421 protein-coding genes, 3 pseudogenes and 1 riboswitch (1 of these 425 running past the window's edge) are annotated in these 456133 nt (G+C 72.8%); of the genes and pseudogenes, 270 read left to right on the top strand and 154 right to left on the bottom strand.

Annotation, left to right across the window (positions count from 1 at the left end):
• Positions 1-830, bottom strand: the beginning of a protein-coding gene (locus AB5J87_RS14615) for a PIG-L family deacetylase (RefSeq protein ID WP_369377030.1). Its footprint begins 1318 nt before the window's first position; only the first 830 of its 2148 coding nucleotides appear in the window; its start codon is at positions 828-830; its stop codon lies beyond the left edge, outside the window.
• A 907-nt stretch (positions 831-1737) separates the two neighbouring features.
• On the opposite strand from AB5J87_RS14615, the gene rpsJ reads away from it, so the two are divergent.
• The 31 genes from rpsJ to truA all read left to right on the top strand — a co-directional run bounded on the left by rpsJ (position 1738) and on the right by truA (position 18973).
• The gene (gene rpsJ, locus AB5J87_RS14610) at positions 1738-2046 is read left to right on the top strand and encodes a 30S ribosomal protein S10 (RefSeq protein WP_003948644.1); all 309 of its coding nucleotides are present in this window, start codon (positions 1738-1740) and stop codon (positions 2044-2046) included.
• Between the two features lie 14 nt (positions 2047-2060).
• Positions 2061-2705, top strand: coding sequence for a 50S ribosomal protein L3 (gene rplC, locus AB5J87_RS14605; protein WP_067163147.1), 645 nt, complete (start codon positions 2061-2063; stop codon positions 2703-2705).
• A gap of 7 nt (positions 2706-2712) precedes the next feature.
• A complete protein-coding gene (rplD, locus tag AB5J87_RS14600) occupies positions 2713-3363 on the top strand; it encodes a 50S ribosomal protein L4 (RefSeq protein WP_369377029.1) in 651 nt (216 codons plus the stop codon).
• A complete protein-coding gene (gene rplW / locus AB5J87_RS14595; protein WP_344074964.1) occupies positions 3363-3683 on the top strand; it encodes a 50S ribosomal protein L23 in 321 nt (106 codons plus the stop codon). Before rplD ends, rplW begins: the two co-directional genes overlap by 1 nt.
• Positions 3684-3722: 39 nt before the next feature.
• Positions 3723-4559, top strand: a complete 837-nt coding sequence (rplB, locus tag AB5J87_RS14590; RefSeq protein WP_369377028.1) for a 50S ribosomal protein L2 — start codon at positions 3723-3725, stop codon at positions 4557-4559.
• A 12-nt stretch (positions 4560-4571) separates the two neighbouring features.
• A complete protein-coding gene (rpsS, locus tag AB5J87_RS14585; RefSeq protein ID WP_030154697.1) occupies positions 4572-4853 on the top strand; it encodes a 30S ribosomal protein S19 in 282 nt (93 codons plus the stop codon).
• A 41-nt stretch (positions 4854-4894) separates the two neighbouring features.
• Positions 4895-5242, top strand: a complete 348-nt coding sequence (gene rplV, locus AB5J87_RS14580) for a 50S ribosomal protein L22 (protein ID WP_030359020.1) — start codon at positions 4895-4897, stop codon at positions 5240-5242.
• Complete coding sequence (gene rpsC / locus AB5J87_RS14575; protein WP_101389601.1) at positions 5242-6072, top strand: 30S ribosomal protein S3; 831 nt, start codon at positions 5242-5244, stop codon at positions 6070-6072. The genes rplV and rpsC overlap by 1 nt, the downstream gene beginning before the upstream one ends.
• Positions 6073-6077: 5 nt before the next feature.
• Entirely contained in the window at positions 6078-6497 is a 420-nt protein-coding gene (rplP, locus tag AB5J87_RS14570; protein WP_101389602.1) for a 50S ribosomal protein L16, read from the top strand.
• Entirely contained in the window at positions 6497-6721 is a 225-nt protein-coding gene (rpmC, locus tag AB5J87_RS14565) for a 50S ribosomal protein L29 (protein WP_369377027.1), read from the top strand. The genes rplP and rpmC overlap by 1 nt, the downstream gene beginning before the upstream one ends.
• Positions 6721-7005: a 30S ribosomal protein S17 gene (rpsQ, locus tag AB5J87_RS14560; RefSeq protein WP_283142059.1), complete on the top strand. Its 285-nt coding sequence runs from the start codon at positions 6721-6723 to the stop codon at positions 7003-7005. The genes rpmC and rpsQ overlap by 1 nt, the downstream gene beginning before the upstream one ends.
• A gap of 98 nt (positions 7006-7103) precedes the next feature.
• The gene (gene rplN, locus AB5J87_RS14555; RefSeq protein WP_053727611.1) at positions 7104-7472 is read left to right on the top strand and encodes a 50S ribosomal protein L14; all 369 of its coding nucleotides are present in this window, start codon (positions 7104-7106) and stop codon (positions 7470-7472) included.
• Positions 7473-7474: 2 nt separating this feature from the next.
• Entirely contained in the window at positions 7475-7798 is a 324-nt protein-coding gene (gene rplX, locus AB5J87_RS14550; protein ID WP_019888758.1) for a 50S ribosomal protein L24, read from the top strand.
• Complete coding sequence (gene rplE / locus AB5J87_RS14545) at positions 7798-8355, top strand: 50S ribosomal protein L5 (RefSeq protein WP_101389604.1); 558 nt, start codon at positions 7798-7800, stop codon at positions 8353-8355. The genes rplX and rplE overlap by 1 nt, the downstream gene beginning before the upstream one ends.
• A 5-nt stretch (positions 8356-8360) precedes the next feature.
• Positions 8361-8546, top strand: coding sequence for a type Z 30S ribosomal protein S14 (locus tag AB5J87_RS14540; RefSeq protein ID WP_004571834.1), 186 nt, complete (start codon positions 8361-8363; stop codon positions 8544-8546).
• Between the two features lie 212 nt (positions 8547-8758).
• The gene (rpsH, locus tag AB5J87_RS14535) at positions 8759-9157 is read left to right on the top strand and encodes a 30S ribosomal protein S8 (protein WP_067163170.1); all 399 of its coding nucleotides are present in this window, start codon (positions 8759-8761) and stop codon (positions 9155-9157) included.
• Between the two features lie 21 nt (positions 9158-9178).
• Entirely contained in the window at positions 9179-9718 is a 540-nt protein-coding gene (rplF, locus tag AB5J87_RS14530; protein ID WP_369377025.1) for a 50S ribosomal protein L6, read from the top strand.
• 3 nt (positions 9719-9721) lie between these two features.
• A complete protein-coding gene (gene rplR, locus AB5J87_RS14525) occupies positions 9722-10105 on the top strand; it encodes a 50S ribosomal protein L18 (RefSeq protein WP_067163175.1) in 384 nt (127 codons plus the stop codon).
• A gap of 46 nt (positions 10106-10151) precedes the next feature.
• Positions 10152-10754 carry a 30S ribosomal protein S5 gene (gene rpsE / locus AB5J87_RS14520; protein ID WP_017239585.1) on the top strand — a complete coding sequence of 201 codons (603 nt, stop codon included), beginning with the start codon at positions 10152-10154 and terminating at the stop codon, positions 10752-10754.
• Complete coding sequence (rpmD, locus tag AB5J87_RS14515; protein WP_005313525.1) at positions 10754-10936, top strand: 50S ribosomal protein L30; 183 nt, start codon at positions 10754-10756, stop codon at positions 10934-10936. The genes rpsE and rpmD overlap by 1 nt, the downstream gene beginning before the upstream one ends.
• A 1-nt stretch (position 10937) precedes the next feature.
• The gene (gene rplO, locus AB5J87_RS14510; protein ID WP_067163177.1) at positions 10938-11393 is read left to right on the top strand and encodes a 50S ribosomal protein L15; all 456 of its coding nucleotides are present in this window, start codon (positions 10938-10940) and stop codon (positions 11391-11393) included.
• A 215-nt stretch (positions 11394-11608) separates the two neighbouring features.
• On the top strand, positions 11609-12922 hold the full coding sequence (gene secY, locus AB5J87_RS14505) for a preprotein translocase subunit SecY (protein WP_369377023.1): 1314 nt from the start codon (positions 11609-11611) through the stop codon (positions 12920-12922).
• A complete protein-coding gene (locus tag AB5J87_RS14500; protein ID WP_369377022.1) occupies positions 12922-13581 on the top strand; it encodes an adenylate kinase in 660 nt (219 codons plus the stop codon). Before secY ends, AB5J87_RS14500 begins: the two co-directional genes overlap by 1 nt.
• A gap of 130 nt (positions 13582-13711) precedes the next feature.
• A complete protein-coding gene (map, locus tag AB5J87_RS14495) occupies positions 13712-14557 on the top strand; it encodes a type I methionyl aminopeptidase (protein WP_101389610.1) in 846 nt (281 codons plus the stop codon).
• A 220-nt stretch (positions 14558-14777) separates the two neighbouring features.
• Entirely contained in the window at positions 14778-14999 is a 222-nt protein-coding gene (gene infA / locus AB5J87_RS14490; protein ID WP_003956442.1) for a translation initiation factor IF-1, read from the top strand.
• Positions 15000-15060: 61 nt separating this feature from the next.
• Positions 15061-15174, top strand: coding sequence for a 50S ribosomal protein L36 (gene rpmJ / locus AB5J87_RS14485; protein ID WP_003956441.1), 114 nt, complete (start codon positions 15061-15063; stop codon positions 15172-15174).
• 187 nt (positions 15175-15361) lie between these two features.
• A complete protein-coding gene (gene rpsM, locus AB5J87_RS14480; protein WP_007265919.1) occupies positions 15362-15742 on the top strand; it encodes a 30S ribosomal protein S13 in 381 nt (126 codons plus the stop codon).
• A 66-nt stretch (positions 15743-15808) separates the two neighbouring features.
• Positions 15809-16213, top strand: coding sequence for a 30S ribosomal protein S11 (gene rpsK / locus AB5J87_RS14475; protein WP_003956432.1), 405 nt, complete (start codon positions 15809-15811; stop codon positions 16211-16213).
• A 125-nt stretch (positions 16214-16338) separates the two neighbouring features.
• A complete protein-coding gene (locus AB5J87_RS14470) occupies positions 16339-17361 on the top strand; it encodes a DNA-directed RNA polymerase subunit alpha (RefSeq protein WP_010473911.1) in 1023 nt (340 codons plus the stop codon).
• Between the two features lie 172 nt (positions 17362-17533).
• Positions 17534-18016, top strand: coding sequence for a 50S ribosomal protein L17 (rplQ, locus tag AB5J87_RS14465; protein WP_369377019.1), 483 nt, complete (start codon positions 17534-17536; stop codon positions 18014-18016).
• Positions 18017-18100: 84 nt separating this feature from the next.
• Positions 18101-18973, top strand: coding sequence for a tRNA pseudouridine(38-40) synthase TruA (gene truA, locus AB5J87_RS14460; protein WP_369377017.1), 873 nt, complete (start codon positions 18101-18103; stop codon positions 18971-18973).
• A gap of 139 nt (positions 18974-19112) precedes the next feature.
• Here the strand turns inward: truA and AB5J87_RS14455 are convergent, their stop codons facing one another.
• Positions 19113-19955 carry a hypothetical protein gene (locus AB5J87_RS14455; protein WP_369377015.1) on the bottom strand — a complete coding sequence of 281 codons (843 nt, stop codon included), beginning with the start codon at positions 19953-19955 and terminating at the stop codon, positions 19113-19115.
• Between the two features lie 56 nt (positions 19956-20011).
• Here AB5J87_RS14455 and AB5J87_RS14450 point away from each other — a divergent pair, with 56 nt between their 5' ends.
• The 4 genes from AB5J87_RS14450 to glmM all read left to right on the top strand — a co-directional run bounded on the left by AB5J87_RS14450 (position 20012) and on the right by glmM (position 24460).
• On the top strand, positions 20012-21634 hold the full coding sequence (locus AB5J87_RS14450; protein ID WP_369377013.1) for an ABC-F family ATP-binding cassette domain-containing protein: 1623 nt from the start codon (positions 20012-20014) through the stop codon (positions 21632-21634).
• Positions 21635-21963: 329 nt separating this feature from the next.
• On the top strand, positions 21964-22407 hold the full coding sequence (gene rplM / locus AB5J87_RS14445) for a 50S ribosomal protein L13 (RefSeq protein WP_067164642.1): 444 nt from the start codon (positions 21964-21966) through the stop codon (positions 22405-22407).
• A 44-nt stretch (positions 22408-22451) separates the two neighbouring features.
• On the top strand, positions 22452-22970 hold the full coding sequence (gene rpsI, locus AB5J87_RS14440) for a 30S ribosomal protein S9 (RefSeq protein ID WP_369377010.1): 519 nt from the start codon (positions 22452-22454) through the stop codon (positions 22968-22970).
• Between the two features lie 131 nt (positions 22971-23101).
• The gene (gene glmM, locus AB5J87_RS14435) at positions 23102-24460 is read left to right on the top strand and encodes a phosphoglucosamine mutase (protein WP_369377009.1); all 1359 of its coding nucleotides are present in this window, start codon (positions 23102-23104) and stop codon (positions 24458-24460) included.
• Positions 24461-24571: 111 nt separating this feature from the next.
• On the opposite strand, the gene coaA is transcribed toward glmM, so the two are convergent.
• A complete protein-coding gene (coaA, locus tag AB5J87_RS14430; protein ID WP_369377008.1) occupies positions 24572-25561 on the bottom strand; it encodes a type I pantothenate kinase in 990 nt (329 codons plus the stop codon).
• Between the two features lie 143 nt (positions 25562-25704).
• Between coaA and glmS the strand changes: the two genes are divergently transcribed.
• From glmS to AB5J87_RS14390, 8 genes are all read left to right on the top strand, one after another.
• A complete protein-coding gene (gene glmS, locus AB5J87_RS14425; RefSeq protein ID WP_369377007.1) occupies positions 25705-27552 on the top strand; it encodes a glutamine--fructose-6-phosphate transaminase (isomerizing) in 1848 nt (615 codons plus the stop codon).
• Positions 27549-27917, top strand: coding sequence for a holo-ACP synthase (locus tag AB5J87_RS14420; RefSeq protein WP_369377006.1), 369 nt, complete (start codon positions 27549-27551; stop codon positions 27915-27917). The genes glmS and AB5J87_RS14420 overlap by 4 nt, the downstream gene beginning before the upstream one ends.
• Positions 27918-27969: 52 nt before the next feature.
• Positions 27970-29406 (top strand): NAD(P)H-hydrate dehydratase, encoded by a 1437-nt coding sequence (locus tag AB5J87_RS14415; RefSeq protein ID WP_369377005.1) that lies wholly within the window; start codon positions 27970-27972, stop codon positions 29404-29406.
• Positions 29407-29727: 321 nt separating this feature from the next.
• A complete protein-coding gene (locus AB5J87_RS14410) occupies positions 29728-30735 on the top strand; it encodes a L,D-transpeptidase family protein (protein ID WP_369377003.1) in 1008 nt (335 codons plus the stop codon).
• Positions 30736-30776: 41 nt separating this feature from the next.
• Positions 30777-31919: an alanine racemase gene (gene alr / locus AB5J87_RS14405; protein WP_369383527.1), complete on the top strand. Its 1143-nt coding sequence runs from the start codon at positions 30777-30779 to the stop codon at positions 31917-31919.
• Between the two features lie 70 nt (positions 31920-31989).
• Positions 31990-33201 carry an alpha/beta fold hydrolase gene (locus AB5J87_RS14400; RefSeq protein ID WP_369377002.1) on the top strand — a complete coding sequence of 404 codons (1212 nt, stop codon included), beginning with the start codon at positions 31990-31992 and terminating at the stop codon, positions 33199-33201.
• On the top strand, positions 33173-33679 hold the full coding sequence (tsaE, locus tag AB5J87_RS14395; protein ID WP_369377001.1) for a tRNA (adenosine(37)-N6)-threonylcarbamoyltransferase complex ATPase subunit type 1 TsaE: 507 nt from the start codon (positions 33173-33175) through the stop codon (positions 33677-33679). The genes AB5J87_RS14400 and tsaE overlap by 29 nt, the downstream gene beginning before the upstream one ends.
• 152 nt (positions 33680-33831) lie before the next feature.
• Complete coding sequence (locus AB5J87_RS14390) at positions 33832-34011, top strand: hypothetical protein (RefSeq protein ID WP_369376999.1); 180 nt, start codon at positions 33832-33834, stop codon at positions 34009-34011.
• A 57-nt stretch (positions 34012-34068) separates the two neighbouring features.
• Here the strand turns inward: AB5J87_RS14390 and AB5J87_RS14385 are convergent, their stop codons facing one another.
• The gene (locus tag AB5J87_RS14385; protein ID WP_369376998.1) at positions 34069-34632 is read right to left on the bottom strand and encodes a hypothetical protein; all 564 of its coding nucleotides are present in this window, start codon (positions 34630-34632) and stop codon (positions 34069-34071) included.
• Positions 34633-34791: 159 nt separating this feature from the next.
• Here AB5J87_RS14385 and tsaB point away from each other — a divergent pair, with 159 nt between their 5' ends.
• The 8 genes from tsaB to AB5J87_RS14345 all read left to right on the top strand — a co-directional run bounded on the left by tsaB (position 34792) and on the right by AB5J87_RS14345 (position 40666).
• Positions 34792-35445, top strand: coding sequence for a tRNA (adenosine(37)-N6)-threonylcarbamoyltransferase complex dimerization subunit type 1 TsaB (tsaB, locus tag AB5J87_RS14380; RefSeq protein ID WP_369376997.1), 654 nt, complete (start codon positions 34792-34794; stop codon positions 35443-35445).
• Between the two features lie 20 nt (positions 35446-35465).
• Complete coding sequence (locus tag AB5J87_RS14375) at positions 35466-35963, top strand: GNAT family N-acetyltransferase (protein WP_369383526.1); 498 nt, start codon at positions 35466-35468, stop codon at positions 35961-35963.
• Entirely contained in the window at positions 35963-37072 is a 1110-nt protein-coding gene (tsaD, locus tag AB5J87_RS14370; protein WP_369376995.1) for a tRNA (adenosine(37)-N6)-threonylcarbamoyltransferase complex transferase subunit TsaD, read from the top strand. The genes AB5J87_RS14375 and tsaD overlap by 1 nt, the downstream gene beginning before the upstream one ends.
• Positions 37069-37359, top strand: coding sequence for a hypothetical protein (locus AB5J87_RS14365; protein WP_369376994.1), 291 nt, complete (start codon positions 37069-37071; stop codon positions 37357-37359). The genes tsaD and AB5J87_RS14365 overlap by 4 nt, the downstream gene beginning before the upstream one ends.
• Positions 37360-37419: 60 nt before the next feature.
• Entirely contained in the window at positions 37420-38286 is an 867-nt protein-coding gene (locus AB5J87_RS14360) for a polysaccharide deacetylase family protein (RefSeq protein WP_369376993.1), read from the top strand.
• Between the two features lie 109 nt (positions 38287-38395).
• Complete coding sequence (locus AB5J87_RS14355; protein WP_369376991.1) at positions 38396-38752, top strand: YciI family protein; 357 nt, start codon at positions 38396-38398, stop codon at positions 38750-38752.
• Positions 38753-38829: 77 nt separating this feature from the next.
• On the top strand, positions 38830-40080 hold the full coding sequence (locus AB5J87_RS14350) for an RNA polymerase sigma factor (protein ID WP_369376989.1): 1251 nt from the start codon (positions 38830-38832) through the stop codon (positions 40078-40080).
• A gap of 79 nt (positions 40081-40159) precedes the next feature.
• Positions 40160-40666, top strand: a complete 507-nt coding sequence (locus AB5J87_RS14345; RefSeq protein WP_369376988.1) for a VOC family protein — start codon at positions 40160-40162, stop codon at positions 40664-40666.
• A 99-nt stretch (positions 40667-40765) separates the two neighbouring features.
• On the opposite strand, the gene AB5J87_RS14340 is transcribed toward AB5J87_RS14345, so the two are convergent.
• Positions 40766-41629 (bottom strand): NAD(P)-dependent oxidoreductase, encoded by an 864-nt coding sequence (locus AB5J87_RS14340; RefSeq protein WP_369376987.1) that lies wholly within the window; start codon positions 41627-41629, stop codon positions 40766-40768.
• Positions 41630-41808: 179 nt separating this feature from the next.
• Here AB5J87_RS14340 and AB5J87_RS14335 point away from each other — a divergent pair, with 179 nt between their 5' ends.
• The gene (locus tag AB5J87_RS14335; protein ID WP_369376985.1) at positions 41809-42438 is read left to right on the top strand and encodes a hypothetical protein; all 630 of its coding nucleotides are present in this window, start codon (positions 41809-41811) and stop codon (positions 42436-42438) included.
• A 64-nt stretch (positions 42439-42502) separates the two neighbouring features.
• Positions 42503-42868 carry a hypothetical protein gene (locus AB5J87_RS14330; protein WP_369376984.1) on the top strand — a complete coding sequence of 122 codons (366 nt, stop codon included), beginning with the start codon at positions 42503-42505 and terminating at the stop codon, positions 42866-42868.
• Here the strand turns inward: AB5J87_RS14330 and AB5J87_RS14325 are convergent.
• The 7 genes from AB5J87_RS14325 to AB5J87_RS14295 all read right to left on the bottom strand — a co-directional run bounded on the left by AB5J87_RS14325 (position 42852) and on the right by AB5J87_RS14295 (position 48347).
• The gene (locus AB5J87_RS14325) at positions 42852-43514 is read right to left on the bottom strand and encodes a contact-dependent growth inhibition system immunity protein (RefSeq protein WP_369376982.1); all 663 of its coding nucleotides are present in this window, start codon (positions 43512-43514) and stop codon (positions 42852-42854) included. The two genes, AB5J87_RS14330 and AB5J87_RS14325, sit on opposite strands and share 17 nt — an antisense overlap.
• 11 nt (positions 43515-43525) lie before the next feature.
• On the bottom strand, positions 43526-43852 hold the full coding sequence (locus AB5J87_RS14320) for an RNase A-like domain-containing protein (protein ID WP_369376981.1): 327 nt from the start codon (positions 43850-43852) through the stop codon (positions 43526-43528).
• Positions 43849-44514 carry a hypothetical protein gene (locus tag AB5J87_RS14315; RefSeq protein WP_369376979.1) on the bottom strand — a complete coding sequence of 222 codons (666 nt, stop codon included), beginning with the start codon at positions 44512-44514 and terminating at the stop codon, positions 43849-43851. The genes AB5J87_RS14320 and AB5J87_RS14315 overlap by 4 nt, the downstream gene beginning before the upstream one ends.
• A 33-nt stretch (positions 44515-44547) precedes the next feature.
• The gene (locus AB5J87_RS14310; protein ID WP_369376978.1) at positions 44548-46263 is read right to left on the bottom strand and encodes an RNase A-like domain-containing protein; all 1716 of its coding nucleotides are present in this window, start codon (positions 46261-46263) and stop codon (positions 44548-44550) included.
• Positions 46263-46565, bottom strand: coding sequence for a WXG100 family type VII secretion target (locus tag AB5J87_RS14305; RefSeq protein WP_369376977.1), 303 nt, complete (start codon positions 46563-46565; stop codon positions 46263-46265). Before AB5J87_RS14305 ends, AB5J87_RS14310 begins: the two co-directional genes overlap by 1 nt.
• 43 nt (positions 46566-46608) lie before the next feature.
• Positions 46609-47010: a WXG100 family type VII secretion target gene (locus tag AB5J87_RS14300; protein ID WP_369376976.1), complete on the bottom strand. Its 402-nt coding sequence runs from the start codon at positions 47008-47010 to the stop codon at positions 46609-46611.
• An 86-nt stretch (positions 47011-47096) separates the two neighbouring features.
• Positions 47097-48347, bottom strand: coding sequence for a methyltransferase domain-containing protein (locus AB5J87_RS14295; protein WP_369376975.1), 1251 nt, complete (start codon positions 48345-48347; stop codon positions 47097-47099).
• Between the two features lie 92 nt (positions 48348-48439).
• Between AB5J87_RS14295 and AB5J87_RS14290 the strand changes: the two genes are divergently transcribed.
• The gene (locus tag AB5J87_RS14290) at positions 48440-49360 is read left to right on the top strand and encodes a polysaccharide deacetylase family protein (protein WP_369376974.1); all 921 of its coding nucleotides are present in this window, start codon (positions 48440-48442) and stop codon (positions 49358-49360) included.
• On the top strand, positions 49357-50073 hold the full coding sequence (locus AB5J87_RS14285; protein ID WP_369376972.1) for a hypothetical protein: 717 nt from the start codon (positions 49357-49359) through the stop codon (positions 50071-50073). Before AB5J87_RS14290 ends, AB5J87_RS14285 begins: the two co-directional genes overlap by 4 nt.
• 64 nt (positions 50074-50137) lie before the next feature.
• Here the strand turns inward: AB5J87_RS14285 and AB5J87_RS14280 are convergent, their stop codons facing one another.
• Entirely contained in the window at positions 50138-51562 is a 1425-nt protein-coding gene (locus AB5J87_RS14280; RefSeq protein WP_369376970.1) for an FtsW/RodA/SpoVE family cell cycle protein, read from the bottom strand.
• Between the two features lie 356 nt (positions 51563-51918).
• Here AB5J87_RS14280 and groES point away from each other — a divergent pair, with 356 nt between their 5' ends.
• Positions 51919-52227 carry a co-chaperone GroES gene (gene groES / locus AB5J87_RS14275; protein WP_369376969.1) on the top strand — a complete coding sequence of 103 codons (309 nt, stop codon included), beginning with the start codon at positions 51919-51921 and terminating at the stop codon, positions 52225-52227.
• 115 nt (positions 52228-52342) lie between these two features.
• Positions 52343-53971 carry a chaperonin GroEL gene (gene groL / locus AB5J87_RS14270; RefSeq protein WP_369376968.1) on the top strand — a complete coding sequence of 543 codons (1629 nt, stop codon included), beginning with the start codon at positions 52343-52345 and terminating at the stop codon, positions 53969-53971.
• 222 nt (positions 53972-54193) lie between these two features.
• Here the strand turns inward: groL and AB5J87_RS14265 are convergent, their stop codons facing one another.
• From AB5J87_RS14265 to AB5J87_RS14245, 5 genes are all read right to left on the bottom strand, one after another.
• Positions 54194-55222, bottom strand: a complete 1029-nt coding sequence (locus tag AB5J87_RS14265; RefSeq protein WP_369376967.1) for a hydroxyacid dehydrogenase — start codon at positions 55220-55222, stop codon at positions 54194-54196.
• Between the two features lie 62 nt (positions 55223-55284).
• Positions 55285-56229 (bottom strand): carbohydrate ABC transporter permease, encoded by a 945-nt coding sequence (locus AB5J87_RS14260; protein ID WP_369376966.1) that lies wholly within the window; start codon positions 56227-56229, stop codon positions 55285-55287.
• Positions 56226-57245 (bottom strand): carbohydrate ABC transporter permease, encoded by a 1020-nt coding sequence (locus AB5J87_RS14255; protein ID WP_369376965.1) that lies wholly within the window; start codon positions 57243-57245, stop codon positions 56226-56228. The genes AB5J87_RS14260 and AB5J87_RS14255 overlap by 4 nt, the downstream gene beginning before the upstream one ends.
• A gap of 4 nt (positions 57246-57249) precedes the next feature.
• A complete protein-coding gene (locus tag AB5J87_RS14250; protein ID WP_369376964.1) occupies positions 57250-58578 on the bottom strand; it encodes an ABC transporter substrate-binding protein in 1329 nt (442 codons plus the stop codon).
• 128 nt (positions 58579-58706) lie between these two features.
• Positions 58707-59888, bottom strand: coding sequence for a substrate-binding domain-containing protein (locus tag AB5J87_RS14245; RefSeq protein WP_369376962.1), 1182 nt, complete (start codon positions 59886-59888; stop codon positions 58707-58709).
• Positions 59889-60079: 191 nt separating this feature from the next.
• Here AB5J87_RS14245 and AB5J87_RS14240 point away from each other — a divergent pair, with 191 nt between their 5' ends.
• Complete coding sequence (locus tag AB5J87_RS14240; protein ID WP_369376960.1) at positions 60080-62032, top strand: DUF2264 domain-containing protein; 1953 nt, start codon at positions 60080-60082, stop codon at positions 62030-62032.
• On the opposite strand, the gene AB5J87_RS14235 is transcribed toward AB5J87_RS14240, so the two are convergent.
• Positions 61995-62768, bottom strand: coding sequence for an SDR family NAD(P)-dependent oxidoreductase (locus AB5J87_RS14235; RefSeq protein ID WP_369376958.1), 774 nt, complete (start codon positions 62766-62768; stop codon positions 61995-61997). The two genes, AB5J87_RS14240 and AB5J87_RS14235, sit on opposite strands and share 38 nt — an antisense overlap.
• A gap of 49 nt (positions 62769-62817) precedes the next feature.
• Positions 62818-63498 (bottom strand): MOSC domain-containing protein, encoded by a 681-nt coding sequence (locus AB5J87_RS14230; RefSeq protein WP_369376956.1) that lies wholly within the window; start codon positions 63496-63498, stop codon positions 62818-62820.
• A gap of 81 nt (positions 63499-63579) precedes the next feature.
• Between AB5J87_RS14230 and AB5J87_RS14225 the strand changes: the two genes are divergently transcribed.
• Positions 63580-64476, top strand: a complete 897-nt coding sequence (locus AB5J87_RS14225; RefSeq protein ID WP_369376954.1) for a LysR family transcriptional regulator — start codon at positions 63580-63582, stop codon at positions 64474-64476.
• A gap of 179 nt (positions 64477-64655) precedes the next feature.
• Here AB5J87_RS14225 and AB5J87_RS14220 read toward each other — a convergent pair whose 3' ends face one another.
• Positions 64656-64979, bottom strand: a complete 324-nt coding sequence (locus tag AB5J87_RS14220) for a WhiB family transcriptional regulator (RefSeq protein WP_369376953.1) — start codon at positions 64977-64979, stop codon at positions 64656-64658.
• 407 nt (positions 64980-65386) lie between these two features.
• Here AB5J87_RS14220 and AB5J87_RS14215 point away from each other — a divergent pair, with 407 nt between their 5' ends.
• The 4 genes from AB5J87_RS14215 (at position 65387) to AB5J87_RS14200 (ending at position 69815) form a co-directional block, all read left to right on the top strand.
• Positions 65387-65998 (top strand): response regulator transcription factor, encoded by a 612-nt coding sequence (locus AB5J87_RS14215; protein WP_003948568.1) that lies wholly within the window; start codon positions 65387-65389, stop codon positions 65996-65998.
• Between the two features lie 255 nt (positions 65999-66253).
• The gene (locus tag AB5J87_RS14210; RefSeq protein WP_067163238.1) at positions 66254-66829 is read left to right on the top strand and encodes a sigma-70 family RNA polymerase sigma factor; all 576 of its coding nucleotides are present in this window, start codon (positions 66254-66256) and stop codon (positions 66827-66829) included.
• Positions 66830-67033: 204 nt separating this feature from the next.
• A complete protein-coding gene (guaB, locus tag AB5J87_RS14205; protein WP_369376952.1) occupies positions 67034-68539 on the top strand; it encodes an IMP dehydrogenase in 1506 nt (501 codons plus the stop codon).
• A 151-nt stretch (positions 68540-68690) separates the two neighbouring features.
• Positions 68691-69815, top strand: coding sequence for a GuaB3 family IMP dehydrogenase-related protein (locus tag AB5J87_RS14200; RefSeq protein WP_361426641.1), 1125 nt, complete (start codon positions 68691-68693; stop codon positions 69813-69815).
• A 97-nt stretch (positions 69816-69912) separates the two neighbouring features.
• Here AB5J87_RS14200 and AB5J87_RS14195 read toward each other — a convergent pair whose 3' ends face one another.
• Together AB5J87_RS14195 and AB5J87_RS14190 are read right to left on the bottom strand one after the other, a co-directional pair.
• Positions 69913-70395, bottom strand: a complete 483-nt coding sequence (locus tag AB5J87_RS14195; RefSeq protein WP_369376951.1) for a hypothetical protein — start codon at positions 70393-70395, stop codon at positions 69913-69915.
• Between the two features lie 157 nt (positions 70396-70552).
• A complete protein-coding gene (locus tag AB5J87_RS14190) occupies positions 70553-71797 on the bottom strand; it encodes a nucleotide sugar dehydrogenase (protein WP_369376950.1) in 1245 nt (414 codons plus the stop codon).
• 219 nt (positions 71798-72016) lie between these two features.
• Here AB5J87_RS14190 and AB5J87_RS14185 point away from each other — a divergent pair, with 219 nt between their 5' ends.
• The 7 genes from AB5J87_RS14185 to AB5J87_RS14155 all read left to right on the top strand — a co-directional run bounded on the left by AB5J87_RS14185 (position 72017) and on the right by AB5J87_RS14155 (position 87423).
• The gene (locus tag AB5J87_RS14185) at positions 72017-73723 is read left to right on the top strand and encodes a glycerol-3-phosphate dehydrogenase/oxidase (protein ID WP_369376949.1); all 1707 of its coding nucleotides are present in this window, start codon (positions 72017-72019) and stop codon (positions 73721-73723) included.
• Between the two features lie 1276 nt (positions 73724-74999).
• Positions 75000-77003 (top strand): protein kinase, encoded by a 2004-nt coding sequence (locus AB5J87_RS14180; RefSeq protein WP_369376948.1) that lies wholly within the window; start codon positions 75000-75002, stop codon positions 77001-77003.
• 114 nt (positions 77004-77117) lie between these two features.
• Positions 77118-80189, top strand: coding sequence for a serine/threonine protein kinase (locus AB5J87_RS14175; RefSeq protein ID WP_369376946.1), 3072 nt, complete (start codon positions 77118-77120; stop codon positions 80187-80189).
• 179 nt (positions 80190-80368) lie between these two features.
• Positions 80369-81961 carry a serine/threonine-protein kinase gene (locus tag AB5J87_RS14170; protein WP_369383525.1) on the top strand — a complete coding sequence of 531 codons (1593 nt, stop codon included), beginning with the start codon at positions 80369-80371 and terminating at the stop codon, positions 81959-81961.
• A 135-nt stretch (positions 81962-82096) separates the two neighbouring features.
• Entirely contained in the window at positions 82097-83659 is a 1563-nt protein-coding gene (locus AB5J87_RS14165) for a serine/threonine-protein kinase (protein ID WP_369376945.1), read from the top strand.
• Between the two features lie 256 nt (positions 83660-83915).
• A complete protein-coding gene (locus AB5J87_RS14160) occupies positions 83916-85532 on the top strand; it encodes a succinic semialdehyde dehydrogenase (protein ID WP_369376944.1) in 1617 nt (538 codons plus the stop codon).
• Positions 85533-85581: 49 nt separating this feature from the next.
• Complete coding sequence (locus AB5J87_RS14155; RefSeq protein WP_369376943.1) at positions 85582-87423, top strand: GMC oxidoreductase; 1842 nt, start codon at positions 85582-85584, stop codon at positions 87421-87423.
• Between the two features lie 849 nt (positions 87424-88272).
• On the opposite strand, the gene AB5J87_RS14150 is transcribed toward AB5J87_RS14155, so the two are convergent.
• Positions 88273-88560: a chorismate mutase gene (locus tag AB5J87_RS14150; RefSeq protein ID WP_369376941.1), complete on the bottom strand. Its 288-nt coding sequence runs from the start codon at positions 88558-88560 to the stop codon at positions 88273-88275.
• A gap of 312 nt (positions 88561-88872) precedes the next feature.
• Between AB5J87_RS14150 and guaA the strand changes: the two genes are divergently transcribed.
• The 4 genes from guaA (at position 88873) to AB5J87_RS14130 (ending at position 93421) form a co-directional block, all read left to right on the top strand.
• Complete coding sequence (gene guaA, locus AB5J87_RS14145; RefSeq protein WP_369376940.1) at positions 88873-90450, top strand: glutamine-hydrolyzing GMP synthase; 1578 nt, start codon at positions 88873-88875, stop codon at positions 90448-90450.
• 113 nt (positions 90451-90563) lie between these two features.
• Positions 90564-91361, top strand: coding sequence for a class II aldolase/adducin family protein (locus AB5J87_RS14140; RefSeq protein WP_369376939.1), 798 nt, complete (start codon positions 90564-90566; stop codon positions 91359-91361).
• A gap of 120 nt (positions 91362-91481) precedes the next feature.
• Positions 91482-92729, top strand: a complete 1248-nt coding sequence (locus tag AB5J87_RS14135; RefSeq protein ID WP_369376938.1) for a hypothetical protein — start codon at positions 91482-91484, stop codon at positions 92727-92729.
• 170 nt (positions 92730-92899) lie between these two features.
• Positions 92900-93421, top strand: a complete 522-nt coding sequence (locus AB5J87_RS14130; protein ID WP_369376937.1) for a DoxX family protein — start codon at positions 92900-92902, stop codon at positions 93419-93421.
• Here AB5J87_RS14130 and AB5J87_RS14125 read toward each other — a convergent pair.
• Both AB5J87_RS14125 and AB5J87_RS14120 read right to left on the bottom strand, forming a co-directional pair.
• The gene (locus tag AB5J87_RS14125; protein WP_369376936.1) at positions 93325-93591 is read right to left on the bottom strand and encodes a hypothetical protein; all 267 of its coding nucleotides are present in this window, start codon (positions 93589-93591) and stop codon (positions 93325-93327) included. The genes AB5J87_RS14130 and AB5J87_RS14125 overlap by 97 nt on opposite strands.
• Entirely contained in the window at positions 93578-94921 is a 1344-nt protein-coding gene (locus AB5J87_RS14120) for a PspC domain-containing protein (RefSeq protein ID WP_369376935.1), read from the bottom strand. The genes AB5J87_RS14125 and AB5J87_RS14120 overlap by 14 nt, the downstream gene beginning before the upstream one ends.
• Positions 94922-95247: 326 nt before the next feature.
• Between AB5J87_RS14120 and AB5J87_RS14115 the strand changes: the two genes are divergently transcribed.
• From AB5J87_RS14115 to AB5J87_RS14085, 7 genes are all read left to right on the top strand, one after another.
• Positions 95248-96525: a PspC domain-containing protein gene (locus AB5J87_RS14115; RefSeq protein WP_369376934.1), complete on the top strand. Its 1278-nt coding sequence runs from the start codon at positions 95248-95250 to the stop codon at positions 96523-96525.
• Complete coding sequence (locus AB5J87_RS14110) at positions 96522-97223, top strand: LuxR C-terminal-related transcriptional regulator (RefSeq protein WP_369376933.1); 702 nt, start codon at positions 96522-96524, stop codon at positions 97221-97223. Before AB5J87_RS14115 ends, AB5J87_RS14110 begins: the two co-directional genes overlap by 4 nt.
• Positions 97224-97423: 200 nt before the next feature.
• A complete protein-coding gene (locus tag AB5J87_RS14105) occupies positions 97424-97879 on the top strand; it encodes a hypothetical protein (RefSeq protein WP_369376931.1) in 456 nt (151 codons plus the stop codon).
• 10 nt (positions 97880-97889) lie between these two features.
• Positions 97890-100166 carry a hypothetical protein gene (locus tag AB5J87_RS14100; protein WP_369376930.1) on the top strand — a complete coding sequence of 759 codons (2277 nt, stop codon included), beginning with the start codon at positions 97890-97892 and terminating at the stop codon, positions 100164-100166.
• Between the two features lie 3 nt (positions 100167-100169).
• Positions 100170-101156 (top strand): hypothetical protein, encoded by a 987-nt coding sequence (locus tag AB5J87_RS14095; RefSeq protein WP_369376928.1) that lies wholly within the window; start codon positions 100170-100172, stop codon positions 101154-101156.
• 51 nt (positions 101157-101207) lie between these two features.
• On the top strand, positions 101208-102407 hold the full coding sequence (locus AB5J87_RS14090) for an alpha/beta hydrolase (RefSeq protein WP_369376926.1): 1200 nt from the start codon (positions 101208-101210) through the stop codon (positions 102405-102407).
• Positions 102407-103543: an alpha/beta hydrolase gene (locus AB5J87_RS14085; RefSeq protein ID WP_369376925.1), complete on the top strand. Its 1137-nt coding sequence runs from the start codon at positions 102407-102409 to the stop codon at positions 103541-103543. Before AB5J87_RS14090 ends, AB5J87_RS14085 begins: the two co-directional genes overlap by 1 nt.
• A 76-nt stretch (positions 103544-103619) precedes the next feature.
• Here the strand turns inward: AB5J87_RS14085 and AB5J87_RS14080 are convergent, their stop codons facing one another.
• Complete coding sequence (locus AB5J87_RS14080; RefSeq protein ID WP_369376923.1) at positions 103620-104696, bottom strand: NlpC/P60 family protein; 1077 nt, start codon at positions 104694-104696, stop codon at positions 103620-103622.
• Between the two features lie 382 nt (positions 104697-105078).
• On the opposite strand from AB5J87_RS14080, the gene AB5J87_RS14075 reads away from it, so the two are divergent.
• Positions 105079-105432: a hypothetical protein gene (locus AB5J87_RS14075; protein ID WP_369376922.1), complete on the top strand. Its 354-nt coding sequence runs from the start codon at positions 105079-105081 to the stop codon at positions 105430-105432.
• Between the two features lie 19 nt (positions 105433-105451).
• On the opposite strand, the gene AB5J87_RS14070 is transcribed toward AB5J87_RS14075, so the two are convergent.
• A complete protein-coding gene (locus AB5J87_RS14070; RefSeq protein WP_369376920.1) occupies positions 105452-106642 on the bottom strand; it encodes an NlpC/P60 family protein in 1191 nt (396 codons plus the stop codon).
• Between the two features lie 219 nt (positions 106643-106861).
• Between AB5J87_RS14070 and pcrA the strand changes: the two genes are divergently transcribed.
• Complete coding sequence (gene pcrA / locus AB5J87_RS14065) at positions 106862-109327, top strand: DNA helicase PcrA (RefSeq protein WP_369376918.1); 2466 nt, start codon at positions 106862-106864, stop codon at positions 109325-109327.
• A gap of 100 nt (positions 109328-109427) precedes the next feature.
• On the opposite strand, the gene AB5J87_RS14060 is transcribed toward pcrA, so the two are convergent.
• Positions 109428-110969 carry a M23 family metallopeptidase gene (locus tag AB5J87_RS14060; protein ID WP_369376917.1) on the bottom strand — a complete coding sequence of 514 codons (1542 nt, stop codon included), beginning with the start codon at positions 110967-110969 and terminating at the stop codon, positions 109428-109430.
• A gap of 342 nt (positions 110970-111311) precedes the next feature.
• Positions 111312-112163: an esterase/lipase family protein gene (locus AB5J87_RS14055; protein WP_369376915.1), complete on the bottom strand. Its 852-nt coding sequence runs from the start codon at positions 112161-112163 to the stop codon at positions 111312-111314.
• Between the two features lie 339 nt (positions 112164-112502).
• On the opposite strand from AB5J87_RS14055, the gene AB5J87_RS14050 reads away from it, so the two are divergent.
• On the top strand, positions 112503-112916 hold the full coding sequence (locus tag AB5J87_RS14050) for a cobalamin B12-binding domain-containing protein (RefSeq protein WP_369376913.1): 414 nt from the start codon (positions 112503-112505) through the stop codon (positions 112914-112916).
• Between the two features lie 427 nt (positions 112917-113343).
• Here the strand turns inward: AB5J87_RS14050 and AB5J87_RS14045 are convergent, their stop codons facing one another.
• Together AB5J87_RS14045 and AB5J87_RS14040 are read right to left on the bottom strand one after the other, a co-directional pair.
• Positions 113344-114879, bottom strand: a complete 1536-nt coding sequence (locus tag AB5J87_RS14045) for a DUF5691 domain-containing protein (protein ID WP_369383523.1) — start codon at positions 114877-114879, stop codon at positions 113344-113346.
• 380 nt (positions 114880-115259) lie between these two features.
• The gene (locus AB5J87_RS14040) at positions 115260-116639 is read right to left on the bottom strand and encodes an SWIM zinc finger family protein (protein WP_369376912.1); all 1380 of its coding nucleotides are present in this window, start codon (positions 116637-116639) and stop codon (positions 115260-115262) included.
• A gap of 133 nt (positions 116640-116772) precedes the next feature.
• On the opposite strand from AB5J87_RS14040, the gene AB5J87_RS14035 reads away from it, so the two are divergent.
• From AB5J87_RS14035 to sucD, 5 genes are all read left to right on the top strand, one after another.
• Complete coding sequence (locus tag AB5J87_RS14035) at positions 116773-117915, top strand: AAA family ATPase (RefSeq protein ID WP_369383522.1); 1143 nt, start codon at positions 116773-116775, stop codon at positions 117913-117915.
• Entirely contained in the window at positions 117912-120620 is a 2709-nt protein-coding gene (locus tag AB5J87_RS14030; protein WP_369376910.1) for a DUF5682 family protein, read from the top strand. The genes AB5J87_RS14035 and AB5J87_RS14030 overlap by 4 nt, the downstream gene beginning before the upstream one ends.
• 221 nt (positions 120621-120841) lie before the next feature.
• Positions 120842-121960, top strand: a complete 1119-nt coding sequence (locus AB5J87_RS14025; RefSeq protein ID WP_369376909.1) for a VWA domain-containing protein — start codon at positions 120842-120844, stop codon at positions 121958-121960.
• Positions 121961-122165: 205 nt separating this feature from the next.
• Positions 122166-123344, top strand: coding sequence for an ADP-forming succinate--CoA ligase subunit beta (gene sucC / locus AB5J87_RS14020; protein WP_369376907.1), 1179 nt, complete (start codon positions 122166-122168; stop codon positions 123342-123344).
• A 21-nt stretch (positions 123345-123365) separates the two neighbouring features.
• A complete protein-coding gene (gene sucD / locus AB5J87_RS14015) occupies positions 123366-124250 on the top strand; it encodes a succinate--CoA ligase subunit alpha (RefSeq protein WP_369376906.1) in 885 nt (294 codons plus the stop codon).
• Positions 124251-124383: 133 nt separating this feature from the next.
• On the opposite strand, the gene AB5J87_RS14010 is transcribed toward sucD, so the two are convergent.
• The gene (locus tag AB5J87_RS14010; protein ID WP_369376905.1) at positions 124384-125433 is read right to left on the bottom strand and encodes a sigma factor-like helix-turn-helix DNA-binding protein; all 1050 of its coding nucleotides are present in this window, start codon (positions 125431-125433) and stop codon (positions 124384-124386) included.
• Between the two features lie 152 nt (positions 125434-125585).
• Between AB5J87_RS14010 and AB5J87_RS14005 the strand changes: the two genes are divergently transcribed.
• Positions 125586-127583, top strand: a complete 1998-nt coding sequence (locus AB5J87_RS14005) for a DUF6350 family protein (RefSeq protein ID WP_369376903.1) — start codon at positions 125586-125588, stop codon at positions 127581-127583.
• Between the two features lie 157 nt (positions 127584-127740).
• On the opposite strand, the gene AB5J87_RS14000 is transcribed toward AB5J87_RS14005, so the two are convergent.
• Complete coding sequence (locus AB5J87_RS14000) at positions 127741-128661, bottom strand: hypothetical protein (protein ID WP_369376902.1); 921 nt, start codon at positions 128659-128661, stop codon at positions 127741-127743.
• 360 nt (positions 128662-129021) lie between these two features.
• On the opposite strand from AB5J87_RS14000, the gene purN reads away from it, so the two are divergent.
• Together purN and purH are read left to right on the top strand one after the other, a co-directional pair.
• The gene (gene purN / locus AB5J87_RS13995; RefSeq protein ID WP_369376901.1) at positions 129022-129657 is read left to right on the top strand and encodes a phosphoribosylglycinamide formyltransferase; all 636 of its coding nucleotides are present in this window, start codon (positions 129022-129024) and stop codon (positions 129655-129657) included.
• The gene (purH, locus tag AB5J87_RS13990) at positions 129654-131210 is read left to right on the top strand and encodes a bifunctional phosphoribosylaminoimidazolecarboxamide formyltransferase/IMP cyclohydrolase (RefSeq protein WP_369376899.1); all 1557 of its coding nucleotides are present in this window, start codon (positions 129654-129656) and stop codon (positions 131208-131210) included. The genes purN and purH overlap by 4 nt, the downstream gene beginning before the upstream one ends.
• 128 nt (positions 131211-131338) lie before the next feature.
• On the opposite strand, the gene AB5J87_RS13985 is transcribed toward purH, so the two are convergent.
• Complete coding sequence (locus AB5J87_RS13985; protein WP_369376898.1) at positions 131339-131965, bottom strand: hypothetical protein; 627 nt, start codon at positions 131963-131965, stop codon at positions 131339-131341.
• 205 nt (positions 131966-132170) lie between these two features.
• Here AB5J87_RS13985 and AB5J87_RS13980 point away from each other — a divergent pair, with 205 nt between their 5' ends.
• From AB5J87_RS13980 to AB5J87_RS13950, 7 genes are all read left to right on the top strand, one after another.
• Positions 132171-133031, top strand: a complete 861-nt coding sequence (locus AB5J87_RS13980; protein WP_369376897.1) for a bifunctional methylenetetrahydrofolate dehydrogenase/methenyltetrahydrofolate cyclohydrolase — start codon at positions 132171-132173, stop codon at positions 133029-133031.
• 18 nt (positions 133032-133049) lie between these two features.
• On the top strand, positions 133050-133586 hold the full coding sequence (locus AB5J87_RS13975; protein ID WP_369376896.1) for a DUF3017 domain-containing protein: 537 nt from the start codon (positions 133050-133052) through the stop codon (positions 133584-133586).
• 416 nt (positions 133587-134002) lie between these two features.
• Complete coding sequence (locus AB5J87_RS13970) at positions 134003-135073, top strand: DUF2690 domain-containing protein (protein WP_369376894.1); 1071 nt, start codon at positions 134003-134005, stop codon at positions 135071-135073.
• Between the two features lie 215 nt (positions 135074-135288).
• Complete coding sequence (locus AB5J87_RS13965) at positions 135289-136278, top strand: malate dehydrogenase (protein WP_369376893.1); 990 nt, start codon at positions 135289-135291, stop codon at positions 136276-136278.
• A 164-nt stretch (positions 136279-136442) separates the two neighbouring features.
• Entirely contained in the window at positions 136443-138098 is a 1656-nt protein-coding gene (locus AB5J87_RS13960) for a hypothetical protein (RefSeq protein WP_369376892.1), read from the top strand.
• Complete coding sequence (locus AB5J87_RS13955) at positions 138085-138459, top strand: hypothetical protein (protein WP_369376891.1); 375 nt, start codon at positions 138085-138087, stop codon at positions 138457-138459. The genes AB5J87_RS13960 and AB5J87_RS13955 overlap by 14 nt, the downstream gene beginning before the upstream one ends.
• 4 nt (positions 138460-138463) lie before the next feature.
• Positions 138464-139495: a hypothetical protein gene (locus tag AB5J87_RS13950; protein ID WP_369376890.1), complete on the top strand. Its 1032-nt coding sequence runs from the start codon at positions 138464-138466 to the stop codon at positions 139493-139495.
• Positions 139496-139558: 63 nt separating this feature from the next.
• Here AB5J87_RS13950 and AB5J87_RS13945 read toward each other — a convergent pair whose 3' ends face one another.
• The 3 genes from AB5J87_RS13945 to AB5J87_RS13935 are packed head-to-tail and all read right to left on the bottom strand — an operon-like array spanning position 139559 to position 141248.
• Positions 139559-140278 (bottom strand): isocitrate lyase/phosphoenolpyruvate mutase family protein, encoded by a 720-nt coding sequence (locus AB5J87_RS13945; protein ID WP_369383521.1) that lies wholly within the window; start codon positions 140276-140278, stop codon positions 139559-139561.
• Positions 140275-140724: a carboxymuconolactone decarboxylase family protein gene (locus AB5J87_RS13940; protein ID WP_369376888.1), complete on the bottom strand. Its 450-nt coding sequence runs from the start codon at positions 140722-140724 to the stop codon at positions 140275-140277. Before AB5J87_RS13940 ends, AB5J87_RS13945 begins: the two co-directional genes overlap by 4 nt.
• Positions 140721-141248, bottom strand: a complete 528-nt coding sequence (locus AB5J87_RS13935; protein WP_369376887.1) for a carboxymuconolactone decarboxylase family protein — start codon at positions 141246-141248, stop codon at positions 140721-140723. Before AB5J87_RS13935 ends, AB5J87_RS13940 begins: the two co-directional genes overlap by 4 nt.
• A 47-nt stretch (positions 141249-141295) precedes the next feature.
• Here AB5J87_RS13935 and AB5J87_RS13930 point away from each other — a divergent pair, with 47 nt between their 5' ends.
• Positions 141296-142717, top strand: a complete 1422-nt coding sequence (locus AB5J87_RS13930; protein WP_369376885.1) for a PLP-dependent aminotransferase family protein — start codon at positions 141296-141298, stop codon at positions 142715-142717.
• A gap of 66 nt (positions 142718-142783) precedes the next feature.
• Here the strand turns inward: AB5J87_RS13930 and AB5J87_RS13925 are convergent, their stop codons facing one another.
• Positions 142784-143623: a hypothetical protein gene (locus tag AB5J87_RS13925; RefSeq protein WP_369383520.1), complete on the bottom strand. Its 840-nt coding sequence runs from the start codon at positions 143621-143623 to the stop codon at positions 142784-142786.
• Positions 143624-143795: 172 nt separating this feature from the next.
• On the opposite strand from AB5J87_RS13925, the gene AB5J87_RS13920 reads away from it, so the two are divergent.
• Both AB5J87_RS13920 and AB5J87_RS13915 read left to right on the top strand, forming a co-directional pair.
• Positions 143796-144125 (top strand): hypothetical protein, encoded by a 330-nt coding sequence (locus tag AB5J87_RS13920; RefSeq protein ID WP_369376884.1) that lies wholly within the window; start codon positions 143796-143798, stop codon positions 144123-144125.
• A 3-nt stretch (positions 144126-144128) separates the two neighbouring features.
• On the top strand, positions 144129-145310 hold the full coding sequence (locus AB5J87_RS13915) for a glutathionylspermidine synthase family protein (protein WP_369376883.1): 1182 nt from the start codon (positions 144129-144131) through the stop codon (positions 145308-145310).
• A gap of 119 nt (positions 145311-145429) precedes the next feature.
• Here the strand turns inward: AB5J87_RS13915 and AB5J87_RS13910 are convergent, their stop codons facing one another.
• Complete coding sequence (locus AB5J87_RS13910) at positions 145430-146122, bottom strand: polysaccharide deacetylase family protein (protein WP_369376881.1); 693 nt, start codon at positions 146120-146122, stop codon at positions 145430-145432.
• Positions 146123-146284: 162 nt separating this feature from the next.
• Positions 146285-147493: an ornithine--oxo-acid transaminase gene (gene rocD, locus AB5J87_RS13905; RefSeq protein WP_369376880.1), complete on the bottom strand. Its 1209-nt coding sequence runs from the start codon at positions 147491-147493 to the stop codon at positions 146285-146287.
• Between the two features lie 111 nt (positions 147494-147604).
• A riboswitch (ZMP/ZTP riboswitch) is annotated at positions 147605-147695 on the top strand.
• A 25-nt stretch (positions 147696-147720) separates the two neighbouring features.
• On the opposite strand from rocD, the gene glyA reads away from it, so the two are divergent.
• Positions 147721-148992 carry a serine hydroxymethyltransferase gene (gene glyA, locus AB5J87_RS13900; RefSeq protein ID WP_369376879.1) on the top strand — a complete coding sequence of 424 codons (1272 nt, stop codon included), beginning with the start codon at positions 147721-147723 and terminating at the stop codon, positions 148990-148992.
• A gap of 137 nt (positions 148993-149129) precedes the next feature.
• Here glyA and AB5J87_RS13895 read toward each other — a convergent pair whose 3' ends face one another.
• The 3 genes from AB5J87_RS13895 to AB5J87_RS13885 all read right to left on the bottom strand — a co-directional run bounded on the left by AB5J87_RS13895 (position 149130) and on the right by AB5J87_RS13885 (position 152014).
• Positions 149130-149930 (bottom strand): hypothetical protein, encoded by an 801-nt coding sequence (locus AB5J87_RS13895; protein WP_369376878.1) that lies wholly within the window; start codon positions 149928-149930, stop codon positions 149130-149132.
• Between the two features lie 391 nt (positions 149931-150321).
• Complete coding sequence (locus AB5J87_RS13890; RefSeq protein ID WP_369376876.1) at positions 150322-151413, bottom strand: hypothetical protein; 1092 nt, start codon at positions 151411-151413, stop codon at positions 150322-150324.
• Positions 151406-152014, bottom strand: a complete 609-nt coding sequence (locus AB5J87_RS13885; RefSeq protein ID WP_369376875.1) for an RNA polymerase sigma factor — start codon at positions 152012-152014, stop codon at positions 151406-151408. The genes AB5J87_RS13890 and AB5J87_RS13885 overlap by 8 nt, the downstream gene beginning before the upstream one ends.
• 242 nt (positions 152015-152256) lie before the next feature.
• Between AB5J87_RS13885 and trpS the strand changes: the two genes are divergently transcribed.
• Positions 152257-153249 (top strand): tryptophan--tRNA ligase, encoded by a 993-nt coding sequence (trpS, locus tag AB5J87_RS13880; RefSeq protein WP_369383519.1) that lies wholly within the window; start codon positions 152257-152259, stop codon positions 153247-153249.
• Positions 153250-153430: 181 nt separating this feature from the next.
• Positions 153431-154006 carry a 2'-5' RNA ligase family protein gene (locus tag AB5J87_RS13875; protein WP_369376874.1) on the top strand — a complete coding sequence of 192 codons (576 nt, stop codon included), beginning with the start codon at positions 153431-153433 and terminating at the stop codon, positions 154004-154006.
• Positions 154007-154689: 683 nt separating this feature from the next.
• Here the strand turns inward: AB5J87_RS13875 and AB5J87_RS13870 are convergent.
• Both AB5J87_RS13870 and AB5J87_RS13865 read right to left on the bottom strand, forming a co-directional pair.
• Complete coding sequence (locus AB5J87_RS13870; RefSeq protein WP_369376873.1) at positions 154690-155445, bottom strand: decaprenylphospho-beta-D-erythro-pentofuranosid-2-ulose 2-reductase; 756 nt, start codon at positions 155443-155445, stop codon at positions 154690-154692.
• Positions 155446-155481: 36 nt separating this feature from the next.
• Entirely contained in the window at positions 155482-156834 is a 1353-nt protein-coding gene (locus AB5J87_RS13865; protein ID WP_369376872.1) for an FAD-binding protein, read from the bottom strand.
• Between the two features lie 187 nt (positions 156835-157021).
• On the opposite strand from AB5J87_RS13865, the gene AB5J87_RS13860 reads away from it, so the two are divergent.
• From AB5J87_RS13860 to AB5J87_RS13845, 4 genes are read left to right on the top strand one after another with little or no spacing between them, the layout of a single operon-like run.
• Entirely contained in the window at positions 157022-157582 is a 561-nt protein-coding gene (locus AB5J87_RS13860) for a phosphatase PAP2 family protein (protein ID WP_369376871.1), read from the top strand.
• Between the two features lie 35 nt (positions 157583-157617).
• Positions 157618-158520 (top strand): decaprenyl-phosphate phosphoribosyltransferase, encoded by a 903-nt coding sequence (locus AB5J87_RS13855; protein ID WP_369383518.1) that lies wholly within the window; start codon positions 157618-157620, stop codon positions 158518-158520.
• A complete protein-coding gene (locus tag AB5J87_RS13850) occupies positions 158517-159029 on the top strand; it encodes a GtrA family protein (RefSeq protein WP_369376869.1) in 513 nt (170 codons plus the stop codon). The genes AB5J87_RS13855 and AB5J87_RS13850 overlap by 4 nt, the downstream gene beginning before the upstream one ends.
• Positions 159017-159928: a YihY/virulence factor BrkB family protein gene (locus AB5J87_RS13845; protein WP_369376868.1), complete on the top strand. Its 912-nt coding sequence runs from the start codon at positions 159017-159019 to the stop codon at positions 159926-159928. Before AB5J87_RS13850 ends, AB5J87_RS13845 begins: the two co-directional genes overlap by 13 nt.
• Here the strand turns inward: AB5J87_RS13845 and AB5J87_RS13840 are convergent.
• Positions 159882-161060, bottom strand: coding sequence for a D-alanyl-D-alanine carboxypeptidase family protein (locus AB5J87_RS13840; protein WP_369383517.1), 1179 nt, complete (start codon positions 161058-161060; stop codon positions 159882-159884). The genes AB5J87_RS13845 and AB5J87_RS13840 overlap by 47 nt on opposite strands.
• Before the next feature lie 333 nt (positions 161061-161393).
• On the opposite strand from AB5J87_RS13840, the gene AB5J87_RS13835 reads away from it, so the two are divergent.
• The gene (locus tag AB5J87_RS13835; protein ID WP_369376866.1) at positions 161394-161636 is read left to right on the top strand and encodes an SCO4848 family membrane protein; all 243 of its coding nucleotides are present in this window, start codon (positions 161394-161396) and stop codon (positions 161634-161636) included.
• Between the two features lie 193 nt (positions 161637-161829).
• Positions 161830-163386, top strand: coding sequence for an ABC transporter substrate-binding protein (locus AB5J87_RS13830; protein WP_369376864.1), 1557 nt, complete (start codon positions 161830-161832; stop codon positions 163384-163386).
• A 79-nt stretch (positions 163387-163465) separates the two neighbouring features.
• On the opposite strand, the gene AB5J87_RS13825 is transcribed toward AB5J87_RS13830, so the two are convergent.
• The gene (locus AB5J87_RS13825; protein ID WP_369383516.1) at positions 163466-164245 is read right to left on the bottom strand and encodes a TetR/AcrR family transcriptional regulator; all 780 of its coding nucleotides are present in this window, start codon (positions 164243-164245) and stop codon (positions 163466-163468) included.
• 149 nt (positions 164246-164394) lie between these two features.
• Complete coding sequence (locus tag AB5J87_RS13820) at positions 164395-165639, bottom strand: MFS transporter (protein WP_369376863.1); 1245 nt, start codon at positions 165637-165639, stop codon at positions 164395-164397.
• Positions 165640-165725: 86 nt separating this feature from the next.
• On the opposite strand from AB5J87_RS13820, the gene AB5J87_RS13815 reads away from it, so the two are divergent.
• Entirely contained in the window at positions 165726-166241 is a 516-nt protein-coding gene (locus AB5J87_RS13815) for a MarR family winged helix-turn-helix transcriptional regulator (RefSeq protein ID WP_369376862.1), read from the top strand.
• A gap of 182 nt (positions 166242-166423) precedes the next feature.
• Here AB5J87_RS13815 and AB5J87_RS13810 read toward each other — a convergent pair whose 3' ends face one another.
• The 5 genes from AB5J87_RS13810 to AB5J87_RS13790 form a co-directional block, all read right to left on the bottom strand.
• A complete protein-coding gene (locus AB5J87_RS13810; protein WP_369376861.1) occupies positions 166424-167182 on the bottom strand; it encodes a succinate dehydrogenase iron-sulfur subunit in 759 nt (252 codons plus the stop codon).
• The gene (gene sdhA / locus AB5J87_RS13805; protein ID WP_369376860.1) at positions 167182-168936 is read right to left on the bottom strand and encodes a succinate dehydrogenase flavoprotein subunit; all 1755 of its coding nucleotides are present in this window, start codon (positions 168934-168936) and stop codon (positions 167182-167184) included. The genes AB5J87_RS13810 and sdhA overlap by 1 nt, the downstream gene beginning before the upstream one ends.
• 31 nt (positions 168937-168967) lie before the next feature.
• Complete coding sequence (locus AB5J87_RS13800) at positions 168968-169444, bottom strand: succinate dehydrogenase hydrophobic membrane anchor subunit (protein WP_101389719.1); 477 nt, start codon at positions 169442-169444, stop codon at positions 168968-168970.
• Positions 169445-169452: 8 nt separating this feature from the next.
• Complete coding sequence (sdhC, locus tag AB5J87_RS13795; protein WP_369376859.1) at positions 169453-169833, bottom strand: succinate dehydrogenase, cytochrome b556 subunit; 381 nt, start codon at positions 169831-169833, stop codon at positions 169453-169455.
• 260 nt (positions 169834-170093) lie between these two features.
• Positions 170094-170609, bottom strand: a complete 516-nt coding sequence (locus AB5J87_RS13790) for a 2-oxo-4-hydroxy-4-carboxy-5-ureidoimidazoline decarboxylase (protein ID WP_369383515.1) — start codon at positions 170607-170609, stop codon at positions 170094-170096.
• A 386-nt stretch (positions 170610-170995) separates the two neighbouring features.
• Between AB5J87_RS13790 and AB5J87_RS13785 the strand changes: the two genes are divergently transcribed.
• The 4 genes from AB5J87_RS13785 to AB5J87_RS13770 all read left to right on the top strand — a co-directional run bounded on the left by AB5J87_RS13785 (position 170996) and on the right by AB5J87_RS13770 (position 175382).
• Complete coding sequence (locus AB5J87_RS13785) at positions 170996-172642, top strand: glycoside hydrolase family 20 protein (protein WP_369376858.1); 1647 nt, start codon at positions 170996-170998, stop codon at positions 172640-172642.
• 72 nt (positions 172643-172714) lie between these two features.
• On the top strand, positions 172715-173302 hold the full coding sequence (locus AB5J87_RS13780) for an RNA polymerase sigma factor (protein ID WP_369383514.1): 588 nt from the start codon (positions 172715-172717) through the stop codon (positions 173300-173302).
• A 305-nt stretch (positions 173303-173607) separates the two neighbouring features.
• Positions 173608-174249 (top strand): RNA polymerase sigma factor, encoded by a 642-nt coding sequence (locus AB5J87_RS13775; protein ID WP_369376856.1) that lies wholly within the window; start codon positions 173608-173610, stop codon positions 174247-174249.
• Positions 174249-175382, top strand: a complete 1134-nt coding sequence (locus AB5J87_RS13770) for a hypothetical protein (protein ID WP_369376855.1) — start codon at positions 174249-174251, stop codon at positions 175380-175382. Before AB5J87_RS13775 ends, AB5J87_RS13770 begins: the two co-directional genes overlap by 1 nt.
• A gap of 209 nt (positions 175383-175591) precedes the next feature.
• On the opposite strand, the gene AB5J87_RS13765 is transcribed toward AB5J87_RS13770, so the two are convergent.
• Positions 175592-176476: a L,D-transpeptidase family protein gene (locus AB5J87_RS13765; protein ID WP_369376854.1), complete on the bottom strand. Its 885-nt coding sequence runs from the start codon at positions 176474-176476 to the stop codon at positions 175592-175594.
• Between the two features lie 127 nt (positions 176477-176603).
• Here AB5J87_RS13765 and AB5J87_RS13760 point away from each other — a divergent pair, with 127 nt between their 5' ends.
• The gene (locus AB5J87_RS13760) at positions 176604-178202 is read left to right on the top strand and encodes a methylmalonyl-CoA mutase (protein ID WP_369376853.1); all 1599 of its coding nucleotides are present in this window, start codon (positions 176604-176606) and stop codon (positions 178200-178202) included.
• A gap of 7 nt (positions 178203-178209) precedes the next feature.
• Here the strand turns inward: AB5J87_RS13760 and AB5J87_RS13755 are convergent, their stop codons facing one another.
• Positions 178210-179676, bottom strand: coding sequence for an FAD-dependent monooxygenase (locus AB5J87_RS13755; protein WP_369376851.1), 1467 nt, complete (start codon positions 179674-179676; stop codon positions 178210-178212).
• A 38-nt stretch (positions 179677-179714) separates the two neighbouring features.
• Here AB5J87_RS13755 and AB5J87_RS13750 point away from each other — a divergent pair, with 38 nt between their 5' ends.
• Complete coding sequence (locus AB5J87_RS13750; RefSeq protein WP_369376850.1) at positions 179715-180371, top strand: TetR/AcrR family transcriptional regulator C-terminal domain-containing protein; 657 nt, start codon at positions 179715-179717, stop codon at positions 180369-180371.
• Here the strand turns inward: AB5J87_RS13750 and AB5J87_RS13745 are convergent.
• Positions 180368-181687: a polysialyltransferase family glycosyltransferase gene (locus tag AB5J87_RS13745; RefSeq protein WP_369376848.1), complete on the bottom strand. Its 1320-nt coding sequence runs from the start codon at positions 181685-181687 to the stop codon at positions 180368-180370. The two genes, AB5J87_RS13750 and AB5J87_RS13745, sit on opposite strands and share 4 nt — an antisense overlap.
• Complete coding sequence (locus tag AB5J87_RS13740) at positions 181687-182673, bottom strand: glycosyltransferase family 2 protein (RefSeq protein WP_369376847.1); 987 nt, start codon at positions 182671-182673, stop codon at positions 181687-181689. Before AB5J87_RS13740 ends, AB5J87_RS13745 begins: the two co-directional genes overlap by 1 nt.
• Positions 182674-182860: 187 nt before the next feature.
• On the opposite strand from AB5J87_RS13740, the gene AB5J87_RS13735 reads away from it, so the two are divergent.
• From AB5J87_RS13735 to AB5J87_RS13680, 12 genes are all read left to right on the top strand, one after another.
• On the top strand, positions 182861-184183 hold the full coding sequence (locus AB5J87_RS13735; RefSeq protein WP_369376846.1) for a DUF6716 putative glycosyltransferase: 1323 nt from the start codon (positions 182861-182863) through the stop codon (positions 184181-184183).
• Positions 184180-185400, top strand: a complete 1221-nt coding sequence (locus tag AB5J87_RS13730) for an NTP transferase domain-containing protein (RefSeq protein WP_369376845.1) — start codon at positions 184180-184182, stop codon at positions 185398-185400. Before AB5J87_RS13735 ends, AB5J87_RS13730 begins: the two co-directional genes overlap by 4 nt.
• Before the next feature lie 12 nt (positions 185401-185412).
• Positions 185413-186345 carry an N-acetylneuraminate synthase family protein gene (locus tag AB5J87_RS13725; protein WP_369376844.1) on the top strand — a complete coding sequence of 311 codons (933 nt, stop codon included), beginning with the start codon at positions 185413-185415 and terminating at the stop codon, positions 186343-186345.
• A gap of 13 nt (positions 186346-186358) precedes the next feature.
• A complete protein-coding gene (locus AB5J87_RS13720) occupies positions 186359-187459 on the top strand; it encodes a hypothetical protein (protein ID WP_369376843.1) in 1101 nt (366 codons plus the stop codon).
• A 259-nt stretch (positions 187460-187718) separates the two neighbouring features.
• Positions 187719-188951 carry an amidohydrolase gene (locus AB5J87_RS13715; RefSeq protein ID WP_369383513.1) on the top strand — a complete coding sequence of 411 codons (1233 nt, stop codon included), beginning with the start codon at positions 187719-187721 and terminating at the stop codon, positions 188949-188951.
• Positions 188952-189092: 141 nt separating this feature from the next.
• On the top strand, positions 189093-190154 hold the full coding sequence (locus tag AB5J87_RS13710) for a BMP family protein (RefSeq protein WP_369376842.1): 1062 nt from the start codon (positions 189093-189095) through the stop codon (positions 190152-190154).
• 231 nt (positions 190155-190385) lie between these two features.
• Positions 190386-191936 (top strand): ABC transporter ATP-binding protein, encoded by a 1551-nt coding sequence (locus AB5J87_RS13705; RefSeq protein ID WP_369383512.1) that lies wholly within the window; start codon positions 190386-190388, stop codon positions 191934-191936.
• On the top strand, positions 191933-193060 hold the full coding sequence (locus AB5J87_RS13700; protein ID WP_369376840.1) for an ABC transporter permease: 1128 nt from the start codon (positions 191933-191935) through the stop codon (positions 193058-193060). Before AB5J87_RS13705 ends, AB5J87_RS13700 begins: the two co-directional genes overlap by 4 nt.
• A gap of 56 nt (positions 193061-193116) precedes the next feature.
• Positions 193117-194343 (top strand): ABC transporter permease, encoded by a 1227-nt coding sequence (locus AB5J87_RS13695; RefSeq protein ID WP_369383511.1) that lies wholly within the window; start codon positions 193117-193119, stop codon positions 194341-194343.
• Complete coding sequence (locus tag AB5J87_RS13690) at positions 194340-194741, top strand: cytidine deaminase (protein ID WP_369376839.1); 402 nt, start codon at positions 194340-194342, stop codon at positions 194739-194741. Before AB5J87_RS13695 ends, AB5J87_RS13690 begins: the two co-directional genes overlap by 4 nt.
• 129 nt (positions 194742-194870) lie before the next feature.
• The gene (locus tag AB5J87_RS13685; protein WP_369376838.1) at positions 194871-196148 is read left to right on the top strand and encodes a thymidine phosphorylase; all 1278 of its coding nucleotides are present in this window, start codon (positions 194871-194873) and stop codon (positions 196146-196148) included.
• Between the two features lie 48 nt (positions 196149-196196).
• Positions 196197-196502: an STAS domain-containing protein gene (locus tag AB5J87_RS13680; RefSeq protein ID WP_369376837.1), complete on the top strand. Its 306-nt coding sequence runs from the start codon at positions 196197-196199 to the stop codon at positions 196500-196502.
• Positions 196503-196780: 278 nt separating this feature from the next.
• On the opposite strand, the gene AB5J87_RS13675 is transcribed toward AB5J87_RS13680, so the two are convergent.
• Both AB5J87_RS13675 and AB5J87_RS13670 read right to left on the bottom strand, forming a co-directional pair.
• Positions 196781-197770, bottom strand: coding sequence for a sigma-70 family RNA polymerase sigma factor (locus AB5J87_RS13675; RefSeq protein WP_369376836.1), 990 nt, complete (start codon positions 197768-197770; stop codon positions 196781-196783).
• 92 nt (positions 197771-197862) lie between these two features.
• Positions 197863-199143 (bottom strand): MFS transporter, encoded by a 1281-nt coding sequence (locus AB5J87_RS13670; protein ID WP_369376835.1) that lies wholly within the window; start codon positions 199141-199143, stop codon positions 197863-197865.
• 35 nt (positions 199144-199178) lie between these two features.
• On the opposite strand from AB5J87_RS13670, the gene AB5J87_RS13665 reads away from it, so the two are divergent.
• A complete protein-coding gene (locus tag AB5J87_RS13665; protein WP_369376833.1) occupies positions 199179-200159 on the top strand; it encodes a LysR family transcriptional regulator in 981 nt (326 codons plus the stop codon).
• A gap of 60 nt (positions 200160-200219) precedes the next feature.
• Here AB5J87_RS13665 and AB5J87_RS13660 read toward each other — a convergent pair whose 3' ends face one another.
• On the bottom strand, positions 200220-200984 hold the full coding sequence (locus AB5J87_RS13660) for a dienelactone hydrolase family protein (protein WP_369376832.1): 765 nt from the start codon (positions 200982-200984) through the stop codon (positions 200220-200222).
• Positions 200985-201098: 114 nt separating this feature from the next.
• Between AB5J87_RS13660 and AB5J87_RS13655 the strand changes: the two genes are divergently transcribed.
• From AB5J87_RS13655 to AB5J87_RS13645, 3 genes are all read left to right on the top strand, one after another.
• The gene (locus tag AB5J87_RS13655; RefSeq protein WP_369376830.1) at positions 201099-202253 is read left to right on the top strand and encodes an adenosine deaminase; all 1155 of its coding nucleotides are present in this window, start codon (positions 201099-201101) and stop codon (positions 202251-202253) included.
• 134 nt (positions 202254-202387) lie between these two features.
• A complete protein-coding gene (locus tag AB5J87_RS13650) occupies positions 202388-202684 on the top strand; it encodes an ATP-binding protein (protein WP_369376829.1) in 297 nt (98 codons plus the stop codon).
• 139 nt (positions 202685-202823) lie between these two features.
• Positions 202824-203540 (top strand): hypothetical protein, encoded by a 717-nt coding sequence (locus tag AB5J87_RS13645; protein WP_369376828.1) that lies wholly within the window; start codon positions 202824-202826, stop codon positions 203538-203540.
• Positions 203541-203571: 31 nt separating this feature from the next.
• Here the strand turns inward: AB5J87_RS13645 and AB5J87_RS13640 are convergent, their stop codons facing one another.
• From AB5J87_RS13640 to afsQ1, 5 genes are all read right to left on the bottom strand, one after another.
• Complete coding sequence (locus tag AB5J87_RS13640; RefSeq protein WP_369376827.1) at positions 203572-203772, bottom strand: PspC domain-containing protein; 201 nt, start codon at positions 203770-203772, stop codon at positions 203572-203574.
• A gap of 89 nt (positions 203773-203861) precedes the next feature.
• Positions 203862-204419: a VanZ family protein gene (locus AB5J87_RS13635; RefSeq protein WP_369376826.1), complete on the bottom strand. Its 558-nt coding sequence runs from the start codon at positions 204417-204419 to the stop codon at positions 203862-203864.
• 88 nt (positions 204420-204507) lie between these two features.
• A complete protein-coding gene (locus tag AB5J87_RS13630) occupies positions 204508-205116 on the bottom strand; it encodes a hypothetical protein (protein ID WP_369376825.1) in 609 nt (202 codons plus the stop codon).
• Between the two features lie 8 nt (positions 205117-205124).
• A complete protein-coding gene (locus AB5J87_RS13625; protein ID WP_369376823.1) occupies positions 205125-206615 on the bottom strand; it encodes a sensor histidine kinase in 1491 nt (496 codons plus the stop codon).
• 40 nt (positions 206616-206655) lie between these two features.
• Positions 206656-207333, bottom strand: coding sequence for a two-component system response regulator AfsQ1 (gene afsQ1, locus AB5J87_RS13620; protein WP_369376822.1), 678 nt, complete (start codon positions 207331-207333; stop codon positions 206656-206658).
• A 180-nt stretch (positions 207334-207513) separates the two neighbouring features.
• Here afsQ1 and AB5J87_RS13615 point away from each other — a divergent pair, with 180 nt between their 5' ends.
• A complete protein-coding gene (locus tag AB5J87_RS13615; RefSeq protein WP_369376820.1) occupies positions 207514-208263 on the top strand; it encodes a SigE family RNA polymerase sigma factor in 750 nt (249 codons plus the stop codon).
• A gap of 190 nt (positions 208264-208453) precedes the next feature.
• On the opposite strand, the gene AB5J87_RS13610 is transcribed toward AB5J87_RS13615, so the two are convergent.
• On the bottom strand, positions 208454-209155 hold the full coding sequence (locus AB5J87_RS13610; RefSeq protein WP_369376819.1) for a uridine kinase: 702 nt from the start codon (positions 209153-209155) through the stop codon (positions 208454-208456).
• 53 nt (positions 209156-209208) lie between these two features.
• Here AB5J87_RS13610 and AB5J87_RS13605 point away from each other — a divergent pair, with 53 nt between their 5' ends.
• Entirely contained in the window at positions 209209-209628 is a 420-nt protein-coding gene (locus AB5J87_RS13605) for a hypothetical protein (protein WP_369376818.1), read from the top strand.
• A gap of 92 nt (positions 209629-209720) precedes the next feature.
• Here AB5J87_RS13605 and AB5J87_RS13600 read toward each other — a convergent pair whose 3' ends face one another.
• The 3 genes from AB5J87_RS13600 to deoC are packed head-to-tail and all read right to left on the bottom strand — an operon-like array spanning position 209721 to position 213023.
• On the bottom strand, positions 209721-210632 hold the full coding sequence (locus AB5J87_RS13600) for an aldehyde dehydrogenase family protein (RefSeq protein ID WP_369376817.1): 912 nt from the start codon (positions 210630-210632) through the stop codon (positions 209721-209723).
• Positions 210625-212061 carry an aldehyde dehydrogenase family protein gene (locus tag AB5J87_RS13595; protein ID WP_369376816.1) on the bottom strand — a complete coding sequence of 479 codons (1437 nt, stop codon included), beginning with the start codon at positions 212059-212061 and terminating at the stop codon, positions 210625-210627. Before AB5J87_RS13595 ends, AB5J87_RS13600 begins: the two co-directional genes overlap by 8 nt.
• Before the next feature lie 5 nt (positions 212062-212066).
• The gene (gene deoC / locus AB5J87_RS13590) at positions 212067-213023 is read right to left on the bottom strand and encodes a deoxyribose-phosphate aldolase (protein WP_369376815.1); all 957 of its coding nucleotides are present in this window, start codon (positions 213021-213023) and stop codon (positions 212067-212069) included.
• Between the two features lie 244 nt (positions 213024-213267).
• Between deoC and AB5J87_RS13585 the strand changes: the two genes are divergently transcribed.
• The gene (locus AB5J87_RS13585; protein WP_369376814.1) at positions 213268-214530 is read left to right on the top strand and encodes a hypothetical protein; all 1263 of its coding nucleotides are present in this window, start codon (positions 213268-213270) and stop codon (positions 214528-214530) included.
• A gap of 122 nt (positions 214531-214652) precedes the next feature.
• On the top strand, positions 214653-215285 hold the full coding sequence (locus tag AB5J87_RS13580; RefSeq protein WP_369376812.1) for a PH domain-containing protein: 633 nt from the start codon (positions 214653-214655) through the stop codon (positions 215283-215285).
• Positions 215286-215298: 13 nt separating this feature from the next.
• On the opposite strand, the gene AB5J87_RS13575 is transcribed toward AB5J87_RS13580, so the two are convergent.
• From AB5J87_RS13575 to AB5J87_RS13560, 4 genes are all read right to left on the bottom strand, one after another.
• Positions 215299-216528, bottom strand: coding sequence for a hypothetical protein (locus tag AB5J87_RS13575; RefSeq protein ID WP_369376811.1), 1230 nt, complete (start codon positions 216526-216528; stop codon positions 215299-215301).
• A 141-nt stretch (positions 216529-216669) separates the two neighbouring features.
• A complete protein-coding gene (locus tag AB5J87_RS13570; protein WP_369376810.1) occupies positions 216670-218310 on the bottom strand; it encodes a phospho-sugar mutase in 1641 nt (546 codons plus the stop codon).
• Between the two features lie 51 nt (positions 218311-218361).
• The gene (locus AB5J87_RS13565; RefSeq protein WP_369376809.1) at positions 218362-219186 is read right to left on the bottom strand and encodes a purine-nucleoside phosphorylase; all 825 of its coding nucleotides are present in this window, start codon (positions 219184-219186) and stop codon (positions 218362-218364) included.
• Between the two features lie 577 nt (positions 219187-219763).
• A complete protein-coding gene (locus AB5J87_RS13560) occupies positions 219764-220201 on the bottom strand; it encodes a gamma-glutamylcyclotransferase (RefSeq protein ID WP_361429759.1) in 438 nt (145 codons plus the stop codon).
• A 152-nt stretch (positions 220202-220353) separates the two neighbouring features.
• On the opposite strand from AB5J87_RS13560, the gene AB5J87_RS13555 reads away from it, so the two are divergent.
• Entirely contained in the window at positions 220354-221793 is a 1440-nt protein-coding gene (locus AB5J87_RS13555; RefSeq protein ID WP_369376807.1) for an NAD(P)H-quinone dehydrogenase, read from the top strand.
• A gap of 145 nt (positions 221794-221938) precedes the next feature.
• The gene (locus tag AB5J87_RS13550) at positions 221939-222895 is read left to right on the top strand and encodes a DeoR/GlpR family DNA-binding transcription regulator (RefSeq protein ID WP_369376806.1); all 957 of its coding nucleotides are present in this window, start codon (positions 221939-221941) and stop codon (positions 222893-222895) included.
• A gap of 213 nt (positions 222896-223108) precedes the next feature.
• Here AB5J87_RS13550 and AB5J87_RS13545 read toward each other — a convergent pair whose 3' ends face one another.
• The 4 genes and pseudogenes from AB5J87_RS13545 to AB5J87_RS13530 all read right to left on the bottom strand — a co-directional run bounded on the left by AB5J87_RS13545 (position 223109) and on the right by AB5J87_RS13530 (position 228017).
• Entirely contained in the window at positions 223109-223669 is a 561-nt protein-coding gene (locus AB5J87_RS13545) for a TetR/AcrR family transcriptional regulator (RefSeq protein ID WP_369376805.1), read from the bottom strand.
• Between the two features lie 26 nt (positions 223670-223695).
• A complete protein-coding gene (locus tag AB5J87_RS13540) occupies positions 223696-224715 on the bottom strand; it encodes a hypothetical protein (protein ID WP_369376804.1) in 1020 nt (339 codons plus the stop codon).
• A complete protein-coding gene (locus tag AB5J87_RS13535; protein WP_369376803.1) occupies positions 224708-226156 on the bottom strand; it encodes a hypothetical protein in 1449 nt (482 codons plus the stop codon). The genes AB5J87_RS13540 and AB5J87_RS13535 overlap by 8 nt, the downstream gene beginning before the upstream one ends.
• Positions 226157-226243: 87 nt before the next feature.
• Positions 226244-228017: pseudogene (locus AB5J87_RS13530) on the bottom strand (biotin carboxylase N-terminal domain-containing protein).
• Between the two features lie 384 nt (positions 228018-228401).
• On the opposite strand from AB5J87_RS13530, the gene AB5J87_RS13525 reads away from it, so the two are divergent.
• On the top strand, positions 228402-228881 hold the full coding sequence (locus tag AB5J87_RS13525) for a hypothetical protein (RefSeq protein WP_369376802.1): 480 nt from the start codon (positions 228402-228404) through the stop codon (positions 228879-228881).
• A gap of 31 nt (positions 228882-228912) precedes the next feature.
• Here the strand turns inward: AB5J87_RS13525 and AB5J87_RS13520 are convergent, their stop codons facing one another.
• The 4 genes from AB5J87_RS13520 to AB5J87_RS13505 form a co-directional block, all read right to left on the bottom strand.
• Complete coding sequence (locus AB5J87_RS13520; RefSeq protein WP_369376800.1) at positions 228913-229539, bottom strand: nucleoside triphosphate pyrophosphatase; 627 nt, start codon at positions 229537-229539, stop codon at positions 228913-228915.
• Positions 229540-229574: 35 nt separating this feature from the next.
• Positions 229575-229703: a morphogenic membrane protein MmpB gene (gene mmpB / locus AB5J87_RS13515; protein WP_369376799.1), complete on the bottom strand. Its 129-nt coding sequence runs from the start codon at positions 229701-229703 to the stop codon at positions 229575-229577.
• A 68-nt stretch (positions 229704-229771) separates the two neighbouring features.
• Positions 229772-229978, bottom strand: a complete 207-nt coding sequence (locus AB5J87_RS13510) for an acyl-CoA carboxylase epsilon subunit (protein ID WP_369376798.1) — start codon at positions 229976-229978, stop codon at positions 229772-229774.
• Between the two features lie 17 nt (positions 229979-229995).
• A complete protein-coding gene (locus AB5J87_RS13505; RefSeq protein WP_369376797.1) occupies positions 229996-231597 on the bottom strand; it encodes an acyl-CoA carboxylase subunit beta in 1602 nt (533 codons plus the stop codon).
• Between the two features lie 133 nt (positions 231598-231730).
• On the opposite strand from AB5J87_RS13505, the gene AB5J87_RS13500 reads away from it, so the two are divergent.
• The 5 genes from AB5J87_RS13500 to hutH all read left to right on the top strand — a co-directional run bounded on the left by AB5J87_RS13500 (position 231731) and on the right by hutH (position 238312).
• The gene (locus AB5J87_RS13500; protein ID WP_369376795.1) at positions 231731-232591 is read left to right on the top strand and encodes a biotin--[acetyl-CoA-carboxylase] ligase; all 861 of its coding nucleotides are present in this window, start codon (positions 231731-231733) and stop codon (positions 232589-232591) included.
• A gap of 94 nt (positions 232592-232685) precedes the next feature.
• On the top strand, positions 232686-233840 hold the full coding sequence (locus AB5J87_RS13495; RefSeq protein ID WP_369376794.1) for an adenylate/guanylate cyclase domain-containing protein: 1155 nt from the start codon (positions 232686-232688) through the stop codon (positions 233838-233840).
• 124 nt (positions 233841-233964) lie between these two features.
• The gene (locus AB5J87_RS13490) at positions 233965-234768 is read left to right on the top strand and encodes an enoyl-CoA hydratase/isomerase family protein (RefSeq protein ID WP_369383510.1); all 804 of its coding nucleotides are present in this window, start codon (positions 233965-233967) and stop codon (positions 234766-234768) included.
• 132 nt (positions 234769-234900) lie between these two features.
• Positions 234901-236058: a diguanylate cyclase gene (locus AB5J87_RS13485; RefSeq protein ID WP_369376793.1), complete on the top strand. Its 1158-nt coding sequence runs from the start codon at positions 234901-234903 to the stop codon at positions 236056-236058.
• Positions 236059-236770: 712 nt separating this feature from the next.
• Entirely contained in the window at positions 236771-238312 is a 1542-nt protein-coding gene (gene hutH, locus AB5J87_RS13480) for a histidine ammonia-lyase (protein ID WP_369383509.1), read from the top strand.
• 76 nt (positions 238313-238388) lie between these two features.
• Here the strand turns inward: hutH and AB5J87_RS13475 are convergent, their stop codons facing one another.
• A complete protein-coding gene (locus AB5J87_RS13475) occupies positions 238389-238661 on the bottom strand; it encodes a hypothetical protein (RefSeq protein WP_369376791.1) in 273 nt (90 codons plus the stop codon).
• A 109-nt stretch (positions 238662-238770) separates the two neighbouring features.
• On the opposite strand from AB5J87_RS13475, the gene AB5J87_RS13470 reads away from it, so the two are divergent.
• The 4 genes from AB5J87_RS13470 to AB5J87_RS13455 all read left to right on the top strand — a co-directional run bounded on the left by AB5J87_RS13470 (position 238771) and on the right by AB5J87_RS13455 (position 242796).
• Positions 238771-239121, top strand: coding sequence for a hypothetical protein (locus AB5J87_RS13470; RefSeq protein ID WP_369376790.1), 351 nt, complete (start codon positions 238771-238773; stop codon positions 239119-239121).
• A 123-nt stretch (positions 239122-239244) separates the two neighbouring features.
• Complete coding sequence (locus tag AB5J87_RS13465) at positions 239245-240513, top strand: Ig-like domain-containing protein (RefSeq protein ID WP_369376788.1); 1269 nt, start codon at positions 239245-239247, stop codon at positions 240511-240513.
• 176 nt (positions 240514-240689) lie between these two features.
• A complete protein-coding gene (locus AB5J87_RS13460) occupies positions 240690-242057 on the top strand; it encodes an ABC transporter permease (protein ID WP_369376787.1) in 1368 nt (455 codons plus the stop codon).
• A 52-nt stretch (positions 242058-242109) separates the two neighbouring features.
• Positions 242110-242796, top strand: coding sequence for an ABC transporter ATP-binding protein (locus tag AB5J87_RS13455; RefSeq protein ID WP_369376786.1), 687 nt, complete (start codon positions 242110-242112; stop codon positions 242794-242796).
• Here the strand turns inward: AB5J87_RS13455 and AB5J87_RS13450 are convergent.
• Positions 242771-243682 carry a helix-turn-helix domain-containing protein gene (locus AB5J87_RS13450; protein ID WP_369376785.1) on the bottom strand — a complete coding sequence of 304 codons (912 nt, stop codon included), beginning with the start codon at positions 243680-243682 and terminating at the stop codon, positions 242771-242773. The genes AB5J87_RS13455 and AB5J87_RS13450 overlap by 26 nt on opposite strands.
• Positions 243683-243856: 174 nt before the next feature.
• Here AB5J87_RS13450 and AB5J87_RS13445 point away from each other — a divergent pair, with 174 nt between their 5' ends.
• A complete protein-coding gene (locus AB5J87_RS13445) occupies positions 243857-244894 on the top strand; it encodes an NAD(P)-dependent alcohol dehydrogenase (RefSeq protein ID WP_369376783.1) in 1038 nt (345 codons plus the stop codon).
• A gap of 194 nt (positions 244895-245088) precedes the next feature.
• Positions 245089-245436, top strand: coding sequence for a DUF1330 domain-containing protein (locus AB5J87_RS13440; protein ID WP_369376782.1), 348 nt, complete (start codon positions 245089-245091; stop codon positions 245434-245436).
• Positions 245437-246063: 627 nt separating this feature from the next.
• Here the strand turns inward: AB5J87_RS13440 and AB5J87_RS13435 are convergent.
• Complete coding sequence (locus AB5J87_RS13435; RefSeq protein ID WP_369376781.1) at positions 246064-248034, bottom strand: hypothetical protein; 1971 nt, start codon at positions 248032-248034, stop codon at positions 246064-246066.
• Positions 248035-248193: 159 nt separating this feature from the next.
• Here AB5J87_RS13435 and AB5J87_RS13430 point away from each other — a divergent pair, with 159 nt between their 5' ends.
• Positions 248194-249363: an AAA family ATPase gene (locus AB5J87_RS13430; protein WP_369376780.1), complete on the top strand. Its 1170-nt coding sequence runs from the start codon at positions 248194-248196 to the stop codon at positions 249361-249363.
• A 45-nt stretch (positions 249364-249408) separates the two neighbouring features.
• Here AB5J87_RS13430 and msrA read toward each other — a convergent pair whose 3' ends face one another.
• Together msrA and AB5J87_RS13420 are read right to left on the bottom strand one after the other, a co-directional pair.
• Positions 249409-250074, bottom strand: coding sequence for a peptide-methionine (S)-S-oxide reductase MsrA (msrA, locus tag AB5J87_RS13425; protein WP_369376779.1), 666 nt, complete (start codon positions 250072-250074; stop codon positions 249409-249411).
• Between the two features lie 130 nt (positions 250075-250204).
• Complete coding sequence (locus tag AB5J87_RS13420) at positions 250205-251311, bottom strand: hypothetical protein (protein ID WP_369376778.1); 1107 nt, start codon at positions 251309-251311, stop codon at positions 250205-250207.
• A gap of 246 nt (positions 251312-251557) precedes the next feature.
• Between AB5J87_RS13420 and AB5J87_RS13415 the strand changes: the two genes are divergently transcribed.
• Positions 251558-252712, top strand: a complete 1155-nt coding sequence (locus AB5J87_RS13415; protein WP_369376777.1) for a cystathionine gamma-synthase — start codon at positions 251558-251560, stop codon at positions 252710-252712.
• 53 nt (positions 252713-252765) lie between these two features.
• On the opposite strand, the gene AB5J87_RS13410 is transcribed toward AB5J87_RS13415, so the two are convergent.
• From AB5J87_RS13410 to AB5J87_RS13400, 3 genes are read right to left on the bottom strand one after another with little or no spacing between them, the layout of a single operon-like run.
• The gene (locus tag AB5J87_RS13410; RefSeq protein WP_369376776.1) at positions 252766-253017 is read right to left on the bottom strand and encodes a hypothetical protein; all 252 of its coding nucleotides are present in this window, start codon (positions 253015-253017) and stop codon (positions 252766-252768) included.
• Between the two features lie 13 nt (positions 253018-253030).
• Positions 253031-253531: a sigma factor-like helix-turn-helix DNA-binding protein gene (locus AB5J87_RS13405; RefSeq protein ID WP_369376775.1), complete on the bottom strand. Its 501-nt coding sequence runs from the start codon at positions 253529-253531 to the stop codon at positions 253031-253033.
• Positions 253532-253562: 31 nt separating this feature from the next.
• Positions 253563-254066, bottom strand: a complete 504-nt coding sequence (locus AB5J87_RS13400) for a MarR family winged helix-turn-helix transcriptional regulator (RefSeq protein ID WP_369376774.1) — start codon at positions 254064-254066, stop codon at positions 253563-253565.
• Between the two features lie 154 nt (positions 254067-254220).
• Here AB5J87_RS13400 and ilvA point away from each other — a divergent pair, with 154 nt between their 5' ends.
• The 3 genes from ilvA (at position 254221) to AB5J87_RS13385 (ending at position 257447) form a co-directional block, all read left to right on the top strand.
• Positions 254221-255450 carry a threonine ammonia-lyase gene (gene ilvA / locus AB5J87_RS13395; protein ID WP_369376773.1) on the top strand — a complete coding sequence of 410 codons (1230 nt, stop codon included), beginning with the start codon at positions 254221-254223 and terminating at the stop codon, positions 255448-255450.
• Positions 255451-255618: 168 nt separating this feature from the next.
• The gene (locus AB5J87_RS13390; RefSeq protein WP_369376772.1) at positions 255619-256599 is read left to right on the top strand and encodes an ATP-binding cassette domain-containing protein; all 981 of its coding nucleotides are present in this window, start codon (positions 255619-255621) and stop codon (positions 256597-256599) included.
• Entirely contained in the window at positions 256596-257447 is an 852-nt protein-coding gene (locus AB5J87_RS13385) for an ABC transporter permease (RefSeq protein WP_369376770.1), read from the top strand. The genes AB5J87_RS13390 and AB5J87_RS13385 overlap by 4 nt, the downstream gene beginning before the upstream one ends.
• 92 nt (positions 257448-257539) lie before the next feature.
• On the opposite strand, the gene greA is transcribed toward AB5J87_RS13385, so the two are convergent.
• Positions 257540-258037 (bottom strand): transcription elongation factor GreA, encoded by a 498-nt coding sequence (gene greA, locus AB5J87_RS13380; RefSeq protein ID WP_101389794.1) that lies wholly within the window; start codon positions 258035-258037, stop codon positions 257540-257542.
• Positions 258038-258332: 295 nt separating this feature from the next.
• Entirely contained in the window at positions 258333-258734 is a 402-nt protein-coding gene (locus AB5J87_RS13375; RefSeq protein WP_369376768.1) for a DUF4307 domain-containing protein, read from the bottom strand.
• A gap of 126 nt (positions 258735-258860) precedes the next feature.
• Here AB5J87_RS13375 and mca point away from each other — a divergent pair, with 126 nt between their 5' ends.
• Together mca and AB5J87_RS13365 are read left to right on the top strand one after the other, a co-directional pair.
• The gene (gene mca, locus AB5J87_RS13370) at positions 258861-259742 is read left to right on the top strand and encodes a mycothiol conjugate amidase Mca (RefSeq protein ID WP_369376767.1); all 882 of its coding nucleotides are present in this window, start codon (positions 258861-258863) and stop codon (positions 259740-259742) included.
• Complete coding sequence (locus tag AB5J87_RS13365) at positions 259735-260001, top strand: hypothetical protein (RefSeq protein ID WP_369376766.1); 267 nt, start codon at positions 259735-259737, stop codon at positions 259999-260001. The genes mca and AB5J87_RS13365 overlap by 8 nt, the downstream gene beginning before the upstream one ends.
• 211 nt (positions 260002-260212) lie before the next feature.
• On the opposite strand, the gene AB5J87_RS13360 is transcribed toward AB5J87_RS13365, so the two are convergent.
• Positions 260213-263470, bottom strand: coding sequence for a tetratricopeptide repeat protein (locus AB5J87_RS13360; protein ID WP_369376765.1), 3258 nt, complete (start codon positions 263468-263470; stop codon positions 260213-260215).
• Positions 263471-263604: 134 nt separating this feature from the next.
• Between AB5J87_RS13360 and AB5J87_RS13355 the strand changes: the two genes are divergently transcribed.
• The gene (locus AB5J87_RS13355) at positions 263605-265608 is read left to right on the top strand and encodes a thioredoxin domain-containing protein (RefSeq protein WP_369376764.1); all 2004 of its coding nucleotides are present in this window, start codon (positions 263605-263607) and stop codon (positions 265606-265608) included.
• A gap of 135 nt (positions 265609-265743) precedes the next feature.
• Here AB5J87_RS13355 and AB5J87_RS13350 read toward each other — a convergent pair whose 3' ends face one another.
• Positions 265744-266133: a hypothetical protein gene (locus tag AB5J87_RS13350; protein ID WP_369376763.1), complete on the bottom strand. Its 390-nt coding sequence runs from the start codon at positions 266131-266133 to the stop codon at positions 265744-265746.
• 310 nt (positions 266134-266443) lie between these two features.
• Between AB5J87_RS13350 and AB5J87_RS13345 the strand changes: the two genes are divergently transcribed.
• Both AB5J87_RS13345 and AB5J87_RS13340 read left to right on the top strand, forming a co-directional pair.
• Positions 266444-268810, top strand: coding sequence for a glycoside hydrolase domain-containing protein (locus AB5J87_RS13345; RefSeq protein ID WP_369376762.1), 2367 nt, complete (start codon positions 266444-266446; stop codon positions 268808-268810).
• Between the two features lie 44 nt (positions 268811-268854).
• Positions 268855-269586, top strand: coding sequence for a hypothetical protein (locus AB5J87_RS13340; protein WP_369376760.1), 732 nt, complete (start codon positions 268855-268857; stop codon positions 269584-269586).
• A 291-nt stretch (positions 269587-269877) separates the two neighbouring features.
• Here the strand turns inward: AB5J87_RS13340 and AB5J87_RS13335 are convergent, their stop codons facing one another.
• From AB5J87_RS13335 to AB5J87_RS13325, 3 genes are read right to left on the bottom strand one after another with little or no spacing between them, the layout of a single operon-like run.
• Positions 269878-270513: a TetR/AcrR family transcriptional regulator gene (locus AB5J87_RS13335; protein ID WP_369376759.1), complete on the bottom strand. Its 636-nt coding sequence runs from the start codon at positions 270511-270513 to the stop codon at positions 269878-269880.
• A gap of 10 nt (positions 270514-270523) precedes the next feature.
• Positions 270524-272059 (bottom strand): MFS transporter, encoded by a 1536-nt coding sequence (locus AB5J87_RS13330; protein WP_369376758.1) that lies wholly within the window; start codon positions 272057-272059, stop codon positions 270524-270526.
• Positions 272060-272117: 58 nt separating this feature from the next.
• Positions 272118-272798, bottom strand: a complete 681-nt coding sequence (locus AB5J87_RS13325) for a hemolysin III family protein (RefSeq protein WP_369376757.1) — start codon at positions 272796-272798, stop codon at positions 272118-272120.
• Positions 272799-273073: 275 nt separating this feature from the next.
• Between AB5J87_RS13325 and AB5J87_RS13320 the strand changes: the two genes are divergently transcribed.
• The 7 genes and pseudogenes from AB5J87_RS13320 (at position 273074) to AB5J87_RS13290 (ending at position 280479) form a co-directional block, all read left to right on the top strand.
• Positions 273074-274897 (top strand): phosphoenolpyruvate carboxykinase (GTP), encoded by a 1824-nt coding sequence (locus AB5J87_RS13320; protein WP_369376755.1) that lies wholly within the window; start codon positions 273074-273076, stop codon positions 274895-274897.
• A gap of 262 nt (positions 274898-275159) precedes the next feature.
• Positions 275160-275900: pseudogene (locus AB5J87_RS13315) on the top strand (serine/threonine-protein kinase); the annotation flags it as partial.
• A 214-nt stretch (positions 275901-276114) separates the two neighbouring features.
• Positions 276115-276585 (top strand): hypothetical protein, encoded by a 471-nt coding sequence (locus tag AB5J87_RS13310; RefSeq protein WP_369376754.1) that lies wholly within the window; start codon positions 276115-276117, stop codon positions 276583-276585.
• A gap of 95 nt (positions 276586-276680) precedes the next feature.
• Positions 276681-277712, top strand: coding sequence for a hypothetical protein (locus AB5J87_RS13305; RefSeq protein ID WP_369376753.1), 1032 nt, complete (start codon positions 276681-276683; stop codon positions 277710-277712).
• 35 nt (positions 277713-277747) lie between these two features.
• Positions 277748-278512, top strand: coding sequence for a VWA domain-containing protein (locus tag AB5J87_RS13300; RefSeq protein ID WP_369376752.1), 765 nt, complete (start codon positions 277748-277750; stop codon positions 278510-278512).
• A gap of 6 nt (positions 278513-278518) precedes the next feature.
• Complete coding sequence (locus AB5J87_RS13295) at positions 278519-279331, top strand: PP2C family serine/threonine-protein phosphatase (protein ID WP_369376750.1); 813 nt, start codon at positions 278519-278521, stop codon at positions 279329-279331.
• Positions 279328-280479 (top strand): hypothetical protein, encoded by a 1152-nt coding sequence (locus tag AB5J87_RS13290; protein WP_369376749.1) that lies wholly within the window; start codon positions 279328-279330, stop codon positions 280477-280479. Before AB5J87_RS13295 ends, AB5J87_RS13290 begins: the two co-directional genes overlap by 4 nt.
• Before the next feature lie 255 nt (positions 280480-280734).
• On the opposite strand, the gene AB5J87_RS13285 is transcribed toward AB5J87_RS13290, so the two are convergent.
• Together AB5J87_RS13285 and AB5J87_RS13280 are read right to left on the bottom strand one after the other, a co-directional pair.
• Complete coding sequence (locus tag AB5J87_RS13285; RefSeq protein ID WP_369376748.1) at positions 280735-281118, bottom strand: hypothetical protein; 384 nt, start codon at positions 281116-281118, stop codon at positions 280735-280737.
• 77 nt (positions 281119-281195) lie between these two features.
• The gene (locus AB5J87_RS13280) at positions 281196-282407 is read right to left on the bottom strand and encodes a pyridoxal phosphate-dependent aminotransferase (protein WP_369376747.1); all 1212 of its coding nucleotides are present in this window, start codon (positions 282405-282407) and stop codon (positions 281196-281198) included.
• A 732-nt stretch (positions 282408-283139) separates the two neighbouring features.
• On the opposite strand from AB5J87_RS13280, the gene AB5J87_RS13275 reads away from it, so the two are divergent.
• Positions 283140-285035: an alkyl sulfatase dimerization domain-containing protein gene (locus AB5J87_RS13275; protein ID WP_369376745.1), complete on the top strand. Its 1896-nt coding sequence runs from the start codon at positions 283140-283142 to the stop codon at positions 285033-285035.
• Here the strand turns inward: AB5J87_RS13275 and AB5J87_RS13270 are convergent.
• A complete protein-coding gene (locus tag AB5J87_RS13270) occupies positions 285002-285250 on the bottom strand; it encodes a DUF397 domain-containing protein (RefSeq protein ID WP_369376744.1) in 249 nt (82 codons plus the stop codon). The genes AB5J87_RS13275 and AB5J87_RS13270 overlap by 34 nt on opposite strands.
• Positions 285247-286062, bottom strand: coding sequence for a helix-turn-helix domain-containing protein (locus AB5J87_RS13265; protein ID WP_369376743.1), 816 nt, complete (start codon positions 286060-286062; stop codon positions 285247-285249). The genes AB5J87_RS13270 and AB5J87_RS13265 overlap by 4 nt, the downstream gene beginning before the upstream one ends.
• A gap of 151 nt (positions 286063-286213) precedes the next feature.
• Here AB5J87_RS13265 and AB5J87_RS13260 point away from each other — a divergent pair, with 151 nt between their 5' ends.
• From AB5J87_RS13260 to AB5J87_RS13250, 3 genes are all read left to right on the top strand, one after another.
• Entirely contained in the window at positions 286214-286603 is a 390-nt protein-coding gene (locus AB5J87_RS13260; RefSeq protein ID WP_369376742.1) for an ATP-binding protein, read from the top strand.
• Positions 286604-286730: 127 nt separating this feature from the next.
• Complete coding sequence (locus tag AB5J87_RS13255) at positions 286731-287972, top strand: FG-GAP-like repeat-containing protein (protein WP_369376740.1); 1242 nt, start codon at positions 286731-286733, stop codon at positions 287970-287972.
• Positions 287973-288000: 28 nt separating this feature from the next.
• Positions 288001-289239: an FG-GAP-like repeat-containing protein gene (locus AB5J87_RS13250; protein ID WP_369376738.1), complete on the top strand. Its 1239-nt coding sequence runs from the start codon at positions 288001-288003 to the stop codon at positions 289237-289239.
• A gap of 18 nt (positions 289240-289257) precedes the next feature.
• On the opposite strand, the gene AB5J87_RS13245 is transcribed toward AB5J87_RS13250, so the two are convergent.
• Positions 289258-290871, bottom strand: coding sequence for an amidohydrolase family protein (locus AB5J87_RS13245; protein ID WP_369383507.1), 1614 nt, complete (start codon positions 290869-290871; stop codon positions 289258-289260).
• A gap of 8 nt (positions 290872-290879) precedes the next feature.
• The gene (locus AB5J87_RS13240; protein ID WP_369376737.1) at positions 290880-292166 is read right to left on the bottom strand and encodes an amino acid deaminase; all 1287 of its coding nucleotides are present in this window, start codon (positions 292164-292166) and stop codon (positions 290880-290882) included.
• Between the two features lie 104 nt (positions 292167-292270).
• On the opposite strand from AB5J87_RS13240, the gene AB5J87_RS13235 reads away from it, so the two are divergent.
• The 4 genes from AB5J87_RS13235 (at position 292271) to AB5J87_RS13220 (ending at position 296187) form a co-directional block, all read left to right on the top strand.
• Positions 292271-293407 (top strand): sugar kinase, encoded by a 1137-nt coding sequence (locus AB5J87_RS13235; protein WP_369383506.1) that lies wholly within the window; start codon positions 292271-292273, stop codon positions 293405-293407.
• Positions 293404-294165 carry an IclR family transcriptional regulator gene (locus AB5J87_RS13230; RefSeq protein WP_369376736.1) on the top strand — a complete coding sequence of 254 codons (762 nt, stop codon included), beginning with the start codon at positions 293404-293406 and terminating at the stop codon, positions 294163-294165. The genes AB5J87_RS13235 and AB5J87_RS13230 overlap by 4 nt, the downstream gene beginning before the upstream one ends.
• On the top strand, positions 294162-294575 hold the full coding sequence (locus AB5J87_RS13225) for a RidA family protein (RefSeq protein ID WP_369376734.1): 414 nt from the start codon (positions 294162-294164) through the stop codon (positions 294573-294575). Before AB5J87_RS13230 ends, AB5J87_RS13225 begins: the two co-directional genes overlap by 4 nt.
• Positions 294576-294708: 133 nt before the next feature.
• Positions 294709-296187 (top strand): GntP family permease, encoded by a 1479-nt coding sequence (locus AB5J87_RS13220; protein ID WP_369376733.1) that lies wholly within the window; start codon positions 294709-294711, stop codon positions 296185-296187.
• Between the two features lie 151 nt (positions 296188-296338).
• Here the strand turns inward: AB5J87_RS13220 and AB5J87_RS13215 are convergent, their stop codons facing one another.
• On the bottom strand, positions 296339-297169 hold the full coding sequence (locus AB5J87_RS13215; RefSeq protein WP_369376732.1) for a protein kinase: 831 nt from the start codon (positions 297167-297169) through the stop codon (positions 296339-296341).
• Between the two features lie 589 nt (positions 297170-297758).
• On the opposite strand from AB5J87_RS13215, the gene AB5J87_RS13210 reads away from it, so the two are divergent.
• The 3 genes from AB5J87_RS13210 to AB5J87_RS13200 are packed head-to-tail and all read left to right on the top strand — an operon-like array spanning position 297759 to position 299363.
• Complete coding sequence (locus AB5J87_RS13210) at positions 297759-298022, top strand: hypothetical protein (protein WP_369376731.1); 264 nt, start codon at positions 297759-297761, stop codon at positions 298020-298022.
• Complete coding sequence (locus AB5J87_RS13205) at positions 298003-298521, top strand: DUF6879 family protein (RefSeq protein ID WP_369376729.1); 519 nt, start codon at positions 298003-298005, stop codon at positions 298519-298521. Before AB5J87_RS13210 ends, AB5J87_RS13205 begins: the two co-directional genes overlap by 20 nt.
• Positions 298521-299363 carry a helix-turn-helix domain-containing protein gene (locus AB5J87_RS13200; RefSeq protein ID WP_369376728.1) on the top strand — a complete coding sequence of 281 codons (843 nt, stop codon included), beginning with the start codon at positions 298521-298523 and terminating at the stop codon, positions 299361-299363. Before AB5J87_RS13205 ends, AB5J87_RS13200 begins: the two co-directional genes overlap by 1 nt.
• A 307-nt stretch (positions 299364-299670) precedes the next feature.
• On the opposite strand, the gene AB5J87_RS13195 is transcribed toward AB5J87_RS13200, so the two are convergent.
• On the bottom strand, positions 299671-301041 hold the full coding sequence (locus AB5J87_RS13195) for a M14 family metallopeptidase (protein ID WP_369376726.1): 1371 nt from the start codon (positions 301039-301041) through the stop codon (positions 299671-299673).
• A 287-nt stretch (positions 301042-301328) separates the two neighbouring features.
• On the opposite strand from AB5J87_RS13195, the gene AB5J87_RS13190 reads away from it, so the two are divergent.
• From AB5J87_RS13190 to AB5J87_RS13175, 4 genes are read left to right on the top strand one after another with little or no spacing between them, the layout of a single operon-like run.
• Positions 301329-302432, top strand: a complete 1104-nt coding sequence (locus tag AB5J87_RS13190) for a hypothetical protein (protein WP_369376725.1) — start codon at positions 301329-301331, stop codon at positions 302430-302432.
• A complete protein-coding gene (locus tag AB5J87_RS13185; RefSeq protein ID WP_369376724.1) occupies positions 302429-303076 on the top strand; it encodes a hypothetical protein in 648 nt (215 codons plus the stop codon). Before AB5J87_RS13190 ends, AB5J87_RS13185 begins: the two co-directional genes overlap by 4 nt.
• Positions 303077-303080: 4 nt before the next feature.
• A complete protein-coding gene (locus AB5J87_RS13180; RefSeq protein WP_369376723.1) occupies positions 303081-303734 on the top strand; it encodes an RES family NAD+ phosphorylase in 654 nt (217 codons plus the stop codon).
• 17 nt (positions 303735-303751) lie between these two features.
• Positions 303752-307819, top strand: coding sequence for a CHAT domain-containing protein (locus AB5J87_RS13175; RefSeq protein WP_369376722.1), 4068 nt, complete (start codon positions 303752-303754; stop codon positions 307817-307819).
• On the opposite strand, the gene AB5J87_RS13170 is transcribed toward AB5J87_RS13175, so the two are convergent.
• On the bottom strand, positions 307800-309773 hold the full coding sequence (locus AB5J87_RS13170; RefSeq protein WP_369376721.1) for a caspase domain-containing protein: 1974 nt from the start codon (positions 309771-309773) through the stop codon (positions 307800-307802). The genes AB5J87_RS13175 and AB5J87_RS13170 overlap by 20 nt on opposite strands.
• A 181-nt stretch (positions 309774-309954) precedes the next feature.
• Here AB5J87_RS13170 and AB5J87_RS13165 point away from each other — a divergent pair, with 181 nt between their 5' ends.
• The 6 genes from AB5J87_RS13165 (at position 309955) to AB5J87_RS13140 (ending at position 315795) form a co-directional block, all read left to right on the top strand.
• The gene (locus AB5J87_RS13165) at positions 309955-310494 is read left to right on the top strand and encodes a hypothetical protein (protein WP_369376719.1); all 540 of its coding nucleotides are present in this window, start codon (positions 309955-309957) and stop codon (positions 310492-310494) included.
• 64 nt (positions 310495-310558) lie between these two features.
• Positions 310559-312331 (top strand): hypothetical protein, encoded by a 1773-nt coding sequence (locus tag AB5J87_RS13160; protein WP_369376717.1) that lies wholly within the window; start codon positions 310559-310561, stop codon positions 312329-312331.
• Complete coding sequence (locus AB5J87_RS13155; protein ID WP_369376716.1) at positions 312328-312540, top strand: hypothetical protein; 213 nt, start codon at positions 312328-312330, stop codon at positions 312538-312540. Before AB5J87_RS13160 ends, AB5J87_RS13155 begins: the two co-directional genes overlap by 4 nt.
• A gap of 5 nt (positions 312541-312545) precedes the next feature.
• The gene (locus tag AB5J87_RS13150) at positions 312546-313118 is read left to right on the top strand and encodes a hypothetical protein (protein WP_369383505.1); all 573 of its coding nucleotides are present in this window, start codon (positions 312546-312548) and stop codon (positions 313116-313118) included.
• 75 nt (positions 313119-313193) lie between these two features.
• A complete protein-coding gene (locus AB5J87_RS13145) occupies positions 313194-314759 on the top strand; it encodes an AAA family ATPase (protein ID WP_369376715.1) in 1566 nt (521 codons plus the stop codon).
• A 187-nt stretch (positions 314760-314946) separates the two neighbouring features.
• Positions 314947-315795 (top strand): serine protease, encoded by an 849-nt coding sequence (locus AB5J87_RS13140; RefSeq protein ID WP_369376714.1) that lies wholly within the window; start codon positions 314947-314949, stop codon positions 315793-315795.
• A gap of 114 nt (positions 315796-315909) precedes the next feature.
• On the opposite strand, the gene AB5J87_RS13135 is transcribed toward AB5J87_RS13140, so the two are convergent.
• A complete protein-coding gene (locus tag AB5J87_RS13135; protein ID WP_369376713.1) occupies positions 315910-317601 on the bottom strand; it encodes a chitinase in 1692 nt (563 codons plus the stop codon).
• Positions 317602-317838: 237 nt separating this feature from the next.
• Here AB5J87_RS13135 and AB5J87_RS13130 point away from each other — a divergent pair, with 237 nt between their 5' ends.
• The 14 genes from AB5J87_RS13130 (at position 317839) to AB5J87_RS13065 (ending at position 329072) form a co-directional block, all read left to right on the top strand.
• Positions 317839-318723 carry a hypothetical protein gene (locus AB5J87_RS13130; RefSeq protein ID WP_369376711.1) on the top strand — a complete coding sequence of 295 codons (885 nt, stop codon included), beginning with the start codon at positions 317839-317841 and terminating at the stop codon, positions 318721-318723.
• A gap of 68 nt (positions 318724-318791) precedes the next feature.
• The gene (gene cpaB / locus AB5J87_RS13125; RefSeq protein WP_369376710.1) at positions 318792-319496 is read left to right on the top strand and encodes a Flp pilus assembly protein CpaB; all 705 of its coding nucleotides are present in this window, start codon (positions 318792-318794) and stop codon (positions 319494-319496) included.
• Positions 319497-319503: 7 nt separating this feature from the next.
• Positions 319504-320739, top strand: a complete 1236-nt coding sequence (locus AB5J87_RS13120) for a CpaE family protein (RefSeq protein WP_369376709.1) — start codon at positions 319504-319506, stop codon at positions 320737-320739.
• On the top strand, positions 320736-321134 hold the full coding sequence (locus tag AB5J87_RS13115) for a TadE/TadG family type IV pilus assembly protein (RefSeq protein ID WP_369376708.1): 399 nt from the start codon (positions 320736-320738) through the stop codon (positions 321132-321134). The genes AB5J87_RS13120 and AB5J87_RS13115 overlap by 4 nt, the downstream gene beginning before the upstream one ends.
• Positions 321131-321508: a TadE/TadG family type IV pilus assembly protein gene (locus AB5J87_RS13110; protein WP_369376707.1), complete on the top strand. Its 378-nt coding sequence runs from the start codon at positions 321131-321133 to the stop codon at positions 321506-321508. Before AB5J87_RS13115 ends, AB5J87_RS13110 begins: the two co-directional genes overlap by 4 nt.
• Before the next feature lie 16 nt (positions 321509-321524).
• Positions 321525-322862: a CpaF family protein gene (locus tag AB5J87_RS13105; RefSeq protein WP_369376706.1), complete on the top strand. Its 1338-nt coding sequence runs from the start codon at positions 321525-321527 to the stop codon at positions 322860-322862.
• Positions 322863-322869: 7 nt separating this feature from the next.
• Positions 322870-323808 carry a type II secretion system F family protein gene (locus AB5J87_RS13100; protein WP_369376705.1) on the top strand — a complete coding sequence of 313 codons (939 nt, stop codon included), beginning with the start codon at positions 322870-322872 and terminating at the stop codon, positions 323806-323808.
• Between the two features lie 10 nt (positions 323809-323818).
• On the top strand, positions 323819-324706 hold the full coding sequence (locus tag AB5J87_RS13095; protein WP_369376704.1) for a DUF5936 domain-containing protein: 888 nt from the start codon (positions 323819-323821) through the stop codon (positions 324704-324706).
• Positions 324707-324716: 10 nt separating this feature from the next.
• Positions 324717-326006 (top strand): sensor histidine kinase, encoded by a 1290-nt coding sequence (locus AB5J87_RS13090; protein ID WP_369376703.1) that lies wholly within the window; start codon positions 324717-324719, stop codon positions 326004-326006.
• Entirely contained in the window at positions 326003-326728 is a 726-nt protein-coding gene (locus tag AB5J87_RS13085) for a response regulator (protein ID WP_369376702.1), read from the top strand. Before AB5J87_RS13090 ends, AB5J87_RS13085 begins: the two co-directional genes overlap by 4 nt.
• A gap of 132 nt (positions 326729-326860) precedes the next feature.
• Complete coding sequence (locus tag AB5J87_RS13080; protein WP_369383504.1) at positions 326861-327091, top strand: hypothetical protein; 231 nt, start codon at positions 326861-326863, stop codon at positions 327089-327091.
• On the top strand, positions 327088-327795 hold the full coding sequence (locus tag AB5J87_RS13075) for a pilus assembly protein TadG-related protein (protein ID WP_369383503.1): 708 nt from the start codon (positions 327088-327090) through the stop codon (positions 327793-327795). Before AB5J87_RS13080 ends, AB5J87_RS13075 begins: the two co-directional genes overlap by 4 nt.
• A gap of 28 nt (positions 327796-327823) precedes the next feature.
• Positions 327824-328414, top strand: a complete 591-nt coding sequence (locus tag AB5J87_RS13070; protein WP_369376701.1) for a hypothetical protein — start codon at positions 327824-327826, stop codon at positions 328412-328414.
• A 13-nt stretch (positions 328415-328427) separates the two neighbouring features.
• Positions 328428-329072: an OmpA family protein gene (locus AB5J87_RS13065; protein WP_369376700.1), complete on the top strand. Its 645-nt coding sequence runs from the start codon at positions 328428-328430 to the stop codon at positions 329070-329072.
• 304 nt (positions 329073-329376) lie between these two features.
• Here the strand turns inward: AB5J87_RS13065 and AB5J87_RS13060 are convergent, their stop codons facing one another.
• Both AB5J87_RS13060 and AB5J87_RS13055 read right to left on the bottom strand, forming a co-directional pair.
• Positions 329377-329763, bottom strand: coding sequence for a VOC family protein (locus AB5J87_RS13060; protein ID WP_369376699.1), 387 nt, complete (start codon positions 329761-329763; stop codon positions 329377-329379).
• 112 nt (positions 329764-329875) lie between these two features.
• Positions 329876-330235 carry a DUF192 domain-containing protein gene (locus AB5J87_RS13055; RefSeq protein ID WP_369376697.1) on the bottom strand — a complete coding sequence of 120 codons (360 nt, stop codon included), beginning with the start codon at positions 330233-330235 and terminating at the stop codon, positions 329876-329878.
• 55 nt (positions 330236-330290) lie between these two features.
• Between AB5J87_RS13055 and AB5J87_RS13050 the strand changes: the two genes are divergently transcribed.
• Genes AB5J87_RS13050 through AB5J87_RS13035 form a run of 4 tightly spaced genes read left to right on the top strand, consistent with a single transcriptional unit; the run spans position 330291 to position 333731 of the window.
• On the top strand, positions 330291-330998 hold the full coding sequence (locus AB5J87_RS13050; protein ID WP_369376696.1) for a prepilin peptidase: 708 nt from the start codon (positions 330291-330293) through the stop codon (positions 330996-330998).
• A gap of 11 nt (positions 330999-331009) precedes the next feature.
• Positions 331010-331804 (top strand): class I SAM-dependent methyltransferase, encoded by a 795-nt coding sequence (locus AB5J87_RS13045; RefSeq protein WP_369376695.1) that lies wholly within the window; start codon positions 331010-331012, stop codon positions 331802-331804.
• A 29-nt stretch (positions 331805-331833) separates the two neighbouring features.
• Positions 331834-333330 carry a DUF2079 domain-containing protein gene (locus tag AB5J87_RS13040; protein ID WP_369376693.1) on the top strand — a complete coding sequence of 499 codons (1497 nt, stop codon included), beginning with the start codon at positions 331834-331836 and terminating at the stop codon, positions 333328-333330.
• A 35-nt stretch (positions 333331-333365) separates the two neighbouring features.
• Positions 333366-333731 carry a winged helix-turn-helix transcriptional regulator gene (locus AB5J87_RS13035; protein WP_369376691.1) on the top strand — a complete coding sequence of 122 codons (366 nt, stop codon included), beginning with the start codon at positions 333366-333368 and terminating at the stop codon, positions 333729-333731.
• Between the two features lie 230 nt (positions 333732-333961).
• On the opposite strand, the gene mgrA is transcribed toward AB5J87_RS13035, so the two are convergent.
• Positions 333962-335005 carry an L-glyceraldehyde 3-phosphate reductase gene (gene mgrA, locus AB5J87_RS13030; RefSeq protein WP_369376689.1) on the bottom strand — a complete coding sequence of 348 codons (1044 nt, stop codon included), beginning with the start codon at positions 335003-335005 and terminating at the stop codon, positions 333962-333964.
• Between the two features lie 135 nt (positions 335006-335140).
• Here mgrA and AB5J87_RS13025 point away from each other — a divergent pair, with 135 nt between their 5' ends.
• The 4 genes from AB5J87_RS13025 to AB5J87_RS13010 all read left to right on the top strand — a co-directional run bounded on the left by AB5J87_RS13025 (position 335141) and on the right by AB5J87_RS13010 (position 340144).
• Positions 335141-335902: an isoprenyl transferase gene (locus AB5J87_RS13025; protein WP_369376688.1), complete on the top strand. Its 762-nt coding sequence runs from the start codon at positions 335141-335143 to the stop codon at positions 335900-335902.
• A gap of 276 nt (positions 335903-336178) precedes the next feature.
• Positions 336179-337501, top strand: a complete 1323-nt coding sequence (locus AB5J87_RS13020) for a PhoH family protein (RefSeq protein ID WP_369376687.1) — start codon at positions 336179-336181, stop codon at positions 337499-337501.
• Positions 337502-337869: 368 nt separating this feature from the next.
• Positions 337870-338562, top strand: a complete 693-nt coding sequence (locus AB5J87_RS13015; protein ID WP_369376685.1) for a transglycosylase SLT domain-containing protein — start codon at positions 337870-337872, stop codon at positions 338560-338562.
• Between the two features lie 151 nt (positions 338563-338713).
• Entirely contained in the window at positions 338714-340144 is a 1431-nt protein-coding gene (locus AB5J87_RS13010; protein WP_369376683.1) for an AI-2E family transporter, read from the top strand.
• A gap of 148 nt (positions 340145-340292) precedes the next feature.
• On the opposite strand, the gene AB5J87_RS13005 is transcribed toward AB5J87_RS13010, so the two are convergent.
• Together AB5J87_RS13005 and AB5J87_RS13000 are read right to left on the bottom strand one after the other, a co-directional pair.
• Positions 340293-340826: an alkyl hydroperoxide reductase gene (locus AB5J87_RS13005; protein WP_369376682.1), complete on the bottom strand. Its 534-nt coding sequence runs from the start codon at positions 340824-340826 to the stop codon at positions 340293-340295.
• Positions 340827-340843: 17 nt separating this feature from the next.
• Positions 340844-341398: a peroxiredoxin gene (locus AB5J87_RS13000; RefSeq protein WP_369376681.1), complete on the bottom strand. Its 555-nt coding sequence runs from the start codon at positions 341396-341398 to the stop codon at positions 340844-340846.
• A gap of 228 nt (positions 341399-341626) precedes the next feature.
• On the opposite strand from AB5J87_RS13000, the gene AB5J87_RS12995 reads away from it, so the two are divergent.
• Positions 341627-342538 (top strand): hydrogen peroxide-inducible genes activator, encoded by a 912-nt coding sequence (locus tag AB5J87_RS12995; protein WP_369383502.1) that lies wholly within the window; start codon positions 341627-341629, stop codon positions 342536-342538.
• A gap of 200 nt (positions 342539-342738) precedes the next feature.
• On the opposite strand, the gene AB5J87_RS12990 is transcribed toward AB5J87_RS12995, so the two are convergent.
• The 4 genes from AB5J87_RS12990 to AB5J87_RS12975 form a co-directional block, all read right to left on the bottom strand.
• Positions 342739-345087 carry an ABC transporter permease gene (locus tag AB5J87_RS12990; protein WP_369376679.1) on the bottom strand — a complete coding sequence of 783 codons (2349 nt, stop codon included), beginning with the start codon at positions 345085-345087 and terminating at the stop codon, positions 342739-342741.
• Entirely contained in the window at positions 345084-345776 is a 693-nt protein-coding gene (locus AB5J87_RS12985; protein WP_369376678.1) for an ABC transporter ATP-binding protein, read from the bottom strand. The genes AB5J87_RS12990 and AB5J87_RS12985 overlap by 4 nt, the downstream gene beginning before the upstream one ends.
• Entirely contained in the window at positions 345773-346297 is a 525-nt protein-coding gene (locus tag AB5J87_RS12980; protein WP_369376677.1) for a PadR family transcriptional regulator, read from the bottom strand. The genes AB5J87_RS12985 and AB5J87_RS12980 overlap by 4 nt, the downstream gene beginning before the upstream one ends.
• 62 nt (positions 346298-346359) lie before the next feature.
• A complete protein-coding gene (locus AB5J87_RS12975; protein ID WP_369376676.1) occupies positions 346360-347106 on the bottom strand; it encodes an ABC transporter ATP-binding protein in 747 nt (248 codons plus the stop codon).
• Positions 347107-347373: 267 nt separating this feature from the next.
• On the opposite strand from AB5J87_RS12975, the gene AB5J87_RS12970 reads away from it, so the two are divergent.
• Positions 347374-349785: a transglycosylase domain-containing protein gene (locus AB5J87_RS12970; protein WP_369376675.1), complete on the top strand. Its 2412-nt coding sequence runs from the start codon at positions 347374-347376 to the stop codon at positions 349783-349785.
• A gap of 68 nt (positions 349786-349853) precedes the next feature.
• On the opposite strand, the gene AB5J87_RS12965 is transcribed toward AB5J87_RS12970, so the two are convergent.
• The 3 genes from AB5J87_RS12965 to AB5J87_RS12955 form a co-directional block, all read right to left on the bottom strand.
• On the bottom strand, positions 349854-351782 hold the full coding sequence (locus AB5J87_RS12965; RefSeq protein WP_369383501.1) for a SpoIIE family protein phosphatase: 1929 nt from the start codon (positions 351780-351782) through the stop codon (positions 349854-349856).
• Between the two features lie 450 nt (positions 351783-352232).
• On the bottom strand, positions 352233-352907 hold the full coding sequence (locus tag AB5J87_RS12960; protein WP_369376674.1) for a DUF402 domain-containing protein: 675 nt from the start codon (positions 352905-352907) through the stop codon (positions 352233-352235).
• 70 nt (positions 352908-352977) lie between these two features.
• Complete coding sequence (locus AB5J87_RS12955) at positions 352978-354369, bottom strand: class II fumarate hydratase (RefSeq protein WP_369376672.1); 1392 nt, start codon at positions 354367-354369, stop codon at positions 352978-352980.
• 107 nt (positions 354370-354476) lie between these two features.
• Between AB5J87_RS12955 and AB5J87_RS12950 the strand changes: the two genes are divergently transcribed.
• Together AB5J87_RS12950 and AB5J87_RS12945 are read left to right on the top strand one after the other, a co-directional pair.
• The gene (locus tag AB5J87_RS12950) at positions 354477-355991 is read left to right on the top strand and encodes a ricin-type beta-trefoil lectin domain protein (RefSeq protein WP_369376670.1); all 1515 of its coding nucleotides are present in this window, start codon (positions 354477-354479) and stop codon (positions 355989-355991) included.
• A 65-nt stretch (positions 355992-356056) separates the two neighbouring features.
• Positions 356057-358639 carry a GNAT family N-acetyltransferase gene (locus AB5J87_RS12945; RefSeq protein ID WP_369376669.1) on the top strand — a complete coding sequence of 861 codons (2583 nt, stop codon included), beginning with the start codon at positions 356057-356059 and terminating at the stop codon, positions 358637-358639.
• A gap of 251 nt (positions 358640-358890) precedes the next feature.
• Here the strand turns inward: AB5J87_RS12945 and AB5J87_RS12940 are convergent, their stop codons facing one another.
• Entirely contained in the window at positions 358891-360567 is a 1677-nt protein-coding gene (locus AB5J87_RS12940) for a fumarate hydratase (RefSeq protein WP_369376668.1), read from the bottom strand.
• 167 nt (positions 360568-360734) lie between these two features.
• Here AB5J87_RS12940 and AB5J87_RS12935 point away from each other — a divergent pair, with 167 nt between their 5' ends.
• Positions 360735-361463 (top strand): DUF1707 domain-containing protein, encoded by a 729-nt coding sequence (locus AB5J87_RS12935; RefSeq protein ID WP_369376667.1) that lies wholly within the window; start codon positions 360735-360737, stop codon positions 361461-361463.
• A 149-nt stretch (positions 361464-361612) separates the two neighbouring features.
• On the top strand, positions 361613-361969 hold the full coding sequence (locus AB5J87_RS12930) for a WhiB family transcriptional regulator (protein ID WP_067163559.1): 357 nt from the start codon (positions 361613-361615) through the stop codon (positions 361967-361969).
• Between the two features lie 82 nt (positions 361970-362051).
• Here the strand turns inward: AB5J87_RS12930 and glpX are convergent, their stop codons facing one another.
• On the bottom strand, positions 362052-363083 hold the full coding sequence (glpX, locus tag AB5J87_RS12925; RefSeq protein ID WP_369376665.1) for a class II fructose-bisphosphatase: 1032 nt from the start codon (positions 363081-363083) through the stop codon (positions 362052-362054).
• Positions 363084-363211: 128 nt separating this feature from the next.
• On the opposite strand from glpX, the gene AB5J87_RS12920 reads away from it, so the two are divergent.
• The gene (locus AB5J87_RS12920; RefSeq protein WP_369376664.1) at positions 363212-363745 is read left to right on the top strand and encodes a DUF4245 domain-containing protein; all 534 of its coding nucleotides are present in this window, start codon (positions 363212-363214) and stop codon (positions 363743-363745) included.
• A gap of 74 nt (positions 363746-363819) precedes the next feature.
• Here the strand turns inward: AB5J87_RS12920 and AB5J87_RS12915 are convergent, their stop codons facing one another.
• From AB5J87_RS12915 to AB5J87_RS12900, 4 genes are all read right to left on the bottom strand, one after another.
• Positions 363820-364410 (bottom strand): malonic semialdehyde reductase, encoded by a 591-nt coding sequence (locus tag AB5J87_RS12915; RefSeq protein ID WP_369376663.1) that lies wholly within the window; start codon positions 364408-364410, stop codon positions 363820-363822.
• 412 nt (positions 364411-364822) lie between these two features.
• Positions 364823-365125: an exodeoxyribonuclease VII small subunit gene (locus AB5J87_RS12910; protein ID WP_369376661.1), complete on the bottom strand. Its 303-nt coding sequence runs from the start codon at positions 365123-365125 to the stop codon at positions 364823-364825.
• Positions 365126-365136: 11 nt separating this feature from the next.
• Positions 365137-366351: an exodeoxyribonuclease VII large subunit gene (gene xseA, locus AB5J87_RS12905; protein WP_369376659.1), complete on the bottom strand. Its 1215-nt coding sequence runs from the start codon at positions 366349-366351 to the stop codon at positions 365137-365139.
• Between the two features lie 221 nt (positions 366352-366572).
• Positions 366573-367961: an APC family permease gene (locus AB5J87_RS12900; protein WP_369376657.1), complete on the bottom strand. Its 1389-nt coding sequence runs from the start codon at positions 367959-367961 to the stop codon at positions 366573-366575.
• Between the two features lie 206 nt (positions 367962-368167).
• Here AB5J87_RS12900 and AB5J87_RS12895 point away from each other — a divergent pair, with 206 nt between their 5' ends.
• Together AB5J87_RS12895 and ppgK are read left to right on the top strand one after the other, a co-directional pair.
• A complete protein-coding gene (locus AB5J87_RS12895) occupies positions 368168-369166 on the top strand; it encodes a 4-hydroxy-3-methylbut-2-enyl diphosphate reductase (RefSeq protein WP_369376656.1) in 999 nt (332 codons plus the stop codon).
• Between the two features lie 106 nt (positions 369167-369272).
• Entirely contained in the window at positions 369273-370013 is a 741-nt protein-coding gene (gene ppgK, locus AB5J87_RS12890) for a polyphosphate--glucose phosphotransferase (RefSeq protein ID WP_369376654.1), read from the top strand.
• Positions 370014-370479: 466 nt separating this feature from the next.
• On the opposite strand, the gene AB5J87_RS12885 is transcribed toward ppgK, so the two are convergent.
• Complete coding sequence (locus tag AB5J87_RS12885) at positions 370480-371070, bottom strand: DUF6542 domain-containing protein (protein ID WP_369376653.1); 591 nt, start codon at positions 371068-371070, stop codon at positions 370480-370482.
• A gap of 249 nt (positions 371071-371319) precedes the next feature.
• Here AB5J87_RS12885 and ychF point away from each other — a divergent pair, with 249 nt between their 5' ends.
• Complete coding sequence (ychF, locus tag AB5J87_RS12880; protein ID WP_369376651.1) at positions 371320-372408, top strand: redox-regulated ATPase YchF; 1089 nt, start codon at positions 371320-371322, stop codon at positions 372406-372408.
• A gap of 136 nt (positions 372409-372544) precedes the next feature.
• Here ychF and AB5J87_RS12875 read toward each other — a convergent pair.
• Positions 372545-372805 (bottom strand): annotated as a pseudogene (locus tag AB5J87_RS12875) (type II toxin-antitoxin system RelE/ParE family toxin); the annotation flags it as partial.
• Positions 372798-373067, bottom strand: coding sequence for a type II toxin-antitoxin system Phd/YefM family antitoxin (locus AB5J87_RS12870; RefSeq protein ID WP_019434848.1), 270 nt, complete (start codon positions 373065-373067; stop codon positions 372798-372800). The pseudogene AB5J87_RS12875 and the gene AB5J87_RS12870, both read right to left, overlap by 8 nt.
• A gap of 310 nt (positions 373068-373377) precedes the next feature.
• On the opposite strand from AB5J87_RS12870, the gene AB5J87_RS12865 reads away from it, so the two are divergent.
• On the top strand, positions 373378-374328 hold the full coding sequence (locus AB5J87_RS12865) for a carbon-nitrogen hydrolase family protein (protein WP_369376649.1): 951 nt from the start codon (positions 373378-373380) through the stop codon (positions 374326-374328).
• Positions 374329-374591: 263 nt separating this feature from the next.
• On the opposite strand, the gene AB5J87_RS12860 is transcribed toward AB5J87_RS12865, so the two are convergent.
• A complete protein-coding gene (locus tag AB5J87_RS12860) occupies positions 374592-375809 on the bottom strand; it encodes a threonine synthase (protein WP_369376647.1) in 1218 nt (405 codons plus the stop codon).
• A 201-nt stretch (positions 375810-376010) separates the two neighbouring features.
• On the opposite strand from AB5J87_RS12860, the gene AB5J87_RS12855 reads away from it, so the two are divergent.
• The 6 genes from AB5J87_RS12855 to AB5J87_RS12830 all read left to right on the top strand — a co-directional run bounded on the left by AB5J87_RS12855 (position 376011) and on the right by AB5J87_RS12830 (position 382890).
• Positions 376011-377231, top strand: coding sequence for a DUF4190 domain-containing protein (locus tag AB5J87_RS12855; protein ID WP_369376645.1), 1221 nt, complete (start codon positions 376011-376013; stop codon positions 377229-377231).
• Positions 377232-377634: 403 nt separating this feature from the next.
• Positions 377635-378387 carry a GntR family transcriptional regulator gene (locus tag AB5J87_RS12850; protein ID WP_369376643.1) on the top strand — a complete coding sequence of 251 codons (753 nt, stop codon included), beginning with the start codon at positions 377635-377637 and terminating at the stop codon, positions 378385-378387.
• A gap of 253 nt (positions 378388-378640) precedes the next feature.
• Positions 378641-378817 carry an SPOR domain-containing protein gene (locus AB5J87_RS12845; protein WP_369376641.1) on the top strand — a complete coding sequence of 59 codons (177 nt, stop codon included), beginning with the start codon at positions 378641-378643 and terminating at the stop codon, positions 378815-378817.
• Between the two features lie 126 nt (positions 378818-378943).
• Positions 378944-379372: a (deoxy)nucleoside triphosphate pyrophosphohydrolase gene (locus AB5J87_RS12840; protein ID WP_369376639.1), complete on the top strand. Its 429-nt coding sequence runs from the start codon at positions 378944-378946 to the stop codon at positions 379370-379372.
• Between the two features lie 380 nt (positions 379373-379752).
• The gene (locus AB5J87_RS12835) at positions 379753-380157 is read left to right on the top strand and encodes an ATP-binding protein (RefSeq protein WP_369376637.1); all 405 of its coding nucleotides are present in this window, start codon (positions 379753-379755) and stop codon (positions 380155-380157) included.
• Positions 380158-380358: 201 nt separating this feature from the next.
• On the top strand, positions 380359-382890 hold the full coding sequence (locus AB5J87_RS12830; protein ID WP_369383500.1) for a SpoIIE family protein phosphatase: 2532 nt from the start codon (positions 380359-380361) through the stop codon (positions 382888-382890).
• Positions 382891-383156: 266 nt separating this feature from the next.
• Here AB5J87_RS12830 and AB5J87_RS12825 read toward each other — a convergent pair whose 3' ends face one another.
• The gene (locus AB5J87_RS12825; protein WP_369376636.1) at positions 383157-383873 is read right to left on the bottom strand and encodes a PspA/IM30 family protein; all 717 of its coding nucleotides are present in this window, start codon (positions 383871-383873) and stop codon (positions 383157-383159) included.
• Positions 383874-383945: 72 nt separating this feature from the next.
• Positions 383946-386000, bottom strand: a complete 2055-nt coding sequence (locus AB5J87_RS12820; protein WP_369376634.1) for a TPM domain-containing protein — start codon at positions 385998-386000, stop codon at positions 383946-383948.
• Between the two features lie 323 nt (positions 386001-386323).
• On the opposite strand from AB5J87_RS12820, the gene AB5J87_RS12815 reads away from it, so the two are divergent.
• On the top strand, positions 386324-387277 hold the full coding sequence (locus tag AB5J87_RS12815) for a glycosyl hydrolase family 18 protein (RefSeq protein ID WP_369383499.1): 954 nt from the start codon (positions 386324-386326) through the stop codon (positions 387275-387277).
• Between the two features lie 97 nt (positions 387278-387374).
• Here AB5J87_RS12815 and AB5J87_RS12810 read toward each other — a convergent pair whose 3' ends face one another.
• From AB5J87_RS12810 to AB5J87_RS12795, 4 genes are read right to left on the bottom strand one after another with little or no spacing between them, the layout of a single operon-like run.
• On the bottom strand, positions 387375-388148 hold the full coding sequence (locus AB5J87_RS12810) for a succinate dehydrogenase/fumarate reductase iron-sulfur subunit (RefSeq protein WP_369376633.1): 774 nt from the start codon (positions 388146-388148) through the stop codon (positions 387375-387377).
• Positions 388145-390109 carry a fumarate reductase/succinate dehydrogenase flavoprotein subunit gene (locus AB5J87_RS12805; RefSeq protein ID WP_369376631.1) on the bottom strand — a complete coding sequence of 655 codons (1965 nt, stop codon included), beginning with the start codon at positions 390107-390109 and terminating at the stop codon, positions 388145-388147. Before AB5J87_RS12805 ends, AB5J87_RS12810 begins: the two co-directional genes overlap by 4 nt.
• Positions 390109-390927 carry a hypothetical protein gene (locus AB5J87_RS12800; protein ID WP_369376629.1) on the bottom strand — a complete coding sequence of 273 codons (819 nt, stop codon included), beginning with the start codon at positions 390925-390927 and terminating at the stop codon, positions 390109-390111. Before AB5J87_RS12800 ends, AB5J87_RS12805 begins: the two co-directional genes overlap by 1 nt.
• 22 nt (positions 390928-390949) lie before the next feature.
• A complete protein-coding gene (locus tag AB5J87_RS12795; RefSeq protein WP_369376628.1) occupies positions 390950-391237 on the bottom strand; it encodes a hypothetical protein in 288 nt (95 codons plus the stop codon).
• Between the two features lie 312 nt (positions 391238-391549).
• Here AB5J87_RS12795 and AB5J87_RS12790 point away from each other — a divergent pair, with 312 nt between their 5' ends.
• From AB5J87_RS12790 to AB5J87_RS12735, 12 genes are all read left to right on the top strand, one after another.
• Positions 391550-394015 (top strand): ABC transporter family substrate-binding protein, encoded by a 2466-nt coding sequence (locus tag AB5J87_RS12790; protein WP_369376626.1) that lies wholly within the window; start codon positions 391550-391552, stop codon positions 394013-394015.
• Positions 394016-394328: 313 nt separating this feature from the next.
• Complete coding sequence (typA, locus tag AB5J87_RS12785) at positions 394329-396230, top strand: translational GTPase TypA (protein WP_369376625.1); 1902 nt, start codon at positions 394329-394331, stop codon at positions 396228-396230.
• Between the two features lie 456 nt (positions 396231-396686).
• The gene (locus tag AB5J87_RS12780; RefSeq protein ID WP_369376623.1) at positions 396687-398321 is read left to right on the top strand and encodes an ABC transporter substrate-binding protein; all 1635 of its coding nucleotides are present in this window, start codon (positions 396687-396689) and stop codon (positions 398319-398321) included.
• A 140-nt stretch (positions 398322-398461) separates the two neighbouring features.
• Entirely contained in the window at positions 398462-399391 is a 930-nt protein-coding gene (locus tag AB5J87_RS12775) for an ABC transporter permease (RefSeq protein WP_369376621.1), read from the top strand.
• Positions 399384-400322, top strand: coding sequence for an ABC transporter permease (locus tag AB5J87_RS12770; protein ID WP_369376619.1), 939 nt, complete (start codon positions 399384-399386; stop codon positions 400320-400322). Before AB5J87_RS12775 ends, AB5J87_RS12770 begins: the two co-directional genes overlap by 8 nt.
• A 14-nt stretch (positions 400323-400336) precedes the next feature.
• Positions 400337-401395, top strand: a complete 1059-nt coding sequence (locus tag AB5J87_RS12765) for an ABC transporter ATP-binding protein (RefSeq protein ID WP_369376617.1) — start codon at positions 400337-400339, stop codon at positions 401393-401395.
• Positions 401388-402539, top strand: a complete 1152-nt coding sequence (locus tag AB5J87_RS12760; protein WP_369376616.1) for an ABC transporter ATP-binding protein — start codon at positions 401388-401390, stop codon at positions 402537-402539. The genes AB5J87_RS12765 and AB5J87_RS12760 overlap by 8 nt, the downstream gene beginning before the upstream one ends.
• Before the next feature lie 219 nt (positions 402540-402758).
• On the top strand, positions 402759-404387 hold the full coding sequence (locus AB5J87_RS12755) for an ABC transporter substrate-binding protein (RefSeq protein WP_369376614.1): 1629 nt from the start codon (positions 402759-402761) through the stop codon (positions 404385-404387).
• A 72-nt stretch (positions 404388-404459) separates the two neighbouring features.
• Positions 404460-405383, top strand: coding sequence for an ABC transporter permease (locus AB5J87_RS12750; protein ID WP_369376612.1), 924 nt, complete (start codon positions 404460-404462; stop codon positions 405381-405383).
• Positions 405376-406395 carry an ABC transporter permease gene (locus AB5J87_RS12745; RefSeq protein ID WP_369376611.1) on the top strand — a complete coding sequence of 340 codons (1020 nt, stop codon included), beginning with the start codon at positions 405376-405378 and terminating at the stop codon, positions 406393-406395. Before AB5J87_RS12750 ends, AB5J87_RS12745 begins: the two co-directional genes overlap by 8 nt.
• Before the next feature lie 13 nt (positions 406396-406408).
• Positions 406409-407383 (top strand): ABC transporter ATP-binding protein, encoded by a 975-nt coding sequence (locus AB5J87_RS12740; RefSeq protein WP_369376609.1) that lies wholly within the window; start codon positions 406409-406411, stop codon positions 407381-407383.
• Positions 407376-408404: an ABC transporter ATP-binding protein gene (locus AB5J87_RS12735; protein WP_369376607.1), complete on the top strand. Its 1029-nt coding sequence runs from the start codon at positions 407376-407378 to the stop codon at positions 408402-408404. The genes AB5J87_RS12740 and AB5J87_RS12735 overlap by 8 nt, the downstream gene beginning before the upstream one ends.
• A gap of 361 nt (positions 408405-408765) precedes the next feature.
• Here the strand turns inward: AB5J87_RS12735 and AB5J87_RS12730 are convergent, their stop codons facing one another.
• The 5 genes from AB5J87_RS12730 to AB5J87_RS12710 all read right to left on the bottom strand — a co-directional run bounded on the left by AB5J87_RS12730 (position 408766) and on the right by AB5J87_RS12710 (position 414961).
• The gene (locus AB5J87_RS12730; protein ID WP_369376605.1) at positions 408766-409908 is read right to left on the bottom strand and encodes an ABC transporter ATP-binding protein; all 1143 of its coding nucleotides are present in this window, start codon (positions 409906-409908) and stop codon (positions 408766-408768) included.
• Between the two features lie 39 nt (positions 409909-409947).
• Entirely contained in the window at positions 409948-411015 is a 1068-nt protein-coding gene (locus tag AB5J87_RS12725; protein ID WP_369376603.1) for an ABC transporter ATP-binding protein, read from the bottom strand.
• A gap of 64 nt (positions 411016-411079) precedes the next feature.
• Positions 411080-412057: an ABC transporter permease gene (locus AB5J87_RS12720; protein WP_369376601.1), complete on the bottom strand. Its 978-nt coding sequence runs from the start codon at positions 412055-412057 to the stop codon at positions 411080-411082.
• Between the two features lie 64 nt (positions 412058-412121).
• Positions 412122-413903 carry an ABC transporter substrate-binding protein gene (locus AB5J87_RS12715; RefSeq protein ID WP_369376599.1) on the bottom strand — a complete coding sequence of 594 codons (1782 nt, stop codon included), beginning with the start codon at positions 413901-413903 and terminating at the stop codon, positions 412122-412124.
• Positions 413904-413932: 29 nt separating this feature from the next.
• Entirely contained in the window at positions 413933-414961 is a 1029-nt protein-coding gene (locus AB5J87_RS12710; protein WP_369383498.1) for an ABC transporter permease, read from the bottom strand.
• 455 nt (positions 414962-415416) lie between these two features.
• On the opposite strand from AB5J87_RS12710, the gene AB5J87_RS12705 reads away from it, so the two are divergent.
• Positions 415417-416466 (top strand): hypothetical protein, encoded by a 1050-nt coding sequence (locus tag AB5J87_RS12705; protein ID WP_369376597.1) that lies wholly within the window; start codon positions 415417-415419, stop codon positions 416464-416466.
• A 57-nt stretch (positions 416467-416523) separates the two neighbouring features.
• Here the strand turns inward: AB5J87_RS12705 and AB5J87_RS12700 are convergent, their stop codons facing one another.
• Positions 416524-418656, bottom strand: coding sequence for a prolyl oligopeptidase family serine peptidase (locus AB5J87_RS12700; protein WP_369376595.1), 2133 nt, complete (start codon positions 418654-418656; stop codon positions 416524-416526).
• Between the two features lie 202 nt (positions 418657-418858).
• Between AB5J87_RS12700 and AB5J87_RS12695 the strand changes: the two genes are divergently transcribed.
• From AB5J87_RS12695 to AB5J87_RS12660, 8 genes are all read left to right on the top strand, one after another.
• On the top strand, positions 418859-419053 hold the full coding sequence (locus AB5J87_RS12695) for a hypothetical protein (protein ID WP_369376594.1): 195 nt from the start codon (positions 418859-418861) through the stop codon (positions 419051-419053).
• A gap of 65 nt (positions 419054-419118) precedes the next feature.
• Positions 419119-420006 (top strand): N-acetyl-1-D-myo-inositol-2-amino-2-deoxy-alpha-D-glucopyranoside deacetylase, encoded by an 888-nt coding sequence (gene mshB, locus AB5J87_RS12690; protein ID WP_369376592.1) that lies wholly within the window; start codon positions 419119-419121, stop codon positions 420004-420006.
• Positions 420006-420440, top strand: coding sequence for a DUF6113 family protein (locus AB5J87_RS12685; RefSeq protein ID WP_369376590.1), 435 nt, complete (start codon positions 420006-420008; stop codon positions 420438-420440). The genes mshB and AB5J87_RS12685 overlap by 1 nt, the downstream gene beginning before the upstream one ends.
• Positions 420441-420605: 165 nt before the next feature.
• On the top strand, positions 420606-422711 hold the full coding sequence (locus AB5J87_RS12680) for a hypothetical protein (RefSeq protein WP_369376588.1): 2106 nt from the start codon (positions 420606-420608) through the stop codon (positions 422709-422711).
• Between the two features lie 159 nt (positions 422712-422870).
• Complete coding sequence (locus AB5J87_RS12675; protein WP_369376586.1) at positions 422871-423788, top strand: ABC transporter ATP-binding protein; 918 nt, start codon at positions 422871-422873, stop codon at positions 423786-423788.
• Positions 423785-424525: an ABC transporter permease gene (locus AB5J87_RS12670; protein ID WP_369376584.1), complete on the top strand. Its 741-nt coding sequence runs from the start codon at positions 423785-423787 to the stop codon at positions 424523-424525. Before AB5J87_RS12675 ends, AB5J87_RS12670 begins: the two co-directional genes overlap by 4 nt.
• A 29-nt stretch (positions 424526-424554) precedes the next feature.
• A complete protein-coding gene (locus AB5J87_RS12665; RefSeq protein WP_369383497.1) occupies positions 424555-425727 on the top strand; it encodes a histidine kinase in 1173 nt (390 codons plus the stop codon).
• 67 nt (positions 425728-425794) lie between these two features.
• The gene (locus tag AB5J87_RS12660) at positions 425795-426400 is read left to right on the top strand and encodes a response regulator (RefSeq protein ID WP_369376583.1); all 606 of its coding nucleotides are present in this window, start codon (positions 425795-425797) and stop codon (positions 426398-426400) included.
• Between the two features lie 88 nt (positions 426401-426488).
• On the opposite strand, the gene AB5J87_RS12655 is transcribed toward AB5J87_RS12660, so the two are convergent.
• Together AB5J87_RS12655 and AB5J87_RS12650 are read right to left on the bottom strand one after the other, a co-directional pair.
• Positions 426489-427334 (bottom strand): tetratricopeptide repeat protein, encoded by an 846-nt coding sequence (locus AB5J87_RS12655; RefSeq protein ID WP_369376581.1) that lies wholly within the window; start codon positions 427332-427334, stop codon positions 426489-426491.
• A 44-nt stretch (positions 427335-427378) separates the two neighbouring features.
• Positions 427379-428374, bottom strand: coding sequence for a GNAT family N-acetyltransferase (locus AB5J87_RS12650; RefSeq protein WP_369376580.1), 996 nt, complete (start codon positions 428372-428374; stop codon positions 427379-427381).
• Between the two features lie 141 nt (positions 428375-428515).
• On the opposite strand from AB5J87_RS12650, the gene fdxA reads away from it, so the two are divergent.
• Together fdxA and AB5J87_RS12640 are read left to right on the top strand one after the other, a co-directional pair.
• Positions 428516-428851 (top strand): ferredoxin, encoded by a 336-nt coding sequence (fdxA, locus tag AB5J87_RS12645; protein ID WP_190089991.1) that lies wholly within the window; start codon positions 428516-428518, stop codon positions 428849-428851.
• 104 nt (positions 428852-428955) lie between these two features.
• Positions 428956-430050, top strand: coding sequence for a bifunctional succinyldiaminopimelate transaminase/glutamate-prephenate aminotransferase (locus AB5J87_RS12640; protein WP_369376579.1), 1095 nt, complete (start codon positions 428956-428958; stop codon positions 430048-430050).
• 127 nt (positions 430051-430177) lie between these two features.
• Here the strand turns inward: AB5J87_RS12640 and AB5J87_RS12635 are convergent, their stop codons facing one another.
• Positions 430178-430612, bottom strand: coding sequence for an ATP-binding protein (locus AB5J87_RS12635; protein WP_369376578.1), 435 nt, complete (start codon positions 430610-430612; stop codon positions 430178-430180).
• A 300-nt stretch (positions 430613-430912) separates the two neighbouring features.
• Positions 430913-431902 (bottom strand): hypothetical protein, encoded by a 990-nt coding sequence (locus AB5J87_RS12630; protein WP_369376577.1) that lies wholly within the window; start codon positions 431900-431902, stop codon positions 430913-430915.
• Between the two features lie 95 nt (positions 431903-431997).
• Between AB5J87_RS12630 and dapE the strand changes: the two genes are divergently transcribed.
• Entirely contained in the window at positions 431998-433077 is a 1080-nt protein-coding gene (dapE, locus tag AB5J87_RS12625; protein WP_369376576.1) for a succinyl-diaminopimelate desuccinylase, read from the top strand.
• A gap of 77 nt (positions 433078-433154) precedes the next feature.
• Positions 433155-433913: a TIGR00730 family Rossman fold protein gene (locus AB5J87_RS12620; protein ID WP_369376575.1), complete on the top strand. Its 759-nt coding sequence runs from the start codon at positions 433155-433157 to the stop codon at positions 433911-433913.
• Between the two features lie 56 nt (positions 433914-433969).
• Here the strand turns inward: AB5J87_RS12620 and folP are convergent, their stop codons facing one another.
• A complete protein-coding gene (folP, locus tag AB5J87_RS12615; protein WP_369376574.1) occupies positions 433970-434830 on the bottom strand; it encodes a dihydropteroate synthase in 861 nt (286 codons plus the stop codon).
• A gap of 113 nt (positions 434831-434943) precedes the next feature.
• Between folP and AB5J87_RS12610 the strand changes: the two genes are divergently transcribed.
• Complete coding sequence (locus AB5J87_RS12610; RefSeq protein WP_369376572.1) at positions 434944-435267, top strand: DivIVA domain-containing protein; 324 nt, start codon at positions 434944-434946, stop codon at positions 435265-435267.
• A complete protein-coding gene (locus AB5J87_RS12605; protein WP_369376571.1) occupies positions 435264-435842 on the top strand; it encodes a DNA-3-methyladenine glycosylase I in 579 nt (192 codons plus the stop codon). The genes AB5J87_RS12610 and AB5J87_RS12605 overlap by 4 nt, the downstream gene beginning before the upstream one ends.
• 62 nt (positions 435843-435904) lie before the next feature.
• On the opposite strand, the gene AB5J87_RS12600 is transcribed toward AB5J87_RS12605, so the two are convergent.
• The gene (locus tag AB5J87_RS12600; RefSeq protein ID WP_369376570.1) at positions 435905-436705 is read right to left on the bottom strand and encodes an enoyl-CoA hydratase/isomerase family protein; all 801 of its coding nucleotides are present in this window, start codon (positions 436703-436705) and stop codon (positions 435905-435907) included.
• A 308-nt stretch (positions 436706-437013) separates the two neighbouring features.
• Here AB5J87_RS12600 and AB5J87_RS12595 point away from each other — a divergent pair, with 308 nt between their 5' ends.
• A complete protein-coding gene (locus tag AB5J87_RS12595; protein WP_009997451.1) occupies positions 437014-437181 on the top strand; it encodes a DUF3117 domain-containing protein in 168 nt (55 codons plus the stop codon).
• A 180-nt stretch (positions 437182-437361) separates the two neighbouring features.
• Here the strand turns inward: AB5J87_RS12595 and AB5J87_RS12590 are convergent, their stop codons facing one another.
• Entirely contained in the window at positions 437362-438066 is a 705-nt protein-coding gene (locus tag AB5J87_RS12590) for an O-methyltransferase (RefSeq protein WP_369383496.1), read from the bottom strand.
• 152 nt (positions 438067-438218) lie between these two features.
• On the opposite strand from AB5J87_RS12590, the gene sigE reads away from it, so the two are divergent.
• The 5 genes from sigE to AB5J87_RS12565 all read left to right on the top strand — a co-directional run bounded on the left by sigE (position 438219) and on the right by AB5J87_RS12565 (position 443700).
• Positions 438219-438995 carry an RNA polymerase sigma factor SigE gene (gene sigE, locus AB5J87_RS12585; protein ID WP_369376569.1) on the top strand — a complete coding sequence of 259 codons (777 nt, stop codon included), beginning with the start codon at positions 438219-438221 and terminating at the stop codon, positions 438993-438995.
• The gene (locus tag AB5J87_RS12580) at positions 438992-439951 is read left to right on the top strand and encodes a zf-HC2 domain-containing protein (RefSeq protein ID WP_369376568.1); all 960 of its coding nucleotides are present in this window, start codon (positions 438992-438994) and stop codon (positions 439949-439951) included. The genes sigE and AB5J87_RS12580 overlap by 4 nt, the downstream gene beginning before the upstream one ends.
• Positions 439952-440436: 485 nt before the next feature.
• Complete coding sequence (locus AB5J87_RS12575) at positions 440437-442230, top strand: S1C family serine protease (protein WP_369383495.1); 1794 nt, start codon at positions 440437-440439, stop codon at positions 442228-442230.
• A 168-nt stretch (positions 442231-442398) separates the two neighbouring features.
• Positions 442399-442842, top strand: coding sequence for a sec-independent translocase (locus AB5J87_RS12570; RefSeq protein ID WP_369376567.1), 444 nt, complete (start codon positions 442399-442401; stop codon positions 442840-442842).
• Between the two features lie 162 nt (positions 442843-443004).
• Positions 443005-443700 (top strand): hypothetical protein, encoded by a 696-nt coding sequence (locus tag AB5J87_RS12565; RefSeq protein WP_369376566.1) that lies wholly within the window; start codon positions 443005-443007, stop codon positions 443698-443700.
• Positions 443701-443874: 174 nt separating this feature from the next.
• Here the strand turns inward: AB5J87_RS12565 and AB5J87_RS12560 are convergent, their stop codons facing one another.
• Genes AB5J87_RS12560 through AB5J87_RS12550 form a run of 3 tightly spaced genes read right to left on the bottom strand, consistent with a single transcriptional unit; the run spans position 443875 to position 446894 of the window.
• The gene (locus tag AB5J87_RS12560; RefSeq protein WP_369376565.1) at positions 443875-445008 is read right to left on the bottom strand and encodes an Mrp/NBP35 family ATP-binding protein; all 1134 of its coding nucleotides are present in this window, start codon (positions 445006-445008) and stop codon (positions 443875-443877) included.
• 40 nt (positions 445009-445048) lie between these two features.
• Positions 445049-445630: a DUF1003 domain-containing protein gene (locus AB5J87_RS12555; RefSeq protein ID WP_369376564.1), complete on the bottom strand. Its 582-nt coding sequence runs from the start codon at positions 445628-445630 to the stop codon at positions 445049-445051.
• The gene (locus AB5J87_RS12550) at positions 445623-446894 is read right to left on the bottom strand and encodes a CBS domain-containing protein (protein WP_369376563.1); all 1272 of its coding nucleotides are present in this window, start codon (positions 446892-446894) and stop codon (positions 445623-445625) included. Before AB5J87_RS12550 ends, AB5J87_RS12555 begins: the two co-directional genes overlap by 8 nt.
• 212 nt (positions 446895-447106) lie before the next feature.
• Here AB5J87_RS12550 and AB5J87_RS12545 point away from each other — a divergent pair, with 212 nt between their 5' ends.
• Entirely contained in the window at positions 447107-447856 is a 750-nt protein-coding gene (locus AB5J87_RS12545; protein ID WP_369376562.1) for a hypothetical protein, read from the top strand.
• Between the two features lie 149 nt (positions 447857-448005).
• Here AB5J87_RS12545 and AB5J87_RS12540 read toward each other — a convergent pair whose 3' ends face one another.
• A complete protein-coding gene (locus AB5J87_RS12540) occupies positions 448006-448518 on the bottom strand; it encodes a hypothetical protein (protein ID WP_369383494.1) in 513 nt (170 codons plus the stop codon).
• Positions 448519-448732: 214 nt separating this feature from the next.
• Here AB5J87_RS12540 and AB5J87_RS12535 point away from each other — a divergent pair, with 214 nt between their 5' ends.
• Positions 448733-449575: a DMT family transporter gene (locus AB5J87_RS12535; RefSeq protein ID WP_369383493.1), complete on the top strand. Its 843-nt coding sequence runs from the start codon at positions 448733-448735 to the stop codon at positions 449573-449575.
• On the opposite strand, the gene AB5J87_RS12530 is transcribed toward AB5J87_RS12535, so the two are convergent.
• A complete protein-coding gene (locus tag AB5J87_RS12530) occupies positions 449553-450680 on the bottom strand; it encodes a magnesium and cobalt transport protein CorA (RefSeq protein ID WP_369376561.1) in 1128 nt (375 codons plus the stop codon). The genes AB5J87_RS12535 and AB5J87_RS12530 overlap by 23 nt on opposite strands.
• Before the next feature lie 427 nt (positions 450681-451107).
• Between AB5J87_RS12530 and AB5J87_RS12525 the strand changes: the two genes are divergently transcribed.
• The 4 genes from AB5J87_RS12525 (at position 451108) to AB5J87_RS12510 (ending at position 454179) form a co-directional block, all read left to right on the top strand.
• Positions 451108-451692 (top strand): suppressor of fused domain protein, encoded by a 585-nt coding sequence (locus AB5J87_RS12525; RefSeq protein WP_369376560.1) that lies wholly within the window; start codon positions 451108-451110, stop codon positions 451690-451692.
• 162 nt (positions 451693-451854) lie between these two features.
• Positions 451855-452493, top strand: coding sequence for a DUF6758 family protein (locus tag AB5J87_RS12520; RefSeq protein ID WP_369376558.1), 639 nt, complete (start codon positions 451855-451857; stop codon positions 452491-452493).
• Between the two features lie 111 nt (positions 452494-452604).
• Positions 452605-453468: a PHP domain-containing protein gene (locus AB5J87_RS12515; protein ID WP_369376557.1), complete on the top strand. Its 864-nt coding sequence runs from the start codon at positions 452605-452607 to the stop codon at positions 453466-453468.
• 105 nt (positions 453469-453573) lie between these two features.
• Positions 453574-454179 carry a MarC family protein gene (locus tag AB5J87_RS12510; RefSeq protein ID WP_369376556.1) on the top strand — a complete coding sequence of 202 codons (606 nt, stop codon included), beginning with the start codon at positions 453574-453576 and terminating at the stop codon, positions 454177-454179.
• A 105-nt stretch (positions 454180-454284) separates the two neighbouring features.
• Here AB5J87_RS12510 and AB5J87_RS12505 read toward each other — a convergent pair whose 3' ends face one another.
• Positions 454285-454437 (bottom strand): hypothetical protein, encoded by a 153-nt coding sequence (locus tag AB5J87_RS12505; protein WP_369376555.1) that lies wholly within the window; start codon positions 454435-454437, stop codon positions 454285-454287.
• Positions 454438-454697: 260 nt separating this feature from the next.
• On the opposite strand from AB5J87_RS12505, the gene AB5J87_RS12500 reads away from it, so the two are divergent.
• Positions 454698-455708, top strand: coding sequence for an NYN domain-containing protein (locus AB5J87_RS12500; protein WP_369376554.1), 1011 nt, complete (start codon positions 454698-454700; stop codon positions 455706-455708).
• The last annotated feature ends 425 nt before the right edge of the window (positions 455709-456133 follow it).

The following is a 456133-nucleotide window of genomic DNA, read 5'->3' as shown; positions in this document are numbered from 1 at the left end:
ATCCCCGCCCAGGCGAAGGAGGCGGCGGCGGTGTGGTCGGCGTGGTCGGCGTACCCCGGCTGCTCGCTGTCGTGCTGGCGGGCCTTCTCGGTGCTGTGCTGGATGTCGGGGTCGGGGTCGAGGGTCTGCACGAGGGTGGGCGCGTAGGCGTCCAGCAGCCCCGCGATCGCCGCCACGAGCTCGTCGTACGTGTACGGGGCGGCGGCCCGCAGTGGGGAGCCCTCGGCGATGACGACGGGCAGGCTCAGCGCCCGGTCCTCCCAGAGGCTGGGCAGCCCCATCCGGCCGCCGCGCAGGGTGTGCATGGCCGTGTTGACGAAGACCAGGTCGACGCGGCGCCCGTTGTGCACCAGGGTGTTGGATTCCGCGCGGTGCCCGCCCCTGAGCCCCAGTACGCCCTTCTCCCAGGGCGTGAAGACCGGCAGCCCCAGGAGCGTGGCATAAGCCTGCCGCAGCCCCTGGTGGCGGGCGGAGGAATAGGCGGCCTTGTCGTACACCCGGTCCGACGGGTCGTTCACGACCCGGTTGTCGCCGTTCGCCTCGCCGCCGGTGAGGTACACGCTGACGATCCGCGTCCCGGCGTCGAGGGCGTGCTGGGTGTCCGGGTTCATGAAGTACAGGTCGTCGTCGGGGTGCGCCACGATCTGCATCAGCACGGCCCGCCGCCCGGCGGAGACGGGCTGGCCCGGCGCGGCCGTCGCCCCCTCCTGCGGATGGCGGCGGTTCGCGGGTACGGAGCAGGCCCCTACGGCGGCGGCGAGCCCGGCGGTGGCGGCGCCCGCGAGAACGGCACGTCTGCTGGGACGCCGTTGCCTGAATGCTCCGAACACGTACGTTCCCCGTCCCGTCCGCAGTTCCCGATAGTTCCCGATCGCTTTTCCCGGTCGCCGGACTAGACGGAGGCGCACGGGTGCCGGTTGCCCGGCGGAATTCGATTACCGGCTTTCAGCGGCGGATTTACAGAACGGCCGGAATTGTTTTGCGCGGAGTTTCCCCTGTCGTCACTCCGCATTTGTCGACGGCCCCGGAAGCGGGGGTGGGAGCGGCGAAGTGGGCGTGCGCGGAGGGGAGTTGGGGGATGCCGCTGGTTCACGTCACGGAGCGCGGGGGGCCTTGCGTGCCGTAAAGGGGTGACGCAATGGGCGCGGGTGTTCGGGTGCGCGGGGGACTGGCCGGCGCCGGGGGCGGCCGGGAATGCGGCGGCGACCGCGCCGCGCCGAGCCGGTTCGGGGTCCGTACGCGAATCCGGGGGCCCCGCCCGGGGTGACGTTTCCGTGACCCGGGAGGGGCGTGCCGCGGGATCGGGGGCCGGATCCGTGTGCCCCGTGCATGTGTGCCTGTGACGTGGGGTACGATCCTCGGCTCGATTGGCCAGGCCAGGGCCTCGTATGGCAGACTATCGGGGTTGCTCGGTTGAGTGCCGATGCTGCGCGCCTCCCGCCGGGAGGACCGGAAGCGAGTCCCACAGTACTCGTCGCCCCATCTACCGCCTGCGGTAGCGCTGGGGCGGACGTACGGGAATCTTCCGGGAAGTGTCAGCGGGGTACCGGCCAGGCGCCCGGTGGGTGTTCTGCCCCCGTCCGCGAGGTCCTCGGCCCGCATCCCCTTGGTTGGGAAATCCCTCTGGGATTTCTGCGTAGAGGGAGTGCGACACGCCCGACCGCGTGGGTCGGAGGCGGAGGCCAACAGAACCCCCGGGTTCCAGAGCGTTACGAGACAAAGGACTACTAGGTAGCCATGGCGGGACAGAAGATCCGCATCCGGCTCAAGGCCTACGACCACGAGGTCATCGACTCCTCGGCGAAGAAGATCGTCGAGACGGTGACCCGCACTGGTGCGTCGGTCGCGGGCCCGGTGCCGCTGCCCACTGAGAAGAACGTGTACTGCGTCATCAAGTCGCCGCACAAGTACAAGGACTCTCGCGAGCACTTCGAGATGCGCACGCACAAGCGCCTCATCGACATCCTCGACCCCACGCCGAAGACGGTTGACTCGCTGATGCGTCTCGACCTGCCGGCCGGTGTCGACATCGAGATCAAGCTCTGAAGGGACGGGCCGAGATGAGCAAGAACATCAAGGGCGTCCTGGGCGAGAAGCTCGGCATGACGCAGGTGTGGGACGAGAACAACCGCGTTGTTCCGGTCACCGTCGTCAAGGCCGGGCCGTGCGTCGTGACGCAGGTTCGCACCAACGACGTCGACGGCTACGAGTCGGTCCAGATCGCCTTCGGCGAGATCGACCCGCGCAAGGTGAACAAGCCCCTCAAGGGCCACTTCGCCAAGGCCGACGTGACCCCGCGCCGCCACCTGGTGGAGCTCCGCACCCCTGACGCCAGCGAGTACACGCTGGGCCAGGAGATCACTGCCGAGGTGTTCGAGTCCGGCGTCAAGGTCGACGTCACGGGCAAGAGCAAGGGCAAGGGCTTCGCCGGTGTCATGAAGCGTCACAACTTCAAGGGCCTGGGCGCCGGTCACGGTACCCAGCGCAAGCACCGCTCGCCCGGTTCCATCGGTGGCTGCGCCACCCCTGGCCGCGTGTTCAAGGGCCTCCGCATGGCGGGTCGCATGGGCAACGAGCGTGTGACCACCCAGAACCTGACCGTCCACGCCGTTGACGCCGAGAAGGGTCTGCTGCTCATCAAGGGCGCCGTCCCCGGCCCCAACGGTGGCCTCGTCCTGGTCCGCACCGCGGCCAAGGGGGTTTGAGGAACCGATGAGCACCATTGACATCCTTTCGCCGGCTGGCGAGAAGGCCGGGACCGTCGAGCTCCCCGCGGAGATCTTCGACGCGAAGACCAGCGTTCCGCTGATCCACCAGGTCGTCGTCGCTCAGCTCGCGGCTGCCCGCCAGGGCACGCACAAGACCAAGACCCGTGGCGAAGTCCGTGGTGGTGGCAAGAAGCCGTACCGCCAGAAGGGCACCGGCCGCGCCCGTCAGGGCTCGACCCGCGCGCCGCAGTTCGCCGGTGGTGGCGTCGTGCACGGTCCCGTGCCGCGCGACTACTCGCAGCGCACCCCCAAGAAGATGAAGGCCGCCGCCCTGCGCGGTGCCCTCTCCGACCGGGCGCGCCACAGCCGTATCCACGTCGTCACCGGCGTGGTCGACGGTGCGGTTTCCACCAAGGCCGCCAAGACGCTGTTCGGCAAGATCTCGGAGCGCAAGAACCTGCTCCTGGTCGTCGAGCGTGCCGACGAGGCCGCGTGGCTCTCCGCCCGCAACCTGCCCCAGGTGCACATCCTGGAGCCGGGCCAGCTGAACACGTACGACGTGATCGTCTCCGACGACGTGGTCTTCACCCAGGCCGCGCTCGAGTCCTTCGTGTCTGGCCCCAAGGCCGATGAGACCGAAGGGAGCGACGCCTGATGTCTGAGGCGACCGTTACCAGCAAGACCTTCACGGACCCGCGCGACCTGCTGATCAAGCCGGTCGTCTCCGAGAAGAGCTACGCGCTGCTGGACGAGAACAAGTACACGTTCATCGTCGCGCCCGGCGCCAACAAGACCCAGATCAAGCAGGCCGTCGAGGCGGTCTTCTCGGTCAAGGTCACCGGGGTCAACACGATCAACCGTCAGGGTAAGCGCAAGCGCACCAAGACCGGTTTCGGCAAGCGCGCCAACACCAAGCGCGCCATCGTGACCCTCGCCGAGGGCGACCGTATCGACATCTTCGGCCAGGCCTCCTAACGGAGCGCCCTGGTCCGAATATCGGACGAGGACTGAGAAATGGGTATCCGCAAGTACAAGCCGACGACTCCGGGCCGTCGTGGCTCCAGCGTCGCCGACTTTGTCGAGATCACGCGGTCCACGCCGGAGAAGTCGCTGGTCCGCCCCCTGCACAGCAAGGGCGGCCGTAACAACACCGGTCGTGTGACCGTCCGCCACCAGGGCGGTGGCCACAAGCGCGCCTACCGAGTGATCGACTTCCGTCGTCACGACAAGGACGGCGTGCCGGCGAAGGTCGCTCACATCGAGTACGACCCCAACCGCACCGCGCGCATCGCGCTGCTGCACTACGCGGACGGCGAGAAGCGCTACATCATCGCCCCGCGCGGTCTGCAGCAGGGCGACCGGATTGAGAACGGCCCCACGGCCGACATCAAGCCCGGCAACAACCTGGCGCTGCGCAACATCCCGGTCGGTACGACCATCCACGCCATCGAGCTGCGGCCCGGCGGCGGCGCGAAGTTCGCCCGTTCCGCGGGTGCCTCCGTGCAGCTGCTGGCGAAGGAGGGCACCATGGCCCACCTTCGTATGCCGTCGGGTGAGATCCGCCTGGTCGACGCCCGCTGCCGCGCCACGATCGGCGAGGTCGGCAACGCCGAGCAGTCGAACATCAACTGGGGCAAGGCCGGCCGCATGCGCTGGAAGGGCGTCCGCCCGACCGTCCGCGGTGTCGCGATGAACCCGGTTGACCACCCGCACGGTGGTGGTGAGGGCAAGACCAGTGGTGGTCGCCACCCGGTCTCCCCGTGGGGTCAGAAGGAGGGTCGTACTCGCTCGCCCAAGAAGGCATCGAGCAAGTACATCGTCCGCCGCCGCAAGACGAACAAGAAGCGCTAGGAGCGGGTTTAGATGCCGCGCAGTCTCAAGAAGGGACCCTTCGTTGACGGCCACCTCGTAAAGAAGGTGGACGCTCAGAACGAAGCTGGTACCAAGAACGTCATCAAGACCTGGTCCCGTCGCTCGATGATCATCCCGGCCATGCTCGGCCACACGATCGCGGTGCACAACGGCAAGACCCACGTCCCGGTGTTCGTCACCGAGTCGATGGTCGGCCACAAGCTCGGCGAGTTCTCGCCGACTCGCACCTTCCGCGGCCACGTCAAGGACGACCGGAAGTCGAAGCGCCGCTAACGCGGGGTGGAACGACTATGACTTACACCGAAGGGACAACCATGGAAGCCAGGGCCCAGGCGCGGTACATCCGCGTCACGCCCATGAAGGCCCGCCGCGTGGTGGACCTCATCCGTGGCATGGATGCCACGGAGGCTCAGGCGGTCCTGCGTTTCGCCCCGCAGGCCGCGAGCGTGCCGGTTGGCAAGGTGCTGGACAGCGCCATTGCCAACGCCGCGCACAACTACGACCACACGGACGCCTCTTCGCTGTTCATCAGCGAGGCGTTTGTGGACGAGGGTCCGACCCTGAAGCGGTTCCGTCCGCGTGCTCAGGGCCGTGCCTACCGGATCCGTAAGCGGACCAGCCACATCACCGTGGTCGTCAGCAGCAAGGAAGGAACCCGGTAATGGGCCAGAAGGTTAACCCGCATGGGTTCCGGCTCGGCATCACCACGGACTTCAAGTCCCGTTGGTACGCCGACAAGCTGTACAAGGACTACGTCAAGGAAGACGTCGCCATCCGTCGGATGATGACGTCCGGCATGGAGCGCGCCGGCATCTCGAAGGTGGAGATCGAGCGCACCCGTGACCGCGTGCGTGTGGACATCCACACCGCTCGTCCGGGCATCGTCATCGGCCGCCGTGGCGCCGAGGCCGACCGCATCCGCGGCGACCTCGAGAAGCTCACGGGCAAGCAGGTCCAGCTGAACATCCTCGAGGTCAAGAACCCCGAGATGGACGCTCAGCTGGTCGCCCAGGCCGTTGCCGAGCAGCTCTCCTCCCGCGTCTCCTTCCGCCGTGCCATGCGCAAGAGCATGCAGGGCACCATGAAGGCCGGCGCCAAGGGCATCAAGATCCAGTGCGGTGGCCGTCTCGGCGGCGCCGAGATGTCCCGCTCGGAGTTCTACCGCGAGGGCCGTGTGCCCCTGCACACGCTCCGCGCGAACGTGGACTACGGCTTCTTCGAGGCCAAGACGACCTTCGGCCGCATCGGCGTGAAGGTCTGGATCTACAAGGGCGACGTCAAGAACATCGCCGAGGTCCGCGCCGAGAACGCCGCGGCCCGTGCGGGTAACCGCCCGGCCCGTGGTGGCAACGAGCGTCCGGCCGGCCGTGGTGGCCGTGGCGGCGAGCGTGGCGGTCGCGGCCGCAAGCCGCAGCAGGCTGTTGCCGCCGAGGCCCCCAAGGCCGAGGCTGCCGCCGCCGCTCCGGCTGAGAGCACCGGAACGGAGGCCTGACCGACATGCTGATCCCCCGTAGGGTCAAGCACCGCAAGCAGCACCACCCCAAGCGCCGCGGTATGGCCAAGGGTGGTACGACGGTCGCGTTCGGCGAGTACGGCATCCAGGCCCTCACGCCGGCGTACGTGACCAACCGCCAGATCGAGGCGGCTCGTATCGCGATGACCCGCCACATCAAGCGTGGCGGCAAGGTCTGGATCAACATCTACCCGGACCGCCCGCTCACGAAGAAGCCTGCCGAGACCCGCATGGGTTCCGGTAAGGGTTCGCCGGAGTGGTGGATCGCGAACGTTCACCCGGGTCGGGTGATGTTCGAGCTGTCCTACCCGAACGAGAAGATTGCTCGTGAGGCGCTCACCCGCGCTGCTCACAAGCTTCCGATGAAGTGCCGCATCGTTCGGCGCGAGGCAGGTGAGGCGTGATGTCGGCCGGAACCAAGGCGTCCGAGCTGCGCGAGCTGGGCAACGAGGAGCTTGTTGCCAAGCTCAGCGAGGCCAAGGAAGAGCTGTTCAACCTCCGCTTCCAGGCGGCGACCGGTCAGCTCGAGAACCACGGCCGGCTCAAGTCCGTCCGTAAGGACATCGCCCGGATCTACACCCTGATGCGCGAGCGCGAGCTGGGCATCGAGACGGTGGAGAGCGTCTGATGAGCGAGAAGAATGTGACTGAGACGACTGAGCAGCGCGGTTTCCGCAAGACCCGCGAGGGTCTCGTCGTCAGCGACAAGATGGACAAGACCGTCGTCGTCGCTGTCGAGGACCGCGTGAAGCACGCGCTGTACGGCAAGGTCATCCGCCGTACGAACAAGCTCAAGGCGCACGACGAGCAGAACGCTGCCGGCGTCGGCGACCGCGTCCTCATCATGGAGACGCGTCCGCTGTCGGCGACGAAGCGCTGGCGCATCGTCGAGATCCTCGAGAAGGCCAAGTAATTTCCTGAGCTTTTGCTCAGGATCAGTTCCGCCAGGCTCGGTCGGGGCTTGAGAGATCAAGCCCCGGCCGGGAACCGGCAGACGATCAGGAGATAGACGTGATCCAGCAGGAGTCGCGACTGCGTGTCGCCGACAACACTGGTGCCAAGGAGATCCTTTGCATCCGTGTTCTCGGTGGCTCCGGTCGCCGCTACGCGGGCATCGGTGACGTCATCGTCGCCACCGTCAAGGACGCGATCCCCGGTGGCAACGTGAAGAAGGGCGACGTCGTCAAGGCTGTCGTCGTGCGCACCGTCAAGGAGCGTCGTCGTCAGGACGGCTCGTACATCCGCTTCGACGAGAACGCGGCCGTCATCCTCAAGAACGATGGCGACCCCCGCGGCACCCGCATCTTCGGCCCGGTGGGCCGGGAGCTGCGCGAGAAGAAGTTCATGAAGATCATCTCGCTCGCGCCGGAGGTGCTGTAAGCATGAAGATCAAGAAGGGCGACCTGGTCCAGGTCATCACCGGTAAGGACAAGGGCAAGCAGGGCAAGGTCATCGCGGCCTTCCCCCGCGAGGACCGCGTCCTGGTCGAGGGTGTCAACCGGGTCAAGAAGCACACGAAGGCCGGCCAGACCGCTCGCGGTTCGCAGACCGGTGGCATCGTCACGACCGAGGCGCCCATCCACGTCTCCAACGTCCAGCTGGTCGTTGAGAAGGATGGCAACAAGGTCGTCACGCGTGTCGGTTACCGCTTCGACGACGAGGGCAACAAGATCCGCGTTGCCAAGCGGACGGGTGAGGACATCTGATGGCTACCACCACCACTCCGCGTCTCAAGACGAAGTACCGCGAGGAGATCGCGGGCAAGCTGCGTGAGGAGTTCTCGTACGAGAACGTCATGCAGATCCCCGGCCTCGTCAAGGTCGTCGTCAACATGGGTGTGGGCGACGCCGCCCGCGACTCCAAGCTGATCGACGGCGCCATCCGCGACCTGACCACGATCACCGGCCAGAAGCCGGCCGTGACGAAGGCCCGGAAGTCCATCGCGCAGTTCAAGCTGCGTGAGGGTCAGCCGATCGGCTGCCACGTCACCCTCCGTGGTGACCGCATGTGGGAGTTCCTGGACCGTACGCTGTCGCTCGCGCTGCCGCGTATCCGTGACTTCCGTGGTCTGTCGCCGAAGCAGTTCGACGGCCGTGGCAACTACACCTTCGGTCTCACGGAGCAGGTCATGTTCCACGAGATCGACCAGGACAAGATCGACCGTACCCGGGGTATGGACATCACCGTGGTCACCACGGCGACCAACGACGAAGAGGGCCGCGCGCTCCTCCGTCACCTCGGCTTCCCGTTCAAGGAGGCGTAAGCGAGATGGCGAAGAAGGCTCTCATCGCGAAGGCTGCCCGTAAGCCCAAGTTCGCTGTGCGCGCGTACACCCGCTGCCAGCGCTGTGGCCGGCCGCACTCCGTGTACCGCAAGTTCGGCCTGTGCCGCGTCTGCCTTCGTGAGATGGCTCACCGTGGCGAGCTGCCGGGCGTGACCAAGAGCTCCTGGTAAACCCCGTAATTTCGGGTTTTTCCGGAGTCTCTCGGTAAGCAAAGGGTGGGCGGAGGCCCTACCCTCCATGGCTTAGGCTAGGAGGGTTGGGCGTCCGCCGCCCAGACGACTTACTACGCCGTAGGTCCCCGCGCCGCACCCGTCCCGCCCATGAGCGGGGAGAGGGATGGCGCATACAGGAAACCCCGGCGAGAGAGGCCGAAGGCCAATTCATGACCATGACTGACCCCATCGCAGACATGCTCACTCGTCTGCGTAACGCTAACTCGGCGTACCACGACACCGTCGTGATGCCGCACAGCAAGATCAAGTCGCACATCGCGGAGATCCTCCAGCAGGAGGGCTTCATCACCGGCTGGAAGGTCGAGGACGCCGAGGTCGGCAAGAACCTCGTCCTCGAGCTGAAGTTCGGCCCGAACCGCGAGCGCTCGATCGCCGGCATCAAGCGGATCTCGAAGCCGGGTCTGCGTGTGTACGCGAAGTCCACCAACCTGCCGAAGGTCCTCGGTGGCCTGGGCGTGGCGATCATCTCCACGTCCCACGGTCTCCTGACCGGTCAGCAGGCAGGCAAGAAGGGCGTGGGTGGGGAAGTCCTCGCCTACGTCTGGTAGTCGGGAACGGAGGAAAAGCTAATGTCGCGAATCGGCAAGCTCCCCATCCAGGTTCCCGCTGGTGTGGACGTCACCATCGACGGCCGTACGGTCAGCGTGAAGGGTCCCAAGGGCACCCTCTCGCACACCGTTGCCGCGCCGATCGAGATTGTTAAGGGCGAGGACGGCGTTCTCAACGTCACCCGTCCCAACGACGAGCGTCAGAACAAGGCCCTGCACGGCCTGTCCCGCACGCTGGTGGCGAACATGATCACCGGCGTGACCCAGGGATACGTCAAGGCGCTCGAGATCAGCGGTGTCGGTTACCGCGTCCAGGCGAAGGGCTCCAACCTGGAGTTCGCCCTGGGCTACAGCCACCCGATCACCATCGAGGCCCCCGAAGGCATCACCTTCAAGGTCGAGACGCCCACGAAGTTCTCGGTCGAGGGCATCGACAAGCAGAAGGTCGGCGAGGTCGCGGCGAACATCCGCAAGCTGCGGAAGCCCGACCCGTACAAGGCCAAGGGCGTCAAGTACGCCGGCGAGGTCATCCGCCGCAAGGTCGGAAAGGCTGGTAAGTAAGCCATGGCATACGGTGTGAAGATCGCCAAGGGCGACGCTTACAAGCGTGCGGCCAAGGCGCGCCGCCACGTCCGCATCCGCAAGCACGTGTCGGGTACGGCGGAGCGTCCGCGCCTCGTCGTGACGCGTTCCAACCGCGGCATCACCGCCCAGGTCATCGACGACATCAAGGGTCACACCCTGGCGTCGGCGTCGAACCTGGACGCGTCGATCCGCGGTGGCGAGGGCGACAAGTCCGCGCAGGCCAAGTCGGTCGGCGCCCTGGTCGCCGAGCGCGCCAAGGCCGCCGGTGTCGAGGCCGTCGTGTTCGACCGTGGTGGCAACAGGTACGCCGGGCGCATTGCCGCTCTGGCTGACGCCGCCCGCGAAGCCGGGCTGAAGTTCTAAGCCCCGGTTCCGGGACTAACGGACGTAACAGAGAGAGGTAAATCCAATGGCTGGACCCCAGCGCCGCGGAAGCGGTGCCGGTGGCGGCGAGCGGCGGGACCGGAAGGGTCGCGACGGTGGCGCTGCCGCCGAGAAGACCGCCTACGTTGAGCGCGTTGTCGCGATCAACCGCGTTGCCAAGGTTGTCAAGGGTGGTCGCCGCTTCAGCTTCACCGCGCTGGTCGTGGTGGGCGACGGTGACGGCACCGTAGGTGTCGGTTACGGCAAGGCCAAGGAAGTTCCCGCGGCCATCGCCAAGGGTGTCGAGGAAGCCAAGAAGAACTTCTTCAAGGTTCCCCGCATCCAGGGCACCATCCCGCACCCGATCCAGGGCGAGAAGGCCGCGGGCGTCGTCCTGCTGAAGCCTGCTTCCCCCGGTACCGGTGTTATCGCCGGTGGCCCGGTGCGCGCCGTTCTGGAGTGCGCCGGCGTTCACGACATCCTGTCGAAGTCGCTCGGCTCCGACAACGCGATCAACATCGTGCACGCGACCGTGGCGGCCCTCAAGGGCCTGCAGCGTCCCGAGGAGATCGCGGCCCGCCGCGGTCTGCCCCTCGAGGACGTCGCCCCCGCGGCTCTGCTTCGTGCGCGTGCCGGGGCGGGTGCGTAATGGCCCGTCTCAAGATCACGCAGACGAAGTCGTACATCGGCAGCAAGCAGAACCACCGCGACACCCTGCGTTCGCTCGGGCTCAAGCGCCTGAACGACGTGGTTGTCAAGGAGGACCGTCCCGAGTTCCGCGGCATGGTGCACACCGTCCGCCACCTCGTGACGGTTGAGGAGGTCGACTGACATGGCGGAGAACAAGCCGCTCAAGGCCCACGACCTCCGTCCCGCCCCGGGCGCCAAGACCGCCAAGACCCGTGTGGGTCGTGGTGAGGCGTCGAAGGGTAAGACGGCCGGCCGTGGTACCAAGGGTACGAAGGCCCGTTACCAGGTTCCGGAGCGCTTCGAGGGTGGCCAGATGCCCCTCCACATGCGTCTTCCGAAGCTGAAGGGCTTCAAGAACCCGTTCCGCACCGAGTTCCAGGTCGTGAACCTGGACAAGCTCGGCGCCCTCTACCCCGAGGGTGGCGAAGTCACCGTTGCCGACCTGGTCGCCAAGGGTGCCGTGCGCAAGAACAGCCTCGTCAAGGTCCTGGGCCAGGGCGAGATCTCCGTGGCGCTGCAGGTGACGGTCGACGCCGTCTCCGGCTCCGCCAAGGAGAAGATTGCCGCCGCCGGCGGCACCGTCACCGAGCTCGTCTGAGACAGCTCGTTGGCCTGAACATCCGACCGGGGATGCCCTCTCAAATGGGGCATCCCCGGTTGGTCGTTCCTAGGGGGGCAGGGTCGCCGGTAAGGTGGCGTGCACTGTCTAAGTTTCCGTGCGGTATGCCGCCCGGGTCCTCTGACTCATTCGTATTCGTCGATCCTCAAGACCGTCACCTCTGGCGCACCTGCGCGGGGGTCGCAGGAGGCACCGTGCTCACCGCGTTCGCCCAGGCGTTCAAGACGCCTGACCTGCGCAAGAAGCTGCTCTTCACGCTCGGCATCATCGTGCTCTACCGGATGGGGACGCACGTCCCGATCCCCGGTGTGAGCTACAAGAACGTTCAGATCTGCGTGGACCAGGCCAAGGAGGGCAACAGCCTCTTCGGTCTGGTGAACATGTTCAGCGGCGGCGCGCTGCTGCAGATCACGATCTTCGCGCTGGGCATCATGCCGTACATCACGGCGAGCATCATTCTGCAGCTGCTGACCGTGGTGATCCCGCGCCTGGAAGCCCTCAAGAAGGAGGGCCAGGCCGGCACGGCCAAGATCACGCAGTACACGCGTTACCTGACGGTCGCCCTGGCGATCCTCCAGGGCACCGGCCTCGTGGCCACCGCCCGCAACGGTGCGCTGTTCAGCGGCTGCCAGGTCGCGACCGAGATCGTGCCGAACCGGTCGATCTTCACCACCATCACGATGGTCATCACGATGACCGCCGGTACCGCCGCCGTCATGTGGCTCGGTGAGCTCATCACCGACCGCGGCATCGGCAACGGCATGTCGATCCTGATGTTCATCTCGATCGCGTCGAGCTTCCCCACCTCGCTGTGGGCGATCAAGACGCAGGGGCACCTCGCGCAGGGCTGGATCGAGTTCGGCACCGTCATCCTGGTCGGCCTGGTCATGGTCGCCCTGGTGGTCTTCGTCGAACAGGCCCAGCGCCGCATCCCCGTGCAGTACGCGAAGCGCATGATCGGCCGCCGGTCCTACGGCGGTACGTCCACGTACATCCCGCTGAAGGTCAACCAGGCGGGTGTGATCCCGGTCATCTTCGCGTCGTCGCTGCTCTACATCCCGGCCCTGGTCGTGCAGTTCTCCAACTCCACCGCGGGCTGGGCGATCTGGATCAAGGACAACTTCGTCAAGGGCGACCACCCGTACTACATCATCAGCTACTTCCTGTTGATCGTGTTCTTCGCCTTCTTCTACGTGGCGATCTCGTTCAACCCCGAGGAAGTCGCCGACAACATGAAGAAGTATGGTGGCTTCATCCCGGGTATCCGGGCTGGTCGACCTACTGCTGAGTACCTGAGCTACGTGCTCAACCGGATCACCTGGCCGGGGTCGCTGTATCTGGGACTGATCGCGCTCGTGCCGACGATGGCGTTGGTGATCTTCGGGGCCAACCAGAGCTTCCCGCTGGGCGGGACGAGCATCCTCATCATCGTGGGTGTGGGTCTGGAGACCGTGAAGCAGATCGAGAGCCAGCTCCAGCAGCGCAATTACGAAGGGTTCCTCCGCTGATGCGAATCGTCCTCGTCGGACCGCCCGGTGCCGGCAAGGGAACGCAGGCCGCGTTCCTCGCCAAGAACCTGGCGATCCCGCACATCTCCACGGGCGACCTCTTCCGTGCCAACATCAGCCAGGGCACGGAGCTGGGCAAGCAGGCCAAGGCGTACATGGACGCCGGCAACCTGGTGCCGGACGAGGTCACCATCGGGATGGCCAAGGACCGGATGGCGCAGCCGGACGCCGAGAACGGCTTCCTCCTCGACGGCTTCCCGCGCAACGTGGTGCAGGCCGAGGCGCTCGACGAGGCGCTCAAGGCCGACGGCGTGAAGCTCGACGCCGTCCTGGACCTCGAAGTCCCCGAGGACGAGGTCGTGAAGCGGATCGCCGGCCGGCGCATCTGCCGCACCGACTCCTCGCACGTCTTCCACGTCGTCTACAACGCGCCGCGGGCCGAGGGTGTCTGCGACACCTGCGGCGGCGAGCTGTACCAGCGCGGCGACGACACCGAGGACACCGTCCGCAAGCGCCTCGAGGTCTACCACAGCGAGACCGAGCCGATCATCGACTACTACCGGGCCCAGGGCCTGGTCGTGACGATCTCCGCGCTCGGCAAGGTCGACGAGGTCACGGAGCGTGCGATGCACGCCCTGAAGGCCGAGAAGACGGCCTGACGGCTCCACGTTCGCGGTCAGTGGCCGCGGCGCCCCCTCCCGGGGCGCCGCGGCCACTGCCGTGTCCGGGCCCGGCGGGCCGTATCGTTGACGTACTCCCGTATCCGTACTCAGAAAGGCGTCAGCCGCCATGGTGGAGATCAAGACCCCCGAGCAGATCGCGAAGATGCGCGAGGCGGGGCTGGTCGTCGCCGCCATCCACGCGGCGACCCGTGAGGCCGCGGTGCCGGGCGCGACCACGAAGGACCTGGACGAGGTCGCCCGCAAGGTGATCGCCGAGCACGGCGCCAAGTCGAACTTCCTGGGCTACGGCGGCTTCCCCGCCACCATCTGCACCTCGGTCAACGAGGTCGTCGTCCACGGCATCCCGGACGAGAAGACCGTCCTCAAGGACGGCGACGTCATCTCCATCGACGCGGGCGCGATCATCGACGGCTGGCACGGCGACGCCGCCTTCACCGCGTTCGTGGGCTCCGGCCACGCCCCGGAGCTGATCGAGCTCTCCCGGGTGACCGAGGAGTCGATGTGGGCCGGGATCGCGGCGGTGAAGAAGGGGAACCGCCTGGTGGACGTCTCCCGGGCGATCGAGAGCTACATCCGCCGCCAGCCGCGCCCCCCGAAGGGCAAGTACGGGATCATCGAGGAGTACGGCGGCCACGGCATCGGCTCCGAGATGCACATGGACCCGCACCTGCTGAACTACGTGGACAAGCGCCGCCTCCTCGGCCGCCACAACCCCAAGCTGGTCCCCGGCTTCTGCCTGGCCATCGAGCCGATGGTGTCGCTCGGCACCCCGCGCACGGAGGTCCTGGAGGACGACTGGACCGTGATCACCACGGACGGCACCTGGTCCTCGCACTGGGAGCACTCGGTCGCGCTGACCGAGGCGGGCCCGATCGTCCTGACCTCCCCGGACTGCGGCAAGGCCAAGCTGGCGGAGTACGGCGTGACGACGGCCCCGGACCCGCTGGGCTGACCGACGGTCCGGCGCGGGGCGCGGCGACGAAGACCCGCCGGGCGCATCCGCGCCCAGCCTGTCCCGGACTGTCCGCTTAACGATCTACGCTTGAGGGCAAACTTCCCTGATTCGTCTTTTCGGGTGCCCTGACGTAGACTGATGCGTCGGCTCTCGTGTACCCGTGTGTCCGCACACGATCGCGGGAGTCGATCAAGGTAGCCGATTCGAAAGGCGAAGCGTGGCCAAGAAGCAAGGTGCCATCGAAATCGAGGGCACCGTGATCGAGTCCCTCCCGAACGCCATGTTCAAGGTGGAGCTCCAGAACGGTCACAAGGTCCTCGCGCACATCAGCGGCAAGATGCGGATGCACTACATCCGTATCCTCCCGGATGACCGGGTCGTCGTGGAGCTCTCCCCGTACGACCTGACGCGTGGCCGGATCGTCTACCGGTACAAGTAGATCTTGCCCGCGCCCTGTGTTCCACAGGGTGGTGGCACTGACCCGGAGAACCTGACATCCCATGAAGGTCAAGCCGAGCGTCAAGAAGATCTGCGACAAGTGCAAGGTGATCCGCCGTCACGGCCGGGTCATGGTCATCTGCGACAACCTGCGCCACAAGCAGCGCCAGGGCTGACGCACGCCGACCGACCTGCATTTACGCAGTTCTTCGCGCGACGCACGTAATACGTACATACGCAGAGCCCGCCCAGCCCACACAGGGTCGGCGACACCTCCGGCGGGGGCCGGGGACCCGATCCGTACCTAGTACGGCGGTCGGGAGCGGTTCTGCGGAAGACCCCCGAACACACAGGAGCCATTGAATGGCACGCGTTTCCGGTGTTGACATCCCGCGCGAAAAGCGTGTGGAGATCGCACTCACCTACGTCTTCGGTATCGGGCGCACCCGGTCCAAGGAGATCCTCGCCTCCACCGGCGTGAACCCGAACACCCGCGTTCGTGACCTGGCCGAAGAGGACCTGGTCAAGATCCGCGAGTACGTGGACGCCAACCTCCGCACCGAGGGCGACCTCCGCCGCGAGATCCAGGGCGACATCCGCCGCAAGATCGAGATCCAGTGCTACCAGGGCATCCGCCACCGTCGCGGCCTGCCCGTGCACGGTCAGCGGACCAGCACGAACGCCCGTACCCGCAAGGGCCCGCGTCGCGCGATCGCCGGCAAGAAGAAGCCGGGCAAGAAGTAGTCCTCAGCGGACGCTTGACCACACGGTCTTCGCTGTAGGACCGACCACCTCCCGTAGGAGTTATAGATGCCCCCCAAGGGTCGTCAGGGCGCTGCCAAGAAGGTGCGCCGCAAGGAAAAGAAGAACGTCGCTCACGGCCACGCGCACATCAAGAGCACGTTCAACAACACGATCGTCTCGATCACGGACCCCTCGGGCAACGTGATCTCCTGGGCGTCCGCCGGCCACGTCGGCTTCAAGGGCTCCCGCAAGTCGACTCCGTTCGCCGCGCAGATGGCCGCCGAGTCGGCCGCCCGCCGCGCGCAGGAGCACGGCATGCGCAAGGTCGACGTCTTCGTCAAGGGTCCCGGCTCCGGCCGTGAGACCGCGATCCGCTCCCTCCAGGCCACCGGCCTCGAGGTCGGCTCGATCCAGGACGTCACCCCCACGCCGCACAACGGCTGCCGTCCCCCCAAGCGCCGCCGCGTCTGACGCACGGCTGCTGGACTGAGGTTTTCGGGCGGTACAGCTCTTCGGGGCCGTACCGCCCGTACCCTTGTACTAAGCAGTACCCCGAGGGCGTCAAATAGTGGGCGCCCACGACTGAAGGAACACACATGCTTATCGCTCAGCGTCCGTCGCTGACCGAAGAGGTCGTAGACGAGTACCGCTCGCGGTTCGTGATCGAGCCGCTGGAGCCGGGCTTCGGCTACACCCTCGGCAACTCCCTGCGCCGCACCCTCCTGTCGTCGATCCCCGGCGCTGCTGTCACCAGCATCCGCATCGACGGCGTCCTGCACGAGTTCACCACCGTGCCGGGCGTCAAGGAGGACGTGACCGACCTCATCCTCAACATCAAGCAGCTGGTCGTCTCCTCGGAGCACGACGAGCCGGTCGTGATGTACCTGCGCAAGCAGGGCCCGGGTCTGGTCACCGCCGCCGACATCGCGCCCCCGGCCGGTGTCGAGGTGCACAACCCGGACCTGGTCCTCGCCACGCTCAACGGCAAGGGCAAGCTGGAGATGGAGCTGACCGTCGAGCGCGGTCGCGGCTACGTCTCCGCCGTCCAGAACAAGCAGCTGGGCCAGGAGATCGGCCGCATCCCGGTCGACTCCATCTACTCCCCGGTGCTCAAGGTCACGTACAAGGTCGAGGCGACCCGTGTCGAGCAGCGCACCGACTTCGACAAGCTGATCGTCGACGTCGAGACCAAGCAGGCCATGCGCCCGCGCGACGCCATGGCGTCCGCCGGCAAGACCCTGGTCGAGCTGTTCGGTCTGGCGCGCGAGCTCAACATCGACGCCGAGGGCATCGACATGGGCCCGTCCCCGACGGACGCCGCCCTGGCCGCCGACCTGGCGCTGCCGATCGAGGAGCTGGAGCTCACCGTTCGGTCCTACAACTGCCTCAAGCGCGAGGGCATCCACTCCGTGGGTGAGCTCGTCGCCCGCTCCGAGGCGGACCTGCTCGACATCCGCAACTTCGGTGCGAAGTCGATCGACGAGGTCAAGGCGAAGCTGGCCGGTATGGGCCTCGCGCTGAAGGACTCGCCTCCCGGCTTCGACCCGACCGCCGCCGCCGACGCCTTCGGCGCCGACGACGACGCGGACGCGGGCTTCGTCGAGACCGAGCAGTACTGATCGCTCCGCGGGGAGGCCGTACTGCGACTGCGGACCGGCTTCGGCTGGTCGCGCAGTTCCCCGCGCCCCTTCCAGGCCCCTTCGGGAGCCTGGATCTCCGACAGGCGCCCGCCTGCTCGGATACTGACCCCGGTACCTGACACGGCCGGGGCAGACACCAAGGAGAAACACCATGCCGCGTCCCACCAAGGGTGCCCGTCTGGGCGGCAGCGCCGCGCACGAGAAGCTGCTCCTCGCCAACCTGGCGAAGTCGCTCTTCGAGCACGGCCGCATCACCACGACCGAGGCCAAGGCCCGCCGCCTGCGTCCGGTCGCCGAGCGCCTGATCACCAAGGCGAAGAAGGGCGACATCCACAACCGTCGCCTGGTGCTGCAGACGATCACCGACAAGGGCATCGTCCACACCCTCTTCACCGAGATCGCCCCGCGGTACTCGGAGCGTCCGGGTGGTTACACCCGTATCACCAAGATCGGCAACCGCCGTGGTGACAACGCGCCGATGGCCGTGATCGAGCTGGTCGAGGGCGAGATCGCCAAGAAGGCGACCGTCGCCGAGGCCGAGGCCGCCACGAAGCGCGCCGTCAAGGAGGCCGACGAGGCCGCCAAGACGGAGGCCGTCGAGGCCGACGCCGCTGAGGAGTCGAAGGACGCGTAAGCGTTCCCAGACCGACGGACGGGTCCGTTCCCCTTGGGGGACGGGCCCGTTCCGTTTCTCTGCCGCTCTGAGAGGATCTGATACGTGAGTGATGAGGTGGAGCCCGGCCTGGTCCGGGTGCGGCTGGACCTGAGCTATGACGGCAAGGACTTCTCCGGCTGGGCCAAGCAGGCCGGCGGGCGGCGGACGGTCCAGGGCGAGATCGAGGACGCGCTGCGCACGGTGACGCGGTCGGCCGTGACGTACGACCTGACGGTGGCCGGGCGCACCGACGCCGGGGTGCACGCGCGCGGCCAGGTGGCCCATGTCGACCTGCCCGAGGAGGTCTGGGCCGAGCACCGCGAGAAACTGCTGCGGCGGCTGGCCGGACGGCTCGCCCACGACGTCCGGATCTGGCGGGTCGCCGAGGCCCCGGGCGGGTTCAACGCGCGCTTCTCCGCGATCTGGCGGCGGTACGCCTACCGGGTGACCGACAACCCGGGCGGGGTGGATCCCCTGCTGCGCGGTCATGTGCTGTGGCACGACTGGGAGTTGGACGTCGAGGCGATGAACGCGGCCTCGGCCGCCCTGCTCGGCGAACACGACTTCGCCGCGTACTGCAAGCGGCGCGAGGGCGCCACCACCATCCGTACGCTCCAGGAGCTGTCCTGGGTGCGCGGCGAGGACGGCATCGTCACCGCGACCGTGCGCGCCGACGCCTTCTGCCACAACATGGTCCGCTCGCTGGTGGGCGCGCTGCTGTACGTGGGCGACGGGCACCGGGGCGTGGAGTGGCCGGGCAAGGTGCTGGCGGCGGCGGTGCGCGACTCCTCGGTGCACGTGGTGAAGCCGCACGGGCTCACCCTGGAGGAAGTCGGCTACCCCGCCGACGAGTTGCTGGCCGCGCGCAGCCGCGAGGCGCGCAACATGCGGACGCTGCCGGGGGCGGGGCCGGCCGGCGACGCGGGCTGCTGCTGACGGACGGCGCCCCGGGGCGCCCGGTCCGGCGCGCGAAGCCCCGGCGGCGCCCCGGCCGCCCGGCCCTCGCGGGCGGTGCGCCGCCACTCCTGGCCGCGGGCGTCCCCGTCCTGACCGCTCGTCGGGTGGGCCGCCGGGGTCAGCCCGCGGTGGCGGCGCGGGCCTGGGACTCGCCGCGGGCGATGATCTGACGGAAGGTGAACTCGGCCAGGTCGTCGCCCGCGGCGAACGCGTCCTTGTCGGCCTTGGTGACGTTCTTGCCGTCGGTGAAGCCGCTGACGCTGAAGTAGGCGTACCGGCCGTAGGAGTTGATGAGGTTGCGGCAGACCACATGGCCGCCGTCGCAGAACCCCGGCACCCCGGAGCCCGGCAGCGGGACGACGGAGCCGCTCGCCTGCTGCTTGACGCGGGTGGCCTTCGCCTCGTTCTCGAAGGTGGCCACGCCGATGGTGACGGCGACGCCGTCCTTGACGTAGGTGGCGCGGATCACCTGCTCGCAGCCGCCCGCGGTCAGGGCCTGGGCGAGCGCGCCCCGGGTGGCGGCCGAGCAGTCGGTGGTCCGGGCGGTGGCGCCCTTGGTGTAGGTGCGGTCGCCCATCCGCAGCGACTTCCCCGGGAAGAGCGTGTCGGCGCTGAGCGGCGCCCTGTCCTTCTTGGCGCTGGATATGAAGTCGTGCGGGTTCGCCGGGGGCGGCGGAGCCACCGAGGAGAACGAGGGCTGCGGCTGGGCGGACTCGCTGGGCAGGGTCTGCGCCGAGGGCAGCTCACTGGCGGACTTGCCGTCCGGGCCGCCGTCCGATCCGCTGCTCACGATGGCGGTGGCGACGATCGCCACGATCGCCGCCGTGGCCAGCGCCCCGCCGCCGATCAGCGCCCACCGCTTCTTGCGGCCGCGCGCGGCGGCCTGGTCGGCGAGCGCCGCCCAGTCGGGTGTCTGGTTGTCCCCCGGGCCCCAAGCGGGTCCCCCTTGCCCAAAGCTCATGGCGCGCATCTTAATTCGGTTGTGGCCGGACGTACCGGGTGGGCGACAATCCGCCTATGGGACATGTAGAGGCCGCACACCTGGAGTACTACCTGCCGGACGGACGGGTCCTGCTCGCGGACGCGTCGTTCCGGGTGGGGGAGGGTGCGGTGGTGGCCCTGGTCGGGGCCAACGGCGCGGGCAAGACGACCCTGCTGCGGATGATCTCCGGTGAGCTCCAGCCGCACGGCGGGACCGTCGCCGTGGGCGGCGGGCTCGGGGTGATGCCGCAGTTCGTGGGCTCGGTGCGGGACGAGACGACCGTGCGTGACCTGCTGGTGTCGGTCGCCCAGCCCCGGATCCGGGCGGCGGCGAAGGCCGTGGACGAGGCCGAGCACCTGATCATGACCGTGGACGACGAGGCCGCGCAGATGAAGTACGCGCAGGCCCTCTCCGACTGGGCGGACGTGCAGGGGTACGAGGCGGAGACGCTCTGGGACGTCTGCACCACGGCCGCGCTGGGCATGCCGTACGACCGGGCCCAGTTCCGCGAGGTGCGCACGCTCTCCGGCGGTGAGCAGAAGCGGCTCGTGCTGGAGGCGCTGCTGCGCGGCCCCGAGGAGGTGCTGCTGCTCGACGAGCCGGACAACTATCTGGACGTGCCGGGCAAGCGGTGGCTGGAGGACCAGCTGCGGGCCACGCGCAAGACGGTGCTGTTCATCTCGCACGACCGGGAGCTGCTCTCCCGGGCCGCCCAGAAGATCATCGCGGTGGAGCCCGGGGTCGACGGCTCCGACGTGTGGGTGCACGGCGGCGGCTTCGACACCTTCCACGAGGCGCGCAAGGAGCGGTTCGCCCGCTTCGAGGAGCTCAAGCGGCGCTGGGAGGAGAAGCACGCCCAGCTGAAGAAGCTGGTGATCTCGCTGCGGCAGGCGGCCTCGATCAGCCACGAGCTGGCCTCGCGGTACTCGGCGGCCCAGACGCGGCTGCGCAAGTTCGAGGAGGCCGGACCGCCGCCGGAGCCGCCGCGCGAGCAGGAGATCACCATGCGGCTGCGCGGCGGACGCACCGGCGTGCGCGCGGTGACCTGCGAGAACCTTGAGCTGACCGGGCTGATGAAGCCGTTCTCGCTGGAGGTCTTCTACGGCGAGCGGGTGGCGGTCCTGGGGTCGAACGGCTCGGGCAAGTCGCACTTCCTGCGGCTGCTGGCGGGCGACCCGTCCGTGGCCCACTCGGGCCTGTGGAAGCTGGGGGCGCGGGTCGTGCCGGGCCACTTCGCGCAGACCCACGCCCACCCCGAGCTGCTCGGGCGCACCCTCGTCGACATCCTGTGGACGGAGCACGCCAAGGACCGGGGCGGCGCGATGTCGGTGCTGCGGCGGTACGAGCTGGAGCGCCAGGGCGACCAGGCGTTCGACAAGCTCTCCGGCGGGCAGCAGGCGCGCTTCCAGATCCTCCTGCTGGAGCTGGCGGGCACGACCGCGCTGCTGCTGGACGAGCCCACGGACAACCTCGACCTGGAGTCGGCGGAGGCCCTCCAGGACGGGCTGGAGTCGTACGAGGGCACGGTGCTGGCGGTCACCCACGACCGCTGGTTCTCCCGCTCCTTCGACCGCTATCTGGTCTTCGGCTCGGACGGAGTGGTCCGCGAGACGTCGGAGCCGGTCTGGGACGAGCGCAGGGTCGCGCGCGCGAGGTAGGCCCCGGGCGGGCCCGTGGGCCCCCGGGCGGGTCCGTGGGCCCCTGGGCGGGTCCTCCGGGCCCGCCTTCCGTCCCCGGTCGGCCCCCGTTCCGCCACCGGCCGGGCACCCGTTTTGACCCGTGCGGGGGAGCCCGGGTATTCTTCTGGTTCGTTATGCGTATTGGCTTGGTCGTTCTCACGCGAGGGGCCATTACGTAGGTTCTCTGGAGCAGTTACCAGTGGCTCGCATACGGGCAGTGTCCCCGGCAGTGTGAGCCCCAGCTGCATGATCGCTTCAGGGTGCAAAGTTTCTGGACCCCATCCACTGAAGAAGCGAAGGCTACGACCGTGCGTACGTACAGCCCCAAGCCCGGCGACATCACTCGCCAGTGGCACGTGATCGACGCCCAGGACGTCGTCCTGGGTCGTCTGGCGACGACCGCTGCGAACCTCCTCCGGGGCAAGCACAAGCCCGTCTATGCGCCCCACATGGACATGGGTGACTTCGTCATCATCATCAACGCCGACAAGGTTCACCTGTCCGGCAACAAGCGCGAGCAGAAGCTGGCCTACCGCCACTCCGGCTACCCGGGCGGTCTCCGCTCGGTGCGCTACGACGACCTCCTGGCGAACAACCCGGAGAAGGCCGTCGAGAAGGCCATCCGCGGCATGATCCCCAAGAACTCCCTGGGCCGTCAGATGATCTCGAAGCTGAAGGTCTACTCGGGCGACCAGCACCCCCACGCTGCCCAGCAGCCGGTGCCGTTCGAGATCACCCAGGTCGCGCAGTAGTTCCGGCCACACCCCCTAAGACAGAAAAGAATCTGAGGAGCATCGTGGCCGAGACCACTGTCGAGACCCCCGTCGAGGGCGAAGAGACCTACGCGGAGGTCACCACCTTCGAGTCCGAGGTCCCCGTCGAGGGCGAGTACACCACCGAGTCGATGGCGTCCCGCTTCGGCGACCCGCAGCCGGCCGCCGGCCTGGGCCGTCGCAAGAACGCCATCGCCCGCGTCCGGATCGTTCCGGGCACCGGCAAGTGGAAGATCAACGGGCGTACGCTCGAGGACTACTTCCCGAACAAGGTCCACCAGCAGGAAGTCAACGAGCCCTTCAAGGTGCTCGAGCTCGACAACCGCTACGACGTCATCGCCCGCATCTCGGGTGGCGGCGTCTCCGGCCAGGCCGGCGCCCTGCGCCTCGGCGTGGCCCGCGCGCTGAACGAGGCGGACGTCGAGAACAACCGCCCGACCCTGAAGAAGGCCGGCTTCCTCTCCCGCGACGACCGTGCGGTCGAGCGCAAGAAGGCCGGTCTCAAGAAGGCCCGCAAGGCCCCGCAGTACAGCAAGCGCTAAATCGCGCCTGCCGCCTGTACGGCTTTCGTCCGCCCCGGCAGCACTCTTCGTGCTGCCGGGGCGGCGTTGTTTTTGGCACCAGTGGTGGGCGCCCGGGTGCGGCGCCCGGCGGATCTCAATGGAGGACAGCAGTGGGACGACTCTTCGGCACGGACGGTGTACGCGGTGTGGCCAACGCCGATCTGACGGCCGAGCTCGCGCTCGGGCTCTCGGTCGCGGCGGCCCATGTGCTCGCCGAGGCGGGTACCTTCGCGGGCCATCGGCCCACCGCGGTGGTCGGGCGCGACCCCCGCGCGTCCGGGGAGTTCCTGGAGGCCGCGGTCGTCGCGGGCCTCGCCAGCGCCGGTGTCGACGTGCTGCGCGTCGGCGTGCTGCCGACCCCCGCCGTGGCGTACCTCACGGGCGCGCTCGGCGCCGACCTCGGTGTGATGCTCTCCGCCAGCCACAACGCCATGCCCGACAACGGCATCAAGTTCTTCGCGCGCGGCGGCCACAAGCTCGCCGACGAGCTGGAGGACCGCATCGAGCGCGTCTACGAGCAGCACCGCACGGGCGAGCCGTGGGAGCGCCCGACGGGCGCCGGCGTGGGCCGCGTACGGGCGTACGAGGAGGGCTTCGACAAGTACGTCGCCCACCTCATCGGCGTGCTGCCGAACCGGCTGGACGGGCTGAAGGTCGTCCTGGACGAGGCGCACGGCGCGGCGGCGCGGGTCTCGCCCGAGGCGTTCACCCGGGCCGGGGCCGAGATCGTCACCATCGGTGCCGAGCCGGACGGGCTCAACATCAACGACGGCTGCGGCTCGACCCACCTGGACCTGCTGAAGGCCGCCGTCGTCGAGCACGGCGCCGACCTCGGCATCGCGCACGACGGCGACGCGGACCGCTGCCTGGCCGTGGACGCGCAGGGCAACGAGGTCGACGGCGACCAGATCCTCGCGGTGCTCTCGCTGGCCATGCGCGAGGCGGGCACCCTGCGGGGCAACACCGTCGTCGGCACGGTCATGTCCAACCTCGGCTTCAAGATCGCCATGGAGCGCGAGGGCGTCCAGGTCGTCCAGACGGGCGTCGGCGACCGGTACGTGCTGGAGTCGATGAAGGAGCACGGCTACGCGCTGGGCGGCGAGCAGTCCGGCCACGTGATCATCCTGGACCACGCCACCACCGGTGACGGCACGCTCACCGGGCTGATGCTGGCCGCCCGGCTCACCGCGACCGGCCGCACGCTGGCCGACCTCGCGGGCGTCATGGAGCGGCTGCCGCAGGTCCTGGTCAACGTCCCGGACGTCGACAAGTCCCGGGTCGCCACCTCCGCCGAGCTGACCTCCGCGGTCGCCGAGGCCGAGCGCGAGCTGGGCTCCACCGGCCGGGTGCTGCTGCGCCCCTCGGGCACCGAGCCGCTGGTGCGGGTCATGGTCGAGGCGGCCGACATCGACCAGGCGCGGTCGGTGGCCGCCCGCCTGGCGGACGTCGTGAAGTCGGCGCTGGGCTAGTCCGCGCTGGGCTGTTCCGCGCGGGCCCGCGGGCCTTCGCGTACGGCCGTACGCCCAACGAGCGGGCCCGCCGGGGAGTTCCCCGGCGGGCCCGCTCGTGTGTGTGCCGGGTCAGAGTTTGCGCAGCGACAGCTTCTGGACCTTGTGGTCGGGGCCCTTGCGCACGACCAGGGTGGCGCGGCCCCGGGTGGGCGCCACGTTCTCCACCAGGTTGGGCCGGTTGATGGTCCGCCAGGTGGTGCGGGCGTAGTCGAGCGCCTCCTCCTCGGACACCTGGGTGTACTTGCGGAAGTACGAGAACGGGTTCTGGAAGGCCGTCTCGCGCAGCTTGCGGAAACGGTTCAGGTACCAGGACTCGATGTCCTCGGTCCGGGCGTCCACGTACACGCTGAAGTCGAAGTAGTCGGCGAGGCCGACCCTGGTGCGGCCGTCCTGGCCGGGCAGGGCCGGCTGGAGGACGTTGAGGCCCTCCACGATGAGGATGTCCGGGCGGCGCACGGTCAGCAGTTCGCCCGGCACGATGTCGTAGATCAGGTGCGAGTAGACGGGCGCGGTGACCTCGTCCTTGCCCGCCTTGATGTCGGCGACGAACCGGGTCAGCGCGCGGCGGTCGTACGACTCCGGGAAACCTTTGCGCGACATCAGGCCGCGCCGCTGGAGCTCGGCCATCGGATAGAGGAACCCGTCCGTGGTGACGCGCTCCACGCGCGGGTGCTCGGGCCAGCGCGCCAGCATCGCCTGGAGGAGGCGGGCCACCGTGGACTTGCCGACGGCCACCGAGCCGGCCACCCCTATGACGAACGGGGTGCCGCGCTGGGCGCCGTGGCCGTTGCCCGCGTCGCCCAGGAAGGTGTTGAGGGAGCCGCGCAGCTGGGAGGTGGCCTGCACGTACAGGCTGAGCAGCTGCGACAGCGGCAGGTAGATGTCCCGGACCTCGTCCAGGTCGATGACGTCCCCGAGGCCGCGCAGCCGCTCCACCTCCTCGGCGGTCAGCGGCAGCGGCGACTTGTCACGCAGCGCGCTCCACTCGCTGCGGGTCAGGTCGACGTACGGCGTCGAGTCCGCCCGGCGGTGGGCGCTTCGTGGCGGCGAAGTGATCACAGCCCCATTGTCCTGGGTGGCGGCCGGATGCGGGGGGTGGGGTGGGTCACGCGTGCGGGGGCGCTCCGCGGGGCAGCGCCGGGTGCGGGCCGACCGGGGGAGAGTCGGGCCGGAAGGCGCCCGCGCGGTCGTAGGCTGCGGCCATGTGCGGAATCGTCGGGTACGTGGGAGCGCAGTCAGCGCTCGATGTTGTCGTCGCCGGTCTGAAGCGGCTCGAATACCGGGGTTACGACTCCGCGGGGGTCGCGGTGCTCGCGGACGGCGGGCTGGCCGCCGCGAAGAAGGCGGGCAAGCTCGTCAATCTGGAGAAGGCGCTGGTGGACCGGCCGCTGCCGAGCGGCTCCACCGGCATCGGGCACACCCGGTGGGCCACCCACGGCGGCCCCACCGACGCCAACGCCCACCCGCACCTGGACAACGCGGGCCGGGTCGCGGTCGTCCACAACGGGATCATCGAGAACTTCGCGGCGCTGCGGGACGAGCTGACCGGGCGCGGGCACGCCCTGGCGTCGGAGACCGACACCGAGGTCGTCTCGCACCTGCTGGCCGAGGCGTACTCCTCGACCGAGGACCTGGCCGAGGCGATGCGCCAGGTGTGCCGGCGCCTCGACGGGGCGTTCACGCTGGTCGCGGTGCACGCCGACGAGCCGGACGTGGTGGTCGGGGCGCGCCGGAACTCCCCGCTGGTGGTGGGCGTTGGAGAGGGTGAGTCCTTCCTCGCCTCGGACGTGGCCGCGTTCATCGCCCACACGCGGTCCGCGATCGAGCTGGGCCAGGACCAGGTCGTGGAGCTGCGTCGGGACGGTGTGACGGTCACCGACTTCGACGGGGCTCCCGCACAGGTGCGGTCGTACCACGTGGACTGGGACGCGTCGGCCGCGGAGAAGGGGGGCTATGACTACTTCATGCTCAAGGAGATCGCCGAGCAGCCCAAGGCCGTGGCCGATACGCTGCTCGGCCGGATCGACGGCGCGGGTTCGCTGACGCTCGACGAGGTGCGCATCCCGGCCTCGGTGCTGCGCGAGATCGACAAGGTCGTGATCGTGGCCTGCGGTACGGCGTACCACGCGGGCATGATCGCCAAGCTGGCGATCGAGCACTGGACGCGGATCCCCTGCGAGACCGAGCTGGCCAGCGAGTTCCGCTACCGGGACCCCATCCTCGACCAGCGCACGCTGGTGATCGCGATCTCGCAGTCCGGCGAGACCATGGACACCCTGATGGCGCTGCGGCACGCGCGCGAGCAGGGCGCCAAGGTGCTGGCCGTCTGCAACACCAACGGCTCGACGATCCCGCGCGAGTCGGACGCGGTGCTGTACACGCACGCCGGGCCCGAGGTCGCGGTCGCCTCCACCAAGGCGTTCCTCACCCAGCTGGTCGCCTGCTATCTGGTCGCGCTCTATCTGGGCCAGGTGCGCGGTACGAAGTGGGGCGACGAGATCCGGGCGGTGATCCGGGACCTGGCGTCGATCGCGCGCGACGTCGACGAGGTGCTGGAGACCATGGAGCCGGTGCGGGAGCTGGCGCGCTCGCTGGCGGACAAGGACACGGTGCTGTTCCTGGGCCGTCACGTGGGCTATCCGGTGGCGCTGGAGGGCGCGCTCAAGCTCAAGGAGCTCGCGTACATGCACGCGGAGGGCTTCGCGGCCGGGGAGCTGAAACACGGCCCGATCGCGCTGATCGAGAACGATCTGCCGGTCGTCGTGGTCGTGCCGTCGCCGCGCGGGCGCTCGGTCCTGCACGACAAGATCGTCTCCAACATCCAGGAGATCCGGGCGCGCGGGGCGCGGACCATCGTGATCGCGGAGACCGGCGACGAGGCGGTCGTGCCGTACGCGGACCATCTGATCCGCATCCCGGCCACCCCGACGCTGCTCCAGCCGCTCGTCGCGACCGTCCCGCTCCAGGTCTTCGCCTGCGAGCTGGCCACGGCCCGGGGCAACGAGGTGGACCAGCCGCGCAACCTGGCGAAGTCGGTCACCGTCGAATGATCATCGGGGTCGGGATCGACGTGGCCGAGATCGAGCGGTTCGGGCAGTCGCTGGAGCGGACGCCGGGGCTGCTGCAACGGCTGTTCGTGGACGAGGAGTTGTTCCTGGCGAGCGGCGAGCGGCGCGGTACCGCCTCGCTCGCCGCCCGCTTCGCCGCCAAGGAGGCGCTGGCCAAGGCCCTGGGCGCACCGGCCGGGCTGCACTGGACGGACGCGGAGGTGTACGTGGAGCCCACCGGCCGGCCGCGCCTGCGGGTGCGCGGGACGGTGGCGGCGCGGGCCGCGGAGCTCGGGGTGCGGAGCTGGCACGTCTCGCTCAGCCATGACGCCGGGGTGGCGTCGGCGGTGGTGATCGCGGAGGGGTGACGGCCCGGCCCCGGGGTGGCACCCGGGGCCCGGATTGGGAAGGGTGGGGCCCATGCGTATCGCTTACCGCGTGGAGACCGTTCGGGCTGCCGAGCGGGAGCTGATGGACCGGCTGCCCGAGGGCGCGCTGATGCAGCGCGCCGCGGGCGGGCTCGCCGCCGCCTGCGCCACCCTGCTCGGCCGGGTGTACGGGGCCCGGGTCGTGGTGCTGGCGGGCAGCGGGGCCAACGGGGGCGACGCGCTGTACGCGGCGGCCCGGCTGGCCCGGCGCGGGGCGGGGGTGAGCGCCGTCCTGCTGGCGCCCGACCGGGCGCACCCCGGCGGACTCGCCGCGCTGCTGCGCGCGGGCGGCACGGTCGCCGAGGACCCGTACGACGTACTGGCCGCGCCCGATCTCGTACTCGACGGGATCACCGGCATCGGCGGGCGCGGCGGGCTGCGCCCGGACGCCGTGCCGGTGGCCCGCGCGGCCCGCGGCTCGGGCGCCCTCGTCGTCGCCGTCGACCTGCCCAGCGGCGTCGAGGCCGACACCGGGGAGGTGGCGGGGGAGGTGCTGCGGGCGGACGCGACCGTCACGTTCGGGGCGTACAAGCCGGGGCTGCTGATCGACCCGGCGCACGGGTGCACCGGCGCGGTCCGGCTCGTCGACATCGGGCTCGAACCCCATCTGCCGTCCGTGCCGGACTGCGAGGCGCTCCAGCACGCCGACGTGGCGCGGCTGCTGCCGGTGCCGACGGGGGAGAGCGACAAGTACCGGCGCGGGGTCGTCGGGATCGTCGCGGGGTCCGCGCGGTACCCCGGCGCGGCGGTCCTCGCGGTGGCGGGCGCGCTGCGCGGTGGCGCCGGAGCCGTGCGGTACGTGGGGCACGCCGCCGACGCCGTCCTCGCCCGGCACCCCGAGACGCTGGTCTCCGACGGCCCCCCGGCCCGGGCGGGCCGCGTCCAGGCGTGGGTCGTCGGCCCCGGCCTCGGGGACGCGCCGGGCACGGCGGAGGTGCTGGCCTCCGACGTGCCGGTCCTGGTGGACGCGGACGGCCTGCGCGGCCTGGACCCCGCGGCGGTCCGGGCGAGGTCGGCCCCGACCCTGCTCACGCCGCACGCGGGCGAGGCGGCGGCGCTGCTCGGGGTGGGCCGGGAGCGGGTCGAGGCGGCCCGGCTGGCCTCGGTGCGCGAGCTCGCCGACCGGTTCGGCGCGACGGTCCTGCTCAAGGGCTCGACCACGCTCGTCGCCGACCCGGACGCCCGCACCCCGGTCCGGGTCAACCCGACCGGCACCCCCTGGCTTGCCACGGCGGGCAGCGGCGACGTCCTGTCCGGCCTGGCGGGCTCCCTGCTGGCAGCGGGCCTGCCCCCGCGCGACGCGGCCTCGACGGCCGCCTACCTCCACGGCCTGGCAGCCCGCCGGGCGACCCCGGGCACCCCCCTGACGGCCTCGGCGCTGGCGGAGGCGCTGGGGGAGGCGTGGCGGGGGGTGAACGAGGAGGTCTGAACGGCTGGGGGCACACCCCGCACCCTCCGGCGCCGGGGCCGCCACCCTCCGCCGCGCACCTCCACGGCCCGGCGGCTCGCCACGCGGCCCCCGGGGCCCGTGCGCCGGGCAGTCGGCGCCGGGGTCGTGCCCGCTGCCCTCCGGCGCCGGGCTCCCGCGCCCACAGCCCTTCGGCCGCCCCTCCGTTTCCTCCACGGCCCGGCCGCCCGCCGTACGGCCCCGGCACCCCCTGCCCTCCCCATGACCCCGCCCGGATGACGCCCCCCGGCCCGACCCGCGCGGCGTCCGCGACACGCCCGGGGGGAGCGGTTCGCTGGGGGCATGTGTGAACGACTCCTCGCTCCTCCCGGCCGGAGGAAACCCGGTCGGCTCCTGGGCGGGCTCGCCCTTGCCGTCGCCCTCGGGCTGGGCGCCGCCGCCCCCGCCGCCTCGCATCCGGCGCCGTACCCCGTGCCCCCGCGCCCCGGCCCCCCGGCGAGCGCCCCGGCCCCCGCGCCCGGCGGGCAGCCCGCCCCCGGGCCGCTCCCCGCCCCCGTACCGGAGGCGGTCGGGACCGACGGGCTCGTGCCGGGGGTGGCGCGGGCCGCCGGGCAGCCCGTGTTTCCCATGGACACGCCCGACCAGGTGCTTCCCCCGCTCGTCTACCGGCCCACCCGGGCCGAGGAGGCCGTCGAGCCGGTCGCGCCCGGGGCGGGGGCCGCGCGGGTCGTGGAGTTCGTGCCGCGGACCGAGGTCGGGGCCGCGGCCTGCACCCGGCGGGCCGGGCCGTACCAGCGGCAGGTCGAGCGGTGGCTGAAGCTGCGGGTGGACGGCAGGCAGTCCGCCGCCGACTGCGCCGCGATCCGGCGGTTCCAGCAGGTCCGGGGCATCCGGCCCGCCAGCGGCTTCGCCGGGCCCGCCACCTGGGGCACGATGCGGCTGCTCGCCGCGCGGGCGAACCCCAACGCCGCCGGGCACTGCCCGGTCCGCGGCAGCCGGATCGCCTGCGTCGACCTCGACCGGCAGCTGATGTGGGTGCAGACCGGGCGGAAGGTCACGTTCGGCCCGGTCGCCGTGCGCAGCGGACGGCCCGGATACGCCACCCGCACCGGCACGTTCCCCGTGTACTGGCGGCACAAGAACCACTGGTCGACGATCTACCACGCCCCCATGCCGTACGCCCAGTTCTTCAGCGGCGGGCAGGCGTTCCACGCGATCTACGACAACATCTACTCGACCGTCGGATCGCGCGGCTGCGTGAACCTGACCTACGCGGACGCCAAGCGCCTGTGGGGCGCGCTGCGCAAGGGCGACCCGGTCCGCGTCTGGGGGCACAGGCCCGGTTCCTGAGCCGGGGCCGCAGCTCTGAGAGACTTGGCGCGATGACCGCGATGACTCAGACAGTGCACACGCGAGCCCGCGCCGAGATCGATCTGGCCGCCCTGCGCGCCAACGTCCGTGCGCTGCGCGCCCGTACCCCCGGCGCGCGGCTCATGGCCGTGGTGAAGGCGGACGCCTACGGACACGGCGCGCTGCCGTGTGCCCGCGCCGCGCTCCAGGCGGGCGCGGAGTGGATCGGCACGGCCACCCCGCAGGAGGCGCTGGCGCTGCGCGCGGCCGGGATCGGCGGCCGGATGCTGTGCTGGCTGTGGACGCCGGGCGGCCCCTGGCGCGAGGCCGTCGAGGCCGACATCGACGTGTCGGTGAGCGGGCTGTGGGCGCTGCGGGAGGTCACCGAGGCCGCCCGCGCGGCCGGCCGGACCGCCCGCGTCCAGCTGAAGGCCGACACCGGCCTCGGCCGCAACGGCTGCCAGCCCGCCGACTGGCCGGAGCTGGTGGCGGCGGCCCTGGCCGCCCCCGAGGTCCGGGTCACCGGCCTGTGGTCGCACTTCGCCTGCGCCGACGAGCCGGGCCACCCCTCCATCGCCGCCCAGCTCACCGTCTTCCGCGAGCTGCTGGCGTACGCGGAGAAGGCGGGCGTGCGGCCCGAGGTGCGGCACATCGCCAACTCCCCGGCCACCCTCACCGTCCCCGAGTCGCACTTCGACCTGGTGCGCACGGGCATCGCGATGTACGGGGTCTCGCCCGTGCCCGAGCTCGGCACCCCGGCGGACTTCGGGCTGCGGCCGGTGATGACGCTGGCCGCCTCGGTGGCGCTGGCCAAGCAGGTTCCGGCCGGACACGGCGTCAGTTACGGACATCATTACGTGACCGGGCGCGAGACCACGCTCGGACTCGTTCCCCTGGGGTATGCCGACGGCATCCCGCGCCATGCGTCCGGGCGCGGGCCGGTGCTGGTCGGCGGCCGGGTGCGGACGGTGGCGGGCCGGGTCGCCATGGACCAGTTCGTGGTCGACCTGGACGGGGACGAGGTGGCGCCGGGCGCCGACGCGGTGCTGTTCGGGCCGGGCGACCGGGGCGAGCCGACGGTGGAGGACTGGGCGCGGGCCGCGGACACCATCGCGTACGAGATCGTCACCCGGATCTCCTCGCGGGTGCCGCGCGTCTATGTGAACGAGGACCCCGAGGTCTGATCCGGCGGGCCGCCGGGTCGTACCCCGGCCAGGACCAGCACGAGCACCAGGACCACCAAGGAGCGGCACGGTGAGCGAGACCAGCACGGGGGAGATGGCGCGGGCGGTCGCGGGCGGCTGGCGCCGGGCGGGTCTGGCCGGGGCCGCGATAGGCGTGGTGGCGGCGGGCGCGGCGGCCGGGGTCGCGGTGGAGCGGCTGACCGTGGGGCGCGGCATGCGCAAGAGGGCCCGGCTGGCGCTGGACGCCACGGGCCCGTACGGGGCGCTGCGCGGCACGCCGGGCCGGGCGTACGCGGACGACGGCACCGAGCTGTACTACGAGACCGACGAGGTCGAGCCGCTGGACCGGGCCAACGGGCCGCGCAAGCGGCGGCTGTTCGGCCGCAAGGCGCCCGCCCCGGTCACCGTGGTCTTCTCGCACGGGTTCTGCCTCAGCCAGGACGCCTGGCACTTCCAGCGGGCCGCGCTGCGCGGGGTGGTGCGCACCGTGCACTGGGACCAGCGCAGCCACGGCCGTTCGGCGCGCGGCGAGGCGCAGGCGCAGGGCCGCCCGGTCACCATCGACCAGCTGGGCCGCGACCTCAAGGCGGTCCTGGACGCCGCCGCCCCCGAGGGGCCGCTGGTGCTGGTGGGGCACTCGATGGGCGGGATGACGGTGATGGCGCTCGCCGACCAGTACCCGGAGCTGATCCGGGACCGGGTCGTCGGCGTGGCCTTCGTGGGGACGTCCTCGGGCCGCCTCGGCGAGGTCAGCTACGGCCTGCCGGTGGCCGGGGTGAACGCGGTGCGCCGCGTCCTGCCCGCGGTCCTCAAGGCGCTCGGCTCCCAGGCGGAGCTGGTGGAGCGGGGCAGGCGGGCCACGGCCGACCTGTTCGCGGGCATGATCAAGAAGTACTCGTTCTCGTCCCGGGACGTGGACCCGGCGGTGGCCCGGTTCGCCGAGCGGATGATCGAGGGGACGCCGATCGACGTGGTCGCGGAGTTCTATCCGGCCTTCGACGACCACGACAAGGAAGCGGCGCTGCAGGTCTTCGCCGAGGTGCCCGCACTGGTGCTCGCGGGGGACCGCGACCTGGTGACGCCCAGCTCGCACAGCGAGTCGATCGCGGACCTGCTGCCCGACGCCGAGCTGGTCATCGTGCCGGACGGCGGGCACCTGGTGATGCTGGAGCACCCCGAGACGGTCACCGACCGGCTGGCGGACCTGCTGACGCGGGTCGGCGCGGTGCCGGAGGCGACTAACGTTGGCACGTATGGAAGCACCGCACAGCCAGGCCACTGACGCCACCACCCGGTTCACCCTCGACTCCCCGGCCGAGACGCAGGAGCTGGGCCGCAGGATCGCGAAACTGCTCCGCCCCGGTGACCTCGTCCTGCTCACCGGTGAGCTGGGCGCGGGCAAGACGACGCTGACGCGCGGCCTCGGCGAGGGGCTCGGGGTGCGGGGCGCGGTGACGTCCCCGACCTTCGTGATCGCCCGGGTCCACCCCTCCCTGACCGGCGGTCCCGCGCTGGTGCACGTGGACGCCTACCGGCTGGGCGGCGGTCTCGACGAGATGGAGGACCTCGACCTCGACGTCTCGCTGCCCGACTCCGTGGTGGTCGTGGAGTGGGGCGACGGCAAGGTGGAGGAGCTCTCCGAGGACCGGCTGCACGTGGTGATCGACCGGGTGGTCGGCGAGACCGACGACGACCGGCGCACGGTCGACGTGCGCGGGGTCGGCGGGCGCTGGCGGGGGGCCGGGATCGAGGGCCTCTGAGCGGCGGGCGCGGGGCGGGGCGCGCGGGACACGTACGTTCCGACAAGCCGTCGGCAAAATGTTGCGCGGGTCCCGCCGCGCGTGGTCACATGGTGGGAGAGACCTGGTTAGGTCTACCTAACCACGCCTTCTCCAGGAGCCGGGAGGCCGCCATGACCGTGCCGGAGCGCGAAGCGCAGCCGCGACGTACGCAGGGTGTGTCGATGAGCGATCTGCTGGCGTCCTGCGCTGCCGCGAGTGCGGTGTCCACCCCGCCGAAGCCGGCCGCGCCCGAGGACGCCGAGCCGCCGACGGGCACCGAGGAGAAGGGCCCGCGGCGCCGCGCCGCCTGACCCGGCTCACCCTTTCGGGTGTATCTGACAGTAGGGATGCGGGCGGTACGGGCCCGGCTACTGCACCACGATGATCTTCGAGCCCATCGTGGCGAACGTCCACAGCGCGTCGCCGTCCGCGCGCTTCATGCGGATGCCGCCGGTGCGCTTGTTCGGGTCCGGGCTCGCCACCGTGCCGTCGACGGCCGCGCTGAAGCCGACCGTCACGGAGTCCACCGAGGTGAACCGCACGATGTGCTCGACCTGCACGCCGTCCGAGCCGGTCATGGTGGGACCCCAGCGCGAGGTGACCGCGTAGTTGCCGGGCTTGGGGCTGACGGTGCCCGGCATGACCTCGAACGTCTTGGGCGCCAGGCCCTTGAGGGTCTTGGTGCCGACCAGCCAGACGCGCTTGGCGCTCAGCGAGTAGACGACGCGCGGGCCGACCCCGGACTTCTCCGGCAGGGCGGTCGAGGGCTTCGCCGGGACCTTGCCCTTGGGAGCCGACGACGCCGGGGGCTCGGCGGCGGGCGAGCTGGTGGTGCCGGGCGCCGCGAGATCGGCGGCGGACGGCGAGTTCGCGGACGCCTGGAAGGCGAGGAAGCCGACCGCCGCGAGTGCCGCCGCGGTGAGCCCGGCCACAAATCCCGAGCTGCTCCTTGCCACCTCGGCTGCCCCTTTCGTTCGTACACATCTGCGGATGTCTACAAGCCTGCGGTCATATCTGCGGCTGACGGTAGCAGCCGGGGGCGGCCGGGGCGGGACGCCGTGCCCCGGGCGCCGTGGCCGTAGGCTGTTCGCGTGCTCTTGCTCGCTGTTGATACCGCCACCCCCGCAGTCACCGTCGCCCTGCACGACGGCACCGAGGTCGTCGCCGCGACCAGTCAGGTGGACGCCCGCCGGCACGGGGAGCTGCTGCTGCCCGCCGTCCACCAGGTGCTGGGAGAGGCCGGGCTGAAGCTCGACGCCGTGACCGGTGTGGTCGTCGGGGTCGGCCCCGGCCCGTACACCGGACTCCGCGTCGGCCTGGTGACGGCCGCGACCTTCGGCTCGGTGCTCGGGGTGCCGGTGCACGGTCTGTGCACGCTCGACGGCCTCGCCTACGCCTCCGGCATCGAGGAGCCGTTCGTGGTCGCCACCGACGCCCGGCGCAAAGAGGTCTACTGGGCCCGCTACGACGACTTCCGCACCCGGGTGGGCGAGCCGTCCGTGGACCGGCCCGACGACATCGCCGAGCGGGTCGCCGGGGTCCCGGCGGTCGGCGCGGGCGCGGTGCTGTACCCGGCGGTGTTCCCGGACGGGCGCGCCCCCGAGCACCAGTCGGCGGCGGCCCTCGCGTCGCTGGCCGCCGAGCGGCTCGCGGCGGGCGCCGAGTTCCTGCCGCCGACCCCGCTGTACCTGCGCCGCCCGGACGCGCAGGTGCCCAAGAACTACAAGGTGGTCACCCCCCAGTGACCGCCGTCGCGCTCCGCGAGATGCGCTGGTGGGACATAGAGCCGGTGCTGGCGCTCGAACACGAGCTGTTCCCCGAGGACGCCTGGTCGGCGGGGATGTTCTGGTCGGAGCTGGCCCACGCCCGGGGCCCCGGCGCCACCCGGCGTTACGTGGTCGCCGAGACCGTCCCCGAGGACGGCTCCGCCACCGGGCCGGGCCGGCTGGTCGGCTACGCGGGCCTGGCGGCGGCGGGCGGCCTCGGCGACGTGCAGACCATCGCCGCCGCCCGCGACCAGTGGGGGACGGGCCTGGGCGCCCGGCTCCTGACCGACCTGCTCAAGCACGCGACCGCCTTCGAATGCGAGGAGGTGCTGCTCGAAGTGCGGGTGGACAACACACGGGCCCAGAAGCTCTACGAGCGCTTCGGCTTCGAGCCCATCGGCTTCCGGCGCGGCTACTACCAGCCGGGCAACGTCGACGCGCTCGTGATGCGACTGATCGTCCAGGAACACGACCGAGAAACAGAAGAGACTGACTGATGGCTGCTGACGAACCGCTCGTACTCGGTATCGAGACCTCCTGCGACGAGACCGGCGTCGGCATCGTGCGCGGGACGACGCTGCTCGCCGACGCCATCGCCTCCAGCGTCGACACCCACGCCCGGTTCGGCGGCGTGGTGCCGGAGATCGCCTCGCGCGCGCACCTGGAGGCGATGGTCCCCACGATCGAGCGGGCCCTGAAGACGGCCGGGATCTCGGCGAAGGACCTCGACGGCATCGCGGTGACGGCGGGCCCGGGGCTGGCGGGCGCGCTGCTGGTCGGCGTCTCGGCGGCCAAGGCGTACGCGTACGCGCTGGGCAAGCCGCTCTACGGGGTGAACCACCTCGCCTCCCACATCTGCGTCGACCAGCTGGAGCACGGGCCGCTGCCCGAGCCGACGATGGCGCTGCTGGTCAGCGGCGGCCACTCGTCGCTGCTGCTCGCCCCCGACATCACCGCGGACGTGCGCCCCATGGGCGCGACGATCGACGACGCGGCGGGCGAGGCGTTCGACAAGATCGCGCGCGTCCTCGACCTCGGCTTCCCCGGCGGCCCGGTCATCGACCGGCTCGCCAAGGAGGGCGACCCGAACGCGATCGCGTTCCCGCGCGGCCTGAGCGGCTCGCGCGACCCGGCGTACGACTTCTCCTTCTCGGGGCTGAAGACGGCCGTGGCCCGCTGGATCGAGGCCAAGCGCAACGCGGGCGAGGAGGTGCCCGTCCGTGACGTGGCCGCCTCCTTCCAGGAGGCCGTGGTCGACGTGCTGACCCGCAAGGCCGTCCGGGCCTGCAAGGACGAGGGCGTCGACCATCTGATGATCGGCGGCGGGGTGGCGGCCAACTCCCGGCTGCGCGCGCTCGCCCAGGAGCGGTGCGAGCGGGCCGGCATCCGGCTGCGGGTGCCCCGGCCCGGACTCTGCACCGACAACGGCGCGATGGTCGCCGCGCTCGGCGCCGAGATGGTGGCCCGCAACCGGCCCGCCTCGGACCTGGAGCTGTCGGCGGACTCCTCGCTGCCGGTGACCGACCCGCACGTGCCGGGCGCGCACGGGCACGGCCACGACCACGACCATGTGCACGAGGTCAGCAAGGAGAACCTGTACTCGTGACGGTCGCCCTGATGTGGGAGGCGCGGGCCGCCGAGGGCCGGGGCGCGGAGCTGCTGGCCTGGGCCCGCGCCCAGCGGCTCGCGCCCGCGCCGGTGCGCCGGGAGGTCTTCGCCGCCCCGCAGGACCGGGTCCTCGTGATCACCTGGTGGGAGGCGGAGCCGGACGCCGAGCTCCCCGGGCTGCCGCAGCCGCCGGGCGCTCTGGCGGCCCGGCCGGTGCACCGCTGGCGCTTCGAATCGCTGGGCGTGGAACAGCCGAGCGAGCCCGGAGTGGAACCCTCCGCCTGAATTACGCATCGACCTGTACGCAGGGGGCGTATCGGTTCGGCAGCACGGGCGGTTGGTTTAGTGGGCAAGCAGAAGAGCGTGACGGCGGCGGCACTCCTCCTGGCGGGCGCGGTGCTGGCCACCGGCTGTTCCTCCGGCGGGTCCCCGGGCGGCTCCGGGGACGGGCCCGCCAAGAGCGGCGGCGGCACCGCCGCGGGCAAGCCCCCGGCCTCCGACCCGGCGCAGGGCGACGACAACGGGTCCGCGAGCGCCGCCGCGTACCGCAAGTGGGGGCTGAAGCCGCTGGCCCCGGCCCCGGCGCCGCCCGCCGAGAAGCCGGTGAAGCGCAAGGCCGGCGAGGTCCCGGTGATCAGTGACGTACCGACCAAGCAGAAGATCGTCTTCCTGACGTTCGACGACGGCGCCGAGAAGGACCCCAAGTTCGTCGAGATGATGCGGGACCTGAAGATCCCCTTCACGATGTTCCTGACGGACGCGGTGATCAGCAGCGACAAGGGCTACTTCAAGCCGCTCCAGCAGCTCGGCAACACCATCCAGAACCACACCCTGACGCACCCCAACATGCGCACCGAGAGCCCCTCGCAGCAGCACCGCCAGATATGCGGCCAGCAGGAGAAGCTGACCAAGGAGTACGGCACGGCCCCCCGGCTCTTCCGTCCCCCGTACGGCAACTGGAACGAGGCCACCCGCACGGCCGCCAAGGCGTGCGGCCTCCAGACCATCGTGCTGTGGCGCGAGTCGATGCAGATCCAGAACATGCAGTACCAGCGCGGCGACAAGAAGCTCCACCCCGGCGACATCATCCTGGCCCACTTCCGGGGCAAGAGCGAGCTCAAGGGCCACACCATGACGGAGATGACGGCCAACATGCTCCGCCACATCCAGGAGCAGGGGTTCGCGGTGGCCCGCCTGGACGACTACGTCTAAAAAAATCTCCGAAGAACTTCCCGGACCGTGTCGAATGCGCCCGGTGCCGTTCGACGCAAGGGTGAGAGGCGGGGAACGGCCCCGCATCCGCACAGCCGAGGAGCACACCGTGCCGCGCTACCTGACGATGATCCGCGTCGACGAGAACAACGCCCCCGCCGAGGGCCCCAGCCCCGAGCTGATGCAGCGGATGGGCAGCCTGATCGAGGAGATGACCAAGGCGGGGGTCCTGCTGGACACCGCCGGTCTCACCCCCACCGCCCAGGGCACCCGGGTCACCTGGTCCGGCGGGAAGCTGTCCACCACCGACGGCCCCTTCACCGAGTCCAAGGAGGTCGTCGGCGGCTACGCCATGCTCCAGTGCAAGGACCGGGACGAGGTGCTGGAGTGGACCAAGCGGTTCCTGACGATCCACGAGGAGCACTGGACGGTCACCTCGGAGATCCGCGAGATCGTCGAGGGCTGAGCCCCCTCCGCCCCGGACCGCCGCCCGCGGCACGCCCGGCCGCCGATTGCCGCCGTGCCGCGCGGGTGCTCTGATGAATGCCCGTGAGCACCGAACAGAACGCGGTCGAGGCCGTCTTCCGGATCGAGTCCGCGCGGATCATCGCCGCCGTCGCCCGGGTGGTGCGGGACGTCGGCATCGCCGAGGAGCTGGCGCAGGACGCGCTCGTCGCCGCGCTGGAGCGGTGGCCGGTCACCGGCGTCCCGGACAACCCGGGCGCCTGGCTGATGGCCACCGCCCGGCACCGGGCCGTCGACCTGGTGCGGCGGCGCGAGACGTACGCGCGCAAGCTCGCCGAGCTCGGCCGCGACCACGACGAGGCGGCCCACGAGCCGGAGTTCGCGTCCGCCGAGGACCCGGACGCCATCGACGACGACCTGGTCCGGCTGATCTTCACCGCCTGCCACCCCGTGCTCTCCACCGAGGCGCGGATCGCCCTGACGCTGCGGCTGCTGGGCGGGTTGACCACGGACGAGATCGCCCGGGCGTTCCTGGCCCGGGAGCCGACCGTCGCCCAGCGCATCTCGCGGGCCAAGCGCACCCTGGCGCAGGCGGGCGTGGAGTTCGAGGTGCCGTACGGGCCGGAGCGGGCGGCCCGGCTCGCCTCCGTGCTCGAAGTCGTCTACCTGATCTTCAACGAGGGCTACTCGGCGACCGCCGGCGACGACCTGGTGCGCCCGGCGCTGTGCGAGGACGCGCTGAGGCTCGCCCGGCTGCTGGCCGGGCTGATGCCCAAGGAGCCCGAGGCGCACGCGCTGGCCGCGCTCCTGGAGCTCCAGGCGTCCCGGACCGCGGCGCGCACGGACGCGGCCGGGGCGCCGGTGCTCCTCGCCGACCAGCGGCGCTCCCGCTGGAACCGGCTGCTGATCGCGCGCGGGTTCGCGGCGCTGACCCGGGCGGGCGAGCTCGGCGGCGCCCCCGGCCCGTACGCGCTCCAGGCCGCCATCGCCGCCTGCCACGCGCGGGCCGCCACCTACGAGGACACCGACTGGGCGGCCATCGCCGTGCTCTACGCGCGGCTCGCCGCGATCGCCCCCTCGCCGGTGGTGGAGCTCAACCGGGCGGTCGCGGTGTCCATGGCCGAGGGGCCCGAGCGGGCGCTGGCGATCGTGGACGCGCTGGCCGCCGACGACGCCCTGAGCGGCTACCACCTGCTGCCCAGCGTCCGGGGCGACCTGCTGGAACGGCTGGGCCGCCGGGACGAGGCGCGCGCCGAGTTCGCCCGGGCGGCGGGGCTGACCCGCAACGAGCGGGAGCGGGCGCTGCTGCGGGCGCGCGCCGGGCGATGAGTTCGCCGCGCCGCGCGGGTCTACCCTTCAGTGCCCCCGGCAACGGCGCCGGAGGGCGGCCGAGAGTGAGGCAGCAGCCATGTCCGCACAGCCCGCGAAGCCCGCACAGAAGATCACGCCCTTCCTGTGGTTCGACGACCAGGCCGAGGAAGCGGCCCGCCACTACGTCTCCGTCTTCGGCGGCGACGCGCGGATCGTCGAGACCACGCACTGCACGGAGTCGGCGCCGGGCCGCACCGGCTCGGTCCTGACCGTCGTCTTCGAGCTGTACGGACAGCAGTACACCGCGCTCAACGGCGGCCCGCAGGGCTGGTCCTTCAACGAGTCGGTCTCGCTCGCCGTCGACTGCGACTCGCAGGAGGAGATCGACGCCCTGTGGTCGGCGCTCACCGCCGACGGCGGCGAGCCGGGCCCGTGCGGCTGGCTCAAGGACAAGTACGGCCTGTCCTGGCAGATCGTCCCGCGCGAGCTGCGCGAGCTGCTCACCTCGGGCGGTCCGGCGGCGGCCGACCGGGTCATGGCCGCCCTGCTGGGGATGAAGAAGCTGGACGTGGCGGTGCTGCGGGCCGCCTACGACGCCAACTGAGCCGGCGGGCGCCGGGGCCCGGCCCCGCCGGGCTCCCGCCGGTCGCCGAGAGGGCGAAGACCGCGCACCCCGCCGGCCTCACGGCGCCGGAGCGCCCGCTCACCCGCGGTGCAGCAGCTCCACCACGCTCGCCAGGTCGTCCGCGCCGTGCCCGTCCGCCACCCGGCGGCGCATCAGGTCGAAGAGCGGGGCGAGCAGTTCGGTGCCCACGCCCTGGGCCGCGCCGACGTCGGTGAGCGAGTGGTGGGCGACGACCTGCATGGCGAGGCTGGACCCGGTCGAGGTGTACTCGCCCTGCGCCATCTGGGCCGCCATCGCGGGCAGCCCGTCCGTCATGGCGCGCAGCCACGGCACGAGCAGGGTGGCGGTGAACGCGTCGACGTCCTCGCCCGCCGACCGCACCAGCGCCGCGGCCTGGAGGAACCCGGCGAACATCCCGTACATCCCGCTGAGCAGCGACAGGTCGTAGAGCGGGGCGAGCCCCGGGTCCTCGCCGAGGTGGACCGCGCGGCCCAGCGCCTCCAGCGCCGTGCGGTGCGCCTCGAAGGCGTCGGTGGCGCCGCTGTAGAGCACGAACGCGTGGGGGCCGCCGATCATCGCCGGGACGGCCATGATGCCGCCGTCGACGTAGTCGGCGCCCAGCGCCCTTACCCGGTCGCCGAGTTCGCGGGCCTCCTGCGGCGACCCGTTGGTCAGGTTGACCACCACGCGCCCGCGCAGCGCCGGGCCCGCCGTGTCCAGCAGGGCGTGCACGTCCGCGTACCCGAGCAGGCAGAAGACCACCAATTCGGCGGCACCGGCGGCCTCCTCGGCCGTGGCCGCGCGCCGGGCGCCCAGTGCGACCAGCGGGTCCGCCTTGGCGGGGGTGCGGTTCCAGACGGTGGTGGGGTGACCGGCGGCCAGCAGCGTCCGGGCCAGCGCGCCGCCCATGGCTCCCAGACCGACGACCGCGACGGAACTCATCGTGAACTCTCCTCAAGGGGTGGGGTGTCGATGTCTCCGAGTCTCGGCGGCGCCGCCAGGGCGCCACAAGTACCCACTTTTAGGTGCGTACTTACGAAAAGGTGCGGTTCAGGGCCTGTTTCGGTCGGTCGCCGGACGGGGTGCCGGGGGGCCCGGCGGGCGCCGGTAACCTCGTGCTCATGTCACCGCGCACGCCCCTTCCGCCGCCCCCGCCCCCGGTCGGCATCCGGACCTGGCCGGACCGGGACGCCCTGCTCGCGGACCGCGCGGCCGTCCTGGACGACCTGCTGGTACGGCAGTTGGGGCGGGGCCGGATCGCGGCGCACTGGGGGTGGGCGGTGCTGCTGGGCACCGGCTGGTCGTTCGTGGGGACGGCGGTGATCGCCTTCCTGGAGTCGCTGGACGCGCTGTCGGTGCTCTTCGGCATGGTCTGCCTGGTGATCGGCGTGGCCACGCTCGTCCCGACCGCCGTCGCCATCGTGGCGGGCCTGCGCAAGGACGCCCGGATGCGCCAACTGCTCGCGCAGTGGGCCGCGTTGGACCGCCACCCGGCCACGGACGCGCGCCGGCGCGCCCCCGGCCTGTTCCTGGCGTGGCTGCTGCCGGGCGCCCTGATGTGCGCGATCGGCCTGTACGCGTGCGTGACCGTCCCGGCGGGCGCGCGGCCCGGCGCCGACACCTACGGCACGGTGGTCCTGGGCATGGGCCTCGGCCTGGTCTGCTGGCTCACCGGCCTGATCGCCGTCGGCAAGGCCCTGGCCCACCGCCGCTGGGCGCTACGGCTGACGGCCCCCGCGCGCCTATCCTGAACGTACGTACGCGGCGCCCGGCGGCACAGTGCCCGGGCGGGCGGCCAGGGGGAAGAGGCGCGGCATGGAATGGTACTGGTGGGTCCTCATCGTCTTCTGGATGGGCGGCTTCGGCTGGGCGGCCGACACCTTCCGCACCGCCCTGCGCACCCGCCACGAACGCGGTCTGGAACGGCTGGAGGCGTCCCGCCAGGAGCGGCTGGCCCTGGAGGCCGCCCAGCGCCCGCCGGAGCCCGTCTGCGGCTGCACCCACCATCTGGCCAAGCACGACAAGCAGGGCAAGTGCCATGAGCGGGTCGAGGTCCCGGTGGCCTGGGACGAGTCCAAGAAGCCGGTCCGCTTCGAGGCGGGCCAGTGCAACTGCCAGCAGTACGTGGGCCCCCAGCCGCTCTCCCAGGTCTACGCGGAGGAGCTCACCGACCTGGCGTAGCCAGCCGGTCCGCGACGGACGCGAGCCAGGCGGCGGGCCCGAGGGGAGCGGGCGGATCGACCTCCATGCCGAGCTCGGCCAGGGCTTCGGCGTACGCGCCCTCGTCGAGGCGCAGGGTGAGCAGTTCGGCCGCCTCGCCGGCGGCCCGGGCCACGAGCGTGCGGTCGGTGGTGGCCCGGTAGTCGTCCAGGGCCGCCTCGTGGCCGGCGAACTCGTCGGGCATGTCCTGGCCGAACCAGCCGCCTAGGAGCTGGCCCAGCTCCGGGAAGCGCGCGTGCCACTCCCAGTGGGTGGCGGGCGCCGAGGGCGCGGGCACGTCGCCGAACTCCACGCTCGCCCGGATGTGGTCGGCCAGCGTCACCAGCCACTCCTGGATCCCGGCGTCGGGCAGGCCGACGTCCGGCACCGGATAGAACTCGCCCAGCCGCTGCCGCAGCCTGCCCGGCGGGTTCTTCGCGTACTCGCGCAGCTGCGACTCGGCGACGGCGAGCGCCCAGGGGCGGGTGTGCCAGGTGTGGCGCAGATAGGCGTCCAGCGCCTCGCTCCGCCGCTCGGGGGTGTCGTCGGCGGACCGCCCCAGATAGGCGCGGACGACCTGGTCCAGCTCGCCGTACTTGCGGTCGTGGTCGAGCGGCTTGAGGGACATCGGGCGCGCCTTCAGAGGTAGACGGGGAAGGTGGCGTGGACGGTGAAGCCGTGCGGGGCGGTGTCGCTGCGCCTCAGGACCACCCGGGCGGCGCGGACGTCCACCGGGTCGCGGCCGGCCAGCAGCATGGCCTGGACCAGTACGCGCCCGACCGGCTCGGCGCGCGAGGGCCAGGCCGCCTCGATCGTCAGCCGCTGCCGGGTGGACCGGGCCAGCCAGCGGTGGACGGTCTGCTCGTTGGCGGTCACCACGTGCTGGGTCGCCCACTGGGCGGTCTGCCGGTCGGGGTAGGTGGCGACGCGGTTGCGGACCGGCGCGCTCTTCTCCTCGGGGCTCACGCGTGCTCTCCCAGCAGGTGCTCGTCCACGGTCCGCAGCAGTTCGCGCAGCGCGTCCGGCGAGACCCAGGGGATCGTGGGCAGCAGGTTCTCCCGCTGGGAGGAGCCGTCGGGGAAGAGGACGAGCGCGCGCTGCGCCTCGGCGGCCAGCGGCGCCACCGACTGCCCGCAGAACGGATGCTCGGCGGCGAGGTGGGAACGCACCGCGTCGGCGAATGTCGCGGATTCCAGATCGTCGGTCAGATGGACCGTGAATCCACAGAGATGGGGAAAGACCTCACCGGCCTCCCAGCCGTTCATCGGGAGTTCGTCGTACTCGGCGGGCGGACCGCCGTCCAGAACGCGCACGATTCCCGCGAGCGTATGCAGGTATTCGGCCTCGCCGGTGCCTTCCGCCGCCCGTGCGAGTTTCTGCCGGAATTCCCCGGGGACGGTGACGGGGGCGCCGTCCGCGAGGAGGTCGCCGACGAGGTCGAGCAGGGCCGCCCCGGCGCGGGCCGGGCACTCGGCGCCGCCCGCGCCCGGGGTGCCGGTCACCCGGACGTACCGCCGGACCTCGTCGTCGAGGGAGAGCGCGCCGCCCGACGACTGCACCCGCAGGGCCAGGTCGAGGAGGTGTGCCAGCGGGCCGCTGGTGAACAGGGCCGCCGTGTTCGACTGCACGTGACTGCTGCCTTCGCTGTGAGGGGGTCGGCGCTAGGGGATCGGCATGGAGGTGACGACGACGAACGGAGGGTCCATCCCCTCCTTGTACTTCAGCGCCACCTGCACCGATTTCGTATTGGCGGCCGAGGCGCCCATGCCGTGTGCATCATAGTCGGCACGGGTAATCGTGCGGCCGGTGTCCTCGGTGAACGTGAACTTGATGGCGGGCTGGATCGACGAGTTGTTGGGGTCCCAATTGGGGTTGTTGCGCTTGCGCCGCTCCACCCCTTGCAGCCATTCGTCGATGCGGATCGCATTGGCGTGGTCGTTGAGCGCGGCCTGGGTGAACTTCTGGGCCGACGCCAGGTCCTTGAACGAGGACGCGGCGGGCGCGTTGCCCTGGTCGCGCAGCCGCTGGGCGAGCTGCTCGTCCGTCATGCCGACGTGCCGGTCGATCGGATGGCTGCCGTGGATGCCCTCCTGGCTCGCCAGGTCGATCGGATAGTAGATGTTCTTGGGGTCCTCGCCGGGGACGGCGAAGTGGTGCTCGTCCTTGAAGTCCTGGAGCGCGCGGGCGCCGAACCCCTCCGCCCTGGCCTCCTCGGCGTGGAACGTGGGCGCGCTCAGATGCGCCTCGTCGAGCGCCGCCATCAGCTCCCTGAGCTTCGGGGTGAGCGCGTCGACCTTGCCGTTGTAGGTGGTGACGATGGAGTTGAGCTTGTTCGTGTCCATCTCCAGGACGATGCCCTCGCCGAGCTGGACCGCGCCCTTGGCGACGCCCTTCACGACGCCCTTGAACAGGCCCACGACCTCCTTGGCGCTGACCCCGTCCCGGAAGTCGACGTCGATCTTGGGGAGCGCGTCGCGCACCGCCTGCATGTAGACCTCGTGCACCTCGTGGTTGATGTACACGGCGGCCTCGGCGAACTGGTACAGCAGGTCGCTGACCTTCTGCGCGGTGTCGAACAGCACCGTCATCACGGGGTGCGAGGCGGTCTGCGCCGCCGCCGAGTCGTGCTTCCACTCGTAACCGGCCGTCGACTGGCCCCACGCCTTGGTGCCCCACAGCGAACTGCAGAACTGCCGCATGGCGTCGTGCCACTCGCTGTTGGTCTGCTGGGTGATGGAGCCGACCAGGCCGGTGAGCGCGCTCTCCGTCATGGACAGGCTCATCGTCATCGCCATCCACGCCTTGGACAGCGAGTTCAGATAGTGCTGCTGCGGGAACGGATAGACGTCGGCGACCTTGCCCATCCGGAAGGCGTGCTTGACCACCGGCCGCAGGACGTCCCGGACCGGCCCCGGGACCGCCTCCAGGATCGAACGCAGGAAGTCGTCGCCACCGTCGTCGTCGCCCCACTTCAGATTGGGGACGTGGCCGTAGGAGGGCGCCTTGTCGATGACGTGCGGCAGCGGCTGGGTCACCGGCGGCGGGCCGCCCGGGTGCGCCGCCGCGTCCGCCTTCGCGTAGTTGTTGGCGGTCGTGGTGAAGCCGACGGCGGCGCCGCCCACGCTCTCCACGGCCTTGGCCCACACCTCCAGGAAGCGGTTGCCCACGTCGACGTAGGCCGCCGCGAACGCCTGGGGCGCGGTGCCGTAGCCGCCCGCGTCCGGGTACTTGTGGAGCTTGGGCAGCAGGTCCTTGGCGGCCTTGTCGAACATGACCTGCTGGCTCGCCACACCGCCGGAGACCCGGTGCAGGTCCGTCGGCTTGACGTCGATCGTGCCGTTCGCGCCGCCCGGCGGGGCCGGGGCGGGACCCGCCATCAGACCGCCCCCCAGCCGCGCAGCACCGCCCGGTGGGCCGCCGCGTAGTTGGCGTGGCCGGTGGTGACCACCTCGTGGAGCCAGGCTTGGCGGGCCTGGAGGTCCCGCATGTCGCGGTCCCAGCGGTCGAGCTCGTCCACGAACGCCTCCCGGGCGGCGCCGTCCCAGGTCAGGACGACCTTCTCGGTACGGTCGTAGAGCGCGCCCAGCTTCTCGTTGAGCTGCTTGAGGATCTCCTCCAGCTCGGCGGCGAGCTCACGCAGGGCGGTGAGGCTCACGGCTATGCGGTCGTCGTCGGGCATCCGTATGTCCATTCCCCCGAACCGCCGGCGGACCGGCGGGCTGTCACAGATCGCTGATGCTGCTGCGCGGTCCCGGCTCCGGCGCCTGGAGCGCGTCGGCCTGGGCCGCCACGTCGATGTGGTCCTGGATCTCCCGCATCCGCGCCAGCACCTCCATGTCCTGCTCGCTGAACCCGTCCCGGCTGAGCCGGACGGCCTCCTCGATGACCTGGATCACCTCGCGGATGCGCACCGCGTCCCTGGCCGCGCCCCGGTGCAGGTCCCGGTAGGCCGAGGCGGCCGGGCCGCGCCAGCCCGCCTCGATCCGGTCGACGATCCCGTCCATCCGCCGCACCTGGCCGTCGAGATGGCGCCGCATCTCGTCCAGGTCCTCGGCGAGCTTCGTCAGCCCGTCGTCCTCGGGCACCCCGAGGTCGGGTCTGCTGCCGCCCGGCTCCGTCCCCATCTCCCGCCCCCCGCTCGGTTTTCCCGAAGCCTAACAACGCCCTCGGACATGGCCGCAGTTGCAAAGTGGAGGGAATGTGACGATGGTTACGGTGCCGGGACGGGCCGTCCGACCAGCATCGTGGGGGCGCCCGCCACCCGGGTCAGGAACACGGTGGCCGCGTTGCGGCCCTGAAGTTTCATCTTGCGCCGCAGCTCCTCCGGTTCGACCGCGGAGCCGCGCTTCTTCACGGTGAGCACCCCGACCTCGCGCTCGCGCAGCAGCGCCTTCAGCTTCTTCATGTTGAAGGGGAGCTCGTCGGTGATCTCGTACGCGGTGGCGAAGGGCGACGCGTACGGCTCGTCGCCGGTCACGTACGCGATGGTCTCGTCGATCAGCCGGCCGCCGCTCGCCGCCGCGATCTCGGCGACCAGGTGCGCGCGGATCACCGCGCCGTCCGGCTCGTACAGGTACCGGCCGACCGGGCCGACCGGCGGCGCGGGCAGGGGCGCGGCCGTCCACAGGGAGGCGTGCGCGGGCAGCAGGGTGGCCCGCACCGCCCCGGGGGCGAGGGCGGCACGGCGGGTGCCGTACTCGGCGGACGCCCGCCCCGCGCCCGCCTCGTCGCCGCCCGCCCGCCCCCCGAACCACAGCACGGCCTCCTTCACGTCGCCCCCGTCCGAGATCCACTCCGCCTCGGCCTGCGGCGGCAGCGACTCGTGGGGGATGCCGGGGGCGATCTTGAGGGCCGCGAAGGGGGCCTTCAGGGCCGCGCCGACCGCCCACGACAGCGGCGGCGAGTACGCCTCCGGGTCGAAGATCCGGCCGCGCCCGCCCCGCCGCGCCGGGTCCACGAACACCGCGTCCCACCCCGAGGTGTCCACGTCCGTCACGTCCGCGCACCGCACCTCGATCAGCTCGGCCAGGCCCAGCGCCGCCGCGTTCGCGCGGGCGACCTCGGCCGTGAGCTCGTCGCGGTCCACCGCGAGGACGGCGATGCCCGCCCGGGCCAGCGCCAGCGCGTCGCCGCCGATGCCGCAGCACAGGTCGGCGACCCCGCGCACCCCGTGCGAGGCGAACACCCGCGCGCGGTACGCGGCCACCGAGGCGCGGGTGGACTGCTCGACCCCGTTGGGCGTGAAGAACATCCGGTACGCGTCCTCGGCGCCGAACTTCGCCACCGCCCGCTGCCGCAGCCGCGCCTGGGCGAGCGCCGCCGAGACCAGCCCGGGCGCGTGGGCGCGCCGCAGCCGGGTCGCGACGGCCAGCTCCTGGCCGGGGTCGTAGTCGCGCAGCGAGTCCAGCAGGGCCCGGCCTTCGGGGGCGAGCAGGGCGCGGAAGGTGTCGAGGTCGTTCACCTGCCCCATTGTGGGCCAGGTGGGGGACGGCGCGCGTTCCGCGGCGGGTGTCGCCCCGGTGATCGGCCCGCTCGCTGACAGGATGCGGCGGCATGCAGCTTGTACGACAAAAGGGAAATTTCCGGCCCCTGCTCGCCGGGCTCACCGGACTCGTCGCCGTCGCGCTCGCCTCCGGGTGCGCCGCCGAGGACCCGGCCCCCGGCCACCACGGCGGCAGGGCCGCCGCCGGGCCGCAGGCATACCGCGACGGCGCCGCCCGCGCCCTGGCCGGCTACTCCGCGCAGCTCAAGCGGGCGCAGGCCGCCCGGGTCGCCGCCGCCAAGAAGTGGAAGCTGGCCAAGGTGCCGCTGGCCCCGCCCGCGCCACCCGCCGTGAAGCCGAGGATCACCAACCGGCCCGGCTTCGAGACGGACGGCGGCGACGCGCTGCCGCCGGTCTTCACCACCGTGCCGACCAAGGACCGGATCGTCTTCCTCACCATCGACGACGGCGCCGAGAAGGACCCGGAGCTGCTCACGATGATGAAGGAGCTGCGCATCCCCTACAGCGCGTTCCTCAGCGACTACCTGGTGCGCACCGACTACCCGTACTTCAAGCGGATGCAGGGCCTGGGCGTCACCCTCAACAACCACACCCTCAACCACCGCTATCTGCCCGCCCTTTCGTACGCGGAGCAGAAGCACGAGATCTGCGACCAGCAGGACAAGATCGCGAAGTGGGCGGGTCAGCGGCCCCGGCTCTTCCGGCCGCCGTACGGCAACTACAACGAGGACTCCCTGCGCGCCGCCCGGTCGTGCGGCATCAAGGCCGTGCCCTTGTGGGCCGCCGAGGCGTTTCCCGATCACATGGAGTGGCGCGAGTGGGACCGCGACCTGCACCCCGGTGACATCGTCCTCACCCACTTCCGGGGCCGCGAGGACTGGAAGGGCACCATGCCCGACATGATCCGGCAGGTCATGAAGGTCATCACCGACAAGGGGTACGCGGTGGCCAGGCTGGAGGACTACGTATGAGACACGCGCACCGGCGGCTGGCCGGTCTGCTGGCGGCCGGTGCGCTCGTGGCGGGGCTGCTCGGCACGGCGGGCTGCGCGCAGTCCGTCGAACCGTTCGAGCGGCTCGGCCGCAAGGCCGCGTCCAAGGTCGTCCCCCGCGGCGGCGGCCGGGAGGCCACCGCCCGCCGCTGGGGCCTGGCCGGACCGCTGGCCCCGGCCCCCCGGCCGCCCGCGCGCCGCCCCGCGCTGCCGTTCGTGGTGGACCGGGTGCCGCTCCCGGAGCGGGACCGGGTCGTCTTCCTGACGTACGACAACGCCGTCGAGGACCCCTCGCTGCGCCGGATGGTCAGCGAACTGGAGCTGCCGGTCTCCACCTTCGCCCGCCCGGGCCGCACCGCCGACCTGCGGGAGCTGTCGTACGACGGGCAGCGCGCGGAGATCTGCGGGCGCGGGGCGCGGCCCCGGCTCTTCCGCCCGCCGGCCGGTGCCTACAACGCCGACACGGTACGGGCGGCGCGTTCCTGCGGGGTGCGGTCGATGGTGCTGTGGCGGGCCGCCGCCTCGCCGCGCGGCGACGTGCTGCGCTACCGCGAGGGCGGCCGGCTGCGCTCCGGGGACATCGTCCTCGCCCACTGCGCGGGCCCGGGCACCCCGGCCGTGCGCACCGCCCGCCTGCTGCGCCGCATCCAGGAACAAGGCTTCACGGTGGCGCGGCTGGAGGACTACGTCTAGGGCGCGCCTCGCGGACCTTGCCGGCGGCTTCGGCCCGGCGGCGCCCGGCACGCGGGCGCGGTGGCTACGGGGACGGTGGTGACGGCTGGGCCGCCCGGCGGCCCGCGCTGTCGCTGACGCGGATCAGCAGCGCGACCATCACCCAGTTCGCCACCAGCGACGAGCCGCCCTTGGCCAGGAACGGCAGCGCCTTGCCGGTGAGCGGGATCAGCCCGGTGACCCCGCCGACCACCACGAACACCTGGAGCGCGAGCGCCGCCGCCAGCCCGGTGGCCAGCAGCTTGCCGAAGGCGTCGTGGGCCGCCAGGGCCGTGCGCAGCCCCCGCTCCACCAGCAGCCCGTACAGCAGCAGCACGGCCATCACCCCGGCCAGCCCCAGCTCCTCCCCGACGGTGGTCAGGATGAAGTCGCTGCGGCCCGCGAAGCCGACCAGCTCGGGGTGGCCGTTGCCGAGGCCGGTGCCGGTCAGGCCGCCGCTGCCGAAGCTGAACAGGCCCTGCGCCAGCTGGTCGGAGACCAGGCCCGGCGGGCGCTTCTCCGGCGGCAGGAACACGTCGAAGGGGTGCAGCCAGGCCACGATCCGGCCTTTGACGTGCGGCTCGGTCGAGCCGACGACGTACGCCCCGACCGCCGCCATCAGTACGCCGCAGACGATCCAGCTGGTGCGCTCGGTCGCCACGTACAGCATGACCACGAAGAGCCCGAAGAAGATCAGCGAGGTGCCCAGGTCGCGTTCGAAGACCAGCACCAGCAGGCTCAGCACCCAGATCGCCACCAGCGGGGCCATCTGGCGGCCCGGCGGCAGCCGTACGCCCAGGACCTTGCGGCCGGTCAGGGCCAGTGAGTCGCGGTGGACGACCAGATAGCCCGCGAAGAACACCGTGATCATGATCTTCACGAACTCGCCGGGCTGGAGCGAGAACGGGCCGAGGTAGATCCACCGCTTGGCGCCGTAGGTGTCCGCCCCGAAGAAGGACGGCGCCATCAGCAGGACCAGCGCCACGGCCATCGACACGTAGATGTAGCGGGTCAGCCGCCGGTGGTCGCGCAGCAGCGCCACCGTCGCCAGACAGCCCGCCAGCCCGATCACCGTCCACACCAGCTGCCCCGACGCGGTCGGCGCCGAGTGGTACGCCCTCGCGTACGCCGGGTCGAGCCGGTAGAGCAGCACCAGGCCGAGCCCCGACAGGAGCATCGCCACGGGCAGGATCAGCGGGTCCGCGTACGGGGCGAAGCGGCGCACGGTCAGATGGGCGGCCAGCGCCATCAGCGTCATGCTGACCGCGAACTCGGCGGTGGCGCGCGGCACGCCGCCGGTCAGCGCCACCGACACGCACGCGTGCCCGCCGACCGCGACCAGCACGACCAGCGCGAGCAGCAGCGCCTCGGTGCGCCGCCGGACGGAGGCGAGGGCGCGGCCGGGGCCGGGCGGCGCCGACGGCGGGGTGCCGCCGACCTCCGGCGCCGGGTCCGCGGGCGTCGTCCTCATCGGATGGTCCTCATCGGTCCGAGGATATGAACCTTTTCGCCCGGGTGGCGAGGGTTCTGCCACGGCCGCCCCTGTCGCGAACTCCACAGGGGCGCGGACGAACCGGATGGGTGAATCCGGCGTCCGCGCGTTCCTCGCGCTTGGCGCGCGTACCTGCGAAATCCGGCCGCCACGGCCTTCGGCTTGGCACTCCGCTTGACCGAGTGCTAATCGCCGTCCTAGTCTCGGCTCTGGCACTCCCCACCGGAGAGTGCCAACACAGCGACGGGCAGGTCCGGCACCCGCGACGACGGATCCACCTGGTCGCCACCTCAGACAGTTAACCCCGTGAGATCTCCGAAGGGGGAGGTCGGATCGTGACGACCGCCAGCTCCAAGGTTGCCATCAAGCCGCTTGAGGACCGCATTGTGGTCCAGCCGCTCGACGCCGAGCAGACCACGGCCTCCGGCCTGGTCATTCCGGACACCGCCAAGGAGAAGCCCCAGGAGGGCGTCGTCCTGGCCGTGGGCCCGGGCCGCATCGAGGACGGAAAGCGCGTCGAGCTCGACGTCACCGTCGGCGATGTCGTGCTGTACAGCAAGTACGGCGGCACCGAGGTGAAGTACAACGGCGAGGAGTACCTCGTCCTCTCGGCCCGCGACGTGCTCGCGATCATCGAGAAGTAATTCACCTCGAAGCGAATGCTTCGTGAGCTGCGCCCCTGGCCACCCTGCTGACTGCCGGGCGGCCCGGGGCGCAGTTTCGTATCACCCGAATTTTCGAGAGGGCTGAACCGCTCCCATGGCGAAGATCCTGAAGTTCGACGAGGACGCCCGTCGCGCCCTTGAGCGCGGCGTCAACAAGCTTGCCGACACCGTGAAGGTGACGATCGGCCCCAAGGGCCGCAATGTCGTCATCGACAAGAAGTTCGGCGCCCCCACCATCACCAACGACGGTGTGACGATCGCCCGCGAGGTCGAGCTCGACGACCCGTACGAGAACCTGGGCGCCCAGCTGGTGAAGGAGGTGGCGACCAAGACCAACGACATCGCGGGTGACGGCACCACCACCGCCACCGTGCTGGCCCAGGCGCTGGTCCGCGAGGGTCTGCGCAACGTCGCCGCCGGCGCCTCCCCGGCCGCCCTGAAGAAGGGCATCGACGCCGCCGTCAAGGCCGTGTCGGAGGAGCTCCTCGCCACCGCCCGTCCGATCGACGACAAGTCGGACATCGCCGCCGTGGCCGCGCTCTCCGCGCAGGACGCCCAGGTCGGCGAGCTCATCGCCGAGGCGATGGACAAGGTCGGCAAGGACGGTGTCATCACCGTCGAGGAGTCCAACACCTTCGGCCTGGAGCTGGAGTTCACCGAGGGCATGGCCTTCGACAAGGGCTACCTCTCGCCGTACATGGTCTCCGACCAGGAGCGTATGGAGGCCGTCCTCGACGACCCGTACATCCTGATCAACCAGGGCAAGATCTCCTCGATCCAGGACCTGCTGCCGCTGCTGGAGAAGGTCATCCAGGCCGGCGCTTCCAAGCCGCTCCTGATCATCGCCGAGGACGTCGAGGGCGAGGCCCTCTCCACCCTCGTCGTCAACAAGATCCGCGGCACGTTCAACGCCGTGGCCGTCAAGGCCCCGGGCTTCGGCGACCGCCGCAAGGCGATGCTGCAGGACATGGCCACCCTCACCGGTGCCACCGTCATCGCCGAGGAGGTCGGCCTCAAGCTCGACCAGGCCGGTCTGGACGTGCTGGGCTCCGCCCGCCGCGTCACCGTCACCAAGGACGACACCACGATCGTCGACGGCGGCGGCAACAGCGAGGACGTGGTCGGCCGCGTCGCGCAGATCAAGGCCGAGATCGAGTCCACGGACTCCGACTGGGACCGCGAGAAGCTCCAGGAGCGCCTCGCGAAGCTCGCCGGCGGCGTGTGCGTGATCAAGGTCGGCGCCGCCACCGAGGTGGAGCTGAAGGAGAAGAAGCACCGTCTGGAGGACGCCATCTCCGCGACCCGCGCCGCGGTCGAGGAGGGCATCGTCTCCGGTGGTGGCTCCGCGCTCGTCCACGCCGTCAAGGTCCTGGAGGGCAACCTCGACAAGACCGGCGACGAGGCCACGGGTGTCGCGGTCGTCAAGCGCGCCGCCGTCGAGCCGCTGCGCTGGATCGCCGAGAACGCCGGCCTCGAGGGCTACGTCATCACCTCGAAGGTGGCGGAGCTGGAGAAGGGCAACGGCTTCAACGCCGCCACCGGCGAGTACGGCGACCTGGTCAAGGCCGGCGTCATCGACCCGGTCAAGGTCACCCGCTCCGCCCTGGAGAACGCCGCCTCCATCGCCTCCCTGCTGCTCACGACCGAGACCCTGGTCGTCGAGAAGCCGGCCGAGGAGGAGGCCGAGGCCGGTCACGGCCACGGTCACGGTCACAGCCACTGACGTGGTGACGCGCCGGCGTCCGTGAGGACGCCGCCGTAAGGACGACGAGGAGGGGCCCCTGTTCACCGGAGACGGTGGACAGGGGCCCTTTCCGTTTCCCGTACGGGGCTTTCCGGCGCGGGGCCCTTCCGTACGGGGAGTTCCGCGTCCGGCCGTTCCGCATACGGCCGTTTCGCGTCCGGCCGTTTCGCGTCCGGCCGTTCCTCGTCCGGGGCGGGCGGCTCAGGCCGAGTGGCCCAGGGCCGCCGGGTGGACCGGGTCCGCGAACGGGCGCCCGGCCGCGAACCGCTCCACCTCGTCCAGCGCCAGATCCGCCATCCGGTGCAGCTCGTTGCCGAGGGACCCGGCGATGTGCGGGGTCAGGAGCACGTTCGGCAGGTCGTACAACGGGCTCTCGCGGGGCGGCAGTTCCGGTTCGGTGACGTCCAGTACGGCGTACAGCCGCCCGGACAGCAGCTCCCCGAGCAGGGCCTCCTCGTCCACCAGGGAGCCGCGCGCGGTGTTGATCAGGGTCGCCCCGTCGGGCATCGCGGCGAGCTGGCGCGCGCCGATCATCCGCTCCGTGGCCGGGAGCTGCGGCGCGTGGACGGAGACGACGCTGCTGCGGGCGCACAGCTCGTCCAGCGCGACCGCCTCCACGCCCAGCCGGCCCGCCTCGGCCGGGTCCACGTACGGGTCGTGCAGCAGCACCCGGAAGTCGAGGGGCCGCAGCAGCTCGATCACCCGGCGGCCGATCCGCGAGGCGCCGACCAGGCCGACCGTGCGGCGGTAGTTCCCGGTGCCCTCCGTCTCGGCCAGCCAGTCGTGCGGGGCGCGCAGCTCCGCGTACCGCCGGGCGGCGGTCAGCACCCGCTTCCCGGCGAAGAGGATCGCGGCCAGCGTGTACTCGGCGACCGGCAGGGCGTTGGCCGAGGCCGCCGAGGACACCGCGATGCCCCGCTCCCAGCACGCCTCGGTGATGTGGTGCTTGACTGACCCGGCGGCGTGCACCACGGCCCGCAGCCGGGGCGCCGCGGCCAGCACCTCGGCGGTCAGCGGGGGCGCTCCCCAGCAGGTCAGCAGCACTTCGGCCCGCGCCAGCGCGTCCGCCACCGGGGGCGCGGGGGCGCGGAGCTCATGGGCCACGAGCCGCGGATCGGTACGGGTGAGGGCGGTGAGGCGGGCGCGGTGCCGCTCGGCGAGGAGGCGTCCGGCGATCCCGGGGCCCATGGCGAGCAGGGCCGAGGGGCGGTTGTCAGTGGTGTGGTGCATGGTGGAACTCGGGCTCCTCACGGGGGCGTTGTCCAGGGATAACCGGGTGTCCGGCCGGCCGGTCACTTGACGCTGCCCGCCGTGAGACCGGCCTTCCAGTGCCGCTGGAGGGCGACGAAGGCGACGACGAGGGGGACGACGGCGAGGAGGGAGCCGGTGACGACGAGGGGGTAGAAGGCGGGCTCGGCGTGCGTGTTGGAGTTCCACGCGTACAGGCCCAGGCTCAACGGGAAGATCTTCTGGTCCGAGAGCATCACGAGGGGGAGGAAGAAGTTGTTCCAGATCGCGGTGAACTGGAAGAGGAACACGGTCACGAACCCGGGCATGACCATCCGCAGCCCGATCGACCAGAAGGCGCGCAGCTCCCCGGCCCCGTCGATCCGGGCCGCCTCCAGCGCCTCGTCGGGGATGTGACTCGCGCAGAACACCCGCGAGAGGTACACGCCGAACGGGTTCACCAGGACGGGGATCAGCACCGACCAGTAGGTGTTGACCAGCCCGGTCCTGCTGGCCAGCAGGTACATCGGCAGCGCCAGCGCGGTCGACGGCACGAGGACGCCGAGCAGCACCACCGCGAACAGCCTCTCCTTGCCCCGGAAGTCGTACTTGTCGAAGGCGTATCCCGCGGCGACGCTGATCAGCGCGCAGAGCGCGGCGCCCACGCCCGCGTACAGCAGGGAGTTGAGGTACCAGCGGAAGTAGACGCCGTCGTTGTAGGACGCCAGCCGCGACAGGTTGGGGCCGAGGTCGAAGCCGTCGCGCAGGGACGCGGGGGAGAAGGCGTCACCGGCGAGCAGCCCGCCGGTGTCCTTGGTGGCGGCGGTGACCAGCCAGACGAGGGGGAAGAGCGTGTAGCCGACGGAGAGCAGCAGCGCGCCGTTGACCGCGGCCTTCGACAGCCAGCGCCCGGGGCGCGGGGCCGCTGACGCCGCTTCGGTGCCCGGGGTACGGGGCCGGGCCGGGCCGGCGGGGCCGGTGCCCGCGATCGTGGTGGCCGGGGACGTCATGCCCGCGCCCCCTTCCGGGTGGTGAGGCGGGTGACGGCGAACGAGAGCAGCGCCGCCGTCAGGGCGAGGAGTACGGCCGAGGCCGCGGCGAGCCCGTAGTCGTTGCGGGCGAAGGCGGCCGTGTAGGCGTACATGTTGGGGGTCCAGGTGGAGGTGACCGCCGAGCCGGAGCCCTGGTTGAGGATCAGCGGCTCGGTGAACAGCTGGAGCGAGCCGATGACGGTGAAGAGCGTGACCATCCCCAACGAGGCCCGGATCAGCGGCACCTTGATGGCGAACGCGGTGCGCCAGGCGCCCGCGCCGTCCACCGTGGCCGCCTCCAGGACGGACCGGTCGATGGCCTGGAGCGCCGCGTAGAAGATCACCACGTTGTAGCCGAGCCACTCCCACAGCGCGATGTTGACCACGGAGGGGAGGGCGCCGTCGGCGGAGAAGAAGCTGAAGCCGATGCCGCCGGAGCGCATCGCCGACACGACCGGGCTGAGCCCGGGTGTGTAGAGATACACCCAGATCAGCGCGGCGATGATGCCCGGCACGGCATGCGGCAGGAAGAGCGCGAGCTGGAAGAAGCGGCGGGCCCGCGCCAGCCCCGAGTCGAGCAGCAGGGCGAGGGCGAGCGCACCGGCGACCATCAGCGGGACGTAGCAGACGCAGTAGCCGAGCAGGACCCAGAAGCCCTCGCGGAAGGCCCGGTCGCCCAGTGCCGCCGTGTAGTTGTCGAGCCCGCTGAACACGGTCTCGGCCCCGCCGAACCCCAGCCCGGACTGCTTCTCGGTGAACAGGCTGAGCCACACCGCGTACCCGATGGGCACCACGGTCACGGCGGTGAACAGCACGAAGAAGGGAGCCAGCAGCACACCGGCGGCGCCGCCGGCCCGCCGCCGGGTGGGGTGTGGGGCGCGGGTGGGGCGAGTGAGGCGTGCGGTGCGGGCCGGTCGGGGTGTGTGCGCGGCGCGAGTGAGGCGTGCGGCGCGGGCCGGGTGTGGGGCGCGGGCGGGGCGGGCGTCGGCCGCCATGCCCTCAGCCCTCGACCTTCAGGCCGCGCCTCTTCAGCTCGGCCACCGTGGCGTCGTGGGCGGCCCGCACCGCGTCGGCGATCGTCACCGAGCCGCCGGAGACCTTGCCGAACCGGTCCTTGAGCGTGGTGTTGGTGGTCCCGGTGGTCGGGCCCCAGCTCCAGGCCGGGTTGATGGACGCCCCGGCCGCGTCGAAGAGCCGGTAGATGTCCTGGCCGCCGTAGAACCCGGCGTCGAACGCCTGCGCGGCGGCCGGGCGCAGGGCGGGATCGGCGGGGAAGGCGCTCGAAGTGCCGGGCGCGATCCGGGCCTTGATCCCCTCCCGGGTGGTCGACATCCAGGTGGCGAACTCGACCGCCGCCGCGCCCTTCCGGCTGTCCTTGGTCACCGCCCAGGTGGAGCCGCCGAGCATGCCGCTCGCGGGCTTTCCGTCCCACGTCGGGACGGGGGCGACGCCCCACTTGCCGCTCTGGTCGGGCAGCGTCGACTTCAGGACGCCCGCGCCCCAGGACGCGCCGAGGTAGCCGACGGTCGAGCCGTCCTTGAGGGCGGCGGTCCACTCCGGGCTGAAGGAGGCGGCCGTCTGCACCAGCTTGTCGTCGAGCAGGCCCTGCCAGTAGTCGGCGACCCTGGTGGTGGCGGCGTCCGTGGTGCCGATCTTCCAGGTGTCGCCCTCGGCCTTGAACCACTGGGCCCCGGCCTGCCAGGCCATCGCTTCGAAGGTGGTCGGGTCGTCCGGCATGAACGTGGCGATCCGCGCCTTCGGATCCGCCCGCTTGGCCCGCTCGGCGGCGGTGCGGAACTCGGCCCAGGTCTTGGGCACCTCGATGTGGTTCCGGGCGAAGAAGTCCTTGCGGTAGAAGTACGTCTGGGGCGCGGCGTCGAAGGGGACGGCCCAGCTCCGGCCGCCCAGGGTGGTCAGGTCGACCGCCTGCGGCAGGAACTTCTTCCTCACGTCGTCCGTCAGGTACTTCCCGATGTCCTGGAGCGCGCCCTGGCTGACGAACTCGGGGAGCATCGGGTACTCGACGGCGACCAGGTCCGGGGCGTTGCCCGCCTTGACCGCGTTGGAGATCTTGGCGTAGCCGCCCGCGTTGCCGGACGGTATCTCCTCGAACTTCACGCGGATGCCCGGGTGCGAGGCGTTGAAGGCGTCGACGACGTCCTTCGACCCCTTCTGCCAGGCCCAGAAGGTCAGGCTCACGGGCTTCGCGGCGGTGCCCTTGCCGTCCCCGCCCGCCGAGTCGTCACCGCCCCCGCACCCCGCGAGCAGGGCGAGAGCGGTGGCGACGGAGACGGCGGCGGCTGTCGATCTGGTCCAACTGCGGCTCACGGGAAGGCTCCTGAACGTCAGGGGACGAGGCGATGGCCGCGATCCTTGAGCCGGCCCCGACCGAAGTCAAGAGCGAAAGTTCGAATGATCGAAAAATGATCGATCTGAGGGCGGGATGGCCTTGGGGTTCAGACCACCTCCGCGGTGCCCCGGTCCGGGACCGGCGCCGTCGCCGCCGAGGCGCGCGCCCGGACCCCGGCCGAGGGGCCCGGCGCCCCGCACGAGGACCGCACCCGCAGCCTCGGCAGCAGGTCCACATGGCGGCGCGGCTCCTCGCCCGGCCCGCCCGGGCCCGCCGCCCGCAGCCGCTCGACCAGCAGCCGCGCCGCGTACCGCCCCACCTCGTGCTTGGGCGGGGCCACCGCCGTCAGCGGGGTGTCGGCCAGCGCCGCCACCTCGTCGTCGTACGCCACCAGCGCCAGGTCCCGGGGCACCCGCACGCCCAGCTCGCCGAGCCGCTGCGCGATGCGGATCGCGTCCACGTCGTTGTGGACCAGCGCCGCCGTCACCGCCCCGCTCCCGACCGCTGCCGCCAGCGCCCGCACCACCGCCTCGAACCCCGCCGGGTCGGCCTCCGCCGAGACCGAACCGAGCACCGGGTGCGGCGCCGTGAGGCCGAGCGCCTCCAGCGCCTGTCCGTACCCCGCCCGCACCGCGAGCGCCGTGGGGCTGTCGGCCCGCGCCACCAGGAGCGGCGCCCGGTGCCCGAGCCCGGTCAGGTGCCGTACGGCGAGGAGCACCCCGTGCCCGTGGTCCGAGCAGACCCGGTCCAGGTCGTCCAGCGGCCCGCCGGGCACCCCGCGCCGCTCCAGCAGCACGGTGGGCACCGGGAGTTCGTGGATCCACCGTCCGTGCTCGGCCGGGTCGTGCGGCTCCTTCCAGCCCGGCGCGACCAGCAGCCCCTCGGCCCCCGCGGCCAGCAGCCCGGCCGCGCGCGCCGCGTCCTCGCCCGGGCGGTAGTCCGAGATCCGCAGGACCAGCCGCGCCCCGGCGGCAGCCGCCGCCTCGTGCGCACCCCGGATGACCTCGGCGAAGTAGTAGGTGGCGGTGGGGGCGATCATGCCGAGCACCAGCTCCCGCCCGGCGCCCCCGCCTTGTGCGGGCACCCCGGCGCCGCCCTCGGCGTGCGGCCAGGAGACCTTGCCGTGCACCCGGTCCAGCAGGCCCCGCCCGGCCAGCGCCTCCACGTCGCGGCGCACGGTGACGGGGGAGACCCCCAGCTGTCCGGCGAGGTCGGAGACCCGGGCCGAGCCGCGCCGGCGCACCAGGTCCAGCAGTCGGTCGTGACGTTCAGCAGCACTCTCTCGCACGGCGGCGGTCCCCCTCGCGGTGTGGTGGCCGGTGTTCCGGGGCCCCGACCCTAATGCACCCTGATCGAACGACGGCAGTTTCGATCATTCAGTCAGCATCCATTGACGTTCGATCAGCCGCGGCCCTAGATTCCGGCCCACGCCCAGGACCGCGCCGCCTCGGCCCGGTCCGCATGCCGCCGGGGAGCATCATGCCGACACCGCCCGCGCACCCCGGGCTCAGCCCGTACACCGGCTGGACCCGTGACCACTGGGAGTGGTCGGCCGATCAACTGCTCCTCTCCGTACGCCCCTACGCCTCCCGGCGCCACGGTCTGATCCATCTCCCCGGGGCGCGGCCCAGCTGGTCCGGGCCCCGCTCCGACGGCCTCGAAGGGTATGCCCGCACCTGGCTGCTGGCCGCGCTCCGGATCGCCGGCGCGCACGGCGACGACCCGCACGGCCACCTCGGCCGGTACGCCGAAGGACTCGCCTCCGGAACCGAACACCCGCTGCCCACCGGCGAGTTGGACGGCGACCGCGACTCCTGGCCGCGGATGGCGGAGGTGCGCCAGGCCGTCGTCGAGTCCGCCTCCGTCGCCTTGGGGCTGCGGCTGACCCGGCCCTGGCTCTGGGACGGGCTGGACGACGGCGTGCGCCAGCGCGTCGTCGACTGGCTGCTGCCCGCCCTCGGACCCTCGCCGGTCGACAACAACTGGTGGTTCTTCGGTCTCACCGTCGCCGGATTCCTCCAGGACGCCGGAATCGAGACCGACCGCGCCTCGGCCACGATCGAACGCGCGCTGGAACACGTCGACCAGTGGTACCTCGGCGACGGCTGGTACAGCGACGGCCCCCACCGCTCCTTCGACCACTACAACGGCTGGGCCCTCCACTTCTATCCCGTCCTGCACGCTCATTTGGGTGACGATCGGGAACTCCTCGACCGCTACGGACCCCGGCTGCACCGCCATCTCGAAGCGCTCTCCCGGATGTTCGGCGCCGACGGCGCCCCGCTGCCGTACGGACGCTCCCTCACCTACCGCTTCGCCGCCGCCGCGGCCCCCTGGCTCGGCGCGCTCACCGGCCACACCCCGCTCACCCCCGGCGCCACCCGCCGCCTCGCCTCCGGCGCGCTGCGGTACTTCATGGACCGGGCCCCCGGCCGGGGCGCCACCGACGGGCGCGGGCTGCTCACCCCCGGCTGGCACGGCCCGTATCCGCCGCTGGTCCAGGGCTACTCGGGCCCGGCCTCCCCGTACTGGGCGGCGAAGGGGTTCCTCGGTCTGCTGCTGCCCGCCGGGCATCCGGTGTGGACGGCGGTGGAGGAGCCGCTGCCGGTGGAGACGCGGGACGCGGCCGTGGCGCTCGGCCCGCCGAACTGCCTGCTCCAGTCCACCGCTTCGGACGGCCTGGTCCGTCTCCACAACCACGGCACCGACGGCGACCCGGGCCCGGCGGAGGACCCCCACTACACCCGGTTCGCGTACTCGACGCGCACCGGCCCGCTCCCGGCCGGGGTGCGTGACAACCACTTCGGTCTGGTCCGCGCCGACGGCACGGTCACCGCGCGCGGCCCGGCCGATCCGCTGGGCACGGGTCCGGACTGGGCCGCCTCGGCCGCACGGCCGGTGCCGGCCGACGGGGGCGCGGTCGCCGACGAGGGCTGGAAGGGGGTGCGGATCGTCTCGGCGACCCTGGCGCACGGCCGCGCCGAGGTCCGCGCCCATCTGGTCACGGGCGCCCCCGCGGGCACCCGCGTACGCCAGTCGGGGTGGGCCGTCACCCGCCCGGACGAGCGGGCCGGGCCGGACCGCGCGCTGACGGCCCAGCTCCACCCCGTGCACGGATACGAGGGCCACGCGCGCGCAGTGGCCGCCGGGTCCACCCTGTTCGGCCCCCGCAGCCGGGTCGCGGTCCTCGACGGGCGGACCGGCAGCGGCCCGGCCCTCTTCGTCGCCCTCGCCTCACTGACCGGCGAACGGCACCCGGCGCCGCTGTGCGACCTGGTCGGCGAGGTGCGGATCGAGGGCCACACCGTCCGGGTGACCTGGGCGGACGGCGCCACGGCCGCGCTGACGCTGGACGAGGGGGCCGTCGGGGTACCGGCCCCCGACGGCCCGTCGCTCACTTCGGGCCGTACTTGCGGCCCGTCCGCGAGGTGATGCCGCCCAGCAGCCCGCGCGGCGCCAGCTTCACCACGCCCATCAGCGTCTTGTAGCGCGGGTCGGGGATCGACAGCGACTTGCCGCGCGAGAGGTCGGCGAGCGCCGCGGAGACCAGCTTGTCGGCGTCCAGCCACATCCAGCCGGGGATGTTGTCGGTGCCCATTCCGGCCCGCTGGTGGAACTCCGTACGGACGAACCCCGGGCACAGCGCCATCAGCCGCACCCCCGAGCCCGCCAGGTCGCGTGCCGCGCCCTGGGTGAACTGCACGACCCACGACTTGGACGCGCCATAGGTGCCGCGCGGGACGAACGCGGCGACCGAGGCGACGTTGACGACCCCGCCGCGCCCGCGCTCGCGCATCCCCTCGGTGGCGGCGGACGTCAGCCGCAGCACCGCCTCGATGTGCACCTTCAGCATCTTGAGCTCGTCGGCCATGGGCACGTCCAGATAGCGGCCCTTGTTGCCGAACCCGGCGTTGTTGACCAGCAGGTCGACCGGCTGGCGGCGCTCGGCCAGCCTGGCCTCGACGCCCGCGATGCCGTCCTCCGTGGCCAGGTCCGCGACCAGCACCTCGACCTCCACGCCGTGCCGGTCGTGCAGCTCGGTGGCCTGCTCCCGCAGCCGCTTGCCGTCGCGGGCCACCAGCACCAGGTCGTGCCCGTCCGTGGCCAGCCGCCGTGCGAACGCGGCACCGATGCCCGCCGTCGCTCCCGTAATCAGTGCAGTCGTCATACGCGCACGGTAGTGCCCGGGGATGACAGCGGTGTGACGGGCAGTCCGGTCAGGAAGCCCGCCGGGCGGCCTGCCGCTCCAGGTACGCGCGCACGCTCTCGTGGCGCTCCGGCGGCATCGCCTCGCCCGCCGCCAGCGTGCGCGGCAGCAGCTCCCGTTCCACCGTGAACGCGCGGAACCAGAACTCCACCGACACCTCGTGGTCGGGCCGGTGGACCACCTCGATGGCGTCGCCCGCGCGGACCTCGCCCTCCTCGACCACCCGCAGATAGGCACCGGGGACCGCGGCCTGGGTGAACCGCTTCACCCACCCCCGCTGGTCCAGGGCGCCCGCGAACGTACGGCAGGGGATGCGCGCGCTGGAGACCTCCACGACCACGTCCGGGCCGATCCGCCAGCGCTCGCCTATCCGGGCGCCGGTGATGTCCAGCCCGTACGTGGTGAGGTTCTCGCCGAAGATCCCGCCGGGCAGCTCGCGGCCCAGCTCCCTCTCCCAGACGTCGAGGTCCTCGCGCGCGTAGGCGTAGACGGCCTGGTACTCGCCGCCGTGGTGGCGCTTGTCGCAGACGTCGTCGCCCGCGACCCCGCTGGCCCCCACCCCCTTGAGGCCGGGCCGGAAGAGGCGCACCGGCCCCGCCACCGGCCGCTTGCCGATGCCGGTGACACCGCCCTCGGCATCGGTGTAGTCGACGGCCGTGGCGCGCCCCACGTTCACAGACAGAAGCTCCATGGCGAGAACGCTAACCTCTGCTGTCTCAAAGCAGCCACTGCATAACTCCCAAGATCCCCAAGCGACGCTTATGCTCGGGGGGTGATCGAAGCCCGCCACCTCCGCGTCCTGCGCGCCGTCGCCGCCACCGGCTCCTTCTCGGCCGCCGCGCGCGAGCTCGGCTGCACCCAGCCCGCGGTCAGCCAGCAGATGAAGGCCCTGGAGTCCTCGGCGGGCACCCCGCTGCTGATCCGCACCGGCCGCGAGACCCGGCTCACCCAGGCGGGCGAGGTCCTGGTGCGGCACGCCTCCGGCATCCTGGCCGGGCTCACCGCCGCCGAGGAGGAGGTCGCGGCCATCGCGGGCCTGCGCGCGGGCCGGGTCCGGCTGGTCTCCTTCCCCAGCGGCTCCTCCACCCTGGTCCCCAGCGCGCTGGCCGCGCTGCGCGCCGCCCACCCGGGCACCCGGGTCTCCCTGGTCGAGGCCGAGCCGCCGCGCTCGGTGGAGATGCTGCGCGAGGGCGACTGCGACATCGCGCTCGCCTTCCGGTACGGGGCGGCGACCGCGGAGGAGTGGGACGACCTAGTGGTCCGGCCGGTGCTGATGGACCGCCTGGTCGGGCTGGTCCCCGAGGGCCACCGGCTGGCCGGGGGCGGCACCGTCGACATCCGCGACCTCGCCGAGGAGCCGTGGATCGCGGGCTGCCCGCGCTGCCGCCGCCAACTGGTCGAGGTGTGCGAGCGGTCCGGCTTCACCCCGCGCATCGACTTCGCCACCGACGACTACCCGGCGGTGATCGGCCTGGTCGGGGCGGGGCTCGGGGTCGCGGTCCTGCCCGAGCTGGCCATCTCCTCGGTCCGGCCCAAGGGCGCCCGCACCGTCGCGGTGGAGCCCGCCGTGGAGCGCGAGATCGTCGCGCTCACCCTGCCCGACCTGGCCCGGGTCCCGGCCGTCGCGGCCACCCTCGACCAGCTGGCCGGGGCCGCGGCCCGCACCTGAGCGGCGGGCCCGCGGCCGGTGAGCCGGGGCCGCGCCGCTGTCGCCGTCGACCCGCGCCCGGCTCGTGGCACGCGCGCGTGGCCGTGGCGCCGCGCACCCGCGTGCGGCGCGGCCCGGCCCGCGCTCCTGTGCGCCAAACGGCGCAGGAACGTTTCTGCGAAAGGTGTGCCCTCCGGCCGCTAGCCGTGGCCCCCGTCGGCCGAGGCCGCGGCGGTGACCAGCCGGTTGCGCGCCCGGCCCATCAGCTCCTCGCGCTCGTCCTCCGTGAGTCCGCCCCACACGCCGTAGGGCTCGCGGACCGCCAGCGCGTGGGCCGCGCACTGGGCGCGCACCGGGCAGCGCATGCACACCTCTTTCGCCGAGTTCTCGCGCGCACTCCTGGCCGCGCCGCGTTCGCCCTCCGGGTGGAAGAAGAGGGAGCTGTCGACTCCGCGGCACGCGGCGAGGAGCTGCCAGTCCCACAGATCGGCGTTCGGTCCGGGAAGGCGGGAGAAATCTGCCATTGCTCATGTCCCCTTGAAGCCGTGCCTGAAGGCGGGTGGGCCGGGTACCCCGGATCACTGGGGTGTACCGACGAACGTACATCTACGGTGTAAGTAGATGTAAATATGACTCATTGCGAATCTAGCCACAGACACCAGGAAAAGGGAAGAAAAGCCGCTAAATGGGGCATACCTCCAAGCGAACGACGGGTGACCCGCGATGCGCGCCCGGCGCACACGGTTCCTCACGTAGAGTGCCGAAGGCGCCCGTCCGACCCGTAACTCTTTCGAGTGACCGTCGTTGAGAGTGCGGAGCGGTTGAAAGAACAAGCGCTCGGGCAGGTGTCCGAGAGCGTCAATCGCACAGGTGACGATACGTAACCAGCCTGGAGGCTCAAGGTGACGCGCATCAGCTGCGGAGGGCGGCCATGACATCCGTCCTCGTCTGCGACGACTCCCCGCTTGCCCGAGAGGCGCTCCGCCGCGCGGTCGCGACCGTGCCCGGCGTCGAGCGTGTGACGACTGCGGCCAACGGCGAGGAAGTCCTCCGCCGCTGGGGCGCCGACCGCTCGGACCTGATTCTGATGGACGTACGCATGCCCGGACTGGGCGGCGTGGAGACCGTGCGGCGGCTGCTGTCCGCCGACCCCGGCGCCCGCATCATCATGCTGACGGTCGCCGAGGACCTCGACGGAGTGGCGCTCGCGGTGGCCGCCGGGGCGCGCGGCTATCTGCACAAGGACGCCTCGCGCGCGGAGCTGCGCGCCACGGTGACCCAGGCGCTGGCCGACCCGACCTGGCGCCTCGCCCCGCGCAGACTGCGTTCGGCGGAGATGGGCGCGGCGCCCACGCTCACCGCGCGCGAGATCCAGGTGCTCGAAGGCATGAGCCACGGCCGGTCCAACGCGGAGATCGGGCGCGAGCTCTTCCTCTCGGAGGACACCGTGAAGACCCACGCCAGGCGGCTCTTCAAGAAGCTCGGCGCCTCGGACCGGGCGCACGCGGTGGCGCTCGGTTTCCGTTGGGGCCTGGTGCGCTGACCGGGCGGCGGCGCGGCCGGCCGGATCCCCGTCCGTCGTCGACGGACGGGTCCGTCCCCCCGCTCGGTGGAGCGGCGTGTGACGCTTCGCGCGCGATGCCGCATCCTTGAAGGTGTGGAGTTCCTCGGGGACGAGTCGGTCGAGCGGGAGGGGAGGGCGCAGGAGATGACGTCCGGCGCACCTGCTCATAACGCTTCGGTGCACAACTATGGACGCGGTGCCACGGATTCTGCGACGCCGGGGCACCATGGACCGATGCGCGATGACGAGCCAACGGTGATCGGTGCGCTCGTTCACCGTGCCGTCGACGGCGACGAACAGGCCACGCATGACCTGCTGGCCCATGTCCATCCGCTCGCGCTGCGCTACTGCCGCACCCGGCTGAACCGTCTGCCGGGTGACGCGCGCCACTTCGTGGAGGACCTCGCGCAGGAGGTCTGTGTCGCCGTCCTGATGGCGCTGCCGCGCTACCGGGACACCGGCAGACCCTTCGAGGCGTTCGTCTTCGCCATCGCCTCGCACAAGGTCGCCGACCTCCAGCGGGCCGCCATGCGCCATCCCGGCTCCACGGCGGTGCCCTCCGACGAGATGCCCGAGCGGCCGGACGACTCGCTGGGCCCCGAGGAGCGCGCGCTGCTCAGCAGCGACGCCGAGTGGGCCAAGAAGCTCCTCGCCAACCTCCCGGAGAACCAGCGCGAGCTGCTGGTGCTGCGGGTGGCGGTCGGCCTCACGGCGGAGGAGACCGGGCAGATGCTCGGCATGTCCCCGGGTGCCGTCCGGGTCGCCCAGCACCGCGCCCTGAGCCGTCTGCGGGCCCTGGCCGAACAGTGATGTCGCGCACCCCGCGACCCGTGGGGTGCGCCTCGCCGCACCGGTCCGCCCGGCGGGCGTACGGCGACCGCGCGCGCGTGGGCGCCCGCGTCACGTCCGTGTGAACGTACAAAGAATTCGGTTGATCTTGTTCATGGAATGAGACACCGTGCCAGCCCGTTAGCATGGACATCCGCACCGATCAAGGCCATTGGGGAAGGTGTCATGACTGCAAACGTCGACGGAGTGCCCGACAAGTTCGCGATGCTCGGGCTGACATACGACGACGTGCTGCTGCTGCCGGGCGCGTCCGACATGGCGCCCGACCAGATCGACACCTCCTCGTACCTCTCGAAGAACGTGAAGGTGAACGTCCCGCTGCTCTCCGCGGCCATGGACAAGGTCACCGAGGCGCGCATGGCGATCGCCATGGCCCGTCAGGGCGGCGCCGGCGTGCTGCACCGCAACCTCTCCATCGAGGACCAGGCCAACCACGTCGACCTGGTCAAGCGCTCCGAGTCCGGCATGGTGAGCGACCCGATCACGGTGCACCCGGACGCGACGCTGCGCGAGGCCGACGAGCTGTGCGCCAAGTTCCGCATCAGCGGCGTCCCGGTCACCGACCCGGCGGGCAAGCTGCTCGGCATCGTCACCAACCGCGACATGGCCTTCGAGTCGGACCGCTCGCGCCAGGTGCGCGAGGTCATGACCCCGATGCCGCTGGTCACCGGCAAGGTCGGCATCTCCGGTGTGGACGCCATGGAGCTGCTGCGCCGCCACAAGATCGAGAAGCTGCCGCTCGTCGACGACGCCGGCATCCTCAAGGGCCTCATCACGGTCAAGGACTTCGTCAAGGCCGAGCAGTACCCGAACGCGGCCAAGGACAAGGACGGCCGGCTCATCGTCGGCGCGGCCGTCGGTGTCGCGGGCGACGCCTTCGAGCGCGCCCAGGCGCTGATCCAGGCGGGCGTCGACTTCATCGTCGTCGACACCGCCCACGGCCACTCCCGGCTGGTCGGCGACATGGTCGCCAAGATCAAGTCGAACTCGTCGGGCGTCGACGTCATCGGCGGCAACATCGCCACCCGGGACGGCGCCCAGGCCCTGATCGACTCGGGTGTCGACGGCATCAAGGTCGGCGTCGGCCCCGGCTCCATCTGTACGACCCGTGTCGTCGCCGGCATCGGCGTCCCGCAGGTCACCGCCATCTACGAGGCGTCGCTCGCCGCCAAGGCCGCGGGCGTCCCGGTCATCGGCGACGGCGGCCTGCAGTACTCGGGCGACATCGCCAAGGCCCTGGTCGCGGGCGCCGACACGGTGATGCTCGGCTCGCTGCTCGCGGGCTGCGAGGAGTCCCCGGGCGAGCTGCTCTTCATCAACGGCAAGCAGTTCAAGTCGTACCGCGGCATGGGCTCGCTGGGCGCGATGCAGTCCCGCGGCGAGCAGAAGTCCTTCTCCAAGGACCGCTACTTCCAGGAGGGCGTCGCCTCCGACGAGAAGCTGGTCCCCGAGGGCATCGAGGGCCAGGTGCCCTACCGGGGCCCGCTCTCCGCGGTCGTCCACCAGCTGGTCGGCGGTCTGCGCCAGTCGATGTTCTACGTCGGCGGCCGTACCGTTCCGGAGCTTCAGACGAACGGCCGGTTCGTCCGGATCACCTCGGCGGGCCTCAAGGAGAGCCACCCGCACGACATCCAGATGACGGTCGAGGCGCCGAACTACACCCGGCGCTGACGCACGGGGCGCGGGCGGCGGGCCCGTCCACGCGCGCGTAGCCGAAGCCGAGGGGCGGTCCCGTACAGGGGGCCGCCCCTCGCCCGTATGTCGGGCACACGTATGTCGGGGATACTGGGACGGCAGACGTAGAGGGAAAGGCCCACACAACGTGACTGAGATCGAGATCGGGCGCGGCAAGCGCGGCCGCAGGGCGTACGCGTTCGACGACATCGCCATCGTCCCGAGCCGGCGCACCCGGGACCCGAAGGAGGTCTCGATCGCCTGGCAGATCGACGCCTACCGGTTCGAGCTGCCGTTCCTGGCCGCCCCGATGGACTCCGTCGTGTCGCCGCAGACCGCGATCCGCATCGGTGAGCTCGGCGGCCTGGGCGTGCTGAACCTCGAGGGCCTGTGGACCCGCTACGAGGACCCGCAGCCGCTGCTCGACGAGATCGACGAGCTGGACGAGGCCACCGCGACCCGCCGCCTCCAGGAGATCTACGCGGCCCCGATCAAGGAAGAGCTGATCGGACAGCGCATCAAGGAGGTGCGCGACTCCGGTGTGGTCACCGCCGCCGCCCTCTCGCCGCAGCGCACCGCCCAGTTCTCCAAGGCCGTCGTGGACGCGGGCGTCGACATCTTCGTCATCCGCGGCACCACCGTCTCGGCGGAGCACGTCTCGGGTGCGGCCGAGCCGCTCAACCTCAAGCAGTTCATCTACGAGCTGGACGTCCCGGTGATCGTCGGCGGCTGCGCCACCTACACCGCGGCCCTGCACCTGATGCGCACCGGCGCGGCCGGCGTCCTGGTGGGCTTCGGCGGCGGCGCCGCGCACACCACCCGCAACGTGCTGGGCATCCAGGTCCCGATGGCCACCGCCGTCGCCGACGTGGCCGCGGCCCGCCGCGACTACATGGACGAGTCCGGCGGCCGGTACGTCCACGTCATCGCGGACGGCGGCGTGGGCTGGTCCGGCGACCTGCCCAAGGCGATCGCCTGCGGCGCGGACGCGGTCATGATGGGCTCCCCGCTGGCCCGTGCCACGGACGCGCCCGGCAAGGGCCACCACTGGGGCATGGAGGCCGTCCACGAGGACGTGCCGCGCGGCAAGCTGGTCGACCTGGGCATCGTGGGCACCACCGAGGAGATCCTCACCGGCCCGTCGCACATCCCGGACGGGTCGATGAACTTCTTCGGCGCCCTGCGCCGCTCGATGGCCACCACCGGCTACAGCGAGCTCAAGGAGTTCCAGCGCGTCGAGGTGACCGTCGCGGACGCGCAGCACAAGCGCTGACGACAGTCACGTACGTACGTAGTACGTACGTGAAGGGGCCCGGACCGTTCGAACGGTCCGGGCCCCTTCCGTGTCCCCGCGCGCGTGGGGACAGCTGTCAGGCGGCGGCGCCCTTCTTGCTGCCGGAGAACGCCGCGACGGCGGCGATCGCGAAGAAGAAGAACGTCATGAAGTCCGAGTCGGCCTTCCAGATCTCGTTGACCACGTCGAAGTGGTCGATCAGGAGGTCCGTGGCGCTGAGCGGGAGCTCCTTGGCGGCCAGGATCGCCTCGCCGACCAGCTGGCCCGCGTAGACGGAGCCGAGGGCGAGGACGGCGCTCAGCACGGGCAGGGCGGGGTTGCGCCCGCCGACCTTGCCGGAGACCCAGCCGATGCCGAATCCGACCGCCACGGCCGCGTAGCCGATCTCGTGCCGGGTGGCGCCGACGATCGCGCCGTACACGCCCGCGCAGACCACCGCCGCGAGGAGCGCGGCGATCAGCCCGCCCGTGAAGTTGTCACGGGCCGGAGCCGGCGGCGGGGCCGGGACGAAGCCCGGGAAGCCGGGCTGCTGCTGCGGCGGTGGAAAGGACTGGCTCATCTACGGATCCCCCCGAGGTGATGGAAAAGCGCACGGCTGTGCGATCGAGCGACCCGAAGAGTAACAGTGCGTGGGCGGTGCGCCACGGGGATTTCGGCGGGCCCCGGCCGTGCGGCTGCGGGCGGCACGGGGGTCGCGGCGGCGGCCCGCCGGGCGGCTACAGGCGGTGCGCGGCGCCCGCCGGTGTGACGCCCCGGGTGTCGAGCAGCAGCTGCGCCTTCACCGACAGGCCCTGGAGGTCGTACGTGCGGTGCTGCTGGAGCAGTACGGTCAGGTCGGCGTGGGCGGCGGCCTCGTAGAGCGAGTCCGCGCGCGGGACGGGCTGCTGGCGCACCCGCCAGTCCGGGACGTACGGGTCGTGGTAGCTCACCGACGCGCCCAGGTCCAGCAGTCGCCCGGCGATCTCGGCTGCCGGGGAGCCCTCCAGATCGGCCAGGTCGGGCTTGTAGGTGACGCCGAGGAGCAGCACGCGCGCGCCGCGCGCCGACTTGCCGTGCTCGTTCAGGAGCGTGGTGGAGCGCTGGATGACGTAGCCGGGCATGTGCGCGTTGATCTCGCGGGCCAGCCCGACCATCCGCAGGCCCGTGTACGGCAGCGGGGTCGGGTCGAGCGGGATGCCGTGGCCGCCCACGCCCGGGCCCGGCCGGAACGGCTGGAAGCCGAACGGCTTGGTCTCCGCGCACCGGATCACGTCCCACAGGTCCACGCCCATGTCGTGGCAGAGCACCGCCATCTCGTTGACGAGCGCGATGTTGACCTGGCGGTAGTTGGTCTCCAGGAGCTTGGTCATCTCCGCCTCGCGAGTGCCGCGCGCGCGGACCACCTTGTCGGTGAGACGGCCGTAGAACGCGGCGGCGGACTCGGTGCAGGCGGGGGTGAGTCCGCCGATCACCCGGGTGGTGGTGGCGTAGCCGTACGAGCGGTTGCCGGGGTCGAGGCGGCCGGGGCAGTGGGCGAGGTGGAAGTCACGCCCGGCCCGCAGCCCCGAGCCCGCTTCGAGCAGCGGGCGCAGGAAGTCCTCGGTGGTGCCGGGGTAGGCGGCCGACTCCAGGATGACGGTGGTGTGCGGGCGCAGCCGGGCCGCCAGGACGCGGGCGGCGTCGGCGACCGCGGTGAGGTCGGGGGTGCGGTCGGCGTTCGGCGGGGTGGGGGCGCAGATCACGGCGGTGCGGACCCGGCCGAGTTCGGCCGGGTCGGTGACGGCGCGGAAGCCGCCCGCGAGCATCCGGCGCAGCTCGGCCGCGGTCAGGGAGCCGTCGACCGGAGGGCGCCCGGCGCGGAGCTCGGCCAGTACGTGGGGGTCGGTGTCGTGGCCGACCGTCTCGATGCCCGCGGCGACCGCGGCCTGGGCGAGGGGCAGGCCGAGGTGGCCGAGTCCGATGACGGCGAGGTCTGCGGGCATGCGGGTGACCGTCCTTCCCATAACCGGAGGGGGCATGGTGCGCAAGCCCTGTGGACAGAACGGGCGGACGCAATGTCAGACTAGGAGTAAATATGACCGTTATGCCGTATTGCGGGCCCGGGGTTGTCCGAGTGTTGTCCACAGGCGGTGGCCGATGTCGGTGGTCGCGTCCAGAATCGAGGTTGTGAGCCAGACCACCCCGATCCACGGGAGGCAGCCGTGAGGACAGCGACACTGGGACCGGTGCAGCGTGCCGAGGCGCTCGCCGCGATGGCCGAGCGCGAGCTCGACGTGCTGGTCGTCGGCGGCGGGGTGGTCGGCGCGGGCACCGCGCTGGACGCGGTCACCCGCGGCCTCTCGACCGGTCTCGTGGAGGCGCGGGACTGGGCGTCGGGCACCTCCAGCAGATCCAGCAAGCTGATCCACGGCGGGCTGCGCTATCTGGAGATGCTGGACTTCGCGCTGGTGCGCGAGGCGCTGAAGGAGCGCGGCCTGCTCCTGGAGCGGCTCGCCCCCCACCTGGTCAAACCGGTCCCGTTCCTCTACCCGCTCCAGCACAAGGGCTGGGAGCGGTGGTACGCGGGCTCGGGCGTCGCGTTGTACGACACGATGTCGGTCTCCTCCGGCCACGGCAGAGGGCTTCCGGTGCACCGCCACCTCACCCGCCGCAGCGCCCTGCGGGTCGCGCCCTGCCTGAAGAAGGACGCGCTGGTCGGAGCCCTGCAGTATTACGACGCGCAGATGGACGACGCCCGCTTCGTGGCCACCTTGGTGCGGACGGCCGCGAGTTACGGGGCACAGGTCGCCAACCGGGCCCGGGTCACCGGGTTCCTGCGCGAGGGCGAGCGCGTCGTCGGGGCGCGGGTGCGCGACGTGGAGGGCGGCGGGGAGTACGAGATCCGCGCCCGCCAGATCGTGAACGCGACGGGCGTGTGGACCGACGACACCCAGGCGATGGTCGGCGAGCGCGGCCAGTTCCACGTCCGGGCCTCCAAGGGCATCCACCTGGTGGTGCCCAAGGACCGGATCCACTCCACGTCCGGGCTGATCCTGCGCACCGAGAAGTCGGTGCTCTTCGTGATCCCCTGGGGGCGCCACTGGATCGTCGGGACCACCGACACCGACTGGGACCTCGACAAGGCCCACCCGGCCGCCTCCAGCGCGGACATCGACTATCTCCTTGAGCATGTGAATTCGGTGCTCGCGGTGCCCCTGACCAGGGACGACGTCCAGGGTGTCTACGCGGGCCTGCGGCCCCTGCTGGCCGGGGAGTCGGACGCCACCAGCAAGCTCTCCCGCGAGCACACCGTGGCGCACCCGGTGCCGGGGCTGGTCGTCATCGCGGGCGGCAAGTACACGACGTACCGGGTGATGGCGAAGGACGCGGTGGACGAGGCGGTGCACGGCCTGGACCAGCGGGTGGCGGCCTGTGTCACCGAGGACGTGCCGCTGCTGGGGGCCGAGGGCTACCGGGCGCTGTGGAACGCGAGAGCGAGGATCGCCGCCCGCACCGGCCTCCATGTGGTGCGCGTGGAGCACCTGTTGAACCGCTTCGGCTCGCTCGCCGAGGACCTGCTGGAGCTGATCGTCGCCGACCCCTCGCTCGGGGAGCCGCTCGCGGCGGCGGAGGACTATCTGCGTGCCGAGGTCGTCTACGCGGCGTCGCACGAGGGCGCCCGCCACCTCGACGACGTGCTGACCCGGCGCACCCGCATCTCGATCGAGACCTTCGACCGGGGTACGAGGTCGGCCCGGGAGTGCGCCGAGCTGATGGCCCCGGTCCTCGGCTGGGACAAGGAGCAGATCGAGAAGGAGGTGGAGCACTACGAGAAGAGGGTGGAGGCGGAGCGCGAGTCGCAGCGTCAGCCGGATGACCTGACGGCGGACGCGGCGCGGCTGGGCGCGCCGGACATCGCGCCGCTGTGACGCGCTGCTGTGACGCGGGGGAGGGACGCGGGGGAGGGATGCGCGGCGAGTGGCAGGGGGTGAGTGACGGGGGGCGGGCTCGGTGGTCGGGCGGGAAGTGTGCCGTGGGGCAAGGAGGTTCGAGGGGAGCGGTGGAGTCGGGAGAGGGTCCGGGGAGGGAGCCGAGGGAGAAACTCGGCGGAGCACCGTGGGGAAGGGGCGGTCGGGGAGGGCTCGGGGGAGGACCTGGAGGGAAGGGGAGTCGGTGTGCCCGTGCTGATCTGTCCGCGTTGGCGCGGAATATGACGGTGCGGCGACCACTGATCGTGGCCGACACGGTGCGGACGGCTTCGTTCCGGCGGTAGGGAACCGGGAGGGTGGTGTCTGCCGTGTAGGTGGGCAGACCGCTGGTGTGGGAGAGCGAGGAGTGCAGGGTGAGGAGGCGGCCGTCGTCGTCATGGCCGCGTACCGAGTCCGGCAGCTGCCGCTCCGCCGTGCGGTGGGGATTTGGGGCGCCGTCGGCGGTGGGCTTGGGTGCAGCCGGGCGCGCCCACTGCGCCGGGCTCGGGCCGGCGTCGGTGGCGGGCCCTTGCGTGACTGGGCTCGGGTCGCCATCGGGCGCGGGCCTGGGTGCCGCTGGGCTCGGCCACTTCGCCCGGCCCGGGTCGCCGTCGGTGGCGGGTTGCGGCACCACTGGACTCGGGCCGCCGTGGGCTGTGGGCCCGGGTGCCGACGTCGTCGCGAGCGGACCTGCCGGGACGGCCGCCCGGAATCGGTCGTTCCGTTCGGGGGCGGGCCCGGGTGCGTGGCAGTGGGAGGCGGGGGCCGCAGGGGCTTTCGTGGCGGGCGGTGCCGTCGTGGTGTCGTCGGTGTGCGGGCCCGTGGGCGTGGCCGCGTCCGGTGCGTTCGGCCGGGCCGGGGCTCTGGCCTGCGGGTCCTCGGTGGCTGTGCGGCACGTGCGGGGCGACCCGTCCGGCGGTGACGGGGCGGCGGGCGCGCGGAGCGGTGCGGGCCGGGAGTGCGGCGGGCGGCGCCCGGAACATCGGCGTCACGGCGGTCCGTCGTGCCGAGCCGTCTTGGCGGACGGCGGACCCGGGACAATCATTGGTCCCGGCGTGAGAGACAATGGACACTCTGCCAGGGCGGGTGCCGCTCCCCCGGGGGCCAACCCCCGGACCCCCGGCAGGAGAAGCAGGTCGGAGCGGTGAACCGAGCCGCCTCACGAGGCAAGTTGCGGGGAGCCGTCGGCCGGGACGCGGTCGGTGCGGGCGCGGATCAGGGATCGCAGAGGGGACGCATGTCGGAGGCGGAGCAGTCGCGGGAGCCCCAGCGGGACGAGCGGAAGGAGCAGCCCGGCGGTAAGGCCGAGGGCAGGCTCCTCGCCGAGCGGTACCGGCTCGGGGATGTGCTCGGCCGTGGTGGCATGGGCACGGTCTGGCGTGCCGTCGACGAGACGCTGGGCCGCACCGTCGCCGTCAAGGAGCTGCGCTTCCCCAGCAGCATCGACGAGGAGGAGAAGCGCCGCCTCATCACGCGCACCCTCCGCGAGGCCAAGGCGATCGCCCGGATCCGCAACACCAGCGCGGTGACGGTCTACGACGTCGTGGACGAGGACGACCGGCCCTGGATCGTCATGGAGCTGGTCGAGGGCAAGTCGCTGGCCGAAGCGGTGCGCGAGGACGGGGTGCTGACGCCCCGCCGGGCCGCCGAGGTCGGTCTGGCCATCCTCGACGTGCTGCGCTCGGCGCACCGCGAGGGCATCCTGCACCGCGACGTGAAGCCGTCCAACGTGCTGATCGCCGAGGACGGCCGGGTCGTGCTGACCGACTTCGGCATCGCCCAGGTCGAGGGCGACCCGTCCATCACCTCGACGGGCATGCTCGTCGGCGCCCCCTCGTACATCTCGCCCGAGCGTGCCCGCGGTCACAAGCCGGGCCCCGCCGCCGACCTGTGGTCGCTCGGCGGACTGCTGTACGCGAGCGTGGAGGGCGTCCCCCCGTACGACAAGGGTTCGGCGATCGCCACGCTGACCGCGGTGATGACCGAGCCGGTGGACCCGCCGCAGAACGCGGGCCCGCTGCTGGAGAAGGTCATCTACGGCCTGCTCGCCAAGGACCCCGAGCAGCGGCTCGACAACGCGGCGGCGAGGGCGCTGCTCACCGAGGTCATCCACGCGCCGGAGCAGCCCGTCCGGGCGCCGGAGCCGGTGTCGTCCGAGGTGACCCGGGTCGTCGCGCTGCCCCCCGCGCCCGGCGAGCCCAAGGGGGACCCGGGCGCGAAGGCCAAGGAGGTGGCCGACGCGGCTGCCGACCGGATGCGGGGCGCGTTCAAGTCCGTGCGGAACGCGGCGGTGGCCGCGCAGGCCACGGCCAAGGAGAAGACGAAGGACAAGGCCAGGGAGAGGGCCCGGGAGCGCGGTGCGGGCGGTGCGGGCTTCAAGTCCGCGGCGCAGGCGCCCCGGTCGGGGCCGCTCGCGTCCCCGTCGCCGTCCGGCCGGCCCGCGCCGGTGCGGGCGCCGCTCACCGATGTCGTCCCGAGACGGACCCTGGTGATCATCGCGGTGGTGGCCGCGCTCGCCGTCATAGGGACCGTGCTGGCGATCGCCCTCAGCGGCGGTGGCGACGAGGACAACAAGGGCAAGAACAAGGGCGACAAGGCCGCGTCGAGCGGGACCACCCCGGGCAGCGGCGGCAAGGGCGGGACGGCCGACGACAAGCCGCAGGGCCAGACCCAGACCCAGGGCCAGACCCAGGGGCAGACGCAGGGTCAGGGGCAGAGCGGCGGCAGCGCCTCGGGCGCGGCCAAGACGCCCGGGGCCGGCGACGGCGCGGCCGGCGCCGGGCTGCCCGCCGGGTACGGCACGGTCACCGACGCCGAGTTCCACTTCTCCATGGCCATGCCCGCCGGTTTCCACCGCACCGGCACGGCCGGGGACCACTCGGGTGCGATATACAGCGCGAACGGCGGGTTCCCGCGCGTCCAGGTCGACTTCAACGCCAAGCCGGGCGACGACGCCCGCCGGGCCTGGCAGGAGCTGTCCGGGGCGGTCGCCGGGAGCAGCAGCAACTACCACCTGCTGGGCATCCAGAAGGTCGACTACAAGGGCTACCCCACGGTCGCGGACTGGCAGTTCGAGCGGGACCAGGGCGGGGAGCGCGTGCGGATACTCAACCGCGGCTTCAAGGCCGACGGCTCGCACGGCTACGCGATCATGATCACCTGCAAGACGGCCGACTGGGACGCGGACGCGTGCCGGACGCTGCGGAAGACCGCGTTCGACACGTTCAGCCCCAAGGACTGAACAGGCCACGTATCGTGAGGTCCCACGGACCGTACGCAGCCATAATGGGCCGGTAAACGACCGGAATTGACGGGGTCGAGGGGTTCGAGGGACCAGCGCGGGTGGGGAGGCGTCGTGGACGACTATGCGGGTCGGGTGCTCGCCGACCGCTATCGGCTGCCCCTGTCGTCCTCCGACGAGTACGAACCGGTCGTCACCCGGGCATTCGACACCTACAGCGGCCAGGAAGTGCTGGTGCGGCAGGTGCCGTTACCGGAGGTCGTGGACGCGGAGGTGCAGGGCGCGGACGGCCGCTACGGCCACGGCACCGGCGCGGCGCGGCGCCCCGCCGATCCCGCGCTGCGGCGGGCCATCGAGGCCGCCCAGGCAGCCGCGCGGATCCCCGACCACCCCCGTCTCGACCAAGTCTTCGACGTGTTCGCCGAGGCCGGTTCGCTGTGGATCGTCAGCGAGCTGGTGATGGCCCGGCCGCTGGCGGCGCTGCTCGCCGAGCGGCCGTTGCCGCCGTACCGGGCGGCGGAGGTCGCGTCCGACGTGCTGACCGCGCTGCGCGTGCTGCACGCGCACGGCTGGACGCACCGCAACATCACCGAGCGCACGGTGTTGATATGCGATGACGGCCGCGTGATGCTGACGGGCCTGGCCGTCGGCGCGGCGGAGGAGGCCCTCTGCGGATACGCGGTGGTGCCCTCGGCGTTCGGCGGCCCGGACGACGACTTCGCCCCGCGCGCGGCGGACGCCGCGGACGAGGACGACGCCGAGTTGTACGGCGGCGGCAGCGGCATCGGTGGCGCGCACCCGGGCCCGGACACCGCCCTCGACACGGACCAGTACGGCGACACGGACCAGTACGGCGACACGGACCCGTACGGGGACACCGACTCGTACGGGGAGGCCGCCCCGTACGGCACGGTGGAACCCTCCCGCACCACCCAACCTCCCCGCAGCGACGACCCGTACGGCGATGCCGACTCCTACGGCGCGCCGGACCAGTACGGCACCACCGGCCCCCACGGCGACGCCGACCCGTACGGCGCGACGAACCCCTACGGAGACGGTGACCCGGCTCGTTCCGAGGGGGCCGCCGGGTTCGGGGCCTCGGGGGCCGTGGCTTCGGGGGACCTTGACCCGTACGCGGGGCCGCCCGTTCCGCTGGCCTCCGCCCGGACGCCCGCGTTGCCCGCCGGGTGGGCCCCGGCCGGGCCCGTCGAGGAGGAGGCGGGCGGGCTGCCCGCGCCCAGGACCGGCTCGACGTCCGCCGGCCAGTCCGCGCTCGCCGCTTACCGGGCGGGCGCGCGGGCCGACGCGCGCGTGACCGACGCGAGGGCGCTGCCCGCACCGCGCCCGGCGCCCGGACAGGCCGAGTTGGAGGACGCCCGCCATCCGGCCGTCGACCGGAGCGTGTACGACCCGGTGAGCGGTACCCGGGTGGAGCGCGCGCCCGCCCAGGGCGCACCGGCACCCGCACAGTCACCCGCGTCCGCCCAGGCACCCGCGTCCGGCGCCGCCCCCGCCTCCGCGAGTCCGTACGCGGTGGAGGAGGGCCCGGACTCGGGCCGCACCCGGCGGGCGTACGACCCGGTGACGGGCCGCTGGCTGCCGCGTCCCGCCCTCCCGGCGCCCGCGTCCGCGCCCGACCCGGCGCAGCCCGGCCACAACGGGTCCGCCGCGCGTCCGGCGCCCGCCACCACCGGCCCCCGCCCCTCCGCCGACCCGCGCCCCGCGCCGCCGCACACCGTCGGTGCCGGGGCCGAGGCGCTGCGGGCGGACGCCCAGCGGCAGACCCACGTCAGCGTGCCCGAGCGGGCCCGGCCGGGCGGCCCGGGGCGGCGGGCCGAGGCGCCGCGGCGGCCGGGCGGCGGCTACCGGGGACCGGCCACCCGGCTCGCGGCCGAGCGCGCCCGGCAGACGCGGATCGCCGTCGTCGGTGCCGTCACCGAGCGCTGGGCCCCGGAGCAGGCCGGGCCGGTGCACGAGAACTGGCGGCTCGCCCCGCCGATCGGCCCCGCCACCGACCTGTGGGCGCTGGGCGCGCTGCTGTTCCGGGCCGTGCAGGGGCACGCGCCGTATCCGGAGGACAGCGCCGTCGAGCTGGTGCAGATGGTGTGCGGGGAGCCGCCCGCGTTCGCCGAGGAGTGCGGGCCGCTGCGGCCGGTCGTGGAGTCGCTGCTGCGTCAGGACCCGACCGAGCGGCCGGACTTCGAGGAGCTGCGCGGCTGGCTGCGCTCGATCGTCCGCTCGGCGCCCGAGCCGGACGCGGGCACCCAGGTCGTCCCGGTGCCCTCGCCGGACGCGACCCGGCTGCCGATCGTGCGGCGCCGGGGCGAGCTGGTGCGCCGCCGCCGCGCGGCCTCCGCCGAGCACGGCCGCCACCGGCAGAGCCGCCGTGCCGCCGCGCCCCGCCGCCCCGAGCGGTACGCGGAGCCGGGTCCGGCGGAGGAGCCGGGGCGCGCCAAGCCCCGCCAGGCGAAGGCGAAGGCGGACGCGCGCGCGCCGCGCTCGCTCGGGCGCACCCTCGTCCTGCTGGTGCTGCTCCTGCTGGTGGCGGCGCTGGGGTACGCGGTGTTCCTCATGCCCAAGTCGGGTTCGGCGGACAAGACGGACAACGGGGGTGCCCCGTCCGCCCCGCGGACCGGCGCGCCCCCGTCCGCGCCGCCCTCGGACACCGCGCCGCGCACCGGTTCGCCGTCCGCGCCGCGCACCCAGACCACCGCTCCCGGCGACCGTCCGCCCGCCAAGGGGTATGTGCTGCGCACCGACCCGGAGGGCTTCCGCACGGCGATCGACCCGGCGTTCCAGCGGCGGCCCATCAACGACGCCGGACAAGTCCGCTATGTGGACGGCGCCTTCACCCTGGTCGTGGTGCCCGGCCGGGACGGCGTGAAGGAGGCGGGCGACGACCCGCTGGCGTACCAGCGGGACAAGGAGCGCGAACTCCAGCCGTTCCGGGACTCGGCGTGGGCGACCGCGGCCGGGCTGCGCAGGGTGGACATCGGCCAGAAGGTCACCGCCGAGGGGCAGTTCACCTGGCGCGACAGTACGGGGCAGACCGTTTACGTACGCAATCAAGTCATGATCATCAATGGCCGTTACCACATCGTCCTGGTGATCGGGCCGGAGCCGCAGCGGGACAAGGTGACCGAGATCTACACCCAGGCAACGGCGGCCTACAGCGCCACTCGTTGACGGTTCACCAGTTGCTTCGGATACATACCCCGCGGTAGGTGCCGCGCTAGGTGCCCCCGAGGTTTCCTGGCCGGAATCCGCTCCGTAACCTTGCCCCTTAAGAAACCGGCCGGGCGGGGGACGTGGACCAGAACCAGGACAAGAGCGGCAAGGGCGCGGAAGTGACGGCGACGGGGCTGCTGCTGGCCGGGCGTTACCGGCTCGGCGACACCATCGGCCGCGGCGGGATGGGCAAGGTCTGGCGCGCCCACGACGAGGTGCTGCACCGCACGGTGGCCGTCAAGGAGCTCACCGCCGCGCTGTACGTGGCGGAGGCCGACCGCGTGGTGCTGCACGCCCGTACGCAGAAGGAGGCGCGGGCCGCCGCCCGCATCACCCACCCCGGTGTGGTCACCGTCCACGACGTGCTCGACCACGACAACCGGCCCTGGATCGTGATGCAGTACGTCGACGGGCCCTCGCTCGCCGACGCCGTCAAGGAGTCGGAGAGCGGGCGGATCGGGGCCCGCGAGGCCGCCCGGATCGGGCTGCACGTGCTGGGCGCCCTGCGCGCCGCCCACGCCGCCGGGGTGCTGCACCGCGACGTCAAGCCGGGCAACGTGCTGCTCGCCCGGGACCAGCGCGTGCTGCTCACGGACTTCGGCATCGCCGCCATCGAGGGCGACTCCACCATCACGCGCACCGGTGAACTCGTCGGCTCCATCGACTACCTGGCGCCCGAGCGGGTGCGGGGCGGCCAGCCCGGACCCGCCTCCGACCTGTGGTCGCTGGGCGCCACGCTCTACACGGCGGTCGAGGGCGAGTCGCCCTTCCGCCGCTCCTCGCCGATATCCACCATGCAGGCCGTGGTCAACGAGGAGCCCCGGCCCGCCGCGAACGCGGGCGCGCTCGCCCCCGTCATCACCGCGCTGCTCCGCAAGGACCCCGACGAGCGCCCCTCGGCCGAGGAGGCCGAGCGGATGTTCCTGGAGGCGATGGAGGGCCGCGAACCCAAGTCGGCGCACGAGTACGTGCCGACGCGCCAGGTCTCCGAGGGCGAGCTGCACGCCGCCAACGCCGCGGCGGGGACCTCCGGCACCGTCCGCACCCCGGCGCCCGAGGCCGTGGCGCCCGCGCCCCTGCCCGCCCCCGCGCCCCGGCGCAGACGGCGCGGGCGGACCGTGGCCCTGGTGGTCGCGCTGGCGGCCCTGATCGGCGCCGCCGCGGGCTTCGCCGCGCTGAAGTTCAACGACGGCGGCGGCGACGAGACCCCCGCCGTCTCCAAGTCCCCCGACACCCGGCCCTCCAAGACGCCCAAGGCGGGCGACGCGTCCGTCCCGGCGGGCTGGCGGCGGGTGAAGGACCCGCTCGGGTTCACCCTCTTCGTGCCCGAGGGCTGGCGGCGCCAGATGGACGGCAAGGAAGTCGACTACACGCCGGACAACGGCCGCCACTACGTCCGGGTCAGCGTCAGCAAGCCCGACTTCGAGAACCCGTACATGCACCAGCTGAACCTGGAGAAGGCGCTGGAGAAGCGGCTGCCCAAGTACCAGCGGCTGACCCTGCACTCCAACACCTTCCGGGACCAGGTGAACTCCTCGCTCTGGGAGTTCAGCTATGTGGAGAAGAAGGGCTTCCCGGGCAAGCGGCACGCGATCGACCAGATGTACTTCTCGGACGACGGCACGACCGAGTACGCGGTGTACATGTCGGGGCCCGAGAGCGACTGGGCGGAGATGCGCGAGCAGTTCGACACCGTGCTGCGCGGCTGGCAGCCGCCGCCGTCGCACTGAGGGCGCGTCCCCGCCGCCGTCCGCGCCCCCCACGCGCGCGCCCGCCGGGTCGATCCCGTCCTGTGACCTCACGCCCCCCTCGGGCGCGGTCCGGTGCGGCATGATGACGACAGGACGAGAACGGGGGAAGCCGCGGTGCCCGCACCTGCCAGTGATCCGCGTGACGGCGCGGCCGACGCCCGTGTGATCGCCGGGCGTTACCGGCCGACGGCCCGGCTCGGTCGGGGCGGCATGGGCACCGTGTGGCGCGCCACCGACCAGCTGCTCGGCCGCCAGGTGGCCGTCAAGGAGCTGCACCCCGACGGCGGCGCCCCCGCCACCGCGGCGCTGCGCGAAGCACGGGCGGTGGCCCAGTTCAAGCATCCGCACGTCATCGTCGTCCACGACGTGGTGGAGCAGGACGGCCGCTCGTACATCGTGATGGAACTGGTCGAGGGCGGCTCGCTGGCGGACCGGCTGCGCGCCAAGGGCCCGCTGGACGTCCTGGAGGCGGCCCGGATGGGCATCGCGCTGCTGGGCGCGCTCGGCGCCGCCCACCGCCAGGGCGTGCTCCACCGCGACCTCAAGCCCGCCAACGTCCTCCTGGAGGAGGGCACCGGCCGGGTGGTGCTCACCGACTTCGGCATCGCGCAGCTGCCCGGGTCCACCACGATCAGCGAGGACGGGGCGTTCGTCGGCTCGCCCGAGTACACCTCGCCGGAGCGCATGCAGGGCGCGGCGGCCGGGCCCGAGTCCGACCTGTGGTCCCTGGGCGCGCTGCTGTGCGCCGCGCTGAGCGGGGAATCGCCGTTCCACCGCGACTCGTTGGGCGGGGTGCTGCACGCGGTCGTCACCGACGAGATCCGCCCGCCGCGCGCCGCCGATCCGCTGCTGCCGGTCGTGCGCGGGCTGCTCGACCGGGACCCCGCGCGCCGGCTGGCGGCGGCCGAGGCCGAGGAGATGCTGCGGGCGTACGCGGCGACCGGGTCCGTTCCGGTCGCGCCGCGCCACTACACCCCGACCGAGCGCGTCCCGGTGGCGGGCGGTTCCGGGGCCCGTCCGGCGCGCTCCGGAAGAGCGCTGGTGGCGGCCTGTCTGGTGGCCGCGCTCGCCGGGGGCGGGGCCGCCGCCGCGGTGCTGCTCGGCGACGACGGGGGCCCGGCGCCGGCCGCCGCGCGCGGCCCGGCCGCCTCGTCCGCCGCCGGTGGCCGCCCCCAGGGGCCCGGCCCCACCGTGACGGTGACCCGGCCCGACGAGCCCGGCGCGGGCGGCACCGCGCCCGCCGGCTACCGCTCGGTGCGCGACCCGGACGGCTTCGGCCTCACCGTCCCGGCGGGCTTCGTGCGCAGCACCGACGACCGGCGGGTCTTCTACGTGTCCCCGGACGGCGCCTTCCGGCTGGGCATCCGGCTCCAGCAGTCGGTCACCGGCGGCCCGCTCGCCGTGATGCGCCTGGCGCACGCCAACGGGCCGGACACGAATGCCGGTTACCGGGGCGGCAAGGTCGTCGCCACCACCCACCAGGGCCATGACGCGGCCCTGTGGGAGTTCAGCTGGAACGGCTTCAGCAAGGCCGAGGGCCCCCGGCACACCTACGACGAAGCCTGGGACCAGAACGGCACGATGTACGACGTGTGGGTCTCGGCGCCGGTGGCGCGGCTGGACGAGGCCAAACGGCACTTCGACACCGCGCTCGACTCCTTCACCCCGGCGGCCTGACCCGTTCCCGGCCCGCGCCGTCCGCTGCTTCCCGGCCGCGCTGTCCACCGCTTCCCGGCCGGCCCGTGCGCCGCTTCCCGGCCGTGCCGTCCGTCGCTTACGAGCCGGTCCGACCGGGCGGTCCACTGCGGTGTCCACCGGGCACAACGCGCTGATCAGGGGTTATGGCGCCAGTGGTCGCTGGCGCGGTGGTGAGGGTTCCGAAAAGTGTTACCGGCGGGTACCCAAACCGCCCGCCCCGGCATACGCTCGCCCCATGACGGACTCGCAGGCCACGCCCACCAGCACCCGTACGAACCCGGTCGCCGCCGCTCCGGCGGGCGCCCGCACCGCCGCCGATGTGGTCACCCCGGAGGTGGTCGCCCGGCTCACCCGGGGCGTGACCGGCTCCGGCCGCACCGCGAACCACACGCCGTTCACCGGCGAGAAGCTGGCGGACCTGCCCGAGTCCACGCCCGAGGACGTCGCCGAGGCGTTCGCCCGCGCCCGCGCCGCCCAGCCCGCCTGGGCCGCGACCCCGGCCCGGGAGCGCGCCGCCGTCCTGCTGCGCTTCCACGACCTGGTGCTGGCCCGTCAGGCCGAGGTCCTCGACCTCATCCAGCTGGAGACCGGCAAGGCCCGCCTGCACGCCCACGAGGAGGTCCAGGCCGTCGCCGTGGCCGCGCGCCACTACGGCCGCAAGGCGCCCGCGTATCTGCGCCCCCGGCGCCACACGGGTGTGGTGCCGACCCTGACCAAGGTCACCGAACTGCGCCAGCCGCGCGGGGTGGTGGGGCAGATCGCGCCCTGGAACTACCCGTTCGAGCTGTCGGTCGGCGACGCGCTGCCCGCCTTCGTCTCCGGCAACGCCGTGGTGATGAAGCCCGACACCGAGACCGCCCTCACCGCGCTGTGGGCCCGCGACCTGCTGATCGAGGCGGGGCTTCCGGCCGAGGTGTTCCAGGTGGTCCTCGGCGAGGGCCCGGTCGTCGGCCCCGAGGTCGTCAAGCACGCCGACTACGTCTCCTTCACCGGATCCACCCGCACCGGCCGCGAGGTCGCCCAGGGCGCCGCCGCCCGGCTCGTGGGCGTCTCCCTGGAGCTGGGCGGCAAGAACGCGATGCTGGTGCTGCGCGACGCCGACGTGGAGAAGGCGGCGGCGGGCGCCGTCCGCGCCTGCTTCTCCTCGGCGGGCCAGCTCTGCATCTCCATCGAGCGGCTGTACGTCCACGAGTCGGTGGCCGACGCCTTCGTCGAGCGGTTCGCCGCCCGGACTAGGGCGATGCGGCTCGGCAACTCCCTCGCCTACGGCGCCGACATGGGCTCGCTGGTGGGCGAGCGCCAGCTGGAGACGGTGACCCGGCACGTCGAGGAGGCCGTCGCCAAGGGCGCGCGGCTGGTCGCGGGCGGCGTCGCCCGCCCCGACATCGGCCCGCTCTTCTACGAGCCCACGATCCTGGACGGCGTCGAGGCGCCGATGGCCGTCTGCACCGAGGAGACCTTCGGACCGGTCGTCTCGGTCTACCGGTTCACCGACGAGGACGAGGTCGTCGCGACCGCCAACGCCACCCCGTACGGCCTCAACTCCTCGGTCTGGACGAAGGACTCGAAGCGCGGCCACCAGGTCGCCGCCCGGCTGCGCACCGGCACGGTCAACATCAACGAGGGGTACGCCCCGGCGTACGGCAGCGTCCAGTCGCCGATGGGCGGCATGAAGGACTCCGGTCTCGGCCGCCGCCACGGCTCCGAGGGCATCCTCAAGTACACCGAGGCCCAGACCGTCGCCCAGCAGCGGATCCTGCCGCTCGCGCCGTCCTTCGGGATGGACGACGAGAAGTACGCCGCGTTCATGAGCCGCAGCCTGAAGGCGATGAAGGCCCTGCGCCTGCGCTGAAGCCCGCCCGTCCCCTCCGCCCCGCCCCTTTTCCGTACGAGGAGAGCCGATGCCCCAGGACACGCGCGCCCAGAGCCCGGACGGCCCCGCCGGTCCGGACGACGACTCGGCGTACGACTACGACGTCCTCGTCGTCGGCTCCGGCTTCGGCGGCTCGGTCACGGCCCTGCGGCTGACCGAGAAGGGGTACCGGGTCGGCGTCCTGGAGGCGGGCCGCCGCTTCACCCGCGCCACGCTCCCCAAGAACTCCTGGGACGTGAAGAACTACCTCTGGGCGCCCCGGCTCGGGATGTACGGCATCCAGCGCATCCATCTGCTCGGCAACGTGATGGTGCTGGCGGGCGCGGGCGTCGGCGGCGGGTCGCTGAACTACGCCAACACCCTCTACGTACCGCCCCAGCAGTTCTTCGACGACCCGCAGTGGAAGGACATCACCGACTGGCGGGAGGAGCTGGCCCCCTACTACGAGCAGGCCAAGCGCATGCTCGGGGTCCGGCTCAACCCGACCATGACCCCCTCCGACGTCCACCTCAAGGCCGCCGCCCAGCGGATGGGCGTCGGCGACACCTTCCACCTGGCGCCCGTCGGCGTCTTCTTCGGGGACGGCCAGGACGCGGACGGCAGCGCGAAGGCGAAGCCCGGCGCGGCCGTCGACGACCCGTACTTCGGCGGGGCGGGCCCCTCCCGCAAGGCGTGCACCGAGTGCGGCGAGTGCATGACGGGCTGCCGCCACGGCGCCAAGAACACCCTCAACGAGAACTACCTCCACCTCGCCGAGAAGGCGGGCGCGACGGTCCACCCGATGACCACGGTCGTCTCGGTCACCGACGACTCCCAGGGCGGGTACGCGGTCGCCACGCTGCCCACCGACAACCGCAGGAAGGGCGCGGGGCGGCTGTTCAAGGCCCGGCGCGTGGTCATCGCGGCGGGCACCTACGGCACCCAGACCCTGCTGCACCGGATGCGCGCGAGCGGCCGGCTCCCGTACCTGTCCAAGCGGCTGGGGGAGCTGACCCGCACCAACTCCGAGGCGCTGGTCGGCGCGCAGACCGACAACCGCCGCTACCGCAAGGCGCACGGCACCGCCAAGGTCGACTTCACCCGGGGCGTCGCCATCACCTCCTCGGTGCACCCGGACGAGAACACCCACATCGAGCCCGTCCGCTACGGCCGGGGCTCCAACGCGATGGGCGGCATGTCCATCCTCCAGGTGCCCTACGCCGAGGGCTCCTCGCTGGCGCTGGGCTGGCTGGCGAACGCGGTGAAGCACCCGACGCTGCTGGCCCGTTCGCTCAGCAACCGCCGCTGGTCGGAGCGGACCATCATCGGGCTGGTGATGCAGTCGGTGGACAACTCCCTCACGACGTATCTGAAGCCGGACGGCGTCGGCAAGGGCCTGCTCACCGCCCGCCAGGGCCACGGCGCGCCCAACCCGCGCCAGATCAGGGCGGCCTCGCAGGCGGCCACCGCGATCGCCGCCGAGATCAACGGCTTCGCCGGCTCGAACGTCGGCGAGCTGATGGGCACCCCGCTGACCGCGCACTTCCTGGGCGGCTGCCCGATCGGCGACTCGGCCGAGACCGGTGTGATCGACCCGTACCACCGGCTCTACGGACACCCCGGGATCTCGGTGGTGGACGGCGCCGCCGTCTCGGCGAACCTCGGGGTGAACCCGTCGCTGACGATCACCGCGCAGGCCGAGCGGGCGATGTCGCTGTGGCCGAACAAGGGCGAGGCCGACCCGCGCCCGGTCCAGGGCGGGGCGTACGTGCGGGTCGCGGCCGTGGCGCCCAAGGCGCCGGCGGTCCCGGCGGACGCGTTCGGCGCGCTGCGGCTGCCGTTCCTGGGGATCCCGGCGGTGCCGCCGAAGGAGGCGGAGGACGCCGGGTAGCGCCCGGAGCGCCAGGGGCTGTCTTCGGCCACACCGGAGACCGGAAGAGGAAACGGGGATCGCTGCACCCCCCTCCGAGTGCAGCGGTCCCCGTTCATCCATGGGCCGCGCGCCGAAAGGCGGGGCCGTTGGTTCCGCATGGGATGACCAGCCAATCCTGTCAATGGTTGTCCCAGGACTCACAGAATTCTTATGTGCTCCCTGTCACATCGGTGGTGCGGGAGCGCGCGCGGGGCGTTCGGTTCACGCCAAAAGCCGGGGCGGAGGCAACCCGGCGGGAGGCCGCCCGGCGGCGGGGTCCGGGCGGCGGGTCCGGGCAGAGCAAGGGCCCCGCTCGGCCATCCGTCTCGGGGATGGTCCGCGGGGCCCTCGGCCGTCAGCACCGGCGTCAGGGCGGCGCCGGTGCCGCGGGGGCGGCGCCGGGGGGTGACGCCGCTGGTGAGTGAGCCGGAGTGGCCGACCCGGCGCGCGGGGGGCGCGCGGGCGGTGTCGACCTTGGCGGTCGCTCTGCGCGGGTACGGGACGTGTCTGTGCATCGTGCGGGACGGTCTGCGGCGCCCGCAACCGTCCGGACCGGATGCGGGCGGCCCCGGGCGTCCCCGGAGCCGACCGCTCTGAAGGGTGACCGGGCTGCTGTCCCCTGCCGTCCGGTCACGCGCGCTGGGGCGAGGTCCCACGACGTACCAGTGGCACGTCACACGCCCCAGCGGAGCCACGCGTGGTTTTTTCGGGCCCGCCCCTGGCTGGCACGGACACCCGGACCAACGAAGCGGGGCGGGCGCCGGTCACGGCGCCGGACGGGTGAGGATGCCCCGAACGCAGATCCGGCCCGCACCCCGTGCGCGCGCCTCAGATGCGGCCCCGGCACAGCTCCAGCATCGTCATCGCCAGCGCGGTGCCGGGCTTGCCCAGCGCGTCGCGGTAGTGCGCCAGGACCTCCATCTCGCGGTTCAGGTTGACCCGGCGCCCGCCGGAGGCGATCCGGGACTCCTGGATGACGGCCGAGACGGCCATGCGCTCCTGGATCAGGCCGATGATGCGGTCGTCCAGCGCGTCGATGCGCTCACGGGCGCCGGTGATCACGGTGGCGGCCTGCTCGGTGCGGGCGCCGGTCTTCTCGGTCTCGGTGACGGACATCGGGGGGCTCCTCGGGTGTCGGGGAGGCGGCCCCGGGGCGGCACGGCCCGGAAACGACAGAACGCCCCGGGCCTTGTCGGCCCGGGGCGCCTGGGAAGTCGCTTGTCAGTTGCTCAAGCAGCACGACCATGGCAGCCGGACGGGCCGGTGCCATAGGTAAAGACGAAGGTCTGGTGCTTGCGCATGGCGACAGTATGGACCGGTCCGGGCCGGTGGAGCCAATCCCGGTTCGGATGGTGAGACGAAAGGTCCCACCCCGCGCCCCGGTAGAATCGACAAAACCGACCCCCTCCCACCGCCGGAAGGCCGCCAGTGTCATCAGCGCCCACCGCTGCCGCGCCCGACGTCGTACTCGTCGTCGACTTCGGCGCCCAGTACGCCCAGCTCATCGCCCGCCGCGTCCGTGAGGCCCGGGTCTACAGCGAGATCGTGCCGAGCACGATGCCCGTGGCCGAGATGCTGGCCAAGAACCCGAAGGCGATCATCCTCTCGGGCGGCCCGTCCTCCGTGTACGCGGACGGCGCCCCCGTCCTGGAGCGCGAGATCTTCGAGGCCGGGGTCCCGGTCTTCGGCATGTGCTACGGCTTCCAGCTGATGGCGACGACGCTCGGCGGCACGGTCGACGACAACGGCGCGCGCGAGTACGGCCGTACGCCGCTGCACGTCACCAAGGCCGGCTCGACGCTCTTCGAGGGCACGCCCACCGAGCAGTCGGTGTGGATGTCGCACGGCGACGCCTGCTCGGCCGCCCCCGAGGGCTTCACCGTCACCGCGTCCACGGACGTCGTGCCGGTCGCCGCCTTCGAGAACGACGAGAAGAAGCTGTACGGCGTCCAGTACCACCCCGAGGTGCTGCACTCCACGCACGGCCAGCAGATCCTGGAGCACTTCCTCTACCGGGGCGCGGGCATCGAGCCGACCTGGACGACGCACAACGTCGTCGAGGAGCAGATCGCCCTCATCCGCGAGCAGGTCGGCGACAAGCGCGCCATCTGCGGCCTCTCCGGCGGCGTGGACTCGGCGGTGGCGGCGGCCCTGGTCCAGAAGGCCATCGGCTCCCAGCTGACCTGCGTCTACGTCGACCACGGCCTGATGCGCAAGGGCGAGACCGAGCAGGTCGAGAAGGACTTCGTGGCCGCCACCGGCGTCCAGCTGAAGGTCGTCGACGCGCAGGAGCGGTTCCTGACCGCCCTCGCCGGCGTCTCGGACCCGGAGACCAAGCGGAAGATCATCGGCCGCGAGTTCATCCGCGTCTTCGAGCAGGCGCAGCTGGAGATCCTCCAGGAGGACGGCCCCGCGGTCGCCTTCCTGGTGCAGGGCACGCTCTACCCGGACGTGGTCGAGTCCGGCGGCGGCACCGGCACCGCCAACATCAAGTCCCACCACAACGTGGGCGGCCTGCCCGACGACATCGAGTTCGAGCTCGTCGAGCCGCTGCGCAAGCTGTTCAAGGACGAGGTCCGCATGGTCGGCCAGGAGCTCGGCCTGCCCGAGGAGATCGTCCAGCGCCAGCCGTTCCCCGGTCCCGGCCTGGGCATCCGGATCGTCGGCGAGGTCACCAAGGACCGCCTCGACCTGCTGCGCGAGGCCGACGCCATCGCCCGCGAGGAGCTGACGGCGGCCGGTCTGGACCGCGAGATCTGGCAGTGCCCGGTCGTGCTGCTCGCCGACGTCCGCTCGGTCGGCGTCCAGGGCGACGGCCGCACCTACGGCCACCCGATCGTGCTGCGCCCGGTCTCCTCCGAGGACGCCATGACGGCGGACTGGACGCGCATGCCGTACGACGTGCTCGCCAAGATCTCGACGCGCATCACCAACGAGGTCGCCGATGTGAACCGCGTGGTCCTCGACGTGACGAGCAAGCCGCCGGGCACCATCGAGTGGGAGTGATCCCCTCAGCGCAGGACACGGCGCCGCCGTCCCGGATCCCGGGGCGGCGGCGCCGCTTTCCGCGCCCGCGCCCGCCCCTGTCAACTTGCGCGACCACGCGGTAACTTCCGGCCATGACCGAGATCCCGGCGGCGCCCGCCCCGATACCCGTGGACCAGCTCCAGTTCTCGCTGCCGCCCGTGCACGAGGACCCCGCCGACGAGCGGCGCCACCGCAAGGAGCGGCTGGCGGGCGCGCTCCGGCTGTTCGGCCGGTTCGGTTACGAGGACGGGGTCTCCGGGCACATCACCGCGCGCGACCCCGAGTTCGAGGACTGCTACTGGGTGAACCCGTTCGGCATCCCGTTCGCCCAGGTCACCGCGGGCGAACTGGTGCTGGTGAACGGGGCGGGCCAGGTCGTCCGGGGCCGCCACCACGTCAACCAGGCGGCCTTCGCGGTCCACGCCGAGGTGCACCGGGCCCGGCCCGACGTCGTCGCGGTGGCGCACACGCACTCGCTGCACGGCCGGGCGCTGGCCGCGCTGGGCGAGCTGGTCGAGCCGTACACCCAGGAGGCGTGCGCCTTCTTCGAGGACCACGCGCTGTTCGACGCGTACACGGGGGTCGTCGTCGATGCCGAGGAGGGCCGCCGGATCGCCGCGGCGCTCGGCGCGTACAAGGCGGTCGTGCTGCGCAACCACGGGCTGCTGACGGTGGGCGACTCGGTGGACGCGGCGGCCTGGTGGTTCATCTCGATGGAGCGGTGCAGCCAGGTGCAGCTCGCCGCGCGGGCCGCCGGGAAGCCGGTGCTGATCGACCGGCGGGACGCGGTGCTCACCCGCGACCAGCTCGGCAGCGACCTGGTCGCCTGGATCAACTACCAGCCGCTGTGGCGGCAGATCAGCACCGCGGAGCCCGAACTCCTGTCGTAGTACGTCAATTTGATGGTGCGTCAATCACTCCCGCCGCGTCCCCCTGCCCGCCGGGCGGAGCCCCGCGTACGGCACAATGCGCAGTCAGCTGACATGACTTGAGCGAAGGGCGAGAATTCCGTGGCGGTGCAGGAGGCTCGGCAATGCGGTGGTGACTGCGGCCCCGGGGCGCGGGACGGCCACCGGCGCGCGGTGGCGGCGTTCCTGGCCAAACGGGACGGCTTCGCCGCCGGGGAAGGGCTGCCCGCCGCCGTCGCGCACTCCGCCGGAGCCTCCCGGCAGTGGGTGTCGGACGAGCTCACCCAGTCCGCCCGGGCCCTCGCCGAACACGGCCGGGAGGCCGGTCAGGCATGGCCCGCAGCGGTCTGGCGGGCCACCCTCGTCCTGGTGTGGGGGAGCGTCGGCACGCTCGCCCTGGCCGAGGCGTCCACCGCCATCGGCACCGGCTGGACCTCCGCCAGGACCGCCGGACTGCTGGCCGCGCTCCTCGTGGCGGGAGCGCTCACCGGCGCGGGATGGCTGCACCGGGCGCGCGGCGGGCTGCTCGCGCCCGTGGTCGGCGAGGACAACCGGCTCTCCACCTCGCGCGCGGTGGCCGCCGCCTGGCTGCTGCTCGTCGTCTTCGCGGTCCTCGTCCTCTCGCTGCGGCTGGCCGGGGCGTCCGGCGCCGAAGAGCGCGAGGCGCTGATCTCCGGGCTGCGGCTGGCGCGCGGCGACGGGCTCCTGTCGGTGGTCGCGCTCGTCGGCGCGGTCGCCGTGGTGGTGCGCCGGGTGGTGGTCGTCCGGGTGGCGGGGCAGCGGCTGCAGAAGGTGCGCGCGGAGCGCCCGCGCGCCGCCGACCTGCTCACCGACGACGCCGGGCGCGGCAGCTTCGCCGATGTGCAGTACGTCCTGGTCTCCGGCGTCGCCGTGCTGTTCGCCGCCGTACGGCTGGCCCGGCGGCCCGAGCAGCTGCCCGACCTGCCGTGGGCGCTGGCCCTGCTCGTGGCGGTCTCGTCCGTCACCTATCTCGCCGGGAAGTACGCCGAGGGCGGGCGGCCCGTGGTCCTCTCGGTGGTCCGGGCGCGCGAGGCGGGCGACCTGGACGCGCCGATCCGCACCGGCGACGACATCGAGATCCGGGGCGCCGGGTTCGTCCCGCCCGGCGCGGGCACCCCGGACCGGCTCGCCCGGATGGTCGTACGGATCGGGGCGGTCCACGTCCACGTCCCGCTGATCCCGGTCACCGGCGGCTTCGCCAACCCCAGCGACACCGTGCTCACCGTGCCGGTGCCGGTGGACGTCGAGCCCGGCCGGGTCGAGGTGCGGGTGGTCACGGCGGCGGGCGTCGAGACCAACCGGGTCGCCATCGACGTCGTCACGGACTGACCCGCCCCGCGCCCGGACGCCCGCGCGCCCGCCGACCGCAGGGCCGGAACCTCGCCCCCCCCGCGCCCGCCGCCCGCCGCGACGGGAAGTTGACACGTGAACCGGTTGAGCCGCCTGTACCTCCCGTACGTATGGTCTGGTGACAGGGGACACGGAAGGCGGGATCGGCGATGGCACACGGAAATCTCACCCGGACGCGAGGCGGGACGGCCACCACGGCGGGGCTGCGGGCCACCGCGGGCAAGTACGCGCTGCTGCCGCTGCGCGTCTTCCTCGGCGTCACCTTCGTCTACGCCGGGTTCGACAAGCTCACCGGCGGCACCACCACCCTCAAGGCGAGCGGCAGCGGCTCGATCGGGGAGCTGATGCACTCGGTGCGCGACAGCGCCGCGATCCCCGCCCTCGTCGACCTCGCCCTCAAGGCCCCGGTCGGCTTCGGGTACGCCATCGCCCTCGGCGAGATCGCCGTCGGACTCGGGATCCTCGTCGGCCTCTTCGGGCGGCTCGCCGCGGCCGGTGGCGCCCTGATCTCGCTCAGCCTCTGGCTGACCGTCAGCTGGGCCACCACCCCGTACTACTACGGGAACGACCTCGCCTACTTGATGGCCTGGCTGCCGCTGGTGCTGGCCGGGACGCCGCTGCTCTCCGCCGACGCCTGGCTCGCGGCGCGCCGCCGTCTGCGCACCCCGTAGGCGATCCAGCTGGCGAGGCCCGCCAGGGCGAGACCGGCGCACATCGTCGGGATCACCACGTACCAGGGCGTGTGCCAGGCGTCCGCCGCGTCGCCCGCGAAGAGGGCGGCGGTGACGAGCGCCGCGGTGCCCGCGACCAGCCGTCCGGGCCGGAACTCATGACGCGGCACGGGCCACCTCCACCTGACCGAGCGAGACGTGCAGTTCGAGATCGAGGGTGCCGGACGGGGTGACTCCGGCGGGCGGGAAGAGGGTCACGGTCCGCTTCTGGTCGGGGTGGATGTCGATGTCCTCGGGGGCTTCGCTGGGCAGCTGCACATCACCGAGGCCCACGCTGATGCGCGCCTTCACCGTGACGTCCTCGGGCACGACGACCCTGAGCCGCCCCGCCGCCACCTCCGCGCGCGTGCTCACGCTCTGCCCGGCGGGCACCGCGACCCGGGTCAGATCGAGCGTGCCCTCACCGGTGCCCAGCGCGTACGACGGCTGTACGGCGGTGACGGCGGTGGGCGTCCAGTCCGTCCTGGTCCAGTGCGTGTCGATGGTCTTGGGCAGCGCCGAGGCCCCGGCGAGCAGGGCCGCCGTCGCCACCGCCGCGAACAGCGTCCCGAACCCGGTGCGGCCCACGAACGCGCTGATCACCAGGCCCAGGCCGAACACGGCCAGCGCGGCGGTCAGCCCGATCTGGAGCGTGGTGCCCAGCGGCCGGTGGTCCCAGCCCACCGAGGTGGCGATGCCGCCCGCGAGCAGCGCCAGCAGGAAGACGAGCCCGCCGATCGGCCGCGGCCCCCGGGTGGCCCGGTCGGCCGCCTTCCCGGCGCGGGCCGCCGCCTTGGGGTCCCGCTCGCGGGCTCCGGCGGGCGGCACCGGGTCGGCGTCCTCGGCGCCCCACAGATAGCCGGTGCCGACCGGGCCCGTGGTGCCGTCCTTGACGATCGGGTCGCGCCACCAGGAGGGCGAGGCCGGGGTGGGCGGCGCCTTGGTCTCGGGCGGCGCGTCCCCGAGGACCAGGGTCTGGGGGGCGGCGCCGGGGGCGGTCCCGTCGGCCGCCGGGTCCGGTACGGCGTCGGCGGGCGCGACCGAGCGGCGCTGGGACCAGACGGCCACGCCCGCCACCGCCAGGGCCAGCTGGCCCGCGAAGGCCATCACCGAGCCGTTGTTCAGCGTGGACAGGAAGATGCCGCAGCCCGCGAGCGCCATCAGCACCGCCGCCAGCGCGGGGCCCTCCACCCGCCCGGTGAGCAGCCGCCGCCCCTCGTTCTCCTCCTCGCCGTCCAGCGGCAGCAGCAGCCACGCGAAGCCGTAGAAGACCAGCCCGAGCCCGCTGATGACGGTCAGCACGCCCAGCGCGATCCGGAAGATCACCGGGTCGATGTCGCAGTACCGCCCGAGCCCGCCGCACACGCCGCCGATCACCTTGTTGCGGCCACTGCGGCGCAGCTGGGGCGCGGTGGCCGCCTGGTCCGGCGGCGCGACGGGGGTCTCGGTCGGCTGAGTCATGAGTCCATGGTGACGGCCGCCGCGGGCCTCCGGCACCCGCCCCGACCCTGGCCTCTCCCTGAGATTGCCCTGATGCGGGGGCCGGGGCCTCCCCCTGACGGGGGGAACCGGGCCGACCGGCGGGGGAGCGGGTCTCCCCGGGAACGGGGAGGGGGTCTCCCTCGCGCGGGGGAGCGGCCCGGTGCGGCCGACCGAGCCGGACGATCCGGCGGGGCGTCTCCCTCGCGCGGGGGAGCGGGCCTCCCCCGCGCGGGGATCACGGATCGGGGACGTCCTCGGGGCTTACCCTGATGCCCGCACCCGTTCGGACGTGTGACGATCGGTGCATGCCAGTCGCCGCTTCCCGAACCGCGCCTCCCGAGGCCGACGAACCCCCCGTGCGCAAGCTCTACCGCTCGGCCGAGGGGCGGATGCTCGGTGGCGTGGCGCGCGGCCTCGCCGGACACCTCGGGCTGCCCGTGGTGTGGGTGCGGATCGTCTTCCTCGTCCTGTTCGGGGTCGACGGCCTGGGGGCCCTGCTCTACGCGGTGTTCTGGTTCGTGGTCCCGCTGGGCCTGGGCGGCACGGCGGAGCCGCGCTCGGCGTTCGAGGTCAGCGCGGACGGCCGGCGCAGGCTGCGCAAGCCGGACAAAGGCCAGATCGTCGCCCTGATCGCGCTGTGCATAGGCGCGGCCGTCTTCGCCACCAAGGTGGACGTGGGCGGCTGGGCCAGTCCCTACATCTGGCCGACGCTGCTGGTCGGCGCCGGTGTGATCCTGGTGTGGCGGCAGGCGGACAACGCCCGGCGGGCCCGCTGGACCGAGGGCGCCCGGCGGAGCAGGCTGCTGCCGCTGGCCCGGGGACTGGCCGGGGTGGCGCTGGTCGGCGCGGGCTTCACGGGGTTCGTGGTGGTGCGCGGCTCGGCCGCCCAGCTCGGCAATGTGCTCACGGCCGCGCTCGCCGTCATCGCGGGCATAGCCCTGCTGGCGGGCCCCTATCTGGTGCGGATGACCCAGGACCTCTCCGAGGAGCGGCTGATGCGCATCCGGGCCCAGGAGCGCGCCGAAGTGGCCGCCCACGTCCACGACTCGGTGCTCCACACCCTCACGCTGATCCAGCGCAACGCGGAGAACGTGGGGGAGGTGCGCCGGCTCGCGCGGGCCCAGGAGCGGGAGCTGCGCGCCTGGCTCTACAAGCCGGAGGGCCGCGGCAAGGACGAGGAGGAGGAACCGCAGACCCTGGCGGAGGCGGTGAAGAAGGCCGCCGCCGAGGTCGAGGACAAGCACGGGGTGCCGCTGGAGGTCGTGGTGGTGGGCGACTGCCCGCTCGACGACCGGCTGTCGGCACAGATGCAGGCCGCGCGCGAGGCGATGGTCAACGCTGCCAAGTACGGTGGCGAGGGCGGCGCCGTCCAGGTCTACGCGGAGGTCGAGGGCCGCACGGTCTTCGTGTCGGTGCGGGACCGGGGCCCCGGCTTCGACCTGGACGCGGTACCGGACGACCGCATGGGCGTACGAGAATCGATCATCGGCCGGATGCAGCGCAACGGTGGAACGGCGCGGCTGCGTCCGGTGCCCGGCGGGGGCACCGAGGTCGAGCTGGAGATGGAGAGGGCGGACGGATGACGACGGAGCAGACCCAGGGAGCCGGGGGCGGCGCCGAGCGGCGGGTACGGGTCGTCCTGGTCGACGACCACCGGATGTTCCGCACCGGGGTCCAGGCCGAGATCGGCCGCACCGAGGAGACCGGTGTCGAGGTGGTGGGCGAGGCCGCCGACGTCGACCAGGCGATCACCGTGATCACGGCGACCCGGCCGGAGGTCGTGCTGCTCGACGTGCACCTCCCGGGCGGCGGCGGGGTGGAAGTCCTGCGGCGCTCGGCCCCGTTGATGGCCGACGCCGAGCGGCCGGTGCGCTTCCTCGCGCTGTCCGTGTCGGACGCGGCGGAGGACGTGATCGGGGTGATCCGGGGCGGTGCGCGCGGCTATGTGACCAAGACGATCACCGGCACCGATCTGGTCGACTCGATCTTCCGGGTGCAGGACGGCGACGCGGTGTTCTCGCCGCGGCTCGCGGGCTTCGTCCTGGACGCCTTCGCGTCCACGGACGCGCCCCCGGTCGACGAGGACCTGGACCGGCTCACCCAGCGCGAGCGGGAGGTGCTGCGGCTGATCGCGCGCGGCTACGCGTACAAGGAGATCGCCAAGCAGCTCTTCATCTCGGTGAAGACGGTGGAGTCGCACGTCTCGGCGGTCCTGCGCAAGCTCCAGCTCTCCAACCGGCACGAGCTGACGCGGTGGGCGACGGCGCGACGGCTGGTCTGAGGGGGATCGGGCGGGCCGGGTGAGACACCGGGGCGACACGGGGGTGCGGTCGCGGTCGGGCCCGGCTCCGGTCGCGGTCGGGCCGGGGGCCGGGCGGCTCGGGAACCAGGTTTGTCAGGACGGCGTCAAAACCCGACGTGCGCTCCTTGCACGGTGGTTACGATGCGAAAAGATCGTCGGACACGGGGGAGGGACCGTCCATGGGCTTTGACGAGGAGTGGGCGTCGAGCAAGGCGGCTGCCGCACGGCAGCCGGGGAGCATGCGGCTGGACGGGGCCTACGACGGGCCGTTCCCGCCGTCGCCGGGCGGCGACAAGGACCTGAACTCCAGCCCCGCGCGCAAGACGGCCGCCGCCAATGACATCGAGACCGACTTCGAGCCCAACACGAAGAAGGCCGGGGCCTGGACGGACGAGACGAACGCGACGGCGGCCAAGGCGCTCGCGGGCTGGGCCGCGGCGGCGGGGCTGACGAAGGCACAGGAGAACTGGGGCAAGTCGGTCACCGCGTTACTGGGCCGGCTGGCCGGGGAGAAGGCCGCGCTGCGCGGCACGTCGAACCTGTTCCGGAACAACGACATCGGCGTGGGCAACGACTTCAGTGTGCTCAGACCGTCCTCGCTCAACCAGATCTCGCCGCCGCCGGTCCAGCCGTAGGAGCCCCGCCATGCTGACCTACGAACTGATCATGAAGACCGACTTCTCGCAGCTCTCCACGGCCGCGGGCAAGTGGGACGAGATGGCGGGCGAGCTCAAGAAGCTGGCGGAGCGGTACGGGGCCCAGGTCCAGAGCGTCAGTCTGAACGGCACCTGGACCGGTGAGGCGTCGCTCTACTCGCGGCCCAACTTCGCGACCACGCACGCGCAGTACGTCGCGGCCCAGACCGAGGCCAAGGCCGTCGCGTCCCTGCTGCGCGACGCCCACGACCAGTTCGTGGACCTGAAGAAGCGCGTGGAGTCGGCGCGGGACGACGCCGTCAAGGCGGGGATGAAGGTCTCCGAGACGGGCGGCGCGACCTTCGACTTCAGCAAGGTCAGCGCGGAGGCGGCCAACTCGATCCGGCACGACCCGGACTTCCGCCAGGTGGAGAGCTCCTGGTCGCAGCACATCGCCCAGGCGGTGTCCGCCATGAACGACGCGGACCAGGGAGTGAAGATCGCCCTGGAGGCGGTCGGCGCCGACACGGACCCGCTGGACGGCGCGCCCAACAGCTTCAACGCCAAGGCCAGCGGCGACGTGGAGTTCTACGAGGCCAAGGCGATGATCCAGCTGGCCGACAAGGTCAACGACGGCCACAAGCTGACCCCGGAGGAGCTGGCCGAGGCCGAGTCGCTGTTCCGGGACAACGAGCACGACAAGGTCTTCACCCAGACCGTGCTGCAGAGCCTGGGCCCGGACGGGGCGATCCAGTTCACCCGGCACGTGAACGACTGGGCGCTCTCGGACAAGGACCACGGCAAGGACTACGCGGCCCTGGAACGCGGCTTCGCCAACTCCCTGGCCACGGCGACGACGGTCCCGGGCAAGGTCGCGGAGGCGCCGCCGGGGTCGGAGAAGTACAAGCAGTGGCTGAACAGTCCGGACGGGAAGTTCTACAAGGACTGGATGGAGGGGATGGAGAAGGCGGGGGTCCACAACTACGGGGACGATCTGAGGCCGCTGCACGGCTACCAGGTGCTGGCCAGCCTCATGGGCCATGCGGACGCCCCCTACGACGACCAGTTCCTGTACGCGCTGGCCGACCAGATGATCGCCGCCGAGAAGAAGGACCAGAACGTCTTCAAGGTGTGGGGCGCGGACTACAAGGGCATCGAGCCGGACCCGGTCGACACGCTGCTCGGCGTGATGAGCAAGAACCCGGACGCGGCCACCGCGTTCTTCGACCCGGCCGGCAACGGCACGGGCGCCGACCACGTGAACAACGACCACCTCAAATACCTGGTGGGCAGCGGCGACGGCGCCCGCCACTGGCCGAACCACTCGTACACCACGGGTGTCGCGGCGCCGGTGGACTACGACAACCCGACCAGCCGCGCGGGCCTCGGCCAGGCGCTGGAAGCGGCCACCACCGGCCATCCGCCCCTGCAGGACGGTGAGCGCGGCGACCGGCCCGGCCCGCACTCCGCGCCCCAGGCGCGGGTCATGCAGGACATGCTGAAGACGCTCGACGCGGGCCTCGGCGGCGAGAAGATCGACGCCGACATGCAGAAGAGTCTCGGCCATGCCTTGGCCGACTACGTGCAGGACACGCATCACATCCTGGCCGAGAGCGGCTCGAAGTACGGCAGCCCGGGCGGTCTCGACGGCATCTGGACCCAGGGCGACGACGCGGGGATCACGGTCAGCAAGGGCACCCTGATGCGGGTGATGCGCGGCGCCTCGTCGGACTCCCAGACGTTCTCGCTGCTCTACGACACCCAGCAGCAGTACGCGATGGACCAGTTGGCCAACGCCCCGCACACGGGAGGTGAGGGCTACGAGCGCTGGAAGAACCCGGCGAGCGAGATGGGCTCGGTGATGGGCGCGATGAACTCCATCGGATCCGACGTCATCTTCGACGAGCGCAGCGGCAAGATCCAGGCGGCCAATGACATGGCCAAGTACGCCTACCACTTCGCGGGCGCCCCGGTGACCGGTCTTCCCTACCTCGGCGACACGACGCAGCGCCTCATCGACGCGGCCACCTACGAGTGGTCGAAGGACGTCATCGCGACCGCCCAGGCCAAGGCGCAGGAGATGAACACCCACCAGTACTCGTCGGGCATCACCGGGACCTACTCGTACATCGACTGCTGGGCCAGGGACCACCACGTGGACGTCAACGACGAGACGAACACCAAGGGCGACCCGAACTGGGACGCGTGGCAGGCGATGCGTCGCGAGGCCAAGCAGTCCTACACCTCGTCGAGGGCGGACGCCGCCGCCTACCTGGGTTGGGAGTAGCCGATGGCCATCCGGATGGTCCCAGGTACGACCGGGATGAAATGGGTGTGGGGCGTGGCGCTGGTCGCGCTGGTGCTGGGCGGACTCCACATCGGCTTCAACACCAATGTGTTCGGGGCGGACCGGCTGTGCGGAGGCTGGCTGAAGTCCTCCGACGTCGAGGACGTGCTCGACGGCTCCGGCCGGCTGTCGGCCTCCGGTACGGACACGGTGTGCACGGTGAAGAGGTCGGGCCTGCTCGTCGGCGGTGAGTCGACGGTCACGGTCCGGGTGGCCGCCGAGCCCGCCAAGTACCCCTTCGCCATGGGGGAGTGGGCGGCGTCGTCCACTCTGCGCCTGTTCACCGGCCCGGTGGCCGGGGGTGCCGACGGGCGGGGAGGCTGGGCCGTGCTGCCCTCCGGCTGCCGCGTTCCACAGGGTGTGCCGAGCGACGGGACGGACGCCAAGGTCGCGGTGGTGGCCTCCGTGTCGGGTGGCGCGGCCGACGAAGGGGCACTCGCGAGGCTGCTCACCGCCGCCGCCGAGTCCACGGCCGCCGACGCGGGCTGCCAGACCAAGGGAAGCCGGGCCGAACTCGCCCGTCCCCGGACCTCATCGGCCGGGTTCGCGCAGGTCTGTGACCTGCCGGGCTTCACCATCCCTGCGGTGACCGGCCAAGGCGGCCGTGCCACTCGCGCCGGGTTCACCGGCGAGCTCGGCAAGGCATGGATATGCGACCTCGCGTTCGCCGACGACCAGCACGGGCCGTACGCCCGCTTCGCGGCGGTGCGGGATCCTCTGCTGTCCCAAGGGCTGCCCGCCGCCGGGGCGACCAGGCTCGACTGCCCGGGCGGGCCGGTCTTCGTCACCGTGGACGACAACGCCTACCCGTGGGACCCGGCCGAGCGGAAGGCGGCGGGCCTGCTGCCGGCGAAGGAGCTCCTCACCAGGTTCACCGCTGTGGTGACGGGCGCCCTCCACTGCTCCCCGCCCGCGAGCCCGCGCACGTAAAAACCCGGCAAACCAGTCAACCAGGACACCCCCCTCACCCTCTCCTCCCACGTGACCAGCCTGACCGGAACCCCTGTCCTCCTCTTCGTGTGGGGCGCGGTCGTGCTCGCCGTGGTCGTTCCGCTCGTGTGGTGGGGGCGGGTGCGGGGGCATCGGGTCGTGCGGGGTGGGGTGCGGCTCGGGATGGTTGTCGTGGCGCAGGTCAGCGCCGTCCTCGCGGTGTTCGTGGCCGTCAACGACCAGTACGGGCTGTACGACAGCTGGGGCGATCTGCTCGGCACCGAGAGTCATGTCACCGCCGCCCCGGACCTGGGCGCCGACGGGACGGGCGGGCGGAACATGGGGGACTCGCCGCCCGTGCCGCAGTCGTTCGCCGACGTCACCGGCGACCCCGACCTCGGACCGGGGCTGCGGCTCGCCCACCTCAAGGGGCGGGTGTCGGGCGCCGAGGGCGAGGTGTACGTGTGGCTGCCGCCGCAGTACGGCGCCCCCGCCTACCGCGACAAGCGCTTCCCGGTCGTCGAGCTGCTCGCCGGGTACCCGGGCTCGGCCCGGGACTGGTGGAACAGCCTCGACGCGCAGACGCAGCTCAAGCCGATGATGGAGCGGGGCGAGGTCACCCCGTTCATCCTGGTCTCGCCGCGCACCACGCTGCTGCCCGGCAAGGACACGGGCTGCGCCAACGTACCGGGCGTGGTCGACGCCGACAGCTGGCTGAGCGTGGACGTGCGCAAGGCGGTGACCGACAGCTTCCGGGCCCGCAAGGACGCGGCGGGCTGGGCCGTCGCCGGGTTCTCGGCCGGCGGCCACTGCGCCGCCCGGCTCGCCGTCGCGCACCCGGACCGCTACCGCGCGGGCGTCGGCCTCTCCGGCTACAACGACCCGGCCGCCGAGCCCGACTCGATCACCGCCCACGACCCGGCGCTGCGGCGCGCCACCGACCCGCTGTGGATGCTCCGCCACGCCAGGCGCCCGCCGCTCACCTCGCTCTATCTCACCGGCGAGCCCAAGGACGGCTACGACGACGGGCTCGCGCTGCGGGCCGCCGCGCACGCGCCGACCGCCGTCACCGTCGTCCGGACCTCCGGCGGCCACCGCCTCACCACCTGGCGGCCCCTGGTGCCGCAGGTGTTCCGCTGGCTGAGCGGGGTGGTCGGCGGGCCCGTGGAGTGCGGGGCAAGTACCCGAAGGGTAAAGCCCTCGCAAAGCGGGGCAACTCCGGTTCACTCAACCGGCTCTTCCCGTGCGTGATGAGCCTGACCGGTACCCCCTTCCTGCTGACCGCCGTCGTCGTGGCGGCGGCGGCCCTGCTGCTGCCCCTGTTCCTGTGGAGCAAGGTCCGCGGCCCGGCCGTGGTGCGCGGGGCCGCACGGCTGTCCATGCTGGTGTTCGCGCAGTTCACCGCCGTCCTGGTGGTCTTCGTGATGGTCAACAACGCCAACGGGCTCTACGACAACTGGGACGACCTGCTCGGCACCGGCAACCACGTCACCGCCGCCCCCGACCTCGGCCCCGACGGCACCGGCGGCAAGAAGGCGGCCTCCGCGCCCAAGGTCAAGCAGCACTTCAAGGAGTACAAGGGCAAGGTCGGCGACGGCGTCATGAAGACCACGCTCCGGGGCGCGATCTCCGGGGTGGAGGGCGATGTCGCGGTCTGGCTCCCGCCGCAGTACAACGACCCCGCGTACAAGGACAAGACCTTCCCCGTGGTCGAGCTGCTGCCCGGCTACCCGGGGTCGATCGGCGCCTGGTTCGGCTCGCTGCACACCCAGCGGCAGCTGAAGCCGATGATGGAGCGGGGCGAGGTCGCGCCGTTCATCCTGGTCTCGCCGCGCACCACGCTGCTGGACGGCCGTGACACCGGCTGCGCCAACGTGCCGGGCATCGTCAACGCCGACACCTGGATCAGCGTCGACGTGCGCAAGATGGTCACCGACAACTTCCGGGCCGCCACCGGGCCGGAGGGCTGGGCCGTCGCCGGGTACTCGGCGGGCGGCCACTGCGCCGCCCGGCTCGCCGTCTCGCACCCCGACCGCTACCGCGCCGGAGTCGACCTCTCCGGCTACAACGACCCGGCCGCCGAGGGCGCCTCGATCACCGCGCACGACCCGACCCTGCGCCGTGAGTCGAACCCGCTGTGGATCCTCAAGAACGCCAAGACCCCGCCGCTGACCTCGCTGTTCGTCTCCGGCGAGGCGGGCGACGGCTACAACGACGGGGTGGCGCTGCGCAAGGCCGCCAAGGCCCCGACCACCGTCCACGTGGTCCGGCTCAGCGGCGGCGGCCACCGCAGCAGCGTCTGGGAGCGCCAGGTGCCCGACGTGTTCCGCTGGCTCACCAAGGAGCTGGGCCAGGGCGGCAAGGTCACCCCGGCCAACGGCGTCTGACTGGCGGCCCACGGCGTTCGGTCCACGGCGTACGGCCGAGGGCCCACGGCGTACGGCGGCTGCTCCGCGCCGCACCTCACGCGGGCCGGGTCGCCCCCGCGAAGGGCATCTGGTCGATCGGCGCGATCCGCACCGGCGCTCCCGGGTGCGGCGCGTGGATCATCTGGCCGCCGCCGATGTAGAGCCCGACGTGGCTGATCCCCGAGTAGAAGAACACCAGGTCACCGGGGGCCAGCTGGGAGCGGGAGACCCGGGTGCCGGAGTTGATCTGGGTGTAGGTGGTCCGGGGCAGCGAGACGCCCGCCGCGTTCCAGGCGGCCTGGGTGAGGCCGGAGCAGTCGTACGAGGACGGCCCGGTCGCGCCCCACACGTACGGCTTGCCGAGCGCCGCGTACGCGTACGCCACGGCAGCGGCGGCACGGCCGCTCGGGGCCGGGAGCAGCCCGTCGGAGGAGGGCGCGGGGGCCGGGGAGCGGTCGCCCCGGCTGGCGGCGGAGGAGTCGGCCCGGCCGCCGCCGTCCTGGTCCTCGTACGCGGCCCGCTGGTCGGCGGTGAGCCGGGTGAGCAGCGCCCGTGCCGAGTCGATCTTCGACTGGATGGTCTCCTTCTGCCGCTTGAGCTCGGCCTGCTGCCCGCGCAGCTCGGCGAGGCGGCCGTCGGCGGCGGTGTGCAGCCGCTTGAGCTCGGCGAGCTGTGTGCGCACCCCGGCCACCGCGTTCGCCGTACGGTCTCCCGCGCGCTCCTGGAAGGCAGCGTCGTCCAGGAACCGCTGCGGGTCGGAGGAGAGCATCAGCTGGAGCGTGGGGGCGACCCCGCCGGTGCGGTACTGCGCGGTGGCGATGGAGCCCAGCGCGTTGCGGGCGAGGTTGAGCCGGTCGGTCTTGCGGGCCGTCTCGTCCTGCAGCGCGGCCACCGACTTCTGGGTGGCGTCGGCCTTCTCCTTCGTGCCGTCGTACGCCTCGGTGGCCACCTCGGCGTCGCGGTACAGGCTGTCCACCTTGGCCTTGACCTGGGCCGGGGTCAGCCGGGGCTCGGCGTGGCCGGTCCCCTCGAAGGCGGTGGCGGTGGCGGCTCCGGCCAGCGCCAGCGTCGCCGCCGTGCGGGCGGCGGGGCCGGTGAGCGGATGCTGCCTGGGCTTTCGATGTGCAGCCACGGGGGCCTTCACGTCCTTCCGTTCGCATCCGGCGACGGACCGCACAGGGGGGACGGCCCGCCGCCGGATCTCTCGGCGTGGTGACCGATGACCGCCCCGTGGGGGGCGGCGGTGGGGAGTCGGTCACCTGGGGGAGGACGCTAAACCTGAGTGACACGGTCGAGCGATGAACTGATGAGAAGTGCTCACATCCGGCGACTGTGCGACCGGAGGTGACCGGTACGCCGATGAACCCGCACGCTTTCGCCGTGCGGCTGTGACCGAGGAGACGGAGGAGACCCGGCGGCCCTCCCGAGCGTGCTAGGGGCCGTCCGGGGCCCGTCGGGCGGACGGGACGACCTGCCTGCCGGCCCGTCCGGCGCGGTGGCTAGGCTCCGACACCATGGACGTACTCATCAATGTCTTCGTCGCCCTGCACATCATCGGCATCGCCTCGCTGCTCGGCGGCTTCCTGACGCAGATGAAGGCGATGGGTGCGGGGACCGCCCGGTTCGTGCCCGCGATGCTGCACGGCGCGCTGACCATGCTGGTCACCGGCGTCGCCCTGGTCGGCCTGAACCAGGCCGACGACAACTCCGTGAACACCGCCAAGATCGGCCTCAAGCTGGCCGTCCTGGTGGTCGTGCTCGGCCTGGTCTACGTCAAGCGCGACGACGAGAAGGTCGAGAAGGCCCTGTTCGGCGCGGTCGGCGGGCTGACGGTCGCGAACATCTTCATCGCCACCCTGTGGACCTGAGCCGCGCCCGGCCGGGGAGTCAGCCCGGCCGCACGCTCCCGTGGATCGGCATGGAGTAGATCGACTCCTCGCGCACGTACGCGCCCGGCTTCGGCGCGTGGATCATCATGCCGTCGCCGACGTACACCCCGACATGGCTGATGTCGTCGTAGAAGAACACCAGGTCACCGGGGCGCAGATCGGCCGTGGCGACCGGGGTGCCGGTCTTGGCCTGGTCCCAGGTGGTCCGCGGCAGATCCACCCCGGCGGCCCTCCAGGCGGCCTGGGTGAGGCCGGAGCAGTCGTACGAGGACGGCCCGGTCGCGCCCCACACGTACGGCTTGCCGAGCTGGGCCCGCGCGAACGCCAGGGCCTTCGACGCCTCGGCCGTGCCGGTGGGGGCGGGGGCGGGCGGGGTGGTCGACGAGCCCGTACCGGATCCACCCGTACCGGATCCACCCGTACCGGATCCACCCGTACCGGATCCGGTCCGCGCCGCCGCGTCGGCCGCCGCCCGCGCCGCGGCCTTCTTCGCCGCCGCCTGCCGCGCCGCCAGCTCCTCGGCCCTGCGCCGGGCCTCGGCCTCCTTCTTCCGCTCCAGCTCCGCCAGCCGCGCCTTCTCCCGCGCGGTCAGCCGGTCGAGCAGCGACCGCGCGGCGGCCAGCTTCGCCTGGACGTCCCGCTTGCCGGTGCGCAGCGCCTCCTGCGAGGCGGTCAGCCGGGCGAGGCTCCGGGTCGCCTCGGCGCGCCTGGCGGCGTTGGCCGCGCGCTCGGTCTCGAAGTCCCGCAGCGCCCGCTCCTCGCGGCCGGTCAGCCGCTTCATCAGGTGGTCGCGGTCGAAGAACGTCTGCGGGTCGTCCGCCGTCAGCAGCGTCACGGTGGAGGCCATGCCGCCGGTGCGGTACTGCTCGGCCGCGTAGTTCCCGAGCGTCCGGCGGGTGTCGTTGAGCCGGGCCGTCCCCCGGGCGACCTCGTCCAGCAGGCCGTCGGCCCGGGTGCGCTCGCGCTCGGTGGACTCCTTGGCCCGGTTGTACCGCTCGGTGGCGCCGCCCGCCTGCCGGTACAGGTCGTCGACCTTGCGCTGGACGTCCTCGACGGTCGGGCCGGGCCGTCCGGGCGCGGCGTCCGCGCTCTGGGCCAGCAGGCCCATCGAGGCGAGCGCGGCCGTGGTGATGCCCACGGCGGGCGCGGTCGTACGGATGCGGGTGCGCGGCTTGCGGTGGGAGGGCAAGGCCGACACCTCCTTCCGGATCGTTCCGGACGGGGGCGGTCCCCGGACGGTGGCGTTCCCCGGTTGAGGCGGCACGCTAGCCAACTCCCGGGACGGCTGGGAAGGTTGATGTCGGACAGGCCCGATACATTCCCGTGACCTTCACGCTGCGTAATCGCCGGGCCCTCTCTCCGGAGGCGGCAGCGCGGTGTCGGACCGGGGTCCTAGACTCGGGAGACGATGAGCAGCCTCTTTGACGACAGCTTCCTGGCGGACCTCCAGCCCTCGGAGGAGGAGCACCCGCCGCCGCCCGAGGACGGCCCGGTCCGCGAGGAGGTGCCGGACGACCTCTTCCAGGGCCGTTTCGACGCGCCCCCGAGCCACGACGCGTACTACCGGGACGGCGCCCCGCGCCCGGTGGTCGACCCGGCGACCCTCCTGGAGGGGCTGAACGAGAACCAGCGGGCGGCCGTGGTCCACGCGGGCTCCCCGCTGCTCATCGTGGCCGGCGCGGGCTCCGGCAAGACCCGGGTGCTCACCCACCGCATCGCCCATCTGCTGGCCACCCGCGGCGTCCACCCCGGCCAGATCCTCGCGATCACCTTCACCAACAAGGCCGCGGGCGAGATGAAGGAGCGCGTCGAGCAGCTGGTCGGCCCGCGCGCGCACGCGATGTGGGTGATGACCTTCCACAGCGCCTGTGTCCGGATCCTGCGCCGCGAGTCCAAGAAGCTCGGCTTCACCTCGTCGTTCTCGATCTACGACGCGGCCGACTCCAAGCGGCTGATGGCCCTGGTCTGCCGCGACCTCGACTTCGACCCCAAGCGCTATCCGCCGAAGTCCTTCAGCGCCAAGATCTCCAACCTGAAGAACGAGCTGATAGACGAGGAGACCTTCGCCGGCCAGGCCGCCGACGGCTTCGAGAAGACCCTGGCCCAGGCGTACGCGATGTACCAGGCGCGGCTGCGCGAGGCCAACGCGCTGGACTTCGACGACATCATCATGACGACGGTCCACCTGCTCCAGGCGTTCCCGGACGTCGCCGAGCACTACCGCCGCCGCTTCCGCCATGTGATGGTCGACGAGTACCAGGACACCAACCACGCGCAGTACACGCTGGTGCGCGAGCTGGTGGGCCCGGCCGGGCAGGACGAGGCGCCGGGCGAGCTGTGCGTGGTCGGTGACGCCGACCAGTCGATCTACGCCTTCCGGGGCGCGACCATCCGCAACATCCTCCAGTTCGAGGAGGACTATCCGGACGCGAAGACGATCATGCTGGAGCAGAACTACCGCTCCACGCAGACGATCCTCTCCGCCGCCAACGCGGTGATCGAGCGCAACGAGAGCCGCCGCCCCAAGAACCTGTGGACGGACGCGGGCGAGGGCGCGCGCATCACCGGCTACGTCGCGGACACCGAGCACGACGAGGCGCAGTTCGTCGCCGACGAGATCGACCGGCTCACGGACGCGGGCGACGCCAAGGCCGGCGACGTGGCGATCTTCTACCGCACCAACGCCCAGTCCCGTGTCTTCGAGGAGATCTTCATCCGGGTCGGCCTGCCGTACAAGGTCGTCGGCGGGGTGCGCTTCTACGAGCGCAAGGAGGTCCGGGACGTCCTGGCCTATCTGCGCGTCCTGGCCAACCCGGAGGACGCGGTGCCGCTGCGCCGCATCCTCAACGTGCCCAAGCGAGGCATCGGCGACCGCGCCGAGGCGATGATCGACGCGCTCTCGCTGCGCGAGAAGATCACCTTCCCGCAGGCGCTGCGCCGCGTCGACGAGGCGTACGGCATGGCGGCCCGCTCGGCCAACGCGGTCAAGCGCTTCAACCAGCTCATGGACGACCTGCGCACCGTCGTCGACTCGGGCGCGGGCCCCGCCGTGGTCCTGGAGGCGATCCTCGAACAGACCGGCTACCTGGCCGAGTTGCAGGCGTCCACCGACCCCCAGGACGAGACCCGCATCGAGAACCTCCAGGAACTCGCCGCCGTGGCCCTGGAGTTCGAGCAGGCCCGGGGCGAGGCCGAGGACGGCGACGGGGCAGCCGCTCCCACGCCGACGCTCGCCGAGTTCCTGGAGCAGGTGGCCCTCGTCGCCGACTCGGACCAGATCCCCGACGAGGACGAGGAGGGCGCCGGCGTCATCACGCTGATGACCCTGCACACCGCCAAGGGCCTGGAGTTCCCGGTGGTGTTCCTGACCGGTCTGGAGGACGGCGTCTTCCCGCACATGCGCGCGCTCGGCCAGGTCAAGGAGCTGGAGGAGGAGCGCCGCCTGGCGTACGTGGGCATCACCCGCGCCCGCGAGCGGCTGTATCTGACGCGCTCCTCCATGCGCAGCGCCTGGGGCCAGCCCTCCTACAACCCGCCGTCCCGCTTCCTGGAGGAGATCCCGGTCCAGCACCTGGAGTGGAAGCGGACGGGCCCGATGGCGGCTCCGGCCGGTCCGGTCTCGGGCAAGGGCCTGGGCGGCGGGCTGTCCTCCTCGCGGGCGCGCTCGGGCCCCTCGGGCTTCGCCACCCGGCGCACCGGCGACAAGCCGGTGATCGCGCTGTCGGTGGGCGACCGCGTCACCCACGACCAGTTCGGCCTGGGCACGGTGATGTCGGTGACCGGCTCGGGTTCGGACGCCCAGGCGACGATCGACTTCGGCGACGAACGCCCCAAGAAGCTCCTCCTGCGGTACGCGCCGGTGGAGAAGCTCTAGGGGAGAGGCCCCGGGAACGAGCGCGCTCCCGCCGGACCCCCCAGAGGGGTCCGGCGGGAGCGTACGCACATCGTTTCTTCTGTGCCGGGCGGTCCGTGCCCTAGGTCGGGTCGAGCCCGTGGCTGCGCAGCCACGGCAGCGGGTCTATCGGCGACCCGCCGCCCGGCCGCACCTCGAAGTGCAGGTGCGGGCCGGTGGAGTTGCCCGAGTCGCCGGAGTACGCGATGACCTCACCGGCCTTGACCGGGCCCGAGCGCAGCTTGGTGGTCGAGAGGTGGCAGTACCAGGTCTCGGTGCCGTCGGCGCCGGTCACTATCGCCATGTTGCCGTACGCGTCGTTCCACTGCGTACGGATGGTGCCGTCGATCGCGGACATCACCGGGGTGCCCCGGTCGACCGGGAAGTCGATGCCGGTGTGCACCGACATCCAGTGGGCGCCGCCCTGGCCGAAGTAGGCGCTGAGCCCCTTCTGCGTCACCGGCAGCACGAACTTGGGGCGCGCGGCCTCCTTGCGCGCCGCCGCGTCCGCCTTGCGCTGCTTCTCGGCGTCCTGGCGGGCCTTGAGGTCGATACGTTCCTGCGTACGGCTGGCGCGGTCGGCGAAGTTGCCCGCTTCCGCGCTCAGGTTGGCGAGCTGGGTGTCCAGCTTGCTGTTGGCGGCGACCGGCTTGACCGACGACGGGTCGGACGCGGTCACGGCCGTGGCGTCGTCCTTGCTCTCGCCGCCGAGCCCGCTCACGGACGCCGCCGCGACTCCGGCGACCCCCATCACGCACACCGACGGCACCGCGACGGTCAGCAGCGCGGACCGCTTGGCGGGGCTGCGCCGACGGCTGCGGCCGCTCGCGGCGGAGCGACGGGAGAGCGGGGCGGGCGCGGCCCCGGCGCCCACGGCCTCCAACCCGCCCTCGGGGCGCGGGTCGTCACCCCGGTCCGCCGGCTCGAACGCCTCGGCCGCACCGAGGTCCGCCGAGGCGAAGTCCCCGAACTCCTCGGAGTCGAGGTCGAGCGCGGGGAACTGGGCGGTGCTCTCCACCGGCTTCTCCGGATGCTCCGGAGTCTGCTCGTGCGGGGCGAGGCCGTGCGCGGCGGATTCGTGCGCGGAGAGGCCGTGTGCGGAGTGCTCGTGTCCGCCGAGGTCGTGCCCGGCGAGGTCGTGCGACGGGTGCTCGGCCACGGCGGTCGCCATGGTGGCCGCCGCCCCGGTGTTCCAGGCGGCCGTGCTGTACGTACCGGTCTCGTCGTACGTCGAGGCGTCGCCGTACGTCCCGCTCGCGTACCCGGCGCCGGGCACGGACCACTGCCCGGTCGTGTCGTACGCGGCGTCGTAGGCGAACGCGGTGGTCTCGAACTGCCCCGTCTGCTGGGCCTGGTTCCAGGCGCCGGCGTCCCACTGCCCGGTCACGTCGGGGGCGCCCGACTGCGTCGGGATCGTCCACTGACCGGTGGTGTCGTAGGAGTGCTGGTACTGCTGCGCGCCGTAGGCGTTCCACTGGCCCGTGTCGTACGTGCCGGTGTGGGCCGCGTCGTAGCCGCCGGAGAGATCACCGAGGAGCGGACCGGTGTGGAGGGCACCGGTGGCGTCCGCCGTGGAATGGCCGTCGTATCCGGCGTACCCGGCGTGGGCGTGCTGGTCAGTCACCAACTTCTCTCTCGCCTCGGCAACAGGACCTGGGTCTGGGCGCCCTGGGGGAGGGGCCCCCAGAGGGGGAAGCAGTGGCGTGACTGTACCCGGCGGTACGCGACAGCGACAATCTTCGGCAGGTTTTATTGGATGAGGAAACGGGCAATCAGCGTCTTTCGGCGGACCGGGGACGAGGCTTGGCCTGGCGTTCGATGGATGTTCGACGAAACGGTGCATCCGGATGGGTGGGGCCGTCGCCGGACGGCGCGGGCCCTCGCCGGGCGGCGCCGGGACGGAGTCCCCGGGCGGGATGTGGCCGGGGCTGCCGGGTGGGTCGTGCCCAGGTCACCCCGAGCCTGCTCACGCCACCGAGAACGCCGTCGGGCCCTCGGCCGTCTCCTCCCGGGCCGCCAACGCCTCCCGTATGCCCGCCGCCACGGCCGGATGCACCGGCAGCGCCAGATGCCCGATGCCCGACACCCGGACGTTCTGTACATGCAGATCGGGGTGGTCGATCCGGGCCGTCTCCACCGGGACCATCAGCGTGTCGAGGTCGCTCCAGAAACTCACGAAACGCGTCCGGCACCCGGGCGCGGGGCTCCGCAACTCCTCCACCACCGCCGAACCGGGGCACATCTGGCGGACGATCGGATGCGCGCTGACGAGGTGCGCCGAGCGCGTACCCGCATGCGGGGTGCCCAGCGTGACCAGCGTGTGCACCCGCGCGTCGCCGCCGAGGCGCTGTACGTAGTAACGGGCGATCAGGCCGCCCAGGCTGTGCCCGACGATGTCCACCCGCGGCTGGCCGGTACGGGCACTGATCTTCTCGACATGGCGCCCGAGAAGTTCGGCGGCGGCCCGGATGTCGCAGGTGAGCGGCGAGTAGTTGAGCGATTCGAGGTGGCGCCAGCCGTGCCGGGAGAGCGAGCGGCGCAGCAGGACGAAGACCGAGCGGTTGTCGATGAAGCCGTGCAGCAGCACCACGGGCCGCCGGGCCGGGGCGCCCGTCGGCAGCTGCGGCGTGTCGCCGGAGGAGACGTCCGGGCCCTCGGGCGTCGGATGTTCGGGTGCCGGGTGTTCGGGGGCCACGCCGGACGGATAGAGGACGAGATGGCCGGCGAGGACGGCGAGCTCCAGCGCGGTGGCGCGCAGCAGCGCGGCGGAGACCCAGGCGCGGCGCAGGCACGGCGGAAGGAGCTGAAGGAACGGCACGGACGAGACCTCCCGAACGGCACGCCGGAAGACGACCCCGTCCCCCGTGTGCCCTCATCTGGGGTGCCCCTCGGGCCGGACCCGCGCGCGGTGCGGCCGGGACCGCTGTGCGGCTCGCGGCACGGTGAACCGGCGCCTTCGGAGCGACTCCCCTGGCAGCCGAGCCGGCCGGTCCGGCCGACTGGCGGCGGACAATCCGGAACGGCGGCGCAAAACGAACATGTCCCACCGTGTGATTTCCCCCTCGCTGTCCACCGCGAAACGGCGGCTTGCGCGATGCTGTAGATAACGTTCGTTCACTTCAGTTTGTTCACCTCGTGTGGTCGTGTGGAGGCAGTGATGGGTGTGACCGGTCCGATCCGCGTGGTGGTGGCCAAGCCGGGGCTCGACGGGCACGACCGGGGCGCCAAGGTCATCGCGCGGGCGCTGCGCGACGCCGGTATGGAGGTCATCTACACCGGGCTGCACCAGACGCCCGAGCAGATCGTCGACACCGCCATCCAGGAGGACGCCGACGCGATCGGCCTCTCGATCCTCTCGGGCGCCCACAACACGCTGTTCGCCAAGGTCCTGGAGCTCCTGAAGGAACGTGACGCGGAGGACATCAAGGTCTTCGGCGGCGGCATCATCCCGGAGGCCGACATCCCGCCGCTGAAGGCGCTCGGCGTGGCGGAGATCTTCACCCCGGGTGCGACGACGACGTCGATCGTGGAGTGGGTCAACGAGAACGTCCGCGAGGCAACGGGAGCCTGACAAGGCTCCCACCGGGGGCCATGGGCCCCCGGACCCCGGCGGTCAGAGGCGCGCCGGCCTGGCCCCGGGGCCTCGGGGCCAGCACCCTGCCCCGCAAGGTCCCGGCATCACCGCCTGCCCCGCCGCCCCGGGCTCCAACTCCCGGGGCCACCGCCCCTGGAGCCCAGCGAATGGGGGCGTCGGCCTGCCCCCGGTTCCGGGGGCGCTGATCAACTCGCTGGTCCGGGGTCCCAACTCCCGGGGCCGCCACCTCTGGAGTCCAGCTTTCCGGCCCCAGCTTCCGGGAGCCGCCGTCCACTCCCGGGAGTGCCGTCCTCGGGGCCGCGCTCCCGAGGCCCCCGGCCCGCCCCCGGACCGGGGGTAACGGCTACTCCCCCTCGACCCGGGGCCGCCGCCCCGGCACCTTCCCCCGGGGGCGAGGCGGCGCCTAACCCCCCAGCTCCGCCCGCATCGCCGCCCTCAGCCGGAGCGTTCCGACCAGGCGTTGGAACGCCTCCGCCCAGTAGCTGCCCGACCCCGGTGACGCTCCCTCGTCCTCCGGGGGTATCGCCGTCAGGGCCTCCAGGCGGGGCGCCTCGTCCGGGTTCAGGCAGCGCTCCGCCAGGCCCATCACCCCGCTGAAGCTCCAGGGGTAGCTTCCCGCGTCCCGGGCGATCTCCAGTGCGTCCACCACCGCCCGGCCGAGCCCCGCCGACCACGGCACCAGGCAGACCCCGAGCAACTGGAACGCCTCCGACAGCCCGTGTGCCTGGATGAACGCCGCGACCCACTCAGCCCGTTCCTCCTCGCGCAGCGTCGACAGCAGCTTGGCCCGCTCGGCCAGCGATATGGTCCCGGCGTTGCCGCCCGGCGGCGCCGACGGCGTGCCGAGCAGCGCGCGCGACCACTCCGCGTCCCGCTGCCGCACCGCCGCCCGGCACCACGCCGCGTGCAGCTCGTCGCCCCACTCGTCGGCGACCGGCATGGCCACGATCTCCCGCGCCGAACGTCCCCCCAGCCGCGCCGTCCAGCTCCCGAGCGGTGCCGCCTCCACTAACTGGCCGAGCCACCACGACCGTTCGCCCCGGCCGGTCGGAGGCTTGGGGGCCACCCCGTCCCGCTGCATCCCCGCATCGCACTCGTGCGGCGCCTCGACCGCTATCCGCGCCTCCGCGTCCCCCGACCGGTCGAGCGCGACACAGGACGCCGCCCGGACCGCCATCCGCCCGGCCAGCGCGGACGCGGGCAGCGCGGACAGCAGCTCGGCGGCGGTGGCCCGTACGTTGCGGCTGCGGTCCGCCAGCGCCCGCTCCAGGAACGGCTCGTCGTCGTCCGACAGGCCGTCCCGCAGTGAGTCGAGGAACAGCAGCCGGTCCTCGGCCCGCTCGGCCGTCCAGGTCGAGGCGAGCAACTCCCGCGCCGCGCCCGGCCCGTGCGCGCGCACCGCCGCGAGCAGCGCCACCCGCTCGGCGAACAACCCCTCGTCCCACAGCCTCCGCACCGCCTCCTCGTCCGAGGCATCGGGGAGGACGGCGCTGCCCGGGCCGCCGCGCAGCGCGAAGCGCCACTCCGGGTTGAGCCGGGCCAGCCACAGCCCGCGCGGCCCGGCGAACGCCAGCGCCTGGGGCCGCAGATCCGTACGCGCACGGGCCGCGTCCAGCAGCGCGGGCAACAGCTCGGACGGCGCCCGGAACCCGTGCTCGGTCGCCGTGCTCAGCCACTGCGGCAGCAACTCCGCCAGATCCGGCGCCGCCCCGCGCCGCCCCCCGGAGTGCGCGGGCGCCGACCGGTCCGCCAGCAACTGGGCCAGGCGTCGCCGCGCGGCGGACGGCAGCGACGGCCGCCGGTCCTCCGGCGCCCGCCCGGGCTGTACGGGCGCGGGCGCGGGCACCAGTCCGGCCCGGCGCCGCACGGTCCACCGCGCGGCCTCGTCGAGCAGCCCCCCGGGCCCACCCGCCCCCGGCCGCCGCTCCGTCCCCAGCAGGGCGGCACTGACGAGCCCCTCCCACGAACCCCAACCCCCGGAAGCACCCTCGGCGCCCGAGGCGCCCCCGGTGTCCGAAACACCCCCAGCGCCCGAGGCACCCTTGGCGCCCGAGTCGTCCACGGCACCGCGCTCGCCACCGACCGTCCCCCCGGACCCGGACCCGGCCCTGGCTACGGTTCCGGTTACAGCTCCGGCCCCGACCACGGATCCGGCCTCGGCCCCGACTCCAGTTCCGGCCCGGGCCACGGTTCCGGACCCGGCCCCACTCCCAGTTCCGACCCCGCACCCCTCCGCGTCCCGCGTCACGCCCTCCGCCAACATCCCCGTATCCCCGTCCCCTCTGTCTGCGGGCGCGCCCGTCCATGGGCGCACCCCTTTCACAGCAGCCGCACCGTCCGCGCCCCGCCCCCCTCCTTCTCGCCGTCCTCGTCCTCGTCCGTCGGCCAGGCGGCGAGTGGGGTGAAACCCCGGTGGCCGCATTCGCCGAAGACTGTGGTCGGGCCGCCTCCGGAGAGGGCGACCAGCTTCCACAGGCCCGCCCGGGTCACCGGGCCGGAAGCGACGGGCAGCGCGAAGTCCCCGTCTGTGTCGGCCAGTTGCCAGGTGTCCTCCTCGTTCCGCGGCGGTATCGGGACGACGCCCGCCAGGGTGGCCGGACAGGAGTCCAGCCACGGGTCGTCCCGCAGGGCCCGTCCGTACCGCTCCAACGCGGCCGTCGTCGAACCGCCCGGTGGCGGGGCCCCGGCCGCGACCGGCGGCCCGAACCGCTCGCCCAGGGCCGCGCGCGCCTGGCCGCCCCCCGGGTACGGCGTGAGCTCGGCGTCGACGGCCATGCCCACCGGGAGGCCGAGCTCGGGCGCCCGGCCCGCCGCGCCGAAGTCGAGCAGCAGCGCCGAGCGGCCCGACTCCTGCCCGTACAGCCATATCCGGCGCGTCGTCAGTTTGGCGTCGCCCGTGTCGTACTGGGCGAGGACCCGCCACAGGTCACGCACCGGCGGGCCCTGCGGCGAGGCGGGCAGCCCGACGCGCGCGCGGACGGTGGCTGCCAGCGGCTCCGGCAGCCCGTCCCGGCCCAGCCAGGCGCGGTCCAGCAGATGCAGCAGCGCGCACTCCTCCAGGAGCCGCACCGGCCAGCCGGGCCCCGTGCCCGGTATCGCCCCAAACTCCCGTACCCGACCCGCGAGTCCGGGCGCCTGCGCGTCGACCATGCGCGCGGCCGTCTCCTCCCACAGTCCGTACCCCGGCCGCTCGGCCGCCGCCAGGCCGCCGCGCAGCAGGTCCGCCAGGCGCTGCTCCAGCTCGGTCGCCCCGGCCGTGACCCGCTCGGCCCGCCGTTCGGCCCGGCGCCGGGCCGCCTCCGGGTCGGCGGTCCGCGTCTGCGCCGGGGCGTCCCCCTCCTCCTTCCGTCCGGCCCGCGCCCGCCGCTCCTCCAGCCACGGCGCGGCCCACTCGGGCGCCTCCCCCTGCGGCACCGCCCGCTCGTCCGTGGCCCAGAGCAGCAGCAGCCCCAGCGCGTGCTTGCACGGGAACTTGCGGCTCGGGCAACTGCACCGGAAGCCGAGCCCGCCCGTGTCGACCACCGTCCGGTAGGGACTTCCCCCGCCGCCCTCGCACAGCCCCCACACGCTTGAGTTGTCACAGCCGCCCTGCGACCACGGCCCGGCCGCCGCGAGCCGTCCCCCCGCTTTGCGTGACGCATCGTCAGGAGCCAGTGCCAGCACCTGTTCCGCAGTCCAGCGCACCCCCTGCTGATTCATGCTCCCGAAGGTAGCCGCCCCCACTGACAATCGCTCCGACCTGCGGTTTCACCCTCGTCGAGGTTGATTGTCAGTGGCGTGGTGCACCGTGGAAGCACATCGGGTCGACTGATCTGGAGGGGGATCCATGAGCATGTCCGAAACCGGTTTCGCGGGGCTCGGGGCAGCGACCGGGGCGGGCGTCGAGGCGGGCGCCGCCCAGGCCCTGCGCCCGCACGCCGAGCAGGCGTTCGCGCACGAACTGACGGCGCTGGCCGCCGCCGACGACCGGCCCCGGCCCGCCCGCTGGCAGCTCTCGCCATGGGCGGTCGCCACGTACCTCCTCGGCGGCTCCCTGCCCGACGGCACGGTGATCACCCCGAAGTACGTGGGCCCGCGCCGCATCGTCGAGGTGGCCGTCACCACGCTCGCCACCGACCGGGCCCTGCTCCTGCTCGGCGTCCCCGGCACGGCCAAGACATGGGTCTCCGAGCATCTGGCCGCCGCCGTCAGCGGCGACTCCACGCTGCTCGTGCAGGGCACGGCGGGCACCCCGGAAGAGGCGATCCGGTACGGGTGGAACTACGCGCAACTGCTCGCGCACGGCCCCAGCCGGGCCGCCCTGGTGCCCAGCCCGGTCATGCGGGCCATGGCCGAGGGGATGACGGCCCGGGTCGAGGAGCTCACCCGGATCCCCGCCGACGTCCAGGACACGCTGATCACGATCCTGTCCGAGAAGACCCTGCCGATCCCGGAGCTGGGACAGGAGACGCAGGCGGTGCGCGGCTTCAACCTGATCGCCACGGCCAACGACCGGGACCGGGGGGTCAACGAACTCTCCAGCGCCCTGCGCCGCCGCTTCAACACGGTGGTGCTGCCGCTGCCGGCCACCGCCGAGGAGGAGGTCGACATCGTCGCGCGCCGCGTCGACCAGCTCGGCCGCTCGCTCGACCTGCCCGCCGTGCCCGACGGCATGGCGGAGATCCGCCGCGTGGTGACGGTCTTCCGCGAACTGCGCGACGGAGTGACGGACGACGGCCGGACCAAGCTCAAATCCCCCTCCGGGACGCTCTCCACGGCCGAGGCGATCTCCGTGGTGACGGGCGGCCTGGCGCTCGCGGCGCACTTCGGGGACGGCGTGCTGCGCGCGGGCGACATGGCGGCGGGCATCCTGGGCGCGGTCGTCCGGGACCCGGCGGCGGACCGGCTGGTCTGGCAGGAGTACCTGGAGACGGTCGTGCGTGAGCGGGACGGCTGGAAGGACTTCTACCGGGCCTGCCGCGAGGTGTCGGCATGACGGGCCCGGCCCCGGTGGGCCCGGTCTCGGCGGACCCGGCCGCGCCGCCGCCCGGCCCCTGGCTGCTCGGGGTGCGCCACCACGGCCCGGGCTCGGCGCGGGCCGTGCGGGCGGTGCTGGAGGCGGCGCGGCCCCGGGCGGTGCTGATCGAGGGGCCGCCCGAGGCCGACGCGCTGCTCGCGCTGGCCGCCGACCCCGCGATGCGCCCGCCGGTCGCCCTGCTCGCGCATGTGGTGGACGACCCGCGCCGGGCGTCGTTCTGGCCGATGGCGGAGTTCTCGCCGGAGTGGGTGGCGCTGCGGTGGGCCCTGGAGGCGGGCGCGGAGGTCCGCTTCATCGACCTCCCGGCGGCCCACTCCCTCGCGGCGCCGGAGGAGCGCACGCGGGACGAGCGGGAGCGGACCCATGAGGAGCAGGGGCAAGGACGGGAGTCGGGGCGCGAGTTGAACCCCGACTTGAACCCCGACCATCAGTGCGGGCAGGGCCCGGAGTCCGGGCAGGGGGCGGGGCTTGGAACCGAGCCTGGGCCGGGGGCTGGATCCGGGTCCGGGCCGAGGGCCGGAGCCGAACCTGGGCCGGGGACTGGGCTCGGGGCCGAGTCCGGGCCGGAGGCTGGCCCCGAATCCGGACCGGGGACGGGATCCGAGCCCGATCCGGGGACCGGATCCGCATCCCGGCCGGGGCCCGGGCGCGGCTTCGGCCCGGAGGCGACGGCGGTCGAGGCCGGCTCCCTCCGCCTCGACCCCCTCGGCGCGCTCGCCGGGGCCGCCGGGTACGACGACCCTGAGTCCTGGTGGGAGGACGTGGTGGAGCACCGCGTCGGCGCCGCGCGCACGGACCCGTACGGCCCGTTCGAGGTCCTGGGCGAGGCCATGGCCGCGTTGCGCGAGGTGTACGGGGACGGCGGCCACGCGCGCGACCTGGTCCGCGAGGCGTACATGCGCAAGCAACTGCGGTCAGCGCGGCGGGCGTTCGGGGACGAGGTCGCGGTGGTGTGCGGTGCCTGGCACGTGCCCGCGCTCGCCGCCCGGACCACGGCCGCCGCCGACCAGGCACTCCTCAAGGGCCTCCCCAAGGTCAAGGCCGAGCTGACCTGGGTGCCCTGGACCCACCGCCGCCTCGCCCGCCGCAGCGGCTACGGCGCGGGCGTCGACTCGCCCGGGTGGTACGGCCACCTCTTCGCCGCCCCGGACCGGCCGGTGGAACGGTGGATGACCAAGGTCGCCGGGCTGCTGCGCGCCGAGGACCGGCCGGTGTCGTCCGCCCATGTGATCGAGGCGGTACGGCTCGCGGGGACGCTGGCCGCCCTGCGCGGGCGCCCGCTGCCGGGCCTGACCGAGACCACGGACGCGGTGCGGGCGGTGATGTGCGAGGGCTCGGACGTACCGCTCGCCCTCGTTCACGACCGGCTCGTGGTCGGGGACGTGCTCGGCGAGGTCCCGGACGGCGCCCCGGCCGTACCCCTGCAGCGCGACCTCACCCGCACCCAGCGCACCCTGCGGCTCAAACCGGAGGCGGCGGAGCGGGAGTTGGACCTCGACCTGCGCAAGGAGACCGACGCCGCGCGCAGCCGGCTGCTCCACCGGCTGTGCCTCCTGGGCGTCGGCTGGGGCGAGCAGGCGGCGGGCCGGGGCAGCACCGGAACCTTCCGGGAGAGCTGGCGGCTGAGCTGGGAGCCGGAGCTCTCGGTGCGGGTCGCCGAGGCCGGGGTGTGGGGCACGACCGTGCTGGCCGCCGCCACCGCGCGCGCCGAGGCGGCGGCCGGGGCGGCGACCGTCCTGGGGGAGATCACCTCGCTCGCCGAGCGGTGCCTGCTGGCCGGACTCGGTGACGCGCTCCCGGTGGTGATGCGCGCGCTCGCCGACCGCGCCGCGCTCGACACCGACGTGGCCCATCTCGCCCAGGCCCTGCCCGCCCTGGCCCGCACCCTGCGCTACGGGGACGTGCGGGGCACCGGGACCGAGGCCCTGGGAGAGGTCGCGGCCGGGCTCGCCGAGCGGGTCTGCGTCGGCCTGCCGCCCGCCTGTACGGGCCTGGACGCGGACGGCGCCACCGAGATGCGCCGCCGGATCGACGACGTGCACGCGGCCATGGCCCTGCTCGCGGACGCGCCCGCCGGAGGGCCGGGCCTGCGCGACCGCTGGACGGCCGTGCTCGCCCGAGTCGCCGGGCGGGACTCGGTCCCGGGCGAGATCCGGGGGCGGGCGGTGCGGCTGCTGCTGGACGAGGGGCGGCTCGCCGGCGGCGAGGCCGAGCGGCACATGGGCCTCGCGCTGTCGGCCGGGACGCCGCCGGGCGACGCGGCGGCCTGGATAGAGGGGTTCGTCGGGGGCGCGTCGGGCGGCGGGATGCTGCTGGTCCACGACGAGCGGCTGCTCGCCCTGGTCGACACCTGGCTGACCGGTGTCCCGGCTGACGCGTTCACCGATGTGCTGCCCCTGCTGCGGCGCACGTTCTCGGCGTACGAGCCGGGGGTCCGCCGCACGCTGGGCGAGCTGGTCCGGCGCGGCCCGGGCGGCACCGGTCCCTCCCCGGCGGCCACCGCTGTCCCCGGCTTCGGCCCGGGGTTCGACGAGGAGCGCGCCGACGCGGTGGAGCCGCTGCTGCGTCTGCTGCTGGGCGCGGACGGTGCCAACACCGGGGGCCGGAGGGCAGCCGCCGGCCGGGACATCAGGAACACGGACCTCATGGGGGCGGGCCAGTGACCACACGATCCACACCGACAGCAACACCGACACCGACACCGACACCGGCCGCAGCCTCGGCCCTCCCGGCCGCCGCCCCGGCCGCCCCGGCCCCAACGTCCGCGTCGGCCGCGACACCGGCCCCCGCCCCCGCGTCCGCACCGACCCCGACACCATCCGCCACTGCCACTGCCACTGCCACTGCCACCGCCACCCCCGACGAGCGGCTGCGGCGGTGGCGGATGGTGCTGGGCGGGGAGTCCGGCGCGGACGGTACGGGACGGGTGCTCGCCGGGCGGGACGCGGCGATGGACGGCGCCCTGTCCGCGCTGTACGGGGGCGGGGCGGGCGGCCGGGGCGCGGCCGGGGACCGGGGCGCCGGGCTCGGCGCGTCCGCGCCGGGGGTGGCCCGGTGGCTCGGCGACATCCGTACGTACTTCCCCGGCCCGGTGGTCCAGGTGATGCAGCGCGACGCGATCGACCGGCTGGGGCTGGCCGCGCTGCTCCTGGAGCCGGAGATGCTGGCGGCCGTCGAGCCGGACGTCCATCTGGTCGGCACCCTGCTCTCGCTCGCCAAGGCGATGCCGGAGACCACCAGGGAGACGGCCCGTACGGTCGTCCGCAAGGTCACCGAGGACCTGGAGAAGCGGCTGGCGGCCCGGACGAGGGCGACGCTGACGGGCGCGCTCGACCGGTCGGCCCGGACCGGACGGCCGCGCCACCGGGACATCGACTGGGACCGCACCATCCGCGCCAACCTCAAGAACTACCTGCCGGAGCACGGCACGGTCGTCCCGGACCGGCTGGTGGGGTACGCACGGGCCGACCGGGCCGTGAAGAAGGACGTGATCCTCTGCGTCGACCAGTCCGGCTCGATGGCGGCCTCGGTGGTCCACGCCGCGGTCTTCGGCGCCGTCCTCGCCTCCATGCGGTCGATCTCCACCCGGCTGGTGGTCTTCGACACGGCGGTCGTCGACCTCACCGACCAGCTCGACGACCCGGTGGACGTGCTGTTCGGGACCCAGCTCGGCGGCGGCACCGACATCAACCGGGCGCTGGCCTACTGCCAGTCCCGCATCACCCGTCCTGCCGAAACCGTCGTCGTGCTGATCAGTGATCTTTACGAGGGAGGCATCCGTGACGAGATGCTGAAGCGGGTCGCGGCGATGAAGGCGTCGGGAGTGCGGTTCGTGGCGCTGCTCGCCCTCTCGGACGAAGGCGCCCCGGCCTATGACCACGACCACGCGGCGGCCCTGTCCGCCCTGGGTGCGCCCGCTTTCGCGTGCACGCCCGACCTCTTCCCGGCGATCATGGCGGCGGCGATCGAGAAGCGGGCTCTGCCGATACCTGACACGCTGTGAGCAGGTGATCTGTGACAGGTATCACCGCTCCGGTGTGATCTGCGATTTAGGGAGCTCGGTCCTGCGGGGATAACCTGCGAGACGGACATGCCGCGTGCCCGGACACCGTGTACGCCTCCCTCAGTGACAGCGCCGTCACGTTGCCCTTCGCGGCACGCCCACGCAGACAACGAACCGCGAGACCACTGAAAAGGGACGGACGCGCGTGGACCTGTTCGAGTACCAGGCGAGGGACCTCTTCGCCAAGCACGGTGTACCGGTGCTGGCCGGTGAAGTGATCGACACGCCTGAGGCAGCCCGCGAGGCGACCGAGCGGCTGGGCGGCAAGTCCGTCGTCAAGGCGCAGGTGAAGGTCGGCGGCCGCGGCAAGGCCGGCGGCGTGAAGCTGGCGGCGAACGCGGACGAGGCCGTCGCCCGCGCGACGGACATCCTCGGCATGGACATCAAGGGCCACACGGTCCACAAGGTGATGATCGCCGAGCTGTCGCCGGAGATCGAGGCGGAGTACTACGTCTCGTACCTCCTGGACCGCACCAACCGCACCTTCCTCGCCATGGCGTCGGTGCAGGGCGGCATGGACATCGAGGAGGTCGCGGAGAAGACCCCCGAGGCCCTCGCGAAGGTCCCGGTCAACGCCGTCGACGGCGTCGACATCGAGAAGGCCCGCGAGATCGTGGCCCTGGCGAAGTTCCCGGCCGACGTGGCCGAGGGCGTCGCCGAGGCCCTGGTCACCCTGTGGAAGACCTTCGTCGCCGAGGACGCGCTCCTCGTCGAGGTCAACCCGCTGGTGAAGACCAAGGACGGCCGCATCCTGGCCCTCGACGGCAAGGTGTCCCTGGACGAGAACGCCGAGTTCCGTCAGCCGGAGCACGAGGCCCTGGAGGACAAGGCCGCGGCCAACCCCCTTGAGGCTGCCGCCAAGGCCAAGAACCTCAACTACGTGAAGCTCGACGGCGAGGTCGGCATCATCGGCAACGGCGCGGGTCTCGTCATGAGCACCCTGGACGTCGTCGCGTACGCCGGTGAGAACCACGGCGGCGTGAAGCCGGCCAACTTCCTCGACATCGGCGGCGGCGCCTCCGCCGAGGTCATGGCGAACGGCCTGGAGATCATCCTGGGCGACTCGGACGTCAAGTCCGTCTTCGTCAACGTCTTCGGTGGCATCACCGCCTGCGACGAGGTCGCCAACGGCATCGTCCAGGCCCTGGAGCTGCTGGCCTCCAAGGGTGAGAAGGTCGAGAAGCCGCTGGTCGTGCGCCTCGACGGCAACAACGCGGAGCTGGGTCGCAAGATCCTGTCGGACGCCAACCACCCGCTGGTCCAGCGCGTGGACACCATGGACGGCGCGGCCGACAAGGCCGCCGAGCTCGCGGCTGCGAAGTAAGGGACGAGGGAAAGAAAAGCCATGGCTATCTTCCTCAACAAGGACAGCAAGGTCATCGTCCAGGGCATGACCGGTGCCACGGGCATGAAGCACACCAAGCTCATGCTGGCCGACGGCACCAACATCGTCGGTGGCGTGAACCCGCGCAAGGCCGGCACGACCGTCGACTTCGACGGCACCGAGGTCCCGGTCTTCGGCTCCGTCGCCGAGGCGATGGAGAAGACGGGCGCCAACGTCTCCGTCCTCTTCGTGCCGCCGGCCTTCGCCAAGGCCGCCGTGGTCGAGGCCATCGACGCCGAGATCCCGCTCGCCGTGGTGATCACCGAGGGCATCGCCGTCCACGACTCCGCCGCCTTCTGGGCGTACGCGGGCTCGAAGGGCAACAAGACCCGCATCATCGGCCCGAACTGCCCCGGTCTGATCACGCCGGGCCAGTCCAACGCCGGCATCATCCCGGGCGACATCACCAAGCCGGGCCGTATCGGCTTGGTCTCGAAGTCCGGCACGCTGACGTACCAGATGATGTACGAGCTCCGTGACATCGGCTTCTCGTCGGCCGTCGGCATCGGTGGCGACCCGGTCATCGGCACCACGCACATCGACGCGCTCGCCGCGTTCGAGGCCGACCCCGAGACCGACCTGATCGTCATGATCGGTGAGATCGGCGGCGACGCCGAGGAGCGCGCGGCCGACTTCATCAAGGCCAACGTGACCAAGCCGGTCGTCGGCTACGTCGCGGGCTTCACCGCGCCCGAGGGCAAGACCATGGGCCACGCCGGCGCCATCGTCTCCGGCTCCTCCGGCACGGCGCAGGCCAAGAAGGAGGCCCTGGAGGCCGCGGGCGTCAAGGTCGGCAAGACGCCGACCGAGACGGCCAAGCTGGCGCGCGAGATCCTCGCGGGCTGACCTTCCGGTCGGCGGTTCGGGCGGTTTCGCCCAGCGCGCGGGCCCGCACCCCTGGACGGGGGTGCGGGCCCACGCGCGTTCCCGCGGCCGTGCGCCGGGGCGGCTCGCTGGCGGACCGCCGGGGGCGGGCTCGCTAGCGGAACTCCGGAACCAGCCGTTCCGGGCCGTGGACGGGTTCGTTGAGCAGCTTGCGGTGCAGTTCCATGTGCTCTTCGGTCACCCGCTGCGGGCCGCTGTTGAGCGGCACGCCCTCCACCCGCTGACCAGGTGTGACGGGCGGGATGTAGTGGGTGGGCGCGGTGGAGACCGTGAACGCCGTGGCGCCCGCCACGGCGGCCGTCAGCGCGACGGCGGCGCGCGTCCAGACCTGGATGCGGCGCTCGCCCCGGTACCGCACGCCCCCCGCCCCCGGCAGCCGGGCGGCCTTGCCCGGCTCGGCCGCGGCGAGCGCGCCGATCCGGGCGCGCAGCAGCTCGGAGAGGGCCTCGGGGGTGGCCGCGGCGGCCAGTTCCGGCACCCGGGCGACGACCGCCTCGCGCGCGTGGACGAGACGGCTGGCGGCGGCCGGGGTGCTCGCCTGGGTCTCGGCGGCGGTCTCGGGCAGATCGAGGCCGAGCCCGTCGTAGAGCAGCAGCGTGCGGCGGTACGAGGGCGGCAGGTCGAGCAGGGCCAGCAGCAGCGCCCGCAGCCCCGGGTCGGCCGGGGGGTGGTCGGGGTGCCGGTGCACCCGGCGGAAGCGGTGCCAGGGGGAGAGCGCGTAGTCGTGCGCGGCGGCCCGTACCCAGCCGCCGGGGTCCGCGTCGGTGGCCACCTCGGGCCAGTGCTGCCAGGCGAGGTGGAAGGCGCGCTCGACCGCCTCGCGCGAGAGCCGTCGGCGCCCGGTCAGCAGGTACGCCTGCTGGACGAGCGGGGTGGCGCAGGCCGCGTAGAGCGCTTCGAACGCCTCGATGGGGGTGGCGTAACCGGGCGCGGGCTCGGACTCGCTCGCGTCCTCCGACTCGCTCGCGCCCTCGGGATCGCTCCCGCCCTCGAACTCCGCCTTGGAGCCGGACTCCGGCTCGGGCGCGTCGGCCGCCGCAACCGCGGCACCCTCCGCGCCCTCCGCTTCCGGTGGGGGTGGCGGGTGCGGTGGCGCCGGTGGTGACATGGCGGCACCGGCGTCGGACGTGCTGCGCTCTGTCATGAAGGGCTCCCAGGACTCCCCGCGAAGGCCGTGACGGCCGTATCGCCCGCAGCCATACCCCGGGCGGAAAAGTACATAAACTTATATTGGGCGACACGGCGGGCATTTTCCTGTTACGCAGAGAAAGCGCGTGTCGTTGGCAGCATGGCGGCGTGACACAAGTGACCGATCGCGGCCTGACGTTGCCGACGGCCCGGGGCCGTTCGTCCCTGCTCGCCACCTGTTTCCTGCGCGGGGCGATGGCGGCCGGGCTGGGGCTCGGCACGCTCGCCGTGCTGGTGACGGTGGTGTGGATCAGCTCGCCGTACCCCGACAGCGGCCCCGGGGGCGCACTGCGCTCGGCGGCCGGTCTGTGGCTGCTCGCCCACGGTGCGCGCCTGGTCAGACCCGACACGCTCAGCGGGGTGCCCGCGCCGGTGGGGGTGGTGCCGCTGCTGCTCATGGGCCTGCCGGTGCTGCTGGCGCACCGGGCGGCGCGGGACGCGCTCGCGTACGACGAGGAGTTCGCGTACGAGGAGGACGGGACCCCGGGCGAGGAACCCGGCGTCCCGGTGCACGAAGGGCCCGTGTGGGGTCCGCTCGCGGCCGTGACCGGGGGATATCTGCTGGTGGGAGGGGCCGCTGCGGTCTACGCCTCGACCGGTCCGCTGCCCGCCGCGCCCCTCAGCGCCGTCTGCCATCTGACGGTGCTGACGGTGGCGGCGGTGGCCACCGGCTTCTGGACGGCGTACGGGCGTCCGCACGGCCCGCTGCCGGGATGGGTGCCCGGGGCGGTGCGCGCGGCGCTCGCCCACCCCCGCACGCACACGGCCGTACGGGCCGCCGCCGCCGGGGTCGCGGTGCTGGTCGCGGGCGGGGCGCTGCTCGCCGGGGCGGCGCTGGTGTGGCACATCGGCGCGGCCCAGGACACGTTCCTGCGGCTGGCGGGGGACTGGTCGGGACGGCTGGCGGTGATGCTGCTGGCGCTGGCCCTGGTGCCGAACGCGGCGGTGTGGGGCGCGGCGTACGGGCTGGGGCCCGGGTTCGCGCTCGGCACCGGCGCGGTGGCGACGCCGCTCGGGGTCGCGGGGACCCCGGCCGTGCCCTACTTCCCGCTGCTCGGCGCGGTCCCGCAGGACGCGCGGGGCGGCTGGCCGAACTGGTCCGCGGTGGTGCTGCCGGTGCTGGCCGGGGCGGTGGTGGCGTGGTGGACGGTGTGGCGGGCACCGGCGCACGGGTCCGGCGGGCGCCGGGAGACGGCGCTGACGGTGGTGTGCGCGGCGGGGTTGTGCGGCACGGCGACGGCCGTCCTCGCCGCCCTCTCCGGCGGCCCCCTCGGCACCGGACGCCTCGCGGCCCTGGGCCCGGTCTGGTGGCGTACGGGCGGGGCGGCACTGGTGTGGGTCGTACTGGTCGGGGTGCCGGGCGCGCTGGTGCTGCGCTGGTGGGCGTGGCGCGGGACGGCTCCCCGCGGCCGGTGGGCGTTCTGGCGCCGTACGGGCGCGGCGGCCCCGGAGACGGCCGGGACGGCTGAGACGGCCGAGCCGGAGGCGGCACCGGCGGGGCGCTGGTGGACGAGGCGGTCGTGGCGGCGGAAGCCCGCGGCGACGGGTGCGGGGGAGGACGCGGTGTACGAGCCGTACGAGTTCCTGCCGGAGGGGGCGTGGCACGACACGGGGGCGCGGGAGGTCCGCTGGGCGGCCCTGCGCCAGGCGTCGGGCGGCCTGATGCCGGACCTCCCGGGAACCCTCCCCGCACCCCTGCCCACGGCTCCGCCGGAAACGGCGAAGGAGGAACGGCCGGGCCCGCCGCCCGTCGAGCCGGAACGGCTCGCTCCGGACGTCCATCGGGACGGGCCCGCTCCGGGCGCGGCGCCCGTCCGGCCGGACTGGTCCGCCCCGGACGCGGCGCCCGCCCATCGGGACCGGCCCGCCCCCGACACGGCGGCCGGGCCACAGGGCCCGGCGGGGCCGTCCGGGCCGCCCCCGCCCCCCTGGCCGCCCGCACCCGCCGCGCCCGGCCCCGTATCCGCCCCGGCTTCGTCCGGGCCGTCCGGGCCGGTCGCACCGCCGGAGCACCTCACCCGGCCCGACCCGGGAGCCCGACCTGACCCGGAAGCGCGGCCCGGCGCCGAGTCCGGGCCCACCCCGGGGTCCCGGCCCGACACGTAAGCCCGGCCCGACACGTAAGCCCGGCCCGACACGTAAGCCCGGCCCGACACGTAAGCCCGGCCCGACACGTAAGCCCGGCCCGGCCCGGAAGCCGGGCCGGGCATGCCGCGGCGGCCCGGTCCTGGGACCGGGCCGCCGGGCGGGAGCGGGGTGCTCCCTACTCCTTCACCCCGAAGACCGATACCAGCGGCTTCGGCAGCAGGTCGTTGCAGGCCAGGGAGCCCGTCTTGGTGAGGGCGTCGTCCACGCAGGTGTAGTAGTCGCGGTACACGATCTGCATCGTGTACGTCGCCGCCACGATCGACAGCGACAGGATCGCCGTCACCAGTCCGGTCACCGCCGCCGTCATCTGGGTCTTGGCGGGCGGCGCGGCCTGCTGCGCCGCGGGGTGCGCCGGGGCGTCCTCCGGCGTCTTCGGCTTGGCGCGCAGGGCGCTGACGGCCCAGTACAGGGCCAGCGCGCCGAGCAGCAGCGCGATCTCCGTCCAGTCGAACAGGGCGAAGAAGAACGCCCACATGCCGGAGAGCAGGGAGTAGCGCGCGCGGCGCTGGGCCGGGTCCGTCGGGTCCCAGCGCAGGGCGGGCCCGGGCGGCGGGGTCTGGCCGCTACCGCGCTCGGGGTCCTCGGGACGGTTGCCGAAGCCGCCCTGGCCGGGGCCGGGCTGACGGCTGCTCCACTGGCTGCCCCACGGCGAGGAGCCCTCGGCCGGGCGGCGCGGGCGCCACGGCTGGTCCGGGCGCCCCTCCGGCGGCGGCGCGAACGGGTTGTCGTCGGCGGGCGCCCGGTCGGAGTCCCCGCTCGCGGAACCCGGGCCCGAGGCCGGGCCCGCGTCCGGACCGGCGGTCGGCCCCGAACCCGGACCCGGGCTCGTTGTCGACCCGGAACCCGGACCGGAACCCGGCCCCGCGGTCGGCTCGGAAGTCGGCCGGGCCGTGTCCTGCCCGTTCGCGGGCGGGCGCTCCGCACCGGCTCCGCCGGGGGCGTCCGCACCCCTCGCCTGGGTCCCGTCCGACGGATTCGGGTCCGTCGTCGCGGGGGACTGTCGCTCTGCGAACGGCTGGTCGCGTCGGTCCGGCATGTGGTGAACGTCTTCCCCTCGGACCCCGGCCCACGGGGGTCTCATTCGTTGAGCATCCAAAGCGAACATCAATCAGCGGATATCAAATAGGCAACATTGAAATCCCCATCCGCGCCGCCCTGGGACCGGGTCCTGGGACCGCGCCTCCCCAGACGCTACCTGCCGGGCCTGCCCCCGTCCCGTGGGGGCGGTTCGGAGTGCCGGTATCGTTGCTGACGGCCGACGCATTCGTAGGGTTCCCCGTATCGAGGGGAGCGACTCGTTCGTACGACCGCACAAAGGTGTGCCGCGGGCGGTGTCCGAGCCGATGCCAAGCCCCGCACCACCCGCTCACCCCGCACCGCGAGAAAGGGCCCAGCCGTGGCCTCCCCGCCCTCCTCCGCCGCTCCGGCGCGCCTCGTCGTGCTGGTGTCCGGCTCCGGTACGAACCTCCAAGCCCTGCTGGACGCGATCGCGGCCGACCCGGCCGGATACGGCGCGGAGATCGTCGCCGTCGGCGCCGACCGGGACGGCATCGTGGGACTTGAGCGGGCCGAAAAGGCTGGTTTGCCCACCTTTGTCTGCCGGGTCAAGGACTTCGACACCCGCGACGAGTGGGACCGGGCGCTGGCCGGGGCGACCGCCGCGTACGAGCCGGACCTGGTCGTGTCGGCGGGTTTCATGAAGATCGTGGGGAAGCGGTTCCTCGCCAGGTTCGGCGGGCGGACCGTCAATACGCACCCCGCCCTGCTGCCCAGTTTTCCCGGCGCCCACGGCGTCCGTGACGCCCTCGCGTACGGCGCCAAGGTCACCGGTTGCACCGTCCACTTCGTCGACGACGGCGTCGACACCGGCCCGATCATCGCCCAGGGCGTGGTCGAGGTCCGGGCGGACGACTCGGAGGACGCGCTCCACGAGCGCATCAAGGAAGTCGAGCGAAGGCTGCTCGTCGACGTCGTGGGGCGGCTGGCCCGCGACGGCTATCGCATTGAGGGACGAAAGGTTCTGTTGCCGTGAGTAGCAAGCGGGAGATCCGTCGCGCGCTGGTCAGCGTCTACGACAAGAGCGGGCTGGAGGAGCTGGCGCGCGGGCTGCACGAGGCCGGCGTCGAGCTCGTCTCCACCGGGTCGACGGCCGGGCGCATCGCGGCCGCCGGAGTGCCCGTCACCAAGGTCGAGGAGCTGACCGGCTTCCCCGAGTGCCTGGACGGCCGGGTCAAGACGCTGCACCCGCGGGTGCACGCCGGGATCCTCGCCGACCTGCGCCTGGACTCGCACCGCGAGCAGCTGGCGGAGCTGGGCGTGGAGCCGTTCGACCTGGTCGTGGTGAACCTGTACCCGTTCAAGGAGACCGTCGCCTCGGGCGCCTCCGCCGACGAGTGCGTGGAGCAGATCGACATCGGCGGGCCCTCGATGGTCCGCGCCGCCGCCAAGAACCACCCGTCGGTGGCGGTCGTCACCAGCCCCGAGCGGTACGCGGACGTGCTCGCCGCCGTCCGGGACGGCGGCTTCGAGCTGGCGGCCCGCAAGCGCCTGGCCGCCGAGGCGTTCCAGCACACCGCCGCGTACGACGTGGCCGTGGCCTCCTGGATGACCAACGTGTACGCGCCGGAGGACGGCGCCGCGCTGCCCGGCTTCCTCGGCGGGACCTGGGAGCGCAAGTCGACCCTGCGCTACGGCGAGAACCCGCACCAGGCCGCCGCGCTCTACACGGACGGCCGGCCGGGCGGCATCGCCAACGCCGAGCAGCTGCACGGCAAGGAGATGTCCTTCAACAACTACGTGGACACCGAGGCCGCCCGCCGCGCCGCCTACGACCACGACGAGCCGTGCGTCGCGATCATCAAGCACGCCAACCCGTGCGGCATCGCCGTCGACGCCGACCTCGCCGCCGCCCACCGCAAGGCCCACGAGTGCGACCCGCTGTCCGCCTTCGGCGGGGTCATCGCGGTCAACCGCCCGGTGACGGTCGCCATGGCCGAGCAGGTCGCGGAGATCTTCACCGAGGTCATCGCGGCCCCGGCGTACGAGGACGGCGCGGTCGAGGTGCTGGCCCGCAAGAAGAACATCCGCGTGCTCAAGGTGGACGGCACCCCGCACCAGCCCGGCGACCTCAAGCCGGTCTCCGGCGGCGCCGTGCTCCAGCAGACGGACGTCTTCCAGGCCGAGGGCGACGACCCGGCCAACTGGACGCTGGCGACCGGTGAGGCGCTCTCGGCGGACGAGCTCAAGGAGCTCCTGTTCGCCTGGAAGGCGTGCCGGGCCGTCAAGTCCAACGCGATCCTGCTCGCCAAGGACGGCGCCTCGGTGGGCGTCGGCATGGGCCAGGTCAACCGGGTCGACTCCGCGAAGCTCGCGGTGGAGCGGGCGGGGGAGGAGCGGGCGCGCGGCTCCTACGCCGCCTCGGACGCGTTCTTCCCGTTCCCGGACGGGCTGGAGATCCTGACGGCCGCGGGCGTGAAGGCCGTGGTGCAGCCGGGCGGTTCGGTGCGGGACGAGCTGGTGGTCGAGGCCGCGAAGAAGGCGGGCGTCACGATGTACTTCACCGGGACGCGCCACTTCTTCCACTGAGGCGCTGGGGCACCGGGGCGCCGGGGTGCCGAGGTGCCGGGGCGTCCCGGAGCGCCGCCTGTTGCCCGGAGTCGCAAAGGCGAAGGGCCGCACCCCGTACGCGGAGTGCGGCCCTGGTGCCAAGTGGCTCAATAGCGCGGGCGGTTGAACCAGGCGCTGCCGTCCCGGGTCATCATGGCCGCCGCCATGATGCCGCCGAAGGCGATCCACAGCAGGGCCCAGACCAGCGCTCCGGAGCTGCCGTTGCTCGCCGCGCTGGCCAGGCCGAGGACGCCGACCAGGGCGCCCAGGATCCCGTAGACCATCGTCGTGACGCGGACGCCCTGACGGCCGCGGGAGAGCCGTACGCCGAGCGTGATCGACAGCGCGGACAGGCCGAGGAAGACCAGCGCGACGACGACCAGGATCCCGGCGGCGGCGTGGCCGATGTCACCGAACGGGGTGTCGCCGAAGGTGTCGTCCGACTTGTTCGACGCGTCGTTGGCGGCGGCGCCGATGAACAGGAACAGGATGCCGACCAGCACCTGGACGGCTCCCACGATGAACAGGAACACCCGCGCGGTCTGCATCAGGCCCGGCATCTGCGGCGGCATCATCATGCCGCCGGGGTAGCCCGGGTAGGCCGGCTGCTGCGGGTAGCCGTAGGGCTGCTGCTGCGGGGCGACCGGCGGCGCGGCCGGGTAGCCGTAGCCGGGCGGCGCCTGGGGCGGCGGGGGAGCCTGGCCGTACGGGTTGTTGGGGTCGCCGAAGCTCATGGCGGGATTCCTCCGATGTGTTGCGGGGACGACGCGGCCCGAGCGGAGGTAAGGGTGGTGTTGTGAGCGGTTCGCCCCCCGGCACTGCCCGCGGTACTGCGCAGATCATCGTTCTAAACGAGACATAAGTTTGTCCAGCCGGAGCTGGATGTGTTGTGCAAGTGCAACTTGGGCGATCATGAGTCGCCCTGGAAGAATGGGAAACATGACCGCCCAGATTCTCGATGGCAAGGCCACCGCCGCAGCGATCAAGTCCGATCTGGCCGTCCGCGTGGCGGCCCTGAAGGAAAAGGGGATCCACCCCGGTCTCGGTACCGTCCTGGTCGGCGAGGACCCCGCCAGCCAGAAGTACGTCGCGGGCAAGCACCGCGACTGCGCCCAGGTCGGCATCGCCTCCATCCAGCGCGAACTGCCCGCCACCGCCACGCAGGAGGAGATCGAGGCGGTCGTCCGGGAGCTCAACGAGGACCCGGAGTGCACCGGTTACATCGTCCAGCTGCCGCTCCCCAAGGGCATCGACGAGAACCGCATCCTCTCCCTGATGGACCCGGCCAAGGACGCGGACGGGCTGCACCCGACCAACCTCGGCCGGCTGGTGCTCAACGAGCCCGGCCCGCTGCCCTGCACGCCGTACGGGATCATCCAGCTGCTCCGCAAGCACGGGGTGGAGATCAACGGCGCCGAGGTCGTGGTGGTCGGCCGCGGTGTCACCATCGGCCGTCCGATGCCGCTGCTGCTGACCCGCCGCTCCGAGAACGCGACGGTGACGCAGTGCCACACCGGCACCCGCGACCTGGCCGCGCACCTGCGCCGCGCCGACATCATCGTGGCGGCGGCCGGGGTGCCGCACCTGATCAAGCCCGAGGACGTCAAGCCGGGCGCGGCCGTCCTGGACGTCGGCGTCAGCCGCGACGAGAACGGCAAGATCCTCGGCGATGTGCACCCCGGGGTGACCGAGGTGGCCGGCTGGATCTCCCCCAACCCGGGTGGAGTCGGTCCGATGACCCGCGCCCAGCTGCTGGTCAATGTCGTTGAAGCGGCGGAGCGCGGCGTCGCCGCGAGCTGACCGGAAGGGACACCAGGCATGGACGCCGAGACGAGTACGGGGGACGGCGGCAGCGGGGCGGAGAGCCGCACCGGGCCGCCGCTGAACGGTGCCCGGCCGCCCGCCACCGGCACGGCGGGCGGCCCCGGGCCGTCCGCGGGCGGGGGCCCGGCCGCCCCCGCCCCCCGCAAGGCGTCCCGGCGCTTCCCCTCCATCACCCGTGACACCGCGCGGCCCGAGGGCGGCGGGCGGGCGGCCTCCGGGGCCTCGCCCGCGCCCGCGCGCCAGTGGCCGCTGCTGTCGGTCCTGGTGGCGACCGGGTTCGGGCTGCTGCTGGTCTCGGTGGACCTGTTCCGGGTCGGTCTGATCGTCATCGGCCTCGCCCTGCTGGCGGGCGGGGTGATGCGCTGGACGCTGCCGTCGGTGGGAATGCTGGCGGTCCGCTCCCGCTTCACCGACATCACCACGTACGGGCTGCTCGGCGTGATGATCGTGCTGCTCGCCCTGGTGGCGCAGCCCCGGCCGTGGCTGAACGTGCCGTTCCTGGAGGACGCGGTCCACTTCACCGTCCGCTGACCCGCGGCCCGGGGCCCGCGACGGGCGTCCCGGGCTTCGGCGCGGTCGCGTTGAACGGGCGCGTGCGCCGGTGCGTACTCCCGTACGCGAGCCGGTCGGCACTCCTGTGCGTGAAAACGGAGCGGCGCCCGTCCTCACCCCCGTGGAAGGACGGGCGCCGTCCGTCCCCCGTGGTCCAAGAGTCATGCACGCGCCAATGTGGCGACAAGGGAAAGCCCTGGCCTGTGGCGCGGAGGTGACCGTTCCGCAACTGTGTGCGCGCCGGGCAACAGCCGCCCCCGGGCGCCGGGGGCCTTGGTGACGGCACCCTCCGCCGATGGGAGGATGGGGGCGGAACAGGGGCCAACGGCGCGACGGGGACGGCGCGGCCCCCGGGGGGCACATCAGGCACGTATGGGGGGACAAGGGGGAAGCACATGCCTCGCTGGAAGGCGCTGCCGGACGAACTCGACCCGCAGGTGCGGGAGTTCGCGAGCCAGTTGCGCAGACTGGTCGACCGCAGCGGACTCAGCCTGGCGGCGGTCGCCGACCGCACCGGCTACAGCAAGACCTCCTGGGAACGCTATCTGGGCGGGCGGCTGCTGGCGCCCAAGGGCGCGATCGTCGCGCTCGCCGAGGTGACCGGGACCAACCCCCTTCATCTGACCACCATGTGGGAGCTGGCGGAGCGAGCCTGGAGCCGGGCCGAGATGCGGCACGACATGACGATGGAGCAGATCCGGATATCCCAGGCGCGCGCGGCCCTGGGCGAGTTCGGCCCGGTCCCCGGCGGCCCGCAGAGCCCCGTCGCGCAGAGCCCCGCCCCGCAGCGCTCCGCCGAGCCCCTGCCGGCCGCGACCCGGCCCGGCGCCCCCGGCACGCCCGGCGGCCCGGCCGGCCACCAGGGCGTGCCCGGCATGCCGCAGCCCGAGCCGGCCGGTGCGGGCCGCGGTCGCGGACCGGCGGTCAAGGATCCCGGACGCGGCGGCCGGGGACCGGGCGGGCGGCGGCGACTGGTCATGTTCGTGGCGGGCGTCCTCGGCGCGCTGCTGGTCATCGCGGCGGCCGTGCTCCTCACCGACCTCGGCGGCGGCGACGGCACGGCGGCCCCGGCGCCCTCGCCGACGCCCACCACGGCCGCGCCCTCGCTGCCCGCGGGCGTCAAGTGCGTCCACGAGGGCTGCACCGGCCAGGACCCGGAGACGATGGGGTGCGGCGGCGCGTTCGCCAAGACGGTGACGTCCGCGAAGATCGGCACCGCGCTCGTCCAGGTCCGCTACAGCCAGACCTGCGGGGCCGCCTGGGCCCGCATCCAGCAGGCCGCGCCCGGCGACCGGGTGACGATCGGCGCGTACACCGCGACGGGCACCCGGCAGGGCGGCAGCGGCACGGTGGACGCCGACAAGGAGGCGTACACCAAGATGCTCGCGGTGGACGGCCCGGCGTCGGCCCGGGCGTGCGCCACGCTCGCCGCCGGGAAGAAGGGCTGCACCGCACGGCAGCGGTGACCCGCCCGGAGGACGGGGTGAGGCGTCCCACAGGGGGGCGGGGGTTCGGGGTGGCCGGGGTCGGATAGCCTGACCGCTGGTTATCTCTTCACGTCAAGATTCAGCTCGGCACCGCCTCGGCGGCCCCTGCGGGACCCGAGCGGGACCTTGACGTGAGGAGATGGCCGGAACTAGGGGCAACCCCCCACCACCTGCTGTTCTAAACGGAGATCGCCATGACCCGCACTCCCGTGAATGTCACCGTCACCGGCGCGGCCGGACAGATCGGCTACGCGCTGCTCTTCCGTATCGCCTCCGGTCACCTGCTCGGCGCGGACGTGCCGGTCAACCTGCGCCTCCTGGAGATCCCGCAGGGCCTGAAGGCCGCCGAGGGCACCGCCATGGAGCTCGACGACTGCGCCTTCCCGCTGCTGCGCGGCATCGAGATCACCGACGACGCCAACAAGGCGTTCGACGGTGCCAACGTCGCCCTGCTCGTGGGCGCCCGCCCGCGCACCAAGGGCATGGAGCGCGGTGACCTGCTCTCCGCCAACGGCGGCATCTTCAAGCCGCAGGGCAAGGCCATCAACGACAACGCCGCGGACGACATCAAGGTGCTCGTCGTCGGCAACCCGGCCAACACCAACGCCCTGATCGCCCAGGCCGCCGCCCCGGACGTGCCGGCCGAGCGCTTCACCGCGATGACCCGCCTGGACCACAACCGCGCGATCTCGCAGCTGGCCGCCAAGACCGGTGCCGCCGTCTCCGACATCAAGCGGCTGACGATCTGGGGCAACCACTCGGCCACCCAGTACCCGGACATCTTCCACGCCGAGATCGCCGGCAAGAACGCCGCCGAGCTGGTGAACGACGAGGCGTGGCTGGCCGACACCTTCATCCCGACCGTCGCCAAGCGCGGCGCGGCGATCATCGAGGCCCGTGGCGCCTCCTCGGCCGCCTCCGCCGCCAACGCCGCCATCGACCACGTCCACACGTGGGTCAACGGCACCGCCGCGGGCGACTGGACCTCCATGGGCATCCCCTCGGACGGCTCCTACGGCGTCCCCGAGGGCCTCATCTCCTCCTTCCCGGTCACCGTCAAGGACGGCAAGTACGAGATCGTCCAGGGCCTGGAGATCAACGACTTCTCGCGCACCCGCATCGACGCCTCGGTGCAGGAGCTCAAGGAAGAGCGTGACGCGGTCCGCGAGCTCGGCCTGATCTAGCACCACCCGAGCCCCGGCTCTCCCACCACCCCCGGCAGCCCCACCAGGCCGCCGGGGGTGGTCTTTTTGGCGTACGACACGGAGCCGTCCCCTCCCATACGCTGTGGCCTCCGTCACGGGCAACCCGTCCGTGGAGGGCGGGAGTTCGCTCATCGGGGGGACCGTTGACGACGCGACCGAGGACACCCGGATCCAGCGAGGCGACCCGGCTGCTGTGCGCGGGCACCTATCTGGACGGCGCCTTCCGGGACGCCGTCATCGACGAGCTCTACGTCCACGAGGAGCGCATCGCGGCCCCCTCGCTCGGCATCGACGCGGCCCGGGTCCTGGCCCACGCGCTGCGCGCCCGGCGCCTGGAGACCGGCTGGGCGGCCGGGATCGTGCTGCTGTGGATCGTGGCCGTGCCGCTCACCCAGTGGCTGATCCTGTTCTATGTGCCGGCGTTCGCGCTGTTCACCCTGGCGGGCTGGCTCCGGGGCCCGCAGGAGCGGCCGTTCTGGGTCCGCCGGGTCATCGCCTGGTACGTCCGGCTGATCGGCTGGGTGTGCTACGCGCTGGCCCTCGTCGTCCTGCTGGCGCCCGCCCTGTTCGGCGGCGGGGTGGGCCCGTCCAGGCTGCCCGGACCGTTCGGGTCGCTGGGCGGCGGCACCGGCGGCGACCTGCGGATCCAGGCGTGGTGCGCCCTGGTCCTGCCGCTGCTGCTGGCCTGGGCGGTGGCCGCCCAGCGCGGCCAGTTCGCCAAGTCGCTCACCGAGGAGCTGTCCAGACCCAGGTTCCCGGCCCTGGCCACCGACCCGGCCGAGGCCGCCGAGGGCGACCGCTTCCAGCGCCTGGCCCGCCGCATCCGCGCCGAGCAGCACGCGCCGCTGGTGCTCTACCACGTGACCAACCCGTTCTGCGGGGCCGGGCGGCCGTACGAGCCGTGGTCCCTCTCCGTGGAACTGCGCCCCGACAAGGACCGGGTGCCCGAGCCGCTCGACAACAGCGCCATCCTGCGCCGGATCGTGCCGCTCCTGGAGGCGCTGCGCGTCCCCTCCCCGCACGGCTCGCCCGAACTGGCGGCGGCCGTCCGGGACCGGCTGCGCGAGCTGGAGCTCGACGAGATCGTCTTCCTGCCGGTGCTGGGCCTGCCGAGCCGCGCCGCGGGCCCGTACGACGGCCGCTCCTTCGAGGAGCACCGGGCGCGCGCCATCGAGGAGGGCGGCGAGACCCGGCGGCACTTCCTGCGGATCCGGGTCGGCGGCTGGGGCGAGGAGATCGTCACCACCGTGTTCGTACGGGTCCACACCCAGGGCGGGATGCTGATGCTGGAGGTCGCCCCGCACGTGCTGCGCCCGGTCAGGCAGCTGTACCAGGACGCCGACCGGGCGGCCCACCGCTACCGGCACAACAACCGCTTCGGCAAGGCCGTCTGGGCGCTGGCCCACACCCCGGCCGCGGGCGGGCGCGCGGTGCTCACCCTGTGGCGCGGCGCGGTCTCGCTGGGGCGGCTCGCGGCCGGCGGGTACGGGCGGGCGCTGCCGGAGGGGCCGGTCAGATCGGTGCGCGAGATGGGCTCCGAGAACGACGCCTCGCTCTTCCAGGAGATGGACGTCAGCCGCTATCTGAAGTCCATCCAGGACCGGGTGGCCAACGGGGTGCGCCTGGCGCTCCAGGAGGCGGGCTGGGAGACGGACGAGTTCGTCCAGAAGATCGTCAACGTCGCCGAGGGGGCGACCTTCATCGAGACCGCCAAGGGCGCGATCGCCATCGGCGACCGCAACACGGTGATCAACAAGACGACCACAGCGGGAAAGGCGGGCGGCCGTGGCAACGGGTGAGGACGGCAAGGCACGGGGCGGGATCAGCATCGGCAGCATGGTCGGCGCGATGGCCATCGGCGACCACAACACCGTCACCAATCAGCAGGGCGGCCCGCCCGCCGATCCGGTGCAGGCCGAACTCCTGGCCGCCGTGCAGGAGTTGCGGGCCGACCTGGCCAGAGTGGTCGGCAACGAGCGGGTGCGGGAGCTGGACGCGGCGGCGGCCGACACCGAGGCCGAGATCGCGTCGGCGGGCGCGGCGAGCCCCGGCCGGCTGGCCCGGCTGCGCCGCGCGCTCGGCGACGCGGAGAGCCTCACCGGCATCCTGACCTCGGCTGCCGCCGTCGGCCGGACCGTGGCCACGCTGCTGGGCGGCTGAGCCGATGAGCGCGCGAGGCGGCGGGGGCGCCCACTGGAACGACGAGACGCAGAGCTGGGAGCAGGGCGACGCACGGCAGCCCGCACCCGCGCCCGGTGCGCCGCCGTCCGCACCGCCGCCCCCGTCCGGCCCGCCCCCGTCCGGCCCCCCGGCCCGGCCGCCGCTGGCGCCGCCGCCGTGGCTGGGGCCCGCCTCCCCGTTCGGCGCGGACCAGGGGGCGCCGCACGACGAGGTGCCGCCGCACGAGGCGCCGACCCGGGGCGCGTACCTCCTGCCGCCCGACCCGCTCGCCCCGCCGCCGTACGCGCCCGGGGACCCGGGACCGGATCCGGCGGCGCGACGGCGGCAGCGGGCGGTCGTGGCGGCGGTGGCCGTCGCGGTCCTGGCGGGCGGGGCGGCCGGGGGCTGGGCGCTGTGGGGCCGGGACGACGGGCCGGGGCGGGCGGCGGGCGCGTCCTCCTCGGCGACGGCGCGGGAGAGCGGCCCCACGGACACCGCGTCCGGCACGCCGACCGACTCCCCGGGCGACACGTCCGGTGGGACCCCGACCGGGGAGCCCACCAGCGCGGCCACCCCCGACATCAGCACGGCGGCCGTGCCCGAGGGCTTCCGGCAGGTGGACGACCCGCTGGGCTGGCGCGTCGCCGTCCCGCAGACGTGGACGCGGACCGAGGAGCGCAGCAGCGCCCTGTACCGCTCGCCCGACCAGCGCTATCTGCTCCAGATGTTCCGGCTGACCGAGCCCGGCATCACCCCGTACGACGCCCTGCGGATCACCTCGGGCAACCTCGCCTCCCAGCGCGGCTACCAGGAGGTCTCGCTGCGCCGGCTGCCCGGGACGACCGGCACGGACGCGGCCGAGCTGGTGTACGCGTACGACCGCGACGCCCCGGCCGAGCGCATCCAGGGCGTGGCCCGCTCCTTCGTCGCCGGGAACGGGGCGCCGTACACGGTGCTCGTCTACGGCCCCGTCACCGACTGGCCCCGGCAGCAGGCGGTCCTGAACACGGTCCTCGACACGTTCGCGCCCAGCTGACGGGCGGGCCGATCGGGCCGGGCCGACCGGAAGGGGGCCGGTCCCGGCCGGGGACGCCGTCGCTCAGCCCGTGCGCAGGTGCTGGGCGATCTCCCGCAGGGCGTGGGTGGCCCGCTGCTGGAGGAGGGGGCCGAACGTGACCCGGGACGCGCCCAGTTCGCCCAGGCGGCGCGGGGTCGGGCCGTCGGCCTTGGCGACCTGGTTGACCGGGACCGGAACGGCGGCGGCGATCTTCGGCAGATGCTCGGCCGGGGCCCCGTAGGGGTAGACGCAGTCCGCGCCCGCCGCCGCGTACGCGCGCGCCCGCGCGATGGTCGCGTCGAGATCGGTCAGGCCCGCGATGTACGTGTCCACGCGCGCGTTGACGAACAGCGCGTCCCCGGCCTCCGCGCGCACCTCGGCCAGCCAGTCGGCGTGCCGCGCCGGGTCCTTGAGCGCGCCCTCCGCCGAGTCCTCCAGGTTGCAGCCGACCGCGCCGGTCTCCAGGAGACGGCCCACGAGCTCCTTGGGGGAGAGGCCGTAGCCGCCCTCGACGTCCGCCGAGACCGGGACGGAGACGGCCCGGACGATCCGCGCGACCGCCGCGAACATCTCGTCCCCGGGCGTCTCGCCGTCCGCGTGGCCGAGCGAGGCGGCGACCCCCGCGCTCGGCGTGGCGAGCGCCGGGAAGCCCGCCTCCTCGAAGACGCGGGCGCTGGCCGCGTCCCACGGGCCCGGCAGGATCAGGGGGTCGCCCGGGGCGCGCCCGTGGTGCAGGGCGCGGAAGGCGGCGACGGGGGTCAGCTGTGCCATTCGGTCTCTCCGGGTGCGGTACGGCGGGCCACCATCAGCCGGTTCCAGGTGTTGATGGCGGTGATCGCGGCGATGAGATGGGCCAGTTCGTTCTCGTCGAAGTACCGCGCGGCCTGCGCGTACACCTCGTCGGGAACGAATCCGTCGGTCAGGACCGTTATCGATTCGGTGAGGGCGAGCGCGGCCCGCTCGCGCTCGCTGAAGCGGTCGCCCGCTTCCTCCCAGGCCGCGACGAGATCGAGCCGTCCCTCGGTCTCGCCGTGCTTGCGGGCGAGCTCCAGATGCATGTCCAGGCAGAAGGCGCAGTGGTTGAGCTGGGAGGCCCGGACCATGACCAGCTCGGCCACGGTCGGGTCGAGCTGCTTCTTCGCGGCGGCGCTGACCCCCGCGAGCGCCCGGTAGACCTCCTGGGGGACCTGCCAGGAGCGAGCGGTCACTTGTACATCCCGGGGGTGTAGTGGCCCGGCACCATCCGGGTGGTGACGCCGAAGCGGTTCCAGGCGTTGATGACGGTGATCGCGGCGATGAGGTGGCCGAGCTCGGTCTCGTCGAAGTGCGCGGCGGCCCTGGCGTACACCTCGTCCGGCACGAAGCCGTCGGTCAGCACGGTGATGGCCTCGGTCAGCTCGATCGCGGCCAGCTCCTTCTCCGTGTAGAAGTGCTTCGACTCCTCCCAGGCGTTGAGCTGCACGATCCGCTCGACGGACTCGCCCGCCGCCAGCGCGTCCTTGGTGTGCATGTCGAGGCAGAAGGCGCAGTGGTTGAGCTGGGAGGCGCGGATCTTGACCAGCTCGTGGATCACCGGGTCGACCCCGCGCCCGGCCGCCGCGTCCAGCTTCACCATGGCCTTGTAGACCTCGGGGGCGGTCTTCGCCCAGTGCAGCCGGGGGGAGTGCTCGGGCACCAGGGCGCCGGAGGCGGGGTCGTTGTTCTCGTTCACCGTGTTCCCGTTCGTGGTCATGAAGATGACGGTACGCGGCACATGTCACACGGGTATGGTCCATTTTCATGGTGGAATCCTGGGCCACTTCCACGGGAACCCTGGCCAAAGTCTTCGGTGTCGACCTCCATGTCGACGTGGGCGCGGGCGGGCTGCGGGCGGGGCTGATGGACGCGCTGCGCGAGGCGGTGCGCGGCGGGCGGCTCGCCCCCGGCACCCGGCTGCCCTCCTCGCGCTCGCTCGCCGCCGACCTGGGCATCGCGCGCAACACGGTGGCCGACGCGTACGCGGAGCTGGTCGCGGAAGGCTGGCTCACCGCCCGCCAGGGCTCCGGCACCCGGGTCGCGCAGCGGGCCGCGCCGAAGCGGGCCCGGCAGAGCGGGCCGCGCCACCCGGCGCGCCGCAACCCCACGTACAGCCTGCTGGCGGGCACCCCCGACCTGGCGTCGTTCCCGCGCGCGGAGTGGCTGAAGGCTTCGCGGCGGGCCCTGACGGCGGCGCCCCACGACGCCTTCGGCTACGGCGACCCGCGCGGGCGCGTCGAGCTGCGCACGGTGCTGGCCGAGTATCTGGCCCGGGCGCGCGGGGTGTACGCCTCGCCGGAGCGGATCGTGGTCTGCGCCGGGTTCGTGCACGGCCTGATGCTGCTGGGGCGGGTGCTGCGGGCGCGCCGGGTGCGGGAGATCGGCGTCGAGTCGTACGGGCTGGACGCGCACCGCGATCTGCTGACGGCGGCGGGCCTGCGCACCCCGCCGCTGCCGTTCGACGAGGTCGGCACCCGCACCGGGGAGTGGGGTGCGGCCAAGGGACTCGGGGCGGTGCTGCTCACGCCCGCGCACCAGTTCCCGGTCGGGGTCGCGCTGCCGCCGGACCGTCGGGCGGCGGCGGTCGACTGGGCGCGCACGGCGGGCGCGGTGATCCTGGAGGACGACTACGACGGCGAGTTCCGGTACGACAGGCAGCCGGTCGGGGCCTTGCAGGGGCTGGACCCCGAGCACGTCGTCTATCTGGGCACGGCCAGCAAGTCGCTCGCCCCGGGGCTGCGCCTGGCCTGGATGGTGCTGCCCGAGGAGCTGGCCGGTGAGGTCGCCGAGACCAAGGGCGCGGTCGACTGGTCGTGCGGCTCGCTGGAGCAGCTGACGCTGGCGGAGTTCATCTCCTCGGGCGCCTACGACCGCCATGTGCGCGGGATGCGGCTGCGCTACCGGCGCCGCCGCGACCAGCTGGTGGCCGCGCTCGCCGAGCGCGCGCCGGACGTCCGGGTCAGCGGCATCGCGGCGGGCCTGCACGCGGTCCTGGAGCTCCCGCCCGGCACCGAACGCGCGGTGATCCAGGCCGCCGCCTGGCAGGGCCTGGCCCTCCAGGGCCTCTCCCACTTCCGCCACCCCGCCACCCCGGCGACCCGGGACGCCCTGGTCGTCGGCTACGGCGCGCCTCCGGACAGCGCGTGGGCGGGGGCGCTGGACGCGCTGTGCAGCGTGCTGCCGTAGCCGCCGCGCGGTGAACGGGCCCGTCCCCAGGGGGTTTTCGGCCAGTCGGGGCGGCGGGCCCGGGGGTCAGGCCCGGGGCGCCTCCGCCGTTTCCGGCGCCTCCCCGAAGCGGGCCAGGGCCAGGGCCCCCGCCACCGCCACCGCGAAGCCCGCCACCGCCAGCCAGCCCAGGCCGTCGCGGGTGTGGTCGCCCAGCCAGACCACCCCGGCCAGCGCGGGGCCGATCGTCTCGCCCAGCACCATTCCGGCGGTCGCCGTGGTCACCGAGCCCCGCTGGAGCGCCGAGGTGAGCAGCAGGAACGCCGCGCCCCCGCCGAGCAGCAGCGCGTACAGCGCCGGATTGGCGAGGTCGAAGGAGTCGATCAGCCGCACCGCGACCTCCACCACCCCGAACCCGCAGCCCGCGCCGAGCCCCAGCACCAGGGCGCGCGCCCGGTCCGGCAGCCGGCCGCCGACGGCTCCGGCCACCAGGATCGCGGCGGCGACCGCGAGCAGCGCCCAGGGCAGCGCGGCCGGGCCGTCCTCGTGGCCCTCCTCGCCGGAGGCGAGCCCGAGCATCGCGAGCCCCGCGCAGACCACCCCGACGGCCGCCCACTCCGTGCCCGACAGCCTCACCGCGAGGACCCGGGCCGCGACCACCGCGGTCACCGCGAGCGAGGCGGCGAGGGCGGCCCCGACGGCGTAGATGGGGACGGACCGCAGGGCCGCGATCTGGAGCAGGAAGCCGAGCCCGTCGAGGCCGAGTCCGGCGACGTAGCGCCACTGCCGCACGGCTCTGAGCAGCAGCGCGGGATCGACGCCCGCGTCCGACGAGCCCGCCCCGCCGGTCGCCGCGGCCCGGGCGGCGGCGGCCTGCAGAACGGTCGCGGTGCCGTAGCAGAGCGCGGATCCCAGCGCGCAGATCATCCCAAAGAGCACAGACGGACTGTAATGGAAGGGAGTTCGTGGGGAAGGCGTGAACGGATTCCCGCAGCCGCTCGGCCGGGAACTAGGGTGTGGCCGAATTACGTCCCAGACGTACGTACGAGATCGCCCGCGCGGGACGTCCCGCAGGCGATCAAGAGGGGGAGGCCCAGGCATGCGCAGGTTCCGGTCCACGGCGGTGGTGCTCGGCGGCATGGGGGTGCTCGCCGCCACCCTGTCGGCCTGCTCCAACGAGCCCGACCGGCGCTGCGTCGACCCCGTCACGCACAAGGAGCTCCCCACGTACGAGTGCAAGAGCGGCGGCCACGGCTCCTACTACTACGGCGGCACCAGCCGGGGCGGCGTGGTCTCCGGCGGCTCCTTCCGCTCCGGCTCGCGCTCCCGGGGCGGCTCCGGCTCCAGCACCGACGGCGGCTCCTCGGCGGGCTCCTCCGGGGTGGACCGGGGCGGCATCGGCGGCCACTCCGGCACGGGCGGTGGCTGACGGGTGCGGCGCCACCGCATCGACCCGCGCCCCGGCTGGCAGCAGACGGTGGAGGCGCAGGGTCTGATCTACCCCCTGACCCGCCACCCGGACGGCTCGCTGCGCCCGTACTGGGACGAGTCCGCGTACTACTCCTTCAGCCTGCCCGAGGTCGAGGCGCTGGAGGAGGTCGTCGAGGAGCTGCACGGCATGTGTCTGGCCGCGGCGGCGCACATCGTCGAGCAGGACCGTTTCGCCGCGCTCGGCATCACCGACCCCGAGGTCATGGCCCGGGTGGCCGAGTCCTGGCACCGGCGCTCCGAACTCCCCTCCCTCTACGGCCGTTTCGACCTCTGCTACGACGGCACCGGCCCGGCCAGGATGCTGGAGTACAACGCCGACACGCCCACCTCGCTCGTCGAGGCGGCCAGCCCGCAGTGGTTCTGGATGGAGGACCGCTTCCCCGGCGCCGACCAGTGGAACTCGCTCCACGAACGCCTGGTCGCCGCCTGGCGGCGGCAGGCCCCGCTGCTGCCGCCCGGCCCGCTCCACTTCGCGCACTCGGACGACGACGAACTCGGCGAGGACCTGATGACCGTCGCGTATCTGCGCGAGACGGCCGAGCAGGCGGGCATCGAGACGGCGGCGCTGTCGGTCGAGCGGATCGGCTGGGACCCGCTGACCGGCCGGTTCGTCGACGACCGGCTCGGGTTCATCCGCAGCTGCTTCAAGCTCTACCCTTGGGAGTGGCTGACCACCGACCGGTTCGCGCCGCACGTCCTGGCCACGCTGGACAACGGCGGCGGCACCGGCAGCACCTGCTGGATCGAGCCCGCCTGGAAGATGCTGCTCTCCAACAAGGCGCTGCTGGCGATCCTGTGGGAGCTCTTCCCCGGCCATCCGAACCTGCTGCCCTCCTACCTCGACGGCCCGCGCGAGCTGGCGCACACCACCGGATACGTCTCCAAGCCGCTGCTCGGCCGGGAGGGCGCCGGGGTCGAGATCCACACCCCCGGCGCGCCGCCCGCCCTGCGCGACGAACCCGCCTGCTACCAGGCGCTCTCCCCGCTCCCGGACTTCGACGGGAACCGGGTCGTCCTCGGCGCCTGGGTCGTCGAGGACGAGGCGGCGGGGCTGGGCATCCGCGAGTCCTCCGGCCCGGTCACGGACGAGTACGCGCGGTTCGTCCCGCACCTGATCCGCTAGGCGCGCCTTTCGGGACTCGCCCCGGGTGCGGGGTGCGGGGTGCCGGGTGCGGGGCTGCCCGGGGTGCGGGGGTGCGGGGGTGCGGCGTCCGGCACGGTCCGGGCCCCGCACCCCCGCGGTCACTCGGCGATGTAGTCGCGCAGTGGCGCGGGCTTCAGCCCCGCCGCGTCGGCCGCCGCCAGGACCCGGGTCAGATCGGCGGTCACCGTGTCGTTGAAGTGCAGCAGCACGATGTCCCCGGACTTCAGCCGCGGCACCGGCGGCGACCACTGCCCCCAGGTCGTGAGGTCGTACGTCCAGGTCACCAGTGCCTTCGCCCCGCAGGCCCGGGCCGTGGTGAGGGTCGTCCCGTCGTACGTCCCGAACGGCGGCCGGGCCAGCCGGGGCTCGGCCCCGAACTGCGCGAGGTGCGCCTCCCGGGCCCCGCACAGCTGCGCCCGCTGGCCCGCCGCGTCGAGCGTCGTCAGATCCGGGTGGTCGACCGTGTGGTTCTCGATCCGCGAGGGGCCGTGGTCGAGGAGCGTCCGGAAGTACCCGGGGTCGTACGAGTAGGCCCCCGGCAGCACGAACAGCGAGGCGGGCACCTGCCGTTCGAGCAGCAGCCGCTGCGCCGCCGGGTCATGGGTCCAGCCGTCGTCGATCGTGATGAACACGACCGGCTTGTCCGTCTGGACGTGCGACACGACGGGCACCGGCTCGGGCCAGTCCGCCCGTGCGGGCCCGGAGAGCCCGAGGAGCAGCAGCAGGGGAACGAGCAGGGCGGACGCGGCGCGGGCCACGGAGGCGACGCGCGCGGTACGGGGTCTCGGCATGGACGCATCATTGGTCTGGACCATTGAACTTGTCAACGGCCCGGCCGCGGAAGCCGGTTGCCGTGCCGAGCCCCGCACCGGCCGCCCCGGTGCGCCGCGGATCGCGCCGGGTCACTCCGGGGCGATCCGGAACGCCTCATGCCGCCCGGGGCGGCCCCGGGGCTACTCCTGCGCCAGCACCGCCCGCAGCTGGTCGAGCCCCCAGTCCAGGTCCTCCTTGCTGATCACCAGCGGCGGGGCGATCCGGATCGTCGACCCATGGGTGTCCTTGACCAGCACGCCCCGGTCCATCAGCCGCTCCGAGATCTGCCGCCCCGTGCCGTACGCCGGGTTGATGTCGACGCCCGCCCACAGACCGCGCCCGCGCACCGCCTCCACGGCGCCGGTGCCGGTCATCAGACCCAGCTCGTGGTGGAGGTGCTCACCGAGCTCGGTCGCCCGCTGCTGGTACTCCCCGGTGCGCAGCATCGCGATGACCTCCAGCGCCACCGCACAGGCCAGCGGATTGCCGCCGAACGTCGAGCCGTGCTCGCCGGGCCGGAACACCCCGAGCACCTCCGCCGAGCCCACCACCGCCGAGACGGGCACGACACCGCCGCCCAGCGCCTTGCCCAGCACGCACAGATCGGGCACCACGCCCTCGTGCTCGCACGCGAAGGTCTTCCCGGTCCGGCCGAGGCCCGACTGGATCTCGTCCGCGATGAACAGCACGTTCCGCTCGCGGGTCAACTCCCTCACGCCCGGCAGGTATCCGGCGGGCGGCACCAGGACCCCCGCCTCGCCCTGGATCGGCTCCAGCAGCACCGCCACCGTGTTCTCGGTGACGGCCGCCGAGAGCGCCGTCAGGTCCCCGTACGGCACGATCTCGAACCCCGGCGTGTACGGCCCGTAGTCCGCGCGGGCCTCCGGGTCCGTCGAGAAGCTCACGATCGTCGTCGTACGGCCGTGGAAGTTGTTGGAGGCGACCACGATCTTCGCCGTCCCGTCCGGAACGCCCTTGGCCCGGTACCCCCACTTGCGGGCGGTCTTCACGGCCGTCTCCACGGCCTCCGCCCCGGTGTTCATGGGCAGCACCATCTCCTTGCCGCACAACTCGGCGAGCTGTGCGCAGAAGTCGGCGAACCGGTCGTGGTGGAACGCCCGCGAGGTGAGCGTCAGTCTGTCCAGCTGGTCCTTGGCGGCGTCGATCAGCCGGCGGTTGCCGTGCCCGAAGTTGAGCGCCGAGTACCCGGCGAGCATGTCGAGGAAGCGCCGTCCCTCGACGTCCGTCATCCACGCACCCTCGGCCGAGGCGACGACGACGGGCAGCGGATGGTAGTTGTGCGCACTGTGGGCCTCGGCAGAGCGGATGGCGTCCGATGTAGTCGACACGGGGTCTCCGTTTCATCGTGCGGCGTGGGGCGGGGGTGATGCCCAGTTTCTATCGTCGCTCGGATGCTGGACGAAGAAACCTTGATTCCCGGCGTGCCCGCTAGGGTGAGTGCTACGCACGGCGACTGGCGAGCGGGGAGGCAACCCCGGGGGAGCCGTGCGTGAGCCAGCGCACGAGGTGCCGCCCGCCTGGGCACCCGGGACCACGACGGACCCCGGAGGACGCCATGAGCCTGCCCCTTTCCCACCCCGCCCTTTCCGCCGCCGACCCCGAACTCGCGGCCCTCGTCGCCGCCGAGGAGCGGCTGCAGTCGGACACCCTGCGGCTGATCCCCAGCGAGAACTACGTCTCGGGGGCCGTCCTCGAAGCCTCCGGCACGGTGCTGCAGAACAAGTACAGCGAGGGCTACCCGGGCCGCCGGTACTACGAGGGCCAGCAGAACATCGACCAGGTCGAGACCCTCGCCGTCGAGCGCGCCAAGGCCCTCTTCGGCGTCGAGCACGCCAACGTCCAGCCCTACTCCGGCTCCCCGGCCAACCTCGCCGTCTACCTCGCCTTCGCCGAGCCCGGCGACACCGTGATGGGCATGGCGCTGCCGATGGGCGGCCACCTCACCCACGGCTGGGGGGTCTCCGCGACCGGCAAGTGGTTCCGGGGCGTCCAGTACGGCGTGCGCCACGACACCGGCCGCATCGACTTCGACGAGGTCCGCGAACTCGCCCTCAAGGAACGCCCGAAGATCATGTTCTGTGGCGGTACGGCCCTTCCCCGCACCATCGACTTCGCCGCCTTCGCCGAGATCGCCCGGGAGGCGGGCGCCGTCCTGGTCGCCGACGTCGCGCACATCGCCGGTCTGATCGCCGGTGGCGCCCATCCGTCCCCGGCCCCGTACGCGGACGTGATCTCCACGACCACCCACAAGACCCTGCGCGGCCCGCGCGGCGCGATGCTGATGTCCCGCGAGGAGCACGCCAAGGCCCTCGACAAGGCGGTCTTCCCCGGCCTCCAGGGCGGCCCGCACAACCAGACCACCGCCGCGATCGCCGTCGCCCTCCACGAGGCGGCCCAGCCCTCCTTCCGCGACTACGCCCGAGACGTCGTCGCCAACGCCCGCGCCCTGGCCGAACAGCTCCTCGCACGCGGCTTCGACCTCGTCTCCGGCGGCACCGACAACCATCTGATCCTGATGGACCTCACCCCCAAGGACGTCCCGGGCAAGACCGCCGCGAAGGCCCTCGACCGGGCCGGGATCGTCGTCAACTACAACACCGTCCCCTACGACCCGAGGAAGCCGTTCGACCCCTCGGGCATCCGCATCGGCACCCCCTCCCTCACCTCCCGTGGTCTCGGCACCGAGCACATGGCCGCCGTGGCCGACTGGATCGACCGCGGTGTCACGGCCGCCCGCACCGGCGACGAGGACGCGCTGGCCGTCGTCCGCGCCGAGGTGGCCGAGCTGATGGCCGCGTACCCGGCACCGGGCCTGCCGACGGACTGAGCCGGACGACCGGGCCGACGGGCCCACCGGCGGTTCCGCCCGGCGGAGTGCCGGGTGGTCGTGGCCCGTCGGGGCGACCAACGGTCCCGGCCCGGCGAAGTCGCGGGTGGTCGCGGCCCGTGCCGGGCCGTGCGGGCTCAGGGACCGTCGGGGCCGTGCTCCACGTCCCGCAGCTCCTGGCGCGGTCCCGGCTCGCGGATCCGCCAGGAGCCCCGGGCCGTTCGCAGCGCGGGGCCGCGCAGGAGCAGGGCGAGCGCGGCGCCGAGGACGAGGCCCGGCAGGGTCCACCACCAGCCGTCGACCGCCGAGGAACCGGAGGCCGAGGAGTCGGACGCCGACACCCTGACCGAGGCGGACGTCGCCGTGTCCGAGCCGTCGTCGGTGCCCGCCGTGAGCGTCGCCCGCCCGCCCGGCTCCGGCTCTGCCCGGCCGGGCCCCGAGCCCTCCGCGCTCTGCGGGTCCTGGGCGGACTGGGGGTCCGCCGGGGGTGTCGTCCACTCCCCGGGAGGTATCCCCGGTGAGCCCTGCTCGCGGGCCGGGCCCATCACGCCGAGCTCGGTCAGCAGCGCCCGCAGCTCGGCGGGGCGCCGGGCGCGGTGCCAATAGCCGTTCTCCGTGCGGGGGATGTCGGCCGCCGTGTGTATCCACACCGTGGCGGTGTCGTTGCTGGGATACACGCGGTCCACCCGCCACGGCGAGAGATCGTGGACCATCCACGTCACATTGATCTGGCGGGCGCCCATCGCGGCGTCCAGTCCCGGCGGGCGCTCCTTCTGGCCCTGGTTCGGCTCGCCCAGCAGGGTCATGAGTCCCGAGTACTGCTGGTCGGAGTAGTACCGCGCGGCCGTCTGGTGGCTCGCCGGGGAGACGATCAGCACGCTGGTCGGGCCGCCCGCCAGGGCGTTCGGCGCCAGCAGCAGCGTGATGGCCAGGGCCATGGCGAAGGGAATCACCCCGCACCGCAGGATCCGGCGCCGCCGCGCGGCCGTGGGGACCGCATCAACTCGGCGCGCCCGCACGCCCCGTGGGGCCCGCGCCTGCGCCCGCAAGCCCCGGGCATCCCGTACCTGCGCCCGCAAGCCCCGTGCGGCTGGGCCCCGTCCCCCCGCTCCCCGAACTCCTCCTTCTCCCCGTCCCCGTAACCCCGTTGTCCGTGCTCCCTCTGCCCGCGCTCCTCGCATGGTCATCGGACCCCTCTGCCGGTCCCGGTACGGGCCTTCCGTACCGCGTCACCTCTGATACACCGCTCGAAGCCCCCGGGTTCCCCTTTTCGCCGAGCGGATTTGGGCCGGTCGACCGCGCGGGCCGGGCCGGCCCCGGGGGCCCGGGTCAGCCCGTCGAGGCCGCGATCTCCTCCGCCCGGGCCTTGGAGGCCACGCCCTCCAGCCGCAGCGTGTACTCCCCGTGCGCCTGCCAGACCAGCGTCGGACCGGCCGTGCGCACCACCGAGGTGTAGGCCCGGCCGTCCGGGGCCTCCAGGAGCATCCGCAGCTCGTGCGGCACGCCGAACCACAGCCCGGTGCTGCCTCCCGGCACGTCCGCCTGGTCCCAGGGGACCGGTGTCGTCTTGTAGAACATCGGCGAGAGCGTGGCCCGGAACTCGTCGATCCGGACCGTCCGCGCGCCCTCCGGGTGCCAGCACAGCGTGAGCACCCGGCCGTCCGTCGAGACCGAGGCGGCCGACGGCCTGCCCAGCTCCGACGGCAGCAGCGGATCGAACCCGGCCCGCGCCGCCGCCTCCCGTACCGAGAGGGGTCCCGTACCTTCCGTGCCGCACTCCGGCGCGGGCGCGCCGCCCGGGGACCTCGTGCCCGCCGGGGCCGAGGGGCCGACGCGGGCCGCGACCCCGCCGAAGCCGAACCAGTCGGCCACCGCGGCCCGGACCGGGGGAGTCAGCGCCAGGACCACGAGCACGCCCGAGACGGCGGCGGCGAGCGCGCGCCACCGGCGCCGGACCCAGCGGCGGAGCCGGGCCGCCGGGCCCGGCGGTGGGGCCACCGGCGTCGGGACGTGCTCGGCCAGCAGCTGGGCCAGTACGCGCTCGGCCATCGAGTCGCCGTCCACGTCCGGCACGCGGATCCGGCGGCCCAGGGCGCGCAGCTCCTGCGGCAGGTCGGCGCGGTCGGTGCCGCTCACCCGTTCCGTACCGCTCGCCCGCTCCGTACCGCTCGTCCGTTCCGCGCGGCCCGCGTGTCCCGTGCCGTCCGTGCGTCCCCCGCCGCCCGCCGGTTGCGTGCCGTCCGCCCGTCCCGCGCTGTCTGCGCGTTCCGTGCCGCCCGCAGGTCCCGTGCCGCCCGCCCGCGGCACGCCGCCCGCGCCGTCCGCTCGCTCCGCGCCGCCCGCAGGTCCCGATCCGCCCCCGCGTTCCCCGTCCCCGGTCCGGTCCGGGCTCTCCCCGGTCGGCATCTCCTCGTCAGGCATGGTCCTCACCTCCCTCCTCCGCGCGCAGTGCCTGCGGCAGGATCCGGCTCAGTTTCTTCAGGGCGCGGTTGAGGCGGGACTTCACCGTGCCCCTCGCCCAGCCCAGGGCCGTCGCCGTCTCCGCCTCGTCCATCTCCAGCAGATAGCGGCAGGTCACGACTTGGCGGTGCTCCTCGCTCAGCTGGTCCAGGGCGGCCGTGAGCTGGGCGCGGCGCTCCTCGTCCACGGCCGCGACCGCCGGGTCCGCCGATTCCGGTATCAACGGCTCGGCCTCGGTCAGCGCCGCCTCGCGGCCGGTGGCCGCGCGCTGCCGTGCCGAGGACCGCACTGTGTTCCTCGTCTCATTCACCACGATCCGCATCAGCCACGACCGGAACGGCGAGCCGTCCCGGAACGAGCCCAGTGAGCGGTACGCCTTGAAGAACGCCGCCTGCACCACGTCCTCCGCGTCCGCGCCCGCGCCGAACGCGACCGCCACCCGCAGCGCGGGGGCCGTGTGGGCGCGCACCAGCTCCGCGTACGCCTCCGCCTCCCCGGCGCGTACGCGTGCGATCACCGCGGCCTCGTCGACGTCGATCCGGCCCCCCTCCCGCATCCCCACACCTGGGATACACCGGCCGCCCCGGATCGGTTCCCATCCGTTCCAGACTCGTTCGTGTGGTGTCCGGGGCGCCCGGCGGGTTCCCGCCGGGGTTGCTCCCGGGGGCCGTGCCCGGGTCCGTACCGCGGACCGTTTCCGCGCTGTCGGTGCCACCTGAGAGAATGATGAACATGGCCTCTGATCGCCCTCTCGTCGCCCAGCACCCCGAGCCGAGCCGCGCCGCGTCGCCCGCCGGTTTGCGCGTGCTCTCCGGGATCCAGCCCACCGCAGGCTCGTTCCACCTCGGGAACTACCTCGGTGCGGTCCGTCAGTGGGTGGCGCTGCAGGAGTCCCACGACGCGTTCTACATGGTCGTGGACCTGCACGCGATCACCGTTCCGCAGGACCCGAAGGAGCTGCGCGCCAACACCCGGCTCGCCGCCGCCCAGCTGCTCGCCGCCGGGCTCGACCCGGAGCGCTGCACCCTCTTCGTGCAGAGCCACGTGCCCGAGCACGCGCAGCTCGCCTGGGTGATGAACTGCCTGGCCGGCTTCGGTGAGGCGTCCCGCATGACGCAGTTCAAGGACAAGTCGGCGAAGCAGGGCGCGGACCGCGCCACCGTCGGCCTCTTCACGTACCCGATCCTCCAGGTCGCGGACATCCTGCTCTACCAGGCCAACGAGGTCCCGGTCGGCGAGGACCAGCGGCAGCACATCGAGCTCACCCGGGATCTGGCCGACCGCTTCAACGGGCGGTTCGGCGAGACGTTCACGATCCCGTCGCCGTACATCCTCAAGGAGACGGCGAAGATCTACGACCTGCAGGACCCGTCGATCAAGATGAGCAAGTCGGCGTCCACGCCGAAGGGCCTGATCAACCTGCTCGACGAGCCGAAGACCACGGCCAAGAAGGTCAAGAGCGCGGTCACCGACACCGACACGGTGATCAAGTACGACACCGAGAACAAGCCGGGCGTCTCCAACCTGCTGACGATCTACTCCACCCTCACCGGCAAGACGGTCGCCGAGCTGGAGACGGAGTACGAGGGCAAGATGTACGGGGCGCTGAAGACGGACCTCGCCGACGTGATGGTGGAGTTCGTCACGCCGTTCCGGACCCGTACGCAGGAATATCTGGACGACCCCGAGACGCTGGACTCTGTCCTGGCCAAGGGTGCCGAGAAGGCGCGGGCGGTCGCCGCCGAGACGCTGGCCACGGCATACGACCGGATCGGGTTCCTGCCCGCGAAGCACTGAGCGGGGCCGCGCGGCGCGGCGGGGCCCGCCGGCGGGGAGCCGCCGCGGGCCCGGCGGGGTCGTCGGCGCGGCGCGCGGGACCGGTGGCCCGGCCAAGGGCTCTGGTCAGAACGGCGGGGCGACCGCCACACTGCACACTGACGCACACAGACGTACCCGGACAACGACGGAGGAGAACGACGTGGGGACCGTAACGCTCGGCGTTTCGATCGCGGTCCCGGAGCCGTACGGCAGCCTGCTCCAGGAGCGGCGCGCGGGCTTCGGGGATCCCGCCGCGTACGGGATTCCCACGCACGTCACCCTGCTGCCGCCGACCGAGGTCGACGCGGCGTGCCTGCCCGCGATCCGGGAGCACCTCGCGGAGGTCGCCGCGGCGGGGCGGGCCTTTCCGATGCGGCTGTCGGGGACGGGGACGTTCCGGCCGCTGTCGCCCGTGGTGTTCGTGCAGGTCGTCGAGGGCGGGGCGGACTGTTCCCGGCTGCAGCAGCGGGTGCGGGACGAGGCCGGGCCGCTCGTGCGGGAGCTGCACTTTCCGTACCACCCGCACGTCACCGTCGCGCACGGGATCCCCGAGGAGGGGATGGACCGGGCGTTCGCCGAGCTGGCGGGGTTCGAGGCGGAGTGGACGTGTGGGGGGTTCGCTCTGTACGAGCAGGGTGGGGACGGGGTGTGGCGGAAGTTGTACGAGTACGGGTTTGGGTTGAGTGGGGTGCCGGTGCAGGGGGTTGCGCGGGACGGGTCGTCGGTTCGGGCGTGAGGTTCCCCACCCCACCCCTTCCCTGAAGCCCTCGGCGGGCGGCCGGGTGGGGGTGGAGGTGGTCTCCCGGGGGCTCCGCCCCCGGACCCCCTCGCGGGGCCTGCGGCCCCTGCACCCCGCTCGGGGCTGCGCCCCTGGATCCCCTGCGGGTGGCTGGGTGGGTGGGGAAGGTTGTTCACCGGGGGCTGCGCCCCCGGACCCTCCCGCGGGGCCTGCGGCCCCTGCGCCCGCTCGGGGCTGCGCCTCTGGACCCCGGCTCGGGGCTGCGCCCCTGGACCCTCTGCGGGTGGCTGGGTGGGTGGGGAAGGTTGTTCACCGGGGGCTGCGCCCCCGGACCCCCTCGCGGGGCCTGCGGCCCCTGCACCCAGTTCGGGGCTGCGCCCCGGGACCCGCACTTGGGGCTGCGCCCCTGGCCCCCCCGGCGGGGCCTGCGGCCCCTGCACCCCGCTCGGGGCTGCGCCCCCGGACCCGCACTTGGGGCTGCGCCCCTGGCCCCCCCGGCGGGGCCTGCGGCCCCTGCACCCCGCTCGGGGCTGCGCCCCCGGACCCCACCTGGGGCTCCGCCCCAGACCCCGCTGAGGCCGCGCCCCAGATCCCCCGTCGGGCTGCGGCCCTCCGCCCCCCCGCTCGGGGCGCCCCCTCCCCGGGGGCAGGGGGTCCTCACCCCCTGAGACATCTCCCCCCTACACCGGCAACCTCCGGAAAATCGGCCGCGGCACATGCCGCAGCGCCGACATCACCACCCTCAGCGTTCCCGGGACCCACACCAGTTCTGATCTTTTGCGCAGGCCCGTTTCGATGGATTCCGCCACCGCTTCGGGAGTCGTGGCCAGGGGGGCCTCCGGGAGGCCCGTGGTCATTTTTGTGCGGACGAAGCCTGGGCGGACGATCATGACGTGGACTCCGGAGCCGTGCAGGGCGTCGCCCAGGCCCTGGGTGAAGGCGTCCAGGCCCGCCTTGCTGGAGCCGTAGATGAAGTTGGCGCGGCGGGCGCGTTCTCCGGCCACCGAGGAGAGGACCACCAGGGAGCCGTGGCCCTGGGACTGGAGGGCCTTCGCGCAGATCAGGGACGCCGAGACCGCGCCCGTGTAGTTGGTCTGGGCGACCCGGACCGCCGCCAGCGGCGCGTCCTCGTCGCGGGCCTGGTCGCCCAGGATGCCGAAGGCCAGCAGGACCATGTCGATGTCGCCCTGGGCGAAGACCCTGGCCAGGGCCGGCTCGTGGGAGTCCGCGTCCAGGGCGTCGAAGGCGAGCGTGTGCACGTCCGCGCCCAGTTCGCGCAGCTCCGCCGCCGCCGCCTCCAGCGCGGGGGAGGGGCGCCCGGCCAGCCAGACCGTACGGGTGCGCCGGGCCACCAGACGGCGTGCGGTCGCCAGCCCGATCTCGGACGTGCCGCCCAGGATCAGCAGCGATTGGGGGGTGCCGAAGGCGTCTTTCATGGTCAGCTCCTGGAAGAGGGGGGCGGTGGCGGCGGGTCAGAGGCCCAGGCGGCGGGAGAGGTCCGAGGTGAAGACCCCGGCCGGGTCGAGTTCCCGCCGCAGCGCCCGGAACTCGGCCGCCCTCGGATACATCCGCTCCAGCGTCCGCGGTCGCACCCGGGCGTCCTTGGCCAGGTACACGCGGCCGTCCGCGTCCGCCACCTCCTCGTCCAGCTCGTCCAGGAAGCCGCCGAGGCCCGGCAGGGCGGCCGGGACGTCCAGGGCGAGGGTCCAGCCGGGGCGGGGGAAGGAGAGCCAGCCGGGGTCGGCCTCGCCGAAGCGTTTGAGCACGGCGAGGAAGGAGGGGCAGCCCCGGTCGGCGATGCGGCGCACGATCCGGCGCAGCGTCTCCTCCCGGCCGTGGCCGACGACGAACTGGTACTGGACGAAGCCGCCGGGTCCGTAGATCCGGTTCCAGTGGGGGACGCCGTCCAGGGGGTGGAAGAAGGCGGGGATGCTCTGGAGCTCGCCCGTTCTGCGGCGGGGGGCCTTGTGGTACCAGAACGTGTTGAAGGCCGCGACCGTGCGGCGGGTCAGCAGGCCCGCCGGGAAGTGGCGCGGCGGTGGCGGGAGTTGGAGCGGGGTGAAGCGGAGGGGGGTGCGGCGGGCGCGCGCGGGCAGGGCGTCGAGCGGCGCGTGGTCGCCCCTGGTCAGGACCGCGCGCCCGGTCGCCGCGCCCCGCGCCAGCAGGTCGATCCACGCCACCGAGTAGCGGTAGCGGTGGTCCGTCGCGGTCAGCCGCGCCATCAAGTCGTCCAGGTCGGTGGCGCGTTCGGTGTCCACCGACATCGAGCTCGTCCCGACGCGGTGCAGTCGCAGCTCGGCCGCGAGGATCAGGCCCGTCAGGCCCATGCCGCCCGTGGTGGCGTCGAAGAGGTCGTCGCCGGGGCGCAGCGTGCGGACGGTCCCGTCGGCCGTCAGCAGGTCAAGGGCGCGTACGTGGCGGGAGAACGACCCCGAGCCGTGGTGGTTCTTGCCGTGGATGTCCGCGCCGATCGCGCCGCCCACCGTGACGTACCGCGTGCCGGGCGTCACCGGGACGAACCAGCCCAGCGGGAGCAGGACTTCCATCAGGCGGTGCAGGCTGACGCCCGCCTCGCAGACCACCACGCCCGCCTCGGCGTCGATCGTGCGGACGCGGTCCAGGCCGGTCATGTCCAGGACGGCGCCGCCCGCGTTCTGCGCGGCGTCGCCGTACGCCCGGCCCAGGCCCCGGGCGATGGAGCCGCGTGCGCCGCAGGCGCGGACCGCGTCGGCCGCCTCCTCGTACGTGCGCGGGCGGACCAGCCGGGCGGCGGTGGGGGCGGTGCGGCCCCAGCCGGTCACGGGGGTCAGGGGAGTGGCAGGCATGGGAGCGACCGTAGCGCCGGTTGCGGGGCGTATGCAGTGTTATGTCTGGTTCGTTGAGATACTCACCGAAATGGGTGATTGAGTGAGTGTCAAGCCGCATTGACGGGGATCTGTCGCCGCCGCCCGGGAGAGTCGCGTACGGCCGACGGCCGTACGGCGCGGCTGTCTCATGGAATCGGGGTGGCGGATGCGGTGCACCGACGCGGACCGACGGCTGCTGTCGGCGTTGCGCGACTGCGGGGCGGATCCCCGGGTGGCCGCCGTGGCGCGCGCGTTCTCGCTGGCCGGGGAGCACGGGGCGGTGTGGCTGGCGGCCGGGGCCGCGGGCGCGGCGCTGGACCGGGAGCGGCGCGGCGGATGGCTGCGGGCGGCGGGCCTGGTCGCGGGCGCGCACCTGGTCAGCATGGGGGTCAAGCGGGTGGTGCGCAGGCCCCGGCCCCGGCCGGCGGCCGGGCCGCTGGTGCGGACCGCCGGGCGGCACTCCTTCCCCAGCTCGCACGCCACCTCCGCCGCCGCCGCGGCCGTCGCCTACGGCGCGCTGCGGCCCGCCGGGGCCCGGCTGGTGCCGCCGCTCGCCGCCCTGATGTGCGTGTCGCGGCTGGTCGTCGGCGTCCACTACCCCTCCGACGTGCTGGCCGGCGCGCTGCTCGGCAGCGCCACCGCCCGGCTGGGCGCGGCCCGGACCGGGGCGGCGCCGCCCGGCGACACGGGGCCCGCCCCGCGCCCCGCCGCCGGGGTCCGCCCGTGAGCCGGCCGGGGGCCGCGGTCCTCGACGAGCGGTCGGTGCGGCCCGCCCGCCGGGCCCTGGGCGTGCCCGCCGGGCTGCTGCGGACCGCCCGGCCCCGGCAGTGGATCAAGAACGTGCTGGTCGTCGCCGCGCCCGCCGCCGCCGGCCAGCTGGACTCGGCGCACACCCTGCGCCGACTCGCCCTGGTCTTCGTGCTGTTCACGGCCGCCGCCTCGGCCGTCTACCTGGTCAACGACGCGCGGGACGCCGCCGCCGACCGCGCGCACCCGCAGAAGCGCCACCGGCCGGTGGCGACCGGGCAGGTGCCGGTGCCGCTCGCGTACGCGGTGGGCGGGCTGCTCGCGCTGCTCACCCCGCTCGCCGCCGCCCTCACCTGCAACGCGATGACGGCGACCCTGCTCACCGCGTACGTGGTGATGCAGCTGGCCTACTGCGTCAAGCTCAAGCACGTCCTGGTCGTCGACCTGGTGGTGGTCACCACCGGGTTCCTGATGCGGGCCATGGTGGGCGGGGTCGCGCTGGCCATCCCGCTGTCGCGCTGGTTCCTGATCACCGCCGGGTTCGGCGCGCTGTTCATGGTGGCGGCCAAGCGGTACTCCGAAGCCGTCCAGATGGAGGGGCGCGGCGGCGCCACCCGCGCGCTGCTCGACGCATACACCACCGGCTACCTGCGGTTCGTGTGGCAGCTCGCGGCCGGGGTCGCCGTCCTCGCGTACTGCATGTGGGCGCTGGAGAGCGACGGGATGACCGGCGGGTCGCTGCTGCCCTGGCGGCAGCTGTCGATGGTGCCGTTCATCGGCGGGATCCTGCGGTACGCGGTCTTCGCCGACCGGGGCACGGCGGGCGCCCCCGAGGACGTCGTCCTGCACGACCGGGCGCTGGCGGTCATCGGCCTGGTGTGGGTCGCGCTGTACGGGCTCGCGGTGGCCGACCTGTGAGGCGCGCGGCGGGGGCGGCGGCGCGGGCGTGCGGGGCGCGCGGCAGCGTGCGCCGGGCCGAGCTGGTGGGCTTCGCGCTGGCCGGGATCTGCGCGTACGCCGTCGACCTGGGGCTGTTCGTCTGGCTGCGGGCGGGGGTCGGGCTGGACCCGGTGACGGCCAAGTCCCTGTCGTTCGTGGCGGGCTGCACCGTCGCCTACCTCGGCAACGCCTTCGGCACCTACCGGGGCGCGCGGACCGGGCGGCGCGAGTACGCGGTCTTCCTCGCGGTGAACCTGGCGGGCGCGCTCGTGCAGCTGCTCTGTCTGGTGGTCTCGCACTACGGCCTCGGCCTCACCTCGCCGCGCGCCGACACGCTCTCGGGGGCCGTGTTCGGCATGGCCCTCGCCACTGTGCTGCGATTCTGGGGCACGAGAACCCTGGTCTTCGGCCGGGGCACCGGGAAATCTCGCATTCCCGAAGGTCACAGCCGTAGCGCGGAGGGTACCCGGACGTCATGGACTGGCTGAAGAATCTTCCCGTCGTCGGCCCGTGGGTGGCCCGCCTGATGCTGACGCACGGCTGGCGCAGCTATGAGCGGCTCGACCGGACGCACTGGTCGCGGCTGGCCGCCGCGATCACCTTCATCAGCTTCCTGGCGCTGTTCCCGCTGCTCACGGTGAGTGCGGCGGTCGCCGCCGCGGTCCTCACCCCGGGCCGGGTCGAGAAGCTCCAGAAGACCCTGGCCGAGCAGGTGCCCGGCATCTCCGACCAGCTCAACCTCCAGGACCTGACCCGCAACGCGGGCACGGTCGGCGTGGTCGCCGGGGCGCTGCTGCTGTTCACCGGCATCGGCTGGATCGGCTCGATGCGCGACTGTCTGCGCGCGGTGTGGGAGCGCGACGACGAGGAGGGCGAGAACCCCTTCCTGCGCAAGCTGGTGGACGGCGGGGTGCTGGTCGGCCTCGGCGCCGCCGGGCTCGCCTCGTTCGCCGCGTCCTCGATCGGCTCCACGGCCGTCGGCTGGGCCGCCGAGCAGCTGGGCATCGAACACAGCGGCGCGGGCCGGGTGCTGCTGCGGACCGTGGCCCTGGCGCTCGCCGCCGCCGCCGACTTCCTGGTCCTGATGTACGTACTGACCCTGCTGCCCGGGGTCTCCCCGCCGCGCCGCCATCTGGTGACCGCCGGGATCATCGGCGCGGTGGGGTTCGAGCTGCTGAAGCTGCTGCTCGGCGGCTATATGCAGGGCGTGGCCGGCAAGAGCATGTACGGGGCGTTCGGGGTGCCCATCGCGCTGCTGCTGTGGATCAACTTCATGGCGAAGCTGCTGCTGTTCTGCGCGGCCTGGACGGCCACCCCGGCCAAGGCGGACGACCCGGGCCTCACCGCTTCCGGCGCATCAGCTCCGGCAGCGGCCAGCGGCGGTTGAGCAGGAAGAGCCCGGCGGCGACCACCGCGAGCACACCGCCCGCGATGCCGAGCGCGGTGCCGATCCCGCCGGGCCCGGGGCCCTGGTGGGCGGCGACGGACGCCTTGTCGGTGCCGCCGCTCCCGGCGCCGCCCCGGGAGGGCTGGCCGCCCTGCGGGGTGGTGGTCCGGGCGGACTTCGGGGCCACCAGCTCGCCGACCGGGGTGACCTTGCCGGCCGCCGCGAAGCCCCAGTCCAGCAGGCGGGCGGCCTCCTTGTAGACGGCCTGGCTCTCGCCGGAGTCCGGGTTCATCACGGTGACCAGCAGCACCCGGCCGTCGCGCTCGGCGACGCCGGTGAAGGTGGCGCCCGCGTTGGTGGTGTTGCCGTTCTTGACGCCCGCGATGCCCTTGTAGGGGCTGATCCCGTAGTCGCCGGTGAGCAGCCGGTTGGTGTTCTGGATCTCGAAGTAGTCCCGCTCGTTGTTCTTGCCCTCGCCGCCGGGGAACTTCGCCGAGGCGGTCGAGCAGTACTCGCGGAAGTCCTGCTTCTGCAGCCCCGAGCGGGCGATCAGGGTCAGGTCGTACGCGCTGGAGACCTGGCCCGGCGCGTCGTAGCCGTCCGGCGAGACGACATGGGTGTCGAGCGCCTGGAGGTCGTCGGCGTGCGCCTGCATGTCCTGGACGGTCTTGGGGACGCCGCCGTTCATCGCCGACAGGACGTGCACGGCGTCGTTGCCGGAGCGCAGGAAGACCCCGAGCCACAGGTCGTGCACGGTGTACGTCTGGTTCTCCTTGACCCCGACCAGGCTGCTGCCCTCGCCGACGTCGGCCAGCTCGTTCTCGGCGACCTTGTGGACCTCGGTCTTGGGCAGCGTCGGCAGCACGGTGTCCGCGAAGAGCATCTTCAGGGTGGAGGCGGGCGGCAGCCGCCAGTGCGCGTTGTGCGAGGCGAGCACCTGGCCGCTCTCGGCGTCGGCGACGATCCACGAACGGCCCGTCAGCTCCATCGGCAGCACCGGCGCGCCCGGCCCCAGCTTCGCCTGGGTGCCCGGCTGCCCGAGCAGCGCGCCGCCGACCGTGGACATGCCGGCGGGCGGCGGGTCGGGCTCCTTGCGGGCCTTGCCGGGCTGGGTGGGGGCCCCGGGCTTCACGGGCCCGTCGGGGGTGCCGGGCTTCGCCGGCTGTTGGGGAGCGCCCGGTTTGTCATCGTTCGGCGCCGCCGTCGCGGGCGGGGCGGCGAGCGCGGGCAGCAGGGCGGCGACGGCGACCGTCAGCGCGATCCTCGCGGGCTTCTTCACAGCAGACACGGACGAGAACGTACAGGTCGGGCCGGACGATCCGAACACCGGCGTGGTGACCCGCCGGGAGTCGCCACCCGCCCGGCTGTGCTCCGCCACGGGTGGGTCCGTGGGGGTGCGGACGGCCGGAATCCGTGCTGTCCCCATACTGGGAGGGCAGATTCCCCGTCCGAAGGAAGCCCCGTCATGAAGCTCAGCCCCCGCGTCTCGTGGTTCCTGCTCGCCTTCGGCGCGTGGTCCTGGATCGTCTGGACGACCTTCGTGAAGAACCTCTGGAAGGACGCCAGCGGGCTGGCTTTCGACGACGGCAGCCCGACGGCCTACTTCTGGGTGCACCTGACGCTCGCGGTGGTCTCGTTCGCACTGGGAACGGCCATCGGGGTGCTGGGGTTCCGGGGAGTGCGGGCGGCGCGCCGGGCCGGGGAGTGAAGGCTTCCCACGTCACAGAGCGCTAACGACCGATGCGCATCCCCTTGTCACGCCCGGCTAACGAGTAGCTGTGTAGTGAAGATTTTCCCTTCCGGAAGTGAAACCCGTGTGATTGGGTGAGCGCGATCACAGGTGTTGCGCGAGGGGGTTCGGCACGCCTGGTTGGGGTGGGCGTTCCAAGGAGAGCACGGCAATGCGGTCGATCCGTATACGGATTGTGGCGATTTGTGCAGTTGCGCTGGTCGCTGGTGTGGGGGGATGGCAGCTGCTGCCGTCCGACGAGCAGAAGAAGGACCCGATCTCGGTCGGGACCACGGACGTGATCACGTCCCTCGACCCGGCCGGCGCCTATGACGCCGGATCCTGGGCGCTGTACAGCAACGTCTACCAGTCGCTGCTCACGTTCAGACCCGGCTCGGCGGTGCCGGTGCCGGACGCGGCCAAGAGCTGCAAGTTCATCGGGCTGAAGCTGACGACCTATCAGTGCGTCCTCCGGGACGACCTGGTCTTCTCGTCCGGCCGCAAGATCACCACCAAGGACGTGAAGTACTCGTTCGACCGGGTGATGAAGATCCACAGCGATGTCGGCCCGGCCGCGCTGCTCTCGGCCCTCGGGTCGGTGCAGGCCGAGGGCGACACCGTCACGTTCAACCTGAAGGCCAAGGACGCGACCTTCCCGTCCAAGCTGGCGACCGGCGCCGGGGCGATCGTCGACCCCGAGGAGTACCCGGAGAAGGAGCTGCGCGACGGCGACACCGTGGTGGGCTCCGGCCCGTACCTGCTGAAGTCGTTCGAGCAGGGCCGCAGCGCCGAGCTGGAGCCCAACCCGCACTACAAGGGCGCGGTCACCAAGAAGGGCCTGCCGGTCCGCATCCACTTCTACAAGGAGTCCGACCAGCTCAACAAGGGCTGGACGGACAAGCAGGTCGAGGTGGCGTACCGGCAGATGCCGCCGAGCGTGCTGTCCAAGCTGTCGCCGGGCGACCCGAACATCCGCATCAGCGAGACGCCGGGCGCCGAGACCCGCAACCTGAACATCAACGTCCGCTCCGGCCGCCCGCTGGCGAAGGTCAAGGTCCGCCAGGCGCTGGCCGCGCTGATCGACCGCCCGGCGCTGGCCTCCGGGGTGTACGACGGCACGGTGGAGCCGCTGTTCTCGCTGATCCCGCAGGGCTTCACCGGCCACAGCACGGCCTTCTTCGACGCCTACCCCAAGGTGGACGTGGCCAAGGCGAAGGGGCTGCTGAAGGCGGCGAACGTGGAGACCCCGGTCAAGTTCACGCTCGCCTACCGCAAGCTCGGCCCCAACGGCGCCGAGGCGGAGCTGCTGAAGAAGCAGCTGGAGAACGGCGGCCTCTTCGACGTCGAGCTGATCGCCGAGGCCGACTGGCCCAAGATGCAGAAGAACTACGCGGCCGGTGTGTACGACGCGTACACCGCGGGCTGGGTGGCGGACTTCCCGGACCCGGACAACTTCAGCCAGCCGCTCGTCGGCACCGGCAACAGCCTCCACACCGGGTACTCCGACAAGACCGTCGACGAGATCATCCAGCACACCCAGCAGTTCAGCGACCGGGGCCGGACCGCCGACGACTTCAAGGCGCTCCAGGACAAGGTGGCCGCGGACGTGCCGCTGATCCCGCTCTGGCAGGGCAAGGACTACGTGGTGAGCAGCCGCAGCGTCGGCGGACTGCAGTACCTCTCGGACGGCACCGGTGTGTGGCGGCTGTGGGAGCTCGGCTGGATCTGACGGACGCCGAACGGCCCGCCCCGGGCGGGCCGTTCGGAGCGGACGGGCCCGGGGCGCACGGGCCGCGGGCCGGGCGGGGTCACCGCTCGGCCTTCGCCGTCCGCCCCGTCTTCGCGCTCTTCGCCGGCTTGCCGTCCGCGGGCTTCTTGCGGGCCGTGGCCGCCTGCGCCATGCCCGGCAGGAAGTCCCGGAACAGCTCGTGCACCTCGTGGACGAGCGGGCGCAGCACCCGGAAGCGGGCCAGCACGACACCGCGCGTGGTGAGCTTGGCGCCGCGCGCGGCGAGCCGGTAGCTGCGCTCGCGGCCCTCGGAGCGGTCGAAGACCCAGTACAGCACCAGGCCCATCTGGGACAGCCACATCAACTCCGGCAGCACGTCCACGAGTTCCGCCGGGACCTTGGTCCTCGTCCCGGCCAGCACCTCGCGGTGCACGTCGATGGCCGCCTCGCGGGCGTGCTCGGACTCCGGCGAGAACGGGCTGAGCGGACTGTCCGGGTCCGCCGCGTTCTTGAAGAACTGCGCGGCGAACTCGTGGTACGGGGCCGCGATGTCCAGCCAGGCGCTCAGCACCCCGGCCAGCCGCGCCTCCAGGTCCGTCTCCCGGTCGAGCACGTCCCGCACCGCCGCCTGGTGCTCGGCGGCGATCCGGTCGTAGAAGCCCTGGATGAGGTGTTCCTTGCCGGCGAAGTAGTAGTACGCGTTGCCGACGGAGACCCCGGCCTCCTTGGCGATCGCCCGCATGGTGGTCTTGTCGTAACCCAGCTCCTGGAAGAGCCGCATGGCGGTCTCCAGGATCAGGGTGCGGGTCTGTTCGCCCTTGGCGGGGCCCGCCTCGCTCTTGACGGTGTCGTCGCTCAAGGCGGGCTCGGACTCGGCGGGGACGCGCGCGTTCTCTGCTGGCACGGGACGAGCCTAATCGGCCGGTGGACGGGCGCCGTCGCAGGCCGGGGTCGCGGCAGGGCACACCCCGCCGGAGGCGGGCGCCCGGCCGGGTGCGCCCGTGGCGTTCAGGCCGCGGTGGTGGAGAGCGCCGGGGCCTCCTCGGGCGCCGGGCGGCCGAAGTGGCGCACCCCGGGGGCCAGCGTCGTCGCCAGGCAGGCGCCGCCCACCAGGACCGCCGCGGCGAGCAGCGGCACCTCGGCCCCCCAGGCGTCGGCGGCGACCGGGGCCAGCGCGTAGCCGACGGGGGCCGCGGCGAGCGAGAGGAGCCAGTCGTACGAGGTGACCCGGGCCAGGGTGTGGGCGGGGATGGCCGACTGGACCGAGGTCTCCCAGACGGGGGAGAGGAAGCCGAGGCCCGCCTGGGCGATCCCGTACGCGGCGATGGCCAGCGGGGCCGGGGCGGAGACGGCGAGCAGGGTCAGCGGCAGGGCGTAGGTGGCGAGGCCCAGGTTGGCCGTCAGGATCGGGCGCCGGGGGCGGGCGCGGCCCGCCAGCACCGAGCCCAGGAGCAGACCGACGGCCCCCGTCTGGAGGAAGGCCAGCCAGAACCCCTTGCCGTCGAACTCCTGGAAGGCGATGGCCGGGCCGAGGGTCAGCAGCACGGCGGCGGCGCCGTTCCAGGCGGAGTGCGCGATCAGGCTGCTCCAGTACCAGTCGCGGGAGCGGACCTCGCCCCAGCCCTCCTTGAGGTCGGCGACCAGCGAGCGCCGCTCCGGCGGCACGTGCCGCACCCGGATCGCGCTCAGCAGGAGGGCGCTGGCCGCGAAGGAGGCGGAGTCCAGGACGAACGCCCAGCCGGGTCCGGCGGTGAGGATCAGGACGCCCGCGAGCGTCGGGCCCGCCACCCGGGTGGTGCTGTTGACCACGCCCATCAGGGCGTTGGCGCGGCGCCGGTTCTCCTCCTCGACCGTGCCGGTGAGCAGGGGGGCCAGCGCGGGCATGGCGAACGCGGAGGCGGCGCCGCCGAGCGCCTCGGCGAGCGCGATCTGCCAGAGCCGGGGGTCGCCGCCGAGCAGTTCGACGCCGACGAAGAGCTGGGTGGCGCACCGCACGCAGTCGGTGGTGAGCGCGACCGTACGGGCGTTGAAGCGGTCGCCCGCGACCCCGCCGACGGGCAGGAGGAGCAGTCGGGGGAGCATCGCGCAGCCGAGCACCAGGGCGAGGTCGGCGGTGGAGCCGGTGGCCATGTAGACCGCGAGCGAGAGCGCGGCGGGCACGACCGCGTCGCCCAGCATGGACAGGCAGCGGCCGGCGAAGAGCAGCCGGAACGAGCGGGTGCGCAGGGGATGCGGCAGGGAGGGCGTGGACATGGCGATGAATATATTTCGGTACCGAATAATTCGTCAACGAAATATCTGGTGCCGAAGGAACCGCCGCGGGCCCGTACGATCGGGGCATGGAGCACGAAGAAGCCGAAGCCGGCGGGGCGCGCGACTGGACCCAGGGGCACGTGGAGCGGTGGCTGCCGGTCCTGCCCGGACTCGATCCGGTCGTCGAGGGCGCGGTGACCCGGATGAAGAGGCTCTCCGTCCACCTCACCCGGGTGCGGGAGCAGTCCCTGGTGGACTTCGCGCTGGAGCGCACCGAGTTCGACACCCTGCACAAGCTGGCGGGGCGCGGCGGCACGGCGACGCCGTCGCAGCTGGCCGCCGACCTCGACCTCGCGCCCGCGTCCGTCACCGGGCGCCTGGACGCGCTGGAGCGGCGCGGCTTCGTGCGCCGCACGCCCTCCACGACCGACCGGCGCCGTGTCCACGTCGAGCTGACCGAGCCCGGCCGGGCGACCTGGCGGGGCGCGATGGACATGCTGGGGGACGAGGAGTCCCGGGTCCTGGGCGCGCTGTCGCCCGGGGAACGGGAGCGGCTGAACGACATGCTGCGCCGGATCATGGTGGTCGCCGAGGGGGGCTGAGCCCCGACCGCGGGCACTTGGGGGCGGCGCGGGGGTTGCTCGCGTCTCTCCGTACCCAGGCGCGCGGGGAACCGCGCGAGCGACCCACCACGGTCCGCGGACGAGGCGACCCGCTTGGGTACGCGAAGGGCCCCGCCTCCCTCACGGGAAGCGGGGCCCTCGTACGCCTGCGGCGCGGAACCTCAGAAGCGGCGCGTGATCAGCGCACGCTTGACTTCCTGGATCGCCTTGGTGACCTCGATGCCACGCGGGCACGCGTCGGTGCAGTTGAACGTGGTGCGGCAGCGCCACACGCCGTCCTTGTCGTTCAGGATCTCCAGCCGCTGCTCACCGGCCTCGTCGCGCGAGTCGAAGATGAAGCGGTGCGCGTTGACGATCGCGGCCGGACCGAAGTACTGGCCGTCGTTCCAGAAGACCGGGCAGGACGACGTGCACGCGGCGCACAGGATGCACTTGGTGGTGTCGTCGAACCGCTCGCGGTCCTCGGCGGACTGCCGGCGCTCGCGCGTCGGCTCGTTGCCCTTGGTGATGAGGAAGGGCATCACGTCGCGGTACGCCTGGAAGAACGGGTCCATGTCCACGACCAGGTCCTTCAGGACCGTCAGGCCCTTGATGGCCTCGATCGTGATCGGCTTGGCCGGGTTGATGTCCTTGATCAGCGTCTTGCAGGCGAGACGGTTCTTGCCGTTGATCCGCATGGCGTCCGAGCCGCAGATGCCGTGCGCGCAGGAGCGGCGGAAGGTCAGCGACCCGTCCATGTCCCACTTGATCTTGTGCAGGCCGTCGAGGACCCGCTCCTTGGGGTCGATCTCCAGCTGGAAGTCCTCCCACGTCGCCTCGTCCGAGATCTCCGGGTTGAACCGGCGGATCCGGAAGGTGACCGTGATGAGGTGGGAGGAGGTGGACTCCGCCTCCAGCTTGTCCAGGGTCGGGGTGGCCATCAGTACTTACGCTCCATCGGCTGGTAGCGGGTCTGGACGACGGGCTTGTAGTCGAGTCGGATCGAGTCCTTGCCGCCGTCCGCGACCTCGCGGTACGCCATGGTGTGGCGCATGAAGTTGACGTCGTCGCGGTTGGGGTAGTCCTCGCGGTAGTGACCGCCGCGGGACTCCTTGCGCGCCAGGGCCGACACGGCCATGACCTCGGCCAGGTCGAGCAGGTTGCCCAGCTCGATGGCCTCCAGGAGGTCGGTGTTGAACCGCTTGCCCTTGTCCTGGACCGAGACGTTCTTGTAGCGCTCGCGGAGCTCCGCGATCTTCTCCACGGCCGTCTTGATCGTCTGCTCGGTGCGGAAGACCATGACGTTGGCGTCCATGGTCTCCTGCAGCTCCTTGCGGAGCACCGCGACCCGCTCGGTGCCGGTCGACGCGAGCAGGTTCTTGACCTGGTTCTCGACCAGCTCCGCCGGGTTCTCGGGCAGCTCGACGTAGTCGGCCTTCACCGAGTACTCGGCCGCCGCGATGCCCGCCCGGCGCCCGAACACGTTGATGTCCAGGAGCGAGTTGGTGCCCAGGCGGTTGGCGCCGTGCACGGAGACGCAGGCGACCTCGCCGGCCGCGTACAGACCCGGCACGACGGTGGTGTTGTCCGACAGGACCTCACCCTCGACGTTGGTCGGGATGCCGCCCATGGCGTAGTGCGCGGTGGGCTGGATCGGGATCGGGTCCGTGTACGGCTCGATGCCCAGGTAGGTGCGCGCGAACTCCGTGATGTCCGGGAGCTTGGCGTCCAGCTGCTCCGGCGGGAGGTGCGTGAGGTCCAGGTAGACGTGGTCGCCCTCGGGACCGCAGCCGCGGCCCTCGCGGATCTCCGTGTAGATGGAGCGCGAGACGACGTCACGGGACGCGAGGTCCTTCATGACCGGCGCGTACTTCTCCATGAAGCGCTCGCCGTCCTTGTTGCGGAGGATGCCGCCCTCACCGCGGGCGCCCTCCGTCAGCAGGATGCCCATGCGCCAGATGCCCGTCGGGTGGAACTGGAAGAACTCCATGTCCTCCAGCGGCAGGCCCCGGCGGTAGCAGGCGGCCTGGCCGTCACCGGTCAGGGTGTGCGCGTTGGAGGTCACCTTGAAGAACTTGCCGGTGCCGCCGGACGCGTAGATCACGGACTTCGCCTGGAAGACGTGGATCTCGCCGGTCGCGAGCTCGTACGCCACCACGCCGGCGGACGTCTTGACGCCGTCCACCTCGGTGATGAGCTGGTCGAGCACGTAGAACTCGTTGAAGAACTCCACGCCCTCCTTGACGCAGTTCTGGTACAGCGTCTGGAGGATCATGTGGCCGGTGCGGTCCGCGGCGTAGCACGCCCGGCGGACCGGGGCCTCGCCGTGGTTGCGGGAGTGGCCGCCGAAGCGGCGCTGGTCGATGGTGCCGTCCGGGGTCCGGTTGAACGGCAGGCCCATCTTCTCCAGGTCGAGGACCGCGTCGATGGCCTCCTTCGCCAGGATCTCGGCGGCGTCCTGGTCGACCAGGTAGTCACCGCCCTTGATCGTGTCGAAGGTGTGCCACTCCCAGTTGTCCTCCTCCACGTTGGCGAGCGCGGCGGCCATGCCGCCCTGCGCCGCGCCCGTGTGGGAACGCGTGGGGTAGAGCTTCGTCAGCACGGCGGTGCGGCTGCGCTTCGTCGCCTCGATGGCGGCGCGCATGCCGGCGCCGCCGGCGCCGACGATGACGGTGTCGTACTTGTGGATCTTCATCAGAGAATTCCTCAGTCCCTCAGCCCGTGGCCTAGCGGATGTTCGGGTCGAAGGTGAAGATCACCAGCGTGCCCAGCAGGACGGTGAACACCGTGGCGGTGTAGAGCAGCATCTTCAGCCAGAAGCGGGTGTTGTCCCGCTGCGCGTAGTCGTTGATGACCGTGCGCAGGCCGTTGGCGCCGTGCAGCATCGCCAGCCACAGCATGGCCAGGTCCCAGACCTGCCAGAAGGGGTTGGCCCAGCGGCCCGCCACGAAGGCGAAGCCGATCTTGGAGACGCCGCCGTCGAGCACCAGCTGGATGCACAGGTGCGTGACGACCAGGACGACCAGGACGACGCCGGACAGCCGCATGAACAGCCAGCCGTACAGCTCGAAGTTGGTGCGGGTCGACTTCGGCGTCTTCTTGGTCCGCTTGCGCGGCGCCTCGATGAGCGGCGCGGGGTTGTCGGCGTCGTACAGGCCGGTGGCCTCGACCTCGCCGATCGCGGAAGTGGTTTCGGCAGACATGTCAGTCCTCAGCTCCCGAACAGTTCACGGGCGGCGTGGCCGAGCACCGGGTACAGCGCGCCGACCATCAGAATGAGCCAGATGCTCACGACGGACCACAGCATCTGCTTCTGGTAGCGGGGGCCCTTGGCCCAGAAGTCCACCGCGATGATGCGGAGACCGTTGAGCGCGTGGAAGAGGATGGCGGCGACGAGGCCGTACTCCAGAAGCGCCACGATGGGCGTCTTGTAGGTAGCGACGACCTTGTCGTAGTCCTCGGGGGAGACACGCACGAGCGCGGTGTCGAGGACATGGACGAACAGGAAGAAGAAGATGAGGACACCGGTGACTCGATGAGCCACCCACGACCACATGCCTTCCCGGCCGCGGTACAGCGTTCCAGCCGGCACGGAAAAACCCTCCGGGAGCGGGGACTAGGGCCGGCCGGCTTGACTGTCGGTCTGACCCGGCCGGGTACGGTCCACCGGCCCCGGTCATCGTAGCGACGAGATGTCGGTTCGTTCGCGCGGGGTCCCGAGGTGTGATCAAACAGGCAATCAATCTGCCACGGACGGGCTATGGACGGGCCCCCGACGGACCCCCGGCGGGCACCCGGGACGGCGGTGCGGGCCGCCGGTCCGCGCGGGCCGTCCGTCCCCCGCGGCCCGTGTCAGCGGACCGCGCCCGCCGGGTCCGACTCCGGGTGGCCGGACACGAGATGGGCGAGCCGGGCCCGGGCGAGTCGGCGCAGCTCGTCGGCGGCGATGGCCCGCTCGTCGTCCTGCTCGTTGCCCATCCGCGTCCGGATCCCCGCGAGCAGCTGGTTCAGGTGGTCGGTGGGCCGCAGCCCCGCCAGGCAGATGACGAAGGCGTGCCCGAACCGGCTCTCGTACGCCGCGTGCGCCGCCCGCAGCGCGGTGTGGGCCGAGCGCGGGGCCATCGGGTGCGGTCCGGGCGGGCGCTCGTCGGCCAGGGCCTCGGTGAGGTCGTCGGGGGAGAGGTCGTAGCTGGCCTCGTCGGCGGCGGCGAGCAGCGCGTCCAGATCCGGGTAGGGCCGGTGGGCGGCCAGGCGCCGGGCCCAGCGGCGGCTGCCGCAGCAGGCCAGCAGGGCGGCTTCGGCGGCGCCCGGCGGGGCATGGTTGAACCGCTGGAGTCCGTCCTCCGCCGGCTGGTACGGGCCGGGAATGGTGGGGTTGGGGTAGGTCTGTGCCGCTATGGCCGGGCGGCCCGTCGGGCGGGGAGTGTGATGAAGTGGCGGCGGTCGCTTCCGGGGGCCGGCGTGGGGATCGCTGGACAGCGTGGGGCTCCTCGAAGGGGCGACGGGGGACGAGCGGCGGACGGTGATCGGGACGGCCCGGTGGCCCGCCGACGCGGAGAGACGGCAGAGAGCAGAGAGGCGGGAGGTGAAGAAGAGGTGGGAGTGCCGCCACGCTATCGAGGCGCGGGGGACGGTGCCCGACGGTTGCGCGAATTTCACCCGGACGTGAAGGGTGACGCGCGCATGGTGGACACCGCACGGGTGCCTCGGCTCGCCTTCGCCGCGCTTGTTCCCGTATGGGAGGATTCTCAGTGATGTCGCAGTCCAGGAGTGCCGACGGCGCGGACGGCGCGCGCGGCGACCGGACGGCCCGGACCGGCCGGGGCGCCCTGGCCGCCCGTGTGGGCGTGGCGGCGGGGCTCGCCCTCGCCCTCACCGTGCTGGTCTGGCCCGAGGACGACACCCACGGCGGCCACGGCGGCCGGGTCGACCCGAAACCGGGCGCGTCCTCCTCGCCCGCCCAGATCTACCCGCTCTCCTCGCCCCCGCGCACCATCCCCTCCGTACGGCAGCACGAGCCCGCGCGCGGGCCCGGCTTCCGGCCCGTCACGGGCACCCGGGTGGTCGTCGCCACCGGCAGCGAGGCGCTGGCCGACGAGGGGCAGCTGCTCGCGGAGGAGCTCGACAAGGACTTCGTGCAGGGCGCGGCCCCCCGCCCCGGCGACATCGAGCTGGCGCTCACCCCGGCCCTGCGGGGCGGCGGCCCCGAGTCGTACACCCTGACCACCCGGGAGCGCACGGTACGGATAACCGGCCCGGACGAGGCCGGGGTCTTCTACGGGACCCGCACCCTCAAGCAGGCGCTGCGGGGCGGCGGGGTGATGCCGGAGGGCGTGGTCCAGGACCGGCCGGACCGGCCCCAGCGCGGGCTCAACCTGGACATCGCGCGCAAGCCGTTCACGGCGGGCTGGATCGAGGCCCGGCTGCGCGAGATGGCCGACCTCAAACTGAACCAGCTCGGCCTGCACTTCTCCGACGACCAGGGCTTCCGCATCGAGTCCACCTCGCACCCCGAGGTCGTCTCCCGCGACCACCTCAGCAAGCGCGAGGTGGAGCGGATCGTGGCGCTCGCCCGGCGGCTGCACATCGAGGTGGTCCCCGAGATCGACTCGCCGGGCCACCTGGGCGCGGTGATCAAGGCCCACCCCGGGCTGGCGCTGCGCAGCGCGGCCGGGAAGACCCCGCCGGGCACCGTCGACATAGCCAACCCGGACTCCGCCCGGATCGTGGACGACCTGCTGCGCGAGTACGCCGACCTCTTCCCGGGCTCCTACTGGCACCTGGGCGGCGACGAGTACCTGGCGCTCACGGCCAAGGACCCGGCGGCGTCCTACCCGGGCCTGGCCGCCGCCGCCCGCGCCAAGTACGGGCCCAAGGGCCGGATACAGGACCTGGCGACCGACTGGCTCAACGACCGGGCCGCGGTGCTGCGCCCGTACGGCAAGAAGTTCAAGGCGTGGAACGACGGCTACTTCCGGGGCACCCGGGCCGTCCCCGACCCGGCCCGCGAGGTCGAGTACTGGACCGGCAAGGAGCTCGGCGCCCGCCCGCCCGAGGAGTACCTGGCGGAGGGGCGCCGGACGGTCAACCTCAACGACGAGTACCTGTACTACGTCCTGGGCGAGCCCAACACGTTCAAGTACCCCACCGGCCGCCGCATCTACCAGGAGTGGACGCCGCTGGTGCTGCGCGGCACCGGCCCGGTCCCGGCGCGCTACTCGGACCAGGTGCTCGGCGCCCGGTTCGCCGTCTGGTGCGACTACGCCGACGCCCAGACCCAGGACCAGGTGGCGCGCGGCATCCGGATGCCGCTGCGGGCCCTCGCCCAGAAGCTCTGGGACCCGCGCACCCCGGCCCTGGAGTGGGAGGAGTTCAAGGAGCTCGCCGACAAGCTGGGCTGAGCCCGGCCGGGCGGAACCCGCGCCACCGGCGCGCGCTGTGACACTTCCGCGCCCGTGCGCGCAGAACAGACCATGGGCAGGGGTGGGGACCGGCGCGGTGGCCGGAACCGGAGCGAGGACGCGGAGCTCGCGGCGGCCGTCGCGCGCGCCCGGGACGGGGACGAGCCGGCCTTCGCCGTGGTCTACCGCCTGGTGCACCCCGCGCTCCTCGCCCAGCTGCGCGCCCTGGTCGGCACCGAGGCCGAGGACGTGGCCTCCGAGACATGGCTGGAGATCGCCCGTGACCTGGCCCGCTTCCGGGGCGACGGGGCGGGCTTCCGGGGCTGGGCCGCCACCATCGCCCGGCACCGCGCCCTGGACCAGCTGCGCCGCCAGAAGCGAAGACCCAGGACCGTGCTGCTGGACGAGGAGGCGCTGGAGGTGCCGGGCGCCCAGGACACCGCCGAGGCGGCCCTGGAGGCCCTGTCGACCCGCTGGGCGCTCCAGCTGATCGCCACCCTGCCGCGCGAGCAGGCGGAGGCGGTGCTGCTGCGGGTGGTGGCGGGCCTCGACGGCACGACGGCCGCCCAGGTCCTCGGCAAGCGCCCCGGCTCCGTGCGCACGGCCGCCCACCGGGGCCTGCGGCGCCTGGCGGCGGGGCTGGGGCCGGGGACGGAGTGAGGGCGAGGAGCGCGGCCGGTCGCGGCGGAGCGCGGCGCCCCGGCGGCGCGGGGGAGTCGGAAGGACGGCCGGGGCCGCCACCCCCCACAGGAGAGGCCCCGGCCGTCTTCCGTCGGGGCCGTGTGGCGACCCCGTACTCCTCTCAGCGCCACGGCTGCGTTTTCTGTCACACCGCGCTGTGTCAGCGCTTTGTTGCGGGTTGTACAAGTAATGGACTTAACCGCCGCCCAGGCCGTAGCGTGCTCCTTCGCGCCGGTCGGCGCGGCAGCGGTGACCGGCTGCGACACCAGGGCAGGGTGCAGGGAGTGCAGGGGGAAGACGCGGAGCTGACCGCCGCGATACTCGCGGCACAGGGCGGCGACGAGAGCGCGTTCCGCGCTGTGTACCGCGCGGTGCACCCGCGGCTGCTCGGCTACACCCGCACCCTGGTCGGCGAGGCCGACGCGGAGGACGTGGCGTCCGAGGCGTGGCTCCAGATAGCCCGGGACATCGAGCGCTTCAGCGGCGACGCGGACCGCTTCCGCGGCTGGGCCGCCACCATCGCCCGCAACCGGGCCCTGGACCACATCCGGATGCGCGGCCGGCGCCCCGCGGTCGGCGGCGACGAGACCGAGCTGACCGGGCGCCCCGCCGACTCGGACACCGCGGGCGAGGCCATGGAGTCGCTCTCCACCGGACGTACGATGGCGCTCATCGCCCAGCTCCCGCAGGACCAGGCCGAGGCCGTGGTGCTGCGCGTGGTCGTCGGGCTCGACGCCAAGAGCGCCGCCCGGACCCTCGGCAAGCGGCCCGGCGCGGTGCGCACCGCCGCGCACCGCGGCCTCAAGCGGCTCGCCGAACTGCTGGGCGCGGAGAACGGCCAGGCGGACCTCGGCGGTGTGCCGCCGCAACGGAATCGGTCGTGCGGTGTGACGCAATCGGGCGCGCCGACGCAGAAGGACATGTGATGGCCGACGAGCGCCACGAATGGCTGGACGAGGACGCCGCGGAGCGGCTGCTGCGGGGTGAGCCGGTCGTTCCCGCCGACGACCGCGCCCGCGAGCAGGCCGAACGGCTCTCCGCGGTGCTGCACGCGATGGCCGGACCCGAGCTGCGCCAGACCATGGCCGCCGGGCAGGGCACCCGTGAACTGCCGGGCGAGGACGCCGCGTTGGCCGCCTTCCGGGCCGCCCGCGCCCAGAACGCCACGTCCGGCGCCACCGCCTCCGCGGCCTCGGACACCGTCGTACGGGTCGGCCGCGAGCCCGCGCGCGCCCGCCGGTCCCGGCGGCTGCGGCCGGTCCGCTTCGGGCTGGCCGCCGCGCTGGCCGGGTGCGCCCTGGGCGGGGTCGCGGTCGCCGCCGGGACCGGGGTGCTGCCGGGCATCGGCGCCGACGACCCGGAGCCGGTGTCGTCGGTGTCGGCCGCCGCCACCCCGGGGCCGATCGCCTCCGAGTCGCCGTCCGGGCGGACCGGGGCCCCGGTCGTCCCGAAGCCGCCGGTCCCGGGCCGTTCGCCGGCGTCCGGCGGGCCCGCCTCGCCCGAGGCGTCGCGGCCCGGTACGGGGGCGCCGTCCCCGGACGCGACGAAGGAGCCGCAGCGCGGCGACGGCGGTCCGCTCGCCGACTGGACGGCCACGACCGTCGCGGCGTGCCGGGAGTACCGCGGGGGACGGATGGACCCCACGAACCGCTACCGGCTGGAGAGCATCGCCAAGGGCGCCGCCAATGTGAAGCGGTTCTGCGACCGGGTCATCGACGAGTCGGACCGCGCCGGAAAGGGCGGCAAGGACGGCAAGGGTGGCTCCGGGGGCAAGGGGGGCTCCGGAGGCAAGGGCGGCAAGGGCGGTTCCGGCGACGACCAGGGGGACGGCCATGGCGGTCGCGGCGGCCGTGACGGCTCGGTCCTGAAGCTGCCCCCGGTGAGCTGGCCGAAGCTGCCGCCGGGCGGCCCGCCCTCGGCCCCCGGGCTGCCCGGGCTGCCGGGGCGCGGGGACGCCACCCGGGGCACGCCGGGCGCGCCGCCCCCGGTACCGGTCATTCCGCAGGCACCGCGCGCGAGCGCCCCGGCGAAGACGGCGGCGCTGCCCCGCTCGGCCTGAGCGGACCCCTCCGGATCACGGGGTGTGACACTTTTCGGCCCGCCGACGCAGTAGGTAGTGAGCCGACTGGTCATCGGCGGCGCAGAGAGCCGGGGTTCCCCCCGTACCCACGGCTCGGCGCGAAAGGCGCGGGCGGGACACGTTCCCCCGATCCCGCCCGCGCCCTCCCTCTTCCGTCGCGGGGCCGCGCCGGGCGCGGCCCGCGCGGATCACCAGTAGACGACGACCTTGTCGCCGACGCGGACCTTGTCGAAGAGCGCGGCGATCTTGGCCTTGTCCCGGACGTTGACGCAGCCGTGCGAGGCGCCCGCGTAGCCGCGCTTGGCGAAGTCCGAGGAGTAGTGCACGGCCTGGCCGCCGCTGAAGAACATCGCGTACGGCATGGGCGTGTGGTAGATCGAGGAGACGTGGTTCTTGCTCTTCATGAAGACCTTGAAGGTGCCTTCGCGGGTCGGCGTGTACTGCGAGCCGAACCGGACGTCCATGGACGACTGGACCTTGCCGTTCACCACCCAGTTGAGCGTGCGGGTGGTCTTGCTGATGCACAGCACGCGGCCGGTCATGCAGCGCTTGTCCAGCTTGGTCTTCGGCTTGACCACGGCCTTGCCGAGGAGCTCCTGGCGCGTCGGCTTGGTGGTCATGTCGGCCAGCTTGTTCCAGGTGGCCGTGTCGATGACGCCGGTGGTGGCCAGGCCGCGCTTGCTCTGGAAGCCCTTGACGGCGGTGGCGGTGACGCTGCCGTACGTCCCGGTCGGGGTGTCGTCGAACCAGCCGACCTGGGCGAGCCGGGCCTGGGCCTCGGTGACCTGCGCGCCCTTGGCGCCGGCCGCCATCAGCACCTTGCCCTGCGGCTTGACGGCGGCGGCCGGGGCGGCGGCGGCCGGGGCTCCCGCGGCGCCGTCGGCCTCGGTGTTCGAGGCGGACGCCGCGTCCTGCGTGCCGCCGGCGGCCGGGGACGAGGCGGGCGCGGGCGCCGCCGGGGCGGCTGCGCCCGACGCCTTGTCCGACGAGGCGCCGCACGCGGCGGTGACGGTCAGGACGGTCGCCGCGGCGAGCGTCCTGGCTATGACAGTGGTGAGATGGATCCGGCGCATCAGTCGCCCCCCTGGGTGATTCTCTGGACGTCCCCAGAGACTGTTTCCCGGGCCGGATGGTTGCAGTGGGGCGCGGGCAATGGTTGGCGCGTTTCCACGGGAGTGCGGCGGAGACGAGGCGGAGCGGATGGCGCACGAGTCGGACGAGGGCCGGACCACCGAGAGCGGGCTGCCGATCGGGGCGGTGTACGGGCCGGGGGCGCTGGCGGGCTGGGACCCGCGGGAGCGGCTGGGCGAGCCCGGCGCGTACCCGTACACGCGGGGCGTGTACCCGACGATGTACACCGGCCGCCCCTGGACGATGCGGCAGTACGCGGGGTTCGGCACGGCCGCCGAGTCCAACGCCCGCTACCGGCAGCTGATCGCCGACGGCACCACCGGTCTGTCGGTCGCCTTCGACCTGCCCACCCAGATGGGCCACGACAGCGACGCGCCGCTCGCGCACGGCGAGGTGGGCAGGGTCGGGGTGGCGGTCGACTCGGTGGACGACATGCGGGTGCTGTTCGAGGGCATCGCGCTGGACCGGGTCTCCACCTCGATGACGATCAACGCGCCCGCCGCGCCGCTGCTGTTGATGTACCAGCTGGTCGGCGAGGAGCAGGGGGTCGCGGCCCGCGAGCTGACCGGCACGGTCCAGAACGACGTGCTCAAGGAGTACATCGCGCGGGGCACCTACATCTTCCCGCCGAAGCCGTCGCTGCGGCTGGTCGCGGACACCTTCCGCTACTGCCGGGCCGAGATCCCGCGCTGGAACACGATCTCCATCTCGGGGTACCACATGGCCGAGGCGGGCGCCTCGCCCGTGCAGGAGGTCGCGTTCACGCTGGCCGACGGCATCGAGTACGTGCGCACGGCGGTGGCGGCCGGGATGGACGTGGACGACTTCGCGCCGCGCCTGTCGTTCTTCTTCGTGGCGCGGACCACGTTCCTGGAGGAGGTCGCCAAGTTCCGGGCGGCGCGCCGGATCTGGGCGCGGGTGATGCGCGAGGAGTTCGGCGCGCGGGACCCCAGGTCGTGGATGCTGCGCTTCCACACCCAGACCGCCGGGGTGCAGCTGACCGCCCAGCAGCCCGAGGTGAACCTGGTCCGGGTCGCCGTGCAGGGCCTGGCGGCGGTGCTCGGCGGCACCCAGTCGCTGCACACCAACTCCTTCGACGAGGCCATCGCGCTGCCGACCGACAAGAGCGCCCGGCTCGCCCTGCGCACCCAGCAGGTCCTCGCGTACGAGACGGACGTGACCGCCACCGTCGACCCGTTCGCGGGCTCGTACGTGGTGGAGAGCATGACCGACGACGTGGAGCGGGCCGCGCTGGAGCTGATGGCGCGGGTGGCGGAGCTGGGCGGCGCGGTCGGCGCGATCGAACAGGGCTTCCAGAAGGCCGAGATCGAGCGCTCGGCCTACCGGATCGCCCGGGAGACCGACAGCGGCGAGCGGGTGGTGGTCGGCGTCAACCGCTTCCGCCTGGACGAGGAGGAGCCGTACGAGCCGCTCCGCGTCGACCCCGCGATCGAGGCGCGGCAGGCGGCCCGGCTCGCCCGGCTGCGGGCCGGGCGCGACGCCCGCGCGGTCACCGCCGCCCTGGACGCCCTGCGCGCGGCGGCCCGGGGCGAGGACAACGTCCTGTACCCGATGAAGGACGCGCTGCGGGCCCGGGCCACGGTCGGCGAGGTCTGCGGCGCGCTGCGGGAGGTGTGGGGCTCCTACGAGCCCCGGGAGGTGTTCTGAGGCGCGGTCAGAGCGCGCCCGTGCGCTCCAGGTACTCCGTCAGGCCCTCGGCCGTCCGGCCGGCCCAGCCGACGTACCCGTCCGGGCGGACGAGGAACAGGCCCTCGCCGTACGCCTCGTACGGGCCGAGCGCGTGCGCGTGGACCAAAGGGGCCTCCAGGGGCGGGAGTTCGGTGCCGAAGGCCAGCAGGGTGAAGTGCGGGCCCCGGAACAGGTCGAAGAGGCGGCCCTCGGGGCGGACGCCGTCGGGGGCGCGGTCGCCCGCCTCCAGGGCTCCGGCCCGGCCGGACGCCAGCGGGCCGCCCCGGTAGTCGATGCCGAGCCCCTTGACCTCGCTGCCGCGGCGGCTGCCCTCGCCCAGCAGCGCCTCGCGGTGCAGCCGGGTGCTGAGGCCGAGGACATCGGCGGCGACCGCCCGCCGCTCGGTCTCGTAGGTGTCCAGCAGCTCCTCGGGGGCGCCGTGCAGCAGCACCTGGCCGAGCTTCCAGCCGAGGTTGTAGGAGTCCTGGGAGCTGGTGTTGAGGCCCTGGGCGCCGGCCGGGGAGTGGATGTGGGCGGCGTCGCCCGCCAGGAACACCCGCCCGGCGCGGTAGCGGTCGGCCAGCGCCGCGCGCGGCTGGAAGCCGGAGGCCCAGACGACCTCCGCTATCTGGTCGGCGGCGACGGCGGTGCGGGCGGCCAGCAGCTTGCGCACGCCCTCGTCCGTGGCGTCCGGCACGGCGGCCGGGTCGCTGTACTGGGCGACCAGCTGGAAGAGCCGCTCGGTGCCGGGCAGCGGGCAGAGCACCGCGCCGCCGTCCGGACCGCCGGTCCAGGCGTGCCAGTTGCGGTCGTCGGCGAACGCGTCCCTCGTCAGGATCACGTCGGCGACCAGCAGCGGCTTCGGGTCGACGGTCTCGCCGGACAGGGCGATGCCGAGCAGGCGGCGGACCGTGGAGCGCCCGCCGTCGGTGCCGACGAGGTAGCGGGCGCGGATGTCCGGGGCGGCGGCGAAGTGCGCGGTGACGCCGTCCTCGTCCTGGTCGAGGCCGGTCAGCTCGGTGTCGAGGACGACCCGGCCGCCGAGCTCCAGCAGCCGCTGGTGGAGCAGTGCCTGCAGATGCGCCTGGCCGATCAGGACGGCGTCCGCGAAGGGGACCTGCTCGGTGGGCTCGGCGCGTTCGATCATGTCCCACTCGCGGCCCCGGGTGGTGCCCTCGGGCCCCTCCCACGCCAGCATCCGGGGGTAGGCGCGGGAGGCCGTGCGCAGGGCCCCGGTGAGCCCGAGGTCGTCGAGCACCTCCTGGGTGCGGGGCTGCAGGCCCTTGCCGCGCGAGCCGGGGAAGAGCGCGGGGCCCTTCTCCACGAGCAGTGCGGGGACGCCCCGGCGGGCGAGGTCGACGGCGAGGACCAGACCGGCGGGCCCGGCGCCGACGATCAGCACGTCGGTGGCGACGGTGGCGGACGACAATTCCTTAACGCTGTTAAGTGCCATGCCCGGAAGCATGGGCTTAACGATGTTAAATTGTCAAGGTGGCTACGACGAGAATCGACCGGGCGCTGGTCGCCGACACCGCGCTGCGGCTCCTGAACGAGGTGGGGCTCGACGGGCTCTCCCTGCGGGCCATCGCCAAGGAGCTCAAGGTCCAGGCGCCCGCGCTGTACTGGCACTTCAAGAACAAGCAGGCGCTGCTCGACGAGATGGCGACCGTGATGTACCGGCGCCTGGCGCAGGAGCACGACGGCGTCCCCGGGGCGCGCCCGGACGCCCCCTGGCAGGAGCTGCTGGCGGGCTTCAACCGGTCGCTGCGCACGATGCTGCTGAGCTACCGGGACGGCGCCAAGGTGTACGGCGGCGCCCGCTTCACCGGCACCGACCACGCCCGCCCGATGGAGGTGCTGCTGACGGAGATGGGGGCGGCGGGCTTCGCCCCGGCGGACGCGGTGCTGGCCGGCACCACCGCGTACGCGTACACGATGGGCTTCGTCGCCGAGGAGCAGGGCATGGGCGACGAGCCCTTCGACGTCGGCGCCCGCGCGGTCCGCCTCGCCGACTTCCCGCTGGCCGCCGCGGCGGGCCCGGGGCTCTTCGAGGACTACGACGAACGCTTCGAGGCGGGCCTGCGCATGGTGATCGCGGGGGCGGAGGCGCTGTACGCCGGGGGCGCCCCCGGCGCGGACGCGCCCTAGGCGGCGCGGGCCCGGCGCGCCGCCGCCCGCGCCCGGCGGGCCAGCTTGCGCACCGTCGCGTTGCGCGGGATGAAGGCGAGCTGGGACGGGACGGCGCCGGGCAGGGCCAGGGTGGTGAGCCGGCGGCGCTTGAAGTAGCGCCAGGTGTACGGGTCGAGGTGGCGCGCCAGATGGCGCTCCGCGCCCGCCCGCAGGTCCGGGCGGATCTCGGACTGCATCGCGTAGCCCACCGCCGTCACCAGCCCCGCCAGGTCCGCGGGCGGCGCGGGCGGCTCGCCCTCCAGCGGCGGGAGCAGCGCGTCCACCAGCGTCACCGGGATCCGGTTGCTGTTCTGGTACGGGGTGAGCCGGTCGAGCAGCAGCGCGGTGCCGGTGCGCGCCACCGGCAGCCCGTAGAAGGCGGAGGCGGTCAGCAGCGCGGTGGAGAAGCACCCCGCCACCAGCGCGGGCGCCAGCCGCTCGTACAGCACCTCGGCCAGCACCGGGCTCTCCAGGACGGTGAGTTCGACGCCCAGCGACTGCGCCTCGGCGCGCAGCGAGCGGGACCAGGCGGGCGGGGCCGAGGGGTGCGGCTTGAAGACGATCCGGTCGTGGCCGCGGGCGGCGGCCCCGCGCACCATCGCCAGGTGCAGCTCCTCCTCCTCGGCCTCGGTGAGGATCGAGAGCGCGGCCAGGTACTGGCCGAGCAGCAGGGCGGCGCCCTCCGGGACGTCGAACTCGCCCTCCTCGGCGGCCAGTTCGCCGATCACCTTGGTGAAGGCGGCCGTCGGGATCACCTCGGCGGGCACCCCGAACTCGCCGAGCAGCAGGGGCTCCAGGTCCGGCACCAGGTCCAGGTGGAGCACCCGCCGCACCCGCGTGCCCACCAGCGGGTCCAGCTTGTTGCGGGTGGGGCCGTAGCTCATCAGGCCGTCCGCGTACACGTGCAGCGGCGCGTCCGGGAACAGCTGGGCGACCGCGCCCGCCGGGTTGACCTGGATGGACTCCACGGCCAGCTCGATCCGGTCGTCGCCGAGGTCCCACGCGCGGCGCAGCTGGCGTTCCCACAGCGGGACGTCGTCGGCGCGCGGCCCCCAGCCGCCCGGGTGCATCGGCGCGATCGTCTCGTTCCAGGAGAGCACCCCGTCGAAGCGGTCCCGCAGCCGCGCGAAGCCCGGCATGGCGTCCACCGGGGTCGAAGTCTCCGGGACCGGGGCGTTGTTGCTGACCAGCAGCAGCCGCCGGTCGGCCGGGCCGAAGCAGTCGCTGTCGAGCGCGGCGGCGAGCGTGGCCACCCCGTACAGCGTGCTCGCGAGGAAGATCTGGGTGGTACGCATCAGGCCGCGGCCCCCGCGGGGCGCGGGGCGGTGGTGCGGCCGCGCAGTCGCCGCAGCCGGCCGGCGCGGGCCGAGTCCATCGAGTCCAGCGCCTCCTTCAGAATGTCCTGCGGCATCCGTTTCAGCGCCGCCGCACTCATTGTCCGCAGTTTGCGAGCCACCGCAGGTTCGAACCTTTCGCTGTTTCCCAGGTGGTGGGAAATGATGGCGCAGTACGTCCGTACCGCTTTGGGAAGCAGTTCCGCGGAATTTGGATCTTGAGCGGTGTCTTCGATTACCTGGTCGAATGCGCGAATGAAATCGAGCTGGCGTACGTCACCGATCTGGGTCAGTGAAGTCGCCACTCCCCGGCGGTAGTGGACGCCCAGCAGGCCGACCACCGCGAAGGAATCCGCGCCCCGGTGCAGCCGCCAGATCCAGGGCCGGTCCTCGGCCGTGCGCAGCCCGTCCGTGAAGTGCAGCAGACCCCGCTCCACCAGCCGCCGGTGGTAGATCCCGGCCCAGGCGAACGCGTAGTCCACCGAGGTGGAGCGGGTGGCCGGCAGGATCGCGGCGCGCGGGTCCATCGCCTCGCCGCGCCGCCCGTGCGGCACCCGCTGCACCGACCGGTCCCTGCCGGTGCACTGGACGTGGTCGGTGCGCAGGAAGTCGCACCCCAACTCCTCGATGGCGGCGACCAGTCGGGCGTAGTAGCCGGGCGCCAGCCAGTCGTCCCCGTCGAGGAACGTGACGTACTCGCCGCGCGCCGCGTCGATGCCGGTGTTGCGCGCGGTGGCGAGGCCGCCGTTCTTCTCGTGTCTGAGGACCACCGCCCCCGGCAGCTCGCGCTCGGCGCGGGCCAGGAGGTCGGCCGTACCGTCCGAGGAGCAGTCGTCGACCAGCAGGAACTCGAAGTCGTCCCGCGCGTTGTCGCGCAGACTTCGCAGGGTGTCGGGGGCATAGGTCCGCACGTTGTAGAACGGCACGACCACGGAGAGCTTGACCACCCACGTGACGCTAAGTGGCCCCGCGTCATTCGTACTGACCGGGCGAGGGATGACGGGTGAACACTGGGCGACCGGCTTATTAACCGGTTCGCTCCCCGGGCTCTTTCTTCTTTCGTAGACGCGCTGTTAACCATCTGTTGCGGTCCAGTTGGGCCGCCAATCCACCTGGATTCCTAGCTTCTTCGACGTGCCCGTACGTACCAGTCCCGCCGACGCCCCCTTGCGGATCGCCGTCGTCGCGGATTCCGACACCCGGTGGAAATGGGGTGCCCTCACCGCGCGCCGCATCGCCGGCCGGCCGCCCGAGCTCGCCGGCTTCCTGCTGCGCGGCCGTGCCACCCCCACCCCGCGCCAGCTGGCCGAGGTCGGGGTCGCCGCCGACGCGCTGCGCGAGGTGACGATGGCCGAGTTCCTGCGCGCCGCCGAGCGGGAGCCGTACGACGTGGTGGTCCTCGCCCTGGTCGGCGGCGCGGCGCAGGCGGCGCTGCACGGCCTCGCCCGGCTCTGGCCCGGCCACGCCCGGCGGCCCGTCCTGGTCACCGGCTACGTCGGCGTCGTCTACGAGAAGCTGGCCGACGGGCTGCTGCTGCGCCACGGCGCCGACGTGGTGCTCGCCAACTCCCGCCACGACGCCGAGCGGTTCCGGGCCGTGTACGAGGGGGTGGGCGCGGACGCCGCCGCGGTCACCGAGGCCGCCCTGCCCTTCCTGGGCGGCGCCCCCCACACCCCCGAACCCGGCCGCGACACGGTGGTCTTCGCCGCCCAGCCCTCGGTGCCCGAGAGCCGCGCCGACCGGATGTACCTGCTGCGGCGGCTGATCGGGCACGCCCGCCGCCACCCGGAGCGCGACGTGCTCCTCAAGCTGCGCTCCAAGCCCGGCGAGCACACCACGCACATCGAGGAGCAGCCCTACCAGAAGCTCGCCCGCTCCCTCGATCCGCCGCCCAACTTCCGGCTGGTGTACGGGCACATGGGCGAGGTCCTGGACCGCACCGACCTGCTGGTCACCGTCTCCTCGACGGCCGCCCTGGAGTCCCTGCACCGCTCGGTGCCCACCGCCGTCCTCACCGACCTGGGCGTGCGCGAGGCCCTCGGCAACCACCACTTCATCGGCTCGGGCTGCCTCGCCTCCTGGGACCAGCTGGACGCCGGACACCGCCCGAGCCCCGACCCGCGCTGGCTCGCCGCCCAGGGCGTGGCGCCCGGCGAGGCGTACGAGGGCGCCTTCGACGCGGTGCGCGCCCGGCTCGCCGAACTCCTCGCCCGCCCGGCGCTGGCGCCCGTCAGCCCGTACTACACGCCCGTCACCGCCCCCGGCTATCTGCCGGGCATCCTCGCCCGCCACCACCTCGCCCCCGACGGCACCCCGCTGCCGGGCGCCGCACCCGAGACGGAGGCCACCGGCGTGCGCCGTCTGGTGCGCGACGCCGTACGGGACGCGGCCCGCGGGGCCTACCGCCACGGCGTCCAGCGCGTGGCCCCGGTCATCCGCCGGATGGGAGAACTGTGAGCACAGCACCGCAGGCCCGCCGCAAGGTCCTCGCCGTCATCCCCGCCCGGGGCGGCTCCAAGGGCGTCCCGGGCAAGAACCTCGCCCCGGTCGGCGGCGTCCCGCTCGTCGTGCGGGCGGTCCGCGCCTGCCTGGCCGCGCGGTACGTCACCGACGTCGCCGTCTCCACCGACGACCCGGCCATCGCGGGCGCGGCGGGCGGCGCGGGCGCCGACGTCGTCGTGCGCCCCGCCGCGATCGCGGGCGACACCGCGACCAGCGAGGCGGCCGTGCTGCACGCCCTGGAGCGGCACCCGGACGCCGACGTGGTGCTCCTGGTGCAGTGCACCAGCCCGTTCCTGACCGGCGAGGACGTCGACGCGGTCGCCGCGGCCGTCGTCGAGGGCGGCGCGGACACGGCCGTCGCGGTGGCGCCCTTCCACGGCTTCGTCTGGCGCGAGTCCGCGGACCGCGACGGCGAGGGCCTGGGCCACGACAAGGCGTTCCGCCCGCGCCGCCAGGACCGCCCGCAGGACTTCCTGGAGACCGGCGCCGCCTACGCCATGGACGCCGAGGGCTTCCGCACCCACCGGCACCGCTTCTTCGGGCACACCGCGCTGGTGCCGACCGACCCGGCCCGGGTGCTGGAGATCGACGACCCGCACGACCTGGCCCGCGCCCGCGCGCTGGCGCCGCTCCTGGACGCGGCGCCCGTGCCCGGCCGCGCCGACGTCGACGCGGTCGTCCTCGACTTCGACGGCACCCAGACCGACGACCGGGTCCTCATCGACTCCGAGGGCCGCGAACTCGTCGCCGTCCACCGGGGCGACGGGCTCGGCGTCGCGGCCCTGCGCCGCGCCGGACTGGAGCTGCTGATCCTCTCCACCGAGCAGAACCCGGTGGTCGCCGCCCGCGCCCGCAAGCTCCAGGTCCCCGTGCTGCACGGCATCGACCGCAAGGACCTCGCCCTCAAGCGCTGGTGCGAGGAGCGCGGGGTCGACCCGGCCCGGGTGCTCTACGCGGGCAACGACGTCAACGACCTGCCCTGCTTCTCCCTCGTCGGCTGGCCGGTCGCGGTCGCCGACGCCCACGACTCCGTGCGCGCCGCCGCGCGCGCGGTCACCGCCACCCCCGGCGGCGAGGGCGCGATCCGCGAGATCGCCGCCTGGCTCCTCGGACCCGAGCTCCACCACACCCCTTCGCCCCACCCCACGCGCCACAACTCCCCTGCCCAGTAAGGACACCCCCTCATGAGCAACCGTCTGCGCACCTTCGGCAGCCGCACCGCCGGACCGGGTCAGCCGGTGTACGTCACCGGTGAGATCGGCATCAACCACAACGGTGACCTGGGCAACGCCCTCGCCCTGATCGACGCCGCCGCCGACGCGGGCTGCGACGCCGTCAAGTTCCAGAAGCGCACCCCGGAGATCTGCACCCCGCGCGACCAGTGGGACATCGAGCGCGACACCCCGTGGGGCCGGATGACGTACATCGACTACCGCCACCGGGTGGAGTTCGGCGAGTCGGAGTACCGCACCATCGACGAGCACTGCAAGAAGCGCGGGATCGACTGGTTCGCCTCCCCGTGGGACACCGAGGCCGTCGCCTTCCTGGAGAAGTTCGACCTGCCCGCCCACAAGGTCGCCTCCGCCTCGCTCACCGACGACGAGCTGCTGCGCGCCCTGCGCGCCACCGGCCGCACCGTGATCCTCTCCACCGGCATGTCGACGCCGAAGCAGATCCGGCACGCCGTCGAGGTCCTGGGCAGCGACAACATCCTGCTCTGCCACGCCACCTCCACGTACCCGGCCAAGGCCGAGGAGCTCAACCTGCGGGTCATCAACAGCCTGATGGCCGAGTACCCCAACGTCCCGATCGGCTACAGCGGCCACGAGACGGGCCTGCAGACCACGCTCGCCGCCGTCGCCCTCGGCGCCGCCTTCGTCGAGCGCCACATCACCCTGGACCGCGCGATGTGGGGCTCCGACCAGGCCGCCTCCGTCGAGCCGGGCGGCCTCGCGCGCCTGGTCCGCGACATCCGCACCATCGAGGCCGCGCTCGGCGACGGCGTCAAGAAGGTCTACGACTCGGAGCTCGCCCCGATGAAGAAGCTGCGCCGGGTCGCCGGTGTGGTCGCCGAGACCGAGGCGGCCGACGCCGGCCGCACCCCGGTCGCGGTCTGACGGGCCGGCCGCCGTGCCTCGGGACACCTCCGCCACGATCGCCTTCGTGGAGAGCCCGGTCCAGCTGCTCAACGTGCTGGAGTGGGCCCATTCCACGCGCCCGCTCCTCAACGGCGTGCCGGCCCAGCGGACCGGTCCCGGGGAGGCGGCCACCACCCCCGACGACCTGACCGTCGTCGTCCTGTCGCCCACCGACCCGATGTCGCGCGGCCAGCTGCGCCGGATGGCCGAACTCGCCCGCGACGAGGGCATGCGGGTGCGCTGGGAGGAGGCGCGCGGCGGGCCCACCGCGCCGCTGCGCACCATCGGCGGGCTCTCCGGGCTGCTGCGCCGCGCCGACCGGATCGTCATCGGCGACCCGTTCTCGCGCTATGTGCAGCTGCTGCTGACCGTGGCCCGCGCCGACGACCTGGTGGTCGTCGACGACGGCACGGCCACCATGGAGTTCGTCTCCCAGCTGGCCGACGGGGAGCGGCTGGTGCGCTGGCACCGGCGCGGCAGCCGGATCGGCCCGCGCGACCTGGCGTTCGCGCCGTTCGCCGCCTCGGCGCGGCGCCGCCTCACCCCCTCGGGCTCACGCGCGGTCGAGGTGTTCAGCGCCATGCCCGTACAGGCCCCGGACGCCGTCACCGTCACCCGCAACACCTTCGGCTGGACCCGGGCCAGATTCGGCCCGCCCCGCATCACCAAGGGCGCCGACATGGTGGGCACCTCGCTGGTGGAGACGGGCGTGGTCGACCCGGACCGCTATCTGGAGGCGGTCGCGGCCCTGGCCCGCACCCACGGCGTCACCCGCTACTTCGCGCACCGCCGCGAGTCCACCGAGAAGCTGCACACCCTGCGCGCCCGCACCGGTCTGGAGATCGTCCGCCCGGACCTGCCGCTGGAGCTGATCGCCCGGCGCGGGCCGGTGGGGCGGACGATCCTGAGCTTCCCCTCCACGGTGGTGCACACCCTGCCGCCCGCACTGGCCGGTACGGAGGTGCGGCTGCTGGTCTGCGACATCGAGCCGGGCTGGCTCACCGAGAAGGCGTCCCCGCGCGCCCAGGGCTTCCTCGCGGACGTCACCGGCACCGCCCGGGACGCCCACGGGCTGCGGATGGTGGCGGCCTGAGCGGGCCGCCCGGTCGGCGGACGGACGGCGGATCGGCGCCGGACGGGGGCGGGTGCGGCGGGTGGGCGCTGAGATCCCGCTGACAACGTACTGCGATACGGCTGGGACCCCACCGAGAAACGAGCGGCGAGTTTACCCAGCCCCCATGGCCCGTAAGCACCAGGTCGCCAGGATTCTTTCCCCTATCGGGCTGAACTTTTGTTGATCGACGGTTAGTTGGCCCTTGAAGGGGCCTACTCTTCAACAGGTGAACCAGTTGATGTCGCGCGCCTCCGACGAGTCCGAAGCCGATCTGCCCGGGGAAGCCCCGCTGCCCGGGACGTTGCCCGAGCCCCTGCGCGCCGAACTCATCGCCTTCCGCCGGGACTTGCACATGCATCCCGAGCTGGGAAACCAGGAGTTCCGCACCACCGCGGCGATCAAGAAGCGGCTGGAGGCGGCCGGGCTCAAGCCCCGGGTCCTCGCCTCCGGGACCGGACTCCTGTGCGATGTCGGCGAGCGGGAGCCGGACTGGCCGATGCTGGCGATCCGGGCGGACATCGACGCGCTGCCGATTCCCGACGCGAAGGTCAACGTGCCGTACCGTTCGACCGTCCCCGATCGGGCGCATGCCTGCGGCCACGACATCCACACCACCACCGTCCTCGGCGCCGGTCTGGTCCTGGCCGAGCTGGACCGCCAGGGCCTGCTGCCGCACCCCGTCCGGCTGGTCTTCCAGCCCGCCGAGGAGGTGCTGCCGGGCGGCGCCACCGACGCCATCCTGTCCGGGGCGCTCGACGGCGTGGGCAAGATCATCGCGGTGCACTGCGACCCCCGGGTGGACGCGGGCCGGATCGGGCTGCGGGCCGGGCCGATCACCTCGGCCTGCGACCGGCTGGAGATCACCCTGGACGGGCCCGGCGGCCACACCGCCCGCCCGCACCTCACCACCGATCTGGTGACGGCCGCCGCCCGGGTGGTCACCGACGTGCCCGCGCTGCTGGCCCGCCGGATCGACGCGCGGGCCGGGCTCGCCGTCACCTGGGGCCGGATCGACGCCGGACACGCCTGCAACGTCATCCCGATGCGCGCCGAGCTGGCGGGCACGGTCCGCTGCCTGGACCTGGACGCCTGGCGCGACGCGCCCGACATGGTGCACGCCGCGATCGACGAGGTGGCCACCCTGCACCGGGCCAAGTCGGAGATCAACTACGTCCGGGGGGTGCCGCCGGTGGTGAACGATCCGGCGGTGGCCGAACTCCTGCGCGAGGCTCAGACGGCGCGCCGAGGGGCGTTCTCGGTCGAGGACACCGAGCAGTCCCTGGGTGGCGAGGACTTTTCCTGGTACCTGGAGCACGTGCCGGGCGCGATGGCCCGGCTGGGCGTCCGCACTCCGGGGTCCAATGCCCGGCTTGACCTGCATCGGGGTGATTTCGACGCCGACGAAGCGGCGATCAAGGTCGGTGTGGAGCTGTTCACTGCCGCTGCGCTGCTGGAAGGACACCGTTCGTAACCGGACACTTCATCCCCTGTTCGCGACGATCCGATAACGGCTTCCGAACAGGTCTTTACGCGACATCTACGCGCGTTACGATCCGACGCGAAACCAGCGCCGGTAGGGGCGCTCTCGGTTCGTGTTTGAAGGGACCTCCTCGTGCGCCGGGTATCCAAGATCGCTGCGGCCGGTATCGCCACCGCCGCCCTCGCGCTTTCCGCCACCGCGTGTGGCAGCACCTCGTCCGAGAAGGACAAGGGCTCCTCCTCGTCGTCCAGCGCGGGCGGCAAGGGCGTCAAGGTCGGTGTCGCGTACGACGTCGGCGGCCGTGGCGACCACTCGTTCAACGACTCCGCCGCGCGCGGCATCGACAAGGCCAAGGGCGAGTTCGGCGGTGACATCAAGGAGCTGACCGCCAAGACCACGGACACCGAGGCCGACCGCGTCCAGCGCCTCACCGACCTGGCCCAGGCGGGCTACAACCCGGTCGTCGGCATCGGCTACGCCTACGCCAACTCGATGAAGCAGGTCGCCGCCAAGTTCCCGAAGACCACCTTCGGCATCGTCGACTCCGTCGTCGACGCGCCGAACGTCGACAACATCGTCTTCACCGAGGAGCAGGGCTCCTACCTCGCGGGCGTCGCCGCCGCGCTCAAGTCGAAGTCCGGCCACGTCGGCTTCATCGGCGGCGTCGACGTGCCGCTGATCAAGAAGTTCGAGGCGGGCTTCGTCCAGGGCGTCAAGGACACCAAGCCCTCGGACACCGTCCAGGTCCAGTACCTGTCGCACGGCTCGGACACCTCCGGCTTCGCCAGCCCCGACAAGGGCAAGGAAGCCGCGCAGGGCATGCTCGACAAGGACGTCGACGTCATCTACACGGCGGCCGGCTCCTCCGGCACCGGCGCCATCGAGGCCGTCAACGGGAAGAAGGGCGCCTGGGCGATCGGCGTCGACTCCGACCAGTACAACCAGGCTTCGCTGGACAAGTACAAGTCCTCGATCCTGACCTCGGTCGTCAAGAACGTCGACGTCGGCGTCTACGACCTGGTCAAGTCCGTCCACGACGGCAAGCCGCTGACCGGCACCAACGCCTACTCGCTGGCCAAGGGCGGCGTTTCGCTCGCCACCAGCGGCGGCTTCATCGACGACATCAAGGCCCAGATCGACGCGGCCCAGAAGAAGATCGTCGACGGTCAGGTCAAGGTCAAGACGACCCCGTGACCCGGGCCGTGACCCGGCCCCGTCACCGGGGCCGGACCACGTCACGGCACTGAGCAGTGCCGGGCTCGGCGGGGAGGGAGAGCCCCCTCCCCGCCGAGCCCATAACGATGTGTCAACTCTACGCGCGTAGGCGGGAGTTGGCGCGCTAGCGTCACCACGCCCTCTGCCCCCACCCCCCTCCTTCTCGTAGGAGAGTGCGCCATCAACGCGTCCAGCCCTCCCGCCGTCGAACTGCGCGGCATCACCAAACGATTCCCCGGCGTCGTCGCCAACAAGGACATCGACATCACCGTCAAGAAGGGCACCGTCCACGCCCTCTGCGGTGAGAACGGTGCCGGCAAGTCGACCCTGATGAAGATCCTCTACGGCATGCAGAAGCCGGACGAGGGAACCATCACCATCGACGGCGAGCAGGTGGCCTTCGGCAGCCCCGCCGACGCCATCGCGCGCGGGATCGGCATGGTGCACCAGCACTTCATGCTCGCCGACAACCTCACCGTCCTGGAGAACGTGGTCCTCGGCGGCGAGAAGCTGTACGGCATCGGCGGCAAGGCCCGCCAGAAGATCAAGGAGATCTCCGACGCGTACGGCCTCGGCGTCCGTCCCGACGCCATGGTCGAGGACCTCGGCGTCGCCGACCGCCAGCGCGTGGAGATCCTCAAGGTCCTCTACCGCGGCGCCCGCACCCTCATCCTCGACGAGCCGACCGCCGTCCTGGTCCCGCAGGAGGTCGAGGCGCTCTTCGACAACCTGCGCGAGCTCAAGGCCGAGGGCCTGACCGTCATCTTCATCTCCCACAAGCTGGGCGAGGTGCTGACGGTGGCCGACGAGATCACCGTCATCCGGCGCGGTACGACGGTGGGCACCGCCGACCCCCGCACCACCACCTCCAAGCAGCTCGCCGAGCTGATGGTGGGCAGCGAGCTCCCGTCCCCGGAGACCCGCGAGTCGACCGTCACCGATGTGCCGATGCTCAAGGTGGCGGGTCTGCGGCTGGCCGCGACCGACCCCGACGGCGTCGTCCGCGACGTGCTGGCCAATGTCTCCTTCACCATCCACAAGGGCGAGGTCCTGGGCATCGCCGGTGTCGAGGGCAACGGCCAGGCCGAGCTCGTCGAGGCCATCATGGGCATGCGCGACCCGGACGGCGGCGTCATCACGCTCGACGACGCCGACATCTCGCACGCGCCGACCCGCAAGCGCCGCGAGGGCGGCGTCGGCTACATCCCCGAGGACCGCCACCGCCACGGGCTCCTGCTGGAGGCCCCGCTCTGGGAGAACCGCGTCCTCGGCCACGTCACCGAGCGCCCCAACTCCAAGGGCGGGCTGCTCGACAACAAGGCGGCCCGGCTCGACACCGAGCGGATCGTGCGCGAGTACGACGTGCGCACCCCCGGCATCGACGTCACCGCGGCCTCGCTCTCCGGCGGCAACCAGCAGAAGCTGATCGTCGGCCGCGAGATGAGCCACAACCCGAAGCTGCTGATCGCCGCGCACCCCACCCGGGGCGTGGACGTCGGCGCGCAGGCGCAGATCTGGGACCAGATCCGGGAGGCCCGCCGCGAGGGCCTCGCGGTGCTGCTGATCTCCGCCGACCTGGACGAGCTGATCGGCCTGTCCGACACCCTGCGGGTGATGTACCGCGGCCGCCTGGTCGCCGACGCCGACCCCGCCACGATCACCCCCGAGGAACTCGGCTCCGCGATGACGGGCGCGGCCTCCGGCCACCTGGAACACGTGGCGGACGAGGAGTCCGGAACGGACGGGGGAGAGGACCGATGAAGAAGCTCACCTCCAGGATCGACAAGGAGCGCCTGCTCCTCGCGATCGCCGCCCCGCTGCTCGCGGTGGTCGCCGCCCTGGCCGTCACGGCCGTGGTCATCCTGATCACCGGCAAGAACCCGTTCACGGCGTTCAACGACATGCTGTCGTACGGGTCGGCCAGTGACAGCCAGATCTACATCCTGAACAAGGCCACCACGTACTACCTGGCGGGCATCGCGGTGGCCATCGGCTTCCGGATGAACCTGTTCAACATCGGTGTCGACGGCCAGTACCGCATGGCGGCGTTCTTCGCGGCCGTCGTCGGCGGTTCCCTGAGCCTGCCCGGCATCGTCTCCATCCCGCTGATGATCATCGTCGCGATGCTGGTGGGCGCGATGTGGGCGGCCGTCGCGGGTGTCCTCAAGGTGACGCGCGGCGTCAGCGAGGTCATTTCGACGATCATGCTGAACGCGATCGCCACCGCGGTCATCGCGTATCTGATGCAGCCCGACCGGCTCGGCCAGCTCGACTCGGCCGGCACCCTGGTCTCCACCAAGCCGCTGCCGAAGGACTCCTGGTTCTTCAGCATCGACACCGGCGCCGCGGGCACCCTGTGGGGCTTCATCGTCATCGCCGCCCTCACCGGCGTCGCGTACTGGTTCGTGCTCGGCCGCACCCGCTTCGGCTTCGACCTGCGGGCCGTCGGCCAGTCCGAGTCGGCCGCCGCGGCCAGCGGTGTCAGCGTCAAGAAGATGGTCGCCACCAGCATGATCATCTCGGGTGCCGTCGCCGGTCTGGTCGGTCTGCCGACGCTGCTCAACGACAGCCACCAGTACGACAACAGCTTCCCGGTGGGCCTCGGCTTCACCGGCATCGCCATCGCGCTGCTCGGCCGCAACCACCCGGTCGGCATCGCCCTGGGCGCGCTGCTGTGGGGCTTCCTGGAGCGCACCACCAGCCACCTCGAATTCATCGGCTTCGACAAGGAGATCCTCGGCGTGATCCAGGGCGTCATCGTCCTGTGCGTCGTCATCGCCTACGAAGTCGTCCGCCGCTACGGCCTGAAGCGCCAGCAGCAGCGCGTCGGCGCCGAGCTCGCGGCCCAGGCCGCCAAGTCCGACCAGCAGGAGGTGACGGCATGAGCGTCACGACCGACACGACCACGACCCCGCCTCCGGCCGGGGTCAAGCGGGGCAACATGAAGCGCAAGGCGTCCCTCGCGCAGATCCTGCTGATCGTCGCGGGCGCCCTGCTCCTGGTCTCCGCCGTCCGCGTCATCACCGGCGCCGACCAGCTCACCTCCGGCGGCCAGATCAGCGCCGCCCTCGGCCTCGCCGTGCCGATCGGCCTGGCGGGCCTGGCCGGTCTGTGGTCCGAGCGGGCCGGCGTGGTCAACATCGGCCTCGAAGGCATGATGATCCTCGGCACGTTCGGCGCGGGCTGGGTCGGCTGGCAGACCAGCCCCTGGCTCGGCCTGCTCGCGGGCATCGGCTTCGGCGTCCTGGGCGGTCTCGTCCACGCCGTCGCCACCATCACCTTCGGCGTCGACCACATCGTCTCCGGTGTGGCCGTCAACCTGCTGGCCGTCGGCGCCACGCAGTACATGGCCAAGCTCTTCTTCAACGAGGGCGACGCCGCGACCAAGGGCGGCAACCCCAAGCAGTCGCCGCCCGCCGACTCGCTGCCGAGCTTCACCGTCCCCGGCCTCTCCTCCGGCCTGGAGTCGATCGAGAAGCACCACTGGTTCCTCGTCTCCGACCTGGCCGGCATCCTCGGCGGCCTGGTCACCGACGTCTCCTGGGTGACCGTCCTCGCGGTGGTCCTCTTCGTCGGCACCTGGTGGCTGCTCTGGAAGACCGCGTTCGGCCTGCGCCTGCGCTCCTGCGGCGAGAACCCGGTGGCCGCCGAGTCCCTCGGCGTCAACGTGTACTCGTACAAGTACGCGGCGGTCGCCGTCTCCGGCGGTCTGGCCGGTCTCGGCGGCGCCTTCCTGGCGCTCGTCACCTCGCACATCTACCTGGAGGGCCAGACCGGTGGCCGCGGCTACATCGGTCTCGCCGCGATGATCTTCGGCAACTGGCGGCCGGGCGGACTCGCCATGGGCGCCGGACTGTTCGGCTTCTCCGACGCGCTCCAGCTGCGCAACGGCGGCGAGACCGTCCACGCGCTGCTGCTGCTCCTGGTGGTCCTGCTGGGCATGATGGCGGCCTGGAAGGCGTACAAGAAGGCGCTGGTCCCGGCGGTCGTCAGCGCGGTCGTCGCCGCGGTCATCCTGGTCTGGTACCTGATGACGGACACCGTCCCCGGCGACTTCGTCGGCGCCACGCCGTACGTGGTCACCCTGCTCGTGCTGTCGCTCTCCGCGCAGCGCCTGCGGATGCCCAAGGCCGACGGCATGCGCTACCGCAAGGGCCAGGGCAAGTGACGCCCGACGCCCCCGCCGTCGACTGGGAGGCCCTGCGCGAGGCGGCCCGGGACGCCATGTCCCGGGCGTACGCCCCGTACTCGGGCTACCCGGTCGGCGCCGCGGCCCTGGTCGACGACGGCCGCACCGTCACCGGCTGCAACGTCGAGAACGCGTCGTACGGCCTCGGGCTGTGCGCCGAGTGCGGCCTGGTCTCGGCGCTGCGCCTGGGCGGCGGCGGACGCCTGACGCACTTCGTGTGCGTCGACGGCCACGGCGCGGCCCTGGTCCCGTGCGGCCGGTGCCGCCAGCTGCTCTTCGAGTTCGGCGGGCCGGAGCTGCTCGTGGAGACCCCGCAGGGGATCCTGCCGCTCTCCGCGATGCTCCCGCAGGCGTTCGGGCCGGACCACCTGAAGTAACCGCTCAACCCACCACCGCGGCCCCTCCGTTGCCCATCGGCGCAGGAGGGGCCGCATCCGTCAGCACTCTCTATGCGCGTAGAGTCGCGTATACCGTACGGACGAACCGCACTTGCCGGAAGGAATGCCATGGACGTCATCTCCGTCATCCGCACCAAGCGAGACCGGGGCGAGCTGAGCCCGGAGCAGATCGACTGGGTCATCGACGCGTACACCCGCGGTGTCGTCGCCGACGAGCAGATGTCCGCCCTCGCCATGGCGATCCTGCTGAACGGCATGAACCGTACGGAGATCGCCCGCTGGACCGCCGCGATGATCGCGTCCGGCGAGCGCATGAACTTCGACGCGCTCTCGCGCCCCACCGCCGACAAGCACTCCACCGGCGGCGTCGGCGACAAGATCACGCTGCCGCTGGCCCCGCTGGTCGCCGCGTGCGGCGCGGCCGTGCCGCAGCTCTCCGGCCGCGGCCTCGGCCACACCGGCGGCACCCTGGACAAGCTGGAGTCCATCCCCGGCTGGCGCGCGCTGCTCTCCAACGAGGAGATGCTGAACGTCCTGGACACCACCGGCGCCGTCATCTGCGCCGCCGGTGACGGCCTGGCCCCCGCCGACAAGAAGCTCTACGCGCTGCGCGACGTCACCGGCACCGTCGAGGCCATCCCGCTGATCGCCTCCTCGATCATGTCGAAGAAGATCGCCGAGGGCACCGGCTCGCTGGTCCTGGACGTCAAGGTCGGCACCGGCGCCTTCATGAAGACCATCGAGGACGCCCGCGAGCTCGCCTCCACCATGGTCGCGCTCGGCACCGACAGCGGCGTCAGGACGGTCGCGCTGCTCACCGACATGTCCACCCCGCTCGGCCTCACCGCGGGCAACGCCCTCGAAGTGCGCGAGTCCGTCGAGGTGCTGGCCGGCGGCGGCCCCCGCGACGTCGTCGACCTCACGCTGGCGCTCGCCCGCGAGATGCTGGACGCGGCCGGGATCAAGGACGCCGACCCGGAGAAGGCCCTGGCCGACGGCTCGGCCATGGACGTGTGGCGCCGGATGATCGCGGCCCAGGGCGGCGACCCGGACGCCACCCTGCCGGTCGCCCGCGAGCAGCACGTGGTCACCGCTCCGAGCTCGGGCGTGCTGACCCGCCTCGACGCGTACGACATCGGCGTCGCCGCCTGGCGCCTCGGCGCCGGCCGGGCCCGCAAGGAGGACCCGGTGCAGGCGGGCGCGGGCGTCGAGCTGCACGCCAAGCCGGGCGACACCGTGACGGCCGGTCAGCCGCTGCTCACCCTGCACACGGACACGCCGGAGAAGTTCGAGTACGCCCTGCAGACGCTCGGCGGCTCGTACGACATCGCCCCGGCGGGTACCTCGTTCACCGCGAACCCGATCGTCCTCGACCGGATCGCCTGACGCCCCCCGGCGCCCCGGCGCCACCCCTCGCGGACCCGTGTCCGGCCGATGACTTTCACGGCCGGCGCGGGTCTGCTCCGTGTGGACCCCAACGAACCCGCGCTCCTAGTAGTCCCGTCGCCACTGACCCCGACCGACGTCCCCCCGCTGTGCGCGAGCCTGCGGGCGCTGTACGAGGCCGGGGCCCGGGAGGTGGTGTGCGACGTGGGCGCCCTGGTACGGGCGGACCTGACAGCACTGGAAGCCCTGGCCCGCCTCCACCTGACGGCCCGCAGAGCAGGCGGCCACCTGTCGATACGGGGCGCGACCCCGGGCCTGCGGGCCCTGCTGCATCTGGCGGGCCTGGCGGAGTAGCCACCACCGCTCCCCACCGGCTCGGGGCCGCGGTGAACGGCGCGAGAGGCGGGCACGGCCCGCGGACGAACGGGGCTTTCAGGGGCGCGGGGAACTGCGCGAGAAGCGGGCACGGTCCGCAGGGGAACGAGGGTTTTGAGGGGCGCGGGGAACGGCGCGGGCAACCCAGCACGGCCCGCGGACGAACACCGGGCCCTAGAGGGGCGCGAGCAACCCCCACCGGCCCGCAGCCGAACTCCGGGCACAACAAGGCCGCGGGGAACCGCGCGAGCGAGCCACTACTCACCCGCGCCCAGCACCTCCGGCAGCCCGAACAGCGGGAACCACCGCGCCGTGTCCAGGAACGCGTTGAGCCCGACTATCTTGCCGTCCGCGAGCTCCACCACCTGCAGCGCCCACGGCTCGTGCCGCCCGCCGGGCCCGCTCGGCCGGTACTGCCCGAACGCGGGCGTCCCGTTGGCCACCGTCGCCACCAGCCGCGAGCCCCGGCAGCCGTGGCCGGGCCCCACGTGCCAGGCCACGATGTCCTCGGGCCCGCGCAGCCACAGGTCGTACGGCGGCATCGACAGCGTGGCGTCCTCGTGCAGCAGTGCGGTGAGCGCCGACATGTCGTACCCCTCGAACGCCGCCACATAGCGGGCCAGCAGCTTCCGCTGCTCCTCGTCGAGCGGGTCCGCCGCGTCCGAGGGGCGGGGCTCCGACTCGGCGAGCGTGGCCCGCGCCCGCTGGAGCGCGCTGTTGACCGACGCCACCGTCGTCCCGAGCAGCTCGGCCACCTCGCTCGCCTTCCAGGCCAGCACCTCGCGCAGGATCAGCACCGCCCGCTGACGGGGCGGCAGGTGCTGGAGGGCCGCGACGAAGGCGAGCCGCACGCTCTCCCGGGCGACCGCCGTCTCGGCCGGGTCGTCGACCGCCGTGGGCAGCACCCGCGCGTCCGGCACCGGCTCCAGCCAGGTGACCTCCGGCCGGGAGCGCAGCACCGCCGAGGAGGCGGTCTGCGGGGCCGTCAGGTCCATCGGCCGGGCCCGCTTGCCGCTGGCGGTCAGCATGTCCAGGCAGACGTTGGTGGCGATCCGGTAGAGCCAGGACCGCAGCGACGAGCGGCCCTCGAACTTGTCGTGGCTGCGCCAGGCGCGGACCATCGTGTCCTGCACCGCGTCCTCCGCCTCGAAGGACGAGCCGAGCATCCGGTAGCAGTACCCCGTCAGCTCGACCCGGTGCTTCTCCAGACGGGAGTCCAGGTCCGTCGCCGTCGACAGATCACTCATCGCGTCCACCCCAGATCGACCGTGCGTCTTCAGTGCCCCAGCCCTTCGGAAGCTACCGGAGGCCACTGACAATCGCCCTCTGTGGCGGTGTTTCAGCAGGTCGCGTGGGTCGCGGCGAGCCGGCGCTCGACCCGGGCGGCGTGGCTGCCGTACAGCGTCACCGTGACGACGCCGAGGACCGCGAGCAGCCCGAGCAGGACCGTGGCGGGCCAGCCGCCCGCGTGGAAGGCGACCGCACCGAGCGTGCCGCCCGCGCTGCTGCCCAGGTAGTACGCGGACTGGTAGAGCGCGGACGCCTGGGCCCGGCCCGACGTGGCGGTGCGGCTCACCGAGGAGGAGGCGACGGCGTGGCCCGCGAAGAATCCGGCGGTGATCAGGACGAGCCCGGCCAGGACCGCGGCCAGCGAGTCGAGCAGGCTCAGCACCAGTCCGGCCGCGGTGGTGGAGACGGCCAGGTACAGCGCGCCCCGGCGGCCGAGCCGGGCGACCAGCTGCCCGGCTCCGGCGGAGGAGACCGTACCGACCAGGTAGACCAGGAAGATCGAGCCGACCACGCCCTGGGGGAGGTGGAAGGGGGCGGCGGTGAGCCGGTAGCCGATCACCGTGTAGACGGCGCCGAAGACCGTCATGAAGAGCGCGCCGATCGCGTACAGCCGTACCAGGAGCGGGTCGGCGAGATGGCCGCGCACGGTCGCCGCCAGGGCCCGCGGGTCCAGCGGGGCGGGCCTGAAGTGGCGCGAGCCCGGCAGCAGCAGCCGGAACGCGACCGCGCACCCGGCGGCCAGCAGGCCCACCGCCGCCAGCGCCGCGCGCCAGCCCCACGCCTGTGCCACCCAGCCGGTGAGGATCCGGCCGCTCATGCCGCCGATGGAGTTGCCCGCCACGAACAGGCCGATCGCGGCGACGAGCGCCTTGGGCCGGACCTCCTCGGCGAGATAGGCCATCGCGGAGGCGGGCAGCCCCGCCAGCGCCGCGCCCTGGACCGCCCGCAGGGCCACCAGCCAGCCCACGTTCGGCGCGAACGGCACCAGCAGGCCCACGCCGACCGCGACCGCCAGCGAGACCGTCATCGTCCGCGACCGTCCGAACCGCTCGGACACGGCGCTCAGCGGCAGTACGCACAGGGCGAGCGCCCCGGTGGCCGCCGACACCGTCCAGCTCGCCGCGGAGGCCGAGGCGCCCAAGTCGCCGGAGATCAGCGGGAGGAGGGCCTGGGTGGAGTAGAGGAGGGCGAAGGTCGCGACTCCGGCGGCGAAGAGCGCGAAGCTCATCCGGCGGTAGCCGGCCGCGCCCGGGGCGAGCTTGGTGTCGGCGGGGGACGGCGCGGTGGAGGCACCCGTGGTGGCGGGTGCCCCGGTACTGGCAGGAGGCATACGGCGACCGTAGGCCCGGCCGTGTTATGCGTCCAATGCGTGGACCGGCCATAATCGATCCACCAGTGCATAAGCAGAGTTCAGGCGGGTGGCTGTCATTGAACAGTAACGAAGAAGACATTGTCACGGCCCTCGCTCCGCGCCTCGCGTACTTCGCCGGGGTGGCCCGCCACGAGCACGTCACGCGCGCGGCGCAGGAGCTCGGGGTGCCCCAGTCGACGCTCTCGCGGGCCATGGTGCGGCTGGAGGAGGACCTGGGCGTCGCGCTCTTCGCCCGGCGGGGCCGCACGGTCTCGCTGACCCCGGCGGGCCGCACCTTCCTCGCCTCGGCCGAGCGGGCGCTGGCCGAGGTCGCGCGGGCCGCCGAGTCGGTGCGCTCCGACGCCGACCCGGCCACCGGCAAGGTCGCCTTCGGCTTCCTGCACACCATGGGCTCGGAGACGGTGCCCGGCCTGATCCGGGCCTTCCGGGTCGACCACCCCCGGGTGCGCTTCACCCTCGTGCAGAACTACGGCGAGGCGATGATCGAGCGGCTGCGGGCGGGGGAGCTGGACCTGTGCCTCACCTCGCCGGTGCCGGACGCGCCCGATCTGGTGGCCCGGCGGCTGGACGAGCAGCGGCTGCGGCTGGTCGTCCCCGAGGACCACCGGCTCGCGACGCGCCGGCGGGTCCGGCTCGCCGAGGCCGCCGACGAGACGTTCGTGACCCTGGAGCCCGGCTACGGGCTGCGGCGGATCACCGACGACCTGTGCGCCCGGGCCGGGTTCACCCCGAGGGTGGCGTTCGAGGGGGAGGAGGCGGAGACCCTGCGCGGGCTGGTGGCGGCGGGTCTCGGCGTCGCCCTGCTGCCCCCGCCCGCGGTGGCCCGGCCCGGCGTGGTCGAGCTGACGGTGACGGCGCCGCGCGCGGTGCGCGAGATCGGGGTGGCCTGGCTGGACGGCCATCCGGACACCCCGCCGGTGGCCGCCTTCAAGGCGTTCCTGCTCTCGCGCCGCGGTCAGCTGCTGCCGGTGTGAGGCGCGCGGGCCCGTACCGCCTCCGTGCGAACTGAGCCCGCGTCAGAGCCGCATGCGGCGCTACGACTTGAGGGACCTGCCGAAGCCCGCCGCCAGCGGCATCCGCAGACCCAGCGGGGGCGGGGCCGCCAGGGCGTCCTCGACGGGACGCGCGTACGCGTGCGCGAAGAGGGACCCTTTGACGAAGTCGACGGCCAGCGCGTGGACCTCGGAGCGGTGCTGGCGCAGCCCGTGGCCGTCGGAGTGGACCTCGAAGCGGCAGGTGTCCCGGTTGGCCTTCTTCGCGCGCGCGGCGAGCCGGAACGACAACTCCGGGTCGCTGCGGGCGTCGTTGGTGCCGTGGACTATCAGCACCCGCCGCCCCACCAGCTGCTTGACCGGCTCCGGCTCGGCCGCCAGGTCCTCCTCCGGCAGCCAAGGGGCCAGCGAGAGGACGCAGTTGACCGCCTCGTGGCCCGCCGCGCGCAGCGCCGCCCGGCCGCCCATGCCGTGCCCGGCCAGGCAGACGGGCACGTCCCCGTACCGCCGCACGACCTCGTCCGCCGCCCACCGGGCGTCCGCCGCGAGCCGGGCGTCGTCGCCGTTCCAGCCCCGGCCCCGGTAGCGGACCAGATGGGCCACCAGCCCGTCGTCGCGGCCCGCGCGCGCCAGCCGGCGGGCCAGCGGCAGCGCCGAGACATGGCTGAGGGGGGAGGGGCGGCGCGCCGAGACGGGGTCGCCGTCCGGCAGCACCAGCACCACTCCGCCGACCGAGGTGCCGGCGCCGGTCGCGCCGACGGCCCGTCCGAGCCGGGCAGCAGGCAGGGGAATCGCTTGCTGTGCCATGGCAGAACAGTCTCAGAAGCCGACGTGTACTCCACCCGTCCGCGCGGTCACTGTTACGTATCGGCAACCGATCAACTCCCGGTGATCTACGCGCGTAGGGGCTAGAGTGCGCAGATGACGAGCCAGACCACCGACGTACCGACCACGGACCAGATCCGCCGCGCCCCGAAGGTGCTGCTCCACGACCACCTCGACGGCGGTCTGCGTCCTGGCACCATCATCGAGATCGCTGAACAGACCGGGTACACCGGTCTGCCCGAGACCGAGGCCGACAAGCTCGGCATCTGGTTCCGGGAAGCCGCCGACTCCGGTTCCCTGGAGCGGTATCTGGAGACCTTCGCGCACACCTGCGCCGTCATGCAGACCCGCGACGCGCTCTTCCGCGTCGCCGCCGAGTGCGCCGAGGACCTGGCGCAGGACGGCGTCGTCTACGCCGAGGTGAGGTACGCGCCGGAGCAGCACCTGGAGAAGGGGCTGACCCTCCAGGAGGTCGTGGAAGCCGTCAACGAGGGCTTCCGGGAGGGCGAGCGCCGGGCCCGCGAGGCGGGCAACCGCATCCGCGTCGGCGCCCTGCTCACCGCGATGCGGCACGCCGCCCGCGCCCTGGAGATCGCCGAACTGGCCAACTCCTACCGGGACTCGGGCGTCGTCGGCTTCGACATCGCGGGCGCCGAGGCGGGCTTCCCGCCCACCCGGCACCTGGACGCGTTCGAGTACCTCAAGCGCGAGAACAACCACTTCACCATCCACGCGGGCGAGGCGTTCGGCCTCCCGTCGATCTGGCAGGCGCTCCAGTGGTGCGGCGCCGACCGGCTGGGCCACGGGGTGCGGATCATCGACGACATCGAGGTCGCCGGGGACGGCACGGTGAAGCTGGGCCGGCTCGCCGCGTACGTGCGGGACAAGCGGATCCCGCTGGAGATGTGCCCGACGTCCAACCTCCAGACCGGCGCCGCCGCTTCCTACGCCGAACACCCGATCGGGCTGCTGCGCCGGCTGCACTTCCGGGCCACCGTGAACACCGACAACCGGCTGATGAGCGGCACCAGCATGAGCCAGGAATTCGAGCGGCTGACCGAGGCGTTCGGCTACACGCTCGACGACATGCAGTGGTTCACTGTCAATGCGATGAAATCAGCGTTCATTCCTTTCGACGAACGCCTCGCGATGATCAATGACGTCATCAAGCCCGGATACGCCGAGCTGAAATCCGAATGGTTGTTCAAGCAGACCGCTGCGACCAGCGGGTCTACCGCGCCCATGGGGTAATAGTTCAATCGCCGGAACGGCCGGGGGAGTTGATTCACCGGCCGTTTCCCGGTGGTGTCGGGGTTTGCGGCGCGCACGGCGGTCTGACTAGCTTGCAGAGCCGCTCACATCCCCTTCCCTAGGATGAATTCCTGATGAAGCAGTCTGCCGTCAAGACACTCGGTACCGCCGCTGTCGGTGTCGCCTTCGCCGCCGCTGCCGCCGGTTCGGCCGCCGCCGCGCCCGCCGCCGCCGGCCTTCCCGAACTCCCCGTTCTGTCGGGCGTGACCAAGAAGCTCCCGATGGGTGCCGCCGAGTCCCTGACCGCCGGTCAGAACGCCCTGGGCAAGGGCGCCTCGGCCGTACCGGCCGGCGCCACCGACCCGGTGGGCGGCCTGCTCGGCGGTCTGCCGGTCGGCGGCCTCGGCGGCGGTCTGCCGCTCGGCGGCTGATGGCCGAAACGTACCGCCTGGCGGTGCTTTGAGGCGTTGTGGCGGGGCGCACACCCGGTTGCGGGTGTGCGCCCCGCCGCGCGTGTGTCAGGATCGCGGCTCGTACGCAGGCGATTGACAGGTGAGTAGGGTTTCCAGGATGCGTGTGAAGGCGACCGGACTCGCCGTACTGACGGTGTCGGCGCTGTGCCTCACCGCCGCGTGCGGCTCCTCCGGCGGGGGCGACGGCAAGGGGTCCGGGTCCGCCCGGGGCGGCACCCCGGCCTCGGCCGCCGGGCGCACCAAGCTGCAGCGGGCCGCCCTCGAACAGGGGGACGTGCCCGGCTACCAGGTCTCCGCCGACACCACCGCGCAGGGCCAGGGCCGCCCGCAGGCCGACCGCGGGCGGTGCCAGCCGCTCGCCGACGTCATGGGCGACCGGCCGAGCCCCAAGGCGCGCGAGACCGTCAACCGGGGGCTGGGCTCGCAGCGGCGCCTCGGCCTCGCGGTCGCCGCCTCGCTCAGCGACTACGCCCGGCCCGACGCCGAGAAGCTGATCAAGGACCTGCGGGCGGCGCTCGCCGGGTGCACCGGCTTCCGGGCCGAACTCGGCGGCACCAACTCCGTCTACCGGCAGGTGAGGGCGCGGCCGTACCGCGTCGGCGGGGACGAGTCGGTCAGCTGGTCGGCCACGTCGACCCAGGTGAACGTGGACACGCCGGTGCACATCGTCGTCGTGCGCCAGGGCCCGACGATCGTGCGCTTCATGACGATCAACCTCGGCGCGCCCGTCGAGGGCCGGGCGCAGCCGCTGGTGGAGGTGCCGAGGGAGGTCGCGGACAAGCAGCTCGCGAAGGTCCGCGAGGTACTGGGCTGAGCCCGGCGCCCCGCGCGGCCCGCCGCCGGGGTCACCAGGCGGTGCTCGGGGTCTTCTCGGCCGGGAAGAGGACCCACAGCGCGAGGTAGAGCAGGAACTGCGGGCCCGGCAGCAGACAGGACGCCACGAAGAGCACGCGCATCGTGGTGGCCGAGGTGCCGAAGCGCCGGGCCAGCGCCGCGCACACGCCGCCGATCATCCGGCCGTCGCGGGGGCGGGTGAGGGTGTTCATGAGGGCTCCTTCGGGGCCGAGTCGTGGCTGGTGCGTGGCGTTTGCGCCATGACTCGATCCTGCCCCCGGGAAGCGGGCAAAACGTCGGACTACGGGGCGATCCCGACCCTGGGAATCGTCGGGGTACGACCCTGAGCCGGGCCCGGGTGGGAGACCGGGGCCGGGCGCGGCACGGCCCGGTCCCGGCGGCGGCGCAGCGCGAGCCGGGCGGCGGGCACCACGGCGATGTGGGCGAGCGCCGCCCCGGCCGTGTTCAGGAGCAGCGAGTCCACGTCCGCCACCCGCCCCGGCACCCCCGTCTGGAGCAGGGCGATGCCGAGCGAGACGAGCGCCGTGGCGGCGGCCGTCCGCAGCAGGGAGGCCACCGGGGAGACGTCGAGGCGCCCGCCCACCAGCGGCAGCAGCACGCCCAGCGGGGCCAGGAGCAGCAGCCCGGCGCCGATGCGCTCGACCGCCTCCAGCGTCCCCAGCGCCAGGTCGGCGCGGATCCCGGCGAGCGGGGTCAGATTGGGCGCGGCCACCCACACGACGTCGCGGGGCCGCAGGGTGAGAGACGCGACCAGCGTCAGATGCGCGAGGAGAAGAGCGCATCCCGCCGCGCGGAACCGGATGGCGGCGCCGCCGCCCACACCATGACGCTGTTGCACGCCCCCCAAGACGACCGGTGCGGCACGATCGGTTCCGCGTGCCGAAGACGGCCCCGGCGCCCCCACCCGCGCGCGGCGGGGGCGGGGCTCACGGGGCCGGGCGCAACATGTCGCCCAGGGTGGGCGAGGCGTCCGGGCGCGACTTCATCTCCGCCGTGCAGGCGTAGCCCCGGGCGGGATCGTCGGTCGGGCCGCCGAGCACCACCTGGCGGCTGCCCGAGGAGGTCGGCGTGTTCTCCGCGAACGTGCAGACGATCTGCGAGAGCGCCGGTGCCGGCAGGTCCTCGGGGCGGCGCGTCAGCCGCAGCGCCCCGGCCGGATCGCCCTTGCGCGCGCCGGTGACCGTCAGCGGACCCCGTACGTCCGTGGTGTACCCGGCGGCCTTCTCGTCGCCGGACGGGGTGACCTCCAGCTCGGACAGGAGCGTCTGCGCGAACAGCAGCCGGTCGGCCGACGCCCGCCCCTCCGGGATCCGCACCGAACGCTCGGCCGCCACCAGCTGCGCCCCGCACACCAGGTAGATCCGTACGGTCACGCCCTCGAACTGCGGGGTCGGGTTGCCCGGCACCTCGCAGGGCACCCGGGACGGCGCGGGCCCGGCGTCCACCGGGACCGCCGTGGGCCGGATGCCGCAGCCGGTGGCGGCGCCGGCCAGGGCCAGCAGGGCGAGCGCCCCGCCCGCCAGACGCGTTCCCACCGAGTCCCTCACGCCTCCTCACCCCCGCCGAGCGGCAGCCGCAGCACGAACACGGCGCCGCCCTCGGGCGAGTTCGCGGCCGTGATGTCGCCGCCGTGGATGTGCGCGTTCTCCATCGCGATGGACAGGCCGAGCCCGCTGCCCTCCGAACGGGGCCGGGACGCGCTCGCCTTGTAGAACCGGTCGAACACGTGCGGCAGCACGTCCTCGGGGATGCCCGGGCCGTGGTCCCGTACCGCGATCACCAGCTCCTCGCCCTCCACCCGCACCGAGACCCGGACCGGGGAGCCGCCGTGCTTGAGCGCGTTCCCGATCAGGTTGGCCAGGATCACGTCCAGGCGGCGCGGGTCGAGCCGCGCCATGACGCCGCGTTCGGCATCCAGGTCCACCGCGTCCAGCCAGGCCCGCGCGTCGATGCACGCGGTGATCTGGTCGGCGATGTCGACGTCGTCGAGGACCAGCCGGGCCGTACCGGCGTCGAAGCGGGTGACCTCCATCAGATTCTCCACCAGCACGTTCAGCCGCCGGGTCTCCGAGACCACCAGCTGCACGGCGGGCGCGATCATCGGGTCGAGGCTGTCCGCCTCGTCCTCCAGGACCTCGGTGACCGCCGTCAGCGCGGTCAGCGGCGTCCGCAGCTCGTGCGACATGTCGGCGACGAACCGGCGGCTCGCCTCCTCCCGCGCGCTCATGTCGCTGACCTTCTTCTCCAGGCTCTCGGCCGTCTTGTTGAACGTCCGCGACAGGTCGGCCAGTTCGTCGGTGCCCGACACCCGCAGCCGGGTGTCCAGCTTGCCCTCGCCGAGCTGGCGGGCCGCGTCGCCCAGGCGCTGGACCGGCCGCAGCACGGTCGTCGCGGCGGCCTGCGCCAGCAGCGCGGAGCCGAGCAGCGCGAGCCCGGTGGCGATCCCGAGCGACCAGGCCAGCGAGTTGAGGTCCTGGCGCTCCTGGTCGAGCGAGGCCAGCATGTAGCCGGTCGCGCCACCGCCGATGATCTTCGTCCCGCCGATCAGGTACGGCTTCCCGCGCAGCGTGCGGCGCTGCCAGAACAGGTGGTACGGATAGTCGTTGCTGTCCGTGACCTTCTGCTTCTTGCCCACCGCCTCCTGGAGCGAGCCGGGCACGTCGTCGAGCGTGAAGCGGTCCACGTCGGACGCGCCCACGATCGGCTTGCCCGGGTCCCGCTCGTCCACCAGGAGCACCTGGTAGCCGGAGCTGACGTGGTAGCCGGAGCGGCTGCTGGCCGCCATCTGCTGGGCGGTCACCTGGAGGTCGTGCGCGGTCGGCCGCAGCGGCAGCGAGGCCGCCCGGTTCTGCATCTCCTGCCGGAAGTCCCCGAGCGCCGCGTCCTGGGTGCGGACCAGGACGGCCTCGCGGTTCAGCCAGTACGCGATCCCCGACGCGGAGACCGCGGCGGTCAGGGCGACGAGCGCGAACACGACGACCAGACGCAGGCGCAGGCTGGTCCAGCGGAGGCCGGCGAGTATCGCCTTCTTCACGTTTGCGAATCGCTGCTTTCTTGGGTTCGGCCGGGAGCGGTCACGAGGGGGTGTCGAGGCGGTAGCCGACCCCGCGCACCGTGCGGATCAGGGTCGGCGACGACGGTACGTCCTCGACCTTGGCCCGCAGCCGCTGCACGCACGCGTCGACCAGCCGGGAGTCGCCCAGGTAGTCGTGCTCCCACACCAGCCGCAGCAGCTGCTGGCGGGAGAGCGCCTGACCGGGGCGGCGGCTCAGTTCGAGCAGCAACCGCAGCTCGGTCGGCGTCAGTTGGAGGTCCTCGCCGTTCTTGGTGACCGTCATCGCGGCGCGGTCGATCACCACGCTGCCGAAGGTCGCCGAGTCGGTCGCCTCGCGCTCGCCGCGGCGCAGCACCGCGCGGATCCGGGCGTCGAGCACCCGGCCCTGCACCGGCTTGACCACGTAGTCGTCGGCGCCCGACTCCAGGCCGACCACCACGTCGATGTCGTCGCTGCGCGCGGTCAGCAGGATGATCGGCAGCTGGTCGGTGCGCCGGATGCGACGGCACACCTCGAAGCCGTCGATGCCGGGCAGCATCACGTCCAGCACGACCAGATCCGGCCGCTGCTCGCGCAGCAGCTTGAGCCCGTCCTCGCCCGTCGCCGCGGCGGCCACACGGTGGCCCTGGCGGGACAGGGAGAGTTCGAGCGCCGTGCGGATGGCGTCGTCGTCCTCGATCAGCAACAGGAAAGGCACGGAGGTCATTCTGGCCCATGGGGGAGCGGAGTTCGACCTCCCCCGGACTTCGCCCGCACCGCAACGCTCACAGCCTGCTGTGACAGGGCTGTGACAGTCGCCGGACAGCGCCATGAAAGTGGCCGGGCAAGCTCTTCCTCGTACCGACCGAAACAGGACTCCACCGACGGGGGGCGCGAGATGAACGCACTGCACAGCACCACCTCAAGCGCAGTTGTCACGCGTCTCCACGACGTCGTGCGGAGCGAGAAGTCCGGTGCCGTGAGCGGACGGGGGTGCGCTCGCGGCACCGGGCGTCAGCACCAGACGTACATGACGGTGCTCGACTCGGTGCCGACCTCGCCCTTCAAGGGCGCGGTGACCGGCGGGGATGCGGCGTACGGGGGGGCCACGGGGGAGCGTTCCGCCTCGGAGGCCGAGTTCACGGCCTATGTGCAGGAGCGCCGGGCCTCCCTGTACGCCACCGCCTACCACCTGACCGGCGACCGGTTCGAGGCCGAGGACCTGCTGCAGAGCGCGCTGTTCTCGACCTACCGGGCCTGGGACCGGATCAGCGACAAGGCCGCGGTCGGGGGCTACCTCCGCCGCACCATGACCAATCTCCACATCAGCGCGTGGCGCCGCCGCAAGCTGAACGAGTACCCGACCGAGGAGCTGCCGGAGACGGCGGGCGACACGGACGCGATGCGCGGCACGGAGCTGCGCGCGGTGCTCTGGCAGGCGCTGGCGCGGCTGCCCGAACTCCAGCGCACCATGCTGGTCCTGCGGTACTACGAGGGCCGCACCGACCCGGAGATCGCGGACATCCTCGACATCAGTGTCGGCACGGTGAAGTCGAGCATCTGGCGGTCGCTCCGCCGGCTGCGCGAGGACGACGTCCTCTCCTTCGGCCGTGACGAGGAAGAGTCCTTCGGCGAGCTGGTGGCCTGAAGGCGGGCCCGGCGGTGGCAGCCGCCGGAGTACGGGGAGCTGGGGGGAGCGTACGGGGGACGGTGTCTCGGGGGAGGCGCCGGGCGTACGGGCAACGGGGGAACGAGGCGGGACCGAAGGGGCCGGGGGGCCCACTCGGTCCCGCCTCTTCCGTTTCCGGCCGCGGGCTACCCGGACGGCGGGCGCGGGGTCAGACCTGCACGGCGGGTGCGGCGGCGCGCCGGCCCGCGGCTGCCGCGGCCAGCCGGCCCAGCGCCTCCTCCTTGCCGCACGGGTGCGCGCCCAGCGCGGTCTGGCGGGCCACGATGCCGCGCTCGGCCCGCATCAGCCGCCAGCCCCGCCGCAGCAGGAACGGCACCGACTTGCGCCCCTCCTTGAGGTCGCGGGCCAGCCGCCGCCGGAACGTGGTCGAGGGGCGGCCCCGCAGGCAGAGCGCGTCGGCCAGCACCCCGTGCTCGCGCAGCCGGTCCACGATGTCCGCCGCGAAGATGCCCTCGGCGACGAAGAGCGGGGTGCGGTCGATGCCGAAGAGGCTGGTGCCGGTCCGGGAACTGGTGGCGATGTCGTACTCGGGCACCGCCGTGCGTCCGGTGCGGCACAGCTCGACGACGGCGGCCACGGCCGCGTCGGCGTCCCAGGACCCCGGCGAGTCCCAGTCGACGTCCGTGGAGCCGGGCACACGCGGCAGGGTGGGGTCGGCGGCCTCCTTGTAGAAGTCGTCCAGGCGCAGCACGGGCAGACCCGTGCGGGCGGCGAGGGAGGACTTTCCGGAACCGGAGGGGCCCGTGAGGAGAACAACACGGGTCGGGATGGCGTGTGCGGTCACGGGACACCAGTCTGAGGCATCCACCCGGGAGGTGGACCCCCCGGGGAGCCCGTTGGTATCGAGCATCACACCTCAACTACGCTGCGTGCGCGAATCAATACGTAGAGGAGTGGACGACCATGGCACGAAACCACGCGGGCGGGGCCGGTCGCGGTCGCGCACTGCTGCGCGCCGGGCTCACCGTCACGGCGGCGGGCGCGGCGCTCACCGGGGCCGGGGCCCCGGCCCAGGCGGCCACCGACCCGGCGACGGCGGTGGGCGAGGCCGTGGCGGGCCCGGCGACGGCCGTGGACGCCCCGACACGCTCGGTGACCGGAGACCTGTCCGCGGGGGTGAAGTACGCGCTGGCGCCGGCCAAGACGCTCCGGCTCAACCCGTTCGCCCAGACCGCGGTGGACCCGCTGGACAACGGGGTGGCGACCCAGGTCGGCGACTTCAAGCCGGTCACCACGGCCGTCGCCACCGACCCGCTGCACGACAGCGGCGCGCTCAAGGACCTGCCGGTGATCGGCGCGGCGACGGGCCTGCTGCCGGGCTGAGGGCCCGGCCCGGGGCGGAACGGACCGAACGGCGCCACGGGTGGGGGCCCGGGGCGCCGTTCGGGGTCGGGAGGCGCTGGTGCGCGCGGCGGCTAGTACGCGGAGCCGGAGGCACCCAGCGAGCCGGTCGGGTGCCAGACCGTCTTGGTCTCCAGGAACGCCGTCAGGCGGTGGGTGCCCGGGTCGGCCGACCAGTCGGCGGCGGCCGGGCGCAGCACGCGCTTGAGGTTGTCCGCCGCCGCGACCTCCAGCTCGCGCGCGAGCTCCGCGTCCGCGCCGGTCAGGTCGATCGCGTTGACGTCCTGGTGGGCGGCGAGCGGCAGGGCGAGCTCGGCCGTCCGGCCCGACAGCACGTTGACCACGCCGCCGGGCAGGTCGGAGGTGGCGAGCACCTCGCCCAGCGACAGCGCCGGCAGCGGCGCGTCCGCACTGGCGATCACCACGGCGGTGTTGCCGGTCGCGATCACCGGGGCGATCACCGACACCAGGCCCAGGAACGAGGACTCCTGGGGCGCGACGACGGTGACGACACCGGTCGGCTCCGGCGTGGACAGGTTGAAGTACGGACCCGCCACCGGGTTGGCGCCGCCCACGATCTGGCCGATCTTGTCGGTCCAGCCCGCGTACCAGACCCAGCGGTCGATCGCCGCGTCCACCTGGGCGGCGGCCTTGGCCTTCGAGAGGCCCTCCGCCTCGGCGACCTCGCGGACGAACTGCTCCTTGCGGCCCTCCAGCATCTCGGCGACGCGGTAGAGGACCTGGCCGCGGTTGTACGCGGTCGCGCCCGACCAGCCGCCGAACGCCTTGCGGGCGGCGACGACCGCGTCCCGGGCGTCCTTGCGGGAGGACAGGGGCGCGTTCGCCAGCCACTTGCCCTTGGAGTCGCTCACCTCGTACACCCGGCCGCTCTCGGAACGCGGGAACTTCCCGCCCACGTACAGCTTGTAGGTCTTGAAGACGCCGAGACGCGTCGACTCGGACTTCTCAGACGACTTCTCAGACATCGAGGTAACCCTCCAGGCCGTGGCGACCGCCCTCGCGGCCGAAGCCCGACTCCTTGTAACCGCCGAACGGCGAGGTCGGGTCGAACTTGTTGAACGTGTTGGCCCACACCACACCGGCGCGGAGCTTGTTGGCGACCGCGAGGATCCGCGAGCCCTTCTCCGTCCAGATGCCCGCGGACAGGCCGTACTGGCTGTTGTTGGCCTTGGCGACGGCCTCGTCCGGGGTACGGAACGACAGCACCGACAGGACCGGGCCGAAGATCTCGTCGCGGGCGACGGTGTGCGCCTGGGTGACGTTGGTGAACAGCGTCGGGGCGAACCAGTAGCCGTTCTCCGGCAGCTCGCACGCCGGGGACCAGCGCTCGGCACCCTCGGCCTCGCCGGTCTCGGCGAGCGCGGTGATCCGGGCCAGCTGCTCGGCCGAGTTGATGGCGCCGATGTCGGTGTTCTTGTCCAGCGGGTCGCCGAGGCGCAGGGTGGACAGGCGGCGCTTGAGCGCGTCCAGCAGCTCGTCCTGGATCGACTCCTGGACCAGCAGGCGCGAGCCCGCGCAGCAGACCTGGCCCTGGTTGAAGAAGATGCCGTTGACGATGCCCTCGACCGCCTGGTCGACGGGGGCGTCGTCGAAGACGATGTTGGCGCCCTTGCCGCCGAGCTCCAGGGTGACCTTCTTGTCGGTGCCCGCCACGGACCGGGCGATGGCCTTGCCCACGGCGGTCGAGCCGGTGAAGGCGACCTTGTTGACGTCGGGGTGCCCGACCAGGGCCGCGCCCGCGTCGCCGTACCCGGTCAGGATGTTCACGACGCCCTTGGGCAGGCCCGCCTGGCGGCAGATGTCCGCGAAGAACAGCGCGGTCAGCGGGGTCGTCTCGGCGGGCTTGAGGACGACCGTGTTGCCGGTCGCCAGCGCCGGGGCGATCTTCCACGCCAGCATCAGCAGCGGGAAGTTCCACGGGATGACCTGGCCCGCGACGCCGAGCGGCTTCGGGTTCGGCCCGTAGCCCGCGTGGCCGAGCTTGTCGGCCCAGCCCGCGTAGTAGAAGAAGTGCGCGGCGACCAGCGGGAGGTCCGCGTCGCGGGTCTCCTTGATCGGCTTGCCGTTGTCCAGGGTCTCCAGGACGGCCAGCTCGCGGCTGCGCTCCTGGATGATCCGGGCGATGCGGAAGAGGTACTTGGCGCGCTCGGAGCCGGGCAGCGCCGACCACTTCTCGAACGCCTTGCGGGCGGCACGCACCGCGCGGTCCACGTCCGCCTCGCCCGCCTGGGCGACCTCGGAGAGGACCTCCTCGGTGGACGGGCTGACCGTCTTGAAGACCTTGCCGTCGGCCGCGTCGACGAACTCGCCGTCGATGAACAGGCCGTACGAGGGCGCGATGTCGACGACCGACCGCGACTCGGGCGCCGGTGCGTACTCGAAAACAGATGCCATGGGGATCAGTCCACCGTCACGTAGTCGGGGCCGGAGTAGCGGCCGGTCGCCAGCTTCTGACGCTGCATCAGCAGGTCGTTGAGCAGCGAGGAGGCGCCGAAGCGGAACCAGTGGTTGTCCAGCCAGTCCTCGCCCACGGTCTCGTTGACCAGGACCAGGAACTTGATGGCGTCCTTGGTCGAGCGGATGCCGCCGGCGGGCTTCACGCCGATCTGGACGCCGGTCTGGGCGCGGTAGTCGCGCACGGCCTCCAGCAGCACCAGGGTGTTGGCGGGCGTCGCGTTCACCGCGACCTTGCCGGTCGACGTCTTGATGAAGTCGGCGCCGCCCATCATGCCGAGCCAGGAGGCGCGGCGGATGTTGTCGTACGTGGAGAGCTCGCCGGTCTCGAAGATGACCTTGAGGCGGGCCCGGTCGCCGCACTCGGCCTTCACGGCCGCGATCTCCTCGTACACCTTGAGGTAGTGCCCGGCCAGGAACGCGCCCCGGTCGATCACCATGTCGATCTCGTCGGCGCCGGCGGCCACGGCGTCCCGCACGTCCGCCAGCTTGACGGGGAGGGCGGCGCGGCCCGCCGGGAAGGCGGTGGCGACGGACGCGACCTTCACGTCCGACCCCTTCAGGGCCGCCTTGGCGGTGGCCACCATGTCGGGGTAGACGCAGACGGCCGCGGTGGTCGGCGTGGTGCGGTCCAGCGGGTCGGGGTGGACGGCCTTGGCGGCGAGCGCCCGGACCTTGCCCGGGGTGTCCGCGCCTTCGAGCGTCGTCAGGTCGATCATCGAGATGGCCAGGTCGATGGCGTACGCCTTGGCCGTCGTCTTGATCGAACGGGTGCCGAGGGACGCGGCGCGCGCTTCCAGGCCCACCGGGTCGATGCCGGGGAGCCCGTGGAGGAAGCGGCGCAGTGCCGCGTCCGACGCGGTCGCGTCGGCGAGGGCAGCTGCAGGTGCATTGGTGGGCATGGTCACCAGATGAGCATATCTACGCGCGTAGCGTCCTGTACAGCCCCGCTGACCAGGGCCGCTTCGGAACAGGCCCTTCCGTTCCCTGTCACACCGCTGTGACAGAGAGCGGACGGCTCCGCCGAACAAGATCACTAAATTCGTTCACGCAGCCCGCCGAAGACTCACCCGGCCCCACTCCGAACGAGACCACAGCGGCATGCGGCTCTTCCCACTTCCACCACTTGTCTCCTCGGGAGTCGTCATGCGTCACGCCCTCCGCACCGTCCTCGCCACCGCCGTCGTCGTCGGTGTCGCCCTCACCCCGGTCGCCGTCGCGACCAGCGCGCTCGCCGCCCCCAGCGCGTCGGCCACCGCCAAGCCCGCCGCCACCGGCGACCGCTACTCGGGCCTGACCGTCTCGCTCGCCAAGGGCTACATCGCGGTGCTGCGCAACCACACCGCCGACGGCGGCGCCGAGGCGTGGATCCGCGCGGTCGGCCCGGACTGGAAGCCCTCCGACGGCCACGCGGGGAAGGTCCTGGAGGTCCTCACCGTCAAGCACACCTCGGCGAAGACCGGCCCGCTGTCGCTGCGGCTGTCCGCCCCGACCGCCGAGATCCCGATGCTGGAGGTCACCGACGCCGCCGGCACCCGCACGGTCCTCTTCCCCGAGCGCGTGAACGACGGCGGCGCCAAGGACCACGGCGGCGGCGGCCAGGGCCCGACCACCCCGGTCGGCACGGACCTCGGCAAGCGCAGGCTGGCCGACGGCACCTACGGCGAGCTGTGGAAGAAGGCCGACGGCTGGTACGTCCTGGAGCTGGCGGCGCGCGACGGCGTGCAGCGCGGCTCGGTCACGGCGGGCGGCCCGAAGGGACAGTCCGAGAACGGCAGGCAGGTCGGCGGCATGTGGGTGGGCCTCAACGCCGGCGGCAAGGTGGGCTCCTGGCTCAACCCGGCGGGCGGCTTCGACGGCGAGTTCGACACCGTCAAGGGCTGCACGGCCGTCCGCACCAGCGGCACCCCCTTCGGCGGGCTGAGCCTGCGGCTCTCCAACGGCTCCAAGGGCGCGGTCGCCGAGGTGCTGAACGCGGACAAGGGCTCGGTCTACGACCGGCTCTCCACCGGCGACCGGTACGGCGTGCTGGGCGGCGCCGAGGTGCGGGACCTGTCGAGCGGGCCGGTCTTCCGGATGCGGGTGCACGGCGGCAAGAGCGGCTGGGCCACCCTCGCCTTCCCGAAGAAGCCGGCCGGCCAGGGCTGCGCGGCCACCACGGGCACCGCGAAGCCCGCCGGGACCTCGGGGACCTCCGGCACCGGCACCACCACGCAGACCACCGCCACCGCCGCCACCGCCACCGGCGTCCAGGTCGTCCCCAAGGGCGCGGTCGCGGCCGGTGCCGAGATCAACGGCGGCGGCGGCCACGACACCGCGCTCCTCGCGGGCGGCGCGGGCCTCGCGTCGGTGGGCGCGGCCGGGCTCGGCCTCGTCGCGCTGCGGCGCCGCGCGGGCGCCCGCGCCTGACGCTCCGCATCTCGCCGGGGGTGCCGCCACTCACCGTGGCGGCACCCCCGCACGCGTTGCGGGCCGGGCGCGCCCGCGCCCTCTCTCGGCCCCGCTCGAACACGTAGTGCACAATCGGCCCCATGACGAGCCCCACGCCGCCCGCCGAGCCCACCTACGCAGACCGCGTCTACCGGTCCTCCGGCGGCATCGCCGGCGGCGCGCTGCTGCTCGCGCTCGGGCTGTGGCTCGGCGGGGACGCGGTGGTGCGCGGCCACGGCAGCGCGCCCTGGCTGGCGCTGGCGGGGCTGCTCTTCGCGGTGCCGCTGATCTTCGCGTTCACCCTGCGCCCGGCGGTCTTCGCGGGCCAGGACCGGCTGCGGATCCGCAACCCGTTCCGCACCATCACCCTGCCGTGGGCCTCGGTCGCGGACGTCCGCGCCGGGTACTCCAGCGAGGTGTTCGAGCACAGCGGCAAGAAGTACCAGCTGTGGGCGATCCCGGTCTCGCTGCGCCAGCGCAAGCGCGCCGCCCGGGCCCAGCAGCGGGACGCGGCCAACGACCCGTACGGGCGCACCTCGGCGGCCGTCTCCGCCACCGACGACAAGACCGTCGCCCCCACCGACCGCACCATCCGCGAGCTGCGCGAGCTGGCCGAGCGCAACGCGGCCCGCGAGGGCGCGCAGGGCGAGACGGGCGTGCGCTGGGCCTACGAGGTCATCGCCCCGGCCGCCGCCGGCGCCGTCCTGCTCGCGGTCCTGGCCGCCATCGGCTGACCGGGCGCGGCCCCTACGGCGCCCCCGGCCACACCAGCAGCATGTAGGCGCCCAGCCAGGCCGACGACAGGGCCGCCGCCGTCAGCAGCAGCACCGCCACATGGCGCCGGGCCCGGGCCAGGGCGACCGCGAGCGGCAGCAGCAGCGGGAAGCCGGGGACGAGGAAGCGGGCGCGCGGGAAGTAGACGCCGCCGCTGCCGAACACCACCAGCAGCAGCACCCCGCTGAAGACCAGCAGGGCGAGCGGCTGGCGGTCGGCGAGACAGAGCAGGAAGAGCCCGCCCGCCACGATCAGCACCAGCGAGACCACCACCAGGAACAGCGCTGGAGCACGGTCGTAGACCAGCAGGGCGCGCAGCTCGCGCAGGGTGTCCGCGCCGCCGTCCCACTCGTTGCGCCACAGCCGCTGCACCGCGAAGTAGCCGTCCCAGCGGCCCAGCCGCACCCCCACCCAGGCCACGAACCCGAACCAGCCCAGCGGCGCGAGCAGTGCCCCCGCCAGCGGGCGCCGGGCGAGGCCGCCGCGCCACAGCGCCGTCAGCGCGGCCAGGCCGACCGCCGCCGCGACCGCGATCCCGGTCGGCCGGGTCAGCCCCGCGAGCGCCGCCAGCGCCCCCGCCGCCACCCACCGCCCGGTCAGCACCGCGTACAGCGCCCACGCGGTCAGCGCGGTGAACAGGGACTCGGTGTAGCCCATCCACTCCACGACGGCCACCGGCAGCGCCCCCCACAGCACCGCGAGCGCGGTACCGGCGCGCCGCCCGTACAGCAGGTCGCCGACGGCGAAGACGCCCCAGGCCGCCGCCGCCGAGCAGCCGACGGCCAGCAGCAGGCCCACGCTGGCGCGCGAGCCGGGCGTCACCGCCGCGACCGCCTTCACCAGCAGCGGGTAGAGCGGGAAGAACGCCAGGTTGTTGTGGTTGTAGCGGGTGCCGAGCTCATGGTCGTAGCCGTGGTCGGCGATGCCCAGGTACCAGTGCGAGTCCCAGGAGGTGGCCAGCGTCGTCCACACGCCGTGGTGCTGGAGGTGGGCCCACTTGGCGAGCACCGCGAGGCCGAGCAGCCGCACCGCGAGATGGCCGAGCAGCGCGGGCGCGGCCCGCCGGAGCGCGTGGCGGGCCCGGTCGCGGACCGGTCGCGGACCGGCGCCGCCGCCGGGGGCCCGGGGGCGGCGGGCGGCGGGTACGGCGCGGCGGCCCGTACGACTGCGCGTACGGGCCGCCGGTGAGGCGATCGGGGGCACGGCGGCTGCTCCTGGGCTCGGCGGGCTACCGGGGCCCACCTTCGCCCCGCCGGTCCGGGAAGGGCCGTGGGCGATCCGCCGACCGCCGTACGGGATTCACCCGTACGGGGTGCGGTCGCCGCACCCCGCGCCCGGGCGCGGCTAGATGCCCGCGGCGGTCGCCAGGTCCCGCTTGATCCCGGCGAGCAGCCCGGCCGCCGTGGCGCGGGCCGCGTCCAGGGCGTCCGCGCCGGCGACCGGCACCACGACCTCCAGGTAGCACTTGAGTTTGGGCTCGGTGCCGCTGGGGCGGACGATCACGCGGGCGCCGTCCAGGTAGTAGCGCAGACCGTCGGTCGGCGGCAGCGCCTCGGTGCCCTCGGTGAGGTCCTCGGCCCGGGTGACCGCCAGGCCCGCCAGCACGGTCGGCGCGTTCTCGCGCAGCCGCCGCATGGCGTCGGAGATGACGGAGAGGTCCTCCACCCGCACCGACAGCTGGTCGGTGGCGTGCAGACCGTGCTCGACGGCCAGGTCGTCCAGCAGGTCCAGGAGCGTGCGCCCCTGCTCCTTGAGGACCGAGGCGAGCTCGGCGACGAGCAGGGCGGCGGTGATGCCGTCCTTGTCGCGGACGCCCTCCGGGTCGACGCAGTAGCCCAGCGCCTCCTCGTACCCGTACCGCAGGCCGTCGACGCGGGCGATCCACTTGAAGCCCGTCAGGGTCTCCTCGTGGCCCAGGCCCGCGGCGGCGGCGATCCGGCCGAGCAGCGAGGACGAGACGATCGACTCGGCGAAGACGCCGCTCACGCCCCGGTCCACCAGGTGGCGGGCGAGCAGCGCGCCGACCTCGTCGCCGCGCAGCATCCGCCAGCCGCCCTCCACCGACGCGTCCGGCACGGCGACGGCGCAGCGGTCCGCGTCCGGGTCGTTGGCGATGACGATGTCCGGGCCGACCGCGCGCGCGGTCGCGAAGGCCAGGTCCATCGCGCCCGGCTCCTCCGGGTTGGGGAACGCGACGGTCGGGAACGCCGGGTCCGGCTCGGCCTGCTCGGCCACCAGCGCGGGCGCCGGGAAGCCCGCCCGGGCGAAGGCGGCCGTCAGGACGTCCTTGCCGACGCCGTGCATGGCCGTGTAGACGACCCGGGCGGTGCGCGGGGACCCTGCGGTCAGCACCTCGTCCGTACGCGCCAGATAGGCGTCCAGGACCTCCTCGCCCAGCGTCTCCCAGCCCGACTCGGGGCGGGGGACGTCGGCGAGCGAGGCCACCGCGGCGATCTCGGCGGCGATCTCCGCGTCGGCGGGCGGCACGATCTGCGAGCCGTCGCCGAGGTAGACCTTGTAGCCGTTGTCGCGCGGCGGGTTGTGGCTGGCGGTCACCTCGACGCCGGCGACGGCGCCCAGATGCCTTATCGCGTACGCCAGGACGGGGGTGGGCAGCGGGCGCGGCAGCACCGCGGCCCGCAGGCCCGCGCCGGTCATCACGGCGGCCGTGTCGCGCGCGAAGTCGGCCGACTTGTAGCGCGCGTCGTACCCGATGACGACCAGGCCGTCGCCCTGGCCCTGCGCCTTCAGGTACGCGGCGAGACCGGCGGCGGCGCGGATGACGACCGAGCGGTTCATCCGCATCGGGCCGGCGCCCAGCTCGCCGCGGAGCCCGGCGGTGCCGAACTGGAGCGTGCCGCCGAACCGGGCGGCCAGTTCGTCGAGCTCCTCGTTGTCGATGAGCTTGGCCAGCTCCTCGCGCGTCTCGCCGTCCGGGTCCTCGGCCAGCCATGCCTTGGCCCGCGCGATCAGGTCCTGCGTCACGTCGGTGAATCCCTTCCGGTTCGGCTCAGGGTGCGGATCGGTCGGTGCGGTTCAGATGCGGTCGAGTACCCGCGTCAGCAGCGAACCCATGCGCGCGGCCGAGTCACGGCCGGCCTGGAGCACCTCTTCGTGGTTGAGGGGCTCGCCCGTCAGCCCCGCGGCCAGGTTGGTCACCAGCGAGATGCCCAGCACCTCGGCGCCCGCCTCGCGGGCCGCGATGGCCTCCAGGACCGTCGACATGCCGACGAGGTCGCCGCCGAGCACGCGGACCATGTTGATCTCGGCCGGGGTCTCGTAGTGCGGGCCGGGGAACTGGACGTAGACGCCCTCCTCCAGCGAGGGGTCGACCTCCTTGCACAGCGCGCGCAGCCGCGGCGAGTACAGGTCGGTCAGGTCCACGAAGTTGGCGCCGACGATCGGGGAGGCGGCCGTCAGGTTCAGGTGGTCGCTGATCAGCACGGGCTGGCCCGGGCGCATGCCCTCGCGCAGACCGCCGCAGCCGTTGGTGAGCACGACGGTCTTGCAGCCCGCGGCGACGGCGGTGCGCACGCCGTGGGCGACGGCGGCGACGCCGCGGCCCTCGTAGTAGTGCGTACGGCCCAGGAAGACCAGGGCGCGCTTGTCGCCGATCCGGTACGAGCGGATCTTGCCGCCGTGGCCCTCGACGGCCGGCGGCGGGAAGCCGGGCAGCTCGGTGACCGGGAACTCGGCCTCGGGCTCACCGAGCGCGTCGGCGGCCGGCGCCCAGCCGGAGCCCATCACGAGGGCGACGTCGTGGGTCTCGGCGCCGGTCAGCTCGCGCAGGCGGGCGGCGGCGGCGTCGGCGGCGGCGTGGGGGTCGCCCTGGAGGTTGTCCGGAATAACAGATGCGTTCACGTCGACGAGGGTAACCGCTGGAGTCCTACGCGCGTAGATGACTGGCGCACAAGGGCTCGATCGTTGCCTTGTCGTTTCCGACGAGGCAAAAACATTTTTGCGGGCCGGGTCTTCGCCTGCGGGCCGGTGGTGGGTTGCTCGCGCCGTTCCCCGCGCCCCTTTGAAACCCGCCGTCGTCCGCGGACCGTGGTCGCTCCTCGCGCCGTTCCCCGCGCCCCTGGAAACCCGCCTTCGCCTGCGGACCGTGCCCGCGTCTCGCGCCCGCGCGGCGGAGCCGCACAATGTCACAGCCCCGCGCCCCTAAAAGCCTGGGCTGAGCTGGGTGTTTCGGCTGCCGGGTGCCTGCCAGGGGCGCGGGGAACTGCGCGACAAGCCCCCAGGCCCGCAGGTGAAGGCGCACCCCTGCCCGCGCCTCACAGTGGCAGCGCCGGCCGTACCCCCTAGGGGCGCGGGGAACTGCGCGAGCAACCCACCACCGGCCCGCAGACGAACACCTGGTCCAAAAGGGGCGCGGGGAACTGCGCGAGCAACCCACCACCGGCCCGCAGACGAACACCTGGTCCAAAAGGGGTGCCGCTCAGCAGGGGCGTTTGCGGAGTTCCATCACGTAGTCGTGGGGCGCCCCCGCGGACTCCGCCGCGTCCGCCAGCTCCCCCAGGTACCGCGCCGACGGCAACCCGCCCTCGTACGCGTTGAGCACGTAGATCCACGCCGGCTCCTCCCCGTCCAGCGTGTCCACCCGTACCCGCATCCTGCGGTAGATGTCGAGGCCGACACCCTCCCAGCGGTCCATCGAGTCCTCGTCGAGGGAGGCGATGTCGTAGAGGGCGACGAAGACCTGGGAGCGCGGCGCCTCCACGATCGTGGCCAGGGCACCCTCCCAGCCCATCTGCTCCCCGCCGAACGTCAGCCGCCAGCCGTTGAGCCAGCCCGTGCCGCGCAGCGGTGAGTGCGGTGCGCGGCGCGTCATCAGCCGCGGATCCATGTTGCCGGCGTACGCGGCGTAGAGCGACATGGTGTCGAGGGTACGACAGCGGCCCACGGGTGCCCGCGCGAGAAGGGCACACGGGTGTGACAGCCGGATGGCGCCCCGGGGGGCGAAGCATCTTGAAGCGTGCGGGACAATGAGCTACGTACTGCATTCCACAATGCGAGGCGGACTTTTTCGTGACCCGGATCGTGATCATCGGTGGCGGACCCGGCGGATACGAGGCGGCGCTGGTGGCCGCCCAACTCGGCGCGGAGGTGACCGTCGTCGACTGCGACGGTCTGGGCGGGGCGTCGGTGCTGACCGACTGCGTACCGTCGAAGACTCTGATCGCGACGGCCGAGGTGATGACGACCTTCGACTCTTCGTACGAGGAGTTGGGCATCCTGGTCGCCGACGACACCCCGCCCGAGGAGCAGTCCGCCCGTGTCGTGGGCGTCGACCTCGGCAAGGTGAACCGGCGTGTGAAGCGGCTGGCGCTGGCCCAGTCGCACGACATCACCGCCTCGGTGACCCGCGCCGGGGCCCGCGTGATGCGCGGGCGCGGCAAGCTCGGCGGCCCGCAGGGCATCGACGGCACCCGGGACGTCATCGTCACGGCCGCCGACGGCAGCGAGGAGATCCTCACCGCCGACGCCGTGCTGATCGCCACCGGCGGCCACCCGCGCGAGATCCCGGACGCGCTGCCGGACGGCGAGCGCATCCTGAACTGGACCCAGGTCTACGACCTGGAGGAGCTGCCCGAAGAGCTGATCGTGGTCGGCTCCGGCGTCACCGGTGCCGAGTTCGCCGGCGCGTACCAGGCGCTCGGCTCCAAGGTCACCCTCGTCTCCTCCCGCGACCGCGTGCTGCCGGGCGAGGACCCGGACGCGGCGGCCGTCCTGGAGGACGTCTTCCGGCGCCGCGGCATGAACGTCATGGCCCGCTCGCGCGCCCAGTCCGCCAAGCGGGTCGGCGACCGCGTCGAGGTCACGCTCGCCGACGGCCGGGTCATCTCCGGCACCCACTGCCTGATGGCGGTCGGCGCGATCCCCAACACCGCCGGGATGAACCTGGAGGAGTCCGGGGTCAAGCTCCTGGAGTCCGGCCACATCTGGACGGACAAGGTCTCGCGCACCTCCACGCCGGGCGTGTACGCGGCCGGCGACGTCACCGGCATCTTCGCGCTCGCCTCGGTCGCGGCCATGCAGGGCCGCATCGCGATGTACCACTTCCTGGGCGACGCGGTGGCCCCGCTGAACCTGAAGACGGTCTCCTCCAACGTCTTCACCGACCCGGAGATCGCCACCGTCGGCTACTCGCAGGCGGACGTGGACGCGGGCAGGATCGACGCGCGCGTGGTGAAGCTGCCGCTGCTGCGCAACCCGCGCGCCAAGATGCAGGGCATCCGGGACGGCTTCGTCAAGATCTTCTGCCGTCCGGGCACCGGGATCGTGGTCGGCGGCGTGGTCGTCTCGCCGCGCGCCTCGGAGCTGATCCACCCCATTTCGATCGCGGTCGACAACAACCTGACCGTCGAACAGATCGCGAACGCGTTCACCGTGTACCCGTCCCTGTCGGGTTCGATCGCCGAGGTGGCCCGGCAGCTGCACACCCGCAAGAAGGCGGGCGAGGCGTAGCCGAGGGCGTACGCGGAGCGCGGCGGCGCGGGACAAGGCGCCCGGGAGGGCGCCTATACCACTTCGCGGACACCTCTGTGCACACCTTCTGTTATTCGGCGCAAACTGCTGAAAACAATCGGCCGCTCAGGTTACTGTCAGTTTCGTGTTCGCTGCAGAACGTCGCCAATTGATCCTCGAAATGGTGCGCGCCAACGGGGCGGTATCGCTCCGTGAGCTCGCCCGCGTCGTCCAGACCTCCGAAGTGACCGTACGGCGGGACGTGCGGGCACTGGAGGCCGAAGGACTCCTCGACCGCCGGCACGGCGGTGCGGTACTGCCGGGCGGATTCACGCGAGAGTCCGGCTTCCCGCAGAAATCCCATCTCGCGACCGCCGAGAAGACGGCCATCGCCGACCTCGCCGCGGGCCTGGTCGAAGAGGGCGAGGCCATCGTCGTCGGCGCGGGGACGACCACCCAGGAGCTGGCCCGCCGGCTGGCCCGGGTCCCCGGTCTGACCGTCGTCACCAACTCCCTGCTGGTGGCCCAGGCCCTGGCCCACGCCAACCGGGTCGAGGTCGTCATGACCGGTGGCACCCTGCGCGGCTCCAACTACGCCCTGGTGGGCAGCGGCGCCGAGCAGTCCCTCCAGGGGCTGCGGGTCTCGCGCGCCTTCCTGTCCGGGAGCGGGCTGACCGCCGAGCGCGGCCTGTCCACGTCCAACATGCTCTCCGCGAGCGTGGACCGGGCACTGGTGCAGGCGGCGGCCGAGGTCGTGGTCCTGGCCGACCACACCAAGCTCGGCACCGACACCATGTTCCAGACGGTGCCGACCGATGTGATCACGCGCCTGGTCACCGACGAGCCGCCCGCCCACGACGACCGGGCGGGCACCGAGTTTCAGGCCCTGGCCGACCAGGGCGTGCAGATCGCGGTGGCCGGGACCGGGCCGGGCGGCGAGAGCCTGCCCACGGGGCGCCCGCCCCGCCGGGACGTGCCGCTCCCCGGCCAGCGCCGCAGCCATGTGCCGGGCGCCGGACCGCAGTTGCGCAGCGCGGCCCCGCTCGGCGACCAGCAGGGGCCCGGCGACCGGGCGCGGGTCGCGGATCTGCGCCGCCGGTAGGGACGGGCCGGGGCGGACGCGGCCGGGCCGGTTCGCGTCAGATCCGGGCCGGTTCGCGTCAGATCCGGGCCGGTTCGCGGCAGGCCGGGCCGGGGCGGCTCAGGTCGGGGCGGGCCGGGTCTTCGGTCCCGCGGCCGTGGTCCCCTCGCGCGGTGTCGTGACCTGGGCGCGTGCCGCCCGCGGTCGTCGTGGCCGGGGCACGCGCCGCCCCGGTCACGGCTTCAGGCCGCGCAGGGTCAGCGCGAGCAGCCGGTCGGCCAACTCCGGGTCGTCCGGCGCCTGTTCCGCCGCCAGCGCGATCGCGTTGGTGAGCTGGAGCAGATCGCCGATCGTCACGTCCACGCGCACGCTGCCGGCCAGCTGCGCCCGGGCCAGCAGCGCGCTGCCCGCCTCCCGCATCGGCACGTTGCACTGGGCCAGCGCCGAACTGTCGTCGTGCGACGCCGACATGAGGGCGCGGGCCACCCCGCGATACTCACCCGTATGAGTGATGATGGCGCGCAGCCACTCCACGAGCGCCGTACACGGCTGTTCGGCGTCCAGCAACTCGCGGGAGCGGGTCAGCAGTACGTCGACCTCGCCCTGGAAGATCGCGTTCATCAGGGCGTGCCGGTTGGGGAAGTGCCGGTACAGGGTGCCGATGCCGACGCCCGCGCGCTTGGCCACGTCCTCCAGCGAGGCGTCCGTGCCGTGTTCCGCGAAAGCGGCTCGTGCCACGCCGAGGAGCCGCTCGTAGTTGCGCCGCGCGTCGGCACGCATGGGCCTCGTCGTCATACCCCAAGGATGCCCGAACCGCGCGCTCACGGGGCCGCCCGGTAGCGGTCGAGCGCTGACGCCCGGTCGTGGAAGGGGATGCGGGAGAAACGGGAGACCATGGTCCACATCTTCCGCTCCTCGGCCAGCTCCCCCGGCAGCACCAGTCCCAGCGCCTCGGCCAGCGGCTGGCGTCCCGCGTTCACCAGGGCGCGCACCGCCGCCGCCCACTCGTCGGTCGCGGTCACCGCCGCCCGGTACCAGAGCGGCACCAGTACGGCCAGGCCCCCGGCGGCCGTGAGCAGCAGCGGGACGTCGGCGGAGGCGGCCGGGAGCGTGGCCAGCGCGGCCAGCGCGACCGCCGTGTGCCCGGCGAGCAGCGCCACGAAGAAGTCCACGCTGGCGCGGGCCAGATCCACCTGACGGCACAGCTTGTCGGACGCGGCCCCGGTCAGCTCGTTCCACAGCAGCTGGGTGTCCAGCCGGTACCGGTCGTGCCCGTACTCCTCGAAGCGGCGGATCGCGTTGCCGAGCCGGGTCGGGGCCAGCTGCGCCGCGTCCACCGGGTACCGGTTCAGCCGCTCCCGCAGCAGCGCCCGCTGGGCGGAGGTGCGCCGCCGGTCCCCGCGTACGGCACGGGCCAGCCGGGCGTCCGCGCGGATCCGGAGCAGGTCGGCGCGGGCCGGCGGGGCCGGGGGCGTCCCCTCGCGCTCGCGCCGCTCCAGCGAGATGACCAGCAGCCGGTCGGCGAGCGCGCCCCGCGCCCTCAGCGCCCGTCGGCACCCCGCCCGGTAGGCGGCGGCGGGCCAGAGGGCATAGCCCTCCAGGACGCGGTAGAGCAGGTTCTGCAGGGCGCTGAGGACCAGGCCGAGCAGCAGGGCGGCGGCCAGCAGCACCACGGTCGTGCCGGGCATGCCGTCCGGCCACAGCCGGCGCGCCGCGGCGGTGCGGCGCAGGCTGGGCGCGACGGCCAGGGCGAAGACGCCGAGGTTGAGGACGGTCGGGAGTATCCACCCCACGAGCAGGGTCCAGGCGCCGCCCAGCACCCCCTTGGCGATGTCACCCAAGGTCGTCGTCTTCCCAGGAGTCGTCGTCGGGGTTGGTGGTGGGGCCGGGGGAGGTGTGGCGGGTGACGGCGCGGGAGTTGTCGCCCATGGCGACGGCGCCGCGCGAGTTGCCGATGAGGAAGTCGCCGACCTGCTCGTTCCGTACCTCCGCCGGGCCGCCGAGGCCCGGAGCGTGCAGCCCCTGGTCGCGCAGGTCCTCGCGGACGGCGTCGAGGACCAGGAGCCGTACGGTCCGCGCGACCCGGTCGGCCTCGGCGGCGGCGAGCGCGGGCAGCGCGGGCCCGGCGGCGAGCTCGCGGACGGAGACGCGGGCGGCCTCCGTGCGCCGCCCCGCCCGTGCGGACCGCCGCACGCGCCGCACCGGCCAGGCCGCCACCTCGGTGAGCAGCGCGGCGGCGGTCCGCGGCGAGGCGGTCAGCGCCCGCACCAGCGCCCGGCCCGTGGCGGCGGGCGGCTCGCCCAGGGCGTACGCGAAGTCCTCGCGGACCGGCGGCAGGGCGCAGGTGACCTGCTGGAGGGAGAGGAAGGTGCCGTCCAGCCGGACCTGGACGAAGACGGTGACCGGGTGCGGGCCCCGGGAGCCGGAGACGATCCGCAGCCAGCGCGGCCCGGCGGGCAGCTCGTGCGGGAGCCGCGGGAACGTGTTCCGGGGCGGCGCCACCGCCTCCGGGTAGAGGAAGCAGTCCTCGACGCTGTCGGCGAGACCGGGCACGTTCCCCACGGCCCGCGCGATGCGCGTCAGCGCCGGGGGCCGTGCGAACGGGCCCTCGTGTCCCCGTACTTCGACCGTCAGCCCCAGCGACTCCCGTACCGGGCCCGCCCCCAGGAACGGGGAGTCGGGCCGGTGGAACACCACGGACGAGGTGCGCTCCCGGTCGAGGAGTTCGGCCGTGTGCCGCCCTGAGGGGACCCGCCGGAGGCGGTACGAGGGGGAGCCGATGACCCGCAGCCTCAGCTCGACCGCCGCCCGGTGCGCCCCGACCAGCCCGGCCGTGAGCAGGGGGAAGCCGAAGGCGGCGGTGGTCCGCAGCCACCCGGCGTCCCCGGCGGTGGCCCCGGCCAGCACCGCGTACCCGGCCAGCGCCGCGCCGCCCAGCACCCGCAGACAGCCCGCCGCCGTCCGGGCCGCCCAGTGGCGGGGGCGGGCGAGGGCCGCCGCGCCGAGCAGGACCGCGCACGCCGCCGCGTACAGGGCGAACAGGGCGCCCGTGAAGACGAACCCGGCGAACCACAGGAGCGCCACGTACCCGCCCAGGACCGTCGCCGTCCTGCGCGCGCCCAGCGCCTCGGTGACCAGCGCGACCGTGTCGACGTCGGGCGACGGGGCGCTGTACCGGTTCCGGTGGTCGTGCAGTTCGCCGATGACGGCTTCGCGGTAGCGGGCGTCCAGATGGACGCCCGCCGCCAACTGGCGTGTGGTGAGGGAGGGTTCGTCCGGCACCGCCGAAGCGTATCGCCGCCGGAACGGCCGGGGCCCCCGCCGGAACGATCCGGCGGGGGCCCCGACTGGTCAGCCGGTGACGGGAGTTCAGTCCTTGATCTCGCAGATCGCCGCACCCGAGGTGATGGAGGCGCCGACCTCCGCCGCCAGCCCCTTGACGGTGCCGGAGCGGTGGGCGTTGAGGGGCTGTTCCATCTTCATGGCTTCGAGGACGACGATGAGGTCGCCTTCCTTGACCTCTTGGCCCTCTTCGACGGCGACCTTGACGATCGTGCCCTGCATGGGGGAGGCCAGGGTGTCGCCGGACGCCGCCGACCCCGCCTTCTTGGTCGCCCGGCGCTTCGGCTTCGCACCGGCGGCCAGGCCCGTGCGGGCCAGCGACATGCCGAGGGAGGAGGGCAGGGAGACTTCGAGGCGCTTGCCGCCGACCTCGACCACGACCGTCTCGCGACCGGCCTCCTCGTCCGCCTCGGCGTCGGCCGGGGCGGCGAAGGGCTTGATCTCGTTGGCGAATTCGGTTTCGATCCAGCGGGTGTGGACGGTGAAGGGGTCGTGGCTGCCGGTGAGTTCGGGGGCGAAGGCGGGGTCCTTGACGACGGCGCGGTGGAAGGGGATGGCGGTGGCCATGCCTTCGACGGTGAACTCTTCCAGGGCGCGGGCGGCGCGTTGGAGGGCCTGTTCGCGGGTGGCGCCGGTGACGATGAGTTTGGCGAGGAGGGAGTCCCAGGCGGGGCCGATGACGCTGCCGGATTCGACGCCGGCGTCGAGGCGGACGCCGGGGCCGGTGGGCGGGGTGAAGGTGGTCACGGTGCCGGGGGCGGGCAGGAAGTTGCGGCCGGGGTCTTCGCCGTTGATGCGGAACTCGAAGGAGTGGCCGCGCAGGGCGGGGTCGTCGTAGCCGAGGGCTTCGCCGTCGGCGATGCGGAACATCTCGCGTACGAGGTCGATGCCGGCGACTTCTTCGGTGACGGGGTGTTCGACCTGGAGGCGGGTGTTGACTTCGAGGAAGGAGATGGTGCCGTCCTGGCCGACGAGGAATTCGACGGTGCTTGGCGCCGACGTAGCCGGCTTCCTTGAGGATGGCTTTGGAGGAGGTGTAGAGCTCGGTGACCTGCTCGGGGGTGAGGAAGGGGGCGGGGGCTTCCTCGACGAGTTTTTGGTGGCGGCGCTGGAGGGAGCAGTCGCGGGTGGAGACGACGACGACGTTGCCGTGGGTGTCGGCCAGGCACTGGGTCTCGACGTGGCGGGGCTTGTCGAGGTAGCGCTCGACGAAGCATTCGCCGCGGCCGAACGCGGCGACGGCCTCGCGGACGGCGGACTCGTAGAGTTCGGGGACTTCTTCGAGGGTGCGGGCGACTTTGAGGCCGCGTCCGCCGCCGCCGAAGGCGGCTTTGATGGCGATGGGCAGGCCGTGTTCTGCGGCGAAGGCGACGACTTCGTCGGCGCCGGCGACGGGGTCGGGGGTGCCGGCGACGAGGGGGGCGCCGGCGCGCTGGGCGATGTGGCGGGCGGCGACCTTGTCGCCGAGGTCGCGGATGGCGTGGGGCGGGGGGCCGATCCAGGTGAGGCCGGCGTCGAGGACGGCCTGGGCGAATTCGGCGTTCTCGGAGAGGAAGCCGTAGCCGGGGTGGATGGCGTCGGCGCCGGAGTCGGCGGCGGCCTGGAGGACTTTGGTGATGTCCAGGTAGCTGGCGGCCGGGGTGTCACCGCCCAGGGCGAATGCCTCGTCGGCCGCGCGGACGTGCAGAGCGTCCCGGTCCGGGTCGGCGTAGACGGCTACGCTCGCGATCCCGGCATCCCGGCAGGCTCGGGCAACGCGGACAGCGATTTCGCCACGGTTGGCGATGAGCACCTTGCGCACGATGGCTCCCTCCTTGAAAAACAAGCTGAGTTTAGGGAAGCCGTACACCGGCCCACGACCCGTCCCCGGTGGTGAGCTTGCCCACACGGAGTGTGATCCCGGGGTAGCTCGTGTCGCGAAATCCCTTGTCGCACCACGGTACGCCGGGTCCCTCCTCGGCACATTAGCGTTCTGGTGTGGCCAAGGTCTCTGTCCTGGCGGCCAGCGGCCCCCGCACATTCTTTGTGGAGTCCCTACGAATGGCCGAATGATTCTTTACGGCCGGAAGATCCCGCCCACTCCTTCGGCAAGACCCTTGCCCAGGGGTTTACCCGTTAGTAGCGTTCGCGATGTCGGACGTACTACCGGTAACAGGGGCTGGGTGTAGGCAGGGGGAGGTGCGCCGTGGCGCGCAGGACGGTGGCCGTGGTGGCCGCGATCGTTCTCTTGGGCGAGGCCATCGGCATGGCGCTGATCAACTGGATCCTCGGGCGGGTCGTCCACCAGCAGAGCATGTCCATGGGCGGCATCGACTCCGCCACCATGGCCAACGCCACCTATGCGATGGGCGCCGTCGTCGGCCTCTATCTGGCGCTGTGCGCGGTGCTCCTGCTGCTCGTCGCCGTACGCGACCGCGCGCCCGGCCGCTTCGGGCGGATCGTGCTGATCACCTGCGCGGTGGTGCACGGCGTGCTCGGCGCGCTGACGGTCGGTCTGATCGGCTGGGCGGCCTTCGCGTTCATGATGCTGGTGCTGGCCCTGATCGTGCTCGCCCTGCTGCTGAACGCGCCCCCGGCCCCGGCGGAGCCGCGGGACGGCGAGGGCGAGAAGAGCCCCGAGGGGCCCGGCGCGCCGCCCACGAGCGACGCCCCCGCGACCGTCTAGCCGGACGGCCGCGCCCCACCGGGCGGCCCGGCTAGCCGGCCGGGGTCGCCCACAGGTCCGTGATGCTGATGTCCAGCTCCGCGAGCAGCCTGCGCAGCAGCGGCAGCGACAGGCCGATGACGTTGCCCGGGTCGCCGTCGATGCCGTCCACGAACGGGGCCGAGCGGCCGTCCAGGGTGAAGGCGCCCGCCACGTGCAGCGGCTCGCCGCTCGCCACGTACGCGGCCACCTCCGCGTCGCTCGGCTCGCCGAAGCGGACCGTGGTGGAGGCGGTCGCCGAGGCGCGGCGGCCGGTCGCCGTGTCGATCACGCAGTGGCCCGTGCGCAGCACTCCGGCCCGGCCGCGCATGGACTTCCAGCGGGCGGTGGCCTCCTCGGCGTCGGCGGGCTTGCCCAGCGCCTCGCCGTCCAGCTCCAGCACCGAGTCGCAGCCGATGAGCAGGGCCCCGGCGGCCTCCGGGCGGGCGGCGACCGCGTCCGCCTTGGCCTCGGCGAGCACCAGGGCCAGCTCGCCGGGGGTGGGGGCGCTCAGCGCGTCCTCGTCCACCCCGCTGACGATGACCTCGGGGGCGAGTCCGGCCTGCCGCAGCAGACCGAGCCGGGCGGGCGAGGCGGAGGCGAGGACGAGGCGGCGAGCGGCGGCAGTCATACGGGCCATCGTAGACAGCGCCGCACCCCGCCGGGGCGGGAGCGTCAGCGGAGGCTGACCGCGACCATCCCCACCACCATGAGCAGCGCGAGCACCAGACCCGCGCGCCGCATCATCGCCTGGGCGTCGCGCAGTTCCTTCGGCGGCTCGTTCTCCGGGTCGGACCACAGCATGCCTCCGATACTGCGGCCGGTCCGGTCCGGGCGCCTGAGTACGCGTACTCAACCGCCCTGACCGGGTCTCACACGGGCCAGTAGCTGCGCGCCCAGGAGCGCGGGCCCGGCCGGGGGACCGGGCGGCGCGCGATGCGCGCCGGGTCGGACCACTCCTCGGGCGGCAGCGGCGCACCGGACGACGCGGACGCCGTCGCCGCGGCGCGCGCCTGGACCACCGCCAGTGCGGCGGCCAGCTCCTCCGGGGTCGGATTGCCCCGTACGACCTTGATCATGACCGCTCCTCGGGGGCCTAGAGGGGGATGTTGCCGTGCTTCTTCGGGGGAAGGCTTTCCCGCTTGGTGCGCAGCTGACGCAGGCCGCGCACGATGTGCGACCGGGTGTCCGACGGCATGATCACCGCGTCGATGTAGCCGCGCTCGGCCGCCACGTACGGGTTGAGGAGGGTGTCCTCGTACTCCGTGATCAGCCGGGCGCGGGTGGCCTCCGCCTCCTCGGCGTCCGCGGCGGCGGCGATGGTGCGCCGGTGCAGGATGTTCACCGCCCCCTGGGCGCCCATCACCGCGATCTGGGCGGTGGGCCAGGCCAGGTTGAGGTCGGCGCCCAGGTGCTTGGAGCCCATGACGTCGTAGGCGCCGCCGAACGCCTTGCGGGTGATGACCGTGATCAGCGGGACGGTCGCCTCGGCGTACGCGTAGATCAGCTTGGCGCCGCGCCGGATGATGCCGCCGTACTCCTGGTCCACGCCCGGCAGGAAGCCCGGCACGTCCACGAAGGTGACCACCGGCACGTTGAACGCGTCGCAGGTGCGCACGAACCGGGCGGCCTTCTCGCTGGCGTCGATGTCCAGGCAGCCCGCGAACTGCATCGGCTGGTTGGCGACGATGCCGACCGGGTGGCCCTCGACCCGGCCGAAGCCGGTGAGGATGTTCGGCGCGAACAGGGCCTGCGTCTCCAGGAACTCGCCGTCGTCCAGCACGTGCTCGATCACGGTGTGCATGTCGTACGGCTGGTTCGCCGAGTCCGGGATGACCGTGTCCAGCTCCAGGTCGGTCGCCGAGACGTCCAGGTCGGCCGCCTCGGGGAAGGCCGGGGGCTCGCTGAGGTTGTTCGAAGGCAGGTACGACAGCAGGGACTTGACGTACTCGATGGCGTCCTTCTCGTCGCCCGCCAGGTGGTGGGCCACGCCCGAGGTGGCGTTGTGGGTGCGCGCGCCGCCCAGCTCCTCGAAGCCGACGTCCTCGCCGGTGACCGTCTTGATGACGTCCGGGCCGGTGATGAACATGTGCGAGGTCTGGTCGACCATCACCGTGAAGTCGGTGATGGCCGGGGAGTAGACCGCGCCGCCCGCGCACGGGCCCACGACCAGCGAGATCTGCGGGATCACGCCGGAGGCATGGGTGTTGCGGCGGAAGATCTCGCCGTACATGCCGAGGGCCATGACGCCCTCCTGGATGCGGGCGCCGCCGGAGTCGTTGATGCCGACGACCGGGCAGCCGGTCTTCAGCGCGAAGTCCATCACCTTCATGATCTTCTGGCCGAAGACCTCGCCGAGCGAGCCGCCGAGGACCGTGAAGTCCTGCGAGAACACCGCCACCGGACGGCCGTCGACGGTGCCGTAACCGGTCACCACGCCATCGCCGTACGGGCGGTTCAGCTCCATCCCGAAGTCGGTGGAGCGGTGCCGGGCGAACTCGTCGAGCTCGACGAACGACCCTTCGTCGAGGAGCAGCTCCACCCGCTCACGGGCGGTCAACTTGCCCTTGGCGTGCTGCTTTTCCACCGCGCGCGCTGAGCCGGCGTGCGTGGCCTCGTCGATCCGGCGCTGCAGGTCCGCGAGCTTGCCCGCGGTGGTGTGGATGTCGGTCATCGATGGCTGCTCCGGCTCGGACATCGGGATGCGGCTCCCTGCCTGGTCACGGGTTCTGCTGGCTACTGACTCGTAGGGTAGTGGTGGCGATACGGTTCGGCAGTGCGTCGTTTGCCACACCACAGTGCGCTTGCGCCAACGCGCCTAACCTGGCTGTATGACGCCTCCGGACGTATCCGACAGCCGCTGGTCCGACCTCGACCGGCCCCCGCTCAACGCCTCCGCCCTGCGCCACGCCCTGGTGCGGCCCGGCGCCCTGTGGACCTCCCTCGACGTGGTCGCGGAGACCGGCTCCACCAACTCCGACCTCACCTCCCGCGCCAAGGAGCTGCCCGAGGGCGCGGTCCTGGTGGCCGAGGAGCAGACCGCGGGCCGGGGGCGCCTGGACCGCAACTGGACGGCGCCCGCCCGGTCGGGGCTGTTCTTCTCGGTCCTGCTCCGGCCCGGACCGGGCGTCCCGGCCGAGCGCTGGGGCTGGCTGCCGCTGCTCACCGGAGTCGCCGTCGCCACCGGTCTGTCCCGGGCCGCGGGCGTGGACACCTCGCTGAAGTGGCCCAACGACCTGCTGGTCACCGTGGACGGCGAGGAGCGCAAGGCGGGCGGCATCCTCGCCGAGCGGGCCGGGGACGACGCCGTGGTGGTCGGCATCGGCCTGAACGTGACGCTGCGGGCGGCGGAACTGCCCGTCCCCGCCGCCGGTTCGCTGGCGCTGGCGAACGCGGTCTCCACCGACCGCGAGACGCTGCTGCGGGCCGTGCTGCGCTCGCTGGAGCAGTGGTACGTGGACTGGCGCGAGGCGGGCGGCGACCCGGCCGCCTCCCGGCTCCAGGAGACATACGCGGCGGGCTGCGCCACGCTGGGCCGTACGGTCCGCGCCGAGCTGCCGGGCGAGCGTTCGCTGACCGGCGAGGCGGTCGCGGTCGACTCCGACGGCAGGCTGGTGCTGGCCACCGGGACCGGCCTGCGGGAGCCGGTCGCGGCGGGCGACATCGTTCATCTGCGGACGGCAACGGGCTGAGGGACGTGAGCTACGGCACACCTGTCGTATCGTGGAGCCCGATCCAGCGACAGATCGGCAGGGAAGTGCGCAGGGAACGGGCAGGAGGCGGCTGGTGACCGTCGACGACACACAGCCGGGCGAGGGTGGCGACCCACCCCCCGAGACGGCGCCGTCCCCCTATCCGACCCCGCACCACGCCGTGGACCACACCGCCGAGCCGACCCACGACCCGCTGGCCATCCGGCTGGAGCAGCTGATCCTGGGCGCGGACCGCCGCTACACGCCGTTCCAGGCGGCCCGCACCGCCGGGGTCTCCATGGAGCTGGCGTCGCGGTTCTGGCGGGCCATGGGCTTCGCCGACATCGGCCAGGCCAAGGCGCTCACCGAGGCCGACGTGCTGGCGCTGCGCCGGCTCGCCGGTCTGGTCGAGGCGGGGCTGCTCAGCGAGCCGATGGCCGTGCAGGTGGCCCGCTCCACCGGGCAGACCACCGCCCGGCTGGCCGAATGGCAGATCGATTCCTTCCTGGAGGGCCTGACCGAGCCGCCCGAGCCCGGGATGACCCGTACGGAGGTCACGTATCCGCTGGTCGAGCTGTTGCTGCCGGAGCTGGAGGAGTTCCTCGTCTATGTGTGGCGGCGCCAGCTGGCCGCCGCCACCGGGCGGGTGGTGCAGGCGGCCGACGACGAGGAGATGGTCGACCGGCGGCTCGCCGTCGGCTTCGCCGACCTCGTCGGCTTCACCCGGCTGACCCGGCGCCTGGAGGAGGAGGAGCTGGGCGAGCTGGTCGAGGCGTTCGAGACGACCGCCGCCGACCTGGTCGCCGCGCACGGCGGACGGCTCATCAAGACGCTCGGCGACGAGGTGCTCTTCGCGGCCGACGACGCCGGGACCGCCGCCGAGATATCGCTGCGGCTGATCGAGACGATGGGCCACGACGAGACGATGCCCGCGCTGCGCGTGGGCATCGCCTTCGGCACGGTCACCACCCGGATGGGCGATGTGTTCGGCACCACCGTGAACCTCGCCAGCCGCCTCACCTCGATAGCGCCCAAGGACTCGGTGCTGGTCGACGGCGCCTTCGCGGAGGAGCTGGCCCGGACCGGGGACGCGCCCGTCTCGGAGGCGCAGGCCGCCGAGGAGGCCGCCGCGGCCGAGAAGGAGGGCGAGGAGCCGCCCAAGTACCGGTTCGCGCTGCAGCCGATGTGGCAGCGGCCGGTGCGCGGCCTCGGCGTGGTCGAGCCCTGGATGCTGCACCGCAGGGGCTGAGCCGGAGATCCGGCCGCGCACCCGCGCGCGGCCGGGCACCGCGGGTCCCCGCACCCCTGTGGGGGCGGGGGGTGCTCCGCCTAGGATCTCCCGACGTAACGTTCGTTAACGTCGTCGGGAGGGTCTGATGGGCACGGATGAGCAGCGGTACGGGGAGTTCGTCGGCGTACGGCGGCACGGGCACGTCGCCGAACTGGTCCTCGACCGGCCCAAGGCGATGAACGCGGTCTCCAGCGAGATGGCCCGCTCGGTCGCCGCCGCCTGCGACGCGCTCGCCGCCGACCCCTCGGCGCGGGTGGTCGTGCTCACCTCCACCCACGAGCGGGCCTTCTGCGTCGGCGCCGACCTCAAGGAGCGCAACTCCATGAGCGACGCCGAACTGGTCCGCCAGCGCCCCACCGCGCGGGCCTGCTACACCGGCGTCCTCGAACTGCCGGTGCCGACCGTGGCCGCCGTGCACGGCTTCGCGCTCGGCGGCGGGTACGAGCTGGCGCTGGCCTGCGACCTGATCGTGGCGGACGCGACGGCCGTGGTCGGCCTGCCCGAGGTCTCCGTCGGCGTCATCCCCGGCGGCGGCGGTACGCAGCTGCTGCCCCGGCGCGTCGGCGCGGCCCGGGCGGCCGAACTGGTCTTCACCGCGCGGCGGGTGGAGGCGGCCGAGGCGCGCGAGCTGGGCATGGTGGACGTGCTGGTGGACGCGGGCGAGGACCGTACGAGCGCGCTGGAGCTGGCCGGGCGGATCGCGGCGAACTCGCCGGTCGGGCTGCGCGCGGCCAAGCGGGCGATGCGGCTCGGGCACGGCCTGGACCTGCGGGCGGGCCTGGAGGTCGAGGACGCGGCCTGGCGGTCGGTGGCCTTCTCCGGGGACCGGGCGGAGGGCGTGGCGGCGTTCAACGAGAAGCGGAAGCCGGAGTGGCCGGGGGAGTGAGGGGCCGGAAGCCCGCGCGGCCCGGCAGGTGGCGGGCCGCGCGGGCTTCCGCCGGGCACGTTCCTGATCATCCTTGATCGTCTTGGCCCGGCCAACTGATCAAATTCGGGCAAACCTCCCTAAACTGGAGGGATGCGCGGTGAGGGTGAGGGCAGGGGCGGGGCCGGGGACGCACGGCTGACGGCCGTGGTGTCGTTGGCGCAGGCCATGGCGGCGGCGCACACCCCGCGCGAGTCCTGGCGGGCGGCGGCGCTCGGCGCGCGGTCCGCGCTGAAGGGGAACTTCGCCGCGCTCTCCACCTGGGAGCGGGAGCTGGGGCGGCTGCGGGTCCTGGTGAACGCGGGCGAACGGGCCGAGGGGGAGGAGGAGTTCCCGGAGGACGAGACGTATCCGGTGCACCAGTTCCCCGAGATCACCGAGTTCCTGCACGAGCGGTGGGCCGGGGGCGGCGAGCCCAACGCGTGGGTGGAGGTCGCCACCCGGCCGCCCGGCGAGGAGGCCGGGTACTGCCACGAGCGGGTCACCGCGCTGCGGCGGCGCGGGCGCGGCTGCTGCGTGGTCGCGCCGATCGTGCTGCACGGGCGGGCCTGGGGCGAGCTGTACGTGGCGCGGCCGGTGGGGGCGCCCGTCTTCGACGCCGCCGACGCCGACTTCGCCACCGTCCTGGCGTCCGTGGCGGCGGCCGGGATCGCCCAGACCGAACGCCTGGAGGAGGTCCGCCGCCTCGCCTTCACCGACCCGCTGACCGGGCTCGCCAACCGGCGGGCGGTGGACGTACGGCTCGACGAGGCGATCGAGGCGCACCGGCGGGACGAGTCGGTCGTCAGCCTGGTGGTGTGCGACCTGAACGGGCTGAAGCGGGTCAACGACACCCGGGGGCACGCGGTCGGCGACCGGCTCCTGGAGCGGTTCGGGTCGGTCCTCTCGCTGTGCGGGGCCAAGCTGCCGGGAGCGCTGGCGGCCCGGCTCGGGGGCGACGAGTTCTGTCTGCTGGCGGTGGGGCCGGCGGCGGACGAGGTGGTGCGGGTGGCGTCCGAACTGTGCGTGCGGGCGGGGGAGTTGGAGCTGGGGGAGGGGGTGGCGTGCGGGGTCGCGTCCACCGGCGACCCCATCGGGCCGGTGCGCTCGGCCCGCCGCCTGTTCCGGCTGGCGGACGCGGCGCAGTACCGGGCGAAGGCGGCTCGGGCGGGGGTGCCGGTGGTGGCGGGGCGGGACGGGGCGGTGGTCCGGCTCGCGGACGCGGCGGCACCGGAACGGGCGGAGCGCCGCCGTTTCCGGGGGCGGGGCTGAGGGGTTCTCCGGACCGGGTGTTCGTCCGCGGCCCGGCGGTCGCTTCTCGCGCAGTTCCCCGCGCCCCTTGAAAACCCTCGTCCGTCTGCGGACCGTGCTGGGTTGCTCGCGCAGTTCCCCGCGCCCCTTTGAAACCCGCCTTCGTCCGCGGGCCGTGCCCGCTTCTCGCGCAGTTCCCCGCGCCCCTTGAAAACCCTCGTCCGTCTGCGGACCGTGCTGGGTTGCTCGCGCAGTTCCCCGCGCCCCTTGAAAACCCTCGTCCGTCTGCGGACCGTGCTCGCTTCTCGCGCAGTTCCCCGCGCCCCTGAAAACCTTCGTTCGTCCGCGGGCCGTGCTGGGCTGGTCGCGCAGTTCCCCGCGCCCCCAAACCTGCCGGGCCGATGCCCGTTTCTCGCGCCCGCGCGGCGGAGCCGCAAATGTGCACAGCCCCGCGCCCCTAAAAGCCTGTGGCTGAGCTCGGTTCTCCGGCTGCCGGGTATCCCCTAGGGGCGCGGGGAACTGCGCGACCGGCCACGCACGGTCCGCAGGCGGAGTCCCTGCCCGGAAGGGGCGCGGGGAACTGCGCGAGGAGCGACCGCCGGTCCGCAGGCGAACACCCGGCTCGAAGGGGGTGCGGGGAAACGGTTCGCTGTCCGGCTGAGGGGTTTGGGGAAGGGGTGGGGTGGGGCTAGTGACACATGGCGATTCAATACGTACGCTGCTGAATATGGATATGCACACTGTCGTGGTGGGGACGTCCGGGACGACCCCCGAGGACGTCATCGCAGTCGCACGCCAGGGCGCCCGGGTCGAACTCTCGCCCACCGCCCTCGCCGCCCTCGCCAGGTCCCGCGAGATCGTCGACGCCCTCGCCGCCAAGCCGGAGCCGGTCTACGGCGTCTCCACCGGCTTCGGTGCCCTGGCCTCCCGCCACATCAGCCCGGACCTGCGCGCCCAGCTCCAGCGCAACATCGTGCGCTCGCACGCGGCCGGGATGGGCCCGCGCGTGGAGCGCGAGGTCGTGCGCGCGCTGATGTTCCTGCGGTTGAAGACCGTCGCCTCGGGCCACACCGGCGTACGCCCGTCGGTCGCGCAGACCATGGCGGACGTCCTGAACGCCGGCATCACCCCCGTGGTCCACGAGTACGGCTCGCTCGGCTGCTCCGGCGACCTCGCGCCGCTCTCGCACTGCGCCCTGACCCTGATGGGCGAGGGCGACGCGGAGGGCCCCGACGGCACCGTCCGCCCCGCCGGGGAGCTGCTCGCCGAGGCCGGCATCGAGCCCGTCGAGCTGCGCGAGAAGGAGGGCCTGGCCCTCCTGAACGGCACCGACGGCATGCTCGGCATGCTGGTCATGGCCATCGCCGACCTGAAGAAGCTCTACACCTCGGCCGACATCACCGCCGCCCTCTCGCTGGAGGCGCTGCTGGGCACGGCGAAGGTGCTCGCCCCCGAGCTGCACGCCATCCGCCCGCACCCCGGCCAGGGCGCCTCCGCCGCCAACATGGCCGCCGTGCTGAAGGGTTCGGGCCTGACCGGCCACTTCCAGCAGGACGAGGCCCCGCGCGTCCAGGACGCGTACTCGGTGCGCTGCGCCCCGCAGGTCGCCGGCGCGGGCCGCGACACCATCGCGTACGCGCTGACCGTCGCCGAGCGCGAGCTCGCCTCGGCCGTGGACAACCCCGTCGTCCTGCCGGACGGCCGCGTGGAGTCCAACGGCAACTTCCACGGCGCCCCGGTCGCCTACGTCCTGGACTTCCTGGCGATCGCCGCCGCCGACCTCGGCTCCATCGCCGAGCGCCGCACCGACCGCCTCCTCGACAAGAACCGCTCGCACGGCCTGCCGCCGTTCCTCGCGGACGACGCCGGTGTGGACTCCGGGCTGATGATCGCCCAGTACACGCAGGCCGCCCTGGTCAGCGAGATGAAGCGGCTGGCGGTGCCCGCCTCCGCCGACTCGATCCCGTCCTCCGCGATGCAGGAGGACCACGTCTCGATGGGCTGGTCGGCCGCCCGCAAGCTGCGCACCGCCATCGACAACCTGACCCGGATCATCGCCGTCGAGATGTACGCGGCGACCCGGGGCATCGAGCTGCGCCACGGGCTGACCCCGGCGCCCGCCTCCCGGGCCGCCATCGACGCCGCCCGCGCGGCCGGTGTCGGCGGCCCCGGCCCGGACCGCTTCCTCGCCCCGGACCTGGCCGCCGCCGACGCGTTCGTCCGCGGCGGCGGGCTGGTCGCGGCCGTGGAGCCGGTGACGGGCCCGCTGGCCTGACGGCGGCCCGTACGCGTCGAGGGCGCCCCGGATCACCTCCGGGGCGCCCTCGCGCGTTCGACGGGCCGCGGACGGCTCAGGACTGCTGGCGCGCCCGGCGCACCGAGAAGACGACGAACCCGGCGCCCAGGCCCAGGAAGGCCGTCCCGCCGAAGAGGTACGGGGAGGTGTCGACGCTGCCCGTGTCGGCGAGCGCGAGGTCGGACCCGGCGGCGGAGGCGGACGTCGAGCGGGCCGCGTCCGACCGGGGCCCGGCGTCCGTGGCGTTGGCGGACGGGACGAACCACAGAGCGCAGAGCAGCGAGCCCGCCGCGGTGGCGGTGAGCAGAGGCCGGCGAGCGACGGACACCTGGTCGATCCCCCTTGTGGATACGGCGAATTGGTGGCGTACGCCGATGCTAGTGAAAGCAGCGGGTCGTGGGAAAGTCGCGGCGGACTAGAGCCCTACGCTCCGACGCATGACGACTGATCAGACACCACGCTATGTCCGTCTCCGGGTGGATTTGGTACTGGAGATCGACGATTCCCAGGCGCTGACCGGCGCGGCCCTCGAACGGATCACGGCCGACGAGCTCCTGCCCGACGCCGAGCGCGCGCATGCCGAGTCGGCGGTGCGGGAAGACGAGGCGGAGGCGCTGGCGTATCTGGTCGACCCGTTCGACCTGGTCGCACAGGTGCCGGGGGTCGAGCTCGTGCAGGCGTCCTGGAGCAGCGAGGAGATCGAGTACGACCCCGACGACGAGGAGTGGGAGCTCGGCGAGGAAGATGGTGCGGGCGAGGAGGGCGGAGCCGGCGGCGTGCGGCCGTGACGTCCGTGGAGCCACGGGGCCGGTCCGTCCGGCCCGGGTGGTGTTCCCCACACCTCCTCCCGAAATGGAACCACAGCCTCAGTGGCTATGTTGTTCAGTCGATGGCTTGGGGGACCGGCAACGATGGAGAAGCGTGTGATAACGGAGAGTAACCGGCGCAAGGGTCTGGTGGCCGCGTCCGCCGTCCTCGGCGGCGTCCTGCTGCTGTCGGCCTGCAACGACGACGGGGCCAAGGACAAGAGCGGTGCCGACACCTCGAAGACGTCACAGTCGCAGGTCGACAAGGCGGCGGAGAAGGACACCTCCGACGCCAGGATCACCATCACGCCCAAGAACGGCGCGGACAACGTCGGCATCAACAACGACACCAAGGTCACCGTGGCCGAGGGCAAGCTGACCTCGGTGGTCATGACCTCCGCCGAGGGCACCCCGGTGGCGGGCAAGATCTCCGGCGACGGGCTCAGCTGGGTGCCGGACAAGCCGCTGAAGCGCTCGGCCAAGTACCAGATCACGGCGACCGCGCAGGACGCCAAGGGCCGCCAGGCCCACGAGAACACGTCGTTCGCGACGGTCTCGCCGGCCAACAGCTTCATCGGCAACTTCACGCCCGAGTCCGGCTCCACGGTCGGCGTCGGCATGCCGGTGTCGGTCACGTTCGACAAGGCCGTCAGCAACAAGAAGGACGTGCAGTCACACATTTCGGTGACGTCCAGCAGCGGTCAGCAGGTCGTCGGCCACTGGTTCGGCTCGCAGCGCCTGGACTTCCGTCCGCAGGACTACTGGAAGGCCGGCTCGACCGTCACCATGAAGCTGGACCTCGACGGCGTCGAGGCGAAGCCCGGTGTCACCGGCGTCCAGGAGAAGACGGTCACCTTCAAGATCGGCCGCAACCAGGTCTCCACGGTCGACGCGAAGACGCACCAGATGACCGTCACCCAGGACGGCAAGACGGTCAAGACGATCCCGATCTCGGCCGGATCGCCCGAGCACAAGACGTACAACGGCACGATGGTGATCTCCGAGAAGTTCAAGGAGACCCGGATGAACGGCGCCACCGTCGGCTTCACGGACGGCGACGGCAAGGGCGAGTACGACATCAAGGACGTCCCGCACGCCATGCGGCTCTCCGCCTCCGGCACCTTCATCCACGGCAACTACTGGGGCGCCAAGTCCATCTTCGGCAGCGTCAACACCAGCCACGGCTGTGTGGGCCTGTCCGACACCAAGGGCGCGGGCGACCCCGACACCGCCGCCGCGTGGTTCTACAACCACTCGATCGTCGGTGACGTGGTCGTCGTCAAGAACACCGGCGACAAGACCATCACGCCCGACAACGGCTTCAGCGACTGGAACATGAGCTGGTCGGCCTGGCAGGCCGGCTCGGCGGTCTGACCCGTCGCGTACGGCGGGGCGGGCCCCCGGCGCGCAAGACATCGGCCGCACCCGGAGTCCCGGGTGCGGCCGTTCGCGTTCTCCCGCCGCTCACGTCACCGCCCGCCGTGCCGGTTTTCATCCCTCTCTCATCCGGGACTCAAGTCCTCATCACCGCGGGCGTCTAGCTTCGCGTCATGTTCTTCACCTACCTGCGGCGCGGACTGCGTCGCCGCGGCGGTGCGACGCTGCTCCTCTCCTCGGTGCCGGCGCTGGGGATCGCGCTCGTCATCGTGGTCAGCGCGGTGTCCGCCGGGACGACCCGGGCGCAGGGCGAGGTGCTGCGCTCGCTCTACGGACTCGGCACGGACCTGACCGTCGCCGGATCCCCGGCGGCGGCCGGGGCGGCGGAAGCCCCCGGCGCCGTCGGGCGGTCCGGCGACCGGGTGCTGGTGCGGGGCCGACACACCCTCGCCTCCTCGACCGTGGCGCGGGTCGACGAGCAGAGCGGAGTGGCCGACGCGGCGGGCGGCATCGACCTGACCGTCCTCAAGGCCGACGGCCCCTTCAGCCGCGCCGAGTTGAAGCAGCCGCGCCCGCAGGGGCGCACCCGCGGCGCCCTCCCCCGGGGCGCGGCCCCCGGCGCCGGCTTCGGCGCCGACTCCTTCACCGTGTACGGCACGGACGTGGCCAAGCGGGACCTCGGCCCGCTGACCACCTCCAGGATCACCTCGGGCCGCACCTTCCGCGCCGACGAGTCCACCGCCAAGGTCGCGGTCGTCGACAGCGCGTACGCCAGGGAGCGGAACCTGGCGATCGGCGCCGGCATCACCGTCTCGGGCGACAGCTACGCCGTCATCGGCGTCGCCACCGCCGACACCGGGGACGCCGCCGCCGACGTCTACCTCCCGCTCGCCCAGGCGCAGACGCTCGCCAACGCCAAGGACGAGATCACCGCCGTCTACGTCCGGGCCGCCGACTCCCAGCGGGTGGCCGGGGTGAAGTCCGCCATCCAGAAGAACGTCGCGGGCACCACCGTGACCACCTCCGCCGACCTCCCGGACGCCGTCTCCGGCTCCCTGGCCACCGCCTCCTCCCTCGCCTCCGGCGCCGGCCACCGGCTCGCGGCGGCCGTCCTGGCCGCGGCCTTCCTGGCGGCCGGGCTGCTCACCTGGGCCGCGGTCGGCCGCCGGACGCGGGAGTTCGGCACGCTCAAGGCGCTCGGCTGGAACAGCGGCCGGATCACCCGCCAAGTCCTCGCGGAATCCCTGGTCAACGCCCTGCTGGGCGCGGTGCTCGGCATCGCCCTCGGCCTCGCGGGCGCGTACGCCGTCACCGCGGCCGGTCCGACCCTCACCGCGAGGCTGGGCGACGCGGGCGGCGGCGGGGCCGGGCGGCACAGCGCGGCCAGAGCCGTCGACACGGCCCTGACCGCGCCGGTCTCCCTCACCACCGTCGGCCTCGCCGTGGCCCTCGCCGTCGCGGGCGGCCTGGTCGCGGGCGGCCTCGGCGGCTGGCGCGCCGCCCGGCTGCGCCCGGCCGACGCCCAGCGCCGCGCCTCCTAGCCGCCGCGCACCGACCGACCCACGCACGTACGAAAGGAACCGGCCCCGAGTCATGTACGAACTCAGCGGCGTCACCAAGCGGTACCGGCGGGGCGAGGAGAGCATCGACGCGCTCGACGGCGTCGATCTGGTCATCGCGGACGGCGGCCGGCTGGTCATCCAGGGGCCCTCCGGCGGCGGCAAGTCCACCCTGCTCCAGCTGCTCGGCGGGCTCGACCGGCCGACCGGCGGCCGGGTCGTCCTCGACGGCGTCGACCTCGGCAGCCTCCCCGAGGCCCGGCTCGCCCGGGTGCGGGCCGAGTCCATCGGCTTCGTCTTCCAGAGCTCCAACCTGATCCCGGCGCTCACCGCCCGGGAGAACGTCGAGACCGGCCTCGTCCCGCTCGGCCTCAAGGCCGCCGACCGGCGCGAACGGGCCGCCGACACGCTCGCCTCGGTCGGCCTGGGCGGGCAGCTGGACCGGCTGCCCGGCGAACTGACCGGCGGTCAGCGGCAGCGCGTGGCCATCGCCCGCGCGATGGTCAAACGGCCCAAGGTGCTGCTCGCCGACGAGCCCACCGGCAACCTCGACGCGGACCTGCGCGACGAGATCATGGAGGTGCTCGAAGGGCTCTGGGCGGAGCACGCCCTGACCTTCGTCATGGTCACCCACGACACCGCGCTGGCGAGCCGGGCCCCCCGGCTCGCCCTCATCCGCAAGGGGCGGGTGACGTTCACGGAGAGGGCGCGGGCGGCGTGACGGGCGCCGGCCGGTCACCGGGCTGCCCGGCGCCCGGCCCGCGCGCGTCGGCCGCCCAGCTCGCCAGCAGCCGCAGCGAGTCCGCCGAGGCCGAGCCCGGCTCCGCGTAGTAGGTCACCAGCGACAGGTCGTGCTCCTCGGGCATCTTCAGCGTCTCGTACGACAGGGTCAGCTCGCCCACCACCGGGTGGTGGAGCAGCTTGGTGCCGTGGCCCTTCTGGCGCACGGTGTGGGCGGCCCACAGCGTGCGGAACTCGTCGCTCTTGACCGACAGTTCCCCCACCAGCGCGGTGAGCAGCGGATCGTCCGGATAGCAGCCCGCGCACAGCCGCAGCACCCCGACCACCTCGGCCGCCTTGTCCTCCCACTCCACGTACCGCTCCCGGGCGGTCGGGTCGAGGAAGACGTGCCGGGCGAAGTTCCGCTCCTGCGGCGGCAGTTCGACGAAGTCGCCGATCAGCGCCGCCGCCATCCGGTTCCAGGCCAGCAGATCGAGCCGGCGGCCGAGCAGGTACGCCGGGACGGCGTCCATCGAGTCCAGCAGGTACCGCAGCTGGGGGCGCACCCGCTGCTCCTTGGCGTACGCGGCCTTCTTCTTCTTGGTCGCCGTCGGCTTCGCCAGATGCGTCAGATGCTGCTGCTCGGCCTCGGTCAGCCGCAGCGCGCGGGCGATCGCGTCGAGCACCTCGCCCGACACGTTCTGCCCGTTCCCCTGCTCCAGGCGGGTGTAGTACGCCACCGACACCCCGGCCAGCTGCGCCAGCTCCTCCCGGCGCAGCCCCGGCACCCGGCGGTGCCGCCCGAAGTCGGGCAGCCCCACGTCCGCGGGCTTGAGCCGGGCCCGGCGGGAGCGGAGGAATTCGCTGAGTTCGGCGCGCTGGTCCATGACACCCCAGTATCCGTCCGCCGCCCCCGGTCGTACGACGGCGAGCCTGACCCTGCCAGTGGTAGGCACGGCAGGCGTAGGCACGGCGGACGTACGAAAGCCGGGGGGCTGGGTGAACGTCGGCGCGGGCGGCACCGTGGAGCCCGTACCCGAGAACCCCGAGGAGAGCAGGCCATGACCACCGTCGCCGCCTATGCCGCCCCCGCCGCCAAGGCCCCGCTGGAGCGCACCACCATCGAGCGCAGGCCGGTCGGGGCCCATGACGTCCTGATCGAGATCAAGTACGCGGGCATCTGCCACTCCGACATCCACCAGGCCCGCGAGGGCTGGGGCGAGGCCATCTTCCCCATGGTCCCCGGCCACGAGATCGCGGGCGTCGTCACCGAGACCGGCTCCGCCGTCACCCGGCACGCCGTGGGCGACCGGGTCGGCGTCGGCTGCCTCGTCGACTCCTGCGGCGACTGCGCGCAGTGCCGGGCCGGGCAGGAGCAGTTCTGCGCCCGTTCCGTCGGCACGTACAACGCGGTCGGCCACGACGGCGAGCCCACCTACGGCGGCTACTCCACCCACGTCGTCGTCGACGAGCGCTTCGCCGTGCGCATCCCCGACGGTCTCTCCCTCGACGTGGCGGCGCCGCTGCTGTGCGCCGGGATCACCCTGTACTCGCCGCTCAGGCGGTGGCAGGCCGGGCCCGGCAAGAAGGTCGCGATCCTGGGCCTGGGCGGCCTCGGCCACATGGGCGTGAAGATCGCCCACGCGCTCGGCGCCGAGGTGACCGTGCTCAGCCAGTCGCTGCGCAAGAAGGACGACGGCCTGAAGCTGGGCGCCGACCACTACTACGCCACCAGCGACCCGGAGACCTTCGAGCGCCTCGCCGGCACCCTCGACCTGATCGTCTCCACCGTCTCCGCCCCGCTGGACCTCGGCGCCTACCTCTCGCTGCTGAAGCCGGGCGGCGCACTGGTGAACGTCGGCGCCCCCGAGGAGCCGAACTCCCTCAACATGTTCGGCCTCATCGGCGGCAACAAGGTCCTGGCCGGTTCGATGATCGGCGGCATCGCCGAGACCCAGGAAATGCTGGACTTCTGCGCCGAGCACGGCCTGGGCGCGGAGATCGAACTGATCCGCGCGGAGGAGGTCAACGAGGCGTACGAGCGGGTGCTGGCCAGCGATGTGCGGTACCGGTTCGTGATCGACGCGGGGACGATCTGAGGGGGGCCCGCGGGGCCCGCGGGGGCGGCGGGGGTCTTGGTGGTCCGGCCGGACCGCCGGGCCGGGCGGTCGTACGTGCGGCGGGGCATTACCCCGCGCGTAATCGACCGCCCGGCCCGGCGGCGGCAGGATCGGGACCACCGGCCGGGAGGCCCTTCCCGGTACCGGAGAGCCGATTCCGCCAGGAGGCCGGGATGACCGCGTACGCCATAGCCCACCTGCGCCCGACCGCCCCGCCGGTCGAGGACGTCCTCGTCTACATGGAGCGCATCCAGGCCACCCTGGACCCCTTCGGCGGATCGTTCCTGGTCCACGGCGCGACGGCCGAGGTGCGCGAGGGGGAGTGGCCCGGCGCCCTCGTCATGCTCGCCTTCCCGACACTGCCGAAGGCCCGGGCCTGGTACGACTCCCCGGCCTACCAGTCCCTGCTCCCCCTCCGCGCGACCCACATCCCCGGCGACCTGATCCTGATCGACGGAGTCCCGCCCGGGTACGAGGCGGCGGAGACGGCGAGGAGGCTGAGGGAGGGGGCGCCGCGTTAGGGGGTACGGAGGAGGCGCGACCGGCCAGGCACGGCGAGCGGGCGGACGCGGAGGGGCCCACCCCAAGGGGCGCGGGGAACCGCGCGACCGGCCACGGGCGGCGGGCGGTCGAATGGAGAGGGGGCCACCTCTAGGGGCGCGGGGAACTGCGCGACCGGCCAACTACGGCCCGCAGCCGAGCGAGGAGGGGCTCAGCCCCGAACGGCCCTGGGCTTCGGAGCCGACGGGGCCGAAGAAGGGGCGCGGGGAACTGCGCGACAAGCCCCCACCGGCCCGCAGGCGACTGCACCACCCAGGGGCGCGGGGAACCGCGCGACCGGCCAAGCACGGCCCGCAGCCGAGCGAGGAGGGGCTCAGCCCCGAACGGCCCTGGGCTTCGGAGCCGACGGGGCCGAAGCAGGGGCGCGGGGAACTGCGCGACAAGCCCCCACCGGCCCGCAGGCGACTGCACCACCCAGGGGCGCGGGGAACCGCGCGACCAGCCAACTACGGCCCGCAGCCGAGCGAAGGGTGGTCACTCCCACAGACCTCGCTCCCCGGACGGGGCCCCGCAGCCGAGCGGAGAGGGGGCACCGCGGAGGGCCCCCGCCCTCCCCGGGACGGGCCACACAGCCGAGCGGAGAGGGCTCACCCCCCAGAGCCCCCCACCCCCGGACGGGCCCCGCACCCGGCGTCCCGGTTCCAGGGCCAGCGGTACGGGGAGTCCAGCCGGTACACCCCGGCCCGAGGCACGGTGAGCCGGGTGAACTCCCCGTCGGGGGCCACGCACGCCCCCCCGTCCACCCGCAACCACGGCGAATACGCCACCCGCACGGTCGCGGACCCGGCCCGCTCCATCCGTACGACCAGCTCCGCGTCGTCCCCCCGTACCGCCGTACCCGGCGAGGACACCAGCGGCACGGCGTCCCGCACCCGGTACACGGTCCAGTGCGCGTCCCCCCACACCCGCTCCAGCCACGGCGTACCCCCGCGCACGAGCGCCGCCTCGGCCTCGGCGGGCCCGTCGGGGGGACCGTCGTGGACGGCGACGAGCCCGACGGCCCACCGGTCGAGCCACGCGCGGTACCGCTCCGCCGAGAACCCCCCGTCGTAGAAGAGCCGCCCGCGCTCCACGTCCAGCTGCCGGTTCCAGCCGCGCGCGTTGTTGACGGCCCCGGCGAGCACCGCGGCCTCGCGGTGGTTGCGCGCGGGGACGATCTCGACGCGCGTGCGGTCGGCGCCGAGCCGGCGCAGTTCGGTGACGACGCCGTCCGTCTGCGCCGCCCACGCGGGCACGACGGTGGCGACGTCGGTGTCGTCCATCGTCTTGTCCCGCAGCCAGTTGACGGAGACCAGCATGGTCACGGCCAGCACGACCCGCCGCGTCCGGTCGAGCCCGGGCGTGAGGACGGCGGCGAGCAGCACCGCGGGCCCGACGAGCCCGACCAGCCGCTCCACGTTGGAACCGATGGGCGAGGCGATGAAGTACGTGAGGACGACCCCCAGCGCGTACACGGCCGTCCCCGCGCGCACCAGCCGCCAGCCCCGGGCGGCGGGGGCGGCGAGGAGCAGTACGGCGCAGACGGCGAGCGGCATCAGCAGCTTGTGCAGGGGCATCGGCTGCTCGCCCTCGAAGGGGAAGAGGAGGGTGGTGGCGCCGACGACCAGACAGGGCGGCACGCTCAGGACGGCGGCCTTGGCCCACTGCCGGTCGAGTACGTAGGCCGCGCCGACGACGAGCAGGAAGAGCCCGGCGACGGGACTGGCCATCGTGGCGAGAGCACTGCTCACAACCGCGAGCGCCAGTCTCGTACGCGAGCGCCGCACCGAACCGAGAGCGGGCTGGGGGAGCGGTGCCGAGGTCACGGGCGCGGCCGGGGCCAGGACCGAACGGAAGGCTCCCGCAAACCGGAGAAGCCCCTCACGCCGCCGCCCGTCACCGAGAGCACTGCTCTCGCCGTGCCGCTGCACACCATCGAGAGCACCGCTCTCGCCGTATTGCTGCTCATTGTTGAGAGCACCGCTCTCGCCGCCGCCCCGCCGCCCGCCGCCGAGAGCACTGCTCTCGCTCCGTCGCCCCCCGCGCAACCCCTGCACCAGCAGACAGGCCGCCACGGCGAAGGCGACCCCCACCGCGAACGTCGTCCGCCCCGACACCACGTTGCACCACAGCGCCGCCGCCCCCAGCAGCGCGGGCCACACCCCGCGCCAGGGCCCGTCGGCCCGGCCCCGCCCGGCCCACGCGCCCTCCGCGCGTACGAACAGCAGCGCCATCAGCCACGTGGCCGACACCCCCGCAGCCACCGACACCGCCCGCACCCCGAAAGTAGCCATCAGCCAGGGTGTGATCAGGCTGTAGTTGGCGGTGTGGGCGCCGCCGTACCAGGACAGGTTGTACGCCGAGTCCGGGTGCCGGGTCGCGAAGCCCGCCCAGGCCAGCTGGGCCGACAGGTCGCCGCCGCCGGTGCCGAGGTACTTCGCCCACAGCACGTACAGCGGCACGGAGGCCAGCGTCAGGACCGCGGGCACGCGCCACTCGGGCCGCAGCCACCTCCCCTTTCTCGGTGAGGTGGCTGCGTCGGCGGTGGAGTGGGTCCCCAGGACCTGGCTGATGCCCATTCCGCCCACCTTACGGTCCACCGCCGACGGCCCCCGCAACGATCCGCCGCGGCGGACGGCCGGGGAGGGCGCCGGAAAGGGGCGGGGGGAGGCGTCGAGCGAGGGCCGGGAGCGGGCGGCGGGAGGTGATTGTCAGACCCCTTCCCTACGCTCGAAGGCATGATCACCACACTCGCCGTCGAGAACTACCGGTCGCTGCGGCACCTCGTCGTGCGGCTCGACCGCCTCAACGTGGTGACCGGTGCCAACGGGACGGGCAAGTCGTCCCTCTACCGCGCGCTGCGGCTGCTCGCCGACTCCGCGCGCGGAGGCGCGGTCGCGGCGCTCGCCCGCGAGGGCGGCCTGCCCTCGACGCTGTGGGCGGGCCCGGAGAAGACGAGCCGCTCGGTCCGCGAGGGCCACGGCCCGCTCCAGGGCACCGTGCGCACCCAGCCGGTCGGCCTGCGGCTCGGCTTCTCGGGCGACGAGTTCGGTTACGCGGTCGACTTCGGCCACCCCGGCGGCGCGGCGGGCGACCCGCACTCGCTGTTCACGCTCGACCCGGAGATCAAGCGCGAGTCGATCTGGAGCGGCCCGGTGCTGCGCCCCGCGTCCGTCCTCTCCGACCGGGCCGGGCAGTCGGTGAAGGTGCGCGGGGCGGACGGCGGCTGGCACCGCTCGGCGGGCGCGATCAGGCCGTACGACTCGATGCTGGGCGAGGTCGCCGACCCGCAGCGGGCGCCGGACGTGCTGGCGGTGCGCGAGCAGATCCGCGCCTGGCGCTTCTACGACCACGTCCGCACCGACGCGCACGCGCCCGCGCGCGCCACCCACATCGGCACCCGCACCCCGGTCCTCAGCGGCGACGGCGCCGACCTCGCCGCGGCCCTCCAGACCATCCGCGAGATCGGCGACCGGGAGGCGCTGGACGAGGCGGTGGACGCGGCGTTCCCGGGCAGCCGGGTGGTGGTCGACCTGGTCGGCGGACGCCTGGAGCTGGGCCTGCGCCAGCACGGCCTGCTGCGCCCGCTGACCGCGGCCGAGCTCTCCGACGGCACCCTGCGCTATCTGCTGTGGGCGGCGGCCCTGCTCACCCCGCGCCCCCCGGCCCTGATGGTCCTCAACGAGCCGGAGACCAGCCTCCACCCCGACCTGCTGCCGCCCCTCGCGGACCTGATCCGCAAGGCGACGGCCCACAGCCAGCTGGTGGTGGTCACCCACGCCCGCCCCCTGGCCGAGGCGCTCTCCCGCCGGGCCAACGTCATAGAGCTGGTGAAGGAGTTCGGCCAGACCGTGGTGGAGGGCCAGGGCACCCTGGACGAGCCGCTCTGGTACTGGCCGAAGAGGTAGCCGAGCAGAGGGGGGCCGGGTGGAGCGGGCGTACGGAGAGGAGGCTCAGCCCTCCGCGCGCGCCACCCCGATCGGGCACGACACACCCGTCCCGCCGATCCCGCAGTAGCCGCCCGGGTTCTTGTCCAGGTACTGCTGGTGGTACGGCTCGGCCGGGTAGAACGTGCGGCCCTCGGCCGGGAGGATCTCCGTGGTGATCGTGGCGTGGCCCGACGCCGTCAGAACGCGCTGGTAGGCGTCCCGGGAGGCGGCCGCCGCGGTGGCCTGGGCCGGGGTGTGGGTGTAGATCGCGGAGCGGTACTGGGTGCCCACGTCGTTGCCCTGGCGGAAGCCCTGGGTGGGGTTGTGGGACTCCCAGAACAGCTTCAGGAGGGTCTCGTAGGAGACCAGCGACGGGTCGTACACCACGCGGACCGCCTCCGTGTGGCCCGTGAGGCCCGAGCAGACCTCCTCGTACGCCGGGTTCTCGGTGTGGCCGCCCTGGTAGCCGACGAGGGTCGTCCACACGCCCTCCGTCTGCCAGAACTTGCGCTCGGCGCCCCAGAAGCAGCCGAGGCCGAAGTCCGCGACCTCCAGCCCCTCCGGGTACGGGCCGACGAGCGGGTTGCCGAGGACCGTGTGGCGCGCGGGGACGGTGAACTCCGGCTCGGGGCGGCCCTTGAGGGCCTGCTCAGGGGTGGGCAGGACGGGTGTACGGCTGTTCAGGAACATTGCGGGGGCTCCTCGGCGAGGGCGAGAGTCGGTCCGCCCCGTTCAACGTACGGGGACGGCACGGGATTCCCCGCCCACCCGGCCCGCGGCCCGCGCCCCGGCCTGCCCAGGGCCTGCGCCCGCCCCGCCGTCAGCGCGACAGCGTCGCCGGGTCGCCGCCGTTCGCCTCGTATCCCGCCACCGCCAGCGCGCGGTATATCGCGTACTGCTCCGCCGGGTCCTCGGACAGGGTCCAGGGGAGGGCGCCCACATAGCCGTCCAGGCGGACGAACTGGTTCATCGACTCCGACCAGCGCTGGGCGCCGACCAGGAAGAACGCCAGGAGGTGGCGGACGTGCGGGAGGACCGGGTCGTCGGCGCGGGCCGCCTGGGCCGCGTGCAGGGCGCCCTCCATGGCGCGGCTGACCACCGCGGTGCGGTGGAAGTCGCTGACGAGCACGATGTCCGGCATGTGCTCGTACACCGCGAAGAGCGGCAGCGCGGCGAGCAGCGAGCCCTGCGGGGCGCGGGCCGCCGCCGCCACCGCGAACTCGTCCGCCAGCTCGCGCGAGCCGTGCCACTTCTCGCACCAGTAGTGCAGGGCCGCCAGGTGCGCGCCCATGTGGTGCGGCGCGCGGTCCAGCACCTTGGCCCAGAGCTGCTCGAACTCCGGGTGTCCGTACCCGAGGCCGCGGGCCACCGCCAGCTCCGTCAGATACGGGACGGGGTCGCCCGGGGCGAGCAGCGCGGCCTCGGCGCAGACCGTGCGGGCCTCCTCCAGGATGATGCGGAAGTCGTCCTGCCCGGCCGACGACGAGCGCCACGCCTGCTGGACCAGGAACTCCGCCTGCACCTGGGCCGCGCCCGCGTCCTTGGGGGCCTCCGAGCGCCACTTGCGCAGCCAGGAGCCGCCCACGCCCGGGCGCTGGGCGAGCTCCAGCGAGGCCGCGCCCGCGAACGCCTGGACGCGCTGCCAGCGCAGCTCGCCCTCCTTCGGGGTGCCCGCCAGGAGCTGGGCCGCGGCCCGCCACTCCTGGGTCCCCTGCACCACGTCCAGTACGTCCAGGAGGTCCTGGTCGGGTCCGGGCAGCCGCACGTCCAGCTCTTCCTGGCGCGCGAAGCCGTACGCCGCGGGGTCCGCGGCGTCGGGCTCGCCCGGCTGGGCCAGCTGGATGCCGGCCCGGCGGCGCCGCATGGCCCACGGGCCCAGGGCCATCGTCAGCATGCAGGCGGCGATCAGGATCCAGAGAATCGACATGCCTCAAGCGAACCAGACCCCACCGACTTCTGGCCAACCCGTACCCGCCCCTGTGGATAACCCCGCCCCCGCCCCCACCACCGCCCCCCGCCCCGCGCCCGGCCCGCAGCCACCATCGCCCCGGCCCGCCCCCGGCCCCGGACCGGACCCCGGGGCACGGCCCCCGATCTCACGGATCGGCGAACCGGATCTCAGGAAACGGCGAGCACCCCCACCTCCGCCGACGGAGAACTAGGCTTCGCATCCATGAGCCACGAGCACCTCGACAAGAGCTTCGAGACCATCGCGATCCACGCCGGGAACACCGCGGATCCGCTGACCGGTGCGGTCGTACCCCCGATCTACCAGGTCTCCACCTACAAGCAGGACGGCGTCGGCGGGCTGCGCGGCGGCTACGAGTACAGCCGCAGCGCCAACCCGACCCGTACCGCCCTCGAAGAGAACCTGGCGGCCCTGGAGGGCGGTGTCCGGGGTCTCGCCTTCGCGTCCGGGCTCGCCGCCGAGGACTGCCTGCTGCGTACGCTGCTGGCCCCCGGCGACCACGTCGTCATCCCCAACGACGCATACGGCGGCACCTTCCGCCTCTTCGCCAAGGTCGTCTCCCGGTGGGGTGTGGAGTGGTCGGTCGCCGACACCTCCGACCCGGCGTCGGTGCGGGCCGCGGTCACCGACCGTACGAAGGCGATCTGGGTCGAGACGCCCTCCAACCCGCTGCTCGGCATCACCGACATCGCGGCGGTCGCGGCGGTCGCCAAGGACGCCGGTGCCAAGCTGGTCGTCGACAACACCTTCGCGAGCCCCTACCTCCAGCAGCCGCTGGCGCTGGGCGCGGACGTCGTCGTGCACTCGCTGACGAAGTACATGGGCGGTCACTCGGACGTCGTGGGCGGCGCCCTCGTCACCAACTCGGCCGAGCTGGGCGAGGAGTTGGCGTACCACCAGAACGCGATGGGCGCGGTGGCCGGGCCGTTCGACTCGTGGCTGGTGCTGCGCGGCATCAAGACGCTGCCGGTGCGCATGGACCGGCACAGCGAGAACGCCGGCAAGATCGCGGAGATGCTGACCCGGCACCCCAAGGTGTCGCAGGTGCTCTACCCGGGGCTGCCCGAGCACCCCGGCCACGAGGTCGCGGCCAAGCAGATGCGCGCCTTCGGCGGCATGGTGTCGTTCCGGGTGACCGGCGGCGAGCAGGAGGCGGTCGACCTGTGCGCCCGCACCAAGGTCTTCACGCTCGGTGAGTCGCTGGGCGGCGTCGAGTCGCTGATCGAGCACCCGGGCCGGATGACGCACGCCAGCGTCGCCGGGTCCGCCCTGGAGGTGCCGGGCGACCTGGTGCGCCTGTCGGTCGGCATCGAGAACGTGGACGACCTGCTGGCCGACCTCCAGCAGGCGCTGGGCTGACGCCTTCGGACCCCGTGGGGGTCCCGGGTCCTCCCGGGGCTCCCGCGCCCGGCTCAGAAGCCGTCGACCGGTGGCGCCACCGTCGACGGGGGCGCCACCCAGGGGTGCGTCCGGGCCGCCCATACGGTGAAGGCGAGCACGGCGGCGGTCAGCAGCAGCCACGCCAGGCGCCGCGCCACCCGGCGGCGGCGCAGCAGGCGGGTCCCCAACTCCGCCGCCTCTGCGGCCAGTTCGGGCGGTACGGCCGGGTGCGGCACGTCCAGGAGGCGGCGGACCTCCTCCTCCTTGCGGTCGGGCAGGCTCATGGGACCCCCTCGCTCACAGGACCCCCTCGGCGCTCGGCCGGGGGCGCGGGCGGCGGGAGCCGCCGGGGGTGCTGCGCAGGGTGGCGATCGCGCGCGTGCAGATCACCCGGACCCGCTCGGCGGGCAGCCCGACGAGCGCGGCGACCTGCTCCTCGGCGACCCCCTCGTACAGCCGCAGCACCAGGATGAGCCGCTCCTGGGGGGTGAGCCGGGCCAGTACGCCCAGTTCGCCGCCGGGTTCGCGGTGGAGGTGGTGGCGCCAGGCCGTGGCCGCGAACCGGGCCACCAGCTCCTGACGGGTGCGGTCGTACGGGTCCTCGCCGCGCTCGGGGTCCCAGTGCGCGTACGTACGCGCGAGGGCGGCCGTGAGCAGCCGCCTGGCCCGCGCGTTGTGCGCGGGCGCCTCGCCGGTCAGCAGGGTCGCGGTGTGCAGCAGACGGCCGCCGGCGCCCGCGACGAACGCCTCGAACTCGCGGGCGCCGCGACGTCTTCGTTCCGCCTGCCGCTCGCGCATGGCCTCATCTGAAGCCCGTGCGCGCCGCAGGTCAAGAGGTCGGCACCGCCGGGTCCTGACCGGCCGACTGACGGGCTGACAGAGCTGAGTTGAAGCGGGTCAGGAGGGTGCAGAAGGACTCCCGTTCCTCCTCGGACCAGCCCTGGGTCACCTGCGCCATGAGCTCGCGCCGCGAGGAGCGGACCTCTTCGAGGCGGGCCTGGCCGCGCGGCGAGAGCTGGAGCACGACCGCGCGGCCGTCCTCCGGGTGAGAGGTCCGCTTCACCAGGCCGGTGTCGACGAGCGGGGCCACCTGGCGGGTGACGGTCGAGGAGTCGATGCCCATCCCCGCGGCGAGCGCCTTGACGCCCATCGGGCCTTCCTGGTCAAGGCGGTTGAGCAGCAGGTAGGCGGCGCGGTCCATCGAGTTGCGGACCTGGCCGACGCCGCCGAGGCGGGTCTGCTCCGCGCGGCGCGCGAAGACGGCCACCTGGTGCTGGAGGGCATCGAGGAGACCTGGGTCGAGATGGGAAGTCATGTCCTGAGTAGTGGGCATGGCCGGGGCTCTCTCGTGCGGCGGTCGGTGTGGTGGGGGACAGAGTACGCGGCCCGGGGGGTACGCGTACCGGCCCTGCGCAAAGCTGTGGACAACTGCCGCGAGGATCCGGTCCCAGCGGCCGTCGGGCCCATGAGCTGCGAGACTTGACGGCATGAGCTTCAGCACGTCCGGCCCCTCGCACCCCCTGATCCTCGACGATGTGCGGGGCGCCCAGAAGATGCTCGCGGGCATCGCGCGGATGACCGCGATGGAGGGGTCGCGGCATCTGACGCAACTGGTGGGGGCGCCGGTGCACCTGAAGTGCGAGAACCTCCAGCGGACCGGCTCGTTCAAGCTGCGGGGCGCGTACGTGCGGATCGCCGGGCTGCGTCCGGAGGAGCGGGCGGCCGGGGTGGTGGCCGCCAGCGCGGGCAACCACGCGCAGGGAGTGGCCCTCGCCTCCTCGCTCCTGGGCGTGCGCTCCACGGTGTTCATGCCGCTGGGCGCGCCCCTGCCGAAGGTCGCCGCGACCCGGGAGTACGGGGCGGAGGTCGTCCTGCGCGGCACGGTCGTCGACGAGACGCTGGCGGCGGCCGAGGAGCACGCGCGCGAGACGGGCGCGGTCTTCATCCACCCCTTCGACCACCCGGACGTCATCGCGGGCCAGGGCACGGTCGGCCTGGAGATCCTGGAGCAGTGCCCGGAGGTGCGCACGATCCTGGTCGGGGTCGGCGGCGGCGGGCTCGCGGCGGGCATCGCGCTCGCGGTCAAGGCGGTCCGTCCCGACGTGAAGGTGGTCGGGGTGCAGGCGGCGGCCTCGGCCGCGTATCCGCCCTCGCTGGCGGCCGGGCACCCGGTGGCGATCGACCCGGCGCCCACGATGGCCGACGGGATCAAGGTGGGGCGGCCCGGGGACGTGCCGTTCGCGCTGGTCAGGGAGTTGGTCGACGAGATCCGTACGGTGTCGGAGGACGCGCTGTCCAGTGCGCTGCTGCTCTGCCTGGAGCGGGCCAAGCTGGTCGTGGAGCCCGCCGGGGCGAGTCCGGTGGCGGCGCTGCTGAGCGATCCGGGGGCGTTCCGGGGGCCGGTGGTGGCGGTGCTGTCGGGCGGGAACGTGGATCCGGTGCTGCTCCAGCGGATCCTGCGGCACGGCATGGCGGCGGCCGGCCGCTACCTGAGCCTGCGGCTGCGGATCACGGACCGGCCGGGGGTGCTGGCCGAGCTTCTCAGGGCTTTGTCAGTGCTCGACGCTAACGTCCTCGACGTGAGCCATGTGCGGACCGATCCCCGGCTCGGACTCACGGAGGTGGAGGTGGAGTTGCACCTGGAGACCAAGGGTCCGGAGCACTGCCGGGAGGTCGGGGCGGCGCTGCGGGAGGCGGGCTACCGGATCATTTCCTGAGCTCGCTCCCGCGACCCGTGCCGGGCGGGCCAAACCCCGTGCACACCTCTTGAGGGAACGCGATACATCGCGTTAGTCTGTGTTTCGCGCCACAGCTCCACCGGGCATCGTATGTCCGGCAATCCTAGGATTTGTGTACAGACGACACCCAACTCTGGGGGTACCAACATGCCAGGCGCCATCTACGCCGAAGCCCTGGTGAAGACGTTCGGCGACGTAAAGGCTCTGGACGGCGTGGACCTCGATGTCCCCGAGGGCACGGTTCTGGGCCTGCTCGGCCCGAACGGCGCCGGCAAGACCACCACCGTGCGCGTCCTGACCACCCTGCTCCAGCCCGACAGCGGCCGGGCCACGGTCGCGGGCATCGACGTGCTGAAGCATCCCAACGAGGTGCGCCGCGCGATCGGTCTGTCCGGCCAGTTCGCGGCCGTCGACGAGTATCTGACCGGCCGCGAGAACCTCCAAATGGTCGGCCAGCTCTACCAGATGAAGGCCAGGCAGGCGAAGGCCAGGGCGGGCGAGCTGCTGGAGAAGTTCAACCTCGCCGACGCGGCCGACCGCCCCGCGAAGACGTACTCGGGCGGGATGCGCCGCCGCCTCGACCTCGCGGCTGCCCTGGTCGTCTCGCCGCCCGTGATGTTCATGGACGAGCCGACCACCGGCCTCGACCCGCGCAACCGCCAGCAGCTGTGGGAGGTCATCCAGGAGCTCGTCGCGGGCGGCACCACCCTGCTGCTCACCACGCAGTACCTGGAGGAGGCCGACCACCTCGCGCACGACATCTGCGTGGTCGACCACGGCCGGGTCATCGAGCGCGGCACCGCCGACCAGCTCAAGGCCCGCACCGGCGGCGAGCGCGTCGAGGTCGTGGTGCACCAGCAGGAGGAGATCGAGCCCGCGCGCTCGGTCCTCGCCGGGTTCGGCAAGGGCGAGGTCGCCGTCGCCGCGCACACCCGCAAGCTCACGGTCCCGGTCACCGGCGGCGCCAAGCTGCTCGCCGAGGTCATCCGCGAGCTCGACAACCGGGGGGTGGAGATCGACGACATCGGGCTGCGCCGGCCGACCCTCGACGACGTCTTCATCTCCCTGACCGGCCACGCGGCCGAGCTCAAGGAAGAGGAAGAGGCAGAGAAGGAGGCAGCCAAGTGACCGCCGTCGTGGACACCCCGCGCCTCACGGCCCCGCAGCCGCGCGGGGGCGTGGTGCAGTCGGTGAGCGACTCGCTCGTCGTCGCCAAGCGCAACCTCATCAGGATGATGCGCATCCCGGAAATGATCATCTTCGGGCTGATCCAGCCGATCATGTTCGTGGTGCTGTTCAGCTACGTCTTCGGCGGCTCGGTCAGCATCGGCGGCTCCCTGGACCCCAAGGGGTACCGGGAGTTCCTGATGGCGGGCATCTTCGCCCAGACCGTCACCTTCGCGACCGCGGGCGCGGGCGCGGGGATCGCCGACGACATGCACAAGGGGCTCATCGACCGCTTCCGGTCGCTGCCCATGGCCCGCGGCGCGGTCCTCACCGGCCGCACCCTGGCCGACCTGGTGCAGACGGCGCTCACCGTGGTGGTGCTGGCCGCCGTGGGGCTGCTGGTGGGCTGGCGGGTGCACCACGGCGTACCCAAGGCGCTCGGCGCGTTCGCCCTGCTGCTCCTGCTGGGATACGCGTTCTCCTGGATCGGCGCCCTGATCGGCCTGTCGGTCAGGACCCCGGAGGCGGCCACCTCGGGCGGGCTGATCTGGCTCTTCCCGGTGACGTTCGTGTCGAACGCGTTCGTGGCGACGTCAGGGATGACGCCCTGGCTGCGGCACGTGGCCGAGTGGAACCCGTTCAGCGCCACCGTCCAGGCGTGCCGCGACCTCTTCGGCAACCCCGGAGTGGTGCCGTCCAACGCCTGGCCGATGCAGCACCCGGTGATCGCCTCGCTGCTCTGGTCGCTGGTGATCATCGTGGTCTTCCGGACCCTGGCGGTGCGCAAGTACCGCTCGGCGACGGCGTGAGCGGACCGGTTGGGCCGACCGCCTGAGCGGTACGGCGAAGCCCCCGGCGTCCTGGCGGGACGGCCGGGGGCCCGTGGTCCTTGGCGAAGGGCTCAGCCCGTGTACGGGGTGGCCGCGAGGATCTTCACCGACGCCTTCCGGCCGTTCGGCAGCTCATACTCGGCGTCCTCGCCGATCTTCTTGCCGTTGACGCCGGAGCCCAGCGGGGACTGCGGCGAGTAGGTCTCGATCTCGGTCGAGGCGTACTCGCGCGAGGCGAGCAGGAACTCCAGGGTGTCGTCCTCGTCGCCGTCGAAGGCGATCGTGACGAGCATGCCGGGGGCCACCACGCCGTCCGCGGCGGGCGCCTCGCCCACCTTGGCGTGCTCCAGGAGCTGGGTCAGCTGGCGGACCCGGAGCTCCATCTTGCCCTGCTCCTCCTTGGCCGCGTGGTACCCGCCGTTCTCCCGGAGGTCACCCTCCTCGCGGGCCGCCGCGATCTTTACGGCGATCTCCGTGCGCGCGGGACCAGACAGATACTCCAGCTCGGCCTTGAGCTGGTTGTACGCCTCCTGGGTCAGCCAGGTGACGTTGTCGCTGGTCTGGGTCACAGGTGCTCCTCGTCGGTACTGGGAATACAAGCGCATCGCCCTACCCAGAAGGATGTGCCTTCTCGGGCGGGCGAAACCACGAGCCTAACAATTACGGGCCCGAAGGGGGAGGACGAAAACCGTAGGGAAAACGTAGGCGCAGGTCAGCGCGGAGCGACCGGCTCCGGCTCCGGCCGGGTCGGGCCCGATGGAGTGATCGGACGCGACGGGCCGGAGGCGACGGGGCGGGCCGGCGCGGTGACCGTACGCCCGGGGCGGGCGCGGCGACCGTACGCGGTGGGCCCTGCGCGGCGGGTCAGACCGACTTGCAGCCGACCAGGTCCACGGCGGTGGCCCGCGAGGTGGTCTGCACGGTGATCACCTGGTCGATGCGGTTCTCGCGCTGCTCGAACCGCACGTCCTTGCGGCCCACCTCGTCGCCGCCGCTCTCCAGCGCGCGCAGGGTGCACACCCCGGTCTCGCCGGTGTCCTTGCGCACTTCCAGGTGCACCTCGACGGCCTTGGCGGAGACCACCTTGAACTTGATGACCTCGGCGGAGACCGACCGGCTGCCCACGTAGTCGTAGCCGATCCAGCCGACGACGCCGAGCAGTCCGACGCCCAGGACCGAGCCGATGATCTTCAGCTTCCGGTCGGCGCGCTGGTCCGCGGTGCGCCCGTAGCGCCCGTCGGGAAGCTGCCGGCTTGCCGCGGCCATGATCGTCCTCCTGCTGCTGGGGGTGCCGGAATTTTCCGCCCCCCGATTCGGTCACTATAGAAGCCGCCCATCGCGCCGGATCACCGAGGGCAACACACCGGGCGCCGAATACTTGAGGATCTTGTCTTGACTGAGCAGCTGCGACTGATGGCCGTGCATGCCCACCCCGACGACGAGTCGAGCAAGGGCGCGGCCACCATGGCGAAGTACGTGTCCGAGGGGGTGGACGTGCTGGTGGTGACCTGCACGGGAGGCGAGCGCGGCTCCATCCTCAACCCCAAGCTCCAGGGCGACAAGTACATCGAGGAGCACATCCACGAGGTACGCAAGAAGGAGATGGACGAGGCCCGCGAGATCCTCGGGGTCAAGCAGGAGTGGCTGGGCTTCGTCGACTCGGGCCTGCCCGAGGGCGACCCGCTGCCGCCGCTGCCCGAGGGCTGCTTCGCCCTGGAGGACGTGGACAAGGCGGCGGGTGAGCTGGTCCGCAAGATCCGCGCCTTCCGCCCGCAGGTCATCACCACGTACGACGAGAACGGGGGCTACCCGCACCCCGACCACATCATGACCCACAAGATCTCGATGGTGGCGTTCGACGGCGCGGCCGACACCGAGAAGTTCCCGGAGTCCGAGTTCGGCCCGGCGTACCAGCCGCGGAAGCTCTACTACAACCAGGGCTTCAACAAGCCGCGCACCCTGGCGCTGCACCACGCGCTGCTCGACCGGGGCATGGAGTCCCCGTACGCGGAGTGGCTGGAGCGGTGGAAGGAGTTCGAGCGGGTCGAGCGCACGCTGACCACGCACGTTCCCTGCGCCGACTTCTTCGAGATCCGGGACAAGGCGCTGATCGCGCACGCCACGCAGATCGACCCCGACGGGGGCTGGTTCCGGGTGCCGATGGAGATCCAGAAGGAGGTCTGGCCGACGGAGGAGTACGAGCTGGCGAAGTCGCTCGTCGACACTTCCCTCCCCGAGGACGACCTCTTCGCGGGCGTACGGGAGAATGCCTGATATGAGCGCAAGCCTCGCACTGACGCATCTCGTCCCTCTGGCCAAGGAGGTCGACGACAACAAGGTGACGCCCGGCGTCCTCGGCTTCATCGTCTTCGCGGCGCTGGCCGTGGGGGTGTGGATGCTGATGAAGTCCATGAACCGGCACATGGGGAAGGTCGACTTCGAGGAGTCGCCGGAGCAGGGTGATGTGACGGGGGGCGCCGGCTCCCCGGCCTCGCCGGCTGCGTCTGGTGCGGGGCGGCCCAAGAAGGCGTAGGGCTTGCGCCGGGCGGGTCTTCGGCTGCGGGCCGTCCTGGGCTGGTCGCGCAGTTCCCCGCGCCCCTTTTTGGCCGGTCTTCGGCTGCGGGCCGTGGTGGGTTGCTCGCGCAGTTCCCCGCGCCCCTGATCGGGGCCGGTTTTTGTCTGAGGGCGCCCCTGGAGAGGGGACCGTGGGGTCCTTCCAGGGGCGCGGGGAACCTCGCTGTGGGCTAGTGGGGGGTCGCCAGGGGTACTCCCATGACCTCTCGGGAGTGTCTCGTGGGGACCAGGCCGAGGTGCCACGCCTGCCAGCCCGATTCCAGTTCCACGCCGCGCTCCAGCATCAGCGCGTACGCCTCGGCGCAGTCCTCCAGTTTGCCGTCGCGCGTGTCGTGGCCCGCGCGGATCAGCTGGGACAGCTCCTCCTGGGCCACCGCCGTGCCGATCTCCGAGCCGCCCGCCGAGGCGTACGGCAGCAGGGTGCAGCGCAGGAAGCGGGCCCAGTCGCCGCCCCGGCGGTCACCGTACGAGTCGAAGAGCGCCACCGCCTCGTCGCACAGGGCCAGCGCCTGCGGGGCGCGGTTGTTGCCCGCGTCCACCACGGCCAGCTCCAGGCACGTCCACGCCTCGCCGTGGGCCACCCCGATCCGGTGGAAGTCGGCGCGCGCGTCCACCAGGAGCTGGCGGGCGAAGCCGGAGTTGCGCAGGTTGCCGGTCTGGGCGGCCCGCTGGTCGCGGGTGACGCGGCCGGAGTGGTGGCGCGCGCAGGCCAGCCCGTACACGTCGCGCATCCGCGAGAACATCGTGCGGGCCCGTTCCAGCTCGCGGACCGCCTGGTCGCGGTCGCCGCGCTCCTCCAGGGCCTGGCCCAGGTAGTAGAGCGTCCACGCCTCGCCGCGCGCGTCCTCCTGCTCGCGGTGGCGGGAGAGGGCCTGGCGCAGCCCGTCGACGGCCGGTGACGGGTCGCCGTCGACCAGCCGGGCGCGGGCGAGCTGGGTGAGCGCCCAGGCTTCGCCCCGGCCGTCCCGGGTCCGCCCGTACAGGTCGAGGGCGGTGCGCAGCTCGTCCTCGGCGCGCGGCACGTCGCCCATCCGCAGGCACACCTGGCCCAGCTGGAAGTGGCTCCACGCCTCGCCGTGCAGCGACTCGCCCTCGCGGTGCAGGGCGAGCGCCGTGTCCAGCAGGGACAGCGCCTGGGCGAGGTCGGCGCGGTCGCGTTCGACGGCGGCCAGCGCGTGCAGCGACCAGGCCCGGTCCTCGTCCTGCTCGGGCGCGGCCTGGAGCGCGATGGCCTCGCGCAGCTTGGCCGCGGCCTCGGTGAGGTTGCCCTGGTGGTGCAGGGTGATGCCGAGGGAGCAGAGCGCGAGGGCCGCGCCCGCGTCGTGGTGCGCCTCCCGGTAGAGGCCGACCACCGAGGACAGGGTGGTGCGGGCCTTGTCGAGCTCGCCCAGCTGACGGGCCGCGATGCCGGTGCGCCACCGTACGGAACGCTCCAGGAGCCCCTGGTCGACGGCCTGGGACAGCTCGCTGATCTCGCCGAGCCGGTACAGGTCGCCGCGGAGCAGGCAGTAGTCGCACAGCGCGCCCAGCAGGTTGAGCACGGCCTGCTGGTCGACGTCCTGGGCGTCGCGCAGCGCGGCCGTGATGAAGCTCGACTCGTCGTCCAGCCAGCGCAGCGCCGCGTCCAGCGAGGCGAAGCCGTGGCCGCCGAACTGGCCCGCGCGGGTGGAGAGTTTGCCGTCGACCATGCGGATCACCGCGTCGGCGAGGTCCGCGTAGTTCTGGATCAGCCGCTCCTGGGCGGCCGAGCGCTCGCCGGGCTCCTCCTCGTCGGCCAGCCGGGCCAGCGCGAACGCCCGTACGGTGTCGTGCAGCCGGTAGCGGTCGGCGCGGACCCGGTCCACCAGGCCGGCCCGGGCCAGCTCCGCGAGGAGGGTGCCCGCCTCGCTCTCGCCGGTGGCCAGCAGCGCCGCCGCGGCGGCGGCGCCGAGCGAGGCCCGCCCGGCCAGGGCCAGGCGCCGCAGCAGCCGGCGGGACGCCTCGGGCTGGTCGGTGTAGCGCAGCCACAGCGCGCGCTCCACCGGCGCGACCGGGCCGTACGCCCCGAGGTCGGCCGCGAGCTCGCGGGTGTCGCGCGGGCCCAGCGACGAGCCCGCGATCCGCAGCGCCAGCGGCAGCCCGCCGCACAACTCCCGTACGAGCAGGGCCGCCTCGGCGTCGTACGGCTCCTTCGCCTCGTCCTTGGCCGCCTCGCGCAGCAGCTCCTCGGCGCCCGCCTCGTCCAGCGGGCCGACGGCCAGCTGGTGCACCCAGGCCGGGAAGTCGGCGGGCAGTTCGAGGGGGTGCGCGGCCGTCACCAGGACCAGGCTGTCGGAGCGCTCGGGCACCAGGGTGCGCACCTGTTCGGCGCCGCTCGCGTCGTCGAGGACGACCGTGACCGCCAGGCCCGTCAGATGCTGGTGGTAGAGCTCGGCGAGGCGGCGCACCTGCTGGTCGGCGGTGGAGGTGCCGCGGGTCCTCGTCTCGGCCCGGCCCGGGGAGGCCCCGTCGCGGAAGAGGAGTTGCTCGCGGGGCGCGCCCAGCCGGTTGAGCAGGTGCAGCAGCGCGTCGCGGGTGGCCAGCGGCTGGGCGCCCTGCCCGCCGCCGCGCAGGTCGACCAGGCACGCGCCCCGGAACTGGTCCCTGAGCTGGTGCGCCGCCCGCACCGCCAGCGTGGAGCGGCCGGAGCCGGACGGGCCGTGCAGCACCACCACGGTCGGCCGGGTCTCGGTCGCGGCGCGCGCGGAGTGCACCCACTGGGCGATCCGGGTGAGTTCGGCCCGGCGGCCCGCGAACGGGCCCTGCGGCTCGGGCAGATGGGTGAAGGACTGCTCCAGGACCGAACGGCGCCGGGCCGCCGCGCTCTTGTCCGTGCCGCGCAGCTGGGTGGGCACCGAGGACGCGGTCTTCTTGCCGGTCCGGGTGCCCGGCGTCACCATCCGCTGCTGGTCCAGGAACGGCCGGATGCCCCGGACGTCGAGCGCGGTCAGCCACTGCAGGCGCAACTGCTCGGCGCCGCCCGGCCGGGAGAGCTCGCCCGCGCGTCTCTGCGCGGCGGGCAGGTGCGCGGCCGTCACCCGTACGACGGTGGCCGCGGCCCCGGCGACGGCGGCGGCGGCCCCGGCGCCCGCGGCGGGGCCGCCGCCCGCGCCCAGCGCCAGATCGGCCAGCACGGCGGCGCCCGCCGCGACTCCGGCGGCCAGGAACGCGGTGCCCGCCCGCTCCCGGCCGAACCGGGCGCCGAGCGACAGCTGCCCGGCCGCCGCCTCGTCCAGGGCGCGGGTGTACGCGCCGTACTCCTCGTCGGCGGCGGCTGCCAGCGTGTCCAGGGCCGCCCGGCCGCGCGTCAGCAGCGCGTTGGCGTCGGCCCGGCCGCCGGAGCGCCGGACCTCCTCCTCCACGGCCCGCGCCAACAGCCGCTCGGCCTCCGCCCGATGGCCGTCCCGCATGTGGTCCCCCTCCGAGAGCGTCGGATGCGACTCGACTCCTGGTCGAGTGTGCAGGTGGTGTCAAGTGTCGTGCCTGCCGCGCGTCGGCGCGAGGGAGTCGGCGGATCATCTCGCCCGTGGGGGAGGATGGGGCCATGCCGAACCGCCTGGCCCATGAGACGTCCCCGTATCTGCTCCAGCACGCCGAGAACCCGGTCGACTGGTGGCCCTGGTCGCCCCGGGCGTTCGCGGAGGCGCGCGAGCGCGGGGTCCCGGTGCTGCTCAGCGTCGGGTACAGCAGTTGCCACTGGTGCCACGTCATGGCCCACGAGTCGTTCGAGGACGAGCGGACCGCCGCGTTCCTCAACGAGCACTTCGTCAACGTCAAGGTCGACCGGGAGGAGCGGCCGGACGTCGATGCCGTGTACATGGAAGCCGTGCAGGCGGCCACCGGGCAGGGTGGGTGGCCCATGACCGTCTTTCTGACGCCGGACGCCGAACCGTTCTACTTCGGTACCTACTTCCCGCCCGAGCCGCGCCACGGCATGCCGTCGTTCCCGCAGGTCCTGGAGGGGGTGCGGGCCGCCTGGGCGGACCGGCGCGAGGAGGTCGGCGAGGTCGCGGCGAAGATCGTGCGGGACCTCGGCGAGCGCGAGCTGCCGCACGGCGGCGACGCCGGGACGCCCGGCGAGGAGGAGCTGGCGGCGGCCCTGCTCGGGCTCACCCGCGACTACGACGAGCGCTGCGGCGGCTTCGGCGGGGCGCCCAAGTTCCCGCCGTCGATGACGCTGGAGTTCCTGCTGCGCCACCACGCGCGCACCGGCTCCGAGGGCGCGCTCCAGATGGCCGTCGACACCTGCGAGAAGATGGCCCGCGGCGGCATCTACGACCAGCTCGGCGGCGGGTTCGCGCGGTACTCGGTGGACCGCGAGTGGGTGGTGCCCCACTTCGAGAAGATGCTCTACGACAACGCGCTGCTGTGCCGGGTGTACGCGCGGCTGTGGCGGGCCACCGGTTCGGAGCTGGCGCGCCGGGTGGCCCTGGAGACCGCCGACTTCATGGTGCGCGAGCTGCGCACCGCCGAGGGCGGCTACGCCTCGGCGCTGGACGCCGACAGCGACGACGGCACCGGGCGGCACGTGGAGGGCGCGTTCTACGTGTGGACGCCCGGCGAGCTGGCGCGGGTGCTGGGCGAGAAGGACGGGGCGGCGGCGGCCCGGCACTTCGGCGTCACCCCCGAGGGCACCTTCGAGGAGGGCGCCTCCGTGCTGCAACTCCCGCTGGACGGCGGCCCGGTGGACGCCGGGGTGCGCGCGCGGCTGCTCGCGGCGCGCGAGGAGCGCCCGCGTCCGGGCCGCGACGACAAGGTGGTCGCCGCCTGGAACGGCCTGGCGATCGCGGCGCTGGCGGAGACCGGCGCGTACTTCGACCGCCCGGACCTGGTCGAGCGGGCGACGGAGGCGGCGGACCTGCTGGTCCGGGTCCATCTGGACGGCCGGGCGCGGCTGTCGCGCACGTCCAGGGACGGCCGGGTGGGCGCCAACGACGGCGTCCTGGAGGACTACGCGGACGTCGCCGAGGGGTTCCTGGCGCTCGCGGGGGTGACCGGCGAGGGCGTCTGGCTGGAGTTCGCCGGATTCCTGCTCGACAACGTCCTCGACCGGTTCGCCGGTGAGGGCGGGGCGCTCTACGACACCGGGCACGACGCGGAGGAGCTCATCCGGCGTCCGCAGGATCCGACCGACAGCGCGACCCCGTCGGGCTGGACGGCCGCCGCCGGGGCGCTGCTCTCGTACGCGGCGCACACCGGTTCGGAGGCCCATCGCACGGCCGCCGAGGGCGCGTTGGGCGTGGTGAAGGCGCTGGGGCCGCGCGCGCCGAGGTTCATCGGCTGGGGCCTGGCCACGGCCGAGGCGCTGCTGGACGGGCCCCGTGAGGTCGCGGTGGTGGGGCCGGTCGGCGGCGAGCTGCACCGGGCCGCGCTGCTGGGGCGGGCGCCGGGCGCGGTGGTGGCGGCGGGGGAGCCGGGCGGCGCCGAGTTCCCCCTGCTCGCGGACCGGCCGCTGGTCGACGGCGTTCCGGCGGCCTACGTGTGCCGCCACTTCACCTGCGAGGCCCCCGTGACCAGCGCGGACGAGCTGGCGAGGGCGCTGTCCTGAGCGCCGGCGCGGGTACGGGTCGGCACCGGTGGGGTTCCCCGCGCCCGGGTGGGCGCGGGGAACCCGAGCGGGGTCGCCGCGCTGGGCGCCCCGCCGAGGGCCCGTGCCCGGATGGGCGCGGGGAACCCCGGACGACTAGTTGTCGTTCTTGTAGATGCCGATGTACCACCAGTCACCGCGGTCCGGCGCCATCCAGGCCGGGACCCACTCGTCCTGCGAGCCGAGCCACTTGCCGCCGCTCGCGCCGCAGTTGCGGTCGGTCCACTTGCTGAAGTGCATCGAGTCGCGCCACCACCAGCCGTTGAAGCGGGTCTCGTAGCCCGGCGTGGCGAGGCACGCGTGGGCCGGACGGCCGCCCTGGTCGAAGCCGTCGATCTTGATGGACGCCACCCGGTGCGTCTCGTCGTGGATGACGATCTGCTGGCCGTTGGTGCCGGCGTAGGCGGTGCCGCCGGTGGCGGCCATGCCCGTGAAGGCCAGCGCGCCGGTGGCCGCGGCCACGGCGAACTTCTTGCCCGTGCTCATGAGTTGTTCCCCCTTGTCGAACCCTGTTCACGCACCGGTCGATCTGGTGCGGGGGAGATCGTACGACATGTTTTGACGTGCTCGCGTTCAGCAATAACCGGATGGTCAGTCAGTTATGATCACCCCATCATCGGCAGTCGACGGGGGACGCTGACGCCGAGGTGACGTGGGGAAATCAGCTCAGGAATAGGGTCGTTCCGCCATGCCCGCAGGGGCGTCGGCGTCCGTACCGCTATGCCGGAATGCCTTCTTCCGCTCGCAGGATTCACGCACCCCCGAGTCCCGAGCCCCGCTCACCGGAGAGAGACACATGGCGGACGAGAAGGTCCTTGCTGCCCAGAAATGGGTCAACGCCACATACGCGGCCGTTCCCGGCTTCGTGAAGGCCCCCGAAGACGGGCGCACCGGCTGGTCGACGATGTTCGCGCTGACCATGGCGCTCCAGGCCGAGCTGGGCATCGCGCCGCTGGTCGCGAGCTTCGGCCCGGGCACCCTCGCCAAGCTGGCGGCCCGGCCCGACATCGGCGCGGGCGAGTCCAACGCCAACATCAAGAAGATCGTCGAACACGCCCTGTTCTGCAAGGGCTACTGGGGCGGCGACGGCTCCGGTTCGTACGGCTCGGCCACCGACAAGTCGGTGCGGGCGCTCAAGAACGACGCCGGGATCGACGCCTCCAACGGCTCGGTCCAGCCGAAGGTCTTCAAGGCGCTGCTGAGCATGGACGCGTACGTCTCGGTGCCGGGCGGCACCGACCGCGTCCGGGCCGTCCAGCGCTGGCTCAACGGCCGCTACTACGGCCGGTCCTCGTTCTTCCTCGGCCCGGCGGACGGCATCTACTCCCGCGACGTGCAGAAGTCGCTGATGAAGGCCATCCAGTACGAACTCGGCATCCCCGACGACCAGGCGACCGGCTCCTTCGGCCCCGGCACCCAGGCCGGGCTCAAGGCCCACTCCGTCAAGCAGGGCGACTCGGGCGTCTTCGTCGAGCTCTTCTCCGCGGCCTGCGCGCTCAACTCGCCGCTCGTCAGCGAGGGCGGCAACTCCGAGGTCACCTTCCGGTCCACCTTCGACACGGCGCTCAAGGACTGGGTGGCGGACTTCCAGGACTTCTCCGAGCTCGCCAACCGCGCGGGCAACGGCGACTACGCCACCTGGGCGCAGCTGCTGGTCTCCACCGGCGACCCGGAGCGCCCCACCGCCGCCTGCGACACCCGCTTCCAGATCACCCGGGCCCGCGCCGACGCCCTCTTCAAGGCGGGCTACCGGCACGTCGGCCGCTATCTGTACGACCCGCCGGGCAGCACGCTGGACAAGGAGATCAAGACCGGTGAGCTCCAGGACATCTTCGCCGCGGGCCTGAGCGTCTTCCCGATCTACCAGGACAACGCGCGCCGCCTCCAGGACTTCACGTACGAGCAGGGCTTCTCGCACGCCGTCAACGCCAACGGCCTCGCCGAGGGGTACGGCTTCAACCGCGGCACGGTCATCTACTTCGCCGTCGACTACGACGCCACGGCCGACGAGATCACCTCGAACATCGTGCCGTACTTCCAGGGCGTCCAGGCCGGGCTCGCCTTCCGGGGCAAGAAGTACGTCCACGGCGTCTACGGCTCGCGCAACGTCTGCACCCAGGTCAGCAAGTTCACCGACGCGCGCTACTCGTTCGTCTCCGGGATGTCCTGGGGCTTCTCCGGCAACCTGGGCTTCCCGCTGCCGCCGAACTGGGCGTTCAACCAGATCAAGGAGTTCCGCTTCAGCTCGGGGGGCGACACGTTCGACCTCGACAACGACGCGCACCGCGCCGGGACCGACGACGGCCAGAACTCCGTCAACAAGGACGTGAACCCGGCCTCCGACTTCATCCACTACCTCGAACAGCTCTATCCGCTGGCCCTCCAGTACGGCAAGGGCGACCCCGCCCGGCTCACCCTGGAGTACGCCCGCCACCTCGACTACCGGGGCTTCCAGTGGTGGGCGCTGATCGGCAACGTCCCCGACGACTTCGTGAAGTTCGCGGAGGACCGGGGCGTCAAGGTCTTCGAGCAGTTCAAGGACCCGGTCAGCGGCTACATGCTGGGCGTCCAGCACATGATGGCGGGCGCCAACGGCCACTACGTCAAGCCGCAGCACGCCGACGTCCGCACGGTCGGCGTCGGCGACATCGTCGGCTGGGCCGGTGACCTGATCACCTTCTACGGAGAGTGGCAGCGGGACGTCAAGTCGTACGCGTCGGGCCGCACCTACTGCAAGGAGAAGCTCGGCCGGATCGGCGTGGCCTCCACGTTCGGCTTCAACGACCTGGTGAGCGACGTGGACGGCTATCTGCTCGCCCGGCGGATGGAGAACGGCGGCGAGCACCTGCTCGGCGTCGCCCGCGAGCACTACGGCCTCGGCGAGCGCGACATGGGCGCCCTCACGCGCTTCCGGGACTTCTTCGAGATGCGGTTCGGCGGCAGCGTGGACAACGTCGTGGCGATGGCCAGGAGCGTGCTGGCCGACCCGATCGACCCGCTCGTCTACCAGGGCCGCATCGATCTGATCCGCAAGCAGGCGGGGCCGCAGGCCGTCATGCCGAACAAGCTGCCCGCGCAGCAGCTCACCGACTTCTGCCAGGGCTTCGCCGATGTGCTCCACGAGCGGGTCATGCAGGAAGCGAACGGCAAGGCCGGTCTGTAGGCCCGGGTGCGAGCCCGAGTACGAGAGGGATGAGGAACCCAAGCATGAGCGAAGTCATGACGCGGACGGCGGGCCTCGGCCGGCGCCGCTTCCTGGTGGCCGGTGCCGGTGTCGCCGGCGGGGCGGCGCTGGTCGCGGGCGGGCTGCCCGGTACGGCCGTGGCCGCCCCGGGCCCCGCCCCGGCCGCGAACCCGGTCCCCGCCGTGCCCGCCGGGCCGGCCCCGGCGCGGTGGCACGGCCGGACCTCCGCCAACGGCTGGCCCGTCGTGGCCGCCGCGCCCGCGCACCGCGTCGAGGGCGCGGGCGGGGTCTCCTTCGCGGCCGTGGACGGTGACGTGGCGACCGTGCTCACCCATCTGGTGCGGCGCTACCACTACGAGATCCACACGCTGGGCGTGCACGACCTCGTGGGGCACGCCACCGAGCGGGCGGTGGCGGCGCCGTACGAGAGCAACCACCTCTCGGGCACGGCGGTCGCGGTACGGCCGCTGCTGTATCCCGTGCGGGCGCGGGACGGGTTCTTCCCGGCCGAACTCCTGGTCGTGCGGGACATCCTGGCGGATCTGGAGGGGGTGGTGAAGTGGGGCGGGGACGAGGCGGTTCCCAAGGAGTCGCACTTCCAGATCGATGTGCGGCCCGGGGATTCGGGGTTGCGGCGGGTCGCCGCGAAGGTGCGGGCGTGGGGCCTTGCGCCGGGGGCGGGGGCGGGGACCGTCGACGTGTTGGCACCCGGGCGGGTGCGGGCCGCGAAGTCCCTGGCGGCGCGTCAGCGCTGAGCCTTGCGGGGTCCGGGGCTGGTGACCCGGGCCCCCTGGTGCCCGGTCTTTGGCCGCGGGCCGTGCTGGGTCGCTCGCGCAGTTCCCCGCGCCCCTTGTGTGTCCGGACTTCGGCTGCGGGCCGTGGTCGCTTTTCGCGCAGTTCCCCGCGCCCCTGAACCCGCCTTCGTCCGCGGATCGTGCTGGGTCGCTCGCGCAGTTCCCCGCGCCCCTGAAAAACCTCGTTCGTCTGCGGGCCGTGTTGGGTTGCTCGCGCAGTTCCCCGCGCCCCTGGCTGGGCGGGGTGTCGGGTCAGGGGGTCAGGCCGTTTTTGATGGTGTTCAGGGAGCGGTCCACCAGGTCGACCAAGTCGTCCTTGTGGTCGCGTTCCGCCCAGTACACCGTCGTCTCGTAGAGCGCGCCCAGGATCGACATGGCGAAGACCCGTACCTCCAGTTCGTCCTCCTCGTGGCCGGTGCGTTCGGCCAGGACCGCGCAGAGGAGGCGGCTGGTGAGGGCCATCGACTGCATCATGCGGGCCCGCAGCGCAGGGACCCGGGCCAGCAGGGTCGTGCGCTGCGTCATCTCCTCGGCCTCGTGCTCCAGGGCCAGCCGGGTCGCCTTGACGAGGACCTGGCGCAGGGACTCCAGCGGGGGCTCGTCGGCCGGGCGGGCCCGCAGTTCGGCGACCATGATCGGGTCGTACTCGTCCGTGAGGACGATGTCCTCCTTGGTCGGGAAGTAGCGGAACACCGTGGACGGCGACACCTCGGCCGCCTCCGCGATCTGCTCGACCGTGGTCGCCTCGTACCCCTGCGCGGCGATCAGCCGGTAGGTGGCGCGCCGGATCGCGACGCGCGTCTTGAGCTTCTTGCGTTCGCGCAGCCCCAGCTGCGGCTGCATGTCCTCGGCGAGGGAGTCGAGGGACCGGGAGTGTGCGGAGGCCATGGGGGCATTCTCAGGCATCGACGGGTTCGGTCACCACGTCGGCCCGCGCCGGGCGGCCGGTTTCGCCCGGCTTGAGCAGGGCCGCCGCGAGCAGCGCGGTGATCAGCGCGGCCACCCCGCAGACCACCAGGACGGTGTCCATGCCGTGGACGTACGCGGAGTCGGCGGACGCGGCGAGCCGGGTGTCGCCGAGGCGGGCGGCGACCAGGTGCGCGGCCACCACGGAGTCGCCCGCGCGGTCCGCGAGCGGGCCCGGCACCCCGGCCGTGTCGAGCCGGTCGGTGAAGACCCCGGCGAGCAGGGAGCCCAGCAGGGCGATGCCGACGGCGCTGCCCACCTGGCGGACGGTCATCAGCAGTCCGGAGCCGCTGCCCGCCCGGTCCGGCGGCAGGGTGGCGAGCGCGGCCGTCATCGCGGGCACCATCGCGAAGCCGAATCCGGCGCCCGCGAGGGAGAGCCACAGCGCGGTGAAGCCGTAGCCGTCGCCGAGGGAGGTGCGGCTGCCGAGGAAGGCGGAGAACGCCAGCACCACGAGCCCGGCGCTGATCGTGGCGCGCGCACCGAACCGGCGCACCAGCGGCTCGCCCGCCTTGGCCGCCACCATCAGCCCGCCCATCAGCGGCAGCATCCGCAGCCCGGTGCCGAAGGCGTCGTTGCCGAGGACCGCCTGGAGGTACTGCGGCAGGACGAACATCAGCCCGGACAGGATGAACATCACCAGCGTCGCGGCCAGGGTGTTGAGCAGGAACGGCCGGTGGGCGAGGAGCGACATGTCCAGCATGGGGCGCGGCACGCGGCGCTCCCGTACGACGAGGGCCGCGATCAGCGCGGCGCCGCCGCCCAGCGCGGCCAGCACCACCGGATCGCCCCAGCCCCGGGTGGGCGCCTCGATGATCCCGTAGATGAGGGCGCCGAGGCCGGCGGCGGTGAGGGCGGTGGAGACGGTGTCGACGCGGGGCGCGGCCGGGTCGCGGGTCTCGGGCAGCAGCAGGAGGCAGGCGGTGATCCCGAGCGCCGCCATCGGCACGTTGATGAGGAAGACCGAGCCCCACCAGAAGTGGTCGAGGAGGAAGCCGCCGATGATCGGGCCGAGCGGCAGGCCGAGCGCGGAGGCGGCGGTGACGAGGGAGACGGCCTTGGTGCGTTCCTCGGCGGGGAAGAGCGAGGGCAGCACGGCCAGGGCGAGCGGCATCACGAAGGCGGCGCCCACGCCCATGACCGCGCGGGCCGCGATGACGGCCGCGACGCTGGTGGTGAGCGCGCCGACGAGGGAGCCCAGGAGAAAGATCCCGAGGCCGGTGACGAGCATCCGGCGGCGGCCGAAGCGGTCGCCGAGCAGGCCCGCCGGGAGCATCAGGGCGGCGAAGACGACGATGTAGGCGTCGGCCATCCACTGCTGCTGGCCGGTGGTGGCGCCGAGGTCGCGCGCCATGGTGGGGAGCGCGACGTTGAGGATCGTGGTGTCGAAGCCGAGCACCAGCAGGCTGGCGACCATGGCACCCAGCGCCCACCAGCGCCTCGGGTCGGGACCTTGCTCCTGCGCCATGGCACACCTCCGTGAGAGTCACCGTCAAGTGACAGTAACTCTCAAAAGAGGCTCGCCGTCAAGAGTGCTGGTACGCGACCAGGGAGATCCCGACGTAGTGGACGACGAACGCGGCCAGGGTCAGCGAGTGGAACACCTCGTGGAAGCCGAACCAGCGCGGCGAGGGGTTGGGGCGCTTGATGCCGTAGATCACGCCGCCCGCGCTGTAGAGGAGGCCGCCGACGATGACGAGGACCAAGACCGCGATGCCGCCGGTGCGCATGAAGTCGGGCAGGAAGAAGACCGCCGCCCAGCCCATCGCTATGTAGCAGGGCGTGTAGAGCCAGCGCGGCGCGCCGACCCAGAAGACCCGGAAGGCGATCCCGGCGAGCGCCGCCGCCCACACCGCCCACAGCAGGGTGCGCCCGGTCGCGTCCGGGAGCAGCAGCAGGGTGAGCGGGGTGTAGGTGCCCGCGATGATCAGGAAGATGTTGGCGTGGTCGAGGCGGCGCAGGATCGCCTCGCCGCGCGGCCCCCAGTCGCCCCGGTGGTAGAGGGCGCTGACGCCGAAGAGCAGGCAGGCGGTCAGGACGTAGATCCCGCAGGCGACGCGGCCCCGGGTCGAATGGGCGAGTGCGGTGAGCACGAGGCCGGAGACGACCACGGCCGGAAACATCCCGGCGTGCAGCCAGCCGCGCAGTTTGGGCTTCAGGGGCCTTGCCGGCGCGAGGGCCGTCACCTGATCAGTCATGTCCCGCATGCTACCTACGGCTCCGTAAGTTACGGATAGGTGCGGCCGGTAACGCCATGTCCCCCGACGCCCGGATGCCCGAGAGGTGAACAACGAGTGGCGATGCTCACTCTGCTCACGTGAGAGTGCCTCTGGACATATGGGCGAGCGACGCGGATGATCAGATGAGTGCGGTCGGCACCGGATGAGCGCCAGCGTCAAGAAGCATCCGGGTCGCAGCCCCCACGGGGCAACGAACGAAATTCCCCCACAAGGGGATACCGAACCCTCAACAAGGAGCGATCGTGGCGCGCGACATCGCGGCTCCCACTTCTGTCCCGACCAACCACCAGGAGCTGATCTCCTGGGTGGACGACATCGCGGCCATCACGCAGCCGGACCGGGTGGTCTGGTGCGACGGTTCCGAGGCCGAGTACGAGCGGCTCTGCGAGGAGCTCGTCGCCAAGGGGACGTTCCAGAAGCTCGACCCGATCAAGCGCCCGAACTCCTACTACGCCGCGTCCGACCCGACCGATGTCGCCCGGGTCGAGGACCGCACCTTCATCTGCTCCGAGAAGGAGGAGGACGCGGGGCCGACCAACCATTGGAAGGCCCCCGCCGAGATGAAGGAGATCTTCGCGGGCGAGAAGGGGATCTTCCGGGGTTCGATGCGCGGGCGCACCATGTACGTCGTGCCCTTCTGCATGGGCCCGCTCGGCTCGGACCTCTCCGCCATCGGCGTCGAGATCACCGACTCCGCGTACGTCGCGGTCTCCATGCGCACGATGACCCGCATGGGACAGCCGGTCCTGGACGAGCTCGGCACCGACGGCTTCTTCGTCAAGGCCGTCCACACGCTCGGCGCCCCGCTGGCCGAGGGCGAGGCCGACGTGCCGTGGCCCTGCAACTCCACCAAGTACATCTCGCACTTCCCCGAGACCCGCGAGATCTGGTCCTACGGCTCTGGCTACGGCGGCAACGCCCTGCTCGGCAAGAAGTGCTACGCGCTGCGCATCGCCTCCGTCATGGCGCGTGACGAGGGCTGGCTGGCCGAGCACATGCTGATCCTCAAGCTCACCCCGCCGCAGGGCGAGTCCAAGTACGTGGCCGCCGCCTTCCCGTCCGCCTGCGGCAAGACCAACCTCGCGATGCTGGAGCCCACGATCTCCGGCTGGACCGTCGAGACCATCGGCGACGACATCGCGTGGATGCGGTTCGGCGAGGACGGCCGGCTGTACGCGATCAACCCCGAGGCCGGTTTCTTCGGCGTCGCGCCCGGCACCGGTGAGCACACCAACGCCAACGCGATGAAGACCCTGTGGGGCAACTCCGTCTTCACCAACGTCGCCCTCACCGAGGACGGCGACGTGTGGTGGGAGGGCATGACCGAGGAGGCGCCCGCGCGTCTGACGGACTGGAAGGGCAACGCCTGGACGCCCGAGTCCGAGACCCCGGCCGCCCACCCCAACGCCCGCTTCACCGTCCCGGCCGGCCAGTGCCCGACGATCGCCCCCGAGTGGGAGGACCCCAAGGGCGTCCCGATCTCCGCGATCCTCTTCGGTGGCCGCCGCGCCTCCGCGGTGCCGCTGGTGACCGAGTCCTTCGACTGGAACCACGGCGTCTTCCTCGGCGCCAACGTGGCCTCCGAGAAGACCGCCGCCGCCGAGGGCAAGGTCGGCGAGCTGCGCCGCGACCCGTTCGCCATGCTGCCGTTCTGCGGCTACAACATGGGCGACTACATGGCCCACTGGGTCAAGGTCGGCGCGCACGCGGACGCCGCCAAGCTGCCCAAGATCTACTACGTGAACTGGTTCCGCAAGAACGACGCGGGCAAGTTCGTGTGGCCCGGATTCGGCGAGAACAGCCGCGTCCTGAAGTGGATCGTGGAGCGCCTGGAGGGCCGGGCCGAGGGCGTCGAGACCCCGATCGGCATCCTGCCGACCAAGGAGTCCCTGGACACGGCCGGTCTCGAACTGGCCGAGGACGACCTGGAGTTCCTGCTCAAGGTCGACACCGAGGTCTGGCGCGAGGAGGCGGCGCTGATCCCCGAGCACCTCAACACCTTCGGCGACCACACGCCCAAGGAGCTGTGGGACGAGTACCGCGCGCTGGTGGCCCGTCTGGGCTGACCCGCCCGCCCGTGAGACTCGTGGCGGGCTGCCCCGAAACACCGCCCTGACCAGTGGGGTCACGACGGTCCGCCACGATACGACCGGCCCCCGGAGCCCCCTCACGGCTCCGGGGGCCGGACACGTTCCGGCTCCCCTCGCGGGATTGCGTTTCGGTATCGCGGCTGCCACCGGCGGCCGTACGCGGCACACTCTGACGGTGAGCGCGGGATGAGCCGAGTGAGGTGGCGGGGTGCGCACACCGGTCAGCGATCCTCTGCGGGTGGGGCCGTACCGCATCGCCGGGCGGCTGGGGTCGGGCGGGATGGGGTGGGTGTATCTGGGGCGTTCGCGCGCGGGCCGTGCGGTGGCGGTGAAGGTGGTCCGCCCCGAGCTCGCCGCCGACCCGGAGTTCCGGCGCCGCTTCGCCCGTGAGGTGGCGGCGGCGCGACTGGTCGGCGGGGCCTTCACGGCGGCGGTGGTCGACGCCGACCCGGAGGCCGAACTGCCCTGGCTGGCCACCGCGTACGTACCCGGCCCGGCCCTGTCGGAGGCGGTGGCCACGGACGGGCCGCTCACCGAGGACCAGGCGCGGCGGCTCGGCGCGGGCCTGGTCGAGGCGCTCCAGGCGATCCACGCGGCCGGGGTGGTGCACCGCGACCTCAAGCCGTCGAACGTGCTGCTGGCCGCCGACGGGCCGCGCGTCATCGACTTCGGGATCTCCAGCGTGGCCGGGGCCACCGGGCTCACCCGGGCGGGCGCCCTGATGGGGACGCCGCCGTACATGTCGCCGGAGCAGATGACCGGGGCGGGCGGGGTCGGCCCGGCCAGCGACGTCTTCTCGCTGGGCGGGGTGCTGGTGTACGCCGTCACCGGGCGCCCGCCGTTCGGCCACGGCGCCGGGGTGGCCTACCGGGTGGTGCACGCCGAACCCGATCTCGACGACGTGCCGGGCGAGTTGGGCGCGCTGGTCGCCCAGTGCCTGGCCAAGGAGCCGGGCGGGCGGCCCGCGCTCGCCGCCCTGCTGGCCGGGCTGCTGGGCCCGGACGCGGACGAGGCGCGGGCGCTGAGCTGGCCGCCGCCGACCGTGGCCCGGCGGATCCGGGTGCGCACCGGGGAGCTGCGGGCCCGCCGGGTGGCCGAGGCCGGGGTGTCCGTGCCGTCCTGTCTGCGGCTGCACGCGCAGACGCTGCTGGAGGCGGGGCTCACCGACGCGATGGTGATCGAGGCGGTGGAACGTGCCGGACTCTGAGCGGACGCCGATGGCCCAGGGAGCCGGGAGCGGCGCCGGGGTGGGCGCGCAGTGGCGGGGGCTCGTCCACGGCTGGGCGGCCGGGCGCAACCTCCACCGCGAGGAGGACACCGTCTCGGTGTCGCTGCGCTTCGACCTGACCGAGGCGGGCCGGTCCGTCACCGCCCGTTTCATGACCACCAGAAGACTCCTGGTGGCGTTCATGACGGACGGCCGCTTTCTGCGCGGCGACCAATTGGCGACGGCCGCCGCCGCGGCGAACGCGTGGAACACCGAACAACTGGTCCCCATGCTCTCGGTGTGGGACGTGCGCGGCCCCCGGCCCTGTATCGCCGGGGTGTGCACGCTGCCCCTCAACTGCCGGATGAGCCAGCCGGAATTCGATCTCCTGGCCGATGAATGGCTGGAACAGGCGCGGCAGATGTTCTTGCGGTGCCATCAGGTTTTCAAGTTGTAGTTGTGGCTGGCGTGAATGGCCAAAACCCTTTCGGAGTACCCCGGTTGGCGTCATATTTGCGATGTGCTTTTCCGGGGGGCGGGAGGGTTTTGCTCATGCGGTGTGTCCGGAACTTCCGGCGGAGACTGCGCGGTGCCGGGCCGGCCGGGCTGCTCGCCCTGGCCCTGCTCGCCCCCGGGCTGCTGACCGCCGCCCCCGCCGCCGCGGACCAGGGGTGCGCCGGGAACCTGACCGCACGGCTCGACTGCTGGGCCGGGCGCGTCGGCGTCCATGACGCGTCCGTCGTCGTCACCCTGCGCGAGCCGCTGAAGCTGGACGGGAACGCGGCCTCCTGGAAGCTCTCCCAGCGCCGGGCCGCCTTCGAACGCGGGCCGCTGGTCGTCATGGTGCCCTCGGGGCACGCCACGGGGGCGGGCGGCACCCTGCTGCTCGCCCTCGCCGGGGACCGGCTGGTCGACCCGGACGCCGAGATCACCCGCCTGGACGCCGCCACGGTGGACAGGCTGCGGGAGGCGGGCGCCTGCGACGGCACCCTCTGCGACCTGGTCAGGGCGAGCGACGCCAAGGGCGACGGCAAGAAGGACGACGGCAAGAAGGGCGCCTCGCAGGGCGCCACCGTCAGCGGCAAGCAGCTGGTGGACGCGGGCCTCGCCGCCGAACTCGGCCGCAACGCGGACACCGTGGGCGGCTCCGGCGGACGCTCGCTCTCCCCGCTGCTGCTCGGCACCGCCGCCCTGCTGCTGCTCCTGCTGGCCGCGCTGGTCCTCGCCGTACGCCGCTCCCGGGGCCCGCGCCCGGTGTACGCGGTCCCGGCCGCTCGCGCCGCCGCGCCCGCCGCCGTACGCACCGGGCGCGCCGGCCGGACCGGGAGCGGCACGCACCGGGCGCCGGACCGGGCCGCCCGGGAAGGCGCCCGCACCGCCGTCGTGCGCACCGTGCTGCACCCCCAGGGGTACGTGGAGCTGGACCAGTGCCTGCGCCGGGCCGTCTGGGCCGAGAGCGGCACGGCGCCGCCCGCCCCGGGCGCCCCCGTGGAGGTGACCGACGGCGGAGCGGGGATGCTCCACGCCCGTAAGCACACCGGGAGCGGACGGAACGTCAACAGCGCGGCCCCACAAGGACATTGAACGAGAACACCGAACGGGAACGGGGAGACAGGGACATGCGCAGGCAGCAGCAGGGCCGGACGCTTCCGGCGGAGTACGCCGACATCGAATTCGAGAACAACGCCCAACGGCTGCCGCTGGTGCTCTGCCTGGACACCTCCAGCTCGATGGCGGGCCCGCCCATGGACGCGCTCAACACCGCGCTCAGCGAATGGACCCGCGAGCTCCACGACGACGTCAGCCTCAGCTACAGCGTCGAGGTCGCCGTGATCACCTTCGGCGGGCAGGGCGTCCTCGCCTGGCGCGGCGGGCAGGCGCTCCACCCCGGCGCCGGGGGCGGGCCGTTCGTGGCGGCCCACCTCTTCGAGGCGCCCCGGCTCACCGCCTCGGGCGTGACCTTGATGACCGAGGCGCTGGAGCTGGCCATGCGCGTCGTCGCCGAGCGCAAGACCGAGCTGCGCGCCCAGGGCATCCAGTACTACCGGCCGCAGATCTGCCTGGTCACCGACGGGCTGCCCACCGACGGCACCGGCCACCTCACGCACGCCTGGCAGCGGCTGGTGCCGGTGCTCGCCGAGGAGCAGGCCGCCCGGCGCTTCCGGCTGTACGCGATCGGCGTCGGCGGAATCACCGACCTGGGGGAACAGGTGCTCCAGGCGTTCGCGCCCAAGTTCAACGCCCGCCTCCAGGGCTTCCCGTTCCGCCAGCTGCTCCAGATGATGTCGGCGAGCGCCAGCGCCGAGACCAAGGGCGCGGGCGACGAGGTCTTCGAGAAGATCTTCAGCCAGTTCAAGACGCAGCGCCCGGCCTGGGAAGCCTGAGCGGGCATGGGGACCCGGGAGCGGGGCGGCTGGCGGGTGCACGGGGTGAGCGTGGAGGGCTACCGGCACCGCAGGGACGGCGTGCCGTGCCAGGACGCCTGGAGCTGCGCCACGGACGGCCCGCTCACGGTGCTCGCGGTCGCGGACGGCGCGGGCAGCAGACCGCGCTCGGACGAGGGGGCGCGGCTCGCGGTCGACCTGGCCGTCGAGCAGTTCGGGCGGCTGCCCGCCGAAGGGGCCGAGGGGCCCGCCGTGCACCGGCTGCTGCGGCAGGCGTTCGACCGGGTCGCCGACGCCTTCCTGGACCGTACGGGGGAGGCGGCCGACGACTTCGCGGCCACCCTCACGGTGGTGGTGCTCGGGCCCGCCTGGCTGGGGCACTGCAGCGTGGGGGACGGGTTCGTGGTGCTGCGGGCCGGAACGGCCGACGGGGAGAGGCAGTTCCATCTGCTGCCGCAGCCGGAGGCGGTGAGCGAGTACAGCAACGAGACGGTCTTCCTGACCTCGCCCGACGCCGCCCGCCGGGTGCGCACCGACTGCGTACGGGACGACGGCGTCGACGGGGTCCTGCTCTCCACCGACGGCCTCGCCCAGGCGGCGCTCTCCCGGGCCGGGGGCGCCGGGCAGGCTCCCAACGAGTCGTTCGCGGCGGCCGTGCTGCGCTCGCTGGACGCCGAGCCGATGACGGCGTACGAGGAGGACGAGCGGCTGGCGGCCCTGCTGCGCTCGGACCGGCTGACCGCGCTCAACGGCGACGACAAGACCCTGCTGCGGGCGGTCCGTCCGGCCCGTACGGACCGTACGGGAGGGGAGCGGTGAACGCGGCGGCGGGCGGGCCCGGCGGGCGGACCGTGCTGCTCGGCGGGGTCCCGGTGGTCCTCGCCGCCGCCCCGCTCAAGGGCGGCGGCCAGGCGGCCGTCTACACCGTGGAGGGCCACGACGGGATCGTGGTGAAGCTCTACCGGGACCCGCCCGGCCCCGAGCAGGAGCGGCGCCTGAACCGGATGCTGACCATGGCGCCGCTCGGCGGGCGGCCCACCGACCGCTCCCAGCGGCCGGAACTGGCCTGGCCGACCGCGCCCGCGCACGCGCCCGGCGGGGAGTTCCTCGGCTACGCCATGCAGCGGTTCGGGGAGCCCGAACACGTGCAGCTGGTCGGGCTGTTCACCCGGGCCCAGCGCCTGCGGCTCTTCCACGACCGGGCCGACTGGCGGTTCCTGCTGGGGGTCGCCTGGAACCTGGCGTTCATGACGGCCCGGATGCACCACGAGGGGCTGGTCATCGGGGACTTCTCCAGCAGCAACGTGGTGGTCGACGCCAACGGGTTCATCACGTTCCTGGACTGCGACTCCATCGCCTTCACCGACGCGGTCACCGGGGAGCTGTTCCCCTGCCTGATGCACACCACCGACTACTCGGCCCCCGAGCGGCAGGCCGGGGGCCCGGCGACGCGGGCCAGCGACGACTTCGCGCTCGCGGTCCTCGTCTACCAGCTGCTCACCGCGGGCAACCACCCCTTCGGGGGCGTGCCGCACGACAGCGACGCGGACTCCACCGTCCAGGACAACATCGCGGCCAGCATCTCGTACGTGGTGCGGCCCGAGCGGGTCGTGGTGCCGCGGGGCACCGTCGACCCCTCCGTGCTGCCGCCCGGCCTGCTCGAACTGGCGCGCGCGGCGTTCGGGCCCGGGGTCACCGATGCGGCGGCCCGGCCGACGGCGGAGCAGTGGCTGCGGGCGCTGGATCGGGAGCGGGCGGCGGTACGGGTGTGCCCGGAGCGACCCCGGCACACCTTCGGGTCGCATCTGGACGCGTGTCCTTGGTGCGTGCGGGCGGTGGCGACGGGGCACGACGTCTTCAACCTGGGGGCGGTGCCGGCCGCCCCCGTGGCCCCCCGGTGGCGGCCGGGGTTCCTGGTGGGGTTGGTGCTGTGCGTACTCCTGATCGCGATACTGGCAACACGCTGAGGCCCGGTGGGGGTTGGTCGCGCAGTCCCCGCGCCCCTGATCGGGCCGTCTTTCGCCTGCGGGCCGTGCCGGCTTGCTCGCGCAGTTCCCCGCGCCCCTGAGAAGCCTCGTTCGTCTGCGGGCCGTGGTCGCTTCTCGCGCAGTTCCCCGCGCCCCTGGATGTGCCGCTTCGCGGCACCCTTCAAGGGGCGCGGGGTGCGGGGAAAGGGGTGGCTCCCGGTCCGCGGACCTCCGCGGCGCGCGGACCGGGGCCGATCAGGAGGCGGCGGACAGAGCACGCGCCGCAGAGTGGGCATCCATCCGCCCCGCCGCGAGGATCGCGACCGCCGTGTCCGCCCGAGAGGCGGCGACGACGAGGGCGCGCCCCGCCAGCGCATGCGCCCGCTCGTGCAGCGCGGGCGCATGCGCCCGGCTCAGCCCCGCATGCCGCACCGGCGGCATCCCGCCGCGCAGCCGCGCGATCTGGTGGGCGATGGCGTCCCCGGCCTCGGTCAGCCCGAGCTCATCGGTGACGGCGAGCAGCGCCGCGAGGTGCCCGGCGAGCTGGATGTCCAGCTCCTCCTCGCGGGAGCGGTGCGGAATGCGGGCGTCGGCGGCCATCGTGCTGTGCACCGACTTGGTCCGGATCGGTTCGTACATGGGATGGCCTCCTCTTGCTCGCAGGAGACCATCCTATCTTAGATTCTGTCTAAAGTTGAGCGGGAGCCAGAACTCCGTCACATCTGGCTGTAACCGTCCAGGAAGCTGCCGATCCGCGTCACCGCGTGCGCCAGGTCCTGGGCCGACGGGAGGGTGACGATCCGGAAGTGGTCGGGCTCGGGCCAGTTGAAGCCGGTGCCGTGGACGACCATGATCTTCTCGGCCCGGAGCAGGTCCAGGACCATCTGGCGGTCGTCCTTGACCTTGTGGACCGCCGGGTCGAGGCGGGGGAAGAGGTACAGCGCGCCCTTCGGCTTCACGCAGGTGACACCGGGGATCTGGGTGAGCAGGTCGTACGCCGTGTCGCGCTGCTCCAGGAGCCGCCCGCCCGGCAGCACCAGGTCCTCGATGGACTGGCGCCCGCCCAGCGCCGTGGCCACCGCGTACTGCGACGGCATGTTGGCGCACAGCCGCATGTTGGCCAGGATGGTCAGGCCCTCGATGTACGAGGAGGCGTGGGCCTTGGGGCCGCAGACGGCCAGCCAGCCGGAGCGGTATCCGGCCACCCGGTAGTTCTTGGAGAGACCGTTGAAGGTCAGCACCATCAGGTCCGGGGCGATCACGGCGGTCGGGGTGTGCGTGGCGCCGTCGAACAGGATCCGGTCGTAGATCTCGTCCGAGCAGACGATCAGGTTGTGGCGGCGGGCGATCTCGGTCAGCGACCGGAGCATCTCCTCGCCGTACACCGCGCCCGTCGGGTTGTTCGGGTTGATGATCACGATCGCCTTGGTGCGGTCGGTGATCTTGCGCTCGATGTCGGCGAGGTCCGGCATCCAGTCGGCCTGCTCGTCGCAGCGGTAGTGCACCGCGGTGCCGCCGGCGAGGGAGACCGAGGCGGTCCACAGGGGGTAGTCCGGGGCCGGGACCAGCACCTCGTCGCCGTCGTCGAGCAGCGCCTGCATCGACATCTGGATCAGCTCGGAGACGCCGTTGCCGAGGTAGATGTCCTCGACGTCGAGGTCGATGCCCTTGGTCTGGTAGTGCTGCATGACCGCGCGGCGGGCCGAGAGGAGGCCCTTCGCGTCGCCGTAGCCGTGTGCTCCGGAGAGGTTGCGGAGCATGTCCTCCAGGATCTCCGGGGGGCACTCGAAGCCGAAGGCCGCGGGGTTGCCGGTGTTGAGCTTGAGGATGCGGTGTCCTGCCGCCTCCAGCCGCATGGCTTCTTCGAGAACCGGGCCGCGGATCTCGTAACAGACATTGGCGAGCTTGGTCGACTGGATCACCTGCATGACGGTCACCTTACGGGGGTGTTTCGGGGGGCGCGCGGAGATTGGGGGCGGGGGAGGGAGGAGGGGGGGATTCGGGGGGAGGGTTGGCTTCCATCGGAATGTGGGGGTGGGGTGGGGCCGTGGGAAGTGGGGGGTGGGGGGTGGGGTGGGCTTGGAATGTGGCGCCGGGTGAGATGCGCCACGACGGGTTGCCTTGCGGGTGGTACCCCCGTGCCTCCTTTTGGCCCGGTGTTCGTCTGCGGGCCGTGCGTGGCCGTTCGCGCAGTTCCCCGCGCCCCCGAAAAGCTTCGTTCGTCCGCGGGCCGTGGTCGCTTCTCGCGCAGTTCCCCGCGCCCCTGGATGTGCCGCTTCGCGGCACCCTTCAAGGGGCGCGGGGAACTGCGCGACCAGCCACCCACGGCCCGCAGACGAAGTCCCTGCCCTTTCAGGGGCGCGGGGAACTGCGCGAGTGCGCCAGCACGGTCCGCACGCGAAAGACGGCCCCTTCAAGGGGCGCGGGGAACTGCGCGAGCAAGCCAGCACGGTCCGCGCACAAAGGACGGCCCGATCAGGGGCGCGGGGAACTGCGCGGCAAGCCCCCGCCGGGCCGCAGGCGAAGGCCCGGCCCGAAAGGGGCGCGGGGAGGGACCCCCCGTACCCCCCTGTCTCAGCCACCGGCAACGCCGCCCACTTCCGGCCCGCCCCCCACGGAGTTACGTTCCCGCCCCGCGCACGTCCAGAGGAGGCAGAGCCATGACCAACGGCCGGCACGCCCAGCACGAGCCCGTCGAGCCCACCCCCTTCGTCGTCCGCAGCAACCAGCCCGCCGCCCAGACCGTCACCGCCGAAGGCACCGACTTCCGCAACGCCGCCCAGGGCCTCCTGGCCCGCCCGGACGTCCCCGCCATCCCGGCCCGCGACGGCACCGGCGACGGCACCGGCAACGCCTGGAACTTCGCCCGCTTCGACTTCCTGAGCGACGACGGCCCCGTCCCGCCCACCGTCAACGCCCGCGTCTGGCGCCAGGGCCGCATGAACGCCATGGCCGGCCTCTACATGGTCACCAGCGGCCCCGACGGCGCCGTCTACCAGGTACGCGGCTACGACCTCGCCAACATGACCATCGTCGAGGGCCGCACCGGCCTCATCGTCATCGACCCCCTCGGCTCCTACGAGACCGCCCGCTACGCCCTGCGTCTCTACCGCGACACCACCGAGGACCGCCGCCCCGTCCGCGCCCTCGTCTACACCGCCAGCTGCGTCGACCACTTCGGCGGCTCGCGCGGCCTCTTCGCCGAGCTCGACGACCGCATCCCGGACGGCCTCCCCGTCCACGCCCCCGACGGCTTCCTCGACGACGCCGTCCGCCGCCACGTCGTCGAGGGCCTGGCCACCGCCTGCCTGGTCGACCACAGCTACGGCACCCGCCTGGAGCCGGGCCCCTACGGCCTCATCGACAGCGGCCCCGGCCTCACCGTCTCCGCCGGCGAGGCCACCCTCGTCCCGCCCACCCACCACGGCTTCGGCGAGGCCGAGGTCGACGGCGTACGCCTCGTCTTCCAGCCCGTCGCCGGACTCCAGTCACCCGCCGAGATGAACGTCTACATCCCCGACCGCAAGGTCCTCTACCTCACCGCCCCCGGTCTCCTCGGCGGCCTCGGCGACGTCCGCGCCCGCCACCTCGACGAGACCCTCCGCGCCTTCGGCACCACCGCCGAGATCGTCGCCGGCGCCTACGAGTGGCCCGGCTGGGGCACCAACTCCGTCACCGCCCGCCTCGCCGCCCGCCGCGACGCCTGGGTCCGCCGCCAGAGCCAGCCCTCCAACCGCCCCTTCTACGCCAGCGGTTACGTCGGCAGCGCCACCCAGGCCGCCCGCCAGACCTGGCTGCGCCTCCTCGGCCACGAGTTCGTCGCCGCCACCGACGCCGTCGCCACCACCCCCGCCTCCGCCGCCACCGCCAAGCGGTACGTCGTGGCCCTCGGCGGCGCCCGTACGGTCCTGGAGACGGCCCGCCACGAGTACGACGCCGACACCCCCCGCTACGAACGCGTCGTCGAACTCCTCGACCACGTCCTCGCGGCGGCCTGCGACCCGGCCACCGTCCCCGCCGAGGTCCTGGCCCCGGCCACCGCCCTCCAGGCCCTGGCCCTCACCCAGCTCGGCTACCTCGCCGAGTACGGCCCGCTGCGCAACGCCTATCTGACCGCCGCCCGCGACCTCACCCACGGCCCCGGCCCGACCGCCGCCCGCCCGGTCGTCGGCGACCTCGTCAAATACGCCAACCCCGCCCAGTACTTCGCCGCCCTCGCCGCCCGGCTGGACGGGGCCCGCGCCGCCGAGCGGCCCGAACCCCTCGTCCTGCTCTGGACGTTCACCAACACCGGCCAGTCCGGCGTCTCGGTGCTCCGCGACGGCGTACTCGTCTACACCGACACCCGCGGCGACACCATGCCGCCCGGCGTCGAGAAGCCCCACGCCACCCTCGTGCTGACCCGCGAGACCCTGGACCGGCTGCTCTCCGAGGGCCCGGACTACGGGGCCAACTTCGACGAGGCCGTACGCGCCGGACGCATCCAGGTCGACGACCGCGAGGCCGCCGACACCGTCTTCGCCTACCTTCTCCCGGCTATCCCCGCGGTGAACTGAGCCCAGGCAACGGCGGGGACGGCGAACGTCGGCCCGTCCCCGCCGAGCTTGGAGTCCCGGACGTGCACGGTGTGGGGGCAAGTGGCGATCTCGACGCAGGCGCCGCCCTGGTCGTCACTGTGGCTGGACTTCCGCCATTCCAGGGCGACTTCGAGGCAAGCACTGCCTTCGCTGTCGCTGTAACTGGACTTGAACCATACGAGCTGGTCGCTCATAGCTCCTCCGCCAACTTGCCGATGAACTCCGCCGACTCCTCCACGCTGAGGGCGTGCATGCGGATCATGCCATGCGTCTGGGTCAGTTCACTGACCTTGGTGGGATCCGCGTACAGGGCACTCGTTTTCTGTCCCTCGGCGAAGGCGTATTGCTCGTGGTCAGGGGTCTCCAACAGGATCAGAGGTCCGTTCAGTGCGACTCCGGGGCACCGCCCCATCGGTAGGACCTGCACTGAGACGTTGCGCAACCCTCCCAATCCCAAAAGGTGATCGCGCTGTCGCTTCATCACGCTTCGGCCGCCGACGAGGTTGCGCAGGGCGCCCTCGTACACCACGAAGTTGAAGACGGCCGACGTCCGCGCCCGCAGTCCGTCCTGCCTGTGCATGCGCGCGTTGACGCGTTCCTCGACGATCTCGTCGTCGAGCGGCGGGTAGCTCTCACTGATCAGCGCCCGCGCGTACTCCTCCGTCTGCAACAGGCCCGGAATGAGGAGCGGCTCGTACCAGTGGACGGCGATGGCCTCCGCCTCGACCTGCATGTACTCCTGCGACCTTGCGGGATACGGCTCGGGCTTCAGATACTGGTGCGCGGCAAGCAGTTTCCCCTTCGCGCCGCACAGTTCGTCCGCCGCCTGGAGCAGCCGCAGGGTCGGCTTGCGGCGGCCGTTCTCCATCGACTTGACGTACTCGTACTGGTAGTTCGCCTTCTTGCACAGGTCCTCGCGGCTCACCCCCGCGCTCTCCCGCCAGAGCTTGACCTGGTCGCCGCAGTAGCACCAGGCCATCGGCGGGTGTGAGTTCACCTCGGTCATCGAAAACCGCCCTTCCAGGTACATCGCGGGTACAGCGGCGGTCTGTACCCGGGCTGTCACTCCCTGACGCTATGCCCGGCCCGACACCGTATGAGCCATGGATCGCACAACTTCCCCCCTTCCGAAGGACGTTGAGTGGCGTTTTTCGCGCGTGCCGCGCAGCGTCGGGCGGGCGCGGGCGCTGCTGGCGGAGCAGGCGCGGGCCTGGAAGGTGCCGGACGGGCTGACGGACACCGCCGTGCTGCTGCTCAGCGAGCTGATGACCAATGCCGTACGGCACGGGCGGGCCCCGGCGGACCGGGAGGTGCGGGCGCGGTGCGCGCTCGGCGGGAACGTCCTCCGGGTCGAGGTGGCGGACGCCAGCGCGGTGCTGCCGTGTCCGAGGCCGGCCGGGCCGGACGACGAGTCGGGGCGCGGGCTGGCGCTGGTCGGCGAGCTGTCCGACGCGTGGGGCGCCGGGCCGCGCCCGTACGGGATCGGCAAGACGGTCTGGTTCGAGCTGATCGTTCCGGAATGGCCGGATCGGGTCCGGGCCGAGTGAGGCCGTACACCGGTTCGAGCAGGTCGTCCGGTGGCGGCTATGATCCCCCCGCTTTACCTTCTCTTTTCACTTCGGGCGCGGATGTCCCACGCCCCGCCCGAGCGCATCGCACACCCAGGGGGGACACGTGCGTTCCACTTCTCCGCGCCTGCTGCGCGGCGCCGTCACGGCCGGTGCCGCGGCGGGGCTGCTCGCCACCGTCACCACGGCGCCCGCCCAGGCCGCGAGCGGCTACGACCGCTGCGGCTGGGGCAGGCTCTGCGTCTTCAGCGAGCCGCTGGGCCGGGGCGACATGCTGGTCGTCAACGGTTCCATGCTGCGCCTGGGCGCCTGGGACAACCGCATCAGCTCGTTCGCGAACTTCACCGACATGCCCGTCTGCTTCAACAGCGAGCCGGGCCTGGAGGGGAACCCGGAGCGGGCGAGGTCCACGCACTACTACTCGGGCATGGTCTCCTTCGACGAGAGCTCCCGCCCGGACCTCGACAACGCCGTCAGCTCGCTCGACCTGGACCCCGAGGCGGACTACTTCTGCGGTGGCGAGGGGCGCTTCCCGACCTACTGGTGGGAGTTCGAGAACAAGCGGCGCCCGGCGCCGCAGCCCGCCGCGGCGGCGTTCGGTGACGCCGACGGCGACGGCTTCGGCGACCTGTACGCGCGCGACCAGTTCGGGCAGCTGTGGACGGACCACCCGTACGCGAGCGCGGGCCGCACCCGTGTCGTGGGTGGCGGCTGGAACGCGATGACGCAGCTGACGCGGCACGGCGACTACAACGGTGACGGCCGGGAGGACCTGTACGCGCGGGACCGCTCGGGTGTCCTCTGGTTCTATCCGGGCCGGGGCGACGGCGCGTTCGGCGACCGGGTGAAGGTCGGCGGCGGCTGGAACTCCATGCGCGACCTGGCCGCGGCCGGAGACCTGACGGGCGACGGCCGCGCCGATCTGCTCGCCGCCGACAGCACCGGCACGCTGTGGACCTACCCGGGCAACGGGCACGGCACCTTCGGCGACCGCCGGAAGGTCGGCGGCGGCTGGAAGGCCATGAACGAGCTGGTCGGCGCCGGGGACATGAACTCCGACAAGCGCGCCGACCTGATCGCCCGCGACACCGCCGGGAAGCTGTGGTTCTACCCCGGCACCGGGCGCGGCACCTTCGGCGACCGCAAGCTCATCGGCACCGGCGGCTGGAACGGGCTCACCGAACTGGCGGGCGTCGGCGACGTCACCGGCGACGGCCGCCCGGACCTGCTCGCGCACGCGCCGGGGCAGAAGGCGCTCCGCGTGTACCCGGGCACCGGAGCGGCGGACGGCGGCCTGCGGGCACCGAGGCAGTACGCCCAGGCCCGCTCCACCCACCTCGTCCTCTGACCCTCTGATCCCGAACGGAGTCCGGTCCATGCCCGGCATCACCCGCCCCCGGCGCCTGCTCGGTACGGCCACCGCCGTCGCCGCCTCGCTGGCCACCCTGCTCACGGCGGCCCCGCAGTCCGCCGCCGCCCCCCGAGACCCCGCCGACCGCTGCCCGGCGGGCAGGCTCTGCGTGTTCCAGTACGGCAACTTCGGCGGCAAGATGGAGATCGTCTCGTCGAGCCGCCCCACCCTGGGCATCTGGAACAACTCGATCTCGTCGTGGGTCAACAACAGCGACCTCTACGTCACGATGCACAGGGACGCCGACTACGGGGGCGAGTACTACTACGTCACCCCGCACAACGGCGCCAACGACCTCAGCGACGGCTTCGGGGGGTGGGACAACACCGTCAGCTCGATCCGGGTGGCCACCACCGACTACGAGGCCGTCCAGGGCGTGCCGTACATGGACTGGCGGCGCACCGCCGACTACGACAAGCGGCCCCAAGGGCTGCCCGCCGTCGCCCAGTTCGGCGATCTCAACAACGACCGGACGCCCGACCTGCTGGAGCGCGCCGACGACGGGCGGCTGTGGTTCCTGTCCGGCCTGGAGGACTCCAAGGGCCTCACCAAGGCCCGGTTCGTGGGTGGCGGCTGGAACGCGATGACGCAGCTGACGCGGCACGGCGACTACAACGGTGACGGCCGGGAGGACCTGTACGCGCGGGACCGCTCGGGTGTCCTCTGGTTCTATCCGGGCCGGGGCGACGGCGCGTTCGGCGACCGGGTGAAGGTCGGCGGCGGCTGGAACTCCATGCGGGAGATCGGCGCGGCGGGCGACCTGACCGGCGACGGCCGCCGGGACCTGGTGGCCCGCGACACCTCCGGCACGCTGTGGACCTACCCGGGCAACGGCCGGGGCACCTTCGGTACCCGCCTCAAGGTGGGCGGCGGCTGGAACGCCATGAACCAGCTCGCCTCGCCGGGCGACCTGACCGGCGATGGCAAGGCCGACCTGGTCGCCCGGGACGGCTCCCGGACGCTGTGGCTCTACCCGGGCAACGGCCGGGGCACCTTCGACGGCCGCAGGAAGCTCCCGTACGCCTGGCCCGCCGACTCCCCGGTCCTGGCCACCGGCGACGTCGACGGGGACGGCCAGTCCGACCTCATGCGCCCCATCGACTACCAGCTCTTCGCCTACCACGGCGACGGCAAGGGCGGTCTGAAGGGCGGCCCGTGGGCCGACATGCTCTGGGACACCGCCCGGAACGTACGGGTCTTCTGACGTAACGTCAGATGTGGCTCACCGCACGGGCGTCCGCCGCACCGACCGTCCCGCCAGTACGTCCGTGCGGCGTCCGTCCTCGATGACGAACCGGCCGTCGACGAGGACGTACGGGATGCCCAGGGGCAGCGCGCGCGGCTGGTCGAAGGTCGAGCCCGCCGCGACCGTCGCCGGGTCGAAGAGCACCAGGTCGGCGCGGTACCCCTCCTTGACCAGGCCCCGGTCGGGCAGGCGCAGGCGGGCGGCCGGGCGCGAGGTCAGATGGGCGACCGTCTCCTCCAGGGAGAGGACGCCGAGGTCGCGGGCGTACCGGCCGAGGTAGTGCGGGAACGTGCCGTAGGCGCGCGGGTGCGGCTTCGCGCCCTGGAGGATGCCGTCGCTGCCGCCGGTGTGGGTGCGGTGGCGCATGATCTGCCGGACGTTCTCCTCGTGGCCCACGTGCTGGAGGATCGTCGAGGCGAGACCGTCCTCGACGAGCAGGCGGCGGGCCGTCGTCCAGGGGGACTCGCCGCGCTCCCGCGCCGACTCGTCGACCGTGCGGCCCACGTACGGGGCGAGGGCCGGGTCGCCGACGCCGGAGATCTCGATGGTGTCCCACTCGATCGGCACGCCGTGGCAGCCGTCCGAGCCGACGGCTTCGAGGTGGTGGCGGATGCGCTCGGCCGTGGCGTCGTCCCGCAGCCGCTCCAGGACGGCGGCCGGGCCGCCCGCCCCGGCCCAGCTGGGCAGCATCGCGACCAGGGTCGTGCACCCCGGCGTGTACGGGTAGGTGTCGAGGGTGATGTCGGCCCCGGCCTCCAGCGCCCGGTCGAGCAGGGCGAGCAGCTCGGGCGCGCGGCCCTCGTTGACGCCGAAGTTCATGGTGGCGTGGGCCAGGTGCAGCGCGCAGCCGGCGGCGCCGGTGAGGGCGACCATCTCCGCGTACGCCTCCAGCGCCCCGGCCCCGTACGAGCGGTGGTGCGGGCAGTAGTAGCCGTCGTACCGGGCCACCACCGCGCACAGCTCGGCGAGTTCGGTGTCGGGCGCGTACATGCCGGGGGTGTAGGTGAGCCCCGACGACATGCCCACCGCGCCCTGCTCCAGGCCCTCGGCCACCAGCTGCCGCATCCGGTCGAGCTCCCGGGGGGTGGCCGCGCGGTCCTCCCAGCCCATCGCGTACATCCGGACCGTGCCCTGCGGGATCAGGTACGCGGCGTTGACCGCGATGCCCTCGCCGCCGAAGCCGTGGTCGAGGCGGTCGAGGTAGCCGCCCACCGACCGCCAGTCGAAGTCGATGTCGGCGCCGTCGCCGTTCCAGCCCGCGATGGCGCGGCGGACCTCGGCGAGGGTGCGGTCGTCGACCGGCGCGTACGAGAGGCCGTCCTGGCCCAGCACTTCGAGCGTGACGCCCTGGGCCGCCTTCGCGCTGTGGTCCGGGTCGCGCAGCAGGGCCAGGTCGGAGTGGGCGTGCATGTCGATGAAGCCGGGGGCGAGCGCCAGGCCGTCGGCGTCCAGGGTGCGGGTGCCCGGGAGCGCGGGCTCGCCCTCGCGGCGCAGCGCCGCGATCCGGCCGTCGCGGATGCCCGCGTCGGCGCGGTAGGAGGGCCCGCCGCCGCCGTCGATCACGCGGGCCCCGCGCACCACGAGGTCCATCAGCGTCATCAGAAGTAGGTGCGGACGTAGTCGACGACGGTGCCGTCCGCCTCGACCAGCGGGATCAGCTGCCACTTGTCGAAACTGGTGCACGGGTGCGAGAGCCCGAGGCCCACCCAGTCCCCGACTTCGAGCTCGGCCTCGGGGCCGGTGCGCAGCCAGGCGTGCTGGTCGGAGAGCGCGGTGACCTCGATGCCGGTCGCGGGGCGCTCGCCGCCGCCCCGGGCGCCGCGCACCACCTGCGCCTCGGGCAGGTCCAGGTCGTGCGCCGCGTCCCGCTTGCCCGCGTTCACGAACGCCTGGCCGGGGCTGGGCCGCGAGACGACCTGCGCCCACAGGCGGAAGGCGGGGTGCAGGGCGCCCTCCTCGGGAACGCGGTTGAAGGGCGTGACCCGGCGGTACTGGCCGTCGTCGTGCGAGACGTACGCGCCGGAGCGCAGCAACTTCAGTACGGGGAGCGAGAGTTCGGGGATCTCGGCGAAGACCTCGGCCACCGCGTCGAACCAGGCGCTGCCGCCCGCGCTGATCACGATCTCGTCCAGGCCCGCGCCCGCGAAGCGGCCCGCCTTGTCGAAGTCCGAGGCGAGCGCGGTCAGCCTGCGCAGCCAGGCCGCGACCCGCTCCGGGTCGGCCCCCGGCACCTCGGCCTCGTAGCCCGCGACGCCCACCAGGCGCAGGGTCGTGGTGGCGGCCACCGCGTCCGCGACCGCCGTGCAGTCGGCCTCGGTGCGGGCGCCGGTGCGGGCGCCCTCGCCCGCGCCCAGCTCGACGACGACGTCCACCGGGCGGGCGGCGCCGGTGAGCGCCGCGTCCATCAGCTCGACCCCGCGCACCGAGTCCACGTAGCAGACGAACCGGAAGTCGGCGTCCCGGGCCAGCTCGGCCGCGAGCCACTTCAGGGCCGCCGCGTCCACCAGCTCGTTGGCCAGGAAGATCCGCCGGACCCCGAACTCGCGGGCCACGCGCACCTGGTGGGGCACGGCCAGGGTGATGCCCCAGGCGCCGTGGTCGAGCTGGCGGGCGAAGAGCTCGGGGGCCATCGACGTCTTGCCGTGCGGGGCGAAGGCGAGGCCGTGGCGGGTCGCGTACGTCTCCATCAGCGCCAGGTTGTGCTCCAGGCGCTCGGCGGAGAGGGCGAGGACGGGGGTGGTGAAGCCGTCCGTGAAGAGGTTGCGGCGCTGGGCGGTGAGCTCGCCGACGGTGAGGCCCTCGGCGTCCGGGGGCAGCCCCTTGAAGCGGTGGTCGACGCGCTCTTCGGCCAGTCCTGCCAGGAACCCCATGGAAGCCTCCGTCATGGTGTTGCAACATGTGCAACACCCGTTGCGTATCTCGCTTACTGCTGTCTAACATCCGGGCCAACGCCCGGTCAATGGTGCTAGGAGGTTCAGCGGTGGACGCCATGGATGTCGTCTGTCTGGGAGAGTCCATGGTCGCCTTCCTGCCCTCCCGGCCCGGGCGGCTCGCCGACGTACCGTCCTTCGAGCGCGCGATCGGCGGTGCCGAGTCCAACGCGGCGTGCGCGCTGGCGGCGGCCGGGCACCGGGTCGCCTGGATCAGCCGGGTCGGCGCCGACGGCTTCGGGGACCACCTCGTCGAGGCGGTCGGGGCGTACGGGGTGGACACCACCGGCGTCCACCGCGACCCGGCGCGGCCCACCGGCGTCTACTTCCGCACCGCCGACGACCGGGCCGCCGGGACCCATGAGGTCGCCTACTACCGGGCCGGTTCCGCCGCCTCCGCCCTGTCGGTGGAGAACGTGCCGTGGGAGCGGGTGTGGGGCGGGCGCATCCTGCACCTGTCCGGCATCACGCCCGCGCTGTCCGACGGCTGCCTCGCGCTGACGCGGGCGCTGCTGGAGCGGTGGCCCGGTCGGCCGCTGGTCTCCTTCGACGTCAACCACCGGCCGGGTCTGTGGGCCGGATCCGATCCGCGGGTGCTGCTGGAGCTGGCTCGGGGGGCCGATGTGGTGTTCGTGGGGGAGGACGAGGCGGAGGCGGCTTGGGGGGTGCGGGGGGCTCGGGGCGTGCGGGAGGTTCTGCCGGAGGTGGGGGTGCTGGTGGTGAAGCGGGGGGCCGAGGGAGCGGTCGTCTTCGAGAGCCCCTCCCCGCGCCTTCCCGAAACTCTCCGAGGGACCACTTCGGCCGCGGACCGCGCTGGGTCGCCCGCGCCGTTCCCCGCACCCCTGGAAGGGCCCTCCGGGCCCGTTCAGGGGCAGGGGCCGGCGGTCGGTCGGGGTGCGGCCGGGGCCACCACCTTCGTGCCCGCCCCCCGCGTCGACGTCGTCGCCCCCGTCGGGGCCGGGGACGCGTTCGCCGCCGGGTTCCTGGACGGGACCCTGCGGGGGCTGTCCGTGCGGGAGCGGGCGCGGTACGGGCACCTGTACGCCGCCGCCGCGCTCACCGTCCCCGGCGACCTGGCCCCGCCACCCCCGCCCGCGCACGCCGCCGCACTCGCCGCTCTCGACGACGAGGACTGGGGGAGACTTCGTCTCGGCCCCGGGTGGACGGGGCACGAGCAGGAGGTACGTACGCCATGAGCCAGACCGTCGACCGGGCGCTGAGCATTCTGCCGCTGCTGGCGCAGGGTCCCGCCGACCTCGGGCAGGTCGCCGAGCGGCTGGGGGTGCACAAGTCCACCGCCCTGCGGCTGCTGCGCACCCTGCACGAGCACGGCCTCGTCCACCGCCAGGCGGACCAGCGCTACCGCCTGGGCGCCCGCCTGTTCGCGCTCGCCCAGGAGGCGGCGGAGAACCTCGACGTGCGCGAGATCGCCCACCCCCACCTCCTCGCCCTGAACGAGCGCACCGGCCACACCGTCCACCTCGCGGTCTACGAGGACGGCGAGGTGCTGTACATCGACAAGGTCGACAGCCGCTATCCCGTACGGATGTACTCCCGCGTCGGCAAGCCCGTCGCCATCACCGTCGCCGCCGTCGCCAAACTGCTCCTCGCCGACCTGCCCGAGGCCGAGCGCCGCACGGTCGCCGAGAAGCTCGACTACCCGCTGTACACGCCCCGTTCGACCCCGCACGCCGCCGCGTTCCTCAAGGAGCTCGCGACCGTACGCGAACAGGGCTGGGCCAGCGACCTCGGCGGCCACGAGGAGTCCATCAACTGCGTGGGCGCCCCCGTGCGCGGCACGGACGGGCGCGTCGTCGCCGCCATGTCGCTCTCCGCCCCCAACGTCGTCGTCACGGCCGAGGAACTCCTCGCCCTGCTCCCGCAGGTGCGCCGCACCGCCGACGCCATCAGCCGGGAGTACTCCGGCAATCCCACCGAGAAGGAAACAGCATGACCGAGAAGGTCGCCCTCACCCCCGCCACCCACACCACCCCGCCCGCCAAGTTCTCGCACGGCGTGCGCAAGGGCAACATCCTCCAGGTCGCCGGACAGGTCGGCTTCCTGCCCGCCGTCGAGGGCCGGGCCCCGACCGTCGCCGGGCCCACCCTGCGCGAGCAGACCCTCCAGACCTTCGCCAACGTCAAGGCGATCCTGGAGGAGGGCGGCGCGAGCTGGGACGACGTGATGATGACGCGCGTCTACCTCACCGACGTCGACCACTTCGCGGAGATGAACGAGATCTACAACGCCTACTTCGAGGAGCAGGGCCTGAAGGCCCCCGCCTCGGCCCGCACCACCGTCTACGTCGGACTGCCCGCGGGACTGCTCATCGAGATCGACGCCCTCGCGGTGCTCGACGCCTGATCCCGCCATGCCGTTAGTGCGACTCGTACCACCGCTCGACAGGCCGCACGGAGCGGCGCCCCGGACCGCCGGGGCGCCGCCCCGCGGTCCCCCACGCCCCGGAACAGCCCCTGCGACCCACCGGAGTTGCCGAATGTCGTTCCCGACCGCCGCAGCGCCCGCACCTCCCGCCACGCCCCACACCGGCGGCATCCTGCCCCTCGTCGGCGGCACCACCGGTCTGCTGACCGTCGCCGCCCTCGGCATCGCGCTCCTGCTCTACCTGATCATCAAGCTCCGGCTGCAGCCGTTCGTGGCGCTGCTCGCCGTCTCCATAGCCGTCGGCCTGGGCGCCGGCCTCTCCGTCACCGAACTCTTCGGCACCGTGCAGAAGTCCGCCGCCGTCTCCACCGTCGAGGCGGGCATGGGCGGCATCCTCGGCCACGTCGCCATCATCATCGGGCTCGGTACGATGCTGGGCGCGATCCTCGAAGTCAGCGGCGGCGCCGAGGTGTTGAGCGCCAGACTGCTCAACCTGTTCGGCGAGCGCCGGGCGCCGCTGGCGATGGGCCTGACCGGACTCGTCTTCGGCATCCCCGTCTTCTTCGACGTCGGCATCTTCGTCCTCGCGCCGATCGTGTACGCCGCCACCAAGCGGTCCGGGAAGTCGATCCTGCTGTTCTGCATGCCGCTGCTGGCGGGCCTGTCGATGACGCACGCGTTCCTGCCGCCGCACCCCGGCCCGGTCGCCGCGGCCGGACTCTTCCACGTCTCGCTGGGCTGGGTCATCCTCATGGGCGCGCTCGTGGGCCTCCCGTCGGTTCTGGCCGCCTGGGCGTACGCCGCCTGGATCGGGCGCCGGATCTTCGTGGAGGTGCCGCAGGACATGGTGGAGGCGGCCGAGGAGGCGCGGGCCGCCGTCGCCGCCGAGCAGCGGGCGGCCGGGGTCACCCCCCGGGAGGAGCCGGTGGCGCTGGGCACGGTCCTCGCCATCATCGGCACGCCGCTGGTCCTGATCCTGGCGGCCACGTTCTCGTCGGTCGCCCTGGACCCCTCGACGTTCCGGTCCGTGGTGGAGTTCTTCGGCAACCCGTTCGTGGCGCTGACCATCGCGCTGGTCCTCGCGTACTACCTGCTCGGCATCCGGCGCGGCTGGTCGCGCAAGTCGCTGGAGGCGGTCTCCACCTCGTCCCTCAAGCCGGTCGGGAACATCCTGCTGGTGGTGGGCGCGGGCGGGGTGTTCGGCGCGGTCCTGAAGGCGTCCGGGATCGCGGACGCGCTGGCGAAGACGTTCCACGACGTGGGGCTGCCGGTGATCGTGCTGGCCTGGCTGATCTCGGTGGTCCTGCGGGTCGCCCAGGGCTCGGCGACGGTCGCCATCGTCACGACGGCGGGCATCGTGGTGCCCCTGGTCGAGGGCGGCGACTACTCCCAGGCCCACCTGGCCCTGATCATCATGGCGATCTCGGCCGGCTCGATCTTCGCGTCCCACGTCAACGACGGCGGCTTCTGGATGGTGGCCAAGTACTTCGGCATCAGCGAGCGGGACACGCTGAAGTCGTGGACGGTCCTGGAGACGGTGCTGTCGGTGACGGGCTTCGGGGTGGCAGCCACCCTGAGCCTGGTGATCTAGCCCGGCCCTCGCGCCCCTGGGTACCCAGGGGCGCGGGGAACTGCGCGAGCGGCGGGCACGGTCCGCAGACGAAGACGGGGTGCCGGGGCCGAAGGCCCCGGCTGCGGGGGAACGGCGACGGGCGGGGCTGGTCGCGGACTTCCTACGCCGCTTATTGTTCCAGGGCCTTGCAGACCTCGTGCATCGTGGGGCGGTCGTCCGCGTGGTACCTCAGCATGTCGCTGATCAGCGCTCCAAGTGTGCCCGCGACGTTCACGGGGCGGTGCGTGCCGTTCACGACCGCCCGCCGCTGCACGGGCCGGGGCGCGTCGTCGGGGTACTCGACGTGGCGCCATCCGGTTGCCGCCATGAACAGAGTTGCCCCGAGCGCGTACACATCCGCTTCCCGCGTAGGAACCGCCTCGCCGCCTTCCAGCACTCGGCGGGAGATTTCAGGGCTTTCGTAGTGGACGAGACACCCCCGGTACGGGAAGTCGAATTGCTCGGGGACCTTGATACCGCGGGCTAGGGCTAGGTCGATCAGGGTCGCCCTCGCCGGCTCGCCACTCACGATGAAGTGGGCGGGTTGTACGTCGCCGTGAGTCAACCCTTTGTCGTGCAGCTCGGCGAGGGCTCGCGCACACGCAAGGGCGTCCAACACGGGAGGGCGCGAGACGTTCTCACGAGTCCTGTGCGGTTCCCAGCGCTGCTGCAGATCGGTCCCCGGGTGCCACGGCTGCACGTTCCACGTCCCGTGCTCCCAGGTGCCGTAGGTGACCCCTGCGGCGCCGAGCGCCCGCAGGATCACCCCCTCGCGGGCGGGCGCCGACGCCGTCCACGCGTGCGTCCGGCTCGGATAGCCCAGCTTGATCGCGACACGACCGGCAGCCGCCTGCACGTCCCACACGGTCGAACCGCGCCGGTCCAGCACGAGCCGCCGCGACACGGGCGCCACGGCCCGCCGCACATGGTCGGGGATGCCGTACGGGCCCTGGCTGGTCATCGACGTGTCCTCTCCCCGGCGGGGGCCGACCCCTGGGGAGAGGCCGGCCCCCGGATCAGCCGAGACTAGTGGTGGTAGTCGCGCCCGTCGTCGCTGTCGCCGGTCGACGGATTGCCGCCGCCTCCGTCACTGTCGTCGCCGGCATCACCGTTGCCGCCCGCGGACCCGTACGGACGTCCACAGCCCGAGTCGCACTGCGCGGCGGTTGCTGCCGTCGCGACAGACGCAACGGCCGGTTCTGGGTACATTTGTGAGTTGGCCATCGTCCTGTCCCCATCCCCTCGTACGGTCCGACGGTGACCACGCTAGGGAGGGCGGGACCCCAGATCGCAGCGGATTGCGCCTGATTGCGCGCGAATTACGCGAGCGCATCCCGAGCTTTGAGGATCAACGCACGGGCCCCGTCGACGGTCAAGAACGGATCGGCGACCATCGCAAGCCAGTACGGAATTCAACTCGCTCGCTGCATCAGCAAGTGGGGGCAGGGTGCTGTCCCAAGTGCCTTGCGGGTACGCCCTCTTGCGCTGGCCATCCGCAAGGGTGACGCTCCAGCGATCGGCCGCAATCGGATCGACGCAGGAGGGCGGACATGAAGCTGAGATTCCTTGGGATCATCCCGAACACCCCCGTTGATGACTCGCCGACGATCTGGCTGGACGAGGAAAGCGGGGATCTGCTGATCCAGTCGTACCGGGCCACCGAGGAGGAGGTGAAGGGGTGCCAGGAGGTCGGTTCAATTCCCGGGCACAGCACGGACGTTCCGGACCACGAGACAATCATCCGTCTGCCCGGGGTGATGTTGAAGTACATCCCGCGACCGGAGGAAGGCAACGGTGAAGTACCCCGTTCGTGAAGGGATCGCCCAGGCTCAGCACTCCGCCGTTCATCTGGAGATGCGCGACAGCTACACCCCGGACGATCCGGAGTTCGCCCGCTGGCGCGCCGGCCACCGGTACAACGGCGACCCGGCGAAGCTGCCCGACTGGTGGGGGACGTGGCACGACCTGGTGCAGGAGACGACGGCGCGCGGCGTGGTCATGCGGCGGGCCCGGATCGTCTCGGAGCCTGTGACGGACTACATCCGGTATGAGCACGACATGACGTTCGCCAACGTGGCGGCCGGCGAGCTGGTGCGCTGGCTGCCCCGGCGCAAGGCGGCTGACATCGCCCTGCCGGGTACCGACCTGTGGATGTTCGACGGGGAAACAGTCCTGTTCACCTACTTCTCTGGAGTCGGAGAGGTCGTTGACCGGGAGCGGAGAACCGACCCGGAAACCATGCAACTTGTGTCATCTGCCTTTGAGCTGGTGTGGCAGCGGGCTACGCCGCACGAGAGGTACAAGCCGGTCTAGTGCCCGAGTCAAGCAGCGTTCGGCAAGCCCGGCAGCTCCTTGCCGACCGCCTGCGCGAGTTGGTCAAGGACTCCGGGCTTGAGGGCAAGGAGGTAGCCGCTCGCTGCGGCTGGTACCCGTCCAAGGTCTCTCGGATCGCGACGGGGAGGCAGAAGCCCGGTGAGGACGACATTCGGGCATGGTGTCGGGCGTGCGGCGCCGAGGACCAGACGGCGGACCTGATTGCCTCTCTGCGGGCCGTCGAGGGTATGTGGGTGGAGTGGCGCCGCATGGAGCGGGCGGGGCTGCGACGGGCGCAGGAGGCCGTTCTGCCCCTGTTCGAGCGTACGCGCCGGTTCCGCGCCTACTCCTCGTGGTTCGTGCCCGGCTTGCTCCAGACCCACGGGTATACGGCCGATGTACTGCGCGCAGTTCAGCGTCGCCGGGTATCGGTCGATGATGTGGCGGACGCCGTGGCTGTCCGCATGGAGCGGCAGCGTGTGCTCCATGATGCTCCTCGCCGCTTTGCGTTCCTGGTCGAGGAGTCCGTGTTGAGCAACGGGCTCGGGGATGCCGACACCCAAGCTGAGCAGCTTGAGCGCCTGCTCACGGTCGGTGCGTTGCCCAACATCAGCGTGGGGGTGGTCCCTACCCGTCTTGGTCGGACCCGCATGCCGGTGGAGGGGTTCTGGATGTTCGACACGGCTCAGGTCAACGTGGAGCTTGTCTCCGGGCACCTGACGCTGACGCAGCCCAGCGAGGTAAGCATGTACGCGGACACGTTCGCCATGCTGGCCGATATGGCGGTCTACGGCCAGAAGGCCCGTGCGCTGATCGTCAAGGCACGTGACTCGCTCGTGTAATCCACACGCAATCAGTCGCAATTGGCTGGGAGCTGGAGGCATCCCGCACGGGGCGAACCGTCGCGTACTCACTCGGCGCCCCAGCCCGCGCGCGACGGCCCCCAGGTTTGTGAAACGCGACCTCCCGGAGAACTCCGAACTGTCATGGCTGTGCCGGACCTACAAGGACCGCGACGCCATGAAGCTGTTACCGCGCACGGGCTATGTGTGCCAGCACTGTCAGTGCGAGCAAGCCCGCACCTGGCGTACGGCCCCGGTCGGCATGCTCCTCGCGTGTCGGCCGGGGCCATTCGTCGCGGTCGATTCCTCACGTCCCCGTGCAGTACTGCGCCTCCTTCCCGATGGACCGGTACATGCAGTCCGCGTTCTCCAGCAGCTGCAGCACCGCGTCCCGGTTCCGGGACGTCTCGCGTTCGATGATTTCGTCCGGCGGGTAGAAACCGCCGCCCGCCCCCGACTCGCCGGGGTACATCTCGAAGGTGAAGTCGAAGATCTTCTGGGTGCCCCAGAGGTAGTCGTCGATGGTGCCGTCGGTGATGTACAGGTCGCTGGACTGCTCCGGCGTGTACCCGTTGCTGGCGGCCATCTTCCGCCCCACCGTGGCGAACGCGTCGTGGTCGTCCTGGGTGAGGCCCGGCGCCGTGTCGTTGTAGGTGAAGCCGAACGGCCACAGCACCAGCTGGCTGTAGGTGTGGAAGTCGATGCCCGCCGTGATCTGCTGCTTGCCGTTGACCACCCGGCTGCGCGCGAAGTCGGCGACGACCTTCACCTCGGGCGCGGACTCGCCGGCCGAGCCGCGGTACGTCTCGGAGCTCTTGCTGGAGGAGGAGCCGCCGCAGCAGCCCCACTTGTAGTTCCAGTTGCGGTTCAGGTCCGTACCGACGTACGACGAACCGGAGTTGGGCTGCCGGTTCTTGCGCCAGCTGCGGTACGAGCCGGTCGCGATGTCGTACTCGCCGCCGTCCGGGTTGAGGTCCGGCACGATCCAGATCTCCCGGTTGTTCACCATGTTGGTGATCCGGGAGTCCTTGCCGTAGCCCGCGCCGAACTCGCGCAGCAGGTAGAGCGCCATCTCCACCGTCAGGTGCTCGCGCGCGTGCTGGTGGAAGGTGAACAGCACCTCCGGCTCGTTCTCGTCGGTCTGGACGTTGTCGCTGATCTTGATGGCGACGATGTCCCGGCCCTGGTACGACTTGCCGATCACGCGCTTGCTCATGATCGAGGGGTACTGGGCGAGCCGCTGGTCGATCTCCGACGTCATCTCGGCGTAGTTGTGGTAGCCCGAGTCGGCGGGCGGGAAGTCGAACGGCTGGGCCTTGGCGCCGTTGGCGCGGTCCGGGGGACCGGGCAGCGCCTTGAGCGTGTAGCCGAGCGTCCGCAGCCGTTTGGCCTGCCCCGCGTCCGCGCTGACCACGACGGAACGCGCGTGCACCTCGTCGACGGAGACGCCGGTGGCGGCGATGACGGTGCGCGCCGCCGCGGTGGCGGGGCCGTGGATCTCGTACTGCGTGGTGGCCTCGTCGGCGGCGACGTCGGCGCGTTCGCGGGGCGAGGGCCCCGGGGACGCGGTGGCGTGGGCGGACAGGGGCGCGGCGAGGGCCATGGCGAGCAGGGCGGCGAGCCCGGCCGAGCGTCTGGCGCCGCGGGCCGCGCCGGGGCCGCGCGTGGAAAGTCGCATGAATGCTCCTGGGGTGGGGGTTCCGGAGGTGGGGGTGTTCATGGCGACGTTGCTGTGGTGCGCATCCTGATTGTCTGGCATGTATCCGTCAAGAAGGTGGGCGGCGGGGGCGCCCCGCGGCGACCGGATCGCGTCAAGAACGTTTGCGGGCAAGGGAATCGGGGCCTTCCGCGCCCCGTCTTCGACCCGCTCCCGCCCCGGCCCCGACCGGCCCGTGCGGGACCATGGAAAGCCGGGGACCGGATCGGGCTTGTGATGCCTGCGCGCGCGGTGAGAACCTGTGCGCCATGCCGCACACTCCACTGCCCGACCACGGGGTGGTCCTCGCGGAGGTGAGGGAAGTGCGGCGGGCCGGTGTCGTCCGACTGCGGGAGCTGCGGGTACCGGCTCTCGAACGGATCGCGGACGGCCTGGGGGAGGCCGCCCAAGGGGCACCGCACTTCCCCGCCGTCGAGCGGCTGCTGCGGCTCGCCGTCACCCGCATCGGCGGCGGCACCCTCCAGGAGGCCGCCGAGTTCAGCCTGGGCCTGGCCCAGGGCACCCGCGACTGGCCCGCCGCCGACCGCCGCAAGCGCGCGGCCCAGGTCTACGGCATCAGCGTCGAGCGCTTCCGCAAGCATCATGAGCTGATGGTGCTCGGCGAGGTCGCCGAACAGATCGTCCGGATGGCACCGGTGGCCCGAACGGCCGTACGGGATGCCCCCGGCGGCCCCGGCCCCACCCCGCCCGCCCGGCCGCACCTGGTGGCCGCGCACCGGCGGCTGCGGGTGCGCGGCGCCCGCGTCACCGTCCACGTCCACCCCGCCGACCTGCTGCGGGACGTGGACGTGGTGGTGTCGCCCTCCAACACCTACCTCGCGCTCCCCGAGCCCTACAAGTCCTCCGTCGCCGCCTCGCTGCGCCGCGCGGGCGCCCTGCGCGACCCGGCCGGCGGGCTCGTCGAGGACCGGGTGCACGACGAGTTGCGGGCCTGGCTCGCCCGGTACGGCCGCCCCGGCGGCACCGTCGCCCCCGGCACGGTCGCCGCCACCGGCGCCGGGGCCCTGGAGCGCCAGGGCGTGCGCCGGATCTACCACGCGGCGGTCGCCGTGCCCCGGGCCGGGACCAACGACTACGACGTGCTGCCCGCCGACGTCACCCGGGCCGTGGCCCGCGCGTTCGCGCTGCTCGGCGAGGAGGCCGCACACCACGACCCGCCCCTCGCCTCCCTGTGCCTGCCGCTGCTCGGTGCCGGGCGCGGCGGGCTCGCCCCGGCCGACAGCCTCGCGGCCGTGTGGACGGCCGTGGAGGCCGAACTGGCCCGGGGTGCCCGCTGGGACCTGCACCTGGTGGTCCGCCGGGCCGAACGGGCCGATCTGATCGAGCGGTTGCTGGGAGACGCCACACCATGAATCCGTACGCCGTACTCGCCTCGGCCGCCGCCGAGTGGGACGCCCTCGAACCCCGGCTCGCCCCGGACGCCCGGGCCGAACTGGCCGCCCTGCTCGGCCGGATGCGCGGGCCCGGACCCGGCGCGGCCGACCGCGCCGCCCTCGCCGGCCGGGCCGCCGAGGTGCTGGCCGCACAGCTGCCCGACCGCTTCGGGCCGGGCCGCCTCGCGCCCGCGCCCCCCGGCCCCGACGTCACCCACCTGGGCTTTCGCGCCGACGACCTGGCCGTACTGTTGCTGGACGGCCACCGGATGGCCGGGCCGGTGCTGGGCGCGGTCCGCGACCGGCTGCTCGCCGAGCCCGCCCTGGACGCCGACACCGTACGGCGCGCGGGCGGCGACCCGTACGCGGCCGGGCTCATCCGGCTGCGCGGCGCGGGCGGCCGACTGCTGCTGCCCGCCTTCCAGTTCTCCGAGGGCGCCCTGCCGTGGCTCACCGTCCTGGAGGTCAACGCCGTCCTGGGGGCCGACGGCGACCCGTGGGGCGCCGCAGACTGGTGGCTCGGCGAGAACGCCTGGCTCGCCGCCGCCCCCGCCCGGCTGCTCGGCACCGCCGACGAGCGGCGGCTGCCCGCCACCGCCCGCCATCTGATCGAGGGGGAGTAGTCCCGTGCCGCACTACCAGCCGCCCGAGGCGATGGCGGGCACCCCCGCCAAGGCGACCCTCGGCGCGGGCACCGTGCTCTACCGGGTGCACGGCTCGCACCGGCCCGCCGCCGCCTTCAACCCCCGGCCCGCGCACTGCCTGTACGGCGGGGGCCGCTTCGACTCCACCGGCTGCGACGCCTACGGCTACCTCTACGCCGGGCTCAGCCCCGAGTCGGCCGTCAGCGAGACCCTGCTGCACTCGCTGCCCTTCGACCCGGCCGGGGGCGCCCGGCTGGTGCCGCGCGCGGCCGTCGCGGGGCGGCGCCTGTCCGTCCTGCGGCTGACCGCCGCCGTGGACGTCGTCTCGCTGCTGACCGGGCCGGAGCTGGCCGCCGTCCACCAGGACGGCTGGCTGGTGCAGGCCGAGTCCCGCGACTACCCGTACACCCGGGACTGGGCGCACTGGATCCGCCGCCACACCGAGCCGTGGGCCCAGGGGTTCCTGTGGTCCTCCAAACGCGACCCCGGCGAGCGCGCCCTGGTCCTCTTCGGCGACCGCTGCCCGCCGGACGCGCTGGCCGCGACCGGCGACGAGGCGGTCGACTTCGACGGGCCCGGCGGCCGGGCCTGGCTCGACTCCGTGCTCCTGCCCTACCAAGCGCGCCTCGCGCCCTGACCAGATCCGGAACCCCCGTGCCCGAGAACGACGACAGCCGGCCGGAGCAGGCGCGGGCCGAGCGCGCCGAGCTCCTCGACGAGCTCGCCGCCACCGGCGCCGCCGACCCGGCCGCCCCGGCCCTGTGCGCCGCCGTGGGCGCGCTCAGCCACGAGCTGTACCTCGCCGAGGGCGGCGCCGACGACCTGGAGCTGGCCGCCGAGGCGTTCGCCCACGCCTTCCGGCGGCCCGGCGACGACGCCGAGTGGGCCGTCTGGCGGATCCGCTACGCGCACGTACGGGCGTTCCAGTACGACGCCGACCCGGAGGGCGGTCCCCAACTGCCGGACGCCATCCACACGTTGCTGAACGACGGGCTGGCCGGTCTCGCCGGGGCCGAGGACCCCGAGGGCGCCGCCGGCCTCGGGCGCCGCCTGCTCGCCAACATCTCCAAGATCCGGTACCTGGCGTCGGAGGGCCCCGCCGAAGAGCGGCTCGCCCTGCTGGAGACCTCCCTGCGCCACCACACCGCACAGCTCGACGAGCTCGCCGCCGACGACCCCGACGCCGTCGACCTGCACGAGGCGCTCGGCTACCTCCACCAGCAGCGCGCGCTGCTCACCGACGCCGCCCCCGACATGCTGCTCTCCGCCCGCCACTACGAGGCCGTCCTCGACGCCCCGGGCCCCGGCACCGACGTCCCCCTCGTCCGCTTCGGCCGGGCCCTCTCGCTGATGCTGCACGGCCGGGGCACCCGCACCCGGGCCGAACTGGAGGAGGCGCGCACCGAGTTCGACACCGCGCTCGTGGAGGCCCGGCGCGCGGGCGGCGAACCGCCCTGGTGGGCCGAGGACGCCGCGTACAAGCAGGTCTTCTGCCGGGCCCTGGTCTGGACGATGTGGCAGGACGAGGCCCAGGCCGCCGCCGCCGAGGCCGAGCTGAACACCCTGCTCGCCGCCGACCCCGGCGCCGAGGACGAACTGCTGCCCCAGTACCTCGACTTCTTCGGCCGCGTCCTCTACGAGCGCGGCGTGGTGCGCGGCGACGACGCCGCCAAGGACCGGGGCGTACGGCTGCTGCGGCGCGGCCTCGTGCAGTGGGAGCCCGGCCGCGACGGCAGGATCGCGGGCACCGCCACCATGCTCGCCATCGCCCAGCAGACCCGCTACCGCGACGACCCCGACCCGGAGCGGCTGCGCGACGTGGTGCTCGCCGCCCGCCACGTCATCGAGGAGGAGGGCGCCGAGAAGGAGCTGCACGACATGGCCGTCATGCTCCTCGGCTGGGCCCGCAACATGCTGGAGGAGCACGGCCTGAAGGACGACGACGGCGGCCCGGAGGTCACCTTCGAGGAGGTGCGCGGCATCTACGAGTCGCTGCTCGACAGCATCCAGGACGGCACCTACCAGCTGGACCACGGCGACGAGGGGTACTTCGCCACCATCAACGACGCCGCCTCGCCCGGCCGCACCAAGGACGGCTTCGACTTCGTCTTCCGCAAGTGGAGCGAGCTGGAGCCCGGCAGCGTCGCGCACACCCGGGCCGCCGCCTTCCTCCTCGCCCACCTGCCGATGTTCGACCCGCACGGCGACCAGGTGGACCAGGAGCAGAAGGACGCCCTGACCCGCGCCCTGATGAGCGCGCGCCCCGACGACGACCCCGACTGGCGGCGCCGGGCCCACGCGGTGGTGGGCGGCGCGCTGCTCAGCGAGGAGCTGGCGGGCGGCGTCGGCGACCGGGTGGAGGAGGTCCTCGCCCACTTCGACACCGCCGAGGAGGGCGCGGGCATCGGCGCCGACCTCGGCATGATCCGGATGATGGCGACCGTCCACCGGGGCCAGATGAGCGGCACCGCCGACGACATGGCGGCGGGCGCCGCGTCCTGGCGGCAGCTGCGCGAGAGCCCCGGACTGCGACCGTACGCGCGCAGGATGCTGGACGCCCAGCAGTCCGGCTACGACGCGGTCGGCGCGGTGCACGCCGGTGACCTGGCGGGCGCCGACCGGCACATCGGGGACCTGCACGACGCCATCGGCGGCCTCGCCGAGGACGACACCTCCCGCATCGAGCTGTGGACCCTGCTGGAGAACGCCCGCTCGGCCCGCGACGACCTCGCCGAACGGCTCGGCGCCCCGCCCGCGCCGCCGCTCGCCGGGCGCCCCACCACCGCCGAACTGCGCCGCGCCGCCGCCCGGCTGAGCCGCGACCACCGGGCCTGGGTGCTCGGCGACGGCGGCATCGCCCGGGCGGGCCGGGCGGGCCGCAGCGGCAACCGCGAGGGCGTCCGGGAGGCGCTGGGGCTGATCGAGGAGGGGCTGGCGCTCAGCCACGAGGGCAGCGACAGCTGGCTGCGGTACTCGCACACCGCGGGCAGCGTCTACTGCGGCCTCGCCGCCAGTGAGCCCCTGCCGTACCGCCGCACCGAACTCCACGCCAAGGGCATCGCCCATCTGGAGGCCGCCGCCCGGCAGGCGGGCGGGCCCGGCCACCGGCTGTGGGCGCAGTCGGCGCTCGCGCTCGGCCGCGCCTACCGCGTCCGCGCCCGCACCGGCGACCGCGCGGAGGGCCGCCGCTACGGCCTGGACGCCCTGCGCGGGCACGCCTGGGCCGCGCTGCTCCAGTCCGGCACGGCGGACGCCGCCGAGGCCGCCCGGCTGGCCACCGACATGTCCCTGGAGGTGGCGGCCTGGTGCCTGGCGGACGGCGTCCCCGCCGAGGCCGTCCAGGCCCTCGACTCCTGCCGGGGCCTGGTCCTGCACGCCGCCACCACCTCGTCCTCCGTCCCCGAACTCCTGGCGGCGGCCGGGCAGCACGCGCTCGCCGACCAGTGGCGCGCCACCGGCGCCGCCGCCGACCTGGTGCCGAGCGCCCTGCGCGGCAAGGCGCTCGCCGCGCTCACCGGGGACGGCGCCGAGGGCGCGGGACGGCTCCTGGACACGCCCGCGCCCGACGAGATCGGCCGGGCGCTGCGCGGGCTCGGCAAGGACGCGCTGGTCTATCTCGTACCCCGCTCGGAGGACGGCGGCGGGGTCGCGGTCCTGGTCACCTCGGGCGGGGACGTGCACGCGGTGCCGCTGCCCCGGCTCACCGAGGACGCCGGGCCGCTGCGCGCGTACGAGCCGCTGGCCCGCGCCGCGCGCGACCTCGGCCCCGTCCCCGGCTGGCAGGCCCCCGAACCCCCGCCGGGCGTGCCCCTGCGCGACCAGCTGGACCGGCTCTGCTCGTGGGCCTGGTACGCGGCGGTGCGCCCGCTCTTCGACCTGTTCGTGGTGCCCGACCGGCCGGGCCGGGTGCCCCGGCTCGTGCTCGTCCCGATGGGGGCGCTGGGCCTGGTGCCCTGGCACGCGGCCTGGGCGCCGGACGCCTCGGGGGCGCGCCGGCACGCCATCGAGGAGGCGGAGATCTCGTACGCGGCCTCCGCCCGGCTGCTGTGCGAGGTCGCCGCCCGCCCCCGCACCCCGTACAGCGGCACCGCCCTGGTGGTGGGCAACCCGACCGGCGACCTGCGGTACGCGGGCGAGGAGGCCGACGCCGTGCGGCGCGTCTTCTACCCCGAGGGGCGCTTCCTCGGCCTGCGCACCGGCGACGGCACCCCGGACGAGGTGGCCGCCTGGCTGCGCGAGGGCGGCGACGGCGGGGCCGTGCTCCATCTGGCCTGCCACGCGGCCGTGGTGGAGAGCCGCAGCAGCAGCGCCTACCTCTCCCTCAAGGGCGGCGAGCTGGCCGCCGAGCGGCTCACCGCGAGCCTGCGCGGCGACCTCGGCCTGGTGGTGCTGGCCGCCTGCCGCAGCCATGTCTCCGGGCGCGGCCACAACGAGGCGTACAGCCTGGCCGCCGCGTTCCTGGTGGCGGGCGCCCGCTCGGTGGTCGGCTCGCTGTGGCCGGTCCCGGACGAGGCCACCTCGGTGCTGATGTTCATGACGCACCACTATCTGCGCGCCGAGGGCGAGCCGCCCGTACGGGCCCTGCGGCGGGCCCAGTTGTGGATGCTGGACCCCGCCCGCGCGGTCCCGCCGGAGCTGCCCGCCGTGCTGGCCGAGCGGGTCGCGGACATCGACCCGGCCGACCTCAGCGCCTGGGCCGGGTTCACGCACCTGGGCCAGTGACCCCCGGGCCGCCGGGCACGACCGTCCGCAGGGCCAGGGTGCGGGTCGCCCACTGGCCCGGCCCGGCCGAGGGCGCCGGGCCGATGTCGCGGCGGCCGGGCCGGTCGAGGCGCAGCACCGCCCCGTTCGCGCCGCCGCGCGCGACGGGCCCGTGCGGATCCCAGGCGCCCAGCGTGAACGGCACCGTGTTCAGCTCGTCCTCGGCCACGAACAGCTTGAGCCAGTCGCGCGCGTACGCCCCCGGGCGCGCCGGGCGTTCGGCGGGCAGGCTCAGCTGGACGGGCGCCCCGTCCAGGGCGAGACCGCTGCGGCCCGGGGCGACGAAGTGGCCGGGGAAGAGGGCGGTGCTGCTGGCGTAGCGGTCGTTCATGGCGAGCAGCACGCACCACAGCGGGCGGTCGCCGACGTTGCGCAGCCGGATGGAGACCCGGGGCGGGTGCGGCCCGTCGTAGGCGCGCACGATCTCCCCGCCGCCGTCCGGCGCCAGCGGCGCACCGGCCGCGTCCCACGGGCCGGCCCCGTCGTCCCACGGGCTGATCTCCAGCCGTACGTGGCCGCGCAGCGGCGAGGTGCGCGCCTCCAGGTCGCGCAGCCCGTGCCAGCGGGCCAGATGGGTCAGGCAGGCGGCGACCCGGCCGGTGTCGGCCGCGCCGCGCAGCGCCAGCGGCGCCGTGAACGGGGTGCCGTCCCGGCGCAGGACGTGGGCCAGCCCGTCGGCGCGGACCTCGACCCGCAGCAGCAGCGCCGCCGAGGCACCCCCGTCCTCGTCCACGACCCGCAGCAGCGGCGAAGTCAGCGCGGCGGAGAGGGAGTCGGCGAATCCTTTCGGCGCGGCCCCGTCCGGCGAGCCGATCACCACGCTCGCCGGGGGCAGCGCGGTGGCCGTCAGCGCCACCGGGTGCACCCGCCGGGGCGAGGGCGTCCAGCCCACCGGCTCCACCAGGGCGCGCGCGGCCAGCACCGTGCGGGCGGCCAGCACCCCGCCGCCCGGGCCGGTCGCGGTGAACTCGGTGCCCGGCCCGCCGCCCAGCCCGTGCGCCCGGCCGCAGTCCACCTCCCAGCCGTCCGCCCCGTACCGCAGCAGGTGCGGGCTCGGTGTGGATCCCCGCAGGTCCGAGGCGTGCGGCCAGGCGCCGAGGAACGGCCGGTCGGCGATGCCGCCCGGGTCGTCCGGGAACAGCACCGGGTGCTGCGGGAACCCGGCCGCCCGCACCCGCCCGTGGGCCGCCGCGAGCAGTTCGCGGCAGGAGACGTCGGGGTCCGCCGTGCGCAGGGCGTCGAGCAGCGCGTGCGTGAACACCCCGTGCCGCACGAAGGTGCCCGCCCCCTCCGCGCCCGCTCCGCCCGCGCCCTCCGGCTCGTAATCCGCCTCGTACGAGAGCTGGTTGAGGCGGCCCGCCGCGAGCAGGACGTGGGCGGGCGTCCGCTGGGGGCCGGTCGTGTCCCGGGTCCCGCCGGGCCGGCGCCAGGACGGCCGGGGCGGCAGGAACCGCACGGCCCGGCCCGCGCCGGGAAGGCGGGTGGCGCCGCCCGAGAAGCAGCAGTCGAGCACCGCCGCCACGTGCGCGCCGCCCGCGCCGAGCCCGTCCAGGAGCGCGCCCAGGCGTTTGTCGGGGAGCGGCCCGTCCGCGCACACCAGCGCCTGGCTGCGGCCGGTCGCCTCCACCGCCGACTCCTCGGGGCCGACGCAGTCGTGGTCGGTGCCGTGGCCCGAGAACCACAGCAGCGCCGTGTCCTCGGGCCCGGCCCGCCCCAAGTGGTCGCGGATCGCGGCCTCCACGGCGCCCACGGTCGCCCGCCCGTCGGTGAGCATCCGGACGGACAACGCCTTCCCCGCCCGGCGTTCCAGGGCCCGCCGGGCCGCCAGTACGTCGTTGACGCAGCCGTGCAGCCGGTCGTGCCGGGCCTCCCCGTAGTCGTTGATGCCGATGAGCAGGGCGAAGATCGTGCGCATGGCCGGGAGTCTGGCAGCCGCGCCGGGCCGGGAACAGGTCGGGCCCCGGGCGGACCCGGGTCGGCCTCCGGGCGCGGCCGGGCAATTCGGCATCCGTGTACCAGCATTGACGCGCAGTCACTATCCTGCTGACTTCTGCTCACCGCACCGCCCGCACCACCCATGATTTGCCGGGGGACCCATGGGAGACATCGAACGGCCGCGCCGCGTGGTCCGGCCGCCCACCGCGCCGCTGGACGTCCGGCCCGCCGGGCCCGCCGCCGCCCCGCCCTGGCAGCAGGGACCGCGGGCCCGGCCGCGGGAGGAGCAGGCGCAGGACACCGGCCGCCGCCTCGGCCGCGCCACCGCGCCCGGCCTGCACAGCCCGCTGTACGGCACCCGCTCGGACCGGCTGCGGGAGGCGGTGGCCCGGCTCGACGCCCGCTTCGACGAGGCGGCCCGGCGGCGGCTGGCCGACTGGATCCGCGAGGAGTACGAGGTCCAGCACACCGCGGTCCCGGTCGGCTTCGTCACCAAGTGCTTCCTCGGCCCGCCCCATGTGGACCACATCCTCGACCTGTCCGGCGCGATCGTGGAGCACTACGCGCCCTCGACCCCGATGCCGGAGCCCTTCGGGGGGGCCCGGATGCTGGCCCGCTCCGGCGCGTACCTCTGCGTCGAGGTGTACGGCGACGGGCTGGTGCTGCCCGTCCTGCCGGACGGCTCCGTCGTCCGCCCCTAGCGCGGCCCGCACCCGCGCCCCGCACCGACCGTCACGCCCACGATCCCCGATCGGAGACACACGCATGGTGGAAGTCGACCACTCCCTGCACCGCAAAGTGCAGGAGGTCAGCGGGCTCGTCGTCAGACTCGGCGAGCAGGTCGGCGCCGTGAGCGGCCAGGTCGCCACCGTCGACGCCAACCAGCAGGCCACCCGCACCGAACTCCAGGAGCTGCGCGACGAGTTCCGGGCCTTCGTCGAGCAGGCCCAGCTCACCGCCAACGTCCAGCGCGCGGAGACCCGCGTCGGCGCCATCCAGGACCGGGTCGACCACGAGTTCGGCCACCACAAGGTGGTGCGGCGCACGGCCGTCGGCATGCTCCAGGCGTTCGACGTCGGCCTGGTGTCCGAGGACACCGTGCGCACGGTCAGCGAGCAGCTCATGATCCAGACGCCCCGCTACTGGCTGGCCCCGGCCCTGGTGGCGCTGGCCGCCTGGTCGGCCGACGACCCGGGGCTGTGCGGGCGGGCGGTGGAGGAGGCGTTCCGCCGCTCCTCGCACCGCACCTCGCTCTTCTTCGCCCTGGTGCTGCGCCGCCAGGGCCGCCGCGAGGAGTCGGTGCGCTGGCTGCGCCACTATCTGATCGCCCAGGACCCGGCGCGCCTGGGCCGGGAGTTCGCGGTGATCCTGGAGTCCATCTCGCAGGGCGCGTTCGGCGCGGCCGGGCGCGAGCTGCTGCGGGAGACGCTGGACGGCTGGCGCGAGACGATGCTGGGCGACGACGCGGCCCAGAAGGCGCAGATCGTGCGCTGGCGCGCCGAGCTGGACTCGCTGCGCCCGGCCGCCCCGCGGGGCGAGCACCCGGTCCTCGCGCAGATCTCCCCGCAGGGACCCCAGCTCGCCGGGGTGCTGTCGTCGGCCCGGGTCCAGCGGGTCGCGCACGACAAGTACCGGGCCGTCCTGGACCGGGAGTTCCGGCCCTCGGAGCGGATCGAGGACGCCGTCGACGACATCCTCGACCAGCTGGTCTCCGAGTACGACAACGAGGAGCTGCCGCTCCGCCGCGACCTCGCCTTCAACCACGCGGTCATCGACCACGGCGGCGACCTGACGGCGGCCCAGGGCGCGGTCGCGGCGGACTCCGCCGCGTTCGAGGAGACCCTGGACTATCTGACCGTGCAGACCACGGCCGCCCTCAACCCGGAGGCGATCGGCACCTCGGGGGCCACCCAGCGCCTCGCCGTCGCCGCCTGCCGCGAGTGGTTCCACCACGCCCACCAGGGCTTCTCCGCCGACTACCGGGCCGCGGTGCCGCAGGACGTCCAGGCCAGGTTCGGCGGGTCGTACCCGGTGGCGGGCCGCTCCTTCCAGCTGCCGCCGTGGACCGGTTCGTACACCCAGCCGCTGCCGGGCCTGGAGCAGCAGCTCGCCGCCCACTGGGACCTGCACGCCCGCCAGTTCCTGGCCGCCTTCGCGTACCCGCTGCTGCGCAAGGCGCTGCCGCTCGCCCTGGTGCTGCTGGCGATCCTGGTGATCGGGCTCGGCGTCAGCGCGGGCCCCACCCTGGTGGTGGCGCTGGTGGTGGGGGCCGTGTGGGGGCTGGTCATCCACCAGGGCCTGAGCGCCTCCCGCAAGATCCAGAACGCCGCGAAGACCCTCCTCGACCAGTCCCGGCGCGACGCGCTGCACCAACTGCGCGCGGGTTCGGCCGAGTTGACCGACTGGTACGAGACCTATCGCGCGGCCGACGCCGTGGACTCCGAGCTGCGCGCCCTGATCGCGTCGCTGGGGGCCGCCCTGGACGGCGGCTCGCCCTTCGACGGCCGTACCGTCCGCAAGGAAGGCAGCAACGCATGACCGTCCCGCACCAGACCCCGCCGCCTCCGCCCGGCCGCCCGCCCGCCGCGCCCGCCGCCTCGCCCTGGGCGGCCACCGCCGCCAAGCCCGGCGAGCGCGTCACCACCCGGCTGCGCCGGGTCGTCGACGGCCTGCCCGCCTGGTCCCCGCTGCCGCCCGGCGAGACGCTGGTGCGCCGCCCGCGCGACGGCGCGCCCGGCGGGCGGTGAGCGGGATGTGGGGGCACGGCGGCACCTACCAGGCGTGGACCGACTACCTGGGGCGCTGGGCGCGCGGCGAGAGCGTCGCCGGGCTCGCCCTGCCCCCGCTCGGCCGCGACGACTACCACCAGGACACCTGGGTGCGGCTCACCAACCAGCTGACCACGGCGCTCGGCCGGCGGCTCCAGGACTGGGCGGACGCGCTGGTGCGGGCGCTGTCGGCGGAGGCGGACGAGTTCGCCGCCGCCCGCGCCCTGGTCCAGGCCCGGTCCGGGCTGCGGGCGGTCCGCGAGCTCGCCGGGCACCCCTCGCTCACGCCCGAGCTGCGCACCCGGCTGCTCCAGGCGGTCGACGGCCAGGTCGCGGACCTGACCCGGCAGCTGGAGGGCCAGCTGGACCGGCTCGCCCGCACCGGCGCCGACCCGCGCTGGATCGAGGCGCGCCGCCGCACCCTGCGCGACAACCCGCTCACCGGCGGCGCCGCACCCGGCGCCGGCCCGAAGGAGGGGGCGCCGGTGGCGCCCGCCCCGGACCCGTGGGCGTACGACCCGACGGCGGCGCCGCGCCGCCGGATCATCACCGACTGACCCCGCCCGCCGGGCCCGGCCCCGTACGACCACCCCGTACGACCACGCAACCGATCCGACCGGAGAAGTCCCCGCATGCCCAACTACGCCGAGAGCCATCGCGACCTCGACAGCTACATCTCCGCCCGGGTGCCGGTCATCGGCATGCGCACCATCGAGCAGCAGCGGGCGCTGCGGCTGGTGCGGGAGGTGGCGACGCACCCCCGGCGCAGCAGCATGCCGTTCTGGATCTACACCCGCGCCACCGGGCTGCGCGACCTGCGCACCAACGCGCACCTCCAGGAGGACCGCTCGCTGACCGGGGCCATGGAGTACGCGGCCACCCAGTTCGCCGCCCGCCCCAACGCCACGCTGATCCTGGTCGACCCGGACGACCTGGAGGGGGACACCCCGCTCACCCGGCACATCGCCGAGATCGCCCGCCTCGCGGGCAACAACTCCGGCTCGATCATCCTGCTCACCGACACCCCGGTGTGGAGCGGCCTGCAGCGGCTCGGCATGAGCCTCCAGCTGGACCTGCCGGACGCGGACGAGATGTACGGGGTGCTCGCCGGGTTCCTCACCGACCACCAGGGAATCATCCCGATCGCCTGGTCCGAGGACGACGCCCGGCGGGCCGCCGAGACGCTCCTCGGGGTCACCGAGGCGGAGGCGGTGAACCTGATGGCGACCGTCGCCGCCAAGGGCGCCGTGGAGAAGGACGACGTCACCGCGCTCGCCCAGTCCAAGGACCGCATCTTCAGCGATCTGACCGGCCTGGAGAAGGTGCGGCTCAAGGACGCCGACTACACGGTCGGCGGGCTGACCAATCTGCGCGAGTGGCTCCAGCGCAAGCACCAGCTGATGCGCGCGGACCTGCGCAACACGGAGATCCGGCCGCCGCGCGGGGTGCTGCTGGTCGGCGTGCCGGGCTGCGGCAAGTCGCTGTCGGCCAAGGCGATCGCCGCCGAGTGGCAACTGCCGCTCTACCGGCTGGACATGGGCTCCATCCACGGCAAGTACCTGGGCGAGTCCGAGGGCCGGTTCCGGGAGGCGCTGGAGACCGCCGACCGGGTGGCGCCCTGTGTGCTGTGGATCGACGAGATCGAGAAGGGGCTCGCGGGCCGGGACGACGGCACGGGCGTGCCGCAGCGGATCATCGGCCAGTTCCTGTTCTGGCTCCAGGAGTCGCGCTCGCGGGCGTTCGTGGTGGCCACCGCCAACGACGTGCGCAGCCTGCCGCCGGAGCTGCTGCGCAAGGGCCGCTTCGACGAGCTGTTCTTCGTGGACCTGCCCGACGCGCAGGACCGCAAGGAGATCATCCAGCTCTACTACCGCCGCTATGTGAAGGCCGAGCCGGACCCGGACCAGCTGGCGCGGCTGGTGGACCTGTCCGAGGGGTTCGCGGGCTCCGACATCGAGGGCGCGCTGCACGACGTGGGCGCCGAGGTGTACCTGGGCGGCGGGGCGGAGGCGCTGCGGCCCTCGTTCGTCCTGGACACCTTCGCCAACACCATTCCGCTGAGCCGCAACAACCCGGAGCAGATCGAGGAGATCCGCGCCTGGGGCCGGGAGCGGGCGGTGGCGGCGGGCCGCACCACGGCGACCGCCGGTCCGGGCGCGGCGACCCCGGCCCGCCGGATCGTGTTCATGGAGGACTGACCGTGTTCATGGAGGACTGAGGGGCGTACGGGGACCGTGGGGCGTACGGGGACGAGTCACGACAGGGCCGGGCAACCGGCCGGTCTGGCTTGAACTCGACTGTTGCTCAAGGGGGTTGGCGCACCCAACAATGCGCATGACAAATCCAGGAACCCACTCCTGGATCCCTGCAGAGGGGAACCCCCACATGAACAAGCCTCTCGTCGGCGCGCTGCTCTCGCTCACCCTGGTGGGAGCCGCCGCCGCCCCGGCCCTGGCGTCCCAGGCCAAGGAGCCCGCGGCCAAGGCCGCGCCTGCCGTCAAGGCGGTCAACTTCGCCGGCACGGTGGCGCTCAGCAACTGTTCCGGCTCGCTGATCCGCACGCCCAACTCGCAGCCCGACGACCCGGCCCTGGTCCTCTCCAACGGCCACTGCCTGGAGACCGGCTTCCCGGCGGCGGGCGAGGTCATCACCGACCAGCCCTCCTCCCGTACGTTCTCGCTGCTCAACGGCTCGGCGAGCAAGGTCGCCACGCTGCGGGCCACCAAGGTCTCGTACGCCACGATGACCGACACCGACATCTCGGTGTACGAGCTGAACAAGACGTACGCGCAGATCCAGAGCCAGTACGGGATCGCCGCGCTCACCCTCAACGACCAGCACCCGACCGCCGGGACGGCGATCAAGGTGGTCTCCGGCTACTGGAAGCGGACCTACAGCTGCAACGTCGACGGGTTCGTCTACCGGCTCAAGGAGGGCGACTGGACCTGGAAGGACTCGGTCCGCTACACCTCCGCCTGCCAGACCATCGGGGGCACCTCCGGCTCCCCGGTCATCGACACGACCACCGGCAAGGTCGTGGCCGTGAACAACACGGGCAACGAGGACGGCCAGCGCTGCACCGAGAACAACCCGTGCGAGGTGGACCAGAACGGCAACGTCACCGTCCACTACAAGATCAATTACGCCCAGGAGACCTACACGATCGTGCCGTGCATAGGCACCGGCAACAAGTTCGACCTGAGCCGACCGGGCTGCACGCTGCCCAAGCCGTGACGCCCGCGCGGTGACGTCCGGGCCGTGGCGTCCGGCCCGTGACGGACCCGCCCGTGCCGCGCGGAGCTCCCCGCACCCCTCGACGGGGGTGCGGGGAGCCGGTGCGTGCGGGGGTTACGGGAGGGCGTGGACGTGCGGGGCGACCGCGTTCGACCAGGCGTTGCCGGACCTGGCGTCCCAGTTGGTCGACCAGGTCATCGCGCCCCGCAGCCCCGGCCAGGTGCGCGAGGGCTTGAACGAGCCGCAGTTGGTGCCCGCGGTCAGGCAGTCCAGGGCGGCGTTCACCACCGACGGGGAGACGTAGCCGCTGCCCGCGCCGCTGGTCGAGGCGGGCAGGCCGAGGCCCACCTGGGACGGGTCGAGACCGCCCTGGAGCTGTATGCAGGCGAGCGCGGTGAGGAAGTCCACCGAGCCCTGCGAGTACACCTTGCCGTCGCATCCCAGCATCGAACCGCTGTTGTAGTACTGCATGTTGACGACGGTCAGGATGTCCTTGATGTTGAGCGCCGTCTTGAAGTACTCGCCCGACGTCGACTGCATGTCGATGGTCTGCGGCGCCATCGTGATGACGAGCTTGCTGCCCGCCTTCTGGGACAGCGAGCGCAGCGCCTGCGTCATGTACGTCGAGTTGAGGCCGTTCTCCAGGTCGATGTCGACGCCGTCGAAGCCGTAGGTCTGCATCAGCGAGTACACCGAGTTGGCGAAGTTGTTCGCCGAGGTGGAGTCGTTGATGGACACCGTGCCGTTCTGGCCGCCGATGGAGATGATCACCGACTTGCCGGCCGCGTGCTTGGCGGCGATGTCCGCCTTGAACTGGTCGACGGTGTAGCCGCCGAGGCCGTTGGTGTCGAGGTTGAAGGTCACCCCGCCCGGCGTGCCGGTGGCGTCGGCGAAGGAGACCGCGATGATGTCGTAGTTGGCGGGCACGTCGCTGATCTTCTGCACGGTCGCGCCGTTGTTGAAGTTCTGCCAGTACCCGGTCACCGCGTGCTTGGGCACGTTCCCGCCGCCGCCCGGGGTGCCCGTCGGGGAGGTCGTGGCGCTCACGGCCGCCGACTTGGGGGACTCCCCGGCGGCGTTGGTGGCGGTCACCTGGAACTGGTACGAGGTCGACGCGCTCAGCCCGGTCACGGTCGCCGAACTGCCGGTCACCGACTGCACCTTGGCGCCGTCGCGGTAGACGTTGTAGCCGGTCGCGTTGGAGACCGCGCCCCAGGACAGGTCCACCGAGGAGGAGGTGGCCGTGCCGGCCGCGAGGCCGCCCGGGGCCGCCGGGACCGTCGGGGCCGGGTCGCCGCCCCCGCCGCCGTCGGGGCCGAAGACCGAGACGTCGTCGGCGTAGTAGGCGGGCTGGCCGTACCAGCCGTGGGTGTAGATCTGCACCGAGGTGGTGGACGCGCCGGTCTTGAAGGTGGTCGTCAGCTGGTTCCAGCCGCCGCCGGTGCCCGGCGTCCAGGTGGAGACGTCGCTGGTGCCGGTGCCGGAGGCGCCCAGGTAAACGTACGACCCCTGCACCCAGGAGCTCAGGGTGTACGTCGAGTTGGGCTTCACCGCGACGGTCTGGCTGCACTGGCCGGTGTCGGAGCCGGACGGGGACGCCTTCAGGGCGGCGGTCCCGCCGTGCACGGGGGAGGAGACGGTGGCGCCGCTCCCCGCCGTACAACTCCAGTTGGCCAGGCCCGACTCGAAGCCCGCGTTCTTGGCGTTGTTGACGTCGGCGGCGTGCGCGGTGCCGGTGAGCCCGGCTATGGACAGGGCGCCGGCCGCGGCCACGGCCAGGCCGACTCTGCCGCTTGCTCGTTTCACTTGCTGCCTCCGGTGGGGGAGTGGGGAGGTCGGTGGGGAAGTGGCGCGCGCTGTGCGTACAAGTTGGTCCAGACCAATCTGGTTGTCAAGACCTCTGGCAACTCCCGGGGAGTCACAGAAAAGAGAAGGGTGTTCACCCGCAGCGATGTCGTGGATACAGTGCTGGTGCACAAGGGGAACGCGGTGATCAGCTGCTGTGGCGGGGGCTCTGCGGCCCGGAGCGAACGGGGACTTGATGTGCCAACTGCGATAGCCGTCACCAACGCGGACCTGTTGTTACCAGCCATCGAAGGTTCCCCGAACTCCCGGCCGGGTCCGGCCGGGTCGGAGCCCTACCCCCCGGCGGCGGTGCTCGCCTCCCCGGACGAGCAGTCGCTCGACGCCGCCCTCGGCGAGACCCACCGGCTCCTGGAGCAGCACGGCCACGTCGTCGCCCTCTACCCCGACTCGCTGCCCGACGCCCACCGGCGGCGCCTGCACACGGTCCGCTCGATCCTGGAGAGCGACCGGATCACCCTGATCCCCTCCGCGCTGCCCCCGCTCGGCCTCGCCGTCCTGGTGCGCCAGTTGCGGCAGTTGTCCGTCTGCGACTTCAGCCCGGGGGTGCTGGCCTCGGCCGCCCGGCTGCTCGCCCACTACATCCACGCCGGAGCCGTGCTCAACTCGGTCACCCGGCTCGACCGGGTCCCGGTGGCCCTGAAGACGCACGCCAGGTCCTGGCTGCCCGGCAGCCAGTTCGCGGTGCTGGCGCATCCGGTCCCGCAGCTGGTCAGAGTGGGTACGGGCGAGCTGGAGGGCCCCGACTACTCCTGCCATCTGGTGGTCGCGGGCGACGGTGCCACGAGCTCCTGGGCCGCCGGGACCCTCGCCGCGCTCTGGCAGGTGAACGGGGTGCAGGAGTGCCCGCTGCCGGGGTACTCGGCCCCGTGGTGGGGCACCGCCAAGCTCACCGAGTTCGCCGCGTACCTGCCCGATCTGTCCGTGCTCTACCAGCTGGTCGCCTCGGTGCGACGGGAGTCGTGCCGCTGGTGCGGCATGGAACTCATCGGCGACCGCTGCGGGTTCTGCGCCTCCCCGGTGCCCGGCCCCGAACTCCGGCTCCCCGCCGGGGGCACCTCCTAGCCGCCGCGCGCCCGCGCGGTGGCCCTGTCCGCCCCAGTCCCACGTCACCGAACGAGGTCGTACGGTCAATGAACTCCCGTCAGCGCCGTGGCGTCATCCTTCTCCTGGTCTCGGTCCTGTGCGCGGTCGGCGCCTTCGCCGGGGTGCTCTCGGTGATCCACGACGCCAACGCGAAGGTCGGCCCGGAGGTGACGGCGTACCGGGTCAAGGACGACGTCCAGCCCTACACGGAGCTGAAGCCCGGCCAGTTCGAGAAGACCTCGATGCCCAAACGCTGGCTGTCGGGCAACGCCGTCACCGACCTCGCCGCCATCCGGGGGAAGATCGCCGTCACCACGCTCCGGGCCGGTTCGCTGCTCCAGAGCGACATGATCGTCCAGCGCCCCGAACTGCGCGGCGGGGAGCAGGAGATCGCGATCATGATCGACGCCTCCACCGGGGTCGCCGGCAAGATCCAGCCGGGCTCCTCGGTGAACATCTTCGCCACCTTCGCCGCCACCAAGCAGGGCGACACCGCCCAGTCGAAGATCATCGTCTCCGGCGCCCGCGTCCTGGACGTCGGCCGGCTCACCCCGCTCGACCCGGGCCGCGACGACCGCAACAAGACCACCGAAGCCGTTCCGATCACCTTCGCCCTGAACACCGCCGACGCCCAGCGCGTCGCCTACGCGGAGTCCTTCGCCCAGCACGTGCGGCTCGCGCTCGTGGCGCCCGGCGGCGCCCCCTCGATCCCGCCCGGCGAGCGCACGTACCGCCTCGAAAAGGACCAGTGAGGTTCGGATGACCACCAGGATCCTCCCTGCCGTCGGCGACGCCGACGCCGCCCGGTCCGTCACCACCCTGCTCAGCCAGCTCCCGGACGCCGAGCCCGCGATGCCCGTCGGCGACTCCACCCAGCTCCTGGACACCCTGGCCCGGCTCGCCGGGGACTCCCTGGACGAACTGCCCGAAGTGGTCCTCGTCCACGAGCGCATCGGGCCCGTCCCCGCGCTCGACCTGGTCCGCGAGGTCGCCCTGCGCTTCCCCGCCGTCGGCGTCGTCCTCATCACCTCCGACGCGGGCCCCGGCCTCTTCGCCGCCGCCATGGACTCCGGCGCGCGCGGCCTGGTCACCCTGCCGCTGCACTACGAGGAGCTGGTCAGCCGGGTGCAGACGGCGGCCCAGTGGTCGGTGGGGGTGCGCCGCCACCTGGGCGGCACCCCGGAGGTGCCGACCGGGCCCGGCGGTACGTTCGTGACGGTCACCGGCGCCAAGGGCGGGGTCGGCACCACCGTCACCGCCGTCTCCCTCGCCCTCGCCGCCTGCGCCTCGGGCCGCACCACGGCCCTGGTCGACATGGACCTCCAGGCCGGGGACGTGGCCTCGTACCTCGACGTCCAGTTCCGCCGTTCCGTCGCGGACCTCGCCGCGATCACCGACATCTCGCCCCGGGTCCTCCAGGACGCCCTGTTCACCCACTCCACCGGCGTCGGCCTGCTGCTCGCCCCCGGCGACGGCGAGCGGGCCGAGGAGGTCACCGACCGCGCCGCCCGCCAGATCGTCTCCGCCCTGCGGCACCGCTACGAGGTGGTGATCGCCGACTGCGGCACCCAGATGAACGGCGCCAACGCCGCCGCCGTCGAGATGGCCGACATCGCCCTGCTCGTCACCACCCCCGACGTGGTCTCCGTAAGGGCGGCCAAGCGGGTCGTACGGATGTGGGACCGGCTCCAGATCCGCAAGGCCGAGGAGACCACCACCGTCGTCAACCGGCACACCCGGGCCACCGAGATCCAGCCCGCCATCGTCCAGAAGGTCACCGGCACCCGGGTCACCCGCACCACCGTCCCCGCCCACTTCAAGGAGCTCCAGGCGGTCGTCGACTCCGGGCGGCTGCACGACCTGGACGCCAAGTCCACGGTCAAGCAGGCGCTGTGGACCCTCGCCGGGGAGCTCGGCCTGGTCAAGGCGGCCGAAGGGGCCGCCGCCAGGAGCGGCCGGGGCGCCCTCGCCCTGCGCCGCCGGGGGCACGGATGAACAGCCGGACGAGCGGGCTGCGGGACCCGGCCCGGCGGGACCGGGGACAGGTCGTGGTGGAGTTCACCGGCATGCTCCCGATCATCCTGGTGACGCTCGTCGCGATCTGGCAACTGGTGCTCACCGGCTACGCGTTCACCGTCGCCGGGCACGTCGCCGACGAAGGGGCGCGGGCCGGAGCCGCCAGGAACGGCGGTCCGGGCGCCTGCGCGTCGGCGATGGCGGCGGCCCTGCCCGACGGGTGGGACGGCACCCCGGGCTGCGGCGGGGGCGGCGACCCCGACGTCTTCGCGGCCACGGTCGGCGTGCGCGTCCCGGTGCTCTTCCCGGGCGCGCTGAACTTCGGGTTCACCGTGCACGGGCACGCCGGGGCGGCCCGGGAGAAGACGCCGTGAGGCGCCGCGCCCGCCGGGGCGAGCGCGGCTCGGCCGCCGTCGAGTACCTGGGGTTCCTGCCGCTGCTGCTCCTGGTGGCCCTCGCCGGCGTCCAGCTCGGCCTCGCCGCCTACGCCGCCCAGCAGGCGGGCACGGCCGCCCGCGCCGCCGCCCGCACCGCCGCCCAGCGGGAGCGGGCATCGGGGGCCGAACAGGCGGGCCGGGCCGCCGTCAGCGACTGGGTGGGAAAGCGCAGCGACATCAGCGCCGGGGGCTGCCCGGGGGCCACGGCGACCGCCACCGTCACCGTCACCATCCCCTCCGTCTTCCCCGGCGTCGACCACTTCGGCCCGGTCCACAAGAGCGCCACCATGCCCTGCGACGCACGCGACTGAGGAGGAGGTACGCCGGATGAGCCTGCGGGCCCGTATCACCGTCCCCGAGGAGACCCGGGTCGGCGAGGGCGACGCGCACCTCGTCGCCACCTACCGGGGCAAGCTCCTGGAGGAGATCGACCTCGCCGAGATGTCGTCGCTGGCCGCCGCCGAGCGCCGGGCCCGCCTGGAGCGGGTGCTGGGCCACATCATCAGCCGCGAGGGCCCGGTCCTGTCGACCGGCGAGCGCGCCCAGCTGATCCGGCGCGTCGTCGACGAGGCGCTCGGCCTCGGCGTGCTCGAACCGCTGCTGGAGGACGCCTCCATCACCGAGATCATGGTCAACGGACCCGACCACATCTACGTCGAGCGCGGCGGGCGGGTGGAGCGGCTGCCGCTGCGGTTCGCCTCGCACGAGCAGCTGATGCAGACCATCGAGCGGATCGTGTCGACCGTCAACCGCCGGGTGGACGAGTCCAACCCGATGGTGGACGCGCGGCTGCCGTCCGGCGAGCGCGTCAACGTGATCATTCCGCCGCTCTCGCTGACCGGCGCCACCCTCACCATCCGCCGCTTCCCGCGCTCCTTCACGCTCCCCGAGCTGATCACCTTCGGCTCGCTCGACCAGCACATGCTGATGCTGCTCGCCGGGCTGATCCACGCCAAGTTCAACGTGATCGTCTCCGGCGCCACCGGCACCGGCAAGACCACCCTGCTCAACGCGCTCTCCGGGCTGATCTCCGAGCACGAGCGGATCATCACCATCGAGGACTCCGCCGAACTCCAGCTCCAGCAGGCCCATGTGATCCGGCTGGAGGCGCGCCCCGCCAACGTCGAGGGCAAGGGCCACGTCTCCATCCGCGACCTGGTCCGCAACTCGCTGCGGATGCGCCCCGACCGGATCGTGGTCGGCGAGGTGCGCGGCGGCGAGTCCCTCGACATGCTCCAGGCGATGTCCACCGGCCACGACGGCTCCCTGGCCACCGTGCACGCCAACAGCGCCGAGGACGCCCTGATGCGGCTCCAGACCCTCGCCTCGATGTCCGAGATCAAGATCCCGTTCGAGGCGCTGCACGACCAGATCAACTCGGCGGTGGACGTGATCGTCCAGCTCACCCGGCACGCCGACGGCTCCCGCCGGGTCACCGAGATCGCCCTGCTCGCATCGCACGGCCGCGACCCCTACCGGCTCACCACCGTCGCCCGCTTCGACCCCCGCCCGATGGGCGCCGACGGGCGGGTGTACGGGGAGTTCCGGCACTTCCCGGTCCCGCGCCGCGTCGCCGAACGGCTCTACCTCTCCAGCCAGCCCGTCCCGCAGGCGTTCGGCATCGCGTACCAAGACGACCAGCTCGCCATCCGAGAGGCCAGGTAGCCCGTCCATGTCCGCACTCACCCAGCTGACGATCGGCGGCACGCTGCTCGCCTGTGCGGCGGCGGTCGCCGGCACGCACGCGTACGCCACCGGCCGGGCCCAGCGCCGGGCCCTGGTCGAACGGCTCTCCGCCGCGGGCGAGCCGCCGCCCGCCGGACACCCCCGCCGGTTCGCGGCCCTGGACCGCAGACTGCGCCGCACCGAACTGGGGCGGCGCATCCAGCGCAAGCTCGCGGTGACCGGACTCGCGCTCACCCCGGGCGAGTTCTTCGTGGCCGTGCTCGCCGGGGTGGCCGGACTGTGGACGGTGGCGGCCTCCGTGCTCGCCTCCTTCTTCGGCCCGCTCGCCGCCCTCGCGGGCCTGTGGGCGGCCAACACCTTCCTCAACTGGCAGCGCACCCGGCGCACCGAGGCGTTCATCAACCAGCTCCCCGAGATCTCCCGGGTGATCGCCAACGCCACCCAGGCCGGACTCGCCCTGCGCACCGCGATCGCCATGGCCGCCGACGAGCTGGAGGCCCCGGCGGGCGACGAGCTGAAGGCGGTCGCCGACCAGCTCGCCCTCGGCCGCACCCTGGACGACGCGCTCGGCGAGCTCGCCAAGCGGCTGCCCTCGCGCGAACTGGTCGTCCTGGTCTCCACCCTGATCCTCGCCAACCGGGCGGGCGGCGCCGTCGTCAGCTCGCTGCGCAACCTCACCACCACCCTGGAGGAGCGCAAGGAGACCCGCCGCGAGGTGCGCACCCAGCTCTCCCAGGTGAACACCACGGCGTACGCGGTCCCGGCGATGGGGGTCGGCGCCATGCTGCTGGTCAACCAGATCGCGCCGGGCTCCCTGGCCAAGATGACCGGCTCGTTCCTCGGCCAGGCCGCCGTCGTGGTCTCCCTCGGGCTCTACGCCCTGGGCTTCGTCGCCATCCGCCGCATCTCGAAGATCGACGTGTGAGGGGGCGGACATGGACATGCTGCTCGGACTGGTGACCGCCCTGAGCGTGCTGGGCGCCATCCACGGCGTCCGGATGTACCGCGCCGAGGCCGAACTCCCCGGCGACCTGGTGCTCGCCCTGGAGGTCGGCGCCACCCGCACCACCCGCACCGGTGGCGCCATCGACCGCCTCGGCATGCGCTACGCGCCGCTGGTGCAGCGGCTGATGGGGCCCAAGCGGGTCGCCGAGAAGCGCCGGAAGATCGACATGGCGGGCAACCCCGGCGGTCTGACCATCGACCGGTACGCGGCCCGGCGCGCGGTCTACGGGGCGCTCGGCGCGTTCGGCGCCGCCGTGATGGTCTTCGGCGGCAACTACCTGCTGGCGCTGCTGATGGTGGCGTTCGCGTTCTACTGGGGCGAGGTGGGCATCTGGGCGGCCGTGCGCCGCCGCCGCGACGACATCGAGCGCACCCTGCCCGACTTCCTGGACGTCCTCGCCGTGGTGGTCTCCGCGGGGCTGGGCTTCCGCCAGGCCCTGGAGCGGGTCGCCGAGAAGTACGAGGGCCCCTGGGCCGACGAGGTGCGCATAGCGCTGCGCCAGATGGACATGGGGGTGAGCCGCCGCCAGGCGTTCGACGACCTGCGCCGCCGCAACGACTCCGAGCAGGTCGCCATGTTCGTCACCGCGCTCCAGCAGGGCGAGGAGCTGGGCGCGCCGATCGTGGACACCCTGATAGCGATCGCCACCGACATGCGCCGCACCGACGCCCAGAACGCCCGCCGCAAGGCCGCCAAGGCGGTGCCCAAGGCGACCTTGATGATCACCACGTTCATGGTGCCCGCCACCATGATCCTGATGGCCTCCGCGATGCTGCTCGGCTCCAACGCCGACATCGGCTCGCTCACGGGGAAGTGAGGAGGCACCCATGCCCGAGCCGGTGCTGCCCGGGGCCGCCCCGGACCCGATCACGTCCGCGCCGCCCGAACCCGCCGAGTCGCTCCAGGTCAACGCCCTGCAGGCGCTGTGCCGACAGGTGTTCCTGTTCCGGCTGGCGATGATAGGGCTCGGCACCCCCTTCGCCCTGGCCAACACGGCCCGGGGGATCCCGACCTGGCTGGTCTCCGGAGCCGTGCTGATCACCTTCATGGGCTCGTACGCGCTCTACCGCGACTGGGAGCGGTTCGGCCCGCTGCTGCTGCGCCACCCCTGGCTGCTGGGCGTCGACACGGTGTTCGGCGCGCTGCTCCTGTTCACCGCCACCACCGACTCCCCGCTCGGCTACGTCGTGGTCTGCACCCCGCTGCTGGCCGGGCTCGCCTACGGCTGGCGGCGCGCGGGCGTCTTCGCGGGCCTGCAGTGCGTCGTGCTCGCGCTCGCCTACCTGGCCCAGCGCGAGCACCAGCACCCGGTCGCCCCGGCCCTGCTGCTGCCGGGCTTCTGCGTCCTCGCGGGCGCGGCCGGGGTGGCGCTGCGCGGGCTGCTGCTGCGGTTCTCGCTCGCCTCCCAGGCCCTGACCGAGGCCCGGGCCCGGCTGGCCGTCGAGGAGGAACGGGCGCGCCTGGCCCGCGAGTTGCACGACTCGGTCGCCAAGACCCTGCACGGGGTGGCGCTGGCCGCCGAGGGCCTGGCCGCCTCGGCGGGCCGCACCGACGCGGCCACCGTCCACGGCCGCGCCACCCTGGTGGCCCGCTCGGCCCGGCGCGCCGCCGCCGAGTCCCGCGAGCTCCTCGCGGACCTGCGCAGCCGCGGCGGCCCGGACGCGGACGTGGACGTCCTGTCGGAACTGGCCGCGCGCGTACGGGACTTCTCCCGCCGCAGCACCGGGGTGGGCGTGCGCTACACGCCGCTGGACACGGCCGCGGCGCCGCTGCCGCCGGTGCCCCGGCCCATCGCGCGCCAGCTCCTGACCATCGCCGCGGAGGCGCTGGAGAACGCCCACCGGCACGCGGGCCCCGCCTTCGTGGACGTGTCGGCCGGAGTGGTCGGCGACGTCCTGCGGATCAGCGTCCGCGACGACGGGCGCGGCCTGCCGCCCGGCACCACGCTGGACGGGCTGCGCCGGGCGGGCCACTTCGGGCTGGTCGGCATGGCCGAGCGGGCGGCCGGGCTCGGCGCCCGGCTGCGCATCGGCCGGGGAGAGGAGCTGCGGGGCACCGAGGTCCGCCTGGACCTGCCGCTCGCGGCGCTGCGGGCCGGACGGGAGCGTGCGGCATGACCCGGATCCTGGTGGCCGACGACAACCCGGTGGTGCGGGCCGGGCTGACCGCGCTGCTGCGCGGCCACCCGGGCCTGCGGGTGGTGGCCGAGGCGGCGGACGGCCGCGAGGCGTACGAGGCGGCCCTGCTGCACCGGCCGGACGTGGTCCTCCTCGATGTGCGCATGCCCGGGGTGGACGGGCTCACGGCCCTGCCCCGACTGGTGCGGTTGGCGCCGGTGATGATGCTGACGTACAGCGGCGGGAGCGAGACGGTGCGCGAGGCGCTGCGGCTGGGCGCGCGGGGGTACCTCGTCCACGGCGAGTTCACCGTGGAGCAACTGGTGGGCGCGGTACGGGACATCACGGCGGGCCGGTCGCGCTTCTCGGCGTCGGCCGCGCGCACCCTGCATGTCATGGACCCGATCGTTTCATTAAATCCGAACGAAGAGGCTTCGCGGATGCAACCGGATGTGGGACAGTCGCTCCAGAGCCCGGGTCCGCGAACTTGGGTGCCGGGCAAGGAACTTGGGCAGGAGCGGCTGAGCCGGAGGGAGGTGGAGGTGATGGAGCTGATCGCGGCGGGCATGAGCAATCGGCAGATCGCCGACGCCTGCTTCATCAGCGAGAAGACGGTGAAGAACCACATCAACCGCATCTTCGCGAAGCTACACAGCAACAGCCGCACCCAGGCACTGGCGACCTGGCTGGGCACCCGGACGGGCCAGGGGGCCCGGACATGAGGCGCGGCGCCGCCCGCCGGCCGGCCGCGCGGGCCCGGAATTGGGCCCTGGGGCCCTGTGCCGCAACCGGAACCCCCCGGTACGGTGCGGCTGTCGAACGCGGCACCGCCGTCGAACCCGGAGGGGACCCCCATGAACACCAAGCTCCTCGAAGCCACGACCGCCGCCAGGATCCGGGTCAACGGCTGGCTGGCCACCACGGCGTCGGCGCTGCGGCGGCGGGGGGACCGGGGGCAGGGGGCGGTGGAGTACATGGGGATCATCATCGTGGTGGTCGGGATCATCCTGGTGCTCACCCAGACCAACGTGGGATCGGCGATCGCCGGGAAGATCACGGCGGCGATCAACCGGATCAATCCCTGACCCGGCGCCCCGCCCGCCGCCCGGGCGGGGACCGGGGCCAGGCGTTCCCCCTCTACATCACCGCGATCGCGGCCCTGCTCTTCCTCGCGTTCGCGTACTTCGCCGTGGCGCAGGCCGCGATGGTGCGCAACGAGGCGGGCACCGCGGCCGACGCGGCGGCCCTCGCCGCGGCCCAGGACTTCCGGGACCGGCTGCGGGACGGCCTGATGGACACCTTCGACGCCGAGCGCTGGCGCAAGCTCCTCGACGGCGACGCGAGCGGACTGCTCCCGCACGACTCCTGCACCGCCGCGTCCGACCTCGCGGCGCGCAACGACGCCACCGCCGAGAGCTGCGACCTCGACTTCCGGCCCGAGCCGACCTACACGGTGAGCGTGGTGACCGACCGGACGGCGGGCAGGTCCGTCATCCCCGCCACCCAGGACCACCGGGGCAAGGCCAAGGCGACCGCCGTGGTCGTACCGCGCTGCCATCTGCCCGAGGACCGGACGGGCGGACCCGGGGACACGCCGGACCCCGGGCAGACCGGGGACCCCGGGGGCACGCCGGACCCGGGCGGGACGCCGGGGCCGGGCGGGCCCGGGGGCGAGCAGAAGACCTACCGGCTCCTCTGCGACGGGCGGGACTTCGAGATCGACCCGCTCCACCTCGACCTGCTGCCGAAGGCGTCCGACCTGTTCTCCGTCCAGCTGGCCGACCGTTAAGCGTACGAAGGATCGAGAGGGCTCACTCATGGACCAGGCCAAGACCAGGGCGCGGACGAGAGGCTTGGTGGTCGCCGCCGCTGCCGCCGCCCTGACGCTCACCCTGACCGCCTGCGGGGGAGACGGCGGGGGCGGGAAGAAGGGCGCCGACCACGCCTCCACCGCTCCGGCGGGCTCGGGCGGGGCCAAGTCCCGGGGGAGCGCCCCCTCCACCCAGAGCACCGAGGTCCTCGCGACCATCAGCGGCGCCGGCGGCATCGAGGTGGTGATCAACTCGGCCAAGCGGGACGCCGGAGGGTTCGTCACCGTCGAGGGCCTGGTGAAGAACGGCTCCAAGGACGCGTTCTCCGCGCCCGGCTGGCAGGGCACCGAGCAGGAGCTGCGCAACAACGGCGCCTCGATGGCGGGCGCGGCGCTCGTCGACAAGGCGGGCAAGAAGCGCTATCTGATCCTGCGCGACACCGACGGCCGGTGTCTGTGCTCGCAGTTCACGATGGGGATCGCCGCGGGCCAGGAGACCCCCTTCTACGCCCAGTTCCCGGCGCCGCCCGCCAGTGTCAGCGACGTCGACTTCCAGCTCCCCACCATGCCCACCGCCACCATCAAGATCTCGGGCTGAGGCGGTCACCCCCATGAGCAGCCCCCTGCCCGCGCGCAGCCGCCGCCCCCGTCCCCGCCGCGCCCTGGTCGCCGCGGCCCTGGTCACCGGGGTGTTCGTCCTCGGCCCCGCCCCCGGTGCCGTCGCCGACGACCCCGACCCGACCGCCGTCCCCGCCGCCAGTCCGCCGGTCCGGGTCGACGCCGGCGCGCCGGGGCTGAAGCTCTCCGACGGGGCGACGCTGGCGGCACCCCGCGTGATCGACATCAAGTCGGTGGTGGAGGACATGGGCGGCGAGGAGCGCCGCTCGGACACCAACGCCGACATCTCCTTCGCGCTCCAGGCCGAGGTGCTGTTCGGCAAGGACAGCGCCGCGCTCTCGCCCGAGGCGAGCGGCCGGATCCGGGCCATCGCCGAGGAGGTCAAGAAGCAGCGGGCCACCAACGTGCGGGTCTTCGGGTTCACCGACAACCTCGGTACGCACGAGCACGGCCTGGTGCTGTCAAAGCAGCGCGCCGACGCGGTGCAGGGGCAGCTGGCGCAGGCGGTCGGCGGGTCCGTCACCTTCGACATCCGGGGCTACGCGGAGGACTACCCGATCGCGGACAACTCCTCGGAGGACGGCCGGCGCAAGAACCGCCGCGTGGAGGTGTCGTTCCCGCGGGGCGCGGGCGGCTGAGGCCGGACCCCGGCGCCCCCGTGGTGGTGGCCCGGCCGGCCGGGTGGAGGTGCGGCCGGCCGGGCCCCGTATGTGCGCGGGCCCCCGTCAACGCCCACCGTCGGGTGGTGACGTCCCCGCGCACCACAGAGCCTGCCAGGGCGGCCCGCGACCGTATTGGAAAAAAGCGCATGCGCCGCGGCCGGGCCGCTGCGGGCAGCCGGGTCGGGCGGTCGGGCGCGCGGCAGGCGGCCGGAACGGGACGGGGGGCGGCCCGCACCGGACCGGTGCGGGCCGCCCCCTGGGGCTTCGCGGCGTCGGGCCCCTACGCCCCGCCGCCGTACGGCCGCGTGATCATTTCCATCGCGTGGCCCGACGGGTCCAGGAAGTAGACGCCCCGGCCCCCGTCGTTGTGGTTGATCTCGTTGGGCCGCTTCATGTGCGGGTCCGCGAAGTACGGCACGGCCCACTGCTTGATCTTGTCGAAGCCCACGTCGAACTCGTCCTCGGTGACGAGGAACGCGTAGTGCTGCGGGACGATCTTGTCGGGGTCACCGGTGGCGAAGTCCAGGGTGACGCCGTTGGCGGTCTCGACGGGGATGAACGGCCCCCACTCGTCGCCGACCCGCAGGCCCAGTACGTCCGCCAGGAACTCGGCGGAGGCCCGGTTGTCCCGGGAGTGGATGATGGTGTGGTTCAGCTGCACTGACACGGTGGAATGCCTCCAACGGGCATCTCACGGGCACCTCCACGCTCACCCGGCCGGTGACCAACGCGCGATGCCGTCCGATGATCGTAGGCAGGCGTGCGCGGGGGTCGCAAGGCTAGTTCTGGCAGACCCGCACCTCGACCCGCGCCCCCCGCCGCAGCCCCCACGCCCCCATCGCGCCCGCCTCCGCCTCCAGCACGTGGCGGGCCCCGAAGCGCGGCGCGGTGAGGCGGCCGGGGACCACGGTGTGGAGCGCGAGGACACCCATCCGGCGGTCCAGATAGGCCACGTCGATGGGGAAGCGCATCCGGAACGTGTGGACCGAGGAGGCGGGGCTGAGCAGGATCGCCCCCTCGATCCCGTCCCGCCCGAGCAGCCCGCGCGAGCGCGCCCGGTACGAGGCGGCGATCTCCAGCGGGACGGCCGCACCCCCCTCGACCCGCAACTCCCCGCGCCCGTCCGCCCATCGCCCCATGGGTCCACCGTACCGAGCGCGCCCGCCGGACGCGGGCCCCGGTAACCTGCCGGGCGTGCAGGCCGTGCTCGTACTGTTCGCCGCCGTCTGGGGAGCCGCCCTCGGGCGGCTGCTGCCGCGCGCCGCGCACCGGCTCGCCGTGGAGCCGGGCGAGGAGTGGCGGACGGCGTGTCCGGCCGGGCATCCGCTCACCGGCTGGCTGGGCGGGCGGCTCTGCGGGCAGAGCGGGCTGGCCCCGGCGCTGGCCGGCGCCGCGTGCGCCGCGCTGGCCGCCGCCACCGGGCCGCGCCCCGAACTCGCCGTCTGGCTGCTGCTCGTGGCGCCCGCCGGACTGCTGGCGGCCGTGGACGTACGGGTCCGGCGGCTGCCGGACGTGCTGACGCTCCCGCTCGCCGGGGCCGCCGCCGCGCTCCTGGGCGGCGCCGCCCTGGTGCCGGAGCACGCCGGGTCCTGGCGCCACGCCCTGCTCGGCGGACTCGCCCTGGGCGGCTCCTACTTCGTGCTCTTCCTGATTCACCCGGCCGGGCTCGGTTTCGGTGACGTCAAGCTCGCCGTCGGCCTCGGCGTGGCGCTCGGCTGGTACGGCTGGGCCGTCCTGTTCACCGGCGCGTTCGCGGGTTTCGCGCTCGGCGCGGGGTACGGTCTCGCGCTCGTCGCGGTGCGGCGCGCCGGGCGGCGCACGGCCATCCCGTTCGGCCCCTTCATGATCGGCGGCGCGTTCGTCGGGCTGCTCCTCGGCGGTCTGGCCGCACAAGGCGCGTAGGGTCACCTGATATGGCGCAAAGCATCCGTAACCACAACAACCGCACCTTCGAAGACCTGATCGACGAGGCCGCGTCCGCCCCGGTGGACGGCTGGGACTTCTCCTGGCTGGACGGCCGGGCCACCGAGGAGCGCCCGTCCTGGGGGTACGCCCGTGCCATGGCGGCGCGCTGGGGCCGGGCCACGGCCGCCCTGGACGTGCAGACCGGCGGCGGCGAGGTCCTGGCGGCCGTCCCGCAGCTGCCGCCGCTGGCGGTCGCCACCGAGGGCTGGCCGCCGAACGCCGCCCGGGCCACCGCCCTGCTGCACCCGCGCGGCGTGGCGGTGGTGGCCGACGCCGACGAGCCGCCGCTGCCGTTCGCGGACGGGGCGTTCGACCTGGTCACCAGCCGCCATCCGGTGCACACCTGGTGGTCGGAGATCGCCCGGGTGCTCACTCCGGGCGGCAGCTACTTCTCCCAACAGGTCGGACCCGCCAGTGTGTTCGAGCTGGTCGAGTACTTCCTGGGTCCGCAGTCCGCCGATGTGCGCGGCCGGCGCGACCCGGGCCGGGCGCGCTCGGAGGCCGAGGCCGCCGGGCTCCAGGTGGCCGAACTGCGCCTGGAGAAGCTGCGCACGGAGTTCCACGACATCGGGGCCGTCGTGTACTTCCTGCGCAAGGTCGTCTGGATGGTGCCGGGCTTCACGGTCGAGGAGTACCTCGACCGGCTCAAGGAGCTGGACGGGCAGATCCGCGCCGAGGGGCCCTTCGTCGCGCACACGACACGGTTCCTGATCGAGGCCAGGAAGCCGCTGCGGCACGGCTGAACGGCCTAGCATCCGGACATATGGACCGGATGCGGACAATTGACAACGTGGTGGAGGTGCGGCGGCCACGGCCCGCCGCCCCCGCCCCCCGTACGGAACGGCCCGCCCTGCTGTGGTGGGGGTGGGCCGCCGTGCTCTTCCTGCTCTACGCCGCGGTCGGCGTCCGCCGCCAGGCCCTGATCCGTACCACCGGCTACGACCTCGGCATCTTCGAGCAGGCCGTCAAGGCGTACGCCCAACTGCGCGCCCCCGTCGCCCCGTTGCGCGGCGAGGGGTTCAACCTCCTCGGCGACCACTTCCACCCGGTGCTGGCCGTCCTCGCCCCCCTCTACCGGCTCGCCCCGACCCCGTACACCCTGCTCGTCGCCCAGGCCGCGCTGCTCGCCCTCGCCGTCGTCCCGCTCGCCCGCCGGGCCCACCGGGTGCTGGGCCGTCGCGCCGCCCATGTGATCGCCTTCGGATACGGGCTGAGCTGGGGCATCGCCTCCGCCGTGGCGTTCGACTTCCACGAGGTGTGCTTCGCCGTCCCGCTCGTCTCCTTCGCCCTGGAGGCGCTGGCGCTGCGGCGCTGGCGGCTCGCGGTCGCGCTCGGCGCCCCCCTGCTCCTGGTCAAGGAGGACCTGGGGCTGACCCTCGCCGCGATCGGCGGGTACGTCGCCTGGCAGGGCCGGCGCACCCTGGGCCTGGCCACCGCCGCCGCCGGACTGCTGGGCAGCGCCCTGGAGTTCAAGGTGCTGATGCCGTTCTTCAGCCCGGCCGGCACCTACGCCCACGCCGCCAACCTCGAACCCGGCCACGGCTCGCTGCTCGCCACCCTCGCCATGGCCCCGCTCGACGCGGTGCGCCCGGAGGTCAAGGCCACCACCCTGGTGCTGGTCTTCGCCCCGGCCGCGCTGATCGCGCTGCGCTCACCGCTCGCCTGGATCGCCGTGCCCACGCTCGGCTGGCGGATGCTCTCCCAGAACCCGTTCCACTGGGGCACCTCGTTCCACTACACGGCCGTGCTGATGCCGGTCGTCTTCGCCGCCCTCACCGACGCCCTCGCCCCCTACCGCCGCGCGGGCGACGCCCTCGCCCGGCGCCATGTGCGCGCCTCCCTCGCCACCACCGCCGCCGTCACCCTCGCGCTGATCCCGTCCTTCCCGCTCGCCCAGCTCGTCCACCGCTCCACCTGGCGCTCCACCGCGCACATCGCCGCCGCCCGCGACCTGCTGCGCCGCATCCCGGACGGGGCGACCGTGGCCGCCTCCAACCGGCTGGTGCCGCAGCTCACCGCCCGTACCGACGTGGTGCTCTTCCCGACCTATCCGGTGCACTGGCGGCTGTACGACACGGGCGAGCCGGTGCCGCCGCCGACCGCCCGGTGGATCGTCTACGACCCGGTGCCCGCCGAGTCCTGGCCCTACCCGCCGGGCTACTGGCCGTACCCGAAGGAGCGTCAGGAGGCCGAACTGCGCAAGGCGGAACGGGCCTACGGCTACCGGATCGTCGCCCGGCGGGACGGAATCGTGCTGCTGAGGCGTTGAGGGGAGCGACAGGGACGCACGGCAGAGGGAGGGCCATGGCCCGGCACAGCAAGGGCGACGTCAGCTACAACTGCGGGCTGGACGCGGCGGTCGACGTCGTCGGCGGCAAGTGGAAACCGCTGATCCTGTGGGCGCTGCACGACGGCACGTACCGCTTCGGGGCGCTGCGCCGCCGGGTGGCGGGGATCACCGAGAAGGTCCTCGCCCAGCAGCTGCGCGAGCTGGAGGCGGACGGCATCGTCCACCGCGAGGTCTACCAGGAGGTGCCGCCGAGGGTGGAGTACTCGCTGACGGAGCGGGGTCAGGCGCTCAACACGGCACTCATCCCTCTGGGGGAGTGGGGCGCGGCACACATGGAGTGGATCCTGGACGTGAAGTCGGCCCGCGGCAGCGCGGCCTGAACCCCAGTGGCACGGCGCTGACCTGCACGGTCAATGAGGCGTTGAGCCACCGGGTCCTCCTTGGGGGGTGCCCCGGACGGCCTCCGGGCGGTGCCCGGGCGGTTTCGGAGCGTAGTTCCGGCACGCCGTGGCACCCAGCATCACTTACGAAGGGTTATGGTGGAAACCCCCCCTCGGGCCGGTCCGTATCCCCCCCACGGACCGGCCCGTTTTTTCTTCCGGGGTTCCCCTCAGCCGCGGTCGGCCCAGATGTTGGTGCCCGCGGTGTCCACGGCGAAGGTGTCGATCTCCTTCAACTCCTCGGCCGTCAGCGCCGGTCCGGCGAGCGACGCCACGTTCTCCTCCAGCTGGCGCACGCTGGACGCGCCGATCAGCGCCGACGTCATCCGCGGGTCGCGCAGCACCCAGGAGATCGCCAGCTGGGCCAGCGACTGGCCGCGCCGGGCGGCGATGTCGTTCAGCCCGCCCAGTCGGCGCACCACCTCGTCGCTGAGCAGGCCCGGGTCCAGCGACTTGCCCTGGGTGGCCCGCGAGCCCTCCGGGATGCCCTTGAGGTACTTGTCGGTGAGCAGCCCCTGGGCCAGCGGCACGAAGGAGATGCAGCCCATGCCGGCCCGCTCCAGCGTGTCGAGCAGGCCGTCCTCCTCGGTCCAGCGGTTGATCATCGAGTACGACGGCTGGTGGATCAGGGCCGGGACGCCCATCTCCTTGAGGATCCGCGCCGCCTCGGCGGTCTGCTCGCTGTTGTACGAGGAGACGCCCACGTACAGCGCCTTGCCCTGCTGGACGGCGGACGCCAGCGCGCCCATCGTCTCCTCCAGCGGGGTGTGCGGGTCGAAGCGGTGCGAGTAGAAGATGTCGACGTGGTCGAGGCCCATGCGGTCCAGCGAGGCGTCGAGCGAGGACAGCAGGTACTTGCGCGAGCCCCATTCGCCGTACGGGCCGGGGTGCATCAGATATCCGGCCTTCGTCGAGATGATCAGCTCGGCCCGGTGGGACCGGAAGTCCTGGCCGAAAATCTTCCCGAAGTTCAGCTCGGCCGACCCCGGCGGGGGGCCGTAGTTGTTGGCCAGGTCGAAGTGGGTCACGCCCAGGTCGAAGGCGCGGCGCAGGATCGCGCGCTGCGTGTCGAGCGCCCGGTCGTCGCCGAAGTTGTGCCACAGGCCCAGGGAGAGCGCGGGCAGCTTGAGACCGCTGCGGCCGGTCCGCCGGTACTCCATGGAGTCGTAGCGGTCGTCGGCGGCCAGGTAGTGGAGGGGGAGGGATTCAGTCACGTTTCCCTGCTTATCACGGACTTGTGACAGGCCGAGTTGGGCCGCTGTGACCCGTCCGCAGTACTGTGCCTTCCCTGGGGCCCGGCCGTGGGCGGCGCTGCGGCGGCCCCCGAAAGCAACGAGAGGGTGGAATCGGTGAACTTGCGCGACCTGGTGTACGGGCTCTACGCACGCCGGGTGGAAGGTCGCCTCGACCACGACCAGGTGCCCAAGCACATCGGTGTCATCCTGGACGGGAACCGGCGCTGGGCGAAGGCGTCCGGCGGCAGCCCCGAGCAGGGGCACCAGGCCGGCGCCAGCAAGATCCACGAGCTGCTCGGCTGGTGCGCGGAGACGGACGTCGAGGTCGTCACGCTCTGGATGCTCTCCACGGACAACCTGGACCGGCCCGACAACGAACTGGTCCCGCTCCTGGGCATCATCGAGGGCGTGGTGCGCGACCTGGCGGCGGACGGGCGGTGGCGCGTCCACCACGTCGGCACGATGGACCTGCTGCCCGGCCGCACCCAGTCCGTGCTCAAGGAGGCCGAGCAGGCCACCCACGACGTCGGCGGGATACTGGTCAACGTCGCCGTCGGCTACGGCGGTCGCCAGGAGATCGCCGACGCGGTCCGCTCGCTCATCCTGGACGCGGCGTCCAAGGGCACGAGCTTCGAGGAACTGGCCGAAATCGTCGACGTCGACCACATCTCGGAGCACCTCTACACCCGCGGCCAGCCCGACCCGGACCTGGTGATCCGCACCAGCGGCGAACAGCGGCTCTCCGGCTTCATGCTGTGGCAGTCCGCTCACTCCGAGTACTACTTCTGTGAAGTCTTCTGGCCCGCGTTCCGCAAGGTGGACTTCCTGCGCGCCCTGCGTGACTACGCGGCGCGCCACCGGCGCTACGGCACCTGACCGGCGCCCCTCCCCGGTTCCATCCGTTTGGTCCCCACCAACTGAATATGCCTGTGCATGGCTGCGCTTGTTCGAGGGAATACCCCCAGCAGTTGAGCGGCTCGAAGTGGCCGCTCGTCCGGGAGGCCCGTTGCACCAGGACGCACGTGCACAGTGCACGGACGGAGCGGAGGGCCGGTGCCCGGCCCGCGCAGCGCGGCCACGGCCCGGCCCCACCCCCCGCGACGCCGTCGCACCCCGACCTCATGCCGCTCTCTTGAGGGGGTATGTCCTTCCGTGGTGACCAGCACAAAGCGCCGTATGCCCGACCGGCGCACCTACGTCCTCGACACCAGCGTCCTGCTGGCCGATCCCAACGCGATGACCCGGTTCGACGAGCACGAAGTGGTGCTCCCGATCGTCGTGGTCACCGAACTGGAGGCCAAGAGGCACCATCCCGAACTCGGCTACTTCGCCCGCCAGGCCCTGCGCCTGCTCGACGACTTCCGGGTCCGGTACGGCCGCCTCGACGCCCCCATCGCACTGGGCGACCTGGGCGGCACGCTCCGCGTCGAGCTCAACCATTCCGATCCCGGCGTGCTGCCCGCCGGCTACAGGTTGGGGGACAACGACTCAAGGATCCTCGCCGTCGCCCGCAATCTCCAGGCCGAGGGGTACGACGTCACCGTCGTCTCCAAGGACCTGCCGCTGCGGATCAAGGCGTCGTCGGTCGGCCTGCTCGCCGAGGAGTACCGGGCGGAACTGGCCATCACCGACTCGGGCTTCACCGGAATGTCCGAACTGTCGCTCTCGGGCGAGCAGGTGGACCTCCTCTACGAGCAGGAGACCCTCTTCGTACCGGAGGCCGCCGGCCTTCCCGTGCACAACGGACTGGTGCTCCAGTCCGAGCGCGGCAAGGCGCTCGGCCGCGTCACCGCCGACGGCAACGTCCGGCTGGTGCGCGGCGACCGGGAGGCGTTCGGGCTGCACGGCCGCAGCGCCGAGCAGCGCATCGCGCTCGACCTGCTGCTCGACCCGGACATCGGCATCGTGTCGATGGGCGGCCGGGCCGGCACCGGCAAGTCCGCGCTCGCCCTCTGCGCGGGCCTGGAAGCCGTCCTGGAGCGCCGTCAGCACAAGAAGGTGATGGTCTTCCGGCCGCTGTACGCGGTGGGCGGGCAGGAGCTCGGCTATCTGCCCGGCACCGAGGCCGAGAAGATGGGGCCCTGGGCCCAGGCCGTCTTCGACACGCTCTCCGCGGTCACCACCCGCGAAGTGATCGAGGAGGTGACCTCCCGCGGGATGCTGGAGGTCCTGCCGCTCACCCACATCCGCGGACGCTCGCTGCACGACGCGTTCGTGATCGTGGACGAGGCCCAGTCGCTCGAACGGAACGTCCTGCTGACCGTGTTGTCCCGGATCGGGGCGAATTCACGGGTGGTGCTCACGCACGACGTGGCCCAGCGGGACAATCTGCGGGTCGGCCGGTACGACGGAGTGGTCGCCGTCGTCGAGAAGCTGAAGGGGCATCCGCTCTTCGCGCACGTGACCCTCACCCGCTCCGAGCGGTCGCAGATCGCCGCACTGGTGACCGAAATGCTGGAGGACGGCCAGATCTGATCCTGTTGCGCCCGAATTGGCGCCGTCCGCGAAGCCGTTGAGCTTAGCCGGGCGGCGCCTCTTCGTGTACGGGATCCGGCAAAACCCCTGGGGCGGAGGGGGTGTGAGGTTTCACACGCAACGAAGAATTGCCTTGCGGCATCGCTCTCCGGCAGAGTCTTGCATCCGTCAGGCCCCGCATACGGCACACCTGTACCTCAGAACTCCATAGCGTCGCCGTATGCCGCCCGAGCACCACGCGGCGCTCCCGCAAGGGAGTTGCCCACCGGGTCAGTTCCTCCCGTGACCTGAGCAGTTGGGAGGAGAGAGCCAGGGGCACGATTGCGTCCGTCAGGTCACCAGCGCGGGCGCTGCTGGAAGGAAACCGTGTGAGCCGGATCTCGGTCCGGGGATTCGCGGTGGCGTCAGCCACTGCGGTCACCACCGTCGGTGCCGTCGTCGGCGTTGCCTCGGGCGCGCCGCAGACCTCGAACGACAACGTCGAGGCGACCGCCGCCGACACGACGCTGCTCGCGGACATACCCGCGGGCCAGCAGGCCCAGGTGCAGACCGCGTCGCTGACGCAGCAGGCGGACGCCCAGTCCGCCCAGGCGAGCGCCGCGGCGAAGAAGTCGGCCGAAGAGGCCGCCCGTCTGCAGGCCGCCAAGGACGCCAAGTCCAAGAAGGAGTCGGCGGACGAGAAGGCGAAGGAACGCGAGCAGGAGAAGGAGCAGGTCGCCAGCCGCTCCGCCACCCGCGACCCCTCCTCGTTCCCGCAGCAGAGCTCGTACACGGTCGAGCAGGTCAAGGCCATCGCACGGCAGATCGTGCCGGCCGACCAGTTCCAGTGCTTCAGCAACATCGTGAACCACGAGTCGACGTGGAACTACCTGGCGGTCAACGCCAGCTCCGGCGCGTACGGCCTGGTCCAGGCGCTCCCGGGTTCCAAGATGTCCTCGGTGGGCTCCGACTGGCGGACCAACCCCGCCACCCAGATCAAGTGGGGCCTGAACTACATGAACTCCAGCTACCACAGCCCCTGTGGCGCCTGGTCGTTCTGGCAGGCCAACAGCTGGTACTAGAACCGCGATCTTTTCCCCGCGCGGCTCAACCTTTCGAAGCCCCTCACCGTCCTTCGGTGAGGGGCTTCGCCCGTGTACGGTCGGACGGAACGACTCCGGTGTGGGGGGAGTGGTGGGAACGCGCAGCGGGGGAAAGGGAAGCGGCAGCATCATGTCGAAAGTGCCGGGACTGCTCGGGGCGCTGGGCGCCAGTCTGACCCGGATGGGGCAGCGGCTGGACGAGCGCCGGGTGGAGACCGAGGCCCGTGCCGACCCGGAAGCGGGTCTGGACGGCCGGGCCGCCGACCGCAGTGACGATTCATCGGCGAAGGCCGCCGCCCCGGCCCCCGTATCGGACCGGACCCCCGACCCGGAACCGGCGGCTCCGCGGCCGTCGCCCCCGGCCGACGCCGTCGCCACCGAGCCCGCCGCGGCCCCGGCCGCCGTCACCGTGCCCGACCACGTGCCCGCCCCGCCCGCCTACGCGCCCGCCGTCGCCGCGCGCCCCGACCCGGTGGCCGCCGTGCCGTTCGGGATGCGGGTGGCCGCCGAGATCGGCTGGCGGCTGCTGGTGCTGGCGGGCACGCTCTGGGTGCTGATGCGGGTCATCAGCGCCGTACGGCTGGTGGTCCTCGCGTTCGTGGCCGCGCTGTTCATCACCGCGCTGCTCCAGCCGACCGTCTCCCGGCTCAAGCGGATGGGCCTGCCCCGGGGGCTGGCGACCGCCGTGACCACGATCGCGGGCTTCATCGTGATGGGCCTGATCGGCTGGTTCGTGGTCTGGCAGGTCATGGACAACCTGGACACGCTCTCCGAGAAGGTCAGGGCGGGCATCGAGGAGCTCAAACGCTGGCTCCTCAACAGCCCGTTCCATGTGACCGAGGACCAGATCAACCAGGTCGCCAAGAACCTCAGCGACACCATCGGCCACAACACCAACGAGATCACCTCGGCGGGCCTCCAGGGCGTGACCGTACTGGTCGAGGTCCTCACCGGCATCCTGCTGGCGATGTTCTCGACGCTCTTCCTGCTCTACGACGGGAAGAACATCTGGCAGTGGGTGCTGCGGCTGGTGCCCGAGCAGGCCCGGCCCGCGATGGCCGGCGCCGGACCGCGCGCCTGGCGCACGCTCACCGCGTACGTGCGGGGCACGGTGATAGTGGCGTTGATCGACGCCATCTTCATCGGCCTGGGGATCTACTTCCTGCACGTCCCCATGGCCGTGCCGCTCTCGGTCTTCATCTTCCTGTTCGCCTTCATCCCGCTGGTGGGCGCGGTGATCTCGGGCGCGCTGGCGGTGGTGGTCGCGCTGGTCACCGAAGGCGTGTTCACGGCCGTGATGGTCCTGGTCGTGGTCTTGCTGGTGCAGCAGATCGAGGGCCATGTGCTCCAGCCCTTCATCCTGGGCCGGGCGGTGCGCGTCCACCCGCTCGCGGTGGTCCTCTCGGTCGCCGCGGGCGGCCTGATCGGCGGCATCGGCGGCTCGGTGGTCGCGGTGCCGCTGGTGGCGGTGACGAACACGGTGGTGGGGTACTTGCGGGCGACGGCGCGGGAGAACGCGCTGCGCGCCGCGGGAGAGCAAGCGGGGCGGCAGGAGGAATAGGCGGGTGTTTCGCTGCGGGCCGGTGGAGGCTCTGGTCGCGCAGTTCCCCGCGCCCTGAGAAGCGGGCGCCACGGCGCCTCGCAGGCACGCGAAGGCCCCCGTCGACGGATCACGTCGACGGGGGCCTTCGCTGCGAGGGGTGCGGGGCCTACTCGGCCAGCACGGCCTCCGCGTCCAGGGTGACGCCGACCGCCTGGATCACCGAGGCGATCTTGAACGCCTCCTGGATCGTCTCGCGGGAGACGTCCGCCTTGCGCAGCACCTGCTCGTGCGAGTCCAGGCACTGACCGCAGCCGTTGACGGCCGAGACGGCCAGCGACCACAGCTCGAAGTCGACCTTCTCCACGCCCGGGTTGCCGATGACGTTCATCCGCAGACCGGCCCGCAGCGTCCCGTACTCCGGGTCGGAGAGCAGGTGGCGGGTGCGGTAGAAGACGTTGTTCATCGCCATGATCGCGGCAGCGGACTTGGCGGCGGTGTACGCCTCGGGGGAGAGGTTGGCCTTGGCCTCGGGCTCCAGCTCGCGCAGCACCTTCGGCGAGCGCGAGGCGATCGCGCAGGCCAGGACCGTGCCCCAGAGCTGCTGGGCCGGGAGCTCGCTGTTGCCGATGACCGAGCCGAGGTTCAGCTTCAGGTCCTTGGCGTAGTCCGGCAGGGCGGACTTCAGTTCGTCGAGAGCCATGTCAGTTCAGCTCCCGCTCACTCGCCCGAGAGGAGCTTGACCGGGTCCAGGGTCTCGTCGCCCTTGGACCAGTTGCACGGGCACAGCTCGTCCGTCTGGAGGGCGTCCAGGACCCGCAGGACCTCCTTGGGGTTACGGCCGACGGAACCGGCGGTCACCATGGAGAACTGGATCTCGTTGTTCTGGTCGACGATGAAGACGGCGCGCTTGGCGAAGCCGTCCTCGCCCTCGATGCCGAGGTCGCGCATGAGCTCGTGCTTCGAGTCGGCCATCATCGGGAAGGGCAGGTCACGCAGGTCGGCGTGGTCCTTGCGCCAGGCGTGGTGGACGAACTCGGAGTCGCCGGAGAAGCCGAGGACCTGGGCGTCACGGTCGGCGAACTCCTCGTTCAGCTTGCCGAACGCGGCGATCTCGGTCGGGCACACGAAGGTGAAGTCCTTGGGCCACGCGAAGACGATCTTCCACTTGCCCTCGTAGGTCTTGTGGTTGATCTGCTCGAACTCCGCGCCGCTCTCCAGCGAGACGCAGGCGGTCAGGTCGAACTCGGGGAACTTGTCACCGACAGTGAGCACGCGCTCTCCTTGCGATGCGGGAAGGGTCCCTTTTGGGGGCTTCCCTGGGGGTTGGACGGATTACGGATGGTGTCATAGGAGTCATTGATCAGGGAAATAGCTAGACTCGGTCATCGTGATCGGAGGTGCTTATCAGTGGGCGTACATAGTGGTGCGGGCGGCGCGGCGGCCCCGTCCGGTGGCCACCGGACGGTACGGGGGCCGGTCCGGCCCGCGAAACAGCCCAGCCTGGCCCAGCTGCGGGCGTTCGCGGCCGTGGCCGAGCACCTGCACTTCCGGGACGCGGCGGCGGCCATCGGCATGAGCCAGCCCGCGCTCTCCGGCGCGGTCTCGGCGCTGGAGGAGACGCTCGGGGTGCAGCTCCTGGAGCGCACCACGCGCCGGGTCTTCCTGTCGCCCGCCGGGGAGCGGCTCGCGGTGCGGGCCAAGGCGGTCCTGGACGCCGTCGGCTCGCTCCTGGAGGAGGCCGAGGCCGTACGGGCGCCCTTCACCGGGGTGCTGCGGCTCGGGGTGATCCCGACCGTGGCGCCGTACCTGCTGCCGACGGTACTGCGGCTCGTCCACGACAGGTACCCGGAGCTGGACCTCCAGGTCCACGAGGAGCAGACGTCCTCGCTGCTCGACGGGCTCGCCGCCGGGCGGCTGGACGCGCTGCTGCTCGCCGTGCCGCTGGGGGCGCCCCAGGTCACCGAACTCCCGCTCTTCGACGAGGACTTCGTCCTGGTGATGCCGCGCGAGCACTGGCTGGGCGGGCGCGCCGACATTCCGCGCGAGGCGCTGCGCGAGCTGGACCTGCTGCTGCTCGACGAGGGCCACTGCCTGCGCGACCAGGCGCTGGACATCTGCCGGGAGGCCGGGCGCGAGGAGGGCGCGGCCGTCACCACCACGGCGGCGGGCCTGTCCACGCTGGTCCAGCTGGTCGCCGGGGGCCTCGGCGTGACGCTGCTGCCGCGCACGGCGGTGCAGGTCGAGACGGGCCGCAACGACAGCCTCGTCACCGGGTACTTCGCGGGCCCGGCCCCGTCCCGCCGGGTCGCCCTCGCCATCCGCTCGGGCGCGGCCCGCCAGGAGGAGTTCGAGGAGTTCGCGGGGGCGCTGCGGGACGCGCTCGGCGTACTGCCGGTGCGGCCCACGGAGTGAGGGCGCGGCCCGCGAGGCAGGACACGGCCCGCGGGACAGTGCGCGCCCCCGGAGCGGGGCGGGCCCGCGAGGCAGGGCTGGCCCACCTGGTGGGGCGGGCCCACGCGGTGGGGCGGGGCCACGCGGTGGGGCGGGCCCACGCGGTGGGGCGGGCCCACGCGGTGGGGGCGGGGCCTTTCGGCCCCGCCCCCGTTTCCGTACTACTCCGTGCGCAGCCCGTCCGGCCGCATCAGGCGCCACAGCGGCGGCAGCGACAGGGCCGTCACCAGGAGCACCACTCCGCCGCCGATGCCCACCATGCCCGCCACCGACGGCCAGTCGACGTGGACGCCGCGGCCCACCATCCGCAGCAGCACCGCGCCCAGGCCCAGGCCCACCCCGGTCGCCAGGACCAGGCCCAGCGCCACCGGGACCGCCGTCTGCCACAGGATCGACCAGCTGAGGGTGGCCCGCCGGGTGCCGAAGGCGACCAGCGAGGAGAGCAGCTTCCGGCGTTCGCGCAGCTGCTCCAGCATCGACACCAGCAGACTGGTGCCGATCAGCATCAGCACGGCCGCCGCGCCGATGTAGAGGCCGCGCCGCACCCCGGCGAACTTCACCGCCGTCTTGCTGTCGTTGAGCGCCCGCGCGGTCGTGTACGGGTCGTCCGCCCAGGCCGCGTTGAGCACCCGGTCCGTCACGTGCGGGTCGCCCGCCTTCGTGTTCACGAACGTCGTGTAGCCGATCCGCGGCTGGGCGATCTTCTTCAGGGCGCCGGGCGTGGCCAGCAGGCCGCCGCGCTTGGTGCCCAGCGGGTCCTCCCGGGCCTGGACCGTACGGGCGTCACGCGGCACCGTGTACGGGGTCGTCGCGTGCCGGCGGTCGTCGCCCTCGTACGTCGGGTCGAAGTAGAGCTTCGCGCCCGGCTCCGCGCCCTCCTGGCCGAACTCGCCGCCGACGGTGACGAACACGTCGCCGTCCTTGCACGAGGGCAGTTCGCCCACTTCGCGCAGGGCCCGGCAGTCGCCGACGGCCATCTCGATGAAGTGCTGCGGGTTCTTGGCGCGTTCGCCGAGGCCCGTGTAGCCCAGGGTGGTGGTGCCGGTCACGCCCGGCACGGACCGCAGGTTCTGCTCCCGGCGGGCCTGTTCGGCCGCCGACAGGTTCGCGGACACCGGGACGACCATCTGGGCCCGGGCGGTGTCCTCGCCGCTCGACGTCACGTAGTCGCCCTCGATGCCGCTGAGCATCATCTGGAGCGCGATCGCCCCGGCGACCGCCACCGCGATCCCGTTCACCAGGCGCGCGGCCGAGCCGGAGGTCAGCTGGAGCCTGCGGACGGCCAGTTGCCAGCTCACCCCGCCCCCGCCGAGCCGTGCCACCACGGTCTCGATCAGCCACGGCAGCAGCGCGGTGACGCCGATGAGCAGCAGGACCGTACCGCTGATGACCTGCGTCTGGTTGTAGAAGCCCCGGTTGCGGCCCTTGTCGAACATCGGCACCAGCAGCCCGAGTCCGACCAGCGGCAGCAGCACCCGCCACCACAGCCGGCGCCGGCGCGGCACCGAGGTGCGCACCACGCCCAGCGGTTCGATGACCACTCCGCGCAGCGCGAGCAGGGTGACGCCGACGGCCGCGGCGGGCACGGCCGCGCCCACCAGGAGCGCGAGGCCCAGGCTCGGGTCGAGGTCGGCGGGGAAGACGTTGAGCCGGGCGACGGTGACCTCGCCCACGTACTGACGGGCGATCAGGAAGAACACCGTGCCGAACCCGAGGCCCAGGACCGAGCCCGCCAGCGCCTCACCGGCCGCGATCCAGCGGGTCATCCTGCTGTCCGCGCCGACCAGGCGCAGCGCGGCCAGGCGCCGGTCGCGCCGCTCGCCGCCGAAGCGGACGGCCGCCGCGATGAAGACCGCCACCGGCAGCAGCAGCACCACGAAGATGATCACGATCAGCAGCGCCAGGATCGGATCGATCGGTTCGTCGGCCTTCTTCTCGGGGAAGTCCTTGATCCGCTGGACGTCCCCCTGGTCGGTGCCGAGCTTCATCCGGTCCTTGAGGGCGTCGCTGCCCGCGTAGTACGCGTATTCGTGCGGGCCGAGCAGTCCGGCGTCCCCGATCGTCCCGGCGATCCGGTACGGGATGCGCTCGCGCAGCAGCTTGCCGCCGGGCGACTCCAGCAGGTGCCGCAGATCGGGCGAGACCACCATGGTGCCGGGCGCGGGCAGCTTCTTCAGCCCCGGCGGCACCGGCGCCCGGTCGCCCTCGGGCTGGACCAGCCGGCCCCGGATGTCCTCGTCGCCGAAGACGGTGTCGGTGCGGGCGAGCAGCATGGTGTCGGCGGCGGCCGACACGTCCCTCCCGGCCCCGAAGTCGTTGCGGGCGTTGTCGCGGGCGTCGCGGGCGGACAGCGCGCCCGGCAGGGCGGTGGTCGCCAGCAGCAGCGCCACGCCGAGCCCGACGCCGATCGCGGTCATCAGCGTCCGCGTCCAGCCCTCGCGCCCGCCGGTGAGGGCGAACCTGGCGCCGAGCGCGAGATCGCGGAGCCGGTTCCTGCGGGACGTGGTCATACGGAGTGCTCCAGCATCATGTCGCGCGACTTGCCGTCGCGTACGACGATCTCGCGGTCGGAATAGGCGGCGACCCGGGCCTCGTGGGTGACCAGGACGACGGCCGCGTTGGTGGACCGGGCGGCCTCGGTGAGCAGCTGCATCACCCGCTCGCCGTTGAGCGAGTCCAGGGCGCCGGTCGGCTCGTCGGCGAAGAGCACCCGGGGCGAGGTGACCAGCGAGCGGGCCACCGCCACGCGCTGGCCCTGGCCGCCGGAGACCTCGCCGGGGCGCTTGCCGCCGAGGTCGTCGACCTCCAGGCGCTCCATCCACGACAGGGCCGTGCGCTCGGCCTCCTTGCGCCGCACCCCGGTCAGCCGCAGCGGCAGCGCCACGTTCTCCACACAGGTCAGCTCGGGCACCAGCTGGCCGAACTGGAACACGAACCCGAACTCGCTGCGGCGCAGCGCGCTGCGCTCGGCGTCCTTCATGGCCGACAGCTCGCGGCCGTTGTAGACGATGGTGCCGGAGTCGGGCGTGACGATCCCCGCGAGGCAGTGCAGCAGCGTCGACTTGCCGGAGCCGGAGGGGCCCATGACGGCGACGACCTCGCCGGGGTGGATGGAGAACTCGGCGCCGTCGAGCGCGGGCGTCGGACCGTACGCCTTGCGCAGGTCCTTGGCGAGGAGCAGGGAGCCGTTGGGCGTCATGTGCGCACCTCCGTGGCGAGCTGGTCGAGGCGGGCGGCGGTCAGTTCGAGCCAGCGCAGGTCGGCCTCCAGGTGGAACAGGGCGTGGTCGCAGATCAGCTGGTCGGAGAGGTCGCCGCGGCGCTTGCGGTCGGTCAGGATGCGCATCAGCCGCAGGTGCTCGGCCCGCTGGGTGTCCAGCAGGTCCCCGGCGCTGCGGCCGGTGAGCAGGGCGAGGACGACCTTGGTGTAGAGCGTCGACTGGAGGTACGGCTCGGGCTTCTCCGGCTGCTTCAGCCAGGTCTCCACATCGGTGATCCCGGCCTCGGTGATGGCGTACCGCTTGCGCTCGGGCCCGCCGCCCGCCTCCACGCCGTCGACCTCGACGAGGCCGTTCTTCAGCAGTCTCGACATGGTCGAGTAGACCTGCCCGTAGTGCAGCGGGCGGTCGTGCCCGAACTTCTCGTCGAAGGCGCGCTTGAGGTCGTACCCATGGCGTGGGCCCGACTCAAGGAGTCCGAGGAGGGTGTGGCCGATGGACATGCGCTGTGCCTTTCTGCTGGATGGTTCTGCGTCGGCCGGGCGGTCGCCCTGGGCCGGGCGGTTCATCGGCCGGTACCCGCGCCGGTGGTGGCGGTGAGCAGGGACAGATCGCGCGACTTGCCGTCGCGGACGGTGATCTCGCGGTCGGAGTAGGCGGCGACCCGGGCCTCGTGGGTGACCAGGACGACGGCCGCGCCGGTGTCCCGGGCGGCCTCGGTGAAGAGCCGCATCACCAGTTCGCCGCTGAGGGAGTCCAGGGCGCCGGTCGGCTCGTCGGCGAAGACGACCCGGGGCGAGGTGACCAGGGCGCGGGCCACGGCGACGCGCTGGCCCTGGCCGCCGGAGACCTCGTCGGGGCGGCGGCGGGCGATCTCGGCGACCCCGAGCCGCTCCAGCCATTCGAGGGCCGACCGCCGCGCGTCCCGGCGACCGCGTCCGTCGAGGTCCAGCGGCAGCGCCACGTTCTCCGCGCAGGTCAGCTCGGGCACCAGCTGGCCGAACTGGAAGACGAACCCGAACTCCCGGCGGCGCAGCGCGGAGCGGCCCACGTCGTTGAGCGCGGTCAGTTCGCGGCCGTCGTAGGTGATGGTCCCCTCGTCGGGCGGGACGATCCCGGCGAGGCAGTGCAGCAGCGTGGACTTGCCGGAGCCGGAGGGGCCCATGACGGCGACGACCTCGCCGGGCGCGATGGCGAAGTCCGCGCCGTCGAGCGCGGGCGTGGCGCCGAAGGTCTTGCGCAGCCCCCGTGCGTGGAGCAGCGGCGCGGGGGAGGAGCCGGGCGACGGGCCGAGTGAGGAGCCGAGTGACATGGGGAGGACTATACGCACTAGGTATACGCGGTGTGTATACCCCTGGTGAATAGTGGACGCTGGACCATGACATTCCTAGGCAAAATCGGGCAGGATCCAGGGTTCTGGCAACCCTTGAGCGGTTTTGACAGTCGGTTCCCATGGGTCGGGTGCTCATTCTCACGTGCGGAAAAGACGTGATCGGATCGCCTTTGTCCCCGCATGCGGTGTTACTTTTCTGAGCTGATCTGCTGATCTGGCGAGTCAAGAAGGCGAGCGACTGAGGTTATGGGCCGAGCGGAAGAGCGGCGGGCCCGGCAGCGCGGTGCGCGCCGGACCAAGCAGACGAAGGGCGGGCGGATACGCAGGCTCTTCACCTGGAAGAAGATGCTCGGCACCTTCTTCGGGCTCGTCCTGCTCGGAATGGGCGGCTTCTACGTCATCTATCTGATGACGCCGATCCCGGAGGCGAACGCCCAGGCCAAGATGGAGAGCAACGTCTACAAGCTCGCCAACGGCAAGATCATCGCGCGGACCGGACAGCTCAACCGCGAGGTCGTCGGGCTCGACAAGATCCCCGAGAAGGTCCAGCTCGACTTCGTCGCCGCCGAGAACATGTCCTTCTACAAGGACTCCGGCGTCGACTTCAAGGGCACCGCCCGAGGTCTGCTGAACACGCTCTCCGGCAAGGGCAAGCAGGGTGGCTCGACCATCACCCAGCAGTACGTCAAGAACTTCTACCTGAGCCAGGACCAGACGGTCACCCGCAAGCTCAAGGAGCTGGTGATCTCCCTCAAGGTCGACCAGAAGTACGACAAGAAGGAGATCCTGGCCGGGTACATCAACACCAGCTTCTACGGCCGCAACGCGTACGGCATCCAGGCCGCGGCGCAGGCGTACTACGGGGTCGACTCCACCAAGCTCACCGTCGAGCAGGGCGCCTATCTGGCGGCGCTGCTCCAGGCGCCCAGCCAGTACGACTGGGCGGTGGCCTCGCCGACCGGCAAGCGGCTGGTGACGGCGCGCTGGAACTACGTGCTCGACAACATGGTCAAGATGAAGGAGCTCGACGCGGCCCAGCGGGCCGGGATGAAGTTCCCGACCCCGATCGAGCCCAAGCCCGACCCGGGCATGGAGGGCCAGACCGGCTACCTGGTCCAGGCGGCCAAGGCCGAGCTGATCCGCAACGGCATCAGCGAGTCGGACCTCGCCAAGGGCGGCTGGACGATCACCCTCAACATCGACCCCAAGAAGCAGAAGCTCCTTGAGGACTCGGTGAAGCAGGAGCTCACCAGCAAGCTGGACAAGAAGAAGCGCAAGGTCGACCAGGACATCCAGGCGGGCGCCGTCTCGGTGGACCCCAAGACCGGTGCGGTCGTCGCGCTGTACGGCGGCCAGGACTACATGAAGCACCAGATCAGCAACGCCACCACGGCGACCTACCAGCCCGCCTCGACCTTCAAGCCCCTCATCCTGGCCGCCGCGCTCAACGAGAAGGCCGAGACGCAGGACGGCAAGGAGATCCGCGCCAACACCATCTACAACGGCGACAACAAGCGCCCGGTGAAGGGTGACGGCGGCAAGGGCTACGCGCCCCCCAACGAGGACGACCAGAGCTACGGCCCGATCACCGTCCAGACGGCCATGAACAAGTCCGTCAACAGCGTCTTCGCCCAGATGGGCGTGGACGTCGGGCTGCCGAAGCTGCGGGACACGGCCGTGTCGCTCGGCCTCAACCACATGAAGGGCGTCGGCGCCGAGCCCGCCATGACCCTGGGCTCCTACGGCGCCAGCCCGATGGAGATGGCCGGCGCGTACGCCACGCTGGACAACCACGGCAAGAAGATCACGCCGTCCATCGTGCAGTCGGCCCAGCACAAGGTGGCCAAGTACAACAAGCCGGACCCGATCGGCGACCAGGTGATCAGCCGGGACGCGGCCGACGCCGTCACCTCGGTGCTCACCGGCGTGGTCGACGACGGTACGGCCAAGGGGTCGGTCCGGGACGCCGACAACCGCGACGGGCAGCCGGTGGCGGGCAAGACCGGTACCTCCGACGACAACAAGTCGGCCTGGTTCACCGGGTACACGCCCTCGCTGGTGACCTCGGTCGGCCTGTGGGGCGAGGCCGCCGAGGCGCGCCAGGTGGACGGGCACACGGTGCCCAAGGGCGGCCAGGTGAGCATCGCGGGTGCCACCGGCAACGACGGTCCCGCCCACGGCCGCATCAACGGTGGCGCGATCCCGGCGAAGATCTGGGCCGCGTACACCTTCGACGCGGTCGGCAGCGACGACTCCGAGTTCGACCTGGACACCGACCAGGGCGCGGCCAAGCAGAAGGACGAGCCGCCGGTGACCACGCCGTCGGGCACCCCGTCCAACACGCCCAGCCACACCCCCTCGCGCACCCCGTCCAAGTCGCCGACGCACACGCCGACGAAGAACCCGCCGAAGCCGCCGACGACCGGGGGCACCACCGGCAACCCGACGACCGGTGGTCAGACCGGCAACGGCGGCCAGACCAACGGCGGTCAGACGAACGGCGGCCAGACCAACGGGGGCCAGACCGGGGGCAACCCGACCGGCGGTCAGACGGGCGGCAACCCGACCGGCGGCCAGACCGGGGGCAACCCGACCGGCGGCGCGGCCGACGGCGGCACCACCCAGGGCACCATCCAGGGCGGCGGCGAGACGCCGTAGCCCCGGCCCGTGGCAAGGAGTCGGCCCCCACCCCGTCCGGGGTGGGGGGCCGACTCCTTCGCGGACTCTCAGGGGCGGGTGGGCAGTTCGAACCAGACGACCTTGCCGCCCGACAGCCGGGTCGCGCCCCACCGCCTGGCCAACCGGTTCACCAGGAACAGGCCCCGGCCGCCCTCGTCGGTGTCCCGGGCCCGCCGCTGGCGCGGCAGCTGCGGCGAGTCGTCGCCGACCTCGCAGCGCAGGACGTCCGTCTTGAGCAGCCGCAGGGTCACCGGGCGCTCCGCGTACCGCACGGCGTTGGTGACCACCTCGCTGACCAGCAGCTCCACCGAGTCGGTGAGCTCCTCAAGGCCCCAGCGGTCCAGGGCGCGCCGCGCCAGGCGGCGGGCCCGGCCGGGGGCCGAGTCCTCCGGGTCCAGGAACCAGTACGCCACGTCGCTCGGCGCGATCCCGTCGAAGCGGGCGGCGAGCAGCGCGATGTCGTCGTCCCGGTCGCCGGGCCCCAGCATGTCCAGGACGTCGTCGCAGAGCGCCTCCAGGGGCGGCGAGTGGTCCGGGCCGGTCAGCTGGGCGGTGGCGGCGAGCCGCTCGCGCAGCTGCTCGATGCCGGTCCACACGTCCCGCAGCCGGGACTCCACCAGGCCGTCCGTGTACAGCAGCAGGGTGGCGCCCGCCGGGGCGTCCAGCTCGACCGCCTCGAAGTCGACCCCGCCGACGCCGATCGGCGCGCCCGGCGGCACCCGCAGCACCTCCGCGCGCCCGCCCAGGTGCAGCAGCACCGGCGGCGGATGGCCCGCGTTGGCGATGGTGATGCGGTGGGCCACCGGGTCGTACACCGCGTACAGGCAGGTGGCCATGCGGTCGGTGCCGAGCCGCTGGGCCTGCTCGTCGAGGTGGTGCAGCACCTCCTGCGGCGGCAGGTCGAGCCCGGCCAGCGTCTGCGCGGTGGTGCGCAGCTGGCCCATGATCGCGGCCGAGGTCATGGAGTGGCCCATGACGTCGCCGACGACCAGGGCGACCCGGCTGCCGGGCAGCGGGATCGCGTCGTACCAGTCGCCGCCGACCCGGGCGGTCTCGGCGGCCGGCAGATAGCGCGAGGCCAGCCGTACGCCGGTGGGCTGCGGCAGCGAGTCCGGCAGCATGGTGCGCTGGAGCTCGTCCGCGATGTACGCCTCGCGCCCGTACAGCACCGCCTTGTCGATGCCGAGCGCGGTGTGCGTGGCCAGCTGGGCGGCCACCAGCAGGTCGTTGGCCTCGAAGGCGGGCCGCTCCAGACCGCGCACGAACACGGCGGCGCCGATCACGCGCCGCCGCCCCCGGAGCGGGGCGAGTATCGTCCGGTGGCCGCCGGGCACCGGACGGTCGGGGCCGAGCAGCTCGGCCAGCGCGAGGCGGGCGGGCACGGAGTCGCCGAAGACCGGCCGGACCCCGCGCAGCACCTCGGCGAGGGCGCCGCCGGTGCGCACCTCGCAGAGCTCGGCGGCCGGGGTCAGGTCGGTCTGGGCGTTCAGCAGGGACAGGGCGTCGATCGCCTCCGGCTCCTGCAGCGACTCGTCGACTAAACGCAGCCGGTCGGTCCGGCGCAGCCGCAGCACGAAGGGGCTCGCGGGCCGCTCGTCCCCGACGGGCAGCGGGTCGCGCAGGTGCACGAGTATCGCGTCCGAGAAGGTCGGGACGGTGGCCCGGCACAGTCCGAGCACGATCTCGTCGAGGTCTATGCCGCGGGCGATCCGGCGGGTCGCCGCGCCCACGAACCGTAGCCGGTCGCCCTCGCGCCGGGCCACGGCCGCGCCGTCCCCGCCGCCCGGCGTGCCGCCCGAGCCGTCGCCGCCGGGCGCTCCGGCGCCCGGACCGCCCGGGGAGCCGTCGCCCGGGGTCCGCTCGGGGCGGCCGGGCAGCCCCGTCGCACCGGCGGCTCCCGCCGCGCCCAGGTCCCGCGCGAGGTCCCGGGAGCCGGGCTCGGGCTGGCCGGGGACGGAGGCGGTGGCCGCGCGCACCGAGCCGTGCCGGGCGGCGGCGGGCACCGCGGGGCCGGCCTGGGACGCGGCGGAGTGCGCGGCGGAGCCCGCGCCCGGGTCGTCCGGGCGCGGGCGGGCCGCCTCTGGAGGCCGGGCGTGGTGCTCGTGGTGCCGGCTCTCGTGCGAAGTGGGCTGGTGCTCCGTCACGCGTCGGGTTCCGTCCGTCCGGAGTGAGACATCCACCGTGCTGGAGGCAGGGCAGGGATGCGCGAGGAAGTCGCTGCGTGCGGTATACCCATCGGCGGGCCGTTCAGGGCGCGCGCGGGGCGCGGGGCACGCCCCGTACGCGATGCGGCCGCGGCACCGGTCACGTCTCGACCCCCCTTGAGGTGACATACGGTCAATTTGCGCCCTGGGTTCCCTCGTTGCCGATGCGCAGCCTTGCGGAGGACGATCCTACGTTTGAACCCCGGGGGCGCATCAAGGGTCTCACGACGGCATATGCGCCGGGGTGCGATCCCAGTCCGCCGGAAGCGCCGGAACCGGCCACCGCGGATCGGGCCGCCACTGCTCCCACCCGTCCGCGAACGGCCCGCCCCACGCCCGGATCACCTCGACCGCCGCCGCCCCGGCCGCCCGCACCCGCCGGGCCCGGGCCGGGTCCAGCAGGCCCACGCGCTGGGCCTGCGCGAACTCGTCCTCGTCCCGCCACTGCCAACTGCGGTCCGGATAGACGGAGATGTCGAGAAAGTGGTCCTCGGAGTCGACCCCGCCCGACCACCGCGTACGCGGCTCCTCCAGGTTCACGTACCAGCTCTTGAAGCGCCAGCCCCGTTCCCAGAACAGCCACACCGACCAGGGCTCGTCCGGCCGCGCCAGCTTGAGGACCCCGGTGCCGAACCACCGCGCGCGCTCGGTGGTGCGCGGGGCGGTGTACCGGGTGGCCAGCGGCTCCTCGTGCACCGGGGTGCCGTCGGCGAGCACCGGCTTGACGCACTCGGTGCCCGGCGCCATCCACACGGCGAGCAGCTCGGCGGTGTCCCGGACGACGGTGACCGGGCGGCAGATGTGCACGCGGTTCGCCGGGCCCGGGGCATTGTCGCGGTAGCGCCAGAGGATCTGGTCCCCCGGCGCCCAGTGGTGCATGCCTCCGGTACCTGTCATGCGCAGATCTTAGGAGCACGGTCAAGACCGCGCTGCGACCCACATCACGGCCGGCGGCCCCGGCCCGCGCTCACGGCCTGGTCATCCGCAGCACGTCCAGCGCCTCGTCGAGCTGCGCCTCGGTGAGGTCGCCGCGCTCCACGTAACCGCCCTCCAGGACCACTTCGCGGATCGTCTTCCGCTCGGCCAGCGACTTCTTGGCGACCTTGGCGGCCTCCTCGTACCCGATGTACTTGTTGAGCGGGGTGACGACCGACGGCGAGGACTCCGCGTACTCCCGGGCCCGTTCGCGGTGGGCGGTGATCCCGTCGACGGTGCGGTCCGCGAGCAGCCGGGAGGCGTTGGCGAGCAGCCGCACCGACTCCAGCAGGTTCTTGGCGATCACCGGGAGCATCACGTTCAGCTCGAAGTTGCCGGCCGCGCCCGCCGCCGCCACCGTGGCGTCGTTGCCGGTCACCTGGGCGGCGACCATCAGCACGGCCTCCGGGATCACCGGGTTGACCTTGCCGGGCATGATCGAGGAGCCCGGCTGGAGGTCGGGCAGGGAGATCTCGGCCAGTCCCGTGCGCGGCCCGGACGCCATCCAGCGCAGATCGTTGGAGATCTTGGTGAGCGAGACGCCGATGGTGCGCAGCTGGCCGGAGGTCTCCACCAGGCCGTCGCGGGCGCCCTGCGCCTCGAAGTGGTCGCGGGCCTCGGTGAGCGGCAGGCCGGTGGCCCGGGCGACCTCGGCGATCACGGCGGCGGAGAACCCGGGCGGGGTGTTGATGCCGGTCCCCACGGCGGTGCCGCCCAGCGGCAGCTCGGCGAGGCGGGGGAGCGAGGCGCGCAGCCGCTCCACGCCGTACCGCATGGCCGCCGCGTAGCCGCCGAACTCCTGGCCCAGGGTGACGGGGGTGGCGTCCATCAGGTGCGTGCGCCCCGACTTGACCACGTCCGCGAACTCGGCCGCCTTGCGCTCCAGCGCCGCGGCCAGGTGCTCCAGGGCCGGGATCAGCTCGGCGGTGACGGCGGCGGTGGCGGCGATGTGGATGGAGGAGGGGAAGACGTCGTTGGACGACTGCGAGGCGTTGACGTGGTCGTTGGGGTGGACGTCCCGGCCCAGCCGCTCGCTCGCCAGGGTCGCCACGACCTCGTTCATGTTCATGTTCGAGGAGGTGCCCGAGCCGGTCTGGAAGACGTCGACCGGGAAGTGCTCGTCCCAGCGCCCGCCGGCGACCTCCTCGGCCGCCTCCCGCACCGCCTTCGCGATGTCCTCGTCCAGGACGCCGAGTTCGGCGTTGACCCTCGCCGCGGCGGCCTTGATCCTGGCCAGCGCCTCGATGTGGGCGCGCTCCAGGCGCTGCCCGGAGACGGGGAAGTTCTCCACCGCCCGCTGCGTCTGGGCCCGCCACTTGGCGTGCGCGGGGACCCGCACCTCGCCCATGGAGTCGTGCTCGACGCGGTACTCGCTGTCGTTCATGTCCTTGAACCTCCTCAAAAAGGTGAGCAGTTGTCTTGTCCCAGCTATTCCCAATGAGCCTTACCGGCCAGTAAATACCGGTGGTAACTCATCACCGGGGAGGCGCAATGAGGCGCACCAGGCACAGACTTCGCGGGACGTTCGCGGCCGCCGTGGCCGCGGCGGCCGCGTTCGGCGGCATGACGGCGACGGCCACGGCCGCACCGGCCGCGACGGTACAGTCCACCCCCCTGCCGCCCGAGCTGGAGAAGATCCGCGCCGCCGAGGCGCTCAAGCTGTACGGGGATTCCGCCGAGCGGCCCATGGACCAGCGCAGGACCGGGCTGATCTCGCTCGGCGACAGCGAGATCTCCGGCGAGGGCGTCGGCACCTACGAGGCCGGCACCAACGGCCCCGACAACTGGTGCCACCGGGCGCCGGACTCCGCGATCCACCGCACCGGCATTCCCGCCGACGAGACGTACAACGTGGCTTGTTCGGGCGCCTACACCGGCAACATCCGGATAGGCGGCACCAAGCAGTACGCCGACGAGCTGGTCCAGAGCGACAGCCTCGCCATCAAGGCCCGCAACACCCGCATCAAGATGGTGCTGCTGGTCGCCGGGGCCAACGACGACCTCCAGTTCGGGCCGGTGATGACCGACTGCGTGGAGCGGTACCTGCTGCTCCAGGGCCCGTGCGAGTCCAAGTACGCGCCCGGCTGGCAGGCCCGGGTGGACGGCCTGGTGCCCAAGGTCGAGGCGACCGTCAACGACCTGAAGACCGTGATGCGCGACGCCGGGTACGCCGACGGCGACTACAAGCTCGTCGTCATGGGCTACCCGAGCCCGATCGGCCCCGACTTCCACGACAACCCGGACTTCCCCGGCAAGCTGGTCTGCGGCGGCCTCGGCTACGACTCCGACACCGTCTGGGGCCGCGACACCGCCGTGCCCGCCTTCGAGCGCGGGATGCGCAAGGCGGCGGCCGACACCGGCGCGGTCTTCCTCGACAACTCGCGGCTCTTCAACGGCCACGAGGTGTGCATGGAGGACACCTGGGCGCGCGGCCTCTACATCGACCTCTCCAAGCCGGGCTTGCCGGACTCCAACTCGGTCCGCCAGTCCTTCCACCCCAACTACCGGGGCCACGGCGCCTTCGCCTCCTGCCTCACCCAGATCTACGACTCGGGGCTGCGCGAGGCGAGCTGCGCGGACCCGGCCTCCACCGGCTCGCCGGTGCTCTACCCGCTCGCCTGGGACGACGCGTACCAGCCGCTGCGGAGCGCCTCGACCGGCAGCTGTCTGGACGTAACTGGCGCCTCCAGCGCCAACAACACGGCCGTCATCGGCTGGGACTGCCACGGCGGCCGGAACCAGGGCTGGTGGTACGACGGCGCCCGCAGGTCGCTGCACACCCAGCTCACCCAGGACCGCTGCCTGGACGTGCCCGCCGCGAAGTACTCGGCCGGGGCGAAGCTGATCATCTGGAACTGCCACGGCGGGGCCAACCAGGAGTTCGTGCGCGACGGCTCCACCCTGCGCCCGGCGGCGGCCACCGGTCTGTGCGCCACGCTGGCGGCGGCCAAGGACCCGCTGACCCTGCGCCCCTGCGACGGCTCGGCGGCCCAGCGCTTCGCGTGACACCCTCCGCACAAGCCCCCTCCCTTTAGGTTAGGCTGTCCTAACTTACAGGGAGGGGATCGGGCGTGAGCGCCGAGGTCTTTCGCGACAGCCGGGGCATCCCGCATCTGCGGGCGGGCGACGCCCGCGAGCTGGCCCGGGCCCAGGGCCGCAACGCCGCCGCCGACCGCGGCTGGCAGATCGAGGGGGAACGGCACCGGGTGCAGGGCACCACGGCCGCCTTCCTCGGCCCCGACGCCGTCGGCTGGGACCGCTTCGCCCGCCGGGCCCGGCTCGCCGACACCGCCCGCCGGTGCTTCGAGGCGCTGGACGACGAGACGGCCGACTGGGTCACGGCGTACGTGGACGGGGTCAACGAGGGCCTCGCCGCCACCGCCGCGGACGGGCCCGGCTTCGGCGCCACCGGCCTGGCCCCCGGGCGCTGGGAGCCCTGGACCCCGCTCGGCGTCTGGATCTCCACCCACATCCTCTTCGCGGGCTTCCCCACCAAGCTCTGGCGCGAACGCGCCGTCGCCGCCCTCGGCGCGGGCGCGGTCGAGCTCTTCGCCACCGACGGCCCCGGCACCTCCGGCTCCAACGGCTGGCTGGTCACCGGCGAGCACACCGCCACCGGCGCCGCCCTCATCGCGGGCGACCCGCACCGCTTCATCGAGGACCCGGGCGTCTACCAGCAGATCCGGCTCTCCTGCCCCGAGTTCGACGTCGTCGGCCTGGCCGTCCCCGGCGTACCCGGCATCGGCCACTTCGGCCACACCGGCAAGGCCGCCTGGGCCATCACCAACGCCATGGCCGACTACCAGGACCTCTACCGCGAACGCCTGCGCCGCGGCGACGACGGCGTGAGCGCGCTCGGCCCCGACGGCTGGCGCCCCGCCGCCGCCCACACCGAGACGATCGAGGTGGCGGGGGCGGCCCCGGTCACCGTCGAGGTCATCGAGACCGACCGGGGCCCGGTGGTCATCGGCGGCCCCGACGCGTCCGACGCCGTCAGCCTGCGCTACCCCCCGCGCGTCACCGCCGACATCGGCTTCGCCGCGCTGCCCGCGCTGCTGCGGGCCACCACCGCCGAGGACGTGGACCGCGCCTTCGACCACTGGGTGGAGCCGGTCAACGTCGTCCAGGCCGCCGACACCGCGGGCGGGACGCTGCACCGCGTCGCCGGACGCGTACCGCTGCGGCACGCCACCAACCGCGTCCGCGTGGTGGCGGCCTGGGAGGACGGCCACGAGTGGACCGGCTGGGCGCCCATGCCGCGCGCCGAGGTGCGCGGGACGGCCGTGATGGCCAACCAGCGGGGCCTGGCGGCGCCCCTGGGCGTGGAGTTCGCCCCGCCGTACCGGGCGGACCGCATCGCCGCGCTCCTGGAGTCGTCCACCTCCTGGACGCCCGGGGCGATGTCCGCGATCCACACCGACACCCACCTCGCGTCGGCCCGCCCGCTGCTCGCCCTCCTCGCCGCCCTGCCGGACCTCACCCCACCGGCGGCGGCACTGCGGGACCGGCTGCTCGGCTGGGACCGCAGGATGGCGGCGGACTCCGCGGACGCGCTGGCGTACGCGACCGTACGGGCGGCGCTCGTACGCCGTCTCGCGGCCCACCCCGCCTTCGAGCCGCTCGCCGAACTCCCCTCCCTGCCCGACCTGTTCCTGCCCTGGCTGGCCCTCACCCCCCGGATCGGCTACGCCCTGGAGACGGTCCTGACCACCCGGATGCTGCCCGAGATCGACCGGGCCCACGAGGCGCGGGCCGCGCTGGAGGAAGTGGCGGGCGCCGAGGGCGAGTTCGGCACCTGGGGCGAGGCGCACCGGCTCGCGCCCTGGCAGGCGCTGCCGGACGCCACCGCCCAGTGGCCGGGTCTGGCGGGCGACCACGACTGCGTGCTGTCCACGAGCAGCGTGCCGGGCCTGACCCACCTCAGCGCCCGGGGCCCGGCCGCCCGTTACGTCTGGGACCTGTCGCGGCGCGAGGACAGCCTGTGGGTGGTGCCGTTCGGCGCGTCGGGCGCGCCGGACAGCCCGCACCACCGCGACCAGCTGGAGCTGTGGACGACGGGCGCGCTGGCCCCGGTGACCACCGACTGGAAGGCGCTGAGGAGAGAGATGCGCGCACACGTCTACGAGCACAAGGCCGCGGAGTTCGGCACGGTCCGGCTCCGTCCGCTGGACCCGGTGGCCGACCTCGACGTCGTCCACGGCTGGGTGACGCAGGAGCGGGCCGAGTTCTGGGGCATGCGCGGGGCGAGCCGGGAGCAGGTGCGCGAGACGTACGAGTACGTCGACTCGCTCGCCACGCACCACGCGTTCCTGGTGACGCTGGACGACGAGCCGGTGGCGCTGTTCCAGACGTACCGGCCGGAGGCGGATCCGCTGGGGGAGTGCTACGAGGTCAGGCCGGGCGACGTGGGCATCCACATCCTGGTGGCCCCCGCCCCCGGCCCCGCCCGCCCCGGCTTCACGGGCACCCTGATGAGCAACCTGATCGCCTACGTCCTCGCGGACCCGGCGCACCTGCGCATCGTGGTGGAGCCCGACGTCCGCAACGAGAAGTCGATCGAGCGGATGGTGCGGTCGGGCTTCGTGCTGGCCCAGGAGGTGGCCAAACCGGAGAAGAGGGCCCGCCTGGCGTTCCTGGAGAGGAAGCGCCCCTGAAGAGGCCCGGAGGGCCTTCGAAGGGGCGCGGGGAACGGCGCGAGAAGCGGGCACGGCCCGCAGCCGAAGGGGAGGCGGGCACGGCCCGCAGGCGAAGGAAGGTGGGCCCGGCCCGCAGCCAAAACGGCAAGCGGGCCCGGCCCGCAGCCACCCGAGGGGGTCCGGGGGCGAAGCCCCCGGGCCCGCCCCGCCCCGCCCGGCCGCCCGCCAGAGGGCTTTCGGGAAGGGGCGGGGAGGGGATCGGAGCCGCCTTACTGCGCAGCCCCCCGCAGCGGGATGTTCAGGAAGGTCGGCGGCTCGGCCGGAGCCTGGAAGAAGTCGTTGCCCTTGTCGTCGACGACGATGAACGCGGGGAAGTCCTCGACCTCGATCTTCCACACCGCCTCCATGCCGAGCTCCTCGTACTCGACGACCTCGACCTTCTTGATGCAGTCCTGGGCGAGGCGCGCCGCGGGCCCGCCGATGGAACCGAGGTAGAACCCGCCGTGCGCCCCGCACGCCTTGGTGACCTGCGCCGACCGGTTGCCCTTGGCCAGCATCACCTTGGAGCCGCCCGCCGCCTGGAACTGCTCCACGTAGGAGTCCATGCGGCCCGCCGTGGTCGGCCCGAAGGAGCCGGACGCGTACCCCTCGGGCGTCTTCGCGGGACCCGCGTAGTACACCGGGTGGTCCTTCAGGTACTGCGGCATCTCCTCGCCCGCGTCGAGCCGCTCCTTGATCTTGGCGTGCGCGATGTCGCGCGCCACGACCAGCGGACCGGTCAGCGAGAGCCGGGTCTTGACCGGGTACTTGGTGAGCTCGGCGAGGATCTCGTCCATCGGCCGGTTGAGGTCGATGCGCACGACGTCGTCCTCGCCCGAGGAGAGGTGCTCGTCCGTGGTCTCCGGCAGGAACCGCGCCGGGTCCTTCTCCAGCTCCTCCAGGAACACGCCCTCGGCGGTGATCTTGGCGACGGCCTGGCGGTCGGCCGAGCAGGACACGGCGATCGCGACCGGCAGCGAGGCGCCGTGCCGGGGCAGGCGCACCACGCGCACGTCGTGGCAGAAGTACTTGCCGCCGAACTGCGCGCCGATGCCGATCTTCTGCGTCAGCTCGAAGACCTTCTTCTCCAGCTCCTCGTCGCGGAAGCCGTGCCCCAGCTCCGAGCCCTCGGAGGGCAGTTCGTCGAGGTAGTGCGCCGAGGCGTACTTCGCGGTCTTCAGCGCGAACTCGGCGGAGGTGCCGCCGACCACGATCGCCAGGTGGTAGGGCGGGCACGCCGCCGTACCGAGCGAACGGATCTTCTCCTCCAGGAACTTCATCATGGAGGCTTCGTTGAGGACGGCCTTCGTCTCCTGGTACAGGAACGACTTGTTGGCCGAGCCGCCGCCCTTGGCCATGAAGAGGAACTTGTAGGCGCCGCCGTCGGTCGCGTACAGCTCGATCTGCGCGGGCAGGTTGGAGCCGGTGTTCTTCTCCTCCCACATGGTGAGCGGAGCCATCTGCGAGTAGCGCAGGTTGAGCTGGGTGTACGCGTCGTAGATGCCGCGCGAGAGGGCTTCCTCGTCGCCGCCCTCGGTCAGCACGTTCTGCCCGCGCTTGCCCATCACGATCGCCGTGCCGGTGTCCTGGCACATCGGCAGGACGCCCGCCGCCGCGATGTTGGCGTTCTTCAGCAGGTCGAGCGCCACGAACTTGTCGTTGCCGGACGCCTCGGGGTCGTCGATGATCCGGCGCAGCTGGGCCAGGTGGGCCGGGCGCAGATAGTGCTGGATGTCGTGGATCGCCTCGGCGGCGAGCTTGCGCAGCGCCTCCGGCTCGACCTTGAGGAACGTACGGCCGTCGGCCTCGAAGGTGGAGACACCCTCGGCGGTCACCAGGCGGTAGGGCGTGGTGTCCGCTCCCAGCGGGAGCAGATCGGAGTACGCAAACTCTGGCATTACGGCCATTCCTCACTCGGCAGACGCGGCTGACCTCCATTGGCACAGCACCCTCAAGCGTATGCCGCCCGGCCGGTGCCGATTCTGTGAGGTAAGGCTCAGTTGGCACCGCGGCCCCCACGCCCGCCGGGGCCGACCCCTAGTCGCGATCTATCGCGTTTGGGTACGCTGACTCCGTGGACCTCGAAAAGCACGCACCGGCGCAGCCCGCGCAGCAGCCCGCACCGACTGCCCCGCCCGCTCCGGCCGGGGCCGCGTCCGGCCTGCGCGCCTCGGACGCCGACCGCGACCGGGTCGCCGACATCCTCCGCGAGGCCCTCGCGGAGGGGCGGCTGGACGCGGAGGAGCACGCGGAGCGCATCGACGGCGTCTACCGGGCCAAGACGATGGGCGAGCTGGAGCCGCTGGTGAGTGATCTGCCGGCCGCCGCCGGGGGCGCCGCGCGCTTCGCCCCGCAGCCGCCCGCGTACGCGACCGCACACGCTCCCGTGCCCGCCGACGACGAGGCGGCGGCGGGCGTCGCCGAGAACCTCGTCGCCGTCTTCTCCGCCTCCACCCGCAAGGGCCGCTGGCGCATCGGCCGCCGCACCAACGCCTTCGCGCTCTTCGGCAGCATCGAGATCGACCTCACCGAGGCGTACTTCGCACAGCGGCTTTCGGTCATCAACGCCACATCGGTCTTCGGCAACGTCGAGGTGCGGGTTCCCGAGAACGTCACCCTGCGCGGCAACGGGACCGGCATCTTCGGCAACTTCGAAGTGGACACCGTGGAGGCCGATCATCCGGAGGCGCCCGTGGTCGTGGTGAACGGGTACTCGGTATTCGGCAACATCGAGGCCAAACCCAAGCGCGGGAAGCGGATCGCCGACCTCCACGACCGCCTGCGCAAACGCCTCGGCTCCTGACGCATCGCGTCCGCACACTTCCGGTCACCGGCGCACGATCGGGCTTCCGCACTACGGAACTCAGTGCATAGGCACGCGCACAGCGGGTAGGGACTGTCGCATCGTCGCTCGCTCGCGAAGCCGTCGTCAGCCGTCGTCAGGAGTTGGCCGTGCTGCATCCGCCGCATCAGTCCCTGCAGGTCGCCGTCGCAGTCCCGCCGCAGCGCGGCCCAGCTCGGGAGGACCAGGCGGGCCCGTGGCACACGGAAGCGGTCTGCCGCCGGGACGAGGCGGGGCTGTTCTTCGCCCCCTCCAAGGAGCCGACCGCGGCCCGGCTCTCCCGCGAGGAGGCCGCCAAGCGCGTCTGTGCCCGCTGCCCGGTGATGGTCGAGTGCCGCGAGCACGCCCTGCTGATGCCCGAGCCGTACGGGGTGTGGGGCGGGCTGACCGCGGCGGAGCGGCGCGTGGTGCTGGCCCGGCGGCGCCGGCGCGAGGTCGAGCTGAAGAAGGCCGCGTCCGCCGCCTGACGTGCGCGCGCGTACGTACGCGAAGGGGCGCTCCCGTCCGCACAAGGGGGCGCCCCTTCGCGTACGCGCGCGACCGCGCGGGCTACTTCGCGCGGTCGAAGTCGATCTGGCTGTAGGCGCGCAGCTTGGACAGCCGGTGGGTCGAGTCGATCTGGCGGATCGTGCCCGACTTGGAGCGCATGACCAGCGACTGGGTGGTCGCGGTCTCGGCCCGGTAGCGCACCCCGCGCAGCAGCTCGCCGTCGGTGATGCCGGTGGCGACGAAGAACACGTTCTCGCCCGAGACCAGGTCGTTGGTGCTCAGCACCCGGTCCAGGTCGTGGCCCGCGTCCAGCGCGCGCTGCCGCTCGGCCTCGTCCTTGGGCCACAGCTTGCCCTGGATGGTGCCGCCGAGGCACTTGATCGCGCACGCCGAGATGATGCCCTCGGGGGTGCCGCCGATGCCCATGAGCAGGTCGACGCCGGTGCCCTCGCGCACGGCCATGATCGAACCGGCCACGTCGCCGTCCGAGATGAACTTGATGCGGGCGCCGGTCTCCCGGATCTCCTTGACGATGCCCTCGTGGCGGGGGCGGTCCAGGATGACCACGGTGACGTCCTCGGGCGAGGAGTTCTTCGCCTTGGCCACGCGCCGGATGTTCACCGAGACGGGGGCGTTGATGTCGACGAAGTCGGCGGCCTCGGGGCCGGTGACCAGCTTGTCCATGTAGAAGACGGCCGACGGGTCGAACATCGTGCCGCGGTCGGCGGCGGCGAGCACCGCGATCGCGTTGGGCATGCCCTTGGCGTTGAGCGTGGTGCCGTCGATCGGGTCGACGGCGATGTCGACCTCGGGGCCGGTGCCGTCGCCGATGCGCTCGCCGTTGTAGAGCATCGGCGCCTCGTCCTTCTCGCCCTCACCGATGACGACGACGCCGTTCATCGAGACGGTGGAGACGAGGGTGCGCATCGCGTTGACCGCGGCGCCGTCCGCGCCGATCTTGTCGCCACGGCCGACCCACCGGCCCGCGGCCATGGCGGCGGCCTCGGTGACCCGGACGAGCTCCAGGGCGAGGTTGCGGTCGGGGGCCTCGGGCGAGACCTCCAGCTGGGGCGGCAAGTTGTGCTCGGTCATCGGAGCGCACCTTTCTGTACGGCGACGGCCGGTCGAAATCAGAGGGTCCCTGGACTCTATCGTCACATCGACAAAATGAGCAGAGGGGGCCACGTATGAGCAGCGACATGACCTGAGACCATGGGGGCGTGGCAGGAACACGAGGCAAGCAGAGTGTGCGGAACATGCTGCAGTCGCTGGCGGTGATCGGCATCGCCGTGGCTGTGATCTACATGTTCGTCCCGCACGACGGCAAGAAGGACCCGATCAAGGCGGTCGACTACCGCGTCGAACTGCTGACGGTCCGGCGCGCCGCGCCGTACCCGGTGGCGGCGCCGGTCGGGCTCCCCGACCAGGACAAGTGGACGGCGACCTCGGTCACGTACGACGGCCAGGCCGACAACGCCTGGCACCTGGGCTTCCTCGACCCGGACAAGGAGTACGTGGCGATCGAGCAGTCCTCGGCGCCCGACCGGGACAAGTACATCCGGTCCGTGGCCAAGCGGGCGTCCAAGACGGACCACACCCAGCAGATCGCCGGTGCGACCTGGCGCCGCTGGGAGGGCCCCAAGTACGACGCGCTCGTCCGCGAGGACAAGGGCTCCACGACCGTGGTCACCGGCACGGCGGGCTTCGCCCAACTGGAGCGGATGGCGGCGGCGCTGGAGCTGAAGAAGGCGTAGCGCCGCGCGCGACACGGCGAAGGCCGCCGCACCCGTGAGGGGTGCGGCGGCCTTCGTGTGCCGGGGCCCGTGGCTCAGACGGTGGTGACGACGTCGTCGTACGACAGGCGCGGGCTGCGCGGGTACGAGGCGTCCTCGCCCGGCTTGCCGATGTTGACGACCATCAGCGGGGTGTGGTCGCCGTCCAGGAACTCCTTCTGGATGGCGGCGCCGTCGAAGCCGGTCATCGGGCCGGCCGCGAGGCCGGCGGCGCGGACGCCGACGATGAAGTAGGCGGCCTGGAGGGCGGCGTTCAGGGTCGCGGCGTTCTCCCGGACCGGGCGCTCGCTGAAGAAGACGTCCTTGGCCTGCGGGAAGTGCGGGAACAGCTGGGGGAGCTCCTCGTGGAACTCGTTGTCCGCGGCGAGGATCGCGACCAGCGGGGCGGTGGCGGTCTTGGCGCGGTTGCCCTCGGCCATGTGCGCCACCAGGCGCTCGCGGGCCTCGGCGGAGCGGACCAGCACGATGCGCAGCGGCGTCTGGTTGAAGGCGGTCGGCCCGAACTTGACCAGGTCGTAGATCGCCTGCACCTGCTCCTCGGTCACCGGCTCGTCGGTGAACGTGTTGGCCGTGCGCGCCTCACGGAAGAGGAGGTCCTGCGCGGCGGAGTCGAGGGCGAGAGACATTGCATACCTTCTTCGGACTTACGGGGATTCCGCTTGTGGGGGAATCAAGCGGTGAGCACACCGTAAGGCAGAGTTAGGTTAAGTTTCAACTAAACCGGCCGCAGGGTGACCGGCCTCACAAAGCGGAGTGAGGCGATCCGGTACGCGGCTGGGCGACGCGAGCGGGGCGGCTGAAGCCGGTACGTGGTGGGGCGGTGCGGCCGGATCGAGTGGATCCGGCGCGCGGTCGGGCGGCGTGGCCGGAGTGGCTGATTCCGGTACGGGGTCGGGCGGCGCGGCCGGAGTAGCTGATTGCGGTACGGGGTCGGACGGTGCGGCCGGATTGAGTGGATCCGGTACGTGGACGGGTGGCGCGGCCGGAGTGGGGCATTCCGGTGCGGGGCCGGCCGGCCGGGGACCGCCCTGATGGAACTTACCCCTCCGCTTCCAGTGCCGCGTCCAGCCGGGCCCGCGCCCCCTCCAGCCAGCGCCGGCACACCTTCGCCAGCGCCTCCCCGCGCTCCCAGAGCGCCAGCGACTCCTCCAGGGTCGTGCCCCCCGCCTCCAGGCGCCGGACGACGTCGATCAGCTCGTCCCGCGCCTGCTCGTAGCCGAGCGACTCGGACGAGGCCGACGCGCCCGCGGGGACCGCGGCGCCTCCGTCCGCCCGCTCTGCGCCGCTCCCGCCGCCGTCGCCCGCGCCGTCCGCCGCGTCCGTCTTCGCCTTCGCTGCCATGTCACTCACCCTTACGCATCCGTCCCGACGACAACCGTGAACCCGCCCTCGGCCACCCTGGCCCGCAACTCCTCGCCCCCGGCGACCTCCCCGGGCGCCCGCACCACCGTGCCGTCCGCCCGCTGCAGCACCGCGTACCCCCGCTCCAGCGTCGCGGCAGGCGACAGCGCGACCACGCGCGCGCGGGTGTGCGCCAGCTCGGAGTCCGCGCGGTCCAGGAGGTGGCCCAGGACCCGGCGGGAGCGGTCGACCAGCGCCTCCACCTCGTCCGCCCGGTCCTCCACCATCCGGTGCGGGCGCTCCATCCAGGGGCGGGCCAGGACCCCGGCCAGCCCCCGCTCCTCGCGGTCGACCAGCGACCCCATGTGCCGGCGCGCCCGGTCCCGCAGCATCCGGACGCGGTCCAGCTCCTCCCCGACGTCGGGGACCACCTTCTTGGCCGCGTCCGTCGGCGTGGAGGCGCGCAGGTCCGCCACCAGGTCGAGCAGCGGGGAGTCCGGCTCGTGCCCGATGGCCGACACCACCGGCGTGCGGCACCCGGAGACCGCGCGCACCACCCGCTCGTCGGAGAACGGCAGCAGGTCCTCCACGCTGCCGCCGCCCCGCGCCACGATGATCACGTCGACGTCCGCCATGCGGTCCAGCTCCTGGACCGCCTCCACGACCTGCGGCACCGCGTGCACCCCCTGCACCGCCACGTTGCGCACCTCGAAGCGGACGGCGGGCCAGCGCCGCCGCGCGTTCTCCAGCACGTCCCGCTCGGCCGCCGAGGCGCGGCCCACCACCAGACCGACGAGCTGCGGCAGGAACGGCAGCGGGCGCTTGCGGTCGAGCGCGAACAGGCCCTCGGCCGCCAGCGTCTTCTTCAACTGCTCCAGCCTGGCCAGCAGTTCCCCGACGCCGACCGGCCGTATCTCCGCGGCCCGCAGCGACAGCTGGCCGCGCGGCGCGTACCACTCCGGCTTCGCGTGCACCACGACCCGGGCGCCCTCCGCGACGACGTCCGCCACCGCGTCGAACACCTGCCGGTAGCAGGTGACCGACACCGAGATGTCGTGCGCCGGGTCACGCAGCGTCAGGAACACCACGCCCGCGCCGGGCCGCCGCGAGAGCTGGGTGATCTGCCCCTCGACCCAGATCGCCCCCAGCCGGTCGATCCACCCCCCGATGAGCCGCGACACCTCACCGACCGGCAGCGGCGCCTGAGCACTCGTATTCAGACCCATGTACGCAGGCTAACGGCACCCACTGACACACCCCCGACCACACGTCGGACCGGGTCGGGGCGGTCCGGGGCCCGGCGGGTCGCCGGGTGTGTGGCGGGGCGGGGGAGTTCGCGGTCACGGGCGCGTGGCGGTTGGTTCGCCTGTTGTCGCTCATGGGCGTTGCGTCGGTCCACCACCACGCGCGCGTAGCGGCCGGTTCCCCCGTCCCCGTGCGTCGGCCCTCACGCCCCCGCGCCTGGGCCGGGTCCCGTCCCTCGGCCGAACCGTTCCGCGCCCTGCACCATCAGCACCCCGATGCCCAGCACCAGCCACACCAGGCCCACCACCTGCGCCGTGTGCGTCGCCTCCCACATCACGGCCACGATCACCGCGCCGCCGCACAGCGGCAGGACCACATGGGCGAGCCAACGGGGCTCGCCGTCGCGGCGGCGCACCGCGTACCAGCCGATCACCGACGCGTGCAGCAGCAGGAACGCCGTCAGGGCGCCCATGTCGACCACCGACACCAAGTGGTCCATCCCGTCGTCGCGGCGGGCCGCCCAGACCGCCGCCACCAGCGTCACCACGGCGGCCACCAGCAGGGCCGCGCGCGGCACGCCGGAGTCCGTACGGGCCAGCGCCTTCGGCAGCCGCCGCTCGCGGGCCATGGCGAACACCAGCCGCCCGGCCGCCGCCTGCCCGGCCAGCGCCGCGAACGCCGCCCCGATCGCCTTGCTGACCGCCACCAGATCGTGCAGCCAGTCGCCCACGGACACCTCGACCGCGTCGTAGAAGGCCGAGCCCTGCTTGCCGGGCTCGGCGGCCAGCGCGGCCGACGACGACGGTGTGAGCAGCGCCGCCAGATACGTCTGCGCCACGAACAGCACGCCCGCGAGCGCCAGACAGAGCAGCACCGCGCGCGCGACCTTGGCGCTGCCCCCGGTCACCTCCTCCGCGAAGGTGGCGATCGCGTCGAAGCCCAGGTACGAGAGCACGGCCACCGACACCGCGCCGAGCACCGCCGACATGGAGAAGCCCACGTCCCCGGCCAGCGGCGACAGCCAGTCGCGCCGCGCCCCGTCCTGTACGAGGACGACCACCGCCGAGACCACGAACACCAGCAGTACGGCGATCTCCATGGCGAGGACCGCGAAGCCGACCCGTGCCGCCGCCCGTACGCCCCAGAGGTTGAGCGCGGTGGTGATCACCACCGCCAGCGCGGTCCACACCCAGCGGGAGACGGACGGGACCAGGGAGTTCATCGCGATCCCGGAGAACAGATAGGCGACCGCCGGGATCAGCAGGTAGTCGAGCATCGCCATCCACCCGGCGACGAACCCGGCGCCCTCGCCGAGCCCCGCGCGCGCGTACGCGAAGACCGAGCCCGCCTGCGGGGCGACCCGCACCATCTGGGCGTAGCTGAACGCGGTGAACGCCATCGCGACCGTCGAGACGAGGTAGACGAGGGCCACCGCGCCGTGCGACTTCGCATCGAGCGTGCCGAAGATGCCGACGGGCGCCATGGGGGCGATGAACAGCAGCCCGTAGACGACCAGGTCGCGGAATCCGAGGCTGCGCCGCAGCCCCTCGTGCGGCGCCGACCGCTCGCTCTCCTCGTTCTGCACGCTCATGCGGCCAGTCTGGTGGGCCCGACGATCTTTGGCCTTCCGGAGCGGGCAAGCGGGCGCCGGACGGGCGCGGGTGAGCGGGGAGGGCGGGCGCGGGCGAACGGCAGGGTGAGCGGGAGGGCGAGCGGAGAGGACGGGCGCGCGGGCGGGGCGCGCGGCCGGGCGGGGCGCGCCGGGCCGACACGGGGGTGTCGCACCCCGGCCGTACCATGGACCGCATGACTGCTACGCCTGCCCGCCGTGTCCTGCTCGCCGCGCCCCGTGGCTACTGCGCGGGCGTGGACCGCGCCGTGATCGCCGTCGAGAAGGCCCTGGAGCAGTACGGGTCGCCGATCTACGTACGCCACGAGATCGTCCACAACAAGTACGTCGTGCAGACCCTGGAGAAGAAGGGCGCGATCTTCGTCGACGCGACGGCGGAGGTCCCCGAGGGCTCCATCGTGATGTTCTCGGCGCACGGCGTGGCGCCGACGGTCCACGAGGAGGCGGCGGAGCGGGGGCTCGCCACCATCGACGCGACCTGCCCGCTGGTCACCAAGGTCCACAAGGAAGCCGTCCGCTTCGCCAATGAGGACTACGACATCCTGCTGATCGGCCACGAGGGCCACGAGGAGGTCATCGGCACCTCCGGCGAGGCCCCCGACCACATCACGCTGGTCGACGGCCCCGAGGACGTGGCGGGCGTCGAGGTCCGCGACGAGTCGAAGGTCGTCTGGCTCTCCCAGACCACCCTCTCGGTCGACGAGACCATGGAGACGGTGGACGCGCTGAAGCAGAAGTTCCCGCTGCTGATCTCCCCGCCCAGCGACGACATCTGCTACGCCACGCAGAACCGCCAGACCGCGGTGAAGCAGATGGGCGCCGACGCCGACCTGGTTATCGTCGTCGGCTCCAAGAACTCCTCGAACTCGGTCCGCCTCGTCGAGGTCGCCCTCGGCGCGGGCGCGCGCGACGCCCACCTGGTGGACTTCGCGGACGAGATCGACGAGGCATGGCTGGAGGGGGTCACCACGGTCGGCCTCACCTCCGGCGCGTCCGTCCCCGAGGTCCTGGTCGAGGGCGTCCTGGAGTGGCTCGCCCAGCGCGGGTTCGAGGACGTGGAGATCGTCAAGGCGGCCGAGGAGTCGATCACGTTCTCGCTGCCGAAGGAGCTGCGCCGCGACCTGCGCGCGGAGGCGGCGCGGCTGTCGGGCGGGTCCGCGCAGTAGCGGACCGGCCCGGCCCGATCCGGCCCGGGAGGCGGGCGGAGCACGGGGACCGCTGGTCAGGGCGTTCCCCGGGTGACTGTCAGTGCCCGCCCGTAACGTGGTGTCCATGAACGTCTTCGGAGTGGACATCGGCGGGTCGGGGATCAAGGGTGCTCCCGTGGACCTGGAGCGCGGAGACCTCGCCCTGGAGCGGCACAAGGTGCTGACCCCGCACCCCGCGACGCCCGAGGCGGTGGCGGGCGGCGTCGCGGAGGTCGTCGCCAACTTCGGCTGGACGGGCCCGGTCGGGATCACCTTCCCCGGCGTGGTCACGGGCAACACGATCAGAACCGCGGCCAACGTCTCGGACGAGTGGATAGGCGTGGACGGCGCCCGCCTGCTCGGCGACCGCCTGGGCGGCCTGCCGGTGACGGTGATGAACGACGCGGACGCGGCGGGCGTGGCCGAGATGCACTTCGGCGCGGGCCGGGGCCGCAAGGGCACGGTGATCCTGCTGACGTTCGGCACGGGCATCGGCAGCGCCCTCTTCCTCGACGGCGGCCTGGTGCCCAACACGGAACTGGGCCACCTGGAGCTGAACGGGCACGACGCGGAGAAGCGCGCGTCGACGAAGGCCAAGGAGGACGAGGACCTGACCTGGGAGCACTGGGCCCGCCGGGTGAAGAAGTACCTCGCGCACGTCGAGATGCTCTTCTCCCCGGAGCTGTTCATCATCGGCGGCGGCGTCAGCCGCAAGGCGGCGAAGTTCCTGCCCCTGATCGAGGGCATCCGGGCGGAGATCGTCCCGGCGCAGCTGCAGAACAACGCGGGAATCGTGGGAGCGGCGATGACGGCGGCGCGGCGGTAGGGGGCGGGGGCCCGGACGGAGAGTGCGGCGCTCCGGCGCTCAGCCGGGGCCGGCGAGCCCCGCCCCGCCGGGACTGAACCAGGCGGCCCCGCCCGCCGGTGAGCCAGGCCAAGTCCCCGCCCCGCGCGTACTCAGCCGGGTCGAGCTCCTGCCCGCCGGTACACCTCAGAGGGGCCGGGCTGGAACGGTGTTCGGGGGGTACGCCGACGGGGGGCGCAGGCTTCCAGCCGTACGGGGGGCGGTCGGGGCCAGGAGCGCGCCGCGGGGGGTGTCCGCTTCCCGTTCCTGCATACGGGGGGGCTGGCCGGTGGTTTCCTGCCCGAGCCGTCCCCGCTTCCCGTTCCTGCGTACGGGGGCTGGGCCGGGCGGCCAGGCACGCGTCGGAGGGAGGGCTGGCCGTGTGGCGGCGGGCTGGGCGCTGAGCCGGGCCGGGGCACCCGCTCTCCGCCCGTACGGGCCGGGTGGGCTACCGGCGGGGCGGGACGGCGGGCCGGTTGCGTCGTCGGCCCATCAGCCGGACCTTGCGCACGCTCGCGATCACCCCGGCCACCAGCGTGCCGCCGTACAGCCAGCCCGCGTGCAGGGCGAGGGCGGTGACCACGGCCATGGCCTGACCGCCGAGGCCGCCGCTGCCGTCCGCGATCGGGACGATGCCGAAGGCGAAGGCGATCGGCACGCTGATGGGTGCGCTGACCAGGTCGGCGGGGCGCACCCAGAGCGCCGTCACCGCGCTGACCGGCAGGAACAGCACGCCGTACACGGCGGGTGAGCCGTCGAAGAGCAGCCAGTCGAGACAGCCGACCAGGAACATCAGGGCAGCGGCGAAGAGCCCGCCGCCCAGCCCGGTGAGCCGGGGCTGCGGCAGCCTGCGCAGGGCCAGCGCGAACGGCGGGGCGGGCTTCGCCGCCACCCGGTACACGGCGGACGCCTCCCCGGCGGCCTGCGGCCCGAGCGGAGGCCGCCCGGGGGTGCGCCCGGCCGGGCGCCGCTCGGCGGGGTCACCGGCCGTCCGTGCTCGCTGTCCGTGCTGCGGGGTGCGCGTCCTGTATTGCTCCACCGGACCAACGTAGGTCGCAACAGGGGAGTAACCACTCATGGGACACGCCCTTTGGGTGAGCTTGGCGTTGCGTTCGACGCGAAACCGCCCCCGGAGGCGGTATGGGCGGTGCCGGGCCCGACCCGGCGGCGGCCGTCGCTGACGGCGCGGCACGCCCGTAAACTGGTGAGTCGGCCCCCATCCGCGGGGGCGTCGGCCCCCGGCCCGGGGGCGGACGGACCATCACCCTCGTACCGGGAAGTCGCCAACGTGTCGCTCACGATCGGAATCGTCGGTCTGCCGAATGTCGGCAAGTCGACCCTGTTCAACGCCCTGACCAAGAACGACGTGCTGGCGGCCAACTACCCGTTCGCCACCATCGAGCCGAACGTCGGCGTCGTCGGCGTCCCCGACCCGCGCCTCGACAAGCTCGCGGAGGTCTTCTCCTCGCAGCGCGTGCTGCCCGCCACGGTCGACTTCGTCGACATCGCCGGCATCGTGCGCGGCGCGAGCGAGGGCGAGGGCCTGGGCAACAAGTTCCTCGCGAACATCCGCGAGTCGGACGCGATCTGCCAGGTCATCCGCGCCTTCAAGGACGAGAACGTCGTCCACGTCGACGGCAAGGTGTCCCCGAAGGACGACATCGAGACGATCAACACCGAGCTGATCCTCGCCGACCTCCAGACCATCGAGAAGGTCCTGCCGCGCCTCCAGAAGGAGTCCCGGATCAAGAAGGACGTCGCCCCGAAGGTGGCGGCGGTCGAGGCGGCCAAGGAGATCCTGGAGAAGGGCGACACGCTCTTCTCGGCCGGGATCCTCCAGGGCTCGGAGAAGGCGGAGCTCCTCCACGACCTGCACCTCCTCACGACGAAGCCGTTCCTCTACGTCTTCAACGTCGACGAGGACGAGCTCACCGACGACGCCTTCAAGGCCGAGCAGCGCGCGCTGGTCGCCCCGGCCGAGGCGATCTTCCTCAACGCCAAGCTGGAGCAGGACCTGGCCGAGCTCGACGAGGCGGACGCGCTGGAGCTCCTCCAGTCCGTCGGCGCCGAGGAGCCGGGCCTGGCCACCCTCGCCCGCGTCGGCTTCGACACCCTGGGCCTCCAGACGTACCTGACGGCAGGCCCGAAGGAAGCCCGCGCCTGGACGATCAAGAAGGGCGCCACGGCCCCCGAGGCGGCCGGTGTCATCCACACCGACTTCCAGAAGGGCTTCATCAAGGCGGAGGTCATCTCCTTCCACGACCTGGTGGAAACCGGCTCGGTCGCCGAGGCCCGCGCGAAGGGCAAGGCGCGCATGGAGGGCAAGGAGTATGTGATGCAGGACGGGGACGTGGTGGAGTTCCGGTTCAACGTGTAGTCGTACGCGAACTTCACGTGAGGCATTGAGTCAAACGTGCAAGTCAGAAGGGGTCGGGCTCTGTCGAGTCCGGCCCCTTCGTCGTCGCCGTGCTGGATGGGTGCTGGATGTTCTGACGCGCGGTCAGAGGTGATCGGGTGTCGTAAACGGTGGATCGGTGTCCCACGTGAACGACCCAGACCACCAGTTCCCCGTTGTCGAGCGTGTAGACGACGCGGTAGTCGCCGACACGCAGTCGGCGGCGGTCCGGCTGGGACACGAGTGCGGTGGTGTTGAAGCCGAGTGGGTCGGATTCCAGCTCGGTCAGCTTCGCCAGGATGCGCAGGGCCATGTCGCGGAGGATCTTGCGAAGCTCGGCCTGCGCCTCGGGTCGGAAGACGGTCCTGTACTCACTCACCGCGCGCCAGCGTCTCCCTCATGATGTCCTCGATCGGGATGCCGGGCGCCGGGTTGGCCATGCGCTCGTCGATGATCCGATTGATTTCGCGCTCCTCCCACTCCTGGTACTTGCGCAGGACTTCGATGGAGACGACGGCGGCGACCTCCTTGCCCCGGCGCGTGATCACCGTGGGTACGTCGTCGCGATCGGCGCGCTCCACCACCTCGGCGAGGTGGGCACGCACGTCTCGGATGGACTCTATGGGGAGAGGCTGCGTCATGCGCTCAAAGGTACCGAGTGTCTCATGTGTACACAATGTGTCGTGGGCGGCGGGCGTTCGTTGGCTCGTGTGTGTCGGATGTACTGGGTGAACTCGCACTGTGCTGGACCGGTGCTGGATAAGGGCTCCAAAAGAGGTCAGCAGAGTGACGACGCTCACGGAGGCGGCCTTCCGTCGCCGGGCGCGGAGCGGTGCACGGGACGTGGAGACGGAGGGCAGGGACCCCTTCGGGTTCGAACAAGGGTTTGGTGATCCGGCCCGGCCGCCCAGCCCCGCACGCCCACCACCCGCCCCGGTAGGGTGAAGGTCCGTGATCGAATACGGGATTCCCTCTCAGCCCTTGCGGATAGCCGCCGCCCAGGCCCACGTCGTCGCCGGTGATGTCACCGCCAACGCCGCCACCGCCGCCCGTCTGGTGCGGGCCGCCGGAGCGGGTGGTGCGCAAGTCGTCGTCCTCGCCGAGAAGTTCCTGAGCGGGTACGAGCCCGAGCTCATCCGGGCCGACCCCGAGCGGTGCGCCGTGAACGGGCTCGCCGACCCCCGCCTCGCGCCCGTCGTGGCCGCCTGCCGGGAGAGCGGTGTGGTCGCGATCGTCGGCGCCGCCGTCCACGACGGCGGCGAACTGTACGTGTCCGCCCTCGTGATCGACGGCTCCGGCGTCCGTGCCCGCTACGACAAGCAGACACTGTTCAAGGCCGAGCGGGACGTGTACCGGCCGGGCTCCACCGGGCTCACCCTCGAAGTGGGGGAGTGGCGCCTCGGCCTCGGCGTCTGTTACGACTCCGGCTTCCCCGAGCACGCGCGCGCCGCGGCGCTCGACGGATGCCACGCGTACGTCGTGGGGGCGCTGTTCGGCGTCGGGGGCGGCCACCACGAGTCACGCGTCTGGTTCCCCGCGCGCGCCTTCGACAACACGGTGTACGCGGTGCTCGCCAACCACATTGGTACGACCGGCGGTTGGGAGACCTGCGGCAACAGCGCCGTGTGGGGCCCCGACGGCCGCATCGTGGCCGAGGCGGGCCCCCACGACGAGGAGATCGTCCACGCCGAACTCTCCCCGGACGCCCTCCGCACCCTCCGCGAAGCCGAGCCCATGCTGCGGGACCTGCGAGAGATGCGGGAGATGAGAGGGGTGAGGGGGGTGGGAGCGGCGGAGGATGCCGGGGAGTCCGGCGGCGCGGCTGGCTCGCGCGATCCATGGGCCGGGCCGCGCCACCTCGTACGCGTCGACCTGCCCGTCCCGCACGCCCCGGCCGGCTGAGCCGAGCCCCGTCCCGCACCCCTCGCTCGGCTGCGCCGAGTCCTGTCCGGTGCGCCCTCGGCCGGCTGAGCCGAACCCCGTTCCTGTACGCCTCGGCCGGCCGAGCCGAACCCTGTCCCGTACGCCTCGGCCGGCTGAGCCGGACCCCGTTCCCGCACGCCCCGGCCGGCTGAGCCGAGCCGAACCCCGTCCCGCACGCCTCGCTCGGCTGAGCCGAACCCCCTCCCATACGGCCTCACCCAGCTGAACAGCCCCCCCGCCCCCTACACCCCCGCCGCCACCCCCGTCTTCAGCCCCGCCCCGCACAGCGGTACCACCGTGCTGCGGTCGGTCAGGGGTGGTGGGGTGGCGGTGACCGCTGCCCAGCAGGCCGCCGCCGTCGACTCGACGAACAGGCCGCGTCCGGCGAGGTCCAGCTGGGCCGCGCGGATCTGGTCCTCGTTCACCGTCAGGAACGTGCCGCCCGACTCCCGTACCGCACGCAGGATCTGGCGCGCCCGGGGCGGCGCGGTGATCGCGATCCCCTCCGCCAGCGTCTCGGCCGCGGGCACCTCCGCCGCGTCCTCCGCCCCCGCCCGGAACGCCCGCGCCAGCGGTGACACCGCCTCCGCCTGCACCGCTACCAGGGCGGGGCGCTCGGGGATCAGGCCGTGGGCGTACAGCTCGGCCGTGGCCAGCGCGGCGCCGAGCAGCAGGGTGCCGTTGCCGACCGGCACCACGATCGCCTCGGGCAGCCGCCCGCCCAGCTCCTCCCACAGTTCGTACACGTACGTCTTGGTGCCGTGCAGGAAGTACGGGTTGAAGACGTGCGAGGCGTAGAACGTGCCCGGGGTGTCCGCCGCCCGCCGGGCCGCCCGTGCCGTGGCCTCGCGGTCGCCGGGGACCCGCTCGACCCGGGCCCCGTGCGCCGCGATCTGCTCGACCTTCTTCGGCGAGGTCGACTCCGGCACGTACACCGTGCAGGGCAGCTGGGCCCGGGCGAGGTAGGCGGCCACGGAGGTGCCCGCGTTGCCGCTGCTGTCCGCGACCACCCGCTCGGGCGCCAGCCGCCGGGCCAGCTCGGCGAGCAGCACCGCGCCCCGGTCCTTGAACGACAGCGTCGGCATCAGGAAGTCCAGCTTGGCCGTGACGGTGTCGGTGAGCGGCACCAGCGGGGTGCGGCCCTCGCCCAGGGTGACGGGCGGCGGCCCGGCGAGCGGCAGCGCCTCCGCGTAGCGCCAGAGCGAGCCGACCCGTCCGGCGAGCGCCGACGCCCGGACCGCCCCGGCCGTGAAGTCCAGGTCCCAGGGGCCCCGGCAGACGGGGCAGCACCAGGGCGCGTCCGCCTCGACGGGCACCCGGGTGCCGTCCAGCGGGCAGCGGTAGGAGGGGTGGGAGTCCGGGGCGCCCGGGGTTCCGGGGGCGCCGGGGCGGTCGAGGCCCTGTGGACCCGGGCTCTCCGTCGGCGGCCTGTCCGCATGCGGCCTGTTCGCACGTGTCATACGGCGACCCTAATTCGTCCGTCCCCATGGAAGATCGACTCCGCACCCCCTCCAGAGCCCCTCCTCCACGGGGGAACCAGGTCCGCTCCTCCATGCCGGAAATCGACGGAGGGAAAGGATCCGCTTCGGCGGTCGCGGCCCTCATGGTCCCGCGTACGATTCGCGCAGCAGTTCGCTGACCTCGACGAGGAGCCCTCACCCGTGGACATACCGCCGCCGCCCGCGCCCGAGCCGCCGCCGGGCCAGGGCCACGGTCCCGGCTGGCCGCCCCCGTACCCGGTGCCGCAGCAGCCCTGGTACCCGTATCCGCAGCCGTTCCAGGAGCCCGCCAAGACCAGTGGTCTGGCGATCGCCTCGCTGGTCACGGGGATCGTCTGCTGTGTGCCGCCACTCGGTCTGGTGCTGGGCGGCTTCGCCCTCGCGCAGATCCGCAAGAAGGGGCTGCGCGGCAAGGGCATGGCGATCACGGGTGTGGTGCTCTCCTCGATCGCCACGGTCCTGGCGCTCGTCCTGGCGGTCAGCGGCGGGTTCGGAGCGTTCTGGGACGGGTTCCGCGAGGGCATCGACGACGCCAAGAGCCGGCGCAGCACCATGGACCTGCGCAAGGGCGACTGCTTCGTGGTCCCCGGCGGCGAGCTGGAGCGCGAGGTCGTCAAGGTGAACGTCGTCCCCTGCGCCGAACCGCACGACGGCGAGGTCTCCGGCTCCTTCAAGCTGGACGGCTCCGCGTTCCCCGGCGAACAGCGGATGACCGCGCTCGCGGACCAGAAGTGCTGGGCCGTCGAGCAGGAGTACGCGATGGACAGCTGGGCCCTGCCGGTGGAGGCCGAGTCGTACTACTACACGCCGAGCCAGCAGAGCTGGAAGGTCGGCGACCACTCGGTGACCTGCGCGTTCGCCACGACGAGCGGCAAGCTGAAGGGGTCCGTGCGCAATGACGCCCGCCGGCTCGACCCCGACCAGATGACCTATCTGCGCGCCGCCAACGCCTACGACCGGGTGCTCGCGGCCGGGCCCGACCAGGACCGCGTCGAGGACGATCTGGACGGGTTCAAGAAGTGGGCCGGGCAGGTGTCCGAGGTGCTGACGCAGGAGGGCACCCGGCTGCGCGGACGCAGCTGGCCCAGCACCGCACAGGACCCGGTGGACGCCCGCCTCAAGGAGGTCGACCTGGCGCAGAAGGAGTGGGCGAAGGCCGCGGTGGCCGCCGACGCGGACGCCTTCTACCTGCACTCGGGCGCGGCGGACCGCGCCCTGCGCCAGGCCACGGAGGTCGCGGCCCGGGCCGCCCTGCACCTGGCGACCACCCCGCCCGCCACCGACTCCGGCGGCAGCAGCAGCGGTGGCGCCGACGGCGGGTCGTCGGGCGGCACCGACAGCGAGGAAACCGACGGCGGCAGCGGAAGCGGTACGGAGGTCTGAGGCCCCCTCGCCCCGAGGGGCGGAGGTCTGAGGCCCCCTCGCCCCGCCCGGGCGGAAGTGAGGCTGTCACCACGACCACGACCACGACGACAGCCCCAACCCGTATCTGAAGCGGAACCACAGCCAGTACCAGTACCAGCGCCAGAATCGGAATGCCTGGTTCCAGTAAGGTCCCCGCCGGGTAGATCCGAGGCGGCGGACCGTGGGCGGCGGCGGTCCGGGCGTCGTGCGGGCCGTGCGGGCGGCGCGCGGGGGCGTACGGACGATTCTTCCCCCGCCGTACCCGGGGTATGCGCAGGACACGGGCCGGTCATCACATCGGGTGAAACCCTGGCCTTGGCTTGCGGCGCACAACCCACGGTTGCCACGCTGTTGCAGTCTGTCAACCTGATGGGAGTGGCCAGTGACTTTCGGTGAGCAGCCGGCTTATCTGCGCGTAGCCAGCGATCTCCGGCAGAAGATCGTCAGTGGCTCACTGCCGCCGCACACCCGCCTCCCCTCCCAGGCCCGCATCCGCGAGGAGTACGGGGTGTCGGACACCGTCGCCCTGGAGGCCCGCAAGGTCCTGATGGCCGAGGGGCTGGTCGAGGGCCGCTCGGGTTCGGGCACGTACGTGAAGGAGCGGCCGGTGCCGCGCCGGGTGGCCCGCTCCGGGTTCCGGCCGGCCAGGGGTGCCAGCCCGTTCCGCCAGGAGCAGGCCGAGGACGGCACCCGGGGCACCTGGGAGTCGAGCAGCGAGCAGGACGAGGCGTCCGCCGAGATCGCCAAGCGGCTCGGCATCCACCCCGGCGACCGCGTGATGCGCACCCGGTACGTGTACCGGGACTCGGGCGAGCAGATGATGCTCTCCACCTCCTGGGAGCCCCTGGAAGTCACCGGGCGCACGCCCGTGATGCTGCCGGAGGAAGGGCCGCTCGGGGGATGCGGGGTCGTCGAGCGGATGGCCGCCATCGACGTCGTCGTGGACAACGTGGTGGAGGAGGTCGGCGCCCGCCCCGGACTCGCCGAGGAGCTGCTGGCGCTGGGCGGGGTGCCGGGCCATGTGGTGCTCGTCATCGAGCGTACGTACTACGCGTCGGGGCGCGCGGTGGAGACGGCCGACGTCGTGGTTCCCGCCGACCGCTATCGGATCGCCTACCACCTGCCGGTGAAGTAGGGATGCCGAGGTGACAGCTTTGGGATGACAGCTTTGAGATGACCACTATGGGCTGACACACGGTCAACTCCTGCCACGGGGGCGCACTCGTATGAGTGCGCCCCCGTCATCTTGCCCTCCTGTGGCCGGATCCGTATCTCTTCGTGTAAGCGCGGATCCGCTGAGTGAAGGTCAGGCGTAGGCTCGGGCATATGCGCAATGCGGTTTCCTGGGGATCTTTGCCGACCTGCACGCCGACAGCGGGAGGGGCGCAATGAACGACGGTGGCATGGTGCTTGCCTGGCAGGTCATACGTCAGGACGACAACGGCAACCGCTACCGCGTCGGCAGGTACGCCACCCGGGCCGAGGCACAGAAGATCGTCGACAGCCTCGACGACCAGGGGCACCGGCTCTACTGGGTGGAGCGCGTCGCACAGCCGGCGCAGTAGCGGCGCGCGCCCGGCCGGGTGCCGACGACGGCGCCGCACCGGGGCGTACGAGGGCGAGGAGCGGGAGGCGGGCCCGGTGGCCGCCCGGTCGGCCGGGCCCGCCACGGCCGGGTTACGCTCCGGCGCATGGACGATCGCGTGGTGGTGGCCGGAGCCGTCTACGACCGGGGCAGGCTGCTGGCCGCACGCCGCAGCGCCCCGCCGGAGCTGGCCGGGCGCTGGGAACTGCCCGGCGGCAAGGTCGAGCCGGGCGAGCGGCCCCGGGACGCGCTGGTGCGCGAGCTGCGCGAGGAACTGGGCGTGGAGACCGAACCGCTCGCGCGCATCGCGGGGGAGTGGCCGCTCAAGCCGGGGTACGTGCTGTGGGTGTGGACCGCCCGGCTGCTCTCCGGCGAACCCCGCCCCCTGGAGGACCACGACGCCCTGCGCTGGCTCGCACCGGACGAGGTGGACCAGGTCGACTGGCTCCCCCAGGACCGTCCGGCGGTCGCGGAGGCGGCCCGCATCCTGGCCGCCGACACCCTGACGGCGGGCGGCACCGACAGCGCTCGCTGAGCGGGCCGGGGCTGTGCGGGAGCCGCTGGATGTGGTCCGCTGGGTGAGGGGCGCGGTGGGTGTGGCCCCGGGGATGGGGGGCCCGCTGGACGTGGCCCGTTGGTGGACGTGGCCCGGTTGTGGGCACGGCCCGCCGGGTGAGGGGCGCGGTGCGCGAGGGCGCCTCAGCCGTGCCGGTGGCCGTGGCCGTGTCCGTGGCGGCGGTGGCTGTGGCCATGGCGTGGTCGTGGGCGGCCCGGGGCGCCGACTGGCCCGCCCCATCACCCCCTTCCGCCTCTACGCCGTTCGTGCCACCACGTGCCCCACCAGGGGATAGCTGGCGGCAAATATCGGGTATGTGGCTATTAATCCATCCAAACCCCCCGAAGAGTCGGATGCGGGTGAGCGGCGTGATCGACACCTCTGGCGGCTGTGCCGAGTGGACCTTCCCGGCAGAGGCCAACGCCGTACGCACCGCGCGGCACGCCGTCAGGGACACCCTGCGCGGCTGGGCACTGGACCCGGCCGTCAGCGATGTGGCGGTGCTCCTGGTCAGTGAGCTCGTGACCAATTCCCTGCGGTACGCCTCGGGGCCGATCGGGGTCCGGATGGTCCGCCCGGACCCCGGCGCCCTGCTGGTGGAGGTCTCCGACCCGCTGCCCCAGGAACCGGTGGAACGGGACGCCGGACCGGACGACGAGGGCGGCCGGGGACTCCAGTTGGTGGCTTGTTCTGCTCGGCGCTGGGGGACCCGGCGCGGCAGGACGGGCAAGACCGTGTGGTTCGAGCTGGCCCTGCCTGGTTAGAAGGAGGGTGGGACGGACGATCACAGCCCCGGTGGACCCCGGGGCCGTCAGACGGCCGGAAAAGAACGAGACCGGGATGTGATCGTGAACGCCGTGCCGGTGGGGGCCGTAGTACTGAATACTGCGGTCAAGGCCGGTCCGGTGCGGTGAGCTGGAGGGGACGGTCGCGTGAGCGAGATACCTGAGACGGCTGGCGGTGTCGTGTGGCAGAGCAGCCCGCCTGGCTCGATCTATGACTACATCAGGGTCGCCTCGTTCTCGATCGGGCCCGACGGGCTGATCGAGCAGTGGAGCCTGCGGGCCGAGGAGCAGTTCGGGCTGACCGCCCGCGAAGTCGTGGGAACCGACCCGGTCGACGCCTTCATGCCCCCTGAGCTGCGCTCCCAAGGTCACCGACGGGTCGCCGAGATCCTGGACGGGCGGGAGTGGACCGGCCTCGTACCGTTCCGCATGCCCGAGCAGGAGGGGCGGCACGGGCTCGCCGAGCTGTATGTGATGCCGAGCGAGACGGCGACCGGGGAGCGCGGTGCGCTCTGTATCGTCGTCGATGTCCGGGCACTGCGCGGCATAGAGACCGACCTGGCCGCCTCGCAGGCGATTTTCGGTCAATCTCCCTTCGGGTTCCTGCTGTTCGGCACCGACCTCACGGTCCTGCGCGCCAACCGGCGGTTCGCCACCGTCTTCGGCGGGGAACCGGCTGAGCACCGGGGCCGCACCGTCCACGACTACCTCGCGGGCGGCGAGGCCGACCGGATGGCCGCCGCCCTCCAGCGCGTCCTCGACACCGGCGAGGCCGTCACCGACTTCCAGCTCGTCGGCAGCGCGCCGGGCGACCCCGCCCGCAGGCACTGGTCGATCAACCTCTACCGGGTGCACAGCGGCACCGGACGGCCGATCGGCGTCGCCAGCCTCGGCATCGATGTGACCCGCCGTCACAACGCGGCCCGCGAGGCCGCCGATGCCCGCCGCAACCTCGCCCTCCTCAACGAGGCCGGCAGCCGGATCGGCAACTCCCTCGACCTGGAGACCACCGCCCGCGAACTCCTCGACGTCGCGGTCCCCGGCTTCTGCGACCTCGCCTCCGTCGACCTCTACCAGGCGCTGCTCGCGGGCGACGACGCCATCCAGAACCGCGCCGACGGCAGCGCCGAGCTCCGCCGCGTCGCCTTCGCCAGCGCCGTCGCGGACGCGCCGCTCACCCTCACCGGGGCCACCGCCCCGGCCGCGTCCGTCTCGGTGGGGGACGTGCACCGCTACCCCTTCCACTCGCCCTGCGCCGACGCCCTGCGCACCGGCCGCTCACGCGCCGTACCGGGCGACGAGGGCAGCCTGGTGCACACCACGCTCGCCGTCCCGATGGTGGCCCACGACACCGTCGTCGGCCTGGTCCAGTTCTCCCGCGCCAAGGGCAGCGAACCCTTCGGCGAGCGCGACCGCGCCCTCGCCACCGAACTCGCCTCCCGCGCCGCCGTCTGCATCGACAACGCCCGCCTGTACCGGAGGGAGCACGAACGCGCGCTGATACTGCAGCGCTCCCTGCTCCCGCCCGGCGACCCCGAGGCCGCCGGGCTGGACATCGCCTGCCGCTATCTGCCGGGCAACGCCGCCACCGAGGTCGGCGGCGACTGGTTCGACGTGATCGAACTCCCCGGCCACCGCACCGCCCTGGTCGTCGGCGACGTGATGGGCCGGGGCCTGCGCGCCGCCGTCGCCATGGGCGAGCTGCGCACCGCCGTACGGACCCTGGCCATGCTCGACCTGGAGCCCGCCGAGGTGCTCTCGCACCTGGACGAGATCGCCCGTGGCCTCGGCGACCCCGGCGGCCCCGACCGCGCGGCGGGCCACGTCCGGCGTGGCCGCCCCGGCTCCCGCGCCGCCCACAAGTCCCGCGAGGCCGACCTCTCCGAGGTCTACCTGGCGACCTGTGTGTACGCCGTGTACGACCCGGTGACGCGGCGCTGCTCCATCGCCAACGCCGGCCATCTGCCCCCCGTCCTGGTCGAGCCCGGTGAACCCGCGCTGTTCCTGGACGTGCCGCCCGGCCTGCCGCTGGGCGTCGGCGGCGAGCCGTTCGAGGAGATCGAGGTCGACCTCCCCGAGGGCGCCCTGCTCGCCCTCTACACGGACGGCCTCGTCGAGTCCCGCGACCATCCCCTGGAGGAGGGGCTGCGGGCCTTCCGCAAGGCCATCAGCGACCCGGTGGCCGAGCTGGAGGACGTCTGCGACCAGGTCCTGAACACCCTGGACACCCGCCACGGCGAGGACGACATCGCCCTGCTCATGGCCCGCATCCAGGGCCTGCCCACGGACGCCGTCGGCGACTGGCGGCTGCCCCGCTCACCGCGCTCGGTCGGCCGCGCCCGCGAGCTCGCCCGGGCCCAGCTGGTGGCCTGGGACCTGGAAGACCTGGTGGACACCACCGAACTGCTGGTCAGCGAGCTCGTCACCAACGCCCTGCGGTACGGCGAGGGCGAGGTGCGGCTGCGGCTGCTGCGCGACCGCACGCTGGTGTGCGAGGTGTGGGACGCGGGTCTGGTCCAGCCCAGACGGCGGCGGGCCAGGGACACGGACGAGGGCGGCCGTGGGCTGCAGCTGGTCGGTCTGCTGAGCGCCGGGTGGGGTTCGCGCCGGACGCCGCGCGGCAAGACGGTCTGGTTCGAACTCGCCCTCCCCGACGGCCAGTCCACCCCCGTCGCCGAACTGACGGAGGAGCAACTCCTGAGCATGTTCTGACCGCAGGCCGCACGCCGCACGCCGCACACCTGGAGCGGGCCCGACCTGGTGCGGGCCGCTCCCCGCCCCTGGAGCCCGCCGCACACCGGGAGCGGGCCGCACCCGCACCCGGCCGCACCCGCACCCGGCCGCACCCGGAGTCGGCCGCACCCGGACGGGTCGCGCCGTGGGCAGCCCGGCAGCCCGCCCACCCCGGCGCCACCGACCGTCCCGCCCGCGCCGCCTGCCGGGTCCACCGCCCGCCGGCGCCGACGCGCCCGCCCCGTCTACGTCGTCGCCTTCAGCGCGGCCAGGCGGGCCTCCACCTCCGCCGTGTCGCCCGGGCTGTCCAGCCGCTCGAACCGGCCGTCCAGGGCCGAGGCGGCGAGCTCGTGCCCGCCCCGCGCCCGCGCCTCCTCGCGCCGCAGTTTGTCCTGGAAGCGGGGTATCTCGCTCGCCGGGTCCAGCGGGTGCGCGCTCTCCAACCCGTCGGGTATCCGGTGCCGCGCCCGGGCCCAGGTCGCACCGGTCACCCATTCGTGCTGCCTCACCTCCAGCGCCTCCAGTCTGGTCCGCATCCCGTCCACCCCCGTCCTGAGCCGGTCGACCACCGCCGTCTGCGCGGCGATCGCGGGCTCGGCCTGCCACGCCTCCCGTTCCGCCTGCACCTCCCTGCCCAGCGCCACCTTGGCCAGCCGGTCGAACCGGTCGGCCTCCTCCGCCGAGCCGCCCGCCCGCAGCCCGTCCGCCTTCCTGCTGGCCGTCACCGCCTCCTCGCCCCACTCCTTGGCGGCGGCCAGGTCCTCGGTGCGGTCCCGCTCCATCAGGCGCAGCTCGCCGCCCGTGGTGGCGATGGCCCGCTCCGCCGCCGCGATGGTGTCCGTGAACTCCCGGGTCAGCTGGTCCAGCATCTTCTGCGGGTCCTCGGCCTGGTCGAGGAGCGCGTCGATGTCGGCCTTGGCCAGCTGGACGACTCGGCCCAGTACCGACTGCCTGTCGCTCATGGCTCTCTCCTTGCGCCGAACCAATCCCTTTCCTGATCCGATCCCGGGCACCGCCTGCCCGGGATCCGCTCCTTACCGCCCGCCTCCTGCTCCTGATACACCGCTCGGCCCGGATCGGTTCCCACCTCCGGCGTCACTTCCATCCGCTTTTTCGCCGGAGTCGCCGGAGTCGCCGGAGTCGCGGGCGTCGCGGGCGTCGCGGTAGGCCCGTACGTCCGCCTCGGCGAGGTCCTGGGCCTGCCGGGCCAGGGTGTCCGCGCGGCGGGCCGAGGCCAGGGCGGCGGGTGCGTCCGAGGCGGCCCCGGCGGCGGCCGATCCGAGCAGGCGCCGGGCCTCCGCGAGCCGGGTGCGGGCCTCTCCGCCCACCGCGCCCCGGTCCACGGCCAGTTGGTCGCACGCCGCCGCGACGGCCGCGCGGGCCGTCAGTGTCGCCGCGTCCAGGAGCGTGCGGGCGTGCCGCGAGCCGTCCTCGCGCTTCCGTGCGCCCGACGGGTCCCCGGCGGAGGGCTCCGCCACGGCCCGGCCCGACTCCCCGCCACCGCCCGACTCCCCGTCCCCGCCCGGCATCTCGAACAGCGCCTCGCCCAGCGCCGCGTCCGCCGCCACGATCCTGCGCAGGGCGTCGATCGGGTCGTACGGCCCCTCCGCGCGTTCCTGGCGGACGCCGTTCAGGACGGCCTCGGCGCGGGTGACCGGGCCGCGCGGTGCGGCGGCGTCGTCCCCGGCCGCGTCCAGGGCGCGGTGCGCCTCCGCCAGGTCCGCCCCGGTCGCGGCGAGCAGGGCGGGCAACCGCTGCTCCGTGTCCGCGAGTTCACGGCCCCGCCGTTCGACGGCCGTCACCAGTACGGCCGCCTGGGCCACCGCGCCCTCGGCGGCCCGTACGCACGTCGCCGCGCCCTTCCGGTCGTCCGTGGCCAGGGCCTGGTGGGCGCGGCCCAGCGCGGTCGTGGCGAGGACGAGCCGCTCCTTGGCCTCCTCGACGTGGCCCGAGACCGGCGCGGTCGCCGAGGGCGCGTACCGCCGGCGCAGTGCGGTCAGCGCCGAATCGGCCGCCGCGGTCTGCCCGGTGAGGGTGCGGAAGGCGGTCTCGACGGCCTCCAGCGCCTGCGGGGCCCGCTGTTCCGGGGCGCGCAGGGCGTGGAGGTCCGGGGCCCGCGCCTCCAGCCGCAGTCGGGCGTTCGCGCAGTGCTCCAGGATCGCGGTGAGTGCCGCCCGCCGCGCCTCCACGGCCCCCGGATCGCCCGGGTCGGGCCGCCGCTCGCCGTAGTCCAGCTCTCCGCGCAGCTGGTACCCCGCGGCCAGCTCGGAGCGGGCGTCCGCGACGGCCTCGGTGAACGGGCGCGCCGCCCCGTCCCCGAACTGGGCCACCACGAAACCCAGTTCCTCCTCACTCGTAAGGATGGCGTCCTCGGTGGTGGTCAGCGCTTCGCGGGACTCTGCGTCCAGCTCGGCGAGGGCGGTCGGCGGCGTCGAGCCGTCCGTCTCCCCGGCGCCCGCCCCCTGGGTCGCGGCGGGCGTGGTCCGGGTGGTGGCGCGGTGCTTCCTGCGCGCGTACGCGTACGCCGCCACCGCGCCCGCGGCGCCCAGGACGACGACGGGCAGCACGTAGTCGCTGGCCGAGACCGAGTCGTCGTGCTGGGACGGCCGGGCCAGCGCCGCGTCGTAGCCGTCGGCCGCGCCGATCGCCGCCCCGGCCCAGTCGCCGCGCCGCAGCGCGGGCTCGATGGAGGTGCGGGCGACCTGGCCGAGGACGCCGTCGCTGAGCCGGAACCCCTCGTCCACCGAGTACGCGTACGCGCGCGTGCCGGTGGCGACGGCCAGCAGTACGTCGTCCCGGCCGAGCCCGTTCAGCTGGGCCGTGGTGTCGGCCCACGCCTGCGCCGGGCGGCCGGAGAAGTCGTCCACGTAGACCACGAAGAGCTGTACGCGGCGGTTCTCGTGGAGGCGCTCCAGGGCGGCGCCCACCACGGGCGCGCGCTGCCCCAGCGCGTCGGCGAGGTCGGTGATCTGGCCGTGGGTGGCGAGCGGCACCGGATCCTCGGCGACGCTCGCCCCGGCGGTCAGCTCCGCGGCGCGCGCGGGAGCGGCGCCGGGCACGATCGGCCACGCGGCCAGCAGCGCGGCCACGAGTGCCCCGCCGGCCCGGCCGGCCCGGACGGCTCCGCGGGGCCTGGTGCGACTGACAGGCGGCGTCACATTTGTGAGCGTATGGCGGTATCTGCCGCTCCGCGACCGGGCGGCGGGCCCCGGACCGGACGGCAGCGCGCCGCGGTGAGCCCCGCTCGTTGGGCCGCAGGCCACCGGGAGGTCATACTTCCACGGCACACTGACAGTCAGGGGTACTCGTGCGGACAGCTATATCGGCCGGAGTGGACGGCCTGCGCCGCTGGTTCCGGCGCCCGGCACGGACGTGGGTGCGGCGTGCCGCGCTGGCGGCCGTGCTCCTGGTGATGGCACCCATGGTGGTCGGCGCGGTGGCGCTGCGCAGCAGCTACGCGGGCGACCCCGGGGACGGCACCAGAACCCGTGGCCGGGACGCCATCTGGCTCGGCCACGCCTGGGTGGACGGCCGCAAGAGCGAGGCCGACCTGGACGCGTTCGCCGCGCGCGTGCGGAACACCGGGATACACGACCTGTACGTCCACGCCGGGCCGCTGGAGCACGACGGGACGCTGCCGGTGACCCGCTACCCCAGGGCGCGCTGGCTGGTCGACGGGATGCACCGCAGGCTGCCCGGGGTGCGCGTACAGGCGTGGCTCGGCGACAAGCTGGCGACGGAGGGCCCCAAGGGCCTGCGGCTGGAGCGGCCCGCCACGCGCGCGGCGATGCTCGCCTCCACCCGGGAGGTCCTGGTGGACGGCGGCTTCGACGGCGTCCACTTCGACCTGGAGCCGATGCCCTCGGGCAACCGCCCCTTCCTGGAGCTGCTCGACGCCGTACGGCCCGTCACGCGCGCGCAGCACGCGTCGCTGTCGGTGGCGGCGCACCAGATAGACCCGGTGCCCAAGCTGCACTCGGCGGCCGGGAAGATCGCCGGGCACCCCAAGTGGTGGTCGCAGGCGTACTTCGGGCAGGTGGCCAAGCGCGTCGACCAGATCGCCGTGATGTCGTACGACACCTCGATGCCGCTGGAGAGCCTGTACGGCGGCTATGTCGCCCAGCAGGCGTCGCTGGCGCTGGAGGTGACGCCCAAGGACACCGATCTGCTGATGGGGCTGCCGTTCTTCCAGACGGAGTCGATGGGCCACCACGGCTCGGCGGAGACGGTGAAGGCGGCCGTGCGCGGGGTGCGTCTGGGCCTGGGCCGCACCGACCGGCACCGCGAGCACTTCGGCGTCGCCCTGTACGTCGACTTCACCGCGCGCGAGAGCGACTGGGCGGCGTACGACAAGGGCTGGAACTGAGGTTCCCGGTCCAGCGCGGCGGCGGGGCCCGGCATCCGCGGATGCCGGGCCCCGCCGCCGTGTGCGGGCCGGTAAGGTCGGATCCGGAGCCGGAGGGTCAACTCCCCGACCGGCGGCCGATCTTGTTGCCCAGCCAGACCAGCGGGTCGTACTTGCGGTCCACGGCCCGCTCCTTCAGCGGGATCAGCGCGTTGTCGGTGATCTTGATGTGCTCGGGGCAGACCTCGGTGCAGCACTTGGTGATGTTGCAGTAGCCCAGGCCGTGCTCGTCCTGGGCGGTCCGCTTGCGGTCCAGGCCCGCCTCCCCGGCCGCGTCCAGGGGGTGCATGTCGAGCTCCGCGATCCTCATCAGGAAGCGCGGGCCCGCGAAGGCGGGCTTGTTCTCCTCGTGGTCGCGCACCACGTGACAGGTGTCCTGGCACAGGAAGCACTCGATGCACTTGCGGAACTCCTGCGAGCGCTCCACATCGATCTGCTGCATCCGGTACTCGCCGGGGGCGACCCCTTTCGGGGGAACGAAGGCGGGAACTTCCCGCGCCTTCTCGTAGTTGAAGGAGACGTCGGTCACCAGGTCGCGGACGACGGGGAACGCCCGCAGCGGGGTGATCGTGATCGTCTCCTCGCGGGTGAACACCGACATGCGCGTCATGCACATCAGCCGGGGCCGCCCGTTGATCTCGGCCGAGCAGGAACCGCACTTGCCCGCCTTGCAGTTCCAGCGCACGGCCAGATCGGGGGCCTGGGTCGCCTGGAGGCGGTGGACGATGTCGAGGACCACCTCGCCCTCGTTCACCTCGACCGTGAAGTCCGCCAGGTCGCCGCCGCCGGCGTCGCCCCGCCAGACCCGGAAGCTCGCGTCATACGTGGTCACTCGTAGAGCTCCTCTTCGGCGAGGTACTTGACCAGCTCCTCCTTCTCGAAGAGGGCGAGCAGGTCGGCACGGATGGGTTCGGTCTCCTCGCGGGCCAGCCGGATCTGGCCGCGCACCGGGTCGGTGGCCGCGAGTCCGCCGGTCGGGTCGGCGAGGGTGCACAGCAGATTGGCCCGCCGCCAGTCGCGGTCCATCGCCGGGAAGTCCTCCCGGGTGTGGCCGCCCCGGCTCTCGGTGCGCTCCAGGGCCGCGCGCGCCACGCACTCGCTGACCAGCAGCATGTTCCGCAGGTCCAGCGCGAGGTGCCAGCCCGGGTTGAACTGGCGGTGCCCCTCGACCCCGGCCCGCCGCGCCCGTACGCGCAGCGCGCCCAGGCGCTCCAGCGCCTCCCGCATCTCCCCGTCCCGGCGGATGATCCCGACCAGGTCGTTCATGGTCTGCTGGAGCTCCTGGTGCAGGGTGTACGGGTTCTCCGGCGCCGGGGCGGCCGTGGCCGGGGAGCCGGTGGCGGCCCCGGGCACCGGCTCGGGCTCGGCGCTGAACGGGCGCAGGGCCTCCGCCGCCGCCGCGTCCACCTGGGACTCGTCCACGAGGGGGCGGGCGGTGTCCGGGGCCGTGGCGTACTCGGCGGCGTGCAGCCCGGCGCGGCGGCCGAAGACCAGCAGGTCGGAGAGGGAGTTGCCGCCGAGGCGGTTGGAGCCGTGCATCCCGCCCGCGACCTCGCCGGCCGCGAAGAGACCGGGCACCCCGCGCGCGGCGGCGGTGTCGGAGTCGACGGCGATGCCGCCCATCACGTAGTGGCAGGTGGGGCCGACCTCCATGGGCTCGGCCGTGATGTCGACGTCGGCCAGCTCCTTGAACTGGTGGTGCATGGACGGCAGCCGGCGCCGGATGACCTCGGCGGGCATCCGGGTGGAGACGTCCAGGAAGACACCGCCGTGCGGGGAGCCGCGGCCCGCCTTGACCTCGGAGTTGATGGCGCGGGCGACCTCGTCGCGGGGCAGCAGCTCGGGCGGGCGGCGGTTGTGGTCGGGGTCCTCGTACCAGCGGTCGCCCTCGGCCTCGGACTCGGCGTACTTCTCCTTGAAGACGTCCGGCACGTAGTCGAACATGAACCGCCTGCCCTCGGAGTTGCGCAGCACCCCGCCGTCGCCGCGCACCGACTCGGTGACCAGGATGCCCTTCACGGACGGCGGCCAGACCATGCCGGTGGGGTGGAACTGCACGAACTCCATGTTGAGCAGGGGCGCCCCGGCGAGCAGCGCCAGCGCGTGGCCGTCGCCGGTGTACTCCCAGGAGTTGGAGGTCACCTTGAAGGACTTGCCGATGCCGCCGGTGGCCAGGACCACGGCCGGGGCCTCCAGCACGAAGAACCGGCCGGACTCGCGCTCGTAGCAGAAGGCGCCCGACACCCGGTCGCCGTCCTTCAGGACGCGGGTGACCGTGCACTCCTGGAAGACCTTCAGCCGGGCCTCGTAGTCGCCGAACTCCCGCTTGTCGTCCTGCTGGAGCGAGACGATCTTCTGCTGGAGGGTGCGGATCAGCTCCAGGCCGGTCCGGTCGCCGACGTGCGCGAGGCGCGGGTACTCGTGCCCGCCGAAGTTGCGCTGGGAGATCCGGCCGTCCGGCGTGCGGTCGAAGAGGGCGCCCCAGGTCTCCAGCTCCCAGACCCGGTCGGGCGCCTCGCGCGCGTGGAGCTCGGCCATCCGCCACTGGTTGAGGAACTTGCCGCCGCGCATGGTGTCGCGGAAGTGGACCTGCCAGTCGTCGCCGGGGTTGGCGTTGCCCATGGAGGCGGCGATGCCGCCCTCGGCCATCACCGTGTGGGCCTTGCCGAAGAGGGACTTGCAGATCACCGCGGTGCGGGCGCCCCGCTCCCGGGCCTCGATGGCGGCCCGCAGGCCCGCCCCGCCCGCGCCCACCACGACGACGTCCCACTGCTGGCGTTCGGCTTGCGTCATCAGAAGAACCTCGGATCGTCGAACGCCCCGGTGGAGAGGAAGTACACGTACAGATCGGCCGCCGAGACGCTGAGCAGCGAGGCCCAGGCGAGCAGCATGTGACGGGCGTTCAACTTTCCCGCCCAGCTCCACATCCGGTAGCGCACCGGATGCTTGGAGAAGTGGCGCAGCCGTCCGCCGACGATGTGCCGGCACGAGTGGCAGGAGAGGGTGTACGCCCAGATCAGCACGATGTTGACGGTGAAGATCAGGGTGCCGAGCCCCATGTGGCCCCAGCGGTAGTGCTCGTCGCGGTAGGCGAGGACCGTGTCGTACGTCAGGAAGGCGGCGACCGGGAGCGCGAAGTAGAACGTGTACCGGTGGATGTTCTGGATCACCAGCGGGAAGCGGGTCTCGCCGGAGTACCTCTTGTGCGGTTCGGCGACCGCGCAGGCCGGCGGTGAGGCCCAGAAGCCCCGGTAGTACGCCTTGCGGTAGTAGTAGCAGGTGCCGCGGAAGGCGAGCGGGAAGATCAGGATCAGCAGGGCGGGGGAGAGGCCCCACCAGCTGCCGAAGAGGTCGGCGTTGGGGCCGTGGCGCATCGGGACGCAGTTGTCGGCGATGCACGGCGAGTAGAACGGCGAGACGTAGGGCGCCGCGTAGTAGTCGTCGTTCACGAAGGCCCGCCAGGTCGAGTAGACGACGAAGGCGAGCAGTCCGGCGGCGGTCACGGCGGGCGCCAGCCACCAGCGGTCGGTGCGCAGGTGGCGGGGTGCGATGGCGGCGCGCGAGGCGTCGTGAACGCCGGTGGTCGGTTGGGGTTCGGTGCCTGTGGCCAACAGTGGCTCCAGTCGAGTGGTGTCAGGGGGCGCGCCGGTCCCGGGCGCCAAGACCCTCGTCGTCCGAGTCCGTCCACAGCGAGGTGTCGTACGGGGTGTCGGGGATGGTCACCAGGTCGGGGCGGGCGGCGGCGGTGCGGGGCGCGGTCTCGCGCAGCAGCGCGACGCTCTCGCGCAGGTGGTCGGTGTCGGTCCGCACCCGCCGGATGTCGAGGCCGCCGTCGCCGACCTGTTGTTCCAGCCGCCCGACGGACCTGACCAGGTCGTCGAGGCAGCGCTGAACCGCAGTCAACTCGTCCTGCAGGGACATGACGTGCCCTACCTTCCGCAGTGGCGGGCGGTGACCGGTCGTTCCGGAGGGCGACCTCCGGATCCCCCCGAAAGGTCATGCGCCTGAGAGTGTCGCGCGTCACTTCCGTGGTTGTGAAGGTGTGTGCACGGGGTTGTGGGGGCGTGCGTCCGCCCGTGAGCGCCCGCCGTTGAGCCGCACGGGTGGGATCCGGCCGCCGCCACGCCGTGTCGCCGTACGGGGGCGGGTGCGGTCCTCTTCAGTGGTGGGCAATACATGTGATCATCGCGAAATGCCACCAAGCACATAAAAACTGACGAAGAGGTACAAGCCATGCCCAACGTCGGCGTCCAGCGCGGGAAGGCATCCCGGGCGATCCGCACCGTCGCCGCGATCCGCACCGTCGCATCGCTCCGGTCGGTCGCGCTCCTCACCTCCGGCGTGCTGGCGCTGCCCGCACTGACCGGCTGCTCCTCGGGCGGCGACGACGCGGGCGCCGCGGCAGCCGTCCCCCAGGACATCGGCGCGGTGGCCCGGGCCCAGGTGGCCGACGGGGGCACCCTGCGGTGGGCGGTGGACGCGATGCCGCAGACGCTCAACGCCTTCCAGGCCGACGCCGACGCCGCCACCGGGCGGGTCGCCGGCGCGGTGCTGCCCGCGCTGTTCACCCTGGACGACCGGGGCCGTCCGCAGCGCAACCCGGACTACCTGGAGAGCGCGGAGATCGTCCAGCGCGAGCCCAAGCAGGTCGTGCTCTACAAGCTCAACCAGAAGGCGGTGTGGAGCGACGGCCGGGAGATCGGGGCGCCCGACTTCCTCGCCCAGTGGCGGGCCCTGAGCGGTCGCGAGTCGGCGTACTGGACCGCGCGCAACGCCGGGTACGAGCGGATCGAGAAGATCGAGAAGGGTGCCAACGACCTGGAGGTCAAGGTCACCTTCGGCAAGCCGTACGCCGACTGGCGCGCTCTGTTCAGCCCGCTCTACCCCAAGGACGTCACCGGCACCCCGGACGCCTTCAACGACGGCGCCCGCACCAGGCTGAAGGCCACCGCAGGACCGTTTCTCCTGAAGGCGGCCGACCGCGACAGGGGCACGCTCACCCTCGCCCGCAACCCCCGCTGGTGGGGCCGCCCCAGCAAGCTCGACGAGCTGGTGCTCACCGCCGTGCCGCGCGACAAGCGGGTCGCCGCCCTCGCCGACGGCACCCTGGACGTGGCCGAGATCGACCGGCCCGCCGCCGACCGGATCGCCCTCGCCGAGCGCGACAAGCAGGCGGGCGCCCAGGGCCCCGGCCTCGCGCACGGCCCCGGCTCCGCGATCACCCCCGCCGCCGCCCTGCGGTCCTGGGCGATCGCGCACGGCTCCGACGAGGAGCGGGCCGAGGCCGAGCAGCGCGCCCGCAAGCAGACCCGTCAGGCGGTCGAGCGGTACGCGGAGGAGCAGACGGGCCTGGCCCGGCTCGCCATCCGCAGGTCCCTGGAGCCCGCCTACACCCAGCTCGCCCTCAACGGCAGCTCCGGCCCGCTCGCCGACGAGCGGGTGCGCCGGGCGGTCGCCCGCGCCCTGGACCGCCAGGAGCTGGCCGAGCTCGTGCTCAAGCCGCTGGGCCTGCCCGCGCGTCCGCCCGGCAGCCATCTGGCGCTGGCCGGCCAGCCCGCGTACGCCGACAACAGCGACGCGCTCGGCGGCCAGGACACCCACGAGGCGCAGGCCCTGCTCGGCGACGCGGGCTGGACCCCGGGCGGCGTGCGCCAGAAGCCCGCCGCCAAGGCGGGCAGCAAGGCGTCCGGCTCCAGCGCGGACGACGACTCCAAGCGCGAGGCCGACGCGGGCGACGAGGGCACCTACATCGTCGGCGACGACAAGCCGGGGGAGCACCGCGCCGGGGCGCACCGGTACGGGCACCCGCTCGGCGAGGGCCTCTACCGCCGGGGCGGGGACGCGGAGGTCAGGCCCGGCGACAACCGGCCCGGCGGCTCGGGCCCCGGCGCCGACACCCACGTACTGGCCCCGGCGCGGGCCGCGGCGCTCCAGGAGATCGCCCTGATGCGACAGGCCGACGCCCTGGAGGACGCGGGCTCGGGCCACCAGCGGGACGCGCGCACCGAGGCGGGCCGGGGGAACGCCGAGGCGGGCCGGGGGAACAAGGACGCGCACCGCACCGAGGCCCGCCGGCCGGGCGGCGCCCCCGGCGCGTACGCCCCCAAGGGCACCGCGGCCCCGGTGGCGGGCGGTCCGCTCGGCAAGGACGGCAAGCCGCTCACCCTGCGGTTCGTGCTTCCCTCGGGCGCGGGCTCGGAGCAGCTGCGGGCGGTGGGCGAGCGGATCGCGCAGATGCTGAAGGCGGTCGGCATCAACACCGAGACCGTCAAAGTCGCCGACGACAGCTACTTCAAGGACCACATCGCCTCGGGCGACTTCGACCTGGCGCTGTACTCCTGGCCCGGCACCGCCTACCCGGCCACCGACGACCGGCCGGTCTTCGCCAAGCCGGAGGCCGCCTCGGACGGCTCGCTGCTCGTCGAACAGAACTACACCCGGGTCGGCACCGACCACATCGACCAGCTGTTCGACCAGGCGGCGGGCGAGCTGGACGAGGGCGAGGCGCGCGATCTGGTGCGCAAGGCGGACGCCCGGATCTGGGCGGCTGCCGGATCGATTCCGCTCTACCAGCGCCCGCAGCTGGTCGCGGTGAAGCCGACCGTCGCCAACGCCGGGGCCTTCGGGTTCGCGGCCCCGCTCTTCCAGGACATCGGGTTCAAGAAGGCGGAGAGCGCCCCGAAGGGGCACAAGAACTGACCGATCCATCCGAGACGGCCCGCGGTGGCGGGAAGGAGCAGGTCACAACCTCAGAACTGGCTCAAGTCCCTTGCCCGCCGATCCGTCGGCGGGCAAGGTCGTAGCTGCCCTTGACCCGGCTTCGAGGCCGTCTCGACCCGGCCTCCAGGCAGCTTTCGCACCCCGCAGAACGATCATAGGTTCGGGCCCGGGAGGCCCCGGGCGCGTCCGCCCCGTACCATGGGACCAAGCCGTGGCGTGTCCGCGCCCGGCGGGCGGACGAGGCTTCGACCGTCAGACGCCTGATTCCCGATCGAGAGAAGCGCCAGCCAGCATGCCCACGCGCCACGACATCCGCAATGTCGCCATCGTCGCCCACGTCGACCACGGCAAGACGACCATCGTCGACGCCATGCTCAAGCAGGCCGGTGCGTTCGCCGCGCACCAGCACCTCGACGACCGCATGATGGACTCGAACGACCTGGAGCGTGAGAAGGGCATCACGATCCTGGCGAAGAACACCGCCGTCAAGTACCACCCCAAGGACGGCGGGGCCCCGATCACGATCAACATCATCGACACCCCGGGCCACGCCGACTTCGGTGGCGAGGTCGAGCGCGGTCTGTCGATGGTGGACGCGGTCGTCCTGCTCGTCGACGCCTCCGAGGGCCCGCTCCCGCAGACCCGCTTCGTGCTCCGCAAGGCCCTCCAGGCCCGGATGCCCGTCATCCTCTGCATCAACAAGACGGACCGCCCGGACTCCCGGATCGACGAGGTCGTCAACGAGACGTACGACCTGTTCCTGGACCTGGACGCGGACGAGGACCAGATCGAGTTCCCGATCGTCTACGCCTGCGGCCGTGACGGCATCGCCTCGCTGACCAAGCCGGAGGACGGCACCGTCCCGGCCGACTCCACCAACCTGGAGCCGTTCTTCTCCACCATCCTGGAGCACGTCCCGGCCCCGACGTACGAGGAGGACGCGCCGCTCCAGGCCCACGTCACCAACCTCGACGCCGACAACTTCCTCGGCCGCATCGCGCTGCTCCGCGTCGAGCAGGGCGAGCTGCGCAAGGGCCAGACCGTGGCCTGGATCAAGCGCGACGGCTCGATCTCGAACGTGCGCATCTCCGAGCTGATGATGACCGAGGCGCTCACCCGCAAGCCGGCCGAGGTGGCGGGCCCCGGTGACATCTGCGCCGTCGCCGGCATCCCGGACATCATGATCGGCGAGACGCTGGCCGACCCGGAGAACCCGGTCGCGCTGCCGCTGATCACGGTCGACCAGCCGGCCATCTCCATGACCATCGGCACCAACACCTCGCCGCTCGTCGGCCGTGGCGGCACCGGCAAGGGCGCGGACGCCAAGTCCGCCGTCAAGGACCGCAAGGTCACCGCCCGCCAGGTCAAGGACCGCCTGGACCGCGAGCTGATCGGCAACGTGTCGCTGCGCGTCCTAGACACCGACCGTCCGGACGCCTGGGAGGTCCAGGGCCGTGGTGAGCTCGCGCTCGCCATCCTGGTCGAGCAGATGCGCCGCGAGGGCTTCGAGCTGACCATCGGCAAGCCGCAGGTGGTCACCAAGACGGTCGACGGCAAGGTCCACGAGCCGGTCGAGCGCCTCACGGTGGACGTGCCCGAGGAGCACATGGGCGCCGTCACGCAGCTCATGGGCGTCCGCAAGGGCCGCATGGACAACATGTCGAACCACGGCTCCGGCTGGGTCCGCATGGAGTTCGTCGTCCCGTCCCGCGGCCTCATCGGCTTCCGTACGGAGTTCCTGACCAACACCCGCGGCACCGGCATCGCCCACTCGATCCACGAGGGCCACGAGCCGTGGTTCGGCAACCTGGTGACCCGCAACAACGGCTCCCTGGTCGCCGACCGCGCCGGTGCGGTCACGCCGTTCGCGATGATCAACCTCCAGGAGCGCGGTGTGCTGTTCACCGAGCCCGGCACCGAGGTGTACGAGGGCATGATCGTCGGTGAGAACTCGCGCTCCGACGACATGGACGTGAACATCACCAAGGAGAAGAAGCTCACCAACATGCGTGCGGCTTCCGCGGACAACACCGAGAACGTGGTGCCCCCGCGCAAGCTCTCCCTGGAGCAGTCCCTGGAGTTCTGCCGCGACGACGAGTGCGTCGAGGTGACCCCGGAGGCCGTGCGCATCCGCAAGGTCGTCCTGGACCAGAAGGAGCGCGGCCGTACGGCGTCGCGCGCCAAGCACGGCTGAGCGCAGCCCGGCTGACTCTCCAAGGCCCGGCTCCCCGCGGATTTCGCGGGGAGCCGGGCCTTTGTCGTACGGTGGTCCCCACGGGGTTGTTTTGTGCTGCCCCGGGACCGTCGCCGGGTCAAGTCGTTTTCTCCCGCACTCTGTTCGGATATCGAGCGTCGCTCTCCGGAAGATGTGTTAACGGTCCGTTTCGGGCGTGTCTGTCTGTGATCCGTTTGTCCGTATTTCGGACTGTTGGCCTGACCTGATGTTGTAAAAACGAGACCCTTTAAGTGTGGTTTACGGCCCGGCCGTACTTAATAGTTGGCTCCATTGAGCTCGGGTCAATGGGTCACGCACTGTGGGGAGTGCCGACTCACGAGCACACTCGGGGCGTTTGATCGATCGCCGTCAGGGGTGTCGGCGATCTTTTTGTGCCCCTCATGTCGTGACAAGTGGACTCATGAGGAGGAACCCATGCGTGGTGCCAAGAGCGCCAAGTGGGTCGCCGGTGCGGCTCTCGTCGCCCTGGCTGCGACTGCCTGTGGTGGCGGCGACAGCGACAGCTCGGACAACTCGGGCGCGGCTGCGAACCCGTCCGGCGTGTTCAGCTACCAGAGCAGCGAGCCGCAGCACCCGATCCAGCCGGCCAACGTGATGGAGACCGGCGGTGGTCGTATCACCGACGCGCTCTTCTCCAAGCTGGTGGACTTCGACCCCAAGACGGGTGCGCTCGTCAACCTGGTCGCGGACAACATCAAGCAGGACGACGCCAGCCACTACACCATCAAGGTGAAGCAGGGCTGGACCTTCCACAACGGTGAGAAGGTCACGGCGAAGTCCTTCGTCAAGGCGTGGAACTGGGGCGCGAACGCCAAGAACGCGCAGCAGAACGCCTCGTGGTTCTCGGACATCAAGGGCTACGCCGACGTGCACCCGGAGAAGGGTGACCCGAAGGCCGAGACCATGTCGGGTCTGACCACCCCGGACGACTACACGATCAAGGTCGAGCTCGCCAACCCGGCGCCGTACTGGACCTACAAGCTCGGCTACAGCGCCTACGCGCCGCTGCCGGACGTGTTCTACACGAACCCGAAGAAGTACGGCCAGGAGCCCATCGGCAACGGCCCGTACCAGTTCGTCAAGTGGAACCACAACCAGGACTTCCTGACCAAGACGTACGACAAGTACGCGGGTCCGGACAAGCCGAAGAACGGTGGTGTGGACTTCAAGTTCTACACGACCTCCGAGGCCGCCTATAAGGACACGGTCTCCAACAACCTGGACGTGCTGGACCAGGTCGCCCCGAGCGGCATGGCCACCTACCACCAGGACCTCGGCAAGCGCGCCGTGGACGCCCCGCAGAACTCGATCCAGACCATCGCGATCGCGGCCTACTCGCCGACGCTCAAGGGTCTCAAGGACCGTGCCAAGTTCGTCCAGGGCATCTCCATGGCGATCGACCGGGACACCATCACCAAGACGGTGCTCCAGGGCTCGCGCACCCCGGCCACCGGCTTCGTGCCGCCGGCCGTCAAGGGTTACCTGCCGGACGCCTGTGGTGAGGCGTGCAAGTACGACCCGGCCAAGGCCAAGCAGCTCGTCACGGACGCGGGTGGCGCCAACGCCGCCATCTCCGTGCTCTACAACGCCGACGGCGGCCACAAGGAATGGGTGACGGCGGTCTGCGCCAACATCACCCAGGCCACCGGCGTCAAGTGCGAGAGCGACGCCAAGGCGGACTTCAAGACCGTCCTCGACATCCGCACCGGCAAGAAGGTCCAGTCCTTCTACCGCTCGGGCTGGGTCCAGGACTACCCGCTGAACGCCAACTTCCTCAAGGACCTGTACGGCACCACCGCCGCGGGCAACGAGGGCGGCTACTCCAACAAGACGTTCGACGAGCTGACCGCCAAGGCGGACAAGGCCGCGACGCTGGACGAGTCCGTCAAGCTGTACCAGGAGGCCGAGAAGGCCCTCTACGCGGACATGCCGGCCATCCCGCTCTGGTACTACAAGACGAACGCCGGCTACTCGGCCAACGTCAAGAACGTCACGTACGACACCTTCGGCAAGCCGGTGTTCACCGCTGTCGAGGTCGTGAAGAAGTAGCTACAGGCCGCTAACGGTCGATTCACCCAGGCGCTCCGACGTCACGTCGGCGCCACACCGTTCGCGCAGGGCAGCCGGCCCGCCCCTCCCACGAGGAGCGGGGCGGGCCGGCTGTTGCAGCGGCTGACTATGGAGGCTCGATGGGGCGCTACGTCGCGAGGCGACTGCTCCAGATGATCCCGGTGTTCATCGGGACCACTCTGCTCATCTTTCTGATGGTGTACTCACTCCCCGGCGACCCGGTCCGGGCGCTGTGGGGCGACAGACCTGCCGACCCGCAGGCGATGGCGCGGCTGCGCCACGAATACTGGTTCGACCGACCGGTACTCGCGCAGTACTGGCACTACATCAGCAACGTCATCACCGGAGACTTCGGCACCAGCTTCGTCACCGGCCGTAAGGTGATCGACGTCATGTCGGAGACGTTCCCGGTGACGATCAGGCTTTCGCTGATCGCCTTCACCATCGAGATCGTCGTGGGCATCGTGCTGGGTCTCCTGGCCGGCCTCAACCGCGGCAAGATCGCGGACAAGCTCGTCCTCGTGGTCACCCTGCTGCTGATCTCGATCCCGATCTTCGTTCTGGGCTTCATCTTCCAGACGGTCTTCGCGGACCAGCTCGGCTGGGTCACCCCGACCGTGCAGAACTCCGACGACATCACGCAGCTGCTGCTGCCCGGTGTGGTCCTCGGTTCGCTCTCGTTCGCGTACATCGCCCGGCTCAGCAGGACCTCGATCGCCGAGAACCTGCGCGCGGACTACATCCGCACCGCCGTCGCGAAGGGCCTGCCGCGCCGCCGCGTGGTCGGCATCCACCTGATGCGCAACTCGCTGATCCCGGTGGTCACCTTCCTCGGTACGGACCTGGGCGCCCTGATGGGCGGTGCCATCGTCACCGAGGGCATCTTCAACGTGCACGGCATCGGCAACACGCTGTACCGATCGATCAACCAGTCGGACAACACCACGGTGGTCGGCATCGTGACGATCCTGGTGATCGTCTACCTGCTCTCCAGCCTTGCCGTCGACCTGCTGTACGCCGCTCTGGACCCGAGGATCCGCTATGCCTGAGACCCTCAAGAAGGCCGAGGCCGGGACCGAGACCCCGGTCACCGCCGCCGCGACCACGGCGACGGAGAAGCCGCGCAGCCTCTGGTCGGACGCCTGGCGCGATCTGCGCCGCAACCCGTTCTTCATCGTCTCGGCGCTGCTGATCGTCTTCCTGGTGCTCGTCGCGAGCTTCCCGGGGATGTTCAGCTCGGTCGACCCCGACCACGCGGACCTCGCCAAGCACTACCTGGGCTCGCCGAACTACAGCCACTTCTTCCAGGAGGACTGGTTCGGCTACGACGTCCAGGGCCGCAGCATCTACTCGCGCGTCCTGTACGGCGCCCGCGCCTCGATCATCGTCGGCGTCTGCGTGACGGTCTTCGTGACGCTGCTCGGCAGCTTCGTGGGCATGCTGGCCGGCTACTTCGGCGGCTGGCTCGACTCGCTGCTCTCGCGGCTGACCGACGTGTTCTTCGGCATCCCGCTGCTGCTCGGCGCGATCGTCATCCTCAACGCCTTCACGCACCGCACCGTCTGGTCCGTGGTGGTCGGCCTCGGTCTGCTGGGCTGGACCCAGCTGGCGCGTGTCATGCGCGGTTCGGTGATCACGGTCAAGCAGGCCGACTACGTCCAGGCCGCCAAGGCCCTGGGCGCGAGCACCAGCCGCATCATGATCCGGCACATCCTGCCGAACGCGGTCGCGCCGGTGATCGTCGTCGCGACCATCGCCCTCGGCGGATACATCGCCACCGAGGCGACGCTGTCCTTCCTCGGTATCGGCCTGCCGCCGTCCACCGTCTCGTGGGGCAACGACATTTCCTCGGGCCAGACCGTCATCCGTACCGCTCCGCACGTGCTGTTCTTCCCCAGCGCCATGCTGAGCATCACGGTGCTCGCCTTCATCATGCTCGGCGACGCGGTGCGCGACGCCCTCGACCCCAAGCTGCGCTGAGGAGGGCGTACGACGTGAGCATCATCGACAAGACCGCCAGCGTCCCGGCGCCCCGCGCCGACGGTGACCAGGGCGGCCCCCTGCTCGAAGTCCGTGACCTGCACGTGGAGTTCCACACCCGAGACGGTGTGGCCAAGGCGGTCAACGGCGTCAACTACAGCGTGAGCGCCGGCGAGACCCTCGCCGTCCTCGGCGAGTCCGGTTCGGGCAAGTCCGTGACCGCGCAGGCCATCATGGGCATCCTCGACATGCCGCCCGGCAAGATCCCGCAGGGCGAGATCCTGTTCCGCGGCGAGGACATGCTGAAGATGACCGCCGAGGAGCGGCGCGCCATCCGCGGCCAGAAGATCGCCATGATCTTCCAGGACGCGCTCTCCGCGCTGAACCCGGTGCTGAGCGTCGGCTACCAGCTCGGCGAGATGTTCCGGGTCCACCAGGGCGCCTCCCGCAAGGAGGCCAAGGCCAAGGCCATCGAGCTGATGGACAAGGTCAAGATCCCCGCGGCTGCCGCGCGGGTCAACGACTACCCCCACCAGTTCTCCGGCGGCATGCGCCAGCGCATCATGATCGCCATGGCGCTGGCCCTGGAGCCGGACCTGATCATCGCGGACGAGCCGACCACCGCGCTCGACGTGACGGTCCAGGCGCAGGTCATGGACCTGCTGGCGGAGCTCCAGCGCGAGTACCACATGGGCCTGATCCTGATCACCCACGACCTCGGCGTGGTCGCCGACGTCGCGGACAAGATCGCCGTGATGTACGCGGGCCGGATCGTGGAGACCGCGCCGGTGCACGAGCTCTACAAGCGCCCCGCGCACCCGTACACCCGGGGTCTGCTCGACTCGATCCCGCGCCTGGACCAGAAGGGCCAGGAGCTGTACGCGATCAAGGGCCTGCCGCCGAACCTGCTGAAGATCCCCAGCGGCTGCGCGTTCAACCCGCGCTGCCCGAAGGCGCAGGACATCTGCCGCACCGAGGTGCCGAAGCTGGCCCCGGTCACCGAGGCGGACGGCACGGACCTGTCCGGCCGCGGCAGCGCCTGCCACTTCTGGAAGGAGACGATCCATGGCTGAGCCGGCCAAGAAGGACGAGGCTGTGGACGCGACCACCGCGAGCGTGACCGACGTGGTGAAGACGGACGCCTCCACGACCACCGAGGTCGAGGCGATCCTCGACGCCAAGGTCGAGCGCGGTGAGCCGATCCTCCAGGTGCGCAACCTGGTCAAGCACTTCCCGCTGACCCAGGGCATCCTCTTCAAGAAGCAGATCGGCGCGGTCAAGGCCGTGGACGGGGTCTCCTTCGACCTCTACCAGGGCGAGACCCTCGGCATCGTCGGCGAGTCCGGCTGCGGCAAGTCCACGGTCGCCAAGCTGCTGATGACGCTGGAGCGGGCCACCGCCGGCGAGGTCTTCTACAAGGGCCAGGACATCACCAAGCTGTCCGGCCGCGCGCTGAAGGCCGTCCGCCGCAACATCCAGATGGTGTTCCAGGACCCGTACACGTCCCTGAACCCCCGGATGACGGTCGGCGACATCATCGGCGAGCCCTTCGACATCCACCCCGAGGTGGCGCCCAAGGGCGACCGGCGCCGCCGGGTCCAGGAGCTCCTGGACGTCGTGGGCCTCAACCCGGAGTACATCAACCGGTACCCGCACCAGTTCTCGGGCGGTCAGCGCCAGCGCATCGGCATCGCCCGCGGCCTCGCGCTCAACCCCGAGATCATCATCTGCGACGAGCCGGTCTCCGCGCTCGACGTGTCGGTGCAGGCGCAGGTCATCAACCTGATGGAGAAGCTGCAGGACGAGTTCAACCTCTCCTACATCTTCATCGCGCACGACCTCTCGATCGTCCGGCACATCTCCGACCGCGTCGGTGTGATGTACCTCGGCAAGATGGCCGAGATCGGCACGGACGAGGAGATCTACGAGCACCCGACGCACCCGTACACCCAGGCGCTGCTCTCCGCGGTGCCGGTGCCGGACCCGGACGCGCGCGAGCACCGCGAGCGCATCATCCTGACCGGCGACGTCCCGTCCCCGGCCAACCCGCCGTCGGGCTGCCGCTTCCGCACCCGCTGCTGGAAGGCGGAGGAGCGCTGCTCCACCGAGCTTCCGCTGCTGGCGGTCCCCGAGCGCTTCCAGGGCAAGAAGACCCTGGCCGCGCACGACTCGGCGTGCCACTTCGCCGAGGAGAAGGACGTGGTGGGCGCGGCCTGACCGCGTACCGCCCGCTTCGCACCGGAAGGGGCGCCCGGAACCGCACGGTTCCGGGCGCCCCTTCCGCGTACCCGGGGGCCGGGCGGTGTGCCCGCGCGGGAGGCGAACCCCTCGTGCGGGCGTGCGGGCACGCCCGTTCGGGTGCAGTCGGCGTGCGCTCTGTCCTCTTCTGGGGCGATATTTGGGCCTAAGTGAGACTTGGGACTCTAGGAGGACTCCATGCGCGGAGCCACGCACGCCAAGTGGACCGCATGTGCGGTGGTCGTCGCCCTGGCGGCGACGGCCTGCGGGGGCGGGGACAGCGGAGGCGGGAGCGGCGCCTCGGGCATCGTGAGCTCGTCCTGGGGCGATCCGCAGAACCCGCTGGAGCCCGCCAACACCAACGAGGTGCAGGGCGGCAAGGTCCTCGACATGCTCTTCCGCGGTCTGGTGCGCTACGACCCGAAGACCGGTGCGGCCAAGAACATGGTCGCCGAGAAGATCGACACCACCGACTCCACCAACTTCACGGTCACCGTGAAGGACGGCTGGACCTTCTCCAACGGCGAGAAGGTGACCGCCAAGTCGTTCGTGGACGCCTGGAACTACGGCGCCAACCTCAAGCACAACCAGAAGAACGCCTACTTCTTCGGCTACATCGACGGCTACGACAAGGTCCACCCCGACAAGGGCGACCCGACCGCGGACACGCTCTCCGGGCTCAAGGTCACCGGGGACCGCACCTTCACCGTCAAGCTCAACCAGAAGTTCTCCACCTGGCCCGACACCCTCGGCTACGCCGCCTTCGCGCCGCTGCCGAAGGCGTTCTTCGACAACCACTCCGCCTGGCTCTCCAAGCCGGTCGGCAACGGCCCGTACACGGTGAACTCCTACACCAAGGGCTCCAAGCTGGAGATGCGCAAGTGGGACGCCTACCCGGGCGAGGACAAGGCGCAGAACGGCGGGGTCGACCTCAAGGTCTACACCGACAACAACACCGCCTACACCGACCTGACCGCGGGCAACCTCGACCTCGTCGACGACGTGCCCGCCTCCCAGCTCAAGAACGTCAAGTCCGACCTCGGCGACCGGTACATCAACACCCCGGCCGGCATCATCCAGACGCTCGCCTTCCCGTTCTACGACGACGCCTGGAACACCCCGGGCGCGGTGAAGGTCCGCAAGGGCCTGTCGATGGCGATCAACCGGGCGCAGATCACCGACACCATCTTCCAGAAGACCCGCACCCCGGCCACCGACTGGACCTCACCGGTCCTCGGCGCGGACGGCGGCTACAAGGACGGGCTCTGCGGCGACGCCTGCAAGTACGACCCGGCCGGGGCGAAGAAGCTGATCCAGGAGGGCGGCGGGATCCCCGGCGGCCAGGTGAAGATCTCCTACAACGCGGACACCGGCTCGCACAAGGAGTGGGTCGACGCCATCTGCAACAGCGTCAACAACGCGCTGGGCAACGACAAGGCGTGCGTGGGCAACCCGGTCGGCACCTTCGCCGACTTCCGCAACCAGATCACCCAGAACAAGATGTCCGGGCCGTTCCGGGCGGGCTGGCAGATGGACTACCCGCTGATCCAGAACTTCCTCCAGCCGCTGTACTACACCAACGCCTCCTCCAACGACGGCAAGTGGACCAACGCCCAGTTCGACAAGCTGGTCAACGAGGCCAACGCCGAGACGGACAAGGCCAAGGCGGTCGACCTCTTCCAGCAGGCCGAGGGCGTGCTGCGGGACCAGATGGGCGCCATTCCGCTCTGGTACCAGAACGGCAGCGCGGGCTACTCGACCCGGCTCTCCAACGTCGCCCTGAACCCGTTCAGCGTCCCCGTCTACAACGAGATCAAGGTCAGCTGACGCCGGCGGAGGCCCGGCCCGGCGCGTCCCCCGCGCCGGGCCGGGCCCCTTCCCCGACCCCCGGAGCGGTTCATGGGACGTTATGTGATCCGGCGTCTGCTGCAGATGATCCCGGTCTTCTTCGGCGCCACGCTGCTGATCTTCCTGATGGTCAACGTCATGGGCGACCCCATCGCGGGCCTGTGCGGCGACAAGGCGTGCGACCCGGCCACCGCCGCCCGCCTCAAGCAGGAGTTCGGCCTCGACAAGCCCGTGTGGCAGCAGTACGCGACCTACATGGGGAACGTGTTCACCGGTGACTTCGGGACCGCGTTCAACGGCCAGAAGGTCACCGAGCTGATGTCGACGTCCTTCCCCGTCACCATCCGGCTCACGATCATCGCCATCCTCTTCGAGATCGTCATCGGCATCAGCCTGGGCGTGGTCACCGGACTGCGGCGCGGCCGGCCGATCGACACCGCCGTGCTGATCCTCACCCTGGTGGTCATCGCGATCCCGACGTTCGTCACCGGTCTGGTGCTCCAGCTGGTGCTCGGCGTCGAGTGGAAGTGGATCAGGTCCTCGGTCTCCCCGTCGGCGCCCTTCAACGAGCTGCTGGTCCCCGGCCTGGTCCTCGCCTCGGTCTCGCTCGCGTACGTCACCCGGCTCACCCGCACCTCGATCGCGGAGAACTCCCGCGCCGACTACGTCCGCACCGCCGTCGCCAAGGGCCTGCCCCGCCACCGGGTCATCACCCGCCACCTGCTGCGCAACTCGCTGATCCCGGTGGTCACCTTCATCGGTACGGACGTGGGCGCGCTGATGGGCGGGGCCATCGTGACCGAGCGCATCTTCAACATCCACGGCGTCGGCTTCCAGCTCTACCAGGGCATCCTGCGCCAGAGCACCCAGACGGTCGTCGGGTTCGTGACCGTGCTGGTGCTGGTGTTCCTGGTGGCGAATCTCGTCGTCGACCTCCTGTACGCCGTACTCGACCCGAGGATCCGCTATGCCTGAGCCCGACTTCGACGAGCGTTCGGTCGCCGCCACCGGTGCGGGCGGAGTCAACGAGGGCGCCATCGCCCCGACCGGCACCGGCGGCGCCATGGACCTCGCCCTCAGCGAGGGCGCGGCCCTGGAGAACAAGGCCACGGGCGGGCCGGACGGCACCGGCCCGGCCGGCAAGCCGCGCAGCCTGTGGGGGGACGCCTGGCGCGACCTGCGGCGCAACCCCGTCTTCATCGTCTCCGGCCTGATCATCCTGTTCCTGGTCGTCATCTCGCTGTGGCCGTCCCTGATCGCCTCCGGCAACCCGCTCAAGTGCGATCTGGCCAAGGCCCAGCTGGGCTCGCGGCCCGGCCACCCCTTCGGCTACGACGGCCAGGGCTGCGACGTCTACACCCGGACCGTCTACGGCGCCCGCACCTCGGTCACCGTCGGCGTCTGCACCACCCTCGGGGTGGCGCTCTTCGGCTCGGTGCTCGGCGGGCTCGCCGGGTTCTTCGGCGGCGGCTGGGACGCGCTGCTCTCCCGGATCACCGACATCTTCTTCGGCATCCCGGTGGTCCTGGGCGGCCTGGTCTTCCTGTCCGTGGTCACCTCGACCACCGTCTGGCCGGTCATCGGCTTCATGATCCTGCTGGGCTGGCCGCAGATCGCCCGGATCGCGCGCGGCTCGGTGATCACCGCCAAACAGAACGACTACGTCCAGGCGGCCCGCGCGCTCGGCGCCTCCAACTCCCGGATGCTGCTGCGCCACATCGCGCCCAACGCGGTCGCCCCGGTGATCGTCGTGGCGACCATCGCGCTCGGCACGTACATCTCGCTGGAGGCCACGCTCTCCTACCTCGGCGTCGGGCTGAAGCCGCCGTCCGTCTCCTGGGGCATCGACATCTCGGCCGCCTCCCAGTACATCCGCAACGCGCCCCACATGCTGCTGTGGCCCGCCGGGGCGCTGGCGATCACGGTGCTGGCGTTCATCATGCTCGGCGACGCGGTGCGCGACGCCCTCGACCCCAAGCTGCGCTGAGGAGTTGGACACCATGCTGCTCGAAGTGCGCGACCTCCAGGTCGAGTTCAAGACCCGCGACGGCGTCGCCCGGGCCGTCAACGGGGTCACCTACTCGGTGGCGGCCGGTGAGACGCTGGCCGTCCTCGGCGAGTCCGGCTCCGGCAAGTCGGTGACCGCGCAGGCCATCATGGGCATCCTGGACGTGCCGCCGGGCCGGATCGCCGGCGGCGAGATCCTCTTCCAGGGCAAGGACCTGCTGAAGCTCAAGGAGGACGAGCGCCGCAAGGTGCGCGGCTCCGGGATGGCGATGATCTTCCAGGACGCGCTGTCCTCCCTCAACCCGGTGCTCAGCGTGGGCGCTCAGCTCGGCGAGATGTTCACCGTGCACCGGGGGATGTCCCGCGCCGACGCCAAGGCCAAGGCCGTCGAGCTGATGGACCGGGTGCGCATCCCGGCCGCCAAGGAGCGGGTCGGGCAGTATCCGCACCAGTTCTCCGGCGGCATGCGCCAGCGCATCATGATCGCCATGGCGATGGCGCTGGAGCCCGCGCTGATCATCGCGGACGAGCCGACCACCGCGCTCGACGTGACCGTCCAGGCCCAGGTGATGGACCTGCTCGCCGAGCTCCAGCGCGAGATGAACATGGGGCTCATCCTGATCACCCACGACCTCGGGGTGGTCGCGGACGTCGCGGACCGGATCGCGGTGATGTACGCGGGCCGGATCGTCGAGGAGGCGCCCGTCCACGAGATCTACAAGGCGCCCGCGCACCCGTACACCAAGGGCCTGCTCGAATCGATCCCGCGCCTGGACCAGAAGGGCCAGGAGCTGTACGCGATCAAGGGCCTGCCGCCCAATCTGATGCACATCCCGTCGGGCTGCGCCTTCCATCCGCGCTGCCCGATGGCGCGGGACGTGTGCCGCACCGACGTACCGCCGCTGGCCGTCGTCGCCGAGGGCCGCCGCAGCGCGTGCCACTTCTGGAAGGAGTGCCTGGATGGCTGAGCCGATCCTGGAAGTGCGCGACCTGGTCAAGCACTACCCGCTGACCCAGGGCATCCTCTTCAAGAAGCAGGTCGGCGCGGTCAAGGCCGTCGACGGCGTCTCCTTCGACCTCGCGGCGGGCGAGACCCTGGGCATCGTCGGCGAGTCCGGCTGCGGCAAGTCGACGGTCGCCAAGATGCTGGTGAACCTGGAGCGGCCGACCGCCGGGCGGATCAGCTACAAGGGGACCGACATCACCAAGATGTCCGGCAAGGCGCTGCGCTCGGTGCGGCGCAACATCCAGATGGTGTTCCAGGACCCGTACACGTCCCTGAACCCCCGGATGACGGTCGGCGACATCATCGGGGAGCCGTACGAGATCCACCCCGAGGTGGCGCCCAAGGGCGACCGGCGGCGCAAGGTGCAGGACCTGCTGGACGTGGTGGGGCTCAACCCCGAGTACATCAACCGCTATCCGCACCAGTTCAGCGGCGGTCAGCGCCAGCGCATCGGGATCGCGCGGGGGCTGGCGCTGCGGCCCGAGGTCATCGTGGCCGACGAGCCGGTCTCCGCGCTGGACGTCTCCGTCCAGGCGCAGGTGGTGAACCTGCTGGAGCGGCTGCAGGACGAGTTCTCGCTGTCGTACGTGTTCATCGCGCACGACCTGTCGATCGTGCGGCACATCTCCGACCGGGTCGGGGTGATGTACCTCGGGCGGATCGTGGAGATCGGGCGGGACGAGGAGATCTACGACCATCCCACGCATCCGTACACCCAGGCGCTGCTGTCGGCGGTGCCGGTGCCGGATCCGGCGGCGCGGGAGCGGCGGGAGCGGATCATTCTGAGCGGGGACGTGCCGTCGCCCGCCAATGTGCCCTCCGGGTGCCGGTTCCGTACGCGGTGCTGGAAGGCGCAGGAGCGGTGTGAGCTGGAGGTGCCGGAGCTGGCGGTGCCGGCGGTGTTCCGGCTTGCCGCCGGGCCGGCGCAGCATCCTTCCGCCTGTCACTTCGCGGAGGAGAAGAGGGTGGTGCCGCCGGAGTGAGGCGGGGCTTGTGCGGGTCTTCGTCCGCGGGCCGGTGGTGGGTTGCTCGCGCAGTTCCCCGCGCCCCTTCTGGGCCGGTCTTCGGCTGCGGACCGTGGTCGCTCCTCGCGCCGTTCCCCGCGCCCCTACGGGTGCGCCCGAGGGCGAAGGCGGAGCCGAGCCGTTCAGGGGCGCGGGGAACTGCGCGACAAGCGAGCACGGTCCGCAGACATGGGCGGGTTGTCAGGGGCGCGGGGAACTGCGCGAGCAACCCACCACGGTCCGCGGGTGAAGGCCGGGCACGCGGGAAAGCCCACGTCCGCGGTGGTGGCTGGGGTGTGCGGACGCGGGCCCTGCCCGAGTGGAGGCATCGGAGCCCGGGTCAATGGGTGGTGTCCGTCGCCTCCTCGATCGCGGCGAGCGCGGGGTCGAGCACGACGTCCTCGTCCCGCGCCGCGACCGTCGGTTCCTCGGGGAAGTGGCACGCGGTCAGATGCCCCTCCCGGTTTCCTTCCAGCCGTACCAGCGGCGGCGTCGTCGAGGCGCACAGGTCCCGCGCCTTCCAGCACCGGGTCCGGAACCGGCACCCGGACGGCGGGTCGATCGGCGACGGCACGTCACCGGCGAGCCGGATCCGCTCCCGCCCCTCGCCCTCGTCGTCCACCACCGCCTCCGGCACCGCGGACAGCAGCGCGTGCGTGTACGGGTGGCGCGGTCCGTCGTAGATCGACGCCCGGTCGCCGATCTCGACGATCCGGCCGAGGTACATCACCGCGACCCGCTGCGAGAAGTGCCGCACGATCGCCAGGTCGTGGGCGACGAACAGGAACGCGATGCCCAGCTCGCGCCGCAGCTCCTGGAGCAGGTTCACCACCTGCGCCTGGATGGAGACGTCCAGGGCCGACACCGGCTCGTCCGCGACGATCAGCCGGGGCTGGAGCCCCAGCGCCCGCGCCACTCCGATGCGCTGGCGCTGCCCGCCGGAGAACTCGTGCGGGAAGCGGTTGTAGTGCTCGGGGTTGAGCCCGACGATCTCCAGGAGCTCGCGCACCCGCTTCTCCCGGCCGCCGGGCGGGTTGACGCCGTTGACGACCATCGGGTTGGAGATGATGTCGCCCACCGTCTGGCGCGGGTTGAGCGAGGCGAACGGGTCCTGGAAGATCATCTGGATCTCGGACCGGATCGGCGCCAGCTCCTTGCGCGAGGCGTGGCTGATGTCCCGGCCCTCGTACGTGATGGTGCCCCGGGTCGGTTCGAGCAGCCGGGTGATCAGCCGCCCGGTGGTCGACTTGCCGCACCCCGACTCGCCGACCAGGCCCAGGCTCTCGCCGTGCCCGATGGTGAAGTCCACGCCGTCCACCGCCCGTACGTCCCCGACGTGGCGTTTGAGGACCAGGCCGCTGTTGATCGGGAAGTACTTGGTGAGCCCGGCCACCTCCAGGAGGGGGGCGGTCGGGCCCGCGTCCGCGCGGCCGTCCTGGTCGCGGGGCGCCGGAACCTTGGTGAGGCTCAGCTCTTCGCTCATGATGTTTCTCGACTCCTGGTCGGGACCGGTACGGCCGGGTCAGCGCAGCCGGGGACGGATCTGCTCGGCGAAGATGGTCTCTTTCTGAGTGCTCGTCAGATGACAGGCGGAGCCGTTGCGTTCGCCGTCCGGGATGGCCGGGCGCGCGGTGCGGCACACGCCCCCCGCCACCTTGTCGGGGAAGGCGCACCGGGGGTGGAAGGGGCACCCCGGCGGCGGCGCGAGCAGGCTGGGCGGGGCGCCGGGGATCGGTACGAGCGGCTGGTCGACCGGCGAGTCCAGCCGGGGGATCGAGCCGAGCAGCCCCCAGCTGTAGGGGTGGCGGGGGGTGCGCATGATCTCCCGGACCGTGCCGCGCTCCACACAGCGCCCCGCGTACATCACCATCACGTCGTCCGCGGTCTTGGCGACCACGCCCAGGTCGTGGGTGATGATGATGATCGCCGAGCCGGTCTCCCGCTGGAGGTCCTTGAGCAGGTCGAGGATCTGCGCCTGGACGGTCACGTCGAGCGCGGTCGTCGGCTCGTCCGCGATGATCAGCTCCGGGTCGCAGACCAGCGCCATCGCGATCATCGCGCGCTGGCGCATCCCGCCGGAGAACTGGTGCGGATAGTCGTCGACCCGCATCCTGGGCTGGGGGATGCCGACCTTCTCCAGCATCTGGATCGCCCGCTCCCGGGCCTCCTTGCGCGAGGCGCCCATGTGCTTCATGAACGGCTCGGCGATCTGCCGGCCCACCGTGTAGTACGGCGAGAGCGCGGCCAGCGAGTCCTGGAAGATCATGGCCATCTTCTTGCCGCGCAGCTGCGCCAGCTGCCGCTCCGAGGCCCCGGTCAGCTCCTGGCCGTCCAGCAGGATCTCGCCCCGGATCGTGGTGTTGCGCGGGTTGTGCAGCCCGAGCACGGCGAGGTTGGTGACCGACTTGCCGGAGCCCGACTCGCCGACGATGCCCAGCGTGGAGCCGCGCTCCAGGTCGAAGGAGAGCCCGTCGACCGCCTTGACGGTGCCGTCCTCGGTGGCGAAGTGCACGTACAGGTCACGGACCGAGAGGAAGCCGCGCGACGGGCCGGGCACCGGCTGCGCCTCGGGCTTGCTGAGGGTGCTCACGGACGGTTCTCCTCCGGAGGTTCCTGGGCCCCGGGATCCCGGGGCCCCGACGGGCGACGAGCTCTCAGGAGAGCCGGATCCGCGGGTCGATGAAGGCGTACGCCATGTCGACCACGATGTTGCAGAGCACGATGATCGTGGCGCCGATCAGCATCACCGCCATCTCCAGCGGCAGGTCGCTGCGGAGCACGGCCTGCACCGACAGCGAGCCGAGACCGTGGAGGCCGAAGGTGACCTCGGTGATGATCGCGCCGCCGAGCACGGCGCTGAGGTCGACGCCGAAGATGGTGACGACGGTGGCCATCGCCCCGCGCAGCGCGTACCGCAGGAAGACGTAGCGCGAGCTCATGCCCTTGGCGCGGGCCGCGCGGATGTGGTCCTCCGACATCTGCTCGACCATCAGCGAGCGCGTCTGGCGGCTGTAGTTGGACCAGAAGATCACCGACAGGATCAGACACGGCAGCAGCAGTCCGGAGACCGAACCGGCCGGGTCGCTGCCCCAGCTCGGGTCGTGGCCGCGGTCGAGCAGGTGCATCTTGGTGGAGAGGAGCAGGATCGCGATCGGGCCGATGAAGTAGATCTGCACGGACTGGCCGAGCAGCGAGGCGGAGCTGGCGATGCGGTCGAACAGCTTGCCCTGCTGCCAGGCGGAGACCAGGCCGAGGCCCACGCCGACGGTCAGGAAGATCGCGGCGCCGCCGATGCCCAGCGACAGCGTCGTCGGATAGCGGTCGGAGATCGTGCTCCACACCAGCTGCTGGTCGGCGAAGGAGTAGCCGAAGCAGGGCGCCGGGCAGTGCCCGACGGGCATGTCGCGCCCGGCGAAGATGCCGACCATGAAGTGCCAGTACTGCACCCAGATGGGGTGGTCGAGCCCGAGGTTCTTGCGGATGAGGGCGACGTTCTGGGGGTCGCAGTTCTTGCCGCAGGACAGCAGCGCGGGATCGGAGGGCAGGAAGAAGAAGAGGAAGTAGGTGATGGCGCTGATGAGCAGCAGGATGACCGCGGCGCCGAGCAGTCGTCGCACGAGGAAACGGAGCATCGGACTCTTCCGTCTGTATGCGGTCCCCGGCCCGTGAGGCGGGCCGGGGACCGGGCCGCCACTGCTACTGCTTCACGAAGATGGTGCTCGGGTTGATGGTGCCGAAGACCTGGTTGTAGGTGACGCCGCCGAGGCCGTCGCCGTGCAGGTTGAAGTACTTGTCGTAGATGAACGGGATCTGCGACGTGTCGGTCTGCAGCACGTACTCGGAGAGCTTGCGCCACTCGCCGTTCTGCTGGTTGATGTCGGTGATCGCCATGATCCGGTCGATCTCGGAGTTCACCTTCGGGTCGTTCAGGAACGCGTAGTTGTTGGTGCCGTCCTGGAGGTTGCGGCCGTCCATCGTGGGCGGAACCACGGTCGAGGCGCTCGGCCAGTCGGCGCCCCAGCCGGTGCGGTAGATGTCGAACGGCGTGTTCACCTTGCCGACGACCGTGTAGTACGAGGTCGGGTCGATGGCCTTGCGCTCCACCTGGAAGCCGGCCTTCTCCAGCGCCTTCTGCAGGGTCAGCGAGACGGCCTGCCAGCGGGGGGTGTTGGCGTAGGCGTAGGAGAGCTTGACCGGGGTGGTGACCCCGGCGTCCTTCAGCAGCTGCTTGGCCTTCTCGGGGTCGCCCATCGGCTTGGCGAGCTTGCCGAACGGGTCGAACTTCTCCCACCCGGCCACGGTCGGGCTGAGCAGCGTGGTGCCGAGCTCGCCCTGCGCGCCGCCGCCGAACGCCTGCTGGACCTGCTGCATCGGGAAGGCGTACATGATCGCCTGGCGGACCTTGGGGTTGGTGATCCGCTTGGTGTTGATGTTCATGACCTCGACGTACGGCTGGTACTCGTTGACGATCCGCGACTTGTACTGCGAGTCCGTCGTGAGGGTCTGCATCTTCGACGGGTCCGCGGAGCCGGACAGGTTCACGGCGTACTTGTCGGGCCCGGACTGTGCGGCCAGCCGGTTGGTGAGACCGGGCTCGCCGATGCCGAGCTGGAACTCCCACTTGTCGGGGTAGGCGTTGCGGATCGGGTCGGACTTGGGGTCCCAGTTGGTGTTGCGCACGAACGACAGCGACTTGCCCGGCTTGTAGTCGGCGATCTTGTACGGGCCGGAGGCGACCGGGTGGTTGTTGTACTTCTGCTTGTCGTCCTTGGCCTTGGGCACCGGCGAGACGTTCGGCATGGACATCGCGTACGGGGCGTCCGCGTGCGCGTCCTTGAAGTGGAAGACGACGGTCTTGTCGTTGGGCGTCGCCAGCACCGTGTCGGGCAGCTCCTGGCCGGTGTACGGGCCCTTGTACGCCTTGCGGTAGTCGGGGCCGAACATCCACTTCTGGACGTACTGCGGGCCCTGCGTCTGGTAGTCCGCGAAGAGCCGCTCGATGCCGTACTTGATGTCCTTGGACGTGATCGGCGTGCCGTCCTCGAACTTCAGGTTGTCCTTGAGGGTGTACGTCCAGGTCTTGGCGCCGTCCGACGGGGTACCGGTGTCGGTGGCGAGGTCGCCCACCAGAATCGTTTTGCCGGTCTTGGCGTCGATCTTGTAGCCGGTCAGCGAGCGGTTGTAGAGCAGTTGCAGCGAGAGCATGTCGCTGACGTACTGCTGGCCCGGGTCCAGATAGTCGAATCCCGCCTGGTCCAGGTCGTACGCGGTACCGCCCGGTTTCGCACCCTCGATCGGAACCGCCGGGCCGGTGGAATCGGCCTTGCTGCCGATGCCGAAGTTCTGCACCGACGCCTTCTTGTCGTCGCCCGCGGGCTTCTTGCTGTCGTCGGCCCCGCCGCTGCTGCACGCGGCGGTCAGTGTCAGGGCTCCCACCGCCAGGAACGCGGAGGCGTAGTGCGCCTTGCGAATTCTCATTGATTCCTGCCTGTCAGGATGTGGACGGTTCAGCGGACGGTCTTGGGGTCGAGTGCGTCCCGGACCGAATCCCCGAGCAGGTTGAAGGCGACGACGAAGATCAGCATCGCGATGCCGGGGAAGAACATGAAGGTGACGTCGGACTCGAAGTACGACGCACCCGACTGGAAAAGCAGTCCCCAGTCCGGGGTCGGCGGCTGGATTCCGACGCCGAGAAAGGAAAGTCCCGCCTCCGCCGTGACATTGGCCGGAAGGAGGAGTGTGGCCTGGACGAGGACGGTCGACCAGATGTTCGGCAAGATCTCTTTCCGGATGATCCGCCAGTTCGAGGCGCCGCTGAGCCGGGCCGCCTCGATGAATTCGCGTTCGCGCAGCGAGAGCACCTGGGCCCGCACCAGCCGGCCCACCACCATCCATCCGAGCAGGAACTGCACCAGGATCAGCGCCACGATCCGCACATAGGTCGGCTCCTCGTCGCGCGGCGAGACGAACAGCGCGACGATCACCGGGGTGAAGGCGATGAAGAACAGCTGCTGCGGGAACGACAGCATCAGGTCCGAGAACCGGCCCAGGAAGTAGTCGACCTTCCCGTGCATATAGCCCTGGACCAGGCCGATCAGCACCCCGGTGGCCACCGAGACCACGGTGACGGCCAGGGAGATGAACAGCGAGGTCCGGATGCCGTAGATCAACAGCGTGAAGACGTCGCGGCCCAGGTTGGGTTCGACGCCGAACCAGAAGTCGCCGTCGACGCCGCCGTTGGGCTTCAGCGGGATGCCGTAGCTGTTCAGCAGGCCGCGGTCCTGCCCGTACAGCTGATAAGGATCTTTCCCGTACAGCTTCGCGATCAAGGGCGCCGCGAAAGCGACGAGAATGAAGGCGAGCACGGTGACGGCACAGGCGATTCCCACCCGGTCGCGTTTGAACCGCGCCCATGCGAGACGGCCGGGAGAACGTCCGATGAGTTCGGTCGCCGTCAGTCCCGTGCCCGTTCCGGAATCCCCGCCGGGCGGCAGGGGATCAGTTGGTTCAGTGGCGGCCTGGGTTGAACTCGTCATCGCACACAGCCCCCGCACCGAGAGAGTCGAAGAGAGACGAACAGCGCCCGCAGGCGTCATTGATTGAGCGGAACACTCATGCGCCCGGCCTTGTGCGTCAAGAGGTTTGAGCATGCTTGTGTGTGATCACGGGAGAACTTGGCACAAGATTTCGCACATTGAGGCGACCACGTGCTTGACAAGGCTGCGGAGCGGGCGACATGGCTCCATAAATGCCCATCAATTTCGTTAACAAGCAGGCAACTTGACTGACGCAACTCCGATATACGAACGCGCCACGCTGAACACCGTACGGCCGTGCGGGTGCCGTAGGCCGGCCGGGGGCCCCAGGGCGCCCCGGCCGGCCGCCGCCGCCCCGCACGGGTCTCGCACCCCTCTTGTCCAGCCCCGCACCCCGGGTGGAGGATGCCGCCGAGCGTGCGCTCGCCAGGCCAACCGGGGGGACGGCAAGGGGTATGCGGCAGCCACAGGCACTCATGGGCGGGGCGCGGCTGACCGGGGCCCTGCTCTGCGTGTTCCTCGCGCTGCTCACGGCCGCCTGGATCGCCCGGGACATCCATGCCGCCGACGGCCTCGCCGACCTGTGGTGGTTCTGGACCGGCGCCCCCAAGCACCGCGGCTCCGCCCCGCTGACCACCGGTTTCGCCGATCTCGTGCTGCTCCTGGTCTATGCCGTCGCCGCCGTGGTGGTGCCCCGCTCGCCGGTGGCCGCCGCCGTCCTCGTCTGCGTCGGAGCGGTAACCGCCGCGCTGCGCGTCTCCTCGCTGTGGGTGCTGCACGACCACTGGACCGACTCCACCGCCCTGCACGATCTGCACCGGCGGGCGGTGCTCAGCACCTTCGCCGCGCTCGCCGCCGGACTGGCGCTGGTGATCACGGCCGCCGCCGGACGCGGCCCGCGCGACGCCGGGGCCCCGCCCGGTCCGGTCCGGCCGGGCGCCGGCGCCGGGATCGCCGCGTGCGTGCTGCTGGGCGCCGCGGCGGCGGTGGCGGTCGCCTGGGAGGTGTACTGGGCGGACCGGTTGCCCGGGGCGGTCTACCGGCGGCGGTTCAGCGGCGACGGGCTGCCGCTGCTCTGGCTGCCCGCCGGGTGGACGACCGCCGTGGTCGCGGTGGTCGCGCTGACGGCCGCGGGCGGGGGAGCGGCGCGGGCCGTCTTCGCCCGGCCGCTGGGGCTGATCGGGGCCGCCTTCTTCACCGCGTCGGGTCTGACCGGCCTCACCCTGGCCGTCCGCTTCGAGCTCTTCGACCACTACGGGGACCTGTCCACCAGCGATCAGCTCACCGTGGTGACCTGGATCTTCCAACTGGCCGCCGGGCTCGCGCTGCTCCCGGTGCTCGCGCGGCGCGGGCCCGTGGACCCGGCGGACGCGGCCGGGACGGGGCTGCCGCCGGGGCAGTGGCCGCCGTATCCCCCGCAGGACGGTCGCCCGGGCGGCTTCGGCCCGCCGCCCCCGGGGTTCGGCCCGCCCCCGCCGCCGTCCTCCCCGCCGCCCGGGTGGTGAGCGGCGGGCCGGGCGCCGGGCGCGGGGAAGGAGGGCGGCGGGGTGGCGGGTCCGGGCTCAGATTCCCAACGACCGCTTCAGGAAGTCCACTTGGAGCAGCAGCAGGTTCTCCGCCACCTCCTCCTGCGGGGTCATGTGGGTGACACCGGTGAGCGGCAGCACCTCGTGCGGGCGCCCGGCGGCGAGCAGCGCCGAGGAGAGCCGCAGGGTGTGCGCGGCCACCACGTTGTCGTCGGCGAGCCCGTGGATGATCATCAACGGCCGGTGCGCGGCGGCCGGTTGGACCAGCCCGGCGTCGCAGACCAGCGAGTTCGCCTCGTACACCGCGGGGCCGCTCCCCGGGTCGCCCAGATAGCGCTCGGTGTAGTGGGTGTCGTAGAGCCGCCAGTCGGTCACCGGGGCCCCGGCGATCCCGGCGTGGAAGACGTCGGGGCGGCGCAGCACCGCGAGCGCCGAGAGGTAGCCGCCGAAGGACCAGCCGCGCATCGCCACCCGGCCCAGGTCCAGCGGGAAGCGCCCGGCCAGCGCGTGCAGCGCCTCGACCTGGTCGTCGAGGGTGAGCGTGAGGTCGTCCCGGATCGCCTTCTCCCAGCCGGGGGAGCGGCCGGGGGCGCCCCGCCCGTCGGCCACGACCACCGCGAACCCCTGGTCGGCGAACCACTGGGAGGTGAGGTGGGCGTTGTGGGCGGCGAGGACCCGGGGGCCGTGGGGGCCGCCGTAGGGGTCCATCAGGACCGGGAGCGGACCGTCGGATTCCGAGTACCCGGCGGGGAGCAGCACGGCGCACGGGATGCGGCGCGCGCCTCCCTCGGTCAGCCGCACCCGGGCGGTGAGCACGGGGGTGTGCGCGTACGAGGCGATCGTGGCGACCTGCTTGCCGTCCCGCTCCACCCGGACCGTGGTGCCAGGGCTGTCGGAACGGGCCGAAGTGAGTACCGTCACCGGTCCGCCCCGGGCCGCCGAGTGCACCCCGGCACCCTCCGAAACCCGCTCGATACCCAGCTCATTGACCCGGTACACATGGATCTCGCCGGTTTCGGGTGCACGGGACGCCTCGCCCGCCGACGCGGACACCAGTACATCGTCCGCTCCGATGTCGAGCACGGCCCGGATCTGCAACTGGTCCCCGGTCAGCGGACGGTCGCCCACCGCCAGTACGCGCGCCCCGCCCTCGTCGGCGATCCGCACCAGCCGTCCGTCCGGTGCCCACGCCGGAACGCCGGGGAAAAGATCGAGCCAAATATCGTCCTCGTCGACATGGACCGTACGGGTCGCCCCCGACCCCGGGTCCACCGTGAGGCACGTCTGCAGCCGCTGGTCCCTGGCCTGGACGAGCAGCAGCGGGGCGCCCGCCGCCGACCAGTGCACCCGCGCCAGATAGGGGTGGCGCGCCCGGTCCCAGACCACCTCGGTGCGGGACCCGTCGAGCCCGTAGAGGAAGAGCCGCACCTCGGCGTTGGCGGTGCCCGCCGCCGGATAGGCGACGCGCTGCGGCTCGCGGTCCGGGTTGGCCGGGTCGGAGATCCACCAGCGCCGCACCGGGCTCTCGTCGACCCGCGCCACCAGCAGCTTCTCGCCGTCCGGCGACCACCAGTGACCGCGCGAGCGGTCCATCTCCTCGGCCGCGATGAACTCCGCCAGGCCGTAGGTCACCTCGGGCGACTCCGGCTCGGCCAGCGCCCGGTCGGCCTCGCCGCCGGCCCCGGTCACCCGCAGCGCGCCCCCCGAGACATAGGCGACGCGGCGGCCGTCGGGGGAGGGCCGGGGGTCGATCACCGGCCCCGGCACGGCCAGTTCACGGGTGGTCCCGGCCCGCAGCTCGGCGGTGAAGAGCCGCCCCGACAGGGTGAAGGCGGCCAGCTCCACGGCCGCGTCGGTGGCATAGCCGACGATCCCGGCGGCCCCCTCGCGGCTGCGCTCGCGCCGGACCCGCTCCTGCTCGGAGAGCTCCTCCGCGCCGCCGTCGAGCAGCGCGCGCGGGTCGGCCGCGAGCCGCTCTTCGGCGGCGCCGTCGGCGAGGTCGAGGACCCAGAGCGCATTGGCCGGATCCGTACCCTCCGGGGACCTCAGAAAGACCACCCTGCTGCCGTCGGGCGCGACCGAGAAGGCGCGGGGCGCACCGAACGTGTACCGCTGTGTCCTGGCGTACTGACGGGGAAACGAGGGCTCCCCAGGGGCATTTGAGGTCATGGGGCGAACCTAGCGGCAGGGGTCTTCGCCCGCCCGTTCGTGGCGGGTGTGCGCCCCTTGTGCGCCCGTGCACCGATCAATGCGTTCTGCTGGATAGTTATGATCCATAGTGGGGGGTGGGTATGACATCTGCATGCCCCCAGGCACGCTGCTCTGCCCGACCGACTGGCCCTGCCCGACCGACAGATGGAGGTGAACCGCCGTGGCACTCTCGATTTCGGCGGTGGTGCTGCTGGCGATCATCGTCTTCCTGCTGGTCAGGAAGTCCGGGCTGAAAGCCGGACACGCGGTGGTCTGCACCCTGCTCGGGTTCTACCTCGCCAGTTCGTCCATGGCGCCCACCATCAACGACCTCACCAACAACGTCGCGGGCATGATCAGCGACATCAAGTTCTGACCCGGCCGGTCCGGCCGGGGGATCCGAGGCATGCCGCCGCGCGGCATGCCTCGTAGGCTGTCCCCATGACGGATCTCCCCGCCCGGCGGCTGCTGCTGGTGCACGCGCACCCCGACGACGAGTCGATCAACAACGGCGCCACCATGGCCCGCTACGCCGCCGAAGGCGCCCTGGTCACGCTGGTGACCTGCACCCTGGGCGAGGAGGGCGAGGTCATCCCGCCGGACCTCGCGCACCTGGCCGCCGACCGGGACGACCGGCTCGGCGCCCACCGCGTGGGGGAGCTCGCCGCCGCGATGAAGGAGCTCGGGGTCACCGACCACCGCTTCCTCGGCGGCCCCGGCCGCTTCCGCGACTCCGGGATGATGGGCGTGGCGCAGAACCACCGCGCGGGCGCGTTCTGGAACACCGACGTCGACGACGCCGCGCCCCACCTGGTCGAGGTCGTCCGCGAGGTCCGCCCGCAGGTCCTGGTGACCTACGACTCCAACGGCGGCTACGGCCACCCCGACCACATCCAGGCCCACCGGGTGGCGATGCGCGCGGCGGAGCTCGCCGCCGAGCCCGGCTACCGCCCCGACCTGGGGGAGCCGCACGCCATCGCCAAGCTGTACTGGAACCGGGTGCCGCGCTCGGCCGCCGAGGCCGGGTTCGCCCGGCTGCGCGCCTCCGGGGTCTCCTTCCCCGGCATCGCCGAGGTCGGCGACATCCCGGGCGTGGTCGACGACGAGCGGATCACCGCCGAGATCGACGGCGCGGACTTCGCCGTGGCCAAGGCCGCCGCGATGCGCGCCCACCTCAGCCAGATCGCCGTCGACGGACCGTTCTTCGCGCTCTCCAACGACCTGGGCCAGCCGCTCTTCTCCGTCGAGTACTACGAGTTGGTCGACGGCGAATCCGGCGCACCGGCCGGGGAGCGCGAGCACGACCTGTTCGCCGGAGTGGACGCCTGATGAGCGGATCGTCCCGTACCTCCGTCCCGCCCGGCCGGACCGGCGTCAACGGCCGTACGGCGGGCGCCCGCCCCGGGCGGATCGCCGCCTTCGCCGCCCTGTTCGTGCTCGGCGCGCTCACCGGGGCCGCGGGCGCGCTCGTCCAAGCCGCCTGGTTCCCCGGCGGATTGCTGCTCTCGCTGGCCGCGGCGGCCGGGCTCTTCTGGACCGGTACGGCCCTGACGGGCAGCCGCGGCGGGGTCGGTGCCTCGGGCGCGGGCTGGCTGGTGGCGGTGCTGTTCCTCACCGCCACCCGCCCCGAGGGCGACTTCGTGTTCGGCGCGGGGATCGGCAGTTACGTCTTCCTGCTCGGCGGCATGGTCGCCGCTGTGATCTGCGCCACGGTCGGCAACCTCGCGCAACCGGTGGGGGATTCGGCCCGACTTGGCAAGTGACGTGCGCGGTCCCGGCGGCGCAGTACTGGGTGTGGCGGCCCGCTTCCCCGGGCCGTCCGGTGCGCGCGTGCGACGGCCAGTATGGTGGTGCGCGCCGCCGAGCCCCCCGCACACAGGCACACGAGACAAGAGCGGGTGGCGGAGCCGATCGGGAGAGAACCTGCCTTGAGTCGTGAAACTGACAGTTCGACCTCCGGCCCCAAGGGGCGCGGCGGAGCCGCGTACCCGTCGGGTACCCCGCCGTACGGGACGCCGCGCTCTTCGGGCCACGACGCCCCGGAGGCCGCCCTCGCCGGGCCGGACGAGCCGAAGACCGAGACCACGCTGACGACGCGGATCCGGATCAACATCCCCGGGTCCCGGCCGATCCCGCCGGTGGTGATGAGAACGCCGGTGAGCGACGCCGACAAGGCGTCCGCCGAAGAGGCCGAGCGCGAGCGGACCCCCGAGGTGCCGCGGCCCGCCGAGCCCGCCGCGCCCGCGGCCGAGGAGAAGCCGGCCAGCGACTGGTTCGCGCCCCGCAAGGCCGGGCCCCCGACCCCGCCGGCCGGTACTCCGCGCCAGACCCTTCCGTACTTCTCGGACGGTGCCCAGGGCGCGCCGCCCGCCGACCCGTCCACCACGGGCGCCTTCCCGCGCCCCGGCGGCCGGGGGGCAGACGGCTTCGCGCCCGGGAACGGTGACGCCCCGGCCGCCCACGGCTACGCCCCGGCCCCGGAGACGGGCGCCCCCCAGGGCGGCGGCTTCGGCCCCGGCCCGGCCCGCGGCCCCGGTGGCGCCGCCGCCAACGGCTCGGGCCGCGCGGTCTCCGGCGGCGGTCCCGCCGGACCCACCACCGGCCCCGTCCCCGGCACCGCCGCGCTGCCCACCCGGCCGGTCGGCGCCCGCACCGGACAGCAGCGGCCCGGTACCCCGGGCGTGCCGCCCGGCCCCGGCGGCACGCCCAGCCACGGCGTTCCGGTCGTGGACACGCGCGGACCCGCCCCGACCCCGGCCCACGGCACCCCGCTGATGGACGAGCGCGGGATGCGGCCGGGCCCGGCCGCGCCGCTGTCCGGCGGGCTCTCCGACGACACCGCGATCCTCACCCCGCAGGCCCCGGTGCCGGGCGCGGGGGCGGGCGCCGCCGCGCCGCCCGCGGGCCATGTCTCGGGCGACACGCTGACCAGCGGCATCCCGGTCGTACCCGCGGAGAACCGGGCCCCCTTCCCCGGCGGTCCGGGCGCGGGCCCCGACCTCACCCCGCGGATGTCCGACGGACCGGCCGCCGCCCCCGAGCGCGAGGCCCCGGCGGCTCCCGCCCGTACCGCCGCGCCCGCCAAGAAGAAGGGCCGCTCCAAGCTGGTCCTGCTCGGCGTCGCGGTGTTCGCCGCGGCCGGTGTCGCCTACGGCGCGGGGCTGCTGCTCAACCACTCCGAGGTCCCCAAGGGCACCACGGTCCTCGGCGTCGACATCGGCGGCGGCAGCAAGGAGCAGGCCGTCGCCAAGCTGGACGCCACGCTCGGCAAGCGCGCTGCCCTGCCGCTGCGGCTGACCGTCGACGGCAAGAAGGAGTCGCTCGCCCCCGACAAGGCCGGTCTCACCCTGGACAGCCAGGCGACCGTGCGGGGCGCGGCGGGCAGCGACTACAACCCGGTCTCCGTCATCTCCTCGCTCTTCGGCGGCAAGCGCGTGGCCGAGCCGGTCATCCCGGTCGACGAGGAGAAGCTGGGGGTCGCGCTGACGGATCTGGCGGGCGCCTCGGGCTCGGCGGTCGAGGGCACGATCAAGTTCGTCCCGGGCAAGGCGGTGGCCGTGCCGGGCAAGGCGGGCAAGAGCCTCGACGTCAACCGCTCGATGCTCGCGGTCAAGGACGCGTACCGCACGCAGGTCCAGACCGGGAAGCCGGACGAGGTGCAGCTGCCGGTCACCGGCCGCCAGCCCACCGTCGCCCAGGCCGAGATCGACCGGGCGATGAAGGAGTTCGCCGAGCCCGCGATGTCCGGTCTGATCACCATCAAGGCGGGCGGCCGGAAGATCGACTTCGGTCCGGCCAGGTCGCTGCCGAAGATCCTCTCCATGAAGGCGATCGACGGGAAGCTGGTCGAGGTCTACGACAAGAAGGCGATCAACGACCTCATGGGCGGCACCTTCGCCGGGGTGATGATCACCAAGGGCGACGGCCAGAAGCACCAGCTGTCCGCCGACGACGTGGCCAAGGCGATGCAGGGTGCGCTGCGCGGCAAGTCCAAGGCCGAGCGGACCGTGACGATCTCCCTCAACCCGAGCTGACCAGCGGTTCAACCACCCGTCGCCCCCGTACGCGCCCCGCGTGCGGGGGCTTCGGCGTCCCCGTACGCGCCCGTCATCCCGTACGCATGACATCTGTCATCCGGGACTCACGACACCCGGCACTGCCGCCGCGGGGGCCCGGCGGGCGAACCTGGTCGCATGACCACAACGACCGCCGGCTCCGTGGTGAGCTTCGAGAACGTGAACAAGAGCTACGGGGACGTCCGCGCCGTGGCGGACCTCTCGCTGGCACTCCACCCCGGCGAGACGGTCGCGCTGCTCGGCCCCAACGGCGCCGGCAAGTCCTCCACGCTGGACCTGCTGCTGGGGCTGCGCGGCGCCGACTCCGGCACCGTCCGCCTCTTCGGCACCACGCCCGAGAGGGCCATCAAGGACGGCCGGGTCGGCGCGATGCTGCAGAGCGGCGGGCTGATGGAGGAGGTCAAGGTCCGCGAGCTGGTGAAGCTCGCCTGCGACCTGCACCCCCGTCCGCACCCGGTCGAGGAGGTCCTGGACCGCGCGGGCATCACCCAGATCGCCGACCGCCTGGTCAACAAGCTCTCCGGCGGCCAGGAGCAGCGGGTGCGCTTCGCGCTCGCGACCGCCGGGGCCAACGACCTGATCGTGCTGGACGAGCCGACCACCGGCATGGACGTCACGGCCCGCCAGGCGTTCTGGGCGACCATGCGCGAGCAGGCGCAGCAGGGCCGCACGGTCCTGTTCGCCACCCACTACCTGGAGGAGGCGGACGCGATCGCCGACCGCGTCCTGGTCCTGCACAAGGGACGGCTGCTGGCCGACGGCACCGCCGCCGAGATCAAGGCCAAGGCGGGCGCCCGCCGCATCGCGTTCGACCTGGAGGGCCCGATCGACGAGGGCGCGCTGCGCGGGCTGCCGTTCCTCGCCTCCCTCGACCTCTCGGGCCGCACGGTCCGCATCCAGTCCACCGACGCGGACGCCACCGTCCACGCGCTGTACGGGCTCGGCCTCTACCCGCGCAACCTCGAAGTCGCCGGGCTCGGCCTGGAGCAGGCCTTCGTCGCCATCACCGAAGCCGAGGAGGCCAAGGCCGCATGAACACGCTGATCAAGCTCGAAATCGCGCGCACCCTGCGCAACAAGAAGTTCATGTTCTTCTCGGTGATCTACCCGTCGGCGCTCTACCTGCTGATCTCCGGCTCGCAGAACACCACGGACAGGGTCGGCGGCACCGATCTGACCTTCCCCGCCTTCTTCATGGTCTCGATGGCCTCGTTCGGCGCGATCACCGCCGTCCTGATGGGCAACAGCGAGAAGATCGCCAAGGAGCGCGAGAAGGGCTGGGTGCGCCAGCTGCGGCTGACCGCGCTGCCCGGCCGCGGTTACGTCCTGGCGAAGATCGCCAGCGCCGCCGTGGTCACCCTGCCCTGCATCGTGGTGGTCTTCCTGACCGCGGCCACGGTCAAGGACGTACGGTTCGACGCCTGGCAGTGGCTGGCGCTGACCGGCGCCATCTGGGCGGGCTCGCTCTGCTTCGCCGCGCTCGGCGTCGCCATCGGCTACCTCGCCAGCGGTGACGCGGTCCGCCCGATCACGATGATCATCTACTTCGGCCTCTCCATCCTCGGCGGCCTGTGGATGCCCACGACGACCTTCGCGCCCTGGCTGCAGTCGATCGCCAAGTGGCTGCCCACCCACGCGTACGCTGCGCTCGGGCAGGCCATCGAGGCGGGCAGCGCCCCGCGCGCCTCGGACGTGGCCGTCCTCGCCGTCTACTTCCTGCTCTTCGCGGGCGGCGCGGCCTGGCTGTACCGGAAGGACACCCTGAAGGCGTGACGAGCGTGACGGAAGAACACCGGGGCCCCATGCCGGGCCGCCCGCCGGAGAACCGCCAGGAAGCCATGCGCAAGCTCGTGTGGATCGGCATCTGGCTGGCGTTCCTGGGGGCCCCGGTCTCCGACCTCCTCAAGGAGGAGCACACCGCCTGGGCGACCGCGCTCGGCTGGCTCGCGCTGGCCGCGTTCGTCGGCGTGTACCTGGCCCTGGTCTTCCGTCACACCGCCCGCCCCCTCGCCCGCGCCACGGTCTCCTCGATGGTGGCCTTCCTGTTCTGCCTCGCGGTGGTCACCTCGCTGACGCTGGACTCGCCCTGGCTGGTCCTCTTCGTGTACGTGTCGGTCGGCTGCGGGGCGGCGCTGCCGCTGGAACTGGCCCGCTGGGCGATCCCGGGCGTCACGGTCGTGATGGCCCTGACCGGTCTCACCACCCGGGGCCAGTGGGGCGACTTCCTGCCGGGCCTGGCCATCCCGGCCCTGCTCGGCGGCTTCGCCATGACGGGCGTGCGCCATCTCGTACGGACGACGGTCCAACTGCGCGAGGCGCGGGCGACCGTGGCCCAGCTGGCCGCCAACGAGGAGCGGCTGCGGCTCGCCCGCGATCTGCACGACCTGCTCGGCCACTCGCTCTCCCTGATCACGCTCAAGAGCGAGCTGGCCGGGCGGATGCTGCCCGACCGGCCCGAACAGGCGGCCCGGCAGGTCGCCGACATCGAGCAGGTCAGCCGGCAGGCGCTGGTCGACGTACGGGCGGCGGTCAGCGGCTACCGCCGGGCCACCCTGGCCGGGGAACTTGCCGGTGCCCGCACCGCGTTGACCGCCGCGGGCGTCGCCGCCGACCTGCCCGCCGCCGCCGAACTCCCGCCGGGCGCGCCCCCGGACGCCGAGGAGGCGCTGGCCTGGGTGGTGCGCGAGGCCACCACCAACGTCGTCCGCCACAGCGCCGCCCGCAAGTGCCTGATCACCCTGACCGAGCGGCAGACCCTGGACGGCCGCTTCGTGGAGCTGCGGATCGAGGACGACGGCCGCGGCGGCCCGTCCGCCCCGGCGCCCGGCAACGGCCTGACCGGGCTCGCGGAACGGCTGGCCAAGGTGGGCGGCGGCATCGAGACGAGCTGCGGCAAGGGCTTCACACTCGTCGCCCGCGTCCCGCTGGCCCAGGAGCGGGGCAGCGCGGCCCCCGCGGAGCGGGACGCCCGCTGAGAACCCGCACGTCGCGGCCCCGCCCGCGCCCCGCGAGAGCCGGGAGGCAGGCCCTAAACTCCCGAACGTGATCCGACTCCTGCTGGCCGAAGACCAGTCCATGGTCCGCGAGGCCCTCGCCGCGCTGCTCGGCCTTGAGCCGGACTTCGAGGTGGCCGCGCAGGTCGCGCGCGGTGACGAGGTGCTGGCGGCGGCCCGGTCCCACGACGTCGACGTGGCGCTCCTGGACATCGAGATGCCCGGCCTGACCGGCATCGAGGCGGCGGCGGCCCTGCACCGGGAGCTGCCCCGGCTGAAGATCGTGATCCTGACGACGTTCGGCCGCCCCGGATATCTGCGCAGCGCGATGGAGTCCGGCGCCGACGCGTTCCTGGTCAAGGACGCCCCGGCCGCCCAGCTGGCCGCCGCCGTGCGCAAGGTCCTGGCGGGGGAGCGGGTCATCGACCCCACGCTGGCCGCCGCCGCGCTCGCCGAGGGCGCCAACCCGCTGACCGACCGCGAGCGCGACGTGCTGCGGGCGGCGGCGAACGGCGCCACCAACGCGGAGCTGGCCCGCACCCTCTCGCTCTCCCAGGGCACCGTCCGCAACTACCTGTCCATGGCCATCCAGAAGCTGGCCGCCCGCAACCGGGCGGAGGCCGTCGGCATCGCCCGCGAGAAGGGCTGGCTGTAGGGCGCCTCCGTCGGATCGTGCCCGGGGCGCCGGCGGGATCCGAAGGGCACGCCCCGGCCGCGGAGTTCGGGGCCCGCCGCTCCGGCGCTCAGTTCAGCATCGCCCGGGCCGCCCTGGCCCGTCCCCGGATCGTCTCGGCGGTGCGCGGCTCCACCGGCTCCACCACGTCCGCGTACAGGTCGAGTTCGGCCGCGCCCGTCAGGAAGTCGCCGCGCTGGACCAGGAGCTGGGCCCGCTCGTAGCGCAGCCGGGCCGGGTGGGTGGGCAGCAGCAGGGAGAGGTCCAGCGCCCACAGGGCGACCTCGCTGCGCTCCGGGCGGGCCGCCGCCCAGGCCCGGATGTTGTTGAGGACGCGCAGCACGATGGCCAGCGGGTCCGCCGGGGTGAGCACCGACGGGTCCAGCGGGGCGCCGGTCGACCCGACCACGAGGAGCTCCGCGTCCGCACCGGTCAGCGGACGCCCCCCGTCGAACGGATCCGCGAACACCCGCTCCTCGGGCGCCCCCAGACCCACCACGAAGTGGCCGGGCAGGGCCACCCCGTACACCGGGGCGCCCGCCCGGCGGGCCACCTCCAGCCACACCACCGAGAGCAGGATCGGCAGGCCCCGGCGGCGCCGCAGCACCTCGGGCAGCAGCGAGGCCGCCAGGCGCTGGTACTCGGCGGGGCTGCCCCGGAAGCCGCAGCCCCGGCCGAGCAGTTCGGCCAGCGCCAGCGCCCAGGGACCGGCGCCGCGGACCCCGTACGGGAGCAGCCCGGCCAGCCGGTCCAGCTCCATCTGGGCCTCGTCCAGGCCGGACCGGCCGAGCCCGGGGTCGGCGACCGCGCCGATCAGCAGGCACAGCGTGGCGAGGTCCGGCCGCTCGGAGCGGGCCTCCTCGGTGAACTGCCGGCGCCAGTCGTCGGCGCCGGAGCCTGGGCTTTCGGGGTCCATATCCGCCTCGTACCCGTTGGTGGAGATCGAAAAGTCCGGGCGTCCTACCCGTGCCGGAAGTGGTGGTACGTGTGGTGCGTGGCGAACCCCTGGGCGTCGTAGAGGGCGCGCGCCCCCTCATTGTCCGCCTCCACCTGGAGCCATGCCGCCGACGCCCCCTCGGCCAGCGCCCGGCGGGCCAGGGCGGTCATCACGGCCGTGGCGAGCCCTCGGCGGCGGTGCGCCGGGTCCACCTCGACCGCCGCGAACCCGGCCCAGCGCCCGTCCACCACGCACCGGCCGATCGCGGCGGGCGCGCCGTCCTCGCCGGGCACGGTGGCGAACCAGGTCGAGGGGCCGCTCTCCAGTACCTTGAGCACCTGGGGTCCGGGCGTGCCGGTGCGCTGGTAGGCGCCGAGCCAGCCGGGGCCGACGGAACGGGAGAGTCCGACCCGTGAGACATCCGCGTCGAGGTCCCCGATCGGGGCAAGTGCGGCGATCCGCAGTTGGGCGCTTACTTCGCGAATCCACCCATCCCGCTCAAGGTCGGCGCACAGCCCCTCCTGGGTGCCCTCGGCGCCGGTCGCGGCTTGCACATAGGTGGGAAGGCCACGGGCCGCGTACCACTGCCGCGCGTACGCCAGCGCCTCCTCCAGCGGCCGTCCCGGGTCGCCCAGCGGCAGCACCGAATTGGCCCGGCGGGTGAAGCCGCCCGCCGCGCGCAGCGTCCACCCGCCCAGCGCCTCGCTCTCCACGGGCACCCAGGAACGCGCGCTGACCAGCGCCAACTCCCGGAAGGTCGCGGCCGGGCCGCGCCGCCGGGCGGGCGCCGCGGGGATCACCTTGCCCGCGACCATCTCGCGTTCGGGGATGCGGACCGACTCCCCGTCGCGGCGGACGACCGCCAGCATCCCCCCGTCCCACGATGTGAGAACACCGACCGTGTCGGTGAACTTCGCGCCGTGCTCTCCCGGCGCCGCCAAGTGTCTGACTGATACGCGTTTGCCCGTATCTGCAGGCGTGATTCGGACGACCAACCGTCCGCCGGTGGTGAACTCCACAGCTCTCTTCGCCCCTCCTGTTCGGATCGCGCCCCGGAACGGAGATACTAGGTGTGGGCATCGACGACGCCGCGCTCCCGCGCGCCACGTGGACGGAGCCGCAGACCGGCCCGCCGCGCCCTATCGAGGAGGAACGACAGCGTGACCTACGTCATTGCGGAGCCTTGTGTCGACCTTAAGGACAAGGCATGCATCGAAGAGTGCCCGGTCGACTGCATCTATGAGGGCAAGCGGTCCCTCTACATCCACCCGGACGAATGTGTCGACTGTGGTGCCTGTGAGCCGGTCTGCCCGGTCGAGGCCATCTTCTACGAGGACGACACCCCGGAGGAGTGGAAGGACTACTACAAGGCGAACGTCGAGTTCTTCGACGAGCTCGGTTCGCCCGGTGGCGCCTCCAAGCTCGGCCTGATCGAGCGCGACCACCCCTTCATCACCGCGCTCCCGGCCGACATCAACGCCGACAGCGAGCACTGACACCGACAGCGCGTGTCCCCCCGGTCCCGTACGGCGCCCACCGGCCCTGCGGGGCCGGGGCGTTTCCTCCGTACGGAACCCGGTACGAGAAAGTGAGCACCTCCGTGGGCGCAGTCTCCGCACGCCTGCCCGTCTTCCCCTGGGACAAGCTGGAGCCGTACAAGGCGACGGCCGCGGCCCACCCGGACGGCATCGTGGACCTGTCCGTGGGCACCCCGGTCGACCCGGTCCCGGCGCTGATCCAGCGGGCGCTGGTCGCGGCGGCGGACTCGCCGGGCTATCCGACGGTGTGGGGCACCGCGGAGCTGCGCGACGCGCTCACCGGCTGGGTCGCACGACGGCTCGGCGCGGTCGGCGTCGGCCACCGCAACGTCCTGCCGGTCGTCGGCTCCAAGGAACTGGTGGCCTGGCTGCCGACCCAGCTCGGCCTGGGCGCGGGCGACAAGGTCGCCTACCCCCGGCTCGCCTACCCGACGTACGAGGTGGGCGCCCGGCTCTGCGGCGCGGAGGCCGTCGTCTACGACGACCCGACCGAGCTGGACCCGGCCGGGCTCAAGCTCCTGTGGCTGAACTCGCCGTCCAACCCCACCGGCCGGGTCCTCGCCAAGGACGAGCTGGTCCGGATCGTGGCCTGGGCGCGCGAGCACGGCGTCCTGGTCTTCTCGGACGAGTGCTACCTGGAGCTGGGCTGGGAGGCCGAGCCCGTCTCCGTACTGCACCCGGACGTCTGCGGCGGCACCTACGAGGGCGTCGTGGCCGTCCACTCGCTCTCCAAGCGGTCCAACCTGGCGGGCTACCGGGCCGCGTTCGTCGCGGGCGACGAGGCCGTCCTCGGTGAGCTGCTCCAGATCCGCAAGCACGGCGGCATGATGACCGCCGCGCCCGTCCAGGCGGCCACGGTGGCCGCGCTCGGCGACGACGTCCACGTCCGGGAGCAGCGGGAGCGCTACGCGGCCCGCCGCGCGGCCCTGCGCGAGGCCCTGGTCAAGCACGGCTTCCGGATCGAGCACAGCGAGGCCAGCCTCTACCTGTGGGCGACCCGCGACGAGGGCTGCTGGGAGACGGTGGCGCACCTCGCCGAGCTCGGCGTCCTGGTGGCGCCCGGCGACTTCTACGGCGAGGCGGGCGAGCGGTTCGTCCGGGTCGCCTTCACGGCGACGGACGAGCGCGTCGAGGCGGCGGTGAAGCGGCTGGGCTGAGCCCGGCGCGGGGACGGCACGTCCCCCGTACGGGTGCGGTCGGCGCGCACGCGCGAGAACGCGGGAAGGGGCCCCGGGGACAGGATCCCGGGGCCCCTTCGGCCGTACGTGCCGCGTGGGCGCCGACTCAGACGAGACCGCCCGGCAGGCCGCCGCCGGGCAGCCCGCCCCCGGGCAGCCCGCCGCCCGGCAGCCCGCCCAGGCCGCCCGCCGACTGGGCGGTCTCGCCGACGAGGCCGCCCGCGCTGCCCGCCGCGTCGCCCGCCGCCTTCTGCGCGGCCGGGGTGGCCGTCTTGCCCGCCTTGCCGACGGTCTTGCCCGCGGCCGGGACCGCCTGCTTGACCGCCTTGCTGCCGGCGTCACCCGCCAGGCCGGTGGCCTTCTGGGCGGCGCCGTCCACGGTGTTGCCGAGGTTCGCGCCGTCGAGCGCGGTCAGGCCACCCAGGTTCGGGGTCTCCGGGGTCGCGGCGCTCGCCGCGCCGGCCGCGCCGACCACCGGAACCGCGCCCGCCGCGATGAGCAGGGCGGCGCGGGCGATCCGGCGGGTCAGGGGGAGGGACATGATGCTCCTTGAGACGGGAGGAACGGCGTTCGGACGCTGTGACAACACCCCGGGGTGCGGTCGGGGTTGCGGCGGGCCCAGGTAAAGAGTTGGCAATGCGTCGCATTATCGGCTTCGGATAAAAACGGGCAAATGATCCGCCGCGACAATAGGCTGAACGGCGCTGGATCCCTTTGTTCTCAAGGGAATTGACGATTCTTCGGACGCCCTCGGGGGTGGCTGAACGAAACGGTGTACGCGCAAGCCATCTCTGCCCCGCGCGAGTGTCCGTCCGAACGGGTGTCGCGGCGCCTTTGCGGGCTATCCGGCGAGCGTGATCCGCACCTGGCCGGCCGTGGACCCGGCGCCGGGGGATTCCGTGCCGTCCGCGGAATCGGTGCCGTCCACGGACTCCGTGCCGTCCGCGGCACCGGTGTTCCCGGCCGCCGCCGTGCCCTCGTCGGTGTGCCAGCCCCGGCGCGAGCCGTCCACACGCCAGGTCCGCCCGGCGTACGAGACCTGCTCCACCCGGAACGCCGCCGCGTGCGCGACCGCCCAGTGGGCCAGCTCCCAGCCGCGCCGCTCGGCGCCGCCGCCGTCGGCCCCGGCCCGCGCGGGAGCGCGCACCGGCACGGTGACCTCCTGGCCCTCGCCGCGCTGCGGCGCCACGCCCGCGCCGAACGCGCGGGCCAGCTCGGCGCGCACCCGCGCCGGGTCGCCCGGATGCGCGTCCTTGGCGACCGTGCAGGTCAGCGAGGCGGGGGCGCGGCCGGTGAGCGCGGCCGTGAGCAGCGCCGCGTCCGGCTCGTGCTTGGCGTACGCCTGCGGGAAGCCGCTGCGCTGCACCTTCTGCGCGGCCACCGTCAGCGGCAGCCGCGAGTACCCGGGCACCTCCGCCAGGCGCTGGTAGAACTTCCCGGCCGAGTACACCGGGTCCATGATCTGCTCCACCGTCCCCCAGCCCTGCGAGGGCCGCTGCTGGAAGAGGCCGACCGAGTCGCGGTCGCCGCGCGTGATGTTGTGCAGGCCCGACTCCTGGAGCGCGGTGGCCAGCGCGATGGTCACCGCCCGCTCGGGCATCCCGCGCGAGGTGCCGACGGCGGAGATCGTCGCCGCGTTCTCGGCCTGCTCGGGGCTGAGCTCGAAGGTGTCGTCCCCGCTGCCCACCGTGCATCTGGGCGCCCCCGGCCCACCGCTCACGTACTGCACCACCAGATATCCGGCGACGGCGAGCAGAACGACGGCCGCGGCCACGAAACGGAAGAGGCGGCCGCGCCTCACGGGTCGGTTGGGGCTGTCGGGCTGGGACACGGGAACACCGTACTGGAGGGCAGGGCGGCTGCCCCCGGTCCTGCCCCCCGGGACGCCCCGGCCCAGCTCGGAACGGCCGCGCTAGGGTCGGGGCCATGGCTGACACCGCACTCGACCTGACCCTGGACGGCCCCGCGCTCACCGCCTGGCTCGTCGACTTCCCGTCCGAGAGCGGAACGGAGAAGCCGCTCGCCGACGCGATCGAGGCGGCGCTGCGGACGCTGCCCCATCTGACCGTGGACCGGCACGGCAACAACGTGGTCGCGCGCACCCGGCTGGGCCGCGCCGAGCGGGTCGTCCTCGCCGGGCACATCGACACCGTCCCGATCGCCGGCAACGTGCCCTCCCGCCTCGACGAGAACGGGGTGCTGTGGGGCTGCGGCACCTCGGACATGAAGTCCGGCGTCGCCGTCCAGCTCCGGATCGCCGCCACCGTCCCCGAGCCCAACCGCGACCTCACCTTCGTCTTCTACGACAACGAGGAGGTCGCCGCCCACCTCAACGGCCTGGGCAAGGTGGCCGAGGCGCACCCCGACTGGATCGAGGGCGACTTCGCCGTCCTGCTCGAACCCTCCGAGGGCGAGGTCGAGGGCGGCTGCCAGGGCACCCTGCGGGTCATCCTGCACACGGCGGGAGAGCGCGCCCACTCCGCCCGCAGCTGGATGGGCTCCAACGCCATCCACACCGCCGCCCCCGTCCTGGCCAGGCTCGCCGCGTACGAGCCGCGCCGGCCGGTGATCGACGGCCTGGAGTACCACGAGGGCCTGAACGCGGTACGGATCGAGGGCGGCGTCGCCAACAACGTCATCCCCGACGCCTGCGCGGTCACCGTCAACTACCGGTACGCGCCGGACCGCACGCCCGAGGAGGCGCTGGCCCACGTCCGCGAGGTCTTCGCGGAGTGCGACATCGCCGAGTTCGTCGTCGACGACCAGTCCGGCGGCGCCCTGCCGGGGCTCTCGCAGCCCGCCGCCGCGGCCTTCATGGCGGCCGTCGGCGGCACCGCGCGCCCCAAGTTCGGCTGGACCGACGTCTCCCGCTTCAGCGCGCTCGGCGTACCCGCCGTCAACTACGGTCCGGGCAACCCCCTGTACGCGCACAAGCGGGACGAGCACGTGGTCGTCGACCGGATCACCCAGTGCGAAGAGCGACTTCACGCCTGGCTGACAGCCTGAATTTCGTCTTTCGTCACGTAAGTCGTCCTACGCTGGCCGCACGCGTCATATGACAACGTCAGCGGAGGGAGCTTGCAATGGCCAGTCCCGAGGGAGAGTTTCCGGGCGAGCAGCGGCTGGAGCAGCGGCTCGGGCCGGTGCTGCGCCGCCGTGACCAGGTCCAGCCCGGCACCACCGACCAGCGGCTCCTGGACACCGAGGGCGACTCGGAGTGGGTGCACACCGACCCCTGGCGGGTCATGCGCATCCAGTCCGAGTTCGTGGAGGGCTTCGGCGCGCTGGCCGAACTGCCCAGCGCCATCAGCGTCTTCGGCTCCGCCCGTACGCCGGTGGGCTCGCCCGAGTACGAGGCGGGCGTGCAGATCGGCCACGCGCTGGTCGAGGCGGGCTTCGCCGTGATCACCGGCGGCGGGCCGGGGGCGATGGAGGCCGCCAACCGGGGCGCGCGCGAGGCGCACGGCGTCTCGGTCGGCCTGGGCATCGAGCTCCCCTTCGAACAGGGGCTCAACCCGCACGTCGACATCGGGGTCAACTTCCGCTACTTCTTCGTCCGCAAGACGATGTTCGTGAAGTACGCGCAGGGCTTCGTGGTGCTGCCGGGCGGCCTCGGCACCCTGGACGAGCTGTTCGAGGCGCTCACCCTGGTCCAGACGGGCAAGGTCACCCGCTTCCCGATCGTGCTGTTCGGCTCGGCGTACTGGTCGGGCCTGGTGGACTGGCTCCGCGACACGGTGGTGGCGGGCGGCAAGGCGTCCGAACGCGACCTGCTCCTGTTCCACGTCACGGACAGCGTGGAGGAGGCGGTCGCCCTGGTCACCAAGGAGGTCGGCCGCTAGGTCCGCCTCTTGCCCCGCCCCGGGGCGACCGGGGCGGGGACCTCGGGCCGTAGGCGCTAGGCCAGGCCCCGGCGGGCCACGGCGGGCGGGCGGTGGCCCGCGATGGACGCCACCATGTCCAGCACCTGCCGCGTCTCGGCGACTTCGTGCACCCGGTACACCCGGGCCCCCAGCCACGCCGACACCGCCGTCGTCGCCAGCGTCCCGATCAGCCGCTCCTTGACCGGCCGGTCCAGCGTCTCGCCCACGAAGTCCTTGTTGGAGAGCGAGACCAGGACCGGCCAGCCGGTCGCCGTCAGCTCGCCCAGCCGCCGCGTCGCCTCCAGGCTGTGCCGCGTGTTCTTGCCGAAGTCATGACCGGGATCGATCATGATCCCGTCGCGCCGCACCCCGAGCTCCACCGCCCGCTCGGCGAGCCCCACGGTGACCCGCAGGATGTCCTCCACCACGTCCTCGTACGCGATCCGGTGCGGCCTCGTACGCGGCTCCACACCGCCCGCGTGCGTGCACACCAGCCCCGCCCCGTACCGCGCGGCGACCTCGGCCAGCTTGGGGTCGACCCCGCCCCACGCGTCGTTCAGCACGTCCGCGCCCGCCTCGCAGACCGCCTCCCCGACGTCGTGGCGCCAGGTGTCGACGCTGATCACCACATCGGGGTGGCGCCGCCGGACCTCGGCCACGAAGCCGACCGTGCGCCGCGCCTCCTCCTCGGCCGTCACCTCCTCGCCGGGGCCCGCCTTGACCCCGCCGATGTCGATGATGGCAGCACCCTCCGACACCGCCTGTTCCACGCGGGCCAGCGCGGGCTCGTCCGTGAAGGTGGCGCCCTGGTCGTAGAAGGAGTCCGGGGTCCGGTTGACGATCGCCATGATCACCGGCTCGTGCGCGTCGAACTCGCGCCGTCCCAGCCGCAGCATCCCCTGTTTCTCCTCGGATAGGTCGCCTGTGGGTCGCCTGCGACCTTAACCGTCAGTCCCGCATGGCACGATCGGACCCGACGGATTCCGGCTGGCGGGGAGAGGCTTCGCGCGTGTTCTGGTTCTTGCTGATCGCCATGGTCGTGGTGGTCGCCGCGGTCACGCTGGCCGTCGTGGGCGGCGGGGACAGCGCCGTCCTGCCCGAGGCGGCCCCCGAGGCGCTGACCGACCCCCTGCCCCCCGGCCGTCCCGTGGACCGCGCCGACATCGACGCGCTGCGGCTGCCGGTGGCCGCCCGGGGCTACCGGATGGCCGAGGTCGACGACGTGCTGAGCCGGCTCGGCGCCGAGCTCGCCGAGCGCGACGCCCGGATCGCCGACCTCCAGGAGGCGCTCGACGCCGCCCACGCCCCCCGCGACGAGGAGCCGCGCCCATGACCGCCGCGATCCCCGGCCCCGACGGCCGGCTGCGCTGCCCCTGGGGCCTGTCCACCGAGGACTACGTGGCCTACCACGACACCGAGTGGGGCCGCCCGGTCCACGGCGACGACGCCCTCTACGAACGGCTCTGCCTGGAGGCGTTCCAGTCGGGGCTCTCCTGGATCACGATCCTGCGCCGCCGCGAGGGCTTTAGGCGCGCCTTCGCCGGCTTCGGGATCGCCGAGGTGGCGGCCTTCACCGAGGCCGACGCGGCGCGGCTGCTCACCGACGAGTCGATCATCCGCAACCGCGCCAAGATCGAGGCGACCCTCGCCAACGCGCGCGTGCTGGCCGACTGGGCGCCCGGCGAGCTGGACGCCCTGATCTGGTCGTACGCCCCGGACGCCGCCGCCCGCCCGGCCCCCCGCACCCTCGCCGACGTGCCGGCCGTCACCGACGAGTCGACGGCGCTGTCCAAGGCGCTCAAGAAGCGCGGCCTGCGCTTCATCGGCCCCACCACGGCCTACGCCCTGATGCAGGCGTGCGGCCTGGTCGACGACCACCTCGTGGACTGCGTCGCCAGAGGCGCCTGACGCGCGCGTGGCCGGGGTACGCGGCGCCCGCGTACCCCGGACGGCCCAACGGGCGGGTACTTCTAACGGCCGACGTACTTCGGCTTCTCCTTCGCCAGGAACGCGGCCACCGCGATGGCGTGGTCCTCGGAGGCGCCCGCCCTCGTCTGGAGCTCGTCCTCCTTCTGGAGCGCCTGGGCCAGCGAGTGCCCCGCCCCGTACGCCAGGGACTCCTTCAGCGCCGCGTACGCCAGCGTCGGGCCGTCGGCCAGCGCGCGCGCCACGGCCGCCGCCTCGGCCGCCAGCTCGGCCGCCGGGACCAGCTTGTTGGCGATGCCCAGGTCGTACGCCTCCTGCGCGGAGATCGTGCGCGGGAAGAGCAGCAGGTCGGCCGCCCGCGACTGCCCGATCAGGCGCGGGAGCGTCCAGGAGACGCCCGAGTCGGCGGTCAGCGCGACGCCCGCGAACGAGGTGTTGAAGGCGGCCGTGTCCGCCACCACCCGGTAGTCGGCGGCCAGCGCGAACCCGAACCCGGCGCCCGCCGCCACCCCGTTCACCCCGGCCACGACCGGCTTCGGCATCTCGGCGAGCGCGGTGAGGATCGGGTTGTAGTGCTCGCGGACGGTGTTCATGGTGGCGCCGGTGCCCGCCTCGCGGTCCGCCGCCAGCAGGGCCACGTGCTCCTTGAGGTCCTGGCCCACGCAGAAGGCCCGGCCGGTCGCGGTGAGCAGGACCGCGCGGACCGCCGGGTCGTCCGCGGCGGCCCGCGCCGCGTCCCGCAGGGCGACCTTGGCCTCGGTGTTCATGGCGTTCATGGCGTCGGGACGGTTGATCGTGATCGTCGCGAGCCCGTCGGTGACCTCGTAGAGCACGGTGTCGGCCATTGGGTGGGTCCCCTCCGTTGCGGTGTCGTGTCCGCCCAGCATGGCGGAGATCATCGGCGCCGCACATGTGACCTGCGTCAAACAATCCCGGCCCCCGCCGGGACCGGGGGTGGCGAAGTATCGCAGGCGGATCGCCGAATTGGGTGGTTTTGATCGAGCGCGTTGCGCAAGCGATGCCGACCGATGTTGGTCATCGGGTCCTGCCATGCGGGATAATGACCTGGAAGCAATGTGTTCGATGCCGGTAACACGGTGCCTGTCATGGGGCCGCCGGCTGCGTTGAGCTGGTTTCAGGAAGGGGAAACAGCATGGCGGCCATGAAGCCGCGGACGGGCGACGGCCCGCTCGAGGTGACCAAGGAGGGGCGGGGCATCGTCATGCGCGTTCCGCTCGAAGGCGGCGGTCGGCTTGTCGTCGAGCTGACCCCGGACGAGGCCGAGGCGCTCGGTGACGCGCTCAAGAAGGTCGTCGGCTGATTCAGCGGGCTCGACCCACAATCTCCCCGCCCCGGGCCGGTACTCCACGTACCGCCCGGGGCGGAGCAGTTTCCGGGCGGAGGCGGCGGGGGCGGTTGCCGGGTGAGGGCAAGGGCCGGATCGGTTTCCGGGTGCAGAGGACGGGCGGGGGCTTCCGGGCCCGGCGCTCCGCGGCGCGCCTCAGCCCCGCTTCACCGCGCTGAGCAGTCCGTCGCCCACCGGCAGCAGCGACTCCAGGAGCTCCTGGCTCTCCCGTACGGTCCGCAGCAGGTCCCGCAGCCGCAGCACCTCGGCGGGCTGGGCGCCGGAGTCGACGGTGCGACCTTCGGCGAAAACCCCCTCGAAACAGACGATTCCGCCAGGTCGCAGCAGACGCAACGATTCAGCGAGATAGTCCAGCGACTCGGTCCGGTCGCCGTCGCAGAACACCAGGTCGTACCCGCCGTCGGCCAGCCGGGGCAGTACGTCCAGGGCCCGCCCCGGAATGAAGCGCGCCCGGTTCCCGGCGAACCCGGCCGCGCGGAACGCCTGCTTGGCGAACTGCTGGCGGTCCGGCTCGGGATCGACGGTGGTCAGCACGCCGTCCGGGCGCAGCCCCTGGAGCAGGTAGATGCCCGAGACGCCGGTGCCGGTGCCGATCTCGGCGACCGCCTTCGCGTCCGCGGTGGCAGCGAGCAGGCGCAGCGCGGCGCCCGTCCCCGGGGACACCGAACGCAGTCCTGCCTCCCGGGACCGCTCGCGGGCCCAGCGCAGCGCGTCGTCCTCGGCGACAAAGGCGTCGGCGAACGCCCAGCTCGTCTGCCGGTTGGCGGTAATGGCCCTCTCCTGTCCCCGTAGTTGGCGCGCAACGGTGACTGTATCCGCTGGACCCGGGAACCCGCAGATGGGACCGGGCGTTATGAAGGGCGGGGGGAGATATGGACGAGTACGGAAACCCGGTCCCCGAGCGGTCCGGGAAGCAGCGCGGTTCAAGGGGCACGAAGCCCGCCCCAAATACGCGTAAAGATTCTTATCCGGAGCTAACGGGCGAGGTGGCTATGGTAGGGGCTCCACTGGACACCACCAGAGCCGACAGGGGAGGTGCGGCTGCGCCTGTGGATCGGGGAGGAGTGCTCCGGCGCTTTCTCAGGTCGGCGGGTGAGCCGAAATCCGTGACCTACACCGCTGACCGTTCCACCGCCGCCAACTCCGCAGCCACCGCGACCTTCGCCGACGCGGAATCCCCGGCGTGGACTCCTCCCACCTGGGAGGAGATCGTCAGCACGCACAGCGGCCGTGTCTACCGCCTGGCCTACCGACTGACGGGCAACCAGCACGACGCGGAGGACCTCACCCAGGAGGTCTTCGTCCGCGTCTTCCGCTCGCTGTCGACCTACACCCCGGGCACCTTCGAGGGCTGGCTGCACCGCATCACGACCAACCTGTTCCTGGACATGGTCCGCCGCCGCCAGCGCATCCGCTTCGACGCCCTGGGCGACGACGCGGCCGAGCGCCTCCCCAGCCGCGACCCGTCCCCCCAGCAGGTCTTCAACGACGCGCACTTCGACGCCGACGTGCAGCAGGCGCTCGACACCCTCGCGCCCGAGTTCCGCGCCGCCGTGGTCCTCTGCGACATCGAGGGCCTGTCGTACGAGGAGATCGCCGCCACCCTCGGCGTGAAGCTCGGCACCGTGCGCAGCCGTATCCACCGAGGCCGCTCGCATCTGCGCAAGGCCCTCAAGCACCGCTCGCCCGAGGCCCGCGCCGAGCAGCAGCGCGCCCTCGCGGGGGTGGCGCCCGGCGCCCCGGGGGCGGTCGGAGAGGGGACCGCGTGACCGGCACCAGTCCGACCCCCGCCGAACAGCATCTGGGGGACCGCCTCGCCGCCCTGGTCGACGGCGAGCTCAACCACGACGCCCGCGAGCGCGTCCTGTCGCATCTGGCGACCTGTCCCAAGTGCAAGGCCGAGGCCGACGCCCAGCGCCGCCTCAAGAGCGTCTTCGCGCAGACCACCGAGCCCACACCGTCCGAGGGGCTGCTCGCCCGGCTCCAGGGGCTGCCCGGCGGCCCCGGAGGCGGCGACGGCGGCGGGGGCCCGTTCGGCGGGGGGCGCCTCGGCCCGGGAGCCTTCTCCTCGCCGGGATCAGCGGCGGTGCTGAGCGACCCCCGTGACCCGGTGGGCTTCGGATACGTACCGGGGGGTGCCCATCCGGCGGTGCTCGGCGGGGGCCTCGGCGGGCGCGGCTTCCGGATCCACGAGGTGGGCCGCCCCGAGGACCGTCCGGTCTCGCCGTGGCGCGGGCGCCGGATCGCGTTCGCCGCCGCCAGCGCGGTGTCGCTGGCCGCGATCGCGCTCGGCGGTGCGATCCCCTCCGACTCGGGGCCGGAGAGCACGGCCCGGGGCGACGGATCGGGCACCAGCGTCACCCCGCTGCGGGCCCAGAGCCCGTCGTCGTCCACGGGCGCGTCCGGCGAGAGCCAGCGCAGACGCGGCGGCGAGCCCGGCACCCGGCCCGCCCCGGCGTCCACCGCCCCGGTCCCGATGGGGCTGGCCGGGCTCAACGGGGTGCCTTCGCAGCCCACCGCCCAGCAGTTGGGCAGCCGGTTCTTGGGGGCTCAGGGCACCGGCGGCGGGGCTCCCGGCTGGGCCGTGCTCAACGGCTCGTCCCTGCCCCCGCTGATACGGCCGGCGGTCGCCACCCTGGCCCTGCGGCCCGCCGCACTGCTGCCCGCGCTGCCCGGTGCCACACCCTCGGCGCCGCCGACGCATCTGGCGGCTCCCCGGCACTGACCGCGCCCTGCGGGTTCCCCGGCAAACCTGGTTGAATCCCTGGAAGGGGTGCCCCCGGGGGCACGCAGGCAAGTTGCGGGGAGAACATGAACAACGGGAAGCCCACCGGGCCGAAGGCGAGATGGTGGAGCCGTCCCACCCGCGGGGACGGTCCCACCGCCGAGGAGACGTACGACCTCGCGCCGCCGGTGGGAGCGGAGCCGGGCATACCGGGCCAGCACGCACCGGCGGCGCCGGACGGCCCGACGCCGGCCCCTGCCGACGCGCCGGCCCCGACGGACGCGTTCGCGGCGCCGGATGCGCGCGGGGAGGGCTCCACCGGGGCTGCCCGCACCGAGGCCGGCTCCGCCGAGGTCGGCCGCGGCCCGGCCGCCTCCGGCGAGGCTGGCTCCGGCGCGGACGCGCCGTACGCGCTGGCGCCCGGGGTGCCGGTCGAGGACGAGTCGGCGTACCGACTGGCGCCGCCCGCGCCGGTGGCCGCGCCCATGGCCGCCGGGGCCGACGGCACGGGCGCCGCGCGGGCCGCCGCCTCCGCGCCCGCCGAGGGCGCCGACGGGATCACTGCGGTACCGGCCCCGGCGGCTCCCGCGTCGGACGCGCAGGGCCCGGCGACCCCGGCCGTACCGAGCGCCGCCGTACCCGCTGCCCCCGTGCTGGACGCTTCCGTACCGGCGGCTCCCGTGGCGGACGCACCCGGCCCGGCCGCACCGGCCCCCGCCGTACCGGCCGCCCCGGTGCCGGACGCGCCCGCCCCGATGGCCCCGGCCGCACCGGCCGCCCCCGTACCGAACACCCCCGCACCGGCCACCCCCGTACCGAAAACTCCCGTACCGAACGCGCCAATGCCCCCCGCTCCCGTACCGCACGCGGCGGCCGAGTCCGTTGGCGGGGCCGAAGTGGGGGTGCCGGGGCGACCGTTGCACGCTCCTGATCCCTATGGGACTCCGCCGTACGGCGGGCCGGGTCCGTGGGCGCCCGCGCCGCCGGTGCAGCGGCCGGGGCCGGTCGCCGGGGCCCACCCGGCGCCGGAGGTCCCGGCCGCGCCGTACCCCGCGCCCGAGGCGCATCCGCAGCAGGTCGCCCCGGTGGCGGGCGGCTCGCCCTCGTCGCAGTGGACGCAGTACGACCCGTGGGGCGCGGCCGGGCAGCCGCTGACCCTGCCCGTGGTGCCGGAGAAGCGGCGCTCCCGGCGCGGTGCGCTGGTCCTGGGCGCCGTGCTGATCGCCCTGGTCGCGGGCGGTGTCGGCGGGGGCGTCGGCGCGTACGTGGAGCGCACCGGCAACACGCACGTCAAGCTGCCGCAGGCGGGCAGGGGCCCGGTCGGGCGCGCCCCCGACAGCGTCGCCGGGATCGCCGCCAGCGCCCTGCCGGGCGTGGTCACCCTGCACGTCAGCGGGGAGAGCGAGTCCGGCACGGGCACCGGCTTCGTCCTCGACAACGCCGGGCACATCCTCACCAACAACCACGTCGTGGAGCCCGCGGGCTCCTCCGGCGACATCAGCGTGACGTTCAGCGGCGGCGAGACGGCCCGCGCCGAGGTCGTGGGGCGCGACTCCGGGTACGACCTGGCGGTGGTCCGCGTCAGCGGGGTCTCCGGGCTGAAGCCGCTGCCGCTCGGCAACTCCGACAACGTGCAGGTCGGCGACCCGGTGGTGGCGATCGGCGCGCCCTTCGACCTCTCCAACACGGTCACCTCGGGCATCATCAGCGCCAAGGAGCGTCCGATCACGGCGGGCGGCGAGAAGGGCGACGGCAGCGACGTCAGCTATGTCGACGCGCTCCAGACCGACGCCCCGATAAACCCGGGCAACTCGGGCGGCCCGCTCCTCGACTCGCGGGCCCGGGTCGTCGGCATCAACAGCGCCATCCGCGCGGCGGGCAACAGCGACAGCGGCGCCCAGGGCGGCTCGATCGGCCTCGGCTTCGCCATCCCCGTCAACCAGGGCAAGCGCGTCGCCGAGGAGCTGATCAACACCGGCAGGGCCACCCACCCGGTGATCGGGGTCACCCTCGACATGAAGTTCACCGGCGACGGGGCCCGGGTCGGCGCCAAGGCGGCCGACGGCAAGCCGTCGGTGACCCCCGGCGGCCCCGGCGCCGGCGCGGGCGTCAAGCCCGAGGACGTGATCACCAAGGTCGACGGCCAGCGGGTGCACAGCGCCGAGGAGCTGATCGTCAAGATCCGCTCGCACCGGCCCGGCGACCGGCTGGAGCTCACCCTCAAGCGCGGCGGCCGGGAGCAGCGGCTCACCCTGGTCCTGGGCTCGGCCACGTCCTGACGCCCCGGTCGCACCGGCCGCCCGGCACGCCCCACGGGTCACCTCTCGGTCACCCGTGGGGCAAGCAGCGGCCAAACGTCACCGGGCAGGTACCGTTTCGACAGTTTCGACGGGTACCGTGGAACGGTCCATGACTGGACCCGGGAGCGGAACCACGAGGAGCAGCAGGTGTTCAACGACATAGGGCCCATGGAGCTCGTCACCCTGGTGATCCTCGCTGTACTCATCTTCGGCCCGGACAAGCTGCCCAAGCTGATCCAGGACGTCTCCGCCATGATCCGCAAGGTGCGGAGCTTCTCGGAGACCGCCAAGGCCGACATCCGCGCCGAACTCGGCCCCGAGTTCAAGGACTTCGAGTTCGAGGACCTGAACCCGAAGACGTTCGTGCGCAAGCAGCTCATGGACAACGACGACCTGGGGCTCAAGGAGATCCGCAACAGCTTCGACCTGCGCAAGGACATGGAAGAGGTCGCCGACGCGGTGCACGGCCGCGAGAGCGCGCCCACCACGGCGGCCAACGGTTCGGGCGGCGCCGCCGGTCCCGACCTCCTCAAGAAGCGCGAGAAGCTCGACCCCGGCGAGCGCCCCCCGTTCGACGCCGACGCGACCTGACACAACCCCCCGGATTCCGTACCGGGCGTCAATCCGAGCCACGTCCGCACCGTCATTCCCGGTGAGCACGCCCGGGGTGGCTATCCTCCATACGTCCGGCAGCCAGGTCGCCCGAGGGGGGCGGGCCGCGCCGGACACCTACGGACAGGAGGCGGCCGGGCAGTGGAGACGACGAGTCGGGTGGCGGCGCAGGGAGCCAACGAGGACGCCCCGGCCACAGCGGAAGGGGTGCCGGCGGCCCGCCGTGCCGTCGACGGCTTTCTGCGGGCGCCGTTCGGCTGGTACGGCCTGGACGAGGCGTTCACCGGGCCGCGCTGGCTGATGCAGGTGGCCACGGCGGCCGACGGGACCGTGCAGCACGGTTCGATCGGCCACGGCGACGAGCCGTCGATACGGCCCGACGCGGCCGACCGCTCCGCCGCCGACCGCGAGCGCTTCGCGGTGGTCGTGAGCGTCCCGGCCAATCCGACGCGGCGCAGCGGCGACGGCACGGGCGTCCTGGAGGCCACCTCGGTCTCCTCGGCGGCCTGGCTGGCCGGGTCCGGGCTGCTCTCGTTCACCTGGCCCGCCCAGATGGACCACGTGCTGCGCGGCGACTGGCTGGACCAGCAGACCGAGGCGGCGTGGGAGCTGGCGGACGACCTGGCGGGCCCGGACTGGACCACGCTGTCGCTGCCGGTCGACGGGGTGGCCACCCCGTTCCACTACCGGGAGTCCGAGTTCGGCTGGGTGCTGGCCGGGTCCGCGGGCGCCGCCGGGTCCACCGGGGGCGGGGTGCACCTGGGGGCGTACGGGCGGGGGATGAGCGCGTACGGGCTGGGGTTCGCGGTGGTCCGGGACATCACCACGTACGCCTAGGCCGGCGTCGGTCCGAGGCCGCGGACCGCGGTGGGCCGCTCGCGCGGCCTCCCGCGCAGCCGCGGCCCGGCGCGACAGCCGTGTTCCGCGCAGCTGTCTTCCGTACAGCCGTTTTCCGCATACGCGTAAGGGGCGCCCGCAATGGCTGGGCGCCCCTTACCCGTACGAGGTGGTCTAGAACTTGTTCCTCGGGGTGATCCCCAGCGACATGCCCGACAGGCCGCGCTGGCGGCCCCCCAGCTTGCCCGCGATGGCGCGCAGGGCCGCGCCCGCCGGGGAGTCGGGGGCGGCCAGGACGACGGGCCTGCCGTCGTCGCCGCCCTCGCGCAGCCGGACGTCGATCGGGATCGAGCCGAGCACCGGCACGTTGGCGCCGGTCGTCTTGGTCAGGCCCTCGGCGACCTTCTCGCCGCCGCCCGTGCCGAACACGTCGACCATCTCGTCGCAGTGCGGGCACGGCAGGCCCGCCATGTTCTCGACGACGCCGACGATCTTCTGGTGGGTCTGGACCGCGATCGAGCCCGCCCGCTCGGCCACCTCGGCGGCGGCCTGCTGCGGGGTGGTGACGACCAGGATCTCCGCGTTCGGGACCAGCTGGGCGACCGAGATCGCGATGTCGCCGGTGCCCGGCGGCAGGTCGAGCAGGAGCACGTCCAGGTCGCCCCAGTAGACGTCCGCCAGGAACTGCTGGAGCGCGCGGTGCAGCATCGGGCCGCGCCACACGACCGGGGCGTTGCCCGGGGTGAACATGCCGATGGAGATGACCTTCACGCCGTTCGCGGCCGGCGGCATGATCATGTTCTCGACCTGGGTGGGACGGCCCTCCACACCCAGCATGCGGGGCACCGAGTGCCCGTAGATGTCGGCGTCCACGACACCGACCTTCAGCCCGTCCGCCGCCATCGCCGCGGCCAGGTTCACCGTCACCGAGGACTTGCCGACGCCGCCCTTGCCGGACGCCACCGCGTAGACCCGGGTGAGCGAGCCGGGCTTGGCGAAGGGCACCTCGCGCTCGGCGGTGCCGCCGCGCAGCGACGCCGCGAGCTCCTTGCGCTGCTCATCGCTCATCACATCGAGCGAGACGTCGACCCGGGTCACCCCCTCGACCCGCTCGACCGCCTCGGTCACGTTCTTCGTGATCGTGTCGCGCATCGGGCACCCGGACACGGTCAGGTACACCGTGACGGCGACCGCCCCGTCCGCCCCGATCTCGACCGTCTTGACCATGCCGAGCTCAGTGATCGGGCGGTGGATCTCTGGGTCGTTCACCGTCGCCAGTGCCTCGCGCACCGCGTCATCCGTAACCATATGGAGATGGTACGGCGCCGGGTCCCGCCCCCGGAAAGCCCTAACGGCGGTCGGCTTCGTCACTTCCGTGGGGGGCCTCCGGCGGGAATACGACGCGCCGGTCCTCCATCTCCTTGATCATGTCCTGGAGTTCGGACCGGATCCAGTCGCGGGTGGCGACCTCGCCGAGGCCCATCCGCAGCGCGGCGATCTCCCGCGTGAGGTACTCGGTGTCCGCGATGGAGCGCTCGTTCTGCTTGCGGTCCTGCTCGTGGGTGACCCGGTCGCGGTCGTCCTGCCGGTTCTGCGCGAGCAGGATCAGCGGGGCGGCGTACGAAGCCTGCAGCGACAGGGCGAGCGTCAGGAAGATGAACGGGTACTCGTCGAAGCGCAGCCCGGGCGGCGCGAAGATGTTCCAGGCCACCCAGAGGATGATGACCAGCGTCATCCAGACGATGAACCGGCCGGTCCCCAGGAACCGCGCGATCTTCTCGGAGAACCGGCCGAACGCCTCAGGGTCGTACTCCGGCAGCAGCCGCGGCCGGGGCGCGCGCGGCTGGTCGAGCCGCACCCGGCCGCGGGTCACGGCGCTCGCGCCGCTCGCCGCGCGGGTGCGGTCGCGCTCCTCGGTGCGGTCAGCCATGCGTGCCCCCCTCGGCGCCGTGGAACTCCGCCTCGCGCCAGTCCTCGGGCAGCAGGTGGTCCAGGACGTCGTCCACGGTCACCGCGCCCAGCAGCGAGCCGCTCTCGTCCACCACCGGCGCCGCGACCATGTTGTACGCGGCGAGGAAGCTGGTGACGGCGGGCAGCGGGGTGTCCGGTGCCAGCGGCGGCAGGTCGTTGTCCACGATCGAGGAGACCAGGGTGAACGGCGGGTCGCGCAGCAGCCGCTGGAAGTGCACGGTGCCCAGGTACTTGCCGGTCGGCGTCTCGTCCGGCGGCCGGCACACGTAGACCTGCGCGGCCAGCGCGGGCGAGAGGTCCTGCTGGCGCACCCGCGCGAGCGCGTCGGCGACCGTGGCGTCCGGGCGCAGCACGATCGGCTCGGTGGTCATCAGACCGCCCGCGGTGCGCTCCTCGTACGAGAGGAGCCGGCGCACGTCGGCCGCGTCGTCCGGCTGCATCAGGGTGAGCAGGCGCTCCTTGTCCTCCTCGGGCAGCTCGGAGAGCAGGTCGGCGGCGTCGTCGGGGTCCATAGCCTCCAGGACGTCGGCGGCCCGCTCCTCCTTCAGCTTGCTGAGGATCTCCACCTGGTCGTCGTCCGGCAGCTCCTCCATGACGTCCGCGAGCCGGTCGTCGTCGAGGGCCGCGGCCACTTCGCCGCGGCGCTTGGGGGAGAGGTGGTGGAGCACGTTGGCCAGGTCGGCGGGGCGCAGCTGCTCGAAGGTGGCCAGCAGGCTCTCGGCGCCCTGGCCGTCCTCCTCCAGGGAGAAGCCGGTGACCGCGGACCACTCCACCGTCAGCGTCTCGCCCTTGCGGCGCAGCGCGCCGCCCTTGCCGCGCCGGACGAAGACCTTGTCGATCTCCCAGTCGCGGCGGGCCGGCAGCTGCTGGATCGCCACGTCCAGGACCGTGACCTGCTCACCGGTCTCGCCGAGGGCGACCCGGCGGTCCAGGAGCTCGCCGAGGACCAGCCGTTCGGTGGGGCGCTGTTCGAAGCGCCGCAGATTGACCACGCCCGTGGTGATGACCTGGCCGGACTCGACCCCGGTGACCCGGGTCATCGGCAGGAAGATCAGCCGGCGTCCGGACACCTCGACGACCAGACCGAGCAGCCGGGGCGGGCGGCGGCCGACCCGCAGGATCGCCACCAGGTCGCGGACCCGGCCCACCTGGTCGCCGTGGGGATCGAAGACGGCCACGCCCGAGAGGTGGGAGACGAAGATCCGGGGAGCGCCTGCCGCCATGCTGAGCGCCTCCTAATGGCGTGATCCGACCCTGTTGTGGCCTGAAATGGCGCTGAATATCTGATTCAGGCTAGCCGGTGACCATCCGGTACGCCCTTGCGGGGCGTCCGTACGGCTCTCTGTCGGGCAGCGTAGACCGCCCGGGTAGGGTGCCCACTGCCGACCCCGACTTCGCGCCGCAGATCGCGTGCTCCCACGAAAGGCTGTGTGCGGTGACCACTCGCTTCCTGTCCGTACGGGCCCGCCGGGCCGCACTCCCCGTCGCGCTCTGCGCGGGGCTCGCCACGGCCGTCACGGCGTGCTCCTCGGATCCGGACGAGGGCACCAACGGTGTCGGCAAGCTCTCCGCCGCCGACATCGAGGGCAAGGCGCGCACGGCCGCGGACGGGGCCGACGCCGTGCACCTCAGCGGCACGCTGGTCAGCAAGGGCGGCTCGTACCGGATCGACATGCGGCTGAAGGAGAACGGCGCCACCGGCACGGTCACCTCGAAGGACACCACGTTCGGTCTGCTGCGGGTGGGCGACGAGCTGTATCTGAAGGCCGGGGCCGCCTTCTGGACGCACCGGGACGACAAGGGCTCCGGCGCGGACAGCGCGGCGGCGGGCAAGCTCGACGACAAGTACGTCAAGGTGCCCTCGGGCGATCCGTCCTATCAGGAGCTGCGCGGCTTCACGGACAAGAGCGCGCTCCTGAAGGGCATGCTGGCGCTCCAGGGCGACCTCTCCAAGAGCGGCCGGTCCAAGGTCGGCGAGGTGCGCACGGTCCGCGTCAAGGCGGGCGAGGACGGCGAGGGCGGCACCCTCGACGTCTCCCTCCAGGGCACCCCCTATCCGCTGCGCTTCGAGCGCGCGGGCGGGGCGGGCGTGCTGGAACTCGGCGAGTGGAACCAGGGCTTCGCCCTCAACCCCCCGGCCAAGGGAGCGGTCGTCGACTACGGCCGCAAGCTTCCACGCACCTGAACGCGGCCGGAGGCGCCGGTCGGTGGCCCGACTGGTGGCGCCGCCGATGGCTCGGCCGGTGACGCGGTCGACAGCCTGGCCGGTCGCGGCCGGTGGCGCGGCTGCCGCTCGCCGGGGCCGTCCGCCGGGGGCCGCCCGCCCCGCGCCCCCTACCGGCGCTTCTTCCGCCTGAGCAGGAGCTTCGGCAGTGCCGCGGGGACCGGCTGGCGTGTGGTCGCCGGTGTCTCCACCGGGCGGGCCGCCAGCGAGCCGTCGGGCATCTCGGTGCTCACCCGCACCGGGGCCAGCCGGAGCACCCGGCACTCGCGCGCCCACCGCTCCGTCGCCGCCTCGCCGTCCGGTGCGTTCAGCCGCTTCGCCTTGAGCTCGGCCGCCACCGCCCCCCACAGCTCGCCGCCCGGGGCGATCTCGCTCACCGCCGCCGTCCAGACGACCAGCCGGCCGCCCTTGTCCTTGCTGCGGACGGTGACCTCGGCGGTGCCGCCGTCGGCCAGGCCATCCAGCGGCTGCTCGCCGGGGCCGCCGCCCACCACGAAGGCCGCGCCCTCGTGCCACACGTGCCACAGCGTGCGGTCGGTGCCGCCGGTGCCGCGCACCCAGATCAGCCCGGACTTCTTGGTGGCCTCCTCGACGAGGGCCTGGTCGAGCAGCGCACTTGTCACGGAGTCACTTGTCATGGGCGTCACCTTATGGCAAGCCCGTGCCATCGCCCCCGGCACTGTCCACAGCATGGACCGACAGTTCCGTAAATATGTTTAGCACCTTACTTTTCTGTCCTACGCTTCTGTCGTGCCCACCGCCCCGGCCTCCGCGCCCGCCCCGACCGCCGCCCCGGCCGCCGCCGGTTCCCCGGCCGCGCACCGCACGGACTTCGCGCTGCTCGCCGTCGCCATCGCGAGCGTGTCGCTCTCCGCGCCGCTCATCGCCGCCACGGCCGCGCCCGCGCTCGCGATCGCCTTCTGGCGCAACGCCATGGCCGTCGGGGCGCTCACCCCGCTGGCGGTGTTCAAGTACCGCCGGGCGCTGCGCGCGCTGACCCGGCGCGAGACGGGACTCGCGGTCGCCGCGGGCGCCCTGCTGGCCCTGCACTTCGCGCTGTGGCTGCCCAGCCTGCGGATGACGTCGGTGGCGTCCTCGACCGCGCTGTGCACCACCACCCCGATCTGGACCACCCTCGCGCTGCGCGCGCGTGGCCACCGCCCGCCCGCCCTGGTGTGGGCCGGAACGCTGGTGGCCTGCGCGGGCGTGGTGCTCCTGACCGGCGTCGACGTCGCCACGTCCTCGCGGGCGCTGGCCGGGGACGCGCTGGCGCTGGGCGGCGGCATCGCGGCGGCCGGATACGTGCTGCTCGGCGCGGAGGTGCGGCGGACCGTGGACACCGTCCCGTACACCTACCTCTGCTACGGGACGGCCGCCGCCGGGCTGCTGGTGGCCGCGCTGGCGAGCGGCGCCGACCTCGCCTCGTACTCGGGCACGACCTGGCTCAAGCTGGCCGCGCTCACCGTCGCCGCCCAGCTGCTCGGCCACTCGCTGCTCAACCGGGTGGTGCGGGGCCTGGGCGCCTCGGTGACCTCCACGGCGATCCTCCTGGAGACGCCGGGCGCGGCCCTCATCGCGGCGCTCTGGCTCGGTCAGCAGCCGCCCGCGCTGGCCTGGCCCGCCCTGGTGGTGATCCTGGGCGGGCTCGCGCTCGTCGTCAGAGCCAGCCGTTCCGCTTGAGCGTGCGGTGGATGGCCAGGCAGCTGCCCGCGATCGCGGCGAGCACGATCGGGTAGCCGTACTTCCAGTGCAGCTCCGGCATGTGGTCGAAGTTCATGCCGTACACACCGCACACCATGGTCGGTACGGCGATGATCGCCGCCCATGAGGTGATCTTGCGCATGTCCTCGTTCTGCGCGAACGACGCCTGGGCCAGATTGGCCTGGAGGATCGAGTTCAGCAGCTCGTCGAAGCCGATGACGTGCTCCTGCACGCGCGCGAGGTGGTCGGCCACGTCGCGGAAGTACTTCTGGATGTCCGGGTCGACCAGCCGCATCGGCCGCTCGCTGAGCAGCTGCATCGGCCGCAGCAGGGGCGCGACCGCCCGCTTGAACTCCAGTACCTCGCGCTTGAGTTGGTAGATCCGCCCGGCGTCCGTGCCGCGCGGGCTGCCCTTGGAGGGCGCCGAGAAGACGTCGATCTCGACCTCGTCGATGTCGTCCTGCATCGCGTCCACGACCGCCAGATAGCCGTCGACGACCTGGTCGGCGATGGCGTGCAGCACGGCCGATGGGCCCTTGGCGAGGAGCTCGGGGTCGTCCTGGAGCCGCTGGCGCAGCGCCCGCAGCGAGCCCTGGCCGCCGTGCCGGACGGTGATCACGAAGTCCCGGCCGGTGAAGCACATCACCTCGCCGGTCTCCACGACCTCGCTGGTGGCGGTGAGTTCGGCGTGCTCCACGTAGTGGACGGTCTTGAAGACGGTGAAGAGCGTGTCGTCGTACCGCTCCAGCTTGGGCCGCTGGTGGGCGTGGACCGCGTCCTCGACGGCCAGCGGGTGCAGCCCGAACTCGGCCGCGATGCCCGCGAATTCGGCCTCGGTGGGCTCGTGCAGCCCGATCCAGGCGAACCCGCCGTCCTCGCGCACGCGGCGCATCGCCTCGCGCGGCGACAGGCACGAGTCGGCCTGGGTGCGCAGCCCGTCGCGGTAGACCGCGCAGTCGACGACCGCACTGCTGGCGGACGGGTCGCGGGTGGGGTCGTAGGAGTTGTACGGGGCGGTGCTCTTGCGCAGCGAAGGACGCAGGGAGGGGCGGACGGCTGCCCGGAGGTCACGGATCATGGACATGGCAGGACTCCTTCACGGAGGGGCCGCCGACGGGCGTGGCACTGCCCGGAATGGGGACGTGACGCGAGGACTGCGTACATCTGCGTACGTCCGCAAAGCGGGCGGTACCGCGGGCGCGGTGACGGCGTTCGCTACTGAAACGGACAAGGCGAGGCGATGTGCTCTTCCGTCGTGCGAAATGCCATGAGACTCAGAGGTTTCCCGGTGGAACGGCCGGGTAGAGAGGTCTCGATCACAGGGAACAACGAAGGCGCACGGAAGAGCGGTTGGTACTGCCAGGCCGACTTCGATCCATCGCAGCCCCACCTCCTCCGGCCGGTCCCCCGTGAGGGACGTCCTGCTGCCCTGAACAGCGGCCAAGACTATCAGTCGGCGCAAGTGTCAAGTCCGCACTTTGCCCGTTCGATACGGCTTCTATGCTCAACTCATGGTTGATGTTCTTGCTCTCGTCGAGGCCAGGCTGCGCACCGCCCTCGGTGAACCGGACGCGCGCGCCGCGGTGACCTTCCTCGGCACGGACCGCGTCGAGGTGCTCCGCTTCGTCGACGGCGACATCGTCCGCTACGCCACGCTCGGGATGTCGGCCCAGCCCATGGCCGACCCCACCGCCGCCCTCGCCGACCCCGTCAAGGGGCCGCGCGCCGAGCTGGTCCTGTCGGTACGGGCCGGGCTCGCCGACACCGACAAGGTGCTCCGCCCGCTGGCCGTGCTCGCCGCCACCCCGCAGGTGGAGGGGCTCGTGGTGGCCCCCGGCGCCTCCCTCGACGTAGGGGAGCCGCTGTGGCCCGGCGCGCCCTTCAGCTCGGTCCTGGTGGCCGAGCCGGGCGGGCTCGTGGAGGACCTGGAGCTCGACGAGCCGATGGACCCGGTCCGCTTCCTGCCGCTGCTGCCGATGACGGCCAACGAGGCCGCCTGGAAGCGGGTGCGCGGGGCGCGCGAGCTGGAGGAGCGCTGGCTGGCGGGCGGCACGGACCTGCGGGACCCGCTGCGTACGTCGGTACGGCTGGACTAGCGCCTGCCCGGCGGAGCGGGGCCCTCCCTCCCGCCGGACCGGGGCTCGTCCGGCGGGCCGGGGGCCCGTCCGGTGCCCGCTTGCGCCGCACGACGGGTTTCCGCGCGCCGGACCGGTGATCGTCCTTGACGCGGCGCGGGTCGGGGAGGACCGTGGGCATTTATGAGGGGCGAACCCAGTTGCCCGAAGTGCGGAGGCCGGGTCCGGGCGCCCGGTCTCTTTGCCGACTCCTGGCAGTGCGGTGTGCACGGCACGGTGCATCCGCTCCAGCCGGTGGTGCCCCCGAGCGTCGAGGCGCTCGGTGTCGTGGTGCACCGCGCCCATGTGCCCGTGTGGATGCCCTGGCCGCTGCCGATCGGCTGGCTCTTCACCGGGGTGGCCTGCGCGGGCGACGACCGCAGCGGCGGCCGGGCCACCGCCGTGGCCTGCTCCGGGCCCGGCCCGCTCGGCGGCATGGGCGAGCTGCTGCTGGTGGCGGAGGAGCTGGGCGTGGGCCTCGGCGCGCGGTACGCGGGCATCGACGGCCCCGACCCCGGCCCGTACATGAGCGTCGACAAGCCGCCCCAGGCCAAGGTGCTCGCCGCCGGGCGACCCACCCCGCTGTGGCACGTCACCGCCACCCCCGACGACCGCGCGGTCTTCGCGGGCGAGGCGTGCGGGCTGTGGCTGTGGGCGATCGTCTGGCCCGAGCAGTCGGGGCTGCTGCTCTACGACGAGCTGGTCCTCACCGATCTGCGGGACGCGGGCGCCGAGGTCGAGCTGGTGCCCTGCGGCGCGCTCTCGCCCCGGATCCTGTCCTGAGCCTCCGCGCCCCGGTGCGGCGACCGCCACAGCCGTGACGGCCGGGACAGCGGCCACGCGCAGTTATCCTTGATTGTCCCCCCCTGCCCGTCCTACGCCCTGGAGCCACGCGTGCGCATCGACCTGCACACCCACTCCACGGCATCCGACGGCACGGACACCCCGGCCGAGCTGGTCCGCAACGCGGTCGCCGCCGGACTCGACGTCGTCGCGCTCACCGACCACGACACCACCCGCGGCCACGCGCAGGCCGTCGCGGCGCTGCCCGCCGGGCTGACCCTGGTGACCGGCGCCGAACTGTCCTGCCGCATCGACGGCATCGGGCTGCACATGCTGGCGTACCTCTTCGACCCCGAGGAGCCGGAGCTCTCCCGCGAGCGTGAGCTGGTCCGCGACGACCGGGTGCCGCGCGCGCAGGGCATGGTGGCCAAGCTCCAGGAGCTCGGCGTCCCCGTCACCTGGGAGCAGGTGGCGCGGATCGCGGGCGACGGCTCGGTCGGGCGCCCGCACGTCGCCGAGGCGCTGGTCGAGCTGGGCGTCGTCCCGTCGGTCTCCGACGCCTTCGTGCCCGAGTGGCTGGCCGACGGCGGCCGGGCGTTCGTCGGCAAGCACGAACTCGACCCGTTCGAGGCGGTCCGGCTGGTCAAGGCCGCCGGCGGAGTCACCGTCTTCGCGCACCCGCTCGCCGTCAAGCGCGGCCAGGTCGTGCCCGAGACGGTGATAGCCGAGCTCGCCGCCGCCGGTCTCGACGGCATCGAGGTCGACCACACCGACCACGACGCGCCCACGCGCGCGAAGCTGCGCTCGCTCGCCGCCGAGCTCGGTCTGCTGACCACCGGCTCCAGCGACTACCACGGCGACCGCAAGACCGTGCGGCTCGGGGAGTACACCACCGACCCCGAGATCTACGGCGAGATCACGCGCCGCGCGACGGGCGCGTTCCCCGTCCCGGGCGCGGGCGGAACCGGCCGCTAGCCCCGGCGGGGCCGCCCCGAGGCCCCCACCCGTACTTCTTCCAGAGGACTCCGCCCCACGCGGGTCCCCCCTTTCCGTACGCCCCTCTTCCTGCAAGGCACCACCGTGTTCGACGCTGCCGTCTTCGGCTCCCTCTTCCTCACCCTTTTTGTCATCATGGATCCCCCCGGGATCACCCCGATCTTCCTGGCGCTCACCTCCGGCCGCCCGGCCAAGGTGCAGCGCAAGATGGCCTGGCAGGCCGCCGCCGTGGCGCTCGGTGTGATCACCGTGTTCGGTCTGGTGGGCCATCAGATCCTGGCCTATCTGCACATCGACGTCCCCGCGCTGATGATCGCGGGCGGGCTGCTGCTCCTGCTCATCGCCCTGGACCTGCTCACCGGCAAGACCGACGAGCCGAAGCAGACCAAGGACGTCAACGTGGCGCTGGTGCCGCTGGGCATGCCGCTGCTCGCCGGGCCCGGTGCGATCGTCCAGGTGATCCTGGCGGTGCAGAACCACGACTCGTTCGGCGGCCAGGTCGCGGTGTGGACGGCGATCCTCGCCATGCACATCGTGCTGTGGCTGGTCATGCGGTACTCGCTGCTGATCATCCGGGTGATCAAGGACGGCGGCGTCGTCCTGGTCACGCGGCTCGCGGGCATGATGCTCTCCGCGCTCGCGGTGCAGCAGATCATCAACGGCATCACCCAGGTCATCCAGGGCACCTGACCCGCCGCTCCGGCGCGCGCCCCCGCGCGCGAGAACGCGAAAGCGCCCCCGTACCGAGGTCCGGTACGGGGGCGCTTCGGCTTGCCGCGCGAAGGTCCTCGCGCGTTACGAAGCCGAGTCTTCGGCCGGGCGGATGTAGATGCGCTGGCCTATTGCGGCGGCCTGCTGCACGATCCGGTTGACGGAGGCGGCGTCCACGACGGTGCTGTCCACGGCGGTGCCGTCGACGTCGTTGAGGCGCATGATCTCGAAGCGCATGGCTTCTCCCTTCGTCTGATCCTCCTGAAGGAGAACTACTGGTGCGGGGCCTGCCTTCAGCCTGCGCCCGCGGTGCGTCCGGGCGGTTGCCCACCCGTTAAGACTGGATTGCGCGACTTCTGTGCAACGCGTTCCGATGGGTACAACGGGTTGCCATTGGCAAACATTCCCTACGCTAAGGAAATTTTTTCACCGTCTAAATACTGGCTGGTAAGACGACCGGTTGTGTGGGGTCGCTCACGCCACGGAGAATGGCGGTGATGAGCGAATCAGGCGGCATCCCAGGCATCCCCGACGGCGCGCGGTCGCCGGACACCGGCGCGGGCGACGACCCGGGCGCCCCCGGTACGAGCGGCCCCGACGGCCCCGGCGGCCCCGCCCCGGCCGGGACGGCCGAACTCGCCGCCCAGCTGGAGCGCACCAACCAGCTGCTGCGGCGGATGCTCGCCGAAGTGGCCAAGACCCCGTCGACCCACGCGATCTTCGTGGACGCGGGCTATGTGTACGCGGCGGCGGGCCTGCTCGTCACCGGCACCGAGGACCGCCGCTCCTTCGACCTGGACGCCGAGGGGCTGATCGAGGCGTTCATCGACAAGGCCCGCACGATCTTCGCGGACAGCCGGCTGCTGCGGGTCTACTGGTACGACGGCGCCCGGCGCCGGATCCACACCGCCGAGCAGCAGTCCATCGCCGAGCTGCCGGACGTGAAGGTGCGGCTCGGCAACCTCAACGCCAACAACCAGCAGAAGGGCGTCGACTCCCTGATCCGCTCCGACCTGGAGTCCCTCGCCCGCCACCGCGCCATCAGCGACGCGGCGCTCGTCGGCGGCGACGAGGACCTGGTCTCGGCGGTCGAGGCGGCGCAGGGGTACGGGGCGCGGGTCCATCTGTGGGGCATCGAGGCGGCGGAGGGGCGCAACCAGGCCGAGCCGCTGCTGTGGGAGGTCGACAGCCAGCGGACCTTCGACCTCGACTTCTGCAAGCCGTACGTCACGCGGCGGCCGGTGACGATGTACGACGACGGGGGGCCCGCGCCGACGCGGGACGACGTGCGGTTCGTGGGGGCGCAGATCGCTGCGACGTGGCTGTCGCAGCGGGGGCGGGCGACGCTGGCGCAGCTGCTGCCCGGGCATCCGTATCTGCCCGGCCCCGTCGACCAGGAGCTCCTCGTCGAGGCCGAGCGCCTGTTGCAGCGGTCCCTGCGGGGCCATGCGGATCTGCGCCGGGCGCTGCGGGACGGCTTCTGGCAGCACTTGCAGTCGCAGTACTGAGGCTCTGTGGGGCGAGGTGTCCGTGTGCGGGCCGGTGGTGGGTTGCTCGCGCAGTTCCCCGCGCCCCTATTGGGCCCGGTCTTCGTCTGCGGGCCGGTGGCCGCTCCTCGCGCAGTTCCCCGCGCCCCTTCCAGGCCGGGTGTTCGTCCGCGGACCGTGCTGGGTTGCTCGCGCAGTTCCCCGCGCCCCTGAAAGCCTCGTTCGTCCGCGGGCCGTGCGTGGCTGGTCGCGCAGTTCCCCGCGCCCCTAGGGGGTACCCGGCAGCCGGAGTACCCAGCTCGTCCCAGGCTTCTGGGGGCGCGGGGCTGTGACATTGTGCGGCTCCGCCGCGCGGGCGCGAGAAGCGAGCACGGCCGACGGACGGCCGCGGGTTTGGGGGCGCGGGGAACTGCGCGAGAAGCGGGCACGGTCCGCAGACGAAGGCG

Origin of the sequence: Streptomyces sp. cg36 (assembly GCF_041080675.1) — a bacterium.
Classification (GTDB): domain Bacteria; phylum Actinomycetota; class Actinomycetes; order Streptomycetales; family Streptomycetaceae; genus Streptomyces.
This window is presented reverse-complemented; position numbering and strand designations above follow the sequence as displayed.

What these genes read in the sequence shown, in the direction of transcription:
- rpsJ (WP_003948644.1), top strand. Translation starts at nt 1,738, where the DNA reads ATGGCGGGACAGAAGATCCGCATCCGGCTCAAGGCCTACGACCACGAG.
- rplC (WP_067163147.1), top strand. Translation starts at nt 2,061, where the DNA reads ATGAGCAAGAACATCAAGGGCGTCCTGGGCGAGAAGCTCGGCATGACG.
- rplD (WP_369377029.1), top strand. Translation starts at nt 2,713, where the DNA reads ATGAGCACCATTGACATCCTTTCGCCGGCTGGCGAGAAGGCCGGGACC.
- rplW (WP_344074964.1), top strand. Translation starts at nt 3,363, where the DNA reads ATGTCTGAGGCGACCGTTACCAGCAAGACCTTCACGGACCCGCGCGAC.
- rplB (WP_369377028.1), top strand. Translation starts at nt 3,723, where the DNA reads ATGGGTATCCGCAAGTACAAGCCGACGACTCCGGGCCGTCGTGGCTCC.
- rpsS (WP_030154697.1), top strand. Translation starts at nt 4,572, where the DNA reads ATGCCGCGCAGTCTCAAGAAGGGACCCTTCGTTGACGGCCACCTCGTA.
- rplV (WP_030359020.1), top strand. Translation starts at nt 4,895, where the DNA reads ATGGAAGCCAGGGCCCAGGCGCGGTACATCCGCGTCACGCCCATGAAG.
- rpsC (WP_101389601.1), top strand. Translation starts at nt 5,242, where the DNA reads ATGGGCCAGAAGGTTAACCCGCATGGGTTCCGGCTCGGCATCACCACG.
- rplP (WP_101389602.1), top strand. Translation starts at nt 6,078, where the DNA reads ATGCTGATCCCCCGTAGGGTCAAGCACCGCAAGCAGCACCACCCCAAG.
- rpmC (WP_369377027.1), top strand. Translation starts at nt 6,497, where the DNA reads ATGTCGGCCGGAACCAAGGCGTCCGAGCTGCGCGAGCTGGGCAACGAG.
- rpsQ (WP_283142059.1), top strand. Translation starts at nt 6,721, where the DNA reads ATGAGCGAGAAGAATGTGACTGAGACGACTGAGCAGCGCGGTTTCCGC.
- rplX (WP_019888758.1), top strand. Translation starts at nt 7,475, where the DNA reads ATGAAGATCAAGAAGGGCGACCTGGTCCAGGTCATCACCGGTAAGGAC.
- rplE (WP_101389604.1), top strand. Translation starts at nt 7,798, where the DNA reads ATGGCTACCACCACCACTCCGCGTCTCAAGACGAAGTACCGCGAGGAG.
- AB5J87_RS14540 (WP_004571834.1), top strand. Translation starts at nt 8,361, where the DNA reads ATGGCGAAGAAGGCTCTCATCGCGAAGGCTGCCCGTAAGCCCAAGTTC.
- rpsH (WP_067163170.1), top strand. Translation starts at nt 8,759, where the DNA reads ATGACCATGACTGACCCCATCGCAGACATGCTCACTCGTCTGCGTAAC.
- rplF (WP_369377025.1), top strand. Translation starts at nt 9,179, where the DNA reads ATGTCGCGAATCGGCAAGCTCCCCATCCAGGTTCCCGCTGGTGTGGAC.
- rplR (WP_067163175.1), top strand. Translation starts at nt 9,722, where the DNA reads ATGGCATACGGTGTGAAGATCGCCAAGGGCGACGCTTACAAGCGTGCG.
- rpsE (WP_017239585.1), top strand. Translation starts at nt 10,152, where the DNA reads ATGGCTGGACCCCAGCGCCGCGGAAGCGGTGCCGGTGGCGGCGAGCGG.
- rpmD (WP_005313525.1), top strand. Translation starts at nt 10,754, where the DNA reads ATGGCCCGTCTCAAGATCACGCAGACGAAGTCGTACATCGGCAGCAAG.
- rplO (WP_067163177.1), top strand. Translation starts at nt 10,938, where the DNA reads ATGGCGGAGAACAAGCCGCTCAAGGCCCACGACCTCCGTCCCGCCCCG.
- AB5J87_RS14500 (WP_369377022.1), top strand. Translation starts at nt 12,922, where the DNA reads ATGCGAATCGTCCTCGTCGGACCGCCCGGTGCCGGCAAGGGAACGCAG.
- map (WP_101389610.1), top strand. Translation starts at nt 13,712, where the DNA reads ATGGTGGAGATCAAGACCCCCGAGCAGATCGCGAAGATGCGCGAGGCG.
- rpmJ (WP_003956441.1), top strand. Translation starts at nt 15,061, where the DNA reads ATGAAGGTCAAGCCGAGCGTCAAGAAGATCTGCGACAAGTGCAAGGTG.
- rpsM (WP_007265919.1), top strand. Translation starts at nt 15,362, where the DNA reads ATGGCACGCGTTTCCGGTGTTGACATCCCGCGCGAAAAGCGTGTGGAG.
- rpsK (WP_003956432.1), top strand. Translation starts at nt 15,809, where the DNA reads ATGCCCCCCAAGGGTCGTCAGGGCGCTGCCAAGAAGGTGCGCCGCAAG.
- AB5J87_RS14470 (WP_010473911.1), top strand. Translation starts at nt 16,339, where the DNA reads ATGCTTATCGCTCAGCGTCCGTCGCTGACCGAAGAGGTCGTAGACGAG.
- rplQ (WP_369377019.1), top strand. Translation starts at nt 17,534, where the DNA reads ATGCCGCGTCCCACCAAGGGTGCCCGTCTGGGCGGCAGCGCCGCGCAC.
- AB5J87_RS14455 (WP_369377015.1), bottom strand. Translation starts at nt 19,955, where the DNA reads ATGAGCTTTGGGCAAGGGGGACCCGCTTGGGGCCCGGGGGACAACCAG.
- AB5J87_RS14450 (WP_369377013.1), top strand. Translation starts at nt 20,012, where the DNA reads ATGGGACATGTAGAGGCCGCACACCTGGAGTACTACCTGCCGGACGGA.
- glmS (WP_369377007.1), top strand. Translation starts at nt 25,705, where the DNA reads ATGTGCGGAATCGTCGGGTACGTGGGAGCGCAGTCAGCGCTCGATGTT.
- AB5J87_RS14420 (WP_369377006.1), top strand. Translation starts at nt 27,549, where the DNA reads ATGATCATCGGGGTCGGGATCGACGTGGCCGAGATCGAGCGGTTCGGG.
- AB5J87_RS14415 (WP_369377005.1), top strand. Translation starts at nt 27,970, where the DNA reads ATGCGTATCGCTTACCGCGTGGAGACCGTTCGGGCTGCCGAGCGGGAG.
- AB5J87_RS14410 (WP_369377003.1), top strand. Translation starts at nt 29,728, where the DNA reads ATGTGTGAACGACTCCTCGCTCCTCCCGGCCGGAGGAAACCCGGTCGG.
- alr (WP_369383527.1), top strand. Translation starts at nt 30,777, where the DNA reads ATGACTCAGACAGTGCACACGCGAGCCCGCGCCGAGATCGATCTGGCC.
- tsaE (WP_369377001.1), top strand. Translation starts at nt 33,173, where the DNA reads ATGGAAGCACCGCACAGCCAGGCCACTGACGCCACCACCCGGTTCACC.
- AB5J87_RS14390 (WP_369376999.1), top strand. Translation starts at nt 33,832, where the DNA reads ATGACCGTGCCGGAGCGCGAAGCGCAGCCGCGACGTACGCAGGGTGTG.
- AB5J87_RS14375 (WP_369383526.1), top strand. Translation starts at nt 35,466, where the DNA reads ATGCGCTGGTGGGACATAGAGCCGGTGCTGGCGCTCGAACACGAGCTG.
- tsaD (WP_369376995.1), top strand. Translation starts at nt 35,963, where the DNA reads ATGGCTGCTGACGAACCGCTCGTACTCGGTATCGAGACCTCCTGCGAC.
- AB5J87_RS14350 (WP_369376989.1), top strand. Translation starts at nt 38,830, where the DNA reads ATGCCCGTGAGCACCGAACAGAACGCGGTCGAGGCCGTCTTCCGGATC.
- AB5J87_RS14345 (WP_369376988.1), top strand. Translation starts at nt 40,160, where the DNA reads ATGTCCGCACAGCCCGCGAAGCCCGCACAGAAGATCACGCCCTTCCTG.
- AB5J87_RS14340 (WP_369376987.1), bottom strand. Translation starts at nt 41,629, where the DNA reads ATGAGTTCCGTCGCGGTCGTCGGTCTGGGAGCCATGGGCGGCGCGCTG.
- AB5J87_RS14335 (WP_369376985.1), top strand. Translation starts at nt 41,809, where the DNA reads ATGTCACCGCGCACGCCCCTTCCGCCGCCCCCGCCCCCGGTCGGCATC.
- AB5J87_RS14330 (WP_369376984.1), top strand. Translation starts at nt 42,503, where the DNA reads ATGGAATGGTACTGGTGGGTCCTCATCGTCTTCTGGATGGGCGGCTTC.
- AB5J87_RS14325 (WP_369376982.1), bottom strand. Translation starts at nt 43,514, where the DNA reads ATGTCCCTCAAGCCGCTCGACCACGACCGCAAGTACGGCGAGCTGGAC.
- AB5J87_RS14310 (WP_369376978.1), bottom strand. Translation starts at nt 46,263, where the DNA reads ATGGCGGGTCCCGCCCCGGCCCCGCCGGGCGGCGCGAACGGCACGATC.
- AB5J87_RS14305 (WP_369376977.1), bottom strand. Translation starts at nt 46,565, where the DNA reads ATGCCCGACGACGACCGCATAGCCGTGAGCCTCACCGCCCTGCGTGAG.
- AB5J87_RS14300 (WP_369376976.1), bottom strand. Translation starts at nt 47,010, where the DNA reads ATGGGGACGGAGCCGGGCGGCAGCAGACCCGACCTCGGGGTGCCCGAG.
- AB5J87_RS14290 (WP_369376974.1), top strand. Translation starts at nt 48,440, where the DNA reads ATGCAGCTTGTACGACAAAAGGGAAATTTCCGGCCCCTGCTCGCCGGG.
- AB5J87_RS14285 (WP_369376972.1), top strand. Translation starts at nt 49,357, where the DNA reads ATGAGACACGCGCACCGGCGGCTGGCCGGTCTGCTGGCGGCCGGTGCG.
- AB5J87_RS14280 (WP_369376970.1), bottom strand. Translation starts at nt 51,562, where the DNA reads ATGAGGACGACGCCCGCGGACCCGGCGCCGGAGGTCGGCGGCACCCCG.
- groL (WP_369376968.1), top strand. Translation starts at nt 52,343, where the DNA reads ATGGCGAAGATCCTGAAGTTCGACGAGGACGCCCGTCGCGCCCTTGAG.
- AB5J87_RS14265 (WP_369376967.1), bottom strand. Translation starts at nt 55,222, where the DNA reads ATGCACCACACCACTGACAACCGCCCCTCGGCCCTGCTCGCCATGGGC.
- AB5J87_RS14260 (WP_369376966.1), bottom strand. Translation starts at nt 56,229, where the DNA reads ATGACGTCCCCGGCCACCACGATCGCGGGCACCGGCCCCGCCGGCCCG.
- AB5J87_RS14255 (WP_369376965.1), bottom strand. Translation starts at nt 57,245, where the DNA reads ATGGCGGCCGACGCCCGCCCCGCCCGCGCCCCACACCCGGCCCGCGCC.
- AB5J87_RS14240 (WP_369376960.1), top strand. Translation starts at nt 60,080, where the DNA reads ATGCCGACACCGCCCGCGCACCCCGGGCTCAGCCCGTACACCGGCTGG.
- AB5J87_RS14235 (WP_369376958.1), bottom strand. Translation starts at nt 62,768, where the DNA reads ATGACGACTGCACTGATTACGGGAGCGACGGCGGGCATCGGTGCCGCG.
- AB5J87_RS14230 (WP_369376956.1), bottom strand. Translation starts at nt 63,498, where the DNA reads ATGGAGCTTCTGTCTGTGAACGTGGGGCGCGCCACGGCCGTCGACTAC.
- AB5J87_RS14220 (WP_369376953.1), bottom strand. Translation starts at nt 64,979, where the DNA reads ATGGCAGATTTCTCCCGCCTTCCCGGACCGAACGCCGATCTGTGGGAC.
- AB5J87_RS14215 (WP_003948568.1), top strand. Translation starts at nt 65,387, where the DNA reads ATGACATCCGTCCTCGTCTGCGACGACTCCCCGCTTGCCCGAGAGGCG.
- AB5J87_RS14210 (WP_067163238.1), top strand. Translation starts at nt 66,254, where the DNA reads ATGCGCGATGACGAGCCAACGGTGATCGGTGCGCTCGTTCACCGTGCC.
- guaB (WP_369376952.1), top strand. Translation starts at nt 67,034, where the DNA reads ATGACTGCAAACGTCGACGGAGTGCCCGACAAGTTCGCGATGCTCGGG.
- AB5J87_RS14195 (WP_369376951.1), bottom strand. Translation starts at nt 70,395, where the DNA reads ATGAGCCAGTCCTTTCCACCGCCGCAGCAGCAGCCCGGCTTCCCGGGC.
- AB5J87_RS14190 (WP_369376950.1), bottom strand. Translation starts at nt 71,797, where the DNA reads ATGCCCGCAGACCTCGCCGTCATCGGACTCGGCCACCTCGGCCTGCCC.
- AB5J87_RS14180 (WP_369376948.1), top strand. Translation starts at nt 75,000, where the DNA reads ATGTCGGAGGCGGAGCAGTCGCGGGAGCCCCAGCGGGACGAGCGGAAG.
- AB5J87_RS14160 (WP_369376944.1), top strand. Translation starts at nt 83,916, where the DNA reads ATGACGGACTCGCAGGCCACGCCCACCAGCACCCGTACGAACCCGGTC.
- AB5J87_RS14155 (WP_369376943.1), top strand. Translation starts at nt 85,582, where the DNA reads ATGCCCCAGGACACGCGCGCCCAGAGCCCGGACGGCCCCGCCGGTCCG.
- AB5J87_RS14150 (WP_369376941.1), bottom strand. Translation starts at nt 88,560, where the DNA reads ATGTCCGTCACCGAGACCGAGAAGACCGGCGCCCGCACCGAGCAGGCC.
- AB5J87_RS14140 (WP_369376939.1), top strand. Translation starts at nt 90,564, where the DNA reads ATGACCGAGATCCCGGCGGCGCCCGCCCCGATACCCGTGGACCAGCTC.
- AB5J87_RS14130 (WP_369376937.1), top strand. Translation starts at nt 92,900, where the DNA reads ATGGCACACGGAAATCTCACCCGGACGCGAGGCGGGACGGCCACCACG.
- AB5J87_RS14120 (WP_369376935.1), bottom strand. Translation starts at nt 94,921, where the DNA reads ATGACTCAGCCGACCGAGACCCCCGTCGCGCCGCCGGACCAGGCGGCC.
- AB5J87_RS14115 (WP_369376934.1), top strand. Translation starts at nt 95,248, where the DNA reads ATGCCAGTCGCCGCTTCCCGAACCGCGCCTCCCGAGGCCGACGAACCC.
- AB5J87_RS14110 (WP_369376933.1), top strand. Translation starts at nt 96,522, where the DNA reads ATGACGACGGAGCAGACCCAGGGAGCCGGGGGCGGCGCCGAGCGGCGG.
- AB5J87_RS14105 (WP_369376931.1), top strand. Translation starts at nt 97,424, where the DNA reads ATGGGCTTTGACGAGGAGTGGGCGTCGAGCAAGGCGGCTGCCGCACGG.
- AB5J87_RS14100 (WP_369376930.1), top strand. Translation starts at nt 97,890, where the DNA reads ATGCTGACCTACGAACTGATCATGAAGACCGACTTCTCGCAGCTCTCC.
- AB5J87_RS14095 (WP_369376928.1), top strand. Translation starts at nt 100,170, where the DNA reads ATGGCCATCCGGATGGTCCCAGGTACGACCGGGATGAAATGGGTGTGG.
- AB5J87_RS14085 (WP_369376925.1), top strand. Translation starts at nt 102,407, where the DNA reads ATGAGCCTGACCGGTACCCCCTTCCTGCTGACCGCCGTCGTCGTGGCG.
- AB5J87_RS14075 (WP_369376922.1), top strand. Translation starts at nt 105,079, where the DNA reads ATGGACGTACTCATCAATGTCTTCGTCGCCCTGCACATCATCGGCATC.
- pcrA (WP_369376918.1), top strand. Translation starts at nt 106,862, where the DNA reads ATGAGCAGCCTCTTTGACGACAGCTTCCTGGCGGACCTCCAGCCCTCG.
- AB5J87_RS14050 (WP_369376913.1), top strand. Translation starts at nt 112,503, where the DNA reads ATGGGTGTGACCGGTCCGATCCGCGTGGTGGTGGCCAAGCCGGGGCTC.
- AB5J87_RS14040 (WP_369376912.1), bottom strand. Translation starts at nt 116,639, where the DNA reads ATGAATCAGCAGGGGGTGCGCTGGACTGCGGAACAGGTGCTGGCACTG.
- AB5J87_RS14035 (WP_369383522.1), top strand. Translation starts at nt 116,773, where the DNA reads ATGTCCGAAACCGGTTTCGCGGGGCTCGGGGCAGCGACCGGGGCGGGC.
- AB5J87_RS14030 (WP_369376910.1), top strand. Translation starts at nt 117,912, where the DNA reads ATGACGGGCCCGGCCCCGGTGGGCCCGGTCTCGGCGGACCCGGCCGCG.
- AB5J87_RS14025 (WP_369376909.1), top strand. Translation starts at nt 120,842, where the DNA reads ATGGTGCTGGGCGGGGAGTCCGGCGCGGACGGTACGGGACGGGTGCTC.
- sucD (WP_369376906.1), top strand. Translation starts at nt 123,366, where the DNA reads ATGGCTATCTTCCTCAACAAGGACAGCAAGGTCATCGTCCAGGGCATG.
- AB5J87_RS14010 (WP_369376905.1), bottom strand. Translation starts at nt 125,433, where the DNA reads ATGACAGAGCGCAGCACGTCCGACGCCGGTGCCGCCATGTCACCACCG.
- AB5J87_RS14000 (WP_369376902.1), bottom strand. Translation starts at nt 128,661, where the DNA reads ATGCCGGACCGACGCGACCAGCCGTTCGCAGAGCGACAGTCCCCCGCG.
- AB5J87_RS13985 (WP_369376898.1), bottom strand. Translation starts at nt 131,965, where the DNA reads ATGAGCTTCGGCGACCCCAACAACCCGTACGGCCAGGCTCCCCCGCCG.
- AB5J87_RS13980 (WP_369376897.1), top strand. Translation starts at nt 132,171, where the DNA reads ATGACCGCCCAGATTCTCGATGGCAAGGCCACCGCCGCAGCGATCAAG.
- AB5J87_RS13975 (WP_369376896.1), top strand. Translation starts at nt 133,050, where the DNA reads ATGGACGCCGAGACGAGTACGGGGGACGGCGGCAGCGGGGCGGAGAGC.
- AB5J87_RS13970 (WP_369376894.1), top strand. Translation starts at nt 134,003, where the DNA reads ATGCCTCGCTGGAAGGCGCTGCCGGACGAACTCGACCCGCAGGTGCGG.
- AB5J87_RS13965 (WP_369376893.1), top strand. Translation starts at nt 135,289, where the DNA reads ATGACCCGCACTCCCGTGAATGTCACCGTCACCGGCGCGGCCGGACAG.
- AB5J87_RS13950 (WP_369376890.1), top strand. Translation starts at nt 138,464, where the DNA reads ATGAGCGCGCGAGGCGGCGGGGGCGCCCACTGGAACGACGAGACGCAG.
- AB5J87_RS13935 (WP_369376887.1), bottom strand. Translation starts at nt 141,248, where the DNA reads ATGACCACGAACGGGAACACGGTGAACGAGAACAACGACCCCGCCTCC.
- AB5J87_RS13930 (WP_369376885.1), top strand. Translation starts at nt 141,296, where the DNA reads ATGGTGGAATCCTGGGCCACTTCCACGGGAACCCTGGCCAAAGTCTTC.
- AB5J87_RS13925 (WP_369383520.1), bottom strand. Translation starts at nt 143,623, where the DNA reads ATGATCTGCGCGCTGGGATCCGCGCTCTGCTACGGCACCGCGACCGTT.
- AB5J87_RS13920 (WP_369376884.1), top strand. Translation starts at nt 143,796, where the DNA reads ATGCGCAGGTTCCGGTCCACGGCGGTGGTGCTCGGCGGCATGGGGGTG.
- AB5J87_RS13910 (WP_369376881.1), bottom strand. Translation starts at nt 146,122, where the DNA reads ATGCCGAGACCCCGTACCGCGCGCGTCGCCTCCGTGGCCCGCGCCGCG.
- glyA (WP_369376879.1), top strand. Translation starts at nt 147,721, where the DNA reads ATGAGCCTGCCCCTTTCCCACCCCGCCCTTTCCGCCGCCGACCCCGAA.
- AB5J87_RS13895 (WP_369376878.1), bottom strand. Translation starts at nt 149,930, where the DNA reads ATGGCCCTGGCCATCACGCTGCTGCTGGCGCCGAACGCCCTGGCGGGC.
- AB5J87_RS13890 (WP_369376876.1), bottom strand. Translation starts at nt 151,413, where the DNA reads ATGCCTGACGAGGAGATGCCGACCGGGGAGAGCCCGGACCGGACCGGG.
- AB5J87_RS13870 (WP_369376873.1), bottom strand. Translation starts at nt 155,445, where the DNA reads ATGAAAGACGCCTTCGGCACCCCCCAATCGCTGCTGATCCTGGGCGGC.
- AB5J87_RS13865 (WP_369376872.1), bottom strand. Translation starts at nt 156,834, where the DNA reads ATGCCTGCCACTCCCCTGACCCCCGTGACCGGCTGGGGCCGCACCGCC.
- AB5J87_RS13860 (WP_369376871.1), top strand. Translation starts at nt 157,022, where the DNA reads ATGCGGTGCACCGACGCGGACCGACGGCTGCTGTCGGCGTTGCGCGAC.
- AB5J87_RS13845 (WP_369376868.1), top strand. Translation starts at nt 159,017, where the DNA reads ATGGACTGGCTGAAGAATCTTCCCGTCGTCGGCCCGTGGGTGGCCCGC.
- AB5J87_RS13835 (WP_369376866.1), top strand. Translation starts at nt 161,394, where the DNA reads ATGAAGCTCAGCCCCCGCGTCTCGTGGTTCCTGCTCGCCTTCGGCGCG.
- AB5J87_RS13830 (WP_369376864.1), top strand. Translation starts at nt 161,830, where the DNA reads ATGCGGTCGATCCGTATACGGATTGTGGCGATTTGTGCAGTTGCGCTG.
- AB5J87_RS13820 (WP_369376863.1), bottom strand. Translation starts at nt 165,639, where the DNA reads ATGTCCACGCCCTCCCTGCCGCATCCCCTGCGCACCCGCTCGTTCCGG.
- AB5J87_RS13815 (WP_369376862.1), top strand. Translation starts at nt 165,726, where the DNA reads ATGGAGCACGAAGAAGCCGAAGCCGGCGGGGCGCGCGACTGGACCCAG.
- AB5J87_RS13810 (WP_369376861.1), bottom strand. Translation starts at nt 167,182, where the DNA reads ATGGCCACCCCGACCCTGGACAAGCTGGAGGCGGAGTCCACCTCCTCC.
- sdhA (WP_369376860.1), bottom strand. Translation starts at nt 168,936, where the DNA reads ATGAAGATCCACAAGTACGACACCGTCATCGTCGGCGCCGGCGGCGCC.
- AB5J87_RS13800 (WP_101389719.1), bottom strand. Translation starts at nt 169,444, where the DNA reads ATGTCTGCCGAAACCACTTCCGCGATCGGCGAGGTCGAGGCCACCGGC.
- AB5J87_RS13785 (WP_369376858.1), top strand. Translation starts at nt 170,996, where the DNA reads ATGTCGCAGTCCAGGAGTGCCGACGGCGCGGACGGCGCGCGCGGCGAC.
- AB5J87_RS13780 (WP_369383514.1), top strand. Translation starts at nt 172,715, where the DNA reads ATGGGCAGGGGTGGGGACCGGCGCGGTGGCCGGAACCGGAGCGAGGAC.
- AB5J87_RS13770 (WP_369376855.1), top strand. Translation starts at nt 174,249, where the DNA reads ATGGCCGACGAGCGCCACGAATGGCTGGACGAGGACGCCGCGGAGCGG.
- AB5J87_RS13765 (WP_369376854.1), bottom strand. Translation starts at nt 176,476, where the DNA reads ATGCGCCGGATCCATCTCACCACTGTCATAGCCAGGACGCTCGCCGCG.
- AB5J87_RS13760 (WP_369376853.1), top strand. Translation starts at nt 176,604, where the DNA reads ATGGCGCACGAGTCGGACGAGGGCCGGACCACCGAGAGCGGGCTGCCG.
- AB5J87_RS13755 (WP_369376851.1), bottom strand. Translation starts at nt 179,676, where the DNA reads ATGGCACTTAACAGCGTTAAGGAATTGTCGTCCGCCACCGTCGCCACC.
- AB5J87_RS13745 (WP_369376848.1), bottom strand. Translation starts at nt 181,687, where the DNA reads ATGCGTACCACCCAGATCTTCCTCGCGAGCACGCTGTACGGGGTGGCC.
- AB5J87_RS13725 (WP_369376844.1), top strand. Translation starts at nt 185,413, where the DNA reads ATGAGCAACCGTCTGCGCACCTTCGGCAGCCGCACCGCCGGACCGGGT.
- AB5J87_RS13715 (WP_369383513.1), top strand. Translation starts at nt 187,719, where the DNA reads ATGTCGCGCGCCTCCGACGAGTCCGAAGCCGATCTGCCCGGGGAAGCC.
- AB5J87_RS13700 (WP_369376840.1), top strand. Translation starts at nt 191,933, where the DNA reads ATGAAGAAGCTCACCTCCAGGATCGACAAGGAGCGCCTGCTCCTCGCG.
- AB5J87_RS13695 (WP_369383511.1), top strand. Translation starts at nt 193,117, where the DNA reads ATGAAGCGCAAGGCGTCCCTCGCGCAGATCCTGCTGATCGTCGCGGGC.
- AB5J87_RS13685 (WP_369376838.1), top strand. Translation starts at nt 194,871, where the DNA reads ATGGACGTCATCTCCGTCATCCGCACCAAGCGAGACCGGGGCGAGCTG.
- AB5J87_RS13680 (WP_369376837.1), top strand. Translation starts at nt 196,197, where the DNA reads ATGACTTTCACGGCCGGCGCGGGTCTGCTCCGTGTGGACCCCAACGAA.
- AB5J87_RS13675 (WP_369376836.1), bottom strand. Translation starts at nt 197,770, where the DNA reads ATGAGTGATCTGTCGACGGCGACGGACCTGGACTCCCGTCTGGAGAAG.
- AB5J87_RS13670 (WP_369376835.1), bottom strand. Translation starts at nt 199,143, where the DNA reads ATGCCTCCTGCCAGTACCGGGGCACCCGCCACCACGGGTGCCTCCACC.
- AB5J87_RS13665 (WP_369376833.1), top strand. Translation starts at nt 199,179, where the DNA reads ATGCGTGGACCGGCCATAATCGATCCACCAGTGCATAAGCAGAGTTCA.
- AB5J87_RS13660 (WP_369376832.1), bottom strand. Translation starts at nt 200,984, where the DNA reads ATGGCACAGCAAGCGATTCCCCTGCCTGCTGCCCGGCTCGGACGGGCC.
- AB5J87_RS13655 (WP_369376830.1), top strand. Translation starts at nt 201,099, where the DNA reads ATGACGAGCCAGACCACCGACGTACCGACCACGGACCAGATCCGCCGC.
- AB5J87_RS13650 (WP_369376829.1), top strand. Translation starts at nt 202,388, where the DNA reads ATGAAGCAGTCTGCCGTCAAGACACTCGGTACCGCCGCTGTCGGTGTC.
- AB5J87_RS13645 (WP_369376828.1), top strand. Translation starts at nt 202,824, where the DNA reads ATGCGTGTGAAGGCGACCGGACTCGCCGTACTGACGGTGTCGGCGCTG.
- AB5J87_RS13640 (WP_369376827.1), bottom strand. Translation starts at nt 203,772, where the DNA reads ATGAACACCCTCACCCGCCCCCGCGACGGCCGGATGATCGGCGGCGTG.
- AB5J87_RS13615 (WP_369376820.1), top strand. Translation starts at nt 207,514, where the DNA reads ATGAACGCACTGCACAGCACCACCTCAAGCGCAGTTGTCACGCGTCTC.
- AB5J87_RS13610 (WP_369376819.1), bottom strand. Translation starts at nt 209,155, where the DNA reads ATGCTCGATACCAACGGGCTCCCCGGGGGGTCCACCTCCCGGGTGGAT.
- AB5J87_RS13605 (WP_369376818.1), top strand. Translation starts at nt 209,209, where the DNA reads ATGGCACGAAACCACGCGGGCGGGGCCGGTCGCGGTCGCGCACTGCTG.
- AB5J87_RS13600 (WP_369376817.1), bottom strand. Translation starts at nt 210,632, where the DNA reads ATGTCTGAGAAGTCGTCTGAGAAGTCCGAGTCGACGCGTCTCGGCGTC.
- AB5J87_RS13595 (WP_369376816.1), bottom strand. Translation starts at nt 212,061, where the DNA reads ATGGCATCTGTTTTCGAGTACGCACCGGCGCCCGAGTCGCGGTCGGTC.
- deoC (WP_369376815.1), bottom strand. Translation starts at nt 213,023, where the DNA reads ATGCCCACCAATGCACCTGCAGCTGCCCTCGCCGACGCGACCGCGTCG.
- AB5J87_RS13585 (WP_369376814.1), top strand. Translation starts at nt 213,268, where the DNA reads ATGCGTCACGCCCTCCGCACCGTCCTCGCCACCGCCGTCGTCGTCGGT.
- AB5J87_RS13580 (WP_369376812.1), top strand. Translation starts at nt 214,653, where the DNA reads ATGACGAGCCCCACGCCGCCCGCCGAGCCCACCTACGCAGACCGCGTC.
- AB5J87_RS13560 (WP_361429759.1), bottom strand. Translation starts at nt 220,201, where the DNA reads ATGTCGCTCTACGCCGCGTACGCCGGCAACATGGATCCGCGGCTGATG.
- AB5J87_RS13545 (WP_369376805.1), bottom strand. Translation starts at nt 223,669, where the DNA reads ATGACGACGAGGCCCATGCGTGCCGACGCGCGGCGCAACTACGAGCGG.
- AB5J87_RS13520 (WP_369376800.1), bottom strand. Translation starts at nt 229,539, where the DNA reads ATGGCCCGTATGACTGCCGCCGCTCGCCGCCTCGTCCTCGCCTCCGCC.
- mmpB (WP_369376799.1), bottom strand. Translation starts at nt 229,703, where the DNA reads ATGCTGTGGTCCGACCCGGAGAACGAGCCGCCGAAGGAACTGCGCGAC.
- AB5J87_RS13510 (WP_369376798.1), bottom strand. Translation starts at nt 229,978, where the DNA reads ATGATCAAGGTCGTACGGGGCAATCCGACCCCGGAGGAGCTGGCCGCC.
- AB5J87_RS13505 (WP_369376797.1), bottom strand. Translation starts at nt 231,597, where the DNA reads ATGTCCGAGCCGGAGCAGCCATCGATGACCGACATCCACACCACCGCG.
- AB5J87_RS13500 (WP_369376795.1), top strand. Translation starts at nt 231,731, where the DNA reads ATGACGCCTCCGGACGTATCCGACAGCCGCTGGTCCGACCTCGACCGG.
- AB5J87_RS13485 (WP_369376793.1), top strand. Translation starts at nt 234,901, where the DNA reads ATGCGCGGTGAGGGTGAGGGCAGGGGCGGGGCCGGGGACGCACGGCTG.
- hutH (WP_369383509.1), top strand. Translation starts at nt 236,771, where the DNA reads ATGCACACTGTCGTGGTGGGGACGTCCGGGACGACCCCCGAGGACGTC.
- AB5J87_RS13470 (WP_369376790.1), top strand. Translation starts at nt 238,771, where the DNA reads ATGACGACTGATCAGACACCACGCTATGTCCGTCTCCGGGTGGATTTG.
- AB5J87_RS13465 (WP_369376788.1), top strand. Translation starts at nt 239,245, where the DNA reads ATGGAGAAGCGTGTGATAACGGAGAGTAACCGGCGCAAGGGTCTGGTG.
- AB5J87_RS13460 (WP_369376787.1), top strand. Translation starts at nt 240,690, where the DNA reads ATGTTCTTCACCTACCTGCGGCGCGGACTGCGTCGCCGCGGCGGTGCG.
- AB5J87_RS13455 (WP_369376786.1), top strand. Translation starts at nt 242,110, where the DNA reads ATGTACGAACTCAGCGGCGTCACCAAGCGGTACCGGCGGGGCGAGGAG.
- AB5J87_RS13450 (WP_369376785.1), bottom strand. Translation starts at nt 243,682, where the DNA reads ATGGACCAGCGCGCCGAACTCAGCGAATTCCTCCGCTCCCGCCGGGCC.
- AB5J87_RS13445 (WP_369376783.1), top strand. Translation starts at nt 243,857, where the DNA reads ATGACCACCGTCGCCGCCTATGCCGCCCCCGCCGCCAAGGCCCCGCTG.
- AB5J87_RS13440 (WP_369376782.1), top strand. Translation starts at nt 245,089, where the DNA reads ATGACCGCGTACGCCATAGCCCACCTGCGCCCGACCGCCCCGCCGGTC.
- AB5J87_RS13435 (WP_369376781.1), bottom strand. Translation starts at nt 248,034, where the DNA reads ATGGGCATCAGCCAGGTCCTGGGGACCCACTCCACCGCCGACGCAGCC.
- AB5J87_RS13430 (WP_369376780.1), top strand. Translation starts at nt 248,194, where the DNA reads ATGATCACCACACTCGCCGTCGAGAACTACCGGTCGCTGCGGCACCTC.
- msrA (WP_369376779.1), bottom strand. Translation starts at nt 250,074, where the DNA reads ATGTTCCTGAACAGCCGTACACCCGTCCTGCCCACCCCTGAGCAGGCC.
- AB5J87_RS13420 (WP_369376778.1), bottom strand. Translation starts at nt 251,311, where the DNA reads ATGTCGATTCTCTGGATCCTGATCGCCGCCTGCATGCTGACGATGGCC.
- AB5J87_RS13415 (WP_369376777.1), top strand. Translation starts at nt 251,558, where the DNA reads ATGAGCCACGAGCACCTCGACAAGAGCTTCGAGACCATCGCGATCCAC.
- AB5J87_RS13410 (WP_369376776.1), bottom strand. Translation starts at nt 253,017, where the DNA reads ATGAGCCTGCCCGACCGCAAGGAGGAGGAGGTCCGCCGCCTCCTGGAC.
- AB5J87_RS13405 (WP_369376775.1), bottom strand. Translation starts at nt 253,531, where the DNA reads ATGCGCGAGCGGCAGGCGGAACGAAGACGTCGCGGCGCCCGCGAGTTC.
- AB5J87_RS13400 (WP_369376774.1), bottom strand. Translation starts at nt 254,066, where the DNA reads ATGCCCACTACTCAGGACATGACTTCCCATCTCGACCCAGGTCTCCTC.
- ilvA (WP_369376773.1), top strand. Translation starts at nt 254,221, where the DNA reads ATGAGCTTCAGCACGTCCGGCCCCTCGCACCCCCTGATCCTCGACGAT.
- AB5J87_RS13390 (WP_369376772.1), top strand. Translation starts at nt 255,619, where the DNA reads ATGCCAGGCGCCATCTACGCCGAAGCCCTGGTGAAGACGTTCGGCGAC.
- AB5J87_RS13375 (WP_369376768.1), bottom strand. Translation starts at nt 258,734, where the DNA reads ATGGCCGCGGCAAGCCGGCAGCTTCCCGACGGGCGCTACGGGCGCACC.
- AB5J87_RS13365 (WP_369376766.1), top strand. Translation starts at nt 259,735, where the DNA reads ATGCCTGATATGAGCGCAAGCCTCGCACTGACGCATCTCGTCCCTCTG.
- AB5J87_RS13360 (WP_369376765.1), bottom strand. Translation starts at nt 263,470, where the DNA reads ATGCGGGACGGCCATCGGGCGGAGGCCGAGCGGCTGTTGGCGCGGGCC.
- AB5J87_RS13355 (WP_369376764.1), top strand. Translation starts at nt 263,605, where the DNA reads ATGCCGAACCGCCTGGCCCATGAGACGTCCCCGTATCTGCTCCAGCAC.
- AB5J87_RS13350 (WP_369376763.1), bottom strand. Translation starts at nt 266,133, where the DNA reads ATGAGCACGGGCAAGAAGTTCGCCGTGGCCGCGGCCACCGGCGCGCTG.
- AB5J87_RS13345 (WP_369376762.1), top strand. Translation starts at nt 266,444, where the DNA reads ATGGCGGACGAGAAGGTCCTTGCTGCCCAGAAATGGGTCAACGCCACA.
- AB5J87_RS13340 (WP_369376760.1), top strand. Translation starts at nt 268,855, where the DNA reads ATGAGCGAAGTCATGACGCGGACGGCGGGCCTCGGCCGGCGCCGCTTC.
- AB5J87_RS13335 (WP_369376759.1), bottom strand. Translation starts at nt 270,513, where the DNA reads ATGGCCTCCGCACACTCCCGGTCCCTCGACTCCCTCGCCGAGGACATG.
- AB5J87_RS13330 (WP_369376758.1), bottom strand. Translation starts at nt 272,059, where the DNA reads ATGGCGCAGGAGCAAGGTCCCGACCCGAGGCGCTGGTGGGCGCTGGGT.
- AB5J87_RS13325 (WP_369376757.1), bottom strand. Translation starts at nt 272,798, where the DNA reads ATGCGGGACATGACTGATCAGGTGACGGCCCTCGCGCCGGCAAGGCCC.
- AB5J87_RS13305 (WP_369376753.1), top strand. Translation starts at nt 276,681, where the DNA reads ATGCGGTGTGTCCGGAACTTCCGGCGGAGACTGCGCGGTGCCGGGCCG.
- AB5J87_RS13300 (WP_369376752.1), top strand. Translation starts at nt 277,748, where the DNA reads ATGCGCAGGCAGCAGCAGGGCCGGACGCTTCCGGCGGAGTACGCCGAC.
- AB5J87_RS13295 (WP_369376750.1), top strand. Translation starts at nt 278,519, where the DNA reads ATGGGGACCCGGGAGCGGGGCGGCTGGCGGGTGCACGGGGTGAGCGTG.
- AB5J87_RS13285 (WP_369376748.1), bottom strand. Translation starts at nt 281,118, where the DNA reads ATGTACGAACCGATCCGGACCAAGTCGGTGCACAGCACGATGGCCGCC.
- AB5J87_RS13280 (WP_369376747.1), bottom strand. Translation starts at nt 282,407, where the DNA reads ATGCAGGTGATCCAGTCGACCAAGCTCGCCAATGTCTGTTACGAGATC.
- AB5J87_RS13275 (WP_369376745.1), top strand. Translation starts at nt 283,140, where the DNA reads ATGACCAACGGCCGGCACGCCCAGCACGAGCCCGTCGAGCCCACCCCC.
- AB5J87_RS13270 (WP_369376744.1), bottom strand. Translation starts at nt 285,250, where the DNA reads ATGAGCGACCAGCTCGTATGGTTCAAGTCCAGTTACAGCGACAGCGAA.
- AB5J87_RS13265 (WP_369376743.1), bottom strand. Translation starts at nt 286,062, where the DNA reads ATGACCGAGGTGAACTCACACCCGCCGATGGCCTGGTGCTACTGCGGC.
- AB5J87_RS13250 (WP_369376738.1), top strand. Translation starts at nt 288,001, where the DNA reads ATGCCCGGCATCACCCGCCCCCGGCGCCTGCTCGGTACGGCCACCGCC.
- AB5J87_RS13245 (WP_369383507.1), bottom strand. Translation starts at nt 290,871, where the DNA reads ATGGACCTCGTGGTGCGCGGGGCCCGCGTGATCGACGGCGGCGGCGGG.
- AB5J87_RS13240 (WP_369376737.1), bottom strand. Translation starts at nt 292,166, where the DNA reads ATGACGGAGGCTTCCATGGGGTTCCTGGCAGGACTGGCCGAAGAGCGC.
- AB5J87_RS13235 (WP_369383506.1), top strand. Translation starts at nt 292,271, where the DNA reads ATGGATGTCGTCTGTCTGGGAGAGTCCATGGTCGCCTTCCTGCCCTCC.
- AB5J87_RS13230 (WP_369376736.1), top strand. Translation starts at nt 293,404, where the DNA reads ATGAGCCAGACCGTCGACCGGGCGCTGAGCATTCTGCCGCTGCTGGCG.
- AB5J87_RS13225 (WP_369376734.1), top strand. Translation starts at nt 294,162, where the DNA reads ATGACCGAGAAGGTCGCCCTCACCCCCGCCACCCACACCACCCCGCCC.
- AB5J87_RS13220 (WP_369376733.1), top strand. Translation starts at nt 294,709, where the DNA reads ATGTCGTTCCCGACCGCCGCAGCGCCCGCACCTCCCGCCACGCCCCAC.
- AB5J87_RS13215 (WP_369376732.1), bottom strand. Translation starts at nt 297,169, where the DNA reads ATGACCAGCCAGGGCCCGTACGGCATCCCCGACCATGTGCGGCGGGCC.
- AB5J87_RS13210 (WP_369376731.1), top strand. Translation starts at nt 297,759, where the DNA reads ATGAAGCTGAGATTCCTTGGGATCATCCCGAACACCCCCGTTGATGAC.
- AB5J87_RS13195 (WP_369376726.1), bottom strand. Translation starts at nt 301,041, where the DNA reads ATGCGACTTTCCACGCGCGGCCCCGGCGCGGCCCGCGGCGCCAGACGC.
- AB5J87_RS13190 (WP_369376725.1), top strand. Translation starts at nt 301,329, where the DNA reads ATGCCGCACACTCCACTGCCCGACCACGGGGTGGTCCTCGCGGAGGTG.
- AB5J87_RS13185 (WP_369376724.1), top strand. Translation starts at nt 302,429, where the DNA reads ATGAATCCGTACGCCGTACTCGCCTCGGCCGCCGCCGAGTGGGACGCC.
- AB5J87_RS13170 (WP_369376721.1), bottom strand. Translation starts at nt 309,773, where the DNA reads ATGCGCACGATCTTCGCCCTGCTCATCGGCATCAACGACTACGGGGAG.
- AB5J87_RS13165 (WP_369376719.1), top strand. Translation starts at nt 309,955, where the DNA reads ATGGGAGACATCGAACGGCCGCGCCGCGTGGTCCGGCCGCCCACCGCG.
- AB5J87_RS13160 (WP_369376717.1), top strand. Translation starts at nt 310,559, where the DNA reads ATGGTGGAAGTCGACCACTCCCTGCACCGCAAAGTGCAGGAGGTCAGC.
- AB5J87_RS13155 (WP_369376716.1), top strand. Translation starts at nt 312,328, where the DNA reads ATGACCGTCCCGCACCAGACCCCGCCGCCTCCGCCCGGCCGCCCGCCC.
- AB5J87_RS13150 (WP_369383505.1), top strand. Translation starts at nt 312,546, where the DNA reads ATGTGGGGGCACGGCGGCACCTACCAGGCGTGGACCGACTACCTGGGG.
- AB5J87_RS13145 (WP_369376715.1), top strand. Translation starts at nt 313,194, where the DNA reads ATGCCCAACTACGCCGAGAGCCATCGCGACCTCGACAGCTACATCTCC.
- AB5J87_RS13140 (WP_369376714.1), top strand. Translation starts at nt 314,947, where the DNA reads ATGAACAAGCCTCTCGTCGGCGCGCTGCTCTCGCTCACCCTGGTGGGA.
- cpaB (WP_369376710.1), top strand. Translation starts at nt 318,792, where the DNA reads ATGAACTCCCGTCAGCGCCGTGGCGTCATCCTTCTCCTGGTCTCGGTC.
- AB5J87_RS13120 (WP_369376709.1), top strand. Translation starts at nt 319,504, where the DNA reads ATGACCACCAGGATCCTCCCTGCCGTCGGCGACGCCGACGCCGCCCGG.
- AB5J87_RS13115 (WP_369376708.1), top strand. Translation starts at nt 320,736, where the DNA reads ATGAACAGCCGGACGAGCGGGCTGCGGGACCCGGCCCGGCGGGACCGG.
- AB5J87_RS13105 (WP_369376706.1), top strand. Translation starts at nt 321,525, where the DNA reads ATGAGCCTGCGGGCCCGTATCACCGTCCCCGAGGAGACCCGGGTCGGC.
- AB5J87_RS13100 (WP_369376705.1), top strand. Translation starts at nt 322,870, where the DNA reads ATGTCCGCACTCACCCAGCTGACGATCGGCGGCACGCTGCTCGCCTGT.
- AB5J87_RS13095 (WP_369376704.1), top strand. Translation starts at nt 323,819, where the DNA reads ATGGACATGCTGCTCGGACTGGTGACCGCCCTGAGCGTGCTGGGCGCC.
- AB5J87_RS13090 (WP_369376703.1), top strand. Translation starts at nt 324,717, where the DNA reads ATGCCCGAGCCGGTGCTGCCCGGGGCCGCCCCGGACCCGATCACGTCC.
- AB5J87_RS13085 (WP_369376702.1), top strand. Translation starts at nt 326,003, where the DNA reads ATGACCCGGATCCTGGTGGCCGACGACAACCCGGTGGTGCGGGCCGGG.
- AB5J87_RS13080 (WP_369383504.1), top strand. Translation starts at nt 326,861, where the DNA reads ATGAACACCAAGCTCCTCGAAGCCACGACCGCCGCCAGGATCCGGGTC.
- AB5J87_RS13070 (WP_369376701.1), top strand. Translation starts at nt 327,824, where the DNA reads ATGGACCAGGCCAAGACCAGGGCGCGGACGAGAGGCTTGGTGGTCGCC.
- AB5J87_RS13065 (WP_369376700.1), top strand. Translation starts at nt 328,428, where the DNA reads ATGAGCAGCCCCCTGCCCGCGCGCAGCCGCCGCCCCCGTCCCCGCCGC.
- AB5J87_RS13055 (WP_369376697.1), bottom strand. Translation starts at nt 330,235, where the DNA reads ATGGGGCGATGGGCGGACGGGCGCGGGGAGTTGCGGGTCGAGGGGGGT.
- AB5J87_RS13045 (WP_369376695.1), top strand. Translation starts at nt 331,010, where the DNA reads ATGGCGCAAAGCATCCGTAACCACAACAACCGCACCTTCGAAGACCTG.
- AB5J87_RS13040 (WP_369376693.1), top strand. Translation starts at nt 331,834, where the DNA reads ATGCGGACAATTGACAACGTGGTGGAGGTGCGGCGGCCACGGCCCGCC.
- AB5J87_RS13035 (WP_369376691.1), top strand. Translation starts at nt 333,366, where the DNA reads ATGGCCCGGCACAGCAAGGGCGACGTCAGCTACAACTGCGGGCTGGAC.
- AB5J87_RS13010 (WP_369376683.1), top strand. Translation starts at nt 338,714, where the DNA reads ATGTCGAAAGTGCCGGGACTGCTCGGGGCGCTGGGCGCCAGTCTGACC.
- AB5J87_RS13005 (WP_369376682.1), bottom strand. Translation starts at nt 340,826, where the DNA reads ATGGCTCTCGACGAACTGAAGTCCGCCCTGCCGGACTACGCCAAGGAC.
- AB5J87_RS12990 (WP_369376679.1), bottom strand. Translation starts at nt 345,087, where the DNA reads ATGACCACGTCCCGCAGGAACCGGCTCCGCGATCTCGCGCTCGGCGCC.
- AB5J87_RS12985 (WP_369376678.1), bottom strand. Translation starts at nt 345,776, where the DNA reads ATGACGCCCAACGGCTCCCTGCTCCTCGCCAAGGACCTGCGCAAGGCG.
- AB5J87_RS12980 (WP_369376677.1), bottom strand. Translation starts at nt 346,297, where the DNA reads ATGTCCATCGGCCACACCCTCCTCGGACTCCTTGAGTCGGGCCCACGC.
- AB5J87_RS12975 (WP_369376676.1), bottom strand. Translation starts at nt 347,106, where the DNA reads ATGTCACTCGGCTCCTCACTCGGCCCGTCGCCCGGCTCCTCCCCCGCG.
- AB5J87_RS12970 (WP_369376675.1), top strand. Translation starts at nt 347,374, where the DNA reads ATGGGCCGAGCGGAAGAGCGGCGGGCCCGGCAGCGCGGTGCGCGCCGG.
- AB5J87_RS12960 (WP_369376674.1), bottom strand. Translation starts at nt 352,907, where the DNA reads ATGACAGGTACCGGAGGCATGCACCACTGGGCGCCGGGGGACCAGATC.
- AB5J87_RS12955 (WP_369376672.1), bottom strand. Translation starts at nt 354,369, where the DNA reads ATGAACGACAGCGAGTACCGCGTCGAGCACGACTCCATGGGCGAGGTG.
- AB5J87_RS12950 (WP_369376670.1), top strand. Translation starts at nt 354,477, where the DNA reads ATGAGGCGCACCAGGCACAGACTTCGCGGGACGTTCGCGGCCGCCGTG.
- AB5J87_RS12940 (WP_369376668.1), bottom strand. Translation starts at nt 360,567, where the DNA reads ATGGCCGTAATGCCAGAGTTTGCGTACTCCGATCTGCTCCCGCTGGGA.
- glpX (WP_369376665.1), bottom strand. Translation starts at nt 363,083, where the DNA reads ATGACCGAGCACAACTTGCCGCCCCAGCTGGAGGTCTCGCCCGAGGCC.
- AB5J87_RS12915 (WP_369376663.1), bottom strand. Translation starts at nt 364,410, where the DNA reads ATGTCTCTCGCCCTCGACTCCGCCGCGCAGGACCTCCTCTTCCGTGAG.
- AB5J87_RS12910 (WP_369376661.1), bottom strand. Translation starts at nt 365,125, where the DNA reads ATGGCAGCGAAGGCGAAGACGGACGCGGCGGACGGCGCGGGCGACGGC.
- xseA (WP_369376659.1), bottom strand. Translation starts at nt 366,351, where the DNA reads ATGGGTCTGAATACGAGTGCTCAGGCGCCGCTGCCGGTCGGTGAGGTG.
- AB5J87_RS12900 (WP_369376657.1), bottom strand. Translation starts at nt 367,961, where the DNA reads ATGAGCGTGCAGAACGAGGAGAGCGAGCGGTCGGCGCCGCACGAGGGG.
- AB5J87_RS12895 (WP_369376656.1), top strand. Translation starts at nt 368,168, where the DNA reads ATGGACCGCATGACTGCTACGCCTGCCCGCCGTGTCCTGCTCGCCGCG.
- ppgK (WP_369376654.1), top strand. Translation starts at nt 369,273, where the DNA reads ATGAACGTCTTCGGAGTGGACATCGGCGGGTCGGGGATCAAGGGTGCT.
- AB5J87_RS12870 (WP_019434848.1), bottom strand. Translation starts at nt 373,067, where the DNA reads ATGACGCAGCCTCTCCCCATAGAGTCCATCCGAGACGTGCGTGCCCAC.
- AB5J87_RS12860 (WP_369376647.1), bottom strand. Translation starts at nt 375,809, where the DNA reads ATGACACGTGCGAACAGGCCGCATGCGGACAGGCCGCCGACGGAGAGC.
- AB5J87_RS12845 (WP_369376641.1), top strand. Translation starts at nt 378,641, where the DNA reads ATGAACGACGGTGGCATGGTGCTTGCCTGGCAGGTCATACGTCAGGAC.
- AB5J87_RS12840 (WP_369376639.1), top strand. Translation starts at nt 378,944, where the DNA reads ATGGACGATCGCGTGGTGGTGGCCGGAGCCGTCTACGACCGGGGCAGG.
- AB5J87_RS12825 (WP_369376636.1), bottom strand. Translation starts at nt 383,873, where the DNA reads ATGAGCGACAGGCAGTCGGTACTGGGCCGAGTCGTCCAGCTGGCCAAG.
- AB5J87_RS12815 (WP_369383499.1), top strand. Translation starts at nt 386,324, where the DNA reads ATGGCACCCATGGTGGTCGGCGCGGTGGCGCTGCGCAGCAGCTACGCG.
- AB5J87_RS12805 (WP_369376631.1), bottom strand. Translation starts at nt 390,109, where the DNA reads ATGACGCAAGCCGAACGCCAGCAGTGGGACGTCGTCGTGGTGGGCGCG.
- AB5J87_RS12795 (WP_369376628.1), bottom strand. Translation starts at nt 391,237, where the DNA reads ATGTCCCTGCAGGACGAGTTGACTGCGGTTCAGCGCTGCCTCGACGAC.
- AB5J87_RS12790 (WP_369376626.1), top strand. Translation starts at nt 391,550, where the DNA reads ATGCCCAACGTCGGCGTCCAGCGCGGGAAGGCATCCCGGGCGATCCGC.
- typA (WP_369376625.1), top strand. Translation starts at nt 394,329, where the DNA reads ATGCCCACGCGCCACGACATCCGCAATGTCGCCATCGTCGCCCACGTC.
- AB5J87_RS12780 (WP_369376623.1), top strand. Translation starts at nt 396,687, where the DNA reads ATGCGTGGTGCCAAGAGCGCCAAGTGGGTCGCCGGTGCGGCTCTCGTC.
- AB5J87_RS12775 (WP_369376621.1), top strand. Translation starts at nt 398,462, where the DNA reads ATGGGGCGCTACGTCGCGAGGCGACTGCTCCAGATGATCCCGGTGTTC.
- AB5J87_RS12770 (WP_369376619.1), top strand. Translation starts at nt 399,384, where the DNA reads ATGCCTGAGACCCTCAAGAAGGCCGAGGCCGGGACCGAGACCCCGGTC.
- AB5J87_RS12760 (WP_369376616.1), top strand. Translation starts at nt 401,388, where the DNA reads ATGGCTGAGCCGGCCAAGAAGGACGAGGCTGTGGACGCGACCACCGCG.
- AB5J87_RS12755 (WP_369376614.1), top strand. Translation starts at nt 402,759, where the DNA reads ATGCGCGGAGCCACGCACGCCAAGTGGACCGCATGTGCGGTGGTCGTC.
- AB5J87_RS12750 (WP_369376612.1), top strand. Translation starts at nt 404,460, where the DNA reads ATGGGACGTTATGTGATCCGGCGTCTGCTGCAGATGATCCCGGTCTTC.
- AB5J87_RS12745 (WP_369376611.1), top strand. Translation starts at nt 405,376, where the DNA reads ATGCCTGAGCCCGACTTCGACGAGCGTTCGGTCGCCGCCACCGGTGCG.
- AB5J87_RS12740 (WP_369376609.1), top strand. Translation starts at nt 406,409, where the DNA reads ATGCTGCTCGAAGTGCGCGACCTCCAGGTCGAGTTCAAGACCCGCGAC.
- AB5J87_RS12735 (WP_369376607.1), top strand. Translation starts at nt 407,376, where the DNA reads ATGGCTGAGCCGATCCTGGAAGTGCGCGACCTGGTCAAGCACTACCCG.
- AB5J87_RS12730 (WP_369376605.1), bottom strand. Translation starts at nt 409,908, where the DNA reads ATGAGCGAAGAGCTGAGCCTCACCAAGGTTCCGGCGCCCCGCGACCAG.
- AB5J87_RS12720 (WP_369376601.1), bottom strand. Translation starts at nt 412,057, where the DNA reads ATGCTCCGTTTCCTCGTGCGACGACTGCTCGGCGCCGCGGTCATCCTG.
- AB5J87_RS12715 (WP_369376599.1), bottom strand. Translation starts at nt 413,903, where the DNA reads ATGAGAATTCGCAAGGCGCACTACGCCTCCGCGTTCCTGGCGGTGGGA.
- AB5J87_RS12710 (WP_369383498.1), bottom strand. Translation starts at nt 414,961, where the DNA reads ATGACGAGTTCAACCCAGGCCGCCACTGAACCAACTGATCCCCTGCCG.
- AB5J87_RS12705 (WP_369376597.1), top strand. Translation starts at nt 415,417, where the DNA reads ATGCGGCAGCCACAGGCACTCATGGGCGGGGCGCGGCTGACCGGGGCC.
- AB5J87_RS12700 (WP_369376595.1), bottom strand. Translation starts at nt 418,656, where the DNA reads ATGACCTCAAATGCCCCTGGGGAGCCCTCGTTTCCCCGTCAGTACGCC.
- mshB (WP_369376592.1), top strand. Translation starts at nt 419,119, where the DNA reads ATGACGGATCTCCCCGCCCGGCGGCTGCTGCTGGTGCACGCGCACCCC.
- AB5J87_RS12685 (WP_369376590.1), top strand. Translation starts at nt 420,006, where the DNA reads ATGAGCGGATCGTCCCGTACCTCCGTCCCGCCCGGCCGGACCGGCGTC.
- AB5J87_RS12675 (WP_369376586.1), top strand. Translation starts at nt 422,871, where the DNA reads ATGACCACAACGACCGCCGGCTCCGTGGTGAGCTTCGAGAACGTGAAC.
- AB5J87_RS12670 (WP_369376584.1), top strand. Translation starts at nt 423,785, where the DNA reads ATGAACACGCTGATCAAGCTCGAAATCGCGCGCACCCTGCGCAACAAG.
- AB5J87_RS12665 (WP_369383497.1), top strand. Translation starts at nt 424,555, where the DNA reads ATGCCGGGCCGCCCGCCGGAGAACCGCCAGGAAGCCATGCGCAAGCTC.
- AB5J87_RS12655 (WP_369376581.1), bottom strand. Translation starts at nt 427,334, where the DNA reads ATGGACCCCGAAAGCCCAGGCTCCGGCGCCGACGACTGGCGCCGGCAG.
- AB5J87_RS12635 (WP_369376578.1), bottom strand. Translation starts at nt 430,612, where the DNA reads ATGTCCCTCCCCCTGACCCGCCGGATCGCCCGCGCCGCCCTGCTCATC.
- dapE (WP_369376576.1), top strand. Translation starts at nt 431,998, where the DNA reads ATGGCTGACACCGCACTCGACCTGACCCTGGACGGCCCCGCGCTCACC.
- AB5J87_RS12620 (WP_369376575.1), top strand. Translation starts at nt 433,155, where the DNA reads ATGGCCAGTCCCGAGGGAGAGTTTCCGGGCGAGCAGCGGCTGGAGCAG.
- folP (WP_369376574.1), bottom strand. Translation starts at nt 434,830, where the DNA reads ATGCTGCGGCTGGGACGGCGCGAGTTCGACGCGCACGAGCCGGTGATC.
- AB5J87_RS12605 (WP_369376571.1), top strand. Translation starts at nt 435,264, where the DNA reads ATGACCGCCGCGATCCCCGGCCCCGACGGCCGGCTGCGCTGCCCCTGG.
- AB5J87_RS12600 (WP_369376570.1), bottom strand. Translation starts at nt 436,705, where the DNA reads ATGGCCGACACCGTGCTCTACGAGGTCACCGACGGGCTCGCGACGATC.
- AB5J87_RS12595 (WP_009997451.1), top strand. Translation starts at nt 437,014, where the DNA reads ATGGCGGCCATGAAGCCGCGGACGGGCGACGGCCCGCTCGAGGTGACC.
- sigE (WP_369376569.1), top strand. Translation starts at nt 438,219, where the DNA reads ATGGTAGGGGCTCCACTGGACACCACCAGAGCCGACAGGGGAGGTGCG.
- AB5J87_RS12575 (WP_369383495.1), top strand. Translation starts at nt 440,437, where the DNA reads ATGGCCGCCGGGGCCGACGGCACGGGCGCCGCGCGGGCCGCCGCCTCC.
- AB5J87_RS12560 (WP_369376565.1), bottom strand. Translation starts at nt 445,008, where the DNA reads ATGGTTACGGATGACGCGGTGCGCGAGGCACTGGCGACGGTGAACGAC.
- AB5J87_RS12555 (WP_369376564.1), bottom strand. Translation starts at nt 445,630, where the DNA reads ATGGCTGACCGCACCGAGGAGCGCGACCGCACCCGCGCGGCGAGCGGC.
- AB5J87_RS12550 (WP_369376563.1), bottom strand. Translation starts at nt 446,894, where the DNA reads ATGGCGGCAGGCGCTCCCCGGATCTTCGTCTCCCACCTCTCGGGCGTG.
- AB5J87_RS12530 (WP_369376561.1), bottom strand. Translation starts at nt 450,680, where the DNA reads ATGTCCATGATCCGTGACCTCCGGGCAGCCGTCCGCCCCTCCCTGCGT.
- AB5J87_RS12525 (WP_369376560.1), top strand. Translation starts at nt 451,108, where the DNA reads ATGGTTGATGTTCTTGCTCTCGTCGAGGCCAGGCTGCGCACCGCCCTC.
- AB5J87_RS12520 (WP_369376558.1), top strand. Translation starts at nt 451,855, where the DNA reads ATGAGGGGCGAACCCAGTTGCCCGAAGTGCGGAGGCCGGGTCCGGGCG.
- AB5J87_RS12505 (WP_369376555.1), bottom strand. Translation starts at nt 454,437, where the DNA reads ATGCGCTTCGAGATCATGCGCCTCAACGACGTCGACGGCACCGCCGTG.
- AB5J87_RS12500 (WP_369376554.1), top strand. Translation starts at nt 454,698, where the DNA reads ATGAGCGAATCAGGCGGCATCCCAGGCATCCCCGACGGCGCGCGGTCG.